This is a genomic window from Emergencia sp. (assembly GCF_048465375.1).
GTDB lineage: Bacteria > Bacillota > Clostridia > Peptostreptococcales > Anaerovoracaceae > Senimuribacter.
On the sequence record NZ_DBFWLQ010000002.1, the window covers coordinates 230,687 to 692,059 of the forward strand.

The 461,373-nt window shown below is 45.8% G+C and carries 432 protein-coding genes, 3 pseudogenes, 2 riboswitches and 1 other annotated feature (1 of these 438 running past the window's edge); of the genes and pseudogenes, 352 read left to right on the forward strand and 83 right to left on the reverse strand.

Features of this window, described 5'->3' with window-relative positions:
• Positions 1-91 precede the first annotated feature (91 nt).
• The 5 genes from ACMQ5W_RS01610 to ACMQ5W_RS01630 all read left to right on the forward strand — a co-directional run bounded on the left by ACMQ5W_RS01610 (position 92) and on the right by ACMQ5W_RS01630 (position 6,591).
• Positions 92-475, forward strand: coding sequence for a universal stress protein (locus ACMQ5W_RS01610; RefSeq protein ID WP_419022826.1), 384 nt, complete (start codon positions 92-94; stop codon positions 473-475).
• 425 nt (positions 476-900) lie between these two features.
• Positions 901-1,629: an HdeD family acid-resistance protein gene (locus ACMQ5W_RS01615; protein ID WP_419022828.1), complete on the forward strand. Its 729-nt coding sequence runs from the start codon at positions 901-903 to the stop codon at positions 1,627-1,629.
• A gap of 83 nt (positions 1,630-1,712) precedes the next feature.
• Complete coding sequence (locus ACMQ5W_RS01620) at positions 1,713-2,849, forward strand: aminoacetone oxidase family FAD-binding enzyme (protein ID WP_419022829.1); 1,137 nt, start codon at positions 1,713-1,715, stop codon at positions 2,847-2,849.
• Positions 2,842-4,413, forward strand: a complete 1,572-nt coding sequence (locus ACMQ5W_RS01625) for an NAD(P)/FAD-dependent oxidoreductase (protein ID WP_419022831.1) — start codon at positions 2,842-2,844, stop codon at positions 4,411-4,413. The genes ACMQ5W_RS01620 and ACMQ5W_RS01625 overlap by 8 nt, the downstream gene beginning before the upstream one ends.
• A 933-nt stretch (positions 4,414-5,346) precedes the next feature.
• Positions 5,347-6,591: an LCP family protein gene (locus ACMQ5W_RS01630; RefSeq protein ID WP_419022833.1), complete on the forward strand. Its 1,245-nt coding sequence runs from the start codon at positions 5,347-5,349 to the stop codon at positions 6,589-6,591.
• 109 nt (positions 6,592-6,700) lie between these two features.
• Here ACMQ5W_RS01630 and ACMQ5W_RS01635 read toward each other — a convergent pair whose 3' ends face one another.
• Positions 6,701-7,864, reverse strand: coding sequence for a PucR family transcriptional regulator (locus ACMQ5W_RS01635; protein ID WP_419022835.1), 1,164 nt, complete (start codon positions 7,862-7,864; stop codon positions 6,701-6,703).
• A gap of 211 nt (positions 7,865-8,075) precedes the next feature.
• Between ACMQ5W_RS01635 and ACMQ5W_RS01640 the strand changes: the two genes are divergently transcribed.
• The 8 genes from ACMQ5W_RS01640 to ACMQ5W_RS01675 all read left to right on the forward strand — a co-directional run bounded on the left by ACMQ5W_RS01640 (position 8,076) and on the right by ACMQ5W_RS01675 (position 17,321).
• Positions 8,076-9,422 carry a purine-cytosine permease family protein gene (locus ACMQ5W_RS01640; protein ID WP_419022837.1) on the forward strand — a complete coding sequence of 449 codons (1,347 nt, stop codon included), beginning with the start codon at positions 8,076-8,078 and terminating at the stop codon, positions 9,420-9,422.
• On the forward strand, positions 9,412-10,125 hold the full coding sequence (locus ACMQ5W_RS01645; RefSeq protein ID WP_419022839.1) for an aspartate/glutamate racemase family protein: 714 nt from the start codon (positions 9,412-9,414) through the stop codon (positions 10,123-10,125). The genes ACMQ5W_RS01640 and ACMQ5W_RS01645 overlap by 11 nt, the downstream gene beginning before the upstream one ends.
• 30 nt (positions 10,126-10,155) lie before the next feature.
• Positions 10,156-11,253 carry a DUF917 domain-containing protein gene (locus ACMQ5W_RS01650; RefSeq protein ID WP_419022841.1) on the forward strand — a complete coding sequence of 366 codons (1,098 nt, stop codon included), beginning with the start codon at positions 10,156-10,158 and terminating at the stop codon, positions 11,251-11,253.
• A 2-nt stretch (positions 11,254-11,255) separates the two neighbouring features.
• Positions 11,256-11,975 carry an aspartate/glutamate racemase family protein gene (locus ACMQ5W_RS01655; RefSeq protein ID WP_419022843.1) on the forward strand — a complete coding sequence of 240 codons (720 nt, stop codon included), beginning with the start codon at positions 11,256-11,258 and terminating at the stop codon, positions 11,973-11,975.
• A complete protein-coding gene (locus ACMQ5W_RS01660; protein ID WP_419022845.1) occupies positions 11,972-13,216 on the forward strand; it encodes a Sapep family Mn(2+)-dependent dipeptidase in 1,245 nt (414 codons plus the stop codon). The genes ACMQ5W_RS01655 and ACMQ5W_RS01660 overlap by 4 nt, the downstream gene beginning before the upstream one ends.
• A gap of 156 nt (positions 13,217-13,372) precedes the next feature.
• Positions 13,373-14,686, forward strand: coding sequence for an ABC transporter substrate-binding protein (locus ACMQ5W_RS01665; RefSeq protein WP_419022846.1), 1,314 nt, complete (start codon positions 13,373-13,375; stop codon positions 14,684-14,686).
• Positions 14,683-17,151 carry an ATP-binding protein gene (locus ACMQ5W_RS01670; RefSeq protein WP_419022848.1) on the forward strand — a complete coding sequence of 823 codons (2,469 nt, stop codon included), beginning with the start codon at positions 14,683-14,685 and terminating at the stop codon, positions 17,149-17,151. The genes ACMQ5W_RS01665 and ACMQ5W_RS01670 overlap by 4 nt, the downstream gene beginning before the upstream one ends.
• A gap of 29 nt (positions 17,152-17,180) precedes the next feature.
• The gene (locus ACMQ5W_RS01675; protein ID WP_419022850.1) at positions 17,181-17,321 is read left to right on the forward strand and encodes a hypothetical protein; all 141 of its coding nucleotides are present in this window, start codon (positions 17,181-17,183) and stop codon (positions 17,319-17,321) included.
• Positions 17,322-17,521: 200 nt separating this feature from the next.
• On the opposite strand, the gene ACMQ5W_RS01680 is transcribed toward ACMQ5W_RS01675, so the two are convergent.
• Together ACMQ5W_RS01680 and ACMQ5W_RS01685 are read right to left on the reverse strand one after the other, a co-directional pair.
• Positions 17,522-19,711, reverse strand: a complete 2,190-nt coding sequence (locus ACMQ5W_RS01680; RefSeq protein ID WP_419022852.1) for an LPXTG cell wall anchor domain-containing protein — start codon at positions 19,709-19,711, stop codon at positions 17,522-17,524.
• Between the two features lie 125 nt (positions 19,712-19,836).
• Positions 19,837-21,453, reverse strand: coding sequence for a PucR family transcriptional regulator (locus ACMQ5W_RS01685; RefSeq protein WP_419022854.1), 1,617 nt, complete (start codon positions 21,451-21,453; stop codon positions 19,837-19,839).
• A 183-nt stretch (positions 21,454-21,636) separates the two neighbouring features.
• On the opposite strand from ACMQ5W_RS01685, the gene ACMQ5W_RS01690 reads away from it, so the two are divergent.
• From ACMQ5W_RS01690 to ACMQ5W_RS01730, 9 genes are all read left to right on the forward strand, one after another.
• Positions 21,637-22,953 carry a cytosine permease gene (locus ACMQ5W_RS01690; protein WP_419022855.1) on the forward strand — a complete coding sequence of 439 codons (1,317 nt, stop codon included), beginning with the start codon at positions 21,637-21,639 and terminating at the stop codon, positions 22,951-22,953.
• Complete coding sequence (locus tag ACMQ5W_RS01695) at positions 22,953-23,897, forward strand: aminopeptidase (RefSeq protein WP_419022857.1); 945 nt, start codon at positions 22,953-22,955, stop codon at positions 23,895-23,897. The genes ACMQ5W_RS01690 and ACMQ5W_RS01695 overlap by 1 nt, the downstream gene beginning before the upstream one ends.
• A gap of 59 nt (positions 23,898-23,956) precedes the next feature.
• Positions 23,957-25,084, forward strand: coding sequence for a DUF917 domain-containing protein (locus tag ACMQ5W_RS01700; protein ID WP_419022859.1), 1,128 nt, complete (start codon positions 23,957-23,959; stop codon positions 25,082-25,084).
• Positions 25,085-25,098: 14 nt separating this feature from the next.
• Positions 25,099-26,205 (forward strand): DUF917 domain-containing protein, encoded by a 1,107-nt coding sequence (locus tag ACMQ5W_RS01705; RefSeq protein ID WP_419022861.1) that lies wholly within the window; start codon positions 25,099-25,101, stop codon positions 26,203-26,205.
• Positions 26,206-26,341: 136 nt separating this feature from the next.
• On the forward strand, positions 26,342-26,608 hold the full coding sequence (locus ACMQ5W_RS01710) for a type II toxin-antitoxin system Phd/YefM family antitoxin (RefSeq protein ID WP_419022862.1): 267 nt from the start codon (positions 26,342-26,344) through the stop codon (positions 26,606-26,608).
• A gap of 5 nt (positions 26,609-26,613) precedes the next feature.
• Positions 26,614-26,925, forward strand: coding sequence for a type II toxin-antitoxin system RelE/ParE family toxin (locus ACMQ5W_RS01715; RefSeq protein WP_419022864.1), 312 nt, complete (start codon positions 26,614-26,616; stop codon positions 26,923-26,925).
• Positions 26,926-27,039: 114 nt separating this feature from the next.
• Positions 27,040-28,335 carry a hypothetical protein gene (locus ACMQ5W_RS01720; protein WP_419022866.1) on the forward strand — a complete coding sequence of 432 codons (1,296 nt, stop codon included), beginning with the start codon at positions 27,040-27,042 and terminating at the stop codon, positions 28,333-28,335.
• A 120-nt stretch (positions 28,336-28,455) separates the two neighbouring features.
• Positions 28,456-29,427 carry a hypothetical protein gene (locus tag ACMQ5W_RS01725; protein WP_419022867.1) on the forward strand — a complete coding sequence of 324 codons (972 nt, stop codon included), beginning with the start codon at positions 28,456-28,458 and terminating at the stop codon, positions 29,425-29,427.
• A gap of 356 nt (positions 29,428-29,783) precedes the next feature.
• A complete protein-coding gene (locus ACMQ5W_RS01730) occupies positions 29,784-31,037 on the forward strand; it encodes an ATP-binding protein (RefSeq protein WP_419022869.1) in 1,254 nt (417 codons plus the stop codon).
• A 29-nt stretch (positions 31,038-31,066) separates the two neighbouring features.
• Here the strand turns inward: ACMQ5W_RS01730 and ACMQ5W_RS01735 are convergent, their stop codons facing one another.
• Positions 31,067-32,473 (reverse strand): sigma-54 interaction domain-containing protein, encoded by a 1,407-nt coding sequence (locus ACMQ5W_RS01735; RefSeq protein WP_419022871.1) that lies wholly within the window; start codon positions 32,471-32,473, stop codon positions 31,067-31,069.
• Positions 32,474-32,692: 219 nt separating this feature from the next.
• Between ACMQ5W_RS01735 and ACMQ5W_RS01740 the strand changes: the two genes are divergently transcribed.
• Both ACMQ5W_RS01740 and ACMQ5W_RS01745 read left to right on the forward strand, forming a co-directional pair.
• Positions 32,693-34,081 (forward strand): alanine/glycine:cation symporter family protein, encoded by a 1,389-nt coding sequence (locus ACMQ5W_RS01740; RefSeq protein ID WP_419022873.1) that lies wholly within the window; start codon positions 32,693-32,695, stop codon positions 34,079-34,081.
• Between the two features lies 1 nt (position 34,082).
• On the forward strand, positions 34,083-35,690 hold the full coding sequence (locus ACMQ5W_RS01745; protein ID WP_419022875.1) for an amidohydrolase: 1,608 nt from the start codon (positions 34,083-34,085) through the stop codon (positions 35,688-35,690).
• 408 nt (positions 35,691-36,098) lie between these two features.
• On the opposite strand, the gene ACMQ5W_RS01750 is transcribed toward ACMQ5W_RS01745, so the two are convergent.
• Entirely contained in the window at positions 36,099-38,348 is a 2,250-nt protein-coding gene (locus ACMQ5W_RS01750; RefSeq protein ID WP_419022877.1) for an LPXTG cell wall anchor domain-containing protein, read from the reverse strand.
• A 289-nt stretch (positions 38,349-38,637) separates the two neighbouring features.
• Entirely contained in the window at positions 38,638-40,137 is a 1,500-nt protein-coding gene (gene gpmI, locus ACMQ5W_RS01755; RefSeq protein WP_419023530.1) for a 2,3-bisphosphoglycerate-independent phosphoglycerate mutase, read from the reverse strand.
• Between the two features lie 242 nt (positions 40,138-40,379).
• On the opposite strand from gpmI, the gene addA reads away from it, so the two are divergent.
• A complete protein-coding gene (addA, locus tag ACMQ5W_RS01760) occupies positions 40,380-43,829 on the forward strand; it encodes a helicase-exonuclease AddAB subunit AddA (protein ID WP_419022879.1) in 3,450 nt (1,149 codons plus the stop codon).
• Positions 43,830-43,851: 22 nt separating this feature from the next.
• Positions 43,852-44,697 (forward strand): patatin-like phospholipase family protein, encoded by an 846-nt coding sequence (locus ACMQ5W_RS01765; RefSeq protein WP_148494073.1) that lies wholly within the window; start codon positions 43,852-43,854, stop codon positions 44,695-44,697.
• Here ACMQ5W_RS01765 and ACMQ5W_RS01770 read toward each other — a convergent pair.
• Positions 44,643-45,572: a LysR family transcriptional regulator gene (locus ACMQ5W_RS01770; protein ID WP_419022882.1), complete on the reverse strand. Its 930-nt coding sequence runs from the start codon at positions 45,570-45,572 to the stop codon at positions 44,643-44,645. The two genes, ACMQ5W_RS01765 and ACMQ5W_RS01770, sit on opposite strands and share 55 nt — an antisense overlap.
• 115 nt (positions 45,573-45,687) lie before the next feature.
• Between ACMQ5W_RS01770 and ACMQ5W_RS01775 the strand changes: the two genes are divergently transcribed.
• The 3 genes from ACMQ5W_RS01775 to ACMQ5W_RS01785 are packed head-to-tail and all read left to right on the forward strand — an operon-like array spanning position 45,688 to position 47,494.
• Positions 45,688-46,257, forward strand: coding sequence for a chromate transporter (locus ACMQ5W_RS01775; RefSeq protein ID WP_419022884.1), 570 nt, complete (start codon positions 45,688-45,690; stop codon positions 46,255-46,257).
• 4 nt (positions 46,258-46,261) lie between these two features.
• Positions 46,262-46,816 carry a chromate transporter gene (locus tag ACMQ5W_RS01780; protein WP_419022886.1) on the forward strand — a complete coding sequence of 185 codons (555 nt, stop codon included), beginning with the start codon at positions 46,262-46,264 and terminating at the stop codon, positions 46,814-46,816.
• 15 nt (positions 46,817-46,831) lie between these two features.
• Positions 46,832-47,494, forward strand: coding sequence for a Crp/Fnr family transcriptional regulator (locus tag ACMQ5W_RS01785; RefSeq protein WP_148494076.1), 663 nt, complete (start codon positions 46,832-46,834; stop codon positions 47,492-47,494).
• Between the two features lie 53 nt (positions 47,495-47,547).
• Here the strand turns inward: ACMQ5W_RS01785 and trxA are convergent, their stop codons facing one another.
• Complete coding sequence (trxA, locus tag ACMQ5W_RS01790) at positions 47,548-47,859, reverse strand: thioredoxin (protein ID WP_419023532.1); 312 nt, start codon at positions 47,857-47,859, stop codon at positions 47,548-47,550.
• A 403-nt stretch (positions 47,860-48,262) separates the two neighbouring features.
• Here trxA and ACMQ5W_RS01795 point away from each other — a divergent pair, with 403 nt between their 5' ends.
• The 3 genes from ACMQ5W_RS01795 (at position 48,263) to ACMQ5W_RS01805 (ending at position 51,931) form a co-directional block, all read left to right on the forward strand.
• Positions 48,263-49,489 carry an MFS transporter gene (locus ACMQ5W_RS01795; protein ID WP_419022888.1) on the forward strand — a complete coding sequence of 409 codons (1,227 nt, stop codon included), beginning with the start codon at positions 48,263-48,265 and terminating at the stop codon, positions 49,487-49,489.
• A 156-nt stretch (positions 49,490-49,645) separates the two neighbouring features.
• Entirely contained in the window at positions 49,646-51,094 is a 1,449-nt protein-coding gene (gene nhaC, locus ACMQ5W_RS01800) for a Na+/H+ antiporter NhaC (protein ID WP_419022890.1), read from the forward strand.
• A gap of 18 nt (positions 51,095-51,112) precedes the next feature.
• Positions 51,113-51,931, forward strand: coding sequence for a histidinol-phosphatase HisJ family protein (locus ACMQ5W_RS01805; protein WP_419022892.1), 819 nt, complete (start codon positions 51,113-51,115; stop codon positions 51,929-51,931).
• Positions 51,932-52,360: 429 nt separating this feature from the next.
• Here the strand turns inward: ACMQ5W_RS01805 and ACMQ5W_RS01810 are convergent, their stop codons facing one another.
• Positions 52,361-53,521, reverse strand: a complete 1,161-nt coding sequence (locus ACMQ5W_RS01810; RefSeq protein ID WP_419022894.1) for a PucR family transcriptional regulator ligand-binding domain-containing protein — start codon at positions 53,519-53,521, stop codon at positions 52,361-52,363.
• A gap of 185 nt (positions 53,522-53,706) precedes the next feature.
• On the opposite strand from ACMQ5W_RS01810, the gene ACMQ5W_RS01815 reads away from it, so the two are divergent.
• The 4 genes from ACMQ5W_RS01815 to ACMQ5W_RS01830 all read left to right on the forward strand — a co-directional run bounded on the left by ACMQ5W_RS01815 (position 53,707) and on the right by ACMQ5W_RS01830 (position 58,818).
• The gene (locus ACMQ5W_RS01815) at positions 53,707-54,714 is read left to right on the forward strand and encodes an ornithine cyclodeaminase family protein (RefSeq protein ID WP_419023534.1); all 1,008 of its coding nucleotides are present in this window, start codon (positions 53,707-53,709) and stop codon (positions 54,712-54,714) included.
• 15 nt (positions 54,715-54,729) lie between these two features.
• Complete coding sequence (locus ACMQ5W_RS01820) at positions 54,730-55,851, forward strand: aminotransferase (RefSeq protein WP_419022896.1); 1,122 nt, start codon at positions 54,730-54,732, stop codon at positions 55,849-55,851.
• 66 nt (positions 55,852-55,917) lie between these two features.
• Entirely contained in the window at positions 55,918-56,931 is a 1,014-nt protein-coding gene (locus ACMQ5W_RS01825; RefSeq protein ID WP_419022898.1) for a homoserine dehydrogenase, read from the forward strand.
• A 570-nt stretch (positions 56,932-57,501) separates the two neighbouring features.
• Positions 57,502-58,818, forward strand: a complete 1,317-nt coding sequence (locus ACMQ5W_RS01830) for an MATE family efflux transporter (protein ID WP_419022900.1) — start codon at positions 57,502-57,504, stop codon at positions 58,816-58,818.
• A gap of 65 nt (positions 58,819-58,883) precedes the next feature.
• Here the strand turns inward: ACMQ5W_RS01830 and ACMQ5W_RS01835 are convergent, their stop codons facing one another.
• The 5 genes from ACMQ5W_RS01835 to gdhA form a co-directional block, all read right to left on the reverse strand.
• On the reverse strand, positions 58,884-60,695 hold the full coding sequence (locus tag ACMQ5W_RS01835; RefSeq protein WP_419022902.1) for an ABC transporter permease: 1,812 nt from the start codon (positions 60,693-60,695) through the stop codon (positions 58,884-58,886).
• Positions 60,692-61,375 carry an ABC transporter ATP-binding protein gene (locus ACMQ5W_RS01840; protein ID WP_419022903.1) on the reverse strand — a complete coding sequence of 228 codons (684 nt, stop codon included), beginning with the start codon at positions 61,373-61,375 and terminating at the stop codon, positions 60,692-60,694. The genes ACMQ5W_RS01835 and ACMQ5W_RS01840 overlap by 4 nt, the downstream gene beginning before the upstream one ends.
• Before the next feature lie 73 nt (positions 61,376-61,448).
• Positions 61,449-62,486, reverse strand: a complete 1,038-nt coding sequence (locus tag ACMQ5W_RS01845; RefSeq protein WP_419022905.1) for a sensor histidine kinase — start codon at positions 62,484-62,486, stop codon at positions 61,449-61,451.
• An 8-nt stretch (positions 62,487-62,494) separates the two neighbouring features.
• Entirely contained in the window at positions 62,495-63,181 is a 687-nt protein-coding gene (locus ACMQ5W_RS01850) for a response regulator transcription factor (RefSeq protein WP_419022907.1), read from the reverse strand.
• A gap of 93 nt (positions 63,182-63,274) precedes the next feature.
• Positions 63,275-64,618: an NADP-specific glutamate dehydrogenase gene (gene gdhA, locus ACMQ5W_RS01855; protein ID WP_419022909.1), complete on the reverse strand. Its 1,344-nt coding sequence runs from the start codon at positions 64,616-64,618 to the stop codon at positions 63,275-63,277.
• Between the two features lie 427 nt (positions 64,619-65,045).
• Between gdhA and mgtE the strand changes: the two genes are divergently transcribed.
• From mgtE to ACMQ5W_RS01885, 6 genes are all read left to right on the forward strand, one after another.
• Positions 65,046-66,443 carry a magnesium transporter gene (gene mgtE, locus ACMQ5W_RS01860; protein ID WP_419022911.1) on the forward strand — a complete coding sequence of 466 codons (1,398 nt, stop codon included), beginning with the start codon at positions 65,046-65,048 and terminating at the stop codon, positions 66,441-66,443.
• A 14-nt stretch (positions 66,444-66,457) separates the two neighbouring features.
• A complete protein-coding gene (locus ACMQ5W_RS01865; protein ID WP_419022913.1) occupies positions 66,458-66,925 on the forward strand; it encodes a hypothetical protein in 468 nt (155 codons plus the stop codon).
• Positions 66,926-67,774, forward strand: coding sequence for an NAD(P)H-hydrate dehydratase (locus ACMQ5W_RS01870; RefSeq protein WP_419022915.1), 849 nt, complete (start codon positions 66,926-66,928; stop codon positions 67,772-67,774). It abuts the gene before it with no gap.
• Between the two features lie 19 nt (positions 67,775-67,793).
• Positions 67,794-68,156, forward strand: coding sequence for a type II toxin-antitoxin system PemK/MazF family toxin (locus ACMQ5W_RS01875; RefSeq protein ID WP_148494278.1), 363 nt, complete (start codon positions 67,794-67,796; stop codon positions 68,154-68,156).
• A 74-nt stretch (positions 68,157-68,230) separates the two neighbouring features.
• Positions 68,231-69,049 (forward strand): transketolase, encoded by an 819-nt coding sequence (locus ACMQ5W_RS01880; RefSeq protein ID WP_419022917.1) that lies wholly within the window; start codon positions 68,231-68,233, stop codon positions 69,047-69,049.
• The gene (locus ACMQ5W_RS01885; protein ID WP_419022919.1) at positions 69,049-69,978 is read left to right on the forward strand and encodes a transketolase family protein; all 930 of its coding nucleotides are present in this window, start codon (positions 69,049-69,051) and stop codon (positions 69,976-69,978) included. The genes ACMQ5W_RS01880 and ACMQ5W_RS01885 overlap by 1 nt, the downstream gene beginning before the upstream one ends.
• A gap of 705 nt (positions 69,979-70,683) precedes the next feature.
• On the opposite strand, the gene ACMQ5W_RS01890 is transcribed toward ACMQ5W_RS01885, so the two are convergent.
• The gene (locus tag ACMQ5W_RS01890) at positions 70,684-71,526 is read right to left on the reverse strand and encodes a hypothetical protein (RefSeq protein ID WP_419022921.1); all 843 of its coding nucleotides are present in this window, start codon (positions 71,524-71,526) and stop codon (positions 70,684-70,686) included.
• Positions 71,527-72,718: 1,192 nt separating this feature from the next.
• On the opposite strand from ACMQ5W_RS01890, the gene ACMQ5W_RS01895 reads away from it, so the two are divergent.
• The 24 genes from ACMQ5W_RS01895 (at position 72,719) to pdaA (ending at position 97,041) form a co-directional block, all read left to right on the forward strand.
• Positions 72,719-73,156, forward strand: a complete 438-nt coding sequence (locus tag ACMQ5W_RS01895) for a protease complex subunit PrcB family protein (RefSeq protein ID WP_148494107.1) — start codon at positions 72,719-72,721, stop codon at positions 73,154-73,156.
• 178 nt (positions 73,157-73,334) lie between these two features.
• On the forward strand, positions 73,335-74,123 hold the full coding sequence (locus ACMQ5W_RS01900) for a hypothetical protein (protein WP_419022924.1): 789 nt from the start codon (positions 73,335-73,337) through the stop codon (positions 74,121-74,123).
• A gap of 82 nt (positions 74,124-74,205) precedes the next feature.
• The gene (gene ftsE / locus ACMQ5W_RS01905; RefSeq protein WP_419022926.1) at positions 74,206-74,922 is read left to right on the forward strand and encodes a cell division ATP-binding protein FtsE; all 717 of its coding nucleotides are present in this window, start codon (positions 74,206-74,208) and stop codon (positions 74,920-74,922) included.
• Positions 74,915-75,805 (forward strand): permease-like cell division protein FtsX, encoded by an 891-nt coding sequence (gene ftsX / locus ACMQ5W_RS01910; protein WP_148494112.1) that lies wholly within the window; start codon positions 74,915-74,917, stop codon positions 75,803-75,805. The genes ftsE and ftsX overlap by 8 nt, the downstream gene beginning before the upstream one ends.
• 47 nt (positions 75,806-75,852) lie before the next feature.
• A complete protein-coding gene (locus tag ACMQ5W_RS01915; protein ID WP_419022928.1) occupies positions 75,853-76,899 on the forward strand; it encodes a murein hydrolase activator EnvC family protein in 1,047 nt (348 codons plus the stop codon).
• Positions 76,900-76,911: 12 nt separating this feature from the next.
• Positions 76,912-78,552: a single-stranded-DNA-specific exonuclease RecJ gene (gene recJ, locus ACMQ5W_RS01920; protein WP_419022930.1), complete on the forward strand. Its 1,641-nt coding sequence runs from the start codon at positions 76,912-76,914 to the stop codon at positions 78,550-78,552.
• Between the two features lie 9 nt (positions 78,553-78,561).
• Positions 78,562-79,743: a S41 family peptidase gene (locus ACMQ5W_RS01925; protein ID WP_419022932.1), complete on the forward strand. Its 1,182-nt coding sequence runs from the start codon at positions 78,562-78,564 to the stop codon at positions 79,741-79,743.
• A 98-nt stretch (positions 79,744-79,841) separates the two neighbouring features.
• Positions 79,842-80,150 carry a YerC/YecD family TrpR-related protein gene (locus ACMQ5W_RS01930; protein WP_148494120.1) on the forward strand — a complete coding sequence of 103 codons (309 nt, stop codon included), beginning with the start codon at positions 79,842-79,844 and terminating at the stop codon, positions 80,148-80,150.
• 117 nt (positions 80,151-80,267) lie between these two features.
• Positions 80,268-80,825, forward strand: a complete 558-nt coding sequence (locus tag ACMQ5W_RS01935) for a 4'-phosphopantetheinyl transferase family protein (protein ID WP_419022934.1) — start codon at positions 80,268-80,270, stop codon at positions 80,823-80,825.
• Complete coding sequence (locus tag ACMQ5W_RS01940) at positions 80,822-81,655, forward strand: MBL fold metallo-hydrolase (protein WP_419022936.1); 834 nt, start codon at positions 80,822-80,824, stop codon at positions 81,653-81,655. Before ACMQ5W_RS01935 ends, ACMQ5W_RS01940 begins: the two co-directional genes overlap by 4 nt.
• Positions 81,645-82,103, forward strand: coding sequence for a regulatory protein RecX (locus ACMQ5W_RS01945; RefSeq protein WP_419022938.1), 459 nt, complete (start codon positions 81,645-81,647; stop codon positions 82,101-82,103). Before ACMQ5W_RS01940 ends, ACMQ5W_RS01945 begins: the two co-directional genes overlap by 11 nt.
• Complete coding sequence (locus ACMQ5W_RS01950; protein WP_419022940.1) at positions 82,100-82,804, forward strand: ThiF family adenylyltransferase; 705 nt, start codon at positions 82,100-82,102, stop codon at positions 82,802-82,804. Before ACMQ5W_RS01945 ends, ACMQ5W_RS01950 begins: the two co-directional genes overlap by 4 nt.
• Before the next feature lie 101 nt (positions 82,805-82,905).
• Positions 82,906-83,754 (forward strand): MIP/aquaporin family protein, encoded by an 849-nt coding sequence (locus ACMQ5W_RS01955; protein WP_419022942.1) that lies wholly within the window; start codon positions 82,906-82,908, stop codon positions 83,752-83,754.
• Positions 83,755-83,906: 152 nt separating this feature from the next.
• Complete coding sequence (locus ACMQ5W_RS01960) at positions 83,907-84,524, forward strand: superoxide dismutase (protein ID WP_148494129.1); 618 nt, start codon at positions 83,907-83,909, stop codon at positions 84,522-84,524.
• A gap of 318 nt (positions 84,525-84,842) precedes the next feature.
• On the forward strand, positions 84,843-85,421 hold the full coding sequence (locus tag ACMQ5W_RS01965; RefSeq protein ID WP_148494131.1) for a DUF4062 domain-containing protein: 579 nt from the start codon (positions 84,843-84,845) through the stop codon (positions 85,419-85,421).
• Positions 85,422-85,737: 316 nt separating this feature from the next.
• Entirely contained in the window at positions 85,738-87,315 is a 1,578-nt protein-coding gene (locus ACMQ5W_RS01970; protein WP_419022944.1) for an N-6 DNA methylase, read from the forward strand.
• The gene (locus ACMQ5W_RS01975; protein ID WP_419022946.1) at positions 87,305-88,456 is read left to right on the forward strand and encodes a restriction endonuclease subunit S; all 1,152 of its coding nucleotides are present in this window, start codon (positions 87,305-87,307) and stop codon (positions 88,454-88,456) included. Before ACMQ5W_RS01970 ends, ACMQ5W_RS01975 begins: the two co-directional genes overlap by 11 nt.
• A gap of 14 nt (positions 88,457-88,470) precedes the next feature.
• Positions 88,471-91,635: a type I restriction endonuclease subunit R gene (locus tag ACMQ5W_RS01980; RefSeq protein WP_419022948.1), complete on the forward strand. Its 3,165-nt coding sequence runs from the start codon at positions 88,471-88,473 to the stop codon at positions 91,633-91,635.
• Between the two features lie 493 nt (positions 91,636-92,128).
• Positions 92,129-92,554 (forward strand): Panacea domain-containing protein, encoded by a 426-nt coding sequence (locus tag ACMQ5W_RS01985; protein WP_419022950.1) that lies wholly within the window; start codon positions 92,129-92,131, stop codon positions 92,552-92,554.
• Positions 92,547-93,326 carry a hypothetical protein gene (locus tag ACMQ5W_RS01990; RefSeq protein ID WP_419022952.1) on the forward strand — a complete coding sequence of 260 codons (780 nt, stop codon included), beginning with the start codon at positions 92,547-92,549 and terminating at the stop codon, positions 93,324-93,326. The genes ACMQ5W_RS01985 and ACMQ5W_RS01990 overlap by 8 nt, the downstream gene beginning before the upstream one ends.
• Positions 93,327-93,692: 366 nt before the next feature.
• Positions 93,693-94,226, forward strand: a complete 534-nt coding sequence (locus ACMQ5W_RS01995) for a DUF4342 domain-containing protein (RefSeq protein ID WP_148494133.1) — start codon at positions 93,693-93,695, stop codon at positions 94,224-94,226.
• Between the two features lie 20 nt (positions 94,227-94,246).
• A complete protein-coding gene (locus ACMQ5W_RS02000) occupies positions 94,247-94,927 on the forward strand; it encodes a response regulator transcription factor (RefSeq protein ID WP_419022954.1) in 681 nt (226 codons plus the stop codon).
• A gap of 4 nt (positions 94,928-94,931) precedes the next feature.
• Positions 94,932-96,158 (forward strand): sensor histidine kinase, encoded by a 1,227-nt coding sequence (locus tag ACMQ5W_RS02005; protein ID WP_419022956.1) that lies wholly within the window; start codon positions 94,932-94,934, stop codon positions 96,156-96,158.
• 31 nt (positions 96,159-96,189) lie between these two features.
• On the forward strand, positions 96,190-97,041 hold the full coding sequence (pdaA, locus tag ACMQ5W_RS02010; protein ID WP_148494139.1) for a delta-lactam-biosynthetic de-N-acetylase: 852 nt from the start codon (positions 96,190-96,192) through the stop codon (positions 97,039-97,041).
• 16 nt (positions 97,042-97,057) lie between these two features.
• On the opposite strand, the gene ACMQ5W_RS02015 is transcribed toward pdaA, so the two are convergent.
• Entirely contained in the window at positions 97,058-97,738 is a 681-nt protein-coding gene (locus ACMQ5W_RS02015) for an SGNH/GDSL hydrolase family protein (protein ID WP_419022958.1), read from the reverse strand.
• Positions 97,739-97,884: 146 nt separating this feature from the next.
• Here ACMQ5W_RS02015 and ACMQ5W_RS02020 point away from each other — a divergent pair, with 146 nt between their 5' ends.
• The 4 genes from ACMQ5W_RS02020 to ACMQ5W_RS02035 all read left to right on the forward strand — a co-directional run bounded on the left by ACMQ5W_RS02020 (position 97,885) and on the right by ACMQ5W_RS02035 (position 99,709).
• Complete coding sequence (locus tag ACMQ5W_RS02020; RefSeq protein WP_148494143.1) at positions 97,885-98,406, forward strand: DUF1836 domain-containing protein; 522 nt, start codon at positions 97,885-97,887, stop codon at positions 98,404-98,406.
• 67 nt (positions 98,407-98,473) lie between these two features.
• A complete protein-coding gene (locus tag ACMQ5W_RS02025; protein WP_419022960.1) occupies positions 98,474-98,863 on the forward strand; it encodes a spore coat associated protein CotJA in 390 nt (129 codons plus the stop codon).
• Complete coding sequence (locus ACMQ5W_RS02030) at positions 98,860-99,108, forward strand: spore coat protein CotJB (RefSeq protein ID WP_148494145.1); 249 nt, start codon at positions 98,860-98,862, stop codon at positions 99,106-99,108. Before ACMQ5W_RS02025 ends, ACMQ5W_RS02030 begins: the two co-directional genes overlap by 4 nt.
• Before the next feature lies 1 nt (position 99,109).
• Positions 99,110-99,709, forward strand: a complete 600-nt coding sequence (locus ACMQ5W_RS02035; RefSeq protein WP_067537189.1) for a manganese catalase family protein — start codon at positions 99,110-99,112, stop codon at positions 99,707-99,709.
• A 54-nt stretch (positions 99,710-99,763) separates the two neighbouring features.
• Here the strand turns inward: ACMQ5W_RS02035 and ACMQ5W_RS02040 are convergent, their stop codons facing one another.
• Positions 99,764-101,026: an MFS transporter gene (locus ACMQ5W_RS02040; RefSeq protein WP_419022962.1), complete on the reverse strand. Its 1,263-nt coding sequence runs from the start codon at positions 101,024-101,026 to the stop codon at positions 99,764-99,766.
• A 190-nt stretch (positions 101,027-101,216) separates the two neighbouring features.
• On the opposite strand from ACMQ5W_RS02040, the gene ACMQ5W_RS02045 reads away from it, so the two are divergent.
• The 8 genes from ACMQ5W_RS02045 (at position 101,217) to crcB (ending at position 109,846) form a co-directional block, all read left to right on the forward strand.
• A complete protein-coding gene (locus ACMQ5W_RS02045) occupies positions 101,217-103,223 on the forward strand; it encodes an alpha/beta hydrolase family protein (protein WP_419022964.1) in 2,007 nt (668 codons plus the stop codon).
• Between the two features lie 135 nt (positions 103,224-103,358).
• Complete coding sequence (locus ACMQ5W_RS02050; protein ID WP_419022966.1) at positions 103,359-103,613, forward strand: PF20097 family protein; 255 nt, start codon at positions 103,359-103,361, stop codon at positions 103,611-103,613.
• Positions 103,610-104,506, forward strand: a complete 897-nt coding sequence (locus tag ACMQ5W_RS02055; RefSeq protein ID WP_419022968.1) for a DMT family transporter — start codon at positions 103,610-103,612, stop codon at positions 104,504-104,506. The genes ACMQ5W_RS02050 and ACMQ5W_RS02055 overlap by 4 nt, the downstream gene beginning before the upstream one ends.
• The gene (gene dtd / locus ACMQ5W_RS02060) at positions 104,478-104,924 is read left to right on the forward strand and encodes a D-aminoacyl-tRNA deacylase (protein WP_419022970.1); all 447 of its coding nucleotides are present in this window, start codon (positions 104,478-104,480) and stop codon (positions 104,922-104,924) included. Before ACMQ5W_RS02055 ends, dtd begins: the two co-directional genes overlap by 29 nt.
• Positions 104,925-105,136: 212 nt before the next feature.
• On the forward strand, positions 105,137-106,606 hold the full coding sequence (locus tag ACMQ5W_RS02065) for a PLP-dependent aminotransferase family protein (RefSeq protein ID WP_419022972.1): 1,470 nt from the start codon (positions 105,137-105,139) through the stop codon (positions 106,604-106,606).
• Position 106,607: 1 nt separating this feature from the next.
• The gene (locus ACMQ5W_RS02070; protein ID WP_419022974.1) at positions 106,608-107,891 is read left to right on the forward strand and encodes an amidohydrolase; all 1,284 of its coding nucleotides are present in this window, start codon (positions 106,608-106,610) and stop codon (positions 107,889-107,891) included.
• Between the two features lie 32 nt (positions 107,892-107,923).
• Positions 107,924-109,318 (forward strand): YfcC family protein, encoded by a 1,395-nt coding sequence (locus tag ACMQ5W_RS02075; RefSeq protein ID WP_419022976.1) that lies wholly within the window; start codon positions 107,924-107,926, stop codon positions 109,316-109,318.
• A gap of 36 nt (positions 109,319-109,354) precedes the next feature.
• Positions 109,355-109,428, forward strand: a riboswitch (Fluoride riboswitch).
• A gap of 37 nt (positions 109,429-109,465) precedes the next feature.
• On the forward strand, positions 109,466-109,846 hold the full coding sequence (gene crcB, locus ACMQ5W_RS02080) for a fluoride efflux transporter CrcB (protein WP_419022978.1): 381 nt from the start codon (positions 109,466-109,468) through the stop codon (positions 109,844-109,846).
• A gap of 21 nt (positions 109,847-109,867) precedes the next feature.
• On the opposite strand, the gene ACMQ5W_RS02085 is transcribed toward crcB, so the two are convergent.
• Positions 109,868-110,380, reverse strand: a complete 513-nt coding sequence (locus tag ACMQ5W_RS02085; protein WP_419022980.1) for a GNAT family N-acetyltransferase — start codon at positions 110,378-110,380, stop codon at positions 109,868-109,870.
• A gap of 137 nt (positions 110,381-110,517) precedes the next feature.
• Here ACMQ5W_RS02085 and ACMQ5W_RS02090 point away from each other — a divergent pair, with 137 nt between their 5' ends.
• A complete protein-coding gene (locus ACMQ5W_RS02090; RefSeq protein WP_419022982.1) occupies positions 110,518-111,129 on the forward strand; it encodes a sugar O-acetyltransferase in 612 nt (203 codons plus the stop codon).
• Positions 111,130-111,135: 6 nt separating this feature from the next.
• Here the strand turns inward: ACMQ5W_RS02090 and ACMQ5W_RS02095 are convergent, their stop codons facing one another.
• A complete protein-coding gene (locus ACMQ5W_RS02095) occupies positions 111,136-112,122 on the reverse strand; it encodes a helix-turn-helix transcriptional regulator (protein WP_419022984.1) in 987 nt (328 codons plus the stop codon).
• 169 nt (positions 112,123-112,291) lie between these two features.
• Positions 112,292-113,239 (reverse strand): DMT family transporter, encoded by a 948-nt coding sequence (locus tag ACMQ5W_RS02100; protein ID WP_419022986.1) that lies wholly within the window; start codon positions 113,237-113,239, stop codon positions 112,292-112,294.
• Positions 113,240-114,107: 868 nt separating this feature from the next.
• Here ACMQ5W_RS02100 and ACMQ5W_RS02105 point away from each other — a divergent pair.
• Genes ACMQ5W_RS02105 through ACMQ5W_RS02120 form a run of 4 tightly spaced genes read left to right on the forward strand, consistent with a single transcriptional unit; the run spans position 114,108 to position 118,897 of the window.
• The gene (locus tag ACMQ5W_RS02105; protein WP_419022988.1) at positions 114,108-115,370 is read left to right on the forward strand and encodes a M16 family metallopeptidase; all 1,263 of its coding nucleotides are present in this window, start codon (positions 114,108-114,110) and stop codon (positions 115,368-115,370) included.
• Positions 115,367-117,091, forward strand: coding sequence for an ABC transporter ATP-binding protein (locus ACMQ5W_RS02110; protein WP_419022990.1), 1,725 nt, complete (start codon positions 115,367-115,369; stop codon positions 117,089-117,091). Before ACMQ5W_RS02105 ends, ACMQ5W_RS02110 begins: the two co-directional genes overlap by 4 nt.
• A complete protein-coding gene (locus ACMQ5W_RS02115; protein WP_419022992.1) occupies positions 117,075-118,670 on the forward strand; it encodes an ABC transporter ATP-binding protein in 1,596 nt (531 codons plus the stop codon). The genes ACMQ5W_RS02110 and ACMQ5W_RS02115 overlap by 17 nt, the downstream gene beginning before the upstream one ends.
• Positions 118,667-118,897 carry a hypothetical protein gene (locus ACMQ5W_RS02120; RefSeq protein WP_419022994.1) on the forward strand — a complete coding sequence of 77 codons (231 nt, stop codon included), beginning with the start codon at positions 118,667-118,669 and terminating at the stop codon, positions 118,895-118,897. Before ACMQ5W_RS02115 ends, ACMQ5W_RS02120 begins: the two co-directional genes overlap by 4 nt.
• A 23-nt stretch (positions 118,898-118,920) precedes the next feature.
• Here the strand turns inward: ACMQ5W_RS02120 and ACMQ5W_RS02125 are convergent, their stop codons facing one another.
• Positions 118,921-119,799, reverse strand: coding sequence for a LysR family transcriptional regulator (locus ACMQ5W_RS02125; RefSeq protein ID WP_419022996.1), 879 nt, complete (start codon positions 119,797-119,799; stop codon positions 118,921-118,923).
• A gap of 154 nt (positions 119,800-119,953) precedes the next feature.
• Between ACMQ5W_RS02125 and ACMQ5W_RS02130 the strand changes: the two genes are divergently transcribed.
• The 9 genes from ACMQ5W_RS02130 (at position 119,954) to ACMQ5W_RS02170 (ending at position 130,703) form a co-directional block, all read left to right on the forward strand.
• Positions 119,954-121,462, forward strand: coding sequence for an L-lactate permease (locus ACMQ5W_RS02130; RefSeq protein WP_419022998.1), 1,509 nt, complete (start codon positions 119,954-119,956; stop codon positions 121,460-121,462).
• Positions 121,463-121,548: 86 nt separating this feature from the next.
• On the forward strand, positions 121,549-122,952 hold the full coding sequence (locus ACMQ5W_RS02135) for a YfcC family protein (protein ID WP_419023000.1): 1,404 nt from the start codon (positions 121,549-121,551) through the stop codon (positions 122,950-122,952).
• A gap of 23 nt (positions 122,953-122,975) precedes the next feature.
• Positions 122,976-124,160: a M20/M25/M40 family metallo-hydrolase gene (locus ACMQ5W_RS02140; RefSeq protein WP_419023001.1), complete on the forward strand. Its 1,185-nt coding sequence runs from the start codon at positions 122,976-122,978 to the stop codon at positions 124,158-124,160.
• A 41-nt stretch (positions 124,161-124,201) separates the two neighbouring features.
• Positions 124,202-125,602 (forward strand): N-acyl-D-amino-acid deacylase family protein, encoded by a 1,401-nt coding sequence (locus ACMQ5W_RS02145; protein WP_419023003.1) that lies wholly within the window; start codon positions 124,202-124,204, stop codon positions 125,600-125,602.
• Positions 125,603-127,042 carry an amidase family protein gene (locus ACMQ5W_RS02150; protein WP_419023005.1) on the forward strand — a complete coding sequence of 480 codons (1,440 nt, stop codon included), beginning with the start codon at positions 125,603-125,605 and terminating at the stop codon, positions 127,040-127,042.
• A 16-nt stretch (positions 127,043-127,058) separates the two neighbouring features.
• Entirely contained in the window at positions 127,059-127,745 is a 687-nt protein-coding gene (locus ACMQ5W_RS02155; RefSeq protein WP_419023007.1) for a YoaK family protein, read from the forward strand.
• Between the two features lie 245 nt (positions 127,746-127,990).
• Positions 127,991-129,052 (forward strand): ABC transporter substrate-binding protein, encoded by a 1,062-nt coding sequence (locus ACMQ5W_RS02160; protein ID WP_419023009.1) that lies wholly within the window; start codon positions 127,991-127,993, stop codon positions 129,050-129,052.
• Positions 129,049-129,792, forward strand: coding sequence for an ABC transporter ATP-binding protein (locus tag ACMQ5W_RS02165; RefSeq protein WP_419023011.1), 744 nt, complete (start codon positions 129,049-129,051; stop codon positions 129,790-129,792). The genes ACMQ5W_RS02160 and ACMQ5W_RS02165 overlap by 4 nt, the downstream gene beginning before the upstream one ends.
• Positions 129,789-130,703 (forward strand): ABC transporter permease, encoded by a 915-nt coding sequence (locus ACMQ5W_RS02170; protein WP_419023013.1) that lies wholly within the window; start codon positions 129,789-129,791, stop codon positions 130,701-130,703. Before ACMQ5W_RS02165 ends, ACMQ5W_RS02170 begins: the two co-directional genes overlap by 4 nt.
• 32 nt (positions 130,704-130,735) lie before the next feature.
• On the opposite strand, the gene ACMQ5W_RS02175 is transcribed toward ACMQ5W_RS02170, so the two are convergent.
• Positions 130,736-130,918, reverse strand: a complete 183-nt coding sequence (locus ACMQ5W_RS02175) for a 4Fe-4S binding protein (protein WP_419023015.1) — start codon at positions 130,916-130,918, stop codon at positions 130,736-130,738.
• A gap of 622 nt (positions 130,919-131,540) precedes the next feature.
• Between ACMQ5W_RS02175 and ACMQ5W_RS02180 the strand changes: the two genes are divergently transcribed.
• Both ACMQ5W_RS02180 and ACMQ5W_RS02185 read left to right on the forward strand, forming a co-directional pair.
• Positions 131,541-132,929: an APC family permease gene (locus ACMQ5W_RS02180; RefSeq protein WP_419023017.1), complete on the forward strand. Its 1,389-nt coding sequence runs from the start codon at positions 131,541-131,543 to the stop codon at positions 132,927-132,929.
• 1 nt (position 132,930) lies between these two features.
• On the forward strand, positions 132,931-134,553 hold the full coding sequence (locus ACMQ5W_RS02185; RefSeq protein ID WP_419023019.1) for an amidohydrolase: 1,623 nt from the start codon (positions 132,931-132,933) through the stop codon (positions 134,551-134,553).
• Positions 134,554-134,609: 56 nt separating this feature from the next.
• Here ACMQ5W_RS02185 and ACMQ5W_RS02190 read toward each other — a convergent pair whose 3' ends face one another.
• Entirely contained in the window at positions 134,610-135,767 is a 1,158-nt protein-coding gene (locus ACMQ5W_RS02190) for a M20 family metallopeptidase (RefSeq protein ID WP_148494184.1), read from the reverse strand.
• A gap of 277 nt (positions 135,768-136,044) precedes the next feature.
• Between ACMQ5W_RS02190 and ACMQ5W_RS02195 the strand changes: the two genes are divergently transcribed.
• From ACMQ5W_RS02195 to ACMQ5W_RS02220, 6 genes are all read left to right on the forward strand, one after another.
• Positions 136,045-136,725, forward strand: coding sequence for an isochorismatase family cysteine hydrolase (locus ACMQ5W_RS02195; protein WP_419023021.1), 681 nt, complete (start codon positions 136,045-136,047; stop codon positions 136,723-136,725).
• Between the two features lie 400 nt (positions 136,726-137,125).
• Complete coding sequence (locus ACMQ5W_RS02200; protein ID WP_419023023.1) at positions 137,126-138,790, forward strand: sensor histidine kinase; 1,665 nt, start codon at positions 137,126-137,128, stop codon at positions 138,788-138,790.
• The gene (locus ACMQ5W_RS02205; protein ID WP_419023025.1) at positions 138,762-140,135 is read left to right on the forward strand and encodes a sigma-54-dependent transcriptional regulator; all 1,374 of its coding nucleotides are present in this window, start codon (positions 138,762-138,764) and stop codon (positions 140,133-140,135) included. Before ACMQ5W_RS02200 ends, ACMQ5W_RS02205 begins: the two co-directional genes overlap by 29 nt.
• Positions 140,119-141,576 carry a sodium:solute symporter family protein gene (locus tag ACMQ5W_RS02210; protein WP_419023027.1) on the forward strand — a complete coding sequence of 486 codons (1,458 nt, stop codon included), beginning with the start codon at positions 140,119-140,121 and terminating at the stop codon, positions 141,574-141,576. The genes ACMQ5W_RS02205 and ACMQ5W_RS02210 overlap by 17 nt, the downstream gene beginning before the upstream one ends.
• A 151-nt stretch (positions 141,577-141,727) precedes the next feature.
• The gene (locus ACMQ5W_RS02215; RefSeq protein ID WP_419023029.1) at positions 141,728-141,952 is read left to right on the forward strand and encodes a hypothetical protein; all 225 of its coding nucleotides are present in this window, start codon (positions 141,728-141,730) and stop codon (positions 141,950-141,952) included.
• A 35-nt stretch (positions 141,953-141,987) separates the two neighbouring features.
• Entirely contained in the window at positions 141,988-143,526 is a 1,539-nt protein-coding gene (locus ACMQ5W_RS02220) for a sodium:solute symporter family protein (protein WP_419023031.1), read from the forward strand.
• Positions 143,527-143,627: 101 nt separating this feature from the next.
• Here the strand turns inward: ACMQ5W_RS02220 and ACMQ5W_RS02225 are convergent, their stop codons facing one another.
• A complete protein-coding gene (locus tag ACMQ5W_RS02225; RefSeq protein WP_148494196.1) occupies positions 143,628-143,834 on the reverse strand; it encodes a helix-turn-helix transcriptional regulator in 207 nt (68 codons plus the stop codon).
• The gene (locus tag ACMQ5W_RS02230) at positions 143,831-144,193 is read right to left on the reverse strand and encodes a DUF3796 domain-containing protein (protein ID WP_148494198.1); all 363 of its coding nucleotides are present in this window, start codon (positions 144,191-144,193) and stop codon (positions 143,831-143,833) included. The genes ACMQ5W_RS02225 and ACMQ5W_RS02230 overlap by 4 nt, the downstream gene beginning before the upstream one ends.
• Before the next feature lie 169 nt (positions 144,194-144,362).
• Between ACMQ5W_RS02230 and ACMQ5W_RS02235 the strand changes: the two genes are divergently transcribed.
• From ACMQ5W_RS02235 to ACMQ5W_RS02245, 3 genes are all read left to right on the forward strand, one after another.
• Positions 144,363-145,904 (forward strand): amidohydrolase, encoded by a 1,542-nt coding sequence (locus ACMQ5W_RS02235; protein WP_419023033.1) that lies wholly within the window; start codon positions 144,363-144,365, stop codon positions 145,902-145,904.
• A 4-nt stretch (positions 145,905-145,908) separates the two neighbouring features.
• Positions 145,909-147,015, forward strand: coding sequence for an AfsR/SARP family transcriptional regulator (locus tag ACMQ5W_RS02240; protein WP_419023035.1), 1,107 nt, complete (start codon positions 145,909-145,911; stop codon positions 147,013-147,015).
• Between the two features lie 95 nt (positions 147,016-147,110).
• Positions 147,111-147,878: an ADP-ribosylglycohydrolase family protein gene (locus ACMQ5W_RS02245; protein ID WP_419023037.1), complete on the forward strand. Its 768-nt coding sequence runs from the start codon at positions 147,111-147,113 to the stop codon at positions 147,876-147,878.
• 77 nt (positions 147,879-147,955) lie between these two features.
• Here the strand turns inward: ACMQ5W_RS02245 and ACMQ5W_RS02250 are convergent, their stop codons facing one another.
• Positions 147,956-148,516 (reverse strand): TetR/AcrR family transcriptional regulator, encoded by a 561-nt coding sequence (locus ACMQ5W_RS02250; protein WP_419023039.1) that lies wholly within the window; start codon positions 148,514-148,516, stop codon positions 147,956-147,958.
• A gap of 334 nt (positions 148,517-148,850) precedes the next feature.
• On the opposite strand from ACMQ5W_RS02250, the gene ACMQ5W_RS02255 reads away from it, so the two are divergent.
• The 7 genes from ACMQ5W_RS02255 to ACMQ5W_RS02285 all read left to right on the forward strand — a co-directional run bounded on the left by ACMQ5W_RS02255 (position 148,851) and on the right by ACMQ5W_RS02285 (position 156,904).
• On the forward strand, positions 148,851-150,248 hold the full coding sequence (locus tag ACMQ5W_RS02255) for a cytosine permease (RefSeq protein ID WP_419023041.1): 1,398 nt from the start codon (positions 148,851-148,853) through the stop codon (positions 150,246-150,248).
• A gap of 12 nt (positions 150,249-150,260) precedes the next feature.
• A complete protein-coding gene (locus ACMQ5W_RS02260; protein WP_419023043.1) occupies positions 150,261-150,971 on the forward strand; it encodes an aspartate/glutamate racemase family protein in 711 nt (236 codons plus the stop codon).
• 13 nt (positions 150,972-150,984) lie between these two features.
• A complete protein-coding gene (gene allB, locus ACMQ5W_RS02265; protein WP_419023045.1) occupies positions 150,985-152,343 on the forward strand; it encodes an allantoinase AllB in 1,359 nt (452 codons plus the stop codon).
• A 77-nt stretch (positions 152,344-152,420) separates the two neighbouring features.
• Complete coding sequence (locus tag ACMQ5W_RS02270) at positions 152,421-153,725, forward strand: M20 family metallo-hydrolase (protein ID WP_419023047.1); 1,305 nt, start codon at positions 152,421-152,423, stop codon at positions 153,723-153,725.
• Positions 153,726-153,882: 157 nt separating this feature from the next.
• The gene (locus ACMQ5W_RS02275) at positions 153,883-154,329 is read left to right on the forward strand and encodes a very short patch repair endonuclease (RefSeq protein ID WP_419023049.1); all 447 of its coding nucleotides are present in this window, start codon (positions 153,883-153,885) and stop codon (positions 154,327-154,329) included.
• Between the two features lie 19 nt (positions 154,330-154,348).
• Positions 154,349-155,773 carry a Sau3AI family type II restriction endonuclease gene (locus ACMQ5W_RS02280; protein ID WP_419023051.1) on the forward strand — a complete coding sequence of 475 codons (1,425 nt, stop codon included), beginning with the start codon at positions 154,349-154,351 and terminating at the stop codon, positions 155,771-155,773.
• Between the two features lie 12 nt (positions 155,774-155,785).
• Positions 155,786-156,904, forward strand: a complete 1,119-nt coding sequence (locus ACMQ5W_RS02285) for a hypothetical protein (RefSeq protein ID WP_419023053.1) — start codon at positions 155,786-155,788, stop codon at positions 156,902-156,904.
• A 21-nt stretch (positions 156,905-156,925) separates the two neighbouring features.
• On the opposite strand, the gene dcm is transcribed toward ACMQ5W_RS02285, so the two are convergent.
• Positions 156,926-158,125 carry a DNA (cytosine-5-)-methyltransferase gene (gene dcm, locus ACMQ5W_RS02290; RefSeq protein ID WP_419023055.1) on the reverse strand — a complete coding sequence of 400 codons (1,200 nt, stop codon included), beginning with the start codon at positions 158,123-158,125 and terminating at the stop codon, positions 156,926-156,928.
• A 264-nt stretch (positions 158,126-158,389) separates the two neighbouring features.
• On the opposite strand from dcm, the gene msrB reads away from it, so the two are divergent.
• The 4 genes from msrB to ACMQ5W_RS02310 all read left to right on the forward strand — a co-directional run bounded on the left by msrB (position 158,390) and on the right by ACMQ5W_RS02310 (position 161,347).
• On the forward strand, positions 158,390-159,352 hold the full coding sequence (msrB, locus tag ACMQ5W_RS02295; RefSeq protein WP_419023057.1) for a peptide-methionine (R)-S-oxide reductase MsrB: 963 nt from the start codon (positions 158,390-158,392) through the stop codon (positions 159,350-159,352).
• Positions 159,353-159,465: 113 nt separating this feature from the next.
• A complete protein-coding gene (locus ACMQ5W_RS02300; RefSeq protein WP_419023059.1) occupies positions 159,466-160,317 on the forward strand; it encodes a hypothetical protein in 852 nt (283 codons plus the stop codon).
• 131 nt (positions 160,318-160,448) lie between these two features.
• Entirely contained in the window at positions 160,449-160,781 is a 333-nt protein-coding gene (locus ACMQ5W_RS02305; protein WP_148494225.1) for a PadR family transcriptional regulator, read from the forward strand.
• Between the two features lie 2 nt (positions 160,782-160,783).
• Positions 160,784-161,347: an HAAS signaling domain-containing protein gene (locus tag ACMQ5W_RS02310; protein ID WP_419023061.1), complete on the forward strand. Its 564-nt coding sequence runs from the start codon at positions 160,784-160,786 to the stop codon at positions 161,345-161,347.
• 136 nt (positions 161,348-161,483) lie between these two features.
• On the opposite strand, the gene ACMQ5W_RS02315 is transcribed toward ACMQ5W_RS02310, so the two are convergent.
• Positions 161,484-162,404 (reverse strand): LysR family transcriptional regulator, encoded by a 921-nt coding sequence (locus ACMQ5W_RS02315; RefSeq protein WP_419023063.1) that lies wholly within the window; start codon positions 162,402-162,404, stop codon positions 161,484-161,486.
• A gap of 77 nt (positions 162,405-162,481) precedes the next feature.
• On the opposite strand from ACMQ5W_RS02315, the gene ACMQ5W_RS02320 reads away from it, so the two are divergent.
• Together ACMQ5W_RS02320 and ACMQ5W_RS02325 are read left to right on the forward strand one after the other, a co-directional pair.
• The gene (locus ACMQ5W_RS02320) at positions 162,482-163,450 is read left to right on the forward strand and encodes a PhzA/PhzB family protein (protein ID WP_419023065.1); all 969 of its coding nucleotides are present in this window, start codon (positions 162,482-162,484) and stop codon (positions 163,448-163,450) included.
• 21 nt (positions 163,451-163,471) lie between these two features.
• Complete coding sequence (locus ACMQ5W_RS02325) at positions 163,472-164,821, forward strand: MFS transporter (protein WP_419023067.1); 1,350 nt, start codon at positions 163,472-163,474, stop codon at positions 164,819-164,821.
• A gap of 72 nt (positions 164,822-164,893) precedes the next feature.
• Here the strand turns inward: ACMQ5W_RS02325 and ACMQ5W_RS02330 are convergent, their stop codons facing one another.
• Complete coding sequence (locus ACMQ5W_RS02330) at positions 164,894-165,454, reverse strand: flavodoxin family protein (protein WP_419023069.1); 561 nt, start codon at positions 165,452-165,454, stop codon at positions 164,894-164,896.
• A 139-nt stretch (positions 165,455-165,593) separates the two neighbouring features.
• On the opposite strand from ACMQ5W_RS02330, the gene ACMQ5W_RS02335 reads away from it, so the two are divergent.
• The 11 genes from ACMQ5W_RS02335 to ACMQ5W_RS02385 all read left to right on the forward strand — a co-directional run bounded on the left by ACMQ5W_RS02335 (position 165,594) and on the right by ACMQ5W_RS02385 (position 176,183).
• On the forward strand, positions 165,594-166,925 hold the full coding sequence (locus ACMQ5W_RS02335) for an FAD-dependent oxidoreductase (RefSeq protein ID WP_419023071.1): 1,332 nt from the start codon (positions 165,594-165,596) through the stop codon (positions 166,923-166,925).
• Between the two features lie 77 nt (positions 166,926-167,002).
• Positions 167,003-167,923: a sugar-binding domain-containing protein gene (locus tag ACMQ5W_RS02340; protein ID WP_419023073.1), complete on the forward strand. Its 921-nt coding sequence runs from the start codon at positions 167,003-167,005 to the stop codon at positions 167,921-167,923.
• Positions 167,924-167,925: 2 nt separating this feature from the next.
• Positions 167,926-168,645: a LytR/AlgR family response regulator transcription factor gene (locus tag ACMQ5W_RS02345; protein ID WP_419023075.1), complete on the forward strand. Its 720-nt coding sequence runs from the start codon at positions 167,926-167,928 to the stop codon at positions 168,643-168,645.
• Complete coding sequence (locus tag ACMQ5W_RS02350; RefSeq protein WP_419023077.1) at positions 168,642-169,967, forward strand: sensor histidine kinase; 1,326 nt, start codon at positions 168,642-168,644, stop codon at positions 169,965-169,967. Before ACMQ5W_RS02345 ends, ACMQ5W_RS02350 begins: the two co-directional genes overlap by 4 nt.
• 125 nt (positions 169,968-170,092) lie before the next feature.
• Positions 170,093-170,860 (forward strand): hypothetical protein, encoded by a 768-nt coding sequence (locus tag ACMQ5W_RS02355; RefSeq protein WP_419023079.1) that lies wholly within the window; start codon positions 170,093-170,095, stop codon positions 170,858-170,860.
• A 9-nt stretch (positions 170,861-170,869) separates the two neighbouring features.
• Positions 170,870-172,369 carry a hypothetical protein gene (locus ACMQ5W_RS02360; protein ID WP_419023081.1) on the forward strand — a complete coding sequence of 500 codons (1,500 nt, stop codon included), beginning with the start codon at positions 170,870-170,872 and terminating at the stop codon, positions 172,367-172,369.
• A 12-nt stretch (positions 172,370-172,381) separates the two neighbouring features.
• Positions 172,382-173,059, forward strand: a complete 678-nt coding sequence (locus ACMQ5W_RS02365) for an ABC transporter ATP-binding protein (RefSeq protein WP_419023083.1) — start codon at positions 172,382-172,384, stop codon at positions 173,057-173,059.
• Between the two features lie 266 nt (positions 173,060-173,325).
• Positions 173,326-173,952 carry a dihydroxyacetone kinase subunit L gene (locus ACMQ5W_RS02370; protein WP_419023085.1) on the forward strand — a complete coding sequence of 209 codons (627 nt, stop codon included), beginning with the start codon at positions 173,326-173,328 and terminating at the stop codon, positions 173,950-173,952.
• Between the two features lie 15 nt (positions 173,953-173,967).
• Positions 173,968-174,969, forward strand: a complete 1,002-nt coding sequence (locus ACMQ5W_RS02375; protein ID WP_419023087.1) for a dihydroxyacetone kinase subunit DhaK — start codon at positions 173,968-173,970, stop codon at positions 174,967-174,969.
• A gap of 9 nt (positions 174,970-174,978) precedes the next feature.
• The gene (gene lsrF, locus ACMQ5W_RS02380) at positions 174,979-175,857 is read left to right on the forward strand and encodes a 3-hydroxy-5-phosphonooxypentane-2,4-dione thiolase (RefSeq protein ID WP_419023089.1); all 879 of its coding nucleotides are present in this window, start codon (positions 174,979-174,981) and stop codon (positions 175,855-175,857) included.
• 5 nt (positions 175,858-175,862) lie between these two features.
• Positions 175,863-176,183, forward strand: a complete 321-nt coding sequence (locus ACMQ5W_RS02385) for a hypothetical protein (protein WP_419023091.1) — start codon at positions 175,863-175,865, stop codon at positions 176,181-176,183.
• Positions 176,184-176,271: 88 nt separating this feature from the next.
• On the opposite strand, the gene ACMQ5W_RS02390 is transcribed toward ACMQ5W_RS02385, so the two are convergent.
• A complete protein-coding gene (locus tag ACMQ5W_RS02390; protein ID WP_419023093.1) occupies positions 176,272-177,543 on the reverse strand; it encodes a sensor histidine kinase in 1,272 nt (423 codons plus the stop codon).
• Positions 177,544-177,554: 11 nt separating this feature from the next.
• Positions 177,555-178,259, reverse strand: coding sequence for a LytR/AlgR family response regulator transcription factor (locus tag ACMQ5W_RS02395; RefSeq protein ID WP_419023095.1), 705 nt, complete (start codon positions 178,257-178,259; stop codon positions 177,555-177,557).
• A 156-nt stretch (positions 178,260-178,415) separates the two neighbouring features.
• Here ACMQ5W_RS02395 and ACMQ5W_RS02400 point away from each other — a divergent pair, with 156 nt between their 5' ends.
• The 14 genes from ACMQ5W_RS02400 (at position 178,416) to ACMQ5W_RS02465 (ending at position 191,774) form a co-directional block, all read left to right on the forward strand.
• Positions 178,416-179,171 carry an ABC transporter ATP-binding protein gene (locus tag ACMQ5W_RS02400; protein ID WP_419023097.1) on the forward strand — a complete coding sequence of 252 codons (756 nt, stop codon included), beginning with the start codon at positions 178,416-178,418 and terminating at the stop codon, positions 179,169-179,171.
• On the forward strand, positions 179,158-181,254 hold the full coding sequence (locus tag ACMQ5W_RS02405) for an FtsX-like permease family protein (protein WP_419023099.1): 2,097 nt from the start codon (positions 179,158-179,160) through the stop codon (positions 181,252-181,254). Before ACMQ5W_RS02400 ends, ACMQ5W_RS02405 begins: the two co-directional genes overlap by 14 nt.
• Positions 181,255-181,561: 307 nt before the next feature.
• Positions 181,562-181,939 (forward strand): CidA/LrgA family protein, encoded by a 378-nt coding sequence (locus tag ACMQ5W_RS02410; protein ID WP_419023101.1) that lies wholly within the window; start codon positions 181,562-181,564, stop codon positions 181,937-181,939.
• Positions 181,932-182,624 carry an LrgB family protein gene (locus tag ACMQ5W_RS02415; protein WP_148494267.1) on the forward strand — a complete coding sequence of 231 codons (693 nt, stop codon included), beginning with the start codon at positions 181,932-181,934 and terminating at the stop codon, positions 182,622-182,624. The genes ACMQ5W_RS02410 and ACMQ5W_RS02415 overlap by 8 nt, the downstream gene beginning before the upstream one ends.
• A 67-nt stretch (positions 182,625-182,691) precedes the next feature.
• A complete protein-coding gene (locus ACMQ5W_RS02420; RefSeq protein ID WP_148494269.1) occupies positions 182,692-182,994 on the forward strand; it encodes a hypothetical protein in 303 nt (100 codons plus the stop codon).
• Positions 182,995-183,395: 401 nt separating this feature from the next.
• A complete protein-coding gene (locus ACMQ5W_RS02425; RefSeq protein WP_419023103.1) occupies positions 183,396-184,538 on the forward strand; it encodes a CobW family GTP-binding protein in 1,143 nt (380 codons plus the stop codon).
• 12 nt (positions 184,539-184,550) lie between these two features.
• Positions 184,551-185,492 carry a hypothetical protein gene (locus tag ACMQ5W_RS02430; RefSeq protein ID WP_419023105.1) on the forward strand — a complete coding sequence of 314 codons (942 nt, stop codon included), beginning with the start codon at positions 184,551-184,553 and terminating at the stop codon, positions 185,490-185,492.
• Between the two features lie 101 nt (positions 185,493-185,593).
• Positions 185,594-185,758, forward strand: a complete 165-nt coding sequence (locus ACMQ5W_RS02435) for a TetR/AcrR family transcriptional regulator (RefSeq protein WP_419023107.1) — start codon at positions 185,594-185,596, stop codon at positions 185,756-185,758.
• 223 nt (positions 185,759-185,981) lie between these two features.
• Positions 185,982-186,329, forward strand: a complete 348-nt coding sequence (locus ACMQ5W_RS02440) for a hypothetical protein (protein WP_148491428.1) — start codon at positions 185,982-185,984, stop codon at positions 186,327-186,329.
• Positions 186,330-186,665: 336 nt separating this feature from the next.
• Positions 186,666-187,172: a CarD family transcriptional regulator gene (locus tag ACMQ5W_RS02445; protein ID WP_419023109.1), complete on the forward strand. Its 507-nt coding sequence runs from the start codon at positions 186,666-186,668 to the stop codon at positions 187,170-187,172.
• A gap of 343 nt (positions 187,173-187,515) precedes the next feature.
• Positions 187,516-188,049, forward strand: coding sequence for a cupin domain-containing protein (locus ACMQ5W_RS02450; RefSeq protein ID WP_148492130.1), 534 nt, complete (start codon positions 187,516-187,518; stop codon positions 188,047-188,049).
• Positions 188,050-188,063: 14 nt separating this feature from the next.
• Positions 188,064-189,137, forward strand: coding sequence for an ABC transporter ATP-binding protein (locus ACMQ5W_RS02455; protein ID WP_419023111.1), 1,074 nt, complete (start codon positions 188,064-188,066; stop codon positions 189,135-189,137).
• On the forward strand, positions 189,130-189,942 hold the full coding sequence (locus ACMQ5W_RS02460; protein WP_148491431.1) for an ABC transporter permease: 813 nt from the start codon (positions 189,130-189,132) through the stop codon (positions 189,940-189,942). Before ACMQ5W_RS02455 ends, ACMQ5W_RS02460 begins: the two co-directional genes overlap by 8 nt.
• On the forward strand, positions 189,939-191,774 hold the full coding sequence (locus ACMQ5W_RS02465) for an extracellular solute-binding protein (protein WP_148491432.1): 1,836 nt from the start codon (positions 189,939-189,941) through the stop codon (positions 191,772-191,774). Before ACMQ5W_RS02460 ends, ACMQ5W_RS02465 begins: the two co-directional genes overlap by 4 nt.
• A 42-nt stretch (positions 191,775-191,816) precedes the next feature.
• Here ACMQ5W_RS02465 and ACMQ5W_RS02470 read toward each other — a convergent pair whose 3' ends face one another.
• From ACMQ5W_RS02470 to ACMQ5W_RS02485, 4 genes are all read right to left on the reverse strand, one after another.
• Complete coding sequence (locus ACMQ5W_RS02470; protein ID WP_419023113.1) at positions 191,817-193,967, reverse strand: ABC transporter permease; 2,151 nt, start codon at positions 193,965-193,967, stop codon at positions 191,817-191,819.
• Entirely contained in the window at positions 193,957-194,724 is a 768-nt protein-coding gene (locus ACMQ5W_RS02475; RefSeq protein WP_419023115.1) for an ABC transporter ATP-binding protein, read from the reverse strand. The genes ACMQ5W_RS02470 and ACMQ5W_RS02475 overlap by 11 nt, the downstream gene beginning before the upstream one ends.
• A 98-nt stretch (positions 194,725-194,822) precedes the next feature.
• Positions 194,823-195,845 (reverse strand): sensor histidine kinase, encoded by a 1,023-nt coding sequence (locus ACMQ5W_RS02480; RefSeq protein WP_419023117.1) that lies wholly within the window; start codon positions 195,843-195,845, stop codon positions 194,823-194,825.
• A gap of 17 nt (positions 195,846-195,862) precedes the next feature.
• Positions 195,863-196,534, reverse strand: a complete 672-nt coding sequence (locus tag ACMQ5W_RS02485) for a response regulator transcription factor (RefSeq protein WP_419023119.1) — start codon at positions 196,532-196,534, stop codon at positions 195,863-195,865.
• Positions 196,535-196,756: 222 nt separating this feature from the next.
• Between ACMQ5W_RS02485 and ACMQ5W_RS02490 the strand changes: the two genes are divergently transcribed.
• The 5 genes from ACMQ5W_RS02490 (at position 196,757) to ACMQ5W_RS02510 (ending at position 204,385) form a co-directional block, all read left to right on the forward strand.
• Entirely contained in the window at positions 196,757-198,163 is a 1,407-nt protein-coding gene (locus tag ACMQ5W_RS02490; RefSeq protein WP_419023121.1) for a YfcC family protein, read from the forward strand.
• Between the two features lie 19 nt (positions 198,164-198,182).
• Positions 198,183-199,613 carry a beta-Ala-His dipeptidase gene (gene pepD, locus ACMQ5W_RS02495; RefSeq protein ID WP_419023123.1) on the forward strand — a complete coding sequence of 477 codons (1,431 nt, stop codon included), beginning with the start codon at positions 198,183-198,185 and terminating at the stop codon, positions 199,611-199,613.
• A 129-nt stretch (positions 199,614-199,742) separates the two neighbouring features.
• A complete protein-coding gene (locus tag ACMQ5W_RS02500; RefSeq protein ID WP_419023125.1) occupies positions 199,743-200,600 on the forward strand; it encodes a hypothetical protein in 858 nt (285 codons plus the stop codon).
• The gene (locus ACMQ5W_RS02505; protein WP_419023127.1) at positions 200,587-202,293 is read left to right on the forward strand and encodes a class I adenylate-forming enzyme family protein; all 1,707 of its coding nucleotides are present in this window, start codon (positions 200,587-200,589) and stop codon (positions 202,291-202,293) included. The genes ACMQ5W_RS02500 and ACMQ5W_RS02505 overlap by 14 nt, the downstream gene beginning before the upstream one ends.
• A gap of 19 nt (positions 202,294-202,312) precedes the next feature.
• Entirely contained in the window at positions 202,313-204,385 is a 2,073-nt protein-coding gene (locus tag ACMQ5W_RS02510; RefSeq protein ID WP_419023129.1) for an EAL domain-containing protein, read from the forward strand.
• Positions 204,386-204,436: 51 nt separating this feature from the next.
• Here the strand turns inward: ACMQ5W_RS02510 and ACMQ5W_RS02515 are convergent, their stop codons facing one another.
• Positions 204,437-206,563 carry a GH25 family lysozyme gene (locus tag ACMQ5W_RS02515; RefSeq protein ID WP_419023131.1) on the reverse strand — a complete coding sequence of 709 codons (2,127 nt, stop codon included), beginning with the start codon at positions 206,561-206,563 and terminating at the stop codon, positions 204,437-204,439.
• A 235-nt stretch (positions 206,564-206,798) separates the two neighbouring features.
• On the opposite strand from ACMQ5W_RS02515, the gene ACMQ5W_RS02520 reads away from it, so the two are divergent.
• Together ACMQ5W_RS02520 and ACMQ5W_RS02525 are read left to right on the forward strand one after the other, a co-directional pair.
• Entirely contained in the window at positions 206,799-207,629 is an 831-nt protein-coding gene (locus ACMQ5W_RS02520) for a DUF5685 family protein (protein WP_148491443.1), read from the forward strand.
• On the forward strand, positions 207,613-208,209 hold the full coding sequence (locus ACMQ5W_RS02525) for a J domain-containing protein (protein WP_419023133.1): 597 nt from the start codon (positions 207,613-207,615) through the stop codon (positions 208,207-208,209). The genes ACMQ5W_RS02520 and ACMQ5W_RS02525 overlap by 17 nt, the downstream gene beginning before the upstream one ends.
• A gap of 52 nt (positions 208,210-208,261) precedes the next feature.
• Here the strand turns inward: ACMQ5W_RS02525 and ACMQ5W_RS02530 are convergent, their stop codons facing one another.
• Positions 208,262-209,290: a 1-aminocyclopropane-1-carboxylate deaminase/D-cysteine desulfhydrase gene (locus ACMQ5W_RS02530; RefSeq protein ID WP_419023135.1), complete on the reverse strand. Its 1,029-nt coding sequence runs from the start codon at positions 209,288-209,290 to the stop codon at positions 208,262-208,264.
• A gap of 211 nt (positions 209,291-209,501) precedes the next feature.
• Here ACMQ5W_RS02530 and ACMQ5W_RS02535 point away from each other — a divergent pair, with 211 nt between their 5' ends.
• Both ACMQ5W_RS02535 and ACMQ5W_RS02540 read left to right on the forward strand, forming a co-directional pair.
• Positions 209,502-210,359, forward strand: a complete 858-nt coding sequence (locus tag ACMQ5W_RS02535; protein WP_148491446.1) for a tocopherol cyclase family protein — start codon at positions 209,502-209,504, stop codon at positions 210,357-210,359.
• Between the two features lie 68 nt (positions 210,360-210,427).
• Entirely contained in the window at positions 210,428-211,135 is a 708-nt protein-coding gene (locus ACMQ5W_RS02540; RefSeq protein WP_419023137.1) for a DUF554 domain-containing protein, read from the forward strand.
• Positions 211,136-211,340: 205 nt separating this feature from the next.
• Here the strand turns inward: ACMQ5W_RS02540 and ACMQ5W_RS02545 are convergent, their stop codons facing one another.
• From ACMQ5W_RS02545 to ACMQ5W_RS02565, 5 genes are all read right to left on the reverse strand, one after another.
• A complete protein-coding gene (locus tag ACMQ5W_RS02545; protein WP_419023139.1) occupies positions 211,341-213,392 on the reverse strand; it encodes an FAD-dependent oxidoreductase in 2,052 nt (683 codons plus the stop codon).
• A 340-nt stretch (positions 213,393-213,732) separates the two neighbouring features.
• On the reverse strand, positions 213,733-214,176 hold the full coding sequence (locus ACMQ5W_RS02550) for an aconitase X swivel domain-containing protein (protein ID WP_419023141.1): 444 nt from the start codon (positions 214,174-214,176) through the stop codon (positions 213,733-213,735).
• Position 214,177: 1 nt separating this feature from the next.
• The gene (locus ACMQ5W_RS02555; protein ID WP_148491450.1) at positions 214,178-215,449 is read right to left on the reverse strand and encodes an aconitase X; all 1,272 of its coding nucleotides are present in this window, start codon (positions 215,447-215,449) and stop codon (positions 214,178-214,180) included.
• A gap of 523 nt (positions 215,450-215,972) precedes the next feature.
• Entirely contained in the window at positions 215,973-217,172 is a 1,200-nt protein-coding gene (locus tag ACMQ5W_RS02560) for an MFS transporter (protein WP_419023143.1), read from the reverse strand.
• Positions 217,173-217,374: 202 nt separating this feature from the next.
• Positions 217,375-218,799: a Na+/H+ antiporter NhaC family protein gene (locus tag ACMQ5W_RS02565; RefSeq protein ID WP_419023145.1), complete on the reverse strand. Its 1,425-nt coding sequence runs from the start codon at positions 218,797-218,799 to the stop codon at positions 217,375-217,377.
• A gap of 398 nt (positions 218,800-219,197) precedes the next feature.
• On the opposite strand from ACMQ5W_RS02565, the gene nfsA reads away from it, so the two are divergent.
• Together nfsA and ACMQ5W_RS02575 are read left to right on the forward strand one after the other, a co-directional pair.
• Positions 219,198-219,950, forward strand: coding sequence for an oxygen-insensitive NADPH nitroreductase (nfsA, locus tag ACMQ5W_RS02570; protein WP_419023147.1), 753 nt, complete (start codon positions 219,198-219,200; stop codon positions 219,948-219,950).
• Between the two features lie 18 nt (positions 219,951-219,968).
• The gene (locus ACMQ5W_RS02575; protein WP_419023149.1) at positions 219,969-222,032 is read left to right on the forward strand and encodes a sigma-54 interaction domain-containing protein; all 2,064 of its coding nucleotides are present in this window, start codon (positions 219,969-219,971) and stop codon (positions 222,030-222,032) included.
• A 55-nt stretch (positions 222,033-222,087) separates the two neighbouring features.
• On the opposite strand, the gene ACMQ5W_RS02580 is transcribed toward ACMQ5W_RS02575, so the two are convergent.
• Genes ACMQ5W_RS02580 through ACMQ5W_RS02595 form a run of 4 tightly spaced genes read right to left on the reverse strand, consistent with a single transcriptional unit; the run spans position 222,088 to position 225,907 of the window.
• Positions 222,088-222,825 carry a hypothetical protein gene (locus tag ACMQ5W_RS02580; protein WP_148491455.1) on the reverse strand — a complete coding sequence of 246 codons (738 nt, stop codon included), beginning with the start codon at positions 222,823-222,825 and terminating at the stop codon, positions 222,088-222,090.
• Positions 222,826-224,010 carry a WG repeat-containing protein gene (locus tag ACMQ5W_RS02585; RefSeq protein ID WP_419023151.1) on the reverse strand — a complete coding sequence of 395 codons (1,185 nt, stop codon included), beginning with the start codon at positions 224,008-224,010 and terminating at the stop codon, positions 222,826-222,828.
• A 16-nt stretch (positions 224,011-224,026) separates the two neighbouring features.
• Positions 224,027-224,749 (reverse strand): hypothetical protein, encoded by a 723-nt coding sequence (locus tag ACMQ5W_RS02590; protein WP_419023153.1) that lies wholly within the window; start codon positions 224,747-224,749, stop codon positions 224,027-224,029.
• Positions 224,750-225,907 carry a WG repeat-containing protein gene (locus tag ACMQ5W_RS02595; RefSeq protein WP_419023155.1) on the reverse strand — a complete coding sequence of 386 codons (1,158 nt, stop codon included), beginning with the start codon at positions 225,905-225,907 and terminating at the stop codon, positions 224,750-224,752.
• A gap of 317 nt (positions 225,908-226,224) precedes the next feature.
• Here ACMQ5W_RS02595 and ACMQ5W_RS02600 point away from each other — a divergent pair, with 317 nt between their 5' ends.
• From ACMQ5W_RS02600 to ACMQ5W_RS02650, 11 genes are all read left to right on the forward strand, one after another.
• Complete coding sequence (locus ACMQ5W_RS02600) at positions 226,225-227,082, forward strand: polysaccharide deacetylase family protein (protein WP_419023157.1); 858 nt, start codon at positions 226,225-226,227, stop codon at positions 227,080-227,082.
• A gap of 1 nt (position 227,083) precedes the next feature.
• Positions 227,084-227,923: a polysaccharide deacetylase family protein gene (locus ACMQ5W_RS02605; RefSeq protein ID WP_419023159.1), complete on the forward strand. Its 840-nt coding sequence runs from the start codon at positions 227,084-227,086 to the stop codon at positions 227,921-227,923.
• Positions 227,924-227,988: 65 nt separating this feature from the next.
• A complete protein-coding gene (locus ACMQ5W_RS02610; RefSeq protein WP_419023161.1) occupies positions 227,989-230,067 on the forward strand; it encodes a sigma-54 interaction domain-containing protein in 2,079 nt (692 codons plus the stop codon).
• Positions 230,068-230,371: 304 nt separating this feature from the next.
• A complete protein-coding gene (locus ACMQ5W_RS02615) occupies positions 230,372-231,931 on the forward strand; it encodes a Na+/H+ antiporter NhaC family protein (protein ID WP_419023163.1) in 1,560 nt (519 codons plus the stop codon).
• A 15-nt stretch (positions 231,932-231,946) separates the two neighbouring features.
• The gene (gene argH, locus ACMQ5W_RS02620) at positions 231,947-233,329 is read left to right on the forward strand and encodes an argininosuccinate lyase (RefSeq protein ID WP_419023165.1); all 1,383 of its coding nucleotides are present in this window, start codon (positions 231,947-231,949) and stop codon (positions 233,327-233,329) included.
• 216 nt (positions 233,330-233,545) lie between these two features.
• Complete coding sequence (locus ACMQ5W_RS02625; protein ID WP_419023167.1) at positions 233,546-234,715, forward strand: NAD(P)-dependent malic enzyme; 1,170 nt, start codon at positions 233,546-233,548, stop codon at positions 234,713-234,715.
• Complete coding sequence (gene fumC / locus ACMQ5W_RS02630) at positions 234,715-236,079, forward strand: class II fumarate hydratase (RefSeq protein WP_419023169.1); 1,365 nt, start codon at positions 234,715-234,717, stop codon at positions 236,077-236,079. The genes ACMQ5W_RS02625 and fumC overlap by 1 nt, the downstream gene beginning before the upstream one ends.
• A gap of 7 nt (positions 236,080-236,086) precedes the next feature.
• Positions 236,087-237,463 carry an MFS transporter gene (locus ACMQ5W_RS02635; protein ID WP_419023171.1) on the forward strand — a complete coding sequence of 459 codons (1,377 nt, stop codon included), beginning with the start codon at positions 236,087-236,089 and terminating at the stop codon, positions 237,461-237,463.
• A 248-nt stretch (positions 237,464-237,711) separates the two neighbouring features.
• Entirely contained in the window at positions 237,712-238,260 is a 549-nt protein-coding gene (locus tag ACMQ5W_RS02640) for a PadR family transcriptional regulator (protein WP_419023173.1), read from the forward strand.
• The gene (locus ACMQ5W_RS02645; protein ID WP_419023175.1) at positions 238,238-238,600 is read left to right on the forward strand and encodes a DUF4180 domain-containing protein; all 363 of its coding nucleotides are present in this window, start codon (positions 238,238-238,240) and stop codon (positions 238,598-238,600) included. Before ACMQ5W_RS02640 ends, ACMQ5W_RS02645 begins: the two co-directional genes overlap by 23 nt.
• Positions 238,566-239,759, forward strand: coding sequence for an amidohydrolase family protein (locus ACMQ5W_RS02650; RefSeq protein ID WP_419023177.1), 1,194 nt, complete (start codon positions 238,566-238,568; stop codon positions 239,757-239,759). The genes ACMQ5W_RS02645 and ACMQ5W_RS02650 overlap by 35 nt, the downstream gene beginning before the upstream one ends.
• Before the next feature lie 118 nt (positions 239,760-239,877).
• On the opposite strand, the gene ACMQ5W_RS02655 is transcribed toward ACMQ5W_RS02650, so the two are convergent.
• The 4 genes from ACMQ5W_RS02655 to ACMQ5W_RS02670 are packed head-to-tail and all read right to left on the reverse strand — an operon-like array spanning position 239,878 to position 243,871.
• A complete protein-coding gene (locus tag ACMQ5W_RS02655; protein ID WP_148491470.1) occupies positions 239,878-240,660 on the reverse strand; it encodes a CorA family divalent cation transporter in 783 nt (260 codons plus the stop codon).
• Between the two features lie 43 nt (positions 240,661-240,703).
• Positions 240,704-241,876, reverse strand: a complete 1,173-nt coding sequence (gene alr, locus ACMQ5W_RS02660; RefSeq protein WP_419023179.1) for an alanine racemase — start codon at positions 241,874-241,876, stop codon at positions 240,704-240,706.
• A gap of 50 nt (positions 241,877-241,926) precedes the next feature.
• Positions 241,927-242,769, reverse strand: coding sequence for a uroporphyrinogen decarboxylase family protein (locus tag ACMQ5W_RS02665; protein WP_419023181.1), 843 nt, complete (start codon positions 242,767-242,769; stop codon positions 241,927-241,929).
• Positions 242,770-242,779: 10 nt separating this feature from the next.
• On the reverse strand, positions 242,780-243,871 hold the full coding sequence (locus tag ACMQ5W_RS02670) for an alanine/ornithine racemase family PLP-dependent enzyme (protein WP_419023183.1): 1,092 nt from the start codon (positions 243,869-243,871) through the stop codon (positions 242,780-242,782).
• Positions 243,872-244,209: 338 nt separating this feature from the next.
• Between ACMQ5W_RS02670 and ACMQ5W_RS02675 the strand changes: the two genes are divergently transcribed.
• Entirely contained in the window at positions 244,210-245,709 is a 1,500-nt protein-coding gene (locus ACMQ5W_RS02675) for a trimethylamine methyltransferase family protein (protein ID WP_419023185.1), read from the forward strand.
• A gap of 181 nt (positions 245,710-245,890) precedes the next feature.
• A complete protein-coding gene (nhaC, locus tag ACMQ5W_RS02680; protein WP_419023187.1) occupies positions 245,891-247,369 on the forward strand; it encodes a Na+/H+ antiporter NhaC in 1,479 nt (492 codons plus the stop codon).
• 96 nt (positions 247,370-247,465) lie between these two features.
• On the opposite strand, the gene ACMQ5W_RS02685 is transcribed toward nhaC (ACMQ5W_RS02680), so the two are convergent.
• From ACMQ5W_RS02685 to ACMQ5W_RS02695, 3 genes are all read right to left on the reverse strand, one after another.
• Entirely contained in the window at positions 247,466-248,467 is a 1,002-nt protein-coding gene (locus ACMQ5W_RS02685; protein WP_419023189.1) for a hypothetical protein, read from the reverse strand.
• 2 nt (positions 248,468-248,469) lie between these two features.
• Positions 248,470-248,916: a C-GCAxxG-C-C family protein gene (locus tag ACMQ5W_RS02690; RefSeq protein WP_148491478.1), complete on the reverse strand. Its 447-nt coding sequence runs from the start codon at positions 248,914-248,916 to the stop codon at positions 248,470-248,472.
• A gap of 271 nt (positions 248,917-249,187) precedes the next feature.
• Positions 249,188-250,480, reverse strand: coding sequence for an AraC family transcriptional regulator (locus ACMQ5W_RS02695; protein WP_419023191.1), 1,293 nt, complete (start codon positions 250,478-250,480; stop codon positions 249,188-249,190).
• A 453-nt stretch (positions 250,481-250,933) separates the two neighbouring features.
• Between ACMQ5W_RS02695 and ACMQ5W_RS02700 the strand changes: the two genes are divergently transcribed.
• The 17 genes and pseudogenes from ACMQ5W_RS02700 (at position 250,934) to ACMQ5W_RS02780 (ending at position 268,508) form a co-directional block, all read left to right on the forward strand.
• Positions 250,934-251,581 (forward strand): cobalamin B12-binding domain-containing protein, encoded by a 648-nt coding sequence (locus ACMQ5W_RS02700; protein ID WP_419023193.1) that lies wholly within the window; start codon positions 250,934-250,936, stop codon positions 251,579-251,581.
• A gap of 70 nt (positions 251,582-251,651) precedes the next feature.
• Positions 251,652-253,136, forward strand: a pseudogene (gene mttB, locus ACMQ5W_RS02705) ([trimethylamine--corrinoid protein] Co-methyltransferase).
• Positions 253,137-253,166: 30 nt separating this feature from the next.
• Positions 253,167-254,573: pseudogene (mtbB, locus tag ACMQ5W_RS02710) on the forward strand ([dimethylamine--corrinoid protein] Co-methyltransferase).
• A 262-nt stretch (positions 254,574-254,835) separates the two neighbouring features.
• A complete protein-coding gene (locus ACMQ5W_RS02715) occupies positions 254,836-255,501 on the forward strand; it encodes a cobalamin B12-binding domain-containing protein (RefSeq protein ID WP_148491485.1) in 666 nt (221 codons plus the stop codon).
• A gap of 18 nt (positions 255,502-255,519) precedes the next feature.
• A complete protein-coding gene (locus ACMQ5W_RS02720) occupies positions 255,520-256,872 on the forward strand; it encodes a uroporphyrinogen decarboxylase family protein (RefSeq protein ID WP_148491486.1) in 1,353 nt (450 codons plus the stop codon).
• 81 nt (positions 256,873-256,953) lie between these two features.
• The gene (locus ACMQ5W_RS02725; protein ID WP_419023195.1) at positions 256,954-257,673 is read left to right on the forward strand and encodes a hypothetical protein; all 720 of its coding nucleotides are present in this window, start codon (positions 256,954-256,956) and stop codon (positions 257,671-257,673) included.
• On the forward strand, positions 257,670-259,487 hold the full coding sequence (locus tag ACMQ5W_RS02730) for an ASKHA domain-containing protein (protein WP_419023197.1): 1,818 nt from the start codon (positions 257,670-257,672) through the stop codon (positions 259,485-259,487). Before ACMQ5W_RS02725 ends, ACMQ5W_RS02730 begins: the two co-directional genes overlap by 4 nt.
• Before the next feature lie 45 nt (positions 259,488-259,532).
• Entirely contained in the window at positions 259,533-260,555 is a 1,023-nt protein-coding gene (gene pylB / locus ACMQ5W_RS02735; protein WP_419023199.1) for a methylornithine synthase PylB, read from the forward strand.
• Positions 260,552-261,670 carry a 3-methylornithine--L-lysine ligase PylC gene (gene pylC / locus ACMQ5W_RS02740; protein WP_419023201.1) on the forward strand — a complete coding sequence of 373 codons (1,119 nt, stop codon included), beginning with the start codon at positions 260,552-260,554 and terminating at the stop codon, positions 261,668-261,670. The genes pylB and pylC overlap by 4 nt, the downstream gene beginning before the upstream one ends.
• 146 nt (positions 261,671-261,816) lie before the next feature.
• Positions 261,817-262,659, forward strand: coding sequence for a pyrrolysine--tRNA(Pyl) ligase large subunit (gene pylSc / locus ACMQ5W_RS02745; protein WP_148491491.1), 843 nt, complete (start codon positions 261,817-261,819; stop codon positions 262,657-262,659).
• Between the two features lie 25 nt (positions 262,660-262,684).
• Entirely contained in the window at positions 262,685-263,497 is an 813-nt protein-coding gene (gene pylD / locus ACMQ5W_RS02750; protein ID WP_419023203.1) for a 3-methylornithyl-N6-L-lysine dehydrogenase PylD, read from the forward strand.
• Between the two features lie 292 nt (positions 263,498-263,789).
• Positions 263,790-264,707 (forward strand): CobW family GTP-binding protein, encoded by a 918-nt coding sequence (locus tag ACMQ5W_RS02755; RefSeq protein ID WP_419023205.1) that lies wholly within the window; start codon positions 263,790-263,792, stop codon positions 264,705-264,707.
• A 1-nt stretch (position 264,708) separates the two neighbouring features.
• Positions 264,709-265,035 carry a pyrrolysine--tRNA(Pyl) ligase small subunit gene (gene pylSn, locus ACMQ5W_RS02760; protein ID WP_148491494.1) on the forward strand — a complete coding sequence of 109 codons (327 nt, stop codon included), beginning with the start codon at positions 264,709-264,711 and terminating at the stop codon, positions 265,033-265,035.
• 15 nt (positions 265,036-265,050) lie between these two features.
• Positions 265,051-265,425, forward strand: a complete 375-nt coding sequence (locus ACMQ5W_RS02765; RefSeq protein WP_148491495.1) for a PadR family transcriptional regulator — start codon at positions 265,051-265,053, stop codon at positions 265,423-265,425.
• A gap of 77 nt (positions 265,426-265,502) precedes the next feature.
• On the forward strand, positions 265,503-266,495 hold the full coding sequence (locus tag ACMQ5W_RS02770; protein WP_419023207.1) for a lysine exporter LysO family protein: 993 nt from the start codon (positions 265,503-265,505) through the stop codon (positions 266,493-266,495).
• A 5-nt stretch (positions 266,496-266,500) separates the two neighbouring features.
• Entirely contained in the window at positions 266,501-267,316 is an 816-nt protein-coding gene (locus tag ACMQ5W_RS02775) for an AAA family ATPase (protein ID WP_419023209.1), read from the forward strand.
• Position 267,317: 1 nt separating this feature from the next.
• Positions 267,318-268,508 carry a vWA domain-containing protein gene (locus ACMQ5W_RS02780; protein ID WP_419023211.1) on the forward strand — a complete coding sequence of 397 codons (1,191 nt, stop codon included), beginning with the start codon at positions 267,318-267,320 and terminating at the stop codon, positions 268,506-268,508.
• 69 nt (positions 268,509-268,577) lie between these two features.
• On the opposite strand, the gene lexA is transcribed toward ACMQ5W_RS02780, so the two are convergent.
• Positions 268,578-269,228: a transcriptional repressor LexA gene (gene lexA / locus ACMQ5W_RS02785; RefSeq protein ID WP_419023213.1), complete on the reverse strand. Its 651-nt coding sequence runs from the start codon at positions 269,226-269,228 to the stop codon at positions 268,578-268,580.
• Between the two features lie 216 nt (positions 269,229-269,444).
• Between lexA and ACMQ5W_RS02790 the strand changes: the two genes are divergently transcribed.
• From ACMQ5W_RS02790 to ACMQ5W_RS02875, 18 genes are all read left to right on the forward strand, one after another.
• Positions 269,445-269,951 carry a Na+/H+ antiporter subunit E gene (locus ACMQ5W_RS02790; protein ID WP_419023215.1) on the forward strand — a complete coding sequence of 169 codons (507 nt, stop codon included), beginning with the start codon at positions 269,445-269,447 and terminating at the stop codon, positions 269,949-269,951.
• A gap of 20 nt (positions 269,952-269,971) precedes the next feature.
• On the forward strand, positions 269,972-270,244 hold the full coding sequence (locus ACMQ5W_RS02795) for a monovalent cation/H+ antiporter complex subunit F (protein ID WP_148491501.1): 273 nt from the start codon (positions 269,972-269,974) through the stop codon (positions 270,242-270,244).
• Complete coding sequence (mnhG, locus tag ACMQ5W_RS02800; RefSeq protein ID WP_148491502.1) at positions 270,234-270,560, forward strand: monovalent cation/H(+) antiporter subunit G; 327 nt, start codon at positions 270,234-270,236, stop codon at positions 270,558-270,560. The genes ACMQ5W_RS02795 and mnhG overlap by 11 nt, the downstream gene beginning before the upstream one ends.
• Positions 270,541-270,783, forward strand: coding sequence for a hydrogenase subunit MbhD domain-containing protein (locus tag ACMQ5W_RS02805; RefSeq protein WP_067537708.1), 243 nt, complete (start codon positions 270,541-270,543; stop codon positions 270,781-270,783). Before mnhG ends, ACMQ5W_RS02805 begins: the two co-directional genes overlap by 20 nt.
• Positions 270,780-271,550 (forward strand): hydrogen gas-evolving membrane-bound hydrogenase subunit E, encoded by a 771-nt coding sequence (mbhE, locus tag ACMQ5W_RS02810; protein ID WP_148491503.1) that lies wholly within the window; start codon positions 270,780-270,782, stop codon positions 271,548-271,550. The genes ACMQ5W_RS02805 and mbhE overlap by 4 nt, the downstream gene beginning before the upstream one ends.
• The gene (locus ACMQ5W_RS02815; RefSeq protein ID WP_148491504.1) at positions 271,531-271,914 is read left to right on the forward strand and encodes a cation:proton antiporter subunit C; all 384 of its coding nucleotides are present in this window, start codon (positions 271,531-271,533) and stop codon (positions 271,912-271,914) included. Before mbhE ends, ACMQ5W_RS02815 begins: the two co-directional genes overlap by 20 nt.
• Positions 271,911-273,389, forward strand: a complete 1,479-nt coding sequence (locus ACMQ5W_RS02820) for a complex I subunit 5 family protein (RefSeq protein ID WP_419023217.1) — start codon at positions 271,911-271,913, stop codon at positions 273,387-273,389. Before ACMQ5W_RS02815 ends, ACMQ5W_RS02820 begins: the two co-directional genes overlap by 4 nt.
• The gene (locus ACMQ5W_RS02825; RefSeq protein WP_419023219.1) at positions 273,386-274,912 is read left to right on the forward strand and encodes a monovalent cation/H+ antiporter subunit D family protein; all 1,527 of its coding nucleotides are present in this window, start codon (positions 273,386-273,388) and stop codon (positions 274,910-274,912) included. Before ACMQ5W_RS02820 ends, ACMQ5W_RS02825 begins: the two co-directional genes overlap by 4 nt.
• Positions 274,912-275,073, forward strand: coding sequence for a hypothetical protein (locus ACMQ5W_RS02830; RefSeq protein WP_419023221.1), 162 nt, complete (start codon positions 274,912-274,914; stop codon positions 275,071-275,073). Before ACMQ5W_RS02825 ends, ACMQ5W_RS02830 begins: the two co-directional genes overlap by 1 nt.
• Positions 275,066-276,790, forward strand: a complete 1,725-nt coding sequence (locus ACMQ5W_RS02835) for a proton-conducting transporter membrane subunit (RefSeq protein WP_419023223.1) — start codon at positions 275,066-275,068, stop codon at positions 276,788-276,790. The genes ACMQ5W_RS02830 and ACMQ5W_RS02835 overlap by 8 nt, the downstream gene beginning before the upstream one ends.
• A 1,130-nt stretch (positions 276,791-277,920) precedes the next feature.
• A complete protein-coding gene (locus tag ACMQ5W_RS02840) occupies positions 277,921-279,084 on the forward strand; it encodes an FIST signal transduction protein (RefSeq protein WP_148491508.1) in 1,164 nt (387 codons plus the stop codon).
• Between the two features lie 23 nt (positions 279,085-279,107).
• Entirely contained in the window at positions 279,108-280,538 is a 1,431-nt protein-coding gene (locus tag ACMQ5W_RS02845) for an aldehyde dehydrogenase family protein (RefSeq protein ID WP_419023225.1), read from the forward strand.
• A gap of 98 nt (positions 280,539-280,636) precedes the next feature.
• Complete coding sequence (locus ACMQ5W_RS02850; protein ID WP_419023227.1) at positions 280,637-280,861, forward strand: hypothetical protein; 225 nt, start codon at positions 280,637-280,639, stop codon at positions 280,859-280,861.
• Between the two features lie 676 nt (positions 280,862-281,537).
• Positions 281,538-282,416 carry an ABC transporter ATP-binding protein gene (locus tag ACMQ5W_RS02855; RefSeq protein ID WP_419023229.1) on the forward strand — a complete coding sequence of 293 codons (879 nt, stop codon included), beginning with the start codon at positions 281,538-281,540 and terminating at the stop codon, positions 282,414-282,416.
• A complete protein-coding gene (locus tag ACMQ5W_RS02860; protein WP_419023231.1) occupies positions 282,391-283,041 on the forward strand; it encodes an ABC-2 transporter permease in 651 nt (216 codons plus the stop codon). Before ACMQ5W_RS02855 ends, ACMQ5W_RS02860 begins: the two co-directional genes overlap by 26 nt.
• Positions 283,038-283,817 (forward strand): ABC transporter ATP-binding protein, encoded by a 780-nt coding sequence (locus ACMQ5W_RS02865; protein WP_419023233.1) that lies wholly within the window; start codon positions 283,038-283,040, stop codon positions 283,815-283,817. Before ACMQ5W_RS02860 ends, ACMQ5W_RS02865 begins: the two co-directional genes overlap by 4 nt.
• Positions 283,783-284,991, forward strand: a complete 1,209-nt coding sequence (locus ACMQ5W_RS02870) for a hypothetical protein (protein ID WP_419023235.1) — start codon at positions 283,783-283,785, stop codon at positions 284,989-284,991. Before ACMQ5W_RS02865 ends, ACMQ5W_RS02870 begins: the two co-directional genes overlap by 35 nt.
• A 550-nt stretch (positions 284,992-285,541) precedes the next feature.
• The gene (locus ACMQ5W_RS02875) at positions 285,542-286,900 is read left to right on the forward strand and encodes an MATE family efflux transporter (RefSeq protein ID WP_419023237.1); all 1,359 of its coding nucleotides are present in this window, start codon (positions 285,542-285,544) and stop codon (positions 286,898-286,900) included.
• On the opposite strand, the gene ACMQ5W_RS02880 is transcribed toward ACMQ5W_RS02875, so the two are convergent.
• Positions 286,888-287,652 (reverse strand): IclR family transcriptional regulator, encoded by a 765-nt coding sequence (locus ACMQ5W_RS02880; protein WP_148491512.1) that lies wholly within the window; start codon positions 287,650-287,652, stop codon positions 286,888-286,890. The genes ACMQ5W_RS02875 and ACMQ5W_RS02880 overlap by 13 nt on opposite strands.
• Before the next feature lie 77 nt (positions 287,653-287,729).
• Here ACMQ5W_RS02880 and ACMQ5W_RS02885 point away from each other — a divergent pair, with 77 nt between their 5' ends.
• The 13 genes from ACMQ5W_RS02885 to ACMQ5W_RS02945 all read left to right on the forward strand — a co-directional run bounded on the left by ACMQ5W_RS02885 (position 287,730) and on the right by ACMQ5W_RS02945 (position 300,298).
• On the forward strand, positions 287,730-288,644 hold the full coding sequence (locus ACMQ5W_RS02885) for an AEC family transporter (protein ID WP_419023239.1): 915 nt from the start codon (positions 287,730-287,732) through the stop codon (positions 288,642-288,644).
• Positions 288,645-288,675: 31 nt separating this feature from the next.
• Positions 288,676-288,805 (forward strand) — a sequence feature (ribosomal protein L20 leader region).
• Positions 288,806-288,819: 14 nt separating this feature from the next.
• The gene (infC, locus tag ACMQ5W_RS02890) at positions 288,820-289,344 is read left to right on the forward strand and encodes a translation initiation factor IF-3 (protein WP_419023241.1); all 525 of its coding nucleotides are present in this window, start codon (positions 288,820-288,822) and stop codon (positions 289,342-289,344) included.
• A gap of 34 nt (positions 289,345-289,378) precedes the next feature.
• A complete protein-coding gene (gene rpmI / locus ACMQ5W_RS02895; RefSeq protein ID WP_067537741.1) occupies positions 289,379-289,579 on the forward strand; it encodes a 50S ribosomal protein L35 in 201 nt (66 codons plus the stop codon).
• Between the two features lie 18 nt (positions 289,580-289,597).
• Entirely contained in the window at positions 289,598-289,963 is a 366-nt protein-coding gene (rplT, locus tag ACMQ5W_RS02900; protein ID WP_148491514.1) for a 50S ribosomal protein L20, read from the forward strand.
• Positions 289,964-290,196: 233 nt separating this feature from the next.
• Positions 290,197-291,591, forward strand: a complete 1,395-nt coding sequence (locus ACMQ5W_RS02905; RefSeq protein WP_419023243.1) for a transglutaminase-like domain-containing protein — start codon at positions 290,197-290,199, stop codon at positions 291,589-291,591.
• Between the two features lie 299 nt (positions 291,592-291,890).
• Positions 291,891-292,304, forward strand: a complete 414-nt coding sequence (locus tag ACMQ5W_RS02910) for a hypothetical protein (RefSeq protein ID WP_148491516.1) — start codon at positions 291,891-291,893, stop codon at positions 292,302-292,304.
• Between the two features lie 418 nt (positions 292,305-292,722).
• Entirely contained in the window at positions 292,723-293,466 is a 744-nt protein-coding gene (larE, locus tag ACMQ5W_RS02915; RefSeq protein WP_419023245.1) for an ATP-dependent sacrificial sulfur transferase LarE, read from the forward strand.
• Positions 293,467-294,225, forward strand: a complete 759-nt coding sequence (gene larB / locus ACMQ5W_RS02920) for a nickel pincer cofactor biosynthesis protein LarB (protein ID WP_419023247.1) — start codon at positions 293,467-293,469, stop codon at positions 294,223-294,225.
• Positions 294,226-295,410 (forward strand): nickel pincer cofactor biosynthesis protein LarC, encoded by a 1,185-nt coding sequence (larC, locus tag ACMQ5W_RS02925; RefSeq protein ID WP_419023248.1) that lies wholly within the window; start codon positions 294,226-294,228, stop codon positions 295,408-295,410.
• A complete protein-coding gene (locus ACMQ5W_RS02930; RefSeq protein ID WP_419023249.1) occupies positions 295,403-296,404 on the forward strand; it encodes an ABC transporter permease in 1,002 nt (333 codons plus the stop codon). The genes larC and ACMQ5W_RS02930 overlap by 8 nt, the downstream gene beginning before the upstream one ends.
• Positions 296,405-297,226, forward strand: a complete 822-nt coding sequence (locus tag ACMQ5W_RS02935) for an ABC transporter permease (RefSeq protein WP_419023250.1) — start codon at positions 296,405-296,407, stop codon at positions 297,224-297,226.
• A 23-nt stretch (positions 297,227-297,249) separates the two neighbouring features.
• Positions 297,250-298,806 (forward strand): ABC transporter substrate-binding protein, encoded by a 1,557-nt coding sequence (locus tag ACMQ5W_RS02940; RefSeq protein ID WP_419023252.1) that lies wholly within the window; start codon positions 297,250-297,252, stop codon positions 298,804-298,806.
• A 1-nt stretch (position 298,807) separates the two neighbouring features.
• The gene (locus ACMQ5W_RS02945; RefSeq protein WP_419023254.1) at positions 298,808-300,298 is read left to right on the forward strand and encodes an ATP-binding cassette domain-containing protein; all 1,491 of its coding nucleotides are present in this window, start codon (positions 298,808-298,810) and stop codon (positions 300,296-300,298) included.
• Here ACMQ5W_RS02945 and ACMQ5W_RS02950 read toward each other — a convergent pair.
• Positions 300,276-301,649, reverse strand: coding sequence for an MATE family efflux transporter (locus ACMQ5W_RS02950; protein WP_419023256.1), 1,374 nt, complete (start codon positions 301,647-301,649; stop codon positions 300,276-300,278). The genes ACMQ5W_RS02945 and ACMQ5W_RS02950 overlap by 23 nt on opposite strands.
• A 212-nt stretch (positions 301,650-301,861) precedes the next feature.
• On the opposite strand from ACMQ5W_RS02950, the gene ACMQ5W_RS02955 reads away from it, so the two are divergent.
• The 6 genes from ACMQ5W_RS02955 (at position 301,862) to ACMQ5W_RS02980 (ending at position 306,756) form a co-directional block, all read left to right on the forward strand.
• Entirely contained in the window at positions 301,862-302,311 is a 450-nt protein-coding gene (locus ACMQ5W_RS02955) for a MarR family winged helix-turn-helix transcriptional regulator (RefSeq protein WP_419023258.1), read from the forward strand.
• 29 nt (positions 302,312-302,340) lie between these two features.
• Positions 302,341-303,048 carry a LytR/AlgR family response regulator transcription factor gene (locus ACMQ5W_RS02960; protein ID WP_419023260.1) on the forward strand — a complete coding sequence of 236 codons (708 nt, stop codon included), beginning with the start codon at positions 302,341-302,343 and terminating at the stop codon, positions 303,046-303,048.
• 32 nt (positions 303,049-303,080) lie between these two features.
• Positions 303,081-304,403, forward strand: coding sequence for a sensor histidine kinase (locus ACMQ5W_RS02965; RefSeq protein WP_419023262.1), 1,323 nt, complete (start codon positions 303,081-303,083; stop codon positions 304,401-304,403).
• A gap of 124 nt (positions 304,404-304,527) precedes the next feature.
• Positions 304,528-305,346: a lysostaphin resistance A-like protein gene (locus tag ACMQ5W_RS02970; protein WP_419023264.1), complete on the forward strand. Its 819-nt coding sequence runs from the start codon at positions 304,528-304,530 to the stop codon at positions 305,344-305,346.
• Positions 305,347-305,431: 85 nt separating this feature from the next.
• On the forward strand, positions 305,432-306,304 hold the full coding sequence (locus ACMQ5W_RS02975; RefSeq protein ID WP_419023266.1) for a YitT family protein: 873 nt from the start codon (positions 305,432-305,434) through the stop codon (positions 306,302-306,304).
• A gap of 35 nt (positions 306,305-306,339) precedes the next feature.
• Positions 306,340-306,756 (forward strand): DUF3842 family protein, encoded by a 417-nt coding sequence (locus ACMQ5W_RS02980; protein ID WP_419023268.1) that lies wholly within the window; start codon positions 306,340-306,342, stop codon positions 306,754-306,756.
• Between the two features lie 146 nt (positions 306,757-306,902).
• On the opposite strand, the gene ACMQ5W_RS02985 is transcribed toward ACMQ5W_RS02980, so the two are convergent.
• Positions 306,903-307,607: a FadR/GntR family transcriptional regulator gene (locus tag ACMQ5W_RS02985; RefSeq protein ID WP_419023270.1), complete on the reverse strand. Its 705-nt coding sequence runs from the start codon at positions 307,605-307,607 to the stop codon at positions 306,903-306,905.
• 230 nt (positions 307,608-307,837) lie between these two features.
• Here ACMQ5W_RS02985 and hypB point away from each other — a divergent pair, with 230 nt between their 5' ends.
• Genes hypB through ACMQ5W_RS03000 form a run of 3 tightly spaced genes read left to right on the forward strand, consistent with a single transcriptional unit; the run spans position 307,838 to position 311,638 of the window.
• The gene (hypB, locus tag ACMQ5W_RS02990; RefSeq protein WP_419023272.1) at positions 307,838-308,509 is read left to right on the forward strand and encodes a hydrogenase nickel incorporation protein HypB; all 672 of its coding nucleotides are present in this window, start codon (positions 307,838-307,840) and stop codon (positions 308,507-308,509) included.
• Positions 308,510-308,527: 18 nt separating this feature from the next.
• A complete protein-coding gene (locus ACMQ5W_RS02995) occupies positions 308,528-311,281 on the forward strand; it encodes an FAD-dependent oxidoreductase (protein WP_419023274.1) in 2,754 nt (917 codons plus the stop codon).
• On the forward strand, positions 311,282-311,638 hold the full coding sequence (locus ACMQ5W_RS03000) for a hydrogenase maturation nickel metallochaperone HypA (protein ID WP_419023276.1): 357 nt from the start codon (positions 311,282-311,284) through the stop codon (positions 311,636-311,638).
• Between the two features lie 78 nt (positions 311,639-311,716).
• Here ACMQ5W_RS03000 and ACMQ5W_RS03005 read toward each other — a convergent pair whose 3' ends face one another.
• The gene (locus ACMQ5W_RS03005; RefSeq protein WP_419023278.1) at positions 311,717-312,193 is read right to left on the reverse strand and encodes a TrmO family methyltransferase domain-containing protein; all 477 of its coding nucleotides are present in this window, start codon (positions 312,191-312,193) and stop codon (positions 311,717-311,719) included.
• Positions 312,194-312,262: 69 nt separating this feature from the next.
• On the reverse strand, positions 312,263-313,078 hold the full coding sequence (locus ACMQ5W_RS03010; RefSeq protein ID WP_419023280.1) for a MerR family transcriptional regulator: 816 nt from the start codon (positions 313,076-313,078) through the stop codon (positions 312,263-312,265).
• 408 nt (positions 313,079-313,486) lie between these two features.
• Between ACMQ5W_RS03010 and ACMQ5W_RS03015 the strand changes: the two genes are divergently transcribed.
• The 10 genes from ACMQ5W_RS03015 to ACMQ5W_RS03060 all read left to right on the forward strand — a co-directional run bounded on the left by ACMQ5W_RS03015 (position 313,487) and on the right by ACMQ5W_RS03060 (position 325,255).
• Positions 313,487-314,629: an iron-containing alcohol dehydrogenase gene (locus tag ACMQ5W_RS03015; RefSeq protein WP_419023282.1), complete on the forward strand. Its 1,143-nt coding sequence runs from the start codon at positions 313,487-313,489 to the stop codon at positions 314,627-314,629.
• A gap of 325 nt (positions 314,630-314,954) precedes the next feature.
• Entirely contained in the window at positions 314,955-316,247 is a 1,293-nt protein-coding gene (locus ACMQ5W_RS03020; protein WP_148491531.1) for a DUF362 domain-containing protein, read from the forward strand.
• Between the two features lies 1 nt (position 316,248).
• Entirely contained in the window at positions 316,249-316,515 is a 267-nt protein-coding gene (locus ACMQ5W_RS03025) for a hypothetical protein (protein ID WP_148491532.1), read from the forward strand.
• Between the two features lie 32 nt (positions 316,516-316,547).
• Positions 316,548-317,882 (forward strand): MFS transporter, encoded by a 1,335-nt coding sequence (locus tag ACMQ5W_RS03030; protein WP_419023284.1) that lies wholly within the window; start codon positions 316,548-316,550, stop codon positions 317,880-317,882.
• A 24-nt stretch (positions 317,883-317,906) separates the two neighbouring features.
• Positions 317,907-319,085: a thiolase family protein gene (locus ACMQ5W_RS03035; RefSeq protein WP_148491534.1), complete on the forward strand. Its 1,179-nt coding sequence runs from the start codon at positions 317,907-317,909 to the stop codon at positions 319,083-319,085.
• Positions 319,086-319,268: 183 nt separating this feature from the next.
• Positions 319,269-320,636: an allantoinase AllB gene (gene allB, locus ACMQ5W_RS03040; protein ID WP_419023286.1), complete on the forward strand. Its 1,368-nt coding sequence runs from the start codon at positions 319,269-319,271 to the stop codon at positions 320,634-320,636.
• Positions 320,633-321,346, forward strand: a complete 714-nt coding sequence (locus ACMQ5W_RS03045; RefSeq protein ID WP_419023287.1) for an aspartate/glutamate racemase family protein — start codon at positions 320,633-320,635, stop codon at positions 321,344-321,346. The genes allB (ACMQ5W_RS03040) and ACMQ5W_RS03045 overlap by 4 nt, the downstream gene beginning before the upstream one ends.
• Entirely contained in the window at positions 321,288-322,496 is a 1,209-nt protein-coding gene (locus ACMQ5W_RS03050; RefSeq protein WP_419023288.1) for a M20 family metallo-hydrolase, read from the forward strand. The genes ACMQ5W_RS03045 and ACMQ5W_RS03050 overlap by 59 nt, the downstream gene beginning before the upstream one ends.
• 13 nt (positions 322,497-322,509) lie before the next feature.
• Positions 322,510-323,919, forward strand: coding sequence for a cytosine permease (locus ACMQ5W_RS03055; RefSeq protein ID WP_419023289.1), 1,410 nt, complete (start codon positions 322,510-322,512; stop codon positions 323,917-323,919).
• A gap of 109 nt (positions 323,920-324,028) precedes the next feature.
• Positions 324,029-325,255: a helix-turn-helix transcriptional regulator gene (locus ACMQ5W_RS03060; protein WP_419023290.1), complete on the forward strand. Its 1,227-nt coding sequence runs from the start codon at positions 324,029-324,031 to the stop codon at positions 325,253-325,255.
• A 37-nt stretch (positions 325,256-325,292) separates the two neighbouring features.
• Here ACMQ5W_RS03060 and ACMQ5W_RS03065 read toward each other — a convergent pair whose 3' ends face one another.
• Complete coding sequence (locus ACMQ5W_RS03065) at positions 325,293-326,834, reverse strand: sigma-54 interaction domain-containing protein (RefSeq protein ID WP_419023292.1); 1,542 nt, start codon at positions 326,832-326,834, stop codon at positions 325,293-325,295.
• A gap of 198 nt (positions 326,835-327,032) precedes the next feature.
• Here ACMQ5W_RS03065 and ACMQ5W_RS03070 point away from each other — a divergent pair, with 198 nt between their 5' ends.
• The 8 genes from ACMQ5W_RS03070 to ACMQ5W_RS03105 all read left to right on the forward strand — a co-directional run bounded on the left by ACMQ5W_RS03070 (position 327,033) and on the right by ACMQ5W_RS03105 (position 336,807).
• A complete protein-coding gene (locus ACMQ5W_RS03070; protein WP_419023294.1) occupies positions 327,033-327,791 on the forward strand; it encodes a LarC family nickel insertion protein in 759 nt (252 codons plus the stop codon).
• Positions 327,784-328,632, forward strand: a complete 849-nt coding sequence (locus tag ACMQ5W_RS03075) for a 3-keto-5-aminohexanoate cleavage protein (RefSeq protein ID WP_148491542.1) — start codon at positions 327,784-327,786, stop codon at positions 328,630-328,632. The genes ACMQ5W_RS03070 and ACMQ5W_RS03075 overlap by 8 nt, the downstream gene beginning before the upstream one ends.
• Positions 328,633-328,830: 198 nt before the next feature.
• The gene (locus tag ACMQ5W_RS03080; RefSeq protein WP_419023296.1) at positions 328,831-330,123 is read left to right on the forward strand and encodes an MFS transporter; all 1,293 of its coding nucleotides are present in this window, start codon (positions 328,831-328,833) and stop codon (positions 330,121-330,123) included.
• A gap of 154 nt (positions 330,124-330,277) precedes the next feature.
• Positions 330,278-331,744 (forward strand): PLP-dependent aminotransferase family protein, encoded by a 1,467-nt coding sequence (locus ACMQ5W_RS03085; RefSeq protein ID WP_419023298.1) that lies wholly within the window; start codon positions 330,278-330,280, stop codon positions 331,742-331,744.
• A 71-nt stretch (positions 331,745-331,815) separates the two neighbouring features.
• On the forward strand, positions 331,816-333,093 hold the full coding sequence (locus ACMQ5W_RS03090; RefSeq protein ID WP_419023300.1) for an amidohydrolase: 1,278 nt from the start codon (positions 331,816-331,818) through the stop codon (positions 333,091-333,093).
• Between the two features lie 301 nt (positions 333,094-333,394).
• The gene (locus tag ACMQ5W_RS03095; RefSeq protein WP_148491546.1) at positions 333,395-334,213 is read left to right on the forward strand and encodes a cyclase family protein; all 819 of its coding nucleotides are present in this window, start codon (positions 333,395-333,397) and stop codon (positions 334,211-334,213) included.
• A 163-nt stretch (positions 334,214-334,376) separates the two neighbouring features.
• Positions 334,377-335,318, forward strand: coding sequence for a 3-hydroxyacyl-CoA dehydrogenase family protein (locus tag ACMQ5W_RS03100; protein WP_419023302.1), 942 nt, complete (start codon positions 334,377-334,379; stop codon positions 335,316-335,318).
• A gap of 13 nt (positions 335,319-335,331) precedes the next feature.
• Positions 335,332-336,807 carry a 4-hydroxyphenylacetate 3-hydroxylase family protein gene (locus ACMQ5W_RS03105; RefSeq protein ID WP_419023304.1) on the forward strand — a complete coding sequence of 492 codons (1,476 nt, stop codon included), beginning with the start codon at positions 335,332-335,334 and terminating at the stop codon, positions 336,805-336,807.
• Positions 336,808-336,860: 53 nt separating this feature from the next.
• On the opposite strand, the gene ACMQ5W_RS03110 is transcribed toward ACMQ5W_RS03105, so the two are convergent.
• On the reverse strand, positions 336,861-337,889 hold the full coding sequence (locus ACMQ5W_RS03110) for an Rpn family recombination-promoting nuclease/putative transposase (RefSeq protein ID WP_419023306.1): 1,029 nt from the start codon (positions 337,887-337,889) through the stop codon (positions 336,861-336,863).
• Positions 337,890-338,124: 235 nt separating this feature from the next.
• Here ACMQ5W_RS03110 and ACMQ5W_RS03115 point away from each other — a divergent pair, with 235 nt between their 5' ends.
• The 15 genes from ACMQ5W_RS03115 to ACMQ5W_RS03185 all read left to right on the forward strand — a co-directional run bounded on the left by ACMQ5W_RS03115 (position 338,125) and on the right by ACMQ5W_RS03185 (position 351,317).
• Complete coding sequence (locus ACMQ5W_RS03115) at positions 338,125-338,904, forward strand: nitroreductase family protein (protein WP_419023308.1); 780 nt, start codon at positions 338,125-338,127, stop codon at positions 338,902-338,904.
• A gap of 99 nt (positions 338,905-339,003) precedes the next feature.
• Positions 339,004-339,843 (forward strand): sigma-E processing peptidase SpoIIGA, encoded by an 840-nt coding sequence (locus ACMQ5W_RS03120; RefSeq protein WP_148491551.1) that lies wholly within the window; start codon positions 339,004-339,006, stop codon positions 339,841-339,843.
• Positions 339,827-340,534: an RNA polymerase sporulation sigma factor SigE gene (sigE, locus tag ACMQ5W_RS03125; RefSeq protein ID WP_148491552.1), complete on the forward strand. Its 708-nt coding sequence runs from the start codon at positions 339,827-339,829 to the stop codon at positions 340,532-340,534. The genes ACMQ5W_RS03120 and sigE overlap by 17 nt, the downstream gene beginning before the upstream one ends.
• Positions 340,535-340,607: 73 nt before the next feature.
• Positions 340,608-341,378 (forward strand): RNA polymerase sporulation sigma factor SigG, encoded by a 771-nt coding sequence (gene sigG / locus ACMQ5W_RS03130; RefSeq protein ID WP_148491553.1) that lies wholly within the window; start codon positions 340,608-340,610, stop codon positions 341,376-341,378.
• A gap of 407 nt (positions 341,379-341,785) precedes the next feature.
• Positions 341,786-342,973 carry a bifunctional phosphopantothenoylcysteine decarboxylase/phosphopantothenate--cysteine ligase CoaBC gene (coaBC, locus tag ACMQ5W_RS03135; RefSeq protein ID WP_419023311.1) on the forward strand — a complete coding sequence of 396 codons (1,188 nt, stop codon included), beginning with the start codon at positions 341,786-341,788 and terminating at the stop codon, positions 342,971-342,973.
• Between the two features lie 120 nt (positions 342,974-343,093).
• Complete coding sequence (locus tag ACMQ5W_RS03140; protein WP_419023313.1) at positions 343,094-343,870, forward strand: nitroreductase family protein; 777 nt, start codon at positions 343,094-343,096, stop codon at positions 343,868-343,870.
• A 12-nt stretch (positions 343,871-343,882) separates the two neighbouring features.
• Complete coding sequence (locus ACMQ5W_RS03145; RefSeq protein ID WP_419023315.1) at positions 343,883-344,233, forward strand: ArsR/SmtB family transcription factor; 351 nt, start codon at positions 343,883-343,885, stop codon at positions 344,231-344,233.
• Between the two features lie 103 nt (positions 344,234-344,336).
• Entirely contained in the window at positions 344,337-345,191 is an 855-nt protein-coding gene (locus ACMQ5W_RS03150; RefSeq protein WP_419023317.1) for a putative manganese transporter, read from the forward strand.
• 21 nt (positions 345,192-345,212) lie between these two features.
• Entirely contained in the window at positions 345,213-345,641 is a 429-nt protein-coding gene (locus ACMQ5W_RS03155; protein ID WP_419023319.1) for a Fur family transcriptional regulator, read from the forward strand.
• 227 nt (positions 345,642-345,868) lie between these two features.
• The gene (locus ACMQ5W_RS03160; protein WP_419023321.1) at positions 345,869-347,161 is read left to right on the forward strand and encodes a hemolysin family protein; all 1,293 of its coding nucleotides are present in this window, start codon (positions 345,869-345,871) and stop codon (positions 347,159-347,161) included.
• 87 nt (positions 347,162-347,248) lie between these two features.
• On the forward strand, positions 347,249-347,500 hold the full coding sequence (locus ACMQ5W_RS03165; protein WP_419023323.1) for a hypothetical protein: 252 nt from the start codon (positions 347,249-347,251) through the stop codon (positions 347,498-347,500).
• A gap of 232 nt (positions 347,501-347,732) precedes the next feature.
• Complete coding sequence (locus ACMQ5W_RS03170) at positions 347,733-349,103, forward strand: radical SAM protein (RefSeq protein WP_419023325.1); 1,371 nt, start codon at positions 347,733-347,735, stop codon at positions 349,101-349,103.
• A 134-nt stretch (positions 349,104-349,237) separates the two neighbouring features.
• Positions 349,238-349,930, forward strand: coding sequence for an iron-sulfur cluster assembly scaffold protein (locus ACMQ5W_RS03175; protein WP_148491560.1), 693 nt, complete (start codon positions 349,238-349,240; stop codon positions 349,928-349,930).
• Between the two features lie 12 nt (positions 349,931-349,942).
• A complete protein-coding gene (locus ACMQ5W_RS03180; protein WP_148491561.1) occupies positions 349,943-350,941 on the forward strand; it encodes a GGGtGRT protein in 999 nt (332 codons plus the stop codon).
• A 181-nt stretch (positions 350,942-351,122) separates the two neighbouring features.
• Positions 351,123-351,317, forward strand: coding sequence for a hypothetical protein (locus ACMQ5W_RS03185; RefSeq protein WP_419023327.1), 195 nt, complete (start codon positions 351,123-351,125; stop codon positions 351,315-351,317).
• 65 nt (positions 351,318-351,382) lie between these two features.
• On the opposite strand, the gene ACMQ5W_RS03190 is transcribed toward ACMQ5W_RS03185, so the two are convergent.
• Positions 351,383-351,586, reverse strand: coding sequence for a hypothetical protein (locus ACMQ5W_RS03190; protein ID WP_419023329.1), 204 nt, complete (start codon positions 351,584-351,586; stop codon positions 351,383-351,385).
• Between the two features lie 126 nt (positions 351,587-351,712).
• Between ACMQ5W_RS03190 and ACMQ5W_RS03195 the strand changes: the two genes are divergently transcribed.
• Positions 351,713-351,916 carry a hypothetical protein gene (locus ACMQ5W_RS03195; RefSeq protein ID WP_148491564.1) on the forward strand — a complete coding sequence of 68 codons (204 nt, stop codon included), beginning with the start codon at positions 351,713-351,715 and terminating at the stop codon, positions 351,914-351,916.
• 80 nt (positions 351,917-351,996) lie between these two features.
• Here ACMQ5W_RS03195 and ACMQ5W_RS03200 read toward each other — a convergent pair whose 3' ends face one another.
• On the reverse strand, positions 351,997-352,395 hold the full coding sequence (locus tag ACMQ5W_RS03200; RefSeq protein ID WP_419023331.1) for a helix-turn-helix domain-containing protein: 399 nt from the start codon (positions 352,393-352,395) through the stop codon (positions 351,997-351,999).
• 265 nt (positions 352,396-352,660) lie between these two features.
• Here ACMQ5W_RS03200 and ACMQ5W_RS03205 point away from each other — a divergent pair, with 265 nt between their 5' ends.
• Entirely contained in the window at positions 352,661-354,013 is a 1,353-nt protein-coding gene (locus tag ACMQ5W_RS03205; protein ID WP_419023333.1) for an MATE family efflux transporter, read from the forward strand.
• Here the strand turns inward: ACMQ5W_RS03205 and ACMQ5W_RS03210 are convergent.
• From ACMQ5W_RS03210 to ACMQ5W_RS03225, 4 genes are all read right to left on the reverse strand, one after another.
• Complete coding sequence (locus tag ACMQ5W_RS03210; protein ID WP_419023335.1) at positions 353,961-354,695, reverse strand: ABC transporter permease; 735 nt, start codon at positions 354,693-354,695, stop codon at positions 353,961-353,963. The genes ACMQ5W_RS03205 and ACMQ5W_RS03210 overlap by 53 nt on opposite strands.
• On the reverse strand, positions 354,692-355,426 hold the full coding sequence (locus ACMQ5W_RS03215; protein WP_419023337.1) for an ABC transporter ATP-binding protein: 735 nt from the start codon (positions 355,424-355,426) through the stop codon (positions 354,692-354,694). Before ACMQ5W_RS03215 ends, ACMQ5W_RS03210 begins: the two co-directional genes overlap by 4 nt.
• Position 355,427: 1 nt before the next feature.
• Entirely contained in the window at positions 355,428-355,850 is a 423-nt protein-coding gene (locus ACMQ5W_RS03220) for a helix-turn-helix domain-containing protein (protein ID WP_148491569.1), read from the reverse strand.
• Between the two features lie 140 nt (positions 355,851-355,990).
• Positions 355,991-356,401, reverse strand: coding sequence for an Lrp/AsnC family transcriptional regulator (locus tag ACMQ5W_RS03225; protein WP_148491570.1), 411 nt, complete (start codon positions 356,399-356,401; stop codon positions 355,991-355,993).
• Positions 356,402-356,602: 201 nt separating this feature from the next.
• Here ACMQ5W_RS03225 and ACMQ5W_RS03230 point away from each other — a divergent pair, with 201 nt between their 5' ends.
• From ACMQ5W_RS03230 to ACMQ5W_RS03335, 22 genes are all read left to right on the forward strand, one after another.
• On the forward strand, positions 356,603-356,797 hold the full coding sequence (locus ACMQ5W_RS03230) for a FeoB-associated Cys-rich membrane protein (protein WP_148491571.1): 195 nt from the start codon (positions 356,603-356,605) through the stop codon (positions 356,795-356,797).
• Positions 356,790-357,716, forward strand: a complete 927-nt coding sequence (locus ACMQ5W_RS03235) for a putative ABC transporter permease (protein ID WP_419023339.1) — start codon at positions 356,790-356,792, stop codon at positions 357,714-357,716. Before ACMQ5W_RS03230 ends, ACMQ5W_RS03235 begins: the two co-directional genes overlap by 8 nt.
• 658 nt (positions 357,717-358,374) lie before the next feature.
• Complete coding sequence (locus ACMQ5W_RS03240) at positions 358,375-359,496, forward strand: ATP phosphoribosyltransferase regulatory subunit (RefSeq protein ID WP_419023341.1); 1,122 nt, start codon at positions 358,375-358,377, stop codon at positions 359,494-359,496.
• Positions 359,489-360,112, forward strand: coding sequence for an ATP phosphoribosyltransferase (hisG, locus tag ACMQ5W_RS03245; RefSeq protein WP_419023536.1), 624 nt, complete (start codon positions 359,489-359,491; stop codon positions 360,110-360,112). Before ACMQ5W_RS03240 ends, hisG begins: the two co-directional genes overlap by 8 nt.
• A 197-nt stretch (positions 360,113-360,309) precedes the next feature.
• Positions 360,310-361,368, forward strand: coding sequence for a histidinol-phosphate transaminase (gene hisC, locus ACMQ5W_RS03250; protein ID WP_419023343.1), 1,059 nt, complete (start codon positions 360,310-360,312; stop codon positions 361,366-361,368).
• Positions 361,365-361,952, forward strand: a complete 588-nt coding sequence (gene hisB, locus ACMQ5W_RS03255; RefSeq protein ID WP_419023345.1) for an imidazoleglycerol-phosphate dehydratase HisB — start codon at positions 361,365-361,367, stop codon at positions 361,950-361,952. Before hisC ends, hisB begins: the two co-directional genes overlap by 4 nt.
• Positions 361,952-362,569 carry an imidazole glycerol phosphate synthase subunit HisH gene (gene hisH / locus ACMQ5W_RS03260; protein ID WP_419023347.1) on the forward strand — a complete coding sequence of 206 codons (618 nt, stop codon included), beginning with the start codon at positions 361,952-361,954 and terminating at the stop codon, positions 362,567-362,569. The genes hisB and hisH overlap by 1 nt, the downstream gene beginning before the upstream one ends.
• Complete coding sequence (gene hisA, locus ACMQ5W_RS03265; protein WP_419023349.1) at positions 362,566-363,291, forward strand: 1-(5-phosphoribosyl)-5-[(5-phosphoribosylamino)methylideneamino]imidazole-4-carboxamide isomerase; 726 nt, start codon at positions 362,566-362,568, stop codon at positions 363,289-363,291. The genes hisH and hisA overlap by 4 nt, the downstream gene beginning before the upstream one ends.
• Entirely contained in the window at positions 363,288-364,046 is a 759-nt protein-coding gene (gene hisF / locus ACMQ5W_RS03270; protein ID WP_419023351.1) for an imidazole glycerol phosphate synthase subunit HisF, read from the forward strand. The genes hisA and hisF overlap by 4 nt, the downstream gene beginning before the upstream one ends.
• A gap of 535 nt (positions 364,047-364,581) precedes the next feature.
• Entirely contained in the window at positions 364,582-365,229 is a 648-nt protein-coding gene (gene hisIE / locus ACMQ5W_RS03275) for a bifunctional phosphoribosyl-AMP cyclohydrolase/phosphoribosyl-ATP diphosphatase HisIE (protein WP_419023353.1), read from the forward strand.
• Positions 365,226-365,996: a histidinol-phosphatase gene (locus ACMQ5W_RS03280; RefSeq protein ID WP_419023355.1), complete on the forward strand. Its 771-nt coding sequence runs from the start codon at positions 365,226-365,228 to the stop codon at positions 365,994-365,996. The genes hisIE and ACMQ5W_RS03280 overlap by 4 nt, the downstream gene beginning before the upstream one ends.
• 90 nt (positions 365,997-366,086) lie before the next feature.
• Positions 366,087-367,130: a BMP family ABC transporter substrate-binding protein gene (locus tag ACMQ5W_RS03285; protein WP_419023357.1), complete on the forward strand. Its 1,044-nt coding sequence runs from the start codon at positions 366,087-366,089 to the stop codon at positions 367,128-367,130.
• Between the two features lie 110 nt (positions 367,131-367,240).
• Entirely contained in the window at positions 367,241-368,797 is a 1,557-nt protein-coding gene (locus ACMQ5W_RS03290; protein ID WP_419023359.1) for an ABC transporter ATP-binding protein, read from the forward strand.
• Positions 368,794-369,906: an ABC transporter permease gene (locus ACMQ5W_RS03295; RefSeq protein WP_419023361.1), complete on the forward strand. Its 1,113-nt coding sequence runs from the start codon at positions 368,794-368,796 to the stop codon at positions 369,904-369,906. The genes ACMQ5W_RS03290 and ACMQ5W_RS03295 overlap by 4 nt, the downstream gene beginning before the upstream one ends.
• Positions 369,878-370,849: an ABC transporter permease gene (locus tag ACMQ5W_RS03300; protein WP_419023363.1), complete on the forward strand. Its 972-nt coding sequence runs from the start codon at positions 369,878-369,880 to the stop codon at positions 370,847-370,849. Before ACMQ5W_RS03295 ends, ACMQ5W_RS03300 begins: the two co-directional genes overlap by 29 nt.
• 174 nt (positions 370,850-371,023) lie before the next feature.
• Positions 371,024-372,100 carry a trigger factor gene (tig, locus tag ACMQ5W_RS03305; RefSeq protein WP_419023365.1) on the forward strand — a complete coding sequence of 359 codons (1,077 nt, stop codon included), beginning with the start codon at positions 371,024-371,026 and terminating at the stop codon, positions 372,098-372,100.
• A gap of 117 nt (positions 372,101-372,217) precedes the next feature.
• Positions 372,218-372,320, forward strand: a riboswitch (glycine riboswitch).
• A 137-nt stretch (positions 372,321-372,457) separates the two neighbouring features.
• A complete protein-coding gene (locus tag ACMQ5W_RS03310) occupies positions 372,458-373,870 on the forward strand; it encodes an alanine/glycine:cation symporter family protein (RefSeq protein WP_419023367.1) in 1,413 nt (470 codons plus the stop codon).
• A 120-nt stretch (positions 373,871-373,990) separates the two neighbouring features.
• On the forward strand, positions 373,991-374,233 hold the full coding sequence (locus tag ACMQ5W_RS03315) for a PRC-barrel domain-containing protein (protein WP_148491587.1): 243 nt from the start codon (positions 373,991-373,993) through the stop codon (positions 374,231-374,233).
• Positions 374,234-374,318: 85 nt separating this feature from the next.
• Positions 374,319-374,774 carry a transcriptional regulator NrdR gene (nrdR, locus tag ACMQ5W_RS03320; protein ID WP_419023369.1) on the forward strand — a complete coding sequence of 152 codons (456 nt, stop codon included), beginning with the start codon at positions 374,319-374,321 and terminating at the stop codon, positions 374,772-374,774.
• 9 nt (positions 374,775-374,783) lie between these two features.
• Positions 374,784-375,446 (forward strand): (d)CMP kinase, encoded by a 663-nt coding sequence (cmk, locus tag ACMQ5W_RS03325; protein WP_419023371.1) that lies wholly within the window; start codon positions 374,784-374,786, stop codon positions 375,444-375,446.
• Entirely contained in the window at positions 375,437-376,678 is a 1,242-nt protein-coding gene (locus ACMQ5W_RS03330) for a DUF1015 domain-containing protein (RefSeq protein WP_148491590.1), read from the forward strand. Before cmk ends, ACMQ5W_RS03330 begins: the two co-directional genes overlap by 10 nt.
• Before the next feature lie 100 nt (positions 376,679-376,778).
• Entirely contained in the window at positions 376,779-378,353 is a 1,575-nt protein-coding gene (locus tag ACMQ5W_RS03335; protein ID WP_419023373.1) for a peptidoglycan D,D-transpeptidase FtsI family protein, read from the forward strand.
• 71 nt (positions 378,354-378,424) lie between these two features.
• Here ACMQ5W_RS03335 and sigK read toward each other — a convergent pair whose 3' ends face one another.
• A complete protein-coding gene (gene sigK / locus ACMQ5W_RS03340) occupies positions 378,425-379,057 on the reverse strand; it encodes an RNA polymerase sporulation sigma factor SigK (RefSeq protein ID WP_148491594.1) in 633 nt (210 codons plus the stop codon).
• 80 nt (positions 379,058-379,137) lie between these two features.
• Positions 379,138-379,302, reverse strand: coding sequence for a DUF1540 domain-containing protein (locus ACMQ5W_RS03345; protein WP_419023375.1), 165 nt, complete (start codon positions 379,300-379,302; stop codon positions 379,138-379,140).
• Positions 379,303-379,481: 179 nt separating this feature from the next.
• Here ACMQ5W_RS03345 and radC point away from each other — a divergent pair, with 179 nt between their 5' ends.
• From radC to minD, 6 genes are read left to right on the forward strand one after another with little or no spacing between them, the layout of a single operon-like run.
• Positions 379,482-380,162: a RadC family protein gene (gene radC, locus ACMQ5W_RS03350; RefSeq protein ID WP_419023377.1), complete on the forward strand. Its 681-nt coding sequence runs from the start codon at positions 379,482-379,484 to the stop codon at positions 380,160-380,162.
• A gap of 30 nt (positions 380,163-380,192) precedes the next feature.
• Positions 380,193-381,236 carry a rod shape-determining protein gene (locus ACMQ5W_RS03355; protein ID WP_148491597.1) on the forward strand — a complete coding sequence of 348 codons (1,044 nt, stop codon included), beginning with the start codon at positions 380,193-380,195 and terminating at the stop codon, positions 381,234-381,236.
• Positions 381,237-381,248: 12 nt separating this feature from the next.
• Positions 381,249-382,067 (forward strand): rod shape-determining protein MreC, encoded by an 819-nt coding sequence (mreC, locus tag ACMQ5W_RS03360; RefSeq protein ID WP_419023379.1) that lies wholly within the window; start codon positions 381,249-381,251, stop codon positions 382,065-382,067.
• Between the two features lie 14 nt (positions 382,068-382,081).
• On the forward strand, positions 382,082-382,564 hold the full coding sequence (locus ACMQ5W_RS03365) for a hypothetical protein (RefSeq protein ID WP_419023381.1): 483 nt from the start codon (positions 382,082-382,084) through the stop codon (positions 382,562-382,564).
• Complete coding sequence (locus ACMQ5W_RS03370) at positions 382,561-385,311, forward strand: penicillin-binding transpeptidase domain-containing protein (protein WP_419023383.1); 2,751 nt, start codon at positions 382,561-382,563, stop codon at positions 385,309-385,311. The genes ACMQ5W_RS03365 and ACMQ5W_RS03370 overlap by 4 nt, the downstream gene beginning before the upstream one ends.
• 34 nt (positions 385,312-385,345) lie before the next feature.
• Positions 385,346-386,068, forward strand: a complete 723-nt coding sequence (gene minD, locus ACMQ5W_RS03375; protein WP_148491601.1) for a septum site-determining protein MinD — start codon at positions 385,346-385,348, stop codon at positions 386,066-386,068.
• A 47-nt stretch (positions 386,069-386,115) separates the two neighbouring features.
• Here minD and rodA read toward each other — a convergent pair whose 3' ends face one another.
• On the reverse strand, positions 386,116-387,219 hold the full coding sequence (gene rodA, locus ACMQ5W_RS03380; RefSeq protein ID WP_419023385.1) for a rod shape-determining protein RodA: 1,104 nt from the start codon (positions 387,217-387,219) through the stop codon (positions 386,116-386,118).
• 148 nt (positions 387,220-387,367) lie between these two features.
• Here rodA and rny point away from each other — a divergent pair, with 148 nt between their 5' ends.
• From rny to ACMQ5W_RS03430, 10 genes are all read left to right on the forward strand, one after another.
• Positions 387,368-388,909, forward strand: coding sequence for a ribonuclease Y (gene rny, locus ACMQ5W_RS03385; RefSeq protein WP_148491603.1), 1,542 nt, complete (start codon positions 387,368-387,370; stop codon positions 388,907-388,909).
• A gap of 64 nt (positions 388,910-388,973) precedes the next feature.
• Complete coding sequence (locus ACMQ5W_RS03390; protein ID WP_419023387.1) at positions 388,974-390,329, forward strand: MATE family efflux transporter; 1,356 nt, start codon at positions 388,974-388,976, stop codon at positions 390,327-390,329.
• A 6-nt stretch (positions 390,330-390,335) separates the two neighbouring features.
• A complete protein-coding gene (locus ACMQ5W_RS03395) occupies positions 390,336-391,475 on the forward strand; it encodes a cysteine desulfurase family protein (protein WP_419023389.1) in 1,140 nt (379 codons plus the stop codon).
• 85 nt (positions 391,476-391,560) lie between these two features.
• Complete coding sequence (gene thiI / locus ACMQ5W_RS03400) at positions 391,561-392,745, forward strand: tRNA uracil 4-sulfurtransferase ThiI (RefSeq protein ID WP_419023391.1); 1,185 nt, start codon at positions 391,561-391,563, stop codon at positions 392,743-392,745.
• A 72-nt stretch (positions 392,746-392,817) separates the two neighbouring features.
• Entirely contained in the window at positions 392,818-393,150 is a 333-nt protein-coding gene (gene spoIIAA, locus ACMQ5W_RS03405) for an anti-sigma F factor antagonist (protein WP_148491606.1), read from the forward strand.
• A gap of 9 nt (positions 393,151-393,159) precedes the next feature.
• Entirely contained in the window at positions 393,160-393,600 is a 441-nt protein-coding gene (gene spoIIAB, locus ACMQ5W_RS03410; RefSeq protein WP_148491607.1) for an anti-sigma F factor, read from the forward strand.
• Positions 393,590-394,324, forward strand: a complete 735-nt coding sequence (locus ACMQ5W_RS03415) for a sigma-70 family RNA polymerase sigma factor (RefSeq protein WP_419023393.1) — start codon at positions 393,590-393,592, stop codon at positions 394,322-394,324. The genes spoIIAB and ACMQ5W_RS03415 overlap by 11 nt, the downstream gene beginning before the upstream one ends.
• 201 nt (positions 394,325-394,525) lie before the next feature.
• Positions 394,526-395,668, forward strand: a complete 1,143-nt coding sequence (locus ACMQ5W_RS03420; protein ID WP_148491609.1) for an acyl-CoA dehydrogenase — start codon at positions 394,526-394,528, stop codon at positions 395,666-395,668.
• A 20-nt stretch (positions 395,669-395,688) separates the two neighbouring features.
• On the forward strand, positions 395,689-396,483 hold the full coding sequence (etfB, locus tag ACMQ5W_RS03425; protein ID WP_148491610.1) for an electron transfer flavoprotein subunit beta: 795 nt from the start codon (positions 395,689-395,691) through the stop codon (positions 396,481-396,483).
• A gap of 19 nt (positions 396,484-396,502) precedes the next feature.
• Positions 396,503-397,804, forward strand: coding sequence for an FAD-binding protein (locus ACMQ5W_RS03430; protein ID WP_419023395.1), 1,302 nt, complete (start codon positions 396,503-396,505; stop codon positions 397,802-397,804).
• 55 nt (positions 397,805-397,859) lie between these two features.
• On the opposite strand, the gene ACMQ5W_RS03435 is transcribed toward ACMQ5W_RS03430, so the two are convergent.
• Entirely contained in the window at positions 397,860-398,405 is a 546-nt protein-coding gene (locus ACMQ5W_RS03435) for a hypothetical protein (RefSeq protein WP_419023397.1), read from the reverse strand.
• Positions 398,406-398,565: 160 nt separating this feature from the next.
• The gene (locus ACMQ5W_RS03440; protein ID WP_419023399.1) at positions 398,566-399,006 is read right to left on the reverse strand and encodes a helix-turn-helix domain-containing protein; all 441 of its coding nucleotides are present in this window, start codon (positions 399,004-399,006) and stop codon (positions 398,566-398,568) included.
• Between the two features lie 164 nt (positions 399,007-399,170).
• On the opposite strand from ACMQ5W_RS03440, the gene ACMQ5W_RS03445 reads away from it, so the two are divergent.
• Genes ACMQ5W_RS03445 through ACMQ5W_RS03455 form a run of 3 tightly spaced genes read left to right on the forward strand, consistent with a single transcriptional unit; the run spans position 399,171 to position 401,414 of the window.
• Positions 399,171-400,556: a transposase gene (locus tag ACMQ5W_RS03445; RefSeq protein ID WP_419023401.1), complete on the forward strand. Its 1,386-nt coding sequence runs from the start codon at positions 399,171-399,173 to the stop codon at positions 400,554-400,556.
• A 16-nt stretch (positions 400,557-400,572) separates the two neighbouring features.
• Complete coding sequence (locus ACMQ5W_RS03450; RefSeq protein ID WP_419023403.1) at positions 400,573-400,998, forward strand: hypothetical protein; 426 nt, start codon at positions 400,573-400,575, stop codon at positions 400,996-400,998.
• A gap of 2 nt (positions 400,999-401,000) precedes the next feature.
• Positions 401,001-401,414 carry a hypothetical protein gene (locus ACMQ5W_RS03455; protein ID WP_419023405.1) on the forward strand — a complete coding sequence of 138 codons (414 nt, stop codon included), beginning with the start codon at positions 401,001-401,003 and terminating at the stop codon, positions 401,412-401,414.
• Between the two features lie 61 nt (positions 401,415-401,475).
• Here ACMQ5W_RS03455 and ACMQ5W_RS03460 read toward each other — a convergent pair whose 3' ends face one another.
• Together ACMQ5W_RS03460 and ACMQ5W_RS03465 are read right to left on the reverse strand one after the other, a co-directional pair.
• Entirely contained in the window at positions 401,476-402,081 is a 606-nt protein-coding gene (locus ACMQ5W_RS03460; protein ID WP_419023407.1) for a hypothetical protein, read from the reverse strand.
• Entirely contained in the window at positions 402,065-402,214 is a 150-nt protein-coding gene (locus ACMQ5W_RS03465) for a hypothetical protein (RefSeq protein ID WP_419023409.1), read from the reverse strand. Before ACMQ5W_RS03465 ends, ACMQ5W_RS03460 begins: the two co-directional genes overlap by 17 nt.
• 640 nt (positions 402,215-402,854) lie before the next feature.
• Here ACMQ5W_RS03465 and ACMQ5W_RS03470 point away from each other — a divergent pair.
• The 18 genes and pseudogenes from ACMQ5W_RS03470 to ACMQ5W_RS03555 all read left to right on the forward strand — a co-directional run bounded on the left by ACMQ5W_RS03470 (position 402,855) and on the right by ACMQ5W_RS03555 (position 420,464).
• Positions 402,855-404,555 (forward strand): M14 family zinc carboxypeptidase, encoded by a 1,701-nt coding sequence (locus ACMQ5W_RS03470; protein WP_419023411.1) that lies wholly within the window; start codon positions 402,855-402,857, stop codon positions 404,553-404,555.
• A gap of 311 nt (positions 404,556-404,866) precedes the next feature.
• Complete coding sequence (locus ACMQ5W_RS03475) at positions 404,867-405,463, forward strand: hypothetical protein (protein WP_419023412.1); 597 nt, start codon at positions 404,867-404,869, stop codon at positions 405,461-405,463.
• Positions 405,464-405,478: 15 nt separating this feature from the next.
• A complete protein-coding gene (locus tag ACMQ5W_RS03480) occupies positions 405,479-405,802 on the forward strand; it encodes a type IV pilus modification PilV family protein (protein WP_419023414.1) in 324 nt (107 codons plus the stop codon).
• On the forward strand, positions 405,802-406,320 hold the full coding sequence (locus tag ACMQ5W_RS03485; RefSeq protein WP_419023416.1) for a PulJ/GspJ family protein: 519 nt from the start codon (positions 405,802-405,804) through the stop codon (positions 406,318-406,320). The genes ACMQ5W_RS03480 and ACMQ5W_RS03485 overlap by 1 nt, the downstream gene beginning before the upstream one ends.
• Positions 406,321-408,003, forward strand: coding sequence for a GspE/PulE family protein (locus ACMQ5W_RS03490; protein ID WP_419023418.1), 1,683 nt, complete (start codon positions 406,321-406,323; stop codon positions 408,001-408,003). It begins immediately after the preceding gene.
• A gap of 15 nt (positions 408,004-408,018) precedes the next feature.
• Entirely contained in the window at positions 408,019-409,071 is a 1,053-nt protein-coding gene (locus tag ACMQ5W_RS03495; protein ID WP_419023419.1) for a type IV pilus twitching motility protein PilT, read from the forward strand.
• Between the two features lie 32 nt (positions 409,072-409,103).
• Positions 409,104-410,318 carry a type II secretion system F family protein gene (locus ACMQ5W_RS03500; protein ID WP_419023421.1) on the forward strand — a complete coding sequence of 405 codons (1,215 nt, stop codon included), beginning with the start codon at positions 409,104-409,106 and terminating at the stop codon, positions 410,316-410,318.
• Between the two features lie 178 nt (positions 410,319-410,496).
• Positions 410,497-410,553: pseudogene (locus tag ACMQ5W_RS03505) on the forward strand (prepilin-type N-terminal cleavage/methylation domain-containing protein); the annotation flags it as partial.
• 60 nt (positions 410,554-410,613) lie between these two features.
• Positions 410,614-410,859 (forward strand): hypothetical protein, encoded by a 246-nt coding sequence (locus ACMQ5W_RS03510; RefSeq protein ID WP_419023423.1) that lies wholly within the window; start codon positions 410,614-410,616, stop codon positions 410,857-410,859.
• Positions 410,860-411,000: 141 nt separating this feature from the next.
• Positions 411,001-411,414, forward strand: a complete 414-nt coding sequence (locus ACMQ5W_RS03515) for a type IV pilin protein (protein ID WP_419023424.1) — start codon at positions 411,001-411,003, stop codon at positions 411,412-411,414.
• Between the two features lie 132 nt (positions 411,415-411,546).
• Positions 411,547-411,984: a type IV pilin protein gene (locus tag ACMQ5W_RS03520; RefSeq protein ID WP_419023426.1), complete on the forward strand. Its 438-nt coding sequence runs from the start codon at positions 411,547-411,549 to the stop codon at positions 411,982-411,984.
• A gap of 45 nt (positions 411,985-412,029) precedes the next feature.
• Positions 412,030-412,443, forward strand: coding sequence for a type IV pilin protein (locus ACMQ5W_RS03525; RefSeq protein WP_419023427.1), 414 nt, complete (start codon positions 412,030-412,032; stop codon positions 412,441-412,443).
• A 34-nt stretch (positions 412,444-412,477) separates the two neighbouring features.
• A complete protein-coding gene (locus tag ACMQ5W_RS03530; protein ID WP_419023429.1) occupies positions 412,478-412,936 on the forward strand; it encodes a hypothetical protein in 459 nt (152 codons plus the stop codon).
• Positions 412,937-413,270: 334 nt separating this feature from the next.
• Positions 413,271-414,050 carry a prepilin peptidase gene (locus ACMQ5W_RS03535; RefSeq protein WP_419023430.1) on the forward strand — a complete coding sequence of 260 codons (780 nt, stop codon included), beginning with the start codon at positions 413,271-413,273 and terminating at the stop codon, positions 414,048-414,050.
• 36 nt (positions 414,051-414,086) lie between these two features.
• Positions 414,087-415,091 carry a pilus assembly protein PilM gene (gene pilM / locus ACMQ5W_RS03540; protein ID WP_419023432.1) on the forward strand — a complete coding sequence of 335 codons (1,005 nt, stop codon included), beginning with the start codon at positions 414,087-414,089 and terminating at the stop codon, positions 415,089-415,091.
• 12 nt (positions 415,092-415,103) lie between these two features.
• Positions 415,104-415,691, forward strand: coding sequence for a hypothetical protein (locus ACMQ5W_RS03545; RefSeq protein ID WP_419023434.1), 588 nt, complete (start codon positions 415,104-415,106; stop codon positions 415,689-415,691).
• Positions 415,688-416,290, forward strand: coding sequence for a hypothetical protein (locus ACMQ5W_RS03550; RefSeq protein ID WP_419023436.1), 603 nt, complete (start codon positions 415,688-415,690; stop codon positions 416,288-416,290). Before ACMQ5W_RS03545 ends, ACMQ5W_RS03550 begins: the two co-directional genes overlap by 4 nt.
• Positions 416,259-420,464 (forward strand): type II secretion system protein, encoded by a 4,206-nt coding sequence (locus ACMQ5W_RS03555; protein ID WP_419023438.1) that lies wholly within the window; start codon positions 416,259-416,261, stop codon positions 420,462-420,464. The genes ACMQ5W_RS03550 and ACMQ5W_RS03555 overlap by 32 nt, the downstream gene beginning before the upstream one ends.
• 57 nt (positions 420,465-420,521) lie before the next feature.
• Here the strand turns inward: ACMQ5W_RS03555 and ACMQ5W_RS03560 are convergent, their stop codons facing one another.
• Positions 420,522-421,055, reverse strand: a complete 534-nt coding sequence (locus tag ACMQ5W_RS03560) for an Rpn family recombination-promoting nuclease/putative transposase (protein ID WP_419023538.1) — start codon at positions 421,053-421,055, stop codon at positions 420,522-420,524.
• Positions 421,056-421,154: 99 nt separating this feature from the next.
• On the opposite strand from ACMQ5W_RS03560, the gene ACMQ5W_RS03565 reads away from it, so the two are divergent.
• Positions 421,155-422,522 (forward strand): MATE family efflux transporter, encoded by a 1,368-nt coding sequence (locus ACMQ5W_RS03565; RefSeq protein WP_419023439.1) that lies wholly within the window; start codon positions 421,155-421,157, stop codon positions 422,520-422,522.
• Here ACMQ5W_RS03565 and ACMQ5W_RS03570 read toward each other — a convergent pair.
• Positions 422,516-423,082 carry a Maf family protein gene (locus tag ACMQ5W_RS03570; protein ID WP_419023441.1) on the reverse strand — a complete coding sequence of 189 codons (567 nt, stop codon included), beginning with the start codon at positions 423,080-423,082 and terminating at the stop codon, positions 422,516-422,518. The two genes, ACMQ5W_RS03565 and ACMQ5W_RS03570, sit on opposite strands and share 7 nt — an antisense overlap.
• Positions 423,083-423,342: 260 nt before the next feature.
• On the opposite strand from ACMQ5W_RS03570, the gene spoVAC reads away from it, so the two are divergent.
• The 3 genes from spoVAC to spoVAE are packed head-to-tail and all read left to right on the forward strand — an operon-like array spanning position 423,343 to position 425,269.
• Positions 423,343-423,807, forward strand: a complete 465-nt coding sequence (gene spoVAC, locus ACMQ5W_RS03575; protein ID WP_419023443.1) for a stage V sporulation protein AC — start codon at positions 423,343-423,345, stop codon at positions 423,805-423,807.
• 12 nt (positions 423,808-423,819) lie between these two features.
• Positions 423,820-424,896 carry a stage V sporulation protein AD gene (gene spoVAD, locus ACMQ5W_RS03580; protein WP_419023445.1) on the forward strand — a complete coding sequence of 359 codons (1,077 nt, stop codon included), beginning with the start codon at positions 423,820-423,822 and terminating at the stop codon, positions 424,894-424,896.
• 16 nt (positions 424,897-424,912) lie between these two features.
• The gene (spoVAE, locus tag ACMQ5W_RS03585) at positions 424,913-425,269 is read left to right on the forward strand and encodes a stage V sporulation protein AE (protein ID WP_419023447.1); all 357 of its coding nucleotides are present in this window, start codon (positions 424,913-424,915) and stop codon (positions 425,267-425,269) included.
• A 9-nt stretch (positions 425,270-425,278) separates the two neighbouring features.
• On the opposite strand, the gene ACMQ5W_RS03590 is transcribed toward spoVAE, so the two are convergent.
• On the reverse strand, positions 425,279-426,334 hold the full coding sequence (locus tag ACMQ5W_RS03590; RefSeq protein ID WP_419023449.1) for a serine/threonine protein kinase: 1,056 nt from the start codon (positions 426,332-426,334) through the stop codon (positions 425,279-425,281).
• Between the two features lie 83 nt (positions 426,335-426,417).
• On the opposite strand from ACMQ5W_RS03590, the gene ACMQ5W_RS03595 reads away from it, so the two are divergent.
• The 12 genes from ACMQ5W_RS03595 to ACMQ5W_RS03650 all read left to right on the forward strand — a co-directional run bounded on the left by ACMQ5W_RS03595 (position 426,418) and on the right by ACMQ5W_RS03650 (position 437,213).
• Positions 426,418-426,858 (forward strand): hypothetical protein, encoded by a 441-nt coding sequence (locus ACMQ5W_RS03595; RefSeq protein ID WP_419023451.1) that lies wholly within the window; start codon positions 426,418-426,420, stop codon positions 426,856-426,858.
• A 497-nt stretch (positions 426,859-427,355) separates the two neighbouring features.
• Positions 427,356-427,712 carry a hypothetical protein gene (locus ACMQ5W_RS03600; RefSeq protein WP_148491638.1) on the forward strand — a complete coding sequence of 119 codons (357 nt, stop codon included), beginning with the start codon at positions 427,356-427,358 and terminating at the stop codon, positions 427,710-427,712.
• On the forward strand, positions 427,705-428,145 hold the full coding sequence (locus tag ACMQ5W_RS03605) for a hypothetical protein (protein ID WP_419023453.1): 441 nt from the start codon (positions 427,705-427,707) through the stop codon (positions 428,143-428,145). Before ACMQ5W_RS03600 ends, ACMQ5W_RS03605 begins: the two co-directional genes overlap by 8 nt.
• Positions 428,146-428,339: 194 nt before the next feature.
• Complete coding sequence (locus ACMQ5W_RS03610; protein WP_419023455.1) at positions 428,340-429,449, forward strand: CDP-glycerol glycerophosphotransferase family protein; 1,110 nt, start codon at positions 428,340-428,342, stop codon at positions 429,447-429,449.
• 15 nt (positions 429,450-429,464) lie between these two features.
• Positions 429,465-430,517: a sugar-transfer associated ATP-grasp domain-containing protein gene (locus ACMQ5W_RS03615; protein WP_419023457.1), complete on the forward strand. Its 1,053-nt coding sequence runs from the start codon at positions 429,465-429,467 to the stop codon at positions 430,515-430,517.
• A gap of 22 nt (positions 430,518-430,539) precedes the next feature.
• Positions 430,540-431,136: a hypothetical protein gene (locus tag ACMQ5W_RS03620; RefSeq protein ID WP_419023459.1), complete on the forward strand. Its 597-nt coding sequence runs from the start codon at positions 430,540-430,542 to the stop codon at positions 431,134-431,136.
• On the forward strand, positions 431,137-431,943 hold the full coding sequence (locus ACMQ5W_RS03625; protein WP_419023461.1) for an ABC transporter permease: 807 nt from the start codon (positions 431,137-431,139) through the stop codon (positions 431,941-431,943). It begins immediately after the preceding gene.
• Positions 431,944-431,961: 18 nt separating this feature from the next.
• The gene (locus tag ACMQ5W_RS03630) at positions 431,962-432,738 is read left to right on the forward strand and encodes an ABC transporter ATP-binding protein (protein WP_419023463.1); all 777 of its coding nucleotides are present in this window, start codon (positions 431,962-431,964) and stop codon (positions 432,736-432,738) included.
• A gap of 9 nt (positions 432,739-432,747) precedes the next feature.
• A complete protein-coding gene (locus ACMQ5W_RS03635) occupies positions 432,748-434,130 on the forward strand; it encodes an LCP family protein (RefSeq protein ID WP_419023465.1) in 1,383 nt (460 codons plus the stop codon).
• A gap of 32 nt (positions 434,131-434,162) precedes the next feature.
• Entirely contained in the window at positions 434,163-435,908 is a 1,746-nt protein-coding gene (gene thrS, locus ACMQ5W_RS03640; RefSeq protein ID WP_419023467.1) for a threonine--tRNA ligase, read from the forward strand.
• Position 435,909: 1 nt separating this feature from the next.
• Entirely contained in the window at positions 435,910-436,188 is a 279-nt protein-coding gene (locus tag ACMQ5W_RS03645; protein ID WP_148491647.1) for a DUF2007 domain-containing protein, read from the forward strand.
• Between the two features lie 173 nt (positions 436,189-436,361).
• A complete protein-coding gene (locus ACMQ5W_RS03650) occupies positions 436,362-437,213 on the forward strand; it encodes a YitT family protein (RefSeq protein ID WP_419023469.1) in 852 nt (283 codons plus the stop codon).
• Here the strand turns inward: ACMQ5W_RS03650 and ACMQ5W_RS03655 are convergent.
• From ACMQ5W_RS03655 to ACMQ5W_RS03670, 4 genes are all read right to left on the reverse strand, one after another.
• On the reverse strand, positions 437,210-438,415 hold the full coding sequence (locus ACMQ5W_RS03655) for an NAD(P)/FAD-dependent oxidoreductase (RefSeq protein ID WP_419023471.1): 1,206 nt from the start codon (positions 438,413-438,415) through the stop codon (positions 437,210-437,212). The two genes, ACMQ5W_RS03650 and ACMQ5W_RS03655, sit on opposite strands and share 4 nt — an antisense overlap.
• A 70-nt stretch (positions 438,416-438,485) precedes the next feature.
• Positions 438,486-440,192, reverse strand: coding sequence for a hypothetical protein (locus ACMQ5W_RS03660; protein WP_419023473.1), 1,707 nt, complete (start codon positions 440,190-440,192; stop codon positions 438,486-438,488).
• Positions 440,167-441,069 carry an ABC transporter ATP-binding protein gene (locus tag ACMQ5W_RS03665; RefSeq protein WP_419023475.1) on the reverse strand — a complete coding sequence of 301 codons (903 nt, stop codon included), beginning with the start codon at positions 441,067-441,069 and terminating at the stop codon, positions 440,167-440,169. The genes ACMQ5W_RS03660 and ACMQ5W_RS03665 overlap by 26 nt, the downstream gene beginning before the upstream one ends.
• Positions 441,066-441,443 carry a GntR family transcriptional regulator gene (locus ACMQ5W_RS03670; protein ID WP_148491651.1) on the reverse strand — a complete coding sequence of 126 codons (378 nt, stop codon included), beginning with the start codon at positions 441,441-441,443 and terminating at the stop codon, positions 441,066-441,068. Before ACMQ5W_RS03670 ends, ACMQ5W_RS03665 begins: the two co-directional genes overlap by 4 nt.
• A gap of 175 nt (positions 441,444-441,618) precedes the next feature.
• Between ACMQ5W_RS03670 and sppA the strand changes: the two genes are divergently transcribed.
• Together sppA and ACMQ5W_RS03680 are read left to right on the forward strand one after the other, a co-directional pair.
• Positions 441,619-442,680, forward strand: coding sequence for a signal peptide peptidase SppA (gene sppA, locus ACMQ5W_RS03675; RefSeq protein ID WP_419023477.1), 1,062 nt, complete (start codon positions 441,619-441,621; stop codon positions 442,678-442,680).
• Between the two features lie 11 nt (positions 442,681-442,691).
• A complete protein-coding gene (locus tag ACMQ5W_RS03680) occupies positions 442,692-442,883 on the forward strand; it encodes an excinuclease ATPase subunit (RefSeq protein ID WP_148491653.1) in 192 nt (63 codons plus the stop codon).
• A 46-nt stretch (positions 442,884-442,929) separates the two neighbouring features.
• On the opposite strand, the gene ACMQ5W_RS03685 is transcribed toward ACMQ5W_RS03680, so the two are convergent.
• Positions 442,930-445,206: a transglutaminase domain-containing protein gene (locus ACMQ5W_RS03685; protein ID WP_148491654.1), complete on the reverse strand. Its 2,277-nt coding sequence runs from the start codon at positions 445,204-445,206 to the stop codon at positions 442,930-442,932.
• 159 nt (positions 445,207-445,365) lie between these two features.
• The gene (locus ACMQ5W_RS03690) at positions 445,366-447,777 is read right to left on the reverse strand and encodes a sugar-transfer associated ATP-grasp domain-containing protein (RefSeq protein ID WP_419023479.1); all 2,412 of its coding nucleotides are present in this window, start codon (positions 447,775-447,777) and stop codon (positions 445,366-445,368) included.
• A 169-nt stretch (positions 447,778-447,946) separates the two neighbouring features.
• On the opposite strand from ACMQ5W_RS03690, the gene ylxM reads away from it, so the two are divergent.
• The 18 genes from ylxM to ACMQ5W_RS03780 form a co-directional block, all read left to right on the forward strand.
• Entirely contained in the window at positions 447,947-448,306 is a 360-nt protein-coding gene (gene ylxM / locus ACMQ5W_RS03695; RefSeq protein WP_419023481.1) for a YlxM family DNA-binding protein, read from the forward strand.
• 1 nt (position 448,307) lies between these two features.
• Complete coding sequence (gene ffh, locus ACMQ5W_RS03700; protein WP_419023483.1) at positions 448,308-449,648, forward strand: signal recognition particle protein; 1,341 nt, start codon at positions 448,308-448,310, stop codon at positions 449,646-449,648.
• A 59-nt stretch (positions 449,649-449,707) separates the two neighbouring features.
• On the forward strand, positions 449,708-449,953 hold the full coding sequence (gene rpsP / locus ACMQ5W_RS03705; RefSeq protein ID WP_148491657.1) for a 30S ribosomal protein S16: 246 nt from the start codon (positions 449,708-449,710) through the stop codon (positions 449,951-449,953).
• Positions 449,954-449,970: 17 nt separating this feature from the next.
• Positions 449,971-450,210: a KH domain-containing protein gene (locus ACMQ5W_RS03710; protein WP_067542994.1), complete on the forward strand. Its 240-nt coding sequence runs from the start codon at positions 449,971-449,973 to the stop codon at positions 450,208-450,210.
• A gap of 68 nt (positions 450,211-450,278) precedes the next feature.
• A complete protein-coding gene (gene rimM, locus ACMQ5W_RS03715; RefSeq protein ID WP_419023485.1) occupies positions 450,279-450,785 on the forward strand; it encodes a ribosome maturation factor RimM in 507 nt (168 codons plus the stop codon).
• A complete protein-coding gene (gene trmD / locus ACMQ5W_RS03720) occupies positions 450,775-451,506 on the forward strand; it encodes a tRNA (guanosine(37)-N1)-methyltransferase TrmD (protein ID WP_148491659.1) in 732 nt (243 codons plus the stop codon). Before rimM ends, trmD begins: the two co-directional genes overlap by 11 nt.
• 14 nt (positions 451,507-451,520) lie before the next feature.
• Positions 451,521-452,495, forward strand: coding sequence for an HlyD family efflux transporter periplasmic adaptor subunit (locus tag ACMQ5W_RS03725; protein ID WP_419023487.1), 975 nt, complete (start codon positions 451,521-451,523; stop codon positions 452,493-452,495).
• A gap of 22 nt (positions 452,496-452,517) precedes the next feature.
• Entirely contained in the window at positions 452,518-453,222 is a 705-nt protein-coding gene (locus ACMQ5W_RS03730; protein ID WP_148491661.1) for a YggS family pyridoxal phosphate-dependent enzyme, read from the forward strand.
• Between the two features lie 21 nt (positions 453,223-453,243).
• Positions 453,244-453,759, forward strand: coding sequence for a cell division protein SepF (locus tag ACMQ5W_RS03735; protein WP_419023489.1), 516 nt, complete (start codon positions 453,244-453,246; stop codon positions 453,757-453,759).
• Positions 453,760-453,766: 7 nt separating this feature from the next.
• Positions 453,767-454,054 carry a YggT family protein gene (locus ACMQ5W_RS03740; protein ID WP_419023491.1) on the forward strand — a complete coding sequence of 96 codons (288 nt, stop codon included), beginning with the start codon at positions 453,767-453,769 and terminating at the stop codon, positions 454,052-454,054.
• Positions 454,055-454,069: 15 nt separating this feature from the next.
• Positions 454,070-454,765: a DivIVA domain-containing protein gene (locus ACMQ5W_RS03745; RefSeq protein WP_419023493.1), complete on the forward strand. Its 696-nt coding sequence runs from the start codon at positions 454,070-454,072 to the stop codon at positions 454,763-454,765.
• 37 nt (positions 454,766-454,802) lie between these two features.
• On the forward strand, positions 454,803-455,255 hold the full coding sequence (gene lspA, locus ACMQ5W_RS03750; RefSeq protein WP_419023495.1) for a signal peptidase II: 453 nt from the start codon (positions 454,803-454,805) through the stop codon (positions 455,253-455,255).
• Positions 455,248-456,180, forward strand: coding sequence for an RluA family pseudouridine synthase (locus tag ACMQ5W_RS03755; RefSeq protein WP_419023497.1), 933 nt, complete (start codon positions 455,248-455,250; stop codon positions 456,178-456,180). Before lspA ends, ACMQ5W_RS03755 begins: the two co-directional genes overlap by 8 nt.
• A 2-nt stretch (positions 456,181-456,182) precedes the next feature.
• The gene (locus ACMQ5W_RS03760) at positions 456,183-456,812 is read left to right on the forward strand and encodes a flavin reductase family protein (RefSeq protein WP_419023499.1); all 630 of its coding nucleotides are present in this window, start codon (positions 456,183-456,185) and stop codon (positions 456,810-456,812) included.
• Between the two features lie 369 nt (positions 456,813-457,181).
• Positions 457,182-458,030: a lysophospholipase gene (locus ACMQ5W_RS03765; RefSeq protein ID WP_419023501.1), complete on the forward strand. Its 849-nt coding sequence runs from the start codon at positions 457,182-457,184 to the stop codon at positions 458,028-458,030.
• A gap of 12 nt (positions 458,031-458,042) precedes the next feature.
• A complete protein-coding gene (locus ACMQ5W_RS03770) occupies positions 458,043-458,726 on the forward strand; it encodes a GTP pyrophosphokinase (RefSeq protein WP_148491669.1) in 684 nt (227 codons plus the stop codon).
• Between the two features lie 179 nt (positions 458,727-458,905).
• On the forward strand, positions 458,906-459,949 hold the full coding sequence (locus ACMQ5W_RS03775; protein ID WP_419023503.1) for a uroporphyrinogen decarboxylase family protein: 1,044 nt from the start codon (positions 458,906-458,908) through the stop codon (positions 459,947-459,949).
• Between the two features lie 67 nt (positions 459,950-460,016).
• A protein-coding gene (locus ACMQ5W_RS03780; protein WP_419023505.1) for a hydantoinase/oxoprolinase family protein crosses the window boundary here: on the forward strand, positions 460,017-461,373 show its 5' portion. 647 nt of this gene lie beyond the right edge of the window; only the first 1,357 of its 2,004 coding nucleotides appear in the window; the start codon lies at positions 460,017-460,019; its stop codon lies off the right edge, out of view.

Consider the following 461,373-nt stretch of genomic DNA (forward strand, 5'->3'; position numbering starts at 1 on the left):
ATGATTCCACGATCATATTAAACTAATTACGATTTGGGAGAAAAGGGGTTCTCCCTGATAGCGATTTGATAGTAAAATAAGGGGTGAAAAAATGAATAATATCATGGTCTGCGTAACCAAACAGAAGACTTGCCAACGGTTAATCGATTATGGCAAGAAGCTGAGAGAGTCTGATGATGACCAACTCTTTGTCATACATATTGCAAAGAGTGATGATTCATTTCTTGATAATTCAGAGGAAGGCGAAGCACTGGAATTCCTCTATGAGAAAGCAAGAGATGCGGGCGCTAGTCTGACAGTAGAAAAATCAGACGATGTGATGAAGACTTTGATTGACATCGTAGACAAGAACGGGATTACAGAGGTGATTACAGGACAGTCCGGAGAAAAAGAAGACAAGGATTCCTTCCTTAACCGTCTTGGAGAGTATCTTGCAGGCAAGGCTAAATTGATTGTCGTACCAGCACATTCTTGACGAAAAGCCCGAAGGCAAGTATAATAGTACAAGTAGTCGACCGCGACTATACGACAAAACGCAGCCAAATCGAAGGTTTGGGCGTTCAAAGCATAAGGACTTTCATCTGTTCACAAACTGTGACAAGTCCATTATACGACACGTTCCTAGCCAGCTAAACGTGCAACAAGTTGCGCTCCTACGCAACTTTCGTTGCTTCGCTGTCCCATTTTCTATTGTAGCTGAAGCTGCGGAAAATCGGCAAGCTGGGGAACGTCAGCATAAGGTCTCCCCGACAATTTGCTTTGCAAATTGGGGTGAGGATCATTATACTACTTAATCCAACCAATCGAGCGGCGCAGAGCTTGCTCTCTTGGAGATTAAAAGCATAAGGTCTGCCAGACCAAATCAAAGATTTGGGGCAGGACCATTAGGAGGTAAACTAAGTGAGAATATTAACAATAATCGTCGGTGCGCTACTGACAATACTCGGTGTGTTTTCAGTAGCAAATGCCGGATTATCATTTTTATCACTGGCCTTTCCCATCGGTGTCGTTCTAATTATCGTTGGAATGGTAGAATGTTTTGCATATAAGAGAACTGTCGAAGACGAAGAAAACAGGCACTGGGTTCTGATCGAAGGGCTGACCACTTTTATACTGGGGGTTGTCGTTCTGACCGGGCAGCTGGCAGCGGATATCGCCGTCCCTGTGGTCTTCGGAATGTGGAGCATGATTTCTGGTATCAGAGGCTTTGTCATCGTTACCCAAGTTGTAGAAAAGAAAGAGAAAGATATAGATTTTTACTGGACTGTAGCGGTCAGTGCATTGAACTTGATCGTGGGGGTATATACCTTCTTCAACTTGATGCTTTTCCATTTGTCCGTGCTCATGATCCTGGGCGTATGCTTCGTCGTACAGGGTGCAAACGTCATCAAAATCGGTGTGGATATTTCCTACTCAAAGCCGGAATTGATTAAGACCAAAGAAGAGAAGATTGCCGATGCAGAAGCGGCGGCGGAAGAAGCGCACCAAGAAGTGAGGAAGGCAATCAAGAAAGCAAGACAGGCTCGCAAAGGCATCAAAAAAGCGGAAGAGTCAAAGGAATTTCACGAGATCATCAGGGAGCCGATTGGAGAAGCTGATAGTGAAAAGCCCGAAGAGAAAGAAGAATAATCATTATTGAAACAGGGGTGTCGCAAAATAGCTTGGATTCAGCTATGGAACGGCACCTTTCCTTTGTTAGGAGTGGAGAAGACATGATAGATATATGCATCGTCGGCGGCGGTGCGGCGGGAATGACTGCCGCAATCTGTGCCAAGGAAAGAAATCCTGCATTAGATATTTTAATCATAGAAAAAAAAGAACAGATGGGCAAAAAGATTCTGGCTTCGGGCAACGGCAAGTGCAATCTGTCTAACATCAGATGCCAGAATTTTCAAGAGACGCTGGCTTTTTTCGCTCACCTGGGTCTTTTGACAAGGACAGACGAAGAAGGCAGAATCTATCCCTACACCGAGGAGGCAAGGGCGGTTTTGATGGCATTGAAAAAGAGGCTGGAGGTGCTCGGCATCAGGACGATGGTGGACAGCCCGGTCCTTTCCGTGGACAAAGAGGAGTGCTTCCAAATTCACACGTCAAAGGACTGCCTGCAGGCCAGAAAGCTTTTGATTTCCTGTGGAGGGAAAGCGGGTCCGCAATTTGGAACTACTGGCGATGGCAGCAAGCTGGCCAAGCAGCTGGGGCATCACGTCAATAGACTAGTGCCGGTGCTGACCGCCATTGATGTAAAAGAGGACACCAGCAAAATGGCAGGCATCAGAGCCAAGGCTCGTGTTACGCTGCGTTATCGCAGTGAACCCCTTGCAGAAGAAATAGGAGAGCTGCAGTTTACAAAGACAGGTGTTTCCGGCATCTGTGTATTTAACCTCTCTCGTTTTCTTTTGATTCCTGAAGGGAAAACAATGAAAGACGGGTTTGAGGAGTATCAGATTTTGATTGATTTTTTCCCAGACAGAGAAGACCTGCTGGAGGTTTTGACGGAAAGAAGCAAAATGAGAGGATTCGAAAGAGAGCACCTATTGGACTTTCTGGTGAGAGAACCCATTGCAGAGTACATCTATCAATTGTCAAAAGGCGATGTGAAAGAAATGGCAAGACTTTTACGCAGTTTTCCTTTATCACCCAAGGGGGCCAGAGGCTGGGATTATGCCCAAGTGACGAAAGGCGGCGTCAGTTTGGACGAGATTGATTTGACGGCTATGAAGTCAAGGCTGGTTGAAAACTTATATTTTGCGGGAGAAGTCATCGATTATGACGGACCTTGCGGCGGCTATAACTTACAGAATGCTTTTGAAACAGGCATGTTGGCTGGAGAGGAGATGGCAAATGAATAGCAGATATCGAATGCATCAAATAAAATTGAACATGAATGAAACCAAGAGTGACATTCCGAAGAAGATTTTGAAGAAGTTAAACAACAGAGATTTGATTTTGACAGATTTGGAAATCGTAAAGGAATCTCTGGATGCCAGAGATAAAGGAGATATCAAATTTGTATACACTGTGGATTTTCAGGCTGTGACCAGGCAGCGGCCAAAACAGTATGTCAATCTGCCTATTAATCCGAAACTGGGCTTAGAAGAAGCACCGGACATGAACTACCTCGACGTGGAATCAGGCGGCGAGGAACTGTCTGATCAGCCTGTCATCGTCGGCTTCGGACCATGCGGTATGTTTGCAGGTCTGATTCTGGCCAAAAGAGGCTACCGCCCAATCATCATAGAGCGAGGCCGCCCAATTGAACAGAGGGTTGAGGACGTGGAAAAGTTTTGGAGTGAAGGAATCTTGAACACGGAATCTAATGTACAATTTGGTGAAGGAGGCGCTGGCACTTTTTCTGACGGTAAGCTGACTACAGGCATCAAGGATCCGCGCATCAGGAAAGTCCTCGAAGAATTTGTCCGCGCCGGCGCCGATGAGGACATTCTCTATAAACAGAAGCCCCACATCGGCACGGACGTTTTGCGGAAAGTGGTCAGAAACATCAGAGAAGAGATCCTCCGCTGCGGGGGTGAAATTCGATTCGATACTCGCTTTGTAGAGGTGAATACGAAGAAGAAATGCGTCAAATCCGTGGTGGTGGAGTGTGCAGGAGAACGATATGAGATTCCTACACAGAACGTGATTTTGGCGGTAGGCCACAGTGCTCGTGATACATTCCGTTATCTCTGTGAACGAGGTATCAAAATGCAGCAGAAGCCTTTTTCCATCGGTGTGAGAATCGAACATCCGCAGAAGCTGATTGACAAATCTCAGTATGGAAATACGGAAGGACTGCCACCGGCTGATTACAAGCTGAACTATCACTGCGGAAACGGCAGAGGGGTCTACACTTTCTGCATGTGCCCTGGCGGGGAAGTCATCACAGCTTCGTCTCAGGAAGGCGGTGTCGTAACCAACGGCATGAGCAACAGAGCGAGAAACAGCGGCAAAGCCAACAGCGGTCTTTTGGTTGATGTCAGATGCGAGGATTTTGGCTCTCCCCATCCACTTGCCGGTATCGAATTTCAGGAGAAATATGAAAAGCTGGCTTTTGAAAATGGCGGCGGGACGTATGAAGCACCGAGGACGACTTGGGGGGAGTTCCGCAGTGAAGCTCTGTCTGCTGCCCCTGTCATCCGCTCGCTGCCGGAATTTGCCGTAGCTGCAATTCGGGAGGCTATGCCTCATCTGGGCAGAAAGCTGTCCGGTTTTGACCGGGACGATGCGGTTATGACTGCTGTGGAAACGAGAAGCTCTTCCCCTGTCAGATTTGCCAGAAACGAGGAGATGGAAGGTACCTTCGGCGGATTTTATCCTGCCGGCGAAGGCACCGGCTACGCTGGCGGCATCATGAGCGCGGCCTGTGACGGCATCAAAGTAGCGGAAAAGATCATAGGGAAATATAAGCCTTTTTAAGCCATATAGCATGAAAGCACGGAGAAAAGCTGAGTTTTCAGCGTTCCCCGTGCTTTTTTTGAAAATATGGATTCTCTTAGGAATACGCGTCAAGGATATGCAATCTCTCTGACGGCAGGCTGCTGTCTATCCCACCAGGATGGCAGGAGTATGGGCGCGTTAAGCAAAACGCGCGGTGTGCTAGAAATCTGATTAAAGGATGGACGTTATTCTGCGAAACTGCGTAACCGAGGCTACTTCTGGCAATCCCCTTTTTTAGGCAGCATTATGACAGCGAGCGAGAGTTCTCACGTTAGATTTGTACTTTTTGGGCAGTTTTACTTGATCCCGCACAAAGCCTTGTACAAAATAAGAAAATTATATTGCACATTCACCGTCCTGGGTTATTTTTTGATAGGATTCTACTCTTGCTCCACCTTCTGAAAAACTCAAAAAATAATTAAATTCCTATTTCTTCTATATTTCCTCTCAACACACTGTATTTTTTCGGGTCATTAACATCTTTTTAATGGTGAATCTTGTGCAAGAGACACCAAAATACATCAAAAAGTACAAAATGACCGTGGCGGCTAGTCGGCGAATGATAATTATTTATACCCTAGTCAATTTCTGTTTCATTATGATTTTACATAGGTTTGCCGTGGGTCGTATTGTCTTACATGTTGATATTTGTCGAAAAAAACGGTATAATGGTTCCGATAATCTAACGGCATTGCCGCAAGGAAGAAACCATTGAATCATGATTTTCGATTCTATTTCTAAAGGAAGAATCATGGTATAATGGTTCCGATAATCTAACGGCGTTGCCGCAAGGAAGAAACCATTGAATCATGTGCTGCGATTCTATATTCAGCGGAATGCACATGGTATAATGGTTCCGATAATCCAACAACGTTAGGATAAAGAATTACAGATTAAAAGGGGACAAGAATAGTGAGAAGTAAGCGCTACAAGAAGACATATGAATTCAAAGACGAAAAATACAGCCCAGAGCTGATTCGCAAATATGAAGATCCTGAATATGCCAAAGCCGCTGAAAAATATGAAAGGCAGGCACGAAGAAGGCAGACTGGCAGCAGTAGAAAACAGCATACTGTCAGGGACTCCGCGGTACCGCAGAGCAAGGGGAAAGGTGGCAGCCGCAAGACAAAGAAGAAATACAGGTGGAACAAGAAAAAAATGTTCCGCAATATACTGACTTTAATCCTATTGTTGGCCGTGGCTGGCTCGGGCCTTTTCTTCTACTTGACGAGGAACTTTGACAAGGTGGATACGTCAAATGCTGATTTTGCCATAGACGACCAGGTAGCTGACGATTTGAGCGGCTATCGTAATATCGCCATATTGGGTTCTGATGCCAGGGCGGATGAAGGTTATGACGGCAGCAGGACTGACGCTATCATCATCATGAGCATTAAGAAATCGACGGGAGACATCAGGCTGATTTCAGTGATGAGAGATTCCTACCTCAAGATGGAGTATTTAGATGGCAGCATGGTTTTGGACAAGATTACCCATGCCCACCACTATGCAGGCGGTATGAACACTATCGCATCGCTGAATCGGAGCTTGGATTTGAACATCAAAGAGTTCGTCATCTTCAACTGGAAGGCTGTTGCAGATGCAGTGGACTGTCTGGGAGGAATCAAAATTAACGTGAAACCCAACGAAATCAACGATATGAACAAGTGGGGCAATGAGACTGCCGTAAATGTAGGCGGCACATATAATAAGATTACAGAAGCTGGAAAACAGACCCTGGATGGCGTTCAGGCTACGACTTACTGCCGGATCAGGAAGACCAGCGGCGGTGACGAAGGGCGTAGCCGCAGGTATAAGCAAATTATGGCGGCGGTGATGAAAAAGGCTATGCTCCAGCCTTGGAAGCTGAACGAATTATCTGAGACCGTATTTCCAAATATCAGGACTAACATGAGCCAGTTCAAGATGTATACGGCTGCTATCAACGCGCCTCGCTATGATTTTGGCAAGAGCATCAGCTGGCCGAAAGTGTATTACGCCGGCTATTTGGGCAACATCTCTTATGTCGTGCCGCAGACCCTGGAGACCAACGTGCAGCGACTGCATAGGCTGGCTTTCGGGCAGGACAACTACAGCGTGTCAGCAACCTGCAGTCAGATCAATCAAGAAATCATCAACGACACGGGAATTTATTGACACATCACGGTCGACAATATAAAGGGCTCTGGTTAACGAGTTTTGCGTTAATCAGAGCCCTTATTAACTATTTTGTCGTAATTTTCTTAACCACGCTATAGGTACTGTCTTAAAAGTTTTTCATCTTATAAATCTTGACGGCAACAGAGATGGTCTCGTAAAAATCCATGTCGCTTCTGCCATAAGGAATCAGCGCTTTGATTTTGTTGATTCGATATCTGATCGTATTTTCGTGAACGAACATAGCCTGACAGGTTCTCTTGTAGTCCATTTCCTTCTCTACGAAACAGAGCATGGTTGCAAGCAGGTTGCTGTTGTTTTCCTCATCGGCCTTACAAATAGGGTGCATGATATCAGCGTAAAATTCCTCCAAAGCGGCACTTCCCTGGAGTTCCAGAAGGATTCGCGAAATTCCCAGCTGATTGTAATGAGAAAGGCCATGGCTGTCTGCCGCGCCGGCGCTGACAGCCATGTGACACTGAGAGATGGAAGTCCCCAGGTCGGCAAGCTTACAGGTGTTGCTGATCCCGATTTGTGCGCGGGGGATGTATCGATGGACCAGATCAACAGCATCAGAGAGTATCTGCTGCTGTAATGGCTTTCTGGCATCACTGAAAGTCAGTACGAGGAGAATGCCGTCCCGGTATTCGGCAGCAAAATTCAGAGTATTCCGGTTGAAACCATTGAGCAGGTTGATCGTCTCCTCGCTTGGGATGAGCAGATTGGTCAAAGGATCTTTTTCTATACAGAACAGTGCCACTGCATTTTTTTGGAAACTGGGGTTCAGGTCTTCTATGAGTTCCATCTTTTCTTCGGGTGAAGTTCTGCCGCTGGTTATCGCGTTGAGTTTGTCTTCGATGGATTTTTTTAAATCTGCGGCCAGACGGTATTCGATGATGCTGGAAATAATCAAAGAGTAAGGAATCTGACAATCCATAAAAATGACTGGCAGGCCAGCCTCATCACATAGCTTGCTTGCAGCAGGCGGCAAGGTCTGGATTGTCTCATCAAAGATAATCAAAGCCGCCGCCCCGAAACTGATAATGATCTTTATCAGATTGAGAACGTATTCGTCATCTCCTTTCCCATAAGAACAAAAGGTTAGGTAGATATCTCCTTCAAAGACCTGGATCTTTGCATCTAACTCCGTCGGGATGTTATCGTAAACGCTGACATAGCGTATCTCGTTGGAAAGCCCCTTCTTTCCAGCCGCAAGACGGCCGCTTTTCATAATATCCAGTTTTAATATATCTGAAACCGTAATTTTCTTCAAACTTCTCACTCCCTTTGTTAAATTTACTAAATATTATCATAGAAATGAAAAAAATGCACGTTCTAATTGTGAAAATCCCAAAAAATAAGCAAAAACTCTTGTCGCCCTCCCTAAAGACAAGTTATCAGAAAATTGTTATCATTGGTTCATAAAGCATCTGTCCTGCAATTCCCTTTGTGAATTGGGACCAGACCATTAGGGAGGAATAGATATGGCTGAACAACAAAAGAGTAATTCAGAAGTTTTTGCACTGCGTCCTACGCCGATGAAGGATAGAAAATCCATGTTGGACATGGTATGGGTACAGGCTGGCTGCGTCATCTGCATACCGGCATTTATGCTGGGCGGACTGGTGGCGGCACAGATGCCGACCTGGACCGGTGTAGCCGCCTGCGGCGTCGGTTATCTGCTGACGTTGATTTTGATGATCGTACTGGGAATGCAGGGAGCCGATCTGGGGATTCCTACCTGTGCAATCTCCCAGTCAACCTTCGGGAAGAACGGCACCAGGCTGCTGGTCAGTTCCCTTTTCGCAATTTCCCTGATGGGGTTTTTCGGGCTGCAGGTCAATGTCTGCGGCGAAGCTTTCGCTAACTTGATGGGAGATGCCTTCGGCATCCACATTTCCCTGACCCTGTCTTCTCTGATCTGGGGCGTGGTGATGTCCATCATCGCAGTAATCGGCATGGAAGGTCTGAAAATCTTTGACAAACTGTCCGTGCCACTGCTGTTCATCATCATGGTAATCGGTCTCGTACTGGCGTTTCAAAAATACGGAACGGCAGGAATTACGGCTAACGAAGTAAAAACGGCAACCATGTCTTTTGCGGAAGCTGTGGCCCTGTCATTCTCCTTCTTTTCTGCAATGGCTTTTACAGCGGCAGACGTGACCAGATGGCAGAGGAATAGAAAGGACACCATCAAGTCCTCAGTATGGGGGCTGATGCCGGCAGGTCTGGCGACCTGCATCATCGGCGTTTTACTGGCGAGAATAGCTGGCGAATACGATATCAGTCTGGTACTGGCAAAAGTGGGCATTCCGATTTTGGGGCTGATCGTCATCATCACTGCGTCTGTTTCGACGAATTCGCTGAACGCCTACTGCGGCGGCCTCGATACGATCATGACCTTTAACATGCCGGACAACCGCAGAAGAGAGGCTACGGCAGGTGTCTGTATCGTAGGTGTTATCTTGGCACTGACAGGCATTCTCGGATACATCGAAACCTTTCTCAACTGGATCTGCTTCCTGGGCGCACCTGTGGCAGGGGTCATGATCGCAGACTACTGGATCGTCGGCAAAGGAAAACCAGAGAGCTGGCACAAGATTGATGGCTGGAACTGGACAGGCTGCATTGTGGCAGTAGTCTCTATGGTCATCGCGCTGATCTTGTACAACGTGTTGCACATCGGAGTCTTTAATCTGAACGGTGTGGCTGTAGCAATAGTCATCTATGTGATCGTGGAAAAATTTGTCCCGTCAAAATCCAGAAATCAGGACGGCGGCACGAGAGCATTTGTTGAAGGAGAAAGTGAGGGCGTATCTAATGTCGGTTAAAATTAAACAGGTCGTGCCGGTTACCGGCGATTTTCTGCTGGATCAGGCGACCCGGGATTACATAGGCAAATATCTCAATGCAGATACGGTGGTAGACGTGGATGTGATTCCGGAAGGACAGTATTCTATCGAAAGCGAATACGACGAGGCAATTAACGCGCCGCAGGTAGTCAGACTCTGCAAAAAGGCTGCAGAAGAAGGCTATGACGGCATCTATGTGGATTGCTTCGGCGATCCGGGTGTGCGTGCGGCAAGAGAGTGCGTGTCCATTCCCGTCTTTGGCGGATTTGAACCGGCCATGCTCATGGCCCTCGGTCTGGGTGACAAAGTGGGCATTGTAACCGTACTGCAGAACGTCATTCCATTGATTGAAGGAAATATCGCAAAAGCACACCTGGGTGGACGCACGACCAAAGTGAGAGCAGTCAATATGCCAGTGGCTGACCTAGAGAATACGGAAAAACTCATTGAAAATCTGGTACCGGAATGCATCAAATCCATCGAAGACGGCGCAGCTGTCATCGTTCTGGGATGTACGGGCATGATCGACGTATCCGTAAATGTGCAGGCGAGGCTTCTGGCAGAAGGCTTTGACGTGCCAGTGGTAGAAGCAGCCGGGGCAGCTTTGAACACAGTAGAAATGTATGCAAAGATGAAGTTAAGACACAGCGGTCTGACCTATATGGCACCGCCTGAAAAATAATATATCAATAGAGAAAAAACGGAGGGTAACATGAAAAAACTAACACAACAGGAAATTATCGATATCTTATATGGATGTACCATCGTCGGTACTGGCGGCGGCGGGGACCTGGATCTGGGCCTGCGTACCATGCAGGAAGATTTTGACCAGGGCAGAGAACTTTATATGGCTGACCTCAGCGAAGTGCCGGACGACGCTTATGTGGCCGTGCCGTATATGTGCGGTTCCCCGGCGTCACTGGAAGGCGGCGGAGACGAATTCGCCCATCTGCCCCAGCTGGGATATCCGGAGTCCCTTCTGGCATTCAGAACCCTGGAAGACTATTTTGGTCAGAAATTCTACGGTGCGGTATCCACAGAACTGGGCGGCGCAAATACTGCTTATGCACTTCATGCCGCCTGTCAGCTGGGGGTGCCTATCGTCGATGCCGATCCAGCAGGACGTTCTGTTCCAGAGCTGCAGCACAGCACTTTTTATGTAAAAGACATACCGATGGCGCCTATCGCCCTTGCGACCCAGTTTGGCGATGCCATGATTGTGAAAGACATCGTCAATGATATGCGCGCAGAGGATATCGTCAGAGCGGTTGCCATCGCCAGCGGCAACAAAGTGGGAGTCGCTGACCACGCCATCACGGGAAAGCAGCTGAGAGGAGCCATTATTCCAGGTGCACTGTCCTATACCCTGAAACTGGGAGCAGCGCTGCGCAAGGCGAAGGAGAACGGTGAAAATGTGGCTGAAAAAGTCGTCGAGGCAGGAGAAGGGAAAATCCTCTTCAAAGGTATCGTCAAAGACTGGAAAGTAGAGGAGACTGGCGGTTTCATCTACGGCGATACGACCATGGACGGCATCGGTCAGTACGAAGGACATGAATATAAGGTATGGTACAAGAACGAACATCTGGTTTCCTATTTGGACGGCAAAGTTGACGTGTCAGCACCTGACCTGATCTGCATCGTCGACAAGGATGGCATGCCAGTTACCAATCCACATTACGAAAACGGCATGGAACTGACAGTATTTGTCCTGCCTGCACCGGAAATCTGGAAGACGGAGAGAGGGCTTGCAGTGTTCGGTCCGAGGAGCTTTGGCTTTGACTTCGACTATGTGCCGTTCAATGAGAGGTAAAGATGATGAAAATTAAAATCATCAACCCGGTGCCGGATCTTGATGCTGCTGTCGTAGACGGTATGAGGACCTACCTGTCTGCCAGTCTCGATCCGGGAACTGAGATTGAATTTGAGCCTGTAGCAAAGGGCTTCCGCTCCATTGAAACGGAAGCCCAGGGTGTGATCAACGGAGGGGAGATTCTGCGCCTGGTGGTAAAGGCGCAGAGTGAAGACTGCGACGGCATCTTCATCAACTGTTTTGACGATCCGGCTTTGCTCGGGGCCAGAGAGCTGTCGCAAAAACCGGTGCTGGGGCCTTACAGCGCTTCGGTCCTCTTCGCTTCTATGCTCAGTGAAAGAATCGGTATCATCACCACTGACGATTACGGACTGTCCTGTGAGGCGAGAAAAGCGCGCCATTATCAGTTTGAGGAACGCATCGCCGCTGTGGAGAAGGTGGATATGACCGTACTGGATCTGCGAGAGGGTGATTTGATAGAACGTCTGACGGCCTGCTGTCAGCGCTTAGAGGAACAGCGGATTTACGCAGTCATTTTGGGATGCACCGGCATGAACTTTGCGGCAGACCAACTGAGGACAGCCTTAAAAAAGGCCAGGTGCCAGGTGCAGGTGGTAGAGCCCTTGCAGACGGGCGTCAAAGCGCTGGAGCTGCTGGTCAAGATGGGCTATACCAATTCTATCCACAGCACTGCGGTCAGAATGGAGGATTATGTAGAATGATAGATTCATTAAAAAAGCTGATTGCGATTCCCAGCATCACCGATGCGCCGGCCGAGGAGAATATGCCCTTCGGCAGGAACGTCCACGACGCCCTGATTTATATGCTGGATTTTTGCAAAGGACGGGGTTTCCGTACCAAGAACTGCGGCGATTATCTGGGCTGGGCGGAAATCGGCCAAGGTGAGGAGCTGATGGGCATCCTCTGTCATCTGGATGTAGTTCCGGCTGGCGAAGGCTGGGAGCACGATCCCTTCGCAGGCGAAATCGTGGACGGCAAAATCTACGGCCGTGGCGTCATGGACGACAAAGGTCCTGCCATGGCGGCTGTCTTCGCCATGAAGGACGTTCTGGATTCGGGCAAAAAACTGAACAAGCGCGTCCGCATCATCTTCGGCTGTCAGGAAGAGACAGGCGACTGGGTGGATATGGACTATTATAAAGAACACGAGGAAATTCCGACCTTCGGTTTTACACCTGATGCGGATTTTCCCGCAATCTATGGAGAAAAGGGCATTCTGATGGTCCGGCTGTCCATGGAAGCGTCAAAATCAGGCTTTGTCAAAGTCAGCGGCGGGGATGCACCTAACATGGTGGCAGACTGGGCGAAAGGGTCTTTGACAGACGGCACTGTTCTGCAGGAAGCGGGAAAAGCTGCTCACGGCAGTACGCCGGAAGAAGGGGAAAACGCCATCAGCAAACTGATGGAAAAGGCGGCAGCCTATGATTGTCCCTTTGCCCAGTTCTATATGGAGAAAATCGGCTGGTGCCTGGATGGATCGAATATCGGTATTGGACTATATGATGAAGCCAGCGGATCTTTGTCCTTTAATGTGGGACGAATCGGGATGACTGACGAGATGCTGTCATTGGAGGTGGACATCCGCTATCCGGTTACTTACAGCGGAGAAGAGGTGTTGGACCGCATGGAAAAAGCGGCGGCACCTTATGGCATCAAAGTGGAGACGATCACTTCCATGGATCCGGTCTATATGGACAAGGAGGGAGAAATCATCGGGAAACTGATGTCAGCCTACGCAGAAGTGACAGGAGATGCGAGGGAACCGCAGGTCATGGGCGGCGGCACCTACGCCAGAGCCATGGCGGGCATCGTGGCCTTTGGACCCGTTTTTCCCGGCCGGGAGTGCACAGAACATCAAAAGGACGAGTGGATTTACGTAGAAGACCTGGAAAAAGCCAGGGAGATATACAGACTGGCGATAGAAAAGCTGGCCTGTGAATAAAGGTGAAACAGAAACTTATGGGAATCTGGACGAGCAGATATCCATAAGTTTTTTTGATGGTGCAAATGGTGCGCCGACGATTTAAAATCGACATTTCCAGCAATTGGTGTTAAAATAGAGTTATCTTTAGCGATAAGAAATGCAGAGGAAGAACTGATGAAAAAGAGAATTGCCCTATTGATGATTGCTTGTTTCATTTTCTCGCTGGTGGCAGGATGCGGACAGAAAGAAAACGTTCCGGCAGATAAAGCAGAGGCTTTTGCAGAACCGGTCTACGACTGGGAGAAGGGCAGCGGCGAAAAGCTGGTCATCTGGGGAGTCTATCCCGATTTAGACCGCAGCTACATAAAGCGGGCTTTTGAACGTTATAAGGAACTGACCGGAAATGAGCTGGAAATCGTGCAGATTCCAAAGGAAGACTTCGAAGCCCGCATGCAGGCATCGATCAAAGGCGAAATCGAGAAGCCTGATATTTTGCTGAGTTATGGCGGCGCCAATATAGAAGCTTACGATCCGGACGAAAACTTTTACGACTTTACTGAAGCGCAGTGGGTGGACGATTTGACGGATACTTCCATCAATCAGACCATCTTTAACGGCAAGGTGATCGGACTGCCCCATTGGGAGGCCTCCATTTCTGGAACCCTCTACAATAAGGAAATCTTTGAAAAATATGGGCTGGAAATCCCAGAAACCCAGGAACAGTTCATGGAAGTCTGCAAAACTTTAAAAAAGAACGGCATTACGCCGCTCTATCTGCCGGCAAAAGAAATTTCCATGCTGCTGTATCAATTCCCTTTGGACTCTCTCGTTGAGAACGGTGAGACTTTGGAAAAACTCAATGAGGGAAAGATAGGTTATGCAGACATTCCTGAGATGGAGCAGGTGGTGGAGTGGTATGGCGAGATGGCCGAAAAAGGCTATCTGGGGCAAGACTATGAAAAGAATGACTGGGACGGTATGAACGAAGCCATGGACAGCGGCAGTTATGCTATGATGCTCTGCTGGGATACCTGGCTGTATACGGATTTTAAGGGCAATGCGAAAAAATTCGGGCTGATGCCGGCCTTTGTAGGCATTCCTGAAGAGGGCACCTTCGAAGGCCCCAATTTGGGTCTGTTCATTGTCAACAAAAACAGCGCCAGACTGGAGGCAGCCCTCAATTTTATCACCTTCCTGGCCGATCCATATAACTACAATATCGCCTTTGAGAATATCTATACGGCGCCTGTCTTTAAAAACCAGGTGGCCAGTATTTCTACGCCTCAATATCTGGAGGCAGAGCATCTGATCGAACAGAAATACAGAGATTCCATTGCCTGGCTCCGCATCCGGGGATTTTCCCAGATGGATGCTTCCTGCATTTTAGATTATATGAAGAAAGGCAGCGGACTGTCTCCCGCAGATTGTCTGCGCGGGATGGACCATCTCAGAACAGAGAGAATGGCAGGAGGTGAGCAGGCGCAATGAAGCTGAGGACTCTGATGAAAGATAAGAAACACTTCTCTTTTATAATTGCTGCCCTGCTGGTGGTTGTGATTCTCTTTGGCGTTTTTGCCATCTCTTATATTCAGCGATTTGATAAGACGCTGCAGGCGGAGAATCAGGTCATGATGTCAGAAGTGGCTGACAACATTACGGCATACACCAAAATGGTGGTAAAGGATACGGAGAACTCTCTGCAGACCATAGGGGACACCTATCTTGTCATTCCAGAGGAGAAGCGAGCTGCTTATTTAAAAGACATCGTAAAGACTCAGGGATTTGTCTTTGCCGGCTACGCAGACCTTGACGGGCGATTGCAGGCCAGCGAATCTTCCAGAAATGGAGACGTTTCTGATCAGACGTATTTCAAAAAAGCTGTCAAGGGACAGTCCTCGATCAGCGGCATCGTCCGTTATATTTTTACTAACCGGGCGGCATCGGGCATTCTTCTGGCTGTACCGGCAAAAGACCAAAGCGGCAAAATCTCAGGCGTTATGATGGCCATGCTGGACATCTCGAAATTACAGGAGGCGCTGGGAACGGAAAGCTTTGGCGGAGAAGGTTATTCTTACATCATCGACAGAGATGGAAATCTGATCATGCGCAATAAAAGCATGGATTACAATAACTTTTACCGCGTTTTAGACAATGTGGAGATCAAGACAGGCGGAAGCACGCAGGCAATCAGGGAAAGCATATTGGCGGGAGAATCGGGTACGATTCTCTACGATCAGCTGGGTACAGAGCGGTTTGGTTATTATTGTCCTCTGGGACTGAACGACTGGACGATTGTAAATATCGTGCCCAAGGATGTGATTACGGCGAAGACAGATATGCTGACCAAAGAGCTGATGCGCACGGGCATTGCCGCCATCATCGTATTTTTGATTTTGCTGGCAGCGGCAGGAGGGATATGGATTGTCTCCCAAAACCAGCGCCATGCAGCGGAGGCAAAGTCGATTTTCCTTGCCAATATCAGTCATGAAATCCGCACGCCGATGAATGCCATCGTAGGCATGGGCGAACTTTTGATGCGAAGTGAGTTAAACATCAGGCAGAAGGAATACGTGCGAAGCATTCTCAACTCCGGCAAAGGGCTGCTGACGATCATCAATGACGTCTTGGATTTGTCAAAACTGGAAGCGGGTAAATTTACCATCCTCAATGAGCAATACCAGACAGAAACTTTACTCTATGACGTTGCGTTTCTGGCAGCGGTCAGAATTGAAGACAAACCGATACGTTTCTTCCTGGATGTGGACAAAACCGTGCCGGCACAGATGATTGGGGATATGACGAGAATCAAGCAGATTCTGATCAACATCGTAGGCAATGCCGTGAAGTTTACGGAGGAGGGTTATGTCAAATTGTCCCTGCACTGTGATAGAGACGAGGATCAGATTCTTCTGACCATGGCAGTGGAGGATACGGGAATCGGCATCAAAAAGCAGGACATGGATAAGCTGTTTGAAAGCTTCAACCAAATTGATTCTCCTTACAACCACGGCAAAGAAGGGACCGGACTGGGTCTTTCCATCGCCAACTCCCTGTGCAAAATGATGGAAGGAGATATCACAGTAGTCAGTGAATACGGTGTGGGCTCTGTCTTTACGGCCAGGATTGTGCAGGCGGCTGCAGGAGAAAAGATTTTGATGGATCTCTCCCAAAAGAGCCTTCCGCGCATTCTGATCTACGAAAAGACGCGATCGCTGAGAGAGAATTATGAGTTCTATCTGCAGGAATTAGGCCTGCAATATAAAATCTGTGCGGATTACAGCGAATTTCAGAGCGCCCTTTCTGAAGGCTGTTATGAGATGGTCATGGCCGACAGGCTGACTGTCCATCAGGAGCTGGAGGGAAAGCTGGCAGATGATCAGAAGCTGGTGACCCTGCTGAAGATTCAGGAGCACGGCTTGATGTCCGATGAGCCGGAAGATGCGGCAATCTTTGTGCCGCTCTTCGGTATCCAGCTGGTATCCCTGCTCAAGCGGATGGATGCCGGCCTATGCATTGCAGAGGAAGAGAAGCTCGAAACGCCTTTACTGCCCCACGTGAGAGTTCTGATCGTAGACGATAATGACCTGAATCTGCAGATTGCAGAAGCCTTGCTGCAGGTGTTTGGAATGCAAATAGACTGTGCCGGATCGGGCGAGGCAGCTGTTGCAGCAGCCAGCCGCCAAGACTATGACTTGATCTTCATGGATTATATGATGCCAGAAATGGACGGTATCAAGACCATGAAAAAAATTCGTATGCTTCCGGGCGGCAGATACGAGAAGCTGCCTATCGTCGTCTTGACGGCGGATGCCACCGACAGTGCCAGAGAATTGCTGCTGGCTGAAGGTTTTGACGACTATATGACCAAACCGATCAGTATGGAGGAATCAGGCCGGATTTTGATGAAATGGCTGTCACCTGTCAACGAGCGGCGCGGCCGGACAGAGGTTTAACAAGTCAGTCGTCTATTGCACGTCATAATATGAAATATAGAATTGCTGCTGCTGCCCTCTTTGCTGCATCTGCAGACCGAAGCCAAGCGGAGGGATTTTTGCTGGCTTTTTCCTTCGGTAGCATCCTGCGCGCTCTGGTGACTGGTGATTTTACCGCATTGCCAGGCTGAGACGGGATCAAAAGAGGACCTGGCAGTCCGCAGAGGGTCTGTTGGGGCAAATGCCGCACACATTGTCTAGCGCGAAGGATTGGGGACTTGAGATATAGAGTGTACAAAGATGGAATCTCTTATCAGATACATGGACAAAGCCGCCTGCACAAAGAACTAGTTCTTTGTGCAGGCGGCTTTGTTTTCAGGAAAATTATATTTTAATGATCTCTTCTTTTGCGCAGGACCAGAGTTGTACCACCAGCGGCAGCTGCCAGGACTATCCACAGCAGCAGATCGCTTTCATCGCCGGTCTTTGGCGTATTGCCCGTAGTCCCGCTGCCTGTGGAAACCGTCCCGCTGCCTGGCTTGCCAGACGTTCCAGGCCTGCCGTTCGGTTTGTCTGCCGGAGTGCCCGGTTTATTCGGCTTGCCCGGTTTTTCCGGATTATCTGGCTCCAGAGGGTCATCACCGCCTGCCTTTTTTTCAAAGACAGCGTGGATGGTGTGATCTGCATAGACCCGCTCGAAGGTGTATTCTGTCAGAGGTCCGACGGATTTTCCGTCCACCAGGACGTCCTTCAGGTCGTAGCCTTCTGCCGCCTCGATCCTGTAACTGGCGGAAAGACCTGCAGAAACCGTAGTGCTGCCATCCGGCGTGATGGTGCCGCCTGGATCAGCAGAGGAAATGATGGTGTACCGCTGCGCTGGAGGATAGACTGGATTGGAACCGCCTTCCGGCTCGATGGTGAAGGTGGCGGAGACGGTCTTAGAATTCCCATCGTTCGACCAAGCACCATCTGTATATTTCTGTGGCTGGTAGGTGACGGTCAGGGTGTAAGTGCCATAGTCGTCATGATTTAGCTTCAAATCATCGACGGTGTAGGTATTTTCTGGGCTTTCTATAAAATTACTGCCGGAAACCTTTCCGTCGTCGGCCTTGGTAACTTCCCAGGCCAGGGCTTTCATATACTGATCATCAGTGGTAGTGTTGGTGCCTATACCGTAAAGGGTGAAACCATCCGGCGCCCTGCCCTTGAAGACCTGGCCGTCTTCGATACCGGTGAAGCGGCATTGGAAGGATTCCACCTTGCCAGGAAAATGGCCGAGGGAAAGGGAAATGCTGCAATAAGCGTTAGCGCTTGCAGGTATTTTGGATGCCCAATGGGTACTTACGATAGCGCGGGTACTTTGCACAATCAGGGTTTCCAGCTGTGTGCACGGCAGCATATTATCCCGAATATAATTAACCTTCGGCCCCAAAACGGCATGCTTTACGATTCCAAAAGAATCGTCGCTGATCAGCGTACCCAGAATGCTGGTATCGGATTGCCAAGCACGACAACCGCTGTCTGTCTTGATGGTCAGGGTCTGAGTAGCGGCGTCCCAGGCGTAGTCATCGGTGGTTACATCCCCCGATGGACCCTTGTACTCAAAGTCGCCACTTGAGATGACTGGGCTTGCTACTTTTCCATCGGCAAGAGCCTGCACTTGGAAGGTGTAAGTTCCATAGCCGCCTGCGAGGATTTCGGAAGTGAAGTCATAGCTGATGTCAGCAACGGTCTGCGTACCGCCGATTTGCCGGCCTGATTTGTATAAGGTCACCTTGTAGCTGCCAGCATCTGCCACGGAACTCCACGAGGCTGTTGCGTTAGTTTTTTCAGATTCCTGCGTCCACTGTAAGCCTGCAGGTGCCGTAAGCACTTCGGTAAGAGTATTGCTGTCGGCAAGGGTATATCCCTGCCCGTTGATATTTAGGAAAATCTCTGTTTTCGCTTTATTGAGAACGGTACCGCCGCTCATGGTGATCGAACCCTGTGTGCCCGAATCCCAGATGGTGAACTCGCCGCCGCTAAGTTCTAACGTTCCGATGGCGCCGTTGTTATCAAAGTAACCACCAGACAGAAGCACAGGGGATATGACCGTGCCGCCAGCATCATTGGCAAAGGTCCCGCCATCGATGATGACAGTGCCGGAAACGGTTCCGTTGTTGACAAAGCCTCCTGTTGATAATTGCAGGCTTTGAACGGCTCCTTCATTTGTGAACTTGCCGCCTGTTACAGTGACAGAGCGGATAGGATTTCCCTGACCACTATATACAAACTCGCCGCCGCTGACTGCCACCGTGCCGCCCACGTTGTAGTTTACAGTAAAGGTTCCATTCGTCAAGGTGATGTCAGACACCACGTAAGCGCTGGGGCTGATCGTCTGTCCAGGGGCATCGATGGTGATTTTCGCAGGCCATGGATGATCCGCGCCGATGCTCTCTTCAAGCTCATCCCAAGCCTCCTGCGATGCAATTGTGACCGTCTGTACATCCTCTGCGCTGGCCTGCAGTGGAAAATATGCCACGACCAGGCACATGGCCAGCACTGCGGCCAGGGTTTTCTTGATCTTCGTCATTTTCTTCATATGGTTCCTCCTCCCGGGGAAAATGCATTAGCTTTTTGTTTTTATTATACAAAATCGGGGGGGGGGTCAAGGGTATTAGCTTAAACCGTCAGTTAATGACCTAAACCGTATAAATCAGAGACGTTTTATACTGGAAAAGCCGGATTCAGCCGCCAGCAGGCGATGGCCGTATACATCAGATAAGACTCCAGTCTGTCGTCTGTTCTGAAGTTGGTGATGGCCTGAACCTTTGAAAGCCGGTACTGAATCGTATTCCTGTGGACGAAAAGCAGCGTTGCCGTCTTTTTTACTTCGCAGTCAGCGTCCAGGTAATAGACTGCCAAGGTATGCAGCAATTCGCCAGAGGTGTCAATTTCTAACAGCGGCTTTAGAATATTGCGGCAGATGCGGTAATTCTCGCTTTTTTCTGCCGCCATATCAGAGCAATGCTTGGCGAACATCAGATCTCCGTAGGAGATTTTTTTCTTATGGGGGAAAATCTCCACCACATGGGGGATATATTCTGAATAGAGAAGATAAGTGCGCCGCACGTCTTTGGCATTGTCGTCGTTAGGGAAAAAAGCGACAGTGTAATCCTCTGTAACCTGATCCATGGCATCCATCATCTCTTCAATATACGCGTTATCAGAATCGATTGATGAGGCGTAGACGATAAAACAGATGATGTAGATGCCGTAGGTGTCGATGATGATTTCTTTGCGAAAAGCCTCTGCGTTGTCTTTGACAGCACGAATCAGGCTGCGCATGGTTTGGAGCTGTTCCCTCGTATCCCCGTGCTCAAAAGCAGGCCGGATGATGATAGCCGTGTTGATGGCATCGATATCGATCCCCAGCTTTTCTGAAATACTGTACATCTTCTCCTCTTCCCCTTCGATGATAGCGGGAACCAGAGCGTTTTCCAGTATATTGTTGGAGTCCAGATCCCACAGCTTAGAGAAAATTTGCAGAAGTTCGATGACGCGATAGATGTCGTCAAGGGTCAGACGGCCAAAATCATCGGCTGCGTAGAGGGAGAAGTTGCGATACTCAAAAGCGGAAAATGGCACGCAGAAAACCTTGAGCGGCATGTCGTTCAGAGTCGTTTCTACACAATATTCATCTGTCGCGGCAGCATTTTCATAGAGGGCAGAGATGGTGTCCGCAGTGATGTCGTTGGACATGGGCCATTTGCTGAGGCAGACGTTATTCAGCGAGGCGTCGGAAAGCAGAAAAGTGCACTTGAGATTATCACTGATGAGGCGCATCAACGTAGCGATATTTTGGCGGTTTTCCGGCAGGCGGGATACCAGGGAGGCGATGGTATCGATGAAATCGTTGTTATTGGCGCGATTGCGAAAAATAGCTTCGTAGACTTCGCCGATCACCTCGTTATAGAAAAAGTCTGTTCGATTTTCAGGCATGACGATGATGGGAAAATTCAGCCGATTGCCCAGTTCGATGATGGCCGGGTCGATTTCTTTGATCCAGATTCCGAGATAATAGATGACCACGCAGGCATCGCCGGAATTGTACATGTAGCTGATATGGTCGCACTGTGCCTTGGGATCATTTCTGATGGTATAGAAAGAGGTCAGCACCATGTCGCTGTTTTTAATCGGTTTGCCGAAATCAAAGATTACATTATCCACGATCTCCAAAACCGTCACGCTGTTGACGATGTTGGAGATACCTTTTTCTCCTGCGATGACCCGGCTGTTCCGCAGGGATGGTAATTTCAGGCATTCTTCTACGGTTATACTCATTTTTGTCACCTCATAACAATTATTATCTTGATTATAGCGTAAAAAAGGTCGAATTACAATGATGATTTATGCACATGCACAATTAATTATCAGAATAATCAGCGACGGCGCTAATGACAAGGGCGCTGAAACTTGATATACTCTTAATAAATTCAGAACCCTTATACGAAAGGAGGCTATTTTATGGCCGAAGGAAAAAAGAACTTTGAGGTAGAGAGCATTACCTTAGAAAAAGTGCCGGACAGTGAGAAGAAGAGCTGGCCGTCCATTGCATTTATCTGGGCAGGAAACGTCATCTGCGTTCCGGCGCTGATGGTAGGCGCCATGGTATCATCTGGACTTAATTTTAAAGAATCAATCGCAGCCATGTTTATCGGTTACGGTATCGTCGTCGCTCTGATGATGCTCATCGCTGCCCAGTCAGCACAGACTGGCAGACCGACAGCAGTTGCTGTATCAAGAGCATTGGGGGAAAGAGGATCACAGGTGACCATTTCCCTGATTATCGCAGTATCTATGGTAGGCTGGTACGCTTATCAGACTATCGTATGTGCCACTTCTTTCTGCTCTTTGATGCAGTCCAGCTTTGGCATTGCATTTCCAGAGTGGATCGCGTGTATTTTCTGGGGCGGACTGATGCTGATCACCGCATTCTATGGAATCGGGCTGACTAAGATTCTCAACATCGTCAGCGTACCACTGTTATTCGTCTTCTTAATCTACGGCGTTTCTATCGCTCTGGGAAATGGCGGCGCAGAAGTCCTGGCTGCTTATAATCCTGGCGGCGAAGGAGGCATGGTCATGGGCATCACCATTTCCGTAGGCGGATTCATCTCCGGTGCAGCAACTTGTGGAGACTACAACAGATACAGCAAAAACGGCAAAAGCGCAGCGCTTTCCTGTCTCTTTGGCGTCATCCCGGCAGGGGTGGGCGCGCTGGCCTGCGGTGCCATTTTGGCGATCTGCTCCGGCAACTCCGATATCACAATCATGTTTGCCAACGTGGGACTGCCTGCCATCGGCATGATCGTCCTGATCCTGGCAACTTGGACAACAAATGTCGGAAACGCTTATTCTGCCGGCATCGCAGTGGTCAACATGTTCAAACTGCGGGATGACAGAAGAGCCATCGTAACCGCCATCTGCGGACTCATCGGCATCGCCCTGTCCCTTGGCGGCATCGTTTACTACTTCGTAGACTTCCTCTCACTGCTGAGCTATTTCATCACGCCGATCTGCGCCGTACTCATTGCAGATTATTGGGTCATGGGCAAGGGCAGAGCAGCTGACTGGAAACCGTTCCCAGGCGTCAACTGGCTGGGAATCATAGCATGGCTGGTCGGAGCAGCAGTGACTTATTTTGATACATTCTTTATCCCTGAAATCGTCGGAATCGTTGCAACTATCGTCGTCTATGCGGTACTGTGCAGCGTGATAAAAAATCCGAAACTGAATCCTTTTGCAAAGGGCGAGGGGACAGAACTGAAGGAGGCTTGTTAATGAAAGGTACTTATGAAGCGGCGAAGACGTCTATTGCATCCTGCATGGGCGCAAAACCGGGCGAAAAGCTTTTGATCCTGACGGACGAGGAACAGCTTGATTTGGCAAGAGAATTTGTCAAAGCGGGAAACGACCTGGGCGTGGAAACGGTCATGGCTTCGGGACCTGTGAGACATTCCGGTGAAATGCCGGCGCTCTCTCAGGCCGCTCTTGCGGAAGCTGACGCCTGCATGATGATCACCAGCGGGTCTTTCACTCATACCAAGGGCAGGGCAGAGGCAACGGAAAGAGGCTGTCGAGTCGCCTCCATGCCTACGATTACAGAAGAAATCGTCAATATGACGCTGAATGCCGACTACGACGAAGTGGAGCGCATAGGCGATATTCTGGCGTCAAAGCTGGACAAGTGCGAAAAAATTCGCATCACTACGGAGGCAGGGACGGATTTGACCCTTTACTGCGGCGGCAGAGCCGGTATCGCAGATACGGGCAAGCTGGTCGGCAAAGGCGCCTTCGGCAATCTGCCAGCTGGTGAAGCCATGGTCGCTCCGATTGAAACCAAAGGCGACGGCAGACTGGTGGTAGACGGCGTCATCGCAGATTTTAAGGTCATGGAGGAACCTCTGACCATCACTTTCAAGGACGGACGCATCGTCAAGACAGAAGGCGCGGATGCAGAGGACTTTGACAAGTTCGTGGCACAGTTCGACGATACGGCAAAGAACGTCTGCGAGTTCGGCATCGGCACCAACCCATCCTGCAAAATCATGGGCAACGGTCTGGTAGATGAGAAGGTCTTCGGCACCATTCATATCGCTTGCGGCAACAATCTGTTCATGGGTGGTCAGCAGGACTGCAACATGCATTATGACATGATTATCAAAAGCCCGACGGTCTGGCTGGACGAGGAATGCGTCATTGAAAACGGCAGGCACATTTATTAATTTATTATAGGACAGTTTCTCTTTGCGAAACTGTGCAAGCACCATGAAGGAGAATGAAAATGATTCGTGATTTACATAAAGAGAATTTGAGATATATCGTATATGGCTCCAGCTTCTATGGCGGAGGCGGAGGCGGTTCCATGGAGGAGGGAGAGGCGCTGCTGGCGGCAATGCTGGCAGAGGACCCGAACCTGACGCTGAAAATGTATGATGTAGAAGACATGGAGGACGATCCGGCGGTGGTTTCTACCATGGTGGCCGCGCTCGGTTCGCCGGTAGCAACAAAAGGAAGAACCTTCCAGGACGAATCTGTCAACGCGGTAAAGGGCATGGCGGAGGAAGCCAGCTTCAGCGGCAGAACATTGAAATACGTCTACTCTGGCGAGCAGGGGGGCGGCAACACACTGCTTCCACTCTATGCGGCATGGAAGAACGACCTGCCGATTCTCAATACGGATGGCAACGGCAGAGCGGTTCCGGAATTGAACACAGGTCTGCTGCCTGTCCACGGTATTCCGACCAGCCCGGTGGTTCTCGCCAGCGAAAAAGGCGACACGATCGTAGGCAGAGCAAAGGACCCTATGGACAGCAAGGCCTGCGAGAACATCGCCAGATATATGTGCCAGGCTTACGATCAGGGCATCGGTTTTGCGGCCTGGATGATGAACAAAGAAGACCACCTCAAGGCATCGGCAGTAGGCCAGATGACCAAGACCATCGAAGTGGGCAGGGCTTTGGCAAGTTCTACAGCGGATACGGTGGCTGCAGCCCTCGAGAAGTGCTTTGCCGATGCAGGCGTGCCTTTCAAGACGGTGATTCCTGCGGGCATCATTACCGACATCGAAATCGACTCCGCCGGCGGTTTTGACACTGGCGTGACGACCATCAAAGATGAGGCCACAGGAGAAGAATACAAGGTGACGTTCCAGAACGAGAACCTCTTTGTTGAAGATCCTAGCGGAAAGGTCATCGTGACCATTCCCAGCATCATCTCTCTGCTGGATCTGGGCCTTGACGGAGAAGTGCGCGCTCTGTCCAACAGTGAAACAAAAGTAGGACAGAAGGTAGCTTTGACCATTACAAGAGCCGACGACAGATGGTATGATCTGCCGGAGTGTTATACCTGCTGGGACGGTGTTATGGTCAGCGCCGGCTACTGCAGAGCCAATGAAGAAGTTTCTCTTTAGTGTGAGGTGGAAAAATGAGCAGAACGTTATATAAACAGGATATTTTGGAGATTTTGTACGGCGCGACATTCCTGGGCGCTGGCGGCGGCGGTTCTCTGTCCTTCGGACTGGATATGCTTGCAAAGCTGGAAAAACAGGGTGAGACCATCGAATTGGAGCTGCTGGAAGTGGATGAACTGGAGGCGTGCGACTATGCGGCCATGGTGGCAGGTCTTGGCAGTCCCGTAGCCATGCTGGAAGGGGAGTTCGGCCCCGATGCGGTCAATGCATTCAAGGCTTTCCAGAGGGGTTTTGCAGCGGAAGGAAAGACGGTTAACTATCTGTATCCAGGTGAAATGGGCGGATTCAACACCTTCGTTCCTATGATGGTGGCCATTCTCTCCGACAAAGATCCGGCAAAACGTATCAAGTTCGTGGATACGGACGGCAACGGCAGGGCGGTTCCGGAGCTGAATACGACGCTGACGGACTTGCGGGGATATCCGCCTAGCCCCATCGGCCTAGGCAACGGCACGGGGGATCAGATTATCGCTTATGCCACAGACGACAAGGCGGCGGAGGTCATCGCAAGACAATTGTGCATGGCATACGGCCAGCAGATCGGTTTCTCCACCTGGGGGCTTTCCAGAGATGAGATGAAGCAGCATTCTTCTGTCGGCTGCGTGACTTACGCGCAGAAAATCGGAAAAGTCTTCTTACAGCTGATGGCGGATCGGAGCCTGAACCCTGTGGAAGAGCTGTCAAAGGTGATGGAGATCAGAGAAATCTGCCGCGGCAGAATCGAGAAAATCGACCTGAAGGCAGAGGGCGGTTTCGACTTCGGAACGACGGTCATTCTTGATGAAAACGGCGATAGATACTACATCGACTTCAAGAACGAAAACATGTTGGTCAGAGACGAAGCTGGCAAGGTTTATCTGACGGCGCCGGACATCATCTGTTTTATGGATACAGATACCTATCTGCCGCTGACCAATGCCGACACAAAGGAAGGCATGAATATCTTCCTGGGTATCTCTCCAGTAGACGAGAAATGGTGGCTGGAAGACTTCAAGGCATATGAATGCTGGAAACCGATTTTAGAGGCAATCGGTTATACAGGAGAATTTGTGAGATATTAATAAAAAGAGGCAGCCTGGAAGAGATTCCCGGCTGTTTTTGTGTTGTGAATCTTAGATCACGCATGTTTTGTTTTTGTTGTGTCTTCTTTACAATTTAACATAATTATGCTAAATTCTACTAAGAGGAGGAATTGATATGAATTTCATAAGACCGGTTTCTGACTTAAGAAATAATTTTGCTGACATTTCTAAAACTGTACATGAGACTGCACAACCTGTTTTCCTGACAAAGAACGGATATGGTGATATGGTAGTTCTGAGTATGGAAGCTTTCGAAAGCCTTCAGTTTGAAAGCGATGTTTACTTCAAACTTCAGGCAGCTGAGAAAGAGGCAGAGATCACTGATAAACGTTTTTCATCAAAGGAAGTCTTAGCCGCCATAAAGGCTGCCATCGAGGAATAGAAACGATGTATCAAATTGCATATTTATCTGCAGCCAGGCAGGATTTGATAGAGATTGCTTCGTATATCAGTCATAAATTACAGAATTCCCATGCGGCAGAATCCCTGGCATTACAAATCATAAATGCAATGGATCACCTGTCATCATTTCCTTATGCGAATCTGGTTTATACACCCATCAGACCGCTGCGTCATGAATACCGGAAACTGATTGTGAAGAACTATATTGTTTTGTATTGGATAGATGAAAAAAGCAAAACTGTTACAATTGCAAGCGTCGTTTACCACAGGCGAGATTACAGTGATTTCATCAAGTAGACAAATCGTAAAAAAGGTCGTGTAGAGAAAAACCTTTTCTTCAGATAATGGAAGCCTTTGGTTAAGATATCGAACGGACTTTTGCAAAAAGAAAAAATTAAGGTGGTGCGTTATATGGAATCCATGGAGAATGTAGAAGTTGTACTTCTTACTAGTATAGAAAAAACGGTTAATACTGATATTGAGCAAACTATTTTTGAATTGGATAATCAAATAAAAATGCTCTCAAGTCAAACTGATAAGTTGGATTATCTGGCTTCAATCGGATCAGGTATCTTGTGCGGAATGCTTGATATACTCTGGACTGAAGGTTTTGATTTGGCAGCAGATAGAAATGCGGCTGATGAAAAAGTAAATGACCTGATACAAAAAACTGCGAAATTGCTTGGCTGCAAAGATGATGATATAAAATCATGCGTGGTTTTCTTAGAAAAGAAATTTCCAATTCCGTCAGATGGTAATACACTTGATTTTGGAGGCGGATTACAACATCATCTTAGGGACTTTGCTCATCATCCAACAATAGTAGGACTAGTATTCTCACTACTTACACAGTTTACAAAAACGTCTTATGGAACGGATGTAACCGGTAAATTTATAGTTGTACCAGTGCCTGAAAAAAGTAAAGCCTTTATAGGCAATGATGTTTCGAGTAAATTGCTGAAAGGTACATTAACATGGTTTTTTCATCTTGTCAGTGATATAGCGGGTTCAAGCAGCACAGCAGGGATTACCGGAGGGACTGGGATACCTGGTCCAATTCTATCAATGGCAAAAGAATTATCCGTGTTACCACTATTCAAAAATATAAGGATAGAAGATAATTCGTTATCGCTTTTTCTATCAAAGATATTTAATGGCACACTATTGGCTGAACACGATAAGACAGGAAAAATTATCAAAGAATCAGTGTTAAAACTGGATTTGCGTGGAGAACTGGGTGCTGCAATATACACTGGAAAGCAGGTAATTCCTGTAATTGCAAATGAATGTATTGTGAGAGCATTCTATTTTGTAAGAAGATTTGCTGTTGAACTTAAAGAAAATGATATTAGAAATCTTTCCCAATTAGCTGATATTAATTGGGAAAGAGTAAAACCATATGAGAACCCAACATTAACAAGAATGCTGGCTATTTCAACGGGTGTATTTACCGCAATAGATGTTACAGAGGCTATTGTAACAAAGAAATATTGGGTGTCGGTAAATTATATTGGCGTTGGTAGGTTTGCTGTGGCCTTAGACTCAGAAATAATCAATTTCTTGAAGGTACATGATATAGTGAAGATTAGACAAATGTACCAAGTCATTGAAAAAAACACCTATAAGAAGATAGACGATAAAATATACGAAAGGATTGCTGAAAATATGGATTTTGAAAAACTTGGTTTGACAATTGAACAAACATAGATACTTTATAATCTTGAATATTTTAAAGTGTTGAATGACATAGAAAGTACATTTGTGCCTGTTGGACAAGATAAAATTCTTTCGCTAAAGCAAGGGTGGATTAATGAGTGGAGAGTTTACATGGAAAGTGGATTCTCAGATTTCGTGAAAGATGAAAATGCGAAGTTACATTGGTACTCTAAAGAAGAGTTTATTAAAAAAATAGTTGAAAACAATCCGACTAAGATATGGCTAAGACTAGTACTTTTAGAGGGTATGTTATTTGAACCATATTATGCTTTAGGAATGGAAAAAGACAAAAAAGGAAATGATGTCCCTTCAAAAAAGTATGATATTTTAAACAAGCCTGTTGTTGGTTATAAAGAGAACGAAGGCGATGAATTCTTAGATTCGATTTTCCCTGAATCATTTGTTCCTAATGGATATGTGAAGAGATTACGCAAAAGCTATAAAAAGGTCATGCATGAATTAAATGAAGTTTTGAAGACGGTAATTACAACGATATCTGTAACAGCAGGCATCACACTAGCAGTTGTAGTTACAGCTGGAGCATTTGCACCTGCCATAGCCACAGCACTTGTCGGTTCGCAATTTGCAGGACTTAGCGGTGCAGCACTAACAAGCGCTTGCCTTGCTTATTTGGGAGGAGGAGCAGTAGCTTTTGGCGGATTAGGAATGGCAGGCGGAACTGCTGCAATTGTAGGCGGAGGTGCGATACTTGGACTTGGCGTAGGTGCGGGAGTCGGTGGAGCGGTAGGTGCGGTAGGACTGTTGGGTAAAAAAGCTACTATTCAGCAATCTGCTAAACTTATGGTTTCTGTAAAGGAAATATTCTTAAATGATGAACATGATCTGGAATATTCAGATACCATCTATGAGCAGTATGTGCAAAAGATTACAGAGATAGAAAAGGGACTTGTGGATCTGAAGTTAAAAGCAGATGTCGCAAGTAAAGAAGAGAAGAAAAAAATAAAACTTGAAATAAAAAATGCTGAGGAGTCGGCAGAGGCTATGAAAATTGCTCGTAAGAGCATGTTGAAATATAAGAGTTCATTTGAAGTTGGAATTCTCACGAGTGAAGGAGGAGAATAAGCTTATTGACATTCCAGAATGTATAAAGGGGTATGATCTTGAGACATTTTCTCCAACGCTGGCGCACGGCAGATGCATGAACAAATAAGAAGTTAAAAATACCGTTAGAACAGGAGGACGCCTAGTTTTAACGGTATTTTATTAAATGAAAAAGGATAGGAGGCCTGGTTCCGCAAATACCTGTCACAGCTGAAGCAGCTGGCGAGAATTGTGATACATGAGTCTTTTGCCGGAGAGGATGGCAATCCTAAGTTGACAATGAGAGAAAATCCGACTATAATAAATATATATTTTTAAATTGACGAATATTTTGCAATCATAACGCACAGAATAGATCAAAAGAGGGAGGCGGTTTTATGTATATCAACCGAGCGATGGAGGAGACGGTTCTCAGAACGTCGAGTACCTTTCCGGTACTTCTTTTAACAGGACCCCGGCAGGTTGGGAAAACGACCCTGCTCAAGCATCTGGCAGGTCCTGAGCGCAAATATGTGACTTTGGACGATCCGGACGCCCGCTACCTGGCGAAAAAAGATCCGGCATTGTTTATGCAGCGATATACGCCGCCCGTATTTATCGACGAGATTCAGTACGCACCAGAGCTGTTCCCATATATCAAAATGGCTGTAGACCAGTCCGGGAACAAGGGGGATTATTGGATTACCGGCTCACAGGTCTTTGTCATGATGAAAGGAGTCAGTGAGAGTCTGGCTGGGCGCGTAGGAATCATCAGACTGTTGGGTTTGTCCGACGCGGAGATTTACGGGTTTGCCAGCCAGCCCTTCACTGCGGATCCCCAAAGACTGATGACGCGTCTTTCCGCGGTGAAAAGGCGCGGACTCAACGACATCTATGAGAGAATTTTTCGCGGCTCCATGCCTGCCTTATATCATGAGGACAGCGCAGATATCGACACCTTTTATCGCTCTTATGTGGACACCTATTTGCAGAGAGACATCAGAGATTTAACACAGGTCGGAGACGAGATGCAGTTCTATAACTTCATGATCGCAGCTGCAGCCCATACGTCAAAGCCTCTGGTCTATGAGGATTTGGCCAATGTGGCAGGCATTTCTGCGCCCACGGCAAAAAAATGGATGTCCATTTTGATTTCTTCCCATATCGTTGCCTTGGTACAGCCTTATTGGAATAACGCCCTGAAAAGGGTGGTAAAAATGCCGCTGATGCATTTTTTGGATACCGGCCTTGCGGCGCATCTTTTGAAGTGGGGAAATCCGGAGAGCTTGGAGCGCGGCGCCATGGCGGGGGCCTTCTTCGAAAGCTACGTGTTTTCGGAGATTTACAAAAGCTACCTGAACAGTGGGAAGGAACCGCCGATTTTCTATTACCGGGATAAAGACAAGAAGGAAATCGATCTGTTGATTTTTCAAAATGGAACCATTAATCCCATCGAGGTAAAGAAGGCGGGCTCACCTGGGAAGACGGCGATCAAAAACTTTTCCGCTATCGCGCCTGTCGCAGAACCGGAAAAGTTTGGAGAGATGGAGGAACTGAAGATTGATATCGGAACAGGCTGCGTCATCTGCATGGCGGAGGATCTCCTCCCCATTGACAAAAAGAATTGGCGCGTGCCGGTATGGCTGATTTAACTACCACAGGCGAGATTACAGTGATATCATCAAGTAGCCCATGGCAGCTTGATTTGATACTTCTTCAATTTATAGCTGAGACTCTGCCTCGATATACCCAGGTTTGACGCCAGTTCACTGAGAGAATTGGTCATCTGGATTTCATTTTCAATACAGTTTTTCTCGTAGGCTTCTACAGACTCAGTCAGAGTGCGCCCCTTGCATACGACAGGGAAACTAAAATCCTTTCTCTCTCTGTTGATCAGAATCTGTCCTCTTTTGGTACTGAGAGAAGCGGGCAGATGTTCATAGTCGATATACTCATCGCCTGCAAAGTTAAAAGCGCTTTCAATCACATTGCGCAGTTCTCGCACGTTGCCCGGCCAGTCATAGGCAGTTAATGCTTCCAGCACCTGGCTTGACACGCCTTTAATGGACTTTCCCATCTCCTTATTGTAATAATCGATATAATACTGAATCAGCAGCGGCAGGTCTTCCAGTCGCTCTTTTAGCGTGGGCATTTTGATCTGCACCGTCAAAAGACGGTAGTAGAGATCGGCGCGGAATCGGTTCTGCTCAATACAGGTAAGAGGGTCTTCGTTCATGGCGGAGATGATCCTCACATCGACGGGAATCGCTTTATTTGAACCCAGGCGCGTGACCTTTTTTTCCTCGATGACCTTGAGAATCTTTGTCTGCATGTTCATATCCATGGAGTTGACTTCATCCAGAAAAATGGTGCCGCCATCGGCAATCTCAAAGATGCCGGCCTTGTCCTCAGCGCCAGTAAAACTTCCCTTTGTCGTACCGAACAAAAGCCCCTCCAGCAAGTTCAGCGGAATCGCAGAGCAGTTTTGAGAGATGAAATATTTCTCGCGCCGTTTGCTTGCAGAGTGAATGGATTGGGCGGCAAGCTCTTTGCCCGTGCCGGTTTCGCCGCAGAGCAGGACGGAAGAACTGGTTTTCGACACGGAGCGCAGTTGTTCTTTCAGATGCTGGACGATCAAAGAGCTGCCTATGATGTCAGAGATTTCGTAGAATTGTTTTGGCTGGTTCAGCTCCGGCGGTTTTATGGATAGTTCCCGCCGGTAAGACGCAGCGAATTTTGCCGAACTGACAGCGCCGATGATTTTCCCTGCGACCTTCAGCGGTATGGTGTGCTCATAAAAGATACAGGTCTGACCGTTGAAGGCGGTCTGCGTAGTCTGTCTGCCCAGGGTCGGAATTCCTTTCAAAGCATTCAGCAGCGTGCTGTTTTCCGGATCTACGTCAGGGTAAAGCTGGAGGATGTGCTTGCCGACAGCCTCCCGATGATTGAAGAAAAAGATTTCTTTATTATAGGTGTTCATATATCTGATGATGCCCTTGGTGTCAGCGATGAGTACGCCATCGGAAAAGACTTCCTTTAAAATCAGGGATTCAATATATTCACAGAACTGTTCATCAAAGATGTTCATGGGGCACCTCCTAAAGACTTTCTTGTGCTCAGTATACTACGAGTGGTCAGAGTTTGCAAAATTTTTTACTAATCAGCCGCAAAATATTTTTCCTAGGCAAAATTTTTGTCCGTCCCCGCCGGCTGGAACGGTTGAAACTTCCCCAAATATGGATGGCACGGATTTTGCTTTTTCTATGAGCAAATAAACAATCGCATATTTTTTAAGAAGGAGGTTTTTATGAGTCATCTATTAACTACGGTAGCCGATATCGGCAGCTGGATCTGGGCTTATCCTTTGCTGGTTTTAATCGTCATCTGCGGCCTGGTCTATACTTTCCGTCTCGGCTTCATGCAAATTCGTCATTTTCCATACATTATGAAGCAGACCTTTGGCAGCATTTTTAAAAAGGGAGAAGGTGAGGGAACTGTTTCCCCATTTCAGGCGGTTGCCACTGCATTGGCATGCACTGTCGGCGCTTCCAATATCGTGGGAGTTCCCATCGCCATCGCCTTCGGCGGACCGGGCGGTTTGTTCTGGATGTGGATCTGCTCACTGATGGGCATGATTATCAAATTTGCGGAAATCGTTCTTGGAATCAAGTACAGAGAGATTAACGAAGACGGCGTATACGTCAGCGGACCGATGTATTATATGTCAAAAGGCTTTCCGAACAAAAAGGCGGGCAAGATTATGGCCTGGGGCATGTCCTTTACCATGATGCTCTTTCTGCCTTTTACCATCTCTGCCCAGTCGGTTTCTGCCGTACAATCGGCGGAGATGCTGGGAATTGGGGCGGTAATCACCGGTGCAGTGCTGACTGTGGTAATCGGTATCATCACCTTCGGAGGAATCAAGAGAATTGCCAACGTCACCGACAAAATGGTGCCTTTCATGGTCATCATTTATCTGATTGGTGCCCTGATTGTCATCTGCGTCAACGGAAGTGCGCTGCCAGGTGTCTTGGTCAGCATTTTTAAAGGAGCGTTCACCGGCCATGCGGCTATGGGCGGCTTTGCAGGTGCTGGTGTTTCAGCAGCAATTCGCTGGGGTTTTGCCAGAGGGGCGTATTCCACGGATCTGGGGATGGGTTCAGCAGCCATGGGTCATGCTGCCGCAACGACAGACCATCCGGTCAGACAGGGTTTTTGGGGCGTGTTTGAAGTGACCATTTCCGGTCTCATCATCTGCACCATGTCTGGATTGACGGTGCTCTGCAGCGGCGTTTGGACCTCTGTTCCGGCAGAACAGGCGGGCACCATGCCGACGCTGGCGTTTCAGAGTGTATTCGGCCAGGATGCGGGCGCTGTAGTCATCTCGGTGGCGATGCTGTTTTTCGTCATCTCCACGATGATTGTACAGGTGTACTACGGCGAAAGACAGTGTGAGTTTTTCTTCGGTACCAAAATCGCCAAGTTCGGAAAACTGCTCTTTGTCTGCTCTATCTTTCTCGGTTCGATTCTCAATCTGTCCACGATTTTCGCATTCCTAGATTTGATTCTGGGAATTGCACTCTTCCCGCATCTCATCGCTTTGATCGTCATGAGCGGGCAGGTGGTGGAACTGAAAAAGGAATTTTTCAGCGATCCGAAATATTATCTGAAAGAAATGAAAAGGAAGGAGCGGTAACATGAAACAGTATGACAGCGTTTACACAAACGGCAAGATCTTTACTGCAGACGACGAGGGCCTTTATGCGGATTCTATGGCGCTGCAAGATGGGAAAATCGTCTGGATTGGCAAGGGAGAAGCCCTTGATTTGGCGGGGGAAGATGTGATCGACCTGCAGGGCAGGACTGTGCTGCCAGGGCTCATCGACAGCCACATGCACCCTATCATGGTGGCTGCCAATCTGAAACAGATCGTCTGTCTGCCACCCTATATTCATTCTATTGAAGAATTGACGCAGGCGGTCAGAAAAGTCAGGCAGGAGCAGGGTCCGGACCGATGGATTCTCGGCTGGGGCTACGATGAAGGCAAGCTGCAGGAGGGCAGGACACCGACCCGTTATGATCTGGATGCAGGAGCCAGCGACGTGCCGGTCTGCATCATCCGGTCCTGCGGTCACATCCGCTGCGTCAACAGTAAGGCGTTAGCGCTGGGCGGCATTGATGAGAACACGGTCTGCCCGGAGGGGGGAAGAATCGTCAGGGATGACAGAGGGGTTCCGACGGGCGTCCTTGAGGAAAACGCAAGGGACCTTCTGGCACAGTATATGCCTGCGGAGGAGGAAGCGGATATCATAGAAAATCTGACGAATCTGTCAGAGCATTTACTGTCAGAAGGGATTACTGCCATTGCCGATATGGGAAATATGGATGACCGCGATTACTTTGACATCTATGAGAACGCCAGGAAAAAGGGATTTGCGCAGAGAGTGGGCGTATTCTACATGTGGGATCAGTTCCGCCACAAACCGGAATTCCACTTTGTGCAGCAGCGTTTATCGGGGGAAATCCCGACCAGAGTCTGCGGCATCAAAATCATCGCAGACGGCGGCATCTCAGGACGGACGGCCTGGGTGAATCAGCCTTATCTTGCTGGCAGCGGTGCAGAATACGGCGTTTCTACCTGTACGGAAGAGGATATCACTTCTGCCATAGCCTTCTGCAAGGAGAACAAAGCACAGCTTTCTATTCACGCCATGGGGCAGAACAGCATCGATATGGCGGTGAACCTCATCGCAGAGGAAGAAGACTGGCTGGATGACAGACTGCCTCACGCCAGAATCGAACACGCTTCCATGCCGACGGAAAACGCACTGGCAAAGTCCGCCGCCGCCGATATCGCCTTTGTCACTCAGCCGGTTTTCCTCTATGCGGAAATCGAACGGTATTTGGAGAATCTGGGAATCCAGTGGCTGCAGAGCACTTTTCCCTTTCGGGAGATTCTGCGCCGCGGCATTCGCCTTGCCTTTTCCACCGATGCGCCGGCAACGCCGCTTGCCGATGCGACCAATCCTTTCCTCTGCGTGGAGACGGCAGTGACGAGAAAAGCCGGGGATGGTACGGACTGCGGCAGAGAAAATGCGGTGGATCTGGAAACGGCGCTGAAGCTGTACACCAGAGAAGGCGCTTATGTCATGGGTTTTGCCGACATCGGCATGCTGAAAAAAGACTATCGCGCGGACTTCATCGTGCTGGACCGAGATATCTTCTCCGTGCCGGAACAGGAGATTCACCTGGTACAGGTTGCGGAAACCTACATGGACGGAGAACTGCGCTATCAGAAGGAATAGAAGGTGCATGGTCATGAAAAATGGCTTGCTGGACTAGAGTTATTAAAACTTGTTCAGGTTAGATGACTGGAACAAGCGGAGGACATCACCGCGGAATGGGCAGCGTTTTTGCCAATTTCGCGGTTTTTGGGCGTTTTGGAAAAAACGCTGCAGACGTTGAGATTTGAACGTTTCCTGAGTACAATCCGCTAGGCTGAACGACAAAAATCGTCGCAAATGCTTGCAATTGCTGGATCAAATGTTTTTTTCTATTTTTGCAATTTATAGCTGTTTTGGAAAAAAGAGACGGGAATCATCTTGGCAATCGGCGAATTTTGGCAAAGGCAAGGCAGGCTGGGGATTCCCAGCCTGCCTTGCGGTTCAAATCCAAGGAGGCGGCCTGCTACCGCCCCGCTTTAGGAGGGTGTGTTAGCTTTGTTTTCTCTTTTTGGCAACAACTGTGACCGCTCCGCCCGCGGCTGCTGCCAGGGCAAGCCACAGAAGCAGATCATTTCCATCGCCTGTCTTTGGTGCATCGCTGTCAGTATCACTGTCAGTTTTGCTGCCGGCGGGCTTTGTCTTGTCTCCTGACTGGTCGGGTTTACCCGGTTTGTGCGGGTCGTCCGGTTTGTTTGGTTTGCCTGGTTTGCCCGGTTTGCCTGGTTTGCCCGGTTTGTTTGGATTCTCAGGGTTGTTTGGATTCTCAGGATCCGTGCCTGCCTTTTTTTCAAAGATGGCGTGGATGGTATGATCCGCATAGACAGGTTTAAAGGTGTACCCATTTACAGGACCGACGGAGTTTCCGTCCACCAGGACATCCTTCAGGATATAACCCTCCGCAGCTTTGATGTCGTAGCTGGCGGAAAACCCTGCGTAGACCTTCTTTGTACCAAGGGGTGTGATGGTTCCGCCCTGGTCAGCAGAAGAAGTAATGGTGTACTGCTGTATTGGCGGATAGGGAGTGCCGGGATCACCGCCTGAGCCGTCTTCCTTTAAGATGGTGAACTGGATGGGGATTGAGGTTTTAATACCATCTTCATAGGTCACGGTCAGGGTATATTTGCCTACCTTGCCGCCATCCAAGTTCATATCATTTTGCTCGACGGTGTAGGTGTTCAGGTCATTTTCTATGAAGTTTTTGGAAACAGCTGTATCGGGTCCTGTGATTTCCCAAGCTGTCGGTGCCCAAGCTTCCGCGCCATAGACAGTGAAGTAATCCGGCGTTCTGCCCTTGAAAACTTGACCATCCGTGATGCCGATGACGAGACATTCGTAGGATTGTGCGCTTGTGATGTTGTTGCCGTTGTAATAGATGATGGCGTTGTCAGGTATCCCAGTTGCCCAGCTGTCTGGAGTAGTAACGCTGTTCGCTTGTACGACAATGTCTTCTGCTTTTGAACAGTGTTCAAACATCTTCTCTGCAAGGGTTGTAACGGCCGTACCGATGGCGACGTGTTCCACGACTTTATAGGAGTCGTCGCTGATTAGTGTGCCCAGGATATCCGCATCGGAGCGCCAGCCTAAGCAACCGTCATCTGTCTTGATGGTCAGCGTGCGAGTGCTGTAGTCCCAGGCGTAGTTGTCGTTGGTTACATCTGTCCCGGATGGTCCCGTGTAGGTAAAGGGATTATCTGATTCGCTTTCAGCCACTGGGCTTGCTACTTTGTCACTTGCAAGAGCCTGCACGGTGAAGGAATAGGTTCCATAGCCTTTCTCTTTGATGATTTGGGTAAAGTCGCAGCTGGTGGAAGAACTATTGACAGTCTGCGTTTTTAATAGCGTGCCAGGGTTGCTGCCGCTGTACAGTTTCACCTCGTAGCGTTCTGCATCCGGCACTGTATTCCATGTTGCATTAACGTTTTCCCTTGCATTATCCGTTTCCAGTTTTAAATCTGTAGGCGTTGCAAGGACCTTATCGACGGAAGCGTTTGCGGCTAAAGAATTATCTCTCCCATTAATGTTAACGGTAATGTCGCTGCCGGTGCTATTCTTAATTTCACCGCTGTGCATAGTGATGTTGGGTAGTACCGAACTGGTGTCAGCAATTTGAAAGGTACCGCCGCTCATTGTGATATGGCCCTTAACGCTGCCCCTGTTGGTAAAGGTCCCGGCAGACATTGTAACCGGGTACGTTACCTTTCCGTCAGCCTCATTGTTGAAGGTGCCGCCATTGATCTCTACAGTGCCCTCGACACTGCCTTCATTGGTAAAGGTGCCGTTGCTGGACAAGGTCAGCCCCTGGATTTTGCCTTTGTTGGTAAAGGTGCCGCTGCTAACCGTCGCGCTCGAAATCCAGCCGTTGTTGACAACGGCACCACCGCTGACGGTTACATCGCTGATAGCGTTTCCGCTCGGATTTCCGTTGAAGGTAAACGTTCCGCCAGTTACCTCGACAGTTTTACCAGCGGCCATGCCGAAATTTTGGCCCGCAGTAAAGCTGCCGTTTGTCACAGTGATGTTGGAATAGACATAACGGTCAGCATCAATGCTGCCGCTTTGGATCTCGATCGTCTGGGGCCAGCTACCAGGCGTGTAATTCATTTTGTCCCAATCGTCCTGCGACGTAATTGTGACCGTACCTGTATCCTCTGCGCTGGCCTGCATTGGAAAATATGCGGCGACCAGACACAGGGCCAGAGCTAAGGCCAGTGCTTTCTTTATCTTCGTTTTTCTCTTCATGATTGATTCCTCCTCCCAGGGGAAAATACATTAGTTTTAATTACATTGTACATATCGTGGGGGGGGGGTCAAGGATATCTGCATAAGCCGTATTTAAACTGCGCAAACCGGATAAAATTTGGCGATTTTATCCGTGGGGAGAGACACAGAGGTCAAAAGGCGGCGGAAAGCGAGCCTGCCGGTTTGCTGCCTGCGTCAGGGGATTCATTTTACAGGCAGCTTGATCTGCTCTGTCAGAAGAGAAAAAGAAAAAGCATTGGGACTGAAAACTTCCAATGCTTTTGTATCGTTATTTTACCAGGCTCTTCCCGGTCATTTCTGCCGGAATGGCCAGGCCCATCAGTTCCAGCATGGTCGGTGCGATGTCGCAGAGGCGGCCGCCGTCAGCCAGCTGAACTGGTTTATCCGCGATATGAATCAGAGGCACCTGATTGAGGGAGTGAGCTGTGACTACATTTCCGGCTTCGTCTATCATACAATCGGCATTACCGTGGTCTGCCGTTAAGAGAATTTGACCGCCCTTTTTCAGCACGGCATCTACAATTTGCGGTACACATTTGTCCAAAGCCTCGATGGCTTTGACAGCGGCTTCCATGACCCCGGTATGTCCCACCATGTCGGCATTGGCAAAGTTGAGGATGATGCAGTCGTATTTCTCCGCTTCGATCTGTTCCAGCACCCGCTCGGTGACGATTGGCGCGCTCATCTCCGGCTGCAGATCATAGGTGGCTACCTGTGGGGAAGGGACCAGGATTCGATCCTCGCCTTCACAAGGAGCCTCTACGCCGCCGTTAAAGAAAAAAGTCACGTGAGCGTATTTTTCTGTCTCTGCGATGCGCAGCTGAGAAAGGCCCAGGGATGAAATATAATTTCCAAAGGTATTGGTCAGCGTTTGCGGCGGGAAGGCCACCTCCACATTTGGCATCTGTGCATCATACTGGGTCATGCAGACGTATTTCAGATTTTTCAAGGTCTTCTTTCGCGCAAAGCCGTCAAAATCAGGATCTACGAAGGCGCGGGTGATTTCTCTCGCTCGATCTGGGCGGAAGTTGAACATGATCATAGCGTCGCCGTCTTTGACCGTTGCGGCGCCTGTGGAAGTCGGCTGTACGAATTCGTCGTTTTCCTCCCGTGCATAAGCGCTGTCTACGGCGGCGCAGCCGGTAGATGCGGCAAAACCCTGTCCCAAGGTCATGGCATCGTAGGCTTTCTCAAGCCGATCCCATCGCTTATCCCGGTCCATGGCATAATATCTGCCGATGACGGTGGCAATTTCACCCACACCGATCTGAGCCATGTGGTTCTGCAGGGCTTCAATATACTCTCCGGCACATCGCGGCGGCACATCGCGGCCGTCTAAGAAACAGTGGATAAAGACTTTGGTCAGACCTTTTTTCTTTGCCAGATTAAGCAGGGCAAAGAGATGACTGATGTGGCTGTGGACGCCTCCATCTGACAAGAGCCCCAAAAGATGCAGGGCGGAATGATTTTCCAGAGCGTAATCCATAGCTCTGCCCAGGGTCTCGTTATCGAAAAAGTCTCCATCTTTGATTGATTTGCTGATTCTGGTCAGCTCCTGATAGACGACTCTTCCGGCACCGATGTTCAGGTGGCCCACTTCAGAATTTCCCATCTGTCCGTCGGGCAGACCCACTGCCAGACCGCTGGCATCGAGGCGAGTGCCCGGATACTCCTCAAATATTGCATCCAAAGCGGGCTTACGAGCCGCAGCGATGGCGTTTCCTTCTTTTCTCTCATTGAGACCAAAACCGTCCAGGATCATCAGCATGGTCGGTCTTTTATAACATAGGAAATGTCGTCCGAAGGACGTATTTCCGTATGTTTCAAAGAACGTACCTTGCGAAGAGTCGCTCTTTGTGGGCGAAATGTGGAAATAGGAATCTTTGATTCCGTCATTTCCACGTTTTTTATTTATTTTCATGAAATTCATTTCCTTTCTCACATATTATCTTTCCATTATACCAAATTTTTTGGTATAATCAAATACAGTGATTAGAAAAAGAGGTCAAAATGAACTGGACAAGAGAACAACAGAGAGCAATTGATGAACGAGAAAAAAATATATTGGTAGCCGCCGCCGCAGGATCTGGAAAGACTGCGGTTTTAGTCGAGCGCATCAAAAAATTGATTATAGAAGACGGTGTATCCATCGACAGAATGTTGATTGTCACCTTTACCAATGCTGCTGCGGCAGAGATGAAGGAGAAAATCCGCACAGCCATCAATAAAGAAATCGACGCCGATCCGGCGAATTCCCAGAATTTGAGACAGCAGTTGAATCTGCTGCCGAGAGCCAACATCAGCACCTTCCATTCTTTTGCCCTGGACGTGATCAGGACTTTTTTCTTTTTGACTGATATGGAACCGGGGTTTTCTATCTGCGACGACGCGCAGAGAACCATTATCAAAGAGGATTCCATGGATCAGCTCATGGAGCAGTGCTTTGCTTCTGATGCAGAGGAATTCTACGCATTCCTCAATTGGTACAGCTCCGATAGAAATCAAAATAAGATCAGAGAGATCATCAATACCTCATACAATGTGCTGCAGTCGCTGCCATACCCTTGGCAGTGGCTGGAGGAAAAGATCGCAGAGCTGTCTCTTTCGCCAGAGGAATTCCTACAGTCCCCCATCATGGAATACATCTGGGATTATATCGAGGACTCTGTAAAAAAGGCGGCAGCGTATGAAGAACGGGCGGCAATAGAGTTGTCAGATGCAGGTCTTTCGCGATTGGCAGAAAAAGTGACAGGAGAAGAACTGTGCTTTTATCAAGAGATGGCAGAGGCAGTAGAAGCAAGAGACTTGGACGCCCTGGGCAGCTGTGTCGGCGCCTTTCAGTCTGTCCGGCTGGTAGCGAAGAAAGAAGAAAAAGAAGCTTACGCGGAAGTCAAGGACCTGGCAGCCGCCTGTCGGAAGAAGGCCTCTGGTCTGGTCAGCGATATCAAGGCCCTGTTTTTTACCCAGAGTCTTTCTGAGATGATTGCAGAGATGAACAAGACTGCGCCAAAGGCGGAAACCCTGCGCAAGCTGCTGACGGCTTTTGACCAGATTTTCAGAACCAACAAAGGAGACAAGAAGCTGGTCGACTTTAACGATATCGAACACTACTGCCTTTCCATTTTAGAACACCCGCAGGCGCAGAACCATTACAGAAAGAAATTTGAATATATCTTTATCGACGAATATCAGGATACCAATATCCTTCAGGAAGAGATCATCGCTAAAGTGGCCAGAGAGAACAATCTCTTCATGGTCGGCGATATGAAACAGAGTATCTACAAATTCAGGCTGGCGGAACCGGAAATTTTTAAGAGCAAATATGTTTCTTATGGAAGCGCGGAGAACAAGGCATCTGCTAAAATCGACCTGAATCAGAATTTTCGCAGTAAGCCCCTGATTTTATCGGAGATCAACCACATCTTCGAGAATCTCATGGAAGACTATGACGAAGATGCGATGCTTTATCCCGGAGTCAGCTATGAGGGTCCCTTCCACTATGTACCGGAAGTCAAGGTAGTGGATGCTTCTACCATCGATGAGGCAGATGAGGAGCTGGCCAATCTGAAGAATGCAGAGCTTGAGGCTCTGGAAATCTGCCGTTTGATCAGAGAAAACCTGGGCAGAAAGTTCTTCGATCATAAAGCTGGCGTCTGTCGGGAAATCGGTCTTCACGATATGGTGATTCTCATGAGAGGCGTGAGAAATTACGCTGACGTCTATCGCAATATTTTGAAGGAAAACGGCATCGACAGTTTCGTGGACGACAGCGAAGGATACTTTGACACGATGGAGATCAACGTGTTTATGAATCTCTTATCGGTGATAGACAATAAGATGCAGGACGTGCCACTGATCAGCGTACTCCACTCAGAGATTTTCGGTTTTTCTACTGACGAACTGGGGCAGGTCAGGGCCGCCTGCAAGAATGGACAGTACGCGGCGGCTTTTCTTAAATTTGCCGCAGAGGGCAAGGAGGGACCGCTGAGAGAAAAGTGCAGAACGGCGCTTTCCTCCATCAAGAAGTGGAAGACCATGGCTACCTCACAGCCCCTGGGCAAATTTATCTGGAAGCTGCTGCTGGAAACCGGTTATTATCTCGAAATGGGCGCCATGCCAGGGGGCACACAGCGCCAGGCAAACCTGCGGGCTTTGGTCGATAAGGCGGAAAAATTTGCTGCCAACAGACAGAGCTCGCTCTACAGCTTTGTCCGCTACATCGACGCGGTCAAAACACGAGGCGTGCCGATGGGGCAGGTGAAGCTGGTGGGTGAAAACGACGACCTGGTGCGTATCATGACCATCCATAAGAGCAAAGGATTGGAATTTCCCCTGGTTCTGGTCTGCGGTATGGGCCGCAGACTCAACTACACCAAAATTGGCAGCGGCATCGCCCTGCACAAGGATATTGGTATCGGTATGACTCTCGCTGATTTTGAGGGACATTGGTACAAGCAGACCCTATTGCAGAGGCTGATACAGAAGCAGGTGCACAAAGAGGAAGTGGCTGAGGAAGTGCGGGTTCTCTATGTAGCGCTGACGCGGGCAAAGGATCTGCTCTACATGACAGGAACGGTCAAAGAAGGTGCAAAATTCATGGAGAACCGCCAGATCGGCTTGGGCGGTGATACGACTTATCTGGATATGATCGGAGACGTCTCCCGCCTTGAACTGGTGGACGCCAATCTCCTGTCTCATGGAGGCACGGAAAAAAGCGGTATACAGGGTAATCCCATGGGAAAAGATATCTTTGACAGACAGCTTTCGAAAGAGGAAGAGGCAGAAATACTGCGCCAGTTGGACTTCGTCTATCCGTACGAGGCATCCCGCAAATTGAAATCTAAGTATTCGGTTACGGAGATTAACCGCATGGGACAGACTGAGCAGAAAGCGTTTGAGACGGTGCTAGCCGTACCGAAATTCAGACAGGGAGAAAGACAGCTGACGGCGGCCGAGAAGGGCACCATTTATCACAGCATCATGGAACGGCTGGACTTTGATCGGGCAGAAAGAGAAGGCCTGCCCTACATCCAGGCGGCAGCCGAAGATTACGTCAACCGTGAGATCTTTGACGCAGAGTCTTTGCAGTCCATAGAACTGCCGCGCATCGCCGAATTTTTCGATACGGAGCTGGGCAGCCGCTGTGCCGCTGGCTACCGAGCCGGCAATTTGGAGCGTGAGCGGCCTTTTGATCTGCAGATGGAGATGGAGGGTGAGACAGTCATCGTCCAGGGTATCATCGACTGTTATTTCGAAGAAGAAGACGGTTTTGTGCTGCTCGATTATAAGAGCAGCTGGATTGATCCGCAAAAGGACTTTGAGAAGGAAGCCGAGCGTTTGCGCAGAACTTACGGCGGCCAGATCGAAATATATCAGAAAGCCTTGGAAACTGCCAAAGGACGGCCGGTGAAAGAAGCCTGTCTCTATCTTTTCGGAGCAGGGAAATTAGTGAGAATGTGATGGAAAAGGAAGTGGAATAGATATGAGTAATGCTTTGATTTTAGAGGGCGGCGGTATGCGGGGGATTTTCGCAGCCGGCGTCATCGACTACTTGTTGGATCAGAAAATTCGTTTTGACAACGTCATCGGTGTGTCCGCTGGCGCTTGCCACGGCTGCAGTTACGTCTGCGGCCAGCGTGGACGGGCTTATGCCACGGCTACCGATTATCTGGACGACAAAAACTATTGCAGCCTGCGAAGCCTGCGCAAGACTGGCGACCTCTTCGGCGCTGATTTTCTCTATTACAAAATCCCCCAGGAGCTTTATCCTATAGACAACCAGGCATTCCTTGCCAGCGGCATCAAGTTTCAGGCCGTGGTCACCAATTGTGAAACCGGCAAGGCGGAATACCCGGTAATTGAAGACATGTTTCGCGATATCGAATACGTCAGGGCTTCCAGCTCCCTGCCGCTGCTGGCAAATATGGTTGAAATCGACGGAAATTTGTACATGGACGGCGGCATTTCTGATTCCATTCCATTGGCACAGTCCCTCAGACAGGGCAATGAGAAAAATGTCATCGTTTTGACCCGGCCGCGGGATTACCGAAAAAAGAACAGCCGCATTGCGTCGGCTGCAGGTCTCAGATACCGGAAATATCCGAAAATGGCCGCGGCGTTAAAAAATAGATCGAAAGTTTACAATGAAACCTTGGATTTGATTGAAAAAGAGGAGGCGGCAGGCCGCGCTTTTGTCATCGCGCCTATGGGACCTCTTGACATCGGCAGGACAGAGAAGGACCGCGGCAAATTGAAAGCCGCTTACCAGGAAGGCTACTTCGTGGCGGAAGGACTGGGGGCAAAGCTCTTGGCCTTTTTGGAAGGCTGATGGATATCGGCACACATCTCTATGAGCGCTCGCAGCGGTTTTGTCAGATATTTGTCTCGATGCCAGACTGCATACATGCGATTTTCCAGCACCAGGTCAGGAATCGAAAGTTCCACCAGGTGCTGTTTTTTTAATTCTTCTGAAACATAAGCCTCTGGCAGGATGGCGATTCCCAGGGCGGCTCTGGCTGCCGCTAAGAGCGCTGAGTCGTTGACACTGCACCAGGCGGGATAGGCTTTACAGCCTGCCAGATACAGCTGGCTGTCTAACGTGTCCCGGATCGCACTGCCGGCTTCTCTGAGCAAAAGCTTTTCCCTGCACAGCTGGGGCAGCGTTAACTGCCTCTCTTTCAGCGGATAGTCCGGTGCGCAGACGGCCTTCAGGGCATAGGCGCCCATATTTTTACTGCTGAAAGGCTCTTGCGGCGCGGTACCTTCGACCAAGGCCAGATCTGCTTTTCCCCTCTGCAGTGACTCTATGGCTGTGGCGGCTGGGATGACATCTACACTTGCAGAGATGCAGGGAAAGGCTTTGCTGAAAGCCTGCAATCGGGCTGGCAAGTAGAAATTGGCGATGGTAATATTGCAGGCGATGTGAATGGGCGCATTTTTTTCCAGTGTATGGAGGCGAACCTCCAGGGCTTTACTGGCGGTCAGAATCGGTTCGGCCTCTTGCAGGAGCAATTCTCCAGTCTTTGTAATGCGTACGCTTTTTCCCAGGCGATCGAAGAGAGGCGCCCCGGTCATATCTTCTAAATCGTGAACGGCGTGAGAAACTGCGGACTGGGTGATAAAGAGCTTTTTCGCTGCCTTGGTAAAACTGCCGGTCTCGACGACAGCCTCAAAGATTTCCAGATGGCGGAAGGTCATATCCATGTTTTTTCTCCTCATGAATAAAATTAATGATTATGATTAGATTATATCGTTTTTCTTATAGATCTGCAAGAGGTATACTATATTGAGACAGAAGTGAAAGAAAGGAACTTTAAGAATGTCCAAGACGGAAAAATTGAAACAGGGCCTGTGGCTCTTTTATATGAACTTATTTATCAGTGCTTTCACCTTTGGCGGGGGTTATGTGGTGGTGCCTATGGTGCGAAAATATTACGTAGAGAAAAAGAAATTCTTTTCAGAAGAGGAACTGATGGACATCGCCGCAATCTCCCAGTCTGCACCGGGCGCCATCGCCATAAACTTGACTGCATTGGCAGGGTATCGGGTACTGGGGCTCATGGGAGCAGCCGTCAGCTGTATTGCCGCCATCCTTCCACCCCTGCTGATTTTGATGGCGGTATCTGCCTGGTACAGTATTTTTGTCACGAATCCTTTTGTTACGGCAGTGCTGAAAGGTATGCAGGCCGGTGTTGCCGCTTTGATGGTGGACTTGATAATCGACATGGTCAGATTCATTGCCAGAGACGGTTCGAGGCTTTTGGTGTTGCTGATTCCGGCTGCCTTTGCGGCAAACTTTTTCTGCCAGGTCAATGCGGCAATCGTGTTGGCAGGCTGTGGCATGATTTCTTTGCTTCGTCTGTGGCAGCTGAAGAGAAAGCGGGGGTAAGTGTATGCCATTCTATTTATTTCTGATTTTTTTCCAGATCGGACTGTTCAGCATCGGAGGCGGTTACGCCATCATTCCTCTCATCCAAGAACAGGTGGTCCAGCTCCACGACTGGATTACACAGAAGACCTTTACCGACATCATCACCATATCGCAGATGACGCCAGGTCCTCTGGCGGTCAACACCTCCACTTTTGTGGGTCTGCAGATTGCCGGTGTCTGGGGTGCCGTACTGGCGACTATCGGCTGTATTCTGGCAGGTGTAGTAATTTCAATCCTTCTCTGCTGGTTTTTTCAGAGCCATCAGGAATCAATATACTTTTCAGGCCTGCTGAAAGGCTTGAAAGCTGCTTCTGTGGGTTTGATCGCCTCTGCGGCGGGTATCATCATCTTATTAACTTTTACGGGAAGTTCTCAGCTGATTCTGCCGGAGCACGTTGACTTCAAAGCAGCAGCAATCTTCACAGGGGCGGTGGCCATTTTGCTGCAGAAGAAGGTGAAAGTCAATCCGATTGTTTTGATGGCCTTGACAGGGATTGCCGGAGTGGTAATATATTAAAAGGAGGGCGAACTTATGGAACGAATCGATTTGAGTCTTTTTCCCTTTTGGGAGCATTTAACAGAAGATGAACGAGAATTATTGCAGTCGCAGGCCAGGATTGTCAGATTTGAAGAAAATCAGCTGATTGCCTCCACGGAGATGGACTGCCTGGGCGTACTTTACATAAAATCAGGCATGATTCGCCTCTATCTGTATTCGGAGGACGGCAGAGAGGTGACCATTGCGCGCCTGGCAAAGGATGATGTCTGCCTTCTGTCAGCATCCTGCATGCTGTCACAGGTATCTTTTCCAGCCCAGGTTTCAGCAGAAAGCCAGGTGGAGGCCATACTGATTCCTGTCAATCTCATTTCCTCCATCAAAGAGAAGAACGTCTACGTGGAAAACTACGTGTACCGTTTGACCACAGAACGATTCTCCGATGTCATTTCGGCTGTAGAGCAGATGCTCTTCATGACTTTAGAGCAGCGCATCGTCAGTTTTCTGCTGGATGAGACGGCGAGAACAGGGGGCGATACGCTGCATATGACGCAGGAGAAACTGGCACAGGCCATCGGCAGCGCCCGCGAAGCCGTGACCCGTACCCTCAAACAGTTATCATCTGCAAAAGTGATAGAGGTCTTTCGCGGAGGCATTAAAATCGTAGATCGCAAAGCTCTCTACGAAAAAATTTCCTAAGATAAGCAAAACCCTGTAATCTCGGATTCCACAGATTACAGGGTTTCGTATGTTTAATTCTGGATGAGGGCTTCCAGCGCTTTTTTCGGTTTGAACCCAGAGGACTGTTTGACAGGTCTGCCTCCTTCAAAGACGATGACGGTCGGAATGCTCATGATGCCAAATTCTCTCGCCAGTTCTGGCTCTTCATCTATGTTCACTTTGCCGACTTTGTAGCCTTCTGCATCTTCTGAAATTTCTTCGATGACCGGCCCCAGCATCTTGCACGGTCCGCACCACGATGCCCAGAAGTCTACCATTACTGGTACATCAGATTTGAGGACCTCCTCATTGAAATTATTCTTATTAAAAGCCTTAGCCATAATATCAACTCCTTTTTTCTTTCTTTGATAAACAGAGTATAGCATTAATATATGACGGACTTCTGTGACCCGGTTACAAAAGAAAAAAACTCTTGCTATTTGATTGAAAACTTGTTATGATGAAAACAATTATGAAGAAGGAGAGGTGGCTTGATGTATCTACGTTAAGATGAGGAACAATGAATAAGAAACTCCTAAAAGAGAGGAGTTATTTGTTGTACTTACTTAACTAAATGGATGCATAAGGTCATGAAATCGCTGTCTGAGGAGATAATGCGGTCTTGCGTACCCTTTTTCTCTGCATATGCCATTTGTTTTGATTACAGATAACTCCAAGGCGAGAGTTATCTTTTTTTGTTTCTAAATGAGATTTGCTATTGCATGACGAAGACAGAGGAGGACAATAATGGAAAATAACATAAAATGGAGAGGCAAATTTCTGACGATTGCTGTCGGGCAGGCAATTTCTTTAATCGGAAGTTCTGCCGTGCAGTTTGCTTTGATCTGGTGGCTGGCAGAACAGACGGCATCCCCGATGATTATGGGTATTGCAGGATTGGCGGCATATCTGCCCATGGCTTTTCTCAGCCCTTTCGCCGGAGTCGCCGCAGACAAATACAGCCGGAAGATGATCTGCATTGCAGCTGACTTGTCTATGGGATTGGCTGCATTGGTGGCGGCGTTTTTGCTTAACGCGATTACATTTCCCATATGGGCGGTTCTGGCGATTCTATTCATACGAGGAATCGGCGGCACCTTCCATCAGCCGGCGATTCAGTCAATCATACCGCAGCTGGTGCCAACAGAAGAACTGGTCAGAGTCAATGGATGGATGCAGCTGATGACGGCAGGTTCTTTTATCTTGGGCCCTGTCATCGGCGCGGCTCTATACGCGGCGCTGCCGATGTCACTGGTGCTGCTGACCGATGTCATCGGTGCGGTTTTCGCCAGTGCAGCCCTTGCGGTCGTAAAGCTTCCGCGCCTTGTGAAGCATGAGAATCACGAAACCGGTTTTTTTGCTCATTTTAAAGAGGGGATTCAGGTCTATAGAGAAGATAAAAATCTGTTGACGCTGATGGTTGCAGAGGTTCTGTGCATGCTTTTCTATGCACCGCTCTCTACGTTCTATCCCCTGATGACCAGCGATTACTTTGATCTTTCCGCCATGTACGGCAGCATTGTGGAGGTCACCTTTGCCGCGGGAATGATGATCGCGGCCCTCCTCTTTGGCAGTGTCTTGAAGATCAAGAACAAAATCAGGACGTCTTATCTGGGCCTTTGGGGAGTGGGTGTGACTACGGCTATCTGCGGTCTGATGCCGGCGACCTTCCTGGGATGGATCATATTTGCGGTTACCTGTGCAGCCATGGGTGCCTTTGGAAATGTTCACGGAATCCCATTGACGGCTTACATTCAAGAGACTGTGGCGCCGGAAAAGATGGGCCGCGCTTTTTCTCTGATCGGTCAGGTCACCGCCTTCACCATGCCCATAGGCCTTCTGATCAGCAGTCCGGTCGCGGAAAAGGTGGGCGTGCACATGTGGTTTCTGATATCGGGGATCGGTATTCTCGTGGTACTGGCAGTTGTGATTGGAATCGGCGGGGTTCTGCAAAAGAAAAAAGAGCGCATCTGAGTATGCCAAAGATTTCTGCTTTCATTATAGCGGCAAGGAACTGTCTATTGTTTGGTAATTTGCCAAATAATAGACAGATTTTTTTGAAAACTTCTAAGCTGGAATAGGGTAAATAACCTTATAATGAAAAAAGATTTTGAAAGGAGAAATCAAACTATGAAGAGACAAAAAGAAAAAAGAAAAGCGACTCTGATTGAAGCGCTCAGTGCAGTATTGGTATTATTGGTAATCTTCTTCTTCGGCTCTCTGGCCGATTTGTCTGCACCTGCTCTGATGGGGATCGCCCTCATGTACGTGGTATTCATCGGTTGGCGATGCGGTTACACGTGGAAGGATTTGGAGGACTTCTCAGCAGAAAAGATCAAAGCGGCTGCACCTGCCAACTCGGTACTGATTGCCGTGGGTTTTCTGCTTGGAGCATGGATGTTTTCCGGCACGATTCCCATGTTCATCTATTACGGCGTGCAGCTAGTCAGTGCAAAATGGATTCTTGTTTCGGCGTTCATTCTCTGCGCGATTTTTTCAACTTGTACAGGGACTTCTTGGGGTTCTGCCGCTACAGCAGGTATCACCATGATGGGAATCGCTATGGCCATGCCGAACGTGAACATCGCAGCGGTAGCAGGAGCCTGCTACACCGGCGCCATCTTCGGAGACAAGCTGTCTCCGCTATCTGATACGACCATTTTGGCGTCGCTGGCGACAAAAAATGACATCTTTGATCACATCAAAAACATGTCCAAAACGGTTGTGCCTGGAGGACTGATCGGACTGATCATCTACGCAGTCATGGGTATCAAAGCGGACGCAGCTGCGACGGGTCTGCCGGAGAACACCCTGCAGCTGCTCGATGCACTGGATGGGGCTTTCAAGTGGAACGTCATCGTCTTGCTGCCGATGGTGCTCCTGGTTTACGGATGTATTGCTAAAAAGCCATCGACTGTCATCATGATGTTGTCTGCTGCCCTGGCTGTTCTGATCGGCGTATTCTATCAGGGGTTTAGCCTGGAGGATGGGATTACAGCCCTCTACAGTGGGTTTAACTTAGAAATGGTGGAAAGTGCAAGAAGCGGATTTGTTGCTGCTGATGCGGGTGATGATGCCATGAGCCTGCTCAACAGAGGGGGACTGGCCTCCATGATGAAATCCTTTATTACCGTATATATCTGCTTATATTTTGCAGCGATTATGGAACACATTGGCGCAATCGAAGCCCTGCTGGGAAAACTTCTGCTGTCTGTAAAGACCAGATTCAGCCTGGTCTTCGTAACATCGATTTCCTGCGTTGTTCTGACGGCTATCGGAGGAAGTTCGACCCTGGCGCTGATTCTTACGGGAGAAATGTATTCGGAGAAGTACAAAGAGATGGGACTGTCAACCTTGAATTTGTCGAGAACCATGGAAGACTTCTGTACTGGTACAGCGGGATTCATCCCTTGGTCCGCTTCTGGCATTTATTATCCATCAGTCTTGGGTGTTCCCATTGCACAATATTTCCCATATTGTTTCATGAGCTACGCCATCTGGATTCTGGCATATTTCTACAGTATCACGGGTATCTGCATGAAACCTCTGGAAAGAGAAGCGGAAACTGCAACTGCATAAGGGAAAGAAGGCTGTAATATGATTAGTGACATGCATATACATACAAGGTGGTCCAGTGATTCCAAGACCCCGGTTCGGAATCAAATCGACAGCGCGCTGCGGCTGGGCATGAAGCACATCTGCATCACAGAGCATCAGGACTACGATCAGCCAATCTTCCCGCCGGACAATTACACATTTTTGATCGGTGATACGGACGATATGGAAGGGTATCTCTCTGATCTGGCGCAGATCAGAGAAGAGTATGCGGGCAGAATCGAGGTGCTGACGGGGGTGGAGCTGGGCTTGCAGCCCCACCTGCCGGAAAAGCTGGCGGCGTATGCGAGAGACTATCCCTTTGATTTCATCATCGGCTCGACCCATAATTTCAGAGGGAGGGGCGCTGACGATCTCAGAACCTATGAGGGGAAGAGCACAGAGGAAATCTGCAGGCTCTACTTTCAGGAAGAGTACGAGAATATCGTCAGGATACCGGACTTCGACGTCTGCGGCCATCTGGACTTCATCTTCCGATATGCGCCAGGCGCCATCGAGACTTTTTCCTACAGCAAATATGGTGGCGAGCTGGACAGCATCCTACAGGCGCTGATTCAGTCAGGCAGAGGCATAGAGGTGAATACCTCCAGACTGAAAAGCCTGGGTCTGACCAACCCGAAGGTTGAAATTATCGACCGCTATGCGGAACTTGGCGGTGAGATCATCACCTTTGGCTCTGACGCTCACACCCCGGAGCGTGTGGGGGAATGCTTTGAAGAGGCAGGAGAGATGGTGAAGGCATGCGGACTCAGGTATTATGCGGTTTACAAAGAACGGAAGCCAGTATTTTATAAGTTGTGAAGGGAGAGAGATGCAGCAGGCCAAAAAACAAAAAAGTAATAAGATATTCTAAATGAGTTCTTGACTTCCCCATACAACTGTACTAGACTTTAATTAGCAGAAGGTGCTAGACCAAAAGTTCGATACATAAGTATCACCAAAAAACACGGAGCGGCTACTCCGTGTTTTTTTATTAGGCTGATTGCTGTTATTTTTTCTGATCCAACCATTTGACTATGTAATACGCTATCACACTGCCCGTGACAGAAATACTTAACGCAGACCAAAAGTCCAACATAACCATCACCTTCCTTCTAGCAAACTTGCTGAAGGTGCAGCAGTACAATTATCATACCACAAGGTTAATGGTAATAACGGAATTATATGGAAATATTAACTATGAAATCCGGTTTTGATTTTAAGAGAAGTTATTGCATCAATGTATTTTTATCACTTATACTCATTGAGCATATAGAGGCGCACGGCCAGGGAGACATTGACGTAGAACTCCTGATCGCTCATCTCTTCACAGAACAGAAACTGTTTGATCTTGCTGATTCGATAACGGATGGTGTTGTGATGACACTTGAGTGAGGACGCTGTCCTGAAGATGTCCCCTTCATTGAGAGCCAGCTGCCTGATTGTTTCGAAGAACTCCGGTTTCTCCTTGATTGGATCGATCAGAGCAGTCATGAACTCCTTCATGACTGCTGAATCGGCCAGGGGCACCAAAAGCTGATAAGCGCCGATTTTGTCGTAACTGCCAAAGGCGCGATTTTCTGCAACAGAGGCGATATGGGTGTAATAGCTCTCTCTGATGCATTGATCCAGTTCCTTGTACGGTTCGTGGATGCGGCTGCAGCTGACATAGAGCCCTTCTTTACAAGGCGATAAAAATTCCATCAGTTCATCTAAAATGATGCGGAAGGTCTTTTCCTTATTCTGACGTGCGGTCAGAATGGCGAAAAGACCGTTTTTATATTTGCATACCAGCGCCTTGGTATTTAGGTTGCGATTCAAGTAGAAGACCTTTGAATAACGCTCCAGGTTGAGCTGAAAATCCTCGTCCTCTCCTTTGATGTAGACCGCCATGACATATTCTTTCAGTTTCAGGGAGATATTTTTACTCAGGGCATAGATCTGTGCATTCGTCAGACTGCCTGCAATCATCTGATTTAAGTTCTCTTCCGAAAAGAAGTTGTCGTCCTCTTTCCTGACAGCGTCTAATATTTCGAAGATGATGCTCTCCATATAGAGGTCGCCGTCATATTGGATGATAGGGAAGTCATGATGATTGGCGAAGTCGATGACCTCTGCTGGAAGATCAGGAAAGACTGTCGTTTTGCAGGCAAAGGCGGCAGCGCCGATTTCACAGAGAAACTTTGTCGTCGCAAGGATGAGGTCCGGTTCGTCCCTGGCAAAGAGCAGGGTGCTCAGTATAATCATGTCCGGTTCAAAGACATTCTTTTCTGATGCCTGGGCAAAGGAAGAAAATTCATAATCTGCAATGCCGAGAGAAACCACGTAGCGGTTCAAACCACCCTTTCCTGCGATGAGACGCATCTTTGAGAGACCGCCTAGCTGCAGGATATCCTTTACTGTTAATGCCATTCCAAACCCTCCTCACCTGATATTTCCTACCTCTAATTATAAACAGATTTCTGCTCATTTCAATTGGTAATATACCAAAAAATATAGGGGAAATTCAAAAAAATACTAAAAAAAACGGGTTGTGCAGCCATTAAAATGAAGTTGAAAGTAAGCGGAGACAGAAAGGAGACGAGAAAGTGTTAGAGATGAAAGTTTTGAAAAGGGAAGACACCGTCAAGGTGTTGAAGATGAAGGATGTGATTGAAACCATAGAAGAGGTGTATCGGGCGCAGTCTGCTGGTGCTTCGGCAATTTACCCTTTGATCACAGAGGAGTTTGTTCCAGGCAGTGCGGAGATGGATATTAAATCAGGCTGGCTTAAGGATGCCGGCATCTACGGCCTTAAATCAGTGTCCTGGTTTGAACAGAATGAGAAGGTTGGACTGCCAGCGCTGCTGGGCACCATTTTGATCTTCGACGCAAAGACCGGGGCGCCTGTCGGATTGCTGGACGGTTCCCATATTACAGGCATCAGAACCGGTGCTGCCGGCGCTATCGGGGCAAAGCTGCTGGCGAGAGAAGATGCGAAAAATCTTTTGCTTGTAGGCGCAGGCCACGTCGCAACCTTCCAGGCAGCGGCCACCTTGCTCAGTTTTCCTGGGCTTGAAAAGGTGATGGTCTATGACGGACTGGACTATGATAACGCAGACAGATTCGCGAAAAACCTTAGTGGAACCCTGTCGGCGGATTTTGGCATGGAGAATGTGAAGGCGAAATTTACTGCGGTGAAAGATATTGCAGAGGCCGCGGGGCAGAGTGACATCATCATCACTGTCACGCCGTCGAGAGAACCCATCATCAAAAAGGAATGGGTCAAGCCGGGAACCCATTTTTCCTGCATCGGGTCCGACATGGCGGGTAAAGAAGAAATCGACCCGCAAATCTTCGCAGGTGCAAAGGTCTTTGTAGACGATATCGAGCAATGTATCAACGTGGGCGAAATTGAGATTCCTATCAAAAAAGGCATTATGAACAGAGAAAATATCAGCGGCATCATCGGTGATATAATCACAGGAAAAGTCTCGGGCAGAGAAAATGATGAGCAGATTACCGTCTTCGATGCCACAGGAACCGCACTTCTTGATCTGCTCACAGGTATGCTTGCTATCAAAGAGGCCGAAAAACAAGGATTAGGACAAATCATAGAATTATAAAGAGGAGAATGCATTATGAAACTGGAAAGATTTAAAGTGGAACGCTGGATGGATGAGTACGAAGGTTTTTTGACCTACGACCTGGGAGAAACCTGTATTGATTCTTTGGAAATCGGGGAGTTATTAGAGCTATGTGGTAAAGATCCAGACGCATTTCTGCCGGGTCTGAAGGGAGAGCGGCTGGTATACGGCCACATCCATGGCTCCCCGGAACTGAAAAAAGGGATTGCAGGTCTTTACAGAGATCTGATGCCGGAAGACGTGGTGCCGACCCACGGCGGAATCAGCGCTAATCATATGGTGATCGCGACGCTGGTAGAACGAAACGATAATGTAGTCACAGTATTGCCGACTTATCAGCAGCACTATTCTATTCCTGAATCTATCGGGGCAGAGGTCAGAACCTTGTGGCTGAAAAAGGAGAACGGATTTGTACCTGATCTGCTGGAGATGGAGGCTTTGATCGACGAGAACACCAAGCTGATTTCCATCTGTAATCCAGATAACCCGACGGGCGCTTTTGTGCCGGAAGACGTGATGATGGAGATCGTCAAAATGGCCGAAAAGGTGGGCGCCTATATCCTCTGCGACGAAGCGTACAGGGGCATTTCGGAGGACGGAAGTTACATGTATTCCATCGCAGACCTGTATGACAAAGGAATCTCCACTTCCAGCATGTCCAAGGTTTTCGGACTTGCAGGTCTTAGAATCGGCTGGATCGCGACAAAGGATCAGGAAATCATGAAGCAGTTCTGTGGCAGAAGAGACTACGACACCATCAGCTGTGGTTATATCGATGATATCCTGGCCAGTCTGGCGCTGGAACACAAGGATAAGCTCTACGAGAGAAATGCCAAGATTCTGCTGGAAGGAAGAAACATCCTCGACAAGTGGGTAAAGGAGACGGAAGGTGTGGATTATGTGAGACCTGTCGCCGGCACCACCGCCCTGGTTTATTACGATAAGGAGATTTCTTCCTTTGATTTCTGCGTTCGCCTGGTCAAGGAGAGAGGTGTTCTGACGACGCCGGGCTCCTGCTTCGAGATGGAACACTGCATCAGAATCGGTTATGCTTTCAGCCCGGACGTACTGCAGAAGGGTCTGGACATCATCGCGGAACTGTTAAAAGAAATCTAAGATAAATGGAATGACCGGACGGATGGCAGGGCCGTCCGTCTGGTATTTGGATTTGTGAGGGAAAAAATGAAGACAATCAAACTGGCGCTGATCGGCTACGGCAATGTGGGAAAGGCGTTTGCAAAGATGCTCCGTCAGAGGACGGACTATATCTGCGATCATTTTAATACTGAGGCTGTGATTACCGCTATCTGTACCAGGAGCAAAGGTGCACTCATAGACGGCAGCGGCATCGACACAGAAAATCTTGACAATCAGGCATTTGACAGGGAGAAAAGCGCTGTGGAGGTCATACTGGAAGCAGATTATGACGTTCTCATAGAGCTGACACCTATCAATATTCAGACGGGAATGCCTGCCATCGATCACATCAGGGGTGGACTCAATAGAGGAAAGCATGTGATCACCGCCAACAAGGGACCTGTCGCCTGGGCTTTCCGGGAACTGAGGGATCTGGCTGCGACAAAGGGCGTATGCTTCTGCCATGAAGCTGCTGTTATGGACGGCGTACCGGTTTTCAATCTGACAAAGGAGACACTGATGGGCTGTCAGATTACTGAAATCAAAGGGATTCTCAATGCGACGACCAATTACATCTTGGACGAGATGGAAAAGGGCGTGACCTACGAGGCTGCAGTGAAGGAAGGGCAGAAAAGAGGTTTTGTCGAGGCTGACCCGTCCATGGATCTGGAAGGATGGGACGCGGCAGCAAAACTGACTGCCCTGATGAATGTTTTGATGGATGTGAAAATCACACCGCAGGATATCAGGCGGGAGGGAATTGGTTCAATCACCAAGGAACAGATTGACGAGGCAAAGGCGCGCAAGATGAAATATAAGCTGCTCTGTTACGGCAGAATGGAAAACGGCAAACCGGTGGCAACGGTAAAACCGCGGCTCGTGGCGGAGGACAGTCTCTTTGCAAGGGTCAATGGCACCGCTGCCTGCGTGACCCTCACCACGGATCTGATGGGCGACGTGTCGATTATTGAACACGTCTATGAGCCGGAAATCGATCAGACCGCATATGGCGTACTGGGCGATCTGCTTAGAGTTCTGACAGAAACAAACAAATCGTGACAACATTATGGAACCTCTGACATAGCAGCTGGCGTAAGTCTGCCAGATTTTCTGAAATATACCGTAAAAGGACAAAAAATAAGGATAATCGGGCAGATTTTACAAATCAACGGGGGTATACCAGTGCAAGGCATGATAAAAAAGAAAAATGCACCATATAAATCCACTGAAACCATGTAGATGATATCATTAAACTATTGTTATACTGTAGAAAGATTTACAGAATGACCTGCCAAAACGGGACAGACAATTAAAAATTAGAGAAATCCGCCTGAATAGGGCAGAAATTTGAAAGAAATAGGCATTTATCTAGACCTGATTCACGCTGCATACCAGGTGGGGGTATCAAAAAGCGCAACAGACCTTGACAAGAAAAATCGCATATTATAGAATAGACATAATAAAATAGAAACCTACCCCTTCACCGGATGGGGAGTACAAGGTGTTTAGAATGAGCCGTAGGTACAGCAGAAGACTTGCTGCAAGGCGATTCCTAAGCACTTTTTTTGTTATCAGCCAAATCTGGAGATTTGGACGTTTATCGCAAAAGCTGTAAAGGAGGCATATACAGTGAACCGAAAATCGGGAAAAGAAAGTTTAGCGCTTGTGTTAGTCCGCTTCAGTCTGCCACTCATACTCAGCGGCATGCTGCAGCAGCTATATAACTGGGCAGACGCCTTTATTGTAGGTAATGTAGAGGGAGAACTGGCTTTGGCGGCCATCGGTGCGACAGGAACTGTTACCAATTTTTATATCATGGCCATGACAGGATTCACCATGGGGTTATCCATTCTCTTTGCACACAAATATGGCAGCGGAGAAACAGACGTCATACATCGGATTTTATCTACCTTTCTGATGATTGTAGGATGCGCCTTCCTGCTTTTCACCGTTGTAGGCATGGTATTGACAGCTCCACTGCTCAGTGTGCTCCACACGCCGGCGGATATCACTGATTTGGCAAAAACTTATTTACAGATGATCTTCATCGGCATTCCGTTTTTGGCGGTTTACAATGTCTATTTTGCAGCGCTGCGTGCCATAGGAGACAGCAAAGCGCCATTCTGGGCGATTCTGTTTTCTTCGGTCACTAATGTACTACTGGATATTTTGTTTGTAGCGGTGTTCAGATGGGGTGTAGAGGGTGCGGCCGCGGCGACGGTTGTCTCTCAGATTTTGATGATGGTGTTCATCATCTGTTATACGGTAAAGAAGCACGAGATGCTGCGCTTTCAATTCAACAAGCAGATGGTAGACTTGACCACGATCAGAGAAGGGTTTCAGCTGGGAACACCGCCGATGATACAATCCAGTGTCGGCGCATTGGGCAGCCTGTTTCTGCAGAACTTCATGAACGGCTTTGGAACGCAGACGGTCGCAGCGATTACGACCGCATATCGCGTGGATACTATTATTCTGCTGCCGATCATCAATCTGGGATCAGCCATCGCAACAATGGTTGCACAGGCTAACGGCGCTAGAGACAAAGAACGAATCAGAAAATTTTTCAAAATTGGCACGGTGCTGATGATCGGTATTTCTCTGGTGCTGACTGTACTGGTGATTCCGACTGGCGGTCATCTGATATCCATGTTCGGCGTAGAAGCGGAAGCCGCCAGGATCGGGCGGGACTTTTTCCGGCGCATTGCCGCTTTCTACGTGATATACGGATTGTCTATGTCCGTCCGCGGCGTATTAGAAGGGGTAGGGGATGTGACCTTTTCCAGCATTGCAGGGATTCTGTCCTTGATTGCCAGAATCATCATGTCCTATACGCTGGTCGCCTACAGCGGCAATATGGTCATCGCATATGCTGAAGGGTTATCCTGGCTGCTGCTGCTTCTGCTGTATCTGGGACGCTATATGGTGAAACGCAAAGACCTGTAAAGGGCAGCCAGCAAAACAGCAGCTTCGATTTCTCAATGCTGCCGAAACGTGGTGCCGAAAAGGGCTTATAGTTCGTTGATCGTTTCTGTGATTGCCATATTGCGAATCCGTTTTGCGGGCGTATGGACTGCGGCAAGGGCGGCGACTAGAACAAATAGAAGAATGATTGCTAAGTCGCCAACGGGTACGCTCCAGACGGCATAATGGAAGTGACTCGTGATGAGGAAATAATAGAGCGCTCGGCTGATTGACAGCCCGACTGTGCAGCCGACGATGGAGCCGGATAATGCATAGGTAGCTGCTTCTGCAGCGATCATCTTCGTGATCTGCCGCGCATCCATCCCGACTGCCCGCATTGCCCCATATTGCTTGATTCTGGCAGATACGCTCATGGAGATGCTGTTGACAATGTTCAGCACTGTGACCAGGGTGATAATTGTCAAAAATCCATAAATACAGAACACAAAGGCCATATAAGTGCCGGAAGTGTTTTGCTCGCGTTGGTCGCTAAAGGTATATTTCTTGTCCGCCAACTGGCGGATTGCCTGGACGTTTTTTTCCGTTGCGTTTTTCGACAGTTGTATCATAACAAGTGAATAATCACTTTTCCCTGTCAACCGCTGAAAGGTTTTGCTGGAAGTAATGAGCGTGATTTTCCCCTGTGTGCTGCCGTCACTGTTGAAAGGGTCGTATTTTAATAAGCCTGCAATTTCAACTTCTTTATCGCCGACCTGTATGTTATCACCGATTGCTAAAGGACTGTCTTTATCCCAGGTTGCCAGCACATAATGACTGTCACCGTAAACCTTTGCGATATCGCTGCCTTTTTTCAGCATATCATCTTCCGTCAGACAATCTAAATCAAATTCGTCATAAGAAATGATGTCGATTTTGCTTGCCTGCAGATTCTCCTTGTTTATTTCTGCCTGTACATCAAAGGCGCTTTTACGACCAAAGACACGTTTTACCCCCTCCATACTGCTGAGTGTACCAAGGAGCTTGCCGTCTATTGAATTAGAACTGTCGCTGCCGGCAATTGTAATGTCAGATGTATTGGAATATTGAGGCATCAGGCAGTTGACAAAATCTATCAGAACCGTAAAGCCTAAAAAGAGAATGATGCTGAGAGCGAAGGAGCCAGTCATCAGCAGCAGATTTTTCTTGGCTGATACAGCGTGATGAATGCCGAGGGCAGTTTCAATTTTGAGAACATGGGTCTTGACTGCGTGATGTACGCCGCTTGTACTTTCTGAATTCCCTGAAACCGCAGTGACGGGGGAGACCCTTGCCGCTCGCTTTGCTGGAGATCTGGCGGCGATCAGTACGGTAACAATGCCTACCACAATTCCGCTGATGATACCGATGACGCTGACGCCGAAGAGGGGGATGTGAGAGAATTCTTCGCCTACGACGAAACGCAGAACAGCACACAAGACCCAGGTGGCCGCAATGCCGAGGACGAGGCCGATAGGGACTGCCGTTTTGCACCAATTGAGTGCTTCAAGTCTGACAAAGCGCACAATCTGCTGCTTACTCATACCGATACAGCGCATCATGCCAAAGAACTTTGTACGTTGGGCGACATTGCTATTGATACTGCTGGAGATCATCAGCACACCGGCAATCAGTATCAGCACAAATAACACTGCGGCAATCAGATAGATGGATTGTCCCATAGCGCTGTCTGTAAGATCTTGAAGGTTCAGATCAGCGTGCTTCGCCATCAATCTTCTTTCTTCCATCCGCACGCCCATGTCCGCCATACTGAAAACAGCCGTCACCAGGAATACAGCAAATATGATACAGAGAAGGGTCATGCGGTTTTGCCGCCTGTGCACCCTGGCAGAAATGGGGATTAAGCTGAGATAACTTTTCATTCGCGACACCTCCCTAAATCAGCCAACACACCGTCGGACACCTGCAATACCCGGTCTGCCGCCTGTGCGGTACTGCGGCTATGCGTGATCATGATGATGGTTTGCTCATATTCCCTGGCAGCTTCTTTCAGCAAGGATATGACTTCGCTGCTGTTCTGCGTGTCTAAGTTACCGGTTGGCTCGTCGGCGAGAATCAGTGCCGGCCGTGTGATTAAAGCGCGTCCGATGGCCACGCGCTGCTGCTGCCCGCCAGATAATTGACTAGGTAAGTGGTGGCGCCGTTCTTTCAGATTGAGCACGGTCAGTAATTCTTCCAGATACTTTTTATCTGCTTTCTGATAATCCAGCAAGAGGGGGAAAATGATGTTCTGCTCAACGGTCAGCTCTGGAATTAAATTGAAACTCTGAAAAATAAACCCGATATTCCTGCGGCGAAAGATAGTCAGCTTGCTGTCCCTCATGGCAAAAATATCTTTTCCTCCGATGAACACCTTGCCCGAAGTAGGCACGTCCAATGCGCCAATCATGTTGAGAAGGGTACTTTTGCCGGAGCCCGATTCACCGACAACTGCGACAAATTCTCCCTTCGGTACGGAAAAACTTGCATCCTTTAACGCGTGAACAGCGGTTTCACCCCGTCCATAGGTCTTTGATATTGATTTGACTTCCAATAAACTCATATAGTAAACACCTCTTTCGATTTTGATATTTGGAATTTTATCATATCAACCCTACAGGAATATGACTCCTATCCTACAATTTTGTAGGAATTAAAAAGTTAATGGTGAAAGTCGTTCCGATGCCTAGCTGGCTGTCCACTTCAATCGTACCGCTATGCGCTTCCACTACGGCTTTCGCCAGTGGCAGACCGAGTCCGATCCCTTGGGTATCTTTAGAAAAGCGGCTGCGATAAAACCTTTTGAAGATATGGTGTAAGTCTTCTGGATGTATGCCGCTTCCATTGTCTTTAATGACAATTTGAATGACAGAAGTAAAAGCGCGCCATTCAATGCTTACAAAATCACCTGTTTTCATGTGGTCAAGGGCGTTTTTTACAATATTGCTGATTGCTTCGATGATCCAGCTGTGATCGCATAAAATCGTAATGCTATCGCTGCCTGACAAGATGATTTCTTTGCCTTCTTCTTCGGCGCGGAAGAGGAAATGCTTTTTTACGGATGCCATCATTTCAGATAGATTTTCTAATGACTTTTCTAAACAGATGGTGCCTGCGTCCAGTTTTGTGATTTTGAGCAGATTCTGAACCAGCACATCGATTCTGTCAAGTTCCTGTTCGGAACGCTGAACAAACTCTTTGATTGTTGGAGACGCTTCTGCCTCTTCCTGCAGGATGCCATTGTAAATATTAAGGGCGGCAAGGGGCGTCTTTAACTGATGCGAAATATCAGATATGGTATTCTGCAAAAACTTTTTTGCACTCTTCTCGTTTTCTGCATGGGCGTTCAGGATAGAAACCAACGTATTTACTTCATGAAACAATCTGTATAACTGCCCCTCGTCATCACATTCGATGCGGACGTTTTTGCCGCTGGAAATATACTCAGTAATCTGCAAAACTGCATCTTCCATGATTTTATTCTGCTCCTTGAAATATCTATAGCAGATTGCCAATATCGTGATGCTCATGAACAAGGAACAGCTGAAAATGTAAAATGATCTATGATCAATTTGAAAGATTACCAAAAGGGAAGCAATCAGCGTAAATACCAATATGGAAAGTGAGATGGAGAGAAAAAGTGATTTGATTTTCTGATTTGCGAATATCTTCATTATATACCTCAATCCTTCGTATTCCACTTATAACCCATACGGCGTACGGTGATGATCCGCTTAGGGTCCCCGGGATGGTCTTCGATTTTTGTGCGCAGCCTGCGGATATATACTGTGAGGGAGTTGTGATCGATGTAACTTTCGTTACAATCCCACAGCTTGCTTAAAATCTGTTCGGCGGACAACACCATATCGGGGTTTTCCATGAATAGACATAACAACTTGTACTCGCTGGCGGTCAAGTCCAGCAGTTTCCCATTTTTATATACCTGCCGTTTCAGCAATTGTACCTTGATATCGCAGGAAGACAGCTCTGTTACCTGTGGATTGAAATTCTCGCTTCTGCGGAGCAGGGCGTTGATTCTTGACAGAAATACGGCCAATTTGAAAGGTTTCGTGATGTAATCGTCAGCGCCGATATCAAGCCCCATGATGATGTCGGTCTCTTCATCCGCAGCAGTGAGAAACAGGATGGGCACTTTTGAAGTCTGGCGTATTTTTTTACACAAGTCAAAGCCGCAGCCGTCGGGGAGGGAGACATCCAGAATGACCAGATCATAATTCCCGGAGGTCCACAGAGTCTCCGCCTCTCGCACTGTACGGGCGACTTTTATCTCGTATCCCTGTTTTTTGATGGCAAAGGAAAGTCCGTTGATCAAACTCAGATCATCTTCCACTAAAAAAAGTCTTTTCATTCGTTCTCCTCTTTCTTTCGTCGAAATCGTCTCAGAAACGAAAAACGGCATAGCCGAAGCCACGCCGTTTCTAATAACAATCTTATGAGATTTTTATACGATGCCCTGAGCCATCATAGCTTCTGCAACTTTTTCGAATCCAGCGATGTTAGCGCCAGCAATCAGGTTGTAGCCGATGCCGTATTTTTCACAAGCTTCAGCAGCAGCCTTATGGATGTTAACCATGATTGTCTCTAACTGTTCATAAACCTGAGCAGGTGAGAAGACTGTGTGACCAGCGTTCTGGCCCATCTCGATGCATGAGCATGCAACGCCGCCGGCATTTGCTGCCTTTGATGGTCCAACAATTACGCCGTTCTCCTGTAAGTATTCGATGGCTTCGTTGGTTGTAGGCATGTTAGCACCTTCGCAGAGATACTTACAACCGTTAGCGACCATTGTCTTAGCATCTTCGATGCGGATTTCGTTCTGTGTTGCGCATGGAATGTAGAGATCAGCTTTAACTTCCCAAGGTTTTTTGCCAGCATAGAATGTAGCGCCTGGGAATTTGTCTGCGTAAGGTGCGCAGATGTTCTTGCCGGAGCCTCTCAGTTCGAGCATGTAGTCAACTTTTTCACCAGTTACTCCATCTGGATCGTAGATGTATCCGTCTGGTCCGGAGATTGTAACGACCTTAGCGCCTAATTCGTTGAGCTTCTGAACAGTTCCCCATGATACATTACCGAATCCGGAAACTGCAACAGTCTTGCCTTTGACTTCTTCGCCACAGTGTTTCAGCATTTCTCTAGCAAAGAATACGATTCCGTATCCAGTTGCTTCTGTTCTTCCTGCTAATCCGCCATAGGACAAACCTTTACCAGTGAGAACGCCTTCGTATCTGTTGGTGATTTTCTTGTACTGTCCGAATAAGTAACCGATTTCTCTTGGGCCGACACCGATGTCTCCAGCTGGAACGTCAGTATGAGGTCCGATATGTCTGTAAAGTTCTGTCATAAAGGATTGGCAGAATCTCATGACTTCTGCGTCTGATTTGCCGTTAGGGTCAAAGTCAGCTCCGCCTTTGCCGCCGCCGATAGGAAGACCAGTCAAGCTGTTCTTGAAGATCTGTTCAAAACCTAAGAATTTAATGATTCCTGGGTATACGTTTGGTGCAAATCTCAGGCCGCCTTTGTAAGGTCCTAGTGCGCTGTTGAATTCATATCTGTAACCTCTGTTGACCTGTACTTTGCCGTTGTCATCAACCCAAGGCACTCTGAAGCTGATTCCTCTTTCAGGTTCGATCAGTCTCTCAACTAATCCTGCTTCTACATATTCAGGATGTGCTTCAAGAACTGGTTCGATGGAAGTAAGAACCTCTTCAATTGTCTGTAAAAATTCTGGTTCGCCAGGATTTTTCTTCTTAGCAATCTCAATGTATTGCTCAACTAATTTACCCATTTCGATCTCCTCTTTTCTTTAAAATTATTTACTAAAAGTTGTAAATATTGTCGCCGTTACTTTCAATATAACACTTTGGGAATTTGTAGTCAACCTTTTCCCAATGTTTTTCTTTTGAAACATCAATTTGGATATAATAGTTGAAATTCCAATGATTTCGCAATGTACATTGCTAAAGCGGGGTGCACACAAAATGGTTGCAAAGTTTGTCGTATGTGGGGTATAATTAAGTGTTAATACTTACGATTTGTCGTATAGAGTAAATAGAATGAGAGGAAGTGAAGACATGGATAATGGGCCCGACTCTAAACGAAGCAACAATTGTATAGGCTATGAAAGACAATCTCTGTCTTCACGCAAAAAATAGATTACATTGGTATATTTTTCGTGTAGATAGGGAAATACACGGAAAGTGAGGACGATACCAATGGATAATATCATGATGGATTCTGACATGCTGATGGAAGAATCCTTAGAAAAAATCTTGGAGTTACTGGAAAATAAAAAATATTTTCAGGCAAGAGATGAACTGCTGAAGTACAATGCAGTAGATATTGCAGAACTATTGGAAGAAGTTACAGAAGAAACGGATATCGATATGACCATCATCCTGTTCCGCCTTCTTCCCAAAGATGTTTCGGTAGAAGTTTTTTCAGAATTACCGACAGACGACCAGGTAGAAATCGTCAATGGAATCACCGATAAAGAGATTACCTTTATCGTGCAGGAAATGGACTTTGACGATAAGATCGACGTGTTAGAGGAACTGCCGGCCAACGTGGTCGACAAAATTCTCGAAAAAACGCCAAAAAACGAAAGAAAACTAATCAATACATTTTTAAATTATCCCGATACTTGTGCGGGAAGCCTGATGACGCCAGATTATATCAGCCTGCAGAAAGACTGGTCTGTGGGTGAAGCCCTGGAATATATCAAAAAAGTGGGCATGGATGCGGAGACAGTCTACACTTGTTATGTCAAAGACAGTGGCAGGAAGCTGATTGGAATTGTATCCCTGAGCACTCTGGTCATTTCAGACGACGAAATTAAAATCAAAGACATCATGCGCACGGACTATGTCTACGAAAATGTCTATGACGACCAGGAGGACGTCTCCGAGGATTTCAAGAAGTACGGTTTTCTGGCAATTCCCGTAGTAGACAAGGAACAAAGACTGGTGGGCATCATCACTGTCGATGATATTCTGGACGTCATGGAAGAAGAGGCGACAGAGGATATCGAGAGAATGAACGGCGTCATCGACTGGGAGAACTCCGATAAGGGCTACTTGGATATGTCGGTGTGGCAGCATGTGATCAACCGGCTGCCGTGGCTGGTCATTCTGATGATCGCCTACATCTTTACAGGAATGATCATTACAAGCTTCGAGGGAAGACTGTCACAGATCATCAGCCTGGTAGCTTATATGCCGATGCTCATGGGCACTGGCGGAAATACTGGCTCCCAGGCGGCGACTTTGATCATCCGTGGATTGGCTACAGACGAGGTGGATACTTCTGATGTATTCAAGATACTCTGGAAAGAAGTGAGAATCGGATTTTTGATCGGAGCGATTCTCAGCGTGCTGAATTTTGCCAGGGTTTATTTCCTGGATGGACAAAGTGCCATGATTGCGTTAACTGTCTGCTCGGCGATGCTGGCGATCGTCATCTTTGCAAAGATTATTGGCAGCATGATACCGCTCTTTGTCAAAAAGTTAAAGCTGGATCCGGCGCTGATTGCAAACCCGGCCATATCTTCTGTTTCTGATATGGTTGCGTTGTCCATATATTTTGCAATGGCCATGTTACTTTTGGGGTTATAAATGAGGTAGGACTGATGAGGAAATTTACAATTGGGATTTTGATCGCGCTGGTGTGCATGGGCACTTTTTCCGTGACCGCCTGCAAAGAGGAGCAGCCGCCTACGCAGACGGACAAGCAGGATGAGCTGGCGCCTTTTGTGGGAGATTGGGAATGTGAGGATAATCCTCTCAACGACCCTGACAATTACACGGGATATCTGAAGCTTTCGATTACCAAGGACGGTAAATTTACCATCTACGATGATGAAGCGGGCAATCCCTGCATCGAGGGAACCATAGAAATTCTCTCAGACAATGAATTAGAAGTCAGATGCATCGATAATGCGGATTTTGATCCGCCATCCACATGGTACGATATGAAGACGAAGCAGTTGCTCTCCTACAAATTTAAATACGAAGAGAAGCTTTATCTTACATACGAGTCTGATTCAGAAGAAGAGAAAATCGAATCTACGTTGATATTTGACAAGGTAAAAAAATAAATGGAAATAAGAGGTTTAATTGATCGAGAATATGTCCATACTGTTATTAGAAAGCGCCCCAAAGATGTACATAAAGGGGACTGTGGAAAAGTTTTGATTCTTGCAGGATCGAAGGAAATGGCAGGCGCCGCCGTTTTCGCCAGCAGGGCTGCAATCAAGTGTGGCAGCGGCCTCGTAAAGACCTGCACCAACCGAAAGATTTTCCCGGTTCTCCAAACTTCCGTACCGGAAGCCATATGTATGGAGTGGGGTAATACGAAGGATGACCTAATGCAGTATGATTGCATAGCAGTAGGCCCGGGAATGGGAGTTGATAGACGATCAAAGAACATCTTAAGGATGATTCTAAAACATTTTGATAAGACTGTCGTGATCGATGCCGATGGATTGAATACGGTTGCAATACATGCAGAGCTGCAGCAGCTGGTTCGCGAGACCAAGGCGTCAGTTATCATGACACCTCATATAGGTGAGGCCAAAAGGCTTCTCGGAAATGCAGATATCGCAGATCTTACGAGAATAGAAATTGCCTCTTTTTTACGGAAAAAATACGGCTGCATTATAATTGTAAAAGGTACTGGTACCTTGGTAGCCGTTTCCGACGAAGACGCATATATTAATACTACAGGTAACCCGGGGATGGCGACTGCCGGATCGGGTGATGTGCTTACGGGCATCATCACTTCTTTGGCGGGTCAGGGGCTTGCACCTTTTGATGCGGCGAAAGCCGGGGTATTTGTACACGGACTGTCAGGTGACCTGGCAGCAGATAAACTTGGAGAATACGGCCTAGTGGCCAGCGATATAGCAGATTATGTGCCTTTTGCCTTAAAAGAGTTGACAGAGTAAAAGACAAGGAGTGTTGGACTTGATAGTAAAAAAGGGAGACCTTTACTTTGCAGATCTAAGTCCGGTTGTCGGCTCCGAACAAGGGGGAGTCAGACCAGTACTAGTAGTTCAAAACGACGTAGGAAACAAATACAGCCCAACCATTATTGTGGCTGCAGTTACATCACAGATAAATAAGGCGAAATTGCCTACCCATGTGGAGCTTGGAGCAACCGATGGCGGACTTAGTAAGAATTCGGTAGTATTGATGGAACAACTTCGTACTATCGACAAGCGAAGACTAAAGGAGCACATCGGTACACTCAGCGACAGTCAGCTGCCGACAGTAGATCAGGCATTGAGTGTCAGTCTGGGTATTACTGATAATCATAAAAACCACTAAATTAGATTTTCATGGGGAGAATCCGCAGGCAGGGTTCTCCCCGTAAATAATATATATTTATATGGAGGAAAGAAATGGATCATAAACATTATGAGGAATTGGCCGCGAAGGTCAGGATTGACGTTATTCGCGCAATACATAGTGCCGGATCAGGACATCCCGGCGGATCACTTTCTGCAGCGGACATCGTAACGGCCCTGTATTTTAAAGAGATGAACATCGACCCTGCTGACCCGGCAAAGGCGGACAGGGATAAATTCATTTTATCAAAGGGACATGCCGGACCTGTCCAGTATGCAGCTTTGGCAGAAAGAGGATATTATGCAGTCAGCGATATGATGTCGCTGCGTAAACTGGGAAGTAAATTCCAGGGACATCCCAATATGCATAAGGTGCCTGGCATCGAGATGTCCACAGGTTCTCTGGGGCAGGGAATTTCCGTCAGTGTCGGCATGGCACTGGCCAATAAAATGGACGAGAATCCGGGCAGAGTTTACACACTTTTGGGCGACGGAGAGCTGCAGGAAGGCATCGTGTGGGAAGCTGCCATGGCGGCTGCTCATTATGGCCTCGACAATCTGGTCGCTATCGTAGACTGGAATGGTCTGCAGATTGACGGCAAAAACGACGATGTGATGACTGTGAAGCCGGTGGATGAAAAATTTGCCGCCTTTGGCTGGAATGTTCTGGTCATCGACGGACACAATTTCGATGAAATCTTTGACGCTTTTGATAAAGCACGTACATATAAGGAAAAACCGACTGCCATTATCGCCAAGACACACAAGGGCAGAGGCGTCTCTTTCATGGAAGATAATCCTGGCTGGCACGGCAAAGCACCGAGTGATGAGGAAGCCAAGCAGGCAGTAGAGGAATTAGGAGGTGAATGGTAATGGCTGAGAAAATGGCAACAAGAGCGGCATACGGAAAAACTCTCGTAGAAGTTGGGGCTGAGAACCCAAATCTGGTAGTCATGGATGCCGACCTTTCAAAATCCACCATGACCAACGAATTCAGCAAAACCTATCCGGACAGATTCTATAACATGGGTATCGCTGAGCAAAACATGTATGGCGTAGCCTGCGGACTGGCATTATCAGGCAAAACCGTCTGTGCATCCACTTTTGCGATGTTTGCCAGCGGCAGAGCCTTTGAAATCATCAGAAATTCCATCGGTTATACTGGCGCCAATGTAAAGGTCTGTGCAACCCATGCCGGTATCACGGTCGGTGAAGACGGTGCCAGCCATCAGACTTTTGAAGATCTGGCTCTGATGCGCACCATTCCAGGCATGACCGTAGTAAATCCATCTGACGGCGCTAGTGCCCGACTGCTGCTGAAACAGGTCATCGACTTCGACGGTCCGGCTTACGTAAGGCTCGGCCGTGCAGCAGTCCCTACATTTTACGATGAGACTGCCGATATCAAGCTGGGCAAAGGCAATGAGCTGCGCGCAGGAACAGATGTTACAGTAATTGCAACCGGCATTATGGTTGCGGAAGCCATGATGGCTGCATCGCAGCTGGCAGAAGAGGGCATTGACGTGCGGGTCATCGACATGCACACCATCAAGCCTCTTGATGAGGAAATCATCATCAAAGCAGCCCGTGAAACAGGCAAAATCGTAACAGCAGAAGAGCATTCCGTCATTGGAGGTCTTGGAAGCGCTGTAGCTGAGGTCATCGTCAAGAACTGTCCTGTCAAAATGGAGATGGTTGGGCAGCAGGATACTTATGGGGAATCGGGAAAACCTGACGAACTGAAAGAAAAGTATGGAATGACCGCTGCCGATATTGTCAAGGCAGTGAGAGAACTCTATTAGTGCGATACATACAGCATGCTGATTGTCAGCCCTATGACATCGCATCATAGTTCGCTGACATGGCATTCTGACATAGTTTGCTGATGAAAAGACCGGCTGTTTCTGCAGCCGGTCTTTTCTCTTATTGAATATTGGGGGATTTTATGGAGGGTCTGCACCCTCGGTAGAATAAGGTATTTGATAATCTGGACGATGCTATGCGTATGAATTACACCGCCAGTCTTATCCGTTAATATAGTCAAACAACCGCCGGAGCTGCGCCTTGATCTGATGCTTTTTTGCACTTTTCTTTGGCGTTTCGCTTTTGCGCTGCTGCGGTAATAGGATTTGATCAGTCTGGCTAGATGTTGGTATTCTGCATCTAGCTCAAGAAGTCCCGCCTACTTGCAGTGGACATATACTTTGATGAGGTAACAATTACAAATCAGGATAAGGTGATACTATGACTGCATCTCTGTATTGGAAGTGGTTCATTTATAAGTGAACCTTGACGGGACTTTTCCTCTGAACGGTATCTTACGTATGACGTTCTGCCCAATGAGCCATTGGCGATTTGGAAGGCAACGCTTCGCTCCTCCGGGAACTGTGTTCCCCGTGCTGTCCGTTTCCCCAGACAAGCAAGTTTGGGACAAAACGGCAGAATCTATGCTGGCGTTCCCCCGCCTTTGGTTGGTTTGGAACGCGTCATATGGGATGTAAGCCTGTTTAGTTGAAGGTTCTGACCTCCGGTAAAATCAAGTGCTTGGTCATTTGGTTGATATATTGTGAATTAATTGCACCGCCCGATTTGTCTGCTGTTACAATCAGATTATCTCCCAGCGTGATGCCGTTATGGTGATACAGTTTGATTTTACTGCAGAAGTTCTCATAATAGTTCTCTTTCTCCAGCAATCCTACATGTTCCCAGTAAATTTTTCTTCCTGCAGCCGTTGTAATGACGAAATCGGGATAAGCTGTCACATTTTGTCCTTCAACAGTCGTCAATCTTAGCGCCTCCTCATACTGAAACGGCACCTGGTAAGATGTAAGTAGATTAAATATGATGACTTCCCCTTTTGAACGAACCTGCTGACCGGTTACCGTAATATTTGACGCCTTGGGGAACTCTTTTGGGCTGCTATTTCTTTTGTTTTCGATTAGCGAGCATAGTTCTTCATAGATTGGATCTGAAAAGCAGCGTTCAGGCAAATCTTTGTATGCATTGGGAAGTTTTTTCTGTATGTATTCGGGGGAATAGTCCTGGTATTTTTTTTCCGTTCGTTTTAAAGTATTTAAATTATGCTTTAGTCTTTTTACGCTTTCTCGATAGAATCGGTCATTTTTATACTTCTGCACCTGTGGACTATCTACTTTACCTAAATAAACTTGTTTACGTTCTGCTATACCTCTTCTTTTTACAGAGGTGAGCAGATAATACTGAAGTTGGTTGTATCGAAGCTTGTATGTAAGGGTTCCGTCTAAGCTGGGTTCAATGTTTTTGCTGTATGCATCGATTAGCATTTCCGTAATTTTTATCTGATCTTTAATAAGTTCCATAAAACTGTCCATAGCAGATTCTCCTTTATTTGTTATTTCTCTGTCTGACAGGTTTTCTTGTTAGGATCAAGATACGACAAAGTGCCGCAGAAAGCAAGTATGATGTCAGTTTTTGGACTTTTTTTGTCAGTTTTTGATATATTTTTGTATTTTTACAGCATTGGAATTGCGAGGAGCTGAAGAATATCAACGCAGTCGTGCAGCTGTAAAATTGTTATGGAGGGGTGGGCTGGAGACGCGGCGTAGTTTGCAAAGAGTCCGAAGGGGAGATGCTGGAGATGCTGTCCCAGGCAACGGCACGATTAAGAGTAGCTCACTAAGAGTTTGCAGGGGAGACGACATGGCCTAACAAAATTACACCAACGCTACCATTGAGTAGTTGGCGAGGAGTCCGCAACCGAGACATTCCGAAAAAAAGTCCGGGACATTTTGAAAGAAGGAGTGCAGATGCGGACTACAGAGGGTCGTGCAGGGGCAGAAAGAGTCCGCAACTGAGACGTTCCGAAAAAAAGTCCGGGACATTCTGAAAGAAGGAGTGCAGATGCGGACTACAGAGGGTCGTACAGGGGAAGAAAGAGTCCGCAATGGAGATGTCCCGAAAAAAAGTCTGGGACAATTTGAAAGAAGCAGTGCAAATGCGGACTGTAGAGAGTCCTGCAGGGGAAGAAAGAGTCCGCAATGGAGATGTTCCGAAAAAAAGTCCAGGACATTTTGAAAGAAGGAGTGCAGATGCGGACTACAGAGGGTCGTACAGAGGCAGAAAGAGTCCGCAACCGAAACATCCCGAAAAAAAGTCCAGGACATTTTGAAAGAAGGAGTGCAGATGCGGACTACAGAGGGTCGTACAGGGACAGAAAGAGTCCGCAATGGAGATGTCGCGAAAAAAAGTCCGGGACATTTTGAAAGAAGCAGTGTAGATGCGGACTGCAAAGGTGCGCACAGATGCCAAGGCGTTATACGGCGGAGTACAAAGGTGCGCTCAGATGCCAAGGCGTTATACGGCAGCTACAAAGGTACGCACAGATGCCAAGGCGTTATACGGCAACTACAAAGGTGCGCACAGATCACAAGGAGTCATACGGTGATCTCAATAGTCCATAGCAGAAGAATTCAATCATAATAACAGACTGCAACAGATATCTGGCATAATTTCGAATCTTGTCTCATAAGTTTTATTAGACTTTGGGAAAGGGAGCATTGGGTTATGAAGAAAGAAATTATTGCAATTGCAGTAGCTGCGGTGGTTTTAGTGGGACTGATTGTGGCATTTGGTGTAAGCTCAAAAGAGACGAATATAAAATTTGAAAAAGTCGCAGAAAAAGTGATGCCAAGGGAAATTGAAGCTGATATTCTGCCTGAATACAGAGATTTAGAGAGAGCTTTGGCATGTAAAGTAGGGAAAAATATTTACGTCATCGTAACGAGAGGCGAAAAGCCGACTGCTGGTTATGAAGTCGAAGTTGAGAAAGTTGCCTTAGAAAGCAAAGACGACAAGAGTAATTTGATCGTATATGCGAACTTTGCAGATCCAGCCGATTCAGAGAATATGGCGCAGGTGGCCTGCTACCCTTGTGCAGTAGTGAAGGTAGATATGAAGGGATTGCCTGATACCATTGAACTGAGAACGAAATTTGTGGATTAAAAGTAGAAAAGTACAAGAGGCTTGTATCAGCTGCCACCCTTTTTGCGTGATTAGAACTTCGGCATTTCTTAATCGCACAAAAAATGCAACAAAACTTGCATATCCAGAAAATGTATGGTAATATATACCATATCAGAGCGGCAAGGAAATTTCTGCCGTAATTTATGGGAGGTGGCAAGTGAACAGGCTATTTATTCGAGAAAGTCAAGGCAGATTGACTACAGAGATGGGGAACCCCATAGACAAAGTTAATATTGCAGTAACCGGCCTGGGTCAGAACGTTGGAACTACATTTGTTGCATCGTCTCTGGCCTTTTACTTTGCAGAGAAAGGGAATAAGCTGACTTTTACCCAATGCTTGACGCCCAGTCGCTGTAATACATTGCTGTACGATGCGGCTGCCATGGATAAGCGCTTTCATAATAGAGTCTTTAACGATTTTTACGAATTGATTAAAGAAGGAAAGCCGATCAAGGACAAGAAAAACATGGAATGCGGTATCAACTGGCGGATTCCAATGCCCAGGGATTGCGAGAGAAAACTGGATTTGAACCAGGAGGAGAGAGCCAGACTGATTCAAGGATGTCGAGGCCAGATTTGCATTTATGATTTTGAAGCTGACGAAGACTGGGATAAATTCCTACTTGATATGGATTTGACTGTGGTCGTCGTAGACCCTTTGCCGTCAAAATTGATTCGGCACAGCGACAGGTTTAAGAGACTGAAGCAGATGGAATTGGCAGGTACCCAGATGAAATGGCTGATCAACCGCGTAAATGGAGGCGTCAATCAGCGGCAGGTAAAAGGCTATCTCAAATCTAATGACCTGATTTTCGTAGAAACGTTCCCCATTGAAGCGATTTATGCAGACGAATTATTCTGCAAATTCCATTGGCAGAATAAAGAAATAAAATGTAAATTAATGGATGTTTTCACAAAAGTTTCACACGAAATGGACGTATTATAGCCCATTTTCTATTTAAAAAAGGGTCAAATTATAGTATACTTTAGATATATGTGTTGAACAAACTAGAAAAAAGGGGAAAAACATGATAACATTCGACAACGTGACTAAAATATACAATACTAATGTTGGTCTTGAGAATGCAAGTGTTAACATTGATAAAGGTGATTTTGTTTTTCTCGTGGGCCCCAGCGGCGCAGGGAAATCAACGTTCATCAAACTGATCTTAAAAGAAATCAATGCCGATTCAGGCAGTATCATAGTAGATGGAGAAGAAGTGACAGCCATGAGCAATCGGGAAATTCCCGATCTCAGAAGGAAGATCGGCATTGTATTCCAGGACTTCCGGCTGCTGCCGAAAAAGACCGTTTACGAAAATGTAGCTTTTGCGATGGAAATCTTACATAAAACAAAGCGGCAGATTAGAAAAAAAGTTCCCCAGGTTCTCAGCCTGGTGGGTATCAGTGATAAGGCAGATAAATATCCCGATGAACTTTCCGCTGGCGAACAGCAGAGAGTCGCCATCGCGAGGGCGATTATCAACAACCCTACGGTCCTCATCGCAGATGAACCTACGGGAAATCTGGATCCTGATACGGCAAATGACATTATGGACCTTTTGAACCAAATTAATATGACGGGCACAACGATTGTGATGGTAACCCATGCGAAAGACATCGTAGACAGGATGCAGAAGCGTGTCGTTGCAATTGAGTCCGGACATATTGTCAGAGACGAATTCGGACAGTACGGCTATGAAGAGGAGAATGACATCAGGGAGGAGGTCTTTGACGATGAGTAGAGTTGGCTATAACATCAAACAAGCCCTGCTGCAGATTGGCAGAAACAAAGGTATGAGCTTGGCTTCCGTCTTTGCAATCACGGCCATGATGCTGATTTTAGGGTTGTTCTTTGTAATAACAGTTAATGTAAATCTCTTCACAGAGATGGTGAAATCTGACTACGACCAAGTAGAGATTTTCCTAAAAGATGCGACTACGACAGACGAGGCCCAGTCGATGATGGACCAGATAGAGACCTACGACGATGTCAAATCTGTTGAATATAGAACAAAAGAAGACGCACTGAAGATTATGAAGAAGAGATGGGGAGAAAGCAGTTATCTGCTGGATTCACTAGGGGATAACCCCCTTCCCAATTCCATTTTGATCACAGTGGACTCATTGGACAGCGCCGGCAAGGTCACCGAATATGCCGGCAGTTTGGACGGTGTAGAAGACGTCAAGTATTATAAAGAGACCGTGGAGAAGCTGACCAAGGTGACGAATTTCCTACAGATTGCGGCATTGGTAATCATGGCATTTTTGATCGTGGTATCGGTGGTCGTCGTATCTAATACCATCAAATTGACGGTCTTTGCCAGATCGCGAGAGATCTCCATCATGAAATATGTGGGGGCGACGAACTGGTTCATACGGGGTCCGTTCCTGGTGGAAGGAATCCTCATCGGCATCTTTGCTTCGCTAGTTTCAGCAGGAATTACCTACCTTCTGTACAGCAAAATTGTATCAATCATCGGCACACAGGCTATGATGATTTTATCCTCGCCTCTTGTGCCTGCAGGATATCTGGCAGGAAACCTGATCTGCATCTTCCTGGCAATGGGAATCAGCATCGGTGCCTGCGGAAGTATCATTTCGATGAGAAAGTTCTTAGATACGTAAATCACACTGAGAATCGTGATACGACGAACGTCATTAGGAGGAAAATTATGAAGAAAAAAACGTTAATTAGTATTCTGATCTTTGTACTGATAGCAGCAATGGGAACTTTCAGTTTATCCTATGCGACTTCCGCTGCGGACAAACAGGATGAACTGGATTCTATCAACCAGCAAAAGGACGATGTATCCAGCGATATGAATGCGCTCACGTCCAGCATCAAAGAGCAGCAGGCCGAGATTGACAAGCTGCAGGGCACTATGGACAAGAAACAGGCTGAAATTGATGAAGCCGAAAGAGATATCGAAGAAACTAAAAGGAATATCGAAGAGAGACAGGACGGCCTCGATAACAGATTGCGGACCATGTACAAGAATGGTTCAGTCGGGTTTCTCGATGTGTTATTAGGCTCCAACAGCATTTCGGAGTTCATCTCAAATCTGGAGATGATTCAGAGAATCTACAAGAACGACCAGAACACTTTGACGACGCTGGAAGAACAGCATCAGGAACTGGAAGAGAAACAGACTGCTTTGAAAAACGAGAAATCCGAGCTCAGCCAACAGAAGGCTGTAGCGGAAGAAAAACAGTCGGCGTTACAATCTGACAAAAAAGCGCTGCAGGCGAAGCTGGATGAACTCAATGCAGAGGCTGACAAAGTCAGCAGCGAAATCGCAAGTCTGCAGGATCACGACAAGGTCTACACAGGCGGCAAGTTTATCTGGCCGACGACATCCAGCACGATCACTTCGCCGTTCGGCTATAGAATCCACCCTGTTACAGGTGTCTATACAGGCCATACAGGTGTGGATATCGGCGTGGGCATGGGATCTCCTGTCTATGCAGCCGCATCGGGCAGGGTCATCGTCGCAGATTGGTATGGCGGTTATGGCAATGCGGTGGTCATCGACCACGGCAGCGGCATCAGTACCCTGTACGGTCACAACAGCAGTGTCAGCGTCAGCGTAGGACAGAATGTAAAGCAGGGTCAGGTAATCGCCAGCTCTGGCTCTACAGGTATCTCTACAGGACCGCATCTGCATTTTGAAGTGAGAGTCAACGGCTCTTATGTCGATCCGATGCAATATTTTAATTAACGGTCAGGAAGAATGATGAAGTTACAACCTAGAATTTTAGAATTGTTGAATAAGAGAGGGATTCGGACGGAAGAGGAAATGAGGGAATTTCTGTCTGAGAAACCTCAGAAAACATACGATCCATTCCTGCTTCTCAATATGGAAGCAGGAGTGGATTTCATATTGTCTTCGATAGAAGATAATGAGCGAATCTGCATATACGGCGACTATGATGCCGACGGAATCACCTCCACCTCTGTTTTGATGGAGGTTTTGTCCAAGCTGACAAAGAATTTGACTTATTATATTCCCTCCAGATTTGAAGAGGGTTATGGCCTGAACTGTGAAGCTCTGAAAAAAATCAAAGAGAATGGCGTAGACTTGGTCATCACTGTGGACTGCGGCAGCGTTTCCTGTGCAGAAGTGGAATACGCTAAAGAAATCGGGCTGAAGATTCTGGTCACAGATCATCACACGATTACGGACAAGCAGGCTGACTGTCTGATCATCAATCCCATGCAGCCAGGCTGTCCCTATCCTTTTAAACATCTGGCCGGCGTCGGCGTCGCTTTCAAACTGGCACAGGCATTGGCGGCGGAAACAGGCTTGCCAAAGAGTGCAGTGAATCGGACGCTGGATTTGGTCGGTATCGGCACCATCGGTGACATCGTTCCCCTGGTGGACGAGAACAGAACCTTGGCCAAATACGGTATCAGAGCAATCAACGTCAGTCAAAGACTGGGACTGGTCAAGCTGATAGAAGGGGTCAGCCTCGACAAGGGGGCTATAAGCTCTGAAAACATATCATATATCATCGTACCGCACTTAAACGCGTCGGGCAGAATGGAAAATGCCAGAATTGCCGCCAGACTGATGATGGGCAATGACGAAGAGAAGGTGAGCCAGGGTGTAAACAAGCTGATTGCGTGTAATACAGAACGGAAAAAAATACAGAGCGATACCTTCGAAATCTGTAAGGCTTTAGTAGAAGAAAAATATAAGGATGATGATTTTCTGGTGCTGGATTTGGAAGATGCGCACGAAGGCATTACCGGTATTGTGGCGGGGAAAATCAAAGAGACTTATCACAGACCTGCTGTGATTGTAACGCCTACAGGGGATGATTGTCTTAAAGGAACGGGCCGCAGTATCGAGGGGGTCAACATTTACGAGTTGTTAAAGGAAAACGACGATCTATTTGAGCGGTTTGGAGGCCATGCGGCAGCCTGCGGCTTTACGATGAAACGAGAGAATCTTCCAGCCCTCCGGGCGAACCTGAATCAGGCCATGAAGCGCCTGTGCGGAGAGAATCCGAATTTGTTCAAACAGAAGCTGACAGCGGATATGATTCTCAGTGCGGCGGATGTCAACCTGGAATTGATCGAAGAAATGAAGCTGCTGGAGCCTTTTGGCTGCGAGAACCCGCAGCCGCTTGTGCAGGTCAGTTTAGTGCCCGATGCCCTGCGGAGAATGGGTGCCAGCGGTCAGTATACGAAGTTTAACGGTCGTTTGGACGACGGCCGTGAATTGCAATGTGTCATATTCAAAGATGCCAGTGAATATGATGAAATATTGCAGAAGAATCAAAAAATCAATATCATAGGCACCCTCAGCAGTCAGTCATGGAACGGAAAAGAATACATGCAGATGACTGTTTTAGGGGCAGAAGAATAAGGTGGCATGATGATTAAAATGAAAAAGCGGAGATTTGTCCTTCTCATCGTGGGCGTAGTGATTGCTACGCTCTTATTCGGTTTTGTAGGACTGAATCTCTTTGCCAATGCCAAGGACATCATCTGGGTGGAGCGGCCCAAATATGAAACCCTCAACGAGATTGGCAATAAGTACGCAAAACTCTACTCCCTGCAGAAGACGATTGACGAGAAAAGTCTCTGGGATACAGACGAAGAAACACAAATGGACGCCATTTATAAAGCTCTTTTAGATTCTTTGGGAGACAAATACTCCAGATATATGAGCCAGGATGAGTACAAAGCATGGTCAAAGTATGTCAATGGCACGTTTACGGGAATCGGTCTGACCTTCACAACAGATAAAAAAGGTAATTATATCATCACAAAGGTGCTCCCTGACAGCCCGGCAGCTGCCGGCGGTCTCAAAGAGGGCGATATGATTCTTAAGGTGGATGGAAAAACCTATACTGATTCGGATGCCATGATGTTGGATATGCGCGGTGATGAGGGTACAAAGGTTGCCATTACTTATGAACGGGCGGGGAAACAGAAGACTGTGAACCTGATTCGAGCTGAAGTTTCGGAACAATCGGTCTTTGCAGGTACGATTGATAAGAAGTATGGATACATACAGATTACAGGATTTGAGAAAACCACGGCAGAGCAGTTCAAGGCAGAACTGGCCAACCTGGAGAACAAAAACGTCAAGGGTTTGATTATAGATCTGAGAAATAACCTGGGCGGCTTTATGGACCAGGGCATCGAGATCGCAGATATGCTTTTGCCTGAATGCACGATCACTCATACGGAGGATAAGAACGGCAAAAAGGAATATTATAATTCAGATGAAAATTGCACGAAACTGAAATATGTGGTCCTCGTTAATGAGAATACGGCCAGTGCTTCAGAAATCGTCGCTGCTGCAATCAAGGATAATGAGGGCGGCAAACTGGTGGGAACGACCACCTACGGAAAAGGTATCATACAGAGTACCGTCGCTTTTAAAGACGGCACGGCGATGAGTTTGACTATCATGCAGTATCTGTCGCCGAAAAACAAGAAAATTCACGGTGTAGGCGTCAAACCCGACATTGAAGTAAAGCAGAAAAAGAATGCAAAAAAGGATTTTCAATTGGAAAAGGCCAAGGCGCTATTATCTGATCGGGAATGACTAGTTTCCTCTTTTCTCTTGCGAGAAGCGATTGACTTTAACACGTAAAAGTGCTATACTTGTGTTGCGATAAAGCAGATGAAAGGAGTTTTCGCAAGATGGCATACGATTCGAAATTTAAAAGAGATGATATTGATGAATTTTTTGATGGCGTATTGACCCTGAAGGATCGGGAAGACTGCTACAGGTTCTTTGAAGATATATGTACAATTAACGAGATACATGCCATAGCGCAGAGGCTGCAAGTGGCCAAGCTGCTCTCACAGAAAAAGACGTACAGCGAAATTGAAGAAATTACAAAGGCGTCTACAGCTACGATCAGCAGGATTAACAAATGCCTCGTTTATGGCGCTGATGGATATCAGCGTGTGCTGGAGAGATTGGAAAATCAAAAGAACAAGAAATAGAAGCTAGATTTAGGACGTCCAGAGGCGTCCTTATTTTTTTGCGCAAAGCCATTGGTCGCAGTGGCAGTTGGAGATGATTTGTGATAAAATAAGGAGAATGAAGAGAGGTGAGGGAGAGTGAATAGTATCTATCTATATGAGGGACCTTTCGAAAAGGGTGATAAGGGATTCCCCATGATTAAAGAGGCTGCGAAAAGGCATGCAATGGAAAACAATTTGAACTTTGACTTTGACCAGGCGCAGATTGTCAGAGAAGAGAAGGGGAAACCTTACTTTGCAGACATCCCGCTGGAATTTTCTTTGACTCATAGCGGGCAGCTGTGGATGTGTTTGTTCAGCGGCAAGCCTGTTGGACTGGATTTACAGCAGGTGAAGTCCCTGGAGTATGAGAAAATCGCTGATAGGCAGTACACCAAAGAGGAACAGCACTACGTCAGACTTTGGGGCCTGGCAGGCTTTTTTGACGTATGGGTACGCAAAGAGGCCTTCTGCAAATGTACAGGTCAGGGCCTTTTTACGGAAATGCCGTCTATGGCAGATGAAAATCACGACTTGTGTGAAGAAATCATCTGGCAGGGAAAGACGTATTGCTTTACAGAGATTCCTATGGCGGACGACTTGAAATGCGTCGTCTGCAGCGGAGAAAAAATGGATATAGAAACGAGGATATTATGATGAAGTTTACATTTTTATCAGAAAATAAGACGGACAACCCGGGCTGTGATGCAGAGCATGGACTGTCCATTTACATCGAAACAGAAGAAATGACCATCCTCTTTGATACGGGTGCATCCAATCTCTTTGAGAGAAACGCGAAGAGAAAACATATCGATTTGACAAAGGCAGCGGCGTTGGTCATCAGTCACGGCCATTACGACCATACCGAAGGTGTACCGCGGTTTTGCGAGATCAATAAGGCGGCTCCCGTCTATATTCACAAAGATGCGTTTGGCGAATGTTACGGCATGGAGGGGGACAAAATAGACAAGAAACCTTGCAGTCTCCTGTGGAGCCAGGCGGATCGGGAACGGATAGAGCACAGGCTCCATCTTACAGACGGACCGCTGTGGCTGACAGACAATATTGTCATCTCAGGAACCATCCCCGACGTACCGGGAAATGAGCCTACAGAAAAGTTCTTTGAAAAGAAAGGGGATGGGCAGATGGTGCCTGATCCGATGAATCACGAGCAGTTCCTGGCAATTCGAAATGGGGAGAAGGGCATCTATCTCTTTTCTGGCTGCAGCCACAAAGGCATCATCCCAGTTTTGCAATACAGCAAACAGTTGTTTCCAGGCGAGAAGATTGCTGGAATCATCGCTGGCATGCACCTGTTTTCGGCGACAGAAGAAATGCGAAAGAACGTGGTGGAGAAGGTCGTTGCAGAACAACCTGACATGGTGATGCCAGTGCACTGTACGGGTATCGAGGCGATCTGTATGCTGAAATCGCAGTTAGGCGATAAATGTATCGTTGCGACGGCAGGAAACTCTTATGAATATTAACGATGCAGCGCTTAGGTACCTTTCGTCCCGCAGCCGCACCGTCTTCGAAATGAAGAAACAATTAGGACAGAAAGGTTTCACCGATGAAGAAATCGGCGCGCTGATCGCAGACTTCAGGGAATGCGGGTATCTGGATGACCTGCGTTACTGCCAGGAGTATTTTCACTATGCTTTCGGCAAAGGGAAGGGAAAGCGTCTGGTGTTCAACGAGCTGAGGGAAAAAGGCATCGATCAGGCAGATATCGACATCGCCTTTGAAGAATACGACCTGGAAATGGACGAAGTCAGCCGCGCCAGAGAAGAGGCGGCAAAGGTTCTGCGCATGGCAGAGATTGAAGACGGCCAGCCCGTGCCGGAAAAAATCATCGGCCGCATTGCCAGAAAGCTGCAGTCTAAGGGCTACAGCAGTGATACCATTTACAATATTATTGGAGACATGAGAAGATGAGCATGACAGAAAGAACGGCTTTATTAATTGGCGAAGAGGGCGTTGCACGGCTGGCAGAAACCAAGGTCCTGGTCTTTGGCGTGGGCGGCGTCGGTGGGTTCGTCTGCGAAGCATTGGCGAGAGCAGGAATTGGTCAGATTGACATCGTGGATAACGATACCGTTTCCGAGAGTAACCTCAATCGGCAGATTATCGCTACCCGGGATACCATAGGGCAGGCGAAGACGGAACTGATGAAGAAACGTATAACTGCAATTAACCCATCCTGCGGGGTCAGGGCATTTCAGTGCTTTTATCTGCCAGGAGAGGAAGCAGTAACGAACCAGTTCCACTTTGATCGTTACGACTATGTGGTGGACGCTATTGATACAGTTGCTGCCAAAATTGATATTATCGTCAAGTGCAGAGAAGCAGGCACGGCTGTGATCTCCTCCATGGGAACAGGCAACAAGCTGGATCCGGGCAGGTTTGAAATTGCAGACATCAGCAAAACCAGTGTCTGTCCTCTGGCAAAGGTGGTGCGCAGAGAGCTGCGCCAGCGAAATATCAAAGGGGTAAAAGTGTTGTTCTCTAAAGAGGAGCCTATCAAAACTGGCAGCCGGACACCTGGCAGCATCAGTTTTGTGCCTTCTGTAGCAGGTCTTCTTATCGCAGGGGAAGTGGTGCGGGATATCCTGGAATGCACACCAAATGATTTGTAAAATTTAACACAACCAACATATTCGTATAGTATACTAGTCATGTTTTAATGCTGCAATGGCGTGCAATTATTACATGACTTTTTTATTGAAAGGGAGGAAAAATGAGAAAATATTTTGCGGAATTTATTGGAACTGCAGTTCTGGTCTTCTTTGGATGCGGAAGTGCGGTTGCGTCTGGTGCACTGTTCAGTGCCATGGGCATGGGACTTCCGGTAGCGTTTACCACGCTATCAGTCGCATTTGCTTTTGGCCTTGCAGTGATGGCAGTGTACTACATGATGGGGGGCATTTCCGGATGTCATATCAACCCTGCAGTATCCCTGGGAATGCTGATCACAAGGCGAATGTCGGTGAAAGATTTCCTGGGTTATATCATCTGCCAATTTGCTGGAGGCATCGCAGGAGCAGCGCTGCTTTCTGTGGTTATCGGAGGACGGACGTCCCTGGGTGCCAACGGATATGATTCAGCCAGCACCTTTGGCATCAGCATGTGGATGGCAATTTTGATTGAAGTGATTCTGACCTTTGTTTTTGTCTCAGTATTTTTGAGTGCGACAGAAAAAGAGGAAAATCGTTCGATTGCCGGCCTGGTGATCGGACTGACCATGACCATGACTTATATCTTCGGCGTTCCGTTTACCGGCGCTTCTGTAAATCCAGCCAGATCTCTTGGACCAGCACTTTTACAGGGCAGCGATGCACTGACACAGGTGTGGGTTTTCATCGCAGCACCTCTCGTCGGAGCAGTAATCGCAGCGGCTTGCTATCTGCTTCTGAGAATGGAGCCTAAGGAATCAGCGCAGGCAGTGGCTATTGACGTTGAGGCTGCAGATGAGTTTATGGACGAATTTGACGAGGCAGCTGATCTGGAGCAGCAGGAAGATCTGGAACCTGCCCAGCCTGAGACAGCAGACCACGGCGACGACGACCGCCCCGACGAGTACAAGTAAAAGGTACTTGAACTTTCTTCCTAATTTTGCGTAACTGGCAGGGAATCAGAGGCGATTGCACGGATAGATGACAGCAGCAGCTTGTCTTTGCCGAACGTTTATCATCACAGCATCATATTATATATGCGAAGAAATAAACTAGGAGGGATGATATGAGTCAAAACTATCCATTTGTAAATCCGCCGCTGCCTTATGATTACGATGCCTTGGAGCCTTATATTGATACAGGTACGATGATTTTGCATCACGACGCTCATTTACAGACTTATGTGGATAATCTTAATAAGCTGCTCCGTGATTATCCGCAGTTTCAGAAGATGACGCTGACTGGACTGATTCAAAATGTCGATACGATGCCTTACGAGATTGCGGAAGGTGTAAAGAATAATGCTGGCGGGGTTTATAACCACATCATGTATTTTAATCAGCTAACGCCGCCGGAGGGTTACAAAGAGATGGAAGGCGAGCTGGCGGAGAAGACAAAACAGCGATTCGGCAGTGCAGATGCGCTGAGAGCTGAATTGAAAAAAGCCGCTTTATCGGTTTTCGGATCTGGAAACGCCTGGCTTGTCACAGACCGCAACAACACGCTGCAGGTCGTGACCACAAAAAATCAGGATAATCCATTTGCCAGTGGGCTGCGGCCTCTGCTCATCATAGATGTTTGGGAACACGCTTATTACCTAAAACACTATAACAAGAGAGCAGAATACATAGACGACTTCTTCCGCGTTGTTGACTGGGAGAAAGTCGGGGAAAGACTGTCGTAAGAGAAAGCTTTTGTACGGCCGGGCGAGAATTCGCCCAGTTGTGCAGAGGCTTTTTTGTTTAATAGGAAATATCGATTTCCTATTAAACAAAAAAGGGGTGTGCAGAGGGGAATCCCCTCGCCGCCCTCAGGAGGGTGCTCAGCTTGCGTAGCAAGCGCCGAAGGGAACCTAGGGTTCCCTAGCGGAGTGGCGCAGCCACTTTTTTTGTTTCATCTGTGGGTAAAGAAAATATCGCAAAATCCGACATTTTGTTACAGATATCGTACTTACAGCCTCTTTGTTTTGGTGTAGAATAAAAAGAAAAAAAGGAGTTCGTTTATGGAAAAAAGTGCGATGCCTATTACAAATCCAAGACTGCCTGAAAAGCGGTATCAAATATTTATCAGTTCAACTTACAGCGATTTATTGGAAGAACGCAGAGCCGTCATGGATGCGATATTAGATTTAAAGTGTTTTCCCTCGGGGATGGAAATGTTTCCAGCTGTAGACATGGAGCAGTTTGAGTATATCAAACAAATCATCGACGAGAGTGATTATTACGTCCTCGTCCTGGCAGGAAGATATGGTTCCACAGCACCTGACGGAATCAGCTATACAGAAAAAGAGTATGACTATGCCAAATCGAGGAACATTCCCGTTACAGCCCTCGTCTATCGAGATATCGAACAACTGCCTCAGGGTAAATGTGAAAAGAAGGAGGACAAGCAAAGAAAGCTGCTGGCTTTTCGCAGCAAAGTGATGGAAGGAAGGCTCTGTACTTTTTGGGATTCTCCTGATAACTTGAAGTACGAACTTTCCCGCAGTCTGAAGGCTGCCTTTGAACAGTATCCGCGAAGAGGCTGGGTGCGCAATATAGAGCGCTGCTCTGTAGAAATGGACGGGAATCTGGAAAAATAGCAGATTCATCCATCTTTTCAGTGACCTCTGCATATTTGTCAAGAGTCGTGACAATCGTTGAATACCCGAGCATGAATTATATCTCTTTGATGGCTACACTGCCTTCCACAAGGATTGCAGCATAGGTATGACGGAGAGGGTGACGACAAAATTCGACAGTATATGATTGAATACGATTAAAAGCAGCAGAATATAACGTCGAATATTTCCCCAATACTAACTATTTTGTTTAAACGTCTCGCCATAAACAATTTTTTTTGATATAATTATACCTATCTATAATCGCAGGATAAATCCTGCGAAAAGGGAGAACAACATGGCAAAAATAGCAAAAGTAAAAGAGTTATCGCTTGAACAAATAATGTGGAACTGCCGTAACGCCCTACGTGGTACTGTTGGTGGTAACGAGAAAAATCGTGATACGGTTATGGGCCTGGTCTTTTTAAAATTTGCAGGCGATAAATTTCAGAAACGGCGAGAGGAAATTAAGGCAGAATTTGGTGATATTCCAGCATTTCTTGAGAAGGACTCCTTCTACCGTAGTGCCAACGTCTTTTATATAAATGAAACAGCACGGTGGTCATATATTGTTCAACATGCCAGTGCAGACGACATTGCAGTCATCATTGATAAAGCGATGGCTGACCTTGAGGATAGAAACCCCCCATTAAAAGGTGCTCTTCCACAGAATTTTTATGCCACTTTAGGTGTTCGTAAAGAGCAAATCAAGGGGCTGATTGATGAGATAAATAAAATCGATGAGAACAGATTTCATGAAAAAGACCTTATCGGTCGTGTATATGAATATTTTCTACAGGTTTTTGCTATCGACTCTGGAACGGGTACGGAGAAGGGAGAATTCTACACCCCGGCAAGTATCGTTGAATTGATCGCAGAGTTGATTGAGCCGTATTCTGGCGTGGTGTATGACCCATGCTGCGGTTCTGGTGGTATGTTCGTACAAAGCATTAAATTTGTGGAACGTCATCATGGAAATAGAATGAAAGTTTCAGTTATAGGTCAGGAATCCGATCCGACCACATGGCGTCTCGCAAAAATGAACCTTGCCATTCGCGGCATTGCCCACAACCTTGGTGAAAAAAATGGCTCGTCCTTTACTGAAGATCAGCATAGAGATACGAAAGTTGATTTCATTATGGCAAATCCACCGTTTAATCTAAAGTTGAATTCACAGGGCGTGACACAGGATACTCTAACCGGAGATCCACGGTGGGATGGTTATGCAACTCCACCAGTGTCAAACGCCAACTACGCATGGATTCTCCATATGCTCTCAAAGCTGGATATGACGAACGGCATTGCCGGTTTTCTCCTTGCCAACGGAGCTTTGAATGCGACCGGCGTTGAAGGTGAGATTCGTCAAAAACTTATAGAAAATCGAAAAATAGAAGCTATCATCGTTCTGCCACGTGAAATGTTCTATTCCACAGATATTTCTGTTACTCTCTGGGTCATGAATAACAACAAGGGGAAAAGAACCCTTAATGGGCGCCAGCTCCGCGACCGCCGCGACGAAGTCTTATTTATCGACCTGCGTCGCTGGAACATGACTGTATATGAAAAAAAGTATGTAATGTTCTCCGAAGAGCAGATAGCTGCGGTAAAGAAAATATATAACGACTGGCAGAGTGTGGAATCCACCTACCATGATATACCGGAACTTTGTAAATCGGCAACAATTGAGGAAATTAAAGCGAAGGGTTATTCCCTTGTCCCCAGCAAATACATTGAGTTTATCGATCATGACTTGGAGATTGACTATGCCAAGGAAATGGCTCGTATACAAGACGAAATGCGCCTGCTGATGGAATCTGAAAAACTTTCACAATCTATGCTGGAAGACGCATTCAGGGGGATTGGCTATGAGCTCTAAACGGGAGAGTTTATTTCAAGAAACTCAAAGATTAAGACTTGGCGATTATATACAAAGATCAACAGTCAATAACCGCGATTTAAAGTATGGAGTTGAATATATAGTAGGCGTATCTAATGACGGAAAGTTTACCGCTCCGAAAGGCAATCCCACTAATGTTGACCTTAAGCCATATAAAATTGTAAGCAATGGAGCCTTTGTGTACAATCCTTCCAGACTTGATTTAGGTTCTATTGCGTACCGCACAGATGGATTGTGCATTGTTTCTCACTTGTATGTTGTGTTTTATTTGAATGAGCAGGGGCGAAGAAGAATTATTCCTGAGTATTTGTTTATGTATCTACGTCGTAAGGAATTCTATAGAGAAGTTTCTTTTAGGAATTTTGGAAGCCAACGACCTGAATTCAATTTTCATGATATAAGTGAGATTCTTATACCTTTGCCGGATATATCTATTCAACAGAAATATGTGAGCGTGTATAATGCAATGCTTGCAAATCAGCGTGTATATAAAAGCGGGCTGGAAGATTTAAAGCTGACATGTGATGCATATATTGATAAACTGCGGCATGAGCTGCCACATGAAGCAATCGGCAACTATATTACTCAAATTGATGCCCGCAATACAATTGGACTTCAGGTTGATGCTGTTCGAGGTCTGGCCGTATCTAAAGGCATAATTCCTACAAAAGCGAAAATGAAGGGAGTGAGCCTAACCAACTATAAAGTTGTACCTTCCGGAGCTATCGCCTATGTATCAGACACTTCGCGACGAGGAGACAAGATGTCTCTTGGCTATAATAATACAGATGAACCTTTTCTTGTATCCTCTATTTCAACAGTGTTTTCAACAGACAAAGACGTGCTTTTGCCTGAATATTTAATGTTGTTTTTCTGCCGCTCTGAATTTGACCGTTATTCTCGGTTCCATTCATGGGGGAGCGCCCGTGAAACATTTAACTGGTCAGACATGTGCGATGTGAAAATCCCAGTCCCCGACATTAAAATCCAGCAGTATATCGTCAATATATACACAGTTTATCAGTTGCGTCGTGAAATTAATGAACAATTGAAAGCGCAGATAAAGGATATTTGCCCCATTTTGATAAAGGGTTCCATTGAAGAAGCAACCAATGCCTGAAAGGAGGAAATCGCGTGGACTATATTTTTGAAAAGGGAAAGTTTACAGAGGCGGAGCTTGAAAGTGCCATCATCGCGCTTTTCGAGGCGCAGGGATATACCTATGTCCACGGCGACAGAATTCACCGCCAGTTTGATGAAATTATTCTGGAAGATGATTTGCGTTCTTTTATAGCGTCGCGGTATGCCAATGAAGCTTTGACTGAAAATGAAATACAAAAAATAGTCAATCGGCTGAAACTCATTCCTGCAACGCCGCTTTATCATGGCAACCGAGAGACTTTTTGGCTGATTAATGAAGGTTTTGATCTCCAACGTGATGATCCAAGTAAATTGGCGTTGCATATTCACTACATTGATTATCAGACACCTAAAAACAATTCATTTAAGGTGATAAACCAGTATTCCGTGCAAGGCGAGCGGCTGCGCCGCCCCGATGTCCTACTATTTATTAATGGTATTCCCATTGCGATCTGTGAGTTTAAGACGGCCATTGAAGAGGACAAGACTACTTACGATGCATGGAAGCAGATTACCATTCGGTACTGTCGTGACATTCCAAAGTTGATGAAATATTGTTTTCTCTCGGTTGTCAGCGATGGAGCCAACACAAAAATGGGCAGCATTTTTACCCCTTATGAATACTATTACGCATGGAATAAAGCGAATGATACCGATATGGTTTCCAACGGCATCAGTTCCCTACTTACAATGATTGAAGGCGCTTTTGCCATAGATCGTGTTATTGCGCTTCTACGTGATTTCGTATTTTACCCGGACGATAGCAAAAAGAGTGAAGCGATAGTAACGCGGTATCCGCAGTTTTTTGCTGCTGAAAAGATGTTAGCCAACATCAAACAACACTTGCGCCCTATTGGTGATGGTAAGGGCGGTACATACTTCGGCGCTACTGGATGTGGTAAGACATATACAATGCTTTTCTTGTCACGCTTACTCGTCCTCCGTGACAGCGAAACATTTAATAACCCCACTATAATCATAATTGCTGACCGTGAGGATTTAGACACGCAGACGTCGGAGCTTTTTGTCACGGCAAAACGCTATTTGCACGAGTCGGATGTGTGTAGCATCGAAACTCGCAATGACCTTGGTGTTACCCTTGCCAATAAGCCAAGCGGTGGTGTGTATATTACCACCATTCAAAAGTTTTGTGAGAAAACGGGTTTGCTCTCTGAACGTAGTAATATCATTTGCATTTCAGATGAAGCACATAGAACACAAACCAGCACTGGCGCAAAACTGAAGAAAACGGAAAAAGGCGTTTTTACCTCATATGGTTTTGCAAAATACCTGCGTGACAGTTTTCCCAATGCCACCTACTGCGGCTTTACAGGAACGCCGATTGATGAAACCATAGCTGTTTTCGGCGATGTTGTCGACAGCTATACGATGAAGGAATCCAGCGATGACGGCATTACTGTCCGCATCGCCTATGAACCACGTTTGGCTCGCGTAATCCTCTCTGATGAGCAGGCAAAAGAAATACAGAAATACTACGATAAGTGTACTGAAGAAGGCGCAAATCTGGAACAGGTAGAAGAAAGCAAACGTGCCATGAGTGAGATGCGTCGTATTCTCGGACATCCAGATCGAATTAAGCGATTGGCTGTGGATGTGGTAGAACACTATGAAGCCCTCTGTGCCCAAAAGCCGGAAATTGTCCAGAAAGCAATGGTTGTTTGCGCGGACAGACAGCTTGCTTATCTACTACTTCAAGAAATACTCACCATCCGCTCTGATTGGGGAATTCCTCACAAGGCGGAGAACGAAGATGTACTTACTGATGAGCAGCTTGACAAGCTCATCCCGTTACCCAAAATAAACCTCGTCGCCACGCAGGGTGCCAATGATGAAAAGCCGCTGCATGATCTCTGTGGGACAAAAGAATATCGAAAAAAACTCGACAAGCAGTTTAAAAATAATCGTTCCAATTTCAAAGTTGCCATCGTCGTGGATATGTGGATTACGGGCTTTGATGTGCCGTCGTTAGCGGTTATGTACATTGATAAACCCCTGCAAAAACATACACTAATACAGACGATTTCCCGCGTTAACCGCGTTTTTGATGGCAAGGACAAGGGCCTTGTTGTCGACTACATTGGCATCAAACAGGATATGCTCGAAGCAGTAAAAAAGTATGGCAGCCCGCAGGAAAGCCCGATTGATGAGTTGAATATCTCACTTGCCATCTTCCGCAACCATCTAGCACTTATTGACGAGTTGATAATCGGCTTTAATGCCACTAAATTTTACAACGGAGAGCCTCTGGAACGACTTCTCTGTCTTAATATGGCAGCAGAATATGTGCAGACTGGCAAAGATATGGAAACACGTTTTATGAATCTTTCCCGAAAGATGAAAGCAGCCTATGAAATTTGTTTTCCATCCGGTGAGTTAACCGATGCAGAAACTTCTAAAGCACAATTTTATCTTGCTATCCGTTCTATCATCTATAAGCAAACGAAGGGTGATGCTCCCGACGCAGAGGTAATGAACCGAGTTGTGGAGGAAATGGTGCAGCAGGCGATCACCTGCACTGGTATAGAAAACATCGTGAACACTGACAAATCGGTGGACCTTTTTGGCGACGACTTTATGAAGCAACTTGACACAATAAAAATGCCTATTACCAAATTTAATGCACTACTAAAATTGCTCCGCAAAGCTATATCAGGCTACGGCAAGACAAATAAAGTCAAGGCACTTGAATTTGATGCACGGCTACGGAAAGTAATTGATACCTATAATAGCCGTGATAAGCTAGTCTTCACCAGCGAAGTTGTCGAGGATTTCGTCAATGGACTGTCCGATGAGCTAATAAAAATTTTCACTGATTTGCAGAAAGACAAGACTTCTTTTGAAAAGCTTGGAATCACCTATGAGGAGAAGGCGTTTTATGACATTCTTGTGAAAGTACGTGATGCCCACGGCTTTCCCTATGCCGACGAAAAATGCCTTGTTCTCGCCAAAAAAATTAAAGAACTCGTAGATGATAAGGCACAGTTTGCCGACTGGTCTACCCGCGATGATATTAAGAACCAACTTAATATGGATTTGACTGTTCTACTTTATAAAAATGGATACCCGCCAGAATGGGACGAAGAGGTCTTTGATAAGGTTCTTGAGCAGGCTGAAAATTTCAAGAAATGGTCTGCCTAAAAATTACTGAAGTGCATTTAATGTTAATTAAGTGAATAGGCAAAAGGACTTTGGATAAATACACGTCCAAAGTCCTTTTGCAATAAATTATTTTTGTCGTGGGCTTGACATAAGGGTGACGGAGATAGTGATGACAAAATTCAAAATAATACCCGTGTATTCACTTAAACACGTTAAAAAGAATTATAGGTTGTCAAAAGGGAAATTTCACTGAAGTTAGTCTTGAACTTTTAATAGGATAAATCTAATACAAAATTAGCCAGATTTTAATAAAAAGATAAAATGTAAACTGAGATTATATGCATTAGTACCCCATGAAATAGAGTATAATGTAATTAGAAGAAAAAAGTGCATTTTGGTATAGATTTTATTGTTTTCTATTAAAATGCTGCTTTTATATCAATTTGTCAGCAAAATAGTTGCATATATAGAACAAAAATTTTATAATATAATTAGAAAATCATTAATGGTTTATTGTGAGGAGGTGAATGATATGTATAGCATTATTGATATTGCACAATATCTAATGTCAAAAGATGGATATATAAGCCAAAAAAAGTTGCAAAAATTATGCTATTATATTCAGGCATGGCACCTTGCATTTAAAAAGAAAAAATTGATTGATTGTTCCTTTGAGGCTTGGGTACATGGACCCGTTTGTAAGGAACTATATCAGAAAAGAGCCTCCCTTGAACCCAATGAAAGGGAATTACCCAATGAAGTAAAGCGGTTTATAGATGTAATCTATAATACGTATGGTAGGTATACCGGCAATCAATTAGAAAATATAACTCATTCAGAACGGCCTTGGAAAGAGGCTAGAGGTAATCTACAATACTGGGAACCAAGTAATAATATAATATCGGATGATTCAATGCAAGAATATTACGAGGGAATAATTAGAAAGAGTAATGAATAATGAATTAATGCAAGAAGAGAAAGATGGCTTTTTTAAGCGAAGATGGCTAGAATTTAAAGAAAGTCCTATAGAATTTATATGTATGCTGCTATGTGTTGCGATAATAGTGGCATACAATTTTTGTGTAGATTCAGAGTATAAAGACGAGTTTATGGGTAATGCTATAAATCTTTTTTGTACATTCGTTTTTTCATGGCTTTTTGCGAAATATAGCTGTAACCTAGAGGCAAAACGAGAAAACAAACGGTTTGCTACTGTGGCATATAGGCATAATAAAAGCCTTTTAACAAAGATTGATTATAATATTTGTTTAATCGACTCGTTAATAGAGAATAAAACTAATTGTAGAAAAGAGAGTTTTTCTTGTGAACAACGAGAAAATCTATTTAGGATTCGGGATGCAATGATTTCATTTAAAAGAGATTCCCAAGAAAATTTAGCAGATTGGACAAGCCAGATCGCGGATGAGATTGATTTAATGAATGAGTGTATAAAAAAATATGACGACTATAAAAACGCGTTAGAGGATTCACAAGATGAAAATAATGATGTTGGGGAAGCCAATCCAGAAGAAGTTAGAATTGAGTATAAAAAACTACGAGAGAAGCTTCCAAAGGAATTCAGAATTATTTTAGATAATGAAATTAAGTTGACTGACGAAATGGATGCCTACCTTAATAAGGAGGAAAAATTACAGGCGCAACAGTTAAAAGAAATGATCGAACAAGAAGCAATTAATGATATCATTGATCAGGTACAAAGCCTCGGCTAACGAATATATTTAGCATTATAGCCACCTAGTTTATTACAATTTTAATAGTCCAGGTGGTTGTTTTTATTTGTCCACGTACTAATTCTTTTTTTACATATATTTGTCCACGGTTTGTCCACGCCAAGATGGTGATAACTGTATAGAACAAACTATAAATGGATATAGATTTATAAAGACTATGGATTAAAACGTTGAAATTCAAACATTTATATGATATGTTAAGATGTGATTGGATATTTGTTAATATCATCAAATCTTAATCTAATTTTAATCTTTCTCCCATTTTTCATTAATTTGGCAGAGGTACTATATAGGTACAGAAAGGGAAACCGGAGTAAAGAGTTAAGATTAGAAAGGAAAAGAAAAATGAATCAGTTAGAAAGAGTTGAGAAGATCAGAGAAAAAACAGGCGTAACCTATGAAGAGGCAAAAGAAGCTTTAGACGCTGCGGGCGGAGATGTGCTGGATGCCATCGTATACCTGGAAAATCAGGGGAAAATCAAAAGACCGGAGAAACAGGTTTATACAACAGAAGCAGAACAAGATACGAGCCGGGAATTGATTGAGGCTGCCAAAACATATGAGACGGATGACCACGAGTCCTTTGGCGATATCGTCAAGAAGTTCCTCAAGTGGTGCGGACGTATGATTAAAAAGGGCTGCGAAAATTTCTTTATCGTAGAAAAGCACGACGAAGAAATCATGTCAGTGCCAGTCATTGTCATAGCGCTGCTGCTGTTATTTGCATTTTGGATTATTCTGCCGCTGCTTGTCGTCGGACTGTTCTGCGGATTCAGATATTCCTTCAGGGGGAACATCACCAAATCTGTAGATGTGAACAAAGCCTGTGACAAAGCAGCAGAAGCCTGCGAGTCCATGAAAAAAGAGTTTAAGAATTAAGAACAATTGGAGAGGAATACATGTCACGTAAAATTTTACTCATAGAAGATGAAGAAAAAATCGCCAGATTTGTAGAGCTGGAATTGACTCACGAGGGTTATGAAGTAACGAAGTCTTTTAACGGAAGAGAAGGTTTGGAATTGGCGGAAAGCGGCAATTACCAGTTGATTCTGCTGGATGTCATGCTGCCTGAGTTAAATGGTCTGGAAGTCTTGCGCAGACTGCGCAGGACTTCTGATATCCCGGTCATCATGCTGACCGCCAGGGATGCGGTCATGGATAAGGTTTCGGGTCTCGACGCCGGAGCCGATGATTACATCACCAAACCTTTTGCTATAGAGGAACTTCTGGCCAGAATCAGGGTGATTTTCAAAACGCGGGTCAGCGCAGAGCGGCAGACGCGCAAGATGAGTGTAAACGGCGTGACCATGGACATCGACAGACATGAGGTTACTTACGGGGATGAAATTATTGAACTGAACAATAGAGAATATGAGCTGGTACACACTTTGATGGAAAATAAGAACATCGTTCTGAACAGAGACCAGCTCATGAATACGGTGTGCGGGTATGATTATATGGGGGAGACGAACATCATTGATGTGTACGTCAGATATATCCGCGCCAAAATAGACGATAGATTTGGGATTAAGTTTATATCGACGGTACGTGGCGTAGGTTACGTTATCAAAGAGGACTGATTGAATGAGTGAAAATAACAACAAGATGACATCCATAGCCAGAAGAATTAACTTTGACTTCTGGCTGAAACAATTTGCCAACTTTCTGATGATTGATGTGGTGCTGATCGTTCTGATTGCCGTCACCTTCTTTGTATGGCGGGAAAACGCTATACCAGAAGGCGCAGTAGTGGACGACAGATATTTTACGGGAGATGAATTTCGACAGATTCAATACATCATAAAAACAGAAACTGGAAAGCTTTACGGCTATTCTATTTACCAGGTCTTTGATTTAATCAGGCTGCCGGCAATCGTATTTCTGGTGATACAGGGGCTGACGCTGATTGGGGAACTTTTTAATACAAAAAAGGTGAGAATGCGGATGCGTCCGCTCAATGATATCGCCATCAAAACAGAACAGTTGAGCCACATGGCTTTAGACAGTGAAAAATTTGAGAACTTTGAACAGGCCATCTCTAATCTGAACCCGGAGATGCCGGATGCAAAGGTGCACACTGGCGATCAGGATTTGCAGAGCCTGGAAATCGCTATCAATAATCTGCTGGCGCGGATGCGGGAAAGCCACAGACAGCAGGATCGCTTTGTTTCTGATGCCTCCCATGAACTGCGGACGCCTATTTCCGTCATCCAAGGTTATGTCAATATGCTGGACCGATGGGGAAAAGAGGATGAGCAGATTTTGGATGAGAGCATAGAAGCGATTAAAAATGAATCCGAAAATATGAAGAATCTCATCGAACAGCTGCTTTTTCTGGCCAGGGGAGACAGCGGGAGAAACACGCTGCACTTTGAAGATTTTGACCTTACGGAGACCGTAAAGGATGTATGGGAAGAATCCATCATGATCGACGAAAAACACATCTATCAGTTTGAAGGGAAGGAACAGATCACGGTCAATGGTGATATGTCCATGATCAAGCAGTCCCTGCGGATTTTGGTGCAGAATGCGGCAAAATATTCAAAAGAAGGGGACGGGATTACCCTAAAATCCAAGATAGAGGATGGCAGACCCTGTTACGTCGTGCAGGATGAGGGAATCGGCATGGCAGAATCGGAGGTCATCCATGTCTTTGAACGCTTTTATCGTGCCGGTTCTGCTAGAAACAGTGCCGAGGGCGGAAGCGGGCTGGGGCTTTCCATCGCGAAGTGGATTGTAGATGCCCATGGCGGAACTATCGAAATTCTTTCAAGACCGGAGTTTGGGACGAGATTTACCGTGAAGCTGTAATAATTGAGGACAGCATGGCATATATTTTACCATGTTGATTGAGTTAAATAAGAAAAAACTGAAAAAGGTGGGCGCAGGCGCTTTAGTGGCAGTATTGGCTATCAGTGCCGCTGCGGGATACAGAGTGTTAAATCCCGGACCGGCTTCACAGGAGAAACAAACGTCTGAATCTGTGGAGACTGCCTCTGCCAGCACAGAGACCACCAACTGGGGTCTTTCTTTCCAAAAAGATGGTGAAACGCCAATAGGCAATGCGAGCGCGGAGGAGCTGAAAAAGTATAATTCATATTACTGTGGAAATAAGGATAAGAAAGTAATCTATCTGACTTTTGATGCGGGGTATGAAAATGGGTATATGCCTGAGATATTGGACGTTTTGAAAAAAGAGAAAGTACCGGCTGCCTTCTTTGTTGTGGGCACTTACATCAAAGAAAATCCCGATCTGATTAAGCGCATGGAAAAAGAAGGTCATATCGTGGGCAACCACACCATGACGCATCCAGATATGTCGGCCATCGCTGATGATGAAGCGTTTAAGAAGGAATTGAATCAGGTCGAAGCTCTCTATAAGGACGCGACAGGAAAGAAGATGAAAAAGTTCTACCGTCCGCCGCAAGGGAAATTCAGCTTTTACAATTTGGAACAGGCGAACAAGCTGGGTTATACGACGGTATTCTGGAGTCTCGCTTATGTGGACTGGTATGTCGACAAGCAGCCGACCAGAGAAGAAGCTCTGCAAAAACTGATGCCGAGAACCCATAATGGCGCAGTCATTCTGCTCCATTCTACTTCAAAAACAAATGCCCAGATTCTCCAGGAATTAATAACCAAATGGAAAGAAGAAGGGTATCAATTTAAGTCCCTGGAAAAAATGGGCATGTGAGCTGATTAAAAATGTGTTAACAGAGTGCTGCCACATACTTTTCTAAAGAAGATGCGATGAGCTTATGGCCTTCTTTGTTTGGATGCATACCGTCCACGCAGAGAAGGCTTTTGTAATTCCTCTGTTTGAGAAAATCTGTCCGGATGTCGATGACGGGGATCTGATATTCACTGGCTAACTGGAAGATCATATCGTTGTACTGCTGATGCCACCGGAAGATAAAGTCCACATCGTTTTCGAGAAATTGGAGGATCTTCTCTCTGTCCAGATCCTTGGAAATCCAATTAAAAAATCTGTCTGAATCCAGAGGCGGCAGCGACATCAGAATAGGATGACTGCCGGCATTCCTTGTCTTTTCAATTATATTCTCATAAATCGCTTGAAACCGTTCTATGGGAACTTGCGCCATATGGGATGCGCCTGGCTGACTGGCAACTTCTGCCCAGTTGAGATCGCAGTCGTTACCGCCAAATTCTAAAATCGTATATTGATAGTCTGACAATTTGTCAGCTTGTTTTTCTAATATTTCTGAGCCTTTTGTGACCGTGCAGCCGAACTTGGCATAGTTCTTAAAGGGTACAGAAGTCTTGGACTGCACTAAGTTGACAAAGTTTTCCTTTAAAAACGTGTACTTGTTCTTAATTTCGTCGAAGACGACCCCTTTTGCTACAGAATCTCCAAATACACATATATTCATAATAGATACTCCTTTTGATAATGATAAATATTTTGCAATGTGATATTTAATATTATATTATGAAATAATTAAAATGTCAATAAAGAATTGCAAAAAAGGTAATTATGTTTTATAATACTATAAGCAATAGGCGCTCGGAGGTAACTATGGATAAGATGAAAGAATTTAAAGAACAGCTGAGAAATTCCCGGCCAGAAGAATGGGAGCAGATTCCCGATATTGATTTATATATGGATCAGGTCATCAGCTATATGACTCGTCAGCATATCGGACTTGCGTTAGAAAACGAAGAGACTTTGACGTCCGCCATGATTAACAACTATATCAAAAGCGGCTTGCTGCCCAGAGCAAAGGGCAAGAAGTATAACAGAGAACATATCGGCTATCTGACTGCAATCTGCCTGCTGAAACAGGTGCTCAGTGTCGGTGAGACCGGCGTGCTGCTGAACAATCAGATGGAGCACAGAGACATTGAAGACTTCTATCATAACTATAAGGATACATTGGACAGCGAGTTCAACCTGGTGGCCGATGAACTGAAGGTCGAAGCCTCCGAAGAGGAACTGGCACAGATGGCCTTAAAAATGGCTGTATCCAGCTATGCGCAGATGCTGGCCTGTAAAAAAATCCTGCAGGCGATCACCCCCGAAAAAGAGCAAGAAAAATAGAAAATATGTCACAAAGAGACGCCCCTTTTCATAGTATAAATTATCTTACTGTGAAAGGGGTTTTATTTTGAATAGAAAAGAGCCTTACATCGGTATGCCGATTATTCTTGGCGAATACGATGAAATAACAGCAGCACCTGACTGCAACGTAGAGATCAAACCACAGCCGCCACAGCGACCTGAACCTGACTGTACACCGGATATGAAGCCGCAGCCACCACAGCAGCCTGAACCCGACTGTACACCGGACATCAAGCCGCAGCCGCCGCAGCCGCCGCAGCCGCCCGATCAGAATCCTGATTGTGAACCGCAGCAGCGCATGGCTTTGGCGATGGCTTACGTGCCTTGGCAGAAGTGGCAGCAGCCGTATGATTTCGAAAAAGGTTTGATGGTGGGAACAATTTTCCCTGATTTGGATCTTCCATTTTTAGGATATCAAGGAGGGATGAAACGATGACCAGAGCAGAAGCACTGAGACAAGTACAGATGTATAGTTTTGCCCTGGACGATACAGGGTTATTCCTTGATACCCATCCTGACAACAGGGCCGCATTGACATTTTACGACGATACAAGGAAAAAATATCTGGAGGCTGTCGAAGATTACGAGATGCAATTCGGACCTTTGACTGCCAAAGACTCTGATGTAGAAAACGGATGGACCTGGGTGGACGCACCTTGGCCATGGGAAGTGGAGGAATAGTATGTGGACATATGAGAGAAAATTACAGTACCCGATTAATATCAAAAACCCGAACCCGGCGATGGCGAAGTTCATCATCACTCAGTACGGCGGACCAGATGGTGAAATCGGAGCGTCTCTGAGATATTTATCTCAAAGATATTCCATGCCTTATAGAAAAGTCGCCGGCGTTCTGACAGATATCGGCAGTGAAGAACTCGGTCACTTCGAAATGGTATCTACCATCGTGCATCAGCTGACTAGAAATATGACAATCGAACAAATTAAAGAAGCTGGTTTCGAAGATTATTTCGTAGATCACACTTCCGGCGTTTATGCGCAGGCGGCTGCCGGCTTCCCATTCGATGCACTCTGTTTTGCCTCAAAAGGAGATGCAATTACGGACCTTACTGAGGATATGGCTGCAGAACAGAAGGCGCGTACTACTTATGATAACATCCTGAGAATGGTCGACGACCCGGACGTTATTGAACCGATTAAATTCCTGCGCCAGCGTGAAGTTACACATTTCCAGCGTTTTGGAGAAGCCCTTCGAATCGTACAGGACAATTTGGACTCGAAAAATTTCTACGCAATTAATCCAGAATTTGATTTAAGATAATGTTATTTGAATCAAAAAAGACGATGAGTCCGTCTCATCGTCTTTTTTGTGTGATCAACTTATCTGTTCCGTCTTTTTACTTTTCTTTACTTTGATTGCCAAGGTAAAGGATAGTACGACTGCTGCCAGACAGCAGATGCCCAGGAAGACGAACATTCTAAAGTAGCCGGCTTCATCTCCTAAGGTGTCCAGCCAATTTCCGAACATGGCTGGAACAAACAGATCTGGCAGATAAATGACCATGGACGCGATACCGATGGCTGTGGCCGCATAGGAGATGGGAATATCAATTTCGTTGAGCACAGACCACATGACACCGTACATCATCATAGCAAAAGCCGAAGCCAGCATTGAAATGATGATGGCGATGGTAACGCTGCTGACACCTGCTGGAATCTGAGTTGTCATAAAGAATAATACCGCTAAAATCGCAAAGCCGAACCCATAGAATCTGAGAGTGGATTTCAACAGTTTATCTGCAATGTATCCCCCGACTGGCGCTAGGAAGTAAAGCACATAACCTCTAATGATTGCCAGAAGGGAAGAATCGGAAACATCCATCCCTACCTGGGAAGTCAGGTAAGGAGTAAAGTAGGTCACATTGCTGTATATCGTATACATGACGAACATGATGACTGCAGCCCACCAGAGATAAGGATTTCTGACGGCCTTGCCCACATCCCGTAAGTTAAACTTGTCGTCTTCTGCATCCTCAGAAAGTGCAATCGCGTTGTCCTTAAAGGTTAGAAGGACAAGAAGACCGGCAACGAGAACCGCAATGGACATGGCTATAATGGTTTTAAACATGGCAGAATGGGCATCTTCTGTAGAAGTATACAGATCCCAGAAGAGAAAGCTGCAGGCTAAGCTGATAATGGACCCTAAGGCGTAGTACCAGCCGTAAGCTGAGCCAGAATCCTCTTTGCCGCCAATCAGCCGCAAGCCTTTGTTCAGCGCTGTCCAGAAAACAAAGCTGGTGGAGAAAGCGAATAGAAAGAATACGATCAGTGCTGTGATATAGTTCATGGAGAAGGCGAGGATAAATCCCAAAACGCCGGTGCTGAAAAGAGACAGCACCAGCATCTTTTTCGTTGAGAATTTATCCGCTACGATGCCGCCGGGAATATATAACACCATACAGCCGATGGCGTAGGCTGAAAGCAGAAAGCCTGCCTGCGCGTTGGTCATATGAAACGCTGCTAGCAATTTGTCATAGTAGACGTACTTGATATATGGCAGTTCGTAAATCACACTGCCGGCGATGGAAAACGAGATAATGGCAATAAAGCTCTGAAAACTTAAACCGATTTTTTTCATAGTCATATCTCCTGTCTGATTTTTTAAAAATACGCGTATATTCATCATATACTATAATGGCTGACGGCGAAAGTGAAAATTTATTTTAGGCTCCCTCTTTCCATGACACAATATTTGGTATATTATAACTCATAGTGGATGTCTCATGCCCCTGTGGACGTCAGGTCCGTTATCTGGAGAGGAGAAGGCTGTGAAAAAGAAGATATGCAGTGATTACTTTAAGGAATTCATAAACATTGGAGATTTAAAACCAAATGGAAAAGGCCTTTTTACCTTTGTGCGGTATGACACAGACTTGCAGGGAGATCAGTATAAGGCAAACTTGTTTCTATTTGACATGGAAAAGAATCGTGTCTCAGAGCAGCTGACTTTCGAAAACAAAGTGGGTCTTCATCAGTGGCTGGATGATGAGAATTTGATAGTAACTGCGCTGAGGGAGCAGGCGGATAAAGATTTGTCAGAAAAGGGAATTCCTCTGACTGTGTTTTACCGTTTTCATATACACAGCAAGCAATATGAAGAACTTTTTCGAGTCCATAAAAACGTCTGTCAATTTGCCCGCATTGACGACAATAAATATCTTTTGCTGGCAGAGGACAGCCTGTTAGAAGATGAATATCTGAGCGAAGCGGGCGGCGACTGGGAGAAATATGCTGCAATTGTCAAACGAGAGTCCAAATACTTTGTCGCCGACGAAGTTCCTTTTTGGACCAACGACGGCGGGTACGCAAACAAAAAAAGAGGACGGCTTTTCCTCTTTGATCGCGGCACCCTCAAACAATTATCCGCAGACGAATTCAGTGTCTGTGATGTGAAAGCTTGTAAAGATCACTATGGCTTATTTTACGGCGTGGACTCTGGCGGCGTGCAGAAGACAGAAGGAAAACTGTACAAAATCGACTACGATACCATGGACATAGCTGCGCTAGATGAGACAAACCGTTATATCTACACTTACATTCAGCCCTTGGACCGAGATCGTATCCTTGTCTGCAGGAATGACAGACGGTTTCACGGCGAATACCAGAACGAGTATATCGATGTCATTGACCTGAAGTCGGGCACATTTACGAGGAACAATGGAAGCGCCGATGTCCACCTTTACGATAATGTCGTCAATGACATCACCTATCTGACAGGCTGGCTCAACAAAATTACGGTGACAGATGACGGGCTTTTGTTCATCGCCACCAGGGGAGGCGCATCAAAGCTGTACTACTCAGCCTTTGGCAGCGATGAGCTCAAAGCGGTCACAGGGCAGGGAAAAATTCTGGACTATTTTATACAAGACGATAAAATTTACATGACAGCAATGCGAGGGTTATCCGGTCCAGAAATCTATTGCAAGAAGCTGGAGGATGAGAAAGAAATCCGATTGAGCAATTTTAATAACCACCTGGAGGAGTCGTATACGTATGCACAAGTGGAAAGCTGCAATTTTGTTAATACTGATGAAATTGAAATAGAGGGCTGGATCATGGCACCAACAGATTTTGACGAGAATCAGAAATATCCAGTAATTTTATTTATTCACGGCGGACCTGGCTCTGCTTATGGTCCTGTTCTAAACCACGACATGCAGGTTATGTGTGCAAAGGGGTACGGTGTGATCTACTGTAACCCCAGAGGTTCGGAAGGCAGGGGCGGCGCTTTTGCTGACATCAGAAAAAAGTGGGGAACCGTGGACTATGACGATTTGATGGAGTTCGTCGATAGGGCTGTAAAGCGGTATCCATGGATTGATGAAGAAAGGCTGGGCATTACAGGCGGGTCTTATGGCGGCATTATGACCAACTGGATCATCGGTCATACACAGAAGTTTAAAGCGGCTGTTTCAGACCGTAGTGTATCCAACCTTTTGGGAGACTGCTGCCTGTCCGACATCGGGTTCTCCTGTAACAAAGATACCTACGGCGTGACGCCATGGCAGAACCCAGAATATCTGTGGGAACAATCAGCCTTGAAATATGCGCCCTGCATCAAAACACCGGTGTTGTTCATTCACGGCATCCATGACTATCGCTGTACCTGCGATCATTCGTTGCAGCTTCACAGCGCAATCACTTATTTTGGCGGCATCTCCAGAGTCTTTGCCTTTAAGGAGGAAAGCCATGAACTCTGCAGAAGCGGCAGTCCTCAGAATAGGCAGCGGCGAATCGATGAAATGGTGAAGTGGTTTGAGCAGTATTTGAATTGAGATTGACCCAAAGTATAACTGCATTGCAGCAAAGGCTGCCTTTTCGGTTATAAAGGCATTTCATGTGTCTACCATGTTGAATAGCAAGAGATTTTTAGATATAATATTATAAAAACGTGAAGGTAGGTGTAGATTATGAATTGTCTGCTCTGTGGCAAGGAAATGAAAAAAGGCGGAATCATCGTCAGCGGCAGAACTATAATGGCATTGGAATGGTATCCTGCAATAGAATTTAATAAAAGGGGCTTGAAGAGTTGGAATCGCACCGACGGAAAAGAATTACTTGACGAAGCCTGCCTCTTTGGATCGAAATTTGAAGACGCTTTTTATTGTGAACACTGCAACAAAGTTATAGGCCTTTTTAACGTTAGAAAAGAGTCGGAATCATGAAAAGTTTTCATTTATATGCTTTAATTACGATTTTGTGTTGGTCGGTGGGCAACACATTTACAAAGATTGCGCTCGCCTATTTCAGCCCATGCCCTCTGGCGGCGTTGCGTTACGTTGTCGCCTTTGTCACCTTTGTCGTCATCGCCCTGGTCATAAAGATGAAACTGCCGCAGAGGAAAGACCTCTTTTGGTTTATCTTTGCCGGAGCGACTGGCTTTTTTGGCTACACGCTGGCTTTCAACAAGGGTTGTGAGACTGTGACCGCTTCTACGGCAAGCGTCATTTTAGCAGCCGTACCGGTGATAACGGCGCTTTTAGCTAACTTTATATACAAGGAAAGACTGAGGCTGCTGCAGTGGGCGGCTATCGCGGTGGAGTTCTGCGGCGTGGCGATTATGACACTGATGAACGGACTGGAAGCAATCAAACCGGGTATGCTCTGGGTACTCATTGCAGCGCTGTCCCTCAGTACCTATAATCTGATTGTCAGGCATCTGACAAAGAAATACACTTCACTGCAGACTTCTGCTTTCAGTATCTTTGCGGGCGCTATTCTGCTGATGGTGTTTTTACCCCAGGCCGTGGGCGAAGTCCGACAGGTGCCGCCTGTGACGCTCATATATGTGGTCTTTATGGGGGTTTTTGCGAGTGCTCTCGCTTATGCTACATGGGCAAAGGCTTTTTCCAAGGCGCCAAAGACCTCCCAGGTCAGCAACTATATGTTTCTGACCCCCTTTGTCACGGGTGTATTGGAGTTTTTCCTAACAGGCGCGGTGCCGGATCTGGCGACGATTCTCGGCGGCATCGTGATCTTTGCGGGACTATTTTTATTTACTTTTGGAGGAAGAGAAAGGAAACGAAAAGATGAAATTAGTAATTCAGCGAGTGAGTGAGGCGTCAGTTGCCATAGATGGTGAAATCAGAGGTCAGATTGGTCAGGGATTTATGGTGTTAATCGGTGTGGGCAAGGAGGACACAAAAGAAATCGCTGACAAATATATCAAAAAAATGATCGGTCTGCGTATCTTTGAGGACGAAAACGGGAAAACCAATTTGTCCCTTTCGGACGTGAACGGACAGCTGCTGTTGATTTCTCAGTTTACCCTCTATGCCAACTGCAAGAAAGGCAACCGGCCCAGCTTTATCGAAGCAGGCGCTCCGGCATCGGCGGAGGCTCTTTATGAATATATGATAGAGGAGTGCAGAAAAGTGGTCCCTGTGGTGGAGACTGGTGAGTTCGGCGCAGATATGAAAGTATCGCTGACCAACGATGGCCCTTTTACTGTCGTATTGGATGAGTCGATATTATAACAGCGTTTATCATAGTATATGTGTATTATCAAAACGCAACTAGTACGAGTTCGGACTAGTTGCGTTTTGCATTATACAGTAACACTGCGAAGAATTTATTTTGGACTACTGCAAAAAAAGATTTTGGCACTTTAGACCATGGTACGAAAGTGTTATGATTTTAACAAAGATTGCTAATTGGTGGAGAGAAAACTCCATGATATACTGGTGATATGAATATTACAATTAACAGAAATAGTGAAACCCCAATCTATCTGCAGATTGCCGGTGCTATCAAAAACATGATTGAAAAAAACGAACTGGTGAAAGGTTATAAGCTGCCGGGAGAGAGGCAGCTTGCCGGTGAACTGGGTGTTCACAGAAACACCGTCGTAAAGGCCTATGGTGAATTAGTGTCGGAGGGGCTTTTAATCGCTTCCAGACAGGCGCCAAAAGGCTATTTTGTGCAGAGTGCAGTGAACTCCTGGAACTTTAACAACCGATTCTTCCCTTTGGAAAAGATGATTCGCTACCATTACAATGAAAGGGAGAAGCGCTTTCAGGAGATTTTTAACGACTCCGTAGACAAGGGCTACATCTCTTTCGGCGGCATCATCATGGACAAGAGAGTCAGCCCGGCAGGTGACATGGAGTCCATCGTGAAGCATATGCTGCAGTTCGATGAGGACGGGGCGATTATGTCCTTTTATCACGACGACAGCGAGCGGCTGAAGAAGAACATCTGTCACATCCTCGCCGCAGAAAATATGTACGTCAATGCGAAGAATGTACAGATTGTAGCAGAAACCAACCAGGCGCTGTACTATTTGATGACCCTTTACCTCTCCGAGGGGGACAGTGTCATTGTAGAGGAACCGATCGTGCCGGACAACGCTTCGATTTTTCGAAACGGAGGATTGAACATGGTGACCGTACCGATGGAGACGGATGGCATGGATTTGGAGAAACTGGAAATGCAGATCAAAAAGCATAAACCGAAGTTCATCTATACCATGCCAAATTATCACAACCCTACTGGGACGGTCATGTCTCTGCCTAAACGGGAGCGGCTGCTGGAGATTGCCCAGCGCTACGGCGTGCCGATCATTGAAGAGGACTCACAGAGGGATTTCCGCTATACCCAGGAGCGGCTTCCCAGCCTGTATTCCCTGGATCAATACAAATCCGTGGTCTATGTGGATTCCTTCACTTTGACCTTCCCTTATGGTGTCAAAGTCGGTTATGTGGTCGGTCCCTACGATCTCGTAGACATGTTGGGACGGCTGATTACCATGACGGAGACCTTCGTCAGTAATATGGGCGCCTATATGATCAGTGAATATATCGAACAAGGTTTCTTTGCGGAGCATACGAAGAGGCTGGCGGCTTATTACAGTCAAAAGTTGGATCTGCTCTGCAGTCAGCTGGATCGGATCCAGGGAAAAGGAATCGCCTATCAAAAGCCACAAGGAGGAATTCTGCTCTGGTGCACGTTAGATGAAGATATAAATGAAAGAAAGCTTTTTCTCGCAGCAAAGGAGAAAGGGGTTTTGATGATGCCGGGATTTCTGTTTTATCCGTACGGATATCAGGGGCGCGGCCACATCAGACTTTGCTTTTCCAATGTCAGCGATCAAGAAATCGTCGATGGCGTCAGACTTCTCGGTGAAGCCATCGACCAAGTAAAAACAAAGGAGAATTGAGATGAGTAAATACGTAGAGTACCGCAGAGAATTTCACAAGTACCCAGAACAAGGGTTTAGAGAAATCAGAACCAGTGCCAGGATTGCGGAGATCCTGACAGAGATGGGATACCAGTGCCTTATGGGACCCGATGTCGTCAAAATAGAGACCATCGGCACGGAAACCGCAACGGAAGAGGAAATGAAGGAGGCCATGGAGAGAGCGGTCAGCCAGGGCGCAAAACCAGAATTCGTGGAGAAAACGAAGGGTTATCCCGGTGTCATTGCTGAATTTGACACGGGAAGAGACGGTCCTGTGACAGCTTTCCGTTTTGATATCGACTGTCTGCCTTACGATGAACCGAAGAAAGAAGGCTACAGACCTTTTGAAGAAGGTTATGTTTCCTGTAACGACGGATCTGTTCATGCCTGCGGTCACGATTCCCACACGGCCATGGGCTTGGGGATCGCGGACAAGCTGATGGCAGGAAAAGAGCAGTTCAAAGGAAAGATCAGGTTGATTTTCCAGCCGGCAGAAGAGACGTTCAACGGCGCACAGTCCATCATCGATAAAGGCCATCTTGACGATGTAGAGTATTTTATCGCGATGCACGTGGCTCTCAGTGCAGAGAACAGACCTCTGCCATCCAACACCATCGCCTGTGGATGTAAGGACTTCCTCAGCGACAGACAGCTGGACGTTACCTTCCATGGAAGAGCAGCTCACCCTTGCGGCGCAGCCCAGGAAGGGAAGAACGCTTTGCTGGCGGCTTGCACAGCGGCGCTGAATCTCCACGCCATCGCCCCTCATGAGGAGGGTCTTTGCAGAGTCAATGTCGGTGAGCTCTATGCAGGTGTTGCTCCCAATACCATCGCGCCTAACGCTTTGATGAAGGTGGAGTACAGAGGACAGACGCCAGCTATCGCTGCTTATGCCGGCAAAAGGGTGTTTGACATCTTAGATGGTGCAGCAAAAGCCTACGATATGACCTATACTTATCTGGATTACGGTGAAGTGCCAGCCGGAAAAAGCGATGACGCTATGATGGAGGTCATCCAAAGAGCGGCTAAGAAGGTACCTTGGTTTGAAAAAATCTATTTTGAGGGCAATGTGGGCGGCACCGACGATGCCGCGGCCATGATTACCAAGGTGCAGCAAAATGGAGGAATGGGAACCTATATCGGCATTGGCAGCGATACGACGCAGCCGGTACATAATGCCGAATTTGATATCGACGAAGACTGTATTGATGCCGCTATCGACTTATGTATGTTTGCCTTAGAAGAATTACACGGCATAGGATAAACGTTATTACTGAAGAAGGAAAGGAGGTAGGTATGGAAAAGAAAAAACGCAAGTTATCTGTGCCCCATACTTATGTCATCATCGGAATTATATTAGTTATCGTGACGCTAATGACCTATGTCATCCCCGCCGGTCAGTATGACCGCGTGATGGATGAAGCCTCAGATCAGGAAATCATCGTCACGGGATCCTATCATCATGTGAAGCAGACGCCCGTAGGCCCCTTTAAGATGGTCACGGCTTTAGCAAAAGGCATGGTAGATGCTTCTGACATCATCTTCTTCTGTTTCTTTGCTTATGGTCTTGTCTATATGATGATTAAGACAGGCGCTTTTTACGGAGGCGTCAGCGCGCTGAAGAGGGTCATGAGGGGAAAGGAGATTTTAATTCTTCCAGTATTTATGATTGTCTTTGGAATCTGCGGTTCCACCTTCGGTATGTATGAAGAGGTGTACGGCCTTCTGCCTGCTTTTATCGGCATCGCCATCGCCATGGGTTATGACGGCCTGGTGGGCGGAGCAACAGTGGTATTGGGCGTCGTCACCGGGTTTGCCGCAGCGACACTCAATCCGTTTACGATTGGTATCGCCCAGGGTATCGCCGGACTTCCCATCGGATCTGGGGTCTGGTACCGTATTATCTGCCTGGTGCTGTTTGAAGCATTGGCGATTTGGTACGTCATGCGTTATGCCCACAGAGTCAAAAAGAATCCTAGCCTGTCCATCGTCAGAGATGTTCACTTCAACGTGGATGAAGGCATGACAAGTGAAAAGATGGAACAGCTGCCTTTCACAGGCAGACATAAACTGATCATGCTAGTCTTTGTCTGTACCATCGGTCTTCTGGTCTATGGGACGACCCAATTTGGCTGGTATCTGTCTGAACTTTCCGCCTTGTTCATCATCGCTATGTTTGTCGTCGGACTTTTGGGCGGATTCGGACCGAGCGAAATCTGCAGAAAATTTGTAGAGGCAGCCAGTGAAATTCTCTTCGGTGCGGTGGTCATCGGTGTGGCTCGTTCTCTGGTTGTGGTCATGAATGAAGGGAACATCATAGACTCCTTAGTATACTATATGTCCAGTGCGCTGACGGATGTACCAAACGGTATCGCGGCTGTGGGCATGGTCATCGTGCAGAATATACTGAACTTCTTCATTCCATCGGGTTCAGGACAGGCGGCAGTATCCATGCCGATTATGGCTAACCTGGCAGATTCAATCGGCATGCACAGACAGATTGCTGTACTGGCATTCCAGTTCGGAGATGGATTCTCCAATATGTTCTGGCCGACGGTCATCGCTACAGAATGCGGTATCATGGGCATTCCTCTCCAGAAGTGGTATAAATTTGCCTGGCCGTTATTCATCATGATGTTCGCATTGCAGGTCGTACTGATTGTCGTGGCTACCATGATTGGATACCAATAAAGCTTTGATTGAATTTTAAAAACACATGTGATATACTAAGTGCCAGGGAATGAAGTTCTCCCCTGGCATTTGCCTAAACCACTGTCAAAGTTGATGACTTCTGCAAATATTTGCAGAAGTCTTTTTGTCTTTAGGGAGGTATCATATATGTTATTAAACTGTTTTGCCGTAGGTGCGGGCGGCTTTATCGGCTCTGTATTCCGCTATCTGATCAGCCTGATCCCTGTTTTACATAGGGAAACGCTGCCTTTGCAGACTTTGCTCGTCAACGTGGTCGGTGCAGTGATTATCGGGATCGTCGTCAAAGGGTCGGAATCTTCAGGCGCCTTCAGTGAGCAAACGATGCTGTTCTTGAAAGTGGGCGTCTGCGGCGGCTTTACGACCTTTTCTTCTTTTGCATTGGAGTCTTTGAACATCATGCAGGAGGGAAAGAGCGTGATGAGTTTCGTGTACATAGCGGCCAGCGTCGTCTTATGTATCCTGGGCGTGTACATCGGTAAGTGGATCGTCAGTTATTTTGGCGCATAATTGAAAGAGGCAGATGACGATTCATCTGCCTGCTGTTTTCTCGTATGCATGTTTTATACTGTTATCAAACCAAATTGTTCCACAATGCACAAATCCATTCTTTTCGAGAATGTGTTTCATGATGATATTATCTTCATCGGTATCTACACGGATACTGGAGATTTCTTTCCTTCTGCACAGCGCCTCTGCTTTTTGGAAGATTACACCTGCCAATCCGCGGCCTCTATATGTGTTGGAAATTGCCATGCGGTGAATCACCGCATATGGAAGATCACTTTGCCATTTTCCCTTGAGGTTTTCATAGGCGGGTTCGCCTTGAAAGTCGATACAGAGATATGCGAGTATCTGAGTGTCTTCGGCTATCAAATATCCCCTTCTATGAATGATATCTTCCAAAATAGTTTTTCTATCTGGATATCCTGTCTGCCATTGGTCTATCCCTTGCGCTTTTAGATAGCCTTTGGCCTCATTGATTAGATTTACTGCGATTTCATGATCTTGTAGCTCCGCTTGCTTTAAATAATATTGACTCATGGGTCTGCCTCCTCTTGTTATTTCGCTCTCTCTTTGTTATAATACCATTAAAAGATAATTTGCTCAAATTGAAATATTTGAGATAAAGGTTCGATAATTTTGAAGTATTTGATTGATAGTACAAAGGAGTATATCTGATGAGAGAAGAAGAAAAAATCTTCGCGGGAATGATTTTCGATCCGCGAAAAAAAGAACTTAAGGATATCAAACATAAAGCCCATGAAGCCTGTAAAAGATATAACGCTTTGGACGAGTACGACCCTGGCCGCTCGCGCATCATCAAAGAATTTATCGGTGATATCGGGGAAACTTATTATTTTCAGGGGCCGATTCAGTTCAACTATGGCAGCCATACCTTTATCGGCGAAAATTTCTTTGCTAACTTCAATTTGACCGTCATGGACGATGCTCGCATCTATATCGGCGACAACGTCTGCTTTGGCCCTAACGTGTCGCTGATGGCTACCAATCATCCGCTGATTGCAGGCGAGCGCATGGGTGTCAACGAAGACGGAACCACGACGATGGCAGAGTTTGCAGAGGAAATCCACATCGGCAATAACGTCTGGATTGCCTGCAATGCCGTAGTTATCGGCGGTGTTCACATTGGAGACAATGTGGTCATCGGGGCCGGCAGCGTGGTGACAAAAGATATTCCGGCCGGCTATCTGGCTTACGGGAATCCGTGCCGCGCCGTCAGACCCATTACGAAAGAGGATTCAGTATATAGAGAAGGCTGGGGGATATAACCCAGCCTATTTTGTCTTTTTGTGCACCGGTCTGATATACTTCCAAAACTGCTCGGGATTAAAATAAAAGTAAATCATTCTGCCGGCGGATGTATCAAAGCAGTAGTCTGTGTCAGCAAAATCAAAAGACGCCATCGCCTGTTCCATCTTTTCTTCCACACTGCGATTTTCCTGTTCATAGTCGAAGGGACCGTGCTCAAAAACAAGGTACTCGCCTTCGGGAACATCAGCCATGTGCATTTGCGGCGGTACTTCACCGTTGTAATCGAAGGGCAGACGTACACCCCAGCACTCTGTACGAGGAATACCCCAATCGCATAATCGCCCTTCCGGATCGTTCATGTAAGCCATAATCTGGCCGCTGCTGCTGTTGACTTCACTGCCGCCGTCATCGTCTAACTTACCTTTGATGCTGTCCAGTAAGCCGCAGATCGTCTCATAATCTTGTCCCGGAATCAGACTTTGCTTCTGCCAAAAATCCCAGTACCCGTTGCTTTCATAGTTCTTAATGTGCAAAAACTTGTGCGCAGGAATGGTTACAAAATAAATTTTTACGTCATCTGTTGATTTCATCATACCAATTTCTCCTAATCCTAAAAAATAGCGGTCGAAAGGGTTGATCTTTGTACGAAGAACGAGAGGCTTAGGATTTTTCCGGTATTCGCTCGGAGTGATACCATAGGTTTTCTTGAAGGCTCTGGTAAAAGCTTCATGTGAGGAAAATCCGTAATCAAAAGCGATATCCAAGATGCTTCTTTCGCTATCTCGCACCTCTTTGAGTGCAAAAGTTAATTTCCGCAGCCGCAGATAATCGCGGAATTGTATACCCGATATCTCTTTAAATTTTCTCGTCGTATAAAATTCCGAATACCCAAGCTTTTGAGATAGGATGCGTAAAGTCAGCGCTTCATCATCATAGTTTTTGATGCACCTGTCAATCTCATCAACAATCGTTTGAATTTGCTTCTGCCACTGGTACATTGATCTGTTCACCTCGTTTCTACCGCCTTACATCAGTATAAAGAAAAAAAGGAAGGTCTGCTTGATTTTACTTGCAGTGATGATTTCCGTGGAACCTTTCCATCATCAGACTACAAAAAAAGCCCGAAACATGTTATTCTAAATGTTTTCGGGCGATGCCAGCTTTCAAAAGCAAATCTGCTTACAACCCATTGTTCGATGGCTCCAGTGCAACAGCATCTTTTTCTGCTGTTTCTGTGATTGCTTCTGTTTCTTTTTTTGTCAGTAGGAAAATGGTTACGAAGATGCAGAGGAAACCTGCGATATCCATCATCTGCAGAGGTACCCTCAGCCAGACGACCATGAAAACGGTAGCTGCCACAGGTTCGATGCTGGCCAGCATACTGGCTTTGACCGCACCGCAGCGATTTACTCCGATCAGATACATGGTGAAGGGCAGAATCGTGCCGAAGATGACGATGGCGATAAAGGCGATGATACATCTGATATCATAGACCATGGGCGCCTTCCAGATGCCGCAGCCGATACAGAGAATGATGCCTCCCAGCAGCATGCCGTATCCGGTCACGGTGATACTTCCGTACTTTTCTATGATTTTTCCCGGCAGCATGGTGTAGAGCATCAGCGCCACTGCCGACCAAAGTCCCCAAGACAGACCCAATGGTGTGATGACCATGGTATCGATATGACCGTGGGTCGCAATAAGGAAGACGCCGATCAAGGCCATGATGATGGCAAAGACTTCTTTTCTCTGCGGCAGTTTCCTGGCCAGAAAACAGCTGACAATCATAATCAGCACAGGTCCCAGGTACTGCAGGATGGTGGCAGTTCCCGAATTGGAATATGAGATTGCCTTCATGTACGAAAGCTGACAGAATAAGAATCCTGTGACAGAGAAAAAAATCAGCCGCAGCGCTGACTTTTTATCAGTCCAGATCGCGGTCATATTTTTCCGATCTGTAAAAAGACCGATTACGACCAGAATCAAGCCAGCCGCCAAAAGCCTGACAGCGGTCAGGTAGGTGGGGTCTGCATCAAAGTTATCAAAGATATATTGCGCGCAGGTTCCAGAGAAACCCCAACAGATCGCAGCAATAAGTGTAATTAAAATTCCGACATTTTTTTTCATGTTTCACCTCGTAAAAATTCTACAAAACTCAGTATATCATAAATGTTTCTCCATGCATACGACAAAATTACAAGGCAAACGTATGAGATAAATTGAAACGCCTTTCTCCTTCAAACATGAAGGGTGTGATGACACAAAATGCCTCCGGGACTTTTTTCCGCTGGGGTGGATTGCAGGCTAAAACAGATCCCCGGGAGCAGGAAACAGTCTGCAAATAAGCGTGCCAGAAAAAAAGTGTGGAACATTTTTTCAGAGAAGACGGATTGCGGACTAAAATAGACCTCCGGGAGCAGGAAATAGTCTGCAAATGAGCATGCCAGAGAAAAAGTGTGGAACATTTTTTCAGACTAGACAGATTGCGGACTAAAACAGACCTTAGGCATCAGGAGACAGTCTGCAAATGAGCGTGCCAGAAAAAAAGTGTGGAACATTTTTTCAGACTAGACAGATTGCGGACTAAAATAGACCTTAGGCATCAGGAGACAGTCTGCAAATGAGTGTGCTAGAAAAAAAGTGTGGAACATTTTTTCAGAGGAGACGGATTGCGGACTAAAATAGACCTCCGGGAGCAGGAAACAGTCTGCAAATGAGCATGCCAGAGAAAAAGTGTGGAACATTTTTTCAGACTAGACAGATTGCGGACTAAAGCAGACCTTAGGCATCAGGAGACAGTCTGCAATTTGCTTTATGAATGATAATTTGATACAATTGTCATACGACGCGTTCCAAGCCAGCCAGAGGCTGGGGAACGCCAGCAGTCAATTGCAGCCGGATGAGTCCGGGCAATTGCTGCATAAGGCCTTCCCTGCAATTCACTGTGTGAATTGGGGCAAGCACCATTAAGCATAGATTTATCAAAGGGGTTATTATGGAGAAAAAACAAAGGACAGAAAACGGGATTGACATTTTTTACTATCCAAACAGGCATACCCACAGCTTTTGCCTGTCTTTATATATCAGAGCAGGAGCTCTTTATGAGAGCGACGAAGACAATGGTATTACCCACTTCTTGGAGCACATTCTCTTTCGGAATATAAACTATCTGATGGAGGGCAGGCTCTATAAAGAACTCGACAGGCTGGGACTGTACTTCAACGGCGCTACTTATAAAGAGTTTATGCAGCTTTTCATCGTTGGTGCACCAGAGCACTTTGCGGAAGCAGCACAGCTTCTGAGCAAAGTATTTGAACCAATTGTCCTGCCGGTTTCGGAAATCAAAACGGAGCAGCAGAGAGTGAAGGCAGAAATCAGAGAATCAGAGGATTTCAAGAGCCTGGACTACTTTGCCGGCACCCATGCTTGGAAAGACACGCCACTGCGCAACACGATCCTGGGCACCAAAGGCAACGTCAACACGTTTCACAAAAAGAAGATTCGTCAGTACCAAAGCGAACTGTTTTCAGCAGGGAATTTTTTCTTTTATATTACGGGCAATGCAGGGGAGGAAGATTTGGATGCATTAGCTGCGAAGCTAGCGGGAGTTTCTGTGCCCGTACCTTGTATAGAGAGGGAAAACGCAGCACCATTACCGCAGGACTTTCTACATCGCGATATCTCGATCAACGTGAAGAACAGCCGCTATTTTATGGTACAGTTTTCCTACGACTTTGTCACATCAAATTATACAGCGGCGGAGTTAGCGCTGCTCTATGATGTCTTATCCTCCGGTGAAAACTCACTGATGCACCAGGAACTGTCAGAAAAGAGAGGAATGATCTACAGCTTTTCTGCTACCTTAGAGAAATATAACAATATCGGCCGCATTTATCTCACTTATGAAGTGAGCCGCCGAGATTTCTACGACTCCATCGCCATCGTAAAAGACGGTCTGGCAGCTTTGCCTGAGACGATGGAAGAGCGTCTGCTTTACGTCTTGCCTGAGTATGTGGATAATGCCTACATGATTTACGATGATAACGAAAATTTCAACTGGCAGCGGGCTTATGAAAACCACATCATGGATGGGGATTCCCTCGGTATAGAAGAAACAAAAAAGTCCTTTCAGGCAGTCACAGCGGCCAGGCTGTCAGAAGTCGCCACTGAAATCTTTACGCCGCAGAATTTAGTTCTCTCCATAAAAGGCGAAAAGAAACGGATTGATACAGAGAAAATACGCAAAATATTAGCATGATGAAAGAATTGAAGTTACCCGCAATTAAAAAAACAAATAAAGTAAGCAGCTATTGGAAAGCGGAATGGAAGATTGTCCTTTTGATTGTCATCACCGGTCTTCTTTACAACGGTTCCATGCAGCTGGGTCCAATTCTCCAGGGCAGGGTCATCGACCTGATTGCAGATGGAGAAGAACGGGCGGACGTCGTCAGATGGATATTGATTTTTCTTTTGACCATCGGGGTGATTCAGTGCTGCCGCTGTTTAAAGCGCTATTATGTCAGGCTCTTTGCCAACAGGACCAGCGCCTCTATGCGCAGTATTGTCTATGGGAACATCATCGGTGAGGATATCACGCAGCTAAAAGAAGAATCCACCGGTGACCTGATGACAAAAGCCATCTCTGACGTGGGAGAATGCGTGGAAGGCATGCGGAAATTCACCACAGAGGTCTTTGATACAGGCATCCTGATGAGCGCCTATTTTATCACCCTGCTCTACTATGACATCAAACTGACCCTGCTTGCATCGGTATGCATCCCGCTGGCCATGCTGATTGCAGAACGGATGAAAAAGTTCATCTACCGCTATGCCAAAAGCTATCGAAAACAGCTGTCCGACGTCAGCGAGCAGACTTTGGAAAATGTGGAGAATCAATTATTATATAGGATGCATGGCGTACAGGAAATCAAAAGTGAGGCTTATGACGATGCACTTCGCAGCTTGCAGGGAAAAGCCATCCGTGCCAATGTACTGGAGAATTCTCTGCAGCCCCTCTACAAGACCATTGGAATGATCGGCATCGTATTGGTGGTCTTTTACGGCGGCCAATTGGTCATCCAGGGTGTCTGGACCATCGGCAGGTTTTCGGCCTATTTGACAATTTTTACAGCTTTTTCGGTCAAAGTCAGCAAGGCGGCAAAGCTCTTTAATTCTGTACAGAAGGCCCAGGTATCCTGGCAGAGAATCCGCCCCTATCTCAAACCGAGGGAAAAAGAGGCACAGGTAAAAACGCCGGTCAGGAGAGAACAGGTTTTGCTGCAGGTAAGACATTTTTCTTCTGGGGTCATCAAACGGGCAGATTTTGAGGTAAAATCGGGACAAATCATCGGCATTACCGGTCCGGTGGCAAGTGGAAAATCTACCATCGGCAGGTCTCTGGTGGGACTCTTTCCTTATGGGGGAAGCATCACCGTAAATGGCAGGGAACTTACCGATATAGAAGACGCAGATATGAGCCAGTACATTACGTATATGGGTCACGACAGCCAGCTTCTTTCAGATACTATTTACAACAACATCACCCTGGGAGAAGAGGGCGATGTCAGCCAGGTTCTAGAAGACGTCTGTTTTGCTCAAGACTTGGCTTCCATGCCGGCAGGGGCGGATACTCTGGTGGGCGCCTCCGGCGTCCGGCTCAGCGGCGGGCAGCAGGCCAGGCTGGCATTGGCGCGGACCTTATACAACAGAAGCAGTATATTGGTGTTAGACGATCCTTTTTCGGCTGTAGACGTGGTTACAGAAAAACAGATTATTGAGAACCTGAGGAATCGCTATGCTGACTGTGCCATCATTTTAATTTCCCATAGATTGACATCTTTCAATCAGCTTACCAAGGTGCTCTTCGTATCTGAGGGAACTACCACCTTTGATACCCACGAAAACCTTTTGCATACAGTTCAAAAATACAGGGAGATTTTCATCGCTCAGAAGGAGGGCAGAGATGCTGAAGCTGAGTAAAAAATATATAGTGGCTCTGGCTGCCGTCATTGTGGCAGTCGTGGCTGCGAGTCTGTTGCCGCCACAGGTTTTGCGTCTCATCGTCGACGACTATTTGCTGGCGGGCAGGATGGAAGGACTGCTGACCATGGGACTTTTCTATTTAGGCTCCTTCGCCCTGGTCGGACTCTTTGACTTTCTCAAAGGATGGCTTTTGACCACAGTGGGTCAGATCATCGTCAAGAATGTGCGCAGCGAAATGCAGCGCAAGTTGAACAGGCTGCCGGCCAGTTATTTTACAAAGAACAGCGGCGGACGGATCACATCAAAATTTATCAATGACGTGGACAACATCAGCGTCTTGTTTACCAGCGGCGTAATCAGTATGGCCATCGACTGTTTTAAAATCGTCGGCATTATCGTATCAATTTGGATTTTCAGCTCCGCCATGGGAATCTTTGCTCTGTGCCTGATTCCGGTAATCGGTCTATTGACTTGGTTTTTCAAAACGAGAATGCTTCGCTCTCAAAAGGCGAACCTGATTGAACTGGGCAAGGTCAACAATCATATCGGTGAAAGCATCAGAAATATATTGATGATCAAAGCCTTTCACAAAGAGAAGTACATGGAAGGACGGTACAAAACGTATCTGACAGAAAACTATCGTACCATGAACCAGGTGAACTTTTATGATTCCTGCTATTCTCCCATCATTCAAGTTATGACGGCTTGTTCCATCGGCTTTATTCTGTATTTGGCAGCAGGTGGCAGCGGTAATCTTCTCGGCATCTCTATTGGACAGCTGACGGCATCGGTGAACCTGATTACAAATCTTTTTTCGCCCATCGACAGCTTGGGGACGGAACTTTCTGCTATCCAGAAAGGGATGTCGGGTATTGACAGTGTTAAAGATTTTCTCAGTCAGCCAGAAGAAACAGAAAAAGAAACCTATGAGGAACTTGTGGATACCGACATTGAATTGGAATTTCAAAATGTCAGTTTCGCTTATGAAGAGGGGCGCGACGTAATTCAAGGTTTCAATTTAAAGGTCTGCAGCGGAGATCATGTAGTTCTCACAGGACGCACGGGTGTTGGCAAATCCACGCTGCTCAAGCTGGCGGCCGGTATTTTGCAGCCTGATAAAGGGAGCGTAAAGGTGAACGGCGTGGACACCTTTCGCATTGCAGCCAGTCAGAAGCGTAAAATTTTCGGTTATGTACAACAGGATTTTTCCTTTATCAAAGGAAACATCTGGGATCAGATTCGTCTGGGAGACGCCTCCATTGAAAAAGAGGCGGTGATTGAGGCGATAGAATTTGTAGGGCTGAAAGAGGTCATAGACAGCTTGGAACAGGGCTACGACACGCCAGTTGCGGCAGAACTGTTCTCTCAGGGGCAGAAACAATTATTAGCCGTTGCCAGAGCCATCGCCGTCGGTCCGAAAATTCTTTTACTAGATGAAATTACGGCCAATTTAGACACGGCGACAGAAGAAAAAATAATGAAGGTGCTGAAGAAAGCAGGGGGAGGGAGGACGATTCTCTCCATCGCCCACAGGCAGGCAGCCTCCGGCGCCGCAGAAAGGAAGATCAAGTTATGACGTTCAAACAGGCATTTTTTAGAATTTACGATCGAAAAATCACGTCGGGAGAAATCTCCTTCAGCCAGACCGGCATTAAAAAAGATGATTTCACCAGGCTGTGCACTGAAGAAGGTTTTGTCTTCGATGATGAAACCTTAGAAAAAATCAGTGTGACCATGAAATTGAGCGAAGAAGAAAAAAAGATGCTCTACGAAACAATAGAAGCATCCCACACACAGAATTAACCAGTAAATAAAAGCGATGAATTTTACAGTTCATCGCTTTCGATGTTTTTGTCTAAAAGAAAATGCAGGAATTCATCAGTATATTTGTTAAATGTGCGGGACGGATTGTAGACGACATAGATACTGGTTTTGAATGTACCTCCTTCAATCCATTTTTTTCGAATGAGTTCCTGAGGAAGATCCTCGGTAACGATAGAATCTGGCAAAATAGAGACACCCATACCGTTCATTGCCATCAGCAGTGACGTGCGGTTATCATCGCAGATGAACTTGTAACGGATTGTTTCTCTAAAACTACTCATATTCATGTCGATGTATTTCTTCCATCTGCGAACAGTGATAAGCGGAAGTTCTGCTAACTCCAGTAAAGAAATGGTGGGTGCTTCTCTCGGAAAAAAATCAGGCCTGCCTACAGCAACCAAATGATCGTTTGTCAATTTGATATAGTCAAAAGGTTTATTCATATCAAAAGGGGTACGGATAAAGGCCAAGTCTATGATGTTGTTCTCTAAGAGGTTGAGCAGTTCAAAACTGTTTTTTTCTGTAATTTCAAAGTGAACCGGCTTTTCTTCATAAAAATTTTTGATCAAGTTGAGGGAATATTGAACCGATGAGGTAATCAAACCTAAACGGATGGTTTCACTGCCTGAGTCCATCAATTCCCGCATGATTAAATCGTTGTACGCTACCAGAGATGTCGCATGGGTGTAAAGCAGACGCCCCTCATTTGTCAGTTCGACACCCCGCGTTGAACGATCAAAGAGCTGAACATTGAGTTCTTCTTCCAGCAGTTTAATCTGCTTGCTCAGCGGGGGCTGAGACATATGCAGTTCTTTCGCAGCTTTACATATGGAGCCATTTTCAGCGATGGTTATAAAATTTTTCAATGTTTTAATGTCCATATTATTTCACCACATGTCTTTTTTTGTACACATCATATTATATCATCAACCACTTTTATCTGGTCATACTGAATGGGTATGACCGACATATATAAACAGTATTTTCTGAATTTTTAGATTTGTGCTATGCTTTAGTAAAGAGAGGTTAGAACTTATGACAGACTTTTTACTTTCGCTGATGCCGATTGTTGTCTTATTAGTTTGCTTATTAGGGATAAAGTTATCCGCAAAGATAGCAGGTCTGATTACTTTTTTGATGGCATTTGCCGAATTTGTCGTCTGGACAAAACCAGGCGTTTTAGGAGCGGTGATTACCATCGAAAAAGGCTTGATGATGGCGGTTTTCGTAGGACTGATTGCATTTGGCGCGATGCTTTTATATAACTTGGTGGACATCTCTGGCGGTTTCAGCATTATCAATCACTATTTATCCAATGTATTTCAAAATCGGTTCGTCCTGTTTTTAATGATCAGCTGGGTGTTTTCTGCATTTCTACAGGGAATTGCCGGTTATGGTCTGCCGGCGGTCATCGCTACGACTATTTTGATGAAATCCGGTTTCCCTGCCGCAAAAGCAGCAGCGGCTTCTTTACTGGGGCATTCCTGGGCAATCAGCTTTGGCTCCATGGGCTCTTCCATCTTTGCCATCGACCTGGTGACAGGTACTCCGCTGAAGGGGATTTTAGTCAGCATGTCTCACTACGGATCGGTTGGAATGCTCTGCTGTGGTCTGGGGGTCTGTTTTATATATGGAGGTATGACCTATGTGCATAAGGGTTTGAAATATGTGGTACCGGTGTGGGCGGCTATGACAGCGTCTCTGATAGTAATGGCACAATATGAAATGGTTTCTGTCATCGGCTTTGTAACCGGCATTATCGGTGTTGTAGTCATGATCGGTGTCTATCGGGTATCAGACAGGGCGGAGAGGACTCCCATATCTGCCGGTCAGAAGAGACAATTGGCTGGCAGTGTATTGCCATATCTTTTGATCATTCTTTTTTCATTGACCTTTTTCCTGGTGAATCCGGATTTGAAAATTTCCGTATCTTTCCCTGGTTACGAAACGGCGGGAGGCATCAATGTAGAAGCAAAGCCAGATTATGTGGTCTTTAACCTATTAAAGTATCCGTTCACAATCATTGTCATAACGACGATCATCAGCCTGGGCTATTACTTGCGGATTGGCTGTCTGGATAGGAAACAGGCAGGTTTCATCATCAAAAATACGGCAAAGAAGATCATACCGACGGAAATTACCCTGCTGTTTCTTCTCTGCACCGCATCCATCATGATGGATGGCGGTATGACGACGATTCTTTCGACGGGTATCGTGGAACTGACAGGGCGAGGATATCCGTTTATGGCTTCCGTCATCGGTATGTTGGGTGCCTTTATTACAGGCAGCAATACCAATTCCAATATCCTTTTCGGTGCTCTGCAGGAAACGGCAGCGCTGTCTCTGGGCATGGCGCCGGCTCTGATGTGCGCCACACAGTCCATCGCAGGATCGGTGGGCGGAGCCATCGGTCCTACGACAACAGCGCTGGTTGCGGCGGCAGCAGGAAAAAGTGGACAGGAAATTGAAATTTATAAATACACCCTGCTGCCTACGATTGCAACAGCAGTTGTTCTGGGGCTGGCTAACATCGTTTTTATCTGACGTTATATCGCAGCAAAACCAACGGCTGCTATATATAGATGAGCTCATGATTCGTTATTATTTGATTTTAATTAGGGAGAGAAAAAATGGAAAAGAAAAAACGATCATTGAAAGTACCTCACACTTATGTCTTGCTCTTTGTTATGGTCGTCATCTGCGCTTTGATGACATGGCTGATTCCGGCAGGCTCCTATGACAGAGTCATAGATGAAGCGACCGGCAAAGAGGTAGTAGATGCAGCATCTTTTCACTTTACGGGCGACGGCGGTATCGGATTCTTCGATGTGATGAAACAGTTTATCGCCGGTATGGAGAGTTCTTCGGATATCATCTTTTTGATCTTTATATTAGGTGGTTCCTTCATGATTTTGCAGGATACTGGTGCACTGACAGCGGGTGTCCACGGAATGGCAAGGAGATTTGGCAAGAGACAGAATCTGATATTGCTTTTATTCATGTTCCTCTTTTCTGTACTGGGAGGAACCATCGGCATGGCAGAAGAGGTGATCGTCTTCATTCCGCTGCTGGTAACTCTCTGCAACGAATTGAAGCTGGACCGCATGGTCGCCCTGGCGGTAGTCATGGTGGGAGCCAGAATCGGTTTTACTTCTGGATTGATCAATCCGTTCACCGTAGGCGTCGCCCAGGGACTTGCCGATCTTCCACTGTATTCCGGCTTGGGCTACAGACTCATCTGGTACGGCATCATATTGGTCGTTACAGGCTGGTATATCATACGTTACGTCAACAAGATCAAAGCAGATCCCACTTTGAGTATCATGCACGGTGTGGAACTTGAAGGCGGAGAAGAAGTCGTTGACGAGAATGTGGATACGACACTGAATGCCAGGAGAATTATCGTCATAGTCGGCTTCTTTGTCACCATCGCCCTCATGGTCTTTGGCATTTTCAAATGGGGATGGTATATGGAAGAAATCGCAACGGTCTTTCTTATCCTGGGCATCGCATCCGGCCTGATCAGCGGCATGGGTCCTAATAAGGTGGCACAGTCTTTTGTCAGAGGCACCAAGGATATGGTCTTTGCGGCACTGGTGGTGGGCGTAGCGAAAGCGATTCTGCTGACTCTGCAGGAAGGAGGCATTATCGACTCTGTGGTATATTACGCTTCCGGCGCCCTTGACGGTCTTCCAAAGGTTGTCGCTGCCAACGGCATGTATGTCTTCCAGCTGTTGATGAACTTCCTGATTCCGTCTGGATCCGGACAAGCTGCCGCAACTATGCCGATTATGGCGCCACTTGCTGATACTTTAGATATTACCAGACAGACGGCAGTCTTAGCCTTCCACTACGGCGACGGATTTACTAACCTGATTGCGCCGACCCTGGGCAGCTTGATGGCGGCAGTGGCAGTTTCGAAGGTGCCATTTGAAAAATACCTCAAATGGGTTATGCCTCTGTGCCTGATCTGGATTGTATTTGGACTTGCGTCCGTGACCATCGCTACGTTGATCGGATATGGACCGTTTTAAGAAGGAAGAGGAGGCAGATAGAAGTGTTTACAGAAGAATTACTAAGCAGAATTGACGACTACATAGAAGAAAACCGAGAGGCGGTAATCCTTTTTTTAGAAGAGTTGGTCAACCTGGAAGGCCGGCATGGCGAAAAAGAACGTCTGCGGAAGACAGCCGCGTTCTTGAAAAGAAATTTTGATGAAATCGGTTTAGATACCGAGCTGATCGAGGTAGGCAGTGACAACGCGCCCATAGTGACGGGTCTGCTCAACAAAGATGTGACAGAAAAAGAAATCGTCTTCACCGGCCATTACGATACGGTCTTTGCAGCGGGCAGTGCAGGGGAAAAACCGTTTCATATCAAAGATGGGAAGGCCTACGGGCCGGGCGTCTGTGACATGAAAGGCGGTATCGCCATCGCTTTTTTCACCGTCAAAGCGTTGAAAGCGTTCGGATTCAAGGAGGTGCCTGTACGGTTGTTCTTTGTGGGTGATGAGGAAGTCAATCACCAGGGAGGCACCGCCATCGAGAAAATCAGAGATTTTACGGAAGATATCCTAGTGGCATTTAATATGGAGAACCGCTATGAGAGCGGGCAGCTGTGTATCGGCAGAAAAGGCTGTTATGAGTTCCTACTGAAAGTATATGGCATAGCCAGTCATCCCGGCCACGCTTATGATGAAGGACGCAATGCTATTGAGGAGATGAGTCACAAGGTCATCGCACTACAGAGTGTCACACCGAAAGAGAAGGACAGAGACTATTCCGTCAGTGTCAATACTATCAAAGGCGGAACCGTCACCAACGGCATTCCGGCCTACTGTGAAGCCACCATCGACGTGCGGGTCAAATCCTTTGCCGCATTAGAAACTTGTGAATCTTTGATGCGCGAGGTCTGTGAGAAACCGCATATTGAAGGAACAAAGACGGAACTGATTTGCACCGACGACATGATTCCTTTCGAAACGACGGAGGGCGTCAAAGCTGCCTACGAAGCGGTCAAGACGGTCAGTGACCAGATCGGGAGCACAGTGACGGGCAGTATTGTGGTCGGAGGTTCTTCCGATGCGGCCTACATGGCTGCCGGTGGAGCGAAAGTCGTCTGTCAGTGCGGCGTCAGCGGTGCCTATACCCATAACGAAAAAGAATATGCAGTGGCAGACTCTCTTTACGAGGCAATCAGGCTTTTCATTTGTACTGCATACCAGTATCAGTTATTTAGGTAATAGTATGGGGCGGCAGCCATGCCGCCCCTATGGGAGAAGCTATGGATATTTTCATTAGAAATGGAATGATCTACGACCCGGAAATAGGGTTTCACGGCAGAAAGAATATTGTTGTAAAAGACGGTCGGATTGCTGCTCTGACGGATGAACTCCTGGCGGCAGATACGATCATTGATGCGGAAGGACTTTATGTCGTTCCCGGTTTTATTGACATTCACATCCACGAAGACACGCTTACAGAAGATCAAATCAATTACAGTACGGAGTGCGCCGCACTGCGCATGGGTGTAACTACTGTAGTCGGCGGAAACTGTGGATTTTCTCCAGAGAACTTAGAAGAATATATCGCCTATCTACAGAAGCAGGGCGCACCTGTCAATACCATGATGCTGCAGGGCTATAACACAATCAGAGGAAAGTTCTTTACAGATGCTCAGAATCAGTCGGCTTACCGTCAGGGAGACGTATATGCCTCCGTCAGTGAAGCCCAGATAGAGCAGGCAAAGGAAGAGGTGAAGAAGAGTCTGGAACTTGGCGCAGCAGGCTTATCCTTTGGATTGGAATACACACCGGGCTGTTCCTTCCATGAATTAACCAGCGTCTGCTCTGTCTTGAAAGACTTTCCCAATGCCCTCATCACGGTGCACTACCGACACGATGCGGGCAGGTGTCTGGATAGCATCAGAGAATGCATACAGCTTTCAGAGGAGACCGGTGTTCCCTTGGAATTTTCTCATATCGGCAGTTGTGCAGGTTATGGGGATAAACGGTATATGGAGGAAGCTTTAACCTTGCTGCAGACAGCCAGGGAAGAAGGTATCGATATTACTGCGGACTGTTACCCTTATAACGCCTTCAGTACCTTGATCGGCTCCACGGTGTTTGATGATGGCGCTTTGGAGAAATGGGGAGTCAGCTATGATGCGATTCTTCCGATTCAAGGCAAGTTTAAGAACTGCGCCTGTACGAGAGAAATCTTTGATTATCTGCGAAAGGAAGAACCTGATACTCGCGTGGTCTGTTTTGCTATGAAAGAAGAAAATGTCTTTCGCGCTTATAAGGATGATGCTGTTATCGTCGCCAGCGACGGTAAATTTGTGGAGAATCAGGGACATGCGAGAACTGCGGGCACATTTCCAAGAGTCCTGGGGCTGCTTTGTCGCGAGAGGGGGATTCTCTCCTTTGAAGAAGCAATTAAAAAGATGACACTCTTGCCGGCGAACCGCATGCACCTGACAGAGAAAGGACGATTGCAGGTTGGAAAAGATGCAGACATCACCATATTGGACCGAAACGCTGTCAGAGAAGGCAATACCTTTGTGGAACCGGCAAAGGCACCCTTGGGCATTGCCTATGTCATTGTCAATGGAAACATTGCAATGTGCCATGGAGAGATACAATCTGCGTCAGACGGCGTTTTTATCAACAGACAGGATTCGTAAATGGAAATAAATATAATAGAACTGACCATAAGGAAAGCGGCAAGCCAGATGGAGCAGCATCTGTTTTCCTCTTATGATTTAACCAAAGAATGTCTGAACCGGATTGAGGCCATGAACCAAAATGGTCCTGCGCTTCACGGGGCACTAGAAGTCAATCCAAATGCACTGGATATTGCCAGAAGGCTTGATCAGGAGCGCGGGGGAGGGACCGTCAGAAGCCTGCTTCATGGTATTCCACTATTGTTAAAAGATAACATCGCTACAGGCGACAATATGCACACCTCCGCAGGCTCTTTTGCGCTTAGAGACAGCTTTGCCAGGCGAGACGCTTTTCTCGTCAGACGGCTGCGAGAAGCGGGCGCCGTGCTCATCGGGAAGGCCAATATGACTGAATGGGCTAACTTTATATCCTATACAATGCCTGACGGTTACAGTGCCAGAGGAGGAACCTGCAAAAATTACCTCAATCCTGATTTCCCAGTTGGCGGTTCCAGCAGCGGTTGTGCTGTTGGTGTCACGGCAGGCTTTGCTTTAGCTGCCATTGGTACGGAGACGTCGGGTTCTATCGTCAAACCTTCCGTCAATTCGTCTCTGGTGGGACTGAAGCCTTCCATCGGTTTAGTAAGCCGCAGTGGAATCATTCCCATATCAAAGACACAGGATACGGCAGGCCCTATGGCGAAGACTGCAGAGGATGCGGCAATCCTGCTGGATATCATAGCTGGAAGCGATGACGAGGATCTGACGACTGTTTCTGCAGATGACTGGAAACAGTGGTGTGCAGCACATCCCTCTGACTGCCGGCAAGAGCAGTATAAAATCGGCGTCCTGCGGCAATTCTTTGCCCATCTTTCACCACCCCATAAAGGTCTGATAGAGAAGGCCTTGCAGCGCATTGAAAAGAGTGGACATCAAATCATTGATGTTGAAAACTTTGCTCCATATGAAAAGATATATGACGAGTACAATCCTGACTATTTGGGAGAGGAAGTATTGCTTTACGAGTTTAAAGCATCTTTGGAATCGTATTTGCGGAATTGGACCAAGGAGAGGACTTTTCTTACTCTGCCAGAATTAATTGGGTATAACGAGCTTCACAGAGAGCAGACGATTCCCTATGGGCAGGAAATTTTCCTGAAGGCAGAAGCTGTTACTGAGGGCAGATGCAGCCCGATTTATCAGAAAGCAAGGGCGCGGGATTACAGAGTCTGTGTTACCTGCGGACTGGAAAAAACTTTGCAGGAGAATGGACTGGATTTGTTGGTATTTCCTCATTTTTACGGATGCACCGTCCCTGCAAGAGCGGGATACCCGGCCTTGACCCTGCCTGTAGGGATAGATTCTCAGCAAGGAGCGACGGCGTTGACCCTTGTCGGGGATAAATATGATGACTGCCGGCTGCTGCAGATGGCGTCTGTTTTTGAAAAACTATTAACTTGAAAGGATGGGAACTTACTTGAAAAGAGAAATCGTATATCCAGCTTGGGAAAGACCTGGATTTTTAGTCATCATCACGTTGATTGGCGGATATATGAATGCATATACATACATTACGAGGGACGGCGTATTGGCAAATATGCATACAGCCAACATGTCGCACCTGGGCATCAATCTGGCTATGGGGAACTGGCAAATTGCTTTGTCCTATTTTCTGCCCATCGCATCCTGCATTTTTGGCGCGGCTTTCAGCGAAGCAGTGAAAAGTCAGCTTGCAAAAAGTCCGATTCAGGGTGACTGGCGTAAATTTGCTCTGCTTTTGGAAGCCGCAGCGCTCTTTGCAGTAGGCTGTATGCCTTTATCCGTCCCAAATGTTTTTGTAACGCTGTTTGTCTCTTTTTTTATGGGTTTCCAACTCTGCTTGTTCCGCACCTGCCTGGGGGTAGCCCATAATACCACAATCTGCACGGGGAATATCCGCAACGTGGGACAAAAGCTGTATGAAGTTCTGACGGAGAGAAACGGGCAATCGCTGAAAACCTTCCTTACCTTTGCAAATCTGACATTTTCTTTCGCTGTCGGTGCGATTCCAGGTATACTATTTTCTGCTCGATATGGGGAACGAGCAGTCTGGTTATGCAGTGTCATGTTGTCAGTCTTAGCCGGGTGGATTTGGAAATATGAAAAAAAGCGCCAGAGCGTATGACTCTTTGGCGCTTTCTTATTATGTAGGCAATATCAAAGAACGTACCTTTTGATGATTTAAGTTCCACAGCCTCTTTAACTTTATCATCAGTTCAAAATTTGGTAAATTTTTTTCGATATTTTGTACTATTTTCTGCATCTGCAGCGGGGTTATTGCGCTTCCAAAATTCTTATAGTACCATATCTTTTAATAGACGTAGTCTAATAGATAGTATTGAATGCTTATAATAAGTTGGAGGAAGAACAATGAAAAAGAAATTACTGGCAATTACCCTATGTTTGACGATGATTCTGACGGCGGCAGTTTTGACGTCGTGCGGCAGTGAGAAAGAGAACGAACCCGAGGAGGTCGTTACCCTGAAGGTGGGTATGATTGGCAAGGACATCAAGACTGCCTGCATCATCATGGCAAAAGAACTGGGTTATTTTGAAGAAGCGGGCGTAAACGTAGAGTTTGAAAAGGTCAATTCTCTGCCTGACGGATTGACAGCCGTCAGTATGGAGAAGCTGGACATTCTTCCCTATGGAGTCATTCCAAGCTGCAGCTTTATCTCCCAGGGCACAGACGTAGTGGTCTTCGGCGGCACCATCTCTGAGGGCAGCGAGGGTGTGACAAAGGCGGAGGCCCAATATACCGAGCTGGCGGACTTTGAAGGAAAGAAGATCGCCTGCTTCAGAATGGAGACGGGACATATGGTGTTGAAAGGGCTCTTGCGGGAGGCCGGGGTCAAAGCGGATTTCGTATATATGGATTCGCAGCAGTCTATCGTTGAGGCAGTCAACAAAGGGGAAACTGATATCGGCATGGTCAACAGCGGCTTTGGTTATGTTGCAGAACAGAGCGAGCTGCACGTCGCTTTCCAGGTCGGTGATTTTGAAAGTGACTTCCCTTGCTGCAGACAGACCGCTTCCCGAGCAGCGGTAACCGATAAGCGCGATGCGCTGGTCAAGTTTGAAATGGCTGCTTTGAGAGCATATGTGACTTATTTGAACGACAAGAAGACGACCATCAAAACCTTGGCAGAATATTCCGGTCAAGATGAGGCCTATGTTGAAGCAATCATGTACGGTACAGATTCTTACGACAACGCTATGATCGTATCCCTCGATCCGAACAAAAAGAAGGTATCTGATTTTTACGATGTGATGAAAGCCAATGGAGACATTGATGCAGACACCGAATACGACATCAACGATTACATCGATACGTCCATCTATGAAGATGCCTTGCAGAATCTGATCAAAGAGGGTAAAGACAAGGACATCTATGAGAAACTGCTTACAGAGTTTGAGGCGAACAACAAATGATCAAAGTAGACAATGTGACCTTTTCCTATCCAGGGAGCAGCGAAACCGTATTGTCAAATCTGAATCTGACCATTGAGGATGGGGAATTCCTGTGCATCATCGGACATTCCGGCTGTGGAAAATCGACCCTGCTGCGTCTCATAGCAGGGCTTGACGCGCCGACAAAGGGAGCTATCATAGTGGACGGCGACCTGGTGCGGGGACCGCGCGCAGACCGAACCATCGTCTTCCAGCAATACTCCTTATTTCCCTGGATGACCGTTAAGAAGAATGTGCTCTTCGCCCTGAAAAAAGCGGGGAAGTTTTCGAGACAGGAGATGGAGCAGCGAGCGGCGTTTTTTCTCGAAAAGACGGGCATGAAGGATTCCAAGGATAAATATCCCTATCAGCTTTCAGGCGGAATGCGCCAGAGAACTGCCATAGCGCGGGCTCTTGCTATGGACTCGCCCTTTTTGCTGCTAGATGAGCCTTTCGGCGCTCTGGATACGAAAATTAGGCGGGAACTGCAGGACTTGCTCAGGGAACTTTGGGAGAAAAGCGCGGAAAAGAAAACAGTCATCTTTGTGACTCACGATCTGGACGAAGCGATGATCATGGGCAGCCGCATCGTATTTGTCAAAGACGGCTGCATCTTCCGTGAAAAACAGATTCAGTCCGAAATCAACTGCTGCTGCAGTCAGGATCTGGGACAGGCCGAATGCCTGCGCCTGAAAGAAGAATTAGCGGGGTGGTATCTATGAGAAGATGGAATCTGTCTGCCGTCATCTGCCATGGGCTGCTGGCAGCTTTGCTTGTTACTGTGATACTGCCGGGGGAGAAGCGAACGGCTCCCTATGGCGCTATGATCTGTGCCATCGCACTGATGGAAGGCGCCTACCTCTTTAGAACCATGCATCGCCCCGAAAAACGGTCCTCCTCCTCAGACATCATGTCCATTCTATGGGCGCTGATGCTGATATGGGAAATCCTCGTCAGCAAATTGGATCTGTGCCATCCGGTTTTGGCACCTGCTTTGGAGAATGTCTTCGCCGTGTTCTGCGAAGATTATTTGGAAATGGGCAGAGGAATTTTATCTTCCCTTGAAATCTTGCTCATCGGCGTGGCTGTGGGCCTGGCTCTCGGAACGCTTTTGGGACTGATCTGCGGCTGGCATCAGAGGCTGAAGGAAGTATTTTATCCCATCGCAGGCGTATTGGCGCCCATTCCGTCCATCGTTTTTGCGCCCTACGTCATCGCGATTATGCCGACCTTTCGCAGTGCTTCCGTAGTCGTCATCCTGCTGGGAATTTTCTGGCCTACATTTCTAAAGACGATTCTCTCAGTGGAGTCCATCGACAAAAACCTGATTGATTCGGCAAGAACCTTGGAACTGGGCGGATTTGCGATGATCTTCGAGGTGCTGCTGCCGTATTCGATGCCTGGCATTATCAAGGGGCTGAAGGTTACGATGACGACTGCGGTGATGATGCTGACCTTCGCGGAGATGATGGGATCGACCGTCGGTATGGGTTACTATATCGTAAACTATAATACCTATGGGAACTACACCAAAGTAATCGCTGGCATTATCGTGGTGGGTCTGGTGGTGACCCTGTTGAGCGGCCTGGTATCTGTCATCCAGAAAAAAGCGATCAAATGGCAGAGTTACTGAAAAGGGTGAAAAAGGAGCTGCCCGTGCAGCTCCTAATGATCTTTTTCAAAGGTGATGGCTTCTGTCGGACAGGTCATCTCACAGGTGCCGCAGAAACGACAGCCGATCCCGATGACAACCCGGTTCTCTTTTATGAGAGGCACGCCAAAGGGACAGGCATCTACACACTCGCCACAACGCACACACTTCTCATGATCTATTTTCATGATAGACATTATGCATTCCTCCTTACATTAAAATATATTTATTATAGAACAGCATCTGAAATGGGTCAATGTTTCTGTTTAAAAAACGATAATTTCTAAGAAAATGTAGGGGAAATGTCCTAGGATGATATTCCGTTACAATAACCTTACGCTTTTTGGGCCTATCCGGGTATTCTGGCGTAACTGTATTTCTGTTTGAAGGTTTCAGCAGGGGGTATCTCTGATTCTGGTTATTTTCTATATAAATTATTATGTTTCTATGACTCTCTACAGCCCTCAAAAATAACCGCAACAGAAAATTTAAAGATTCTATGAAAATTAGAGACTGTTTTCCGCTGAAATAGTGTCTGATGCTGTGATGGAGTTACGCGAAACCTTTAGAAAGGCATCAAAAAACCTAACTTTATCGTAAAGAATGCTCGGTATATACCCCTCCCCCCTGTATATGAAAAAGAAAACCATATAGATATTATAAAACGCATCGCATGATTCTATTTTGATGTCGAATTCTGTAAAAACCTGTAAAAACGTTTATTTGCCGCAACTGGCAATCCTTGGGTCTATTTTCTAAACACCTGATTAAACCTTTCTCTGTTATGATGAGGTTAAATATTTAATGGAGGACAGTTACATGGAAGATGAAAAACGTTTAAAAGAACTGACCACGGAACAGACCGAGTTCAAACGGGAAATCGGCGTGTTCGGAGGTGTCAGCATCATCGGCGGAATCATGATCGGTTCCGGTATTTTCTACCTGGGTTCTTATGTATTACAGAGGACAGGCATGAACAGCGGGCTGGCTTTAATCTGCTGGGTTATCGCAGGAATCATCTCTCTGTTTGGCGGCTTGTGTTACGCGGAACTGGGAACTGCAATGCCGAAAGCCGGCGGCAGAGTCGTTTACTTAAATGAGGCATTTCACCCTGTGGTGGGTTTTACTGCCGGATTTACTGATTGGCTGGTAGGCGGACCAGGTTCTATCGCCGCTGTAGCCATCGCACTGATGGAAGTGCTGAGATCATTCTTTGACATCAGCGGTTTCGGTATCAAAATGGGGGCAATCGTACTGATTGTAGCTTTGACAGCGTACAACCTGGTGGGTGTCAAAATCGCATCCATCGTACAGAGTCTGTCCATGATTGCCAAGCTGGTTCCGGTAGGCATCGTCATGCTGGTGGCTCTCTTTGTGGGCAGAGTCAGTCCGGATCTTTCACTGGGGGCAGCCAGCGATTATGCGGCAGCAAACGATACCAGTATTCTCAGCATGATTGCCATCGCAGTGGTCGCATCACTGTGGGCTTATGAAGGCTGGACAAATCTGAATACAGTGGCAGAAGAAATTAAAAATCCAAAGAGAAACCTGCCTCTGGCTTTGATTATCGGCATCGGCGGCGTCACCGTACTTTATACCTTATTCAACTTTGCCATTATGAAAGTATTGCCACATGAGCAGATTGTTGCTATGATTAATGCAGAAGATCTGTATCTGGGCACGGCAGTAGCAGAAAAGGTACTGGGCAGCGCAGGAGCCATCGTCGTATCCATCGGTATGATTCTGGCCATGTTCGGCACTGCCAACGGAATGGTTCTGGCACAGCCGAGAATGTATTACGCCATGGCAGAAGAAGGGCATTTCTTCAAAAGCTTTGCCAAGCTGCATCCTAAATACAAGGTGCCTTATGCGCCGATCATCGTGCAGGGCGTTCTGTCTATTGCCCTGGTTTTGATGAGAAATCTGGATCAGCTGACCAATCTGGTCGTCGTAGTAGCCATGATTTACAACGCCCTCGTCATCCTGGCAGTGCCAATTTTGAGGAAGAAATATCCAAATATCGAGAGGCCGTATAAAGTCTGGTTCTATCCAGTATCCGTCATCATCACGGCACTGATCTTCATCGGCCTGATTGTCATTTCTGCCATCGAAGATCCTGTAAACGGCGCCATGGGACTTTCCGTTCCAGTGATCGGTGCAGGCGTTTACTATATCTTCGATATGAAATTAAAGAGAGAGAAGAAGTAGCATGAAGAGGATTTTGCATCACGGAAAAGTATATGTAGAAAAGGGCATCTTTGCGCAAGCGGTCTTGATAGAGGACGGATTGATTGGGAAAGTCGGCAGCAATGAAGACATCCTGTCTCTGGCAGACGGAGATACGGAGCTGATGGACTGTGGCGGCAAGACTTTGATTCCCGGCCTCAACGACTCTCACCTGCACTTCATGCAGTTTGGAGAGACCTTGAATCAGGTGGACATTGACGGCGTGCCATCCATCGAAGAAATGATCAGAAGATGCCGGGATTTTATAGACAAGCATCCAGACAAAGTAAAGGACGGGCTGCACGCCATCGGCTGGAATCAAGACTTGTTCGTGGATGGGGATCGATTGCCGGATCGGCATGACCTGGATCAGATCAGTACGTCGATTCCCATCGTCTTAGAGCGGGTATGCGGACATATCGTCTCTTCCAATACAAAGGTCATCGAGATGCTGGGCATTGACGGCGATTCACCGCAGTTTCCAGACGGAGATTTTTTGATCGGAGAAGACGGCTACCCCAACGGCATCTTTACAGCCAACGCCTGTAATATCGCCAAGGCTTTGATTCCAGATTTCAGTATGGAAGAGCGACGGCAGATTTTGCTGGAGACCATGAAATACGGTGTCGCCCATGGACTGACCAGTGTGCAGAGCAACGACGTCGGCACTACCTTTATGGATGGACCGGCGGCCTTCAAAATGTTCCACGATGTCTATGAGAGCGGGGAAGCCTTGCTCAGATATAGACATCAGGTCTGCTTCAACGACTTTGCGGCCTTTGAATCGTATCTGACAGAAGGTGAATTCGCCTGTGGCGAATACGGCGAAAATTCCTGGCTGACCTTGGGTCCTCTGAAGCTTTTCAAGGACGGCAGCCTGGGGGCGAGAACTGCTCTGATGCGGGACGGCTATGCCGTTGACAGGGAAAATCACGGTTTGGAATGGATCAAAGAGGATGAGATGGAAAAATACTGTCAGCTGGCGAAGAAGTACGGCTTGCAGGTTGTCACCCATGTCATCGGCGATGCCGCCATCGAGAAGACCATAGACTGCTATGAGAGAGCCTTTGTCGAGGGAAAAAATCAGCTGAGACACGCTTTGATACACTGCCAGATTACTGATGAGGGCCTGCTCACGCGTATCGCCCAAAAGGGCATTCTGGTCTTTGCACAGCCGATCTTCCTCGATTACGATATGAATATCGTGGAGGAACTCTGTGGCAGAGAACTGGCATCGACGTCCTACGCCTTTGGTACATTGCGGCGCAAGGGTGCCCATATCTCTTATGGCACCGACTGCCCGGTGGAAGACTGTAACCCTTTTCCTAATATCTATATGGCTGTAACACGGAAAGATAAAAGTGGACAGCCTGAGGGTGGATTCTATCCCGGTGAATGTGTAGACGTGGCGGACGCCATCGACGCTTATACCATCGAAAGTGCCTACGGCGAGTTCATGGAAGATCGAAAAGGTCGGATCAAAGCGGGTTACTACGCTGATCTGGTTCTGCTGGATCGCGATATCTTTACGGTGGACCCGATGGAAATCAAAGACATCCTGCCGGAAATGACCATGGTCGGCGGCAAGGTGGTTTATCAGAAATAAATATAAAAGAACGTAAAACGCCAACTGATATTAGACGGTTGGCGTTTTTTGCATTCTCACTTGAACTGGGCAAGCATTTCCTCATATAAAGCCGGATTGGAAAAGATTTTGACGATCGTGTATGAGATCAGGAGAGCACCAGTACGTATCGCACTGTGCAGCGTATCAGACTTCATGATTGCTGCAAATTCTGCAGTGTGTATAGGTGCGTCAGAAACCTTCAGAACTGGATGGAATGCAGGACATCGGAAACTCACATTGCCGATGTCGGAGGAGCCGAACAGCGTATCGGTGCGTGTAAATGGAACCTTCAGCTCTGCAAAGGTGTCTGAGATCACGTCTTCCACAACAGGATTGCCTTTGAGATTGTCAAAAGGTTTATCTGGCACAGTCTTTTTGAATGTACAACCTGTCATCATGGCGGCGCATTGGGCCATGGTATCTACTTTTTTCGTTATCTCATTCAGATAATATCTGTCAGAAGAACGGGTATACATGGAAACTTGAGAATAATCAGGAACGATGTTGGCGGCAACACCGCCGCTATTTATAACACCGTGCATTCGTACATCTGGCTTGACATGCTGCCTGAACATGTCAACACTGTCGAATAACAGTCTTGCAGCATTGAGGGCGTTGTTTCCTTCCCATGGCGCGGCTGCCGCATGAGAAGCCTTTCCACAGAAGTCGTAGATTGCAGAATCAAGTGCTAGCAGGTTGGCGCTGGGAGCACTGAAGTTATTGGGGTGAACCAAAATGGCGAAATCGTATTGGTCAAAGACGCCATCCTCAACCATGATACACTTTCCACCGTAAGTTTCTTCTGCGGGCGTCCCAATGATATGGATATCTGCATCAAGCTGATCTTGCAGCATTGCTAAAGCGAAGGCTGCTAAGATGCTGATGGAACAAATTGCAGAATGGCCGCAGGCATGGCCGATTTCTGGCAGCGCATCATATTCTGCAAGAAGTGCAATTTTTCTGTGGTGATGGTTTCTGCCGTATGTGGCTTTGAATGCTGTAGCCATATTGTTAAAAGGATATACGACATCATATTGTCTGCTCCGGAGAAATTCCACGATTTTTTTGGATGTTTCATACTCCAGTCCGCTGAGTTCCGGGTGATCAGCAATATCGTCATTTAATCTGCAGATTTCGTCAAAGTAGAGCGCTGCCTCTGATTGAATCTGTGCTTTCATTTCTTCATAATTCATAGTTGTTACCTCCTTGTGTGTTCAGCGTTAGAAACCTTTATCACATTCATTGCAAATTTGATGCCAGCAAAAAATGGGGATTTACTTGTGAAAAAAGAAAGTAGTAAAGACTGATGTGAGAGAAACGGAGGGGATATGGGAAGAAAACATCACAGTATTTCTGACGCAGATTCCAAAGATTGCAGGAAATACACGGCTTGAAAGGACTCATTTTTGTGGCATGCGATTTGCAATGACATACATCAAATAACTTTTGCTTTGTGAAAGGAGAAAAGAAATGACGTATGAAGAATTGATTGTAAAAAAGAGTGGAGTGACTCCCCAGATCATTCCCTCCGCAAAGGATACTGCGCTTGTTTTGATCGACATGCAGAATCTGGCAACGGCAGAAAACATTGTCAGGGAAGCGGTCGCTGCAGGCCTTGATGAAGAGGAAGCGCGGCAGCTTTGCCAGAAATACCACAAGCTGGAGAGGGCGGCAACGGATAAGGCTGCAAAACTGCTTGCGGTCTGCAGAGAAAAAGGAATCAGACCGATACATGTGAAAATTCAATCCTATGCAGGGGATGCATCAGATACGGGAGGACTGCACAAGAGATTGAACTTCCAATGTCCGCCAACCTCTTGGGAGGCAGAATGGATTCCGGAGGTCGCGCCAGAGGAAGGGGAAGTCGTTCTCATCAAGACCTGTTCCGGCGCAGTTGTCGGCACACCGATTGAAAGAGTTCTCCTCGGCATGGATATCAAGAAGTGCTATTGTGTCGGTTTTTACACTGACCAGTGTGTAGAGACGACGGTGAGAGATTTGGCAGACTGTGGGTTTGAATGTGAGCTGGTTCTGGATGCTACCGCTACAGAGACGGAAAAAAGGTACAACAACACGATTGAAAACATCTGTAATGTGTACTGCGCGTCAGGTTATACTGACGAGATTATCGAAAAACTCAAGCGCTTGTAATAGGAGGGGCACATCGTAATTGGGGTGGCAAAGCATTGCCATCCCAATTATGATTGTGAATACATAATTACCAATTATAGCCATTTGAAAACGGATATTACCTGGGCTATAATGAATTTTGAAAGGTGAGAATATTATGAGAACTTCTATCAGCAATAAGATCATGGCTATTTTTTTAATTATTGTAATCATAATGTCCTTTTCACTGGTTTTCTATTTCCAACATTCTTTTACGTTATATAGTAATGAGCAAAATATAGGATTAGTCAGAAAGACAGTAGATTTATCGTGGGAGCTGTACAAAGAAACTATCACATTGCAATGTAAGGAAGTTGATCTTTTACTAGAAAATTCCCAAAGCAATCGAGCAGAAAGTCTCTTCAAAAGTCTGGGAGAACAAATGGGGGAGCGGGGGATCAGCCGAATCGGCATCTATGATTTTTTGAACAGCCGCTTTTGCGGAACTTTAAAAAAGTTTCAAGATTACGAGGACGGATTGATTGTAGTTGACGGCAGGCTTGCATACAAAACCAGTAACAAAAAATACAGTGTCTGTATATCATTTGACAAAGATTTTTTGAAGAAGTATTTCCCTGGGTTTACGGTAGATCGAATCAAGTATACGAAGTATTCCATCAATCAAGAGGAGAAGTGTAACATTGCCGCAGGTTCAACATACGCTGCGGTAAGCTATTTTTATCAGGGAATCTGTGCAAATTTCAGAATTCTGATTCCAAAATCCAATAACAGTGCATTCATCAATTCTATTATCATCATCTGTCTGCTCTTATTAATCTGTTCGAGCTTTCTCGGCAGATTTCTGGTATCAAAGGTGTCAAATCCTCTTGAATACATCATAGATAATTTGTATGCGCCGCAAATTGATAAAGATGCAATTCATCTGCGCAATGATGATGAACTTGAGATGCTGGTAGATGAAATAAACTATATGAAAAAAGATATTGTGGAAAAAAATCAGAATCTCGTTGAACAGCGAAACCGTTTAAAGATCGTACTTGAGAAAATAGGATATTCTATCGTGATTATTGATAAGAATTATCATTTAATCGACATGAATTCCCGTGGAGGCTGTTTTGAAAATTATTTCGAAAAAAAACACGAAGAAGGTGCAAAATGCCATCAATTGTTTTTAGGGAAAGACAGCCCCTGTAAAGGCTGCAGGCCAGGCGGACGAATTGCAGAGAAAGTATTCAATCATCGAATTTTCACTGTCACCAATGACACGATAAAATATTTTGAAGATGATGAAGAAGTGAGTCTGGTGGTCTCCAGAGATATTTCAGTCGACGTATTAAATTCGAGAAAAATTTTTGAATTGGACAGATTGGCGCAGATTGGCAAGGTCACATCTGCCGTGACCCATGAATTAAAGAATCCTCTGGCTGTAATCAAATCCAGTATGTACTATCTGGACAAGCTTTATCTTGATAACGTGCCAGAATATATTTTTTTAAAAGAATATGGTGAAACATCTGGTCTGATCAACACTGCGGCGAAGAGAGCTGAATACGTAGTGACGAATCTTTTGGAGCTGTCGAAAGAGCGTCCGGGCACTAGGGGGAAAGCGGTCAGCCTCAATAATATTTTAAAACAGGTTTTATTGTTGTATAGAGATGATTTATATAAAAAACGCGTCAGGTTTTCACAAGAAAACAAAATCGACACAATGGAAATCGGAATGGATACAGAAATATTCAAATCCATTCTGATGAATGTCATCAGCAATGCCGTTGAAGCTGTGCGCGAAAATGGAATCATCATTGTCAGGGCGGACGAGAATGAAAGAAAAAACAGCTACATAATCACGATCAGTGATAATGGATACGGAATCGTGGATAACGATAAGGAGAAAATCTTTGAATCATTTTACTCTACGAAAACTGAAAAAGCAAATGCGGGATTGGGACTTTGGATTGTAAAAAAGGAGATAACGAAGTGTAATGGCAAGGTATATGCACGCAGCAATGACTTAAATGGCGTGGATCTTGTCATTGAATTACCGAGGGAGGGAAAAGATGAAGAAAGGGAAAATACTTCTGATTGATGATGATATTGCTTTTCTTACTATCACGGAAAAAATATTGGGTTATGCCGGTTATCGCGTGGACACTGACAGCGACCCGGCAGATGCGATTGAACGGGCTGATTTAGGCGACTTTGACTTAATTATCACAGACCTGGTCATGCCGCAGATAGATGGGATAGAAGTCATAAAGAGCATTCTTGCACGCCATCCCCATAAGAAAATACTCGTATTAACTGGCAACGCCACCATAGAAACAGCAGTAGAGGCTATGAAACAAGGCGCCTATACCTATATCGAAAAACCTGTGGAATCCGACAGGCTGCTGAGGAAAATCGAGGAAGTCTTCTATTTTGAGAATCATTCTGAGGAGGAAGCTTTGCTGATAGACGATTCTGAAATATATGTCGGAGAATCGCCAGAAATAGCAAAAGTATTAAAAATGGCTGAGAAAATAGCGAGAGTGGAATCAGGGACGCTCATTTTGGGCGAAAGCGGTACGGGGAAGGAAGTCATTGCATCGCTAATCCACAAAAACTCAAATCGCAGGAATGGGCCTTTTATCAAAATAAATTGCGCAGCAATTCCCGAATCCCTCTTTGAAAGCGAGCTTTTCGGGTTTGTAAGAGGTGCATTTACGGGAGCGATTAAAGACACAAAGGGGAAAATGGAATTGGCGAGAGGAGGCACGCTGTTTTTAGATGAAATAGGAGATCTCACATTGCTGGCACAGACGAAAATATTACGGGCAATCCAGGAAAAAGAAATATACCGCATCGGCGGAGAAGCTTCTGTGGAAATCGATTTTCGATTGATATGTGCCACGAACAAAGACCTCAGAAAACTGGTAGAAGAAGAGAAATTCCGGGAAGATCTTTATTATCGAATCAATGTCGCAACCATTCATCTCCCGCCGCTGAGGGAAAGAGGAGAAGATATTGACGGTTTCATCGAATATTATCGCACGGAATTTGCAAAGAAGTTCGAGAAACAGATTCCTGTGTTTTCGAAGGAGGTCATGGACTGCTTGCAGAATTATTGCTGGCCGGGGAACATCAGAGAACTCAAAAATGTGATTGAACGCATCTATATCTTCGGAGAGGTAAATAAAGAGGTGACATTATTGGATCTGCCAGCAGAAATATTGAATAACGATCACAGCAGTTTGTCAAGAAACGAAAATAATATGCAATATAAAGATGCGAAGTACGAGTTTGAAAAAAATTATATCGAAAAAATGCTCATAAAAAACAATTGGAATGTTTCAAAGACAGCAGAAGAGATCGGTCTTTCGAGGCGGAACCTTCATGAAAAAATCAATCAGTTTCAGCTGAACAGAGGGGGTTTCAATGATAGTGGGCGGTAGTGACCAGATTTTGATTGTCGTACTTTTTTACTTTTTAATTACAATGATTGTCGGCTTGCTGCCATTTGGGAAAAAGCGAGTGGACAGTCTCGATAATTTTCATTCAGCAACAAAGGGAATTTCTGATTGGTGTTTCGTTTTCTGTGTATTATCTACAATCTATACCAGTTCAACTTGGACAGGCTGGGTACCCCTGACGACACAAATCGGCATCTATGGTATATACACCACCGTATATATCGCCATTGCAGCGTTTTTGTACGGAATCATTTCCCCCAAGGTGTACGATAATGCGAAAGAATCCAGCATATTCTCACTGGGAGGATATTTGGAGCACCAGCTCCACAGTCATGCAATCAATATATTCGTTTCCATCGTATCGATCATCGTTGGTGCGATTTGGATCGTGATGGAACTCAAATCATTGGGAATCATCATCTGTGCGGCATTTAATTATAGTATTAATTTTGTCAGTGCTGTCATCATGGGATTACTGGTGATTGTGGTCTATATCATCTGGGGTGGGATGGAAAGTGCCGTTTGGAGCGCATGCTTACATGGAATCATCATGATCTTCGGAGGCATTATAATTTCAATTATGCTGGTAGTCTATCAATACGGTTCGCTGTCCGATTTTTTGCTGATTCTAAAAAATAATGCAGATATCGTGGAATTAAACTATCACAATTTCAGCAAAATGGGCGATTCCTCGCAATGGATCTCTAACGCAATCGTATCTGCCTTGGGCATGGTATGCCTGCCGCAGATTTTTTCTCGCATGGTGATGGGGAAGAGTGAGCACTCACAGAAAAAAATAGCGAAGTGGATAGGGATTTCTGCTCTGTGGTGCCTGTCCTTTGTGCTGATCGGCTATGTAGCGATGATAGAAAACATACAAGTGACCCACAGCTCTAATCTGATATTTGAAATCATGGCGTTATCTGACCACACGTGGGTCTTGTACCTGACTTATATCGTCATGATGGCGGCTGCAATGGGAACCCTCGATATCACGCTGTTTTCATTATCGACTACCATTATTACTACATTTGTATCAGAAAGCAAGATTTCAGAGAGCAAATACAATAAAAAGAATAAATATACTTATGTCACATTATCAAGGATAGTCATCGTCATTGTCGCTATGCTGTGTATGTTCATCGCCATTATATTAGATGATAATCTGACCGACATGGCAATAAACAGCTATCAATACATTTGTCAAATTTTTCCTACTCTGATGTATGCGGCTTTCTCAAAAAATAAAAATACCAGAGCGGCTTTTTGTGCTATGGCAAGCGGGTTTACCCTGACTGCTGTTTTGGAAATCAGTAATATCAGCTTTATTATGACATCTGGCGTCTGGGGGCTGATCGTTAACGCAATCATTATCATCGCAAACTGTGCAGCCGCTAAGAAAAAAAGGTCACACCTGTGCTAGAATCACCCCATATTTCAGAGTAAGAATCTGAAGAATCGTTGCAAATACTATGCTGATCCCTTGGCATGGTATTTGCTTTTTTATTGTGTAGGAAATATCGATGAAATCGATATTGAAGGATATCTGATGAGATAAGAAAGGAGAGAAAAATATGAGACATCATAAACTTTTTACTGTGATTTACATTATTGTAGTTGCAGTAATGCTTGTTCCGGCATTTTTGCAATTCGCCAATAAACCGGCATTGGTTTTGGGATGGCCAGCTTTTTTCATGTGGCTGATCGCATGGACGATCATAGGCGTCATTGCGATGATTATCAACTACAGAATGGATTGTAAGGCTGATGCAGAAAGGCAAAGGAGATATAAAAGTTAATTTGAACTACTCGATTATCAGAAAGGAGATTTATTATGGGAGTGATTCCTCTGATTATGTTGGCAATCTATTTTGTCATTATTATTGTTCTGACACTACGAACGCCTAAGTCAGGCTCTGGGAACTTTGAAGACTTCATGACAGGTTCAAAGAGTATGGGGGCAATCGTAGTCGGCCTGGTCATGATGGTAACCTATTATTCAGGCTCCACCTGGACTGGATGGATTGGATTTGCAGGAATAAACGGAGCTTTTGCTGGTTATGTCATCCCTTATGGCTTCTGCACGGGATTAGGCATGTATGCACTGGCTAAAAGACTTTGGCCGCTGGGGAAACAATATCAATTATCTGACTGCGGTGACATTTATGAACTGAGGTATCAAAGTAAATTACTGAAAACGATTGCAGGTCTCACCGGTGCCATTCTAAACACCACATGGATTACTATGGAGCTGGTCACAATCGGATATATCATTAAGGCATGCTCCGGGGGAGCCATTTCAACAGCAGTCGGTTCGCTGATCGGATTGGTCTTCATGGTTGCCTATACACTGTGGGGCGGCGTCAAGAGCGTTGCATCTGTCAATACGTTTCAATCCATTGTGATGGTCTTCGGCGCAGTAGGAATTATCTTATATGTGGTATATCATTACTATGGGAGTGTGGGAAACATGTTCTCCATAGCGCTTGATATCAGTCCGCAGGTATTCGTATTAGATTCGAGCATGAATGCATCCTGGTTCTCGTTTGTGTTCCTCTGTTCGATCGGCGCACTCTGTTACCCGTCTATCTTCTTGAAAATGTTCATGGCAAAATCACCAAACGAAGTAAAGAAGTCGGCAATTATGAATTCATTTGGATCGTTATGGTGTCTGCTGATTTTGCTGGGCGGCTTTGCCTGCATCGGTTATCAGGTGGCGACGGGACATGTCATCGGCAACTGGGAAGAGGCTTTGCCGCAGATGATGGCAGAAAGCGGCAATGCTGTCTTATTCGGGATCATGTGCATTTTTATTCTGGCGGGCTGTATGGGCACCGTAGACGGAACGTTACTCTCGATATCGGGCATTGTAACCAACGACGCAATTTTAGTATGGAAAAGACATAAAGTTCATGATGGATGTATCGGCACAAAAGATTATAACGGCGCTGACGATGGCGGAAAGTCTGTCAAATGGACAAGGATCATCGTCGTCATCATCGGCGTATGTGCATACATCATCACCACCTTCGATTTGCCGCTCCTCGTCAATATCGCCATGATAAATTATCAGGGAATCGGTCTGCTGATGATTCCTCTGGTTGGCGCGGTGACATGGAAAAAGGCGACAAAAGAAGGTGCCTTTTCGGGCCTGATTGGAGGGCTTCTCGTAACCATCGCCCTCATGACAGCAGGACTCAATCCACTGGGATTTCTGCCGGGAATCTATGGTGTGATTGTCGAAGCGATTCTTTACATCGGCATTTCTCTGGCAACTTATAAACAAGATAAGCCAGAAGCAAAAATGTTTGAAGAATTTAAACGGTACACTGGAGATGCAGTAGACGGAGAAACGGGGAAATTCCTGGCATGACGATGGATTGAGAATTTGTTTTGAAGAGGTAATTTGCATTGCGCAGCCATTGACTTTCGAGTCTTTGGCTGCGTTTTTCTTTGTTATCCAGGGATTGTCTGCTAAAGAGAATCGTCTGTAACGGTGAATATCTCCTCAATTGTGACGCGAAATACGTTAGCTATATTCCAGGCAAGTACCAAGGAAGGATTATAACGCCCTTTTTCCAGGTTACCGATTGTTTCCCTCCGGACGCCCACTAATTTTGCCAGATCCTCCTGTTTCATATTCTCCCGTGCGCGAAATTCTTTTATCTTGTTTTTAATCATTTTTCAAGACCCCATTTTTCTTTCAATCCGAAAAAAGCGGTCGATAGGGCGTAGACTACAACCGCGACGCTCCATCCCCATGCAAAACCAGCCAATAAGGACTCGCTGGCAGTTTGATTCTGCATGAAAAAGCTGATTAGGACAACGATTGCAGTGGCAATCATTCCGCAGTAAAAAGCCCGTGACGCAGATCGGTTCATATATTCTTCCAGCATCTCATCTGATTTTATAAAAAAGTATTCAAAATCTACGACAAAGGCGAAAAAAGCAAGAAAGCCTCTTTCCTCTGTAAATATGCCGATAAAGCCTAAGAGAGAGAGTAATCCCAGTGAACCATATAAATATTTGCGATGTTTCATAATTTCATCCTCCGATGTGGTATATTTGTAACTTTATGATATAAATATACCACATTACAGAATAAATGTCAATTTGAGAAGTCGAATTAGCAGCTGCCAAAATGGTTCTCTTTTCATGGGGCTGAAAAAATGGTAAAATAAATACAACGAGCTTGGAAAAGGAGTCTTTATGGAAGAACGGATTATCATCAAAAACGGACGCTGTATGACCATGGACGAAAGACAGACGGCGGACTGGATTGTTATAGAAGGAGAGCGGATTCTGGCAGTGGGTGACGGCGATGGCTGGCAGGAGTTTGCGCAAGGAATCCATCGTCTTATCGACGGGCAGCAGCGCACAATATTGCCCGGTTTTATCGACAGCCATTTTCACATGGTCATTACCGGTTTAGCGGAGAACTTTGTCAATCTGGAAGGTGCCAGAAACTTTCGCAGCATCGGCCGCAGCATCAAAGCTGCTCGCGCAAAGAAAAAAGGGGAGCTGATCGTGGCAAAGTTTCTCGACGCTACTCGTCTGGAAGAAAAACGTCTGCCCGACCGCACGGTGCTGGACAGATATTGCAACGATGCGCCGGTAGCAGTCTATTCTGCCGACTACCATGTACTGATTCTCAACACCTATGGGATATTGTACTTCAAAGTACCATTTACGCTGGACGGAGTGGATTTGGACGAGAAGGGGATGCCGACGGGTATTTTCACCAACCAGGCGGGCTCCAGGCTGGACACCTTGATCTTCAGTTCGTTCTCTGATGAAGATATTGACGAGGCCGTGTCGAGTACCATGGACAAGATGCTGGGTTGTGGGATTACCACCATTGCAGCCATGGAGGGCGGCAATATGAATTTTGCCTTTGGAGAAGACAAGCAGTGCGAATTCATCTATCAGCACGGCAAAAAATATCCCATCGACATGGAACTTTTCTATCAGACGACCAACGTGGACTATGTGATGGAAAAGGGGTTGAAAAGATTGGGCGGCAATTTGTACCTGGATGGAACCATGGGCGCACGGACGGCAGCACTGTCTTTCGATTATGCCGATGCGCCTGGCTGCAGAGGACTCTTCTGTATCGACGAGAATTACCTCAAAGAAGTGGTCTGCCGCTGTTATGAGAAAAACCTGCAGGTCGCCCTCGACGCCATCGGTGATAGGGCCATTGAACTGGCTCTCGACGCTTTTGAACTGGCGATATCAAAGTTCGGACGCAAAGACCATCGAAGCCGTATTGAACATGCTGAACTGATTACAGAGGTACAGATGAAGCGAGCTGCAGATCTTGGAGTCATTCTCTCCATGACGCCAGCCTATGAAGGAATCTGGGGAGAGAAAGGCGGTATGTACGAGCAGCGGCTGGGCGGCCATTATGGCAGATCCAACCAGTTCCGGCAGATCTTTGACAGCGGTATCATCGTCTGCGGCGGCTCTGACAGTGACATCACCGATCCCAACCCTATGGTCGGTATTCACGATGCAGTCAATCATCCTGTCTGCTGCCACCGGGTCAGCCTGAAAGAGGCCCTTAGGATGTACACCATTCACGGCGCTTACGCACTGTTCAAGGAACATGAAATCGGCAGTCTGACTCCAGGCAAGCTAGCAGATGTGATTATTTTGGAGCAGGATATAGCAAAGCTTTTGCCAGATAGGTTGAAGACGGTGAAGACGGCTGTAACGATAAAGCGTGGAAAAGTCATGGTTGAAGGGTGAAGACATGTTGGAATTGAATTTTTTGGGCAAAGTCAGAATCAAGCTGGACGACCAGGACATCAGCAGCAAAGTGAGCAGCAAAAGTGCAGCATTGCTGGCTGTTTTGCTGCTGCAGAAGCACAAGAAGATCGACCGCGACAGGCTGGCGGGCTATCTCTGGCCGGAAAGTGCGGAAGATGCGGCAAAATATAATCTGAGATATAACCTTTGGCAGCTCAAGAAGCTGCTCTATTCTGCGGTGCAGGAAGAGAGTTTTCTGATCGTCACCAAAACCACCTGCCAGGTCAACGAACGGTTCCTCTACCGCTGCGACCTCTGCGAGGCACTGCGTATCGATATTGCTGCTGAAGACGACGTGACGAAGCTTGAATACGTCAGGCAGATCACCCAGGAGGACTTTTTCAGAGGGCAGTATTTTGCCGGCTGCGACGAACTGGAGGAGCTGATCATCATGCAGCGTTACTGCCTGGAAAACAAGCGGCTGGCGTTGCTGAAAAAACTGGTGGAGATTTATGGGGAAAAGGGGCAGGATGCCCTTTGCTTATCCGCTCTGCAGGATTTGGAGGAAATCGACCCCTATGACGAAGGGGCTGCGGAGAGGCGCATCGGCATTCTGATCGAACAGGGAAATTATAACGAGGCGGTCAGATATTATCAGAATTTCTATAATAAGCTGGCGGTGGATATCGGCGTGCAGCCTTCAGACGCTTTGAAGAAACTGATCGGGGGAATCGGGAAGCGGGAAGCATCCCGCTCTGTTGTCAGAATTGAAACCTGTTGTCTGCAATCTGTCGACTGTTTCTGGATGTCTGATGTATTAAAGCAGCTGATGGAAGAGGGGAGCCTTTGTTTCAGCGACTACCTTTCTGCAGAAATGCTCTCGGACCTTTCTCATATCCAGCGCCGTCTGGGAAGACCGTCTGTGCCTCCGTCTCTGGCGGTCGTTGCAGATGCATTTATGGATCTGATCAAAGGGATTACAGATGGCGGCAACCGGCTGGAGATCGCCGTGCACGACCTCAACTCTATGGATGCGGTTTCGCGGGATGTTCTGCAGCTTCTCAAGAGGACCTGCGGAGAAATGCTGGCAATCATTGAGGTGAAGGAGTAAAAGCACAGGGTAAGAAATGATGCTTCTCGTTGCAATGACGAGAGGCGAGGATTATAATGATTTTGTAGAATTTTGTCGTGTGGGAGGTGCTTTGTATGCTTGGTGCGATTATTGGCGATATTGTCGGCTCCGTATATGAGTTTGACAACATCAAAACAAAAGATTTTCCGCTTTTTCGGGAGGACTGCCGGTTTACGGACGATACCGTCATGACCATAGCAGTCAGAAATGCGCTGCGGATATATGACAAAGAAAAGGATATCCAGGTCTTTCAGGCGGCTCTGATTTCTGAAATGCAGAGGCTGGGGCGAAAGTATGCGGATCGCGGTTACGGGGGACGATTTGCAAAGTGGCTTTTGATGGATGAACCCGAGCCTTACGGCAGCTATGGCAATGGCGCTGCCATGCGGGTTTCTCCGGTGGGAGAGTATGCTTCGTCACTGGAGGAGGCGCTGAAGCTGGCCAAGGCCTCGGCTGTGGTGAGCCATGACCACCCGGAGGGCATCAAAGGCGCGCAGGCGGTTGCGGCGGCAGTCTTTCTCGCCCGCCAGGAAGGCTGGGGCAAAGTGCGAATCAGGAATTTTATTGAAGGTGAATTCTATTCTCTAAATTTTACTTTAGATGAAATCAGGGAGACCTATGCCTTTGACGTGAGCTGTCAGGGCAGCGTGCCCCAGGCGCTCGCGTGCTTTTTTGAAGGAGAGTCCTTTGTGGACGTCATTCGCAACTGCATTTCCATCGGTGGTGACTGCGATACCATAGCAGCTATAGCCGGCGGCATTGCAGAGGGGTATTATGGGCTGCCGGAAGGGATCGTGGAAGGGGCTATGAGGTATTTGGGGGAGATAGAGGGGGAGATGTGATAAGGCAGGATATATTGTCATGAGCAGAGCTGTCGCGGAAGCGGCAGCTCTGTTTGATGTTTTTGTAGTTTTTACCTCTATTTTATCTTCGTCCACTGACAAAAAGCGTTCCAGGCTAACTCTACCTTTTGTGGATACTCGTCCTTTCGATAGTTGTCTTTTTTAATCATAACGCCGTTGAGAAGGAAAAAGAAGACTTCGCAGCAGTCATCATCGGCTTTGGTTACGCATAGCCGCTTAAATAATCCTATCAGTAGAGTTTTGAAATTTTCCTCAAATTTGAGAAGTATCTCTGTAGTCTGCTCCTGGCACTCAGGATTGGGATGCAGACCGATGCGCAGAATATCTGCCGTTTCGCTGAGACAGAAGAGGAGGAACATCTGATGCAGTTTTTCTTCATCTGATAGGCGGTTATCAAAGAAGATATTGGAAAGCTGCGCGGCCGCACTGTCAAGAACTCCCTGATAGACCTTCAGAAATAATTGTTCTTTGCTGTCGAAATGGGAGTAAAGAGAAGACTTCTGAACACCTGTAGCTTTCGAAATGTCAGACATAGATGTGCCATAATAACCATATTTAGAAAAAAAATCTTCTGATGCGGTGATAATCCGCTCTTTTGTCAAACCATGTTTACTCATATAATACTCCATTGCATTTGTTTTTGGCGACTGACAGAACGAACGGTCGCTTTGTTTTTTATAACATAGAAAATATCGTCCAATGAACGCTTCCTTACAGCGAAACTGTAAAATCTTTGCGTTCATTATAGCATAGACGAAAATTAATATCAATCTAACCACCGATGTATATCCCTCGATGCGAATAATTCTGAAAAATTAGAAAATACAATTGACAATAGGGTGAACGGGTGGTACACTGAATAAAACCGAACGTTTGGTAGTTTTTGATTTGAGATGTATTGGGAGTGTGCAAAGGCACACCAAAATGCCTAAGAAATGAAGGGAGGGCAAAATGTGTACCAAGAAAGAGAGTCATAATCTTCTGAATGAAGCTACGAGACCAGTAGCATACAGTAAACGAACAGTCGGTCAGTTCAATTTATCTATGATATGGTTCGGTTTCGCTGTACAGCTGATTATCTTCATGTTGGCAGGACAACTATATCCGTCCTGTAGCGTGATGGAAATTCTGATAGCTTTGATTCTGGGAAACACCGTACCTGCGATTGTCATTTACTTTACGCAGGAATTGGGCGTGAAGTACGGGCTGAGTTATGGAACCCTGGTACGAGTCATGTTTGGCATCAAAGGTGGTATTCTGCCAGGGTGGCTGAGAGCGGTTCCGGCAATTTTCTGGTTTGGTTTTCAAACCTGGCTGTGTGCGGGTGCAGTAGACGCGGTCTGTATCATGATCTGGGATTATTCAAACATTAATTTGTGGATTATCGTTTTTGGGATACTACAGATTTTTACTACGTTTTATGGAATCCGTTTCATCCGTATCCTCAACCTGTTCTCTTCCCCAGCGCTGCTATTGATGGGATGCATTCTGACATATCTGCTGCTACATGGTTCTGGGACGACTTTGGGTGAAGTGCTGGCACTGAAAGGCGATGGAAGTGGATCGCTTGCTGGAGCGACCATGGCATTTATCGGTGGCTGGGCTACCTTAGCCTGCAGCATTCAGGACATCGTAAAGGATTGTAAAGTACCCGATGGAGAAAAAACCAATTGGTCGAAATTAAATCTGCGTTACTGTGTGTCTCAGTGGCTGGGTATGGTTCCCGCTTCGGTGCTCTTCGGGTTTATCGGCGTTCTCTCTATGGCACTGACAGGAGAGTGGAACCCTACTCTGGCCATCTCGGCAGTGGTGGGTGATGTCTCCATTCCACTAGCGATTCTCTGTGAGTTTTTCATAGTATTTGCAACCTGGACGACAAATCCGGGAGCGAACCTGCTCAATCCAGCGTATGTCATCTGCGCAACGTTTCCTAAGAAAGTCAATTTCAAAGCAGCTGTTTTGCTTGCAGGCATCATCGGTCTGGCGATCATGCCATGGAAAGCGTCTGGAGACATCCAAACCATCATGAATTATGTCGGAAGTGCGCTTGGACCTGTAGCTGGTATCATGATTGGTGATTACATATTTGTTCGCAAGCGTAAAATTGCTTTGTCTGATTTGTACATATCAAAAGGGGGCGGTTATCATTATTGGAATGGTGTCAACTGGGCGGCAGTTTTAGCGTATGTTATCAGCGTGGTCGTTTCGTTGTTTTTCCCTAACTGGATGTATACTGTTGGATTATTGGCGGCAATCGTACTTTACGTTCCCCTGATGAAGGGCTGGGTGCTGAAAAAATATCCAGACAGCCTGCTAGACTATTCGCTCAATGAAGAGTGGCTGAAGTAAAGGAGGTTTATCATGAGAATATTAGTCATAAATCCCAACACCTCGGCAGATATGACTGAAGATATCTATCAATCGGCGGTGGCCGCCAAACAGAGCGCTACGGAAGTGAAGGTCACAAATCCTTCGCATGGACCAGAGTGTGTAGAGGGTACAGCGGACGAACTGATGGCTGCATACCATTTACTGGATATCGTACGCGAAGCTGAGAGCACGGACCATTTTGATGCATATATTGTGGCTTGCTTTGGTGATCCTGGGGTAGATGCTCTGCGGGAGCTGACAGACAAGCCAGTCGTCGGAGTGGCGGAGGCAGCAATACGCATTTCTTCCTTTATCAGTGGTAAGTTCTCCATCGTCAGCATCTTACCGAGGTGTTTAATACACTTGGAGGACCTGGTACGCAGATATGGCGGAGAAAAGAGATTAGCATCAATCAAAACACCGAATATCGGCGTTTTGGATTTTCATAAGGATGCAGAATCGGCAAAGCAGAAGCTTCTTTCGGCGGCAGATGAAGCGGTCCGTGAGGATTTTGCTGAAGCGGTCATCCTCGGCTGTGCGGGCATGTCAGGCTTCGCTGATCTGGTCGCTGGGGAAATCGGCGTACCAGTGATTGATTCCGTAACTGCGGCGGTAAAAGTGGCGGAGTCCTTGGTCGATATGAGACTGAAGACTTCAAAGAGAAACACCTATGCACCGCCGACAGGAAAAAAGTACAAATAACAGGAGGAAAATCATGTTTGATCTATTAATAAAAAATGCAAAGATTGTATCCAGCCAGGGAATTACGGACGGGAATCTCTATATCAAAGACGGGAAAATTGCAGCAGTCAGTACCGAATTGCTGGCAGACAAATCTGCTAAGGAAATTGATGCAGCAGGAAAATTTGTCATGCCAGGCGTGGTAGACGAGCATGTACATATCATCGATATGGGCCAGAGAGAGCTAGGGCGCTACGAACTGGACTCTGGTTCTGCTGCGGTTGGAGGCATCACTACGGTGCTGGAAATGCCTCTTTCTAATCCGCCTTCTACTTCTTTGGCTTCTTTTAAGCAGAAGGAAGAACGAGCAGAGAAGAATTTTGTTGTAGATTATGGTCTTTACGGAGGCGCTGTACCTGGAAATCTGGATGAGATGTATAAAATGGATGAAGCTGGCTGCATCGGGTTTAAAGCCATGATGGCTGGCTCTGTACCGGGGATGTTCGAAGTTGTGGATGATGGGCAGCTTCTTGATATATTCCAGGTCATCAAAGAACTGGATTCAACCATTGGCGTCCATGCGGAGAACGACGCTTTGATTGGACGTCTTGAAAAAGGATTACAGGCGGCTGGAAGATGTGACATGAACGCCTTTTTTGCCTCGCGACCGATTTTCCAGGAGAATGAAGCAATTCAGCGAGCAATTTACCTCAACAGCGACCCGCAGTGCCGTTTGCTTATCGTCCACGTTAGCAACCCATATGGAGTGAAAATGATTCATAAGGCTCGCAGCCAAGGAAATAACGTCCACTGTGAAACCGGGCCTCACTATCTAAATCTGTGTGAGGAGTATGGCGCAAAGATTGGGCCATATATGAAGTTCGCGCCGCCTGCTAGGAAAAAATCTTTGACAGAGATGATGTGGCAGCAGCTGGCGGATGGCATGATTGAAACCATCGGTTCTGATCACGGAGGACATCTGAGAGAAAACAAAGAGAAAGGCTGGCAGAATATCTGGCAGGCAGGAAATGGTGCACTGGGACTTGAAACATCTTTGCCGATGATGTTGACAGAGGGCGTTGGAAAAGGCAGAATAACCATAGAAAAGCTGGTAGAAGTCATGTGTGAGAATCCGGCGAAGCTGTTTCGTATTTATCCGAAGAAAGGAAGTCTGCAGGTGGGAGCTGATGCCGACATCGTGATTGTCGACATGAATTACGAATACACTATCGACGCATCAAAGTTCAAATCTTATCAAAAACACGGACCTTTTGATGGTTTTCAGGTGAAAGGCGCTCCCGTGATGACTTTGGTTCGTGGCATTGTAGTCGCTGATCATGGAGAGGTAGTCGGTAAACCAGGATATGGCCAGATGGTCAGGCCGATTAAATAAGAGGCAGCTATTGGCGGGATGGAGAGCGCATCAGAGGGCAAGAGATGCCGGATTGATGGATTGTGAGGTGGAAACATATGATGAAAGCAAATCAGAAACGAATTGAAGGGGACATAAATGAATTGGCAGCATTTAACGCCACTCCAGGAAAAGGATTGACCAGGCTGTCCTATACTGAAGAGTATAGGGAGGCCCAAAGGTATCTTCGTATGGAGATGGAGAAGCTCGGTATGTCTGTGCGGCTTGACGCTATAGGGAATCTGATTGGACGGCTGGAAGGCACTAATTCAGGAAGAGCGCGGCATAATGAAAAAAATATGACTGGCCGAAAAGACGAACCAGTGCAGGGAGATCCCAAGCTGCCGGCTCTGGCGGTCGGTTCCCACTTGGATTCCGTGTTGAATGGAGGTATTTTTGATGGAAATCTGGGTATCGTCTGTGGATTGGAATTGGCACGGATGTTACAGGAGAATAGCATTCAATTATCTCATCCCTTCGAAGTCATGGCAATTGTTGAGGAAGAGGGGAATACATTTGGATCTGGCATCATGGGCGGTAAAGCGATTGCCGGCAAACTGGATGAATCCCTGTTGGACCTATTAACGGACGCAGGAGGTCACAGTGCGCGGCAAGCTATGATAGACTTCGAGTTGAATCCGACCTCGATTGATACCGTGAAACGTTCCCCGGCTGATTTAGCAGTGTTTATTGAACCGCATATTGAACAGGGTCCTGTGCTGGAATCAGAGAATCTGTCAGTAGGCGTGGTCGATGCGATTGTGGGAATCCGAACCAGAGAAATCGAAATTGTGGGACGGCCGGATCATGGAGGCACGACGCCTATGCATCTGCGTAAAGACGCTGTAACAGCGATGTCAGAGGTAATTAATGAGGCTAGGCGGGCAGTGGATGATTTGGATGATGGAACGGTGCTTACCTGTGGCTGTGTCCATGTGGAACCAGGAACGGTTAACGTGGTACCTGGTAAAGCTGTGTTCAGTGTAGAATGTCGATCTCGAAACCAGGAATCTCTGGACTTTGTATTTGAACAGGTGCATGGTGTGTTGGATGGCCTGCGTGAACGTGGATTTTCGATTCTGGAAAAAACTCTAATGGAATTGGCACCGACGCACTTATCTGAAAGAGTGACGGCAGCACTAAAAAGAGGAATGTCTACTTGCGGCTTGACAGAAAAGGTGCTGACGAGTGGCGCCGGCCACGATTCCATGTGCATAGCAGGGGTTACTGACGTAGGCATGATATTTGTAGCGAGCCGGGACGGGCGGAGCCATTGCCCGGAGGAATACAGTAGTACAGAGGACATTGCAGACGCCTGCAATGTGGTGCTTGAGGCGCTGATAGAGTTGGATCAGGTTCTTTAATTTGAAATAGCAAAAGGAAACTGCCGCTGAGTGGAGAACACAGGCGGCAGTTTTTGTATGGCTTAAATATGTAATTACTTAAGATTGAAATTTCTGTGAATTGTGGTATACTTTAGTAAATGTTTGTCTTAATTTATTGAATTAAGGGGATGATGAGATGACTGATGTGCTTACACCTGAACAACGTCATAAAGCCATGAAAAATATTAAGCGTAAAGACACTAAAATTGAATTGAAACTTAGAAAGGCGTTGTGGGAAGCAGGATATCATTATCGGAAAAATTATAAAGGACTACCAGGAACTCCAGATATAGCTTTTACCAAGTATAAAATAGCCGTTTTCTGTGATAGTGAGTTTTTTCATGGAAAGGACTGGGATAAATTAAAGGAAAAACTAAAGTCGAGTAATAACTCTGAATACTGGCTGAATAAGATTGAAACAAATATAAACAGAGACAAGCGTATCGACGCCGAGCTGGATGAGATGGGATGGCGAGTTATTCATTTCTGGGGAAATGATATATTGAGAGATGTGGACGGTTGTGTTAAGCAAATCGGAGACGTAATTTTAGGTCGATTAGTGGAAAATAATTATCAAGATTGACCTGGCAAAGGGGGCTATCATGCAAAAAACGTATTTTGAAAATTATGATGTAACAAATCCCGAAAGCATAGAGGCATATGCCAAGAAACTGATTGGAAAAACATTTAGACAGATTAGTAGAGAAGATACATCCCCCATTTCAGATTTGAAGGGATTAGAAACATATGATGCTTCGCATGAAAATAGAAAACAAAAGGGCGGGCTCGGAGTGTTGATAGAAGAAAGGTATTTTCATTATAAGGCTAATAGCATTTCAGATGCTGACTTTCCGGAAGCAGGTGTTGAGCTTAAAGTTTCTCCTTTTAAAGTTAATAAAAACGGAACTTTGGCGGCAAAAGAACGTTTAATTATTACGATGATAGATTATTTTAGCGTGGTTAATGAGCGATTTTATGAAAGCCACTTTTGGAAAAAAGGCAGGCTGATATTGCTTATATATTACTTGTATCAGAAGGAGCTTGAACGGCTAGATTACACTATAAAATATGCTGATTTGTTTACTCCGCCAATAGATGATATCAGGATAATCAAACAAGATTATGAAATCATTGTAGAGAAGATAAAAGCGGGTAAGGCGCATGAACTTTCAGAAAGTGATACGATGTATCTAGGAGCAGCCTCGAAGGCTTCAACCTCTAAGGATAGGACGAAACAACCATTTAACCTGGAACTTGCCAAACCTAGAGCTTTTGCATATAAAAATTCTTATATGACTTATGTCTTAAATCATTATATCGTCCCAGGGAAAGTTACATACGAAGCAATAATAAAGGAAAAAACAAATTTAACTTTTGAAGATTACGTTGTAAAGAAAATACAAGCGTATCAGAATTACTCGTTTGAAGATTTATGTGAAATATTCGAAGTGAACTCAAAAAGTAATGCAAAGAATTTGGTGTCTACACTCACATTCAGAATCTTAGGTGTTAAAGGTAATCATGCAGAAGAATTTGAAAAAGCTAATATAGTTATTAAATCTATCAGGTTGACCAACAGAAATACAATAAAGGAAAACATGTCATTTCCGAGATTCAAATTCAAAGAAATTGTGAATGAGGAGTGGGAGTCATCCTGTATTGGAAGATATTTTGAGGAGACAAAATTTCTCTTTGTTGTTTTCAAGTTTGATGCTGAAGGTGTTCTGCGGCTAAAGGGGTGTCAGTTTTGGAATATGCCTTATGCAGACTTAAATGAGGAGGTCAAATCTGTATGGGAAAAAACGCGAAATATCTTGAAAGAGGGGATAGTTATTAGTAATGAAGGAAAAAGAACTAAAAATAATTTACCCAAGGCTTCTGAGAATCGTGTTTGCCATGTGAGGCCTCATGCAAAGAATTCAAAGGATGTGGATGAGTTGCCAAATGGACAGTTATATCCAAAACAGTGCTTTTGGCTGAATAATAAGTATATTTTAATGCAACTGAAAGAGTCCTTTTTTCAGTAGGAGGAGGTTAAAATGGCTGGATATATTATGTCGTTAGACAATATAGATGCACTTCAATATTGTATTGAGAGTGGTACTTACAGTACAAAAATGAATATTAAGAATATTTGGAATAAACAGCAAGAAGGAACATTTGCTGATTATTTTAGCATGAAAGAAGGAGATAATATTTACTTTTTTATCCAGCGAAAAATCTATGGTATTGGAAAAATTGTTAATGTAGGTTTTGATTGTAAATATTTAAATTTCATTGATGCAGATATTGCAAGATCATTCTCAGCAAATGAAATGCGTGTAAATCAGCAATTGCTTTCTGGAAGTACGGATTCTAACCGATGTTTTTGTACTTTCAAACCAACACCTTATTTTTTTAGACGTGGCGTTGATATGGATGAAGTTCTTAGCAGCAATCCATCAAAATTTCGGATGTTAAGAGCAATGTGGAAAGTATCCTTTATTAAAGTTAGTGACGATGAAAATCAGGCTATTGTTGATATTATCCTAAAGCGTAATGAAGAATATATAGAAAATGGTAGGAATACTTTTATCTACGATGATACTGTACATGATTACATATTAAATCATGTAACGCAAAGTCATAGTTTAGGTCCAGAAAAAATTCTCTCTGCATGCGAAGAAGTTAATGAAAAGCTCAAACATGAAATGGCTATTGAAGCGGCGCTGTGTTATTTGTTGTCCAATGAAAATCATCCTATTTTCGGTTCATGGGATTATATTTCACATCAAGTGATTGCGTCTCCATTTAAAGCTATTGATTATATGGATAAAATGGATATTTTCGGGTACAGATATATATTCGGGTATAAGACCATATCAAAATACCTCGTTATTGAAATTAAAAAAGATAGGGCAGAATGTGAAGTAATAGACCAAATAATGAAATATGTAGATTGGATTCAGAAAGAATATGCATTTGGTGACTATTCTATGATTCAAGCGTACATTGTTGCGGCTGATTACACTGAGGAAGTAATAGAAAAAAGAAATCGAGAAGGCGTTAGGAATTTTACTAAAGGTTACAGGCCCACGAATTCATGCATATGGAATGACATTAAATTATTAAGATATCGTTATAATGGTACTTATATTGACTTTGAAGAAATAAATTAAAGTTTGAAACAGAATGCTTAACTAGCATTCTGTTTCAAAAATTTTGTTTAACGTGGTGCCCATTCTTGTAATCAAACCAACAACTAGAGCATTACCCATACAAAAATATCTAAATCTTTCAGGCATTCCAGTTTTTGTCCAATCATCCTCAAATCCTTGTATTCTTTCTGCTTCTATAGGGGTGATTTTTCGTAACTTTTTAGTTTCAGGATCTTCAATGATATGAGTGCTTCTATTTAGTGAAGATTCACTCGTTAACATTGTTCTTGCAGGTTTATCGATAGGATCAGGAAAAGCAATGGGGCCCTCTGAAAAAACGTATTCGTGTCCATCCTTGCTAATTCGCTTTATTTTTTTAGAGCCTTTCAGATATTCCCATTTATGTAAACTATCATTAATATAATAGCGTTTATCTACGTTCCTTTCTAAAAGAGTTTCTAATGGAATGAAATCTTCTATTATTGGAACAGAATTGCCGGTAGTTATATTTCCTTCATACATGTAACCTGAATTATGAAAACTAAACTGAAATTGATCTGAAACATCTACTAAAGAATCATACCGGAACTCTATAGAATCAGCCTTGTCAAGTTTAGCAATTGGAAAAGTTTTTGCAAAAAAACCTTGATTATTAATAATGTTGATTGGAGAAAAAGAATTTATATGGTTTGCATAATTTGTATTATTTTTATAAGCAAATATGAAAACTCTCCGCCGCCTTTGTGCAAAACCATATTCTGACGCATTGATAATACGCCATTCAACAGAATAATCAAGTTGATTTAAGCATGCTAACATCACACCGAAATCCCGTCCACGTTGTGTTGAAGGTGATTTTAGCAGTCTATCTACATTTTCTAAGAGAACAAACCTTGGCTCTTTTGCCGCGAGTACATCTCTAATTTGCCACCATAAAACACCTTTTTTACCTTCAATTCCTGAAGCACCAGTTCTTGCGACGGAATAATCCTGACAAGGAAAACCTCCGACAAGCAGGTTATGGTCAGGAATATCATCTTTGGGGAATATTGATATATCTTGGTTTACATGATTTTCTGAATTACCAAAATGATGGCAATAGCAGTCAAATGCATGTTGTGATTTCTTCCCAGGTTCCCATTGGTTTGCCCATACCGTTTTCCAATCTTTGGAGGAACGTTCGAATCCTAAGCGAAAACCACCCACACCAGCAAACAGCTCGCATATTGTTTTATCAATCATAATAAGTTTACCTCCAAAAAAATGAACATGCGTTCTTTGTTTATGACATACGTCTTTTTGATTCGTTTGAAAGAAAAACAAATCTATAATATTTTATCATCTCTAAAGTGATTTGTAAAGATCAAATTTAACATATCATTTTTTTTATTCATAAATAGTCCGATTTTATTTAGTGTGATTTAGTCTTAATTTGTGTATGATTTTCCTTCCCGGGTATATTATCCTCATACGGACGATTTATCCAGTGAAAGGGGGATTTTTATTATGATCAAAACAATATACCTAGCAGGGGGCTGTTTCTGGGGATTACAAAAGCTGATGAAGGAAATTAAAGGTGTTGTTCATTCAACTGCTGGTTATGCTAACGGAACCGGAGAGGCCGATGCCAATTATCAGAAGGTCTGCAGCGGCAAGACCGGTTTTCGCGAGGCAGTCAGGGTGGATTACGATCCTGCAGAAATAGATTTAGCGGCGCTGCTTCATATGTTTTTCTACGTGATTGACCCAGAGGCTGTGAATCAGCAGGGCAACGACGTTGGCAGTCAATATCAGTCTGGCATCTATTACGACGCGGCAGACAAAGAAGCGGAAGAAACAGTGCTGCAGTTATCTGCTATAGAGCGAGAACGTTATCCGCACTTTGCCGTTGAAATCAAACCTATTGAAAACTTCTTTGATGCAGAAGACTATCATCAAAATTACCTGGACAAAAATCCAGGCGGTTATTGTCACATTTCACCGAAGAAGATGAAGGAAGCTAGAGAAATGCTGATCAATCCCGGTCATTACAGACGACCGGATAACCCGAAGGAAATCAAAGAAAGGCTGTCAAAGGAACAGTATTACGTTACTCAAGAAAGCGGGACGGAACCGCCCTTCAAAAACGTTTATTGGGATCACTTCGAAAAGGGCATCTACGTGGATGTGGTCACAGGAGAGCCGTTGTTTTCATCTCTTGACAAATTTAACAGCAGTTGCGGGTGGCCGGCATTCTCCAGACCAATTGAAGACTTGTCCATGGTCGAAAAGAGGGATCGAAGCTTTGGCATGATCAGGACGGAAGTAAGGAGCAGGGCAGGAAATTCTCACCTGGGGCATGTATTTGAAGGCGAGAGGGAATCGCCAAATGGCATTCGCTATTGTATCAACAGCGCAGCCTTACGCTTTATACCTTTTGAGAAGATGGAAGAAGAAGGCTATGGTTATTTAAAAGGGATTTTTAAATAGGGTAGGACGGAAACCGGCAATTGACGCCGGTTTTACTTTGAAACGAAATGTTTTACTTGCCTTTTTTACCATATGCAGTTAATATGTTGACATAGCTAATAAGGGGGTTATGAATGAGAAAGTTTAGACGCAAATTCAGAGTGATGCGCAGGGCCATGCACAGGGAACTGAGGGAGCATAAGAGTTCCTTTATCGTATTCTCCATTTTGAGGGCACTGGTCGTCGTAGTGATGATTCTGCAGATATTTAATAAAAATTACGAAAATGTATTCCTCTGTGGACTGACGCTGATACTGCTTTTGGTGCCCAGCTTTGTACAATTGGAGTTACGAGTGGAACTGCCCAAAACCTTGGAGATTATCATACTCCTCTTTATCTTTGCCGCTGAGATTCTGGGGGAAATCAGAGAATTTTACATAAAGATACCATTGTGGGATACCATGCTGCACACGATGAACGGTTTTTTGGCCGCCGCCATCGGATTCTCGTTGGTTGACTTGCTCAATCGCAGCAAACGATATACCTTCCAGCTTTCACCCCTGTTCATGGCTATGGTGGCATTTTGCTTTTCCATGACAATTGGGGTGATATGGGAATTTTTTGAGTTTGGGATGGACTACTTCTTTAACATGGATATGCAGAAGGACACTGTCATACATAGAATCAATTCGGTGATGCTGAATCCCGATGGAATCAACGTGCCGTATACCATAGAGAACATCCAGGACACTACGGTCAATGGCAAGAATCTTGGGCTTGACGGTTACCTGGATATCGGACTCATCGACACTATGAAAGACATGTTCGTCAATTTCATCGGAGCTGTCGCCTTTTCCTGCTTTGGTTTCCTCTATGTTAAGAGCCGCGGAAAAAACAAAATTGCTGAGGGTCTGATTCCCAGCATCAAGACGAAAGATGCGGACTTTCTCACACAGGAAGAAGATGAAAGCAAAGTTGCAGAATAATTGTGAATACATCAAAATTTACGGAGACACTTTCTAAGGGGAGTGTCTTTTTTGTGTTCTTGCCTCGCCTGCATAGTATACTGTTGACAAATAATATACTGTGTAGTACGATATACCTATGGAGGCGCAATATGAACATAGAAGAATGGAAATCGCAAATTAAACGAGGTACTTTAGAATACTGCATTTTGCTTATGATTCATCAAAAACCGTGTTACGGTTATGAAATATTGCAGAGACTGAATGAATACCCTATTATCACTGCCAAGGAGAGCACCATTTATCCTTTACTCAGACGGCTTTTGAAAGAAGAATATCTGTCATCATCTTGGCAGGAATCCGCAGAAGGTCTGCCGCCTCGCAAATATTATGTAATCACCGATAAAGGTAAAATGTATTTAGATACAATGTCCTACGAATGGGACAATTTATTAAATGCTATTTCTGACTTGAAGGGAGAATGACAATGGACAGAAACCTGGAACTTTATTTAGATACTTTTGATAAACATTTAAAATCTATGCCGGCATCAGAGCGAATTGATATCATCAAAGAAATCAAGAGTTCAATCATTGAAATGGAGAAAAGTGAAGGACTGACTCCACAGCAGATTATCGATAAATTGGGAAACCCCAAAGACTTGGCACAGGCATATTTGGGAGAAAGCATCTCCAAAAATCCCGGCTTCAACTGGCAGAAATGGAAGACCGTCATTGCATTTTATGGGGCGACTGGATTCTCTGGAATGTTTGTCATTCCAGTTTTGGGTATTCTGTCACCTGTACTAAAATTGTGCGGTTATTTTGTGCCTTTGGCTGGCCTTGTCAAATTAATCGGATTTTATCTTGGCTATGATCTTCCCATTGCAATCGTGCAGATTGGATCCTTTGAGCTGCATCCGGCTCTTGCCCTTGTGGTCGCAGTCATTTTCGGCGTGCTATTTCATTCCCTAGGCCGTTATCTCTGGAAATTGCTTTTGGAATATATACGGAAAGTCAGTGAGAAGAAAAGAAACTTGTTTGTCAACTGAATATGAACTGTAATGTCAGTAAAAAGAGCAGCATAGCCAAAATGGCCGTACTGCTCTTTTGTTTATTATCTGGATTTTCGATTACTGTAACCAGGCATTTGATTTGATACTCAGACAGGAGAAACCTATAATGGAATCAGAAGATGGATCCCTCTTTTATAAAACCAGTATCATCACTTCGAATATGTCTGATTAACGGAAGAATGGCCGGATTGCTGTTGGCCTCACACCATACGGCACAGCTGTAAATTTTGGCCTCATCACTGTGAAAGTCCAGAGCTTTCAGCGATTTCCGGCTCTGACACTCTGCGGCGAATTCGGAATGGGGAATGACAGTGATGCCCTCGCCTGTAGTCACGCGGGTCAACATAGAGCTGAAGCTGTTCTCCCATTTCACGCGGGGAGAAACTCCCAGATCTTTTAGAAGAGATAGAATTTTATTTCCCCAGCGAATATCGTCTTTCAGCAGATAGAGCGGGCTGTTGTCAAATGCATTGGTCAAATTTCCTGGAGATATCTCAAAGATAGAGACCATGGAGAGAAAATCAATGTGTATAGGCAGGACATTAAACTGTGACGGCAATTTTTCACCATGGCGCAAGGTGATAAATCCGACATCAAAGTTTCTGCAAGCGAGTCCGTCTAAGATTTCTTCCATAGAGGATTGGGAACAGTTAATCGTTGCCTCGGGATACAAATCCCGCATTTTCACAATTGCAGCATCGATACCGAAGAGATCGAACCTCTGTGAAGATGTGTCGAAACAGATGTGAATCTTCATGGAGTTCTTATCCCTCTTGTTCTGCTCATCGGCTGTCAAAGTCAGTTCATCTACCTTTGCCAAAATATCTCTGGCGATAGGAAGCAGTTCTGCACCGACTTTGGTCAGAGAGACCTTGCGCTTATTTCTGACAAAGAGCTGGACACCGAGTTCCAGTTCTAGCTCAGCGATGTGATAGCTGAGAGAAGATTGTGAAATATAAAGATTGTCCGCAGCTTGTGAGAAGTGGAGATACTCAGCTAACGTTACAAAATATTGAATTCTGCGCAGTTCCATAGATTCACCTCTTAAATAAATTATCTGCATCTAGTTTATCATAAAAAATATCAGATGCACACATGGAAGGAGAAAAAATGTTTATAGATAGTAAAGTCAAAGTTGACAGCAAGGATATGGAAAGCTGCCGCCGATTTTCCCAGACCACTTATTGGCAGCGGGAATGTGAGGAACTCTTCGATGATGCATTTTCCCTGGATCTCCCTTATGCACCGCCGGGAATGTATCAGCATTTAGGAAAAAATGAATTAAAATGGCATTACGATTGGCTTTCTCATACAGTAGGAAATGACTGGAAATGGGAGAATATAAAAGCACTCGGCACAGACCATGAAGGCATTTTCTGGGTCTTTCGCTCAGGTGCTGGCAGCGTCTGCTGGGGCGGAAAAGAAGGCTGGTATGAAAGTAAATTTGCTACTTTGCTGCAGATTCAGGACGGCAGGATTACTTATGCCAAAGATCACTTTGACCCGACGGGTTTTTATAAAGCCGTCGGCGTAGAATTACCTAAATTCTATTATGACGCTAAGCCGCCTGAGGGATTTTCAGAAGCAGTAAAACCGTGTCGAATACCCGGTACTGAGGAAAGCCTGCAAAGACAGATAAAAGAAACACTGGATTTCTTTGTCCATCCAGACTATTGGAATCCAAAAGTGAAGGATGTCTTGGCAGAAGACTTTGTTCACGAGTTGACCTTTGCTCCGGCAGACATGCCCAGGGTTTATCGGGGAAGGGCGTACGACGCGCTGAACGAATGGCTGGACAGGCATCTGAAGGGAGGCGAAATTTATGATGAGGTGTTTTATCAAACGACAGACCCTCATATCTACATTACAGAATATAACTGCCTCTTTGAAACCGACTGGGGATACACGGAAGAGCAGATAAATGCCGGTGCTCACGGCAGATATCCTAATCGGGAAATATCATTCATTGAACTTGACGATCAGGGACGCTGCCGCAGGCTGGACGAATATCTGAATACGATGAGCAAGTTTCTCTCCATAAACGCCAGTATCCCCACTTTTCCATATATGTTTTATTAAACCTGCAGAAAGGAGGCTCTTATGAAACTGACGATTCGAGAAAGAGTGTGTTACGGCTGCGGGGATTTGGGCAGCCAGTTCGCATACAATCTGGTAACAACTTATTTAATGATTTTTTTCACTGATATTTTGGGTCTGTCTTCTGTGGCGGCAGGCACGATTTTCCTCATTGCGACAGCTTTTGACGCGATAAATGATCCAGTAATGGGCAGCATTGCGGATCACACGAAGACGAAACACGGCAGCTATCGGCCGTTTATGATGGCGGCAGCGATTCCCTATGGCATCTTTCTTGCTCTATGTTTTGTGGCGCCAGATTGGTCCTATGGCGGCAAATTGGCGTGGGCGTATGCAGTCTATCTGCTATACGTGGTCTTTTCTACGATGTTTCAAATGCCCTACGGTTCGCTATCCAATGTGATGACGGACGATATTAAGGAGCGGACCATTTTAGGCGCTTTCAGGGATTGGGGAGCAAATCTGGCGGGCTTTTTGCTCAATATGTTTGCGGTGACCATTATCACTGGCAGCAGTGCAGACGGGAAAAGTATGGACGGAAAAGGGTATCTGACCTTGGGCATCATCATTGCCGTCTGCTGTATCTTCTTCACCCTAGTTGCCGCTTTGGGAACAAAGGAACGAATCAGGCCGCCGAAGAATACAGCAAAGTTCTCCGAGAGCCTGAAATCCATCGGGCAAAACAAGCCTGCGCTCTGCATTTTGTTCATGGTATTTTTCATCAACTCGTTTGTGGCATTTAGAAGCACCTTTACCACGTATTACGCAATCTATTATCTAGGCAGTGAAAAGATGATTCCCTTGATTTTGACTACCATGTATACGCTGCCGCTGCTTGGACTGCTCTTTGTGCCAAAACTGATAGAAATGATCGGCAATAAAAGAATGTTTATGATCAGCGGACTCTGTGCGATGATCAGTGGAGGGCTGTCGCTCCTTGCAGGAACCAATTCGCTGTTGGTGATTCTTTCTGCCATTTTCGGCGGATTGACCCTCAGCGGAGTATTTGCAAACATATGGGGCTGCATGCCTAATGTTGCAGACTATGGACAATGGAAGACAGGCATCAGAGCGCCTGGACTGATTTACGGACTGGCGACCTTTGCCATCAAACTAGCAGTGGCACTCTCAACCTATCTGGTGGGCTGGCTGCTGGATTGGGGCGGATATGACGGAGGACAGGCTGTACAGGCGGCGCAAACCGTCCATTTCATTTACCTGGCCAACGGCATACTGCCAATTATTTTTGGCCTCATCGGTATTGTGATGATTCTCCCATATGACCTGAATAACGAAAAAATGAGGAAAATAAAAGAAGAAATGTCAGCAGGAAAGGCGCTGACCAGAAAATAGAGAAAAAAATAGGACATCGCCATCTCCATGATGACGGTGTCCATTTTTGTTTGTATTCATCAGGCTAGAGGATTACTCAGCCAGCCATTTCCCTAACTCTGCAACTTGCTTCTGATAATCGGCATTACCTGCAAAGGCATCTTTCGGGTTTTCCCCAGGAAATACCAAGGTTCTGTGATCGCCAAAGCCTGCCAGGGCAAAGCAAGTGTTTATGAACTCGCCTGCAGGACGGACGGCTTCTTCTGGACTTCCGCCGCAGGTAAGCACGATGCCCAGCTTCTTTGCCGGATCTGGCGTTGCCATTCCTTTGGCAGGATTGAACATGGAATAGAAACGGTCTGTCAGAACCTTGCAAGTGCCTGGCACATTGCCGAAATAGATTGGCGCTACAAAGACTGCCCCAGCGCAGTGCTTCAGTTCTTCAATCACTGCAGAGGCATCATCCTTCTGTACACAGCCATCGTGAGTTTTACAGTATTCACAAGCCTGACAGGAACCGATTTCCTTGTCTTCTATGCGGAAAATCTCTGCCTCAAAACCAGCCTTCTTTAATTGGGACTCACACTGTGTCGCAATATTGTCGCTGTTACCTTCTTTTCTTGGACTTCCAGTTATAATGATATACTTTTTCATTTGAATCAGCCTCCTTATGTAATTTTGTTGATTATCTAAATTATACTACTTTTAGATTAATTTACAAGCTGGCGTATGAATCTCCATTGTAAAGAAAATACTAAAAAGAATAGTAGTTGAATTTGGAAGGAGAACATAGATGAGTTCAATTTGGGAAAGAGGCGTAGAGCTTCCGTCGTTTGAAACGGTAAAAAGTGACAAAAAAGTAGACGTGCTGGTTATCGGAGGCGGCATGGCAGGCCTCTTGTGCGGATATTTTTTGCAGAGCAAGGGTGCAAAGTATGCGGTTATAGAAAAGGACAGAATTGCAGGCGGTGTCACCAGAAATACTACAGCGAAAATCACTTCGCAGCACGGACTGATTTACAGCAGACTCAGCCAAGATTTTGGGCAGGAAAAAGCGGCTGCTTACCTGAAAGCAAATGAGCTTGCTTTAGCGCAATATAAGAAGATGGCGGCTACGATAGATTGTGATTTTGAAGAAAAGACAAACTTCATCTACACTACTGAGGATAAGGCAAAAATCCTCGATGAGGTGGAAGCGGTCAATCAGATTGGCGGCAAAGCCATTTATACAGAACAGGTGGAGGTCCCTTACAAGATTGAAGCTGCCATAGGCTTTGCACAGCAGGCACAGTTTCATCCTTTGAAATTTATCTCTGCCATAGCGCCCGATTTGTCAATCTATGAGGAAAGTTTCGCTGCCAAAATTGAAAAGGAGCACTTCGGTTATTCTGTAACTGTAATCAATGCACAGGGAAACACGGTAAAAATTAATGCTGACAGAGTGATTACGACGACCCACTTCCCATTTGTTGATAAATATGGCATGTATTTTATGAAGATGTATCAACAGCGGTCTTACGTTCTGGCCTTGAAAAACGCAGCAAAGCTAGACGCAATGTATATCGGTAATAGACAAAAAGGAGATAAACTGCACAACTTGTCTTTCCGCACTTACAAAGATCATCTCCTCCTCGGGGGCTGCGGCAGCAGAACAGGGACAAAATGCGGCGCTTTTGATGAGCTGCGAGAAGCGGCAAAAACCTATTATCCAGAGAGCAGAGAAGTTGCTGCCTGGGCGACCCAGGACTGTATGACCTTGGACGGCCTTCCTTACATCGGTCGTTATGCCAAAAAGAAAGACGGACTCTATGTAGCCACCGGATTTAATAAGTGGGGTATGACCAACTCCATGGCTGCGGCCATGCTTTTGACGGGAAATATGGACAAGGAGCTGGCAGATGTTTTTCGGCCGGATCGATCCATGATGAAACCCCAGCTCTTCATCAACGGCATGGAAACCGCAAAGAACTTTGTGAAGCCAGTCGGTCACCGCTGCACACACTTGGGCTGTGCACTGAAATGGAATAAGGCAGAGAAGACTTGGGACTGCCCATGTCATGGCTCGCGGTTTGAGGAAGACGGCGAGGTCATAAACAATCCCGCGCAGAAAAACCTAAAAGGTTGACATTGTCTTTCACGCCCGGGAAAGGTATAATAAATGATAGATTATCACTTTATCATACCGAGAATGGGAGCAAAGCCATGGCACTTAGCAATGATAAAATCGAAAAACTTGTCAAAATTGCCAGCATGTATTATGAGGAGAACAAAAACCAGAACGAAATTGCCCGCAGCCTGGGGATTTCCAGACCGCTGGTCAGCAGATACCTGACAGAAGCCAGAGAATTCGGCATTGTAAAAATCCAAATACAAAGTCCTATCGAAGAGCGAAAAATCATCTTGGACCGCCTGCAGGAGAAGTATGGGATTCGCGGCGGCGCAGTCATCGAGACTAGCGAAAATGTGGTGGACACCAATCGGGATATCGCAGACTGTATCGTCAAGGGGTTGAAAGATACAGCGGGAATGCAGATCGGTATCGGCTGGGGATCTATCATTGGAACCATAGCCGATCGTCTGAATCAGGTACCGGCCAGAATGCTGCATACCAAGGTCTATCCTCTAGTGGGCAACAGCGGAGTATTTAACAGAGATTATCACACCAGCGAGATTGTACGGATATTTGCGGAGAGAACAAGCGGACAGCCTGTCTACTGGTACGTGCCAGCTTTTGTAGACAGCTCAGATGAAATCAGACGGCTAAAAGAGCTGGACAGCTATAAGCAGATGGAGAGCGGTTGGAAATCCATCAAGATTGCCTTCGTCAATATCGGAAATTATCCCTCCGTGCCCGATTTCGCCACGGCGGCCAGCTATGGGAACCGCCTGATTGAGCAGAAAGCTGTGGGAAAATTGTTATGCTATTATTACGATAGCAGCGGAAGGTTTATCAAGCCGGACATGGAGTGTACCATGCAGATTCCCCTGGAAATTCTCTCAAAGCGGAAATTCGTGGTTGGAGTCTGTGGAGCAAACGTCAGCCCCAAGGCCCTGGCAGGAGCCTTGAAGACAGGCGTTTTCACCCATATTGTGGCAGCTAAAAATATATTAGAACAGGTGTAATCATGGGCAACGTGTTATTAGTAGAAGACAATCCGAGCGCAGTAAAGAAGATTGTCCAGTATATCAAAAGAATATCAGTCGATTCAGCGGTGGTCTCTTTTGCAGAAGCAGGTGCTGCTTTACAGTACGCAAAAAGCAATGATGTTTCACTTTTTATTCTGGATATTCAGTTAGAGGATTATAAGGGTACCAGCTTAGCAAAGCAGGTTCGCCAGCTACCGGAGTATAAATATACGCCGATAATTTTTGAAACAGCGCTGGCGGGAGAAGAGCTTTCTGCCTATCGAGATGTAAAGTGCTATAGCTTTCTTGTGAAACCCTTTGACGAAGAAGAGTTTACCGCGGCTTTTCGTGATGCCATGGGCTTGTCCAGCAAGATGAATCAGCAGGTCAGAACCATCCGGATCGAACAGAAGCAGTTTATTTTGGAATATACCGTGCAGGACATCGCCTACGTGGAGGCCTTCGGAAAGAAGCTGGACGTTCACACAAGGAGCCGTATATCTGGCATCAAAGAAGACGTGATTTCCGGTTACACCCTGGCGGGGATGCTGGCCCTGCTGGATGAAACTGATTTTGTCCAGTGTCACAAGAGCTATATCGTCAACAAAAGACATATTGAGAAGATTGATAAACCTGGGCGGCAGATCTTTCTCAAAGGGTTTGCAGAGCCAATCCCTGTGGGAAATAAATATCAGCCTGCATTGTGGGGGTCGTTATGAATCTGGTTACCAATCTGATTGCCTTAGGCTTAGATGCCGGGATACTGGCCCTTTGCTGCGAAGGCGTCTTTGGACAGAAATCGAGTGGAAAGACAAGAGACCTTCTGCTCCTTCCCATTCTTTTTCTGCTCTTTATCATACCGAGGGTGAATGTGATTGCCGTCAGGGAAAAAATAACTGTGTCCATTCCCGTGCAGGGGTTTGAGATCGTGCCTGTTGACGGCCTCGTCGGCCTGCTGTTCCTTATTTTTTCTGTATTGCTGCTGAACAGTATCTTCTTCAGTCAGAGAAGCAGCGGTCATATTTTTTGCGGGACGATGGCGGTTTTCTCCATCTACCTCTTTGTCAAGTGCCTGAGCATTGTTTTTCTTGCTGTCTGTGGAGCAGAGAATCTTTTGCTCCTTTTAGGCAGCAGAGGCCTCTCTTTGGGTCTTGTCCTTCTGCTCATTTGCACGCCTTATTTGGAGCAGATCCGTGAGTTTGTTCAGACGGGTGATTTTATTGTCTGGATTGTTTCTGCCAATGTGGCAATTTTACTGGCAGCCGTGCTTACTGTCCTTTCCTTTGACGTGGATCAGATTCTTTCCCATTTGTGGCTCATCGTCACCTTGCTGCTGGGAATTCTGCTGCTGGACAGCGTGCTGCTGTTTTTTCATCAGCACAGAGGGCAGGAGCGCAAGCGAATTCATATGATTGAACAGTACGTGCCCATTGTAGAGGAACTGATTTCCCAGGTCAGGGCGAGACAGCACGAGTTTGACAACCGTATGCTTGCCATTGAAACCGCAGTGTCTCTGGCGGATACCCTGGAAGAAGCACAGCAAGAAGTGGCAGCGCTTGCCAAAGGCGTTTCCCTTACCCCCAATGACCGCGAACTGCTTTCCTGCGACAGTAAAATCATCGCCGGCATGTTATTTGACAAGATGAAGCAGGCAGAGGCGGCAAACCTTTGCATTGAGCTGCAGCTGCACGGTCTTTTTAAGAAGACGGCGGTTCCCGAAACGGAATGGATCGAGGCCATGGGGATTCTGTTGGACAACGCCATCGAGGCATCGCCAAAGGGCAGTACCATTTATATGTCGAGTAGAAAAAGCGGCGATTATCTGGAACTGCTGGTTTCCAATCCGGGACAGGCCATGTCCAACACAGAATTTATGGCGCTGTTCCGCAGAGGCGCGACAACAAAATCCAGCCCGGGGGATCGAGGCTTCGGCTTATATAACATTCTGCGTATGACAGAACGTTACCACGGCAAAATTTTGACACGCAACGAAGTGATTTCTGGAGAAAACTATGTTGTCTTTGGTCTGCTCCTTCCGTGATAAGGGTATGAACGAGGGTTTTAAGGGAACGAAAATGATTTTGTTCCCTTAAAACCCTCGTTTGTTTCCAGCCTGTTGCAGTGGCGGAGCAAGTCCGATATACTGGAAAAAAACAAGAGAAGGGAATGAATGTGATGCTTAATCTGATAAAAGTTGAGAGCAAAAAAATTTTCAGACCAGTGTTATTTACAACAGCTATTCTGGCAGTCGCGATGTGCGTATTGACCTGTACCCTCTACAAAAGTTATACTTTGCAGTACGATTTGGAAGCGTGGGAAGTAGGAACCGAATTGTTTTCTCTGCTGTATCCCTTGATTGCAGTGGTGCCCCTTTGCTGGAACTTGTATTATGAGCGGAAGAACAACTTCCTTCTGTATGTTCAACCTCGGGTGCCTATTAAAAAGTATCTGGCCGTCAAATGGGGGATCTACGCATTAGGCGCCTTTTGCATGATTGCGATTCCTTATACACTGTCAGCCGTATTTGCTCTCTATGTCAAAGCGCCAGTGGTTCCTTTTACCAACCCTTTTGATCACGTCTTTCAAAAGGCATTTACCCAGATGCCGCTGCTCTATGGGGTTATCCTCTCCTGCTGGAAGGGGGTTCTGGGCATCTTGATGATGACCTTCGGTTATGTGCTGGCCATGTACGGCAGGAATATCTTTGTGATCCTCACAGGACCCTTTGTCTACTCCATACTGGAAAACTACATTCTCTCTATCCTGCGTCTGGAGCAGTACAGGCTGGTAGTTGCCTTTGACCCCACCAGCATCAGCGATGATGCCATATCTGTGATGTCTTTTCTTGCAGGGCCGGCTTTTCTGGCAGTTGTCATCTTTTTGACCGCATTTTTTCTCTCAAAAGTTAGAGGAAATGCAGTCGTGACGGTTTAGGAGCCAGTTATGATTGCTCTGATGAAGAAAAATCTTCGCTTATGGGGATATGGAAAAGCCGTCGCCTTATTTGTCGGCTGCCTGCTTTTTTCCTTCAGCGAGAGGGTCAATGGCGTAAATTATTATCAACAACATATTTTGTCAGCGGTTTCAGACCACTATTATCTGACCTACTTTATGCTGCCTATGGTGCTGTTCAGCGCATTTTCCTTTTTAGACGACGACGGAGAGCCAGTGATCCTGCGATTTGAAAGCTACCACAGGTATTTTTGGCGAAAATGGTTTGGTGTCGGACTCATTGCGCTGCTGCTGGTTGCCATTCAGACGGCTGCCATCCTGCTATCCGGTATCGGGCTGCCATCAGGCAATCACTGGCAGCTTGCCGCGGGAGCGACAGAAATGGAACTGTTTACTATACTGCAGCAAAGTTTTACTGATCCGGCACAGACATTTATAGCCTTCACGCTCTACCAATTTGCAGGAAGCTGGATGATATTCGGAATCGGCATGTGGATCAGGCACTTTGCCAGCAGAAAATGGTCAGTGCGATTGATTGTGGCGCTTTATCTTTTTTCGGCAGTATGGATGAAAGTTTCCGCAGTGCAAAGCCTGCCTATCACTGGACTGAATCACTTGTTGATATTACATCACAATCTAGGGGCACCCCATCGCTTTGCGATGACCGGAATTACTGCGGCACTCATCGCCGCCCTTATGGCTTTGACTGTCCGATTTGCCTGGCGAAGTCAATTGCCGCATTTGCAGGTCAGAGGCGGGGGCATCACTGTTTATTATCGCAGGCAGCTGATGACGAGGCGAAATCTCCTGATTCTCTGTGGCGTCACGACGGGGATAACCCTCTACAAAGGACTGGCGGGCGGTTTTCTGCAATCCGGTGCAGAATGGGTGTACACCTTGTTTGCCGGACACGGTACAGGATATTTTCAAGTTCTGCCTTTTCTTGAACTGCTGATTACAATCGGTGCACCTCTCTATCTTTTAGCGGTGTTCGCAGAGCATACTGTTAACGGACAATCTATTTTTATCATCGTCCGCACGAGAAGCCGCAGAAATGTGGTGAGGGGGATTCTATCAGTGAGCATCATGTTTCTCGCTCTATATGCCCTTTTGTGGCTGGCAGCGGGAGTTCTCGGAATGATTTTCGTTGGCGGCGACATGGAACTGTCTGCGTGTAAAATGCTGCTATATGCCGTTCTGATAAAATTCTTAGATATGCTTTTGCAATTCCTAACGATACTAGCAGTCTGCCTATTTACAAAACAGATTACCATCGGTTTTCTTATACTGGTTGCCGGAAATCTGCTCTGTATACTGCAGGGGGCATTTGCATCCTATCTGCCTTTTGGCCTTTCCAGCTTAGCACGAATTTCCCTGCTGGAATCAGCAGGCGGTATATCGGCGGTGACAGCGCTCTGCATAGAAGGATTTTTAACCGCGCTGTTTTTTATCGGAGTGTTTGCCCTGGGCGGCAAAAAAATTTTGAACTAGGAGGATAGAATAATGTGTTCATATATCGAAGTAAAAAACGTATCGAAAAGTTTTGACCACAGGACCGTCCTTGAAGATGTGTCTCTGTCAGTGGATCGCGGAAAAGTGATCGGTTTAGTCGGTGCAAATGGCAGCGGGAAATCCGTGTTGTTTAAGATTCTGTGTGGCTTTGAAAAGCCAGACACAGGCAGCGTTTTTGTGCGCGGAGAGAAACTTGGGGAGCATGGGCGGGATTTTCCCGCTGATATGGGAGTGTTTATCAACTCGCCGGGATTTATCGGTATCTACAGTGGCTTTCAAAATCTAAAATTTCTGGCAGATATTCGTAGGAAAATTGGAGATAAGGAAATTCAGGAGGCGATGAGCAAGGTCGGCCTAGATTCCGATAATAAAACAAAAGTAGATAACTATTCTTTGGGTATGAAGCAAAAACTAGGGCTTGCCCAGGCAATAATGGAGGGACAGGACATTCTGATTTTGGACGAACCCTTTAACGCGCTGGACTACAGAACTTATGAAGATGTCAAAACCATCATCCGCATGCTAAAAGCAGAAGGCAAGACGATTTTCATAACTTCACACCGTTACAAAGATATCGAGCAGCTGTGCGATCAGGTGTATTCTCTTGAGAACTGCCGGCTTGTTCCAATTACGGCGGAAATTGCAGCACGGTATCGAGAGGTGGAATAACTGAATAGAAACACCGGGAGACGGTCAGCAAACTGACCCAGACCTCGGTGTTTTTTTTCGCATTCAAAACATTTTTAGCAAAATCAGTTACATATGTAACAATATTCAGACGATGTTTTGACGCGGGCATTTACAGACTCTCAAACCATTGACATCGGCCGCAGCAAGGTGCTATTGTAAGCGTAGTTAGAAAACGCTATACGACTAGCGCCAAGCCGCTGGCAGTTGCTTGCGGGGCGCTACAGCATAAGGAGAGAGAGGTAGTCATGATTATTGACAAGCAGGTTTTATCTGAGATGCTGCAATGTGTGTCAGAAAGCTTTATCGCTTGCAGTGGTGAGCTCAGTGAAATTGATTCCCGGTTCGGAGATGGGGATCACGGAATCACGATCAAGAAAATCGGCAGTCTCATTGAGGAGAAGGTCGGAAATTGGGAAGAGGAGACCTTCGGCGAATTCTTTGAAGATCTGGGCATGGCAATCATGGGTGTCAATGGCGGCAGCGCCGGTCCCCTTTATGGGACTTTGATCGGCGGCCTGGGCGCGGATCTGACCGACGAGATTGAAATCGATGCAGAGCTGCTCAAGGAGATGTTCGCATCCTGTCTATCTGAGATGGAGGATATTACGACGGCTAAGGCAGGCGACAAGACCATGATGGATGCGCTGATTCCAGCCGTAGAGGCAGCCCAGGAAGCGGAGGATTCCATACCCGCGATTTTGAGAGCAGCTGCAGAGGCAGCAAGACGCGGTGCCAAAGAGAGCGAAAAATTTGTATCTAAATTCGGAAGAGCAAAGAGCTACAAGGAACAGACCATCGGCACACCAGATGCCGGCGCAATGAGCACAGCCCTGTTCTTTGAAGGTTTTGCAAAACCATTTATGCAATTGTAAAAAGGAGAAAATACCATGAAGATGAAAAAATTTATCAATGATCCTGCAAATCTGACTACAGAGTTATTGGAAGGCTTTGCCTTAGCGAACCAGGATTTAGTACGTTTGGAAGAAGATAATACAGTAGTGAACAAAGCATTGGATCAGGCGGATCGTGTTACGATAGTAACGCAGGGCGGCTCCGGCCATGAACCTGCAATCAGCGGTTTTGTCGGTGAGGGTATGATCGATATTTCAGTAGTTGGGGATATCTTTGCTGCGCCTGGTCCACAGGCTTGTGTAAACGCCATCAAAAAAGCTGAAAAAGGCAAGGGCGTGTTATATATCGTTCTCAACCACGCAGGCGACATGCTGACTGGTAATCTGACCATGAAGCAGCTGAAGAAAGAAAAGGACATCAAATGCGTCAAAGTGGTGACCCAGGAAGACATCGCCAATGCACCGAGAGAGAACGCAGACGACAGAAGAGGCCTGGTAGGCTGCATTCCCACCTATAAGATTGCCGGTGCTGCAGCAGCAGAAGGCAAAAGCCTGGAAGAGGTTGCCGAAGTGGCACAGAGATTTGCAGACAACATGGCGACTCTTGCTGTCGCAGTGAGAGGGGCAACCCATCCGGCTACAGGCAGCCCTCTGGCTGAGCTGGGTGAAGACGAGATGGAAATCGGCATGGGTCAGCACGGAGAAGGCGGCGGTGGTCGTCAGACTATGAAATCAGCTGACGAGACTGCTGAGATCATGGTCAACGGTCTGATAAACGACCTTTCCATCAAAGAAGGGGAAAAGGTGATGCTCATCCTGAACGGAACGGGCGCGACAACCCTGATGGAACTGTTCATCGTCTACAGAAAGTGTGAGGCATTGCTGAAAGAGAAGGGCATTGAAATTGTTGCAAACCACGTGGGAGAACTATTGACTGTACAGGAACAGGCTGGCTTCCAGATGTTCATGGCAAGAATGGACGACGAACTTCTCCATTATTGGAACGCACCTTGCAACACACCATATATGAAAAAATAGGAGGAATCTATGGCAGATAAAGATGGAAATCAATTAGCGAAGGATTACCATGTAGGCGTCAAGGCGCAGCAGAAGCCCTTCCACGTAAAAGGTATGGAGCATGCGGACTGGGGCATGAAGGACAGACTTTCCAGGATTTTCAGGCCGGACACGGGAAACACCGTCATGCTGGCTTTTGACCACGGATACATCATGGGCTCCACGGCGGGCCTTGAGAGACTGGATCTGGTAGTGCCCCAGCTGGCAGCGGACGTTGACGTATTCATGGCCACCAGGGGAGCTCTGCGTACCTGCGTACCGCCTGCCTTTAACAAGGGCATCGCTCTCAGATGCACAGCTGGCGGCAGTGTGCTGGACGACGATATGAGCCATGAGGTCATCGGTGTAGATATTGAAGACGCCGTCAGAATGAATGCTTCCTGCATGGCAGTACAGACCTTCATCGGAACGCCGGGTCAAAAAGCGAGCCTTGACAACCTCTGCAAGACTGTGGACGCTGGAACCAGATATGGCATTCCAACCCTGGGCGTCGTAGCTGTAGGCAAGAATATGGAAAAGACGACGAGGTTTTACCTGCTGGCCACCAGAATGATTGCTGAACTGGGCGCGCACATCGTAAAGACCTATTATTGTGAAGACTTCGATAAAGTCGTCGCTGCCTGCCCTGTACCAATCGTGGTGGCAGGAGGTAAAAAGGTACCGGAGGCAGAGGCATTGACCCTTGCTTATCGCGCCATCAGCCAGGGGGCTGCCGGAGTGGATATGGGAAGAAACATCTTCCAGGCGGAGGACCCGAAGGCCATGTGTAAAGCCATCGCCAAGGTAGTTCACGAAAAATATACAGATAGAGAAGCCTTTGAATTTTATGAAGATACGAAAGCGAGGTAAACACCATGTCAGCAACATACATGCACATCGGTATTCCGGTGACAAACAAGAAACCGGGAATGGTATACAACGAAGATATGAAGCTTTGGATGAGCAATCCGGAAGACTATGATTACGTGATCGAGTACCTGAAGTTTGAAGAGGGTACGCCGTTCCCAGAGATTCTACACCACAACCCGCACGTGGCTTATAGGGTAGACGACCTGGAACACTACATCGAGGATGCCGACCAGTTGATTTTCGGTCCGGCACAAGCCAGCGAAACTGCCAGACTGGCATTCGTCATCAAAGACGATGCGATCTTGGAACTATACGAAGAAAAATAATACAAACCAATACATCATCCCAAAGGAAGGGGCGCGGTCAGAAATGGCCGCGCCCTTTGTACATGTCAGGCATATGGTGTGCAGGTGTCTATCCGATCAAAATGACGACTTTGAACTCCTCTTCCGTAAAAGACACATCGATCGTTCCCTGGTATCGTTGGACGACTTCTTTTACAGAGGACAGGCCGATGCCGTGGAAATCACCATCATCTTTATCAGAAAGAAAACGGTCCTTCTTTACTTTCACCTCATTGCACTTTGTATTGACAATCTCATAACTGAAATAACCGTTTTCTGAATAGCGGGCTTTGACAGAAATATTCCGCTTGTCCTGCGGCAGTTTGCGGCATGCCTCGATGGCATTATCAAGGGTATTGGCAAAGATCGTACACAGACTGATGTCGTCGATGGACAGCAGATTGTCGATGCTGATATGGAAAAACTCACTGATTCTCTCTTCTTGTATCAGGTTATACTTTGCATTGAGTACGGCATTGACCACCCTGTTTTTGCAAAAACTGCGGTTGCTTGACTGAATATAATTGGATAGCTGCTGGAAATACCGTTTCGCTTCTGCATCATTTCCTTCGTCTAAGAGATTGCCCACGGCCATCAGCTGGTTGTTCAAGTCATGGCGCAGCCTTCTGATTTGGTCCTGATTTTTTTCCAGTTCCTCATAATAGTTTTGCTGCAGACGCAGATTGGACCTTTCAATATCTGCGTAAATGCCGTCAGCCATATAAGAAGAGGAGAGGCGTATACAGCCGATGTTGGTGATGAGGCATGCGATGAGACAGGGCCAGACATAGTAGGTCACCCGCGGTGTAAAATAGACGCAGCTGAAAAGGGCGGTGAAGGAGGCCAGGCTGATAATGGTCACCATGATCCAGGCTCGATTGTCCAGAGCAAGCTTCATCTTCGCAAGAGAAGGCGAGAGAAGGCGGTAAAACAGATACCAGAATAGGATTACCAGGGCATAGGTGGCGGTCGCCATGATGTTACTGCCCATTCCCTCATCCTCGGGAAAAAGGGAAAAGTAAATCAGCGTGCCTACGTTCATATAGAGAAAGCTGACGGTAGCGGCGATAGGATAAAAGAGGACGGCGATTGCCAGCTTGATCAGCAGTTCCCCTTCGAACAGGAGAAGATTTATGGCTATAAAGAGCAGCAAAGGTATGGTGATATTTGCTACATCATTAGGATAAATCGGCACACCTGACACCGCGGACAGACCAATCCACTGCATCAAAAACAGCAGGATATTCTTTCGCGGCTGAAGAAAACAGCAGACACAGCGATAGAAGAAAAAACCTGCTGTGAAGCTCATGATATCGCCGATACAGGTTAAGAGTATTGACATCGATTTCCTCCTTAGTACAGCATCATCTGTGCAAACGCTACGGCAAGGTCCTGCCTGTAGGCGCGGCTGACGGGAATTTCTTCTTCGTGACAGAGACAGCAAGCAGTCTCAATCTTTGTTACGAAGCGCATGTTTACCAGATAGCGATTGTGCACCCGCTGAAAGCAGGCGGGCAGTTCCGCCGCTACGTCGTCCAGTTTTCCGTAGAAAATAACGTTTTCCCTTACTGTGACGACATTGACGGTCCGGCGATCACTTTTAAAATAACAGATGGAATCCATCGGCAGGCGCAGGGTGCCGGACTTTTGCTCCACTATATAAAACTGAGCTTCACGTCCGTGAATTTCCTCAATCGCTTTCGACAAAACTTCTCGAATCTTGGTTTCTTCATAAGGCTTGAGAATGTAGTGGAAAGCTTGGACTTCGTAGCCCTGGAAGACGAAATCAGGGTATGCCGTGACGAAGATAATGATCATTTTGCGGCCTGATTGGCGCAGCATCTTTGCGGTAGTCATACCGCCAGCCCCGGGCATCTCGATATCCAGAAAAAGAATGTCAATCTGATTGGCGGCATCGCAGGCAGCAAGGAGACTCTCACCGCAGTCGAACTCCTGGATTGCATAGTCCATCCCTGTAAGTTCCAGCTGCACAGCAATCAGATTTCGCAGATCTTTGCGCAGTTTTTTTTCATCATCACAGATTGCGATATTCAGCAAAATAAGACCTCCTCAGTTTTTCTCTTTGTAGGGTAACATAGGATGGCGGCAGTTGTCAAACTTTACAGAAAAGGGGTTAAACTTAACACTTCGGCCTCTAAAAAACTGCAGGTTCTTCACTTAAAATAGATATAACAAGAAAAATGGAGGTTGAACATGTTACAGGTACAGAATTTGAACAAAAGCTATAAAAATAGTGTAAACACATATCAAGTTTTAAAGGATGTTTCCTTTGAAGTGAAGAAGGGCGAATTTGTGGCGGTCATGGGGCCCTCCGGCAGCGGAAAGACCACTCTGCTCAATTGCATTTCCTGCTTTATCCCCTCAGACAGCGGAACCATTCTGCTGGGAGGGAAAGACATCTCAGGCTTAGATGAGAAAAAGATTGCCAAGGTGAGAAATGAGAATCTGGGTTTTGTCTTTCAGGATTTCATGCTTCTTGACGGTCTGACTGTCAGAGAGAATATCTGTATGCCGCAGATCATCGCGGGCGCCCCGATTACCCAGATGGAAGTGAAAGCAGAGAAGCTTTGCCAGCTCTTCGGCATCTCTAAAGTCATTGACAAATATCCGGCAGAAATATCAGGAGGAGAGAAACAGCGTACCGCGGTAGCTCGCGCTTTGATGAACAGTCCTTATGTGATCCTGGCCGATGAGCCTACAGGAAATCTGGACAGCAAATCCTGCAAGGCTGTCATAGACGCTTTTCTGCAGGCGAAAGAGCAGGCAGGGGCTACCATTTTCATGGTCACTCACGACAGCTTTGCCGCATCTTTTTGCGACAGGGTCATCGTTCTTGCAGACGGGGTGATTCATCAGGAAATCATAAAAACTGGCACCAGACGTCAGTTTATGGATCAGCTGTTAGATGTTTTGAGAAATCTGGGAGGCGGGGACGATGACAACGAGTAAGATCTATCAAAAAATGAGAAAAAGCGGCAGGGGGCAGTATCTGCTCCTCAGCTTCTGTGCCTTTTTGTCGGTGCTTCTGATCACCGCCTTTGCCCTGATGTATTTTGGCCCCACGGTGCAGACCTTTCTGCCGGCAGGGGGAGACACGAGGAAAATGGCCACCTTGCTCCTTGCAGCTACAGCGCTGGGCTGCTTTATCTTCACCTTATACGCTTCCGGCATGTTCTTTCGGTACAAGAGTCGTGAATACGGGATTCTCATGGCTTTGGGCATGGAAAAAAAGAATCTGCGGAGACTTTTGTTTAAGGAGCTATCGGCCATTACTGCCGCGGCTTCTCTGGCCGGACTGTTGTGCGCTATACCAGTGTCATATCTGATTTGGAAACTCTTTGAATTATTTATCATTTCCAATGAACAGATGACCTATCGCTTTGGCGCGGCAGGCTTTATCCCCGGCATCCTCTTTGCAGCCTGCCTGGCCCTGATGCTGGGACTTGCTGCCAGACGTTTTATCAATCGGTCGGACATCATGGACATATTGCGGACGCAGCACAAGACCCAGATGGTAAAGACCGTAAAGGGCTGGATTTTGCCGGTGGGCATCGTACTGATGCTTCTTGGCATTGCTCTGGGCAGCGGCCTTCCACAAGTTGCCGCCAGGGTCTTTCGGGTCAATCTGCCTTCTGCGGTGAACCTGTTTTATCTCTTTACAGTTTTCGGCATCTATCTGGTGCTCCTCAGCATCGTAGCCCAGAGCCGTGCGGCGAAAAAGAAGGAGAGTTATTACAAGAATCTGGTGTCCATCAGCCTGATGCGTTTTACGGCAAAGGCCTCCACGCGGAATATGTGCGTCATCGTGCTTCTGATCTTTGTCTGCTGTTTTGCTTCCTTCTATGGAATGCAGTACAGCTTGACGCCAGATCTGGCGAAAAGTGACGATTTTGCCTTTTCTCTTCATTATCCTGCTTTGGAAAAACAGATAGAAAAGGAAGATGTCTACAGAACGGCTCAACAATATGACTTGGAGGTTGAGGACTTTACGGAAGAGCAGGCATCTAATCTGATCATTTCTTATACGGCCACGGATATCAGTGAAGATGAAAGCAAATATGTTGAAAAGTATTATGACCAGCAGAGAGGCGCGCTTTTCCTTTCCGCCAGCAGTTATGCCGCCATCTCTGGAGAGAAGATCACCGTGAAGGAAGGAACCTATAAAACGGTAACGCCAAAAGACTACAAAGGCTTTTTTGACCACGTGGACGGCTTAGACAGGGTGACGAATCCGGACAGCAGCAAATCTCTGAAACTGGTATATGACGGTAGTATGGAACAGGGTTCTCTATACTCTATGAGCGATCCCTTTGCCTATGTCATCAGCGACGGCGATTACAAAGTGATGACCAGAGGGCTGGATCAGATATATAAGGAAAATCTGGTTTTCTTCGATGTAGATGACGTTGCCAATTCCTACGATTTTGCCAAAGCTTTGCTGAGCCAATATGTGGACCGAGCCACGATGCGTTCTAATCACATGGGCTATTGGGACGCCTGGGAAGAGCAGCAGACACAGAAAGCAGGTAAAGAATACGGGTATGGCGATCGAATCGACATGACCATGGACAACAATCTGCTGCTAGACGACTGGAAATATGCACCCGGTTTTCAGATTATCCAACTGCAAGATCAGATGCAGCTGATCAGCGTATACGTGATGCTATGCCTTTATATCTGCATCATCGCCCTGGCGGCGGTTTCCGTCATGACCTACGTGAGGAGTATTTCAGTTGCAACGGATAACAGACAGCTCTTTGACAGCCTGGAAAAGCTGGGCGCTGACGGAGCATATCGGCAGAAAGTGCTGAAAAAGCAGCTGGCTAAGCTTTTTCAATATCCGGCGGCCATCGGATGCAGTCTGGGGTTTCTCTTCTCTCTGGCTATGGACATTTCCAACGATGGAAGGCTGGCGGGCACGGAGTTTACAGCCCTGGGTATCTTATTAGGCATCATTGCAGCGATTGCAGCAATCCTATTTGCAGTCTATCGTTATGCATTAAAACGGGCGCAGAAAATGATTGGAATATAATTTGAAAACGGCACAGTCGGCTTTGGCTGTGCCGTTTTGTTGTTGTATGGAAGACAAATGACAGTCTCTGCCCGATTTGACTTAACGACAATCGTAGAATTGTCTTCAATGTGTCCCAAATGGTATGATTCAGGCGATTTTATCGTTTCATTTTGATAGCGAACCTTTGCTGTACGGAAGATACTGTTCTGGCTGAAGAATTTGTGATACAATGTCCTTACTCGGTGACTGGCCAGCGCCAGCAAAGACAAAAGTTCGTGCTTATGGTTATTATGTGTGGACAAACTATTTTAGAACGGAGCAAAAAATGAAGTATGTAAAACAGTTCATCATCATTCTGATTATTTCTTTTATCGGGGAGTTATTGAATTACTTTCTGCCGCTTCCTGTTCCGGGCAGCATTTATGGACTTCTCATCATGCTGATTTGTCTGCTGACTGGTTTGATTCCACTGCAGGCGGTAAGAGATACGGGGCGTTTTCTCGTGGAAATCATGCCTTTGATGTTCATCCCGGGGGCTGTGGGTCTGTTGGAATCCTGGGGCGTGCTGAAACCGGTATGGCTACCGGTTATAACGATTACAGTCGTTACTACGGCGGCGGTCATGGCGGTAACGGGAAGGACTACCCAGGGAGTCATACGGATGGGACAAAAGAAAAATGAGGAGGGGATGGCAGATGAATAGTTTTTTATTAGATTCTGTCTTTTTCGGCGTGGTCGTCAGTTTAATCGCCTATGAAGCAGGCGCGTTGCTGAAAAAGAAATTTAAAGCGGCTATTTTTAACCCTCTTTTAATCGCTGTGGCGGCTACCATCGTGGTATTGCTTATGTGCGATATAGATTATGAAAGCTATTACGAAGGCGCCAAATACCTCAGCTACCTTTTGACGCCGGCTACAGTATGTCTGGCCATTCCCATGTATGAGCAGATAGAATTGCTGAAGAAAAACTGGCAGGCTGTCATGGCGGGCATTTTGTCTGGCGTCCTGACCAGTCTGATCTGTATTCTGGCCATGGCAGCAGCTTTCGGACTCAGCCACGAGACTTATGTCACTTTGCTGCCGAAATCCATTACGGTAGCTATCGGAATGGGTGTATCGGAGGAATTAGGCGGTTATGTGACTATCACAGTCGCAGTGATTCTGATAACGGGAATATTGGGCAATATGATTGGAGAAGGCGTATGCAGATTATTTCGCATCAAAGAGCCAATAGCAAAGGGCGTTGCCATCGGAACGGCATCCCACGCCATCGGAACTGCCAGAGCCATGGAAATGGGCGAAGTTGAGGGCGCGATGAGCAGCCTCTCTATTGCAGTGGCAGGACTGCTCACTGTAGCAGGGGCTTCTGTATTTTCGTTTTTTTGGTAGGGATACTTGCATATTTGCGGCGCAAGATAGGATACTAAGTAAGAAGTATTTAGGAGGAGTTGATCATATGAAAGAAATAAAGCTAAAAGCAGACAAGCCTTTTCATAACAACGTGGATGTGGCCGTTATTGATTTTCCAGACGGCCCGGAAGGCGAAGAACGTCAGCGCTGCAAAGTGACAGTAGAATTTGCAGAAAGTGATGTAAAACAGCTGCAGGACAGAGGCCTGGATTTTGATGGCGCCATGGAGTATTACAAGGATTGGTTGGACAAGGTCATAAAAGTGCACCTGGCGACGGAGTGGAAATGTATCTGCGGGTACGATGAGGTGATGGATATCATCAAAGAAAAAGTGAGACAGTATTATTAATTAAAGAGAAAGGGCGGCTTTGCGGCGGAACGATATTCGTCAGTGGAGAGCGCCTTTTTCTTTTGTCTGCCTTCTTGCTTTAAATCCGGCAAATGAGCAAACCGAAAAAAAGTACCAGACATTTTTTGAAACCAGGCAGATTGCGGACTGCCGGAGATGGTTTCCGCACCCAAACAGTCCGCAAATGAGGAATCTGAAAAAAATGTTTCAGACATTTTTTGAAACCGGGCAGATTGTGGACTGCCAGAGCCGGTTTCCGCACCTATCTATACAGTCTTTGGTACGGGTTCGATCCCAACATCTGCCTCCATGTTAAAAAAATTTGAATCCCCTTGTGAGAAACTGTCCAAAATGTGGTATACTATAAGTTAGAAATTTTTTAGAGAAAGAGATGATTGATTATGACAAAGGTAGACATCTTTTCCGGTTTCCTGGGCGCCGGAAAAACAACGTTAATTAAAAAATTGATTGAAGAAGCCTACAAAGGCGAACAGATTGTTTTGATAGAAAATGAATTTGGCGAAATCGGCATTGATGGCGGATTCCTGAAAGACGCAGGCGTGCAGATCAACGAGATGAATTCCGGCTGTATCTGCTGCAGTCTGGTAGGAGACTTTGGCAAAGCACTGGATCAGGTTATCAACGAATACGCGCCGGACAGAATCTTGATCGAACCCTCAGGTGTTGGCAAACTCAGTGACGTCATCCTGGCTGTGGAACGTCTGCACAACGACAAAATTCAGCTCAATGGATTTACCACAGTAGTAGATGCCAAGAAAGCCAAGATGTACATGAAGAACTTTGGCGAGTTCTTCAACAATCAGATTGAACATGCCAGTTCTATTATTTTGAGCCATACTGCAGGACTATCCCAGGACAAGCTGGACGCCTGCGTGGCTTTGATGCGTGAACATAATACAGAGGCGACGATTGTAACGACGCCGTGGGAGGAGATTACCGGTCAGCAGATTCTTGCTACCATGGAACAGAAAAACACAATTGCTGCTGAACTGGCGCATTTGGAGGAAGAAGCCCACGAGCATCACCATCACGACTATGACCACGACGAGCACTGTGGATGCGGACATGACCATGAAGCCCATGAGCATCATCATGACCATGACGAGCACTGCGGATGCGGACACGACCATCATGAGCATCATAATCATGACCACGAGCATCACCATGACCATGACGAGCACTGCGGATGCGGACATGACCATCATGAGCATCATCACCATCATGATCATGAGGGGCACCATCACGCTGACGAAGTTTTCACCAGCTTTGGCGTCGAGACTGCGCACAAGTTCACAGAAAAGCAAATCGAAGAGGCGCTTTCTGCCCTTTCCAATTTTGCTGAATATGGTCAGGTCCTCAGAGCCAAGGGTATCGTAGAAGGGGAAGACGGCCAGTGGATTCACTTCGATTATGTACCTGGTGAGCCTGACGTAAGACACGGTAGTGCGGCAGTTACAGGTATGTTCTGCGTTATCGGCGCGGGGATTGAAGAGGACAGCATCAAAGAGCTGTTCGGGCTATAAGAGGTGGTGCATATGGAAATACCAGTATATTTGTTCACCGGTTTTTTGGAAAGCGGTAAAACGACCTTTATTCAGGAAGCATTGGAAGGCGACGATTTTAACGCGGGAGAGAGAACATTGTTTCTCTTGTGCGAAGAGGGAGAAGCTGAATATCACCCCAGCAGGTTTTTCGGTACCAAGGTCTTTTTTGAAACCATAGAAGATGAGGAAGAACTGACGACTGCACATCTGCGTGATTTACAGTTAAAACACAAGGTCGAGCGGGTGGTCGTGGAGTACAACGGCATGTGGAACCTGGACACTTTCTATCAGAATATGCCGCAGGAATGGGTGACGTACCAGGAGATGATGTTTGCTGATGGGAGGACGTTTCTCCAGTATAATCAAAATATGAGACAGCTGGTCTTCGACAAACTCAAAAGTGCGGAACTGGTGGTTTTTAATCGCTGTGAGCGCGGCTTTGATAAAATGGAGTTCCACAAGATTGTCAGGGCTGCTAACAGAAGAAGCCAGATATTGTACGAATATGGCAAAGACGACGTGGAACTGGACCAGATTGAAGATCCCCTGCCTTTTGACCTTGAAGCACCGGTGGTGGAAATCGGTGACGATGCCTACGCCGAGTGGTATCGCGATATCAATGAGGAGCAGGATAAGTACGACGGCAAAGTTCTGAAGGTCAAAGGCCGCAGCGTTCTGGGCGGCGGCATACCTGACGACCACTTTGTCTTTGGCCGCCATGTCATGACCTGCTGTGCAGAGGATATTCAGTTTGCCGGGCTTGTCTGCCGGTGGGACAACGCAGCCGACATCCTTGAGCACGGCGGCTGGGTTAGTATTACTGCCAAAGTGAAGGTTGAATTTGACGATGTCTACGGAGAAGAAGGCCCTGTGCTGTACTGCAGTGAGGTGACTGAGGCTGAAGAGGCCGATCCGGAAGTGGCGCAATTTTAACATAAAAAGGGCATGCCCTAAAGATAGCGGAAATTTTGCTATTGAAAGGATGCCTTTTTTGATTGCGCCAAGGCAACAACTGTTGAGATTAAGGGGTTTCTATGAATACCCCAAACAACAAGCGAAGAAGAGAGTCTATGGAGCGCATTGAGAAAACCTTTATCGAATTGCTCCAAACAAAAGAATTAGATGAAATCAGCGTATCGGATATTTGCAAGCGTGCCGGACTAAACCGAACCACATTTTATGCAAATGATCCGGTATGATATTGATTTAGCTCGTAAACATTTTCAGAACTGGTTTGCGGTCCTGGTGAAATATTTTGTGCAGGACAGAGAAGAAATGCTCAAAAAGTCCAAAAGTATCGTGGGGAGCACGAGCAGTCCATCCTCCAGGAGGGTTGGGCGACAAAGGAAACCGTCTGCCGGAAACTACATGTAAAATCTGCCAGTTTGACAGAGCGAAAATTTGAATTTAAGGATGTGTTTTATGTTTAACGAAATATGTATCTATGAGGCGAAATTAACAAAGCTAGACGAAATCGAAGAGCTGATGAAGGAAGTAGCTGAATTTTATTTGAAACAAGAAGGCGTCATCGATGTGCATTATATCAAACGCACGCATCGACAAAAAGATTTTAATGCAGTTAAAAATGGTGAACTGCCTATCCGCCTTACACGAAATGTGGGTAAGGTGACATATGTTTTATACTGGGTACTGGAGAATGAGGAAGCCCACGCAAGAGTCTCAAAACTTGGTGTGGAGAAATTCTACAAACGCTGGAACAGATGTTTGACCACTATGCCTAAGATTATATTAGGTGAAAATATTGTTTAACTTGCAGGTTTCAGCTTGTCGAAATAGAAGCCTCATCTTTTGAGCTATCCTTGCAAATCGCCCAGTTTTCCATTTTGGGAGACTGTATTTTACTTTTACTTGAGAAATCATCATTCCTGAAGCAGAGTTTGGTGTAATTGAGGCGGGTTTAGGTCAGCTTTTCAGTGAATTTTAGAAAAACTGGCAGCCGAAACCGTCTGAAATGGAGGCTGGAAGGTTATTTTTTGTTAGTTTTCTTGTTAAATATATGAAATTGAAAAATTTCTTACATTATTATGGAAAAAAGTGTTATAATAAATATATAGTGAAACGTTTGAAAGGAGATGTGAGCCAATTATGTATGATATTGATGATTTGATCATGTACGGCGGTACTGGAGTCTGCAAGGTGTCCGATATTACCAAGCCTGAGTTTTCTGGTTCTGATGAGGACAGGCTGTATTACGTGTTGGAGCCCTTATACCAAAGCGGTGTGATATATGCGCCTGTAGACAACGAGAAAGTTTTCATGCGTCCTGTCATATCAGAGGACGAAGCCAAAGACCTGATCGATAACATTCCGCAGATTCATACTGAGATTTACAAAAGCAGCAGTATGCAGCAGTTAACGAAGTATTACCAGTCGGTTATTGATTCTCACAAGTGTTTAGAGCTTCTGCAGTTGACAAAATCCATCCATGCAAAAAAGGTGGATGCCATGAAGCAGAACAGACATTTGGGACAGATCGATAAGAAATTTATGAAGAAAGCGGAAGACCTTTTATTTGGAGAATTTGCAGCAGCACTTCGCATTTCGAGAGACGATGTGGAGGACTTTATACAGGAACGATTAGACGAAGAATAATAGGCGAGAGGCAGAGCGATAGACAGCAAATCGGGTATGATTTGATTGTCTATTTTTTTGTTTAATAGGAAATATCGATTTCCTATTAAACAAAAAAGGGGTGTGCAGAGGGGATTCCCCTCGCCGCCTTCAGGAGGGTACTCAGCCTGCGTAGCAGGCGCCGAAGGGAACCTAGGGTTCCCTAGCGGAGTGGTGAAGCCACTTTTTGATGCAGCAAAAGCCTTTTTCTACTTGACATGTACAAGAAAAGCTGTATAATAATCCTTGCATTGCAGTTTACAAATACTAAACAAACAGTTTAGAATCTTTGTCATTACCATGAGGTAGAGGAGAGAATATGGAAATGGATATAGGAACCAAGATCAAGGAACTGAGAGTCGTAAAGGGACTGACACAGGAGGAACTGGCGGATCGGGCGGAACTGTCCAAGGGGTTTATTTCCCAGCTGGAGAGAGACCTGACGTCGCCGTCTATTGCGACCTTAGCTGATATTTTACAGTGTCTGGGCGTATCCGTAGCAGAGTTCTTTGCGGACGACAGCGACGACCAGGTGGTGTTTAAGGACGAAGATTATTTTGAAAAAATAGACGGCGATTTAAAGAACACGATTGAGTGGATTATTCCCAATGCGCAGAAGAACATCATGGAGCCGATCCGTCTGACCCTTGAGGCCGGCGGACAGACCTATCCCGACACACCTCACGAAGGAGAGGAATTCGGCTACGTATTGAAAGGCGAAATTACCATTCACATTGGAAATAAGACCCATAACGCCAAGGCGGGAGAGTCTTTCTACTATACGCCGGAGAAACAGCATCATATATCATCAAAAAAGGGAGCGAAACTCATCTGGGTCAGCTCACCTCCTAGTTTCTAGAGAAAGGAAGAACAATGGCATCATCACTTATCGAACTAAGACATATTTCTAAGTCATTTGAAGACACCTTAGTATTAGACGATTTTAATCTCACTGTCAATGAGAATGAATTTATCACTCTGCTGGGACCTTCCGGCTGTGGGAAGACGACGACGCTCCGAATCGTAGGAGGTTTTGAAACACCCGATCAGGGACAGGTGTTTTTTGAGGGAAAGGATATCACCAATGTACCGCCCAACCAAAGACATCTCAACACGGTATTTCAGAAGTACGCCCTTTTCCCCCATATGAACGTAGGACAGAACATCGCATTTGGTCTCAAGATCAGTGGGAAAAGCGATGAATATATCAGGGACAAGGTCAAATATGCCTTGAAACTGGTCAATCTGGACGGCTATGAGAAGAGAAGAATAGACGCCTTATCTGGCGGTCAGCAGCAGAGAATCGCCATGGCAAGAGCCATCGTCAACGAGCCGAAAGTCCTGCTCCTTGACGAACCGCTTGGCGCTTTGGATCTGAAGCTGAGACAGGACATGCAGTATGAACTGATCAGGCTGAAAAACGAATTGGGCATCACCTTTATTTATGTTACCCACGATCAAGAGGAAGCGCTGACCATGAGCGATAAGGTCGTTGTCATGAACGGCGGTTATATCCAGCAGATGGGGACGCCGGAAGAAATCTACAATGAGCCGGAGAACGCCTTTGTGGCAGACTTTATCGGCGACAGTAATATCATAGACGGCATCATGATTGAAGATCGGGTGGTCAGAATTTGTGACACCATTTTTCCTTGCATTGACGAAGACTTTGGCAGAAACAAGCCAGTTGACGTGGTTATCAGGCCGGAGGATCTGATCATCGGAAAACCAGGTGAAGGCAGGCTGGACGGAGAGATAACCCACAACGTATTCATCGGTGTTCACTATGAGATGGAAATCGAAGCGGGCGGATTCCTCTGGCTGGCGCAAAATACCAAAAGCTATCCAGTCGGAACCAAGGTCAGTCTTGACGTGGTACCGGAAAATATACAGATTATGCACAAACCGCAGTCAAAAGAAGAGGAGGCGATAGAAATCGATGTCTAGAAAATTACTTGCAAGCCCTTTTCTGATTTGGATTGCCTGTGGTACTTTGATTCCACTGGCGGTTATCGCTTACTACGGATTTACAGATCGCAGTGGTACTTTCACATGGAATAATATTACGGCTATTTTTGGCGCTGAGCATGCGCAGGCCCTGGGGCTGGCCCTGCTGCTGGCTCTGATCAGTACGGTGATCTGTTTCCTGCTGGCTTTTCCCTTGGCGATGATTTTAAAGAGCAGCCGCATCGGCCAGAAAGGATTTATGATTTTTCTCTTTGTCCTGCCGATGTGGATGAATTTTCTGCTGCGAACTATGGCATGGCAAGTCATATTGGAGAAAGAGGGGATTCTCAACAACTTGTTAACCGCCCTGCATCTGCCGGCGCTGGAGATTATCAATACACCGGCGGCCATCGTCCTGGGCATGGTCTACGACTTTCTGCCTTTTATGGTGCTGCCGATTTTCAATACGCTGATGAAAATAGATGACAACATCATTGAAGCCGCCTACGACTTGGGCGCTACGAAAAAGCGGGTGCTCTTTGACATCCTACTTCCTCTGAGCGTGCCAGGCATTGCCAGCGGTGTAACCATGGTATTCGTACCATCCCTGACCACCTTTGTCATCTCCAATATGCTGGGCGGCGGCAAAATTAACTTGATCGGCAATATCATCGAACAGGAGTTTACCACCAGCTCCAACTGGAACCTCGGCTCAGGCCTTTCTCTGATCATGATGATTTTCATCGTCATCAGCATGGCCGCTTTGGGCAAGCTGGATAAAGAAGGGGAGGGGACGCTGATATGAAGAATCTTGGAAAACGCATCTACCTCATCCTCATCATATTGTTTTTGTACCTGCCTATTTTGACGCTGATGGTGTTCTCCTTCAACGAGAGCAAATCCATGTCCATCTGGACGGGTTTTTCCCTGAAGTGGTATAAGGAAATGCTGGGCAACAGCATGATTATGGAAGCGATATGGAATACGTTTACCATCGCCTTAGCGGCGGCGGCTATTGCGACAATCATCGGCACCCTGGCTTGTATCGGCATTATGGCGATGAAAAAGCGTTCGGAAACGGTCATCATGGGACTGAACAATATTCCGCTTCTCAATGCGGACATTGTAACTGGTATTTCTCTGATGATGACCTTCCTGGTATTTGGCATCTCTCTCAACTGGGGGACGGTGCTGCTGTCGCACATTACTTTCTGTATTCCCTACGTGATTCTGTCCGTCATGCCGAAATTCAAGCAACTGGCGGGCAATACGTACGAGGCCGCCCTTGATCTTGGCGCCACACCGCTTTACGCTTTTTACAAAGTGGTCCTGCCGGACATCCGGCCCGGCATCGTCTCAGGCTTCTTGCTGGCTTTTACTATGTCCGTAGACGACTTTGTCATCACCCACTTTACCAGAGGCGCGGGCATCAACACCATTTCCACACTGATCTACAGTCAGGTGAAGGTCGGCATCCGGCCGACCCTCTTTGCCCTGTCGACTTTGATCTTCGTCACGGTACTGGTCATTCTGGTGACTTCCAATGTGGCATCAAACAAAGAAGACGGTAAGGGAAAGAAACGGATTATGGCGGTACTCACCACTCTGGTGGTATGCTTATTAGGCGGTACGCTGTTTCTCAGCGGTGTTTCCGGCGGCAGCGGCGGCAAAGAGGTTCATGTCTACTGCTTCGGCGATTACATCGACCCGGCTTTGATCAAAGAATTTGAGAAAGAGACGGGCATCAAAGTAGTCATGGATACCTTTGACACCAATGAAGAGATGTATCCTGTCATCAAGAATGGATCAGTGAACTATGATGTCATCTGCGGCTCTGATTACATGATCGACAAAATGATCGGAGAAGACTTACTGGCAGAGATTGATTATTCAATTATACCCAATGTGGCTAATCTGGATGAGAAATATCTGAAAGTAGCTGAGAACTTTGACCCGGGAAACAAGTATTCCGTACCACATACTTGGGGAACCCTGGGGATTCTTTACGATATCAATAAGATTCCGGAAGGGTCTATCACATCGTGGAACGACCTTTGGGACAGCAAATATAAGGGCAAAATCGTCATGCCTGACAGCATGAGAGATACCCTGGCGATTGCTTTGAAAGCAAAAGGGTACTCCCTCAATACGACCGCTGAAGGAGAAATCAAAGAGGCCTCTGATTACCTGATAGAACAAAAACCGCTGGTGTACAAGTACGCCAACGATTCGGCCAGGGACATCATTCTGGGCGGCTCTGCTGACATTGCAGTTATCTGGAACGGAGAGGTCCTCTACTGTCAGGAAGAAAACCCGGATCTGGCTTACGTGGTACCAAAGGAGGGCAGTGAAGATTTTACGGACTCCTGGGCCATACCAAAGACCGCTAAGAACAAAGAAAACGGAGAGAAGTGGATCAATTTCATGTTAGATAAAGACGTGGCGATGACGAATTTCGACTATCTGACCTATTCGATCCCGAATATCAGCGTCATCGACAGTGTGAAAGACGATGCAGCGAAGATGAACGTTCTCTTCCCTGAGGATGCAGTGCTGACGAAATGCGAAGCGCTGAAAAATCTGGGACCGGCAGCAGACGATCTGTACACCAAGTATTGGAAAAAATTTAAGAGCTGATTAAAAAAGGACTGCCTGATTGAGCAGTCCTTTTTGTATTTATCATTCTAAGCGGACGAACACTTCTTCCACGTTGCGTTTGAACCCCAGATAGGTTGCCGCGAAATAGAGAAGATAGACAGCCATAAAGACTGCGACAGATATGACAAAGTAGGACAGACTGCTGCTGGTTGTTCCCGTATAGAAGACAAAACGATTTCCTGCAAAGATGCCGATGAAGGCACTGAGAAAGAGGGAAACTGCGATGGGTACCAGGTAATACATGGACAGCTGTTTTCTCACAATTTTGTTAATCCCTCTGCTGCTTACACCCAGCTTTCGCAGCACGTCGTAGCGGTAACGATAGCGGCTGGAATCTGAAAGCTGCTGTACAGCCAGTATCGTCAGCGCTACGCACAGGAAGATAAGTGCGATATAGGCCAGGGGGAAGGTGAGCGTAGAAATCAGAGAGAGCATTTCTACTGTGATTTCTGATTTCAAAGCCACGTCATACCTGCCGATGGTCATGATCTGGTCAGAGCCGTTTGGCATATTCTCCATAGCGCGTGTCTTTTTCAAGGCCAGCTTTTCTTTTTCGGTTGCCTTGTGGTCTTCCAGGGTCATTTCCAGGTCATCTGCCTCCTTTTCCGTCAACATTCCCCTGTGATGATAGTAAACAGCTTCCAGCTTTTCCTGCAGACCTGCCTGCGGCTGTTTTGCGAAGGAGGCGGCAGCGGCAGCATAATAGGCTGTCATCTGTTTTGCAGTCCCATCCGGGACGACGATGATATAGTCTGCGCCGTTGACACCATTCAGGGCAAAGGCTTCGGTGTGTGCGCCTGCAAAGGAAAGACTTCTGCCACCTACGGAAAGCGGCCTGTGGAGGAACGCATCGTCAATATCTTTTAACACCCGGTTTTTGACATGGAGCAGATATTCGCTGTCCTTTAGGGATACATCGGCGTATCCCAGCAGATGCCGCAGAGCGTTATAGTCACTGAGAGACATGTAGGTGTCGTAATCATAATAATTATAGGTATCAGCGGCAATTGCTTTTCTATCCGGCTTCCCGTCTTTATCGGTATACCGTCCTCCATAGCCTGCAACGTGGGTATACAGATAGTCGTTCATCTGGTGCTGATCGTCGCGGTAGACCTGATAAATCTGCCGCTCCGATATCTCTACGCCTTCTTCCTTGAGAAAATCAAATTCCTCTGAAAAACGATCGTCCGGGTTTTCACTGCACAACATCAGATCGAAAGGGACGGCCTGGTTGATTGCCTCTTTCTGATAGCTGGCAAACATCATGGCGACGCTGCCGCCGAGAAGGGCGATTGTAAACAAAACGGTCAGAGTGCCCATGGTAAACCGCATGGTGCGCATTTTTGCAGAGAGCTGCCGCAATAGGAACAGACCGTCTGAACGGTACACTAATTTACCGCCGCGGTGAATATAACGGACCAGCCAGGCAGCCAGCCCGTGGTAAAAGAGATAGATGGCAGCGAGGAAAAGCGCGCTTAAAAGGATGACACCGAAGATGCTGTAATTGCCTCGGTACATCAGAATAAAGAACAAAAGGAAATAGCATATGGAAGCGGGAAAAAGCCATTGCTTCCACCTTTCTCTGCCTGTTTCTACGGCTTCACTTTTCTTCTCCATTTCTATCAAGTCGGAGATGGTCATCTTCTTAAAAATTTTCCGATTATGCCGCAGTGCCAGCAAAAAACAAAGTCCGAAACAGCCGGCCGTCAAAAGGAGGCACCAGTGAAAATCGCCCATTTGTATCTGATAGTCTTGGCTGAATAAGTGATAAAATACGCTCATGATAACCTGCTGCAGCAAAATGCCTGCCAGAATGCCAAAAACTAGTGAGACAGTGCCCAGGATCATGTTTTCCCGCATGTAGAGCCGGGAGACCTTCTTTTTGTTCATACCTAGAAGGAGATAGGTTCCAAACTCCAGACTGCGTTTTTCCAGCATGAAATGAACCATGTAATTGATCAGCCAGGCCACGATGAGAATGATGAAAAAAGTGACGAAGCCGATCATGACGGCCATCATCATGGCTGTTTCCCACATGTTCTGGACGATATCGGTAAAGATTAAAGAGTCAAATGCGAACATAAAAGCGACGATGCCGGTCATGGTAAGCATGTAAATCAGATAATCCCTCATTGAGCGCTTCGCATTGCGCAGGGAAAGCTTAAAGAGCATGGCTGCTGTCACCTCCAGTCAGAGCAAGAACATCCAGAATCTGACCGAGAAATTCTCTGCGGCTCTTCTCTGCGCGAATCAGTTCATGGAAGATCCGACCGTCTTTCAGAAACAAGATTCGGCCGCAGTAACTTGCAGAAAAGGCGTCATGGGTTACCATCAGAATCGTGGCTTTGAGTTCTTGGTTCATCTTACAAAAGGTTTCCAGCAGCATGCCTGCGGAGTGGGAGTCTAAGGCGCCTGTGGGCTCGTCTGCCAAAATCAATTTGGGATCATTGACCAGGGCTCTCGCACAAGCACAGCGCTGTTTTTGACCGCCAGAAACCTGATCAGGAAATTTGCTGCGGATGTCTGTAATTTCGAGACGTTCCATGATCGCTGTGGTCTGCGACTGAATTTCACCCTTTTTTTTATTTTGCAAGGTCTGCGCCAACTGGATATTTTCTTCAATGGTCAGGGTATCCAGCAGATTATAATTTTGGAACACGAAGCCCAGGCTTTCCTTTCGAAAATCGGCGAGGGCTTCTTCAGAAAGCTGGGTGATATCAAGTTCTCCGAAGTAGATGTGGCCGCTGGTTACGTGGTCTATGGCAGCCATCAGGTGCAGCAGTGTGGATTTGCCAGAGCCGGACGCCCCCATGATGCCTATGAATTCTCCTTCTTCAACCTGGAAGCTGACGCGATCCACAGCTTTGACCACGTTGCTTCCGCTGCCATAATATTTTTCTACGTCACAAATACGTATCATTTCATTCATTTTTTTCTCTTCCTTTCTGTTCTGTTAAGATCATTGTACAGAACAAAAGGTCCTGCTGGTATGGGTCTTGGTTACAGAAGTCTTACATTTTTGAAAGACTACGAGAGTTTTTGGTAGTCAGAATCGGGAAAGGTGAGCAGGATACGGGTGAAGAAGCCTTCTTTGGACTCACAGGTGATACCGATGTCCAGTTTATCGCAGAGTTTCTTACACAGATAGAGACCGATACCCGTAGATTTGACACCGGTTCGGCCGTTTTTTCCTGTAAAACCTTTGTCAAAGATGCGTGTCTGGTCTTCTTTCGGAATGCCCAGGCCGTTGTCTTCTATAATAAGAGTCAGGTTTTGATGACCTCTTCGAACAAAAATGCGGACGTAGGCTTCTTGCCCCCGGCTGTACTTGATACAGTTGGAAAAGATTTGATTGAGCAGGAAAATCACCCATTTTTCGTCGGTGGAAACGATAGAGGCGGCATCTTCCGGCAGTTCTAAGCAGATCTGCATATTTTTCTGAATAAAATAGGGCTTATTTTCGGCGATGGCGGAGAGCACAACTTCTCGCAGATTTACTGGGTGGATCAGATAGTCCTGATATGGGTGTTCGGTGCGCGCGTAGAAAAGCACCTGTTCAACCAGCTGATCGATTTTTCTCAGTTCCATCTGGAGTCTGCGACTCTCCTCACCGAAATGATTTTCACAGATCAGCGTGGCTGCTGTCAGTGGAAGTTTTACCTGATGAATCCACTGCTCGATGTATTCCTTATAGTCTCGCTGAGCGTCTTCCAGGCGATGAATTTTTTCGATGACAGAGCGGTTGGAGCTGCGCAAAATTTCGCGATACAGCCTGTCCGCCAGGTGGGGTGAGGATTCCATGACTTCAGAAAAGAGATAGGGTTGATCCAGCTCTGCCAGCTGCGTGAAAAGACGGGCAAAGTATTTCTTGCGGCGGGAAAAATCAATCAGAAGCCATATGAGCAGGACCAAGAGCCACAGAGCCGCGATGATCAGAATATCTGTACTGCGGCTGCCAGAGAGATGCAGAAAGAGGCACAGCAAAAACAGCCCGATGCCATTCAACAGCAGGGCGAAAGCTTTATCTTCTAAATAGTGGGTCAGTTTCATCTTTTGCCTCCATAGTCTCAGGGAATCAGATAGCCCATGCCTCTCTTTGTGATGATAAAATTTTCCATACCCAGTTCGGACAGACGTCCGCGCAGGCGCGTCATATTGACACTCAAGGCGTTATCGTCGATAAACACCTGATTATCCCACAGGTAGTCGATCAGCTGTGCCCTGGAGACGATTTCCCCTTGATGCCTGATGAGACAGCTGAGAATCTTCCATTCATTTTTGGTCAATTCGGCTTGTCTGCCCTCGTAGGAGATGACGGCAGAAGCTAAATCCAAGGTGAGTCCGTGTGCGGTAAGGCGCTTTGAGTCAGTATCTGCCTGCATCGTTCGTTTGAGGACTGCGCCGATTCTGGCAAGCAGTACAGGCGGTTCATAAGGCTTAGTGATATAGTCGTCACCGCCCTGCAGGATGCAGTTGAGTTCATCCATAGAGGTTGCGGCTGCTGTAACAAAGATGACTGGAACATTTGAACTGCGCCGAAGGCGGCTGCAGACTGTCAGACCGCTTTCGCCGGGAAGACTGACGTCAAGCAGCACCAGATCAGCAGCTGAGGAGAGAATTTGTTTTGTCACATCGGAAAAATCAGAGATTCTCTCGGTAATGTGATTGGCATTGCTCAAAAGGAGCGACAGTTCCTGGGCAATCGTCTCATCGTCTTCTACAATTAAAATTTTGGCCATATTTATCCTCCGACTTTTTAACATGATTCTATTATAGTGCCTGACGGCGAATCTATCAAGGGAGCTTGGCAGAATGTATGATATTCTGTCCAGCGAGCATCTGTGAGTAGCCTATGGCTGGATTGGAACGCATTGTATACCAGTAGACAAAAAAATCCTTGAATCGACGCCTCTTTAATGATAGAATGATGTGTAACTTTAACACACGAAAGGACGAAACTTATGAAAAAGAAAAAACAACTGAAAGAAGGGGAGGCAAGGCAGGCGGTCAACCCTATGATCATCCTGGCGGTCATCATCATCCTCGCCTCCATCGCTACATACCTCATCCCTGCTGGTGAGTTCCACAGAGAACCGATGCCGGGAACCGATTATCAGAAAATCGACATAGATTCCTTTAAATTTATGGAAGGAACACCAATCGGAATTTTCGACATTTTTCAATCATTGACATTAGGACTGCAGAGCGCTGGCTCTGTCATCTTCTTCCTGCTGATCATCGGAGGAACTTTCCAGATTGTAGAGAAGACGGGTGCTCTTCACGCAGGTCTTTCTAACCTGGTAAGAGTGCTTAAGGGAAAAGAACTCATCATGATTCCTGCTAGCGTCTTCATCTTTGGACTGGTATCAGCTTTTGCTGCCTGCTCAGAGGAGTATCTGGCATTTATCCCTTTGATGTACGTGGTCTGCGTAGCGGCGGGATTCGACTCCTTGACGGCAGTATCCCTTTTGATGGTCTCCAGCGCTGTAGGTTATGCCGGCGGTATGACCAACGCCTTTACGGTAGGTATCGCTCAGGAGATTGCTGAGCTGCCGCTGTTCTCCGGCATGGGTTACAGAGTGGTGGTATTTATCGTCATGGCTGTGATCACTTCGCTGTACCTCATGAGACATGCGCACAAAATTAAAAAGCACCCGGATCTCAATACCATGAGGGAGACAGATCTGATGTACGCAGAGAAGCTGGACGTAGAAGAAGTAGAGCCGATGACAGGCAGACAGAAACTGTCGCTTTTGATTTTCGGACTAGGCTTTGCAGTAGTAGCTTTCTGTGTCATCGAGCTGGGCTTCTATATCGACGAGATGTCAGCCATCTTCCTCATCGTCGGAATTCTGGTGGTCATCGTCAGCGGCATGAAGGTCAACGAAGCCGCTGACAACTTCGTGGAAGGCTGCCGGAACATGCTATGGGCGGCTATGATCATCGGTATGTGTAAAGCTGTAACCAACATCCTCAGCGATGCGGGCATCATGGACACGCTGATTTACTATGCAGGAAGCGTACTGGAAGGACTGAGCGCTAAAATCAGCGCCTGCGGCATGTTCATCCTGCAGGATTTACTCAACGTTCTCATTCCGTCAGGTTCCGGACAGGCAGCGATCACCATGCCGTTCATGGCGCCGCTTTCTGACCTCTTAGGCGTATCCAGACAGACTGCTGTACTGGCGTTCCAGATGGGCGATGCATTCACAAACGTGGTTACGCCGACCAGCGGAGAGCTGATGGCAGCTCTTGCAATCTGCCACGTACCGTATAAGAAGTGGTTCAAGTTCCTTGCTCCGCTTTGGGGACTGTGGGCAGTGGCAGCGTGTGTATTGCTGGTGATTGCAGTATCCATCGGATACTAATGAAACGAAGGTGAATGACATGTTAAACTTAGAGCCGAAACGGGTATTCTATTTCTTTGAAGAGATTGACAAGATTCCAAGAAACTCTGGCGATGAGAAGAGAGTCAGTGACTTCATTCTAGCTTGGGCAAAGGAACAAGGTTTTGATGCAGTGCAGGACGAATACTGCAATCTGGTCATCAAAAAAGGACCGTCTGCCGGCTATGAAGAAGCTGCACCGGTCATTCTGCAGGCCCATCTGGACATGGTCTGCGAGAAAACACCGGAGAGCAGCCACGATTTTACAAAAGACCCTATTACCCTGCGGGTAGATGGAGACTGGGTTTCCTCTGACTGCGGAACTTCTCTGGGCGCTGACAACGGTATCGGCGTGGCCTATGCCATGGCGATCTTGGAAGACGATAGCTTGGCGCATCCGCCTCTGGAAGTCATCTTTACCGTCTGTGAAGAATCCACTTTTGACGGCGCGGCAAATATATCTACTGACTTGTTCTGCGGAAAACGGATCATCAACTTGGACAATGCAGAAGAAAATCAGGTTCTGGCGGGAAGCTGCGGCGGCAGCGGTATCAACTTTGAACTGCCGCTCCAATGGACGTCGGCTCCAGAAAAGGGCGTGTTTTATAAGCTGTATGTAGAAGGTATGGAAGGCGGCCATTCTGGCGAGGACATTCACAGAGGCCGCGGCAATGCGATCGAATTGCTGATCAGGCTCATTCGCGATGAAGAAATTTCACTCTGCTCCATGAAGGCGGGCTCTTACAGGCTGGCAATTCCAAGAGACGGTCAGTGCACCGTCATGGTAGACCGCGGTAAGGAAGACTATCTCAGGGAGCACGTTGCGGAGATGGCGACGATTTTCAAGAAAGAATACTTTGCTGCAGCGCCTGCGCTTTCCGTGCGCATGGAAAAAACAGAGGCGGAAGAAACTCTCATTCCCGACGACAAGAAAAAGATCGTGCAGATTATAGATTTGTTCCCCAATGGGATTGCCAAGATGAACGGTGCGATTCCGGGCGTGGTGGAAAGCTCCAACAACGTCGGCACCATAGAGGTAGGGGAAGGAAGACTCTTCCTCACGGCGGAAACCAGAGCTGCCTATATGACGACCGTAAAGGACATATTGGATAAAGTCGACAGCCTGGCAGAAATCTTTGGCGCAGAGGTGACCTATTTTGGCGGTTATGTCCCTTGGGAATTCAATCCTGATTCGGCGCTGAGATTGAAGGCACAGGAAGTTTACCGTCAGATGTTCGGCGAAGAGATGTATTCTCTGGTAGCCCATGCAGGGATTGAATGTGCCATGTTCATCGAAAAAGATCCGCAGATGGACGCGATTGCTATCGGGCCAAACTGCGAATATTTCCATTCACCAGGGGAGCGAATGAGCATCAAATCCACGCAGAAGATGTACAAGTTTGTCGTAGAACTTCTTAAGAATTTGAAATAGTATCTGAAAGGCGCAAAACCCATCTGGGTTTCGCGCCTTTTTCACCTGGTTCGATTTGACATTTGACCGTAAAAAAAGTACAATTATTAGTTAGTAATGAACATTCGATACAAGTTGAAAGGGCAAGGGATGAGACAGAAAGAAAAAAAGAGATTTGGCGATCGAAAGGATGCCAGATGGCTGAGGGACATGGACGCACTGCACGCATTCGTCCCCTATCTGTACCCCAACAGGGCGGATAACGAGGCCTACATCTGTGAGCGCATCGATTTGACAAATATCAACGCATATATGGCAAAAAAGAACGCTGAGAATCCGGAAATGCAGTATAAGCTGTTTCAGATAATTATCGCAGCCCTGGTGAAGACGATCACCTTACGGCCAAAGATGAATCGGTTTATCAAAGGGTGCAGAATCTATCAGCGAGACGTTTTGTCAGCAGCCTTCGTCGTAAAGAAGGAATTTGCAGACGAGGGCGGCGAGGCTTTAGCCTTTGTCACATTTGAAGAAGACGCCAATATTGAAATCGTCAGGGAAAAGATATATAACATCATTCATAAATGCAGGGGAAATGGCATGGACAACTCCACCCAGGGGATGGATAGACTGACCAAGCTTCCTCGTTTTGTGCTGCGGTTTGTGATGTGGATATTGCACAAGCTGGACTTCTACGGGCGAGTGCCGGACTTTTTAATCAAAGAAGATCCCAATTATTCCACAGTCTTTGTGACAAACCTGGGATCTATCGGCTTGAAATCAGGCTATCATCATCTTTCTAATTGGGGAACGAACTCGATTTTTGTCGTTTTGGGAGAAAAAAAGGTGGTTGATGGACGGGAGGTAATCGACATCGGCTTGACCCTAGACGAACGAATTGCCGACGGATATTACTATTCCAAGACTGTGAAATTATTGAAATATTTGCTGCACAACCCGGAGTTGTTGGAGACTCCGGCCAGGGAGGAAGTGGATTATGAGAGAGATTAAAATGCCGTGGCTTAAGAATCTGGGAGGGGTGCCCTCTCATTTAGAATATCAAAAGGGAAGTATGTATGAGGCAGTAGAGTCGATTGCCGGCAAGTATCCCGATTATATAGCCTACGACTTCATGGGCAGCAAGACCACATACAAAACATTTATCAAAGAAATCAATGACTGTGCCAGAGCCTTAAAGGCGATTGGTGTGCAGGAAGGGGAGGCGGTAACTATTTGCATGCCCAATGCACCCCAGACACTGATCATGTTCTATGCGGTGAATCTGATCGGGGCTGTTTCCAATATGGTGCATCCGCTTTCCAGTGAAAAGGAAATTGAATTCTGCCTGAGGGAATCGGGCAGCGCCGTATGCTTGACGTTAGACCAGATGTATGGTAAATTTGAGAACATCAGACATAACGTACCGCTGCGGAGCCTGATTCTGACCAGTGTCAAGGATGTACTCAGCCCCATCAAAAAGAAGGGCTATTATCTGGTAGAGGGCCGCAAAATAAAGAAGGTGCCAAAGGACGCGGTCATCATCTGGTGGAATTCTTTTATCAAAAACGGCAAAGGATATAAAGCGGATTATGCGGTAAGAAGAAAAGATGCGGATCCTGCAGCAATCCTTTACAGCGGCGGAACCACGGGTACCATGAAGGGAATTCTCCTTTCCAACCTGAATTTCAACGCTTTGGCAGCACAGATCATCGCTACGAACAAGATGTTTAAACCGGGAGACAAGATGTTGGCGGTGATGCCCATGTTCCACGGCTTCGGCCTGGGAGTCAGCATTCATTCCATGGTTGCCAGCGGAGGGCGCTGTATCTTGATTCCTCGCTTTAATGCGGAGAGTTATGCCAAGCTTTTGAAAAAGCACCAGCCTAACTTCATCGCCGGTGTTCCGACCCTGTACGAAGCACTTCTGCGGCTGCCTTCCTTGAATAAGGTCAATTTAGCCTGTTTGAAGGGGGTTTTCAGCGGAGGAGACTCTTTGTCCATTGAACTAAAAAAACGCTTTGACAAGTTCCTGAGAGCCCACGGGGCCCATGTGGTTGTCAGAGAAGGATATGGAACGACAGAATGTGTCACGGCCAGTTGTCTGACTCCGGTCCACATGGAAAAAGAAGGAAGCATCGGACTGCCTTTCCCAGACACCTATTACAAGATTGTCAAGGTCGGTACCTGTGACGAAGTCTCTTATGGGAAGGAAGGAGAAATCTGTATCGCCGGTCCGACGGTGATGATGGGATATCTCAATCATCCAGAAGAGACGGCATCCGCCTTAAAAGACCACGGAGACGGGTTGACCTGGCTCCATACTGGTGATTTGGGCATGATGGACGAGGATGGCTTCGTTTATTTCCGCCAGAGAATCAAAAGGATGATTGTCACCAGCGGTTACAATGTATATCCGTCCCAGATAGAAAACATATTGGACGCTCACGACTTTGTTCATATGAGTTGTGTAATCGGCGTACCAGATCCACTTAAGATGCAGAAAGTAGTGGCCTTTGTGGTGCTGAAACCGGGTGTGGAACCGGACGATGAAACCCGCAAAGCCATCTTAAAATATTGTGAGAAGCATATTGCTAAATACGCCATTCCGAAGAAGCTGGAATTCAGAACCATGCTGCCGAAGACTCTCGTCGGCAAGGTAGCTTACAGAGAGTTGGAAGAAGAGATGAAGGAAAAGGGCGCATAGACCTTACGGGTGAACGTATATGGGAAAATTAGACAAAATCTTTGAGAGAATAGAAAATAACACTTTGATCAATGTCATCAGGAATGGCTTCGTTGCCGCGATTCCATTCCTTCTGATGGGCGCTTTCAGTTTGATGATTACCTCACTGCCAATTACGCCTTATCAAAATTTTATCACGGAGATTTGGAACGGAAGAGTTTACGCTTTCTTTGATTCCATATACGATTACACGATCTGCGCCTTATCTCTGATTTTACTGATTACCATCAGTTACTACTATGCGAAATATTATAACGCAAGAGAGCCTTCCTCGTATCCGATCATTTCGGTGATTTCATACGTGGTATTTGTGGGCATGGGAATGGAGCCGGCAGAACTCGATATTACCATTTTCAGTCAGATGTGGACCCTTACGGCGGTTGTGATCGCACTGCTTTCTTCAGCACTTTATCACCAGCTTTTAGAAAAAGTCTATAAGCGGCACGGCAAGAATATCTATCGAAGCAGCAAAGGCTCCACCAAATTTGTATATCTGATTATTCCATCTGTTGTAACCATAGGGTTGTTTGGCCTGGCAAGCGTAGTCTTGGATGTCATATTCGGCGCGGCAGTTTCCCAAAATGTACTATCTGTGATTGCGATGGAACTCTTCGATAATCTGGGGCGCAATTTTGGCAGTTCCATCCTCTTCATCTTCCTCGTGCATTTCATGTGGATGTTTGGCATCCACGGCAGTAATGTGCTGGACGATGTGGCTACGACCTTGTTCGCTGATCGATGGGGAGAAGTGTTTTCGAAGACATTTTTTGATACCTTCGTGCTCATGGGCGGCAGCGGCACAGCAATCAGTCTGCTGATTGCCATTCTGCTTTTTATGAAAAATAAAGGGAAACGGCGTCTGGCTAAACTGAGCTTTCTGCCGGTTCTTTTTAACGTCAATGAGACCCTGATTTTCGGTCTGCCGGTCATTTTCAACCCAGTCCTTCTAGTGCCATTTGTTTTGACGCCAGTCATCACGCTGATTACTTCGACCGCCGCCGTATCTTTGGATTTTGTGCCTGTGGTAAACGCATCAGTCAACTGGACGACGCCGGTGATTCTCAGCGGTTATCTGACCACCGGTTCCATCGCCGGCAGCCTGCTGCAGATATTCAATATCTGTATCGGCGTTCTGATATATATGCCATTTGTAAGAGTTCTTGAAAAACCATATACTGGCGTTGTGAAAGAAAATATCGACACCCTGGTCGATTACGTGAAGGAGATGGAGAGCATCGGTGTCGTCCCGTCTCTGACAAAGGGCACAGAAGCAAAAAACAAAGCTGCCAGGCGCCTCCTCTCTGATATGCATACTGCCATTGAAGACGGACAGCTGAGACTGTTCTATCAACCGCAGGTAGATGACAAAGGCCGTCTCATCGGTGTCGAAGGGCTGCTTCGCTGGAAACATCCGGCCTGCGGTTATATCTATCCGCCGCTCCTGCTTTATCTGGCAGTGGAGGACGATTATCTTCATGAACTGGAGCTGATTGTGCTCAACTGCGCCTGTAAGGATATCGGCTATCTGAAGGCGCAGGGGTTAGATGGTCTCAAAGTCTCTATCAATATTTCGGCCATGCAGCTTGACAGTCAGAAATTCTATGATGATGTGGAAAAGAACCTCAAGCGATATGATCTGGGTCAATGCAAACTGGCTTTTGAGATTACAGAGCGGGTAGCCCTCTCTGGCACGCAGAGAGTGAGACAAGGCCTGCAGCGCCTTGAGGCCAATGGCATCGGCATCATCATGGATGATTTCGGCATGGGGTACAGTTCTATGAGCTATCTGCAGAACAGTAATTTTGACTATGTAAAGCTGGATGGCAGCCTGGTCAGAGAGATTTCTGTAAACCCTCGCTCAAAGGAAATCGTCAAGACGATCTGTCAGCTGTCTGAGAAACTGAATTTCGAGGTCATCGCTGAATATGTGGAGACCGAGGAACAGCGGGACTTGCTCCGCAGCCTGGGCTGCAGAATTTATCAGGGTTATTTCTATGGAAAAGCGATGCCGTTAGAAGAATTGATTGCCTGGAGTGAGAACTATATTATATAATGAAAAACGACTTAGTCCGAAATAGGACTAAGTCGTTTTTTGCATTTACATTTACTTTGCAGTTCTGATTGCTTTTAAAGACCATTTTGTGTAATAGGTTTCTCCGTCGATGTCTCTGACACCTCTGACTTTGTAGTAGTAACGAGTCCCCTTTACTAATGCTTTATTGTTCTTATAGGATCTTGCCTCGCCTGTCTTAGATCTGTAGAAGGCTTCGGTACCGTAACCACTGTCTTTTTTTACGGAGCGGAAGACTTCGAAGTAGTCGACCTTGTACCCGTAGGATTTGGTCCAGTATACTCTGATGTATCCTTTTCCTGCTTCAGAACGAGCTTTTAGCGTGGTGTTCTGTACGCCGTTGATGATACCACTGCTAGGATGCATATCATCTTTCGTCACTGTTACTTTGACAGTCTTCGTAGCGGCAGTATATTTTCCGGTTGCTGCTACTTTGATCGTAATTGTTGCGGTTCCTTCGATTCCTTTCAGTGTAACGTTACCTTTAGTATCGACTGTAGCGACTTCTGTGTTACTTGAACTATAAGTCATAGTACCGTCGCTGTTAGTTGAAGCATTGAGACTGAATGGACTGTCGTTGACATTCTTGTCGTAGGAGCTTGCCCCTGTAGTGATGGTTGCAGTCGCTGCTTCTTCTGGATTTACAGTAATCCGAATTTCTCTTGTAGCTGCCTTATAGTTCTGGGTTTCAGGACTTGTCACTGTGATGTAAACAATCCCTGTTCCGCCCTTCAGTGAAACCGTGCCGTTCGAGCTTACCGTTGCGATAGATGGATCGCTGGACTTGTAGGTCAGGGAAGCACCACTGTCACACTTGGTGTTCAGTTTGAAGTCTGGACGGCTTGGCGTTCTCGTGTAACCAATATAGCCAGTGAATTTAGGCGTCGCTTTGTTAATCTTAAAGGTCTTGGTAATCGTACCACTGTAGTTCCTCTTGCCTGTTATTTTGATTGAGGCTGTTCCGGCATTCCTGTTGTTTGAGTAGCTTACAGTATAATCTGTATTCTTCTTTAGGGTCGTTCCAGCATGTTTTACCTTGACTGACGGTATCTTCAACTTACCGCTGTAGGTGACATCGGCAACATCTGAAACAGTTGCGACATCGGCAAGATTGGCTTTGCTGATGGTAAACGGTACTAATTGCGTATTAGAGTATTTACCTTTTCCTGTCACCATCGCATAGGCTGTTCCCGCCAGTACATTCTTTATGTAATTCACTTTGTAGTCTGTACCCTGGGTCAAGGTTGTCCCATTGTACTTGACGGTAACTTTCGGATACTTCTTGTTCTTATTGTACTTAAAAGAAGTAGCGCCTAATTTGATATCAGCCTTTTTAATGGAGGTTGTTCCTGCTTTCGTCTTTTCTGCGGCATTATCGTAATACCAGAAGTTACAGTCGACACGGCCGCTGATTCCATTGACGCTGCCGCTGCTAGTGTACTGCCAATGCTCATATGGGCGGGCATAACTAGTAAATGAATCCCAAGAAGCCATCCAAATTTTGTATTTACTATCAATAAGACTGACATTGAATTTGCATGTACTTGAATTGAAATTGATGTCAAGAACACCTCTACTAGCGTAAATCATTGGATCATAACCGCCATCATTAATTACTTTCAAAAAAGCTAAAGCATTTGAGGTAGCCCAACTCCTTCCAGCAGAGAGCGTTTTTTTATTGAAGGCATTGTGAAGTCGTGTATCGCCGCTTTGGAACTCATAGTCCATAACTACAGGCAAATCCAGATCTCGACCATCTAAAAGCTGTAGGACGTATTGAGCTTCTTTCTGTGCTTCGCTGATAGAAGTCGCACAGGAGTAGTAATAGACTCCGACCATCAGTCCAGCTTCTTTTGCGGCTGTATAGTTACGCTCGAAAGTGCTGTCTGAATTACGGCTGAAAGGTGAGTTCTGTCCAGTAAAGCCGATTCGAAGAATAGCATAATCAATTCCTTGACGTTTTACATCATTCCAGTCAATAGAACCACCTTGATGGTAAGAGACGTCTACACCATCTAGTATGATACAATTGTCAAATTTACTGTTATGACTGTAAGTCTTCGAGTCTACCACGGCGTTGCTGCCGAAGGCAATGCTGCAGGTGATGAAAAGGGCTGCTAGAGTTGTAACGATTGTTAATATGATTCTTGTCTTTTTCATGATTTCTCTCCCAACTAGTAATTGCACTTTTTCCTCTTACATATCCTATGTTAACAATTAGGTGAAGAATTTGTCAACCTTACGACGATAAATTTCACATAGACTTCTTGAAACCTTCATAAAAGTAGTTTATCATCTAAATAATATTATTCTTTAAAAGGCAGAAAAGTTGCCGTGTCATTTTGAGCAATACATAAGCTCAGAATATGGATTGAAATAAATTATGTTAGGATATGTGACAATCGAAAAAAATGAGTTGAAAGTGCGTGAATTTGATATGTATCAGGCATACTATTGCGGAATCTGTAAGTCCATCGGCAGACGGTTCGGACAGCTTCCCAGAATGACCCTGAGTTACGACTCCGTATTCCTCGCACTGGTTTTAGCAGGACTTTCAGAAGAAACAGACATCGTCCTGCAGGAACATTGTATCACCCACCATATAAAGAAAAAACCGGTAGTTTTTGGAAATGAAGCCCTGGATTATGCAGCAGACGTGATGGTTATTTTGGCTTACCACAAGTTCCTCGACGATTGGAAAGACGAGCAAAGCAAGGTAGGGCTGCTCGGAAAAAGCGCTTTATCAGGCGCTTATGGAAAACTGCAGAAAATGCATCCTGAGATTTGTCATAAAGTAGAGCATTCTCTTACGGACCTCTCTGAACTGGAAAGAGAAAATTCCGGAAAACTGGATTTGGTGGCAGATACGTTTGCCGATATCATGGAGACGCTTTTCATCGGTTACGATCCTGCTGCAGGTTCCGCACAAGTGCTGGGTCAGCTGGGTCGTCATCTGGGCAAATGGATCTATACCATCGATGCTTTAGACGATTACGAGAAAGATATAGAGGCAGGACATTATAATCCTTTGATTTTTAGAGAAAATAAGCTTGAGGGGATAGGAGATTTGCTATATAATTATCTTGCCGAGGCTAGTAATGCCTACGACCTTCTGCAAATCAAAAAGAACAAAGGAATCATAGATAATATCATATTTATGGGATTACGTGTACGAACAGATGTAATCCTGAGGGAAAGGACAGAATTGAATGAACAATCCGTATGAAGTATTAGGCGTAAAGCAGGGAGCTTCAGAAGCAGAAATTAAAGCAGCATACAAAGACTTAGTTAAGAAATATCATCCAGATAAATATCAAAATAATCCGCTGGCAGATTTGGCAGAGGAAAAACTGCAAGAGGTGAACGAGGCCTATGATGCATTGATGAAGAATCGTCCGACAAGAGGCACTTATGGCAGCGGTACGCAGGGCCGCAGCGGACAGACCGCAAGTAATGCCAGCAATTATTACGCTGTAAGACAGGCGTTGGACCGAAATGATCTTTCTGGTGCGGAACAGATGTTGGTCAATTCCCCAAATCGCGATGCAGAATGGTTCTTCCTCAGCGGAGTCCTCTCATATAAAAAAGGGTGGATTGATGACGCGATGAGCAATGTGAGACAGGCCATCGATATGGATCCGAACAATTTTGAATATCAGCAGGTTTTACAGCAGATGAGAGGAGCGGGTGCCATGTACCGGGGCAGATCCAATGCGCAAGGGTACGATCAGAACCGCAATAATGACTGTTGTTCTGACTGCTGCACGTTCTATCTCTGCACTAGCTGCATCTCACCTTGTTGGTAAAATGAAAACCAAAACAGGACGTTTTCGGAACGTCCTGTTTTTGATTTTTGCTTTAAATAATATGGATGTAACCTTCCAGTTCTTTCTCCATTTCTATCCGATGATGTTTGGTGTAGATACCAGGGATTCCGCCGGTATGAATCATGACCACGTTTTCGCCGGGTTTGATTCTGCCGGTTTTCGCCATGTCTACGATGCCAGCAAAAGTCTTTCCTGTATAGCAGGGATCCAGAATGACGGCTTCTTTTCTGCCCATGTAGTAAATCGCCTCGCGGACTTCTTTGACCGGATTGTTGTAGGCGCCAAAGTGATAGTCGCTGACCAAATCAAAATCTTCTGTTCTGATGTCTAAGGCTAGGTTGTAGAATTCTTTGACGCGCTTATAATAGGATTCTGCTACATTCACGATGCCTTCTTCAAAAGGCTCAATGCCGACACCAGTAATGTGGAGCGGCAATTTTTCGTTCATTGCTGCCACCTGTAATCCCATATAAGTTCCCATGCTGCCCACCGTTGTAACGACTCGGACTTGTTCAAGCCCCATCTGAGCAGTCTGCTCCGCAAGTTCTACAGCACAGTCATAGTAGCCAAGGACGCCCAGTTCATTGGAACCGCCCAGAGGGATGTAATAGACCTTTTCGCCTTTTGCCTCCCATTCCTCGGTCACCTTTGCTACAGCCTCATGGAGCAATTGACCCTCTGTATGCTGGCCGTCGTCTTTAACCAGATAGACAGGGCATCCCATGATGCCGTCTAACAAAAGGTTGGCTGACATCTCGCCCGGATAATCACCTACTGCAACAATGGCAGCTTTGAGGCCATATTTGGCTGCGACTGCACCGGTCAGCCTGCCGTGGTTTGTCTGCGGTCCGCCTACCGTCAGCAGCATGGTGGCACCTTTGTCCATCGCATCCTTTGCCAGGTATTCCAGCTTACGAAGTTTATTGCCACCTGTCCCGAAATTGGTCAGGTCGTCTCTTTTCAGATAGAGATTGATCCCGAGTTCGTCAGAGATTCGGTTCATGCGGTCCAGCCGTGTAGGCGTGTTTAAAAAAGATAATTTTTCATGTCCTAAAGTCATCTGTGCACCTCCTGATTTTCATACATTAAGTATAGCATTCTACCCAAAGAGCTGCAAGGTGGCAATCGAAATCAGCAGATCGAAGATTTGCGAATTTTTTGCATGAGACCTGACGCGGCGCGACTCGCGTTTCGCAGGAAAGAATGTCATACTATAAATTTTCTCTGGGAAAAATGACAATACTATGCCTAACAACAAGTAGGAGGCTGATATGAAAAAAACAAACTTTTTTGAGGGATGGTATTTTAAGGAACAGTGTGAGGAACTGACAATCGCTTTTATTCCGGAGGTTTCTTATGATGAAGATGGAAAGCTGTCGGGCAGCTTGCAGATCGTTCTGCCGGACCGCTCTTACTATTACACTTATCAAAATCCCATCAATATGAACCTGAATCGCACCATGTTCATCGTCATGGAGAAAAATGTTTTTACGGATGCTTGTATCCATATCGATATAGAAGAAGAGGATTTGATGATCAAAGGTGATATCTACTTTGACAGAGAGAAAGGCAGAAAATTTAATGTCATGGGGCCTCTCGCTGTATTTCCACTGCCTTGTAAACACGGAATCCTCTCTATGGAACAGCGGCTGTCAGGAACTCTCGAAATAGACGGCAAAGTCTATGATTTTAACGGTGGCAAAGGTTATCTGGAAACTGATTTTGGGAAGTCTTTCCCCAGGAGATATATGTGGAGCCAATGCAACTGGTTTGGCAGTACAGACTGCCAGATTGCCGTTGCGGCAGCGACAATTCCCTTGGGGCCCATTCCTATCATGGGAACTTTTGCTTGTATCAATTATGAGGGGCAGAGATATAAACTGGCCACTTATAAAGGAGCGGAAGTAGAGAAAATAGGGGAAAAGGGTTTTAAGATTACGCAGGGTCCTTATATTTTTGAAGGCAGACGCCAGGGCGGAAATGCCATAGAGCTAAAAAGTCCGGAAATGGGCAAGATGGAGTCAGCTACGCGGGAATACTTGGTCTGCAATATGGAGTACCGGCTTAGAAAAAGAGGCGTGGAGATTTTTTACGTCAGGAGCAGCCACGGATCTTACGAATTTCTTTGATTACAGTTGATAAAAGCAAAATAATGATGTAGGATATTTCTATCAACAGTAACAGAAGGAGACGGAAGATGATAGGAGTTATCAGCGATACAGCAGCGATTTTGCTTGGAGGAACCATCGGCTTTCTGGCAAAGAAAATTATCCCGGAAAGCTGGAATGATATTATTCTGAAGGGATTGGGGCTTTGTTCGATCTATATTGGCATTGCAGGAACACTCGAAGGCAATAATACGCTCATTTTAATCATGGCCATGGTTTTCGGGGCTATGATGGGGGAGGGTTTTCGAATTGAACAGCGCTTCAATGGTTTTGCCGAAAGATTAGAAAAGAAGTTTGATAGCCGGGGCGGCAAGTCCAATTTTGCACAAGGGTTTATCACCTCCAGTTTGATGATGTGTGTAGGTGCGATGTCCATTGTAGGCTCCTTGAACGCTGGACTGAAAGGGGACAACACCTTGCTGTTCACCAAGACGGCCATGGACGGAGTAGGCGCCATGATGTTTGCGGCCTCCCTGGGCATGGGCGTTATCTTTTCTTCTATCACAGTATTTCTCTTTGAAGGCGCCATCGTATTGCTGGCTGGCGTCGTGGCACCGGCCCTGACCAGCGATGTCATTAACATGATGACTTGCGTCGGTTCCCTGATTATTATCGCCATGGGACTGAACCTGGTGGCGGATACGAAACTGAAAATCATGAACTACATGCCAGCAGTCTTTCTGCCCATCGCATTCTGCCCGTTGTATGACTGGGTATTGGCAATGGTGCAGGGGTAATATAGGATTGGGGCAGGATATATCTTTATCGGCGTGAAAGAATCAAGGATCAAAACGCTGCTGGCGGTCTGCAGGAACAAGGCAGAATTGAAGCAGAGGGCAGTACAAAGGGCAGGAAATATAAAAAGGTAATCAAATAATTCTATAAACTAATCGAGCGAATCGGATTTTCCGATTCGCTCGTTCTTTTCTATAAAGAGAAGCTTTACAGCTTCATGCAGACGTCCCATGCGCGCCAGATGACGCTGCGCAGGTTACCTACGCCGTTGGCATCTCCCACGAGGTGAACATGCTTTCCGGATCCGGTCAGCGGTGCAGGTTTATAACCGACAGAAACGATAACATCGTCACCGGTGAGATCAAAGACCTTTCCGTCCTGATCCTTGACCGTTACGCCGCCTTCCTTGATTTCCAGAAGGGTCGTATTGAGATAGATCGGCGTCTTCTTGAAGGCCAGCATTTCACGCAGGAAGGAAGAGTTTGCCAGGCAGACGCCTTTGACGGCAATCAGGTCGTTCTTCATTTCTACGATCTGCGGCTTTTTGCCCTTGAGAATCAGGTCATAGGCGATTTCGCAGCCAGTCAGTCCGCCGCCAATGATGATGACATTATCTCCTACTTCTTTGCCAGAGAGGTAGTCTGTGGCCTCAATGGAATGTTCGAGGCCTTTGATTGGCGGACGATTTGGCACGGAACCGGTAGCGATGATGACTTCATCCGCCTTCAGTTCCTGAGGATCTTTTACTTCTGTATTGAACTTGACTTCTATGGAATGCTTTGCAATCTCCCGTCTATACCATTCGATCAGCGCGCGGTCGCGTTCCTTGTATACCGGTGCTGCAGCCTGAATGAATACGCCTCCGAGACGATCCGACTTTTCGTAAATCGTCACTTTGTGGCCTCTCTCCGTCAGAACCAGTGCCGATTCCATGCCGCCGATGCCGCCTCCGATGATGGCGATATGCTTCGGAGAAGAAGTCTTTTCAATCTTGTATTTTGTTGACTGCATGGTGCGAGGGTTCAAAGCGCAGCGAGCCATATGGATGGCATCGGTCAAATCCTGGATGTTCGGTGTACCCTCATACTTGGCCATGGTAAAGCAGGCATTGTGACAGTGGATGCAAGGCTTGATATCCTCTTCCCGCTCTTCTATCAGCTTTGTGACCCAGGCAGGGTCGGTGAGGAACTGTCTGGCGACGCCCAGACCGTCTAGTTTTCCTTCTTTAATCGCCTCTGCACCGACGGCAGGGGACATCTTGCCTGCGCAGACTACCGGGATATCTACGAATTCTTTGATGTGGGTGACATCGGCCAGGTTGCAGTTTTCCGGCATATAGGCAGGTGGATGTGCCCAGTACCAGGCATCGTAGGTGCCGTTATCACAGTTGAGCATATCATAGCCGGCATCCTGCAGGAATTTGGCTGCCTGCTCCGATTCGGACATGTCACGTCCCACTTCTATGTACTCCTCACCTGGAACCGCGCCCATGCGGAACCCTTTGGTCTTGGAAATGACAGAATAACGCAGAGAGACAGGGAAGTCGTCGCCGCAGGATTTCTTGATCGCCTGCACGATTTCTACAGGGAAGCGGTATCTGTTTTCAAAGGAACCGCCGTATTCGTCAGTCCTCTGATTGGTGTATTTCATGGTAAATTGATCCAACATATAACCTTCGTGGACAGCATGGACTTCGACTCCGTCTACGCCGGCATCCATGCACAGCTTGGCAGTCTTGGCAAAGGCGTCCACAACCTGGTGAATCTCCTCTATGGTAAAAGGTCTGGAATAGACGCCGTCAGCCCAACGATTTTCTGTTGCCGAAGCGCTGGCGCAGATGTAGTCCATGTTGAAAATTGGTTTACCGAGGAATCCGAAGACTTTGTTCTTCATCATTTTGACCATCAGGTCGTTGACTGCCATAGAACGTCCCATGCCGGCAGTCAGCTGGATAAAGAGCTTGGCACCGGTCTTGTGGAATTCATCCATGAATTCTTTCAGCTGTTTGAATTTCCCCTTGTTCTGGTAGAGCCATTTGCCGCCCATGGTATCTCTGATTGGCGCGATGCCGGGCAGTATCAGCCCTACGTTGTTCTTTGCCCGCTCCAGCAGAAAATTAGCGGCTTCTTTGTCAAAGTGGTTGGGTTCCATCCATCCGAAAATGGAAGTACCTCCCATAGAACACATGACGATGCGGTTCTTGATCTCCACATTGCCTATTTTCCATGGCGTAAATAAAGGTTCATATTCTTGTTTCATTCCGTCCTCCTTAATGGTATAATGGTCTGTCCTGTGAGCTGTGAGCAGCTAGACAGACCTTATGCTTTGGGAGACCTAACCCGATTTCGTGAAGCGGAATCGCCGGTAGGTCCCCGGTCAAAAGTGCAGCGCTTTAGCGCGTGGCACTTGACGACCACGCCCCGTAAACGAAGTGAGTGGAACGGCGTTAGTCGTATAATGGCTATCTTTTTATTATAACATAGGAAATATCGTCCAAAGGACGTATTTCCGTATGTTTCAAAGAACGTACCTTACGAAGCGTCGCCCCTTGCGGGCGACATGAGTGCATAGGAGTGACGCTCCGTTATGCACTCGTTTTTTACTCAACGGTTACGCTGCCGTCTGTGGCAACGGTGACCGTCATGCCATCTTTGATGTAGTCTAAAAACGCTTCTCCCAGATTGTCAATGACTGGCATCTCTGCGTCAGTCCAGTTGGCTGCCAGGATTGCACCGGAAGCCGCCAGGGAGTCGATAGGTTTAGAAAAAAGCATGCACGCAGGTTGTTTCCCCATGGCACAGGCTGTATAGAGCACCATGCCGCCGGTGGTCGAGCCGATGGTTTCTGGAAGGCAGAGGGCCTTGCCGATCATGGATTTCTTGTAGAGGTCACTGTTATTCTGATCGCCGCATTTGACATTTTTGTCACCGAACATCAAAGCCATCTGGTAGCTGGCCAGGGTGTTGAACCCGCCGTGTGAAACCAGGGCTTCGGCGGTGACACTGCCGGGAGCGACGACGCGGCCTTTGAATTCTCTTGCCATATTATTGCACCCCCTTGGTAATCATCGTCAAAATCTCTTCGTCGGTGTAAAATCTGGCGCTGGTATAGGTGCGCAGCTTGTTGGACGAAGTGATGACGGGCATTTTCTTTGAGAGTGGGTTATTCATATACATGAGTGGGCAGATATAGCTGAGGATGATGCCTGTCTGCTCCAGTCTCTTATAGTATTCTGTTTCCTTGAATTCACTGATAACACCGGGCGCAGAAGTGAAGACCGTTGGAATCTGCACTTTTTTGTTCCCGCAAGCCTTGAGTGCCTCTTCGACACGTTCTGTCCAGTCTTTCAGCTGTGCCAGGGTCATGTGAGGACAGCCCATGAAACAGAGCTTTGGTTTGGCATCCGGGTCTTTCCAGATGCAGGGGTAGCTGTCCTTTACCCGCGTTAGTTCTGCATCGTCGATGATGTAAACCGGGGCATTTTCGCGAATCAGTTCTTCGCCGTAGTCTACGGCTTCCGGGGTTAAGTTCTCGACATGATAAAGCCCGACGGAGCCGTTGGACGCAGTGGCAGCGCCAAAGTCCTTGAGGTAGGCGCAGGCGGCATCGTCTAATGTAGAACCGATCCATTTGTCCAATCCTCTGATGTACGGCACTTGATCCAGGACCTTCATGCCGATGGCGGAGCCTAGAATCTGCGCTTCCGGCATCTTTTCCGTGCGGATTTCCACGATCCAGTCGGCTTTGCGTCCATCGTCGGTCAGAAGTCCGAATTCGGGAACGAATCCGACGATAGAACCCATCAGTTCGATGATGCCGGAGTTCCGGTTACATCTAGCACCGAGAACGCTATTTGCATAGACCACTGCGGAAGATTCAGCCCAGGAGAGGATTTCGCCCCTTTTTGGCACATTACCGACTTCTGGCAGGTAGCAGGCGCAAGTATAGGCATCCTCACTTAAGAGCCCCAGTTTGCGCAGCTGTTCTTCGTAATGCTCCTGCTGGCTGTACATGAACTTGAAGACGATGTTCTGCAGAAAAGACGAGGGGACGTTTTTGTCCAGGGGTCTTGGATCTGCTGAGAATTTCTGTTTGCTGACAGCTTGAGCGGACAGAAGCCGATCGTACAGTTCGTAGACCGGCGTCATGACGCCGATGCCGAAGCTGATGACGGTATGGCCGTATTCGTTTGTAATTGGAACCATTTTCTCAGCGCCGAAGGCTTCGCCGTACATGACAAGGGTTTTGACAATCTTTGCCATGGTTTCGCCTTGCGCGCCGTCAAGCAGTGCCTGTTGTCCTTTTGTGAGAATCATGCTATCATTCCTCCATATGTTTTAAAATGATACCGAATATTCTATATTTTCATTATACTGTTTTATCGGAGGTATTTCAAGATACTGGGGCAAAGTTGGACTGACTTTGCAGTTTTTTATTTAAGTAAGAAATAAAACGGGTAAAATTGCCTTAAAGGACCTAAATCCGCACATTTATGGCACTTTTTTGAGAAATGAAGCTGATTTTTTGACTGTTTATCCAAAAAATGGAAAAAACGCAAAGGGAATAGAAAACTATATAATAATAAAACTTTATAAAAAATGCGATTTTGAAGCGTAAATGTTACGAACAAATGCATTTTTGCTGTCCGGAAGGGCGGATGAAAACAGAAATCTGCCATAAAACATCTAAATCCGCACATTTATGGCACTTTTGCCGGATTTAAAAATTTGTTGGACCTATAAGTAAGAAATAGTCTACGTCAAGGCTGTCCTCATCTTCCATAGGTGAGAAGCTCTCCGAATGAGATTTGAGAGCTTCTTATCCGTCATTTCCACGGGTTTAACTATTCCTTTTTCGATAGAGGAACCAGATGACTGCATCCACAGCCAGACAGATGGCGGCAATCATGAACCAGGTCTGTGTATAGGTATGGGACTGCAGCAGCCATCCGGTGAATACGGGGCCGGTCAGTCTGCCCAGACCTCTAGAAAACTCGTAGAGAGACATACTGCGGCCTTTGTGGGTTTCCGGTGACTGGTCGGCTATGTAGATGCCTGCACAGGTGGAAATCAAGATTTCTCCGCTGGTCCAGATGACCACTGCCATCATATAAATCAGGATACTGCTGGAGAATCCATAGAGTGAGAAACCTGCGGCGTAGAGGAGGCAGGCAAAACCGATGTTGAACAGGGGATGCTTTTTCTTTGTAAAAGAAACGATGATCGGCGTACAGACTACGACCACGCCTCCATTGATGGTCCAGACCAGTGAACTGTATTTTGACCCCGCATTGAGACCGAACAGATCTCTAAGCTGCAGAGGCAGCATAAAGTCCAAATTGATATAGCAGAGTGTCAGCACGGCAAGACAGATGGTGAATACAAGCAGAACAGGATTCCGCAGAACAATCGAAAGCTGACTGTCCTGCTTCACCTTTTCCAAATGCTTCGTTTTTTTGTGGGGAATATAGACATCCTGTACACTGCACAAAACGAGAATAAAGGTAATCAGGAAAATCAAGGACATACTGAAAAATATCCACGGCATATGGCTGTAGAATAACATGCCGGCAATGACAGGTCCCAGAGCACTTCCGATATTCCCTGATAAATACATCAAAGAGAAACATTCTGTCTTGTTGCTTTCATTCGCCCAGTCGAAGATCATGGCCGATACCGTAGGCAAGATGGCGCTGGCAACAAAATAGGTGATGATGATGAAGAAAATCACCAGGTGCGTGGATGCAAAAAAACCAGCCACTGCCATCGTGATGATAACGACGAAGGTAGCGGCGATATAGACCTTCTTGCGCCCGATTTCATCAGACAGTTTTCCGCCGACCAGAGTTCCCAAGGTGCTGGCGATGGAAGCCACGACAACGATGTAACTGGCTTCAATTTCTGTGTAACCCAGTCTGCTGGTCAACAGCAGAGATAAAAAAGGATATACAAACATCATTCCCATAGAAATAACCGCCCTGGAAATAGAAAGAATGTATATCTGCTTTGGCAAACCCTTGTACTGTGTTAAAAAGTTCAATGTCTCATCTCCTTTGTAAGATGCAATATACTATTGTGACAGAATTTTGTCAAGACGTTCTGATTGATCTGTGATAATGTCTCAAGTAAACGCAAAAGAAAATAGCCCAGGCAGTCACCTACAGCGCCTGAGACATAAAAGAAGAAGCTGCCGACAGAAATTCTCGTGCCAGCAGCTTCTTTTACTTTCAATTAGGATGGGCTTAGGCCTCTAATGCGGCATCTTGTGCGGCAATCTCCTCATCTGTGACTTTGGTCATAGTGAATCCCGTGAGGACATAGATAAATCCAATCAGGGTGCTGAGCCATGTCAGCGGCGCATAGATGAAAAAGTCTGAGTTTGCAACTCCGAGAGTCGCCGCGTAGAATGCGCCCATACCGCCCCAAGGAATCATCGGCGATAAGCTGATGGTGCAGTCCTGCAAGATACGAGATAAATTCTTTCTGTGCAGGTGGTATTTATCGAACAAGTCTGGCAGCATAGGACCCAGGGCGGCATAGGTCAGATCGTATCCGCCGGTGATGACGAAGAAGGTCAGACACATGCCATACACTTTGACGACCATGGACTTTGAACTCTTAGATGTGGTAGTGATTAAGTCCAGCAGAGCATCGATAACGCCAGCTGCCCGCAGCGGCGCGCCGAATACGCAGGCTGCGATTAAAATCGCTGCGATTTCCAGGAAACTTGCCAGTCCGCCTCTGAGGATGATGGAGTCGATGATTTCAATACCGGACGCTTCGCCATACCCGTTCATCATGACACTGGCAACGTCACCGATGGATGCACTCTGAAATACCATGGACAGTATGGCTCCGAGGACGATACCTACGGCAAAGGTAGGAAGAATCGGCTTTTTCATGATGATCAGTACGATGACGACGACAGGAGGAAGCAGCAGCAATGGATTCAGGCTGTAAATAGAGGAGAGGCCATTCACAATCGTATCATATGCTTCTGTTCCAGTTCCCGCACCGGCAGCATCGTTGTTAAATCCAAGTATCAGGAAGTAAACCAGGCAGATAACCAGTGCAGGCAGAGAAGTCTTTGCCGCATGGATGCAGCCTTCAAAGAGGTTCACCTTGGATACTGCAGTGGATACGTTAGGGGAATCTGACATTGGAGACAGCTTGTCTCCGCAGAGAGCCCCGCTGGCAATGGCACCGGCTGTAATGACCGGCGACATGCCCAGACCAGAGGCCATGCCTAAAAATGCGATACCTACGGTACTGATGGTGCCCCAGGAGGATCCCATGATCAGGGCCATGATGGTGCAGATCAGACAGGTCAGGAAATAGAACAGGGATGGGCTGATAACTTGTATTCCGTAATATACCATGATAGGTACTGTTCCGGATAGGACCCAGGTGCCGATCATCATGCCTACTGAAAATATGATCAGAATCGGCATGATCATATTTTTGACCAGTGTGATAATGGTGGACTGAATATCACTGTACTTCGTTCCGAAGATGACAGCGATGACGGACAGTAAGGCTCCAACGGACAATAGGATGACAGCATCAGCGTCTTCTGTGACTAAAAAGCCGACAACTACGAGGACAATTCCTAAGATCAGCATGAAGAAAGCCTGCGGCTTTGTGACTTTTTTGCTTGATGTACTCATTTTGCATATTCCTTTCTTTCTTATAATGTTGTAAAATATTCCTAAGTTATATTCCAGTGATGCACGTGTCACTTTTTATGCATGGGAGCGATGCTCCATCACGCACTCGTTTTTTACATGACTTAAGAAAAGCAATTTCTGTGCCAAAATATCTTAGAAGTCAAAAATCTTTGAAAGTTGACCTTTGTAAGGGTCTTCCTGAGAAATAAAGCAAGAGAGAATCGAACAGAAAAGGAAAATTAGGAAAAGAATTAACCTAAAAGCTCAATCTGCCTCCGCTGATCCAGGATAATTTCTTTGGAAAAAGGCAGATTAATATGGTGGCATGAAGTTTGCTTTATAATGACAGTATACCTATAAGAAAAAGAAATTTGCAATGTGAAATGGAGGAGAAAGAAATGAATGCAGTGGAGAACTTGATGGTAAACCATAAATCAGTCAGGAAATTTAAGAATCAACCGGTGTCAGACGCGCTTTTGGAGAGAATGATCAGATGCGCACAGCATGCTGCTACATCGGAATTCATCCAAGCATATACCATTATAAAGGTCAATGATCAAAAGACAAAAGAAACCCTTTATAATGAAGTGACAAGCCAGAAGCCGATCTTAAATGCACCCGTGTTTTTAGTATTCTGTGCCGACGTCAGCCGCCTGCTGCGGGCCAGTGAAATGAATCAACGTAAAGCGCCAGAAGCCTACATGGAATACACAGAGACTTTTCTCATGGCATCGGTGGACACCGCCATTGCAGCACAGAACGCAGTGCTGGCAGCAGAATCAGAAGGGTTGGGCTGCACTTATATCGGCGGAATCAGAAATAACCTGCCGAAGGTCATGGAACTGCTTGATATTCCGCAGGGAGTATATCCGCTGTTCGGCATGGTTTTAGGGTATCCGGAAGAGCAGACAGACGAGGCGGCAAAGCCGAGGCTGCCCCTTGACGTCATATTCAAAGAAGAAAAGTATCATATTGACGGAGAGGAAGAACAGATCAGAGCCTACGACGAAGTAATCAGACAGTATTATATCGATAGAACTGGCGGGAAACGAGATGAAACCTGGTCCATGCAGATGTCGGACTTTGTGGAAAAACCCCAGAGGCCGTTTTTAAAAGATGTTTTGGAAAAGCAGGGATTTAAGCTGAAATAAAAGAAAGGATTTGCGATTATGAAACGAATTGCAGTCGTAGCGACGGAAAAGGAATATGCAGATTTTCTGATGAATCACGTAGCCAAATATATGAACCGGTATGCTCAATTCGTTTCTTATTCCATCGCTGAAATTGAAAAGGCGGGACTGATAGAAGAGGACTTTGTCCTGCTTTCGGCCTTTAACATCTTTCAGCAAGTCAGGCAGAAAATCAGTGAAGCGTCAGAAATCATCGTTCTCTCCTTGTCCCTGAGTAAAAGACAGATGGAACCCTTAAAGGAAATCCCGAGCGGAACCAAGGCTCTGCTGGTCAATTTTGACAACAGAAGCTGCATGCATACGATTACCTGTATGTATGATGCAGGAATCCGTGACTTGGAACTGGTTCCTTACTATGGAGAAGGGGATTACGACCACGACATCGATGTGGCAATCACGCCCAACGAGGCGCATCTGGTCCCAGCAGGAATCACAAAGGTCTACAACGTAGGGGAGAGTTCTGTAGATATGAACAGCCTCTATAACATAGCGGATAAACTGGGAGTCTACGAAGAATTTGCTGCCAGAGAAGCCAATGAGGCGAGAAAAGAATATTATTACATCAATTCCAGTATGGATAAGCTGATGGGCGACAAAGCGAGTATGACCGATAAGCTGAACACACTGATTAAGCTGATGAACGAAGGCATCATCATCACAGACTCGACGGGCAGAATCTACTTGTCCAATGAAAAAGCGCAGAAGCTTCTGGCGGAACGATCGAAGGTCTTGCAGGGGTTTCATATTGAAGAAGTGCTGCCGGAGCTGGATGTAAACTCCACCAAAGAACGGCTGGCCAAAACGCCTGGGGCGAATTTGATCGTATCGGCAGTAGAAATCCGCTCGGGCGATGAAATGGCGGGACATATCATCACCGTAACAGACTTTGAAGAGGCAGAGGAAAAGCAGCATGGCATGAGAGCCAAACTCAATGAAGCCAGTCATGCTGCCAGATATCATTTTGAAGATATTTTAGGGGAAAGTGATGCAATCAGAAGAGCGATCGCCGACGCAAGGCAGATTGCGGCATCCGAAGCAGCGGTGATGATCATCGGTGAAAGCGGTACGGGGAAGGAGATGTTTGCGCAGAGCATCCATAACGCCTCTGCCAGAAGGAAATATAATTTTGTCGCTGTGAATTGTGCGGCCATACCGGAGAACCTGTTGGAAAGCGAGATGTTCGGCTACGAGGAGGGTTCCTTTACCGGCGCGAAAAAGGGCGGCAAAATGGGATTCTTTGAATTGGCGCATCGAGGGACTATCTTTCTCGATGAAATTGGAGAGATGCCCCTGCAGCTGCAATCTAAACTGCTCAGAGTCCTGGAGGAACGTAAAGTCATGCGCGTAGGCGGCAGCAGGAACATCGATGTGGATGTGCGGATCATCTCAGCGACTAATAAAAATTTGTTTCAATTGGTAGAACGGGGAGAATTCAGAGAAGACCTCTACTACAGACTCAACGTGCTGCCATTGTCAATTCCTCCGCTGCGGGAGAGAAGGGAGGACGTGCTTCCAATCTTCTATTCCCTCGCTGAACGCATGAATTCTAACATGCAGCTGAGTCCGGAAAGCGGGGATATTCTGATTCACTATGCCTGGAGAGGAAATGTCCGGGAGCTGAGAAATGTGGTGGAGTTCTTAGGGAGTAAAGGCAAAAAATATATCGAAGCGGAAGATCTTCCGCCGCTGAAGTACGGGCAGAAGGAGAACAGAGGCGGAAACGCAGGTGGAGAAGCCTCCACCATAATCGACAAGTTTATCCTCAACGAAGGACGGGAAATCGAACTTTATTACGCGGTACTGCGTCAGCTTCGGCAGTCTTTGGAACAGAGTGAACGTTATGGCAGGCAGAAGCTATTGGATAAGGTCAACAGCAGTGGCGGTGTTTATACAGAAGGCGAAGTTCGCAAGGCCTTGACAAAACTGTCTTCTTATGGTTTTATCAGGTCGCCGAAGGGGCGAGGCGGCAGTGTGATCAATCACGAAGGGATCAGGCTGCTGGAAGTTATAGAAACCTTTCGAGAGAGAGGAATCCTCAGATAAAAAGCAGATGCGGCCATCAAAACCGTATCTGCTTTTTAAATAATGCAATAGATTGTTACATGTTAAATTTGCTGTTTAGGGCTTTAACGCAATAAGTGAAAAGTCCTGCGATGACCACGATATAGAAACCATCGGTCAGCCCCTCCAGAAGCAGACTGTTGAAACCATTTTTCAACAGCGTTTTACAAAGAAACTCTGCGCCAGTGGTGATGGCGAAATTGATTCCATAGATGACCAGCCATGCGGGTACTGCCAATTTGTCCGGCTTGATTAAATGAAAGGACAGCAAGACGGTAAATGCAAAAGTGCAGAAGAATACTTGCTGCAGCAGCATTTTAAGCGGGAGCAGTCCCATAAGGATGCCGATTTGCATCGGCGGTACATCAGCATTCAGATATTCCTTCAGTACCTCGACGCCGATGTCGGTGACATCCACATCAAAGAACAGCACCATGACCAGGGAGGCAGCCAAAGCCACCAAACTGATCAGCAGCATGTAGATGCTTCCTGCCAGAACTTTGCTCATAACGATCTCTCTCTCTGAAAGAGGCAAGGCCATATAGAAAGAGCCTTCCGCGTTAAAAAGAGAGGTGCTGAAAATTTTGTTCAACCCTTTGATGCTGAAGACGATTGTTGCAATGGAGCATACCAAAAGCACCAGAGGACCGATCAGCGCCGTCATCGCTTTGGCCAGGAGAATAGATAAAGTCCAGCCGGCGATGGAAAATCCGATTGCTTTAGAAAAATCGCTTCTGCCGATTTTCAGGTTCAGGTTGATTCCTTTACTGAGCATTTACATCGCCTCCTTTAGGTTCAGGATTCCGTAAGCGTCTCTGTACTTTACGATGGAACGTCCGTCTTCTATTTCTGTGGCATCGGTAAAATACGGCGCGATGACGAATTTTCCTCTCTCGTTGATAAATCCATAGTGAACGCCGTCCAGGGTAACCGGGGCGAGGCCTCCTGCGAATACTGTCTCATATAGAAACCAATAATCATTTTTATAATGTGTTTTCAAGTTGAAGAGAATGTTTCCTGTTTTGTCGATACATCGTATTTCGCTATTAGCGTAGACTAGGGATTTGCCCTCCGAGAATGGGTTTGCTCTGTCGGTGGTATAATAAGGCAATTTGATTATGAGCTTGCCTTTTTCGTCGATATAGCCGCAAGTGGTCTTTGTCGTATTTTCGTCAAAGTCCTTACTGATCTTATCCGCGTTTTGTCCCTCAAAGATTTCTGCATACCGCAGACCCTCTGATAATTCACCGACAGTCTTGTATAGCTTTGTGTCTTCGGCCAGAGTAAAGTCATCCTTGAGAAAACAATGTCCTCCTTCATAAAGATAGGCTAGATAGCCGCCGTTATCGTCACTTTCCAGATCTGAGATCGTTGATGGTACTTTTTTCTTTTCTCCTGTGACCGCATCAAAGAGATACATGTCGGTGGATGTGCCATTCGTTTTGATCAGGTACGTGGTGCCGTCGACATGGATTATTTCGTTTGCGGATTTGTCGTAAAAGATAGTGTGGCCTTTTTTGTCCAACAGACGAGGGCTTCCGGTACTGTCCGTAGCAATGGTGTATCCGCTCAGAAAAGGTTCTACGTTGTTGTATATCGCTTTGACGACGATGTTGCCGTCCTCGTCCTTGATTCCGTATTGGTCATTTTCTGTATACTCGTATAATCCGTCACCCAGGCTGTATTCCGCATTCTTTATCCGCTTGATCGGCTTTCCGGCGGCGTCGATAAGGAGCAGATCGTCGCCTTTTGATGTCAGGAAGGAGCCGGCGGCCGTGCCGAAATAGAGATCGGAGTAGCTCTTTGTCGGCTTGAGGCTCCAAGATAAAGCCATGACAGAAGAACGCTCCTCGTAATAGGCGGTAGACGTTTTGCAGCCGGCCCATGCCGACAAACCTGATATGCCGACAAAGAAAATCAGGATGATGATGAGTAAATGATTTTTTATAAATATCTTCATTTTGACGCCCCTCCAATCAAATATTGTACTTACTGCATAAAGCTTTACTACTGTAAGATAGCAGGACCGCGATGACCACGACGTACAAAATATCGGTCAGCCCCTCCAGAAGAAAGATATTGAACCCCGATCCTACGAGTTTGCCGGTTACAGCCGTTATACCAGAGCTGACAGCAGCATTGATTCCGAAGATGACCAGCCACGCGACAACGGACAGCTTGCCGGGCTTGATCAAGTTGAAGGACAACAGGGCCGCCATGGCGAAGGAACAGAAGAACACCTGCTGCAGGAGCATCTTCAGAGGGGACAGACCCATGAGAACGGCAATCTGTCCTGCGGTCATATGGAGGTCCATATATTGCTGCAGAGGACTCATCAGGATCTCTGTAACGTCCAGACCGATGAGATATGAAAGGATAGTGATGGCAAAAATCGCCGACACAGATACTAGATCCAAGAGAAGCATGTAGATGCTCCCAGCCGCGACTTTGCTGAGGACGATTTCCTTTTCGGACAACGGCAGGGCCATATAGAAAGTCCCCTGATTATCAAACAAAGATGTGCTGAAGATGCAATTCAGTCCTTTGATGCAGAAGACCGTAACTATGATGAGGCTGATTGCAAGGGGAATTCCTCCGGCGAGACTTGCGAGAGCGTAACCTGCTGCGGAAATGCCTATAGCTTTTGAGAAGTCATCTTTTCCGATTTTTAAATTGAGCGAGATTGCTTTACTGAGCATTTAAATCCCTTCTTTCAGGTTTATGATTCCATATTGTTCTTTGTACCTAACCGCAGCGTAACCTGCGTTGATTCTACCTACAGAATCAAAGATTGGTTCAAAGATGAATTTCCCTTCTTCATCAATGATGCCTTCTTTTTTGCCGTCTAGTGACAATGATGCGTAGCCGCCTGTGAAACGAGTATCTAATGGATCGCTGTTGCTGCAGTCTTCAAGGACAAACAGGGTTTTGCCTTTGGTGTCAATGCAGATGATTTTTTTATCAGAATAGATCAAAGCCTTACCCTCTGCAAAGGGACAAGCTCTTTTGATGTCTTTGTACGCAAGGGGCAGAACGATTTCGTGAGATTCATTCATGTATCCGCAGATCCGTGCGTGACCACGAGTAAGAGGAACATTATGTTTTTCGTCCACGATTAAATCGTCATAACGCTCGACGTAGGCGAGACCCTCTGAAAATTCTGGAAGCGTTTTGTACAAAACCGCCCCTTGGGGAATGGCAAAGGCATCTGTCAGATAACAGTAGGTATCATCAGGGAGCCTGGCCATGTAACTGCCATTGTCGTCCGTCGTGATACCGAGAACCTTTGATGGCAGCGGCGTTTTGTCTCCGGTAGAGACGTCCAGGATATAGTGGGTACTGCCATTGACAAAATACTTGCCGCCTTTGATATAAGAAATAGCCGAGATCACTTCGTTTGCAAGGAGCTGGCTGCCGTCCCGGTTCAGCAGCCTGTGGCGGGAGCCGTCCCAAGCGATGGCGTATCCGTGATGGAACTCTTCTATGGAACGGTATTTCGCTTCGATGACAACCTTGCCGCTGGCATCTTTGACACCGCAAAGGTCTTCTTTCTCAAATAGGAAAAGTCCCTCGCCCAGGTTTCCGTCATCGGGAATCTCTTTCAGAACGCGTCCTGTGGCATCAATGAGAAACCATTTCTCCTCGTCATAGGCCTCGAACTGGCCCGGATTTTCTCCTGCGGTAATCCAGTCATACTGATCTGTGGGTTCCAGAGACCAGGGGATACTCTTAAGAATCTCTTTTTGGCTGTAGCTCAGAGTTACGGTTTTATATGCGGCAAAGGCAAAGAGCAGAGAAATCAGAATGAAAAGTGTGACGCCGACAGAAAGCGGATGTCGTTTGATAAATGCTTTCATGACATAGCTCCTTCCAGTGGTATTATTGTATTAATTGCTTAATACAATAATACCACTGAGCAGATGAAAAGTCAATATGAAATCATATATTTTCCTGGTAACTTCGCTTGAATCATAATCATGGTTTTACTGAAAAACGCTGGTTGCTGCGTTAATCAGGCGAATCATTAACCTATTTTCCTGCCTCTTCTGTACGCTTTTTTAAAGGAATCGAAATAATCATTGAAATTCCAATAAATCCACTATTTCCATCACTTGGCACACTGTTTGCGTTTATATCTGACGGATACAGATGAAAGATCAAAAAGGAGTGAAAAATGGAAAGAATAAAGTGGCCAGAGGGCAAAAGAAGCGCGGTCATGTTCACTTTTGATGTGGACGGTGATACCACTTGGGAGAATGGAAACCGAGGCCTTCCCAATGGAGACAAATATATCAAATCCTTATCGGTAGGACAATATGGTCCTAAACGCTGCGTAGACAGAATTCTCGACAAGCTGGAGCAGTATGGCGTAAAGGCGACGTTTTTCGTGCCAGGACTTACAGCGGAGAGATATCCAGAAGTAGTTCTGCGAATCGCAGAGGCAGGACATGAAATCGGACATCACGGTTATGCCCATGAACGGTTTGCAGGACAGACTCCAGAGGAGCAGATTGAGATTATTGAAAAATCGCAGAAGATTTTCAAGGAATTGATCGGATATGAGGTAAAGGGATTTCGCACGCCCTCAGGAGATTGGGCGGAGGAGACACCAAAGCTTTTATACGAAAGAGGGTTTCGCTATTCAAGTTCCATGCGGGGTGACGACAGACCCTATCGGACTGTCATCGACGGCGAGGAAACAGATTTTATCGAAATACCGACCAAGTGGGAAGTAGATGACTATGTGGCAATGGCCTATCACATGTATCCGGCTGAACCGGCAGGCCTGGACAGAATTTCCTGCTATCGGAATGTGGAAGATAACTTTATGAGAGAATTTCGCGGACACCACAGAGAGGGTCTGTGTATTTCCTATATGAGTCATCCTCAGATTATCGGCTCTCCGGGGAGGATTCAGATCTTGGATCATCTTCTGGCTGAAATTACAGGACGAGATGACGTGTGGGCGGCTACAGGCAGTGAAATCGCTGATTGGTACAGAGAACATCATTGGAAAAGAGAGGTGGAATAAGATGAGATTAGAACGACCAAAATGGCCTGCAGGCAGCTGCTGTGCGGCCATGATCACCATAAACCTCAATGCAGAACTCTTCTGGCTGCAGCTGGATCCTTCTTGCACTAATATGCCTAAGACGTTATCCCTTGGCCAGTACGGGATGACTAGAGGCGTAAAGCGGATTCTCGATGTATTGGAGGAACGGGGCATCAAAGCGACCTTTTTTACCCCGGGCTGGGTTGCGGAAAAATATAGCGAGAAGCTTTTGACCATCCGGGATAAAGGTCATGAAATTGCTGCCATGGGGTACAGACACGAGAACATGGCGCTGCTCAGCCTTGAAGAACAGACAGATGCCATAAAAAGGGGGATTGAATCCATAGAGAAAATCTGTGGTATTACGCCCAGGGGATTTCGCAGTCCGGAAGGAGAACTGACCTTGGAGACTTTGAGAATTGCTAAAAGCTGCGGCATGGAATATTCCAGCAATCTCTGTGACGACGACAGACCGTATAACAAAGACTTGGGGAATGGAGAGACACTTCTCGAAATCCCCGTACATTGGGTCAATTATGATTTGCCTTATTTTGCTTTCAACTATCACCCGGCATTTCCGGCAGGACAGGGAAGAATTGCAAATTATACGGGAGTATTGAACAACTGGTGTGATGAGTTTTACGGCTGCCACGAATACGGACTGTGCTATGTGCTGCAGTTGGACCCGGCTGCCATTGGCGCACCGGGAAGAATCAGTCTATTGGAAGATCTGCTGGACTACATGGAAAGCCTGGGCGGCGTGTGGTTTGCTACAGGCAGTGAAATGGCAGAATATTGCCGATGTCTCGAAAGAAAGTGAAAAGGCGTTGCCTTTCTAAAAGGTTCTTTGGTACAATGAGTACAAAGATCGAAGGAGAGGTAACGATGATGAAAACCATTGCTGTAGTAGCTGTACATAAAGATTTTGCCGCCTTTATCAAGGCAGACTTAGAACAGTATTTTTCTGCATACGCCGAAATTCACGCATATGCAGAGGAAGAAATCGAACACATGGAGGAGATTCCAGAGGAGTTTGTGGTCATGTCGGCGCTGACCGTATTTCGAAAGGTACAGCCGAAGATGAAGGAACACGCTTTGACACAGGTCATCAGCTTTGCCGTCAGCCGCGATAATTTGGCCAGGCTTTCACAAGTGCCGCGGCACCAGAAAGTCCTGATGGTCAATGTGGACTACAAGATGTGTATGCAGGTCATCGCACAGATCTATGAGCTGGGCTATCGGGACTTCGATTTTGTGCCCTATTACGGTGATGAAGAAAACAGAGACCGGAGCATCAAAACAGCGGTCACGCCTGATGAGATGACAATGATACCGGCGGATATGGAGCGGATTATTGACATCGGAGGACGGCCTGTTGACATCAACTGCATTGTAGAACTGGCGAACAAAATGGGCATCGATGACATCTTCGGCTCACGACAAGCGAAGGAGGCGCGAAAGCGTTTTGTGACGGCCTCTTTCGGTATTGACCGCGTTCTCAGTGATACAAAGGATAAGAACGAACAGATTAAGACCCTCGTGGAACTGATTGAGGATGGTATCATTTTGACTGACGCGTCGGGTGTCGTACTGCTCAGCAACAAAAAAGCGCGCAGTATTCTGAAGACGGAAATCGACGGTTTTAACACCGATGAGCTGCTGCCTGATTTTCCTATTAGAATGGAAGCGGAGGTGACTTCGGATAAAGTCATTGTCGTCGATGGCAAAGACATCGTCGTCAATGTGAGTCCGATCATCTCTGATGACAGATATACGGGGAACATTATCACCTTGAAGAACTTTGAGGAAACAGAGGAAAAGCAGCACGGCATTCGTGCGCAGATTGCCAGGATTGGCCACGGTGCCAGATATACTTTTGATGATATTGTCGGCGTCAGCAGTCAGATTCGAGAGAGTGTAAAGGTGGCAGAGCGCATGGCAAAATCGGACTCCTCGGTGTTGATCATAGGCGAATCGGGCACTGGCAAGGAGGTCTTTGCCCAGAGCATCCACAATGGGTCCAGCAGGAGCAAACGGAATTTTGTTGCTCTCAATTGCGCCGCCATTCCTGAGCATCTTTTAGAAAGCGAACTGTTCGGCTATGAGGAGGGGGCTTTTACAGGGGCGAGGAAAGGCGGTAAAATCGGTTATTTTGAACTGGCTCACCAGGGGACGATTTTTCTCGATGAAATCGGGGAGATGCCGTTGGCGCTGCAGAGCAAACTGCTTCGAGTCCTGGAAGAAAAGACGGTGACGAGAATCGGTTCATCAAAGCTGATCGATATTGACGTGCGCATTATTGCCGCCACCAATAAAAATCTTCTGGAATTGGTGGAACGAAAAGAATTCAGGGAGGACTTGTACTATCGAATCAATGTTCTGCCGCTGAACATCCCGCCTCTGAGAGAGCGAAAAGAGGATATTCCGTTTTTGATAGATGTCTTTATGGAAACCATGGGGAAGGAGTTGACTTTCTCCGATGAAGCGTCAAAACGTCTACGCTCTCACCGCTGGAACGGAAACATCAGGGAACTGAAAAATGTCATAGAGTATTTGGAAAGTCTCGGCAAGCGACATATTGAAACAGGTGACTTACCGGTTTCGGTCTTTATGGTTCCGGAGCAAAAAGTATCTGCTGCCGCAGTAAAACTGAAGACTTACGATGGTTTAAAAGGAGAATTCCGTGATGTTATCTTCGGCTGGTGGAATGACAGGGTCCTGATTGCCAATATTTTGCTGGCATTGCAGGAGGCGGCAGCGGCTCAGAAAAAAATCGGCAGACGTCAGCTAGAGACGATTTTGCAGGAAAAGGGTTTCCTCTATACGGAAACGGAAATCAGAACCTGTCTGAGCAAGCTGGCGGGACTGGGATTTGTCAGATCCCAGCATGGCAGAGGCGGCAGCGTCATTCTGCCGAAAGGAGACGAACTTCTAAAAGAAATAATGGAGCTAATGGGAGAATGAAAAACCCAATAAACCCTTCGGCGCAGAAGAAAACGTTGAAAAATTGGGGATTTTTGTTGGCACGGTATTTGCTATATATTATGGCAAAGATCTTTTACCATTTTATCATTATACGACTAGCGCCTAGCCGCTCGCATTGCTTGCGGGGCTTGGCCGTCGAGTGCCACGCGCTAAAGCGCTGCACTCTTGACCGGGGACTTACCAGCGATTCCGCATTGCTGAATCGGGTTAGGTCTCCCAAAGCATAAGGTCTCCCCAGCAATTTGCGATGCAAATTGGGGCGAGAACCATTAGGAGGTTCGTTATGGAAACAAGTATTTTATCATTAATCCCTATCGTTTTGACCATTGGTCTTGCGATTAAGACGAGAAACGTCTTAGTGTCATTATTTGCCGGTGTGTTTTCCGGCGTGCTGATTTTGTCAGCAGGTCATCCGATTACTGCAGTAAAATCCATGGTCGGAGATTACGTCATGGCGCAGCTGCTTGACAGCTATAACGCCGGCATCATCGTACTGCTGGTCTTCATCGGCGGATTTGTAACGCTGATCGAAAAATCCGGCGGAGCAGAGGCTTTTGCCAGATGTGTCGCTCATTTTGTCAACACCAGATGCAAGACACAGATTGCCGCTTGGATTGCCGGTATCGCCGTGTTTTTCTCTGAGCTGGGGACACCGCTCATCGTCGGCCCGATTTTTACGCCGATCTTTGAAAAGATGCGTATTTCGAAAGAAAAGCTGGCATGGATCATCGACACCACCGCATCGCCGGTCTGCGTGCTGATTCCCTTTATCGGCTGGGGCGTATACTCCATGGGTCTGATCAAAACCGAGTTGAAAGCGCTGAATATCACAGATATTACTGACTGGACTGCATTTATCCACGCAATTCCCTTTCAGATTTATCCGATTCTCTGCCTGATCATGGTACCTATGGTAGCTTTTTCGAGAAAAGAGTTTGGCGCCATGGCAAAAGCAGAACTCAATGCGCAGAAGGGCATCTTCTCTACGATTGGTAATGCTGAGGAGCTGGAAAAGAAGTCCATGGTTATGGACAACCATACGCCGCTGACTGTCGTATTAGCGCCATTGTTAGTGCTTTTCGCTACTCTTTTCGGCATTTTGTGGCCGCAGGGTTTTCCAATCAAGCAGGTGCCTGGCGGAGATTTCAGAATTGCCCTGATTACAGGCTATCTCTTTGCGGCGATTACCATGATTATCCTCATGGCTATCTATAAGGTCAAGCCGCTGAAAGAAGGCATTTCCATCTACATCAAAGGATTAGGAAAGCTTTTCGAATGTATTCTGATGCTGGTTCTGGCGTGGGGGCTCAGTTCTGTAGGTAAAGCCCTGGGAACTTCGGAGTACATCGTACAGATGGCAGAGGGCAACATTCCGGCATGGAGCATACCAGCGATTATTTTCATCATCGGCGCTTTGATGTCATTCTCCACAGGCACGTCCTGGGGAACCTTTGCCATCGTCATGCCTATTGCAATTCCAATGGCAGTGGCTCTCGGCGCGCCGCTATATGTTACCATCGCGGCGGTGCTTTCCGGCGGACTCTTTGGGGACCACTGCTCACCGGTATCCGACACCACCATTCTGGCGGCTACAGGTTCTTCCTGCGGATTGATGGAACACATGTGGACCCAGCTCCCATACGCCATGATCTGTGCAGGCGTATCCATTGTAGGATTCATCGCGGCAGGCGTTACAGACAGCGTCATCGTCACAGTCGTATGCGCGGTGTTATTAGTTATCGTATATAATCTGGCAGGTAAGCTCAAGGGCGTTTCTGTCAAGAATCTAAATATTAAAGATATAGAAGAACTGGAAGTTGAAGAAGCTTCTCAGTCAGTATAATTGGAGGTGTTTTATATGGCTAGCTTATGGGGCGGCAGGTTTGAAAAAGATATGGACGATATTGTAAAGCAGTTCAACGCGTCCATCGGTTTTGACAAGAGAATGTATAACGAAGATATAGACGGCAGCATCGCACATGTGACTATGCTTGGTGAACAGGGCATTGTGACTATGGAAGAAAAGGAACAGATTGTGGCCGGCCTTGAGAAGATTAGAGAAAAAATCGCCAGCGGTGAAATCGTCTTTGCCGTAGACGACGAAGATATTCACATGGGCATCGAGAGCAGGCTCATCGCAGAAATCGGCGACGTGGGCAAGAAGCTGCATACGGCCAGAAGCAGAAATGACCAATGCCAGGTGGATGGACGAATGTATCTGAAAAAAGAAATCAGAGAGATTGTACACAGGCTCTGCTATTTAGAATCGGTCATTTTGGAGAAGACTGAGAAATACGCCGATTCCATTACAGTCGGATTTACGCACATGCAGCACGCACAGCCAATCACCATCGGCTTCGTATTTATGGCATACTTCCAGATGTTTAAAAGAGATATCGACAGATTGATGGATACCTACGAGAGAATGAATCTTTGCCCGCTGGGAGCCTGTGCCCTTGCAGGAACCACTTTGCCGACCAACAGGCAGAGAACAGCGGAGCTGCTGGGCTTTGACGCACCGACAGAAAATGCCATGGACAGCGTCAGCGATCGTGACTACAGTCTGGAATTTCTGGCGGACGCATCCATATCCATGATGCATCTCTCCAGATGGGCAGAAGAATTCGTATGGTGGAATTCCCAGGAATTCTCCTATATCGCCATTGACGACAGCTACTGCACTGGCAGCAGCATCATGCCGCAGAAGAAGAACCCGGATATGGCAGAACTGCTCCGCGGAAAAGTGGGCAGAGTTTATGGTGATCTGATGCAGCTTCTGACTGTGATGAAGGGTACGCCGCTTGCTTATAATAAGGATTTCCAGGAAGATAAAGAGAGCCTCTTTGATGCCATCGATACGTGGAAAGCCAGCATTCAGATCTTTGCTAACATGCTGGATAAGACCGAGTTCAGAATGGATCAGATCGAGAAACAGTTTGCCAAAGGTTTCCTCAATGCAACCGACATCGCAGAGCACTTTGCCAAACAGGGCATCCCGTTCAGAGAGGCCCATTCTATCGTAGGACAGATGGTAAAAGCCTGCGAGCAGAAGGACTGCGATTTTGAGGATTTGACAGAGGAAGAACTGCAGGCCATCGATAGCCGCGTCACAAAAGAATCTCTGGGTGATATCAGCATCAAAGCCTGCGTGGATGCCAGAGTTTCTTTCGGCGGTACGGCGCCGGGTGAAGTCAGAAGACAGATTAAAGTCGGTGCAGAGTGGCTTGCGGGTATTAAATAAATGCCAAAACTGATAAATCTGCCAGAAAAACCATATTTTGAGGGCATTTCTGGCAGATTTTCATAAACGGGAAGGACGGCAGTCACCTTTGCCGCCTTGCAGTTCTATTTACAGAATGGTATAATATTCTGTCCAGCGAGATGCAGCCGAGCTGCATGACAGAAATTTATGCTGGCAATCCCCTTTTTAAATACAACCACGAAAGGATGGAACTATATGGATAAAAAAGAATTAGCCCTTGCAAAACATGCAGAATGGAAAGGGAAACTTTCCATTGAGACAAAGGCGCCGATTACAAATAAAGAAGAACTGGCCATCGCATATACGCCTGGTGTAGCGGAGCCTTGCCTGGAAATTGAGAAGGATGCTGAATTGGCCTATACCTATACAGGAAAGGGAAATACGGTTGCTGTCATCACCGACGGCACTGCAGTTCTGGGACTTGGTGACATCGGACCGTCAGCAGGAATGCCTGTCATGGAGGGAAAGTGCGCATTATTCAAAGCCTTTGCAGACATCGATGCGGTTCCGATCTGTATAGACTCCAAGGATCCCCAGGTAATTATTGATACGGTATATCATATCTCCAAGAGTTTTGGCGGTATCAACTTGGAGGATATCAGTGCGCCCAGATGTTTTGAAATTGAAAGAGCGCTGATAGAAAAATGCGATATTCCCGTATTCCACGATGATCAGCACGGAACAGCCATCATCACGAGCGCAGGGCTGCTCAACGCTTGCAAGGTGACGGGAAAAAAGATGGGCAGCTTGAAAATCGTCATCAGCGGGGCCGGATCGGCAGGTATTTCCATCGCAAAGATGGTCATGCGTCTCGGCTTTGGGGAAGTCATTCTCTGCGGCAGCAAAGGCACCATCTATGACGGTGCGCCTTACAACAATCCTGAGCAGCAGAAGATGGCGCAGGTTACCAACAGAGACAAGCTAGTTGGCAGCCTGGCAGATGCTATGAAAGGAGCCGACATTTTGATCGGCGTATCAAAACCTGGCATCGTGACACAGGATATGATTCGTTCCATGGCAAGTGATCCAATCGTCTTTGTCATGAGCAATCCAGTGCCTGAGATCATGCCGGATCTGGCAAAGGAAGCAGGTGCCGCCGTCGTGGGAACTGGAAGATCGGATTTCCCAAATCAGGTCAATAACGTCATCGCATTCCCAGGCATTTTCCGAGGCGCTTTGGACGGCAGAGCGAGAAAAATTACGGAAGAGATGAAGGAAGCTGCAGCCAGAGCTATCGCCAGTGTCATTCCAGAAGAAGAACTGACGGCGGATTATGTACTGCCTGATCCTTTTAATCCTCTGATTGTAGAGAGAATTGCTGCTGCAGTCATGGCGGAAGCAGCCAAGGAGAAGGAGGCAAAATAGTGGATTATCGTATAGAACACGACACCATGGGCGAAGTGAAGGTACCAGCTGATCGGTACTGGGGCGCCCAGACAGAGAGAAGTTATGAAAATTTCAAGATCGGCTCCTCCAAAATGCCTCTTGAAATCATCCACGCTTTTGGGGTTTTAAAGAAAGCGGCGGCCTTAGCCAATAAAAGGCTGGGCATGATTGACGAGGAGCGAGCCGATTTGATCGCCAGGGTCTGCGGTGAGGTCATCAGCGGTGAACTGGATGAACATTTCCCTTTGGTGGTATATCAGACGGGGAGTGGTACGCAGTCCAACATGAACGTCAACGAGGTGGTTGCCAACCGGGGCAATGAAATTGCCGGGAAAAATCTGCTCCATCCCAACGACCACGTGAATAAATCGCAGAGTTCCAACGACACCTTTCCAACTGCCATGCACATTGCGGCACTGGTCAGTGTGGAAGACAAATTGCTGCCGGCTTTGGCAGAGCTGCGCGACACGCTTTTGGGCTTGGAAAACGCGTATATGGACATGGTCAAAACGGGCAGGACCCATCTGCAGGATGCGACACCTCTGACCTTGGGACAGGAAATCAGCGGCTGGCGGTCCATGCTGGATCACTGCATGGTCATGATAGACAATTCTTTGAACGGCCTGCGGGAACTGGCTCTGGGAGGTACGGCGGTCGGTACCGGTCTCAATGCGCACAAGGATTTTGGCCCTGTCTCCGCTGAAGAAATCAGCAAGATTACCGGCAAAGATTTTGTTACCGCGGGCAATAAGTTTCACAGCCTGACATCAAAGGATGCTTTGGTCTTTGCCCATGGCGGGCTGAAAGCTTTGGCCGCAGATTTGATGAAAATTGCCAACGATGTCAGATGGCTGGCATCAGGACCAAGATGCGGTATCGGAGAAATCAACATTCCAGAAAACGAACCAGGCAGTTCTATCATGCCGGGCAAAGTGAATCCGACCCAGTGTGAAGCCTTGACGATGGTCTGTGTACAGGTCATGGGAAACGACGCGACGATAGGCATGGCAGCGTCACAAGGTAATTTCCAACTCAACGTGTTCATGCCGGTCATAGCTGATAATTTCCTGGAATCAGTCAATCTGCTGGCAGATGGGATGCAATCTTTCAACAAGAACTGCGTCTGTGGAATCACGCCAAACAGGGGAAAAATTCGAGAGAACATGGAGAAGTCTTTGATGCTGGTGACGGCATTGAATCCGCACATCGGTTATGAAAATGCTGCTAAAATTGCCAAGCTGGCGCATCAGGAAAATATCACTTTAAAACAGGCTGCATCAAAATTGGGATTGGTCAGTGAAGAGGATTTCGACCAATTTGTGAATCCGGAGAAGATGGTGTAAATTAAAAATGTTAGGTTATGGAATCGGTTATATCGGACAAGGAAATACTTATAATTTCATGGCGGCCTATTTTGTCGTATTTCTGACAAACTGCGTCGGCTTGAGTTCTGCCATGGCCGGCTCCATTACTTCTATCGCCTTGTTGGTTGAAGTGGTAACGGGCATGGTGGTAGGCAATCTTTCGGATAACTGTACCCTGGCCATGGGGAAAAGGAGGCCATTCGTGCTTGCGGCCTCTGTCACTATGCCGATCATTATGGTGCTGATTATGAGAACCATACACGGATCCACAGCGGTGCGTTTTGCTTATTATCTGGTGCTGTCCATCGCTTTTCGTCTCTCTTTTTCTACTTTTGAGATTCCCAACAATGCTTTTGGAGCAGAGATCGCAGTCGGCTATGACGAACGGACGCGCCTGCGTACCATGTCCAGAGTTTTCTCCATCATCGGAAATACGTTGGGTTATGTGATGCCCCTGTGGATCTTGGAATTGTTCCCAAAAGACCAGGAAGCGGGGTGGCAGACCATCGGGGTGATCATCGCAATCGTCGCCTTTGGCAGCTGGTTCAGTTCCTTTAAATTGACAAAGAAACGGGCTGTGATAGGGACAAAGGGAGCTGGACGCAGGAATGTGGCGCGGGATATTTTTGTCAATTACTGGCAGCTTTCTAAACTGCGTTCTATGCGGCTTTTGATCGTATATAAAGCTGCTTTTGCCTGTGCTTTTGCGTTATTCAATATCGGAACCATTTACTATTTGAAATACAGCCTGGGGCTTGGAAATCGGTATTCGTCGTATATGTATGTGTTGTCCATCATTATTTTTATCATCATGACGCCCATCGCAAACAAAATGGCTCTCAGCTTCGGCAAAGCCAACCAGCAGATGATCACCATGGCCATCTCGGCAGTGATCGGCTTCGGGGTATTTCTTTTGGCGCCTCGCTCGGTAATCGGTGCGGCTTTGTATGTCGGAGGATTTTCTGTCATGCAGACCAGCTTCTGGCAGCTTTCCAGTTCCATTTTCTATGACGTGGTGGAAGTGGATCAATTTGCCAATAACAAACGTCGTGAAGGAGATATCATGTCCTTAGTTTCTGTACTCGGCACACTGGTCACTGCCGTCATTGTGCAGTTCTTCGGTGTTTTCCTGGATGCCTCCGGTTTTGACGCACAATTGACAATGCAGCCGGACAGCGTGGTGCACTTCCTCAATGTCGCTTATATCTTGATGCCAAGTGTCTGCTTTGCCATCGGATTTGCAGCGCTCAAAGCCTTCCCTATCAACAAAAAGACTTTTGACTCGTTGCTGCGGGCTTTGGAACGTCGAAAGGCGGGGAAAGATTATACAGAGTACATAAGGGATATAGAAAAAATGATTTGAACGAAGCCTCGCAAGGGGCATAAGTATGTTGTCGTCGTGTTCGGTGAAGAAGCGGAATCTGCTAAGCGCAGTGCAGTCCGCTTCTTTTTGTGTGCAGGCAGTGGTCGTAGAAGTACATAGATGTGGATGACCTGGATTCGAGGTGTGCACAGTCCGCAAATGAACTGGCCAGATGGACATTTAAAAATAGTAGTTGATTTATCTTCTAACATATGTTATTGTTAACATATGTTAGAGAGGGGGGAATAATGTCTATTAATTATACGATTCTTGGCCTTTTAGAGGGTAAAGATATGAGTGGCTACGATTTGAAAAAGGTCATGCAGGAACTGGATTTTCTTCCGTGGTCAGGCAACAACAATCAGATTTATAAGGCACTGGTGCAATTGCTGGACGAGGGGCTGGTAGTAAACAGGACAGAGCACAAGGATGGGGCGCCATCAAAAAAAATATATAGTATAACCCAATTAGGCAAAAGTACACTGCATACATGGATTAGAGAGAACCCACCCAGCCTGCCAGAATTTAAAAAAATATTCCTTGCGCAGTTGGCCTTTGCTGGAGAAGAAGGAGAAACACTGCTGGAGCAATATCAAGTCCAACTGGAGGAACAACTGGCCTATCACCAGGAAAAACAGAAGCGGCAGATCGGATTTCCTCATGGTACAGAGAGACAAACCTATATTTGGACCATGCTCTACGAGAATCTTATCGACACTTATCAGTGCGAGTTAAACTGGGCGAAAAAAATGAAAGAAGGGATGGCGAAATTTCATGAAGATAAAAGTAATAAATAGTGATAGAATAGTAATCAGAGATTTGCAGTCCGCCTTGGATTTGATGATGAATGCAAAATACGAAAATGATTATGAAGGGATCATCATCAGTAAAGATGCAGTCACTGAGGATTTTTTTCGTTTAAGCAGCGGACTGGCAGGCGAAATCCTGCAGAAGTTTGTAAACTACAATATGAAATTAGCTGTATACGGTGACTATTCTATGTACGACAGCAAACCACTGCGGGATTTTATACTAGAGAGCAACAAGGGAAAGAATTTTTTCTTTGTAGAGAGCCAAGATGAGGCGATGAGGAGGTACAACGATGATATTACTGAAAAACTGCAGGCTGATTCCTGAACTGACAGAGGGCTATGACGGCCAACTGGCCGATGTGCTGATCGACGATGAGAAGATACGGAAAATTGCAGCGCCGGGGACAATTGCCTCTGAGGGCGAGACCAGGGTTATCGACATTGAGGGAAACACACTGTTACCGGGATTCTTTGATCTCCACGCCCATCTCTATCTGTCGTCCTTTGATTTTCAGGCCCTCAATGGACGCAGTCCAGCAGATACCGCCTTTGATGTCTATGGTTATGCCAGAGACTATTTAAAAGCAGGTTATACGACCATCAGAGACTGCGGATGCAGCCATAATTCCACGGTTTCTTTAGAACGAGCCAGAAGAAAGGGTCTTGTCAATGTGCCGCGTCTCATCTCCACCGGATTGATTTTGACGCCGACAGAAAACGGCAACAGCACCTTTGAGTCGCTTTACAAAGTGGTGGATTCGCCGGAGGAGGTACGCAGAGCCGCAAGGGAGCAGTTTGAACTGGGCAACGACGCCATTAAATACATGGTTACAGGAGCTTATTTCAATGAGAGCGGCGATCCGGGGGCTGTCATTGCTATGGAAGACGAGGTGCGCGAGGCGGTCAAAGTGGCAGAGATGAAGAACTCCTATGTTATCGCCCACACCCACAGCGCAGAGGGAATCAAGCTGGCGATCAGAGCGGGGGTTTATACCGTAGAGCATTGTAGTTTCATCGATGACGAGGCAATTGCAATGCTGAAAGATAACAAAAACTGCTTCATGGTGGCTACCGGTGCCATCGGTCTTGACAGCCTGGATGAAGAAAACGATTTGATCAGTGAGAACAGCTTGGACAAGAGCAAGAAATTTGAAGAAATAGAGCGTAAGTCAGTCAACAAAGCCTACCAGGCGGGACTGAAAATTGGCTTTGGCTCCGATATCGACTGGGGCGCTTTTGTCAAGCATCCAGGTTACGAGTTTATCGCCAGAACGGAGTGGTATGATTTTGACTATAAAGATATTCTGCTGCAGGCCACCAAATACAGTGCCGAAATCGCCAAGCTGGACGATCAGCTGGGAACCATCAAAGAAGGTAAAAATGCGGAGCTGGTCGTAGTCTGCGGCAAGCCGGACGAGGACATCTACGTGATGAAAAAGCTGCCGAAGTACGTGTTCTACAATGGGGAGATCATTGAAAACTAGTGGGTCGGCACGGGACGAAGATGATGCACCCTTCTGATTGACTGATCCTCTCACAAGCAAAACAAAGTAGTCCGAATTCGGACTACTTTGTTTTTGGCTTTGGTATATATGGTTTCACTCAGAACCACTTCTTTTTCTTGAAAATAATCACCAGGGCAGCGATGACTGCCAGGCTGATACCGATGACGAAGGGATAACCCCAGGTCCACTTGAATTCGGGCATTTGCAAGTTCATGCCATACCAGCCGGCAATCAGAGTGAGCGGCAGAAAGATGGAAGTCACTACGGTGAAGACCTTCATGATGTTGTTCTGCTCAATGTCGATTTGGGATTGATAGGCTTCACGCACCTGTTCGATGTATTCCTGCAAATGGAGGACGAACTCCAGCAGTCGGTCAAATTTCTTGTCGATGAAACCAAAAGCCGGATCGATGGCAGCGATTTCATCAGTTAGAAACTCCATCTGCTCATAGTAACGCTTTACCTTTAAAAGATCCTTGCGGACTTTGATGATGTCTCGGATACCGTCGCCGCTGGGACTTTTGTCCATGAGAAGATTGTCCTCCAGGGAGATAATCATATTTTCAAGAGACTCCAGCTTGTAGACGTCATTGGCTGTCAACTCGAGCATAAACTCGTGAAGCTGCAAAATGCCGTCGTCCGGAATGTCTATATTATCCACACATTCCATAACCGCGTCGCTGTCTGTAGCGCAGATGAAATGATCGCGATTTGCATATAATGTCACCTTTTTCTCGTCCAGCCAATGAAATGTGATGAAATACACCTTTTCATCCAATGCCATAAAGAAATTCCTGTTTTCGTCCAGCCGTTTGACGATATCGCTGTCAACGTATTCCTTGAGTGTATCAGTTTTATCAGTCGTGAGTTTTATAATCATAGTCGATGCATCCTTTCGGTTTGTACACCTATATTATACTCACTTATAGGATAAAATCCACCGATTCTTTTATTCTGGAATGGTCAAAGCAGTAAATTCTTTCTACTCGCGGTCCGATAGTGCCATACAGATATTCAAAAGTATTTTCACAGAACTGTTCCATCTCCCAGGTGGTAATCTGCTCATCGCCGTCGCGCCCGATCAAAACAGCTTTCTGACCGATTTCGCAGGGGATTCCGGTCACATCCACAAAAGACTGATCCATACAACAGCCCAGAAAACGGGTCTTTTGGCCGCTGATCAAAACGGGCCCCTGGCCGCGCATCCAGCGCGGATAAAAGCCGTCGGCAAAACCGACAGAAAGTGTGGCAACGGTCATAGGTTCAGTCACCTTAAAAGCGCGGCTGTATCCCACACTTTCACCGGGGTATACGTCGTGGACGTTGGTGATATAAGTTCCAATCTCAAGGGGTTCTATGAGTCCGATCGGTTCTCTTCCGTCCTCCATAGCCATATGTCCGAGTACCGAGGAACAGGATCTGACGTGGGTACAAAAGTCGACGGCCTCTCTGTACCAGGCGGTGGCGGCTGAATTGCAGCAATGAATGTATTGGAGCGTCATGCCCGCTGCCTCTATCTGCGATATACTTTCCTTAAATTTCTCAAACTGTTCTACCGCAAACGGATCATAATAGTCAGCCGTTGAGGTGGCAAAGTGAGTATAAGCGCCTACGATTTCCAAATAATCTAAAGATTTTACCAAACTTAGCAGGTCGTGCAGAGGTTCTCCTGGCCGGACACCCAACCGATTCATTCCCGTTTCGATTTTCAAGTGAACTTTCACCTTCTTGCCGGCGTTTTTTGCCAGCTGATTGACGTTGCAGGCCGTTGTTTTGTCAAAAAGAGCAATCTGCAGGTCATATTCTACAGCACCGGGCAACAGATGCTGCGGAATACCTCCCATGACCAAAATGTCACACTGGACACCTCCTCGCCTCAGCTCTACAGCTTCGTACATAGCGGCATTTGCCAGCAGTTTGACATGACATCGTTCTTCAAACAGCCTCGCCATGGGAACTAAGCCGTAGCCATAACAATTTCCTTTGATGACAGGAATGATATCTGTATTGGAGCCGATGTAGTCCTGCACTTTGTCAAAATTGCAGACCACCTGATCCATATTTACCTTAAAATAGGAATTATAATATCGATTCATTGTTTTTCTCCTATATACAACTCAGGGGAGCTTCGCAGCTCCCCATCTCGTTATTCCATGAGTTCCAGATAATTGATTACTTTGACTTGAATCTGATCGTCTTTGCGACAGCGCTGACCGAGGATGCGGACTTTGCCGCAAGCGGCCTCACATGCTTCTCTGTAAGGCATGACGCTGTCCAATTGCAGCTTTTTCCACACAGCCTTTTCACAGCCTGCCAACAGAAAAGATGTCTTCGGACAGAGGTGAATGACGCAGTCCCGATCAAGCTTTTCGTCTAGCGCTAGTAATAATGGCAAAGTGAAATTTTCTGTAACCTGTTTCGCGTATTTTGGTCCCAAGATGTTCAGACTGCCGGGAGAGTCCGTATAATAGATGATGTTAGCACCGGCTGCTCTGGCGGCAAGGGCATAATCTGTCAGACCGCCGATCAGCAGAGAAAAAAATTCATCCATAATCTCGGGATGCTTCCGCCAGCCCATGAGAATTTTCATGATATCAGCAAGACCGTTGATGATCGTGATAGGACCATGCATCTCAACCGTTGCATTTCCACCATTTTCGTTGATCAGCTTTACGGCCTTTAATGTCTCTGCCAACCGGCCTTTGTTCACATCTAATGCAGGAAGTTCTTTCAGCTGATCGATTTTTGAGACGATATCTTCTTCCTTTCGCGGACCTAGGGAAGAGCCGTCAAACTTAATTTTTGCGCCCAGGTTTTCGGCTTCCAGGACAGGATCAAAGGGCAGGACCACATCACTACCTGACAAAGCGGCAATCTGCTCAGCATGCATATAGCATTCGGGAAGAGACAGACCTTTTGCGGCCGCAAGTTCTTGCGACATGCCGCTGTACTCCGCATATTTGCATTTAAAATCCATTAATTTAGCCATGACTCCACCTTTATACAAATACCATCTGTACGTTTCTGCAGTTTGTCAGATAAACGATGGATGCGTAGTTGATGCCGAAGGAGACGATATCTCCTGGTTCCAGGTTTCTCTCGGCATCTTCGATGTCAAGGATCGTGTGATCGCTGGAAGCGCCGATGACTTCGATTCCTTTGTCTTTCGGAAAGATTTCGTCAATGCTGCCGTAATCGACTTTGCCGATTCCCAGTAGGGCTCTCTTTCTAATGCCTCTGTCCACGTACTCAGGTGTATGACCAAAGGCGTCAATGGATATCTTTCCAACTGGGTGAGACGGCTTGTCTTTTACTTCAATGACCTCAGCCTTTAAAGTGTAGACATCTTGATGCATAAAACTCATGTCGTAGCCATAGAAGACGTCTAAATCCCTTGCCAGAAGGATGCCTTCGCCTACTCGCAGGAGGTTGATTCTCTTTGGCATGTCGTTATTGATAATTCTTGGGAGACTTGTCGTGGCTCCGCCGGATATGTATTCTAATGTTCTGCCGATTTTTGCTTCGATGTTCTCCGCAATGGCAACCAATTCGTCCAGTTTGTCTGAGGTGGCTTCAATGGAACCGTAGCAGCCCAAGTTGGTGCCGACGCCTGCTAATTCTAAGTTTGCCAGTTCGTTTTCCACTGTGACAGCCACGCTGACCATTTCGTCCTTGTCCCAGAAACCTTCGCGGAGGTCGCCCAGGTCGGCCATCAAAATGACCTTGTGTTTTTTGCCTTGCTTTCCAGCTTCTTCGTTGAGGGCTTTCAGCACTTTGATTTCACTGTTGAGGCTGATGTCTGTAAGTCTGACGACTTCTGGCAGTTCTGTCATCATTGGGACTCTGAGCAGAAGATATGGCAAGTCGATACCATAGTCTCTGGCGTCTTCAATCTGCTCCAGACGAGAGGAAGCGATGATTTTTGCGCCGCCCTCTTCGAACATCTTTGCGCATTCCGGGATACCGGTTGTTCCTTTGATTACGCCAGCAATATCGATGCCGAATTCGCCGCATCTTCTGACGATTTCTGCCACGTTTTCTTTTAAATACTGTAAGTTGATTTCTACTCTTGGATAAACCTGATTCACCATAATTTTCTCCTCTTCAGCCAATAGAATTACCATATATTATAAGTTTATTTTATCACTGGGTCATAGTACGGTTCTAATATAATGATTATATAGTTTGGTATTTTTTTATGGTGAAATTTTGGAAACGATAGTTGTCTGAAATTTATAATTATTTTACAAAAATAAGTAAATTTACAGCTAAATTACCAAAAGGTAATTAAGGTATAATGAATTCATAACCAGACGGGGCGTTGCCGCCAGGTAGGAATCGATGAATCCATAGCTGCAATGACGCCGCCCGCAGGTTCGAATCTCATCTTGAGAATTCAAATTATTCACAGAGAGGCGAAGGTAAGAAAATGGACAAATTCAAATTTGACACACTGCCGCAGCTCAGAGTTCTGAATGACGATCAGATCAAAGAGATGCACGAAAAGGCAATGTATGTTTTAGAAAATTTAGGTATTATTTTTGCATATGACAGAGCATTGGACGTTTTGGAAGAAGCGGGCTGTACTGTTGACAGAGAAACACAGAAGGTGAAATTCCCTAGAGCGCTGGTAGAGAAATGTATCGAATCGGCTCCAGGTTCATTTGATTTATACGACAGAGAAGGCAATTTCTATTGTACATTTGGAGACGGCAAGACTAGATTTAATCCAGGCAGCAGCGCCAGCAACGTGTTGGAAAGCGATGGGGAGACTGTAAGACTGTCCAATGTCAAAGACTTGAAGCTGCTGACAAAGGTGGCACAGAGTCTTCCGCATATCGACTTCGTATCTTCTTCCATCGTATGTGAAGAAGCGCCGGGTGAACTGGGTTCCCAATATCTCTATTACACTGAGATGCAGAACTCGACAAAACCGATCATCGGCGGTTCTACTGACGTAGAAGGCGTGCCTAGAACTTTCAAGCTGCTGAAAGCGGTTCTGGGATCTGAAGAAAACGTAAGAACGAAACCTTACACCATCTTCGACATCTGCGTGACTTCTCCACTCAAATGGTCTACCATCGGCGCAAGAAATATCATGGACTGCGTGGATATGGACATTCCAATCGAATTGATTTCTGCACAGATTGCCGGCGCAACGGGCCCAATCACCTTAGCAGGATGTATCTTAGAACATACCGTAGAACTTCTGTCAGGATTGGTATTGATTCAGGTCATGAAGCCGGGACATCCAACAGTATATGGAGGCGCACCTTGCATCTTCAACATGAAGACCATGTATACACCGATGGAAGCCATGGAATGCAGCATGGTGACTGCCGGATATGCGTCCATGGGTAAATACTACGGACTTCCAGTACATACATATGCAGCCATGTCAGACTCCAAATATATCGACTACCAGGCCGGAAGTGAATCTGCCAGAAGCGGACTCATGGCATATCTTGCCGACGTTGACAACGTATCCGGTGCAGGCGGACTCAACGTCATTGCGGAGATGAGTATCGAGAAAATGGTTGTGGACAACGACTTTATCGGAACCATCAAGCATCTGGAAAAAGGAATTCGCTTTGACGAAGATTCCCTGGCAGCAGATCTGTTATTAAAGGTGGGCTCAGGCGGAAACTTCCTCAACCAGAAACATACCTTGAAGAACTACAAGAAAGAACAGAACTACAGCAACATCACCATGAACTACGAAGAGCGAGCTAACTGGAACAAGGCCGGCAACTGGTCCGTATCTGACAAAGCGAGAGACTATGTCAAGAAGATCGCGGAAGCAGATATCTGCCCTCTCAGCGAAGAGCGCACAAAAGCGCTGAACGAAGCGTTCATGGAAGTTTGTCAGGATTGCGGACTGACAAAAGAAACTGCGGAAGATCTGATCAAAAAGTATAATGAAGCTTAAGACAGTAATAGGGAACAGTCTGAAAGCTTGTTATAGAGGACGCGCCAGGGGTTAGTCCCCCGGTGCATCCCAATTTCAAACGAAATTATCTTTTATCTAAACTATCTAGAAAGGAAAATGTGCGAGTAAAAGCCCCTAACTTTTATTTGTACAAGGAACAATTATGGGTAAACGAGTTCCAATGTGGCAAGTATTATTCTGTATCGTATTTGCACTGGGTATCATCTGTTATTCCATCTTCTTTACAACTTCGAAATATACTTCGCCGGAATATGACGGATATGCAGAAGCACATATGCCGATGATTCTATCAGCAGTTATGGTGTCAATCTTTGGCGCCCTCAACGGCTGGAAGTGGAGCGTCATGGAGAAGGGCATGATTCAGGGAATCAGCCGTTCCATGCAGGCCAACCTGATCCTGCTGACTGTAGGTATCCTGGTATCCACCTGGAAGGCTGCAGGCATCATTCCGTCCATCATTTACTATGGACTGAACATCATCAGCCCGGGATTTTTCTTGGTAACGGCTTGTCTGCTGTGCTCCATCATCTCCCTGGTAATCGGTTCGTCTTACACCACTGCCGGCACCATCGGCGTAGCCATGATCGGTATCGCCATCGGTCTGGGCATCAATCCTGCTTTAGCAGCAGGCGCAGTGGTAGCAGGTGCATATACTGGAGACAAGATGTCCCCGATGTCAGATACGACCAACATGGCACCGGCTGTATCTGGCTCCAACGTCTTTGAACACATCAGACACATGGTCTATACGGTAACCCCTTCTTACATCATCGCCCTGGTGCTCTACTTCATCCTGGGAAGATCTGCAGCCCCTAGTGGAGACGTGCAGATGGAGATGAAGGATATTTTGCAAGAAGCTATTCAAAACGAATTCACTGTAAGTCCATTCCTCATGCTGCCAATCGTATTCCTGCTCATTGCAGTATTCCTAAAGGTTCCTGCACTGCCAGCCATGTTCGGCGGCGTGGTTATGGGGCTTCTGTGCATGGGATTTGTACAGGGGATCAGATTTGCTGACTTCTTCGATATCATGCACTACGGATATGTATCAAGCAGTGCGGATATCGCGTTAACTGACGACTATACTGTTGCTGACGTTGTCGGCGGCGGCGGATTCAACGGCATGCTCTGGACCGTATCCATCGTATTGTGCTCCATGTCCTTCGCAGGCGTATTGGAAGCGACCGGTATGTTGGGCTCCGTTGTCGAAAAGATCTTGAAGATTGCCAAGACCAACGGATTGCTGGTTATGACAACAATTTTGACTTGCTTCTTCATCAACCTGCTGACTGCTGACCAGTATCTGTCCATCATCCTGCCAGGCAGAATGTACAAGACGGCATTTGAAGACAGGCGCTTAAGGAATAAGAATCTGTCCAGATGCTTGGAAGACTCCGGCACACTGACGTCACCGTTGATTCCTTGGAACGTCTGCGGTGCGACCATGACCGGTTTCTTAGGTCAGCCGACTCTGGCCTATGCGCCTTATGCATTTGTAAACTATATCTGCCCGATTATTTCCATCATTTACGGCTTTACCGGATTCTCCATTGAGAAAATGACCGACGAAGAGTACGAGAAGATGCTTGAAGTGAGAAAGCTGGAGGAAGAGGAAGCTGCGAGAGCTATGGAAGCTTAATTCATCTATATACTTAAATCTTCTTTATAAAACAAGTACGCAAAACCGGCTGGGAATGAATTCCCAGCCGGTTTTGCAATATCTGAAGAGGGTGAATCATTCATCTTTCTTTTGCACAATATCATACCCGCATTCTGTCAGCAGGCTTTTCGCCCTCTGACAGTCGAAGCCGTTCCACAGGTCTTCTGCCAGGCTGCCATCTCGCGGCACAGCACCTCGTTCTAACACGAGGACGTTGGCACCGGCCATGACGGCCTCTTTTGACGGAGGATGAACGCAGATGTCGGGCACGTTCTTACCGCCGCACAGTCTGGTTACGGCAACAATCTGTGCTAAACGCTGATCGGAAATCTGCGGTTTTGCGCCCAGAGGCGTTCCTTTGACTGGGATGCGGGCCATGGCACCAGAAATGACGACGCCGTACTGCAGGGAATTGAGAAATATTTCTGCAATTTCTTCACTGGTGTGCTCGATACCGACAGGCTCAATTAAGTGAATCAACTTCAGCGGTGAGTGATGAACGGAATTAAGCGTGTCGTTCCGTTGCGCAGGGTCAAAGGCAGTGTCCCGTCCTTCACCCAGCCGCAAAGCGTGGTAGATGCCAGAGGCACCGCTTTCGTGAATTTTATTCGCGGTCTCAATATCGAATTCACCGATATTGAGGACTAATTCGTATTCTCCAGGTACCTGCAGGCGAATGTCTCTGATGAACTGGCAAAGTGTGTCGATGCTGTAGAATTCAGTAGTTCGAAGGACGATGAACCTTACGCCGCAGCCTACATAACGCTTGATCTGCTCGATGATTTCCGCTTCTGAATAACTGATTTCCTCATTCACGATGCCCCAGGCTTCTCCCAGGGAACAGAAAGTGCAATTCATGGAGCAGGGCGCAAAATCCACGCCGATTGCTCCCCAGAGATAGGCTTCTTTTTTTGTAATTACCAAGGCAGCTTGGCGGGCGGATTGACAGAGATAAGTATACTCCTCACTGCTGGGAGTGATATCGAGAAGTGAGACGATGGTATCACGGTCCTGCGCTTTGCCAGCTAGACAGTCAGCCTTTACTCTGTCGATGAGATTGATGATTTCTTGATTCATCTCTATTTCTCCTCCAAAATTTGCTCCAGTATTTCGCAGGCGTCACAGGCGATTTGTGGACATAGGGTGGACAACAAACCTTCTTCCATGATTTTCTCCATCTCTTCTGGGACAGAAAGGTCGTAGCCCAAAATCTCTTTACAGATCAGAGAACCGTGTTTCGCCTTGAAGGCTTCTTCAAAAGCATACTTCTTTTTCAGCATATTATCTTTCGTTTCTACATCCCCGTCTTTACAGTGACCGAAATTGTATCCGATCGCCATCAAAGCACCGGTGACGCATCCACAGGTTTGACCAGCCCACATGCCGCCGCCAAAAGCAGAAGCGATTTTTTTCGCATCGTCAGGGTCAATTCCGATCTTTTCGGCGGCATGTCCGAAAACCACCTGAGAACAGTCGATACCGGCGGCAAAACTTGCGCCTGCTTTTTCCTTTGTCATTTTTTCCATTTTATTTTCCTCCAATCGATAATGACTACTATTAGATATAGTCTGATTATAGCCCTAAACCAATAATATCTATTGTAAAATTTTTGTATTTTATAGTATTGTAGTGGGTAAATGGAAAGCAGGGTTCGGACTTCATTTTTGTTATTGGCTGATAGCAGCGGAAATGGAACTCTGCGATTGGCCCATGCCACGTGACCGTGGAGCGGAGCTTGCTGAATTTCATCGATATTGCCCACATAAAAAACGGCCAGCTGGATGACCGTTTTGTGGTTTATGCTTCGTTATCTACCTTCGATTTTGCTGATCGGTAGGCCTTTGGTGTCATTCCCTTCGCTTTCTTGAACACTTTGGTGAAGTAACTCTGGTCGTCAAAGCCGGTAGAAAGAGAAACGTCAATGATGCTCAGATTGGTATTTGCCAGGAGGTGACAGGCGTGTTCTACTTTCAGCGAATTGAGATAGTCTGTAAAAGTAACACCCATTTCCTGCTTGAACAATGTGGAGAAGTAAGAGGAATTGACGTGAAGGTTCAACTCGATGTCCTTCAGTGAAATCTTCTCTGTATAGTTCTTGTTGATAAACTGCAGCGCTTTTGCCACAATCTGTGAACGGCCGCTATAGATGGAGGAAAGCATGTTTTTGGTGATGATCTCGATGATGGCCGTAGAGACGAAAAGCAGTTCGGTAAAACTTTCGGTTTCACTGAGTTTATTGATGATGTCCAGATCTGTGTCTATAATCTGATTCAGGTTGCTGTCACTTTCGTTGGCGATTCTGATGATGATGGCGAAGAACCACAGGGCCTTGGCTTTGATTCCATCCAGATCACCACATTCCAAAATGGAAAAGGTGTTGAGCAGCTTCTTCAGATTTTCCTTGGCCGTGGAGACCTGGCCGTTGCTGACGTTGTCGATGAGAACTTTTTCCAGGTCATAAGGATATTCCACGGATACGTGTTCTTTCTTGTAATGCTGTATGTCGATGTTGACCTGATTCTGCTCATTATATTGGTTTCGCAGTGCACTGTAATCGTTGTTGCCAGTCACTGATGTGATGATGCAGTTATAGAACAACAGTGCAATCTGCGAAATCTGGTTGGGCTGATAGACCTTCATCTTCCCGGCAAACATCTTTGCCATGGATTGCGCGGCCTCGTTCAGATCGTTCAAATTTGCAAAATTTCTCGTGGTGCTGCTGCGCAGTTCACCCATCACGATGGGTCCGGCAATGAAGTAACCGGCAAAGACTTCGTCGATGATCAAAGAGGTTGCAATATTGGCCAGTCCTGATTTGCAGAGAAATATGTACGGTTCGCCAAGCCTGGAAGCAAACTGACCGGCAGATGAGAGGTTGCGCCTGCAGGAACTGTCTTTGTCCGCGTACACTTCGAAGATGTTGCAGATCTTGTCATCTCGTTTGAACTCTTTGACCATCTGATCGTCACCGCTGAAATAGGTGACGGGAATTCCTGTAATATCTGAGAAAGCTTCGATAGAACTGTTCAGATAGTCTGACAGGGTTTCTGCATTTGGGTTATCTAGGGTTGGAATTACAAAGTTTTTCATGATTGACTCCAATATACATCAAAAAGCTATATAGAAATTGTACTATTTTTTGTGAAAATTTTCACTTGAATTATATCACGCAGAAATAAAAAATACAATATAGAGAATGAAGATAATGAAGCAGACAAAATCAAAAAAATAATAAGATGGTTTACACGGGGGAAGATGCACAGAGGCTGAAAAAATCTTGCGAAAGCGTCGTCATAAAAAGTGCAGATATTGAAGAAACCGTCGAAACCATTGAAAAACAGCAATTTGTAGGAGATATACCCAAAAGAAGGCGTCATAGAATAAAACCAAAAAATTGTATTTATTTTGGGGGTGACAAAAATTTTACTAAAAATTCTAAAAGTACCTATATAACTTACCAAAGGGAAACTTGTAAAATGTGAGTATAAAGCAAAGGCATAGTCTTTATTAACTTAGTTTATAATTTATTGGAGGTAACAAATAATGAGTAAAGAAGCGATTTTAGAAGCTGCAAAACAGTCAATTGTTGAGGCTGACGAAGATATGGCAATGGAAGCATTAGCAAATGCTGAAGCAGAAGGCGTGGATCTTCTTGAACTGCTGAGCAACGGATACAGTGCAGGCATGAAAGAGCTGGGCGACCTGTTCGGAATGGGAGAAATCTTCTTACCAGAACTGATTTTCGCTACAGAAGTCATGAAAGCTGCAACTGCAGAAATCGAAGGCAAGATGGATATGTCTGAAGTAAAATCAGCAGGAACACTGGTTATCGGAACTGTAGAAGGTGACGTACACGATATCGGTAAAGGAATCGTTGCCTCCCTGGTCAAGACCAACGGCGTTGAAGTATTTGACCTTGGAAGAGAAGTACCTGCAAAGGATTTCGTCGATGCAGCTATCGAACACAATGCAGAATTCGTAGGAAGTTCAGCACTTCTGACGACGACAATGACTGTCCAGAAAGACATCGAAGAAGCACTGAAAGAAGCTGGCATCAGAGACAAAGTGAAGACAATGGTAGGCGGAGCGCCTGTAACTAACCGTTGGGCAGAAAAAATCGGTGCTGACGCATACTGCGAAGACGCTTCCGACACAGTGAACTTCATTCTGAAGTGGATTGAAGAACTGTAAACAACTCTCCATCAGTTTTCTGGTGAAGGAAATACATAGAAAGAAAATGAAAATGGAGGAGATGTAAGTTATGGGTAAATTTACACATGAAACTGACATTACAGGATATAACATTCTATCCAATGAAGACCTGGATGCACTTCATGAAGCCACCCTGCAGTTACTGGAGGATTACGGTCTCCAGATGCACGGGAAAGAAGCGCTGGACATTTTAGCCGGTGCTGGCTGCGAAGTGGATTACGAAAACGATAGAGTGAAATTCCCTAGAAACTTGGTAAACGATGCAATTGAAAAATGTCCGGCAGAGTTCACTCTCTGCGGCAGAGATCCTGCAAAGGATACTGTCGTCGGCGGAAAGAAGGTTGCATATAAGAACTTCGGTACGGGGGTATTCATCTTTGACCCTTATACTGGAGAATTGAGAGAATCGACAAAAGAAGATTTAGGAAACGTTGCAAGATTTATTGACGCTATTCCAGAAATCGACGTATTCTCCATCGCCGTTACTGCAGGAGATGTAAACCAGAAAGTTCGTTCCCTGCACGAAGCGGAAGTCGTGTTCAACAACCTGACAAAGAACTTCGCTCATGATCTGGAGGGTGTTAAAAATACACAGAGATTCATCGACATGGCGGCAGCAATTCAGGGTGGATATGACAAACTGAGAGAGAGACCAATCGTAGCGATGGGTGCTTGTCCGAACTCACCACTGGAAATCAATGAGAACGAGACCAGCATCATCATCCTGTCCGCAAGACATGGACTTCCTATCGACATTTTGTCCATGGGACTCTGCGGGGCTACCACGCCTGCTACCCTTGCCGGAACCCTGGTCTGCACCAACGCAGAAATTCTGGGCGGCATCGTCTTGGCACAGGTTGTAAATCCTGGAAACAAGATTCTCTACGGATCATCTACTACGATTATGGACATGAAGACAGCACAGTCACCAGTCGGCGCTCCTGAGCATGCGATGTGCTCTGCAGCAGTCGGACAGCTGGGCCACTACTATGGAATTCCTACTAACGTAGGCGGCACGTAGGCGGACGGTAAGTGCTTTGACGTACAGTTAGGTCATGAAAAGACGATGACCAACATGCTGCCTGCACTGACAGGAAGCAACGTCATCTATGGTATGGGAATGATGGAAATGGGTATGACCATGAGTTACGAGCAGCTGCTTACTGACGCGGAAATCGTGAGGATGACGAGGAGGATTCTTCAGGGTATCCCTGTCAATAAGGACACAATGGCTCTGGACGTAATTAAAGCAGTAGGACCTGCCAACAATTACTTAGCTCAGAAGCATACGAGAAAGTACATGAGACAGGAACTTTCAACGACACAGTTCATCGACCGTACACAGAGAGAAACATGGATGAAAAAGGGCGGAATGACGATGACAGAGGCTACAAAAGCCAAAGCCATTGATATTTTAGAAAATTACGAAGTGACTCCACTGCCAGACGACGTTAAGAAGAGGATTCATGACATCGTCGTGGAAGGTGAAGAAGAAGCGGAAGAATTAGCTAAATTTGAAGCCAAAAAGAAATAATATAGCAACTATCATGAAAGGATGACAAATATGGGCGATCAGAAGAAGTTCTTCACTCGTATGGGTGATGGTTCACCAGTATATATGACTGAAGAAGAGATTAGAGCTGACATCAAAGCTGGTATCGATGATGCAGTTCTAAGAGGAAAGATCGATCCGCTGTCAGAGGAAGACGCAGAGAAAATCTACGAAATCGTAACAATGCCAGGCAATATCGTCGGTGTACAGCCAGGTATGGAAATCGTAACTTCCAATGACTCAGGATCAGACAAAATCAGCACAAAGTGCGGCATCTCCACTTCAAGAGATACCAATGCACTGATTCACGAAAGAGTATTAGGCGCGGATTCCGTTGATATCGGATACAGTGACTATAACTATAAGACTGTAAAAGGCGTAGCAAAGAGAGAAGCTACCGTACTGAAGCAGGCTTTGACAAAGGCGACTATGCCGCTGTTCTACGGCGCAATGCCAAACCTGGGATTCTACACAAAACCGGACGGTCCTGTAGATAACTGGGCAGTGCTTTTGCCAGAGGGCAAGATCAAAGAAGCCATGGCTGCACAAGAAGAAGCAGTAGATCACGCTGTGAGAGACATCGTTTATGTTGCAGAGCAGATGAATGATGTTGGAGCAGACGCCTTCATGCTGGATACTTCCGGCGCTGCTGGAGATGCGGATTTGCTGGCATCTTTGAAAGCCTGTGAAATCATCAGAGAAAAATTCCCTGATATGCCGGTTGAAATCGGTATGGCTGGTGAATTTGTCCTGGGAATGCACGGCAAGCTGAAATACAATGGAACAAGACTGGCTGGATTATATCCGCACAAACAGGTAAAAGTTGTAGAAGAAGCCGGCGCAAGCATCTTTGGTGCAGTAGTCAACACCAACTGCAACAAATCATTCCCTTGGAACATCGCCAGAGTCTGCACTTTCATCAAAGCTTGTACAGACGTAGCTGAAATTCCGGTACATGCCAATGCGGGCATGGGCGTATGCGGTATCCCTATGGTAGAAAATCTTCCTTCCGACGTAGTATCAAGAGCTGACAAGTGCTTGATCGAGATCGGCAAGGTCGACGGATTGTAGATAGGCGTAGGAGACCCACTTGGTGCTGAAGCTACACACGCTCTAGCTGCAGGTATGGGCGGTATCCGCACTGCCGGAGATCTGGTAATGCGTTTACAGCTAGCTAAGAAGATGAAAATCAACGAAGCGAAAGCATACGTAGCAGAGAAGCTGAATGTATCGGTGGAAGAATTATGCGATATCGTTACAATGAACGATAAGAGAGAAGAACTGGGACTTGGATTAGCGCACGTAGAACCAAACGCAGAAGCGAATGCGGGAATGGAAGCGAAATTCAGAATTCAGGAAGTTCTCGACATCAAAGTAAACTCTGTTGAGAGATTTAAAGAAAGAGCCGGGCTCAAATAAATAAACATGATTGTAGAATAGGTTTGCAAGGAGTAAACCTATTCTACATATTGAGGAATAGAGCCGGGCAAAATTTTACATCAAAATTTTGACAGAATATTATGACTTGTAAAGAGAAATGCGTAAAAGCTGAAGGAGACAATGACACAATTAGTTATTTTTAGCAAGATAAATTTGATAGCTAATTCTTAAATAATATGATAAGATATTCTTGATTAATAAAGTGATATTTTACCGTATAGACATTTAAGGAGGCACTAATTTGGATAAGCAGGAACTATTTAGCAGAGCAAAAGAAGCAATTGTCGATGCCGATGAATCAAAAGCACTCGGCCTTATCACTGAGGCAAAAAATGAGGATTTTGACCTTCTTGAATTACTGCTATCTGGATTTGGAGCCGGTAATCAGGAAATAGGGGAGAGATTTGACAAAGGAATCCTGTCTCTGCCTGAACTGATATATGCTGCTGAAGTGATGAAGAGTGTGACAAACACCATACTGGAATTACTGAAAGCAGAGGGAGAGAATCCACCGACCAAAAAAGGGACAATTCTTCTCGCTACTGTAGCGGGGGATGTTCATGACATTGGTAAAGGCATCGTGGCGTCAACCCTTAAGACCGCAGGTTTTGATGTGATTGACCTGGGCTGTGAAGTACCCGTTGACGTAATCCTGGAAGAAGCCAAGAAACACAATGCCGATATCATCGGGACCAGTGCACTTTTGACTTCTACAATGCTTGAACAGAAAAAGTTAGAAAAACTATTAACTGAGAGTGGTGAAAAAGACAGCTTTATCACCATGGTAGGCGGGGCTCCGTGCACACCGAGATGGGCAAAGAAAATCGGTGCAGGCGGCTACAGCGAAGATGCCTTGGAGGCAGTCAAAGTGGCTTTGGAGCTTATGGAACAGAAAAATAAAAAGTGATTTATATGGAGGAACAACATGGGTAAAGAACTTATATTTCAGACATTAAGACATGAAAAAACAGACGAAATTCCTTGGGTGCCATTTGCTGGCGTTCATGTTGGTAAATTGAAGGGCTATACAGCAGAGCAGGTGCTCAGAGATGAGGATAAGCTTGTAGAATGCTTAATCGAAGCGAATAAGCTGTATACACCTGACGGACTTCCAGTAATCTTCGACTTGCAGGTTGAAGCAGAAATTCTCGGATGCGACCTGATGTGGGCAGAGAACAATCCGCCTTCAGTCAAGAGCCATCCCCTTTCAGGCGAAAAATCAATCCCTTGCAACTGCAAGATTCCGACTCCTGAATCAGGAAGACTTCCGATGATTTTATCCGCCATGAGAAGAGTAAAAGAAGCCATCGGCGAAGACACAGCATTGTATGGACTGATCTGCGGACCGTTCACACTGGCTTCTCATCTGAGAGGAACGGACATCTTCATGGATATGGTATCCGATCCGACATACGTAAAAGAATTAGTAAACTACTGTGCACAGGTTTCTATCGCAGTGTCACAGATGTACATAGATGCAGGCATGGATGTCATCGCAGTCGTCGACCCGCTTGTTTCACAGGTTTCACCAAAACATATCGAAAAGATGTTGTCAGAAGGATTTTCAGCAGTCTTTGATTATGTAAGATCCAAAGGTATTTTCTCCTCCTTCTTCGTATGCGGCAACGCGACAAAACAGATCGAGGTCATGTGCAAGACTGGTCCGGACAGCGTATCTGTAGATGAAAACGTAAATCTTGCCACAGCAAAAGAAGTTACAGACAAATACAATGTAACCATCGGCGGCAACATTCCGCTTACGACGACTATGCTCCACGGAACACAGGAAGATAACATGAAGGGCGTCATCGATCTGATCGACTCTGTAGACCATCACAACCTGATCGTCAGCCCAGGCTGCGACATGCCGTACGACACACCGATTGAAAATACCATCGCTTGTGCGCAGGCAGTAAAGCATCCTGACAGCACCAGAAAGCTGATCGAGAATTACGAAGTTGTCATCGACGATTCTGACGTAGAAATTCCTGATTATGCAAATCTGGATAAAGTGCTCATCGAGTTATTCCTCTTAGATCCTGAACAGTGCGCAGCTTGCACATATATGCTGGCTTCCGTTGAGGATAACTGGGATGACCTGAAAGACATGGCAGATTACAAGGTATACAAATACTTCATCAAGGAAGACATCGCGAGAACAAGAAAAATGGGAATTGCGAACCTTCCAACCATGTGCATCAACGGGCAGCAGAAATACATCTCTATCATTCCTTCCAGAGAGGAACTGATTGAGGCCGTAAAAGAAGCAAAAAAATAAATAGACATAATGCAATGAAATTGGTAAGGTGGTAGGCCGGGATTGGTCGATCACCTTACTTTGTTATCGAGAGGGCGGACTATGATTAATAAAAAAGTAAGCATTGAAGAGAGCAAAGCATATCCACTAGCGGAAAAAAGGTTCATCCAAACCTGTGGCTTTAACATGGAAACAGAGAAACATCAGAGAATGATGAAAATGGGCAAGAAAGTCAGAGATGACGGAGTAGAGGGAATCAATATTCAGGCGCTGGTATCCTTTTATGGTCCGGAGGTCTGCAAAGCCGGAATGATTACCGTGGGAGACGTGGAGTTGACCTGTAATTACTTTGAACAGATTCCGGCAGAGTCTGTGGAAGGTGTTTACTTCTACATGCTGACAGCTGGAGAATGTTACTTTTCCAGCGAGGAAAACATCATGGACTTCCTATATGCGGATATCTGGGGCACCAATTATGTGGATGCTGGGATAGAACTATTGACCGAAGATTTCATCAAAAACGATATGGCGGAACGATTTGGGGGAAAACAATTATACTTGTCAGAGGAATTTGGTCCGGGATATTTCGGCATGCCAGTCATTGAGACGAAGAAATTTTTCAAGATTATGGACGGCGGCCTGATCAACGTCAGAGTCAAGGACAGCGGATTGATGATTCCGCAAAAGACCTGCGCCGGGCTGTATGTCGTGTTGAACAGATCTGACATCAAAGCAGAACCGGAATGTATGCGCTGCCACGGTAACGCGTCCGGCTGTCAATTCTGCGCAGTGAGAGCAAAATTAAACGAGGTGAAGCAATGAAAATAACTTTTTTACCACAGAACATTACTTGGGAAGCAATTACCGGTGAAACCATTCTGCAGGCAGCAGTGAAAGCCGGTGTCAATATAGATGGAAATTGTGCTGGCAGCGGCACTTGTGGAAAGTGCAAAGTCAAGATTATCGAAGGTGATTTAAGCCAGTGTGACGACCACCACCACAAGTTGACGGAGGCTGAAATAGAGGCAGGCTATCGGCTGGCTTGCTGTCATCAAGTGACAGAGGGCATGGTCATCGAAATGCCGGAGTCGGAGACGACAGCATCGAGAAAAAAGAAGCTGATACATTTGCCAGAGGGTTTTGTTCCAAAGGCGGCTGTCACGAAGAGGTGCATCAATGTGCCTGCAGCTTCCATTCAGAATCAGAACAGTGATGAGGCGAGAATCAAAGCTGCTCTCGGCATGGAGGAACTGCAATTTTCTCTGGAAACGCTGCTGAAACTGCCGGAAATCGCCAAGAATGCAGAGGAGATCACTGTCACCATCAGAGATGGTCAGGTCATAGATGCAGAGTGTGGCAATACCGAAAAGGATAACTATGGCGTGGCAGTAGATATCGGCACCACCACAGTAGTCATCATGCTGTGGAATGCGGCCAGCGGCGAGATGATGGATATCTTTGCCGCCACCAATCCACAAGGCGCCTATGGAGCCGATGTCATTTCCAGAATCACTTATGTCATGGAAAAGGAAGGAAATCTGGAGACGATTCATCAGACAATCATCGACTGCATTAACAAGGCTGTCAAGGGCTTTGAAGAAAACGAAGGTATCAGGCCTGAGCATATCTACCAGATGGCTGTAGTAGGCAATACTACTATGAGCCATATTTTCCTGGGTGTCAATCCTGCGCAGCTGGCCTTAGCACCATTTACCCCTGTTTTCACAGCGCCAGTAGATATGGCAGCAAAAGAACTGCACCTGACAATCTGTCCCGATGCAGAAGTACACGTGGCTGCCAACATTGCCGGACACGTAGGTTCTGACATCACGGCCGGCATCATCACCACAGATCTGATGCAGTGTGATAAAGGTCACCTATTCATCGATATCGGTACCAATGGAGAAATCGTGCTTACGGGCAATGGCAGGGCTGTAGCTTGTTCCACGGCAGCAGGACCGGCCTTTGAAGGCAGTTCTATCAAACAGGGTATGAGGGCTGCAAGAGGAGCCATCGAGAGAGTGGATATTTTTGAAAGCGGCGTAGAAATTGAAACCATCGGGGATGTGAGTCCTATCGGCATCTGCGGCAGTGGTATCATCGATGCAGTAGGAGAGATGATTCGCGTAGGAATCGTAGATAAATCGGGACGTCTTCTGAGCAGAGAGAAGCTGGCAAAAAAGGGACTCAGCGAAAATATCCTTAACCACATAAAAGAGGGTGAAAAGGCGAACGATTTTGTGTTATACTTTAGTGAGGATGGAAAAAGTGATGTAGTGATTACGCAAAAAGACGTCAGAGAAGTGCAGCTAGCCAAAGCAGCCATTTCTGCCGGCATTACGATCATGATGAAAGAGATCGGAGTAGAAGAAGCGCAAATTGCCAAGATCAGCATCGCCGGCGCATTCGGAAACTATATCAGAAATATCAGCGCGATGAACATCGGACTGCTGCCAAAAATTGCGGAAGAGAAAATCGTCTCCTTAGGAAATTCGGCTGGCATCGGCGCCTCAATGATCTTGCTTTCTTCTGACAGCAAAGAGGAGGCCCGGAAGGTGGCAAGGGAGATTGAACACATCGAACTGGCGGCAAGAAGCGATTTTCAGGATCAATATATGATGGCAATGATGTTCTGATCGCATCTTTTGAAGAGACCACTACGATAAATAACGGAGGACAGCATGTTAGAATTAAACAGAGAAGAATTCACCAAAGAAGAATTGATCAAGGTACTGCGCTCTGACGATCCAGAGTTGCTGCAGGATTTATTCAGCACAGCGAGAAAAATCCGCAAAGAAGTACAGGGGAACAAGATCTTCGCTTACGGTTTTGTCTACTTTACGACTTATTGCAGGAACAATTGCAACTTCTGCTACTATAGAAACTCCAACGATATCGAGCGATATCGGAAGAACGAAGAAGAGGTCCTGGCTACTTCCAAAGCCTTGATTGATTCTGGCGTGAATTTGATTGATCTGACCATGGGTGAAGATCCTCAGTATCATCAGGAAAAGTTTCAAACGGTAGCGGACATCATTAAAAAGATTAAGCAAGAATACGATACACCGGTCATGATTTCTCCTGGGGTTGTCAGCAATGAGATTATCGATAATCTGGCCGAGGCCGGCGCGGATTTTTATGCGCTGTACCAGGAAACCCACAATCGGGCGCTCTTCGCAAAGCTGAGAGTGGGACAGGATTATGACGAGCGGATGAACGCGAAGCTCTATGCAAAGGAGAAGGGCATGCTGATTGAAGAAGGTCTTCTTGCCGGTGTAGGGGAGAATGAAGAAGATATTGCGGATTCTCTGCTGACAATGGGCGAAATAGGAGCCAGGCAGGTCAGAGTCATGAGCTTCATTCCTCAAGAAGGAAGTCCTATGGAGAACTGCACTTCACCAGATCGGATGGAGGAACTGAAGATTATCGCCCTGATGCGAATTCTTTATCCCCACGCTTTGATTCCGGCATCGTTAGATGTTGACGGCATCAAAGGTCTGAAGGACAGAATCAATGCAGGCGCGAACCTGATTACATCCATCATCCCGCCAAAATCCGGATTTATGGGCGTCGCTCACAATACCATGGACGTAGATGAAGGCGGCAGGACGGTGGAAGAGGCGCGCAGCATTTTAGACCAGATGGGGCTTGTAATCGCCACCAGGGAAGAATACAAGGAGTTTATCAAAGAGGTACGCAAATGAAAATTGCAATCATTGGAGGTAAATTACAGGGGACAGAGGCAGTTTATCTAGCCTCTGCCTGTGGTTTTGAGAGCATTTTGATTGATGCCAACCCAAACGTGCCAGCCAGTACTTTGGCGGATCGGTTTGTCGCGGGAGACGTGGTCAGAAGAGATGCGCAGGTGGTAGATGCTATGAGAGAGGCGGATTTTGTGCTGCCAGCTAACGAAAATGACCAGGTGCTCGATGCGGTCTGTGCAATTTGCCGAGAAGAAGGATTAAAGCTGGCCTTTGATATGGACGCTTACCGCATTTCTCAATCAAAGATCAAATCAGATGCGCTGATGCATGAGGCGGGCATTCCTGCACCGAGGTATTACTCGGACGGCAGGGCGCCATACGTCATCAAGCCGTCAGGTGAAAGCGGTTCAGCTGGAGTCAGATACGCAAAGACCACAGAGGACGTACGCGGTTTCTTGACAGACTGCGCAGATCCGGAAAACTGGATTGTGCAGGAATATCTGGCAGGTCCCTCCTATTCGATTGAAGTGATAGGAACGCCGGAAGCAGGCTATAGAACCTATGCCATCACCCAGATTCACATGGACGATGTTTACGACTGCTGCAAAGTGACGGCGCCTTGTGCCATCACAGAAGAACAAAAATCGGAGTTTGCCAAGATCGGCAAGGGTTTGGCAGAACTGGTCAATCTTCACGGTATCATGGATGTGGAAGTCATCGACGATGGAGAAGCCCTCAAGGTGCTGGAAATTGACGCGAGAATTCCCAGTCAGACACCCATCGCAGTGCTCTATTCTTCAGGCATGAATCTCTTATCTGAATTAGCCGATGTGACTGTCTATGGGAGATTTCAATCGGTTCAGCGCGATGAGGAAAAGTTCTCGGTTTACGAGCATTATCGGCGCGAGGACGGACGAGTCGTGCAGGAAGGGGAACACATGATGGCTTCTGCGAGACCATTATCCGTGTTAGAAGGTCTCTTCGGCAGCAAAGTCGTCATTTCAGACTACAAGCAGGAGAGAGAGGATTTCAGAGGTATCTTCGTCAACTGGGCGGACAGCCTGGAAGAACTGGAAGAGATGAGAGGCAGGGTCAGGGCGCAGCTGGGCGTGTAAAACTGCAAGCTGTCTTCCGCAGCACTACCTGTGAACAATTGAGAGGGGTCAAAACAGACCTAAAATTGTTACCATAAAAGTTAGAAATATTATTAGACTGCCAATAGTAGTCATGATACAATACTTACATAGGAGGTGAGACGGAGATGGAAAAGTTTACTGTTACACAGGCTGAGCGAATCGGCGAGCTGAACGGCACTGCAGAAGACATCAATATGGAGTTTGAGACCACAGAAGAGCGGGATCAGACTTTCAGAAAGATGGAAAAAGAGATGGTTCGGGAGAGCCGCAAAAGAATCAAAGAGCTTCTGGATAGCAGACATATCACTCGAAGCGTGGAAGTAGGTAGAACTCTGGAGCAGTGGCTCATGGGCGAAGGCTATACCAAAGTGGTGACGCCGACCATCATCACCCGTGATATGCTGGCGAAAATGACCATCGACGAGTTTCATCACCTTTCAGAACAGGTTTTCTGGCTGGACAAGAAAAGATGTCTGCGCCCGATGTTGGCGCCAAATCTTTACGTCGTAATGAGGGAACTGAAGAGAATTACCAACGAACCAGTAAAAATCTTTGAAATCGGTTCCTGTTTTAGAAAAGAATCTCAAGGTGCACAACACATGAACGAGTTTACTATGCTCAACTGCGTGGAACTTGCCGCCGTTAAGGATGGCGACCAGGTGGAAGAACTGAAGCGTCTCGCTCATGCAGCGATGCAGGCTCTTGGAGTACCGGAAGAAGAATACGAGCTGGTTGTAGAGGATTCTACCGTCTACGGCAGCACAGTGGATATAGAAATCAATGGCATGGAAGTGGCATCCGGCTCTTACGGACCGCATTTCCTGGATGCCCAGTGGGGGGTCTTTGACACCTGGGTCGGTATCGGCTTTGGCATCGAGCGTCTGACCATGGCTCTCAGCAAGAGCAAGACCATCAAACGCTACGGTAAGAGTATCACCTTTATCGACGGGCAGCCACTGAATATTTAACCTTGGAAAGAAAAGAGGGGTTATCATGACACGACTGAAGACGGAATTGGTAGAATATATGATTGATGGCATGACCTCCTACAATCAGGTGCTGAAACAGAAAATCGGCGTTGATCTGGCGGGGTTGGCGATGCGAACCTTTCATATGAGCGAAGCAGACTTTGACCGAGCTAGAAATTGCAACAGAGTTGCAGTCGTTCCCATTACGCAGGGCGAGGGAATCATCGGCAGTTTCAGTGAATCTGTCGCTGCTATCGTTGAATCCATGGGATTTCGTGTGGATGTCATGCCTCATACCGATGTAGACGGTATCTACGACGGATATCAGAGAGGGTGCAATCTCTTCTTCTTTGCAGACGACATCAGATATCTGGCATTGAATACGAAAACAAATAAAGCTTCTGACAACAATTATGCCACAGCACTGGGTTTTATTGAAGTGCTGACGGCTTTGATGGAGAGACACGGCAAGGATATTGCCAAAGAGAAAATTCTCCAGATTGGTCACGGAATTGTCGGCAGAGAAGCTGTTCAAATCCTTAAGCAGCGAGGGGTGGATTTTGATATCTATGACAAGGATCCACAGACTCTAGCCGGACTTTCTCATAAAAAATTAACAGGGAAAGAAGAAATTAAGGATTATAGATATATATTAGACTTTACCAATGAAGGCGGATGGCTGAAAGATGCGTATCTGGCGGATGCGATTCTCTATGCCAGCCCCGGCGTTCCATATTCTATGGACGAAGTGGCAGAAAGCCGCTTTGAGGACAGAGCGGTTCACGATAACCTGGAAATAGGTACGGCCATTATGCTGGGAGAAGCCCTTCAGATTTAAATATACGACGAGTTCCAATCTGGCTGAAGTCAGGGAACTCCGGCATAAACTCTGTCAAGCAAAACGCCAAAGGCTCTTTGGACAGAATATCATGGGGTGCGGATCGTATGGATCACATAGACTCTAAATCTATGCAGCCGGGTGAGACTCCCGGGCACCTCGCCATTCCACCCCAAACTTGTTTGGCTAGGTGGAATGGACAGCGAAAGGAGCAAACCGGATGTAGGTTTGCGACTGGAGGAGTCCGGCTTGCCGGACGTTGCCATTTTTCCTTTTTACAGGAGGTAATCTTATGATTCAGATTGTATTGCTCAGCGGATTTTTAGGCGCCGGCAAGACGACTTTGATGCAGCGCTTGCTGGACACCTATAAGGACCACAAGATTGGCGTCATCATCAATGAATTTGGAGAAATCAATATAGATGCAAAGCTGGTCAGCCGCGACGGCATCGACATCGCAGAGTTGTCCAACGGCTCTATTTTTTGTGCCTGTATCAAAGACAAGTTTGTAGACGGTCTGATTGCCATGGCCAAGACAGATATCGAATATCTCTTTATTGAGGCATCAGGACTGGCGGATCCTTCAAACATGGGGGATATTGTCTCTGGAATCAAAAAAGATACCGGCGATAATTTACTGATCAAAGGTTCCATCTGCGTTGCAGATGGCGTCAGCTTCTTGGAGCTGGCGGACGTGCTCCCAGCCTTGGAACGGCAGGTGAAACACGCCAATGCGGTCATCGTCAACAAGATGGATCTGATTGACGATGAGACTTTTAAGGAAATATCTCAGAAGGTGGCCGAAATCAATCCGGCCGTAAAAATCTATGCTGCGACCCACTGCAACGTAGATATCAAGAACATCGTGGATCATTTTGCCCCGGCTGTCGCTGGCAGTGAGGAAACGACCAACACCTACGAGAGCAGGCCGACGACCTTTATCGTCAGAGCTGACGAACCGGTGGAAAAAGAAAAGCTGATTGCTTTCATCGAATCCATCGCCGATAGCAGCTACAGAATCAAAGGCTTTGCTAAGACCATAGAGGAAGGTACTGTTGGAGTCAGCGGCGTGGTGAACAACTTGATTATAACGCCTTGGGAGACGGAGGAGAACACAGAAATCGTAGTCATTTCTTCTGTCGGAATCAAAATGCTCAGTCTGATTACAGCAAACGCAGAGAAAATTCTGGAAGGAAGGTTCTATATTTAAGATGGCTGATGATAAGAAGCGGTATTATAGAAAAAACGTAGAACTATTTGTTCTGCTGGATAAGATGAAATTATGGCCTGCCAGAAGCGGACTTCTTCATGGCATCAAAACCATTGAAGAACATGGAAAGTATGCAGTCATTACCACCCACTGCGGGAAAACTTTGCGAATTTATAATTCGAGAAATTCCAGAGCTGCCAGGTGGCTTCGGAACAAGTGGGCTGTGAAGCCCTGCAAGCAGTGTCGCGTACCAGAGTGGAAGTTAGAGAAATACTCAAAGACGTTTTTTGATTCCCATTATGGCAGCGATTTGATTCACAAACAGTGATGTGAGGAGAGAAATATGTATATTGATATGGACTGCCCCTGCCAGGGTAAAAATTTAGATAAACTGCTGCAGCCCCTGATTTTGTGCATCTTGGCCAGAGGCGGAGACTTGCACGGTTTTGCAATCATCAAAGAAATCGCCAAAGTTCCTCGATTTGAAGATAAGGTGCCAGATGCCACCGGTGTATACAGATATCTGAAAAAGATGGAAGGATCAGGATTGCTGACTTCCAAATGGGAACTGGACGAGGAAGACGACGCTGGAAAACCGAAAAGAGTATTCAGCATCACCCCGCAAGGGAAAGGCTGTCTGGCCAATTGGTCCCTGGCTTTAGTAGATTATGAAAATTATATTCACCAATTAGTGGAAATGATTAACGAATCAGTGTAAAATAAAAATATTGGACATGAAACCTGAGCGGATACAGATGTGTCCGCTTACTTTTTTAATTGAAGGGAAGTGAGAATTTGGCTTACATCGCTTTGTATTGGAGCGCCATGGTAATCGGATATTATATCGGCAGTAAGAAACGTGACCAGGGAGAGAGATTTCTAAAACTCACCGATGTAATCATGATGGCGTCTGTTTCTTTGCTGGTGTTTCTGATGGGAATTCGTATGGGTTCCAACGAAGAAGTCATCCGCAATCTGGGCACCATCGGCCTGCAGGCACTTTTGGCAACCGTGCTTTTGATGGCAGGGGCAGTGTTGTCTGTGACTGTGACGCGCAAGCTGCTGCACATCGATAAGTGGGGCAGATTGGAAGGCCATGTCGCATGTAAAGAATCGGAAGAACTGGAACAGTACGAGAAGCAGGAAGAAGAGGAAGCGAAATCATCGAATCTGATGACCTGGCTGATCCTGATCTTCGTCGTCCTGGGTATTTTTGTAGGGTACTTTCTTGTGCGGGTGTACATCCCAGATGTAGACGGATTCAACGAAAAAGCCGGCAATATCATGACAGCGGGACTGACCCTGCTGCTGGGCGTGATCGGCTTTCAGATGGGACTTGCGGGTACAGTTGTCGAGCAGCTGAAGCTGATTGGCTTCCGAGTGCTGATCTTCCCTGTTTCTGTGCTGATCGGCACCGCCGTGATGGGAGTGCTGATCAGTCTGCTTCTGCCGCTGACACTGCGAGAGAGTCTGGCTGTCAGCTTCGGTTTCGGCTGGTATACGTTCGCGCCTGTGGCAATTTCCAACGCGGGCCATGTCATCGCCAGCGCAGTTTCTTTTATGCACAACGTATTTCGCGAGATGGGCGGCATCGTATTGATTCCGCTTCTTGCCAAAAAAATCGGTTATATCGAGGTGACTAGTCTGCCAGGCGTTGCAGCCATGGATATCGGATTGACTTTGGTGGAGAAGGCCACACGGCCCGACATTATCGTCTATTCTTTCGCTATCGGGATGTCACAGAGTCTGCTGGTACCTCTTTTAGTACCACTAGTAATAGGAGCGTAACACATATGAAAAGATTTACAGGCAGCGGCGATTATGTCGCATCAAAAGAGTTAATGAACGCGGTCAACGTAGCCATCGCCTTAGAGAAACCTTTGCTGATCAAAGGGGAGCCGGGCACCGGCAAGACGATGCTGGCGGAGGCCATCGCTGATGCACTGCAGATGAATTTGATTATCTGGGGTATCAAATCAACAACAAAGGCACAGGAAGGCCTGTACGTTTATGATACAGTGCAGAGACTTTACGACAGCCAGTTCGCAGAGGGTGACGTTTCTGATATTAAACGATATATCAAATTGGGCAAGCTAGGCGAAGCTTTTACCTCGCAGGAACAGGTGGTCCTGCTCATCGACGAGATCGATAAGGCGGATTTGGAGTTTCCCAACGATTTGCTCTGGGAATTGGACAAAATGGAATTCTATATCAATGAAACGAAGGAAACCGTCAAAACGAAACATCGTCCGATTGTCATCATCACCTCCAATGCGGAAAAGGAACTGCCAGATGCATTTTTGCGCCGCTGTATCTTCCATTATATCGAGTTCCCTGACCGGGAGAAGATGGAAGACATCATCAAAGTCCACTACGGAGAGATTGAGAAAAAATTGGCAGCTGCTGCCATGAACGCTTTTTATGCGATCAGAGGGATGCGCCAGATTCAAAAAAAACCTAGCACGTCAGAACTTCTCGACTGGATTCAGGCGCTGCGTATCAGCGGTGTGGATGTGAAGAAGATTGAGGAACAGATTCCCTATATCGGTGTTCTGCTCAAGAAAAACCAGGACATCGATACAGTCAGAGAATATCGTCGAGGAATGTAATATGTTTATTGATTTCTTTTACCTGCTGAGGGGCAAAGGCCTTTCTATTTCATTGGATGAATGGCTCTGCCTGATAGAGGCACTGGACAAGGGCCTGGCCATGAATTCTCTGATGGAATTTTATTACCTCTGCAGAAATGTCCTGGTCAAGACGGAAAGTGATTACGACAAGTTTGACATGGCCTTTGCTGAATACTTCCAGGGAATCCAGTCTGCAGATGACATACCCGAAGAGCTTTGGAACTGGCTCAATGCCGATGAGCTGGAACGGGATATTGACGACAGGCCGGCCTGGGCCAAGGAGTACGACTTGGCGGAACTGATGCAGATGTTCAGGGAACGTTTGGCAGAGCAGACGGAGAAGCACGATGGCGGAAATTATTGGATCGGTACGGGCGGAACGTCTGCCATGGGTCACGGCGGATACAATCCGGCCGGCATCAGAGTGGGCGGTAATGGACGGCACCAGTCAGCAATCAAGGTGGCTGGCGAGCGAAACTTTAAGGATTTTCGCCAGGATACGGCCCTGGATACCCGCCAGTTTCAGATGGCATTCCGCAAGCTGCGGCAGTTTTCGACACGGGTAGAGACTGAGAAGACGGAGCTGGATATCGAGGGAACCATCGATGCCACCTGCAACAATGCCGGCATGCTGAAGCTGGTCTATGAGAAGCCCCGCAAGAATACTGTGAAGCTGCTTTTGCTAATCGACTCTGACGGATCAATGGCACCTTACAGCAGCCTCTGCAACCAGCTTTTCCAGGCAGTGCATCAGTCCACTCATTTGAAGGATCTGAAGACTTATTACTTCCACAACTGCATCTATGATTATCTGTTCACAGGACCTGCGTGCAGAAGAGGGGACTGGACCCCGACCGATTGGATCTTTGGCAATCTGGACAGCGAATACAGGGTGATCTTCGTGGGGGATGGAGCCATGTCGCCCTATGAGTTGTTAGCTGTCGGCGGCAATCAGGACTGGTATGCTTATAACGAAGAACCAGGCGCAGCCTGGCTTCACAAATTTAGACAGAGATATAAGAAATGCATCTGGCTCAACCCGATCAAAGAAGGGCGCTGGGACTGGACCTACGGCAGTCGAACCATCAATATGATCAGAGAGATCTTTCCGATGTTCGAGCTGACCTTAGACGGTTTGGACAAAGGAATTCAGAAGCTTTTGGTACGATAAGAACAAACTGAAACAGCTGCTTCGCTGACGGAAAAATCCGCAGCTGGGCAGCTGTTATTTACTGTACATTTAGCTGAAATAGCGGAACACACCTTTGACCTTGCCCAGGACTTTGACGTCCTTGACAATGATCGGACTCATGGTATCGTTCTCCGGCTGCAGTCTGATGTGACCGCCTTCGTTGTAAAAGGTCTTGACTGTGGCTTCGCTCTCAAAGCCGTCGATCATGGCTACGACAATTTCTCCATTGCGGGCTGTGTTCTGTTGTTCCACCAGAATGAGGTCGCCGTCCATAATGCCGACATTGATCATACTCTCTCCGCGAACGCGCAGCATAAAGTTGTTTCCGGCGGCATAACGGGCCGGCACCGGGAACGTATCTTCTACGTTCTGCTCCGCTAGGATCGGCGTTCCGGCAGCGACACGGCCGACGATAGGGATGTCGATAATGTCTTCTCTCTCTGCTGCATCTGCAGAAGCTGTCTCTGCGGGTATGGACTCTTCCTCCATATCCACCACCATCAATGCTCTCGGTTTGGATGGGTCCTTCTTGAGATAACCCTGTTTGACCAAACTCTCGATGTCCTTGTGCGCGGTGGATGTGGATTTGATGCCGATTGCTGTGCAGATCTCTCTGACGGTTGGAGGATAACCCTTGGTTTTGATCTCGTTCTTCATAAATGTCAATATTTTCTGTTCGCGTTCTTTTAAGTTAGCCATATCCTGTCGCTCCTCCTAATTTACCTCAATATTGTAATCGGTCTCTGTTCGTAGTATATCATAAGGCGAACAAAAAGTAAACGTTTGTTCACGAAATATACATGCCCTCCCTTTGAATTCTAAAAATTGACATAATTGGTTGATAAAAAATTGACAGAGCTTTCCTTGATAATGTATAATTATAGATAGAAATTATAATTGGGGGAGTTTTCGAATATGTTCAAAAATTGGCTGAAGACGACAATTTTACTATATGTGCTGTGGTTCATTTTATCTGGGCGGACAGAATCAAAATTCCTCATGTTAGGATTGATTTCTTCAATGGTCATCGCTTCGTTGTGCCAGCCTATGCTGTACATCGAGAACAGACTTGAGAACCGAAAACATTTTATTTTGGATTTGCATTATATCAAGTTTATCGGTTATTGGATTTGGCTTCTGGGCGAAATCGTAAAATCCAGCCTCTCTGTCTGCCGACTGATTATCAAGAAAAAAATCGAAATCGATCCGCAAGTCATTCAATTTCAATGTCATTTCAAGAACCCCATTGCAACGACCCTTTTTGTCAATTCTATCATACTGACGCCTAGCACTGTCACAGTCAATGTAGATCCTAATAACGTATTTACAGTCCATGCACTTACGGTGGAAGCTGCGGAAGACCTTCTCGGAGGAGAGATGCAGCGGCGGATTGCAAAGGTATTCGACGAGTTTAACTCATAAGTAGATATGGAGTGAATTTTATGAATCTAGTTTTTAAAATCTTGATGTACGGTACTATTTTTATCATCGGAGTCATGCTTTTTCGCGTGTTTCGCGGACCGTCAGTATTTGACCGACTCAACGGTATGTTTGTCATCGGTTTAGATGTCATCGTAGTCCTTCTTTTGGTCGGCTATACAGATGGCCGGCAGGACATGTATATCGATATCGCAATCTCCTATGGAGTATTGGGATTCATCACATCCGTTATTGTGGCCAAGTTCATAGGGGGGAAGGGGAGTCATGATGATTAGAGAAGTTATTACGGCCATTCTGCTGATTCTCGGTTTTATTTTTTTAGTCTTTTCTGCTCTTGGCGTCATGCGCCTGCCCGATTTCTATACGAGACTCCACTCTTCTGGAATTGGAGAAACCTTGGGCATCGTACTGATCGGCCTGGGCTTGATTATTTATGAGGGATTCAATATATTGTCGGCGAAGATTCTGCTGATTATGGTATCCATTTTCCTGGTAAATCCGGTGGGGACCCATCTGATCGGAAAAGCCGCCATGGAGTCGGGATACAAACCTTGGGAGGAGGAACACAAAGATGCAAGCATTTCTGATTGAAGCAATTCTGCTGTTATTTCTGATTGCGATTACCATCGTCATCATTTTGAACAAAGACCTACTGGCGTCTGTCATCATTTACTGCGTGTTCAGCTTTTGCACCATGCTCCTTTACATCATGATGGGAGCACCGGACGTAGCCTTTACGGAAGCTGTCATCGGCGTCATTTCGACAATTTATTTTGTGATAGCAATTCGGACGACGGACAGGTGGTGTAAATGATGAAGGGCAACAAGAAAAAAGTTGCAGGCATGATGATGCTGGTCTTTATCGTCATCATCTGCTGGGGGCTGATTGACCTTCTGCCGACCATCGGCGATCCGCATTCAGCACCAAATACGCATATTTCCAAAGTCTTTATCGAAGAAGGCCCGGAGCAGACTGACGCGGCAAATCTAGTTACTGGCGTACTGGCGGATTATCGAGGCTTCGATACATTCTTGGAGACGACAGTGATGTACCTGGCAGGCTTTGCTGTCGCCATGGTGCTTTCTAACTGGCTGCGAAAGCACTGGAACGCGGATATTTTTCGCGCTACAGAGTCCTTTGGCGGTATTGACGTCAAGGTGACGATGCCTTTTATCATTCTTTTTCTGCTGCTCTATGCTGCCTACGTGCTTTTCCATGGAGAAGTCAGCTTGGGAGGCGGATTTCAGGCGGGCGCGCTCATTGCCTTAGCCTTTATTCTATACACGCTGATAGGAAACCTGGAACTGAATACCGTGATGCTGACGCAGCACTTTGCTGTCTGTGTGGGCGGTGTCGGTGTTATGATCTATGGTATGACCGGGCTCTTACCGCTGTTCTACGGCGGAAAATTTCTGGAATACTCTAAATTGCCGTTTTACGTAGAGGAGACAGCGCAGCTGCACTCCATCGGAATTATCTTTATCGAGACAGGCGTTACCATCTGCGTGATGGCGACGATTATTACAATCCTGGAAGCCGTATTAGAAAGGAACAGCTTATATGATGACAGAAATAAATGATTTTCTTGCCGAAAAAGGGATATACATGCTGACCGTCATCCTTTTCTTTCTAGGAATGTTCGGTATGGCGACTTGTGGGAATTACATGAAAAAACTGATGTGTATGAATATCATGCAGATCGCAGTCATATTTTTCTTTTTATGCCTCGGGCAAAAGAGCGGCGGAACGATTCCCGTTACCATAGCGGGCCTCTTAAATTCTGACGATTACATCAACCCGCTGCCTCATGCATTGATGCTGACGGCCATCGTGGTCAGCCTGGGCACTACTGGATTGGGACTTGCACTGCTGATGCGGGTCAAAGACAAGTATGGCAGTATTGAAGAAGAGGTGGTTATCAAAAAGGGGGATAAAGAGAAATGATGGAGAATCTCCCTGTTTTGATCGTAATATGTCCGCTGATGGGGGCGATGTTGTGTCCGATTATCTGCTATTTCAACCGAAACGTTGGAAAATGGCTGACATCTGCTGCCATGACGGCATCACTGATCATGTCTGTGATGCAGCTGGCACGGATTATGAAATATGGCGAAATCCATTATTGGTTTGGAAACTGGAAACCGCCTTATGGTATTGAATTTGCGCTGGATTCCCTCAATGGGGTCATCGTCGTGCTGATCTGCGTCATGGGTCTGATCAGCACCATTTACAGCATGCCTTTCTTTGACGGCTTCAGCCGCTTTAAGACCGCTGGCTATTATTCTATCCTGTCTCTGCTGGTTACAGGTCTGCTTGGCATGTCTTCTACAGGTGATGTTTTTAACTTATATGTTTTTTTGGAAATCACATCTTTATCTGGTTATACTCTGATTGCCATGGGCGGAGACAAAGGTGCCTTGTCAGCTTTTCGTTACTTGCTGATTGGAACCATCGGCGCGTCTTTCTACCTATTGGGGGTAGCCTTTATTTATGGCGAAACTGGTACGCTGAACATGGCCGATATGGCAGGACTTGTCGGACCCGTCCTGGGATCGGGCACTACCATGGTAGCGATGGTGTTCTTTGTAGTCGGATTCGGCATCAAAATGGCGCTTTTCCCCCTTCACGGATGGCAGCCTGCTGCTTATACCAATGCCCATCCTGGGGCAGCCCCTGTCATTGCAGGCATTATGGGAAAAGTTCCTGCCTACGCCATGCTGCGATTCTTCTATTTCGTCTTCAATGCCAACAAAGAACTGGTGGGCGATTTTATGCTGGTGATCGGTACTATGGCAGCTGCAGGTATGATTTACGGGTCCATCAAAGCGCTGCAGCAAAAGGATATGCGAAGCATGCTGGCCTATTCCAGCATCGCCCAGATGGGTTACATCGGCATCGGTATCGCTATGGGAGACCTCTATGGTTTGATTGGTGCTGTATTACATATCATCGTCCATTCTTTCATGAAGGGCGGCCTTTTCTTTTGTGTCGGCGCGATTCAGTATAAATATGGAGCCACGCGCCTGGGTCAATTGGGACAGCTGCACAAGCAGATGCCAAAGACAGTGGCTGTCATGGTTCTCTGCTCCCTGTCTATGGTGGGCATACCGCCTCTGGCAGGCTTTTTCAGTAAATGGGATCTGGCCATCGGAGCTGCCACAGCGGGAGAGTACATCTATATCGCTGTACTCGTTGTCAGCAGCTTGCTCAATGCCATCTACTTTTTCAGAATGTTTGAGCATATCTTCATGGACGCTGAACCGGCTCGGGAAGAAATACACCCTGAATTAAAGGGAGAACTGCCTTGGCGCATGATGCTTCCCATTATTATCTGCGGTGTCGGCGTCGTCGTACTGGGCGTCTGCAATGTCTGGTTCGTTAATGTGCTTTCATCAGTGATTATGGGGGTGACGCAATGATACAAACTGTTTTAGACTATCGACCTGTTATTGCAGTCTTTATCTCCATGGCAGCGGCAGGCTTGATCTTGATCAGGGGGAATAAAATCAAAGCAAACAGACGGGAGGCCATTACTTTTGGCGCAGCTATCATCAAGGCGCTCTGTGTTTTTTCCATGGTACCGCAAGTATTAGGCGGTCAGGATTTTGACATTGTTCTCTTAGAAATCGCCGGCGGAATCAGTCTGGAGTTCAAAGTGGACAGCGCGGGGCTGGTTTTCGGCTGTGTCGCTTCGGGCCTTTGGATCCTCACATCTGTTTATTCCATCGGCTATATGAGAGGGCATAAAGAAAAAAACCAGACGGGTTATTTTGCGGCTTTTGCCATGTGCCTCAGCGGCGCAATCGGCATCTGTTTTGCTGCCAACCTGCTGACCTTCTTCATATTTTACGAAATTCTTACTGTGGCGACTTATCCTCTGGTCGTTCATTACAGAGACAAGAAAGGAAAGCTGTCGGGAAGGAAATATTTGATTTATACCCTCAGCAGCGGACAGCTGTTCCTGGCCGGAATCGTGTTTTTATACGTATCGTGCGGTACCTTGGATTTTCAGCCGGGAGGTTTTGTAGGGCATTCTCTCTCCAAAGGGATGACGGCGCTGGCTTTTTTCCTGGTAATTGTCGGCGGAGTCGTCAAAGCTGGGGTGATGCCGTTACATAGCTGGCTGCCTGCAGCCATGGTAGCACCGACGCCGGTCAGTGCGCTGCTTCACGCAGTGGCAGTCGTCAAAGCTGGCGCGTTCTGCGTAATCAGAATCGTTGGTTATACCTTTGGCCCTGAGATCTGCAGCTGGAGCGGAGCAACGGATGTCCTTGCATGGATTGCAGTATGTACGATATTGCTTTCCTCGCTGATTGCCATACAGAAGGATAACCTGAAGGCCAGGCTGGCCTATTCCACGGTCGGACAGCTATCTTATATCGTACTGGGCGTGTGCATTTTGACGCCGGCCAGTATGGCGGGTGCCATGTATCATATCGTTGCTCATGCATTTATGAAAATCACCTTGTTCATGTGTGCGGGTGCAATCTTTGTGACGACGCACAAGGCTGAAATCAGCGATATGAGGGGAATCGGCAGGCGCATGCCATTGACGATGGCTGCTTTTACCGTAGCGTCCATTGGAATTGCAGGGATGCCTTTTATGGTCGGCTTTGTCAGCAAGATGAGCATCATAGAGGGAGCGGCACAGATCGGACAGCCATTTTTTATCGTAACATTGATAGCCAGCGCTTTGCTCAGCCTCACTTATTTGATTCCTGTGTGTTATATCGCATTTTCGAAACGAAATATCAATGCCGATTTTCTGGATTACCCGGCAGGACCAGTGCTGCAAGGAGAAGCGAACAAAGCGATGCTGATTCCGCTGCTCCTGACAGCATGTATTTCTATCCTATTAGGAATCATGCCAAATGCTGGTCCGCATCTTCTGCAGCTGGCAGAGAACGCCGCCCAGTCGATCTTTCAAGGGGGTGGAATGTAATGATGCTGATGTTTATCAAATACGCCGCCATCGGCTTTGGGGCAGGTTTTATACTGATTGTCCTGTCAAAGGTTATTTTGGCGGCCATTTTGCAGAGAAAACCTGATTATTATGATGACCAATATGATCAGTTTGATCAAGGGGGTGAAGAGAATGGCTGATTTTCATCCGGGACTGATTTTAATTGTGACGGGTTTCCTGGCGCTGCTCTTACCTGAGAAGCTTAGAAAATGGATTGCGGCGGCAGGACCTTTTGTGGCGCTTGCTGCTATGCTCGGCCTGGACACAGATGCCTCTCTGACCTATCGTTTTACAGGATCCATCACCATGGATTTATTGCATGTAGATACCCTGGCCTGGGCTTTTGGGATGATTTTCTGTGTTATCGCGTGTATTATCGGCATCTACTCTTTTGATGCTAAGGACGGGAGGGAGAAGTGTGCTTCTCTCGTTTACGCAGGCAGCGGTATCGCCGTGGTTTTTGCAGGCGATTGGATTTCTTTGATTTGTTTCTGGGAAGTCATGGCTGTTTCCTCTGCTTATTTGGTTTGGGCTGGCAGAACACACAAGGCAAGAAGGGCGTCTTATCGCTATCTGGCCATGCATTTTTTTGGCGGCAATATGCTCCTCGGCGGTGCAATTGCAATCTGTGTGCAGAACGGACTGCAGATAGAGATGCTGACAGGCAGTGGTGGCTGGGCCTATTGGTTTGTTTTTATCGGTTTAGCTGTCAACGGCGCAATACCGCCTCTCCATACATGGGCGCCAGATGCCTACCCGGAAGCGACTTCGGCAGGTACGGTATACATGGGATCTTTTACTACGAAGGTGGCCATCTACGCCATGATCAGGCTTTTTGCAGGAACAGAGTGGCTGGTCTTTGTGGGAGCAGTCATGGCAGTCTTCGCTGCCTGCATGGCTTTGATGGAGAATGACATCAAAAGGCTTCTATCTTATCACATTGTCAGCCAGTTGGGCATGATGGTAGCGGCACTGGGTACTGGCAGCGCAGCAGGTGTCGACGGAGCGACGTTACACGCTATTTTTAATATTTTATACAAAGGGGTACTGCTCATGGGTGCAGGCGCGATTGTTAACGCGACTGGAACGCGGAAAATCAGCGAACTGGGAGGCCTTTATAAAAAAATGCCCCTTGTGGCGGCCTGCTTTTTCATCGCTTCGCTTTCTATCGCAGGAGTTCCATTCTTCAGTGGTTTTGCCAGTAAAGCCCTGATTACAGAAGCGCTTCACGCCGGACATTTCACCATTTCTTATTGGCTGGTGACCCTAGCCGGTGTCGGAACATGGCTTTCGATCACCCTGAAGATCAACTACTTTGTATTTCTCAGAAAACCGAAAGCAGAGATGGCTGTGCAGCCAGTACCTGCATATATGAAGGCGGCTATGGTCATGGGAACGCTGCTCTGTATTGTGACTGGTTTATTTCCGTCCTATTGTTACGAGTTGATGCCGAATGCAACCATGGCTCATCCTTTCAGTGCGGAGCACATTGTAGAATATGTTGCGCTTTTCATCGGTGCAACGATTCCCTTTGCCCGTTATATCAAGAAGATGGAACCTCACGATGTGATTACTTTGGATTTTGACTGGATCTATCGGGTCACGCTGGTAGATTTACTGTCTGGACTATCTAAATGGGTCTATCGCATTTTCGCCAGATTTGAGCATACTTACTACAGTTTTGAACGAATCATCAAAACCATCCTGCGCAATCCGAGCAAAGTGTTCAGCGGGTTGGAACTGGATGAGGCGAATGTGGAAGAGCATTTTGAGGAACAACGCCCGGTGGGCGAGTTCATGCAGACCTTTATTGTATTCTGCGTTATCGCCTTCTTGGTATTGCTGATTATAGAATGACAAGTGCTATTGACAGCCCTCTTTCAAAGCCCCAGGCGCATCTGTTCGATTCGATGCAGCCTGGGGTGTTTTAATTTTTGTTTCTGAGTTGTCCGCAGTCCGCAACTGCTATCGCCTGTTCTAAATGTCTGCCACTTTTTTTCTGAGCACGCCGATTGCGGACTCTTTAAGCTCCAAAACAGCCTTCCACAGTCCGCAACTGCTATCGCTTGTTCTAAATGTCTGCCACTTTTTTTCTGAGCACACTAATTGCGGACTCTTTAAGTCCCAAAACAGCCATCCGCAGTCCGCAACTGCTATCGCCTATTCTAAATGTCTGCCACTTTTTTTCTGAGCACGCCAATTGCGGACTCTTTAAGCTCCAAAACAGCCTTCCACAGTCCGCAGATGGCGGGGCTGCATAGGAATGTCTGGAACATTTTGCCTGGCGGAGCAGATTGCGGACTGTAAAGCAGGTAAAATCCAGTTTGGCAGTCTGTAACTGCACTGCTCCTTAAGAAATGTTCCGCACTTTTTTTCTGGACATCTCTATTGTGGACTACGAGACGCATTGAACACCAATCTGCAAGGAAGATTTTGAAATTCCACGGAACTTCTCAGCCTCGAAAACCCTTGAAAAAACATAGCGAATTTTGATTGTTCCGCATTATGAAACCGTAGGTTCTCATTGTAGAACGAGCCTTATTGACGAGCAGAAAATTCTGAATTATGATACAACCATAAGATAACGGAGCAAAATCTATGCGACTGGATTCAACCAATCGAGTTTCGCCCATGGCTTGCTCTCTTGGGGATCGGCCGTCAAGTGCCACGCACTAAAGTGCTGCACTTTTGACCGGGGACCTACCAACGATTTTGCTTCACAAAATCGGGTTAGGTCTCCCAAAGCATGAGGTCTGCCTAGCCAAATCGACAGTAAAACTCACCAAATCAAAGATTTGGGTGTTTCTTGCATGAGACCTGCCACCAGTTTGCTGTGCAAACTGGGCTAGGGCTTCAAGATTTGGGGCAGAACCATTATACGACTAGCGTCTAGCCGCTCGCTGACGCTTGCGGGACGCTAAAGCATAAGGAGTTCCCAGCAATTTGTTTCACAAATTGGGGCAACTCCATTAAGGAGGTAAGGTGAGATGTTAAAAGCACAGACAGGAACAAGCACGAACAGGAATGCGGCATTAGCTGCCAAAGAGGCTGTAGAGAAGGTAAAAGAAGTAGATAATGCGAAGATGGCTTTCGTATACAGCGGCGTACAATATGACCAGAAGGCTTTGCTAAATGCAATTGCAGAGGAACTACCAGGAGTACCGCTGGTAGGGAACACATCCTTTACAGGTGTAATCACACAGGAGGGTTTTGTTTCCGGTGACGAGGGCTTTGTGGGCGTCATGGCTATGGGGGATGAAGATATGACCGTTGGCGTTTATGGCATGGCTAAAGAGGGAAGTGCCAGAGACACCGGCAAGAAAGTTGCAGAAGAAGCTTTGAAGAGAGCCGGAAAAACCACTGCACCAGATTACTTCTACATGACAGCGCCTCCGGGTGAAGAAGAATTTTATCTCAAAGGTATTACTGAAGTCATCGGCAGAGTGCCGTTCTTTGGCGGCAGTGCAGCAGATAACGCCATCGCAGGAGAATGGATGCTCTATACAGACGAGATGATTACTGCAGATGGTGTGGCGGTTGCTTTCTTCTACACAGGAAAATGCTTCGCCAATGAATACACAGGTGCATATAAAGAGACTGACAAAGTAGGCATTATCACAAAAGTGATCGATCATAGAACTTTAGCTGAAATTGACGGTGTACCCGCGTTGAAGAAATATCAGGAGTGGACTGGCGCATCTGATGAAGACGTGGCAGGCGGTAACTTGTTGGCATACGCCATCACTGCCCCTCTCGGCGTCAAAGACCCACTGGGCGACGTTATCGCGATCAGGCACCCGATGAACGGCAATGACGACGGCTCCATGGCCATCGGCAACAACTTAGCAGAAAATACTGCCGTGATTCTGATGGAAGGTTCCGTAGATGAACTGATTGAATCAACAGGGACAACGGTTGAGGCGGTCAAAGCAAAGCTGGGGAAGGCTCCGGCAGCATTCCATCTGGTACACTGCGGCGGCAGAAGAGCTGGCATCGGCGATCGAATTGACGAAGTTGCGAAGGCTTTGAAAGAGGCGGCAGGCGACGTACCGTTCATGACAGAATTCACCTTCGGCGAGTACGGATATGAAGACGACAGCAAGAACACCTGTGGAGGTTTAATGCTATCCTTCACGGCATTTGGTAAATAAATAGATGAAAGGGGACCTTACATATGAAAATGATCATTAACGGAAAAAAAGTAGACAGCGAGAGCGGACTGACTTTTGATGTGCTTAATCCGGCGACGGGAGAAGTGATAGAATCCGTGCCAAAAGCTACGGAAAAGGATGTGAAAGCTGCTATTGACGCGGCAGCAGACGGCCAGAAGGTTTGGGCGGAAGTTCCAGTATGGAAGAGAGCAGAGGTATTATACAAGTTCTTGGACATTGTGGACGCTAACAAAGAAGAACTGGCGCAGACCTTGTGTGCAGAGAACGGCAAGCCGATTGTGGAAGCGAGAGCAGAAATCGGCAACATCAAAATCGGATTTTCAGGATTCATTGAACACGCAAAACACTACTATGGCAGTATCATTCCCCAAGGACAGGAACAGGGGCAGGATGCAAATCTGCAACTGGTGACGAGAGAACCGATCGGTGTCGTTGCCTGCATCATACCATTTAACTTTCCATGTGACCTCTACGATCAAAAGGTTGCACCAGCTTTGATGATGGGCAATGCTGCAATCGTCCTTCCATCTTCTGACAATCCATTGACCCTGATGAAGCTGACAGAAATGTTGGTAGAGGCCGGAGTGCCAAATGGGGTTATCCAATGTTTGACTGCTCCGGGAAGTGTAAAGTCTACAGCGGTAACCGATCCGAGGGTACATCTGGTCACTTTGACCGGCAGCACGGAAGTAGGCATCGACACTGCGAAATTGGCGGCAGAAAACTTGACCCATACGGCTCTGGAACTGGGCGGCAACGACGCGTTCATCGTACTGGAAGACGGCGATGTGGATCTGGCAGTAGAAGAAATGATTTGGGGACGTATGTACAACACCGGACAGGTGTGCTGCGCAAGCAAGAGATTCCTGATACACAACTCTTTGAAAGCGGAATTCGCTGAGAAGGCCGTAGAACGAATCAAGCAGCTGAAAGTGGGAATGCCGTCTGATGAAAGCAGCCAGGTAGGCTGTCTGATCAGTGAAAAAGCGGCAATCAAGGTTGAAAAAGAAGTTGAAAAAACCGTAGAACAGGGCGGCAAAATCGTGCTGGGCGGCAAGAGAAACGGCGCGTTCTATGAACCGACAGTGATTGTAGATGTACCGAAGACTGCCGATGTGGCTGTCGATATGGAAATCTTCGGACCAGTCGTTCCAATCATTGGATTTGACACCGATGAAGAGGCGATTGAAATTGCCAACAAATCTGTATTCGGGCTGTCCAGCTGCGTGTTCTCCAGAGACCAGAAGAGAGCCTTCAAGGTTGCTTCGAAGATGGAAGCCGGCGGAGCCGTCATCAATGGCGCAAGTTTCTTCAGAGCTTTTGAAATGCCATTTGGCGGCTGGAAACACAGCGGCATTGGTACTGAGGGTGTATTCTCCACCTTTGACGAGATGACCTTATCCAAGACCATCGTGCTGAAAAATATATTATAAATAGTGGAATAGGGCAAAGAAGGGACCGCAGATGAGCGGTCCCTTTTGTGGTGGGCTGGAAACCTGATTTGTGAAGCTATAATTCTGGAGAGGAACTTTTGGAGGCGGAAGAAAATCTGGATATTCTGTTTTTAGATGAAGAACTTTCCAATGATAAAATTCGCTTTCTTAATGGAGCGGATGCTCAGTGTAATTTTGAAAAGGCAAACCGTAAGACTTTAATTATCTGTATAACCTCACATGACGAATATATGCAGGATGCTTTCGGAATGTATGTCGTGGGCTTTGTGGTTACGTACAAAAGGATGAGCAAAAGCGTTTAGCTGAGGTTTTTAAGATTAATACAAAAGAAACCCGTTTAGCCTGCGATATGAGGAATTGTCTGGTTACAGAAAAGCATATCATCACGACCGGTGATATCTACGATTCTCGTATTTGTGAAGAGGGAGATTTCGTAAAGGAGCAGGCGTCTCTCGAGGATGTGCTGTTCTACTTGGGCGGTTATTAATTTACCAGTGCAGGATTACCAGCTTGTATGCAGCAGATACGTCGAAGGCTTTGTCATGAGCGTCTGCCTGCATTAGTCGTTTTAGAGGGTGCAGTATTAGGCGTCAGTATGCCTGCCCCGTTGGCTGCGGCAGCCGCATTTGTGGGATTTGCTTATGAGGGTCTGTACCTGTTTTTTTCTATAAATCGGGAACCAATGTTGCTCAGTATGCGCTGATCGCGCTCTTTGCAATATTTGGCAGTGTATACATGGTTGTGGAGAAGCTTGATATTTCGCTGAGTCACCTATCGTTTACCACAGGAATAGGCATTGTATTTGCAGGAATCGGATTGGCGCTTTATATCACATCAGCGATGATGAGCAGCAAGGTATATAGAACGATTTGAGAAACATTGAGCTTTGTCGGCGCGTACACTCGACAAGGCTTTTTTTTATGATATAATAGATAAACAACTTTGACGGTCAAAAATATATTACCACGGAGGTAGAGAATGAAGGACTCCATCATCGTTTCCAATGTGACAAAGCGCTACGCTAACTTTACGCTGGACGATATCAGCTTTGAGGCGGGCAGCGGGCAGATTACAGCTTTGGTCGGAGCCAACGGCGCAGGGAAGACGACTTTGATCTCGATTATGACGGACCAGCTTGCTGCAGACGCGGGCAGGGTACAGTACGGCGGTTATGATCTGCGCAGGGACAAGGTGGAAATCAAATCCAACCTTGGACTGGTGCAGGATTACAATTGCTTTTATGAGAAATACCGCGCAGATGATATCAGGCGCATAATGAAGGGATTTTTCAAGGCTTGGTCTGACGATTGTTTCTACGGACTGCTTGCGGATTTTGGACTGCGGGCGAATGTGCCGATTTCTGATTTTTCCCAGGGGATGAAGAAAAAGCTGCTCTTTGCCGCCGCTTTGTCCCACCAGGCGCAGTATATCATCCTGGACGAGATCACGTCGGAGCTTGACCCTCTGACGAGGAACGATATCATGGAGATACTAAAGGGGCGTGCTGACCGGGGCGCTGCGGTGGTGTTCTCCACCCATATTACCAGCGACGTGGATCATTATGCCGACCATTTGCTGATGCTGGACCGGGGGAAACTGGTGCTGGAGGATTCCCTGGACAACATCAGGAACAATTATTTGATATTGAAGTTCCCGCAGGAAGACCGGGAGAAGGCGGAAGCGGTCTCACGGCGGCTGGATTCGCAGATGACGAAGATAGGGCAGAACTACATCGTCCTTTTCAAGAAAGGCGAAGGGATGCAAAAGGACTTCAATGCTGCCATCCCGACCGTGGAGGATATGATGATGCTTTATATCAGAGGAGGAAGCCATGACGACACTGATTACCTTGATTAAGAAGGATTTACTTCTTCTCAGAAGGAGCCTGACCCCGGCATCGACCATGCCGATTTTTATCTCAGTCATAGTCGCCTTTGTAAACCCCGAGTTCTTTATGATGCTGTTGGTGCTGATTTTGGGTGCATTCTTTCCCGCGCTGATCATTCAGATTCTGACCATTGACGAGAGCACCAGGTGGAAGCAGTTCATGCGGTCGCTTCCCGTAAAACCCCATATCGAGGTGATCGCCAGATTCGTCCTGCTGCTTATGCTGTCGGCGCTGTCGGCAGTGCTGATTGCGGCCCTCGGGTTTATTGCCTCTGCAGCAGGACTAGTAGAAACAACAGGTGAGTATCTGTTCCTGTTTTCCATGTACGGGCTGGTTTATGGGCTTCTCATGGGGGATGTGGCGATTCCTGTTATGTACCGGTTCGGGGCGGTGAACGGGAAATACGTCATCATGGCCTTTACCTTTATTCCGATTATCATAGGGCTTTATCTGATCAGTTCGGGGATACCGGCTTTCCTCTATCATGTGACAAAGGAAATGCTGATCGGGGCTGTGGTCGTGGCGATTGCCATAGCGACTGGTATTGCCTTCTTATATACGTGGTCGGTTCTGAAGAGGAGATATGAAGCTTGAGGGATGATAATATGTTGAATTTTGTTAACGTAGTTAAAAAATATAATGATGTCACTGCTGTTAATCACGTATTCTTTCAAGTTGGTGCTGGTGAAGTCGTAGGGCTGATAGGAGCAAATGGCGCCGGGAAGACAACGACAATCAAGTTAGCTACAGGCTACCTTCCTTTGGATAGTGGAGAAATCTGGCTAAATGATATAAATCGTTCAACGAGGCCGGTGGAAGATTCGGGTATCGCTTATATTCCGGACCAACCGGTATATTATGATTTTATGACGGTTTCTGAGCATCTGCAGTTTATTAGTGCAATGTATCCTGATGGAGAATACAGCGTTGAAGAGATAATAGCAAAATTCTCCTTAGAAGAGCAGCTAAGTAAAATGCCACATATGTTGTCTAGAGGAAATAAGCAGAAGCTTTTGCTCGCAACAGCATTGCTGCGAAAATTCGATTTGCTCATTGCAGATGAACCCTTTAACGGTCTTGACCCAAAGCAAATACGCGTATTAAAAAATACCCTTTCAGAACTAAAGTCAAGGAACAAAGGGATCTTGATTTCTACGCATCTTTTAGACATTATAGAATTATTTTGTAATCGCTATGTCATGATAGAAAAAGGCTGCATCATAGGACAGGGGTCAAAAACTGAAATTGCGGAGCAATTCAGGCTTGACAAAGACTTAACTATTGAACAAATGTATATCCAGATTGCAGATGATAAAGACAGGGGCTTGGGAAGATATGAAGACAATCATAAAGATGATGATTCTCAATGATATACGTCAAAATATGAAGCTTTTAAAGAATTATGGATTTATCTTCGTGGTACTCATACTGATTATTTTGTTTTCAAAAGAATGGGTTCTGACAGCCACGACTTTCGTCAGGGCAAATGATCGATATATTGATTATGCTGTCAGCGGAATTATGATCATATTATTTCTATTTAAAAAAAGCCCTATGATAAAAATCAACCCAGCCAGTATCTATTATTTGATGGATACTACATTTCTAAAATGGATAGTAAGGATAAAGCAGGTAATCACAATGACGTGTTTTATGATTTTGGCAGCAGGTATCACGCTTTGGGGAAAAGACTATTTTCAAATGATATACTGTCTCCGCATATCTTTACTAATGATTGCATGGGAAATGCTATTGTGGAGGAAATACCAGAGGAATGCTTCAACTGCGCTCCTGGCCGGATTATGTATTGTAATAAATGCTGCCTTTGCATTTTCATGGATTTATCTGGAAATTACTATGACTGTTGCAATTATCGTTTTTTCCATAATAAAACCCGTGGTTATCAATTGGGAATTATATTACAAGGATATGAAGTTCGAAAATAAAGTCCGGTCAGCATCAGCGCGAAAAGACTATGCAGAGATGACAATATTGGCAAATGAAAATCGTGTTAGAAAAAGTTATCATGTAAAGTATTTTAATTTGCCATATGTGAATCCAGTGCTCATACGGAGTTTTATCGTCGATGGATTACGTGGTTCACTATCAATCTGGATAATAAAGATGCTGACTCTTGTGCTCTCACTATGTTCGTTTTCGATACCATTGAATGAAACTTTGAAATTTGGTTTGTTTATCGTTTCTTGGAGTTATCTTGTTGTTTTTATTAACAAATGCAGCATCGAAGCAATGTTCACGTTAAATGCAAAAAGAGAAAAGGGATTGTTACTTCCTTATACACTGAAAGAAATTGCTCTCTTTTATACAATGCTGCCAACGGTTGAAATTGTTATATCAATTGCAATGTTAATCGTATTTACTGATGTCTCACCTTGGTTAATCATAATCGATTTGGTCGTATATTTCTTCATTACCTATCTATGGCATTTGATGTCTTTGAAATTCCCAAAGCAGAGAAAGTGGCTTGATTGTGCATCTGGCCTGATCCTTGTTGCTATGTCGCTATTGATTTTGCATCAATAAATCTGAATGACTCTTTATATGCTCCTATCAACGATCGTTTTAACCCCTATTGCCACAATAAAATGCAAAAGCACCTAAAAAATCTGTGAGCTGCAAAGGGAGTAGCTATCCAGCAATGGCTATAATTGTTGAAATTTCGTTGTATCCATTGTCCAGGCTGCCGTTGGACGTCCTAAGGAATCAGGATTTTAGGCGTTTTTGATCTATTTTAGTAAAATGACGGGTAAACTGTATTACGACATCCTTTCTCTTCCCTTCATCACGTGGCTTTGGAGCATTTCTATCCTATCCCATATAATATAGATAGCCAAAAACATGAGGAAAAGGGGGCTGAGCCCATGGAAAGAAAACCGATCCCTGTGGGGCATGAGGACAGGCCGGATCTTGTACTCAGGTATGGTGTTTGTATTTTAAAGAAAGTTGGAGCGACCTGGTCATGGCCTCTTGATTTTTTCTTAATGCAGTGGTAAAATATTTCATATTGTATATTATACAAATAAGCAGCCGCCAGGCTGTTTATTTTTCGTGTTTTACGAGAGGTGCTTTAGATATGGAAAACGAAAACAACGACTTTCTTGGAACAGAATCCATTGGAAAACTTTTATTTAAGCTGGCGCTGCCGTCGGTCACTGCACAGCTGATCAACATGTTGTATAACATTGTAGATAGAGTCTATATTGGGCATATACCGGGAACTGGCGCATTGGCGCTGACGGGGGTAGGCGTCTGCCTGCCGATCATTATGGTGGTCACTGCTTTTGCCGCTTTGATCAGTATGGGAGGCGCGCCCAAGGCATCCATCTTCATGGGGCAGGGAAGAAATGACAAGGCGGAAGAAATATTAGGCAACTGCTTTGTGGTCCAAATCATCATATCTCTTGTGCTGACATTTATTTTGCTGGTTTGGAACGAAGATCTTTTGATGCAGTTTGGAGCCAGTGAGAATACCATAGAATATGCGACTGGGTATATGGGGATTTATGCTGTGGGTACGATTTTCGTTCAGCTGACCTTGGGGATGAATGCCTTCATTACGGCACAGGGTTTCGCCAAGATGGGCATGTACACTGTGATCATCGGGGCGGTATTGAATATTGTTTTGGATCCGATCTTTATCTTTGTATTACATATGGGTGTGAAAGGGGCTGCTTTGGCCACCATCCTTTCCCAGGCAGTTTCTGCATTCTGGGTTTTGAAATTTCTCAGAGGCAAAAAGAGCCTGCTCAAACTGAGGAAGGCAAATCTAAAGTTAAGCCGCGGCATTATATTGCCTTGCCTGGCTCTGGGTCTTGCACCTTTTATCATGCAGGCTAGCGAAAGTGTCATTTCTGTATGTTTTAATTCCTCTCTTTTAAAATACGGAGGAGATATCGCTGTAGGTGCTATGACGATTTTGACCAGTGTCATGCAGTTTGCAATGCTGCCTCTCAACGGAATCGCCCAGGGAGCGCAGCCCATCACCAGCTATAATTTTGGCGCAAAAAATAAGGACAGAGTCAAGAAAACCTTCTGGACTCTGCTGAAAGTATGTCTGACCTATTCTGTCCTGCTTTGGGCGCTGGTCATGCTGCTGCCAAAAGTGTTTGCCGGAATCTTTTCTGGCGATGCACAGCTGATTGCTTTTACAGGGTGGGCGCTGAGAATTTATACAGCCTGTCTGTTCATGATGGGGATTCAAATCGCCTGCCAGATGACCTTCATTTCTATTGGAAATGCAAAAGACTCCATCATCGTCGCAATTATGAGGAAGTTCGTTTTGCTGCTGCCTTTGATTTATCTGCTGCCGAACTTCATTGAAAATCAAACGATGGCAGTTTATCTGGCTGAACCAGTTGCAGATTTCATCGCCGTGACTTTTACGATGATCCTATTTCGATCGCAATTCAAGAAAGCGCTTCAGTCTATGTAACCCATGGATTTGGAAATTTCCAGGGCTTGCTTCCTGACATACTGCGCAACGGATTCTATGCGGTCTTCTGTCAAAATAGAAGTGGGGCCGCTGGCAGAAATGGCAGCGATAATATCGCCGCGATAATCATAGATCGGAGCGCCGATGCATCTGTGGCCGATTTCAGCCTCTTCGTCATCAATAGCCCAGCCGCGGCTTCTGACTTTGTCAAGGTCTGCGAGGAGTTCGTCCACAGAACCCAGAGTTTTCTTCGTAAATCTCATAAAACTACAATTTGCCATGATTTTTCGAATTTGATTTGCTGAAAAATTAGAAAGAAGACATTTGCCAAGGGAACAGGAGTAGGAGTGGACACGGACACCGATTTGTGAGTACATTCTGACGTTTGAGAAGACGTCCATTTTCTCTATGTAAACGACCTGGTCGCCATCGAGAACGCCAAGATGGGAAGTGAGACCCAGTTCGGCAGTGATTTGGGCAACATAAGGCCTGGCTTCTGTCTGCAGTTCAAGACTGTTGATATAGCAGCTGACAGCTTCAATCAGCTTCAGTCCGATTTTGTAAACACCCTTGTCTGTCCTGCTGAGATATCCCCGTTCGGCCATGGTCGCTATGATTCTGTGCGCGGTGCTTTTGGGAAGTCCGATTCTGCTGGCTATTTCGGTTACGCCAAGACCATCATTTTCCTGAGAGAGGACCTCGATGATATCAAGAGCCCTGTCGATGGACTGTACATTATTATCACTAGTCATACTATCACCACCTATTTATAATATTCTGTTATTTTATTATACTAAAAAATTTGCCGCTGTGCAAATGGAGGATTTACATGATTATATCGACAATTTGTAAACTGCTGCTGGCCATGGGCGTCGGCTATTATCTCAACAAAAAGAGAATTTTTACGGAAGAGGTCAGTCAGAAGCTTTCTTATTTCGTCGTCAATATCGCTATGCCCCTGATGATCGTAACGGCACTCAACGACACAGAAATATCCGACAAAGGAGAACTCTTGCGCTACATTCTTGCAGGAGCCTGCTTCTATCTGGTGATTCCTTTTTTAGCAAAGGGCATCAATCTTCTGACAAAAGTTCCTAAAGAGGAGCGGTCTGTTTATGAGGCGTTTTATCTCTTTTCTAATAACATGTTCATGGGATATCCGGTTGCCGCATCTCTTTATGGAAGTGGATGTATCTTTCAGCTGAGCATGTTCAATCTGGGATTCAACCTGCTCTACTATACATATGGCATAAAGCTCTTTCAGAGTGGAAAAGATAAAGAAAAAGAAAAATTTGACTATAAAAAAGTTTTAGGACCGGGAACCATTGCTGCTATCATTGCAATCGTTTTGTTCTTTTCTGGATTGAAGCTGCCGCAAGCAGCTACTGAGGTCTGCAGTTTCCTGGGCAATGTATCTTCTCCCTTATCCATGGTAATCATCGGTTCTACCATTGGAACCTATTCGTTAAAAAGCATCTTTGGTGATGATAAAAGGCTGTACTTTGTATCCATCGTCAGACTCGTCCTGATGCCTGCAGCAACTTATTTCATCTTGTCAGCATTGGGATTTACAGGCATTCTGCGAGGTACTGCGACTGTAGCGATGGGGATGCCGGTAGCGTCGCTGGTTTCCATGGGATGTATTGAACATCAGAATAATGAGAAGCTGGGTTCAGCAGGCGTGGTCTTAACTACGATCGTATCACTTTTCACTATTCCAGTGATGCTGATATTTTTAGGTTGACAGAGACACGCAAACATGATATAGTAGTTCAGTAATGAAGAAGAAGTTATCCGCTTCTCACCTGCAGGCAATGGCGTTTGTCAGGTCTATATGATTTGAAATCAGCACTATCATAGTGTGTTTTGAAGCGGATACTTGTGTGTCCGCTTATTTTAATGCGAAGGTATCACAGGAGGTGCGAACAATTAGCAAGGAAAACAAGATCAACGAAGAAATTCGTGACAGAGAACTGCGAGTTATTGATAACGAAGGGAAGATGCTTGGCGTTATGAGCAGAGATGAGGCTCTGGCTTTGGCTGAAGAGAAAAAGCTGGATCTGGTAAACATCTCACCGAATGCAAACCCGCCAGTTTGTAAAATTCTCGACTATGGAAAGTACAGATACGAAATCCAGAAGAGAGAAAAAGAAGCAAAGAAAAAGCAGAAGACCATTCAAGTAAAAGAAATCAGACTGAGCACTTTTATCGAAGATCATGACATTCAGGTTAAGGCAAAGACAGCTTGTAAATTCCTCAAAGAGGGAGACAAGGTGAAGGTCAGTCTCAGATTCAGAGGCAGAGAGAATGCTAACACCGCAAGAGGACGTGAGGTAATGAATAAATTTGCTGAGGTCTGCAGTGAAGTGAGCGTAGTTGAGAAAAGACCTACCTTTGAGGGTAGAAGCTTGATCATGTTCCTGGCACCGAAAGCTGAAAAGTAAATGTTTAGAATTAACATAGGAGGAGAATAGCATCATGGCAAAGAATAAGATGAAGTCCCACAGAGGCGCATGCAAAAGAATGAAATTAACTGGAAGTGGAAAAGTAAAGAGAAATAAGGCATTCAAAAGCCATATTCTTACAAAGAAAGCCCCTAAGAGAAAAAGAGGCTTGCGTAAAGCTACTACATTAACAAGCGCTGACACTAAGAGAATGTTAAGATCAATGGCGAAATAATATAGGAGGTAAGGAATTATGGCAAGAGTTAAAAAAGGCGTTAACGCGCACAAGAGACATAAAAAAATCTTAAAGCAGGCAAAGGGTTACTACGGACAGAAGAGCAAAGTGTTCAGAGCTGCAAATCCAGCAGTTATGAGAGCTCTCAGATCTGCTTATGTTGGAAGAAAGCTGAAGAAGAGACAGTACAGACAGATGTGGATTGCAAGAATCAACGCTGCTGCAAGAATCAACGGCATGTCTTACAGCAGACTGATGGATGGACTGAAGAAGAGTGGTATTGAAATCAACAGAAAGATGCTTTCTGAGATGGCAATTCACGATGCAGCAAGCTTCTCACAGCTTTGCGAAACTGCAAAAGCCGCTTGCGGAAAAGAATATTAATCAGCGAAACCACGAGAGTTTCCTTTAAGAGCAAAAGCTCCTAGGGGAAGCTCTTTTTGAATTCTGCGCAGGGTTGTGAGAGATAAAAGGATGCTTGCATATTTTGTCGCAGCCATTATAATAGAAGCTAAATAGACTGAAGTTTTAAAATAGAGGGAGTTTGTATTGGAACTCTATTGTGATCATGAAATAGTTGGCCATGCAGAAGAAAAACGGAGGAGAAGAGTACAAAGGTGAAGGAATTGAATAATGTTAATTACGGGGATTTGAAATTTCTCTCCGTAGATCTGCCAGAAGATATTCTGAAAGAAAAGTGGAGTGGGAATTTTGACAAGGCGAAGAAGCTGATTGCGCAGAGGAAGTCAGAGAATATTCCACAGGCGCTGCGGTGCAGACTGGAATTGGAACTGAAAAATCTGGAGAACCTGGAGTGCCGTTACACCGTGACCAGGGAAGAGGCATTGCGGCAGGTTCGACAACGGATCCCGGAGATGAGTGATGAAGAATTCGACCAATTACAGCTGGAAGGTAAGCTGGATTGGATTTATCTTGACGGCAAGGTGATGTACCTGGACAGTTTCTGCGCGACACTGTTCAAAGTAAATCCCGCTCTGTGGCAGCGTTCTCGCCAGGGTGATCAGAGCGATTATCAGATTTTGGATGATCTCATCGCCGATTTAAAAGACGGACAGGAAATCTGCTGCCACATCCACATCAGACAGGAAGTCTCCTTGAAAGAGCAGGCAGTGGAAGAGGGGAAAATCTTGCGGGTACACATTCCAGTGCCCCTTGAGCGGGAGCAGGTTCAGAATCTGCAGTTGTTAGAAGTGACGCCTGCCCCTGTCCGTATGGCAGAAGAGGACGCTTCACAGCCGACTCTTTATTTTGAAACACCAGCTGCTTACGGACAGATATTTTCTGTGGAATACGCATTTGACCATAGAACCACCTATATTGATTTATCAAAACCAGAGCGGCAGAACGCCGCGACGGAGCCGCTTCCAGAGGAGATGAAAGTCTATCTGTGTGAGGAACTGCCGCATATCCAGTTTACGCCCTATCTGCGGTCCCTGGCGGCAGAAATCGCAGAAGGAGAGAGAAATCCTCTTTTGATTGCCCGCCGCATTTACGACTTTATTACGACCAAAGTGAGTTACGCCTTTGTGAGGGACTACGCCTGTATCGACCGTCTTGCAGAGTATTGCGCCTTGAATCTGAAAGGAGACTGCGGTGTGCAGGCGCTGCTTTTCATCACCCTTTGCAGAATATCAGGCATTCCGGCAAGATGGCAGTCTGGCATTGATGCGAAACCGGGGGATGTGGGCGAACATGATTGGGCCATGTTTTATGTATCTGGCAGCGGATGGATGTACGCAGATCTCTCTTATGGAGGTTCGTCTTATATCCGAGGCGCTTATGAGCGCTGGAACTATTTCTTCGGTAATGCAGATCCTTACCGCATACCAATTAACGATGCATTCCAAAGGGACTTTGATCCGCCAAAGAATTTTTGGCGAAATGACCCCTACGACAACCAGTCGGGCGAGGCAGAATATGAAGACCACGGTATAAAGAGCGATGACCTGGTGTATCGCTATCAGGAAATTGATATACATCGTATCAAATAAAACCCTGTTTCGTATTTAAAGATAGGAACCAATATAAAGCTGATGCGAAGAGGACACTTTTCACATCAGTTTTTTGTTTTTTTGTGAATCTTTGTCCCTTTTTTGACAAATTTCAGGTTATATATTTATACGACAAAATCTGACAAATCACAGATTCGGTGATTCTCAGCATAAATTCTGTCAACAGCTCAATGAATTTCGCTGGACAGAATGTGAAAGACCAAATTTTAGCAATATTCCTCAAAAAATAGAGTGTATATAGGTAGAGGGATAATGTATCAATCAAAGGGGAGACAGAAATGAAAGCGAAATTACCTGTATTATTTGCTAGTATATCACTAGGGTTTTATATTCTTTGCCTGCTGGAAATGAAAGATGGTGCAGAAAACATTATCACCAGACGTATTCAACAGGGCAGTTACGATAGTGCGTATCATTATATCGACGGCTGGGCCTATGATTATACAGGCGTACAGCAGTTTTTACGCGCGACGGGTACTTTTCTTGCCGTATACTATGGGGCAAGGATTACCTGCGCGATCAGAGGAAACAAATGCGAGACTCTCTTTGCCGTCATTCTCGCTTGTTATATCGTGTGCGTGGCAGTGATCGCGATCAGTCAATCCCACCTTTTGGGGCTGATTCTCGCGGCCGCCGCTGTATTTGTCGTATTGGCCGCGATTTCTTTAATGAAGGATCTTCCGATAGAATAATACCTTCCTAGAAACTTCAAAAAACTTCTTGACTTAGAGTTCACTTCAAGTGTTACAATAAAGCAACAACAGATGCAAGGCTGCAACAAATCAGGTAAGGATCAAGGCTGAACCCCTGGAAAATACTTGATTTTTCTGTTGGCATGGTTTATGCTATACATGTTAGTGTGCTTCAAGAAGAAGTAATCGCTGTTTTCAAGAAGAAAACAATTTTATGAGTAGATAGACTTGATATTGAGATTTTATGCCACGAAGGCAGACTGGATTCCAGAAGGAAATCCTGCGCTTTTGTGGTATTTTTTTGTTTGATAGGAAATATGGATCTCCTGTCAAACGAAGAAGAGGTGTGCAGAGGGGATTCCCCTCGCCGCCTTCAGGAGGGTGCTCAGCCCCCCTTTTTGTATAAGAGGAGATGTGTATGGAATTAAGTGAATTTTTTAGCCGGCATCCGAAAGTTGCCCTGGGTTTTTCCGGCGGGGTGGATTCAGCCTACCTGCTGTACGCCGCCAGAACGTTTGGAGCCGATGTTTCGGCATATTTTATCAAGAGTCAATTCCAGCCGGACTTTGAGCTGGCAGATGCAATGCAGCTGGCAGAACAGCTGGGAGCGAAGCTTCGCAAGATAGACTGCGACATTCTGAAAGAGGCAGCGGTCTGCGAGAATCCAAAAGATCGCTGTTATTACTGTAAAAACCGCATCTTTGGTCTTCTGGCAGAGGCGGCAAAGGAGGATGGATATGAGACAATCATTGACGGCACCAATGCTTCCGATGAAGCTGCAGACAGGCCTGGCATGCGAGCTCTGGCTGAAATGGAGGTTCTGTCTCCACTGCGCATGTGCGGCATCACGAAGGCTCAGGTAAGAGAACGATCGAAAGAAGCGGGGCTTTTCACCTGGGACAAACCTGCTTATGCCTGTCTTGCGACGAGAATACCGACTGGACAGCCCATTACAGCAGAAGATCTGCAGCGAGTGGAAGGAGCCGAAAATCAGCTTTCCGCTTTGGGGTTTTCTGACTTCAGGGTTAGACTCATTGGTGACAGTGGCAGGCTTCAGCTCAAGGCTGCCCAGATGAGAACAGCCATAGAGAAGAGAAGTGAGATCAAAGCAAAATTAAAACCGTATTTTGATACCGTTTTGCTGGATTTGGAGGACAGATAAATGGAAGCACGAGAAATGAAAGAACTGCTGCAACAGGTAGCAGAGGGGAAAGCAAGCGTGGACGAAGCTTTGCTCAAAATGAAGATGGCTCCTTTCGAAGAAATCGATATCGCCACTTTGGATCACCACCGCGGTCTGAGACAAGGGGCATCAGAGGTCATCTACGGTGCGGGCAAAACGCCGGCACAGATTGACAAGATCGCGCATACCCTTTGGAGAAGTGGACAGAAAACCATTTTGATCACCAGGATGAGCCAGGAGGCGGCAGATACCTTTGAGAGAGATATCCCCTTTCACTATTACAGGGAAGCAAAAGTAGGCCTTGTGGGCGAGATGATGGAGCCACAGAGAACGGGTTATATTCTAGTGGCTACAGGCGGAACCAGCGACATACCCGTTGCTGAGGAAGCCGCCTTAACTGCTCAGATTTTGGGCAACCATGTCGAACGAATTTATGACGTGGGTGTTGCTGGCATTCATAGACTGCTGGCTCATGCCGAAAGAATTATGAACGCCAGAGTTATCATCGCCATCGCGGGAATGGAAGGAGCGCTGGCCTCCGTCATCGGCGGTCTGGCTGACTGTCCGGTCATCGCGGTGCCTACCAGCGTAGGTTACGGCACTGCCTTCGGCGGTGTGACGGCCCTTCTTTCCATGCTGAATTCCTGCGCCAGCGGTGTCAGTGTCGTCAACATAGACAACGGCTTCGGAGCGGGTTATTTGGCAAATTTGATCAACAATATGGAGGCAGAAAAGTAAATGAAAAGTTTATATATTGATTGCAGTATGGGGGCGGCTGGCGACATGCTCATGGCTGCATTGCTGGAACTGATTCCAGACCAGGAGCAGTTCTTGTCAAAGATGAATGCTCTCGGCATTCCGGGAGTTCGCGTCAATGTAGAGAAAAAGAATACCTGTGGTATCAGTGGCAGTCATGTTCACGTCATCATCGACGGGGAAGAAGAAGGCGGCCATCATCACGGTCATGAACACCATCATCACCATCATCACAGCGGACTTGCCGATATCAGAAGTCTGATTCAGAGCCTGACACTTCCGCAGCAGGTCAAAGAGGATGCTCTGGCGGTTTACGGACTGATCGCCGAAGCCGAAAGCCAGGTTCATGGACAGACGATGGAACAGATTCATTTCCACGAGGTTGGAACCTTGGACGCTGTAGCGGATGTGGTGGGCAACTGTCTGCTGTTACACATGATCGGTGCAGACTATATCGGTGCCTCTCCTGTTCATGTGGGGTCTGGAACTGTCAAATGTGCACACGGAATTCTACCTGTGCCGGCACCGGCGACAGCTTTGATTCTGCAGGGCATACCCGTTTATGGAGGGGAGATCAAAGGGGAACTCTGCACACCGACGGGAGCGGCACTTCTGAAATACTTTGTGGACGATTTTGGACCGATGCCTTTGATGAGTGTGACAAAGACGGGCTATGGCGTGGGCACAAAGGAATTTGAGCGGGCAAACTGCGTGAGAGTCATGGCAGGGGAAACAGAGAAAACAGACAGGGATCAGGTCTTTGAACTGGCAGCAAATATCGACGATATGACGGCAGAAGAAATCGGCTATGCCATCGAAGTTCTCATGGAAAAGGGAGCCTTAGACGTATACGCTGAGAACATCATCATGAAGAAATCACGGCCGGCTGCGAAGCTGGTCTGTATGTGCAGAAATGAGAACAAGGACCAGATGGCTGCTTTGATGTTTCAGCATACGACTACCATTGGCATCAGGGAATATCAGTGTGAAAGATATACTTTGGATCGCCGTTTTGAACAGCGGAAAACGCCTTGGGGCGATGTCAATGTCAAAGTCTGTGAGGGCTGCGGTGTAAAGAAGGAAAAAGCAGAATTTGAGGACTTGGCGAGCATTGCCAGGAGAGAAAATCTATCAATCCTAGACGTAAAGAAGGAAATTCATGAATAACGAATGGCGTGAACGAACCATATACATTTTTAAAAAGATGATACAGATGATCATGGTCTTGATTTTACTGTCTGTTATCGTATTCGTCATCGCGCGGCTTTGTCCGGGTGATCCCTTAAAGGCCTATTATGGTGACGGAGCAGAGCACATGAGCGAGATGCAGAGAGAGGCAGCAAGGGAAAAGCTGGGCCTCTCAGACTCTATGGTGGTACAGTACGGCCGGTGGGCAGAGCATCTCTTTGACGGGGATCTGGGACTGTCGTATAAATACAAGCAGCCTGTGACAGAGGTCATCGGCGGCGTGTGGGTCAATACATTGATTCTGGGCGGCGTTTCCTATCTTCTGACTTTCGGCTTATCCATTTTGCTCGGCATATTCTGTGCCCTGCGAGAGGACAGCCTGCTTGATAAGCTGATCTGCAAAATCGGCGTCGTTTCCGGCAGCATTCCGTCTTTCTTCATGGCCCTCCTGCTGATTCTGATTTTCGCAGTGAACCTGAAGCTGCTTCCTGTTAGCGGTGCTTACTCTTATGGCAGCAGCGGGGATTTCTTTGATCGAGTCTATCATCTGATTCTTCCAGTGGCGGTCATGGTTATGGAGCATCTGTGGTATTACGCCTACATGGTCAGAAACAAATTATCGGCGGAGACCAGGGAAGATTATGTTCTGCTCTGCAAGGCGGAGGGCATTCCCAGAAAGAAGATTCTCCGCCGCCACTGCCTGCGGAACATCATGCCTTCTATGCTGGTCATCATGGCCATTTCGGTTCCTCACATCTTAGGGGGAACTTATGTAGTGGAAACCGTCTTCTCATATCCCGGCCTTGGCACTCTCAGCTTTGAAGCGGCCATGTATCAGGACTACAATATGCTGATGGCACTCTGTCTGCTGACAGGCGTGGTGGTACTGGTTTTCAATTTGTTGGCGCAGATTTTGAACGAGTTCATCGACCCTAGAATACGCCTTGTGAAAAACTTAAAGGAGGCGGCATAGATGAAGAAAGAAAAAAAGTTTCCTAAAATCTCCTTATGCATCTTGGGTCTGATCATTCTGGCATCTGTCTTTGCAGGTCTGATTGCGCCGTATTCTGTGGAAGAGATGAATCCTGAGGCAGTGAATCTGGCGCCGTCTGCCGGCCATATTTTTGGCACTGACAGCATGGGGCGGGATTTGTTCACCATGGTCTTGTATGGAGGCCGCGCCTCTATCTATATCGGTCTTTTCAGCGCCTGTATCTCTACGGTGGTGGCTGTGGTCTATGGAACCCTCAGCGGTTTAGCAGGCGAGAGGATTGACGATCTGCTGATGCGGTTTTCCGAACTGTTGATGAGCATTCCTTCGATTTTGCTGGTCATCTTCCTGCAGGCGATGTGGGGGAGGGCTTCTTATACGTCGCTGTCGGTCATCATCGGACTGACTGGCTGGATGAACATTTCTAAAATTGTCAGAAGCGAAGTCAGGCAGATTAGAAACAGCGATTACGTACTGGCGGCAAAAACCATGGAAGGCGGATTTTGGTATATTCTGCGTCGTCATCTGCTGCCCAATTTTGTATCGTCTATCATGTTCATGGTGGTCACCAATATCGGTCAGGCTATGATTACGGAATCCACTTTGAGCTTTTTAGGGCTGGGATTGCCGCTCACTACGGTGTCCTGGGGCAGCCTGCTGTCCATGTCGGAGGAGGTCCTTCTGACAAACTGCTGGTGGATGATCATCATTCCGGGCCTGGTGCTGATTACGACCCTGGTCTGCATCACAGAAATCGGAGAATATATCAGAAGAAGAAATAATCGCTTATATAGTAATTTATGATATTGTATGATTGGAGAAAAGTTATGAAAAAGAAGTTTTTTATGAGTCTGTTGTGTATTTGTGCCCTGATTACAAGTCTTTTGCTGACGGGATGCGGCAGCGGCGATGGCGGAGATGCAAAGGACGATAACACACTGGTCTATGGCAGCCAGGATTATACGGCCATCAATCCAGCCCTCTATGAACACGGAGAAATCAACACACTGCTCTTTGCTGGGCTGACCGCTCACGACAAAGACAACAAGGTGGTACCCGCCTTGGCGGAATCCTGGGATTTTGATCAGGAGACTTTGACCTATACTTTCAAGTTGCGGGAAGGGCTGACTTTCCACGACGGAGAGCCGCTGACTTCTGATGACGTGAAGTTTACTTTGGAAGCCATCTTGGATGAGGATAATCAGTCAGAAATCATCTCAAATTATACTGACATCGATAAGATCAACTGCCCGGACGATTTGACCGTAAAGATCAAGCTGAAGCAGGTCAACGTGGCATTTCCCGACTATATGTCTATCGGTATTCTGCCGCAGCATTTGCTGGAAGGCGAAAATCTAGCCACCTGTGACTTCAATCAAAACCCGGTGGGTGCAGGTCCATATAGGATAAAAAAGTGGGATAGGGCACAGAGCATCACCATGGAAAAATTCGATGATTATTATGGCGGTGAGCCCAATATTCAGACAGTCATTTTCAAAATCGTGCCGGATACAGACGCCAAAGCGATGCAGCTAAAATCTGGAGACATTGACATGGCACAAATTACAGCTAAAACAGCTAAGGATATTGAGGAAACCGGCGACTATCGCATCTATAAAATGGATACTGCTGATTATAGAGCGATCGCTTATAATTTCAACAGCCCTTTGTTCAAAGAGTATCCGGAGCTGACAAATGCTCTCAGCTATGCCATTGACAGAGATGCTATTATTAAAAGTGTCTTGCTGGGAGAGGGCCAGGCGGCTTATTCACCGATTCAGAAGGGTGACTATAACAACGAGAATATCGAGAAGTTTGACTACGACCCAGAGAAATGCCGTCAGCTTCTTGAGGATGACGGCTGGAAGAAGAACCGCGAGGGCTTCTATGAAAAGGACGGCACAGAACTGAAATTTGTCATCTCAGCCATGTCTGACGATCAAGTCAGAGTGGATATGGCGAAAATGTGTGCGAACCAATTACAAAAAATCGGTGTCAACGCCAGTGCGGAAGCGAAGCCGTCTTTGGATTGGGCAGGACAGGATTGCTGCATCATCGGTTGGGGAAGCCCTTTTGATGCGGATGACCATACCTATAAGGTATTCACCACAGACGCGGGAGACAATTACACGGGCTATTCCAACAAAAAAATAGATCGGCTGCTTGCAGACGCCCGGCACACTGAAGACGATGCAAAGAGAAGTTCTCTGTACAAAGAATTTCAGGAAGAACTGACAAAGGCCATGCCGTATACCTTCCTCGCTTATGTCGATGCGGATTATGCTGTTAAAAAGAATATCACAGGCATCACATCAGATACGGTACTGGGACACCACGGTGTCGGTGTGTTCTGGAACATTGCGGATTGGAAAATTGAAGGATAATATGGAGACTCTGTTAAAGATTGAAAATTTGAAATTAGCCTTTCACGGTCCTGACGGCAGGATTCCTGCCGTCAGAGGCGTGGACCTTTCGGTGGATGCAGGGGAGACGGTGGCGCTGGTCGGAGAATCCGGCTGCGGAAAGACTGCCCTCTGCCGCTGTATTTTGATGCTCCACAGCCGGCACGCTGACATCGAAGAAGGGAAAATCCTTCTTGCAGGGGAGGATGTGACCGCACGATCTGAAAAAGAACTTGAGGCGGTCAGAGGCAAGGATGCTGCCATGGTTTTTCAGGATCCTATGTCCTCTCTCAATCCGACCTTTTCTATCGGCAGTCAGATCATGGAACCCATGCGGATTCATGAAAAAATCAGCCGGGCACAGGCGAAAGAGAAAGCCCTGCATCTTTTGGAACTTGTGGGTATTGATAATCCACAGGCCCGCTTTCGCCAATATCCCCACCATTTCTCAGGTGGTATGCGCCAGAGGGTTGCCATTGCCATCGCCCTTGCGTGTAATCCTAGTTTGATCATTGCCGACGAGCCGACGACATCTCTTGATACTGCGACGCAGGACCGCATCATGGAACTGCTTGCAAAGCTTTGCAGAGGAAAGGACAAGGGACTGCTTTTTGTAACTCACGATCTGGGACTGGCGGAAGAAATTGCGGATCGCATCGCCGTGATGAAGGATGGCCTGATTGTGGAAAGTGGGAGAACCAAAGAGATTTTTCAGAATCCACAGCATCCATATACGCAGAAGCTGCTGGGTTTTGCCAGATATGGGAAGGGCAGCAGCCACTATCATGGTAAAGTAAAGGAACTGACAAATGTGCAGACTGACAGGGAACCGATGGTGCAGATTGAAGGTCTGTCAAAGTATTTTGCCTTAGGCCGGAAGGCGGTTCATACGGTATTGAAAGATTTTAACATGACGGTCTATAAAGGTGAAATTGTGGGTATCGTGGGAGACTCCGGCTGTGGAAAATCTACCTTGGCACGGTGCATCATGGGTATCCATGCACCTTCTGATGGACGTATCATCTTGTCTGAAGGCTGTCAGGTACAGATGATTTTCCAGGATTCGGCATCAGCCTTTAACCCTAGAATGACTATTGAACAGATTATCGCAGAGCCACTGGTTATCCGGAACCGCCATATGGATAAGCAGGAACTGCAAGACAAGGTGTATGAAATGATGGATCAAGCAGGCCTTGGGCGGGATCTGGCAGGGCGCCATCCTTACGATGTGTCGGGAGGCCAGCGACAGAGGGCTGCCATCGCCAGAGCGCTGATCACAGATCCGGACTTGATCATTGCAGACGAACCGATTTCTTCTCTCGATGTTTCAATCCAGTCGCAGATTATCCATTTATTAAAAAAACTATGTGACGAGCGCGATCTGACCATGATTCTGATTGCTCACGATCGACCGATGGTGGAGCATGTCAGTGACCGTATTGTAAAGATGGCTATTCCTGATAAAGTGGTTTAATTTCTTTTTTGTAGATGTAGCGCAGGAAAACAGCACATAAGGAGGCTGCGAATAGTTCTGCCAGTGGGAATGCCCACCAGATCAGGTTCAGTTTTCCGCTGAGGGATAGGAGATAGGCTGCCGGCAGTACGATGATGATCTGTCTCAGCAGAGAGACGAACAGGCTCAGCAGACCGTGGGACAAAGCTTGGAATAGGGAAGAACTGATGATGCTGAATCCCGCTAACAGGAAGCAGATGCTGATGATACGAAGGGCGGGAACGCCAATCTGCAGCATATTGTCTGACGCGTTGAAGATCATCAGAAGCTGCTCTGTCACGGTTTGAAACAGGACGAAACCAATGAGCATGATGCAGATGGCAGCAGCGATACTCAGTTTGATGGTCTTTGTCAATCTTTTCGGTTTTTTAGCGCCATAATTATAGGCGATGATGGGAACCATGCCGTTATTCAGCCCGAAGATAGGCATGAACACGAAACTCTGCAGCTTGAAATATACGCCGAAGACTGCAGTTGCAGTGGTGGTGAAAGAAATCAGAATTTTGTTCATACCAAAGGTCATCACAGAGCCGATGGCGGCCATCATGATAGAAGGGACACCTACAGCATAGATCCGTGCGATGATCAGCTTGCTGGGGCGGAACCCCTTTAGCTTCAGTTGGATTTCGTGGTTTTTCCTCATGTTCAACACTACGGCTAAAACGGATGCTATCATTTGTCCGGCAATGGTAGCGACGGCAGCGCCTGCAACACCCATCTTTGGCATTCCCAGAAGACCGAAGATCAGAATAGGATCTAATATGATGTTGATGATAGCGCCAAGTCCCTGGGTAAGCATGGTGTAGAAAGTTTTGCCCGTGGCTTGTAATAATTTCTCGAAAGTAACTTGGAAGAACAAGCCTATTGAACCGATGGTGCAGATGCGCAGATAGGATGTGCCATAGTCGACGATTTCCGTGACGTCTGTCTGCAGGCTGAAAAAGATGCGGGAGAAAATTCCGCCGATGACGGCGAAAGCGAGAAAGCTGCACAAGGCCAGAAAGACAGCATTATTAGCAGTGCTGTTGGCCCGCCTGAAATTCTTTTCGCCCAAGCTTCTGGAAAGCAGAGCATTGATACCGACGCCGGTACCTGTAGCCACTGCGATCATCAGGTTCTGCGCAGGAAAGGCAAGGGAAACGGCAGTCAGTGCGTTTTCGCTGATCTGCGCGACAAACATACTGTCCACTACATTGTAAAGGGCCTGTACCAGCATGGAAATAACCATTGGTATGGACATGGTCAGTAATAGACGTCCTACGGGCATGACACCCATCTTGTTTTCTTTTTGTGTTTCTGTTTGTTGATTCATATATGTAGATACCTCCTGATTGTCTGATTATTTAGTTTCTTATGAAACTATATTTGCAAAAAAATAAATCCTTTTTATCGGATTACTCTTTATATTATAGATGGAAAATCTCAGAAAGTCAACAGAATAAGTCAAGTTATCATTGACAAAAAATGATTTTCTGATTACTATAAAAGTTGTGAAAGAAACTAAATTAGACGAGGTAAATGATTATGGATTCACTACAGGCGGAGACTCTCAAAATGATCTCACAGATCTATCGCAGGACGCAGATCTATATGAACGAAAGAATGAAAGACATGGAATTGAGCGGCGCCCTGGCCCCTTTTGTCATGATTACTTACGAAAATGGAAAAATGGTGCAGAACAAGTTTTGTGAACTGATGGACATGAGCAAAGGGACGGTGGCAAAGACCATGAACAAATTGGAGGAGCACGGATATGTGACGAGATGCGGCAATGTAGAGGATGGACGCTCCATCGACGTATACCCTACAGATCGTGCAGAAGAAGTCTATCCTTATCTGGTTCAGGCAGGCGAGGACTGGGTAGAGATTATGACGGAAGGGATGACGGAGATTGAACGGAATATCTTCCTGGAACTGCTGAAGAAGGTTTCAGGAAACATCAGCAGGCATTTTGACGTTTTGCAGCCGCGCTGATTATTGAATATTATTCACGGAGGTGTGTTTTGAGAATTGCAGTTTGCGACGATGAGAAGGTTTTCGGGGAAAGCCTCAAAGGATACCTGGAGAGCTATTACAGGAGCTTAGATGTTTTGATTGAGGTTTTCTATTCGGGCCAAGCACTCTTGCAGAGATGCAGAGGCGGCCGACTGCCATTTGATTTGATTTTTTTGGATATTGAGATGGAGCCTACGGATGGAATCTGTACTGCCAGATGCCTCAGGGAGGAAGGGCAGGACGTTTTGATTGTTTTTCTGACCAGTCACTTTGAGTTTGCTGCTGAGGGCTATGAGGTGAACGCCTTCCGTTTTCTGACAAAGCCGGTTAACAGAGAAAAACTTGCGGCTGTGCTTTCGGATGCAGAGAAATACCTCGCCTCTGACATGCGTCTGCTGATTAGAACAGGAGACCAGGAGCGGCTTTTGCATCAGAAGGAAATCATTTATGTTGAGGCACAGAATGTAAATGTCAGAATTTGTACGACCAAAGGAAGCTGTATGACGAGAAAAACTTTGAAAGAGATAGAAAAGGAGCTGACGGCGGTCTCGTTTTATAAGCCTCACAGAAGTTATATTGTGAATCTGGACTATGTTTCGGACTTTGACAGCAGAAGCATCACCATGGAGACGGGAGAAATAATACCGCTCAGTAGGAACAAGCTTACGGAATTCAAGGCTGTTTTGATGAGATATGTAAAAGAATGCGGTCGTTAAATGCTGATGAAGAGAAAGGTATGTGGAGGACAATGATTTTACTGCAGAATATTGTTATGCGCCTGGTCTTAGTATTTCAGCTGGCATTTATGCTGCTTGCGGCGAAGTATATCTATGGGGAAAACTGTTATGCAGGGAAAAAGCAGACGGCTGTTTTTTTAGCTTTGTTTTTGGCTGCAGAGTGTAGTACCCTGTGTTTTCCCCAAGAGGCGGGGGAGTCGTTCATGGTTCTGTTACTCTTCTTGTTCTTTTCCGTCATTATTGCCGTCAGGAGGAAAAAGAGGAGGATACAGGGGTTCTTCTTGGTGATTCCGGTCATGGGCATTGTTTCTTCTATAGAGATGATTCCGCAGATGCTGGTATTTCTCTTTGCAAAGGATTCGGTTACCGAAATCTCTGGCAGTATTTGGTTTTGGATGACAGAACTGGCATACAATTTGATCATATTTCTGTTGATTCTCACGTGGATAAAAAGGAAAGCAGTATTGATTGATTACGTGCCCAGTGTATGGGAAAGACGGGTGCTCAACGGAAATGGATTTCTGCTGCTGGCAATCTACCTTATCGCTGTCAGTCTGCCGCAGACATTACAACCCTGGGAAAAGCTTGCATTGGCAGGCGGCGTCTTGCTTGCCGTCATGATCATGGTATCTTCGGTCATTCTGGTCATGCAGGGTCGTTACAGCAGCTACTACAGACTGCAGGCTGAGGTCAACGAGCAGTCTCTGAAGACGCAGCTGGACTATTTCAAGGCTTATCAGGAGACACAAGAAGAGACCAGGCGGATCAAGCACGACATGAGAAATCACATGCTGTGTGCTAAAGATTTGCTGAAACAGGGGAAATATGAAGAACTAGAAGAATACCTCTCGGATCTGAGTCGGTCGATTCAGTGTCTGAGCAAAGACGATCATATAGGCAACGACATAGCCAACGCAATTATCAGTGAGAAATATCAGACTGCAAAGAAGCTAGGTGTAGAATTCGTCATTGAAGGCTCCATGGCGGGCATTGAAACCATAAAACCCCTGGATGTCTGCACCATTTTTGCAAATGCGCTGGATAATGCCATGGAGGCTGTCACCAGGGCGCAGATGACAGGCGCAGTGATTTCCATAAACGTAAAGAGAAGAGGCAGCTTTCTATTGCTGACTTTTATCAATCCTTGCGGTGCTGATGTATCGGTGCGGGAAAAACCGCTGGAGACTGTCAAGAAAGATGCGGTCAACCACGGATTCGGCATTGTAAATATGCGAAGAGCAGCAGAAAAATATAAGGGCAGTCTCAAGTATCAGATGGAACAGAAGGAAGACGGCGAGTCGGTTTTTTGTTTGGAAATCATGCTCATGCTTTGATGGTGCTGCTATTGACAACAGTTTAGATACATCTGACAACAAAATCTAACAGAGATGTCTCGGGATTTGCTATACTTCTCGCTGCAAGGCAATGCAAAGATGCCTGGCAGAGAGGAGCGTTCAAATGAAAGTGAATGATTTTTTTAAAGGCATGGAGATCTGGAAAACTGCGCTGGCTTATGTGACTATCATGATTCTTTTGGCAATCGTCTCTATGATTCCGGGGATAGAAGGCTGCAGATGGCTGGACGCAGAGTTTTATACGGCAATGAGCTGTTTTTGTATGATACTGTGGTTCGCCTTGATGATGTCGAGAAGAAAGGTGGACTTTGCTGAAGCCGCCAGAGATTTTGCTGCGGGAACCAGAAAAAGGGAGATGGTATATCTCGCTTTTTTGAATATCATTTTCAGTATGGGCTCTGTTTTGATGCTGATCGGCATGCTCTCTCTGATCAGTCCTACTCTGGTAGAAAAGGCAATGGCAGAACCTGCGGAAAACATAAATACAGGGGCATCGCAGGTTTTCAATTTCATTGGAGCAGTCTTCCTTGCACCAGTAGTGGAGGAACTGATGTTCCGGGGTGTCCTTCTGAACAGATTGAAATCAAGGGTAAACCTCTGGCTCGCGATTATCCTGTCTTCTGTGGCATTCGGTCTGTTGCACGCAGGCGTATCGGCCTTTGGAGCAGTCGTGTTTGGGATTGTGATGTCTGTTGTCTATCTGAAGACGGAGAATATTCTGACCTGCATGGGGGTACATTTCTTGAATAATCTGGCGGCTTCTCTTCCAAGACTGTTCACAACGGGAGAAAGCGCAGGGTCTGATGAGGTGGTTACTGACGCAGCCCAGCTCGTCGCAGGAGGAACAGTCGGTGCTGTGGTGGTCGTAATTACAGGCATTTTCCTTATCAGATATGTGATGAAGAACAGGCCACAAAAATAACTTGCAGCCACTGAACAAAGTCTTGCCTATTGTGTATGTTGCGATTATAATGGACATAAAATCATCATTATAATAGGAGAGCAACATGAGCAAAGCGATTGTTAAGAAAGAAGCCAAGAGATATGTCATCGTCATCTTCGGTGCATTTTTATTTTCAGTGGGAATGAATTGTTTTATTGTCCCCTTAAATTTGTATAGCAGTGGCGTCTTGGGTATTGCGCAGATTATCAGAACTCTTTTGCAGCAGAGTGCGGGGCTGACTTTTCAGGTGGATATTGCGGGAGTTTTGAATTTTCTTTTCAACCTGCCGTTGTTTTTTATCGCTTTTAAGACCATGTCAAAGAACTTCTTTGTCAAGACGTTGCTATCGGTCATTGTACAGACGGTTTTCATGACCTTTTTACCGATTCCGGCAGAACCGATTCTGGAAGATATGCTGGCAAACTGCATCATCGGCGGCGTCATGGGAGGCATCGGCATGGGCCTGACGCTGCAGTGCTCCGGCTGTGGCGGGGGTATGGATATTTTGGGTGTCTACTTCACAAAGAAGTTCGAAAACTTTTCTGTGGGAAAACTTTCACTGCTGATCAATGCGGTTCTCTATCTGCTCTGTGCCGTACTTTTTGATCTGGAAATCGCTATTTATTCGATTATCTTTCTGGCCTGTCTGACGTTGGTCACAGACAGGGCGCATTACCAGAATATCAATGTGACCTGCATGGTGTTTTCCAAGGCAAAGGACATCGAGGGTGCCATCATGAAAGAGATGGGGCGCGGTGTGACGGTTTGGAGCGGAATGGGTGCCTACACTTCGGAGCATACGCAGATTATGACGGTAGTGGTCAACAAGTACGAGGTAAATCACCTGAAAGCCATCGTCAAAAGCAGGGATGCGCACGCGTTTCTCATCTTCTTCGAGGGTACCCATGTCAGCGGAAATTTTGAGAAACGGTTATAGAGCTGGTATTGATATGATGAGTAGGGAGTGATAATATGAGAATTTTGATAATAGACGGACAAGGCGGCAGGCTGGGAAAGCAGCTGATCGAGTCCATTCGGAAGGCTTTTCCTGCCGCGGAGATTACTGCGGTGGGAACCAACAATACGGCGACGGCGACGATGTTGAAGGCTGGCGCCGATGAAGGCGCGACAGGAGAAAATCCGGTCATCGTAGCCTGCCGCAAGGCGGATGTCATTGTGGGTCCCATCGGCATCGTCATTGCGGATGCCCTTCTCGGAGAAGTGACAGCAGATATGGCGGCAGCGGTTGCCAGAAGCGACGCGGCCAGAGTCCTGATACCGATGAACCGCTGCGATCATCTGGTGGCAGGGGTCAGCGCTCAGTCCATCGGCGAGTTGATAGAAGACGCCATAGAGAAGATCAGACAAGTCGCCCGAGGGATTTGTTAACAGAGTAGAGCAAAATAGCTCCGTAATGTTACAGCATTACGGAGCTATTTTTGTTTAGTCGGAAATATCGATGAAGTCGATATTGACGGAATATCAAAGAACGTGCCTTGTGAAGCATCGCCTCGTTATGTACTCGTTTTTTATAATCAATAATATATCGTAAACTTCCCTTCTGTAATTTCGTAGGTGAACTGGTCGATCCAATGGAGAGCACTTTCTAAATTCCTGTTTTTCAGGGTATTCCAGATTTGACGGCTGTTTTCGTAAATGAGCTCGGCACCGTTTATTTCGTAAAATCTGATCCACACATCCATGACTGCCAGGTAATAGGAGCGAAAGATGAAGGGGAGCAGAGTGTTTCCTGACAAGACGGCCAGTTCATGATGAAATTCAAATCCCGCAACCAGAGTATCATGAGCGTTTTCCTGCTCTTTTATTTTCTCCAGTTTTTGATGTAATTCTTCTAAATCTTCTTCGGTAATTCGGGAAATCAGCCGGGTTACTGTCAAACGGTCCAGGGCGCTGTGCACCTCGAATATGGATCGAATTTCTTCGGGACTTAACCGCCCATTTTTGTGTCTTAGTATCGCACGCATGATTTCTAAATTGCCTTTTCGGCGGTAATCCGCCACAAAGGCGCCTACTCTGGGTTTGATGGTCAGAAAGCCCATCCGTTCCAGTTCTATAATTCCGCTGTTTACCACGGAGCGGCTGATGCCCATAGATTCCGAAAGGGTTCTTTCCGGCGGCAGTTTTTCACCGACAGCCAGTTCTCCTGAGAGAATCATGGATTCCATCTGTTCAACGAACATTTCTTTCAGTGAGGGCGCGACTAATTTCTTAAACTTCATTTTTTCTCCTTTTCTGCACTTTGGCTGAGCCATATGCCAAAAGTCTATATTATTACATGGAGCTGGTTGAGCCACATACCACTACTGAAATTATACTCAAATTATGATAAAAAGTCAACGAAAATGTTGAAAAATCAAGGATTTATTTCAAAATATCGTTGACTAGATTTTGATGGACGTGTTAGAATACAAACAATGATAGAACTGGCTCAACCAGAAAGGAAAGAGATGTGGAGCAATATAAGATTTTAGAAGTAAAAGAAAGTGTGTTCAAAAACAATGATGAGCGTGCAGAGAAATTGAGAGCGGAGATGAAGAAAAAGAAGGTGTTCCTGCTGAATCTGATGTCCTCTCCCGGTGCAGGCAAGACCACCACGTTGTGTCAGACCATTGAGATGCTGAAGGACGATGTAAGGGTCGGCGTGATGGAAGCGGATATCGATTCCGACGTGGATGCGGCTTCGATTTCGAAGACCTGCGCCAGGGTCATACAGCTCCATACGGGCGGCATGTGCCACCTGGATGCGGAGATGACCCGGCAGGGAATCGAGGGGCTGGGAACCGAGAATATCGATTTGGCTGTTTTGGAAAACGTAGGAAATCTGGTTTGCCCTGCTGAATTTGATACTGGGGCCTCAAAAAATGTTATGATACTCAGTGTGCCAGAAGGGGACGATAAACCGTTGAAATATCCCTTGATGTTTTCCATTTGCGACGCACTTTTAATCAATAAGCTGGATGTGCTGCCGTATTTTGATTTTAATCTGGATGCTTGCAGAGAGCGGGCGCAAAAGTTGAATCCTAATATCAAAGTGATTCCTATCTGTGCGAAGAATGGGGAGGGAATGGAAGAATGGGTTCAGTGGTTGAAAAATGAAGTGCAGTCATGGCAGCAAGCATAAAAGAAGGAGAGGTAAATCATGAGTGATCTTACAAAAATGCAGTTTCCTGAAGGATATCAATGTCAGTACAAAGAACAGGTTATGAAATTGGCCAATATGATTGGACGTAAGAAAGCGGACGCAGTGCCGGGCGGCGAAGGATCCTATCAGTGGGACGATCCGGAATACGTCTGTTTGGAAGCGGGCATCAGCGACGAAATGGCAGAAGTCGCCCTCTGCCTTGGCTCTTTTGAGAAAAAGACCGCAGGGCAGGTTGCAGAGATGATGGAAAAATCAGAAGAATACTGCAGGGAGGTTTTGATGGATCTGGCTGTGTACGGCGCTTGCAAGGTCGGCACTTTAAATGGGGAGGATGTGTTCTGGACGGAAACCTGGATTCCTGGACATATGGAAATGATTGTAAATAACCCGGCTAACATTGAGAAATATCCTGTGGTAGCCTATGCTATGGAAGCCTATGGAAGAGTCAGAGGTGGCGGCAGCGTCGGATCCTTCCCAGTGGGTGTCGGTCTGATGCGCGTCATCCCCATCCAGTCAGCCATTGATGGAACCAGCAGAAAGGCTGATTATGAGGAGATATCAAAATATGTAGAGGAAAATACCATCTTCTGTGTTTCGGACTGTTCTTGCCGTACAGACAGGGAGGTCATGGGTGAAGGCTGCGGCCATTTGAAAGAAGATATGTGTATCCAGATGGGCACGGCAGCAGAGTACTACATAAGGACTGGACGCGCAAGACAGATTACAAAGGACGAAGTATACGAGATTTTACAAAGGGCAGAAGAAAACGGCTTGATGCACGAGATTCCTAACGCTGACGGGCCGGGAAAAACCCACGCTATCTGCAACTGCTGCGGATGTGGCTGTCTTTCCATTCGAACTGCAACTATGTTCAAGAACGTTGACATGATCCGCTCTAATTACGTGGCGAAGATTGATCCGGAAAGATGCACCGCCTGCGGCCAATGTGTGGAAAACTGTCCGGTCAATGCATTGAAACTGGGTCAGGAATTGTGTTCGCAAGCCCCTGTAGTAGAAGACATCACCTCTGCCAGCACACCGAGAGACGAGGAGTGGCCTGAGGAAAAGTGGAATGTGGACTACAGAGTCAATCGGGAGAATGTCGTAGATTCCGGCACGTCGCCTTGTAAAACCAATTGTCCTGCCCATATCGGTGTGCAGGGGTATATCAAACTTGCTTCCCAAGGCAAGTATCGTGAAGCGCTGGAATTAATCAAAAAAGAGAATCCATTTCCAGCAGTCTGCGGAAGGATCTGCAATCGCAGCTGCGAACAGGCTTGTACCAGAGGGGAGCTCGATAATCCTGTAGCCATTGACGACATCAAAAAGTTTATCGCTGAACAAGAGCTGGATCCTGCAAAGCGCATCATACCAGAGAAACGCCACGGTTATCACGATAAAAAGATCGCTATTATCGGAGCTGGACCTGCGGGGCTGAGCTGTGCTTACTATCTGGCCTTGGACGGATATACGATTACTGTCTTTGAAAAAGAAAAACGTCTGGGCGGCATGCTGACCCTTGGTATTCCGGAATTTCGCTTAGAAAAAGACGTGGTTGAGGCTGAGATAGAGATTATCAAAGAAATGGGCGTAGAGTTCCGCACCGGAATCGAAGTTGGTAAAGATATCACGTTAAACCAGCTTCGTCAGGACGGATATGACGCCTTCTATGTGGCAATCGGTGCGCAGGGTGGTCGGAAACTGGGAATTGACGGGGAAGATGCCAAAGGTGTGTTGACTGGAATCGAGTTCCTGAAAGGCATCAATTCCGGACAGCGTCCCGATCTGAAAGATAGAACCGTGGTCATCGGCGGCGGAAATGTGGCTGTAGATGTAGCCCGTGCTGCTGTCCGCTGTAATAGTGACAGCGTGTCCATGTACTGTCTGGAAGGACGCGATATCATGCCGGCTTCAGAGGAAGAACTTCTTGAGGCAGAAGAGGAAGGCATAAAGATTCATAACAGTTGGGGTCCAAAAGATCTTATCACTGAAAATGGTCAAGTGACGGCAGTGAAGTTCAAAAAATGCCTGTCAGTCTTTGACGAAAATCACCGCTTTGCACCGCAGTACGATGAGGAAGATTGTGTTATCGTCCCGGCGGATCAGGTCATTATCACCGTCGGTCAGTCTATCCAGTGGGGAGGCCTTTTGGACGGCTGCGAGGCACAGCGAAATCCAAACCAGACCCTCAAAGCCGATGGGTTTACTTACCAGAGTGAACAACCGGATATCTTTACCGGCGGCGATTGCTATACAGGACCGAAGTTTGCCATTGACGCCATCGCTGCCGGTAAGCAGGCGGCCGTGTCCATTCATCGCTATGTACATCCTGGTCAGTCCTTGGTTTACGGCCGTGACCGCAGACTTTACAAGGAGCTGGACAAAAAAGCGGCGGTTTTGGAGGATTACGATCATACGCCAAGACAAAGGCCGGATTATGTCAAAGGAGACCTCCTGCACAGCTTCCACGATTATCGGGGCACTTTGACAGAAGAACAGGTTCGCAAGGAAACATCTCGCTGCCTTGGCTGCGGCGTCACAAAAGTGGATGAGTATATGTGCCTTGGCTGCGGCCAGTGTACGACGAAATGCAAGTTTGACGCCATTTACCTGGAACGAGTCTATGATGAAGAGGGCGTTGAATTTACACAGATGCCGCCAGTGGTACTGAAACATGTGAAAAAGCGTATGGAGAAGATTGCGCAGAAAAAAGCGCAGGCAACGCAAAATGAAGGGAAACAGGAATCCTAAATGCATGAACTTGGAATTGTATTTGAAGTTTTGAACCGTGTGAAAAGCATTGCAGCGGAAAACAATCTCTGCTCTGAAGAAATTGCAGCTGTGGTTCTGGACGTGGGTGAAGCATCCCTGGTAGTGCCTAAATATCTGCAGAACTGTTGGCCGGCGGCCATCGATAGGACAGAATATGAGCACGTGGAGTTAAAAATCAATGAGATTGTCGCTGTCGTTGAATGTAAACAATGCGGAAATCTCTATGAATTTCTAAAGAACGAGAGGAAGTGTCCTGTCTGCGGAGGTCAAGATGCAGTTATTGTAACAGGAAAAGAATTTCTGTTAAAGGAAATCCTCTTATATGGAGAGGAATAGACACCCAGTAACCACAAACTGAAAAACAGCGTCTCCAGCTTGATTTTAAACCGGAGGCGCTGTTTTGTCATATCTTGATTAGAAATTGAACTCTTCTTCCCATGGAAAATCCCCTGAAGTTTCTACATTCTTCGGCCAGTGGCTGCACCATGCAGGTACTCTTGGATTTTCAACTCTGTCTATACTCGGTGTGTACGGTTTGAGGTCCAGTACCGGAGTCTGATCGTTGGCATCCGTATAGGTCAGTTCGATGAGCCCTTTTTCGTAATCAATATGGATTACCTCCACAGTGCTCAGGGCAAGTGGATTTGGACGGACAGGAGACCTTGTGGCAAAGATGCCCATGACTTCGGGTGCATTCTTGTAAGGCTGAGGAGCTTCTATCACCTGCCGGGCCTCTTGAGTATCGAAATCGCTGAACCACCAGATCATCTGCAGATGACTGAAACCCTCCAGAGCTTGAAGGGCTGGGATATTCTGAGGAAGTACCTCGATATATGTACCATCTTCTCCGTTCATAATTTTTCCAATCGGATTTACTTCTAAATTTTTCATAAGGTTATACCTCCATTTCATTTGTCTGTAAATCCAATATAGACCCTGACACCATGTCAGAGTCAACCACTAGTTTTCAGAAACAGGAATCTGAATTTCTACCAGGTATTGATCTGGCTTTTCTTCATTCCATGGTCCACGGTGCACAATCTGCCTGCTGGTACCTAGCATTTGATATTGTTCATTTTTCTGCAGCCAGTCTGCAAAAGAAAGAAATGCGCCGGCTATGTTGGTGAATTCCCCGTAAACCATGGTATAGGCCATGTGGGGAACGGCTTCTGTCTTGCGATATATGAATGGATCAGCGTTTTTTCCAAATGTTTTCACCTGGACGCACAATTCTACATCGACATCGCTTTCTTTATATTCGAGGTCGTGGTAAATTGAAAACGTTTCCGAAGAAATTTCCACGTTGTTTTCGCGGGCAAAAGCAGAAAGTTCCATCCAGAGATTTCCTTCTGCGTAATAGTCAGGAATGATCCTGCGTAGAGAAAGAACCGGGTAGCTGGGAATGGATTTGATACCGATTTGATAGTGCAGCGGTTCCTTTTGCTCAAGCAAACCGTCCTCCGCCATTTGGATTTTCAGCAGTTTCTTTTCTTCAGCTTCAATATTCGCTTTGATTTCCTTTCTCTTTTCTGCAAGCTTCTGCAGAATGATGCCCTCCTGCCGATGATCCAGCGTCGCTGCAATTTCCGCCACAGTAAATCCACAGTCTCTCAAGTAGATGATCTGATTTAAAAGAGGAATCTGCAGGGAATCGTAATAACGGTATCCTGTGTAGTGGTCAATTTCAGCAGGCTTTAGCAGACCGGCCTGTTCGTAGTAGCGCAGCATTCTGACGGATACCTGGGTTAGTTTTGAAAATTCTCCTATTTTGAACATGGTTCCCTCCCTCATTTTTTTAGTATAACATATTGGCGACCGCTTTTATACTGCAATTGACTGGTAAATACGGCAAACCCAAGAAAGCTGATGAAGTCAGTCCGCAGATGCAATTTTAGCTATAGGACGTTGCTTTTTTAAAATTGAGTATAATTTTTTGGAAACAAATGTAAATATAGTTGGGATTGGAACGATTTTATGCTGTTTTTAGCCCATTTTGAAGATAATCGGTGGAATTACTGGAATTTTTTATACTCATTTTTTGCGAACAGGCTCCAATTAGTTAAATCTCAGCTGTAACAGAGTCGGTTTTCTTAGAATCTGATTTTCATGCGTCTGCCGTGACTGGTAAATGATATCGGTGCATGGCACAAATTTTGCTTTTATTACCACAGGAGGTAATAAAAAATGTATAATTTCAATATGAGTATTCCAACAGAACTATATTTCGGAGAGGACGTCGAGTTAAAAGCCGGTGATCTGATGAGACAGTACGGCAGCAAAATTCTCATGATTTATGGAAGCAGTCGTATTTTTGATGAGGGATTGGGTGGATGTCTGGTTGACAGTTTACAGAAAGCCGGCTGCACAGTGGTCTGTCGCAGCGGGGTGAGACCGAATGCAGAAATCGATTTCGTTGAGCAGACTATCGAAATCGTTCGAAAAGAAGGAATTGAAGGGATTCTTGCTGTAGGCGGCGGCAGTGTCATCGATACGGCAAAGGCAGTGTCCGCTGGCAGTGGGTATCGCGGCTCTGTCCTGGAACTTTACGAAGATCCGAAGGCAGTGCCTGAGAAATGTCTTCCCATTGGCGCGGTTGTCACGATGCCGGCATCTGCCAGCGAATCCAATGAGATGTCAGTCGTCAGCGATTCGATGACTGGCAGGAAAATAGCCAAGCCCTTTAAAGAGACAAGACCGAAATTTGCCCTTTTGAATCCTGCACTGACCTTGACCATCAGCAAGTTTCAGACTGCCAGCGGCGGCTTTGATATTTTCTCTCACGCCTTTGAACGATACTTTGATTTGACCAGAAGCAGCAGGCTTCTGGATGGATTGACAGAAAGCCTGATGCAGACCGTTGTCGATTTGCTGCCTGCGGTTTTGGAAGACCCCGAAAATCTGCAGCTGCGCGGCGAGTTGATGTTGGCAGCTACTGTGGCTCATAACGATATGCTGGGTCCTGGCGGTGATTTTGCCTGCCACGAAATCTCACACGTTTTAACTGAGAAATACGGTATAGCTCATGGCAGCGCTTTGGCCATGATTCTGCCAGCCTGGTGCCGCCGGATGAGCTGCGCAAGCCCTGAACGGTTCTGCCGCTTTTTCGAGAAGGTATGGGGTGTTACAGGCAGCAGCTGGGATGAGATAATCGACAATGGTATCGGTGAGATGGAAAGCTTTATTAGTAAAATCGGTCTTCCCCTGACGGTTCCTAAAGGTCTGTATACCATAGAAGAACTGGCGGAGGCTATCGGCAGACCGGGAGGCGCGTTTGCAAGACTGACAGAAAAAGATGTGGAGGCCATACTGAGAACTTTTGTTGCATAAGTGCAACAAAAGTTTTGCTCATTGCAACAAAATTGTTATTTTTCTGTCAAAACCTCTGCTATTTGAGTGAATATTTTTTGGCATGCTTCTTGCTTTAGTTAGAAGTGTCATTATAAATTAAGTGATCACTATACGACTAACGCCTGGCCACTTACTGTGTTCGCGGGGCCTGGCCGTCTGAGTGCCACGGAGCAAAGCTCCTGCACTCTTGACCGGGGATCTACCAACGATTTCGCTTCGCTAAATCGGGTTAGGTCTCCCAAAGCATAAGGACTTCCTATCAGTTAATCTGTAAATTGGAAGCAAGTCCATTAGGAGGAGAAATATGAGTAAAGCAAAATCATTGGTCGCTCTAGCCAAGAGCGACGACATCCAAGCAAATGTTACGAGAGTATTTGATCTGATGGGTGGTGTCACAAATGTTATCCGTAAGGGAACGACTGTAGTATTAAAGCCTAACGCAGGTCATGCGGAGCCGCCGGAAACTTCGGTATGTACCAATCCGGAAGTCGTAAGAGCGGTTATTCGCGAAGTAAAAAAAGCAGAACCGAAGCAGATTATTGTAGCTGAAGCTGCAGCAATCGGCTGCGATACCCTTGAGTGTCTGAAGGTAAGCGGCATTCAGGCAGTCTGTGAAGAAGAAAATGTAGAGATGCGGGACATTAAGCGCGACAAGGATTTGGTGAAAGTTGCAGTTCGCGGCTATCGATCAAATATCAATTGTGTCAAGCTTCCAAGGTTCCTGCTTGAAGCAGATCATCTGATCAACCTGCCGATTTTAAAAGCACACGCTTCTATGGTTTTCTCCGGTGCACTGAAGAATATCAAAGGCGTAGTACAGGATAAAGTACATATGGATATGCATAAACAGAATTTGACCATGGCTATGATGGACGTCTGGTCTGTATGCCGTGCGGATATCAACATCATGGACGCACATCGAGCAGCATCAGGATACAGTCCTCACATGCCAGTTCCTATCGACACCCATATGATTCTTGGCTCAAAGGACCCTGTCGCCATTGACCGGGTAGCTTGCGAAGTAACGGGCATTGATACTGCTGGCGTAGACTACTTCAAGGTTGCCGAAGAGACAGGACTTGGAAATTATGATATGGAACAGATTGATGTAGTCGGCGATTCTATCGAAGACTGTTTTATGAAGATGTGGATTCCGTATATCGGCGACATGAGTACGAGATGGCCTGAATATGACGTTAGGTGCAAGGGCGGCTGCTCCAGCTGTCAGGCTCTGCTGGCTATCAACATGGAAGAGCTGAAGGCCGTTGACGCTTATGATGAAAACGCCGGCATGACTGTAGTCATAGGAGGTCTTAACGAAATTCCAGCGGAAATTCCAGATGAAAAAATCGTGCTTCACGGTAACTGCACGAAGAAATATCTGAAGGAACATCCAAATGCTTATCACATCCTGGGGTGCCCTCCGAATGAACCAGCTCTCTATCTGACGATTCAGAGACATGAGACCATCGACGGTACTGGCGAACAGGAAGATGAGATTATTCGTCCGTGTATGGCGAGAGATGCACAGGTTTGGCGCGATTACGTGTTTGAAAAGTTTGAGGAGTACAAGAAGGAAAATCCGGAGGCAAAATAAGATGGATGGATATATCAGTCTCAAAGCAGGTAAAGAATTCTGGGATTTATTAGACATCGTCTTCACCGACGAGTTCATGCAGAAACACACCAACTTTGAAAACTTCGAATATTTCCGCTACTCCAGTGCCGTCATGGTTAACTGGGGAGGCGACTACATGGTTTATCCTGAAACAGTATTCAATAATTTTGTCATCGAAAGCACGCAGTTTCAGACCTGGGACGAAATGGTCATGAAAGCGGCAGATGAGAGATTCAATCAATCGTAACTTATCGTTAAATGAAAATTGGAGAAATAAAAATGGCAGATAAAACAACAAAACTTCAATCTGAAAATACCAAGTCCAACTTTGGGAAAGGTTGGATGATCATATTCTACAGCATGATTATGTTCTGGTTCCTGATCGGTTTTTCAATCGACGGACAGAATATCGTCATCGACGTCTTTGCAGGTGCGAACTGGGAGAGATTAGGCTTTGCAGACCAAAATGCACTGCACGCCAAACTCCTCGAACTTGCAATGTGGGCAGGTTTCATCGGCGTTATCGCTTATTTTGTCATTGGCAGGATTTGTACGAAGATCGGCGGGAGAATGCTTTCTTCCATCTGTCTGGTGCTGGCGGGAGCCTCTTATATCTTCTATGGAAATGCGGACAGCATTGCGTCTTATTTCATCGGTTTGACGTTGGTCACCGTGTTCATCAACGGTGCGGCCTACATCGGTGGCGGCAACCTGGTTACCCAGTGGTTCCCGAAGAAAAAAGGACTGGCAAACGGTTATACGACTATGGGCCACAACCTGGGCAGCGCACTGTATGTACCACTGATTGCAGCTTTGATCGGTGCTATGGGCATGGCTAAGGGCATGACCATGACAGGCATTGCAGCCATCGTCATCGGTATCGGCGCGTATTTCATCATCAGAAATACGCCTCAGGAGTTGAACATCTATCCTGACAACGTATCGAAGGATGTCTATGAAAAAGAATATGTGGATCTATCAGAAGCGAAGAGCCGCTGGACTGTGGCATCTCTTCTGAAGACGAAGGAGATGTGGCTGGTCGCCCTCATCGTGGGCATCAACCAGCTGGTAACCACTGGCGTTATGAGCCAGATGGTTCCAAGAAACATGGAATTCGGTTTCTCCCAGGCAAAAGCTGTTTCCTTGATGACCGTCTGCGCATTAGTCGGTCTGGCAGGATCCTTTGGTTTCGGTTTCATCGATCAGAAGCTGGGTGTAAAGACGGCAATCAAAGGCTATTTGGTCTGGTACGCTGCGGCACTGGGAATCAACGTCGTTATGAATAACGCCATCGGCGGCTACATCTGCGTAGCAATGGTAGGCATCGCTATCGGCGCTGCCGCAAATTTCATGACTTCTCTGCCTGCATCTGTATTTGGCAGACACAACTTTGATTTGGTTTACTCCATCTACTTTCCAATCATGGAGATTGTATTGATGCTCAACTACATCGTCAATTCAAAGGCTCTCGAGTGGACTGGCAGCCTGAGAGGCGCATACGTAGTATTTATCGCATTGCTTGTAATCAACTTTGTGCTGATCTCCGTATTGAACACAAGAAAATACAATCTGGATTATCAGAAAGAAGAAGAGGTTCTGGAGCAAGGAGCCTAAAAAATCACGCAGAGAGGTAGAAAAATGAGAAATGTAGTGATTGTCGCCGGATGTCGTACACCAATCGGCACCATCGGCGGACAGTTTAAAACCATCACATCCTTGGATTTATCTATCCCAGTCATGCAGAATCTAGTAAAGAGGGCGGCAATCGACCCAGCTTTGATTGAGGATGTCATCTGGGGATGCAACTATCAGAGAACTTATAAAGAAAACAATATTGCCAGGGTGGCGGCTGTGAAAGCCGGTCTGCCGGAAAGCGTTCCAGGTATTACCATCCACCGCAATTGCACTTCTTCCATGTCTTCCATTCAGTTCGCTTATTATCAGATCAAAGCAGGCGAAGCGGACTGCCTCATGGCAGGCGGTGCGGACAGCATGAGTACAGCGCCGCATATGGTATTTAATGCCCGCTATGGACAGAAATTCGGACATATGGAACTGAGAGATTCCATGTGGGATTCTTTGACTAATTTGGGAGTAGGCCCTGCTATGGGTATTACAGCGGAGAACGTCGCTGAAAAATACCATGTGACGCGGGAAGAAATGGACCGCTATGCGCTGCGTTCCCAGCAAAAAGCTGTGGCGGCAATTGAGACAGGAAAATTTAAGGAAGAAATCGTTCCTATTACAGTAAAAAGCCGCAAGAGCGAGGTAGTCTTTGACACTGACGAGTATCCGCGTCGCGATGCCAGCTACGAAGCTTTGGCAAAGCTGAAACCTACATTTAAAGAGGACGGCAGTGTGACTGCTGGCAACGCATCTGGCATGAACGATGCTGCTTCTGGCGTAATTCTGATGGACGAAGAGAAGGCGAGGGAACTGGGTGTTCCTATCATCGCCCGCATCAAAGGCGTTGCCACTACCGGTGTATCACCAGATTATATGGGGATTGGACCGATCAGCGCATCGCAGAAGGCGCTTGCAAAGGCAGGGTTAACGATAGAAGAGATGGATCTCTTCGAAATCAACGAAGCCTTTGCTGCCCAGTGTATCGCCTGTCAAAGAGAATTGAACATTCCGGAGGAGAAACTCAATGTTAACGGCAGCGGAATTTCTCTAGGTCATCCAGTAGGTGCGACAGGTGCAAGACTGGTCATTACTATGATGTACGAACTCGCGCGGAGAGGTCAGAAGTACGGCCTGGCGACATTGTGCGCCGGAGGCGGTATGGGTACAGCTGTTGTCATAGAGATGGCGTAATTACATAATATAAAGAATCAGGGCTGAAATCCTATCTTTTGGATTTTGACTCTGATTTTTTTTGCCTTAATTTCGCTGTGGTCTCTTCTGCCAACACCATAAAATTCGACATAATGAGATTAAAAACTTACATTGCGCTGAATTTTCAGATAACTATAATGAAAGCAAGGAGGTAGACAACATATGAAGTATGATTTATTGATAAAGCATGGACGGGTTGTCACAGAGAAAGGTGCAGTCCATGCGGATTTAGGTATTAAAAATGGGAAAATCGTCAGTATCTGCAGTGCGATTGATGGCAAAGAGGCGAAAAAGATTATCGATGCCACTGGACAATACGTGCTGCCCGGCTTCATCGATCCCCACGTGCATCTCAATGATCCGGGGATGACCAACAGCGAGGATTTCTATACAGGAACCTGTGCGGCTGCCGCCGGAGGTGTAACTACGGTGCTAGAGCACCCACTGACCTTCCCTCTGCCGGACAACCTGAAAGATTTCAACAATAAGAAAGAAATTGGTGAAAGCAAAGCTGTCATTCATTTCGGATTGTTTGGTGCCTGCTCAGCGGAGAATGAGAAAGAGATGGAGAAAATGATAGAAACCGGTGCAATCGCCTTCAAGACATTTTTAACCTATTCGCCGGAAATCCCCATGCTCAATGACGGACAAATAGTCGATCGCATGGCTTTTCTATCTAAACATGATATCGTCTTGGCCATCCATTGTGAAAACAACGATATTGTGGAATTTTACTCGAAAAAGATGCAGGATGCTGGTCATGTGCAGCCGGAAGACTATCCTCAAGGCAGACCGGAAATTTCTGAACTTGAGGCTGTGTCAAGGATGTGTCTCTTTGCCCATAAAACTGGCTGCAAGATGAACGTAGCACATTGTACTTTGGAAGAAGCCGTTCAAGTTGTCCATCATTACAAGCAGTTGGGTGCTGACATTTCTGTGGAGACTTGTCCTCACTACTTAATTCTTCATCAAGATATGATGAAGGAACTGGGCGTATTCTCTATCTGCAATCCGCCCCTTCGGACTGAAGAAGAAGTGGAAAAACTATGGAATTGTATCTTTGATGGGAAAATTGATTGGATCTGCAGCGATCATGCAACTTATACTGTAGAAGAAAAAATGGCAGGAAAAGATAATGCTTTTAAGGCACCGGCAGGTGTCACCAGCGTAGAGACCTGTTTTCCGCTTTTTTTTAGTGAAGGAGTCGTCAAAAGGGGACTTTCTATAGAAGACTTTACTGCCTTGTCCAGTACCAATGCGGCAAAACGATATCGTCTCTATCCACAGAAGGGCAGAATTGCCGAAGGTGCCGATGCAGATGTCACGATTCTCGATCCCAAAATACAATGGGTCATCGATGATCAAAAACTAAAGCAGATGATCAAATGGAGTCCTTATAATGGCAGACAGGTTACGGGTAAGGTGATGAAAACCATCGTAGGCGGCGTAGAAGTTTATGACGGAGAAAATATCGTGGCAGCTAGAGGCACCGGTAGATATCTCACACCAGTAGAGGAGGAAGTCAAATGAAATTTCTGCTCATCAATCCGAACTCATCCCAAGCGGTGACCGAGGCTTTGCGGCAGGAAGCGGAAAGGTGCGGCACAGAGCTATTGCAGGTTGACGTGATAGGCTGTCCGGCTGCACCACGGACCATTGTCACTTCTTTTGACGAGATTGCAGCGGGTCTTCAAGTAGTGGAACTGCTACGAGTAAAGGCGAGAGAATATGATGGTGCCATCATCGGCTGTTTTGCTGATCCAGGGCTTGCAGCGGCACGGGAGCAAATTTCAATTCCTGTAACAGGACTTTATGAAAGCAGTGCCATCTTTGCAAGGATGCGAGGACGCAGATATTCGATTATTGCCTCAGGAAGTCATTTGGACATTTCTCCATGGATCGGCAGCGCTAGAGCGCTTGGGGAAATGGAAAATCTGGCATCGGTGCGGTATATTGATTCGACAGTGGAAAGAGCCGTGGACGTAAAGAACGAGAAAATTTGTCGGATTATTGAAAAATGCAGACGAGAAGACGGGGCAGATGCCGTGATTCTTGGCTGCGCAGCCTTTGCCGGCAGAGGCAGGCTATTATCTCAAATGATGGCATTTCCCGTCATCGACGGTATTGAAGAGTCCGTTAGAGTGACGGAAATGCTGGTGAATCACAGAAGGGAAAGAGGCGATGATGAGAGAACTGGACTGGATAAAAAAAGCAATCAACGACTTAGCATTAACCGCTGAGAGGGACGGAGAGTATTGGCGGGCCAGTTATACGAGAGAGGATGCGGCTGGTGCGGCGCTTTTGGAAAAATGGCTGCAGGAAAAAAGCTTTCAGACTCGTTATGATGCTGCAGGGAATCTATATGGCCGTCTTGAAGGCTCGTCGAAGGAAACCTTTTTGATCGGCTCGCATCGTGATACTGTGAGAAATGGCGGCAAATATGATGGTGCTCTGGGCATCCTAACAGGGATGGAAGCCGTTTGCAGTCTGTTGCAAGAAAAGGGGAGGCCGCAGAGAACGGTTGAAATCGTGGCAATGTGCGAAGAAGAGGCGAGTCGCTTTCTGACTGGATACGTGGGGAGCAGGGCCATTGTGGGAGAACTCTCTCAAAGAAACCTGGAGGAACTTGACGACAACGGCATGAGCTTGATGGAAGCTTTAGCGGAGAGTGGTTATTATCGAGGAGTCCTGCCTCAAAAGAGAGACGATGTCGTTGGATTTTTAGAGCTGCATATCGAGCAGGGCGGTCTGTTGGAAAAGGAAGGGCGGAAAGTTGGCATCGTCACATCCGTTGTTGGAATTTTAGCTGGCGAAATCATATTTTACGGGAGACAAAACCACGCCGGCACGACACCGATGCGTCTGCGTTGTGATCCTGTGCCGGTAGCGGCTACGTTGATACAGCAGCTTGACTGCTGGGCAAGAGAGAAGGAAGATCAGATTACCTGCACCTTCGGAAATGTAGTCGTCGAACCTGGGAAAAGCAACATCATAGCAGATAAAGTCACTTTGACTTTTGATATTCGCTCTGGAAAAGGGGAACTATTACAAGAGGCAGAAGCAAAAATCAGGGAAATCCTTGAGAAGGATAAAACTATCAAAGCAGAAATTCGTGTGGCTTGCCAAGACCCGCCGGCTGCCATGGATGAAGAGGGAATCTCTTTATTAGAGATGCTGGCGGAGGAAAGGAATCTGTCTTACCTGAAAATGAGCAGTGGTGCAGGACATGATTCACAAATCATCGCCCCGAAAATCAAGACGAATATGATTTTCGTGCCCAGTCAGGGCGGTATCAGCCATTCCCCCCTGGAGTACACTGATATGGACGATGTTGGACAGGGGTACACATTGATGAAAGCATACATAGAGGCTGTTGCATGGCAAAGGTAGAAAGGAGAAAAAGATGAATTACGATCCTAAATATGATGACCTTGTTATCAAAAACATCGAAGAGAAAAGTCAGAGTCTGACGGGGAAGGATATTCTCCCCTGTCCATATGAAAACCGGACAGTAACGCCAAGTAAACTGATTGCAATTTGGTTTGCTATGGCTATTGAAGTAACGATTTTTATGAGTGCAGCACAGCTCTATCAGATGATTCCAGCTTGGGAGGTCATGTTAGCATGTCTTGTCGGTCACTTGCTGCTATTCATCATTTTGTTTTTTACCCAGGATATGGGAATTAAGTATGGAATTCCTTTCGCTGTATCGCTGAGACCTTCTTTTGGATATGTGGGTGCCATCATCGTACCATATTTCAGAGCATTGCCAGCCATGTTCTGGTTTGGATTTCAGACCTGGGTCGCTTCGTCAGCGATGAACGAAATCATTCATGTTACTTTCCACTACGATAATCTGACCTTGTGGATTATCATTGTCGGGCTGATTCAAATCGTACATACGACTCTGGGCATCAAAGCTGTGACTCGTTTGAGCCAAGTCGCTGTGCCCATGCTGCTTTTGGTCGGAATTTACATTGCATATATCGCTTTTACTGACTTTGACTTATCCTTCAGCAAAATCTGGTTTATGTCAGGCGCCAGCGAACCACAGTGTTCCTTTATGTTCGCAGCGCTGAGTTTTACAGGCGGTTGGGCGACAATGAGCATTTCTATCATGGATATCACTAGAGACTGTACGATTTCTAAGGAAGAGGTATCGACGCTGGGAAAAGTGACAAAAAAGTATCTGCCGTCACAGCTGATTGGCATTATCCCAGCAGTGTTGTTTTATACCTTTATCGGATTGTTGGGCGTTATCACGACAGGTTACAGTGATCCGGCTAAGATTTTAGTGGCGTTGAATGAAGGCAGAAGCGACTTTGCTCTGATTATCTGCCTCTTGTTCATTCTGGTTGCGACCTGGTGTACCAATGATACGGCAAATCTGTTTCCTGCGGCTTATACCATTTCTAACACCGTTCCGAAAAAAATCAGCTTTGCCATGGGAGTGGTGATTGCAGGACTAATTGGTTTGGCAATGCGGCCTTGGAATGCAGCTGAATCCATCAATACAGTGATGGTGATTATCGGGAATTTTCTGGCTCCTGTAGCGGGTATTATGATTAGTGATTACTACTTTTTAAGAAAGAGAAAAATCAAAGTAGAAGATTTATATAATATCAATGGGCAATATAAGTATTGGAAGAACGTCAATCCGGCAGCAGTGATTTCATTAGCAGCTTCTATCATCGTGACTTGGAAAATGGGCGACGCTCAGTTTTTTGCGGGCCTGTTTATGGCGGGAATTCTCTACGCAATTTTAATGAAAGTATGGATTGTAAAGAAATATCCGCAGGAAGAGATAAAATAGTTCAGTATGCGTATATAGATTTATGTCTGAGAGAGGATAATCAATGCAGGGCCGACAGCGACCGGTCCTGCAAATTGTGCTTTTTAGCAGCAGTTTTAGTGGAGGTGTTATGATGCAGAGTTATAGGGGCTTATGCAAAGCGGGCGTGGCAGTCATCGATGAAATTCCTTTTCACGTATGCAAAGAACTTACGGTCATCTATCTTTTAGAGAATGATTTGAAGATGACTACGGTAGCTGGTTCCCAGGTTTTATCCTGCGGGCAGACAGAAATTCTCAACGTAAAAGAACCTGTCATGCTGGAAGCTGTTGCAGAATTTTGCAGGGTAATCTATTTCAGCTTTGATAAGGCATATATAGAATCTGTCGGCGACAACTTTGATCACATCACCTATAATTGTAATATCTGCAATTTCTTTGGCGCTGCTGCAGAATCATACCACATTGAAAAGCTGAACTCGCTCCTGTTCCATTTGCTGGAGGATATGACTTGCGGTGTGGCTGCGTGGTCAATCAGAGAAAAGTTGGACGCGTTTTTGACTTATATCCGGGAAAAGTTTGACGACGTGGGTCATGTGTTTTCCGAGAGTACAAAGCTGGAGATCAGCAAAGAACGATTTCAACGGATTAGTGAGTACATGATTGCCCATGTGTCGGAAAAGATGTCGTTGAACGAAATCGCTCAGAATGAATATCTGAGTATTCCCTATCTGTCAAAGGAATTTTCCAGCAAGCTGGAGAAGAGTTATCACGCTATCATTAACTATTATCGGACAATCAATGCAGTGATTCAACTGCTGGATACAGAAGATACGCTGACAAACATTGCAGAAAACAGCGGCTTTTCTTCTGTCCGGTATTATAACAAAGTTTTCTCAGACTACTTAGGCTGTCTGCCGTCAAAGTTCCGATCCATTTATAGAGGGAAAGCCTGGAGATGCAGTGAGGAGAACCTTTCGAAGCGAATCTTGTCAGAGCTGATGGCAGCATCATTTGAGGAAAATAGAAATCACTATCGCCTGTCCGTAAAAGATGAATGCACATCCTTTTCACTTTGCTGTGATGCAGAGGGAGAGGCGGTAGTTGACTTTGTAATCGAGGGTGATAGCGGACGCAAATTGATTGTGGCGGTAATAGAGGATGCCACGTATTGGGAGAGCAAGCGGATTATGATGAAGATGAAACCGTCGCTGCGGGAACACGTACCTGTCATTGACCCTAAGAAGGAATATGTGCTGCTTTCGGAAGATGAGCAGCGGTTTCAGCTGGTCATGTTCAGTCCGTGGAAAGCGGAAATCCACGTAATTCTCCTTGATCAGTCAGAAAGCGATCTTTAAAAATGTCTATAAACCAGGTGAGCGAGATACATAAGTATCATTTCACAGCGGCAGGATAGTCGATTCCATATTGTTTGATTTTTCTCGATATGGTCGAAGCGTTGACACCCAGTTTTGCCCCGGCGTCCCGCAGGCTGGTAGAATCTCGCAGAACCGATTCAATCAAAGCCTTTTCGTAATTCTCAAGGGATTGGGAGAGAGTGCCGCTGGCAACCGCTCCTTCGTCTCCTTGGGAGATATCTAACAGACCTTTCAGCATCTCGTCGGCAACTTCCTTTGTTCCTGAGGCGCAGATGGTCAGATATTCGATGACGTTTTCAAGTTCCCTGATGTTGCCAGGCCAGGTATATTGTTTCATGATAGCCAGTTGATCTTGGGTCAGAACGAAATCCCTGCCGTGTTTTTCCGTGTAAACATCGACAAAATGGGCACATAACTCGTCCAAATCATTGAGCCTTTCCCGAAGAGGCGGAATACAGATGGGAATCACATTGAGTCTGTAATACAGATCCTGCCTGAAAGTGCCATCTGCAATTTTTCTCTTCAGGTCGCTGTTGGTAGCGGCAATAAAGCGAATATCCAAGTGAATAGGCTTGGTACCGCCCACTCTGGTAATCTCTTTGGTCTGAATGGCACGAAGCAGTTTTACCTGCAGATCCATGGACATATCGCCGATTTCGTCGAGCAAAAGGGTACCGCCGTCAGCCATTTCAAAGAGCCCCTGCTTGCCGCCGGTATTGGCACCGGAAAAGGCTCCCTTTTCATAACCGAACAGTTCAGATTCCAGCAGGTTTGCTGGAATGGAAGCACAGTTGACTTTGATGAAGGTTTTGTGGCTTCTGGCGCTGAGCCTGTAGATTTCGTCAGCGACCACTTCTTTGCCCACGCCGGATTCTCCGGTGATCAGAACAGTAGCATCTGTGGGTGCGGCCATTTTGATGGTGTTCCATACTTTCTGCAGGCTGTAGGAAGAACCGACCAGCTTGTTTGATTTGAAGCCTGAAGTCGCGGCGTTCTCCAGAATACGAACGTTTTCTCTGCTTTTGTTCAGGGCGTTGGCTTCTTGGAGGAACTTGCCGAAGTCTTCCTGCAGAGCCTGCAGTGTGAGAATCGGCCGGCTGCTGACGACCACCTGGTGGAGTGCGCCGTACTGGTTAAAAATCGGCACACCTACGGCATATCCAACGCTGGGCGGGGTGGTCTTATTGACAGTTGAAAGACGAAAGATTTTCTTTTTGGTTTCAATGACATCCATGGTGGCGCCGCCGGTAAAGAGTTTCCCTTCGGCTGTGATATCAGAAACTTTTCGCCCAAGGACTTCTTCTGGCAAAATCTCTGTGTTGCGCTGATGAGCGGGGTTGACATAGAGACAGGTCCCTTCCTTATCTGTAATGAAAATACTGTCGTCCAGTGCGTCTACCACGATTTTGAAATCGATGCCTTTGGTCAGGAAGACTTCTAAATCGTGGTCGATTTCCTGTAAAAAATCAGCCATCCTCTCACCGTCCTGGTATTCGCCGCCGTCCAGGGCTTTGCGTATCTTTTCCTTTACTTTCTGTATTGCTAAAACCTGATCCATAACTGTTCCTCCTCCTCGCTATTACTACCAGTATATCAAATGCAGAGGGTATTTGAAAGAATTTGTTGTAATTTTGCAACGCCATTTTTTCTCTGCAACGGAGGGGGATGATGAAGCACCGATTTTCAGCGATTTTGATGTGGCACAGATTTTGCGTTAGATAATATGTGTAAGCTTATCGTGGAAAGGGGAGGCATTATGAAAAAGTTATACATCAACTGCGGCTGTGGCCTCAGCGGAGATATGATGCTGGGTGCTTTTATCAACATGGGCGTACCTGCAGACCATCTCAAAGAGAAGCTGTCCAGGCTGCGCCTTGACGAATTTGAGCTTTCCATCAAAGAAAAAATGATTGGAAAGCAATCGGTTACTGATGTGGATGTGATACTGAAGGACGAGACGAATCTGCACACAGCGCCCTACAGCGGAGCTTATCGCAACTACAGGCAGATTGTCGATATGATAAATACAAGTGCGCTGAGCAACAACGTCAAAGTCCTCAGTCGGAGGATTTTTGATATTAAAGCAAAGGCAGAAGCAAAGGTACACCAGGTACCTGTTGACAAGGTTCAGTTTCACGAAGCTGGGGCGGTGGACTCCATCGTAGATATCGTCGGAACCGCAATCTGCTGTGATTATCTGGATGCCGATGAAGTAGCGGCTAAGCACGTTCCTACCGGATATGGAAAAGTGAAATGTGCCTGCGGGACTTTGCCAGTACCGGCACCAGCAGTAAAACAGATTTTAAAAGATGCTGAAATTCCACACTACAGATCGGATATTTCCCAGGAGGTCTTAACACCGACAGGAGCATCTATTTTGGCAGGGATTACAGATAGTTTTGGATGGGATGATGTACGAGGCAATGTACTGAAGCGGGGATATGGCTGCGGAAAAAGAGACACAGGCCTGCCTCCCCTGGAATTGATTTTATGTGAGGAGAGAGAAGATGTTTGAGACAAGAAGGTTAAACGATAAGAAAAAAGTAATTGTCACTGCCGCATTGACAGGCGCGGTGACGACAAAGGCAGACAATGCAAACTTGCCGACCCAGCCTGCGGAGATTGCAAAATCAGCAGTGGCCTGTTATGAAGCAGGTGCTTCGGCTGTACATATTCATGTGAGAGATGACGACGACAGCGCCAGCATGCGGTTTGACAAATTTGAAGAGGCTGTGGGCCTGATCAGAGATATGAGGTGCCCGGTGATTCTGAACCTGACCTCGTCAGGAGGACAGGGCTTCTCTTGGGAAGAACGAATCAGACCGTTCAAAGAACTGAAACCGGAGCTTGCCTCCTTCGATGCCGGAACTATGAACTGGCTCAACAGCGTAGTGTTCATGAATGAACCGAAGTTTCTCGAACTCTGTGGCAGAGAGATGATTGCTGCTGGCGTCAAGCCGGAAATTGAAGTCTTTGATATCGGCATGCTTAATACGGCAAAGTATTACATCAAGCAGGGCATCATCGAAGAACCCGCCCACTTCCAACTCTGTCTGGGTGCGCCTGGCGGCATGGAAGCGACGACGGAAAATCTGGTCTATCTGGTCAACCACCTGCCGGAAAAATGCACCTGGAGTGCCTTTGGTATCGGGAGAGGCGCAAACGAGGTCATGATGGCGGCTTTGGCTTTAGGCGGCAATGTGAGGGTAGGTCTTGAAGACAACGTCTACTACAATGCAGGACAGCTGGCCGATTCCAACGAGCAGTTTGTGGAGCGGGTAAAACACCTGGCGGCAGAAGTGGGAAAGACCATCGCGACCCCGGATGAAGCCAGGGAGATTCTCGGATTAAAATAAAATGTTGTAAAAGACTGTTCCCTATGAGCAGTCTTTTTTGCTCTTTTGAACTTTGGACGAGGTGATATTTGGTTTTGGACTACATAATAGTCTTTTTTTGTTCACTTTTGGTACTTTACTTGCCGCCGCTTTCTCGTATAATTAAGAAAATTAACGCAATTATATTACCTTAAGAAATGAACAAAAAGGAGAAAAACAATGAGTGCAGATAACACTTCAAAACTGAAAAAGCACATGTTTCATTTGGTCGTCATAACCATTGCAGGTGCCATGATCTACGGTTTGCCGTACTTCAGATCTTATTTTTATGATGCATATCTGGAAACCTACCACCTGACCAATACGCAGATGGGTACTTTCGGATCCATGTTCGGCATCTTCGGCATGATTTCTTACCTGTTCGGCGGCGTTGTTGCCGATATGGTATCCACCAGAAAGCTGATGTCTGTATCTTTGATACTGACAGGATTAGGCGGCTTACTGCATCTGCTTCATCCGAATTACATCATGCTCCTGGGCATCTATGCATTGTGGGGATTTACATCACTGTTCGCTTTCTGGCCTTCCCTGCTGAAGAGCCTGCGTGAAATCGCCAGTGAAAAGGAACAGAGCAAGGCTTATGGTTTTATGGACGGCGGCAGAGGTATCGTGTACGCGATAGACGGTGTTGCTATCGTGTCCATCTTCGGATATTTCAGCAAAGTGTCCAGCGATTTAGCAGGCCTTAACGGCGTCATCACCTATTATTCCATCGTTGCAATCGTACTTGGTGTTCTGCTGTTCTTCTTGATGAAAGATCATAAGCCGCAAGCGGCGGCTGAGACATTGGATACTGCTGAAAAACAGGAAAAAATCAGTCTGTCACAAGTATTGGAAGTTGTCAAGATGCCAGCCGTATGGATTTTGTCTTCCATTCTCTGCTGCACTTATGTCATGAATATCGCATTCTATTACTTCACACCGTATGCGACTTCCCGTTTTGGTATGGCTGCCACGGCTGGCGCCATCGTCACCATTGCTGCCCAGTATGTGAGACCGGCAGCCTCCTTCGGCGGCGGCATTATAGCGGACAAGCTAGGCAGATCAAAGGTCATGTATGTAACCTTCTCTATGATGGCAATCGGCACTTTCCTGATGGTCATTATGGGCAATATGAGTACGACTCTGTTTATCGCTCTCTGTATTATGATTTATGCAGGTATGTACGGCGGCTACAGTTTGGTGTTCTCCATGATGGAAGAAGGCGGCGTTCCAATCAGAGTGGCAGGCACTGCGATTGGATTGGTCTGTACTGTGGGATATCTGCCAGAAGTCATCGTGCCGTTCTGTTCAGGTAAGATTCTGGATACCTTTGGAGACGGCGGATATCGTTACATGTTTATCGCCATTGTGATTATTATGGTCGTCGGTCTTGTCATGCTGACTGTTTGGGACAGATATGTTAAAAAAGTAAAAGCAAGACAGGCAGCAGAAGAGAATGCGGCAGCATAAAATAATTGTGGTAAGGAGCTGCTTCCGGCTGATAGAACATCGGCTGTGAGCAGCTCTTTGCTGAATCATAAGAAATATCGTTGGAAAGACTTATTTCCGAGTGCTTGATATAGCAGCCTGCGGCTGAAGATCCGACAAAGAAGGATGTGAGTGAATGGATTTAAAAATAGACCGCAACAGCTGTGTCCCTGTTTATCAGCAGATTGCCAGAAAGCTTGAAGAAAAAATTGTATCAGGAGAGCTTGCAGATGGCTTCAAACTGCCGCCCGAACGCCGATTGGCGGATGAAATCGGTGTTCACAGGAATACAGTCATTAAAGCTTATGATATGCTGATTACCGAGGGTTTGGTGGTAGTATCGCGAGAAAAGCCAAAAGGGTATTTTGTGAAGGCGGCCCAGGATACGCAGAAATTCGGCAAAAGATTTTTTCCGTTGGAAAAGGCCTTCCGCTATGAGTTTCGCAAGGCAGAGAAAACCTTTAACGATGTCTACTGGAAATCAGAAAAAGAAGAGGGCATCTCTTTTGGCGGCATGGTTATGGATCGCCAGTTAAATCCGGTAGAGGGCATGGAGCACGTAGTAGCAAAAATTTTTGACTACAGTGAAAAAGGCAGCATGGAAGGTTTCTACGATGAGACAGAACGACTCAGAGAAAACATCTGCCGCCTTCTGACGGAACAAAATATCTATGTAACGCCTAAAAATATACAGATACTGGCGGAGAGCAATCAGATTATCAGTTATCTGATGATGTTATACCTGAGGGAAGGGGACTGTATCGTGGCTGAATCGCCGATGGTACCAGATAATTTCAGTATCTTTTACAACAGAGGGATTCATGTTGTCGGCATACCCATGGAAGATGACGGCATGAGAATGGACATGTTAGAAGAGGCGATCAGACAGTATAAGCCGAAGTTCATCTACACGTTACCCAATTACCACAATCCAACGGGCACTACGATGTCTCTGAAAAAAAGGCAGACTTTGCTGAAATTGGCTAATGACTATAACGTTCCTATCATTGAAGAGGACTATCAATGGGATTTTGCTTACGAGAAAAGGCTGCCCAGCCTCTATACCTTGGATACAAACAAATTAGTCATCTATGTCTATTCTTTTACCCTGATTTTCCCATATATGATGAAAATGGGGTATGCGGTAGGCCCTGCTGACTTGATCGATATGATGGGATACGCCTTGAGCATTGACGAGACCGCCGTAAGTGGAATCGGGCAATATTTTCTCAACGAATACATTCATTCAGGACAATATGAAAATCACGTCAAAGTTGTGCAGAAAGTGTATAAAGCAAAATTGGATCTCCTCTGTCAGGAACTTGATAAAATAGCGGACAAAGGAATTTCCTACAAAAAGCCAAAAGGAGGCCTTCTCCTCTGGTGTACGCTGACGGATGATATCAACGAAAGGGCACTGTGCAAACGAGCGGCAGAAAAAGGCGTCCTCCTGGTACCTGGCTGGGTGTTTTATGAAAGTAATAAGAAAAAAAGAGGTCATATCAGGCTATGCTTTTCAAACGTGACAGACGATCAGATCTGCCGTGGTATACGGCTGCTGGGTCAAGCCTTGGATGAATGCAGAGAGATTACCATCAATTGACAAAGGAAGATATGCTTTTCAGCAGATGTCTCGGTCAACTGAAGGTTCAGAAAATAGAGAGGAACGAAATCATGAATCAGTTTATTGAATACCGAAGAGAATTTCATCACTATCCGGAGATCGGCTGGAGAGAGCTGAGGACCAGTGCACGAGTTGCTGAAATCCTAGAGGCTATGGGTTACTCCTGCCTCATGGGAAAAGATGTGGTGAGGGAAGAAACCATTTCTTTCGAAATGCTCAGTGAGGAAGAAAAAGAAGCGGAGAAAAAAAGGGCGGTTTCCCAGGGTGCTGCTCCAGCCTATGTTGAACGGACGTGCGGTTATCCTGGCGTTATTGCCATCTTGAATACAGGGAAGAAGGGTCCCGTGACGGCTTTTCGATTTGACATCGACTGCCTGCCATATCAGGAACCTGCAAAGACAGGTTTCAGACCCTTTGACGAAGGTTATATCTCCTGCAATGCAGACTGCGTACACGCCTGTGGACATGATGCACATACGGCAATTGGCCTCGGCCTTGCAGACGCGCTCATGAAACGAAGGGATGAACTGAAAGGACAAATTAAACTCATCTTCCAACCTGCGGAGGAGCGTTATAATGGGGCGCAGGCAATTGTTGACAAAGGTCATTTGGACGATGCCGAAAATTTTATCTCAATCCATATGGCGTTAACCGGAGAGGGGCGCCCACTGCCCTCTAACACCATATGCTGCGGCTGCAAGGACTTTTTGAGTGATTGTCAGCTGGATGTAACTTTTCACGGCAGAGCCGCCCATCCTTGTGGTGCAGCGCAGGAAGGTAAAAATGCACTGCTTGCGGCTTGTTCTGCAGCTATGAATCTGCACGCCATCGCGCCGCATGAAGCAGGCCTTTGCAGAGTGAATGTGGGGAAACTCAACGCAGGTGTCGTAGTGAACACCATCGCGCCTACGGCATTTATGAGCATCGAATACCGCGGACAGACCCAGGAAATCTCCCAATATGCCAGGGGCAGGGTATTCGACATCTTAGACGGTTCGGTCAAAGCTTATGACATGGATTACACTTATATCGATTTTGGTGAAATTCCAGCAGCTCAAAGCGACGATGCAATGATGCAGGTCATCGAGAGGGCGGCCGGACAGGTGGACTGGTTCCAAAAGATTTATTTTGAAGGAAGCGTCGGCGGAACTGATGATGCCTCTGTCATGATGAACAAGGTACAGGCAAATGGTGGTAACGCCACCTATGTGGGCATTGGAACCGATACCACACAGCCGCTGCATAATGCAGAATTTGACCTGGATGAAGAAGCGATTCCCGCTGCTATCGAGATGCTGGTACATGCGGTAGAAGAATTGAATAGATAAGGTTTGAATAAAGGCGCCGCCTTTGCAGCTGATTTTTTCGTCAGCCGCAGAGCGTGGCGTTTTTTTTGAAATGAAGAACGACGAATAGGAGAAGCGAGCGTTGCCTTTTCGCAACAATCCACCTCTTTTGCAACAGCAGGGACAGTATGAAATTCCGGGATGACATACCGTATTTGTTGGAAAAGCTTGCAGTTTCAATATCTGCGGACTTTTGTCCGCTATGACATCGATTTGGCATGACCTTTGCTTTATGATATAGCAACAAAGAAAACTTTGATGAGAGAAAAAGGAGAACAGAAAAATGGGAAAACAAGTATTAGTAGATTTATCACATCCATTTGGCAGAGGCAATCCGCTTTGGCCGTCTAACGGAGATTTTCATATCGACAGAGTACAGCATATGCCGATGCACTATAGATTATTGCAGACCTTCAATGACTTCCATATGCACAACTCGACACATGCGGACTCACCGTCTCATGTCATTCCGGAATCCCCTTACACCCATGAACTTCCTCTGGAAAACTACTATGGCGAAGCCGTGTGCCTGGATATTCCAAAGTCCCACTGGCAGCTGATCACGCCGGAGGAAATTGAAGCGGCAGCCGAAAAGGTAGAAGGCGGCATCAAAGAAGGCGACTGGGTTCTACTCTGCACTGGCATGCACAAACGCTGGGGTGAAAACGACGATTACTTCGCATACAGCCCAGGTCTTTCTATCGAAGGCGCACAGTGGTTTATCGATCACAAAGTGAAAGGCGTTGGTTTCGATATGCAGGCTCTGGACCATATCTTATACACTTACGCGGCAGATCACGGTCCTGGACCATATGTTCCAAGGATCATTGAAGAATATAGAAAAGAATTCGGCCACGATCCAAGTGAAGATTTCCCTGAGTGGGAACCAGTACATACCATGCTTCTGGGCAATAACGTCATGGGTATCGAAAATCTGGGCGGAGATATCGAAAAGGTCAAGGGCCAGAGATTCATGTTCTGTGCGTTCCCACTGAGATGGTACATGGGAGACGGCACTATCGTCCGCGCTGTTGCTTTCATCGACGAAGACAAGATTAACAAAGACGTACCAGACAGAGTTTATAAGTACGGCGTATATTAAAAAACGTGTGCATAACGGAGCGTCGCTCCTATGCACGCATGTCGCCCACAAGGGGCGACGCTTCGCAAGGCACGTTCTTTGATATTGCCTACATAAATAAGAAAGATGGGAAATTCTGATTTTCGGGATTTCCCATATCAATATGAACAGAAAGGTTACGTAAATGGAGAAGAAAAAAGTTGCGATTCTCGGTGCCGGCGTCATGGGAACGGGTATCGCCCAGACCTTTGCCATGAAAGGGCACGAGGTCAAAATCATCTATGTCTATGACGACAAAGATAGAGCAAAACCCTTGGAAACCATGAGGGAAGGTCTGCAGGTTCTGGCAGATAATGCTGTAATTGATGAAAATACGATTCCAGAAATCCTCTCTAAGGTATCCTGTACAGAGAATTTAGAGGAGGCGGCGGAGTTTGCAGATATCATCTTCGAATGCATTGTGGAAAATCTGGCGGTGAAGCAGGATTACTTTGCCAAACTAGACCTGCTTTGTCCAGAAAGCACGATTCTTGCCACTAATACGTCTGCAATCAGCGTGACGGAAATTGCTGAAAAATCCGTGCACAAGGAGCGAATCATCGGTACGCACTTCTGGAAGCCTGCTTATCTGATGCCGTTGGTTGAAGTGATTAAGACGAAGTATGTATCAGAGAAAATCGTGAAGGAGACTTATGGTCTTTTGGAAGACGCAGGCAAATGCCCTGTTATCGTGCAGAAGGATGTTCCGGGATTTTTGGCAAACAGAATGCAGCATGCCCTCTTTAGAGAAGCAATTTCCATCGTGGAAAACGGTATTGCCACGCCGGAAGACGTGGATAAAGCTATCAAAAATGGCTTTGGCATGAGACTCGGGGTCATGGCGCCAATGGAAGTCATCGATTCTGGCGGAATTGACCTGACTTATAGCATTCATGATTACCTCTTTCCACACATTGAGAATTCCACAAAGCCATCGAATCTTCTGAAAGAAAAACTGGATGAAGGCAAGCTGGGCTTTAAAACTGGCGAGGGTTTTATGAAATGGAGCCAGGAAGAGATGGAAGCTTCACAGAAGAACCTGATTGAAGGCTTGATTAAAGTAGCCAGGGCACTGGGACGCATATAAGGGAGGAATTATTATGGCTTTAATGACAGCAGCAGAGTATATTGAAAGTCTGCGCAAACTGAATACGAGAGTTTATCTATTCGGAGAAAAAATCGACAACTGGGTAGATCATCCTATTATCAGACCTTCTATCAACTGTGTGGCTATGACCTACGCCCTGGCACAGAACCCGGAATATGCTGATATTATGACGGTGAAATCCAATATTACAGGAAAAACGATTAATCGTTTCACTCATCTCCACCAGAGCAGTGACGATTTGATCAAAAAAGTTAAGATGCAGAGACTGCTGGGACAGAAGACAGCCAGCTGCTTTCAAAGATGTGTAGGCATGGATGCTTTTAACGCAGTCTATTCAACCACTTTTGAAATTGATGAAAAGTATGGTACTGATTATCACCAGCGATTCGTCAAGTTTTTGGAGATGGTGCAGGAAGAAGATCTGACCGTGGATGGAGCTATGACAGATCCGAAAGGAGATCGAGGAAAAGCGCCTCACCAGCAGGAAGACCCAGATCTGTTCCTTCATATCGTAGAGAGGCGAGAGGATGGTATCGTGGTCAGAGGCGCAAAGGCGCACCAGACTGGCTCTATTAATTCTCATTGGCACATCATCATGCCGACTATCGCCATGAGAGAAGCGGATGCAGATTACGCAGTGTCTTTTGCCTGTCCAAGCGATGCAGAAGGACTCTACATGATCTATGGCAGACAGTCCTGCGATACCAGAAAAATGGAGGAAAACGCTGACATTGATGTTGGGAACCGCAAGTTTGGCGGACAGGAGGCTCTGGTTGTCTTTGACGATGTGTTTATTCCAAACGAATATATTTTCATGGCCGGAGAATATGATTTTGCCGGCATGATGGTAGAACGCTTTGCCGGATATCACAGGCAGAGTTACGGCGGCTGCAAAGTGGGCGTAGGCGACGTGGTCATCGGTGCGGCTGCCCTTGCAGCGGAATACAACGGCTGTGAGAAAGCCTCTGCCGTGAAAGAGAAGCTAATTGAAATGACCCATCTTAACGAGACTCTTTACTCCTGCGGTATCGCCTGCTCTTGCGAAGGCTGTAAGACGAAAGCGGGTAACTATCAGATTGATCTGCTGTTGGCTAATGTCTGCAAACAGAATATCACCAGATTTCCATATGAGATTGTTCGTCTTGCAGAAGACATCGCAGGTGGATTGATGGTGACGATGCCGAGCCAGAAGGATTTTGAATCAGACACTGTAGTCGGAAAGAACGGTGAGACTGTAGGAGACATCTGCAATAAATACTTTGCAGGCCGTCCTGACGTGAGTACAGAGAATCGGATGCGCGTGCTGCGATTCTTGGAAAACGTCTGCCTGGGCAGTGCTGCTGTAGGTTATAGAACAGAGTCCATGCATGGCGCAGGTTCACCTCAGGCTCAGAGAATCATGATTGGCAGACAGGGAAATATAGAACAAAAGAAAGAATTTGCAAAAATAATAGCAGGGATTAAGTGATTTCTGCCGTGAGATGCAGAGAAGGACAGCCTAAAAGGCTGTCCTTCTCTGCATTATTCAGATTGCTTCAGTTCTTCATAAATTTTCTGACTGTCATAATCAGGTGCAAAGTGCAGTGCAGTATCGCAGATACGGCGAATATAAGCCGGATCCTGGTCTAGCTCGACGGCGATTGTTTGCGGGGATTTGCCTTTTGCAAGTTTTTTACAGACCATGTCAATCAGAGCAATTGTTTTTCCCTGCTCAAGTCCTTCTTGACGTCCCTCTTTGTGTCCTTCTTTACGTCCTTCTTGGAGTCCTTCTTGACGTCCTTCTTTTAATCCCTCGTTTTTGAAATAAGCTTTCCAACTTGCCTGATCGTGTTCATATCGAATTTGCGATTCTCTAAGTTCGAATGCAATCTGGTCTTCGGTGAGTTCTTTAAATAGTTTTTCCGTCATCTCGATTGCTTCACCTCCTGTTTTGATCAGCTGGCAGAGATATGGTTCCTGATTCGCTTCTCCAGCATACCGCATATAGGCAGCTAGTTTTTCCACAGAGTCCATTTCGTCTACCTTTTTCCGTCCATCAACCTTGCCTAGTTCAATAAAATGAAGTTCCAGCCTGTCTGACAAGAGGAATCCTTGTTCTAGCTCACGCAGCTGAAAGACAGTGTGGAGTTTTTCGCTGTGGGGAAACAGCTTGCCGTTGATAATGGAAATGACGATGCTTTTCTTCATCTTATCATATTCTTCGCCGGATGCCAATGCTGAATTTACCAGTCTGCCACCGTAATAAATGGAGCGATCTGCATAAAATGGCGTGTTGCCGTTTTGAATTTCAATATCGATCAGATCTCTGGCGTTGGTAGAGGCACGAATATCCAGAATTGAGGCCTTATCGGCTTCCGTATCCCCGTAAAAGTTGGGATTCATAATCTGCAGATCAACGATAGGATCATCCGTCCTCTGCAGGATGACATTGAGGATTGCAATCAGTGCTTTCTTGCTCTCTACGGTATCTCTGCTGAAGATATAATGAAAGACCCAGTCATCGGCGATACTGAAACAGCTGCGGCGTTTGTTTTCAAACAAAGATTTCATTCCACTTCTCCTTTTTCCTAGACTTTATCACCAGTGTATGGGGAAGTCAATACTTCTAAAAATGGTCAGAATCCTTTATTTTCCCCCATTGTTAAAAGGAGCAAATCCACCTCCTGGTCAAGGCAGATTCAATATTTTTTTGTTTGTGAATTACAGTATTTCAGTGTATACTGGAAACATAGAGACAGACAACATTAACATTATACTGAATTTCAGAGAAAGAAGGAACTATCAGATGATTAAGATAAACGACAACTGTACAGGCTGCGGACTTTGCATAGCTGACTGCATATCGGAGGCAATTTCCATGAAAGACGGCAGGGCACAAGTGGAACGTCCCTGCATCGAATGCGGACACTGTTATGCGATCTGTCCTGTAGACGCACCGGAAATTCCAGGTGTTGACATGGAGGATGTAGAAGAAATAAATCCGGCGGAATTTGTCGATGTGAAGGCACTGCTGCATACCATTAAAGGCCGCAGAAGTGTTCGGCAATATCAGAACAAATCTATCGAAAAAGATAAACTGGCGCTGCTCTTTGAGGCGGGACGGTATACCGCTACGGCAGTCAACTATCAGGATCTTCGCTTCATCGTAGTGCAGGAACGGCTGACAGAATTCAAAGAATTGATTTGGAACGGATTAGCCGTAATGGCAGAGTTTCCAGAAAAAAATCCTGACATTGAGAGATATGCCGGACATCTGAAAAAGAAGGCTAAAGATCCGGCCGACGACTATCTGTTTCGCAATGCGCCAGCGATTATTTTTATTGTCACCGACCGACTGGTAGATGCAGGTCTGGCGGCTCAAAACATGGAACTGGCGGCTGTAGCCCAAGGGCTTTCCGTGATGTATAACGGTTATATGGTCAGGGCTGCCAACATGGTGCCAGGAGCCGCAGAATGGCTGCAAACAGAGGGTCGGCTGATATCAGCGTGCATGCTGGCAGGTTATCCTGACGTGACCTATTTGAAAACAGCACCGAGAAAAAAGGCTGACATCCTTTGGAAATGATGTACCAAAATAAATTCTTGCAGAGCGTCACGATTTGACAAATTTCTGACTCTCCTTTCGCTATACTGATTAAGTACCAGCGAAAGGGGAGTTTTTCTTTTGGTTATCTATGGAGAGTATCTTTTTTTAGAGAACTTCATAACAGGAATTATCATCACATATTTTACTGGCAGGATTGCTGGAGAAGAGTTAAAACGGTGGAGAATCGTGTTATGCGGCGTTTGCTGCGGTATCTACGCCTTTTCCATTTTTACCAGCATTGCAGGGGTTTTGTCACTGGCAGGAAAAATAATTTTTGCAGGGCTGATTACCTGGCTTGCATTTGGGAAAAGATTGTTAAAGAGAATGGTTTTCAATGCTATTCTCTTTCTAATTGTCACTTTCCTTTATGGCGGCATAACCATAGCGCTATTGACTGCTTTCAGCTGGGAAGGGATAACAGCGGCTGAAGGAATGTATATGCCGCAAGTTACATATCTGACTGTGACATCAGCTGCGATTGCAGCCATGCTCATCGTTTTGCTCACAGTAAATCTGATCAAGGCAAAGCGTCAGGAAGAGAGAAGCAGCGTAGAAGCGATTGTTTGTATGGGGGATAAGCAATGGAACCTGGAAGGGTTTATAGATTCGGGCAACTTTCTCAAAGAACCGCTTACAGGCAGACCTGTGGCGGTGGTGAGCAAAACTTTGATGGAGCAGATGCTGGCAGACATAGAGGATGTACAGATCAGATATACTGTTATCCCATACAACGCCGTGGGCGTGAAAACGGGAATTATGGACGGCTACAAAGCCGATTACGTAAAAATCCCGGGGAAGATGATACGAAAGCCTGTTCTGGCCGTGAGTGAAGACCTCTGGCCCACAGGGGGAAATGAGCGACAGATACTTCTGCCTGGAAGTATGCTAGAAAGGGGTATATATGCTAAGTTTGACTAAGGCCAGGAATTTTCTTCTGAAATTATTGGGGTTTTCGGGGAAAAGTGTATTTTACATAGGTGGAAATGACGTATTGCCGCCACCGCTTGCAAGAGATGAAGAGATGAGGATGCTCGAAGAATACGCCAAAGGGAGTATGGATGCGAGGGCAGTCTTGATCGAACATAATCTGAGACTGGTGGTGTATATCGCAAAGAAATTTGAGAACGCGGGCGTCAATGTGGAAGATTTAATTTCAATCGGGACTATAGGATTGATCAAAGCTGTCAATACTTTTAAGATAGATAAGAATATTAAACTCGCCACTTATGCATCCAGATGCATTGAAAATGAAATTTTGATGTATCTGCGCCGGGACGTGAAGCGCAAGAGTGAGGTTTCACTGGATGAGCCTTTGAATGTGGACTGGGACGGCAATGAGTTACTTTTGTCCGATATTCTGGGAACAGAGAATGACGTTGTCAGCACGAGGCTGGAGGAAGAAGTCAACCGCAAGCTCTTATATCACGCATTGACCAAGCTTTCTGATCGCGAAAAACAGATCATGGATATGCGCTTTGGTCTAAAAAACGGCAGAGAGATGACACAAAAAGAAGTGGCTGACGCCATGGGAATTTCGCAGAGTTACATATCGAGGCTGGAGAAAAAAATTATCGAACGGCTTCAACGGGAAGTGCAAAAACTGGGATAAATTTCTTCGACTATTTACGGTCTGCATGCACAACATATACATATCAAAATTTATGAAAGCAGGCTGGTGAAATATGGCAAATAAAGTTGAAATCTGCGGTGTCAATACCGCAAAGCTTCCCGTGTACAAAGACTGGGAAATGCAGGAAATGTTGCAGGCGATTAAGGCAGGCGACACGAGCATCAGAGAAAAATTCATAACAGGAAATCTGAGATTGGTACTCAGTGTCATTCAAAGATTTAACAACAGGGGAGAAAACCCCGATGACCTGTTTCAGGTAGGCTGTATAGGGCTGATTAAAGCTCTGGATAATTTTGATTTAAGCCATGGTGTAAAGTTTTCGACCTATGCGGTACCGATGATCATCGGAGAGGTGCGCCGTTATCTGCGTGATAATAACAGCATCAGAGTATCCAGATCTCTGCGTGATATCGCATACAAGGCGCTGCAGGCAAAGGAGCAGCTCGCCAGTGAACTGTCCAGAGAACCGTCAATTTCGGAGATTGCTAAAGAAATCGACGTACCTCGTGAGGATGTGGTACTGGCGATGGATTCTATTCAGGAGCCAGTTTCCCTTTTCGAGCCGGTCTTCCATGATGATGGGGATGCCGTCTTCGTCATGGACCAAGTGCAGGATACCAAAAATACAGACGAGAAATGGATAGAAAATATTTCCCTGTCTGAGGCGATGAATAAGCTTTCGCCAAGGGAAAAGCATATCCTGACGATGCGCTTCTTTGAGGGTAAAACCCAGATGGAAGTAGCAGAAGAGATCTCTATTAGTCAGGCGCAGGTATCCAGACTGGAAAAGAATGCATTGAAATATATGCGTAAATATGTGTAATACGATATAATTGTAATATCCTTCTTTTAAAAGGACTGCCCATGCAAGCGTGGCAGTCCTTTTTGTTTGGCACCGAATAGGTATGATGTTACGCTCGTTTTGTACTTATTGACAGTTATTCTGCTTTGCGCTTCTAGTTATTTTTTGACAAATTTTTTTACTTTGTAAGCAGATAAAATTATTGAAAAAATAACCGAAGACAGTTCTGCCTAGGCTTCGCACTGCATTTAGCTTCCTGACAGCTCAGAATTTTCTTCTCTATTGCGGATCTTTGTGCAGAAAAATTAGAAAGACAATAAAAGCACAAAATGGCCGTGGAGATTACAATCTCTTGAAAAATCCAGTATGCAGTGGTATACTGTCCCCATTGGAAAAGAACACTTGCATCAAACAAGGAGATCATAAACATGCTTAACAATAAAACCGTCCTCCTGGGTATCAGTGGAGGCATCGCAGCATATAAGAGCGCATATCTGGCCAGCAGACTGGTGAAAGAAGGGGCAGAGGTTCATGTCATTATGACGATGCATGCCTGCAACTTCATCAACCCCATTACCTTTGAGACTTTGACGGGCAACAAATGTATCACGGATACTTTTGACCGCAACTTTCAGCACAATGTAGAGCATGTGGCTCTAGCAAAAAAAGCGGACGTGTTCATGGTGGCACCAGCTACGGCCAACGTCATTGCGAAACTGGCTCACGGCTTGGCAGATGACATGCTGACCACCACTTTTCTCGCCTGCAGATGCCCCAAGATCGTGGCACCGGCGATGAACACCAACATGTACGAAAACCCCATTACACAGGACAACTTGACCATCTTAGAGCGCTATGGAATGCAGGTCGTCAAGCCTGCGTCTGGCTACCTTGCCTGCGGAGATACTGGGGCAGGGAAGATGCCGGAACCGGAGGTTCTGTTCCGCTATTTAGAAAGAGAAATCGCCTGTGAGAAGGACATGGTGGGAAAGAAGGTTTTGATCACGGCAGGCGCTACTCGTGAATCCATGGATCCGGTCCGCTTCATCACCAACCATTCCACGGGAAAAATGGGTTTTGCCCTTGCCAGAGAATGCATGCTGCGCGGCGCAGAAGTGACCCTGGTCAAAGCGCAGACTACAGCGGAACCTCCTATGTTTGTCAATGTAGTGGAAGTATCCAGTGCGGCAGATATGTTCGAAGCGGTGACCAAAAGAGCCGCTGAACAGGACATCATCATCAAAGCCGCCGCAGTCAGCGATTACACGCCGGCAGAAGTCAGCGACCAGAAGGTCAAGAAGAAAGATGGAGATTTGTCCATTGCCATGAAACGGACGAAGGATATTTTGATGCATCTGGGAGAACACAAGAGGGAAGGGCAGTTCCTGTGCGGATTCTCCATGGAAACGGAGAACATGCTGGAAAACTCCAAAGCAAAGCTGCAGAAGAAAAAGGCTGATATGATTGTCGCCAATAACCTGAAGGATGCAGGGGCTGGCTTTGGCACGGACACCAACTTGGTTACCATAATCACCAGGAACGACGTCAAAGAACTGGAACTGATGGGAAAAGACCAAGTGGCAAAAGCTATCATCGACGAAATCATGAATAGATAAGACTCATAGAGCATACGCCAGGTATGCTCTATTTTCATGGTATTGAGTTTCTTTACCGATGTGGCATGACAAATTCTATCTGTTATAATGGTTAAAGAATGTAAACGAAAGAGAGGAAAGATGATGGCAGAACATGTGATAAAGATCGATCGAGAGAAGTGTATCGGCTGCGGAATGTGTAAAAATGACTGCGCTGCGCACAATATCGAGATGAGGACCGGGGCGCCATATGTCATTACGGACGATTGTATTCAGTGTGGTCATTGCGTCGCTGTCTGTCCGAAGGCAGCAATTTCCATCGGAGGGTATGAGGAGGAGTTGCCCGTGCAGACCAAAGAGACCCGACTAGATCCGACGCAGGTCCTTGACGTGATTCGTTTTCGAAGAACCGTAAGACAGTTTCAGGATAAGGAGATTCCAGCGGAAGTGCTGGAGCAGATTCTTGAGGCAGGGCAGATGACTCACACGGCAAAGAATCTGCGGGACGTTTCCTTTGTCGTATTGGACAAAGAAAAAGATAAATTCGAAAAGATGGCTGTGAGATTGTTTCGCAGAATCAAGCCTTTTGCTGGGCTGTTCAGCTCCATGGTGAGAAGAAACCAGGTGGACGACCACTTTTTCTTTTTCCATGCACCGCTGGTAATCGTCGTTGCGGCAAAAGACCGTACCAACGGCATCTTGGCAGCACAGAACATGGAGTTTGTGGCAGAGGCCAACGGATTAGGCGTGTTGTTCAGCGGTTTCTTTGCATCCGCAGTCAATGTTTCAAATAAGATAAAAAAGGCGTTGGGCATGCCAAGAGGCAAAAAAGCTGCAGCCGTATTGGTCTTAGGCTATCCAAAGATTAAGTATCAGAGAGCAGTGCCGCGGGAAAAAATAAACGTGAAATATCTTTAGAGGTGAATATTGATGGATAAAGAATGTGAAGTACGATTAAAGAAGATCATGAAGGGTTTTCAGGAATGTCAAAGTGCCTTTACCGCAATCGGTGATGAGACGAGACAATTGATTCTGCTGGTACTTTTAGAGAGCGACCTGTCGGGCATCCGCGTTGGAGAAATTGCAAAGAAAGCGCATTTGACCAGGCCTTCCGTATCACATCACTTGCAGATATTAAAGGCAGCCGGTATGATCAATATGAGAAAAGAAGGAACCAAAAATTTCTATTATATCAGTGAAGATGAAACAAGTTGGAAAGCAATCGCGGATTTGATCAATCTGATCGATGAAGGTGTTAAGCATATGAGTGAAGTCCGATAACTGTTCTCTTGACAATCCTGCCCAACGTGCTATAATCAAAATGCAAATGATTTGCAAATTCTAATGAGTTGCGTTTTGATAGATGACGAGCAAAGGAGAGTCCATGCTGGAAGTGATTTTAGAGGCGCTGGTTGACAGCTTCAAGCTGCTTCCGTTTTTGTTCCTCACTTATTTAGTTATGGGTGTGTTAGAGCATGCGGCCAGTGACCGTCCAAGAAAGTTAATACAGGAAGCGGGAAGAGTGGGGCCGATTTGGGGCGGACTGATCGGCGCCTTTCCGCAGTGCGGATTTTCTGCCGCTGCGTCCTATTTTTATATCGGCAGAGTGATTACATTAGGTACATTGATTTCTATCTATATGTCCACCTCTGACGAGATGCTTCCTATTTTGATTTCAGAAAAGGTTGCCGGACTGACAATTCTGAAGATCATGGGAACAAAGATTGTGATTGGCATGATCAGCGGTTTTTTAGTTGAACTTTTCTTTGGATGGATGGCAAGGAAAAAGAAACGACCAAAAGATTTTGACGGGGAACCCCACAATGCCCATTGCGATTGCGGCACCGGTGTCTTTGTCAATGCGGCGGTACACTCGTTGAAAGTGTTCGTATTTATTTTGATCGTATCGCTGGTCATCGGCCTTTTGATTCATTTTGTAGGAGAAGACAATCTCTATCTTGTCTTTTCAAACGTGCCGGTCTTAGGTGAAGCTGTGGCCGGCTTGGTAGGCTTGATTCCAAACTGTGCTGCATCGGTGGTTATCACACAGCTCTATCTGGACGGCATCATCAGTGCAGGCCCTATGATGAGCGGGCTTCTTGTCAGTGCAGGCGTCGGACTATTGGTCCTGTTTAAAGAAAATACGCACCCGCGGGAGAGTCTGTCGATTGCGGCGATTTTGTACGTGGTCAGTGTTGCCTGGGGCGTGCTGATTGAAATTCTAGGGATTACATTTTGATAGATTTTAAAGGTAACAATTATGGCGGTCAATGAATATAAAACAAATAGCAGAATGAAGATTATGGAATATTTGATAGAAAGTAAGGAGCGGGCAGTCAGTGTCAGTGATATCGCAAGTTATATGAAAGAACAGCATTGCTCCGTCAACGTGACGACAATTTACAGATATTTAGACAAATTGGAGAAGGACGGCAATCTCATAAAATATGCTGCCGAAAAAGGCGACAAGACGACCTATCAATATGTGGAAAGAGAACACAAGTGTGATGAACACCTCCATCTTAAATGTGTACAGTGCGGTGCGGTGATTCATCTTGACTGCTGCTTTATGGATGAAATCTCTCGCCATATAGAGCAAGATCACGGGTTCGCTCTCCAATGCAGGAATTCTGTTATCTACGGACTCTGCAGCCAATGCCAGAAAAAAGAAAATAAACAAAAAGTATGATTGACAAAATGAGTGTTTTCCGTTATTCTATCTATCAATAATATTGAGACAGAAAGGTGGGATTTGGTACATGGACGATGGCGACAGTGATACAAGTAAAATGAGAATTACTCCGTGTAGTGTTATGGTTATATAGAGGTACCGTCTGTACAAATTTTATGACAGACGATACCTTTTTGTGTTTTTTTAACTGAAATGCAGCATGATAATATATGGAGGATATAAAAATGATTGGACCGATTATTTTACAAATTGTATTGATTTTCTTAAATGCGACCTTTGCCAGTGCAGAGATTGCGGTAATTTCTATGAATGATAATAAGTTGAAGCGGATGGCTGCCGAAGGGGATAAGAGGGCGGTGCGCCTGGATGCACTGACTGCGCAGCCAGCCAGATTTCTTGCTACCATACAGGTTGCTATTACTCTGGCGGGACTTCTGGGCAGCGCTTTCGCTGCAGATAGTTTTGCAGGCCCATTGGTAAATGCGATGATGAACTGGGGTATCACTGTTCCAGAAAACGTGTTGAAGTCCGTTTCCGTAGTTCTGATCACTTTGATTTTAGCCTATTTCAACTTGGTCTTTGGAGAGCTGGTGCCGAAGCGAATCGCGATGAAAAAAGCAGAGTCCCTGGCGCTGGGCATGTCAGGTCTGCTTCACGGTGTATCAAAAGCCTTTGCACCTCTGGTATTTTTGCTGACAGTTTCTACAAACCTGATTCTCAGGCTGATCGGCATTAATCCTGATGAAAACGACGAAAAGGTTACGGAAGAGGAAATCAGAATGCTCCTTGTGGAGGGAAATCAACAGGGGGTTATCGATTCTGAGGAAAATGAGATCATTCAGAATGTCTTTGAATTTGATGACATCACGGTGGAACAGATTTACACGCACAGGGTTGACGTGCTGGCGCTCTGCACGGAGGATAGCGCAGCAGAATGGGAAAAAATCATCTATGACGGAAGACATACCTACTATCCGGTGTGTGGAGAGAGCATCGACGATATCCTTGGAATTCTCGATACGAAGGACTATTTCAGGAATGGAAAGAAGAATCTAGAAGATATCATGGAAAATGCCGTCAAAAAGGCCTACTTCATACCGGAGTCCATGAAGGCCAACGTTCTGTTTAAAAATATGCGCTTGAAAGGCGTCTATTTTGCCGTGGTCATAGATGAGTACGGAGGATTGTCCGGCATCATCACGCTTCACGATCTGATGGAGGCGCTGGTGGGTGATCTTCACGACGAAGAAGAGGAGAAAAAGCCGGAAGAAATTCAAATGATTGATGAGAACAAATGGCTGATTCGAGGCTGCGCTGACATCGACGATGTCAGCGAGGAACTGGGCGTTGATCTGCCCGTGGAAGTCTACGATACTTTCGGGGGATTTATCTGTGGTCTGATTGCAGAGATTCCAGAGGATGGCAAGGGATTTGCCATCGAGACGGAGAACTTGGCTATCGAGGTGCACAGTGTGCAAAATCACAGAATTGGATCTGCCACAGTTGTGAAGAAATAGCGAATGTTTTTTCCCTCGAAGAGGCGGCTTTCTGCTGAGAGAGGATTGATTAAATAATCAAAGCTGATGGAAAGCGAGTTGCGTCTTGTGTCAAAAGAAACAGAAATGATTTTAGAAGCGATAAAGAATTTGCAGAGTGAGGTGACGTCAATCAAAGTGACTCTGGAAAATGTAACGAACCGTATTATTAAACGAATTGCAGAAGGTCATCTTGATTTGTCGAGAAAACTGAATGAAGCAGTGAAGGCAGACCATGAAAAAGAGCTGCTTCTCGTTCGAGTCAATCTGCTAGAAGATGAAGTAAGGCAATTAAAAGAAAAGTTAAACACAATAGCATAAGAATGCGGAAAAGCGGAGTCTGATTAATAAGCCGGCTGGGATTCTCCCCGCCGGCTTTGTGGTGTAATGATCGTCGGGATAACGCGGCAGGCAATTCTCTTACAGTCCGCAAAAAGTGACAGATTTCTATACAAAGTGACAGTTTTGACGTTTGCACTGGCAAAATCCCGGGTCTATAATAACGTTAACCTTTAAAGATATTGATAGTTTTTGTGATTGGAGATAGCAGGAAATGAACACTTTGAAACATAAAATCGAACGTACAGCCTTTGCCAAGGCCTTTGACGTTGCTTACGACAAAATGGGGAAAGACAGGCAGCATGAACTTAAGAAAATGTTCGACATGGCAAAACCCTACATTGACCAGACCGATGTCGTCATCGACTATGACAAGGCGGAAGAAATGATCATGAACGAGGACGGCGCTCTTGTCAGATACATAGACAGATTTGTCGATGAATTAGATAAGAATGTACTGAAGACGGCGGTATTGAACTTCGGTTTTGAGGCCATGTTCTGCGGCACAAAAGTCATGGAAGACGCGAGGAAGAAGTACGAATGCAATGTACCGTGGTTGATTTTGATGGACCCAACCAGTGCCTGTAACCTACACTGCACTGGCTGTTGGGCTGCAGAGTACGGCAATAAATTGAACCTGTCCTTTGAGGACATGGACGATCTGATTACGCAGGGGAAAGAATTGGGAATCTACTTTTATATGTATACAGGCGGAGAACCACTTGTTCGAAAAGAGGATTTGATTAGAATCTGTGAAAAACATAGAGACTGTGCCTTTATCGCTTTTACCAACGGAACCCTGGTAGACCAAGCTTTCTGCGACGATTTGAAGCGGGTGGGCAACCTCTACCTGGCCATCAGTTTAGAGGGAACAGAGGATGTCAACGACCAGAGAAGGGGCGAGGGCGTTTACAAGAAAGTCATGGGTGCTATGGATCTGCTGAAAGAGAACGGCTGTCTCTTCGGCACCTCAATCTGTTATACCAGCAGTAATTACGAAAAGGTCACTTCCGATGATTTTATCCAGATGGAGATCGACAAGGGTGTCAAGTTTTCCATGTACTTTCACTATATGCCTGTGGGGAACGACGCTTCACCAGATCTGCTGCCCACAAAGGAACAGAGAACTTATATGTACCACAGAATCAGGAAGATTCGAGATATGACTGACGGCAAGGGTTTGTTCTGCTTTGACTTCCAAAACGACGGAGAATATGTGGGCGGCTGCATTGCCGGAGGGAGGAATTACTTCCACGTAAATGCGGGCGGTGATGCGGAACCATGTGTGTTTATTCACTATTCCAACGCCAACATAAAAGAAAAGTCTCTGCTGGAGGTTTTGCATTCACCGATTTTTATGGCTTATCATGATAATCAGCCTTTTAACAAGAATCCGCTGCTTCCTTGTCCGATGCTGGAAAATCCAGATATTTTGCCGCAGCTGGTACGAAAAACGGGGGCAAAATCCACGGATTTGCAGTCGCCGGAGAGTGCAGAAAGTCTCTGCGCGAAGTGCCATAAATATGCCGAAAGCTGGGGCCCTGAGGCTGACAAGCTCTGGAAATCTTGTAAAAAGACAATTTAAAATGGGTATTGATCATCATAGGGTGGTCAGTGCGGACGCTTTCATCGATCCTGCTGGCTGCCCTATTTTGTGTCTTGAATAAATGGTTAGCCGATGATATACTTAAAAACAACGACACTGAATGGAGGTAGAAGATGATATACACAAAAGAAGTCGAGAACATGTGCATCGTAGGCAGAGATGCAAATCATGGACCTGCTCCGATTCCTGAAGAGGGGAAATGGGTACAAGCGAAAGAGGTCAAGGATATTTCTGGTCTGACTCACGGTGTTGGCTGGTGTGCACCGCAGCAGGGTGCCTGTAAGCTGACACTGAACGTGAAGGATGGAATCATCCAGGAAGCTTTGATTGAAACCCTTGGATGTTCCGGCATGACACATTCTGCAGCAATGGCTGGAGAAATTCTCGTAGGAAAAACCATTATGGAAGCACTGAACACAGATTTAGTCTGTGATGCGATAAATACAGCGATGAGGGAGTTATTCCTGCAGATTGTCTACGGAAGAAGCCAATCTGCATTTTCTGAAGGCGGTCTTGCCGTCGGCGCAGGCCTTGAGGATCTGGGCAAAGGAACCAGAAGTCAGGTGGGTACCATTTACTCCACAGAGGCAAAGGGGCCTAGATATCTGGAACTGGCAGAAGGTTACATATTAGAAGAGGGTCTTGACGAGAACGACAGTATCATCGGCTACAAATATGTAAATTTGGGCAAGATGATGGATTTCATCAAAGACGGTGTAGATCCTATGGAAGCGATAGAAAAAGCCAGCGGAAAGTACGGCAGATTTGATGAAGCTGTTAAGAAAATCGATCCGCGGAAAGAATAGGAGGCAGGCGAGATGGAATTATTTGAAAACTATGATAGACGAATTGCCGGCATCGAAGCGGCTATGAAAGAATATGGCATCAAGGATCTCGAAGAAGCGAGAAAGATGTGCACTGACAAGGGCTTTGATCCCTATGAAATCGTAAAAGGCATTCAGCCTATCTGCTTTGAAGATGCTTGCTGGGCTTACGTTTTGGGGGCGGCTATCGCCATGAAAAAGGGAGCAGTAACTGCCGTAGAAGCAGCGAAAGCCATCGGAGAAGGACTGCAGGCTTTTTGCATCGCCGGCTCAGTTGCTGATGATCGAAAGGTAGGCATCGGCCACGGGAATTTAGCCTCCATGTTGCTCAGTGAGGAGACGGAGTGCTTTGCATTTTTGGCTGGTCACGAGTCCTTTGCTGCGGCAGAAGGTGCCATCGGCATTGCCAATTCCGCTAACAAAGTGAGAACAAAACCGCTTCGCGTCATCCTCAATGGACTGGGAAAGGACGCGGCTTTGATTATTTCCAGAATCAACGGCTTTACTTACGTAAAGACGGAATTCGATTTTTATAGTGGAGAACTGAAGATTGTCAGTGAGACACCTTATTCCAAAGGGGATCGGGCAAAGGTGAAATGCTATGGAGCAAACGACGTGAGAGAAGGCGTGGCTATCATGCACCACGAGAACGTGGATGTTTCTATTACAGGAAATTCTACCAATCCGACTAGATTCCAGCACCCTGTAGCAGGAACCTACAAAAAAGAAAGAGTTCTAGCAGGCGATAGGTATTTTTCCGTAGCATCTGGCGGTGGTACAGGGAGAACGCTGCATCCTGACAATATGGCGGCAGGACCTTCATCCTACGGTATGACAGACACCATGGGCAGAATGCACTCTGACGCCCAGTTCGCAGGGTCTTCCTCAGTTCCGGCACATGTGGAAATGATGGGATTTCTCGGTATGGGCAACAACCCGATGGTAGGTGCAAGTGTCGCTGTCGCGGTAGCAGTGCAAGAAGCGCATAAATAGTAAAAATACATATAAAACGGTTTTCAGATTTACTTCATTTAGGCAAGGGTGTTTCTGGAAGCCGTTTTTTCTTGTCACAAAAGAAAAGTTTTCAATTCCAAAACTTACCGCTTTGATTTCGCCCATTTCTATTGTAGAATAACAGTAGGCGCCCAGTTGAGTTATGGGAAAGGACGCAGAAATGGATGAAATATTAGATAAGATAACAGTAGAGCAAGACGGTATCTCATACCTAGTTGAAATCAAAGGTATTGAGTACGCGCATTTTGAGGTTGAACATATCTATGCGGTAGTAAATTATTATACCGGATATGTCATTTATAATCTCGACTTCGATAATAAGTATGAAAAGAAGTATATTCTAACCACTACATAAAGAAACACTCATAGGTCGCTAACTGGGTGCCGTTTTATTACGGCACCCACTTTCATTAACACCTTTCAGCCATGTTTTTTGTTTACATGTCTGAATCGCTCCATGGTTTTAGCATCTCTGAACAGTTTGTTTAATACCTTCGCCGTATTCTGCTCAGCGATTTTTCTCACGATATCTTCGTCTGGCCCTCTGTATGGATGAGGTCCATCCGGAAAAGCGTTACTGCTACGCAGTCTTTTCAACTTTTTTGTAATCCTTACTACAGCCATTTTGTTACCTCTGTATTTTGTATTTATTATATTATAGCGAATATCACCGCCTTGTCAATTGCTGTGTATGAATCCATGGGGAAAGGACATGATAAAATAGGAAACATAAAGAAGGAAGCGAAAGTCATGAGAGAACTGTTATATAAAGATTATATTCTTAAAATCAGAGAGAGCAGCAGAGATACAGACATTGAGATCATAAAGGACGATGAACTCGTATTGAGGATTACTTTTGCACCGGGGATAAGTGATGAAATCATTCTGCAAGGAGTCGAAGAAAGTCTGGAAATCGTAGACGCGATGAAGCGTGATCATGGAAGAAAACAGTAATTTAAAGAAGCTGCCGTACTGATACTGAAAAGTCTGTGCGGCAGCTTCTTTCTGTGTGGGATTCTATGTTGATCAGTGCGCTAGGCTACGGTTATGGGATTAAAATTTGGAATCTCCCCCGACAATTCCTCTTCGAGAAGAACCCTGGCTCTCTCCAGGAGACATCCTTGTCCATGAGGTGAAAGTTGATAAAAGATATCGACCAGAGACAATAACTGCTCCTTACATCTATCGGAAAAAATGATATCATTGACGAAACGGTCATTTTCCGATTGCAATATTGTGTCAACTCTGACGTGATAAAAATCAGCTAAATCTATGATGGTATCTGCACCAGGTACTTTCTTCCCTGTTTCATACAGAGCATATGTACTGCGACACAAGTGAAGACCGTCTGCTACTTGCGTTTGTGTATACCCGAATACGTTTCTTAGATATTTGATATTTTCTGCGACCTGCATTTGTACTTCTATTTTCACTGCGTCTTCCTCCTAATTAAATTAAAATTTCCCCCACATTATATATAGAGTGAAATCTTCTCTAAATAGTTTCACTTTTTAGAAAAAAACTTTGACTTTAAATCATGAATCGTATATGTTAGAATATAGACAGATAAATAAGAAACCCTCTCATCTGCCACCGGGTAGATGAGGATGCGTGTCTCAATGGTTCCGGTAGGTCGTAAGCAGGAACCTGCGGGGCATTTTTTGTTATATGACTATATTTAACTATTAGGAGGACGACATGGAGAGAATTGATGACAAAAGCAGAAAGAAGTTTGCCAAATATGTATCGCTGAATATTTTGGCTATGCTTGGAAGCTCCTGTTACATCGTTGCGGATACCTTTTTTATCGCCAATGGTATCGGTGCCGATGGTTTAACTGCACTGAATCTTGCCATATCCATATTCAGTTTTATACAGGCAATAGGGCTCATGGTAGGAATCGGCAGCGGCACCAGATACGCTGTCAGCAAGTCGCGGGGTGAACGAGAGACGGGCAGCCAAGTCTTTACCAACGCCATCGTGGCAGGTATTGCGGCAGGCTGCCTGATTGGAGCAGCAGGACTTCTTTTTGCTGGACCGATAGCAGAAGCAATCGGTGCTGACCAAATAACGAAAGGAATGACCAGCACTTATCTGAGGGTTATCATGTTCTTTGCCCCTTTTTACATTGTGAATCACACGATTGTGGCCTTTGTGAGAAATGATGGTAATCCGAAGCTGGCTACCATCGCCATGCTGGCTGGAAACTTTTCGAACATCGTTTTAGATTACGTGTTTATCTATCTCTTCAAATGGGGAATGTTTGGTGCATCCTTTGCAACAGGAATTGGACCAGTCATCAGTATCTGTTGCTTATCAATACATTTTATTAAAAAGCAAAATCAGTTCAAATTGATCAGGACGAAGGTCCTGTTACAGACGGTGGTCGACTTCTGCAAGCTGGGAATTTCATCTTTTGTCAACGAACTGTCCACCGGAGCGGTCATCATGATATTTAACTTCTTGTTTCTCGGTTTGGGCGGGAATACTGCTGTTGCCGCCTATGGCATCGTCGCTAATGTGGCCCTCTTTGCGGTGTCTATCTTTACGGGTATCGCGCAGGGCATACAGCCTTTGGTCAGTGATTATTATGGCAGAGGACTGACGGATCAGCTGAAAACAGTGCTGAAGGATGCTTCCCTCGTTGCTTTGGTCTTGACAGCGGTCATTGTGGTAATCTCCAATGTCTGGAGCGATGGCATTGTTTCGATTTTCAACAAAAGCAGAGACGCACAGCTGCAGTCCATCGCCAAAGAGGGTATCACCATCTATTTTCTGGGATTCTTCCCGGGAAGTTTGAATATTGTACTGGCAGGCTATCTCAGCGCAATGGAAAAAGCAGAGAAAGGATTTATCATCTCTCTGCTTAGAGGGCTGGTGGTTATTGCACCGTCAGCGCTGTTGTTATCAAAAGTTTTCGGCATGACTGGCGTCTGGACGGCAATCCCAGTCACGGAGACGATTACGCTGCTTGCTGCACTGTATATGACCCGGCGTATCATTTATCCGCCGCTATCTTCCGCTGAAATACCACAATCGCGAGAATTGTAACGACGATGGCGTAACCAAATACCCAGAGGAGATCAGACATGATGGCACTGTAGTCTCCGGAGAGAGCGGCTCTGCCGGCATCGACGGCGTGACAGAAGGGCAGAAGGTGAGCAATCGTATCAAAGACGTTCCCCGCTATGCTGGTGTCGAACCAGGTGCCCGAAAGCCAGGCAGTTAGATTTGTAAGTAAGGCGCCGCAGACACCGCCGACCTGTTTTTCAGTAAAGATACAGCCGCAGAGCAATCCCATTCCGATGAAGATGATTGAGCAGGGCAGCAATACAGCAATGGCAGCGAAGATTTTTACTGTAAAGTCCAGCCCAAGAACCAACGCAGCCAAAAAACAGATGGCGGTTTGGCAGATGGCCATCGGCAACAGGGGCAGCAAATATCCGCAGATGAAATTTCCAGAGGTCATCGGTGAAGTAAATAGTCTTAGCATGAAGGAACTGGTTCTGTCTTTAGCCACAATCATCCCCGCAAATAGGGAGATAAAAGAGAAGCCGAAGATGGTGATGCCAGGTGTCAGGTATTCGACTGAAAAAAGACCGTTGGGCATGTTGGCCCGCATCAAAGAGAGCAGGAATAGCAGTATGAGTGGAAAACCGAGGCCAAAGAGCAGATTGATCTTATCTCTGACCATTTCCTTTGTGTTGCGCGATGCAAAAGCAAGTGTCTTCATTGTACGGTACCTCCACTGCAGAGTTTTACGAAAGCGTCTTCAAAATTCTCTTCTTCGGCTTGTTCTTTCAGTTCTGCCGGAGTACCGGAGGCGATAAGCCGGCCGCAGGTCATGATACCAATTTGATCAGAGAGGCTTTCTGCTTCTTCTAGATAATGGGTGGTCAAAATGACGGTCTTTCTGCCTTTTAGTGATTCGATTGTCTGCCAAAGCTCTCTCCTGGCGATGACATCTAATCCAAGGGTCGGCTCGTCGAGAAAGAGGATTTCCGGATCAGAAATCAAAGCCATAGCGATGGACAGCCTGCGCTGCCAGCCGCCTGAGAGGATGCGGGCTTTGGAATGCTCTATCGCTGTAAGCCCCAGGGATTCTATGACCTCGGTCGCTTTGTCCTTTGCCGTCGTCTTTTCATGACCGTAAATGCCGGAGATAAATTCCAGATTTTCACGGACGGATAACTGCATAGCGATGGCTGTTTCCTGCGGTGATACGTTGATTTTTTCCTTTACTTTCAATGCCTCTTTTTGGACGCTGTATCCACAGAGGCTGGCATCACCCGAAGTAGGTTTAATGAGGCAGGAAAGCATCTTGATGGTGGTGGTCTTTCCGGCGCCGTTTACGCCCAAAAGAGAATACAGCTCCCCCTGATTCACTGCCAGGTTAAGATTTTCAACCGCAGTTTTATCTCCATATTTTTTGGTTAGATTTGTTGCTATAATTGCTGGTTTCATTTCATTTTTCCCCTTTTGACATCATATCGCGTATGATGCTTAAAAAAATATCTGCTTTCACCATGGCGATTCCCTGCTCTTCATCGCCGAGAACCAGGAGACTGTCTCCGGTTTTGATGTCGAAGAGATCTCTCGCCTTCTTGGGAATGACGATTTGACCGCGATCGCCTACCGTAACTGTGCCAAAAGCATGTTTGCCTTTGGGTGCAATGGGAAGGTCTGCTGTCTCAGGATCGTAGTTGACCAGGTTATCCAAGGTGACGTTATATAGATTTGCGAGGGCTATACAATTTTCCAAATCGGGTAGCGTTTCGCCGCTTTCCCACTTGGCTACAGCCTGCCTGGACACGCCAATTTTTTCTGCGAGGTATTCCTGGGAATACTTGTAGTATTTGCGCAGATGGACCAGATTCGTAGAAATCATATTTTTCACACTCCTTTCTTTGCTATACGATAGCACGGTTTTGGGGACTTGACTACCAACCAAAAATCACCAGCAATGTTATCTTTGGTTGCGTATGGCCTTCTGACAAAGAAAGACGCGGTCGGATTCTATTCGATTGATTAAAAAATTCGATTTAAGATGACAGAGGTCTGGGAGACTCCATAGAATTGAATTTTTGAAAGCAGCTGGCTCAATTCTTCTGAACCAGTGACCGCTACATGCAGCATCGCATTGTGAGGTCCGATGATATGGAAGTGAGACAGTATCGCGGGGGTTTCTTGACAGAAGGCGCAAAAGTTTTCGTATTTTTTGGGCTCTACATCTACTGCCACAAAGGCCTGCATGGCTTTGCCAAGCTTGGCATAGTCTATTTCTGCCTGGTAGCCTTTGATGAGACCGTTTTCTTCCAGCCGCTTTACTCGCTCTGTGACAGCAGGAGATGAGAGGTTGACCACAGACCCGATTTCCTTGATGGTTGCACGTCCGTGATTTTTTAAATGATCGATTATTTTCAGGTCGGTTGTATCCATAATGGCTTCTCCTTAATTAAGTAAAGTATCTTTTGGTTATATTTTACTTTATTAAGCAAAGGGGGTCAACGTCCTGCTCTAAAATATGTACAAATTACGTGTCGAATTCTCTATGGTCAAAGCAGCTTCTCTTTTTTGCTGTGATAAGTGTTTGCATCTGAGGGAGTTTTGGTATATATTATCAAAATGGAGGTAATTGAGATGCATTATTTTTTGACTCATATTGGATATATCATCGTGGCTGCAGTGGTCATCGCACTGTTAGCTTTTGCGGCCGTATTCCTGGCTGAAAAGAACGAGGCGAAGAGAGACATCAACGATGAACGATGTGACTTCACCTGTTCAGGCTGTCCCAACGTTTCTATGTGTCATAAAGAAGGTAAAAAGGATGTATAGCACGACGCAGTGGTTTCTCTTTTTTTATATCTACTGTTTCTTTGGCTGGATTTGGGAATCAGTCTATGTATCACTTAGAACCAGGGAATGGGTCAACCGCGGGTTTATGCACGGCCCTTTCCTGCCCATTTATGGCAGTGGCGCTATCGTGATTCTCCTCAGCACGATAGGTGTGCGTGACAATATCTTTTTGATCTATCTCTTCGGTATGATCAGTTCTACAATATTGGAATACTTCACAGGTGATGCCATGGAAAGGCTCTTTCACGTCAGGTATTGGGACTACAGTCAGCACAAATGCAACCTGAAGGGACATATCTGCCTGATGGTTTCTTTTGCTTGGGGCGCATTTTCTATTTTGCTGGTCAAAGTTCTCCATCCGCCTATTGAGGACTTGGTCATGTCAATTCCGCTGACGGCAGTGGATATCACATCCTTTGCCCTGACAATTTATGTGGCCGTAGATATGACCGTATCCTTCAATGAAGCGATGGATCTGAAGGCTACATTGGTTAAGCTAGCAGAAAGCAATGAGGAAATCAGAAAGCTGCAAAACCGCATCGACGTGGTGGCGGCTATTGCAGAAGACGATATTCGCAGATTCAAAGAGGAACGGGCCGAAAAGAAAAAAACACGCAAAGAGCGCTTTGCGGAAAACTTGCAGGAGGCGAGAGAGCGCAGTCTTGCACATTTAGAAAATTTGTCTCAGCAAATTTTTGAATACTTCACGAATACCGAGGCAAACTCTGCTGATTTGACAGAATATCTGGACAGAGTAGAAGCAGAAAAGCGGAAGATTCTCGGCAGAACAGATCGCGAATATAATCATCTGGCCAAGATTTTGCGCAGAAATCCCGGTGCTGTTTCAAAGCATCACGGAGAGGAATTGGCCAGCCTGTTAAATATGCTGAAAAGATAGAATGAGTCTGTCAAGGGCTGCCTGCTTGGCAAGCCTGCAGATTTGCCACCTGCCCAGCGGCTTTGGAGCGTCCAGACGGACGCTCTTTTTAATTCATAGGAAATATCGTCTGAAAGACGGATTTCCGCATGTTTCAACAAAAGTAAAGGCACTTGCCAGTCCGCAATGTCTCTGCTCGAGAAAAATGTTAAGAACATTTTTGAAAACCGTATAGATTGCGGACTAGATAGTCGTTTTTACGTTGTATAGAGTCCGCAATTGTTATAACTCAGAGAAAATGTTTGAAACATTTCTTGGAAACCAAGCAATCTGCGGACTGTCAGAGAACAGAAACAGGCACTTGCAGTCCGCAATGTCTCTGCGCAAAAAAAATGTTAAGAACATTTTTGAAAACCGTATAGATTGCGGACTAAATAGTCGTTTTTACGTTGTATAGAGTCCGCAATTGTTATAATTCAGAAAAAATGTTCAAGACATTCCTTAAGAACCAAGAGGTCTGCGGACTGTCAATTGCCGCCAGGCCGTTGTGCCGCCGATGGACAGCGTTATTTTTGGCCGATTTGCATTAAAAAAAGTACACGAAAACTGCAGTTATCCTCTTGACTTAATGCTTTAATATGTTACTATGGTAAAGTACGAAAGGAGTTCGAGGCAGACTATGAAAATCAACAGAAAACTAATGAAGAGTGATGAAAGAGCCACCTTTGAACTGCGGGCGCTGTATCAGCAATACGGCTATACGCAGTTCAAGATGGGCAAGTTCGAGGAATATGAACTGTATGTCAGAAACAAGGATTTTATCGCATCTGACAGCATCATCACATTTAACGACGCTGGTGGGAAACTGATGGCACTGAAGCCGGATTTGACGCTCTCTATCGTAAAGAATTATCATCATGTCCCAGGATATGTTGAGAAAATTTACTACAGTGAGAATATTTATCGTGCATCAAAGAGTGTCCATTCGTACAAAGAGATCCTGCAGACAGGACTTGAGTGCATGGGCGATATCGATATCTACAACATTTGCGAAGTGACGCTGCTGGCAGCCAAAAGTCTTGCCGTCATCAGCAGTGATTATGTACTTGAAATCTCCCATATGGGATTGATTAAAGCACTGCTCCATCCACTTGAAGACGAAATCAAAGAAAAGATTGTAAAGTGCATCGGTGAAAAAAACCTTCATGAAATCCATGAAATCTGCCATGTCCATGCAATCGATCATCATATAGAACGATCCTTAGAAGTCTTGGTATCTACATATGGAAATTACCGTAAAGTCATCAGTGAACTGAAGAAGCTGAACTTGACAAACGGTGCGAAAGAGGCTCTAGATGAGCTTGATACGATCTGTGGTGTTCTGGCCGCCAATAAGCTGGCGAGGAACATCAACATCGACTTTTCCATCGTCAACGACATGACCTATTACAGCGGTGTGCTGTACAAAGGCTTTGTCAACGGAATTCCAACCAGTATTCTTTCAGGCGGTCAATACGACAAACTGATGGAACGCATGGGAAAGAAGGCTGGAGCCTTGGGCTTTGCCGTATACCTCGATTCTTTGGACCGTCTCGAACCATACGAGAAAATGTATGACTTCGATGTGGTCTTTCTTTATGATGAGGATTCTGACATCAGTCAGGTGCTCAAAGAAGCAAAGACAATCAGGGACGGCGGCAGTACCGTCTTGGTAGAAAAGACGATTCCTGCAAAACTGACTTATAAGAGACTTGTGAAGATAGAAAACGGGGAGGTACGAACCCTTGAACGAAATGATTAATGTGGCTCTGCCGAAAGGCAGGCTGGGAAAGAAAGTTTACGATATGTTTGAGAGAGCAGGCTATGAATGTCCTACCATCAAAGAGGACAACAGAAAGCTGATCTTTGAAAATGAGGATGCTGGAGTCAGGTACTTCTGGGTGAAGCCTTCAGACGTGACAATTTATGTGGAACGCGGAGCTGCAGATATCGGTATTGCCGGCAAAGATATCCTTCTGGAATACGAACCAGATGTTTACGAACTGCTGGATCTGAATTTGGGAAAATGCCGCATGGCTGTGGCTGCAAAAGGAGACTTCCGGGATAATACAGGCCGCACCTTGCGGGTTGCTACCAAGTTTCCAGGGATTACGAGGAATTTTTATGAGAAAGAGAGTCGTGATATCGACATCATCAAACTCAATGGTTCCATAGAAATTGCTCCTATTCTGGGATTGTCCGACGTTATCGTGGACATCGTGGAGACAGGAAAAACCCTGAAAGAGAATGATTTAGAAGTAATCGATACCATCGTACCCATCAGCGCCAGACTGATTGCCAACAAGGCCAGCTTCAAGTTTAAGACCAAGGCCATCGAAGGAATTAGAGACAGTCTGCGGGTGCAGGTAAACCAATAGAACCATCATACGACTAGCGCCTAGCCGCCCGCTGACGCTTGCGGGGCGTAGCGGTCAAGTGCCAGGCGCTAAAGCGCTGCACTTTTGACAGGGGACCTACCAGGGATTTCGCTTCGCCAAATCGGGTTAGGTCTCCCAAAGCATAAGGTCTGCCAAACCAAATCAGAGATTTGGGGCAGAACCATTAGGAGGTAACAATGAGCAAATATTTAAATGAACGATATAGAAAATTAGAAAGTTATACGCCTGGTGAACAGCCAAAAAATATGGTGTTCACCAAATTGAACACCAATGAATCCCCATATCCGCCCGGACCGAAAGTTATAGATGCCATCAACAGCAGAGAAGCGGAAAATCTCAGACTATATTCTGACCCGGAATGCGCAGGCCTCAAAGAAACCCTGGCAAAGCAGTATGGCATGAAGAAGAACAATATCTACGTGGCAAATGGTTCAGACGACATCTTGAATTTCGCATTCATGGCCTTTGCAGGCGGCAGGACAGAGGTTTTATTTCCGGAAATATCCTACGGGTTTTATCAGGTCTTCGCAGACCTTTACAATTTGAAATATACAAAGGTACCTCTTAAAGAGGATTTTTCCATCGACTCCAAGGATTATGTCTGCCAGAACAAGATGATCGTGATCGCCAATCCCAATGCGCCGACGGGCAAAGCCTTGTCTCTGTATGAGATTGAGGAAATTGTCAGAACCAACCCAGAGAACGTGGTCGTCATCGACGAAGCCTATGTGGACTTTGGCGCGGAAAGCGCGGTAGAGTTGGTGCACAAATACGACAACCTGCTGGTAGTGCAGACTTTTTCAAAGTCCAGGAGTATGGCGGGTGCGCGCCTCGGCTTTGCCATCGCTTCCGAAGCCTTGATTGGGGATTTAGAGAAAATCAAGTTTTCTACGAATCCGTACAATGTCAATCGTCTGACCTGTGCGGCAGGGATTGCGGCCATTGAAGAGAACGATTATTACAAGGCAAACTGCAAGAAAATTATAGAAACGCGGGGCTATACTGCGGAGAAACTGATGGAGCTGGGTTTCAAGGTGATTCCGTCTAAGGCAAACTTCCTCTTTACAAAATGTGAGAAGATGGACGGCGGCGAGCTTTATCAAAAACTCCGTGAAAAGGGGATTTTGATCCGTCACTTTGATTCAGAAAAAATCAGCCAGTATAACCGAATTACCATCGGAACCAGGGAGGAGATGGACCAGCTTCTTGACGCCATAGAAGAGGTGATCGGATGAGAACGAGTGTAATCAAGAGAAAGACAGCGGAGACGGACATCAGTCTCAAGTTAAACCTGGACGGCAGCGGACAGAGCGAGATTGTAACAGGCTGCGGCTTTATGGATCACATGCTGACCCTCTTTGCCAGACACGGGCGCTTTGATCTTTCAGTCACCTGCATCGGAGACAGGGAGGTGGACTATCATCACAGCGTGGAGGATCTGGGCATCGTTCTCGGGAATGCTTTTGCAGAGAGCCTAGGGGATATGAGAGGCATCGAGCGTTATGCCCATATGGTCCTTCCCATGGACGAAACCCTGATGCTGTGCGCAGTGGATATTTCAGGCAGAGATTATCTCGGTTTTGATGTTAACATGCCTTCTGCGAAGGTTGGGGATTTTGACACAGAATTGGTCAAGGAGTTTTTTCTGGGCTTTGTCAGAAAAGCGGGAGTGACCCTCCACTTCAAAGAACTGGCGGGAGAAAACACCCACCACATCATCGAAGCGATGTTTAAAGCCTTTGGACGAACCATGGCAAAAGCGGTTAAAATCAATGAAGAATACGAAGGAGAAATTCCCTCGACGAAAGGTGTATTATAATGATTGCGATTGTAGATTACGGCGTAGGCAATATTTTTTCTCTTTACAGCTCATTTGGCAATATAGGGACTGAGGCGGTACTCACAAGTGATGCGGACGAAATCAGATCCGCCGATAAAATCATCCTGCCCGGCGTAGGCGCTTTTGGTGATGCGGCAGAGAAACTGAAGGCCAGTGGTCTCGCAGACGTGGTCTTGGAGCAGGCGCAGATGGGCAAACCGCTTCTTGGCATCTGTCTGGGCATGCAGCTTTTGTTTGAGAAAAGCTGGGAGTACGGAGAACATGACGGACTGGGGCTGATCAAAGGCAAGGTCGTCACCATGGAAGGCGTTGTGCCCGCAGGTTACAAAGTACCCCACATCGGTTGGAATTCTCTGCTGTTTCCAAAGGAAAAAGCGAAGAGTCCGTTGTTCAGGTATATTGAAGAGGGCGATTTCGTCTACTTCGTCCATACTTATTTTGGCGCGGACTGTGAGGATTCCGTCATTGCAACGACAGAGTACGGCGCGCATCTGACGGCGGCAGTAGCGAAAGACAATGTGTACGGCGTACAATTTCATCCGGAGAAGAGCGGTACGGTGGGCATGAAAATATTGAAAGGATTTATTGAATTATGAAGATTTTTCCGGCAATTGACCTGCGGGACGGCAAGGTCGTGAGATTGCTAAAAGGAGATTACGATAAAATGACGGTCTACGGGGACGACCCTTTGGCGGCGGCAAAGAAGTTTGCAGCGGCGGGGGCGGAGTTCCTGCATGTTGTGGATCTTGACGGTGCGAAAGATGGTGAAACGCCGAACTTTGAAATCGTGAAGAGTCTGGCTTCGGAGAGCGGCCTCAAGGTGGAAATTGGCGGCGGCATCCGGGATGAGGAAACCATACGGAAATATATTGATGCGGGCGTTTACCGAGTCATTCTCGGAACCATCGCAGTGAAGGATCCAGACTTTACCTCCCGTATGATTGGATGCTACGGCGAGAAGATCGCTGTGGGGGTGGATATTTCCGGCAGAAATGTGGCAATTCATGGATGGACGGAAGTCTCTGAGATTTCTGTAGACGAGATTTTTGCTAAATTATGCAGAGATGGAGTCAGCTGCATTATCTGCACAGATATTGCAAAAGATGGAGCCATGGAGGGAACTAACCGGCAGCTTTATCAGGAACTGTCAGAGAAATACCCTGTAGAGATCGTAGCGTCAGGCGGCGTGTCTTCCATGGATGACATCTTGGCGCTGAAATCCATGGGTGTTTACGGTGCCATCATCGGTAAAGCGCTTTACACAGGGGACATCGATTTAGCGGAGGCGGTTGAACAATCGGAGGAGGCGGACAAATGATAACCAAAAGAATCATCCCATGCCTGGATGTGAAAAACGGCAGAGTGGTGAAAGGCATCAATTTTGAGGGGCTTTCTGATGTTTCTTCACCAGTGGAACTGGGAAAATATTATAGCGATAACGGTGCAGATGAGCTGGTGTTTTACGATATCACAGCTTCGGTAGAGGAGCGGCAGCTCTTTACGGATATTCTCAGAGAGGTCGCGTCTACGATTTTTATCCCGCTGACTGTAGGGGGCGGGATCAACACCATTGAAGATTTTGACAGGGTGCTTAAGTGCGGCGCCGATAAAGTTTCCGTTAATTCTGGAGCCATCAGGAATCCAGCGTTGATCAGTGAGGCGGCGAAGAAATACGGCGACCAATGCGTCGTGCTCTCTGCAGACATCAAAAGAGTAGACGGAGCTTATCATGTCTTTGCCAAAGGCGGCAGGGAAGATACGGGGCTTGATGCCATAGAATGGATTAAAAGAGGAGAGGCTGCTGGCGCAGGGGAAATCGTCGTCAACAGTATCGACACAGACGGTGTCAAAGAGGGGTTTGACATAGAAATGCTGAAAGCTGTGGAAGAAGTGGTATCGGTGCCAGTCATCGCCTCTGGCGGGGCAGGGTGCATTCAGGACTTCATCGACTTGTTCAATGAAATCCCAGATATCGACGCGGGCCTTGCCGCATCTATTTTCCACTTTGGAGAAGTTTCCATCAGAGAACTCAAGGACGAACTTGCTGCGGCAGGCATTCATGTGCGGAGATAATGGAGCTGCCCTGCGAGCAGAGCGAGCAGCAAGGCAGACCTTATGCTGGCGTTCCCCGGCTTTAGCCGGCAAGGAATGCGTCGTATAAGGGAGCTGCCCCAAACTTCCATGCCAGCCGCTTCAGCCCCAATCTGCCATAAAATCAAAAAAAACGACCTTTTCTGGCGGATTTTTATTGATCCAGTGGGGGTATGCTGTGCCGTGATGAGCAAATAGAGGGGGCATGGAGAAGATTTGATGGAAAAGCAAACCTACATTTATCTTTTTTGTTATTTTATGGATTTCAGACGGCCTAATATGACGCACAAGTGACAGAATTACTGCGTATAGCTGGTCAAATCCGCCAGAAGCGCAAAAAAATTCGCCGTTTCTGGCGTTTTATCTAAAACATAAAGAGCGTATACCCATATAGGGTATGAGAAGTAGGAGCAAAGTTTGAAACAAATAGGTAGAAGGAAAATGGATTTTAAAGCGAAAGTTAGCCAATATGTTTCATGACGCATTGGTGCCTTTCGCAGAAAGGCGGAATATAATCATGGTAAACATTGAAGAGTTAAAATTTGACGAGAAGGGGATGGTCCCAGCCATCGTAGTGGATGCAGAATCGAAGAAAGTTCTGACTTTGGCTTATATGAACAGGGAGAGCCTTGAAATCAGCCTTCGGGAAAAAAAGACCTGTTTCTGGTCCAGATCCCGAAAGGAGCTTTGGCGCAAGGGAGAGACCAGCGGTAATTTCCAGCACATCGTGAGCATCACAGCTGACTGCGACAGAGACGCGCTGGTTGTCACGGTCAACAAAGAAGGTCCAGCCTGCCATCTGGGTACCGATTCTTGTTTTAATTATCCGGTGATGGGAGAACTGCCGTCAGATTTTTCGACGAGAACACTCTATGAGATGTTGGAAGGAAGAAAGGCGGAAATGCCGGAGGGCTCCTACACGACCTATCTCTTTGAAAAGGGCCTGGATAAGATTCTCAAAAAAATCGGTGAAGAATCCACAGAGGTCATCATCGCTGCCAAGGCAGGCGACCAGGAAGAAACTGTTTACGAAATTGCAGACCTGATGTATCATGTAATGGTGCTGATGGTGGAAATGGGCATCAGTGTAGACGATGTGATGGGCGAACTGGAAAGCCGCCACATCATCGACCACAAAGTGAAACAGGAGAAAATGACAAAATGAAATTATTAAATCAAAAGGGAGATGTGAATCTGCATACCCATACCTATTATTGCGACGGCAAAGACAGCCCGGAGGCTTTGGTGCAGCGTGCCATAGCCCTGGGCTTTCGTGCTTTGGGATTTTCCGGGCACGAATACTCCTCTTTTGATACGGACTTCTGTATGAGTCCTGCTGACACAGAGGAGTACCGCAGGGAGGTTCTGGCGCTGAAAGAGAAATATAAGGGACAGATTGATATCTACCTGGGTATCGAGCGGGATTATTTTGGTGATGGAGATGGCTACCCTTATGACTATGTTATCGGGTCGCTTCACTATGTAAAAGCAGGCGATAAGTACCTGCCTGTGGACTACACGGAAGAAATCACTGTTACCATTGTGGAGCAGTATTTCGGCGGTGATTTTCGCAGCTATGTGGAAAGCTATTATGGGACTTTGGCCGATGTGGTTGAAAAGACCAGAGCTGATATCGTCGGACACTTTGACCTGATTACCAAGTTCAACGAAGGATACAAATATTTTGACGAAAATGCAACATGGTATAGGGTGGCGGCGCTGGAGGCCCTGACAAAGGCGGCTCGCAGCAAGCCGATTTTCGAAATTAACACGGGAGCTATGGCAAGAGGGTATCGAACAAAGCCGTACCCGGCGGATTTCTTATTGGAAGAAATTGATCGGCTGCAGTGTCCGATCATCCTCTCCAGCGATTGCCACGACTTGGGTTGCTTGGACTTTGGGTTTGAAGGAGTAATTAGAACATTAGAATAATTGACTGAATTTTGTTGATAATAAAATGACAATGTGATAAAATCAGTTTAAAGATATTTTATAGCTATTATGATTTTACGGAGGATGAAAATGAAGAAATTTATTTCATTGACCCTGGTTGCTGTAATGGTGCTTTCAATGTCACTGGTTATGGCAAGTTGCGGGGGAGACGACAAAGAAGCTGGTGGAGACGCTGGGAAAGATCTTAAAATTAGATGCGTCATTTCTACAAAATTAGGCGACCAGTCCTTTAACGATTCTGCAAAGGCAGGCATCGACCAGCTGAAAGAAGAAGGATTTGATGCAACAACAGTAGAATGCAAAGAAGATTCCAACTTATATGAGCAGAATTTGAGAAGTGCTGCAGACGATGCTAATATTGTAATTGGTGTCGGTTCTGAATTGGATATGATTGGAAAGGTAGCAGACGATTATCCAGATGTTAAATTCGTATGGTGTGATATCGTTGCAGACGATTTAGAAGATCATCCAAATTTAACTTGCGTATCCTATAAGCAAAACGAAGGTTCCTATCTGGTGGGATGGGTTGCTGGCAAGATGACAAAGAGCAACGTAGTCGGATTCATCGGCGGAGAGAACATTCCGGTAATCAACGACTTCCGCGTTGGTTTTGAACAGGGAGCTAAGGCTGCAGGTGAAGATAAAGGTAAATCTGTAAAGGTTGTTAAGAGTTTTACGGGCGACTGGACTGACACTAACTTAGGGGCTGAATCTGGACAGACATTGGCATCTCAGGGTGCAGACATCATCTTCTGCGCTGCTGGCGGTTCCGGTAACGGCGCCATCATGAAGGCAAAAGAACTGGGCATCAAGTGCATCGGCGTTGACCAGGATCAGAGAATCACGTTAAAAAAATATGCTGATGACATCCTCTGCTCCATGGTTAAGCAGGTGGGCAAATCAATCGTTGACATCGTTAAGGATTATGCAGAAGATCCAGAATCCTTCCCTGGTGCAAAGGTATTTGATGCAGGTATGGACGGCGGATATGTAGACGTTGTCTATGGCGACAAAGATCAGGAAATATTGGTTCCAGAAGACATTAGAGCAGAATTGGATGAGCAGATTAAGAACCTGAAAGACGGTAAACTGAAAGTCGATACTGCTTTATAATCACTTATAATTAATAAGCTGAACGACAAGGGCGTGGCGTGTTAAACGCCACGCTTTGTTTGGTACTTGAATTAAAAATAAAAACTACGAAGAAATGCGGGGTAGAAGCTTTGCAAGATACAATCATAAAATTCGAGAACATATCCATGCAGTTTCCCGGCGTGTTAGCTAATGACAACGTTTCTTTTGATATTAAGAAGGGCGAGGTCTTCGCTTTGGTAGGGGAAAATGGCGCAGGAAAGAGTACCTTGATGAATATCCTCTACGGTATCAATACACCGACCAACGGAAATGTCTACATCAAGGGCAACAAGATGGAAAAACATACGCCCAGCGAAGCCATTGAAAATGGAGTCGGCATGGTGCATCAGCACTTCATGTTGGTGCCGTCCTTTACCGTGGCGCAGAACATCGCTCTCAGTAAAGAACCAAGGAAACACAAATTTTTCTATGACCTAAAAGCTGCGGAGAAGGCTACTCAGGATTTGGTCGATGATTACGGTTTAGTAGTAGATCCCAAGGCGGTAGTACAGGAAATCAGTGTTGGTCTGCAGCAGAGGGTGGAAATCCTCAAAACGCTGTATCGCGGTGCGGATATCCTGATTTTGGACGAGCCTACAGCGGTTCTGACGCCACAGGAAACAGAAGAACTATTTAACGTTATCAGGAGAATCGTCCGCGAAAAGGATATGACAGTCATCATCATCACCCACAAGCTTTATGAGGTCATGGCAATTTCTGATCGAGTCGGCGTGATGCGCCAGGGTAAGCTAGTAGGCGTAGAAAACACCAATGACGTCAATGAAAAAATCCTTGCTTCCATGATGGTGGGCCGCGACGTGCTCTTTGACAAGATGGAAAAACATGGAACACAGGGCGATGTGGAAATTGAAGTAAAGGACTTACAGGTGGCGGACAATCGCGGGCTGTTGGCCGTAAGAGGCGTCAATTTAAAAGTACATGCGGGAGAAATCCTTGGCATTGCAGCCATTGAAGGCAATGGGCAGAGTGAACTTCTCGAAGCTATCACAGGAATGAGAGGCATTCTGTCTGGGGAGACTTTCGTAGAAGGAACGAAGATCAACGGCATGGACCCTGGTCAAATTCGCCAATTAGGCTTGGCACATATACCAGAAGACAGAATTTCCACTGGCGTTTCTTCACCTTCTACTATTACGGAGAATTTGATTATTGGCAAGGAGCGCCGTCCAGATTTTTCAAAATACAAGGTTCACCTGAAAAAATCCTCCATTGCGAGGTATGCCAAAGAGATTTCTGAGAAGTTCGATATCAGAGGCGCGGGCATCGATACAGAAGTGGGATCTCTTTCTGGCGGTAATATGCAGAAAGTTGTCGTAGCCAGAGAGTTCTCTTTTGATACGCCAGTTTTGATTATCGCCCAGCCGACCAGAGGCGTGGACGTAGGCGCTATCGAGTTCATCCATCAGAGCATTATTGATAAAAGAAACCAAGGTTGCGCAATCCTTCTTGCCAGTGCAGATTTGGATGAGATTTTCCGCCTCAGTGACCGTATCATTACCATGTATGAGGGAAAAATTACTGGAGAATTTGTCGAAGGTGAAATCAATAAGATGGATATCAGTTACTACATGACAGGAGACCGCAGCAAGGTTGCAGAAACGCAGGCAGGAGGTGGACAGGCGTGAAATATTTGAAGAACATTGACACAAAATACATCCTATCTCTAATTGCCAGTATTGTCGTTGCCCTGCTGATCGGCGCTGTTCTGATGGCTATGACGGGTTACAGTCCGATTGAAGGCTACAGTGCAATGCTCAAGGGTTCTATCGGTAACGAGCGTTTTATCGGAAACACCATAGACAAAGCTATGACGCTCTGTCTTCTGGGTCTTGCGACAGCTATTGGCGCCAGGGGAGGTTTGTTCAACGTCGGTGGTGAAGGACAGTTGTTCTTTGGCGCGTTAGCTGCCACCATGACGGGACTCTGGTTTTCCAGCCTGCCCGCACCAATTATCATCGTAATTTCACTCTTATGTGCAGTCATCGTCGGCGGCTTTTATGCCTGGATTCCGGCGATTCTCAAAGTGAAATTGGGTGTCAGCGAGGTCATCACTACTATCATGCTTAACACGGTAGCAATACAGGTTTGTACTTATCTCGTTAATGGACCTTGGAATTCACCTTTAAAGTCAATTACGAAAGGTACCGATTATCTTCCTGATACGCTGCGGTTTAGTAAACTAATCATGGCCTCTAATCTAACCACAGGATTTATTACGGGGGCGATAGTCACCTTCTTTATCTGGTACGTGATGAAAAAGACCAGCGTTGGCTTGGAGATGAAAGTAACTGGAGAAAATTACAGATTTTCCAAATTTTCTGGCCTTCCAGGCGGTAAGATCATGATCGGCTCCATGGTTGCATCAGGAGCTATCTGCGGCTTTGTAGGTATGCTTTTGGTCTATGGATATCAAGGCCGCATGACGGACGGCGTCAGCAACGAGTTTTACTTTGACGGTATGTTGGTCGCCATGATCATGAACTACAACCCGATCGGTATCATCATCATGAGTTTCTTCTTTGCAATATTAAGCACAGGTGCAACTATGATGGATTTGACTGTTGGCATCTCCTCTCAGATTTATGATATTATTTTTTCAATTATCATCTTCCTGATGGCGGCACAAAAGGGCATTTCCGTTTGGATCGAACATAAGAGAATGCAGCAGGCGGCAAAAGCAAAGGCAAGAAAGGAGGTCAGCGCAAATGTGGGATCAGATAGCAACAATATTTAGCGTCGGACTATTTCAAAATACGATTCGTAACGCAACCCCTGTCATCCTGGCGGCTCTCGGCGGACTATTCACCGAGCATGCAGGCATCATGAACATCGGAATGGAGGGTATGATTCTGACAGGTGCTTTCGTGGCGGTGGCTTTTAGCTTTATGTTTGTCAGCGCACCTATGGGTGTCCTTGCGGCAGTGTTGGTCGGCATTCTCATCGGCCTGTTCTTCGCTCTTTTCGTGGTCAAACTGAAGAGCGACGAATTCATCATCGGTATGACTTTGAACACCTTCGCGGCAGGCCTGACGGTATTTATTTTGCGTAATGTGTATGGACAGGTGGGAACGTGGGTATCTGAGTCTATTAAAGGGCTTCCAGTGGTAGAGATTCCGCTGATCAAGGAAATCCCGTTCATCGGACCTGTTCTCAGTGGTCATTCTATCTTTGTATATCTGTCCTGGCTGCTGGTCTTCGCCGTGTGGATATTCCTGTATAGGACGCCTTACGGTTTCTGGATGAGGGCAGCGGGTGAACATCCGGAGGCGCTGGAGACAGCCGGTGTCAGTCCGGTCAAGATGAAGGTACTGGCGAGTATCCTCTGCGGCATCTTCTGCGGCTTTGCAGGAGCCCATCTGTCCCTGGGATATCTGAACTGCTTCACGGAAGGCATGAGCGCAAATCGTGGATTTATCGCCTTTGCCTGCGTCATCTTTGGTATGGCTAATCCGCCAAAGGTCTTTGGAGCAGCCTTGCTCTTCGGCTTCCTCCAGGCGTTAGGTCTGAGACTGCAGTCGGTGGGGGTTCCTTCGGAATTGACGACGGCAATCCCATATCTGGCGACTGTTCTGATGCTGGTATACATCACCGTAACAGGCATCTCCAGAAAGAAAAAGAGAGCGCGCAGAGAGGCAAAACAAGAAGATCTCTCTGATGCAGTACCGGTAGATCATTAATCGATGACATTCTGGCTTGCAGGGTCTGAAAGCGCTGCGGGTCAGAATGTTTTTAAATATTTGTGTATTTTATGTGAAATATTGACATAATATTTGAAAATGGACAAAACCCATGTTAGAATGAGATAGTCTGGAAACGGATAAAAGTATTAAAGATTAGAGGATGGATAACGTATGAAGAAAAGATTTTTTTCAATAGGCCTGATTTCCGTACTTTGCCTGACTTCCCTGTTTTTATTATCAGGATGCGGCAGCAAGTTGTACGATTATGACCTTTCAGAATATGTAAAGCTAGGTGACTACAAGGGATTAGAATACAAGAAGGTTTCCGTGTCAGTCAGCGAGGATGAGGTACAGGATAAGATTAAGGCGAACCTGGAAGAAAAAGCAGAGACCAAGGCGATCAAATCCGGAACTGTCAAGGACGGCGATACCATCGACATTTCCTACGAGGGAAAAGTTGATGGAAAGACCTTCGACGGAGGCAGTGCTGATAACCAAACCATTACAATCGGACAGTCGCAGTTTATTGACGGCTTTACCGATGGGCTGATCGGCAAAGAAATCGGCTCAAAGGTCAAACTGAATCTGACCTTCCCGAAAGATTATTCAAAGGAAGACCTGCAGGGCAAAGATGTTGTTTTCGAAGTGACAATCAACAGCAAACAGGTGGAGGAAGTGCCTGAGTACGATGTGGCTTTTGTCAAGAAAAACAGCAAGTATGATAACCTCAAAGATTACGAAAAGTCAGTAAAGGAAGATCTTCTGAAAGAAAAGAAGGCCAAGGCCGAAACTGAAACAAAACAGAAGCTTTGGGAAACCATTGTCGATAAATCTGAGGTTAAAAAATATCCAGAGGAAGAGCTGAAAACGACCGAAGAGAATCTGACCAAATCATTTAAGCAGACGGCAGAAAATTACGGCTATGAATGGGAGGATTACCTCAAGGCTGTCGGTTATACGGATAAAGAATTCAAGAAGACCGTCAAAAAATATGCCAAAGAAAAGGTAAAACAGGATATGGTCTGCTACTATGTCGCTGAAAAAGAAGGCCTGGAAGTGACTGACGATGAATATGAGGATTATATGAAGAACCTCATGGAAACCTCCGGTTACACTGAAAAAACCTTCAAAGAACAGTTCAAGATGACCATCGAAGAATACTGTGATCAGGAAGGATATCGAACTTCCCTTCTTTTGAACAAAGTCATGGATAAAGTCATGGACTACGGAAAAGAAGTAAGCAAGTAATTACAAAAAAAGATAACGAAATTTGTTGCAATAGACCAAATTGTATGATACACTCTTAACGTTAGTTTGTATTTCAGACAATTTGGTCTTTTTGATGATGAAAGAGCTTGAAACACAGACTATCTCTCTGGAGAGTACCGCAAGGTCGCCGAAGGTTTAAGCGCATGGGCATAAGCAACCCATACGTGATATCTCAGGCAAAGAGGACAGAGCCAATAGTTCATCTAAATAGCTTATGTCATCTCTCTAGAGCCGGATTCTATAATTCGGCTTTTACTTTTGCCCGAATTCGGCTTTGCCGCCGATGACGGGTCAGCTGATTATTAATATTTGACAAAAGAAAGAGGAGATGAAAGAATGAATTTTACAGAAATTTTAAAGAGTATCGATGATTTCGTCTGGGGCATACCCCTCATCGTATTGATCATGGGTACGGGTATCCTTTTGACGTGCAGAGTCAAAGTGGTTCAAGTGAGAAAACTGGGTAAAGCATTGAAGTTCATGCTGACCAATGAAGAGGGCGCAGAGGGGGAGGTTACCAGCTTTGGCGCTTTCTGTACAGCAATGGCAGCTACCATCGGTACAGGTAACATCGTAGGCGTGGCTACGGCTGTAGCGGCAGGTGGTCCAGGTGCGCTTTTCTGGATGATCCTGGCAGCTTTCTTTGGAATGGCTACCAAGTATTCAGAAGGTCTTTTAGCCGTGAAGTATAGGACGATAGACGAAGAAGGCCACGCTCTGGGCGGACCTTTTTATTACATTGAAAAAGGGATGGGAGCAAGTTGGAAATGGCTGGCCAAGCTCTTTGCCATTTTCGGTGTAGGTGCCGGACTTTTAGGAATCGGTACGATTACACAGGTCAACGGAATCGCTTCTGCAGTAAAGAACTTTGCTGACCCTGACAGTGAGCACATGATTTCCTTGTTCGGCGGAGAATATTCCGTTGCGACAGTCGCAGCAGCCATCATCGTAGCCGCGGCAACAGCTTTGGTTGTTATCGGCGGAATCAAGCGTATTTCCAGCGTCACTACGATCATCGTTCCGTTTATGGCAGTGATGTATGTGGTAGTATGTCTGGCTATCATTATCTTTCATATCAAAGAGTTTCCGGCAGCGATTGCAGAAATCGTCAAGTCAGCTTTCGGTCTTCGTGCCATGGCAGGCGGTGCTTTAGGCGCTATGATGGTTGCCATGCAGAAGGGAGTTGCCAGAGGGATCTTCTCCAATGAAGCAGGTCTGGGCAGCGCGCCGATTGCGGCAGCTGCAGCGAAGACAAAGACTACCGTGAGACAGGGTCTGATTTCTATGACAGGTACCTTTATCGACACCATCGTCATCTGTACTATGACCGGTACGACTCTGATTATGACTGGTGCTATGGATCAGGGACTGGAAGGTGCCGAATGCACTGCTTACGCTTTTGGACAGGGTCTGCCTTGGAGCCAGAGCACAGGCGCTTTCGTACTGATGCTGTGTTTAGCGTTCTTCGCATTCACTACAATCTTAGGATGGGACTACTATTCTGAGAGATGTCTGGAGTATCTGGTAGGAAAGAAAAAGAATGTACTTCTGACCTATAAGTGGATTTACATACTGGCGGTATTGATCGGACCATTCCTAACGGTTGAAGCTGTTTGGACAATCGCTGACATTTTCAACGGATTGATGGCAATACCGAACCTGATTGCCCTTGTTGCACTCAGCGGTGTCGTCGCAAGAGAAACCAAGGAATATTTTGAAAAAGAAGCACATATGAAAATCAGCGCGTAACACTCTATGGCCGTACTTCGACAAAAGAAGTACGGCTGTTTTCATTGCATTGATGCATAATCCTTTTGACCTGCGAATATATATATCCTGTATACGAACGATAGGATGGAGGGACAAAAAATGCTGAGTACGGACAAACTGAAAAACAAAGAAGTGATCAACATTAGTGATGGGAGAAGCTTGGGATTTATTTACGATATAGAGGTGAACCTGGAAGAAGGCACCATCGATGGGATTGTGATACCGGCAGAAAAAGGAATTTTTCGTTTTTTTGGCAGCAGAGAGGATGATTTCGTCATAAAATGGGACAGGATCAGAACCATCGGCGACGATGTAGTCTTAGTAGATTTGGATACATTCTGATAAATTCTATGGAAAATAAACACAATATGTAGTACAATAAAGATTATTACATTTTTTCTTGTAGATGAATAACAGGAGGGGCCAAATGAGATGTCCATATTGCGAAAATCCAGACACAAAAGTAATCGATTCAAGACCAACAGAAGAGGGACATGCAATCAGAAGAAGAAGGGGATGTGAAAACTGCGGCAAGCGTTTTACCACATATGAAAAAGTAGAAGAATCTATCATCATGATCATAAAAAAAGACGGGAGAAGGGAAGCCTTTGACCGCAGCAAGGTCATGAGCGGCATCGTCAAAGCCTGTGAAAAAAGACCGGTACCCATGGCTGAAATTGAGCGCATCGTCGACGAGATTGAACGAGGGCTCAACAATTTGATGGAAAAAGAAGTAGAGAGCAATTTTATCGGAGAATTGATCATGGATCAGCTGAAAAAGGTGGACGAAGTAGCTTACGTGAGATTCGCTTCTGTGTATAGACAGTTTACAGATGTGAATACTTTTATCAAAGAAATCGAGAAATTAATCGGAAACAAATAGGAGATGAAGATGACAGATATGATTAGAATCGCAGTAGACGGACCTAGTGGAGCGGGCAAGAGCACCATTGCAAAGGCTGTTGCACAGAAGCTTTCCATTGACTATATCGATACAGGAGCCATGTATCGGGCCATTGGATATAAAATGCTCAAGGAAGGCATCAGCGTCGATGATTTGGCAGGTATTCAGAACCTGCTTGATACGACTGAGATTGATTTTTCTGAAGGTGATACCATCTTAGACGGGCAGGTGGTAAACGACCTCATTCGTACACCGGAAATATCAAAACAGGCATCCCGCTGTTCAGCCGTAGCCATCGTCCGAAAGAAATTGGTAGATCTGCAGCAAAAAATGGGACAGGCAAAGAGCGTGGTCATGGATGGTCGTGATATCGGTACTGTCGTCTTTCCTGATGCAGAGTACAAGTTTTTTATTACTGCGTCGCCGGAAGAGCGGGCAAAGCGCAGATATAAAGAACTTCTGGACAAAGGGCAGAAGGTGGACTATGAGCAGGTTTTGGCGGATATTACCGCCAGAGACTACAACGATTCGACCAGGGATGTCACGCCTCTCAGAAAGGCAGAGGATGCGATAGAAGTGGATACGACGAACATGTCGATAGAAGAAGTCATAGACTATATTTGTAAGGAGATGAAGCAATCATGGCAGTAGTCAGACCATTTAAAGCGGTACGGCCGTCTAGAGACAAAGCAGAAAGTGTAGCCGCTCTGCCCTATGACGTGATGAACAGAAAAGAAGCTGCGCAGATGGCAAAGGGGAATCCTTGCAGTTTTCTGCATATCAGCAGAGCTGAGATTGATTTACCAGAGGTAAAAGATCCCTATGACAAGTCCGTCTACAAAAAAGCGAAAGAGAATATCGAAGAACACCTGCACAAGGGAATTTTTATAGAAGAAGAGGCGCCTGCACTGTACATTTACAGGCAGCAGATGAATGGACGATATCAGACAGGAATCGTTGGCTGCGTCAGCATCGATGATTACAAGAATAACGTCATTAAAAAACACGAGTTTACTAGAGTTGAAAAAGAAATAGACAGGATCAATCACTTTGATGTATGCAATACTAATACAGAACCGGTCTTTTTAACATATAGGGATAATCTGCAGATTAGAACTATTATTGAGGGTTACGTGCACGGATACGAGCCGGAATATGACTTTGTCACAAAGGACGGTATCGGACATACGCTGTGGGTCATTGAGGACGATGATTTGATTGCAGCCCTCTGCGGACTCTTTGATCAGATTCCGGATCTCTATATTGCCGACGGGCACCATCGCAGTGCCTCGGCCTGCAAGGTGGGAGAACTGCGAAGAAATCAACATCCGGACTATACTGGTGAGGAAGAGTTTAACTTTTTCATGGCAGCAATTTTTCCAGACAAAGATCTTCGTATCTACGACTATAACAGGGTAGTTAAAGATCTGGCAGGCTATACAAAAGAAGAGTTCCTGAAAAAAATCGCAGAAGCCGGTTTTGCTGTCACTGACGAAGGCAGCATGCCGTATCGGCCAGATACGCTGCATGAGTTTTCTATGTACCTGGAGGGACATTGGTATAAACTGGTCTGTGAAGAACGTATTATTCCTGACGATATCATCGATGCACTGGACGTTTCTATTTTGCAGCAGCGTCTATTGGGACCGATACTTAAAATTGAAGACCCGCGCATCGATCAGAGGATTGATTTTGTAGGAGGAATTAGAGGTCTGAAAGAACTGGAACGCAGAGCGACCCTGGATATGAAGGTGGCATTTGCAGTATATCCAGTGTCTATGGAAGAGTTGATGAATATCGCGGACCATGGAGAAATCATGCCGCCGAAATCTACCTGGTTTGAACCGAAGATCGGCAGCGGCTTATTTATGCATAGGCTTTAAATGGCGAGACGTATAATAAAAGGCTTTGAAGGTAAAAATATCTTCAGAGCTTTTTTTATTTATGGGAAAATGTGTTTTTATGGAGAATGGGGAGGATTTTATGGAGAAGAGGGTCAGAATCGTGTTCATCCTTAGTATTGTTGTTCTGGCATGTCTTTGCGGCAGGCTGTATTATATTCAGGTTATGTGCCATGAAGAGCTTGAAAATGGTGCGCAGGGGCAGTACGCCATTCAAATCCAAAGCGATGATGCCAGAGGAACGATTTATGACAGAAACATGGTCAGGCTGACTGATTCCTGCTCCAGTTACTATTACTTATTAAACCGAAAAAACTGCACTGTGAAGATGGAACATCTGATCAGTCAGATCGGCGGCCAGATGGCAGGCACCAAGGGCGACGATTATGTCGTTTATAAAGCGCAGAAGTACGATCGTTATGTTAACGAAAAATTGGTCAATGAATTCGGCGCTTATGTTTTCTGTGGCAGCAGCAGATATGAAGAAAAACAAATTGCGGCTCATCTGATCGGGTATTTGAACGACTCAGACGGTACCGGCGTCTCTGGCCTTGAAAAGATGTTTCAAGACAGGCTGGCGTCATCGCCGGCGGTGCTGTCCATGATGGGAAACGGCATCGGCGAGCCGATCAAAGGTATCGGCGTAACGGAAATAGGAACAGGGGATAAAGTGAGTCCTTCTGCATTGGTGACAACAGTAGACGCCAATTTACAGAAAAAAGTGGAAGAAATCCTCAGCGACAATGGGATTTCTGGTGCTGTCGTCGTGCTTCAGGCCAAAACTGGACAGGTGGCGGCCATGGCCAGCTCGCCCGTCTTTGACCCTAACCACTTAGACAGCTACTTGACCAGTGAGAATGGAGAACTGATAAACAAAGCAGTGCAGGGACTATATCCGCCCGGCTCCGTTTTTAAAATCGTCGTCGCTGCTGCGGCCCTTGAAAGCGGTAATATTACAATGGACGATACCTTCGACTGTAAGGGGAAAGTGAACGTCAATGGGGTAGATTTAATCTGTGAAGAAAAGCCGGATGGGCATGGTACTTTGGATTTGAGACAGGCTTTTGCCAAGTCTTGTAACTGCTATTTTGCACAGCTTGGGAAAAAAACCGGATCTGAAAATATCATTGAGATGGCACGGCGTATGGGTCTGGGCAAGACGACCATTGCAGGATTTCCCGATGAAGAAGCAGGTAGTTTTCCAGATGAAAGTGAAAGAGAATACAGCGGTTTGTCTAACCTGTCCATCGGCCAAGGCAGCCTGCTGGTGACGCCGATACAAATTGCAAAGATGACCAATATCATCGCAAATAAGGGCATCGATCACAACTTGTCTGTCATTATGAGCCAGCAAAATGAAGAAGAGACAGGACAGAGGGTGATGACGGAAACGACTGCCGCAGAGGTTGGCCAGATGATGGAGCTCGTCATGGTTGAAGGCACTGCAGCAGGAAGTCAGACCCATGTGACAGCAGCTGGAAAAACCGGCTCTGCAGAGGCGGGCGGCGGAGATCAAGAAACCGTTCATGGCTGGTTTACAGGCTACTTTCCGGCAGAAGATCCGGAATATACCGTAACTGTCATTGCTGAGAACGGAAAAACAGGCAGCAGCTCTGCCCTTCCAGTCTTTGAGGAAATTGTCAATTATCTTTATTGAGATGACTAAATATACAACAACGCCCCGGTGTCCCGGATATATTCGGGGACCTGGGGCGTTAACTGCATCATTTATTCGTTTTTTTCCAGTTCTGACCGGAGCTTTGACAGAGCTTTTTTTTCTATTCGCGATACGTAAGATCGGCTGATATCCATAGAGGCAGCGATTTCCCGCTGTGTTCTGGGACCTTGGCCGTCCAATCCGTATCTCAGATTGATAATTTCCCTCTCCCGAGGTGAGAGAACTTTGTCAATGACTCCATATAATTCACGGACTTGAAATTTGAGATTCAGGTTATCGACGATTTCATCTGGATCCGTACCGAGAATGTCATTGAAACTGATTTCGTTCCCATCTTTGTCGGTACCGATGGGCAGACTGATGGACACTTCTTGTTTGTTCTTCTTAGAGGTCCTGATGCTCATCAGAATTTCGTTTTCTATGCATCTGGCAGCATATGTTGCAAGTCTTGCTGCTCTTTTACTCGTGTATGTATTGATTGCTTTTATCAACCCGATGGTTCCGATGGAAATTAAATCCTCCTGGGACGTATTCGGGCCGGTATATTTTCTGGCAATATGGGCGACGAGACGTAAATTTCTCTCGATTAAAACGTCTTTCGCATTGGGGTCGCCAGCTTCCATCAACTCTACGTATACTTTTTCTTCGTTTTCGGATAGTGGCAGTGGAAAGGAACTGCTCATATATGTAACCCCCTCTTCGAATTAAACTATATGCGAGAAGAGGGGGTAAAGTGCATGACTACCTAAAAAACGGCATGGACCTATTTCAGTTCAAATGACATGCAGTCTGTGCACTCGTACATTGTAGGGTTTGCTTCGTGAGTTCCTACAGTGATGCTGTTCAGTGAACAACAATCTGTAGAATCTGAATGATGTCTGCACTGGGTAACTGTGCATTTGATGTGTGAATTTGCATTACAACTCATATTAATTACCTCCTAAATTGTTTTTACTGTATTATTTTGCCCGGCAAAGCGAAAAATATTAAGGTCTTTTGCTTGTAAGAAAAGACAAATAATGATATAATTTAACGTGATATTTTGCGATTAATTTAAAACTGTGATTTTGAAAGGGTACGGCAAATTTTATTGGCATGGAGGAAAAAATGCAGATAAAATTATTGCCAGAAAATGAAAGACCTGTTGAAAAAGCGTGCATACTAGGAATAGAGAAATTGACTAACTCCGAATTGCTGGCTTTGATTATTCATACAGGCACCAAGAACAAATCAGCCATAAGGCTGGCAGAAGACGTGCTTGCATTATGCCCGCAAGGTCTGGGCAGGCTTGGCGAAAGCTCCTTGGAAGACTTGATGGAAGTAGACGGGATTGGAACAATGAAAGCGTGCACTATTTTGGCAGCCATTGAATTGGGCAAGAGAATTTCGGCCTGTCCTGTGTCTGACAAGGTTTCCATCGAGAGTTCTGACGATGTAGCCAGAATGTTCATGGAAGAACTGCGCTATCTCAAAAAGGAGCACTTCAGATGTGTCCTCGTCAATGCAAAGGGCGAAATCATCACGGTAGATGAAGTTTCTGTAGGAGAATTATCCAGTACCGTGGTTCACCCGAGAGAAGTTTTTAGTCAGGCAATCAGGAAGAGCGCTGCTGCTGTCATCTTTGTTCACAATCATCCAAGCGGAGACCCTAGTCCCAGCCAAGAGGATATGCAGACCACAAAACGACTGAGCGACAGCGGAGAATTGCTGGGGATACGCGTTTTGGATCATATCATCATCGGTGATGGAAAGTTTTCAAGTATGAGAGAAATGGGTTTCATCGACTAAGCATTATTGAAATTTTGGAGGTAATATAGAATGTTTAATTTATTTTCGGCAAAGGATATGGGAATTGATTTAGGTACTGCAAATACTTTAATTTACATAAAGGACAGCGGTATTGTCCTCAATGAGCCGTCTGTCATCGCCATGGATCACAGGAGAGGTGTTACTCTGGCTGTCGGTTTTGAAGCGAAGGACATGATTGGTAAAGCGCCGAGCAACATCGACGTCGTGAGACCGCTGCAGGACGGAGTCATCTCCGACTTTGACAGAACAGCCGACATGCTGAAAGCTTTTATCGAAAAAGCGGTTTCTGCCAACAAGGTAAAAAACTTCCGAGTCGTAGTCGGCGTGCCTAGCGGTGTAACAGAAGTTGAAAAACGAGCTGTAGAAGAAGTGGTCAGACAGATGGGCGCTTCTGAAGTATACATACTGGAAGAACCTATGGCGGCTGCTATCGGTGCAGGGCTCAACGTGGACAGTTCCACAGCCTGCATGATTGCTGACATCGGCGGCGGTACCACAGATATTGCCATTATCGCTTTAGGCGGTATTGTAGCCAGTTCCTCCATCAGACATGCCGGCGATAAATTCAATGATGCGATTATTCAATACATGAGAAAGAGACATGCCCTGCTGATTGGAGAGAAGACAGCTGAGTACCTGAAAATTGCAGTAGGTTCTGCTTGTCTTGATATCGACGAAAATGGGGATGAAATCATAGAATCTGTCGAAGCTAGTGGCAGAGACATTATTTCTGGACTGCCGAAGACTTTGGAAGTATCAAACCGCGATATCATGATCGCCTTACAGGAATCTATCGACATTATCATCGACGGCGTCAAGTCAACCATCGAAAAAGCACCACCAGAAATCGCAGCGGATATCGCATCTAACGGAATGATTCTTTCCGGCGGAGGCGGCATGATTCACAATTTGGACATGGTTATCGAAAAGAGAACCGGCATGAAAGCCAGAATTGCAGAGAATGCTTTTGAAGCTGTAGCACAGGGAACTGGTATGAGCCTCAATGACATCGAAAAACTAAAGATTTATGCAACGAGCATCAATAGAAGATAGGAAAAATAGGGTATGAAGTGGATTAAAAATCATAAGTTAATCAGTTTTCTTTTGGCAATCATCCTGATCAGCCTTATCGTGCTGGTCGGTTCTGTTGCTTCTGGCGGAAAGGGGAATTTCTTTACAAATATCCTCGGCAGCGTCTATTCTATCGTTGAAAAACCGGTATCTAAGGTAGCAGGGGGCATCTCAGATAACGTATCGGGTATTTTTTCATATAAGCAGATTCAGAACGAAAATGAAAAACTGAAAAAAGAAAACGAAGAGTTAAAACAACAGGTAACCAGCCTGACACTTTCAGCCAACGAACTGAAGGAATTAAAGTCTCTGTCTAAGGTGCTCAATTACAAAGGCATCGATGGAGCAGGGGACCTGGTTTCGGCAGATGTTGTTTCTATGGATGGAACCAACTGGATGAATATTTTCACCATTGACTGCGGCAGCGAAAGTGGTGTGAAACAAGGCAGTATCGTCATCTGCGGAGACGGATTGGTGGGCAGAGTCAGTTCTGTCGGAAAAGGCTGGGCGAAAGTAATATCGCTGATTGATGAGTCCAGCAAGATCAGTTTCAAGGTCTCAGGAAATCTGCAGCTGATCGGTGTTGTCGAAGGATCTTCAGACGGCAAATTGTCCGGATTTATGCTGGATAACAAAGCGAAGGTTTCTGAGGGAGATAAAATCATCACCTCCGGCATGGGTATGTATCCTGCCGGAATAGAAATCGGGAAAGTGACAAAAGTGAAATATGACAGCAATGCACAGCTTCAGAAGGTAACCATCAAACCGTCTGTAGATTTCAAATCATTGCAGAAAGTTTCGGTGATTCTATGAGGTACTGGCAGGGGTTGATATTATATTTAGCCGCATTCATCCTGCAGCCGTTTCTCCATAATCTGATTCCTGGATTGGGAGGAAATGTGAATTTGATTCTATGTCTCACTGTCATTTTGACATTCTTGTATGATGAGACCGTAATCGGGATTTTCTTTGGCCTGGTTTTCGGTCTGGCCGGCGATTTGTTCTATGGCATGTACGCAGGTCCAGGGGGATTTGCTTTCGTAGCGGTAGGGGTAGCGGTGCTCCTCTTAAAGCGGTTTGCAAATAAAGAAAATTTTTTCAATGCATTGATTATGATGCTTTTGTCAACATGGATGTATGCATCTGTTTACTGGCTGGTCTACTATTTTATCGGCAGTCCATACAGTTATCTATACGCGATGAAGTCTCTGCCTTGGCAGCTTCTGTTCAACGCAGTTGTTGCAGCGATACTTTATTTCGTACTAATTAAAAGGGTTATTAAGCACAGAAGAGATAGGTATTTTAGATGAACAAGAATATAAAATTATTCAATTCGAGATATCAGCAGATTGTGGGAATCATCTTTGTCCTTATGGCCGTTTTGGCCATAAGGCTTTTTGTCGTAACTGTCCTGCAGCACGACAGGTGGTCTGCGGAGGCATCAGACCAGAATACGAAGACCATTCAAACTTCTGCTCCGAGGGGAAACATATATGACCGGAACGGGAACGCGCTTGCCTTAAATAAGCAGGTTTTTACTGTGAATTTCAATGCCAGTGCGCTTTCGACGGAAGAAATCAATTCTTCGTCTCTGAAACTGATCAACATATTGATTAAAAATGGGGACAAGTACACTGACAATTTTCCAATTAAAATCACCGATTCCGGCACTTATTATTATACGTATAAGCAGGAAATTAAAAAATGGCTGAAGAAGCAGGGGTTCGAGGAAGACCTGACGGCAAAAGAGGCGTTTACCCAGCTCTGCCTCAAATACAACGTGGACTACAGCGATGCCAATCCTGAGCAGCGTTACGACGCCATGGAGACCTTGCAGACCAAATATAATCTGGATCCGCCCATCTCCGTCAAAAGTATGACATATACTTATGATAATGAATTGGAGGCCTTTCTCACGAAGTTTGGCTTTGAAAAGGAGGAGATCAAAAAAGGTGTGTCCGCTAAGGCGTGTTTCAAAACACTGAGAAAGGACTATGAAATCGACAAGTCCCTCAGCGACAGGGAGGCGCGGAAGATTTTCATTGTCAGAAATGAAATTGCCACCAATGGATTTACCAGATACATTCCAATCAAGGTGGCGTCAGATATCAGCAAGAAGACCATCGCCTATATTGAAGAATCAGGCATTCCAGGCTTGGAAATCTCTTCGGAAACGAAGAGGTATTACCCCAATAAAAATACAGCGTCACACATCATCGGCTACATGGGTGCTATTTCTGAGAGTGAATCAAAGGACTATGTCGATAAAGGCTACAGCGCCAGCGATTTGATTGGTAAGGACGGCATCGAAGCTGCTTTAGAAGAGAAACTCCACGGTACGCCTGGCATGCGCAAAATCAAGGTCAACAGCAGCGGTGAATACGTAGAGACATTGGAAGAGACGGAAGCAGAAAAAGGCTCCGACGTCTACCTGACCATTGACTTGGATCTGCAGAAGACGGCGGAACAATCACTGAAGAATGCTATTGCCAGGGCGTCTAACAGCCAGAGCGGCGCAGTGGTGGCGCTGGATGTAGAGACCGGCGACGTCCTTGCCATGGCAAGCTATCCGGACTATAATCCGAATATCTTCGCTAATGGCATTTCCAACAAGGCTTGGGAGTCGGTACAGCCGGAAAACCAAAGAGATTATCTGGCGCCGCGCCCTCTTATGAACAATGCGACAGGTACTTCCATTGCCCCGGGATCCACGTTCAAACCGATTACGGCAGTGGCTGCCCTGGAATGCGGTCTGGACCCCAACCGTTATATCACGGACAGAGGCTTTATCAAATACGGAGATCGTGAATACGCCTGTTCAGCATGGAATGACTACGGCGGCACCCACGGTGCAGAAACCCTGGAACTGGGCATCGGTAACTCCTGTAACTATTATTTTTTCTGCATTGCCACAGGCAAGGACTGGGGCACCGGAGCTTCTCTGGGTTATCAGACGGATATTTCAGCAGAGAAGATTCTGGACACAGCCAGGCAGTTCGGGCTGGCAGACGAAACAGGTATAGAAATCGGCGAAGCGACCAGACCTTTGGCCTCTGCGAAGACCAAATTGGAAGGCTATGAAGCCAGCGTAGAGAACTATCTCTATATCAATGCACATAAGATTTTTCCGACTGCGGTCGTCGATGACTACGAAAAGCTGAAGAAAAACATGGAGACCATTTCCAGTTGGACAGGGGAAAACCCAGAATATGAAGAAGTAATCGAACGGCTGAAGAAACAGACTGACGTAAAGAAGGATCAGATTGAGAGTGTTGCTGCCAGAATTAAGTTTGACTACTTCATTCAGGCGGAATGGACTACCGGCGACCAGTTCAACCTGTCCATCGGACAGGGTGAAAACGCTTATACGCCGTTGCAGATGGCACGTTATGTTGCAACCTTGGGCAACAACGGGGTCAGAAACCAGGTCAGCGTCGTAGCTGGCGTTGAAGGTGAGGGCTCCACGAAGAAGGATAAGGGGAAGACTTTGAATCTTAAGGATGGTACCTTGAACGAGGTCATCAAGGGTATGAAATGGGTATGCTCCAGCGGTACTTTGTCTGGCGTATTCGGCAACTTCCCTATAGAGGTAGCCGGCAAGACGGGTACGGCGGAATATCAGGCAATCAAACAGCCTGCCAGTGAAGTGAAATACGTCAAAGACCGTCTCGGCACGCTGAATGCCGCGGCAGGAACTTCGGTCACCTGGGCAAAGGTGAAAAAGACCATGGAAAAGATGATGGAGGACGAGCCGGAGAGATATGAGACGGAGGACGAGACCATAGACGACGCAGTCATCAAAGCCAGCAACTACAGAATTACCCAGGGCATGATCGATAATGGAAAAGGCGGCTATGACTACAACGCCTGGACCATCGCTATGGCACCGGCGGACAATCCGAAAATTGCAGTAGCCGTACTGCTGATTCAGGGAGGATATTCGTCCAATGCGGCTCCTGTGGCAAAAGACATTATCGCTGATTATTTGAACGTCTATGACGATAAAAAAGTAAAGACAACGAAGACAGACATCGATGGAACGAACAAAGTACAATAAAAAAGACGATAGCTATAATTGATTGGAGGAAGAAATGGGCAAAGTATTTTTAATTGCGTCTGGGAAAGGCGGGACAGGAAAGACTATGTTTGCAGCAAACTTTGGTGCGACTCTTGCAAAAAGAGGAAACAGCGTGGTAATACTGGATCTGGACCTGGGCCTGCGAAATCTTGACTTATATTTTGGACTCGAAAACAATGTAGTGTACGACGTGTACGATGTCTTAACAGGTGTCTGCCGCATCAAACAGGCTTTGATCAAAGACAAGCGTTTCGATGAATTGTATGTCATGGCGGCATCACCGTCCCGGGATGATGGGACTTTGACGCCACTGCACATGCAGGTTCTCTGTGAAAAACTGAAAAACACTTATGATTATGTGATTATCGATGCCCCGTCGGGCATCGACGACGGTTTGGTGCTTTCTGCGGCTGGAACAGATGAGGCGATTATTGTGACTATGCCTGAATATTCAGCGCTTCGCGATGCGGATACCCTGGACCGTGAACTGCTGAAGCTGGGTATCAAAAACCGTTATGTCGTTCTCAACAAGGTGATTGCGGAGATGATGTCTTCTGGTTATGCGCCGCGGCTGAGAGAGATTACTACGATTTTGCGTCCGCCGCTTGCAGGAGCCATTCAATTTGACGAGAACATTCAGATTTCAACAAACCTAGGCGTGCCTATCGTATTAAAGGACGGAACCTATATACAAGAGAACTTCGATAAGATCACAGATCGGATTTTAAATGCATAATGGAATAAAAAAAGCTGCCATGACGGCAGCTTTTTGATTGCATATGATTAGAAGTTGATGCCTTTGCTTCGCATTCCTACATCCAGTACAAGCCCCAGGGCCAGCATATTGGAGATGATGGAAGAACCACCGTAGCTGAGGAAAGGAAGGGTGATACCCGTTACCGGCATCAGTCCGATGGTCATGGCGATATTTTCAAAGATCTGAAAGGCGAACATGCCGATGATTCCGGCTACCACCAGAGCGCCGTAGAAATCCAAAGAATTTCTGACGATATTGGCCATGCGGACCAGTAGGATTGTAAACAAGCCGATGACAGCTAGTCCACCGATCATGCCCAATTCTTCTCCGATGACAGAAAAAATGAAGTCCGATGTTTGGACAGGAATAAAATCTAATTCTTTTTGCGTACCGTTAAACAAACCTTTGCCGAAGACGCCGCCGGAACCGATGGCGATCTTCGATTGAAAGACCTGATAGTTGCCAGACAAAGCAAGATTGTCTGGATGGAGGAAGGCCTCAATACGTTCGCGCTGGTATTCCGCCATAAAGACGTAGGCCACCGGCACGGCGGCGACGACCAGGGCGAAGAACTTAGCGAATACCTTCAGATTGATACCGGCAAAGAAGATCATCACGACCCAGATGGCGGCGAAGACCAGTGCGCTTCCAAGGTCTTCCTTGAGGACGATGACGATGATCGGTGCGGCAACGATGCCGGCTTTGATCAGTCCTTTGAAGTTATAAAGATCGTCCTTGTGTTCGTTGAGGTAACCGGCCATGATCAGGATGAACAGGATCTTGACGATCTCGGAGGGCTGGATGGTGATAACCCTCAGGTCGATCCAGGATCTGGCGCCGAACTGCTCCTTGCCTAAGCCGGGAATATAAACCAGCAACAGCAGCACGAAGGACAAGATGTACAGATATTTCTCTAACCCGGAAAACATGCTGTAGTTAAACGATAGTATGACGAAGATGGCGATTGTTCCCAGTATGTATGCTGCAATTTGAACAATGACATCACGACTGAAGAAGCCTGTACTGATTTGCGTGCTTCCGATCATCAGGATACTGATCACTGCCAGCAAACCGATGACGACGATAATGGCTTTATCAACGTTTTTAATTAAATTTGAAAAATTGTTCATAGTTTTCCCCTCTTGTTCTTGACATTATGTCTATTGCAACATTATAATATATATTGTGCGAATATATCAAGATTTAATTATGTAATGCGAAATTTTTTTGAAAAATACCTTGAAAATAGAAAAACTGAATAGAAAAGGAGGTGCTTTAATGTCTCCAATAATATGGATTATAATTATTGTAGTTGTAGCAGCCATATGCTTATTGATCGGATATATATTAAGAAAAAACATTGGCGAGAAGGCTATTGGAAGCGCGGAACAAAAAGCTAAGAATCTGATACTAGACGCTGAGAATAGATCCGAGACTATCAAGAAAGAGATTACATTAGAAGCAAAAGAAGAAGCTCACCGTATGAGAACCGACGTTGAGCGAGAAGTAAGAGAGAGGAGAGCTGAGATTCAGCGCTCTGAAAGACGGTTAATTCAGAAAGAAGAATCAGTTGACAGAAAACTGGAAAACATTGAAAAAAGAGAAGAGAGCATTACAAGACACGAAAACGAAATTTTAGAGAAAAAAAGAGAATTGGAAGGCTTTGTCGCAAGACAGATCGAGGAGTTAGAAAAAATTTCCGGTTTAACTGCTGACGAAGCAAAAGCGCTTTTACTTGATGAAATTGAAAAGGATGTCAGACATGACGCATCCTTGATGATTAAAGACATTGAGTCAAAAGCAAAAGAAGACGCGGACAAGAAAGCAAAAGAAATCATCACTGGAGCCATTCAGAGGTGTGCGGCAGATCACGTTGCAGAGAGCACCGTCTCTGTGGTTGCCCTCCCTAATGATGAGATGAAAGGCAGAATCATCGGCCGCGAGGGAAGAAATATCAGAGCAATCGAAACCTTGACAGGCGTAGATTTGATCATCGACGACACGCCGGAGGCAGTGATTGTATCTGGCTTTGATCCGGTGAGAAGAGAAATTGCACGCATTGCTTTAGAAAAATTGATTGTCGATGGAAGAATCCATCCGGCAAGAATTGAAGAGATGGTAGAGAAGGCAGAAAAAGAAGTCAACGCGATCATCAAAGAAGAAGGTGAACAAGCTACTTTCGAAGTCGGCATCCACAATCTTCACCCAGAGCTTGTGAAGCTATTGGGAAGACTCAAATACAGAACCTCTTATGGACAGAACGTATTGAAGCATTCTGTCGAGGTGGCACATTTGGCTGGTCTGATGGCTGGCGAACTGGGGCTGGATGTCAAATTGGCTAAGAGAGCCGGACTTCTGCACGATATCGGTAAAGCTCTCGATCATGAATACGAAGGAACTCATGTGGATATCGGTATCCAGGTATTGAAAAAATACAAAGAGTCAGAAGCTGTCATTAACGGCATGGCCGCACACCATGGCGACTATGAACCGAAGAGCATGGAAGCTGTGCTCATCGCGGCGGCGGATGCACTCTCAGCAGCGAGACCTGGAGCTAGAAGAGAAACTCTGGACGCATATATCAAGAGACTGGAGAAGTTAGAAGAGATCGCTAATACTACCAAAGGAGTAGACAAGTCCTTTGCAATCCAGGCAGGCAGAGAAATCAGAATCATTGCAAAACCAGAAGAAATGAACGATGAAGGCATTGTTTTACTGGCTAGAGATATTTCAAAGAAAATTGAATCCGAACTGGAATATCCGGGACAGATCAAGGTCAATGTAGTGAGAGAAACCAGGGCAATCGATTACGCGAAGTAATGAGATCTATGAAATCTAACTCCCCATGTTACATGGGGAGTTATTTATTCAATTTGAGGAGTATATGGAAAATAGGATTGAAGAAACTACATCGTATTATAAAAGACTGTTACTGCTGGCGACACCCATCATCGTACAGCACCTCATTACAGTAGGTCTGAATCTGGTGGACAACATCATGGTCGGCCGTCTCGGCGCGCTGCCTCTGGCTGCAGTAGGTTCTGCCAACCAGGTCTATTCGATCTATGAAATGGTGCTCTTTGGTTTGTTCAGCGGAGCGGCAGTACCTTTGGCGCAATATTATGGGGCGCGGGACTATAAGAATATAAAACGCATCGTCGGTATGGATATCACCATGGGACTTTCCCTGGCGATTCTGACTCTCGTCATGGCACAGCTCTTTGCACCGCAGATTATCAGTCTCTTTGCCGAGGAACAGGAAGTTGTCCATCTGGGAACCCAGTATATCAGAATTGCCTCTTTTACGTATCTTACCGTTGCGGTAAGTTTTGTCATCTCCTATAATTCCAGGTCGGTGCAGATTGTAAAAGTACCGACAATTATAAATATATGCAGCATCTTGACAAACACGTTGCTGAACTATATCCTTATCTATGGGAATTTTGGCATGCCGGCTCTGGGTGTGAGAGGAGCAGCGATTGCGACACTGATTGCCAGGATCATTGAACTGGCGGCGCTGGTTATCTATCTCTGTGTCGATAAAGAGCATCCTTTCCACGGTAAGCTCTCGGAATTTAAAGGCTTCAGCCGTGACCTTTTCCGCCGCGTGATGAGGACAGCTATGCCTGTCGTCATCAGTGAAGGCGGGTGGTCCTTAGGTGTCACCTTGACCTTTGCTGCTTACGGGAAAATCAGTGCGGAAGCTCTGGCAGTCATGCAGGTCAGCAACGTCCTCTGCGTCTTCTGTCAATGCGCATCCTTTGGTTTAGGTAATGCGTCAGCTGCTTTGACTGGGGAGATGCTGGGGCAGAAACAGACAGCGCTGGCCTATGAGAATACAAAGAAATACATGAAAGTGCAGTGGATTCTGACGGGCATCATGACGGTGATGATTTTGGCGCTGCGCGGACCGATTGCGTTGATTTATCATTTCGATGAAGAAACTACGACGATGCTGATGCTGGCCCTGGGGGTCTTTGCTTTTACCATGATACCGCGAATGATCGCTTACGCTGTGCAGTGCGGTATACTGAGAGCGGGAGGAGATACGTTGTTCTGTATGGTGGTAGAGCTTTCCTGCAACCTGGGAATCGAAGTGATTCTGGCTTATGTCAGTGTACTGGTATTCCATCTGCCGCTGCATCTCTGTATCGCAGTTGCCGCAGCCGGGAATTTGATCAAAGCAATCATAGAATATAGACGATATCTAAGTAAAAAATGGATTAATGTAATAATATAGGTGAAAATGATGTTTGTATATTTGGATAATAGTGCGACAACGAGACAATATGATGAGGTCACGAGACAGATGAAAGAAGCGATGGATGATTTCTATGGCAATCCATCGGCCCTTCACTCTCTGGGATTGGCATCAGAGAAAAGAATCAGGACGGCAAGGCAAAACCTTGCTGGCGCTTTTGGTGCCAGAGAAGATGAAATCATCTTTACTTCTGGCGGCACGGAGAGCGACAATATGGCACTGTATGGAATCGCCCATGCGAGAAAGCGGGAGGGCAATAAGATTATCACATCAAAAGTGGAACATCCGGCCATCCTAGAGGCATGCAAAGTATTAGAAAAAGAGGGCTTTGATGTTGTCTATATCGGAGTCGACGATAAATGCCGCCTTGATACAGCGCAGCTGCGTGCGGCCATAGATGAGAAGACGACGCTGATTTCTATTATGGCGGTCAACAACGAGACGGGAACCATCATGCCGACAGATGAAATCGGCCGCTTGAAGGGGCGGTCAATCTTTCACACCGATGCTGTACAAGGCTTTGCTAAGGTGGACCTGAAAAATTCAGGAGCAGACTTGATTTCGGTCAGCGCTCACAAAATTCACGGACCGAAGGGAGTCGGCGCACTCTATGTTAAGAAAGGCGTCAACCTGCCAGCTTTCATCGTCGGCGGTGGTCAGGAGCGTCATATGCGGTCAGGGACAGAAAATGTTCCGGGCATCATCGGCTTTGGTGCAGCTTGTCAGATCGCTATGAGTGATTTTGACGGCCGCATGGAGAAGATGGCGACGGTCAGAAACTATTTACGAGATGGGGTCTGTGACCAGATCAAAGATGTCAAAGTCAACAGTCCCGAGGACGGCGCAGCTTCAGTTTTGAACATTTCATTTCTGGGAACCAGGGGTGAAGTTTTACTCCACACTCTGGAGCAGGATCAGATTTTTGTTTCAACGGGTTCCGCCTGTTCTTCCAATAAAAAGGGCGGCAGTCATGTTCTTGCCGCCATGGGGCTTACGGACAAGGAAATCGAAGGCGCCATCCGGTTCAGTTTTAACGAGTTCAACACGATAGAAGAGATGGATTACGTCATAGAAAAAGTCAAAGGGGCAGTGGAGCGTTTCCGCAGACTGGGCTCATTTCGGTAATAGAGTTGAATTTATACTGCAGATACTTTTATCGGCCGAACATCGACAGTTTGTGAAGGAAGTCAAAGTTTAAGGAGATTGTACAATGAACGAACAAAATATTTTCATCGTCAGGTGCGGTGAAGTGGCGCTCAAAGGCATGAACAAGCCGTATTTTGAGCGCATGTTGGTAGAGAGAATCAAGAAAAATGTAAAACAATTTGACGGTGTAGATGTGCGCCGCCATGAGGGACTGATTTATGTCAGAGCGGACAAGTCCATAGACAGGGATCAGCTCCTCAAAGAGATTGGCAAGGTCTTCGGCGTAGCGTCCATCAGCCCGGCGGTGGAAGCTCCAAGCAACCTGGACGCCATCGGCGAAGAAGCCGTCAAATATATGATGGATCTGATTGAAACGAAGGGAATCAAGACCTTCAAAGTTGAGGCGAAGAGAGCAGACAAGAACTTTCCCGTCAAGTCGCCGGATATCGGACGTATTATCGGGGCCAAGGTTTTGATCGGCTGCAAGGTGCTCAAAGTAGATGTGCACAATCCCGATGTGCATCTCTTTGTAGACGTGAGACACGACAAATCTTACATCTACCAACAGAAAATCGCTGGATTTGGAGGGCTTCCTCTTGGTACCAACGGAAAAGGCATGGTACTTTTGTCTGGCGGAATAGACAGCCCTGTGGCAGCCTGGATGATGGCGAAACGGGGTATGCTCATCGAAGCTGTACACTTCCACTCCTACCCGTACACCAGTCAGAGGGCGCAGGAAAAGGTGGAGGACTTGGCGAGAATCGTCGCCTCTTATTGCGGTAATTTCAAAATGCACGTCATCAATCTGCTGCCGATTCAGGAGCAGATTGTGCAGAACTGCCCGGAGGAGGAAACTACGATTTTGGTCAGACGTTTCATGATGCGGATCGCAGAGAAAATAGCCGAAAAGAATGGCGGCATGATGTTAATTACAGGCGAAAATCTGGGGCAGGTTGCCAGCCAGACGGCAGAAGCTCTGGTGGTGACTGACGCCTGTGTCAAAATGCCTGTCATGCGGCCGCTGATCGCCATGGACAAGGTGGACATCATGGATAAGGCCGAGGAAATCGGCACCTTCGAGACTTCCATTCAGCCTTATGAGGACTGCTGCACTGTGTTCCTGCCAAAGCACCCGTCGACGAAACCAAAACTTGCACGAATCATCGAATCTGAAAGCAAATTGGATGTTGAAGCCTTGGTTGACGCCGCAGTGGACAGCGAAGAGATCGTAAATATTCGACAAAATTAGTACAAAACCCCCATTTTCTCTTAAAGACAAGGCTCCAGGCCGGGATTATAATAGAGAAAAGGGGGTTTTTCTATGGAAACAATATTTTATATAAAAGGTGACACACTGGTGGTTGATTTATCAGGAGAGATTGATCATCATGTGGCGGAAAAAATTAGAAATGACATCGATGATGAGATCAAGCTTTATGAAACGAAAAATCTCATCATGGATTTTTCAAAAGTAACTTTTATGGACAGTTCCGGTGTTGGCGTTGTCCTGGGAAGATATAAAAAAGTAGGTGAACTGGGAGGGACTGTGACGATTCGTAACGCGGACAGGTTGGTCAAGCAGATTTTAGATATGTCGGGTATTTTCTCCCTGATGAAATACGAAGAGACAAGTGATTTTACGACAAAACGTTAGGAGGAAGAGATGGAAGGAAATATAGTAAAACTGGAATTTGAAGCGCTGCCAGAAAATCAAGGTTTTGCCAGATCAGTCGTCAGCGCTTATTGTGTCAGTCTCGATCCTACCCTGGAAGAGTTGACGGAGATCAAAACGGCTGTGTCCGAGGCGGTCAGCAATGCGATTATACATGGGTATGAGAGAAAAGGAACTGGAAAAATCGAAATGGAATTGAAAACCATAGATAAGGATAAGGTCTACATCAAAATTACGGACTACGGCAAGGGCATCTGCGATATCAAAAAAGCCATGGAACCGATGTTCTCGACGGAAGAGAGCCGAGAGATGTCCGGCATGGGATTCACTGTCATGGAGAGTTTTGTTGACAAAGTGTTTGTGGAGTCGGAGCCGGATAAGGGGACAGCGGTGACTTTGATCAAATATCTGGATACTTATTATGGCGTATAAATATGTGCCGGTCCCAAAAGAAGATACATATGAACTAATTCGAAAAGCACAAGAGGGTGATGAAGATGCAAAGTCTTTGGTCATAGAACAGAACACAGGCCTGGTGAAGAAAATCGCACTGAAGTTCTCATCCTCTGAATACGAGACAGACGACTTGATACAAATCGGATATATGGGACTGCTGAAAGCAGTTTATAAATTTGAACCTGAATATGACGTGATGTTTTCTACCTACGCTGTTCCCATGATTATCGGGGAAATCAAACGTTTTTTCAGGGACAACGGCAAGATCAAAACCAGCAGAAGCCTGAAGTCGGAGATTTATGCGCTAAAGAAAGTGCAGGATGAGCTTTGCAAGAAGAACGGATGCCAGCCCAGAATCAGCGAAGTAGCAGAGGCCATGAATCTATCGCCGGAGCATGTAGTAGAAATTATGGAAGCCTCATCAGCGCTGTCCAACGTCGCGAGTTTGGATAACCAGCTAGTGGAAGAAGAATACGATGCTTATTACAGCGAAGCTTCTCCAGAAAATAACCTGGACAGTATCATGATTAAAAAGGAAATTGCAAACCTGAAAGCACGAGAACGTCAGGTTATTATTTTGCGCTATTATAAAGATATGACCCAGCAGGAAATTGCCAAGCTGATGGGAATTTCCCAGGTTCAGGTGTCGAGGATAGAAAAGAAAGCGCTGGAAAACATCAGGCAAAAAATGGTCGAGTAGTGACCCAAAAGTAACTCAGTAACTGAATTCGACATTTTCTTGCAAGAAATGCAAAAATGACTTGCAAAATGGATTCAAAAGTGGTTTACTATATATGTATGCTGTTATTTTTGTAACAAACGAAAACAGCAAGATATAACGCGGTTAAAAAAACATCCTCTCTAAGAGGGGACCGTTATTATAATTTAAGGAGGCATTTACATGAACTTTCAACTAACGAAGGAACAAGAATTCGTAAGAAAAATGGTAAGAGAATTTGCCACTAACGAAGTTGAACCATTAGCTGCAGACATTGACCAGGAACACAGATTTCCAGAAGAAACTGTGGAAAAGATGGCCAAGTATGGCATGCTGGGTGTTCCATTCCCGACTGAGTACGGTGGAGCAGGCGGAGACCACATCTCCTACGCAATCACTGTAGAAGAATTATCAAGAGTTTGCGCATCCACAGGCGTAATCTGTTCGGCACATACTTCTCTTTGCTGCTGGCCGATTTTTAACTGGGGTAACGAAGAACAGAAGCAGAAATACCTGCCAGAACTGTTAGCCGGTAAGAAATTAGGCGCTTTCGGTCTGACTGAGCCAAACGCTGGTACAGACGCAAGCGGACAGCAGACAAGAGCAGAATTAGTTGGAGATAAATGGGTCTTAAACGGAGCAAAAGTATTTATCACAAACGGCGGATATGCTGACGTTTTCGTTGTAATGGCTATGACAGATAAGAAAAAAGGAAACCACGGAATCAGTGCTTTCATCGTAGAAAAGAACGATCCGGGCTTCTCAATTGGTAAAACAGAAGACAAGATGGGTATTTGCGCATCTTCTACTACTGAGCTTATTTTCCAGAACTGTGAAATTCCTCAGGACAGACTGTTAGGTCAGATCGGTGACGGATTCAAAGTTGCTATGTCAACTCTGGACGGCGGCCGTATCGGTATCGCTTCCCAGGCTCTGGGTATTGCACAGGGTGCATTCGACGTTACAGTAGAATACATGCAGGCAAGAAAACAGTTTGGCAAGAAATTATCACAGATGCAGGCTCTGCAGTTCGAAATGGCTAACCTGAAGACTAAGATTGAAGCTTCAAGACTGCTGATCTACAAGGCTGCTGACTTGAAAGACAAACACCTGCCATATGGCGAAGCTGCTGCAATGGCGAAGCTGTTTGCCGCTGAAACTGCAATGGAAGTAACCACGAAGTGCGTTCAGTTCCACGGCGGATATGGATACACGAAGGATTACCCAGTTGAAAGAATGATGAGAGACGCTAAGATTACTGAGATCTACGAAGGAACTTCTGAAGTTCAGAGAATGGTAATCGCTGGTGCGACTTTCAAAAAATAAGATAGTAGGAGGAAATAGAAATGGCATTTAAGATTATCGTATGCGCAAAGCAGGTACCAGATACGAACGTTATCAAAATTAACCCTAAGACTGGTACTTTGATCAGAGATGGCGTTCCAAGCATTTTGAACCACGACGATGCGAACGCTTTAGAAGAAGCATTAAAGATTAAGGATAAATATCCTGATACACATATTACAGTTGTTACTATGGGACCTCCTCAGGCTAACGATCTGCTATTCGAATGTATAGCAATGGGAGCTGATGAAGGTGTACTAGTATCTGACAGAGCAGTTGGTGGATCCGATACATGGGCTACATCAAACACTCTGGAAGCAGCAATCAGAAAGATCGGCGACTTCGATCTGATCTTTGCTGGCAGACAGGCAATCGATGGAGACACTGCTCAGGTAGGACCGCAGATTGCTGAAAAATTAGACTTACCTCAGGTTACATATGTAGAAGAGTTCGAAATCGCTGACAACTTAAAGGACATCACTGTTAAGAGACAGTTAGAAGATGGATATGAATTAATCAAGATCCAGACTCCTTGCATGCTGACAGCCATCAAAGAACTGAACACTCCTAGATATATGAGCATGTCAGGGATCTTCGCTGATAAAGAAATGAAGACTTGGAACGCGAAAGACATCGAAGTTGACCTTACAAAAGTAGGTCTGGAAGCTTCTCCTACAAACGTATTCAGATCATTCACACCTGCTCCAAAGGGCAAGGGCGTTACAATCGAAGGAGATACTGAAAAAGAAATCGCTGACAATCTTTTAATCAACTTAAAAGGAAAGCACATAATCTAATTTAGGAGGAGGAATAACAATGGCTATTGAAATATTAAAAGAGAAATGTATAGGCTGCGGACTATGCTTCAAATCATGTCCTTACGATGCCTTTGAATTCGAACCATATGATGGCAACAAAGCCGGCAAAATTGCAAAAGTCAATGCAAAGTGCTCATTCTGTAACCAGTGCTTAACTGCTTGTAAGTTTGGCGCTATCAAAGAAAAAGCACAGGAAGCTGCAGTTGACCTGAGCGCATACAAGAATGTATGGGTATTTGCTGAACAGAGAGACGGAAAGTTAATGAACGTTGCTCTTGAACTGATCGGTGAAGGATACAGACTGGCAAAAGAAATCAGCGAAGACACAAAAGTCTGCGCATTATTAGTTGGTGACGGAATTGACCACCTGGCTGAAGAGTGTTTCGCATATGGTGCTGAAGCAGTTTACATGGTTCAGGATCCATTACTGAAGAACTTCACAACTGATGGTTACACAAAGGTTATCAAGCAGGCAATTGACGAATACAAACCGGAAATCGTTCTTTACGGTGCTACTCACGTAGGTCGTGACCTGGCTCCAAGAATTGCTGCTAGATGCAACACTGGTCTGACTGCTGACTGCACAAGACTGGACGTAAAAGTATCCAGCTACATAGACTTCGCTAAGAAGAACACTACATTAGATACTTCCACATTGGATCCAGATGATCCATCAACTGGAATCAAGCAGACTCGTCCTGCATTCGGTGGTAACCTGATGGCTACAATCATCTGCCCTAAGACTAGACCGCAGATGTCAACTGTACGTCCAGGTGTAATGCAGAAGAGAGACAAGGTTGAAGGCGCTACTGGTGAAGTAATCAATGTTAAGCCTGAAATCACTGCTGCTGACATCAGAACTGAAATCGTTGAAATCGTAAAATCCGCTAAGGAATTAGTTTCCTTAACTGATGCTGAAATCATCTGCTCCGGCGGAAGAGGACTTGGCGATGCTTCTGGTTTCGAACTGATTCAGAAGTTTGCTGACAAAGTTGGCGGCGTTGTGGGTTCATCCCGTGCAGCTGTTGATGCTGGTTGGATCGATCACTCCCACCAGGTTGGTCAGACAGGTACTACAGTTAAGCCTAAAATCTACTTTGCTTGCGGAATTTCCGGCGCAATCCAGCACTTAGCTGGTATGCAGACTTCAGACATCATCGTTGCAATCAACAAAGATGCTGATGCTCCTATCATGGAAATTGCTGACTACGCAATCGTTGGCGACCTGTACAAAGTAATCCCTGCTATTATCGATGAATGGGATAAGGCAGAAGAAATGTACGACGCTTCAACAAAATAAGAACTGAAATGAAAAAAGTGCCAGCTTGCCTGGCACTTTTTGATTGCGTGATTGACTACAATTTTTTGATTTCTTCTATAGACAGACCGGTGTATTTGGCAATGATGCCCGCATCTAGTCCGTCAGCCTTCATCTTGCGTGCAGTGTCATAGGCGGCATCCTTTTTGCCTTCTGCAAGCCCTTCTTCTAGTCCCTCTTTTTTTCCGATGCTGTAGCGTACATCCAATTCCTCTTCCAGTGTCATAATCTGTTCGATCTCCTTTCTGCCGTTCAGGTCCTCCACCATCTGGTGGATCTGGCCGATGAAGGGGTCGTCGCCTTCTGCCTCCTGGCTGTTGACATAGCCGAAGAAATCCCTCAGGGGTTCCGGAACCTTTTCTTTTGGACAGGTTGTGTTCAAGATTATTGTAAACGTTCCGTCCCCGTATGGCAAAGATTTTTTGACGTCATATTTTTCGAAAAAGTAAATGGGTTCCTCTATTCCGTAGTAGTCGAAGGTGCAGATGAAGATGACATAAGTGGGCCTCAGTTCGGCGTCCTTCATGACAATGGCAAAGACGAGGGGGTTGGTAATGGGGTATTTGACCTTTGTTAGTTTCATAAGTGCTCCTTTGCTACATTTGTATATGTAAAATATTTACTGTAAATATTTTACATAATGCTGAACAAAAAGTCAAGGGGTTTTTATATCAAACTTCAATTCGCAAAGTAGATTTTCTATTGACATTTTAATATCTATAACTTTACTAAAAAAATCCTCATTATTTCTGAGGATTTTCTTTTTCTTCCTTTTCTCGTTCTTCTCTAAGCCTTTCTAAAGTTCTTTTTAAACCTTTAGGCAGTTCATAGTCTGCATCAAGTAATTCTTCATAATCTTCTTGAGGATGAACATATCCTAATTCGTGCATGAATTCTACAGCAAATCTATACTTTCTGAAATAGTTTAACAATATATGAATAATCTCTTTTTCTTCTTTCTTTAAATACCCTATATTCACGGTTTCACTTTTCTCTATATCTAAAATATAATCAGCGGAAACTTTAAAAATCTTGGCTAATTCAATAACATATTGAGTTGAGGGTATACTGATTCCCATTTCCCACGCATTAACGGCTGAACGTGATATTCCTAATCTTTTTGAGAGGGCTATCTGAGAATAATTGTTTTGCTCTCTTAGATTTTTTATGTTTTCTCCAATCATTATTTCACCTCGTTTTATTTTAATTATATCAACTCATTTCCACAACTGCATTATCACCACAACAACTCAATTTGCTTAATGATTATTTAATTGACAGTTTGCAATTATAAATTGACATTATGGTAATTAAGCAGTATAATCATAGTAAGAAAGGAGGTGAGAGTATGATACGTCTGTGCAAGCATAACCAAGAAAACGTACTTGATAAAGTCCGTAACGGTCAATTAGATGCAATCGCATTAAGTTCAACGAATTTAATTGATGATATTATTCTTCATATGAATTCCCATAAAATTTTTGATTGTCTGAAAGATAATATCCCAGACAAAAGAGCACAAAACAATACAATTCCATACGAATTGATTTGGGCTTGTTCGATTGCCGCTAAAATGAAAGTTCAAACAAGTCTTACGGATATTCCGTTTGCAATTAATGACCATAAGACACTAGCTGAACTTGGATATACCCTTATTGATGATAACAGCAATTTGAAAGCTGGTTTAATGCAGGAAAGCAGTTTAAGATTCCTGTTAAACAAATACGATTCATCATTGTTCGTTGATGGCTATAATAACACAGTACAAAATGGTATTCTCCCTCTTTTAGATATTGTTCCCGATATTCATATATTAGACTGCACTGATTTAGAAGTTAATTACTTCAATGAACATTATGAAGAATCTGGTATTGCTAAAAGCAAACGTGACAATATGAATTCAAGAGGTTATAAACTTGCCACACTCAGAGGTATCGTTGAAGATACTGGAATCATTGAAGACATTCGTTTTGGAAGTCTGAATACACATGATTTGAAACTGAGTGAAGAGATGCTGAAAACTTCTCCCATGCTTAAGGAGAATGATATTCTAATCAATGACAGAGGTTTTCTCTCAAGAGAACTAATCAACTACCTAAAAACTGAGCGTAAGGTAGATACATATATTCCGTTAAGAAGAAACATGGAATCTTACAAAATGGCTGTACTTGATGCAAAATATAAGAATGACTGGCATGAACACCCCACAAACAGGCGAACTTCACAGGTTATCACTCTTGTTGATGATTTAGGTGAAAACTGGAGAGGTTCTAATCCAAAAGAAGATGTCCCTATTAATGGCTGTGTAGTATGGGACGAAGAAACCGATGAATACTTTGTTTTTGTAACTACTGATATAACTAAAAGTGCAAAAGATATTCTCAATATCTATGAATTACGACCAGAAATTGAAGAAGATTATCGTCAATTAAAGGACTTTTGGAAGATAGAGGACTTCAAAAGTACGAAGATTAATGTAATTCTATTCCATATTGTTTGTGTATTATTTGGTTACTTATTCTTCCAACTGTATACCCTATTTCCAGAAGGAGCGGAGTTTATAGGGAAGTCACTACCTGTTATCCTTAAAAAATATTTGCCAAAGGTTCAGCCTTATGTTGTTTTATATACAGGCTATGAATTTGGGGTGCTAAAGTTGATTGATTTAATGGAACTTTATGCCCACTGTGATGAAACTGTCCAATCAAAATTTAAAACTATATTAACTGATTAAGAAAGGAAGTTTAATTATGATTAGAACAAAATGTAGTAACTGTGGAAACATACGTTACATAAAAGACAATGACGATTCATTCATGTCATGCCCAAATTGTAATGCAGTATTCACCCAAACAGACAGAGACAAATGGAAGAAAATACGAGATTTAACTAAAGATGATACTCCTAAAATCTCTCAAATTTTTCTATTTTGCTTATTATTTATAGGTGTCCTCAGTGTAATTGGATGTTTTGTTATAGGTAGTAATACAGGATATTATGGAGAATTCAATACGCTAACATTCCTTGTCAGTATTGTCATTGTTGCTGAATCAATGCTTGTTCTCATTGTGTTTAAAAATATTTTAGATACACTTTATCGGAATCAAGTGGAAACACAAACCATACGTGAGTTTATGGAATATGAGATTTCCAAACAACTTGAGGAAAGGAAATAGGTATGAAAAGAATCATTGTTGTAGTGTTTATTTCCCTCTTATCTCTATCCATAATTGGTTGCAGTGGTCAAGATATTCCATCATATGAAGGTCATGAAGGAGTACCAGATTTTGGAGTGTTCTGTAAAGATGCTGAATATGACGAAGAATATACTCAAATGACTAAAGAAAGTTTTTATGAGTCTGGTGAGAATTATCCAGATATATCAGTATACAACATTCCTACTGATAAAGTAGATGTTGTTGAAGAATACACGACACTATTAGAATCCATGGGTTTCACTCAATCAAGCGGCACAAGTTTATATAGTGGAAAGGGATACTTAAATCAAGATAAAACCGAAGGTGTATTAGTAGCTTGTAATGAAGACGTATATGATTCATCTATTTCTAAAGTAACTATTATCCTTAATTAAAATTTGAATCTATTCCATAAAACACCTCCTAAATATTATGTTAGGAGGTGTTTTAATTTTTTTATAATTTTTCGATATAATCTATTTCATCTAAATTAATCATAATAGTTTTATCTTTTTCTGAGGAAAAATCAGAACTATGTGTATTAATTTCTTTTTCATTGCTAATAATTTTGTAATGTGTTAGAGATAGCCAACTCGGTTTCTGTACTATATTGTACATATCATAAGAACCGATAATATAATAATCTTTGTTCTTTAAATGTATATTTAAATTTGTACCATTTTTAAAATCCAATATATCTTTAAAAATATCATCATTATTTATTGTTCTATGTAATAAATGTAATAAAATCCATGAAAAAGGCGAACTATTATATATTAAATAAAAAAACACTGCCATTAAAATAGAAATTATAAAACTTAAAAAAAGCATACTTGACTGTTCTAATTCAATATTAATTAAATTACTAACATAATTAATTAAAATAACATAGACATAACTAATTGCACAACTCATAAAAATCATTATATTCATGCTTACTTTACTTTCTGTTGATGTAAAATATGTAAATAGTTTAATAGTGAAAAACCCAGGAATAAAAAATTGTAATACATTTAAAATATTTTCCGTTGATAATAAAATATCGTTATTTATTTTTGTCACCCTCTTTATCATTATCTTGATTTTCAGAATTTAACTTTAAATTGGTAAAATCTAATGGTTTCTTATTTATAGCTTTTTCTGAAAATCTTTTTACTTTAGAATTATTTTTCTTTTCTTTCTTATCATCACACATTTTCCAAATCCTCCAATTATAATTTTTCTTATATAATATCATAAAATCGGAAGATTTGGAAATATTTGTTGTAATTCATCATCTACTTTGCGAATTGAAGATATCAAAACCGCATGTCTCTTTATAATAGAGTTAGGTTTTTTGTTGTATCCAGGCATTCTCTGCGTAACTGAATTATGATTTTAGAGCATTAGTAGGGGAGTATATCTGATTCTGGTTACTTTATGCATGAATTTCAGTGTCTAAAATGCCGGATGCAATCCATAAAAGTAACCAAATGCCGCATATTTACAGATGCTGTAAGCAGTCACGGCTGTTTTTGATGGAAATGACTTCGCATACTATTATGTGGTTACGCGAGACTTATATGCTGTCATCAAAAAACCTAACTTTACCGTCCTAAATGTTTATCGCATACCCCTATCCCCTATATAGCTGCCATTCGGGTAGAATGAATACCTTTATAACTGCAGCACAATCAACATACAGAATAAAAAGAATTATCAGATAACTTATTGACTGTGCCATGGCAAAGTGCTATCATAGAAGTTGTAAAATGGGTGAAAACGTTGAAATATTAACGCAATAACGCGTTAATATGATAAAGTGAAGCCCGCATGCGAAAGAAAGGAAGGATGAGATGATGAAGAAGAGATTTAGAAGAATCGTAGTCATCTGCACAGTGTTTGCCATGGTATTAGGTACGACCTTTGCAAGCGCAGCGACAAAAGCTGAAGTTACGTCTCTTGACGGCGCTAAGGCTAAGGTACAAGTAGACTGGAACCATCGGTATACCTATGAAGAGCTGGGGAAACAACTCAGAAACTTGAATAAGGCTTACGGAAAGTTCAGCAAGTTAGAAACCATTGGCAAAACCCATGAGGACAGGCCTCTTTACTGCATGACAATAACAGACGAGTCAGTGGCAAAATCCAAGAAGACAGAAGTGACCGTATTCGGTAATATCCATGGCGGTGAAAGAGAAAGTGCTTCCAGTGCCATGTATAGTGCATGGTATCTTCTTGAAAACACAGGGACTGCCAAGGTGAAGAATCTTCTGAAGAACTACATCGTGTATGTCATTCCTGTCATCAACCCGGACGGATATGAACAGTCCTTTATCTGGAATACTCGCCAGAACATGAAGCCGACAGATCACGATGATGATGGCGTTCCGTTTAATGATAATTATAAGGACATCGACGGAGATGGCTATATCGCTGATATTTCTGCAGTAGATGCTGCGAAGACCATAACAGGCTCTGCAGGACGCGAAAGTGACGATGCTAACAAAGACGGCATTTTGGGCAACGATCCAAAAGGCAGTAATATCGATATGAACCGTACCTTTGATTATCTGTGGGGCGAAGACGGCGTTATGGATTCAGAAGGTGAATCGCCGGCATCAGAGCCTGAAATCCAGGCTGTACAGAACTTTATTAAGGCACATCCGAAGATGACCTGTCTGGCAACCCTGCATACGGGAATCCAGTGCGTATTATATCCATGGGGATATCGTAAAGCCCATAAGGATTTGGACGATATGGACGATATCAAGTACATGGATCAGACTGCAAAAGAAATGACGAAGGTCATTGCAGAAGCAACTCAGAGAAACTTCTACTACAAGCAGTCCTATCACGACTATCCGACTTATTCGGAACTGATTGACTATGCTTATGGCAAGTTCGGCATCCACCCATATACCATCGAAGTATATAGCGGCGGAAGCAGCGAAGACTCCGCTTACGACCCGAACCACGATCTGTCATCGGACAAGGGATGCAAGTGGAATAACAAACTTCCAGAAGTGAAAGAAGTTTACTACACCCACGAAGAAGCGGTCAAGCTTTTAGAAGCGGCTGGTGTCGATCCGGCAAAATTACAGATCAAAGATGCTACAACAAAAGAATATCGTGCATGGAAGGCAAGCGAAGGTCTGCTGTTCAAGACTTCAGCAACCGCGCAAATGGTCGACAAAGCGCCTGAGGGCCAGGATGTCATGGTAAACGGCGTGATGAAGGGCATCCTCAAGATGTTCGAAAACGAGAAGGCCGTCAACACCATCAAATTGACCGTCAAAGCATCTGCTTCAAAGGGCAAGGTCAAACTGAGCTGGAACAAGCCAAAGGGACAGATCACCGGCTACCAGGTTCAGAAATCGACCTATTCCACGAAAAACTTCACAAATGTGAATAGTAATACGGCAAAGACCACGATTACCAATACCAAGAATTTGAAAAAAGGAACGACCTACTACTACAGAGTAAGGCCGATCAGCAAAGTGAACGGTAAGACGACTTATGGCCAATGGGCAAAAGTCAGCATCAAAGCGAAATAAAGGATTCACAGAGGAGCTGTGCAAGGCTGATTGAAGAATGCAATCAACTGGAGCGACAGCTCCTTTTTTAGTGACTGTATGTGGAGAACTTTGCCGATGCATTAAAGTTATGTTTATAAATTGTATAAAAATGCAAACAAAGGACTTTGCGAGACTAGGATAAAAGAGGAAGATGACGTGAAGATTTTCTAAGGCCATAGCATTCGTTATTGAATATCAGACTTTTGTTTGGTATAATATGATACAGTGAAGACTGGACAAATCTAGACAAATAAAGTTTATTTATACAATATAGAAGAGGTGAATAGGCAATGCTGAGAAACAGAATACGTTCGAATTCGGGTGCGACGATACTGTTGGCATTGCTGTTTTTCTTGCTCTGCGCCATGGCAGGTTCCATTATTTTGTCGGCGGGCAGTGCCGCTGCAGGCAGAATCAGCGGATTGAAAGAATCCGAGCAGGCTTTCTACTCTGTCACCTCGGCAGCACAGGTTATGCGGGACGAGATAGAAGGGCAGGAGTTTCAGGCTTATACTGAAGACGGAGGTAAGCCGATTTATACAGTTGAACCAGACAGCAAGATTGCAAAGATCCTTATGAGCGCAGTCAAGGCGGTCTATGAGGATAACCAATCGAAAGTAGAGGAAACATTTACCATTCGACCTCAGGATTCGCAGAAAAATGTACTGGGCACGGTAACGGCAAATTTGATCATGACCGATGATTACAAGATTGAAATTACGTTCAACATAGAGAGTTCCGAAAAGTATGTTTGCAGGCTTACTGCAAAGGCTATCGTAAATAGAACGACGACTAGATATGAAGAGGAAAAAGAGGGTCAGCTTGTAGAGATTGAGCGACAAGACTTACAGGTCTACTGGAATGAGTGCACTATTGATAAGGGCTGATGAGGAAGTGATGTTATGCAGTGTGTGTATAAGAAGTTAAAAGAAAACAACGGAGAATCCCTGGCGGAAGTCTTGGTCGCAATCCTGATTTCAGCTGTAGGGATGCTTATGTTGTCTTCTTTGATTTATGCGGCAACCCATATGATTGAAAAGGGCGATGCTAAGATTACGACGATTTACAACGGCGTTAACGCCATGGAGGAGAAAATTGACCCGGTATTAAAAAATCAACAACTGATTATAGAGACTAGGACCGGAAATAATTTCATTTATATTGACATTTATCAGGACGAAAAATCCGGTCTGATGTCCTATGAGAAACACGAGGGCGGCAAGTGATGAGGTCGCGGATAAAGAATAAAAAAGGCTTTTCTATTTCTGAGATGCTCATGGTCGTGATGATCCTCAGCCTGATCATCGTCATGCTTGGCAGCGGTGTCATGGTAGTAAAGAATTCATACGAAAAGATTACGCTCAAAGCGGAGGCGCAGACGCTGCTTTCGACTACTATTAGCAAAGTGAGCGACGAGTTCCGTTTTGCAAAGTACGTCAACGCAGACGATAATCCTAAAGCAGCAAAGTTCGTCAGCGGCAATCTGGGGTACGAGATTTGGTTCAAAAATGACGATGGAACAGGTGGGAAGAAGGGGATTCTGATCTGCGCCAATGCGGGTGCATCGATGCAGCTGCTGACTGATCAGACCATGACCAGCAGATTGACACCATCTATAAAATATGAGTATGACAAAGACGCTAATCTGTTTACGGCGACGATTACCATCGCCACCAGAGACAACGATAAATTTTTGGAACAGGAAATCAAAGTAAAACCAATCAACAACAGGAAGGAATCATAGATGAAACATAAACGACTTGGAGACGTATTGACATCAGTGGGACTGATTTCGGACGAACAGCTGGGCGAAGCCCTGACACTCCAAAAGCAGTCCAAAGACCGTTTGGGAAAAGTTTTGATAGATAACGGATTTATCACAGAGGCACAGCTGATAGAAGCGCTGAGAATGCAGCTGGGTATCGACTTTATCGACTTGACCAAAGTGACCATTTCCCCGGAAATGGTCGACCAGATTCCGAAGAGCATCGCTAAGAAACACGGCGTCGTACCTGTAAAGGTTGTAAAAGATACCCTTTATCTTGCCATGAAGGATCCTTTGAATTTTATGGCAGTAGAAGAAGTGCGCTCGACTTCAAAGAAGAAAATCATTCCGATGATCGCCTCTGAGAATGCGGTGGAACATGCCATCAGTGCGCTCTACGGCAACGAGGGGGCAGCAAAGGCTATGGCACAGATGCGGGCAGAATCTGGATTTCGTCCTGATGAAGCTACCATGGATTTTGCCGATGCGGAAGAGAACAGCGCGCCTACTATCAGGCTGGTCAATTCCATCATCGAGAGGGCTGTAACGGAAGACGCCAGTGACATCCACTTTGAGCCGGGCAGCGGCAACATGAACGTGCGTATGCGTATCGACGGAAGTCTGCATAATATACTGCAGATTCCCAGGGATTTACAGGATTCTGTCATTTCCCGTCTGAAGGTCATGGGCAGAATGGATATTTCTGAACGTCGTATTCCGCAAGATGGCCGCAGTGAACTGAGACTGAAGAGCAAAAACATCGACCTCCGTATGTCTACGCTGCCGACAATCTTTGGTGAAAAAATCGTCATCAGACTTTTGGCGCGTGATGAGCAGATGCTGGACCGAGAAGGCATCGGCATCATGGACGACGATTCTAAGAAACTGGATCGTCTCATGAAGCACAGCAGCGGCGTGATTTTGATCGTAGGCCCTACGGGGAGCGGAAAATCATCTACTATGTATACTATTATCAAAGAGCTGATCAGCGAATCGACCAATTTGATTACTTTGGAAGATCCGGTGGAATATAATATCGATGGTGCGACACAGGTACAGATTAATGAAAAGACCGGACTGACCTTTGCAGGAGGACTGCGAGCCATTTTGCGACAGGACCCGGATATCATCGCTGTTGGGGAAATCCGTGATGGTGAAACGGCGGAAATTGCTATGAGAGCAGCCATGACGGGACATCTGGTCATTTCTACGATACATACAGAAGACGCCGTATCTGCCATTGACAGACTGAAGGATATGGGGGTAGAACCTTACCTCATTGCCGGCGGAATTCGAGGCATCATCTCACAGCGGCTCGTTAAGCGGGTCTGCAATAACTGCAGAGAAGCCTATACGCCTGACCCAGAATTGTGCGACATGGCGGGAATAGACGTGAGCAACGAAGACAGACAGTTTTATCACGGAAAAGGCTGTCCGATGTGTTTCCACAGTGGCTACAGAGGAAGAATCGGCGTATTTGAAATCCTCACTTTTAACGATGAGCTGAGATCAGGTATCACCAGGGACTGTGACAAACAGGAACTGCGTCAGATTGTGTCCAAAACGGACTTTGTATCCATGGTGCATAATGCGGACCGGTTGGTAGAAAAAGGCGTTACCACTGTAGAAGAAGTTTGCAGAACTGTAAGCCTGACAGATTAATCTTGGAGGATTTTCATGATAGTTGAAGAATATATCAAACACGCTAGTGAATTAGGTGCTTCTGATGTACATGTAGTGGCAGGTCTGCCGCCAAAATGCAGGAAAGACGGGCAGCTGATAGACCTTTTTCCAGAAATCCTGACTCACGATACATGTGAAAAAATCGCCAGTGAGTTGGCGGGTAAGTTATACAGCAGAATAGAAGAAATCGGCGAGTTGGACTTGGCAAAGACCATCGCGGGAGAACGTATCAGAATTAATCTCTTCCGGCAGCAGGGCAGCATCTCTGCAGCCTTGCGTATACTGAGCAATCAGATACCAAAGCTGGATCAGTTGGGTCTTCCACCGGTAGTCAGCGACTTTCCATCTTACCAGAAGGGTATCGTCCTGGTAACTGGTGAGACGGGAAGTGGTAAGTCCACCACATTGGCGGCGATTTTGAATCAGATCAATCACACGAGATGTGATCACATTATCACGTTGGAGGATCCGATCGAGTACCTTTATGAGCCGGATAAGGCGATTATCAATCAGAGGGAAATAGGCAAAGACACAGAGAGCTACGACAATGGACTGCGGGCGATTCTCAGAGAAGACCCAGACGTCATTTTGATCGGCGAAATGCGAGACCTCAATACCATCGAAACCGCTTTGACAGCGGCAGAGACTGGACACCTGGTCTTTGCAACTTTGCATACCAATTCGGCGCCGGATTCTATCGATCGTATGGTAGGTGTCTTCCCGGCAGAACGCCAGCAGCAGATCAGGCTGCAGTTATCAACCACGCTGAAGGCGGTGCTGTCTCAGCAGCTTTTGGTCCGTAAAGGCGGCCAGGGCAGAGTTGCAGCATGCGAAGTCATGGTGGTGACACCGGCGATCAGAAACCTGATCAGAGAAGGTAAGACGCCGCAGATGGTGTCGTCGATGCTGTCAGGGGCTTCGGAAGGAAGTCTGACCATGGACAACTGCCTGATCAAAATGGTCAAAGAGGGGACGATTTCCTCAAAGACGGCTTATGAAGCTTGTAATGACAAGGATTATTTGAAAAAATACGTGAGTATCAGATAGACGAAATCTAGAAGAAAGGATGTGAGGCGGGATTGGTAACTTATCAGTACAGGGCCATTACGGAAGACGGTGTCAAAACCAGAGGTGTCGTCCAGGCTGTGGACGAATACGCGGCAGTGGAAAAAATTAAAGCGACCTGCCCCATAGTAACGAAGATTACACCCGTAAAAGAAGGCGGGATTAACAATATATTGCAGATGGAGGTAGGAAACACCAAGATCAATACCAAAGCCCTTTCGGTCATGTGTTCTCAGTTCGCTATCATTCTCAAATCGGGAGTACCGATTTCCAGATGCATGGAGATGATTGCTGAACAAACCACAGACAAGAGGCTGAGGAAGATGCTCTTCAGTGCGGCTGACGATGTGGCGGAAGGTAACGGTATCGCCAACAGTTTTGAAAAGAACTGCAAAGAACTGCCGATTACCTTTATCGAAACGGTCAGAGCGGGAGAGCATTCGGGAACTTTGGAGCATTCCTTTGATACCTTGGAAAAGTATTATGAGAAGTCCTACAAGACCAGTCAGAAGGTAAAGCGGGCGATGAGTTATCCGATTTTTGTCATCTGTGTCGCTATTGTGGTTTTGATTATCGTCATGGCAAAGGTGGTGCCTTCTCTGGCGGAAACGTTTCTTGATTTAGATGGAGAGATGCCCGTTATTACCAAAGCGATGATTGCCATGTCCAACTTCTTTGGCGAATACTGGCTGTTCATCATCGGGGCGTTGATCGCACTGGTAGTGATATTAAAGATTGTCTTTAATACTGAAAAAGGCAGGGTATTTTGGCATAAGATGAAGTTGAAAATTCCCGTGATCGGAAAGATCGCCTTGCTTAACGGAGCCAGTCAATATGCCAATACCATGGCAGCTTTGATGAGCGCTGGCTTATCGGTTCATCAATCGCTGGACATCACTGCAAAGGTCATGGACAATTATGTTTTGAGCCTGGAGACTTCTATGATGAGTGGCAGGATTGAGGAAGGAAAGCAGCTGGGAGAGTGTATGCGCCAGAGCAAATATTTTCCGAAAACGCTGATTGAGATGTGTGCCATCGGTGAAAGCACCGGTGAACTGGATGAGACACTTGTGACGGTCGGTTCGTATTTTGATAATGAAGCCGAACACGCTACGGAAAAAGCGATTTCCAAGCTGGAGCCGGGCATCTTAATCGTCATGGCCATCTTCGCAGGATTTATCGTCATTTCGATTTACCTGCCGATGTTTACCATGTACGAATTGATTTAGAGGAATTTGGAAATTGGTAAGATTTTGGTCTTGCAAGACCATTGAAAACTTATTATAGTATCATAGGGCGCTTTTAACCCGGGTGCCCTTGAGATAAAAAAGTATGTACATACGAGGAGGACTATTATGTTAAAAATGAGAGATGTTTTAAAAACGAAAATTACTAAACGGGGGGGGGTTCACGCTAGCTGAACTCCTTGTAGTCGTTGCGATTATCGCAATACTAGTGGCCGTGTCCATCCCGATCTTTAGTGGGAAACTGAACGAAGCGAGAGAGAACACGGACAAAGCCAATGTGAGAGCTGCCAAAGCAGCAATGGTAACGGAATTTCTGCAGGCTGAAGAGCAAACCAATCAAACAATGTGGTATGATGCAGAAAATGGAAAGATGGTTACAAAAGAAAGCTTAAATAAGGGCTATAATAAAGCTAAGCAGAATAACATCGCTGCTGATGGAGCAGTAGTAGAGGTAACCATCACTTTAAAACCAAACTCTGATGAGGTAAAAGAGGTTACAGCAACTTGGGTAGCTAAAAAGTGATAGACTTTAGGGACTATACTCTTGTAAGTATACTGATCGCTGAGCTTTACATAATTTGAGTTATTATCTTTCCAAATCGATACCATAATCACAAACATTAGTTAATTATTTTAATTTATTGATATCGAGGAGGAAAGAAGTATGCTAGAAATGAGAAAAGTATTAGACACAAAACTTAACAAGAAAGGGTTTACCCTTGCTGAACTGTTGGTGGTTGTTGCAATCATTGCTATTCTGGTGGCGGTGTCCATTCCTATTTTTTCAGGGAAATTGAATGAGGCAAAGAAAAATACTGATCTTGCTAATGCAAGAGCTGCAAAGGCAGCAGCAGTTACTGCTTATTTGTCTGATAATTCAGTGACAACGGGTTACTACAACGCTAAAGATGGAACAATTGTTAAAGATAGAGATGATGCACTAGAAGATGGTAAGGGTTATAACAAGTCCAAAGATAATGGCAGTCCGAATACAAAGGTAGTAAAAGTTACCATTGTTGAAAATGAGGATGCTTCAACAGGTGACAAAAAACCAACTGTGACTGTTGAGTGGAATTAACAGTTAGAATGATGTGGAGCTGTTTGGTTACAGCTCCACTGTATTTATTGATTTTTCCCCAAGGATCAGTAATTCTGATTCTTAGGGAAGCATCAAGTACATTTACAAACGTTTTTAAGAAAGGACTATTTAGTGATAAAACAAATTCAAAAAACTAATGGAGGGTTTACTTTAGCAGAGTTATTAGTTGTAGTTGCCATTATTGCGATTTTAGTGGCGGTGTCTATCCCTATTTTCACAGGAAAACTTGAAGAGACGAAAAGAAATACTGACTTAGCTAATGAAAGAGCAGCGAAAGCTGTTGCCGCTGAATGTATACTAAATGAGAATTTTGATCCTGAAATATGGAATGATCATAAAGATTCGGATGAAACATTTTCTTCATACTACGATGCTGAAGAAGGCATTTTGAAGAAAGATTGGTCTAAAATAAAACCCTATAAAAAGTCAGTTTCAGATGACGAAGGTGAAATCCCAGGCTATGATTATAGTAGACAAATAATAAGAGTTATTGTTAATAATGTAGATGGACTGATTCTTGAATGGGTTCCGTATGAAGGAAAGAATTAGTATGTCAATAATAAGTCGTATTGTTATTAAGATAGAGGTGTGAAGATGAAAAAAGAAATAATGAAAAGCGGTAAAGGATTCACCCTTGCAGAACTTTTGGTGGTCGTAGCGATTATCGCAATATTAGTTGCTGTATCAATTCCAATTTTCACAGGAAGGCTTAATGAAGCAAAAAAAAATACAGACCTTGCTAATGAAAGAGCTGCGAAAGCAGCAGCAATTACGGATTATTTGCAATCGGATTCAGACAAGACTAATTATTGGAAATATTACGATGCGGAATCAGGGGCAATTGTGGGGGATTTTTTTTATGTAAAAGGCTATAATCAGATAGAACAGTCTGATATTAATGGAAATCCAATTGCACCCAAAAGAGGAGTAATTCAAATATTCATAAATAATGACGACGATACTAACGGGCCAAAGGTAAAAATAGCTTGGTGTACTGTAAAAAATTAGTAAAATTATAGATGGTTTATAAGGAAAAGCTTATATGTTAAAATTAAACAACAAAGGCCTTTCGCGCCTGGAACTTTTCTGTATCGTGGGCATTGCCCTGGTTGCGGTGTTTCTCGCTTACAAAGGCATCCTCTATTATCACAACAGCATGGCGAAGGGCAACGACAGTCTCAAGGTCAATTCGGCGGAGTCCGTTGCAGCCATGAATCTGACCACGGCGGATTGTGTCATCAACGGTTGTGAGGGCAGTTTTGATGAGCCTTGCGAGCACATGGGCAAAGACGGTTATACCACAGGCTATTATGATGCCGTAAAGAAAAAGATCTTTGCTGACAACTTATCTGGTTACAACGAATACACAGAGATGAAAATCGGTAGTGAAGTGTACAGAGGCGAGCGGAATACCATGGTCATCAAAGTGCGAGGGAAAGAAGACAAAATCGATCTTAGCTGGGTGCCGTCAAAAGAGCAGGAAAGATCCAAGCACAAATAAACAAAACTTTTCACGATGATTTTGTGCTTATTGAAGTTTTTTGCAGATTTGACATAACTTTCTGAGGTAGAAAGCAGGATTTCTGTGAATGAAGAGACAAAATTTGCAAAGAAAATACTAAAAAATAGCATTTGGTTATTTTAATCAGATGACACACAGCAAATCATGCGGTAACAGTAGCAAAAAATAACCAGGATGGCAAATTTCGAAGGGAATCTGCGCGGGCGCTCGATGAATTTATGTCAAATAAGCAAAAACATCCCCAAAAACATAAAAACATCGTGGAAACCGCAGCGAACATTTAGCAGACCAATCCAGGAGGAGACAATCAAGCGTGAACATAGAAGAAAACACCTTTTTAACAGTTTATATATTTGTGGTAGTGGCCATCTTTGGAGCTGTCTTCGGCAGTTTTATCAACTGCATGGCGTGGAGAATCGCTCATGATGAGAGCGTTCTAAAGGGCAGAAGTCACTGTGCCGTCTGCGGCCACCCGCTGGGAGCGGCAGACTTAGTGCCGGTGTTCAGCTACCTGTTTCTCAGAGGCAGATGCAGATACTGCAAAGAAAAGATTTCACCTCGTTATATGGCAGTGGAACTGGTGATGGCGATTGTTTTTATTCTGACAGCGTGGAGATTCGGTTTGTCGCTGCAGACCGTGTGGATCTGCGGCTTGGCATGCATGCTGATGGCATTGTCCCTGGTGGACTTGGAGACCTATACGATTCCTGACCGCTTCATTATTGCCGGAATTCTATGGTACTTTAGTGTACTGCTCTTTACAGATGACTGGAAAGCTGAACTTCTTTCCGGCTTGGCGGGAGGTCTTTCTATCGGCGTGGGCATGCTGCTCCTGTCCATTCTATTCGACAAAGTGACAGGCAAAGAAAGCCTGGGTGGAGGCGATATCAAGCTGTTCTTTATGACCGGTCTGTACTTGGGACCATGGGTGGGACTTTTTAACTTGATTCTGTCTTGTATCATCGGAATCGGTTTTGTTCTGTGCATGGGACAAAAGCGAATTCCCTTTGGACCGGCCATTTCCCTGGCGGTTTTAATCAGCGCCTTGGTGGGAAATGATGTGGTAAATTGGTACCTGGGACTGTTTGTTTAGTCCGGAATTCATTCTATAAATAAATGAGGAAAAAATATGGCAAAGAAAAAAATATTGGGCATCGAGATCGGCAATTGCCGCCTGAAGATCGCAGTCTGTTCCGATTACAATCTGGAGCGGTTGATTACAGCGGACCTGCCTGACAATCTGGTACAGGAGGATGAAATTGTATCCTGGGATGCCATGGCAGAATTCATTAAAGAAGTAATCAAAGAGAATAAAATTTCTGTGAAAAGTACAGCGGTGGTGATACCAGAAAAGCTAGTTTACACCAAACATGTAGTCATGCCGGCTATGACTGTGGACCAGCTAAAAGTGAACCTGCCTTATGAGTTTCACGATTACATAACAGAAGAAAAGGATAAGTATTTCTATGACTATGCGGTGATTGACAAGACTTTTGATGACGATGGAAATCTCACGGAGATGGAATTAATGGCAGTAGCGATCCTCAAAGAGACGGTTAATCAATACAAGACCATGTTCCGCCGTGCTGGACTGCGTCTCAATTTAATTGCACCGGATTATTGCGCTATCCGCAATATTATCAAAGATTATGAAGAGGTCAACGATGTGAAGGAGCCGGGGGATTATGCCGTGTTGGATATCGGCCACAAGACCGTAAAACTTTACTTTTTCACCAAAGGAGAATATGAGATTACCCGCGTAATGGAAGCAGGCTGTGAAGAAATCGACAGGTATATTGCCGAAAAGCTCAATGTAGAGGAACACATCGCACGCATCTACAAGGAGACGAACAAGGACGATATCCTTCATGAGCCGGGCTGTGAGGAGATTTACAGCCAGATGGCCATAGAAGTCATGCGAGTTCTGAACTTCTACAACTTCAACCATCCAGACAACGGATTAGACGCTCTTTATTACTGCGGCGGAGGTTCTCTGATTACGCCTTTGATCGACGCCATTGCAGGAGCCACGGAAGTGAAAGTAGTCAGCTTAGACAATCTGCTGACTGACAAATACGAAGATACGACAAAGATTTTGCAGGGGCCGCAGGCCTTAGGCATTACATGGGAATAGGAGGTGTTATTTGTGAGCAGACTGAATCAGCCCATCGGCAAAGTAAGATATCCAGATAAGACTTCCATCAACCTTTTGATGCAGGATAAAAGCGTAAGGGATCCGAAGTTCCAGATAATTCTCTTTGTGTTATTCGCATTGATTCTCGCCATTTTTGTCAAATTCATGGTTATTGATAAACTGGCGGAAGCTTATGAAGCGGAGAAGGCTTATACGCAGATGCAGACACAGATTGACCAGCTGAGTGCATCCAACGAAAAATATGACCAGGTCAGGGAAGAATATAGCCATTACGGCAACGGTTACCTCAATGACGAAGAAAAAGCGGAGCAGGATCGCATGGCTATGATGAGAGTGATTAAAAGCAATGTGATAACTAAATCTGAAATCCAGTCTGTGGAGATTTCGGGAAATGTTGCGACGTTGACCATAGATAACATCAGACTGAGGACGGTTTCAGACATTGTCGCTTCTTTGGAAAAAGATGATCTTGTATCCTTTGTAACTGTTTCTACGGCAGGAACCAATACGGATTCCAACGCCATGGTGACTGCAACCGTGATTATTAATTTTATTCCGAACGGAGGTGAGCAGCAATGATGAGCCGTGAGTTTACCAGCCGTGAAAAGATTCTTCTTTTGGTTCTCTGTGTGCTGCTTCTGGGCATCGCCTACTATGAATTCATTATCAAAGACGTGGACGAAACCATCAAAAAGTACGACACCGAAGATTTGGAAACGGAGCTTTTGATTGAGCAGACCAGGGCGCAGAGCATCATGGATATGGAAGCCGAGATGAAAAACGCCAAGGCCCAGACGGGCAGCGTGGTGGCAAGCTACAACAATATAAAAAATGAAATCAGCGCGCTGAACGATATTTTCAGTGCAGCTTCTACCTATAACTTTGACTTCAGCCAGGCCATCAAAGATGGGGACGCTGTGCGCAGAGACATTAACGTCAGCTTTACAGCTGGCAGCTATAATACGGCAGAGTCTATTATAGCAAAGCTGCACGGCTGCAAATACAGATGTCTCATCAGGAACATCAGCATCAACACCAGTTCTGGTGAAGGCATCAGTTCTGGCGAAGTCAGCGTCAGCATGACTGTGACTTTCTTTGAGACCATGTATAATGCAAATACCACAGACGGATTGGAAGAGAACAAAGATGAGGGGAAGACTACAGCGAAAACTAAATAATAAGAGCGGATTCACCCTTGCTGAGACCTTAGTGGCCTTGGCCATTTCAATCATCCTTCTCGCCATTACCATGGTTGGCATCCTGCACTACTACAAGAACATGAAGCTGACGGAAATGGACAATACGGCGAAGGAAATCTTTGTTGCTGCCCAAAATCACCTGACCGCAGCGGACGCATCGGGGGAGCTGAAGCGGTACAGAGAGAAGGCACTGGATGATACAGATACTTCTGTAAAAAAAGAAGCCCTGGGGACTTTGATAAAGGAGAAGCCTAAGGACGTGCCTGATGGAATCAATTGGCCGGCAGATAATAAAGAATATTATTACATAGAATACAATGTACCTAGTGGGACTACAGGGAATTTAGAAGGAAGCATATTGCAGTATATGCTTCCTTTTGGTGCCATTGACGAAACCGTCAGAGCCGATGGCAGATATATCATCGAGTACAACGTGGAGACGGCCACCGTGTACGGGGTCTTTTATGCTGAGGAGGATGTGGATTTTAGCTATTTAGATATCCTCACATTAGATAAGAACGGTGGAAGAGCGGATACTGCAGATGGCAGACATACGAGGCGAGACTACGATGCGGGCATCATCGGCTATTACGGCGGGGCGATGGCGGGGAACCTGCTATCCGGTCCGACCTCTGATTTGCAAATGGACATTGAAAATAAAGATACTCTGAAAGTCACGGTCATCGACCCTAATTATTTCAATAAGGCGACAGATGGAACAAGCACGCTTCAGACCCATCTGACATTATATGTAAAAGGAAAAGACAGCGGCAACGAAGTGCAATTTACGCTGGACTTGGCTGACGGTGCGAATCCTGAGAAGAAAGACAAAAAGAAAGATCTCTGGTGGGATGTTGAAACTGTTGAATTGAAAGAACTTATCAGCGGGAAAGAGGGTAAAGGATTAAAGTATACGATTACTTTAGACGATCTCACGCGGCCGGGCGGTCATTTTGCCGATCTTTTCCCGACTTTGATGCCGGGAGAAGACATCATCGTAAAGGTGGTGAGCGCAAGTTCAACGGCATTGGCTACAGTGAGAGAAGCTGAAGACATGAGCAACAGCCTGTTTGCCGCACGAAAAGATGGGACTGAGAGTGATGGCTTTAAGGTGTCTACCGCATCCATCAGCTCTATCCGTCATTTGCAGAATCTGGATCCTAAGGTTTCAGGTGTGCCTGTAGACAGGGGGACAGTCAGAGACAAGACTGGCAAAGAATTGTATAAGATAGAATATCTGGTTACCAAAGCTTCTTTGATTTCCGATATGAATTGGGAAGAGTTCTTTGGAAAAAAAGGTGATGTAAAATCTGTATATAAGCCTGGACTGAAAGAAGATGCGCCAAAAGATACCGGATGGTTAGCAGAAGAAAGCTTTTATGGAATTTATAATAAAAATCTGGTAGAGATCAAAGGTAATGGTAAAACGATATCCAACGTACAGATTATAAATAAATCGGTAGATGAAGATTTAACGTTGGATAATACCACTGCTTTTAATGCAGGTCTTCTGCGATTTGTTGATTCGGATACGTTTACTGTGACAAATCTTACCTTAAAGGACTTTACTGTAAGTGCTGACAGGAATGCCAGCATGCTGATCGCCGATGTTGCAGAAGGAAAGAGTGTAACGTTGACGAATATCCTAGTTGACGGCGGTACTGTGAAATCAAATAAAGGAAGGGGAAATGCAGGCGGGCTCATCGGATATACTGGGAGCAAGGTTACCGTAACCAATAGTGCGGCCGTAATCAAATCCGTTGGATCTGGAGGCAGACTATCAAATGTGTACGCAGGTGATGCAGGCGGACTGATTGGCGAAATTAATAAATGCAGCAACAGCGTGATTGAGAATTGTTATACAGGCGGACAGACGGTTGATGGGAAATATGAGACTGGAGATGCAGATGTATATAACGTCTATGGAAGAGACGGCGCCGGTGGTCTGGTAGGAAAGATCAATTGTAATAATATGCAAATTAAAAACTCATACAGCACTTGTTCTGTGTATATCGGTGTTACTCCCGAAATGCCCGGTAAAGGAGCGGCCGGAGGATTGGTCGGCAAGGGTAAAACTGCGATTAAGTATAGCAATTGCTATGCGACAGGTCTTATAAAGGGAGGTTCAGAACAGATTGTTGGAACCTTTGTAGGTCAAAGCAATGGTTCTGATAGTTATGTTGATGGATGCAGCTATCTTACAGGAATCAATGACGGTTCTGTAAAGGTTGTAGGAGAAGGTCAGAAAGGAAGTTCTATTCAGTCAAAGAGCTACGATGAGATGAAAAGCATTCATACAGATATTGAGTCGTACCCAAAAGACAAGGCTTTGGATAGCCAGACTTATCCGTTCCGAACTGTGAACGCAGTAGGTGCAAAGGATAAAATCAACACCAAGGGCGTCCATTATGGAGACTGGCCTCTGGAAGAAGAAAAAGAAGTATACGGAGGGAAATTATTCGCATATAGAGAGAAAGTAACTGTGGATAGGAAGACACAGGATTCCTGGTATCTGGTTGATGTATCAGTTGGCAAGGATGGTGTAATAACCGAAAAAAAAGATCAGTACCTGATTAAGGATAAAGAATCGTATGCAGAAAGTTATAGCTATGGATTTCTGATTGATGAAGAAAACGATGAACAATTCGAAAGTCAGTTTAAAGGAGGAATAGTTAATTTCGTTGGTGATACTAAAAATCCTGAAATTGTTACAATTGATGGTAAAAAATATAAGTATTATCAGGTGAAATCTGATGCAGAACGAGATGAGTCTGGCTTTGTAACAACACCGCAATGGAAGCTGACGAATAAAGGAGATGGAGAAACGATACAGTTCACCTTCAACCCGGATTTTGGCTGTGCAATTGAGGCAAAAGCAAATAAGAATAAACTGGGTACAAGTGCCCATCCGTATGATATTCGAAGTGATAAGCAGCTGAGAAACATTGCCACAAGTAAATTCGCTGATTCTTACAACGATAAGGAATTCATTCAATCTTTAGATATTAACTTGACGAATGAAAATTTTAAACCTTTTGGCGGAGATAAGGGATTTGCTGGAAAATATAATGCATTGTATAGAGATGAGCAGGGTTACGAGATAAATAACTTTAGGCAGAATATTAGTGGCAAAAATGTAAAAACCGGACTGATTACTGAAATCGGCAGTACCGGAAAAGTGTTTTATGTCACTTTGCATGGAAAAATTACAGCAAAAGAGTCTTACCTTGAATCTATTGGAAGTCTGACAGGCGTGTTGCGTGGCACAGCGAAAGGTTGTTATTCAGATGTATCTTTAGAAATTGACAATGATGGGAGCTATACTGGGAACATTGGAGGTATGATTGGATACGTAACACCAAATGCTAAAATAGAGAATTGTCATTATCTAACAATACTTAATACAAGTGCCGATTCTTTTAGCGTTGACAGTAGTGTTCCAGATTCGATTAATATTGGAGGTTTAGTTGGTTACAATTCTGGAGAAATTACGAATTCTTCAGCAGAAGTGAAAATTTCACCTTCGCAGAATAATATTAAAGGCCAAGTAGGAATCGGTGGATTTGTGGGTAAAAACACTAACAAAGGGGATATTCGTTATTGTTGGTCAAAAGTCTCATTTTCTGGAACAGCAGTATCAAATTCGTTTTTTGGCGGCTTTGCGGGAATTATTTCTGGAGAAGCAGAGATTAATGATTCATATGCTTTGTATTTAAATCGTAATCAATTTAATCTTGGATTTGGTATTTTAAATGCCTTTGTAGGAAAAAACGGGATGACCACTAACGATTCTGGCATTGTAAAGAATTGCCATGCTGTAGTAACGGATTATAATAACTCAATGAACGCAAATAATACGCTTTCCTTCATCGATAAAAATTCGTTGAAAGGAGATGCAAATTGTTACATGCACCGCAATGAAACTAGTAGCGAATCAGGCGTGACTTATATCTCTGATTCAAATAATTATAAGGTCTTGGCAACGTTTAAAAATTTTGACGAGTCTATTTGGGAAGTGGTTAACGGTAAGTATCCGACCTTGATTGCAAATCCAGAACCTAAAGTCTCTAAAGCCAAGGCACAGTCTATATTCAAGCGGTCTCTGGAAGAGAACCTACAGCCGAAGCTTGACGCGAAATTAAATCAAGAATAACTTAAAAGTACTGCTGACCGTTAGATGGTCATGCAGTACTTTTTTAGCTAATCGTGTTTATAACTTTTCAATCTCTTCCACAGCCAAACCTGTAATCTTGGCAATCATGGAGATCTCGATGCCTTCGCGCTTCATCTTTCTGGCATTTTCTGTACGCTCTTCGCTTTTGCCCTGATTTTTACCCTCAGCAAATGCTTTTTCCTGCTCCAACCGCATCTGTTCTTCCAATGTCATCAGTCTCCGCCTCCATTCTGAAGTGTTGAAATCCTTCACCCGGTGATGAAGTGATTGAATAAAGGTATCATCCTCCGGTACCTCCATTTTGTTAACATAGTCGAAAAAGGACATCAGTTCAGGTGGGGTATTTTCCTTCGGACTCGTTGTATTCACTACTATTTTATAGGAGTCATCGCCGTATGGCAAGTTGTTTTTGCAGTCGTAATTTTGGAAAGTGTAGACCGCCTGCTCCATGCCATAGTAATCATAAGTGCAGATGAAGATGACGTAGCTGTGTTTTAACTCACTGTATTTTGTGCCCTGTTTAATCTGGTCGATGTCCATGGCGCTGGAATAATATCTTCCGCTGTATATATTTCAAAAATCCCAAAAAATTTTAGAATTTCCCCATCTTGGAAAGCTGGGTTTTCTATGATAGAATATCTCTTAAGACTTTAGTATGAGGGAGAATGTATGGAAAGAATAACAGACGAAAAGATATTTTACAAGAAGATGATTTTTATCGGCGTGCCGGTAGTGTTTCAGAACTTGATCAGTATCGGTCTCAATTTGATAGATACGCTGATGATTGGAATGCTGGGAGAACAGGAACTGGCAGCTGTGGGAGCGGCGAACCAGGTCTACTTCATTTTTACGGTATCACTGTTCGGACTTTACAGCGGAGCGGCAGTCTATACTGCTCAGTATTGGGGTGCACAGGATATCGACGGCGTGCGCAAGCTTCTGGGGATTGACTACATCGTCGGATTCGTATTTGCACTGGTCGTCTCTGTCGCGGCCTATGTCTTTGCGCCGCAGATTATCGGACTCTTTTCACAGGATCCGGAGGTTATCAGCTTTGGTGAAGACTATATCAAAATAGCCTGTTTTTCCTATGTGTTCTCGGGGTTTTCAGGTGCGATATCCTATAACAGCAGAGCGATTCAGAATCTAACGGTGCCCACCATCATCAATGCTGCGGCTTTGTGCGTCAACGCCGTACTCAACTACCTTTTGATTTTTGGAAAAGGGGGACTGCCACAGATGGGCGTGGAAGGCGCAGCAACGGCGACTTTGATTGCCAGAATCTTTGAACTGGCGGCCCTTCTTACTTATGTATATACACGTAAAGAGCATCCGTTCAAGGCATCCCCGGCTAAGATTTTCGGATTTGGCAGGGAACTTTTCGGGAAAGTGATGCGGACAGCCGTGCCGGTTGTGTTCACCGAAGGCTGCTGGGCGGCATCGGTCGCTTTGATCTTCGCTGCCTATGGAAGACTTGGAACCTCTGCCCTGGCAGTTGCCCAGGTGGCCAATGTCATCTGTGAGATGCTGCAGTCCGTGTATTTCGGTGTGGGCAATGCGACAGCCATGCTGATTGGAGAAACCTTGGGACGGGGAAACAAGGATACCGCGTTCAACAATGGGAAGAGGGCTGTCAAACTGGTCTGGATTCTAAACGTCATCATGACCCTTCTGATGATTGCACTCAGTAAACCGGTAGCATCCATATATAACTTCAGCGGGGAGACCAATCACCTTTTGATTATCTCCTTGATTACCATGGCTATTACCATTACGCCAAAGATGATCGGTTATATCTATGTCGTGGGAATACTGCGATCTGGCGGAGATACGCTTTTCTGCATGAAGTTGGAAATTCTCTGCAACATGTTCATAATGGTACCACTTGCGTACATCGCTGTGTTGGTGTTCCATCTGAGCCTGCCTCTGACCATGCTGCTGATTGAAGTGGGAGATTTGGTGCGCACCTTTGTCTGCATGCCGCGATTTAAGAGCCGCAAATGGATTAACATCGTCACCGATGTAGAAAATCAATAAAAGTTTTGCAGTTCTTTTTCAATCAATGCCCACGGGAATCCGACCACGTTGTCAAAAGAACCTTCGTAGTGGTCGATGTGTTTGCCGAAGATGCCCTGAATGGCGTAGGCGCCTGCCTTGTCGTAAGGTTCATCGGTGTCCAGATATGCGTTGATTTCGTCGTCGGTGTAATTTTTACAAAATACCTCCGTCACATCACAGAATACTTTTTTATCATTTTTGCCAGCCGCAATCAAAGCGACACCAGTCGTCACAAAGTGGCTGGTGTTTCTTATTTTTGCCAGCATAGCAAAGGCGTCCTGCCTGTTTTTCGGTTTCCCCATGATACCGTCCTTATAAACTACGGTGTCAGCGGCAATAATAATAGAACCGTTTTCTGCAATTGGCTCTATTGACAAAGCCTTTTTCAAAGCCAAAAACATGACGGCGTCCCGCATGCCGATGTCTGCAGGAAGGGTTTCATCGATATCTGCCGGTTTGATGATTGGATCGAAACCGTGTTTTTTCATCATATCAATTCGTCTTGGCGAAGAAGATGCTAAAATTATTTTCTTTTGCATTCTGTATACCTCCATCTGTTTTGTGTTATAAAAATCATAATAGCATAGATTCGGAACTTTTTCACCGACTTTTACAGCATTTTTGATTTCAATAGAAGGTGTGTATCTATTTGAGTCAAACCAAATTAGTCCGAACTCGGACTAGTTTGGTTTGGGCATTAGATATACACGCTGCTCGATAAATGCTACATTTTGATGATTGCAGGCATAAAATTTACATTTTGCCGAATAATAAGGTTACAAATCTCGGAGGTGATAAAGTGGATAAACAAGAAGTGAAGAAAAAAGATGTGGCGAAAGCATATGAGAAATATTCGAAGCAGTTTACACCAAAACCTACTTATTTTTCAAACTGCCTCAAAGCATTTATCGTGGGCGGACTGGTATGTACGGCCGCCTATTTTGTGAGCAATTTCCTAGTGGGAAAGGGCGTAAAAGAAAAAGACGCTATTATTTATGTGACAATCGGTATCGTAGCGCTCGCGCAACTTTTGACAGGCTTTGGTGTCTTTGACAGCATCGCAAGATTTGCAGGGGCAGGGGTTATCGTTCCAATCAGCGGGTTTGCCAACTCTATGGTCGCACCGGCCATCGAATTCAAAAAAGAGGGGCCTGTTTTAGGCGTAGGAGCAAAACTCTTCAGCATTGCAGGACCTGTTTTAGTCTGCGGCATCACGTCCGCCACCCTTGTGGGCGTAATTTACTGGATCATCGGATTATTTTAGGAGGCATAAACTATGGCAGAAAAGAAATTAGGAAAACAGACCGTGAAATTTGCGCAGGGACCTTATGTAATCGGTGCAGCAGCTGTAGGCGGACAAAAAGAAGGCGAGGGACCACTCAAGTCGTGGTTCGACGTTATATTAGATGATGATACCTTTGGTGAAAAGACTTGGGAGAAAGCGGAGAGCAAAATCCTCAAGGAAGCCATGATGCTGGCTTTGCAGAAATCCGGCAAAGACAAAAAAGACATCGACTTGGTATTGAGCGGCGACCTGCTCAACCAGATTATGTCATCTTCTTTTATGGCGCGCGACCTACATCTGCCCTTTCTCGGGCTGTACGGTGCTTGCTCCACGATGACAGAATCTCTTTTGCTGGGGTCTATGTTGACTGACGGCGGTTTTGCCCACAATATCATCGTCGGTGCATCCAGTCATTTCTGTACTGCGGAAAGACAGTTCAGAATGCCTGTGGAACACGGAAACCAAAGACCGCCTTCGGCACAGTGGACGGCAACGGCGGCGGGTTCTATGCTGGTTTCAGAAAAAAAAGTGGATTTATCGAAAGTAGGCACCGTCGATGACAAGCAGAAAATTGTCAACCCGCGCAACATCCAGGTGGACTGCGGCACCATAGGTAAAGTCATCGATGCTGGCGTAAAGGATGCCAACCAGATGGGAAGTGCCATGGCGCCGGCTGCAGTAGACACGATTCTGAACCATTTAGAGGACACAGGCAGAACAATCGATTATTATGACCTTGTATTGACTGGAGATTTGGGCTATATCGGAAAAGATATTGCTACGGATCTACTCATAGATGCAGGGCTCAACGCCAATGATGTAAAGGAAAGATACGACGATTGCGGTACCATGCTCTATTATAGAGAGGAGCAGGACGTTCACGGCGGCGGCAGCGGCTGCGGCTGTTCAGCATCTGTGTTCTCCGGCAATATTGTCAGTCGTATGAGAAAAGGGGAATTGAACAAAGTATTGCTGATTTCAACGGGAGCAATGCTCTCTACAATCAGCCCGTTCCAGGGCGAAAGTATTCCTGGCATCGCCCACGGCGTCGTTTTAGAGACCTGTTAGATAGGGAGGTAAATGAATGGATTATATATACACGTTTTTAATCGGCGGCGCAATCTGCGTCATCGGTCAGATTCTAATGGACACGACGAAACTGACCACGCCCAGAATTCTGGTCATCTTTGTGGTAGCAGGCGTCGTTCTGCAGGCAATAGGGCTTTATGAGCCTTTGATCAACTTGGCTCATCAAGGCGCGTCTGTACCGCTGCCCGGCTTCGGTTATACCTTGGCAAAAGGAGCTATGGAAGGGGCAAAAGAAGGATTTCTGGGAGCGATTACGGGAGCCGTCAAAGACTCCGCAGCTGGCATTGCAGTTGCCATCGCTTTTGGCTATATCGTATCGCTGATCTTCACGCCAAAGTCACCGCTGAAATAGGATGCTTCATTAGAGCAGGCTCTGTATGACAGCGACGATGCAGGCAGGTATAGCGACTAGAAGGAATGCACCCAGTACCATTCTGAACAGATTTACAATGAGACTTTGCTTCTTCTGAAAAGGAAATCGGTCTCTGAACTTACAGTAATTGGAAAAGTATAAAGTCCAGAGAAAAAGGAAGGCGCCGATGCCTGCCCGGTTCAGGTATAGCGGCAGCCCTTTGAGGGCGGCTCCGGCGGCATCCTCTATCTCCATGGATAGGGTCAGCGTGAGGAGGAAGAGATACCAGACACCGGACACCATCATACTTTTTATCGATCTTTTTCGAAAGCCGGGCAGGGCATAGGATTTCTGGCCGGCTTTTGCGATGGCAGCAGAGAGAGCCGTTACAGAAGGGAAACGATCTGCCGGATCCATGGAAAGGCATTTTTCGATGATGCCGCCAAAGGCGCCCTGCGGTCGTTTTGCCGATGGCAGCGAACCGGTCAGCATTTTGTTTGCCAGTACCCCGATGGAGAAAATGTCTGTCTTTTCACTGGACTGCAGAAAGCCGTACTGCTCAGGGGCGGCATAGTCTTCCGTACCCATCAAAACAGTATCTCTGGATTTAGCGGGATCGTAGTTCTTTGACGCATCAAAATCGACGAGATACAGGTGGTTCTGGCTGTCCAGAATCAGATTGGACGGCTTGATATCTCGATGAATGATGGGAGGATCGTAATCGTGAAGCGGTTTGAGAGTTTGACACAGATCCATGAGAATCTGCCTGGTTTCCTCTTCAGAAAACAGGCGCTGTGACAGAATCTCTTCCAGGGTCTGACCGCTGATATATTCTTCTATGATGATCAGATGGTCATCTTCTGCAATCAGTTCTCTGATTGCAGGGGTACTGGCAAAGTGTTCTCTTTTCAGAATCTGATATACTTCCAGGTTGTGGGACGATACGATTTTTTTGACATAGAGTTTGCGGGACTCTACGTGCTGCACCAAAGAAACCTGGTGCTTTTCATTTATCATTGCAACTTCCTTATAAAAAGAAAGGGTGAACTCACTTTCTAAAGACATCGCTTTCTCCTTTTTTCTTGATTTCTGTTTAAAGGTATTGTAACATATGGACAGGAAGTTGAACATATGTTGTGAGGGTGATTATGGAGAAAGATACGACGAGAACTTTGTCAAAGGCGCTGGAAAAAATACAGAAGAGTGAAGAGGCAGATCAGTTTATCCAAAAGCATGGCCAGTCGGATTTTGTCTATTTTTATGAGTATCTCAATTGGATCATCGCACAGAAGAACTTGACAACAGCCGAAGTCATCACACGCAGCGGGATCAACAAGAATTATGTCTATAACATCCTCAACGGCGACAAGAGAAAGCCTGGCAGAGACAAGATTCTAGCTCTCTGCATCGGGGCGCAGATGTCCTATAGTCAAACGCAGAGGGCTTTGGAAATTGGAAATGTCGCGCCTCTTTACCCAAAGGATGAACGAGATGTGCGCATTGCCGTAGCGATTAACGGCGGTGTGGGCGATGTGACAAAGATCAATCTGATACTGGACGAGTACGGGCTTGAACCGATTAATGTTTAAACCCTGTTCTTCGGATGAAGAATCGAATGCACCCTGATGTGGGTGTTTTTTTGTTTAATTAGGAAATATCGATAATCTGCGGCTGCAGGTAAAACGGACAAAAATGCCATAAAAGTACCTAAACCCGCTCATTTATGGCACTTTTTTGAGAAATTAAGCTTATTTTTTGATTGATCAACAAAAAAAGGAAAAAATGCAAAGGGAATAGATAACTATATAATAATAAAACTTTGTAAAAGACGCGATTTTGGAGCGCATACATTACGAATAATTGCATTTTTGCTGTCCGGAAGGGCGGATGAAAACGGAAAAATACCATAAAACACCTGAATCTCCTTATTTATGGCACTTTTGCCGGATTTAAAAGTAGTCAGATCTATAAGATGCGTCATGGAATGCGTCTAAGCTGGAGAGATTTTTCTTGCTGGCAGCACGACATTTTGCTTTGGTCATCGGCTATGATGTAATTGTAAATCAAAGAAAGGAAGGAACAAAACATGAAAACGACGAAATTGATATTGAGCATCATCTCCATGATACTATTTGTAATTATCGCACTCCAGTCCTGTGCAGCAGGCGTTAGTAATACATTACAGGAAAATGGAGAACTTGGAGGCACGGCAGGCATCATGCTGGGAATCTGTATGGTCATCGCAGCCATCATCGGTCTGGTGACTAGAAAAGGAGGGAAAGGCGGCGCCTTTACGGCAGGAGGATTTTATCTGGCAGGGGCAGTCATCGGTTATGTCAATGCCGGCAGCTATGCGGATTTAAAAATCTGGGCAACTGTCTCACTTGCTTTCGGCATCTTTTTTATTGTCGGCACCATCATCGCTGCCAGGAAAAATGGATAGGGATACCAGGGAGCTGGAAGAGGTCGTCAAAGCCTTGAAAACCGAGGAGCAGGTTGAGAGTTACCTGGTCTGCCACGGGGAAGAGAAAGAAATCACCTATTTTTATCAGTATCTTCATCAAATCGCAGAAGCAAAAAAGATACCTATGAGTCAAGTGGTTGCAAGAAGCAGAGTCAATCGGAACTACGTTTATAATATAACAGGGGGAGTGAAACGAAATCCGGGAAGAGATAAAATCATAGCATTATGTTTTGGCGCATGTATGAACTATGAAGAAACCAACAAAGCCTTGGAAATCGGGGGTCACTGCAGACTGAATCCGAAAAGTGAGAGAGATGTGAGAATTGCGGTAGCAATCAACACGGGAGCCTTCGACGTAGGAAAGCTCAATGACCTGCTGACAGAAAAGCACTTGCAGCCCTTGCACATCTAAAGGGGAAGAAAATAAAAGCTATCGCATGAGAGGCAAAACGCCGCCCGGGGAGAAACCATGGGCGGCGTTTTGTGCGTAAGTATTGCTTTCAATCATCAGAAGACTATGGTAAAATATAGCCGAAGGCTTTGTGTTTTCTTTACAAAATCCCATAATTATGGTAAACTGTTATACTATGTTAAGGTGATTGAAATATGAGTTTTGTAATCAATATAGGCAAATTTTGCTTGATGATATTATACGGGATTCTAAAGTTATTCCCGAGCAAAGAGAATAAGGTATTGTTTCTGAGCAGGCAGTCAGACGAACTGAGCCTGGATTTTTCTATGTTAAAAGACGAGCTATTGCGGCAGAATCCAGATATCCAAATCATAGCAATCTGCAATCGGCTGGACGACAGTAAAAGCGGCCTTGCCGGCTTTGCTGCAGACACTCTGAAGAGCATGTATCACCTGGCCACCAGCAGGGTCTGCGTGCTGGACGCTTATTGGCCGGCGGTATCTCTCCTTCATCATAAGGAGAAGCTGACCGTAATCCAGATGTGGCACGCCATCGGCAAAATCAAAAAGTCGGGTTATCAGACTTTGGGTAAAGAATCGGGCAGGGGAGAAAAAACCGCCCGCCTTCTGCATATGCATGAGAATTACGATATCATCATTGCAGGCGGCAAAGCGTGGAATCCCTATTATTGTGCGTCTTTTCACACGACGGAGAACAAGCTGCTCAACATCGGTCTGCCGCGGATTGACCATTTGCTGGAGAGTGCGCAGAGCAATCGAGAAGCCGCCCTCGCGGCTTACCCAGAGCTTTCCCAAAAGCAGGTGATTCTCTATGCGCCGACCTTTAGAAGAAATATTGAGCTGAACTGGCAAAATTTATTAAAAGAAATTGACTTTGAACAATATATACTGATTGTAAAGGGGCATCCTAATCAGAAGATAGAGTGCAGTCGAGACGGTGTGCTTCTCTGCCCGGATTTCAAGGCCGTAGACCTTTTGGCTGTCTGCGATTACCTGATCACGGATTATTCAGCGATTGCGGTAGAGGGTGCTGTTTTGGGGAAGAAAACCTACTATTACCTCTATGACTATGAGGAATATACGGAGAAAAACGGCATCAACGTCAATCCCTTTGAGTCTATGCCAGGCTGCGCTTTCAGCGATGCAGGGGAACTGATCCGGAATCTGGAATCAGGCAATTACAACCAGCAGGCTCTGGACGAATATCGAAAAAAATATCTGCCAGAGGAACTGGGTACGTCTACTGCAAAACTGGCAGAAGTTGTCATCAGAAATTTAGCATAAGGAAGAGAAGAGAGCATGTTTAAATTCGCAAAAAAATGCATCAAGAAACTGAAATTATTTATCTTATATTGGAGAAGAATCGTCTTCGCAAAGAACAATTTTAAATGTCCTTTCTGGAAAAAGATCAGAGCCAATGTCTGCGGCGGATTTTTGGCGGATCAGTGGATGCTTTACGATTTTGATCACAATGACAAGAGCGAATACCTGTCGGAATTTGATTGGTATCGTTCAAGATATATCAACGAACCTTTCGACTTTCTGCTCAACAACAAGATTGCGGCAGCAGAAATCCTGCAGCAATATATCAGAGTTCCGGCAAGCTACATGATTAAAAACCATGGCTTTGTCACCAGCTTTGACAGCAAGCATATGGAGTATGGGGATGCTATCACACTGCTCAAAGAAAAGGGCAAACTCTTTATCAAACCTTACGGAGCAGGCAAAGGCAACGGCGTCAATATCTTAATTTACGAAGATGGAAAGATTTTTGTGGACAAGAAAGAATACGCAGAAGATGATTTCGTCAAGTTCCTGCAGGGCAGGGACGACTGGTTTATCTGCGAGTCCATGAAGCAGCATCAATATTCTGACGATATCTATGACAAGACCGTAAACACCATCAGGCTGATTACCCTGAGAGATATACACACCCATGAATTCAAGGTATTCTTTGCTGTGCAGAGAATCGGCACCGCGGCAACCATTCCAGTAGATAATGGCAGCAGAGGCGGACTGGTTGCAAAAATTGATTTAGAAACTGGTATTCTCAGCGAAGCCAGATGCCTGCACAATCGAAATGTGTACAAGGTTCATCCCGATTCTGGCGCACCGATCGAAGGAGCGGTCATTCCAAACTGGGATGCCATCAAGGTGGAAATCCTGGAGTTAGCTAACCACATGCCGTATATGCACTTCATCGCTTGGGATATACTGGTGTTAGAAGACGGGAGCATTTGCATCATAGAGGCCAATACCTCTTCTGGCGTGAATATCATTCAGCTTTGGGGCGGACAGAGAAATGACGAGTTAGGAGACTTTTACCGCTACCATAAGGTAATCAAGAAATAAATGACGAGTTAGGAGACTACCAATGAAATACATTATCATGGCTGATGGAAAAGGCACCAGGTGGAACAATTACCACGATATACCAAAGCACTTTATCGAAGTGGAAGGAGAGACCCTTCTCGCCAGAACCGTCAGGCTTTTGCGGATGTATGACGCCCAGTGTGAAATCATCATCACCTCTCACGATCCCAGATATGAAGTAGAAGGTGCAAAACGCTATGAACCTATCAACAATGTGTTGGAAATAGACCGTTTTACTGCGGAGCTGATTGAGGATGACGTCTGTTTTCTCTATGGAGATACCTATTATTCCTATTCGGCGATGAAGTCCATCGTCAGTACGGAAACGGATGATTTGATGTTCTTTGGAAACGAAAAGTCCATCGTCGCAGTCAAAGTGAAAGATGCGGAAATTTTCCGGTATCATGTGAACCATGTGAGAGAACTGTTCTTACAGGGAGAAATCGAGAAATGCATAGGGTGGCAGGTCTACCAGTCATTCATGGGTATGTCTTTTGAAGAAAAGAAAATCGCCGGAAAATACGTCTATATGGAGGACGGAACGAGAGATTTTAATTCGCCAGAGGATTTGGAAAAGAGTGAGAGGAAAGGAAGATAAGTGGAGACATTAAAAGAAATCATAAAAGCGCATATTGATTATAGAAAACAGCTTTTTAAACTTGCAAAGTCAGATATTATTAAAACCTATAAAGGGGCCGCCCTGGGCTGGGCGTGGGCACTGATCAGACCAGCTATTCAGATTTTTGTTTTCTGGTTTGCTTTTACCATCGGTTTACGGCACGGAAAACCGGTAGAGGGATATCCGTTTTTCTTATGGCTTATCGCAGGTATGATTCCCTGGTTTTACATGAGGGATATGATTACAGGCGGAGCGGCGTCGCTGCGCAGATACACTTACCTAGTGACAAAGATCAAATATCCCATCTGTACCATACCGACGTTCGTCAGCATGTCGCTGTTCTTAGTTCATATGGGGCTTTTAACGATCGTCATCTTGATTTATATCGGTTTTGGCTATATGCCGGATATCTACTATCTACAGCTTCCGTTTTACATGATTCTGATGTTCTTGTTCTTTACGACTTGGGGGCTATTTGCATCGGTGCTTTCAGCTATGAGCAGAGACTTTCTCAATCTGGTAAAATCGCTGACGACAGCGCTCTTCTGGTTGTCAGGCATATTGTATAACGCCCAGGAAGTGAAACCGCTCATTTTGCGTAAAATATTGATGTTTAATCCAATAACGCTTGTTACAAACGGCTACAGAGATTGCTTTATCTACAAAGAGTGGTTTTGGGAAAACCCTATAGAGCTTAGAAATTATGTCCTCGTACTTACAGTGATGGCAATTTTGGCGGTTTGGGCATACAAGAAACTGAAGAAAGATGTTCCTGATGTATTATAAAGGGAAAAGGATTTTTTTATGAATAATATAGCGATACAGTTTAAAAATGTGACGAAAGTATATAAATTATTTAAGAATGACAAACAGAGGTTCAGAGCTATTTTTTCTAAGAGAGTGAAGCCGAAGATTAAAAAGGCGATCAACGAGGTTTCCTTTACCGTTGAAAGAGGAGAATCTGTAGCTCTGTTTGGAAGAAATGGCGCAGGAAAGTCGACCATACTGAAAATGATTACAGGGGTCACGTATCCCACCACAGGAGACATCTTTGTGGAGGGCAGAGTCAGCGCACTGCTGGAACTGACAGCGGGCTTTGACCCCGATTTTACAGGCAGAGAGAACATCTTCTTTCGTGGACAGCTTTTAGGTATTTCTAATGATGAAATCAAAGAGTTAGAGGAAGACATTATAGAATTTGCTGACCTGGGTGATTATATGGATCAACCGGTCAGAACCTATTCCAGCGGGATGAAGGCAAGACTTGGATTTGCAATCAATGCCAACATCAAGCCGGAGATTCTGATTGTAGACGAAGCGCTCAGTGTCGGTGATAAGGAATTCCGTCGCAAATGCAGGCAGAAAATCAATGAAATCGTAGACGACGGTGATGTGACATTCTTATTCGTAACCCATTCAACCAACGTTGCCAAGGATTTTTGCAAAAGAGGAATTGTCATGAAAGCGGGAAAGCTGATATATGACGGCGATATTGAAGATGCAATTGCATTCTATGAAGACATGACCGATAAAGAAATGGCGGCAAAAAAGAAACAAGGCAGCAAGAAAGTTTTAGGATAGGAGAATATTATGGCAAGACGTCGAAAAGAAATCTTCGCACACAACAATAAGTACGAAGGCAACATTTTTAAACGATTCGGACGGTGGTTTGGCAAGCTGAAAGGCTGGCAGAAGGGCATTTTGATTGGCTTGACAGTCATCCTTATTGTTGCAATCGGTGTTGCCAGCTATGTATTTGCAAAGCTGGGGCTGCTTGACCGCGTGAAACTCAATGAAAAAGAATTATCCTGTGTGGATGTAGATGGATACATCAATATCCTGCTTCTAGGTGTTGACAGCAGAGATATGGATAATATTCAAGGTTCTGGTGCCGATGCAATTATGATTCTCAGTATCAAAGAAGAAACTGGTGAGGTCAAATTGATTTCTGTGTACAGAGATACTTATTTGAAAATGGGAGATAGCGATTCCTACGATAAAATCACCAACGCGAACCGCATTGGTGGGCCAAAGATGGAAATCCAGTCGTTAAATCAAGCGATGGATATGAATATCAGCAAATTTGTGGTAGTCAACTTTAAAGCTGTAGCGGATTTGGTGGACCAGGTAGGCGGCATCACTGTTGACGTGCAGGACTTTGAAATCCCTCAGTTGAACAAGTATACCATTCAAACTGCGGACAACATCGGCAAAAAGGAGTATAAGCTGGTAGAAAAGGCTGGTGAGCAGACCTTAGAGGGTGTGCAGGCAGTTTCTTATGGAAGAATTCGTAAGGGCGTGGGAGATGATTACAAACGAACAGAACGTATGAGAGTTGTTCTGACCAAGGTCTTTGAAAAGTTGAAGAAGATGAGCTTTGGAGAACTGGATGATCTCTTAAATATGATGCTGCCGCAGGTGCAGACAAACTTAGGCAATAGTGATCTTTTAGGGCTGGCGGCAAGGCTGACAAACTTCAAAATTGGTGAAAGCACAGGATGGCCGTATGATGTGACAGGCGGCTATATCGGGGAGACATCTTATGTATTTCCAGATGACCTGGTCAGCAATACGACCAAACTGCATCAGGAGGTCTTTGGACAGAAGGACTACAAGCCATCAGAAACAGTACAGGCGATCAGTGACACAATCATCAGTGATCTCAACGGCAATGTATCTGATCAACAGCCGATTGATACCAGTGGTGATACCAATACCGGTGATGATGGGAATTCTGATCAGAACACAGGTCCTAATGGCACTGGCGGTTCTTCTGGCAGCAGCGGAAATAACGGTGGTTCCTCTGGAGGCAGTGGCAACGGCGGAGGCGGTTCAGGCGGCGGTTCCGATAAACCGAAACCGGATCCAAAACCAGATCCAGAACCGACCCCGGACCCAGAACCGACCCCGGACCCAACGCCGACCCCAGATCCAGGGCCAGATAACGGCGGTACGACAACACAGAGCGAATAAGTGAGAGAGATAGAGAATAGGAGAGAAGAAAAATGGCAAAGGAAAAGATTAATTTTGCAGATGAAGATATCAAATTAAAGTACAGACATACGACTTCCCACATCATGGCTCAAGCTGTTAAAAACTTGTGGCCTGATGCAAAGCTGGCAATCGGTCCGGCAATTGACAACGGGTTCTATTACGATATCGATATGGAACACAAGTTGTCTGACCAGGATCTGTTAAAGATTCAGAAAGAAATGAAGAAGGTCATTCAGGCAAACCATAAGCTGGAACGCTTTGAACTGCCAAGAGAAGAAGCCATTCAATATATGGCTGACCGTAACGAAGATTACAAGGTAGAGTTGATTGAAGATCTTCCGGAAGATGCCGTGATTTCCTTCTATAAGCAGGGTGATTTTGTCGATCTCTGTGCGGGACCGCACATGGAATCCACTGGTCAGATTAAAGCTGTCAAGCTGATGAGCGTGGCCGGAGCATATTGGCGCGGTGACGAGCACAATAAGATGCTGCAGAGAATCTACGGAACCTGTTTCCCATCACAGGAAGAGCTGGACGAATATATCAACCGTTTGGAAGAAGCAAAAAAGAGAGATCACCGCAAAATCGGCAAGGAGATGGATCTGTTCATGTTGACTGAGGAAGGCCCTGGTTTCCCATTCTTCATGCCAAAGGGTATGATTATCAGAAATGAATTGGAGAACTTCTGGCGCCAGGAGCATAGAAAGAGAGGCTACCAGGAGATTAAGACGCCATTGATTCTCAACGAAGAACTCTGGAGAACCTCAGGACACTGGGATCATTACAAGGACAATATGTACTTTACAAAAATCGACGATGCAGATTATGCGATCAAGCCGATGAACTGTCCGGGTTCCATGCTGGCTTATAAGCGCAAAATGTGGTCATACAGAGATTTACCGCTGAGAATCGGTGAACTGGGACAGGTGCACAGACATGAGCTGTCAGGCGCGCTGCATGGCCTTATGAGAGTGAGAACCTTTACCCAGGACGATGCTCATATCTTCATGCTGCCAGAACAGATCAAAGACGAAATTGTCGGCGTAGCTAAATTTATCGACGATGTCTACAGCATGTTCGGTTTCAAATATCATATTGAGCTTTCCACAAGACCGGAAGATTCCATGGGAACTGACGAAGAGTGGGCAATGGCGGAAGACGCTCTGCGCGAGGCCATGACGGAAGTAGGCGTCCCTTATGTTGTTAACGAAGGAGATGGCGCATTCTACGGACCAAAACTGGACTTCCATCTGGAAGATTCTCTTGGAAGAACCTGGCAGTGTGGCACCATTCAGCTTGACATGCAGATGCCACAGAGGTTTGACCTTACTTATGTGGGCTCAGATAACGAAAAGCACAGACCAATCATGATTCACCGTGTCATCTTCGGTTCTATCGAAAGATTTATCGGTATTCTGACTGAACACTTTGCCGGCAAATTCCCACTGTGGCTGGCACCGGTTCAGGTGAAGCTCCTGACCGTGGCAGAAACTTTTGCCGATTATGCAAAAGAAGTGGCTGCTAAGTGTGAAGAAGCAGGGCTGCGCGTAGAACTGGACATCAGAAATGAAAAAATCGGTTATAAACTGAGAGAAGCGAGAAACGAAAGGGTTTCTTATATCTGTGTCATTGGTGAGAGAGAAGCAGAAGCCAATTCTGTTTCTGTCCGTTCCACAAAAGTAGGTGAGCTGGGAGCGATGTCAGTAGACGAATTTGTTGAGAAATTAGTCGAAGAAGTAAAGTCGAAAGCGGTGTAACATGTTTGGTAAAAAGAAGGAACAGGCGCCTTGGCGTGACGGCGTTTACCTCTGCACGGTAAACGATAGTTTTCAGGCGGATTTACTAGAGTCGAAATTAAAAGGCGAGGGTATTCCTTGTGTAAAGAAGTACGAAGGTGCAAGCAATTACATCGAAATCTTTATGGGACAGAATACGACAGCTCCTATTGAACTCTATGTACCAGAAGAAAGCCTGGAAGATGCAAAGAACATCATTGTTCCAGTGGATTTAGATGAATGTGAACCCATAGATGAATAAATAACAAAAAATAGAGAAGCCGATCGGCCTTGCGGTTTAAACGCAAGTGCTGTCGGCTTCTTTTTCTTCTGCGCAGACATCGAGATATATGACGAAAATTGTATACAAATCCATCATTCGTTATTCACATAAATATGTTATACTGTAGATAGATGAAAAAAAGGGGGTGAAATATGAAAAAAATATTGAATCAGTTATCTATTATTAATTTTTTAGTTATCACTATCGCTGGCATTGTTAACGCAGTAGGCGTCACGATGTTCTTAGCACCAGTTAATCTATACGACAGCGGGATATCAGGTACATCCATGCTCTTCGCGCAGATGACACCTGCGTTTATGACCCTGTCGCTCTTTTTAGTCTTGTTGAATTTCCCCTTGTTCGCCTTAGGGATGAAGAAGCAGGGCTTTGTTTTTACAATCTATTCTCTATATGCAGTAGCAGTCTATTCTATCGTGTCGTTTCTTATCATCAATATCTTGCCCGTTAACGTCAGCATAGCCTCTCCATTAGCCGAACAGGACTTGTTTTTATGCGCTCTGTTTGGAGGTTTGATTTCCGGTGTGGGCAGCGGATTAACGATTCGCTTTGGCGGTGCAATTGATGGAATTGAAGTTATGGCTGTCATCTTTGCAAAGCGCCTCGGTATGTCTGTAGGAAGCTTCTGTATGTGCTATAACGTGGTGCTGTATGTCATTATCGGCATCATCAAAAGCAATTGGATTTTACCGCTCTATTCCATTGTGACCTATATGGCAGCGCTGAAGACCATCGACTTCATAGTAGAGGGCTTAGATCGTGACAAAACAGCGATTATCGTCACAAGTGAGGAAGAAGCGATCTGCTGTGCGCTGTCAGAAGAATTCGGTACAGGTATCACATTAATCAATGCAAAAGGATATTATTCCAACGAAGAGAAGACCATGATCTATCTGGTAGTCAATCGTTTTCAAATAGGCAGGATGAATGCGATTATCCATGGATTAGATGAGAACGCATTTATCACGATTACAGAGAATATTTAATCTCTGCTCAAAGGCTTCTGTGCATCTGTCATGTTGCTGCTGGCTGCATTTGCAGAAGAATATGCAAATTGCAGATTATAGCCGCCAGTGAATCCATCGACATCTAAGACTTCTCCAATTGCATAGAGCCCCGCAAATCTCTTTAACTCCATGCTTTTGGGACTGATTTCGGATAGAGTGATGCCGCCAGTGGTTACCATCGCTTTATTGTATCCGGCTACACTGTCGACTAAAAAGGAGTCAGCCGTCAGCCTGGCAGCGATTTCTTTCTGCCTGTCTCCAGTTCCCTTTAAGATGACCTGCAGAAAACTTTTCGGCAGCCCCAATTCTTTAGGTAAAAGGTTCTGCAGACTTGCTTTACTGTTCTTTAAACTGCCGTTGATTTTTTCTGCGACAGCACTTTTTGTCTCAGGATATAAATAATTCAGTTTGACGGTATCACCCTGTCTAATCTCTTTGGAGCTATTTAAGATTACAGGTCCGGATAGATTGCTATGAGTAAAAAGCAAGTCACCGACAGCTTCTGCAATCTTCCTCTCATTGCGCCATACAGATAAATGTACATCCGCAAAAGAAATCCCGGCAGCCTCCCCATAGGGATAGTTCTTCACATTGACGGGAGACAGGCCGGGCCGCAGCGGTGTAATTTCTATGCCCAGGTTCCGCAGTACAGGAAATAAAGAACCGTCCGAGCCAGTGGAGGGATAAGAACAGCCGCCAGAGGCGATCACCAGATTCTCGCAAAGATAAGACTTTTCTGAAGTGAAAACCTGCCATAGACCGTCGTCTTTTTTTTGAATGCGGCATACGGGGCTCTCATATTGAATGGTAAATCCGTTTTCACGGCTTTTTGTGAGAAGCAGGTCTCTGATTTCATGGGCATCCATGGAGGCGGGGAAGATCTTGCCGTCCTCCCTTGTAATGGTTCTTACACCGCCTTCATGGAGGAAGTTCAAAAGATGTTCGTTGCTGTATCTGTAGAGACAGCTTCTGATTTTTCCGCCGTTTTTACCATAGCATTTTACAAAGTCTTTGATGGAGCCGTCATGGGTGATATTGCACTGACCACCGCCGCTCATCAAAAGCTTGGTCCCTGGTCGTTTTGTCTTTTCTAAGAGGAGACCGCGCACGGGTTTTTTAAATGATGCGCTGCAGAAGAGGCCTGCAGCGCCGGCACCGATAATGATACAATCGTATGTCATAGGTGGATGTCCTTTCTCTCGTCGTGATAACTTTAAGCTTAATCCATTTTCGGTCCAATGTCAATCGCGGCTATTGCAGCGTCTCTGCCAAAAGACTGTACACACGCGGGCAGGTCTTTTTGTAGATGTTGAGAACATCCTCTCTGACTGCGTCAGGCACATCAGCGTAGTTTGTGGTATAGTTCAAAACATAGTCCGGATCTTTGGAACGGATTGCGACTGCCTGCGTAAAGGTCATGGCATCGTAATCTTCCAACAATGCGTCTTTGAGCTTGTGCATAAAAGAATCAGGCAGTTTCTTGAGGAGTATGGCACCGCCTTTATCCATCAGACGGAAGTCCGATGTCTGGGCTCTTTTGATATTGTCAAGTGTCAGGTGCTTGTATTCACGGCTTTCAAAGATTTTGCCGTAGGCATCGAGCAGGGTCTTTTGGCCATCCATCGAGATCTGGTAGGTTCTCTTGATTTCTTTGCCGTCTTTTAGATGATAGTTGATATTGAAATAATACGGTGCGTCTGACCTCTCTGTCAGATCCGCCTTGTTCTCTACTAACAGGCGATGAAATTCGATAAGATTTTGGACATTCTCCTTTTCTGTTAAAACAATTTCGGAACTGAAAAAATCCTGAAATATCCCCGTTTGAAGAAAGTCGTCATCCAAGGTAACGGACTTTACCGCGCCAGCTTCGGGAACTTTGGTCGTATAACCGGTCAGATCAAAGACTGTCAGACCGAAAAAGAGGGCGACAGCTACAAGGACTGCTGTATATTTTTTGAATACAGCCGGTCGGAATACCGCAAGGCTTTTTTCCAAAATCATCCTGGCGATGATATAAAAGAGGAAAGAACTGATCAGGGAACCAATCAGTAGTGGCAGCAGATTGATCATCTCACCTCCCCAACACGCGATGAAGAAACCAAAGATTATGGTACCGACAAAGGCGAAGAGAATGCAGACGATTTCCCCTAACCAAGTGATGACTGTGGCATTTCCTTCTTTCTCCAATGGGAGCCGTCGATAGGCCGCGGCAGAACACCATATCAATATGAAGGCGAAAAGCAGATAGGCGAGATATATGAGCAAGGTATCTCCATTGAAAAAAGTACCGTAGCTGCTGCGTTCAAAGCTGACTGGTGAGAATATGCTGCTGGCCAATGGTGAATTGGCATACCCGAAGAGAAACGCGTACGTAAATTTATTGATGATGTAAATCGTAATCGGCAGCAAGCCGTTAAAAAACATGGCCAGCAGGATGTGAGTCACGATGCTGCCCGCCACCACTGCTGCCAGGGTTGAAACTGCGTAGACAAAAAATGCAGAAATCAGCGTCCGGATAATCCAGGAAGGCAGAGCCTCTGGCCCCAATTCGTAAGCGTCACCGCGCAGCAGAACCGCGTAGCACGCCCCTATGAACAATACGGGCAGAAGTATCATAATAAGGCCCGAAAGTACACTGGAGCGGTACAGTTTTTTTCTTGAAAAAGGCATGGCATGAATGGCCGTAGCAGGTGCATTGCCGTGTAAGTAAGAGAAAACTGCGATTGAGGCACAGATTGGCAGAACCATCAGTACGCCCAGGTAGACGTAGTCGTGATTGGAGAGGGCGTCGTCAGTGAGATAACGCAGTATCTCATATTTGCTCGATTTTACTATGAGAGGCAGCACACCCTTGATAAAATAGGCGAGAAAAGCTGCAAACGGTATCAGCCAGAATCGCTTTAGATTTCGCTTCACTAGTACCGCCGAAATGTTACAAAAGGATTTCTTTGATTTCATCGTCTTCTCCTCCCAATTCGTAAATAAATATTTCTTCTAATGTCAGTGGCAGCAAATCGAAAAGCAGAGGCTGCTGTGCCTCAATAACCTCCCTGATTTTGGCAGCACTTTCGTTGATGATCAGGAATTCCACTGAACCCTTGCTCTCCTGGTGTAAGACATGCAAGTTTTTCAGTATGCTGTCAGGACAACCGTCTGGACCGAAAGAAACCTGTACTTTGTGCATCTTGCTCTTCATAGCATCCAGTTCTTTCTCCAGCCGCATGCGTCCTTTGCTGATGATGCCGATGGAATCGCAGATGCCTTCCATCTCGCAGAGGTTGTGAGAGGAGACCAAAACTGTCATCTGTTTTTCTGCTACCTCATCCACAATCAGCTTCCAGACCAATCTCCTTGCTACCGGATCTAATCCGTCTATGGGTTCATCTAAGAACAAATAGTCTGGAGATGTGGATAGGGACAGGACAAAAGCTGCCTGCTTTTTAATTCCTTTAGAAAAGCTGCGAATGCTTTTTTTTCCATCGAGACCGAAGAGGGCGATCAAATCCATAAATTTCTCTTGGTCCCATCCGTCATAAACATTTTTATAAAAATTCCCCATGTCAAAGAGGGAAGCGCCGGCAGGAAAATACAGATCGTCAGGAATCAAACTGATTTTCTGTTTAATCTCCTCGTTGTCAAAGACAGGGGTGCCGTCTATTAGAACTTCACCTTTATCTGGAATTAGCACACCTGTCAACAGTCGTAAAATCGTGGTTTTCCCTGCGCCGTTGGTACCGATCAGACCATAAATTGACCCCTTCTGCACGCAAAGGTCTAAATCGATCAGAGCAGGGAGGCCGTCAAAGGCTTTGCTCAAATTTTGTACATGAATCATTTCTTCTCCTCCTCAATTACCTCGATGACGATATTTCTTGCTTCTTCATAGCTGAGTCCTAAATATTGCAAGGATTTAAATGCCGAGAGAATTTCTTTTTCAATCTCTTCGATGCGGCGCGGATCAGGTCTGATCTTGGATTTATCACAGGCAAAGGTGCCCCGACCGGCCGCCGTATAGACAAACCCTTCTCGTTCCAGTTCACGATAAGCTTTTTGAACCGTGTTAGGATTTATCGTCAGGTCCTTCGATAACTCTCTGACAGACGGCAGCTTGCTCCCCTGTGCAAGAACGCCGGTCATGATCAGTTCTTTGATGTTGTCTATGACTTGCTCATAGATGGACTTATGACTAGTCATATCAAGCTGAAACATATTTTCGCCTCCTCTCGCTGTCATAAGTGTACTATATTAACTAGTACACTGTCAACAGTAATCTTCATTACTTCGGTATATATTGTCATTCTTTCGACAGCCGTTTACAAATTTCAACAAAAATGATACAATGATTATCGTTAGAATTTCAATTAATTGAAGGAGTATTGAAGAGATGTATGATGACAAAAATCAGGGACAGGAAAATCAGCAGGTGAATACCTACGATCCTGACCAGCTATATAAGAACAAATCGGGAAAAACTGGTTTTAGCAGTTGGAAAAAAGGCTTGATCATATTTTTAATTATAGCGGTCGTGATTGTGATTCTCGGTGTCAGCTGCAACATGGGTGTCAGCGGAATGCTGGGAACGACAGAAGATGACTATGACTATAACAGTGACTATATAGGCGTTTTATCCATAAACGGAACGATTACAGAGGAGGGCAGTTCGACAGATACATATAATCAGCAATGGCTTTTGTCTCGTGTCAAACAGATGAAAGCAGATTCGTACAATCAGGGACTGATTCTCAGTATTGATACGCCGGGAGGCAGTGTTTATGCTACAGATGAGTTATATCTGCAGATCAAAGAATACGCAGAAGAAACTGGAAGACCGGTATATACATACATGAAATCCACTGCGGCTTCCGGCGGGTACTATCTTGCTGCCGCCAGTGACAAGATTTTTGCTAATAGAAATACCCTTACAGGATCCATCGGCGTGACGATTGGAACGGTATACGATATTTCAGGCTTTCTAGAAAAGATGGGTGTGAAGACAGTGACAATCACCTCGGGCAATAACAAAGCCATGGGCAGTTCTGTAAATCCATTGACCAAGGAACAGAAAGAAATCTATCAGAGCATCGTGGATGAGTCCTATGAACAATTTGTCGGTGTTGTAGCTGAAGGGCGCAAGATGAAGCTCTCTGAAATCAAAAAACTGGCAGATGGCCGCATCTATACAGCAAAACAGGCAGAAGAAAACGGTCTGATTGATCAAGTAGGCACTTTTGAGGAGGCTGTCAGGGATATGCGTGCTACCTATGAACTGGATGACTGTGACCTGCAGACCATGGAATATAAACCGAAGACTTCATTTTTATCTTGGCTGGAAAGTAAAACTTCTACCAACGAGAGCAGTGCGAAATCCGAATATGATCAGTTGATGAAGCTGATGGAGGAGAATAATCAGTTTACCGTGACATACCTGTCACCGATACAGAAATAGGAGGGATTGAGATGACCTGGGGTGCATTTTATATGTATTATCAGTGCCCGCAGTGCGGGAAGAAATTCAAATACGCCATTGACCTGCTGGATGTTGCAGGGGAACGATTTGGCCAATGTCCAGAATGTAAGCTTGCAGGGACTTTCATCAAAGAAGGACCCAATACACCGGACAGCTTAGAATACGAAGAAGTTGATGATTAATAAAATGCACTGAAACCAGTCTGGCTTCAGTGCATTTTTTAATTGGTTATACTAACTCTTCCGTATCTGTCTTGTCTTTTGTATTGACATTATCGTCTGTCTCTGTGTCTTCTTTCGTTTTTACATCTGCGTCCTTAGCAGGCTGCTGATTGTCGACATCTTTCTCTTTCTTGTCATCTGTAGTCCCGTCGTCGGTGTCAGTATTGTCGTCCTGATCTGGTTCGTCTTCATCGACGATAGGCTGTGGATCTGGATTGAACAGCAGGGACCAGGTGGTTTCGTCGATGACACCTGATGGATCAATATTGTATTCTGTCTGGAACAATTCTACGGCAGCTTTCATTTCGCTGTCAAAGATTCCATCTTCTGTACCATTATAGTAACCCATCTCGCGCAGTCGCTTTTGCGCCGCCTGATTGTAATCACGATACGGATCGGCGTTATTCCCCATGGTGAGCTGATATTTGAAGCTATTAGGATCTAACTCGAACACCACATTGTAAGTGCTGGTCACAGGATTCATGGAATAGGATTTCAGAGTCGTCAATTTCTTACCCTTTGTATTGTAGAATCCGCCGACCTTGTAACCGATATCTGGCCGGAAGAAAGTTCTCAGCTTATATTTGTTGGCTTTCGTATAAGTGATATAAATATATCCGTTTTCTCCAGCAGAAATGGTCGTGTTGCGTTTATTGGCATAGATTTTAACTTCCTGCAGCTGATTTCCTTCAGTGAGTACGGAGGTCAGTTTTTTGCAATTCCTCAGGTCTATCGTTGTCACTTGATTGTTTTGAATCTCAACTTTCCTCATCTCTGTGTTGTTCTTTAAATTTAGAGATGTGAGGTTATTATCGTTGAGATAGAGGTACTTCATTTTACTAAAGCCAGAAAAATCTGCGGCGCCATTCAGACCGAACCCGTTCCATCTGATGCGCGCAATTTTCCCTTTGCCATCACCATAAAAATTGTTGATGACACCGTCGCCCCAAGTTTTTTTATCGGATTTGACGTAGTCTTTGTTCAAAAGTTTTCCATTGGTCGTACCGCCTGCTCTCGTCTCCAGGAAGGAAGTCAGTTTGCTGATTTCATTGCTGTCGGATACTAAATAACCTACGAAATTATTTCTGTATACATCGAAAGAAATATGGGATACGGCAAATTGTTCTTTCGAAGGATCGAAATAAGTGTAATTGGTAACACCATAATATTGCCATGCATTGGTGGTTCTGTTCCATCTGTTGTTCGTACCAGTAGTCGGATCGACAAAAATCCATCTGCCGTTGACATAGGATTCTGCCCACCAGTGATCTCTCGTCGTAGGATCGCCTTCTGTGTTCCAATTATACGTTGGAGAAGCGGCTCGATGACCGTAGACTAACCGGGTAGGGATACCTTGCGCCCTTGCTAAGGCAAGATAGATTCCGGAAAACCCTTGACAAGTGGTTGCAACGCGCCCCTGATTATCGCTGTTATCACTAGCGATTTTATTTTCGCGATGATACATGTTCTGATAAGGATTCGCGTATTGATAGGAATGCGTGGAAAAAGCAACCGTGTCATAATAGAAGTTTCCGGCCGCGTATTCATAAATTTTGATCAGTTTATCGTAATCGTTGTAGGCGCCGGCGGTGATTTTGTCAGATAATCGCTTCATATAGCTGACTTTCTCATCATTCATCTCCTCCCTGACATTCGTCTTAGGGTTGACGAATAGGAAACGGACATCTTCCAGTGTCTTGTCCAAATATTCACTGGGAGCAAGTCCACTGTTTTTCTGCACGTAGTCGTTTTCTTTGATGATGTCGTCATATCTTGGAATTGACGGAATACCATCTTCCATGATGATTGGGAGATTCTTGTACAGAGCGCCTTTGCTCGGTAAGGTCTCATAGGTATCAGAACTGTTTTTTAGCTGTGATATATACAAAAAATATTCCCCATCGGGAACCGGCGTATCGGCAAAGTCTATCGTATACTCAAATCCGTAAATGGATTTTCCCATAGAAGAACTGCCCATATATTGTGCTGTAACGTATATGCCGAGATCGACGACTTCCGTCTTCGGATTGACGCCGTAGAGTGCAACTCGAAACTGTACGGAAGGCACTACTGTCCGCAGTTTGATATGCAGCTTGCTGCCATCCACAGTGCCTCTACAGTACTCACTGGTAGAAGTATCACTGGAACTGAACGTGTTGGTCTTTGCAGGTGGATCAACTTCTTGAATTGCAGCAAAGGCAGCATCAAACGGGATACAGGTTATAAATAGTGCTAGTACCAATATGATTGCTGCAGATGATATTCTGTTTCGTTTTAAATTCATTTCCTTACCTTTCCTAAAAAAATTTCACTCATTTATTATTTTAAACAAAAACTGTTATAAATACAACAGGAAAAAAATTTTGAACAAAAAAACACCTCACACTGAATTTCCAGGTGAAGTGTTTTCTTAAACAAACTATTTCAATGCCTTTTTACAGAACTATTTTTTTGTATAGTGTGTAACGTTGTATTTCTTTCTCTTTTGTTCTAACTTATACAGCAGATAATCGTTTGTCAGCGGGGTGAATTTTTCAATCTTTGGATAACCCGGCGCACGGTTGATTTCTGGCAGCTTCATGCCATCTTCTGAAATTGCCACATCGAAACCCAGATATTCTAATTGTGGCATTGCGTAACTGAGATCGATGACGCCTTGTTTTACGATATCCCAATTTGGCAGGATTCCTTCAATCAACTCTCCCGTATCAGGGTGATGAGAACACGGCAGAATGTTATTTTCGGTAATGATCTTACCATTGTGGAATCTTCCTGTGTCAATGTCCACTTGAACGAACATACCGCCTGCGCCCATGTTATCGACAGCGCCTGTTTTGGAGGAGCCGAAGCGCATGTATGCATTGCCGATTACAGGTGTTTTGCCATCTTTTTTGAAGACGATGATTCTCAGGGTGTTCACTGCGCCGTCATAAATTTTCTTAAGAGAAGAATGCATCTGAATGTACTCTGTAATCAAATACTGACTTTCCTCGTTGTTGAGTATTTCGTATACTTCTTCTTTCGAACTCTCTTTGTGATTTAAATAATATTTTCCGTTATGATACGAAAACTTATAAAATCCCTCGCCTTGTGAACCTCTTTGCGGCTTACAGGCTAAGACGCCTACTTGTTCCACCAATCTGAATATGGATTCAAAATCTGTTCCGAATCCCTCAGGACAGTCCATCAGCGGAATGATACGCTTCTGTCCGTTTCTGACTGAGATGTGATAATAATATTGCGGAAAGAATTGATTATACTCACTGCAGATATATTTAACGGTAATTTTATCTTCCAGCCATACTCTGTATTTGTTATTGATATGCCGCAGATATCGATAGTCGTAGTCAGAGATGAAATCCTTATAATTCTCCTCGTTGATTCCATATTGCTCTAAACGGTAGGACAAGAAGCCATGGCGATATGCCCAGCGTTTCTCTTTGAGGGAAACACCGTTTCTGGAGAATAAATCGTCACGCATGGTAATGTGCCACCATTTGTATATGAGAGGGCGCATCTTCGGAGGGCATAAGAATCTGGTTAAGCGAATCCACATAAATGTATTTGATTTTTTCTTGAAATTCTTTTTCTTATTTTCCCACTTCGCAGCTTCTTTTTTCTTGAGGTCTACCTTCAGCTTTAGATAATCGGTCATTTCTTGGTTAAAACCGACCACCTGCGGGTAACTCGGATGTGCAGCAAAGTCGATCATTTTGATTCCATCGTCGGTGAGAATCGCATCGATACCCATATATTCAATCTGTGGTATGAACTTTCCGATTCTTTCCACGAGATCTAAAATCTCTTTCCAATGGTCGATTTGACCTTTCAGCGGAACATTTGTCGTCGGGTGTACAGTTAAGTCTGTAATCGTGTTGCCCTGCAGCTGCTTGCCACCGTTGAAAGTTCCGTCCTCCAGAGAAATAGGGATGAAAACTCTTCTTGTCACTTTTTGCGGCTGTCCCTGCAAAGGCAGAACGACTTCGCTTTCCATAAAGTTTCTTCCGATGGTATCATCATCCTGTTCAATCTCCGTGTCCTTTGTCTGCATGTCAGATTTTGAATCCAAATCTTCTTCGTTGCCCATGGACGTAGTGCCCTCGGTATTAAAAAACTCGTGATTGCTATATTGTTTAGAGGCGTTGATGCTGAGATAAGCCTGTCCTACTTTTGGATTATCTCCATACTTATTATATACGATCAGTTTCAGATAGTTTGCATTGCCCGGTTCAATTGCTTTGAGCGCCTGGCCGCATTCGACGTGTTCCATAATCACCAGAATGCCAAGACTGTCGATAATCTTGTTGATCAGCTCTTCGTCGGTGACATTCTCGTCGTCGATGGTGTATTGACCATTTTCATAGGCGATTGTAATAAAGTTGGTACCCAGTGTCTTTGCGACAGATAATTTTCCTTTATCCTGAATGAGCTGCAGAATGCTTTCATAGGTATCCTCATATTCGTCAGGGCAATCCAGCAATTTAATGATCTGTACGTCAGAGTCGCGCTTATAGAGCTGAAAATACTGTTTAGGGAGATACTCCGCAAAAGGTTTCAGCACATCCCGCGTAGTCACTCTGTCGTTAATCCACTTTCTAAAGATATCGTTGACAGGGAAAATGTGACAATAATCATACAGCGAAATGAAGTCCTTACAGTTCTCGTCATTGATGCCGTATCTTTCAACAACGGAAGGCAGAAATCCGTGTTTGTATGCCCATTTCTTTTCTCTGTCAGTGTAGTTCTTATTGTATTTCTCGTCATATTGTTTTGCATTGAGCCACCATCTGGCTTTACCGCCGTAGAAGCCGTTGATACGCATATGCATTATTTTAAACTTTCGTAATAAACTCATAAATTGCCTCCTGTGTATTGTTCCTGTCTTATAGACGAACATAGCTATTATACAATGTTTTGAGGAGAAAAGCAATAAAAATGTAAAGCAAAAATCCTTGACAGCCGGAGAAATATATGATAAAGTATCATGGTGTTAAGGAATTTTGCTTAACAGAAGAGGGAAAAAGATGATGGACAGTATTACAGAAGCAAGTCTCCTATATGATTTTTACGGGCAGCTTCTCACCAAGCGAAAGCAAGAGGTGATGGAACTCTATCACGAGGAGAACCTCTCTCTGGCAGAGATTGCCGAAGAATTCGGCATTTCCAGGGCGGCAGTCCACGATTCGCTGAAATCCGCAGAGAAATCTCTCAAGGAATACGAAGCCAAACTGGGACTGGTGTCAAAGCTGATGCATTCCAACGAGGCCATAGCCAAGATTGATGCGATGCTTTGCGAACTGTCCCAAAAATATAGAGAAAATCAAGAATTAGTAGATGGATTAGAAGAGATTAAGTCCGTCATCGACGGACTGGAAAGGCTGTAGCATGGCATTTGAGAATTTATCCGATAAATTGCAGAGTGCATTTAAAAAGCTGAAGGGCAAAGGCGTACTGACAGAGGCAGACATCAACGATGCGATGCGGGAAGTCAAGCTGGCGCTCCTGGAGGCAGATGTCAACTTCAAGGTGGTAAAAGAATTTGTCAGCGACGTCAAAGAGAAGTGTCTGGGTTCAGAAGTTTTGGAAAGCCTGACGCCTGCACAGCAGATTATCAAAATCGTAAATCAGGAATTAGTCGATCTGATGGGTGGCACCAATAGCAAGCTGACCTATTCTCCGTCAGGGTTTACTACCATTATGATGGTAGGTCTGCAGGGTACTGGTAAGACGACCACCTGCGGCAAGCTGGCCAATTTTCTGAAGCAGAGCGGCAAAAAGCCGATGCTCTGTGCCTGTGATATTTATAGACCAGCGGCCATCGACCAGCTGGAAGTTGTCGGCAAGTCGGTCAATACGCCGGTATATACCAAAAGAGATAGTAAGGAACCAGCGAAGATCGCCTTAGAAGCAAAGCGAGAAGCCGAGAAAAAAGGTTTTGACGTGCTCATCGTCGATACGGCAGGACGATTGCAGATAGATGAAGCGCTGATGGACGAACTGGTAGACATCAAGGGAACCGTCAAACCTCACGAAATTCTGCTGGTTGTAGACGCACTGACTGGTCAGGACGCGGTCAACGTGGCAAAGGGCTTCAATGAAAAGCTGGGTGTCGACGGCATCGTCATGACAAAGATGGACGGCGACTCCAGAGGCGGTGCGGCTCTGTCCGCTAAGAAGGTAACCGGCAAGCCGATTAAATTCATGGGTATGGGCGAAAAGTTCGACGCATTGGAACCTTTTCATCCAGAGCGGATGGCCAGCAGAATTCTCGGCATGGGCGATATGCTTTCCCTCATAGAGAAGGCAGAGGCATCCTTTGACCAAGAGAAAGCAGAGAAATTAGAAAAGAAACTGAAAAAAAATCAGTTTACCTTGGAAGATTTCCTGGATCAGATGGGGCAGGTCAAAAGTATGGGCGGCGTCGGCAAGATTTTGGAGATGATGCCCGGAATGAGTCCTGCACAGATGAAAGGCGTGGATATCGCAGAAAGCGAAAAGGAATTTCGCCAGATGGAGGCCATCATTCAATCCATGACCAGAGAAGAGCGACAGGAACCGAGCCTGCTCAACGCCAGTCGGCGAAAAAGAATTGCGGCGGGCTGTGGACAGCCAGTCAGCAAGATCAACAATCTCATAAAGAGATATGAAGAGACAAAGAAAATGGTTAAACAGTTCTCAAATCCAAAAGCGATGAAGAGAAACAAAATGTTCAGAGGTCTGTTTTAAGCTGATAATTCAGTAAATGACTGAGTTTAAGATAAGAAAAATGATAAAGGAGGAACAATATAATGGTTAAGATCAGATTAAAGAGAATGGGTGCTCACAAGAAGCCTTTCTATAGAGTAGTTGTTGCTGACTCTCGTACTCCAAGAGATGGAAAATTCATCGAAGAGATCGGTTACTACAATCCACTAGTAGAGCCGCCTACAATCAAAATTGACGACGAAAAGGCCAAAAAATGGTTAGACAACGGCGCACAGCCGACAGAGACCGTAAAAGCTCTTTTCAAAAAGTCTGGCATCATTGAGTAAGAAAGCGGTGAGACGACGTGACTAAATTAGTTGAATCAATTGCAAAATCACTGGTCGATCATCCGGAACATGTGGTTGTGACAGAAGAGCATGACAGACATGGCAGCGTTTTGCAGCTAAAAGTTGCAGCTGACGATATGGGAAAAGTTATCGGTAAACAGGGCAGGATTGCGAAAGCGCTCCGCACTGTTGTCAAAGCAGCCGCAACAAAAGAAAACAAAAAAGTAGTAGTAGAAATCGTTTCTGAAGACGAATAGTATTACGAGCAAAGGCACATGGATTTACGCAGGTATTTTCATGTGCCTCAAATATAATTAGGAGAAAAATGGAAAAAATTAAGATTGGGAGAATTGTAAACGCCGTTGCACTGCGAGGCGAAGTGAAGGTTTATAATTACTCCGGTTACAGAGAACGATACGAAGAACTGAAGCAGATTTTCGTTGAAGACAAAGAATATGAAATTGAAAAAGTCAGGTATCAGCAGCACATGGTCATTTTGAAGCTTACCGGCATTGATGACAGAAATGCGGCAGAGGCCATGAAGAATAAGGACATCTTTATCACAGAAGATGATCTTCTTGAGCTGCCAGAGGATACCTTTTATATAAGAGACCTGATCGGCTTATCCGTTATAGACATCGAGGAAGACAAAACGATCGGCAAGATCAAAGACGTTTTGCAGCCGTCATCTCAGGACATTTACGTCGTAAAGCTTGCCAGTGGCAGAGATGCGATGATTCCGGTTGTTTCGGAGTTTGTAAAAGAGGTGAGCCTCGAAGAGGGATACGTAAAGGTGCGTCTGATAGAAGGAATGATTGATGATGAAAATTAACGTACTGACTCTTTTCCCAGAGATGTTCACAGCAGTAACTGGCAGCATTCTGGGCCGAGCCTGCGAAAAAGGCATCCTCCAATTCCAATTTATCAACATCAGAGACTTCAGCAACGATAAGCATAAGAAGGTCGACGATTATCCCTTTGGCGGAGGCCCCGGCATGGTCATGATGGCTGATCCAATCTTTGGTGCACTGCATTCCATCGGGGCACAAGGGAAGAAAATTCTCTATATGTCGCCTAGAGGGAAGACTCTGGACAAAGAGAAAATTCAGGAACTGGCAGAAGAAGAGGAGTTAACCATTCTCTGCGGACACTATGAAGGTGTGGATCAGAGGGCGCTGGATTATTTTGATATGGAAGAAGTATCCATCGGCGACTATATTCTCACTGGCGGCGAACTGCCTGCCATGGTTCTCATCGATACAGTTGCCCGTTTGATTCCAGGCGTTCTTGCCAGCGAAGATTCGGCAACAGAAGAGTCTATCTATTCAGGTCTTTTGGAATATCCTCAATATACGAAACCGAGAAGTTATGAGGGGATGGATGTACCAGAAGTTTTGGTCAGCGGCAATCATAAGCTGATTTATCTTTGGAAATTTGAGCAGTCTTTGCGTCTGACCAAAGAATTGCGGCCTGACTTATTTGAAGACTTTGTGAAGAACAGTAAAGAATTGACAAAAGATGAACATAAGGTATTGGAAAAAGTATTAAAATGATGTAAAATAATTTTATGAGCAAAATGAAGAAAAAACCGATATTAATCTTTGTAATAGCCTTGATAGCGCTATACATAATTATATATATAATACCAAAAGTAACTGGCGCATTGGTGTCCGCTTATACCGTAGAGTACGGCGAACTAAAAGTAGCAGACGAGACGCAAGGGTTTTTGGTGAGAGACGAAAAAGTCTATATCTCTGCGACAAGCGGTAAAGCAAATCGATATATCAAAGGCGGAACACTGGTAAGAGCTGGGACAACCATTATGGAGGTGACTGGCAATTCGGAAGGTGAAGTTGCCACCAAGTATACCGATATACTGACCAGATTAGGGGATGATGCCATATCGACCAGTGACTTTTCTGTAGCCGAAGGCGGCGTTATCAGTTATTATGCAGACGGTTATGAGGGGAAGATCAGACCGGACAATATGGAAAAGGGCACCTATGAGTATTTCAGCAAACTGAGCCAGAACAACGTGGTGAATCTTGCCAGAAATGCAGTTGCCAAAGGAGAACCGGTATTCAAGGTTGCGGACCGCACCAAGTGGTACATCGTCTGTTTCATTGACAAAAAGAACTTGGACCGCTATACAGAGGGCCAGGAAGTGACCGTGGAATTCGAAGACGATTTTGTCAGAGCCAAAGTCTACAAAGCTGACGAACAGGACGGCAAAGGCAGAGTTATCCTGATTACAGACTATTATTATGAGAAATTTGCAAAGACGAGAGTTGCCGATATTTCCCTGGTTACAGACAGTGGCAAAGGTTTGATTATCGAAAATAGCAGCATAACCGAGGAAAAAGGCATGGAGGGCGTCTATGTCAAAAACAAGACCAACGACTACAATTTCGTGCCAATCCAAGTGATTGTCAGTGATGGTGAAAAGTCTTTGGTGAAAGATACTTTTTTCTACGATACAAAAAAAGGCAAGACATATGATACCATAGAGATCTATGATGTGGTTCTCAAGGACCCAAAATAAATTTGTGAAAGCGGGTGTAGAAATGTCAATTAAATCAAATATCGAGTACATCAATGAACTGAAAGCTGCAGCGGCTGAAAAATCAGGAAGAACTGGAGACGATGTGCTGTTGGTAGCCGTAACCAAGCTTCATACTCCAGAGGAGATGAATGAAGCCATAGAGGCAGGCATTACCGATATTGGAGAAAATAAAGTGCAGGAAATCATGGACAAATATGACCATGTGAAACCAGTGAGATGGCATTTAATCGGCCACTTACAGACGAACAAAGTCAAATATATCATCGATAAAGTGAGCATGATTCATTCTGTCGATTCGCTCCATCTGGCAAAGGAAATCAACAAGAGAGCGCAGCAGCACGATCTGACCATGGATATTTTAGTTCAGGTTAATTCTGCGGAGGAGGACTCTAAGTTCGGTATCACCACAGAAGAGACAGACCAGCTGATCAGCGATATTGCAGAGCAGTGTCCGAATATCAGAATCAAAGGTTTGATGTGTATTGCACCTTTTGAGCAGGATCCAAACGATGCGAGAGAATATTTTGCAGAAGTTAAGAAAATATATGACAAATACGTTAATGAGAAAAGTGACAGGGTAGACTTTGAGTATCTGTCAATGGGAATGACCAATGACTTTGAGGTAGCCATAGAAGAAGGCTCCAATTTGATCAGAGTCGGAACAGCCATTTTCGGGTATAGAGATTACCGCAAAGAAGAAAAGTAATACCTAGGGGAGGAAAAAATTATGGGTTTTGCAGAATCAATCAAAAAAGTAATCGGTATAGAAGAGTTAGATGATGACGAAATGATCACAGAAGAAGAGGTCAACGCCGCGAAAGAAAAAATAGCGAAAGAACCGAGACGTTCTTATGCCAGCGATACGGTGACTACAGAAAAGAAAGCGAAAGCGCCGATGAGCAGCAGTTCGTCGAAGACTTCAGAAAAGCGTTTTTCTGTGACAAACACCAGCGCTTTCAAGTTGGTGTTAATTGAGCCGAAAGCCTTTGAAGAATGCCCTAAATTGGTAGACAGTTTAAAAGGCAGAAGACCGGTTATAATCAATTTAGAGAAATTGGAAACAGAAGTCGCTAGAAAAATCTTCGACTTTATGAGCGGGGCGACTTATGCACTTAACGGGAACGTGCAGAAAGTAGCCAACAATATTTTCATCTTCGCGCCGGAGAATGTCGGAATCTCAACTTCTCAGGACGAGAGAACCGCCTTCGATTTCTCATCAGATGAAAAAAGTCCTTGGAGGTAATTGACAAGTGATATACGTTTTAGTTCGCGCGATTAGCTTGTTCGCAGGGTTGCTCTCATTTGCTTTGCTTGCCATGTGTGCACTTAGCTTTGTAGTCGCTTATAACCCGTACTCGTCAGCGGGTAAGATTTACCAAGTTCTGGTCAAAATCACGGATCCGATTGTAATGCCGTTCCGCCGGCTGATGTCCCGGTTTAATACCGGTATGGTAGACTTCTCACCTATGCTGGCAATGATCGCTATACAAATCGTAGAAAAAATCTTAATCCGAATAATAATCATGTTTGCGTTTTAAACGAAAGGATACACTATGATTACGCCACTTGAGATAGAAAACAAACAATTTGCCAAAGCAATGAGAGGTTATAATGCCGATGAGGTAGATCAGTTCTTAGACGAGATCATCCTCGATCTGCAGAAACTTCTCGCAGAGAATGAACGTTTAAAAGCAAAAGTCGAAAGTTTGGAAAGTGATCTGAATCAGTATAAGAAATCAGAAGCTTCCGTTTTGAATACTCTGGAATCCGCAAAGAAATTGATGAGAGACATTTCTGAGAGCGCCGAAAAGCGCGCAGAGATTATCATTAAAAATGCGCAGCTAGATGCTGACGTCATGCAGAGAGATGCCAAAGAATCCATATCAAAGCTGACAGAAGAAGGGGCGAAGCTGAAAGACAAGATTACCAGATTCAGGGGAAGATACAAACAAATGCTGGAAGATGAACTCAATGAGCTTGATGGCTCCAGTGAGGAACTCCTGGCCGACTTAGAGCGGGATTTTCTTCCTGCCTCTATGGAAGAACCAGTAAAGAAAACAGTGCCGACCCCTGCCATGAAGGAACCTGTTCCGCCAGTGCCGGAGGTTAGAATACCGTCATCTATGAGCGAGACCATGGTCATCGATGAACAGTCTTTTGAAGAGATGCTGATGGAGGATTTCGGCAAAAAGCAGGAACCTAAGAAGACCATCGTCAAAGAAGATATGACGAAGACGAGAATTATATAACAGGAGGCGGGGCACTAGATGCCCCGTGATTTATTATATGAAATATTATTTGACTGCAGTCCTGGTCATCGCAGCAGATCAGATTTCCAAGGCAGTAACTAGAATGACAATGTATGTGGGTGATTCTATCAGCATATTAGGTGATTTCTTCAGACTGACTTATATCAGGAACAGCGGCGCGGCTTTTAGTATGATGAGTGGGCAGAGAATTCTGCTGGTCGTCATACCGATTGCAGGTATGATTGCTGCGCTGTGGTATCTTCATCATCACAGAGGAGAACATTGGACTCTCTATGGATCCTGGACTCTGATTATTTCCGGCGGAATTGGAAACCTGATTGATCGCATCGCTTTTGGCGAAGTGACCGATATGTTTGACTTCAGCATTTTTCCGCCAGTGTTTAATGTTGCTGACATTGCCGTGACTTTTGGCTGTGCTCTGTTTATCGTTTATATTTTGGCAGGTGACAGGCTAAAGAAACATGAGTGAGAAAGAAGAAAAATATCAAATTTATATAGAAGAAGAACAGAAGGGCACCAGAATTGATCTCGTGCTCTCTTTGTCTTTGCCGGATACTTCCAGGAGCTTCATTCAAAAACTCTTTGAGAAGGGAAATATTTTGGTGAATGGTAAGCCCTGTACTTCAAAGAAATACAAGGCAGCCATCGGTGATATGGTCGAAATTACCATCCCAGCGCCTACCGATTTGAAGATTGAGGCGGAGAACATTCCCATCGATATCGTATACGAAGATGAGGACGTTTTAGTAGTCAACAAGCCCCGCGGCATGGTGGTTCATCCGGCAGTAGGCAATTATACGGGAACCTTAGTCAATGCAATCATGTATCACTGCGGAGAGCGCCTATCCTCTATTAACGGCGTCATCCGTCCCGGCATCGTTCACAGAATTGACAAGGACACCAGCGGGCTGCTGATGATTGCAAAAAACGACAGGGCTCATGAATCCCTCTCGAGGCAGCTGGCCGAACACTCCATTACCAGGCGGTATCAGGCGCTGGTCTATCACAATATCAGAGAAGAGGAAGGTACTGTAAACGCCCCTTTGGGCAGGGACCCGAAGAACAGATTGAAACGCGCTGTTACTGATGTGCACTCTAAGCGTGCGGTCACCCATTATCGGGTTCTGGAACGCTTTGGCAGATATACGCTGATTGAAGCAAAGTTAGAAACAGGGCGGACCCATCAAATTCGAGTTCACATGGCGTATATCAAACATCCGCTTGTCGGAGATTTGTTGTACGGACCTAAGAAACAGACGATTCCGGTGGAAGGACAGATGCTCCATGCAAAGACTCTGGGTTTTGTACATCCGAAGACAGGTGTTTACATGGAATTTGACAGTCCCCTGCCGGCGTATTTTGACACCATATTGACGGAACTTAGAAAGGAATAGTTATGACAAAGAGAGTGCTGAAACCAGGTACAATGCTCAACCCACTGCCCGTGGTCATGGTTTCCTGCGGCAGTGACAAAGAAAAAAATATCATTACGATCGCTTGGACGGGAATCATCAATTCAGAGCCTCCTATCACCTATGTTTCTGTGAGAAAGAACAGATATTCTCATCAGATGATCAGTGAAAGCGGTGAGTTTGTGATCAATCTGACCACGGAGGATTTGGCCAAAGTGACAGATTTCTGCGGTGTAAAGTCTGGCCGTGATATAGATAAATTTAAAGAGACGGGTCTGCACCCGCAAGCGGCAGAGATCGTATCCTGCCCGATGATCAGCGAGTCTCCAGTCAATCTGGAATGCAAGGTGTTAGAGGTGAAGGAATATCCATCTCATGATATGTTCATCGCTGAGATTGTGAAAGTTCACGCTGATGAAAGGCTCTTTGATGAGAAGGGGCGCATATGCCTGGACGAAGCAGGTATGCTCAGTTACAGTCACGGTGAATACTTCGGACTGAAAAGGCAGCCTCTCGGAAAGTTTGGTTACTCCATCATGAAGCCGAAGACCAGGAAGCGTATCAATCGAGAAAAGGCTGCCAGAAAAACCAGCCAAAGGAGAAAAAGAGGCTGATATTACAGCCTCCGATAATGTAAACCGCGCGCTTCTTATTTGATATTCTACAATAGATAAACATGCTATGAGTAGGTGTCGGCAAATTATCTGTAGTGATAGCTTATTCTAGTCTTGGATATGTTTGATGAACTTGATACAGTCCTCGCATACATATCCGCCTTTAAACACTGTGTTGTGATAGATGTTTCCACAAAGTGAACAATTTTTCTTCATTACGCAGGAACCTCCTTATAAAGCGCGCAGCTGTAGGTTGTATCGTTACTGTAACGCGGTTGTATGGGGAATGCAAGGGAATTTGCCCCAAATGTTCGTTTTTGGACTTTTTTTGTAAGTTTTTAGTATTTTTTTGTAAAGGAGCTTGTAATCATGTATGATAATTTTGCTTTTGAAAAGAGAGGACGCGCCGTCACAGGCTATCACTTTCCCTGTGAACATGCGTCTCATGTGATGTGCCTGATTCACGGAATCGGTGAACATGCTGGAAGATACCAACGGATGGCCGAAAAACTTGCTGAGAAAAAAATCGCTGTATTGTCTATGGACTTGAGAGGACACGGTATTTCCAGCGGCGTGCGGGGCGATACTGCGCCGCGCAGAGAAGTTTTGTCAGATGTAGACGCATTGATCGAATATGCCCAGGAGCTTTATCCGCACTGTCCTGTCGTTTTGTACGGCCATAGCATGGGAGGCAATATCTGTCTGAATTACCGCGCGGCAGGCAGGAAAAACGACGTACCGCAAAAATATATCGTTTCCGCGCCTTGGATTAAACTGGTAATGCAGATTCCAAAGCCTCTGTATACTTGTGTGAAAGCAGCGTCAAAAATTGTGCCTAAGATGACCATTTCCTCTTCCTTTCCAGAAGAAGATTTGGGCAATCTGGAATATGTCAGACCTTATAAAAACGATCCTCTTGTTCATGACAAAATCTCTCTCAGATGTGCTGTGGACTGTTACGACTTCGGCAATGCCATTGCTGCAGGAGATAATGAGGACAACCGCGGTGCGAAAGGAAAGCCTTTTCTGTTGATGCATGGAGACGGAGACAAGATCTGTGATATCGAAGGGAGCAGAGCTGTCGCAGGGCGTCTTTTGGGAACAGAAGGTTTTACTTATATCGAGTGGCCTGGTTACTATCACGAAATACATAACGGTGGACCGGATGCAACTGGAGATGAAGTTATAGCAAAGATAATCGAATTTATTTTAGAATAGGAATAGCAGGGAATGAGAGCAATGAATGAGGAAAAGACAAAGGAACTGATGCAGGAGCTGCTTCCTGATGATCCGCAAGAAACATTAAAAATATTAGAGGAATTCGATATTTTGATGATGCGGTATGATTCAGCGATCAGAGAAGTGAGGACAAAGCTGGAGATTCTCAATGACGAGTTGTCGCTGCTTTCGGAGCAGAGCCCTATTTCATCGGTATCGTCGAGACGTAAAAAACCGTTCAGCATTTTAGAAAAGCTGAAACGCCAGGGGGATACTATTTCTCTAAAATCAATCCAGGAGAACCTCAATGATGTGGCGGGAATCAGGGTGATCTGTTCTTTTGTAGACGATATTTACAAGGTGGCCAGAATGTTGGTGCAGCAGGACGATATCAAATTAATCAGAGTGAAAGATTATATCCAGAACCCAAAACCTAACGGATATAGAAGTTATCACATGATCGTAGAAGTGCCAGTGTTTTTTTCCAACGAGAAACGGCCGATGCGAGTCGAGGTACAGATTCGAACGGTGGCTATGGATTTCTGGGCCAGCCTGGAACATCAGATGAAATACAAGCAGGATATTGACAACGCAGAGGAAATCATGAGAGAGTTAAAAGACTGCGCAGACACCATCGCTGAGACGGATATGAAGATGTTAAAAATCAGAGAAAAAATTAGGAGTTTACAAAAATAAGACCAAAAATTCACGAAAAGACGGGGCTTAGGAAGGAAATATACTAGATTAAGTCTAATATCTAAGAAATTGCCTAAATATATTTATAATTTTCAGGAAATTTATCATATTCTTTTCTAATTAGGGCAGATATACTGTAGTTATCAAATAAAAATAAAATTGTTTTTTTGGAGGTAATTATGAATTCTATAGAGAGAGTTACGATGGCGCTAAACCATCAAGAACCCGACAGAGTGCCCGTATATCCGCTGATCAACAGTGTGTCCATGCAGACCTTGGGCATCGACTATGAAGAATGGTCAAAAGATGTGGACAAATGTGCTGAGTCCATCATCAGAGCGACAGACGAAATCGGCGTCGACGCAATTTGCACTTTGATTGACCTTTCTGTAGAAGCAGCTGACTGGGGTCAGAAAGTAGTATATAGTCCCAAGAATGCGGCTCATCCAGATATGGACGACAGATTGCTGAAGAGCGAAGATGATTATGATAAAGTGGAAATTATCAACCCTAGAGAAACGCCGAGAATGAGCGAACACATTGAATTGGCGAAGAAACTCTATGAAGCCAGGGGGCAGGAAAAGCCGATTATCGGTTTCGTGTTTGGACCGCTGGGGGTTTTGAGCATGATGAGAGGTCAGGAGCAGATGTTTTATGATATGATCAAATGTCCAGACAAGATGAATCAGGCTCTGCACAACATTACAGAGACCCTCAAAGAATTTGCCATCGCTTTGATCGAAGCCGGCTGTCATGCCATCATGTTCGACACACTGTACTCCTCAAAGACCATCCTCAGCCCGAAGATGTGGGATAAGGTGGAAGGTCCTCTGGTAGAAGAGTTGGCGCAGGCGGTAAGAGATCACGGCGCCATGGTCATGGTACATAACTGCGGCGAAGGGCTCTATATGAAGCAGCAGATTGAGAGAATGCATCCGGAGGCTTTTTCACTGGCACATTTTCCGCCTGACTGCAAGACCATGGAGGAGATGAAGGAAAAATACGGCGACCAGACCACTTTCATCGGTATGATTGAACCGGGATGGCTCCTGGCAGCTACAGAGGACGAGGTCAGAACAGAATGCAGGACGCAGATGGACGCGTTGGCAAAGGACGGCGGATTCATCCTTGCTACTGGCTGTGAATATCCGTCAGCATTGAACTTTGATATGGCAAAGCTCATCGTTGAAGAGGCTGACACCTACGGCAGATACGACAAATAATAGTAATGGATAAGCGTTCTTCAGAAGATTTTCTTTAGAACGCTTTTTGATTCAAAGGAGGAGCATTATGATTGCAATCGGTATTGACACCGGCGGTACCTGTACAGACGCTGTCATCTACGACGTAGCAAGCCACGAGGTCTTGTCTTACGGAAAGACTTTGACTACGAAAAAGGATTTGAAGATCGGGATTTTGGAAGCGCTTCGTTGTTTGGACCAGGAACTGCTGAAAAAGGCAGAGCACATTTCTCTCTCGACGACGTTAGCGACGAACGCCTGTGTAGAAGGCAAAGGCGGACGCGCGAAACTGGTCTTTATCGGCGTGAAGCCTGCATTTGTGGAGAAAATGCAAGGGACCTACGGCTTACCGCCTGTTTCAGAGATTTATTTCCTCGCTGGCGATGCCGGACAAGACGTCCATGAGGAAAACAAACCCGATTGGGATCATTTTCGGACAGTCGTCAAGGAGCAGTTTCGTGAATTTGACAGTGTCGCCGTAGTGCAGATGAATCCAAAATATAATGACGGTAAATTTGAGCTGGAGGCTGAGGCAATCATCAAGGAAGAACTTGGCGTACCCTGTGTCAGAGGATATGACCTATATCAGGAAATCAATGTGCAGAAGAGGGGGGCCACGGCGCTGCTCAACGCCAGGCTGCTTCCGGTTATGAACGATTTTTTCGCATCTATCGACAGCTCTCTGGAAGAACTGGAACTGGAGCTGCCGATTTTGGTGGTTAAAAGTGACGGCAGCATCATGAGCAGAGAGTACGCCATGAGCAGACCTGTCGAAACCCTGCTCTGTGGTCCAGCAGCCAGCATCATCGGTGCTATGGAGCTTTCCAGTCAAAAAGATGCGCTGATTGTGGACATGGGCGGAACTACCAGCGACGTGGCTTTAGTCAAAAATGGTGCGCCTGTGACCAGCGCTTCGGGAATTTCTATCGGCGAATGGCAGACCATGGTCAAAGGTGTGACGATTGACACGTTTGCCCTGGGAGGAGACAGTGCTGTGGAATACGAAGATAATCAGCTTTATCTGGACAGGAGAAGGGTGGTTCCGCTTTGTATGGCGGCAGCAAAGCATCCGGACATGGTAACAAAGCTTCAAAACCTGGTGTCCACCTATGCGGCCTACAGCTATCCTGCGAATCAGTTTTTTATGCTTCTCAATGAGCCGGAGAATATAGAAAAATATACCCCAAATGAACGAAAACTGATCGCCTCGCTGGCAGAAGGTCCCCTGATCTTTGACGAAGCGGCAGAAGCGGTGGGGATCAGCCCATATATTTTCAAGACGAAAAGACTGGAAGACGAAGGTGTCATCATCCGCTGCGGTGTGACGCCGACAGACGTGATGCACATTTACGGAGATTATACCGATTACAGTGTGGAGGCATCCAAGCTGGGAATCGATTATCTGC

Excerpts from the sequence above, each read along its gene's own strand:
- ACMQ5W_RS01815 (WP_419023534.1), top strand. The coding sequence starts at position 53,707 with ATGAAAGTTTTGAAAAGGGAAGACACCGTCAAGGTGTTGAAGATGAAG.
- ACMQ5W_RS03145 (WP_419023315.1), top strand. The coding sequence starts at position 343,883 with ATGGATAAAGAATGTGAAGTACGATTAAAGAAGATCATGAAGGGTTTT.
- ACMQ5W_RS02470 (WP_419023113.1), bottom strand. The coding sequence starts at position 193,967 with ATGCTCTTTAAGCTTTCCCTGCGCAATGCGAAGCGCTCAATGAGGGAT.
- ACMQ5W_RS03050 (WP_419023288.1), top strand. The coding sequence starts at position 321,288 with ATGATGAGAGAACTGGACTGGATAAAAAAAGCAATCAACGACTTAGCA.
- pylSn (WP_148491494.1), top strand. The coding sequence starts at position 264,709 with ATGGCTGATGATAAGAAGCGGTATTATAGAAAAAACGTAGAACTATTT.
- ACMQ5W_RS02425 (WP_419023103.1), top strand. The coding sequence starts at position 183,396 with ATGACAAAGGTAGACATCTTTTCCGGTTTCCTGGGCGCCGGAAAAACA.
- ACMQ5W_RS02245 (WP_419023037.1), top strand. The coding sequence starts at position 147,111 with ATGCTTGGTGCGATTATTGGCGATATTGTCGGCTCCGTATATGAGTTT.
- ACMQ5W_RS01660 (WP_419022845.1), top strand. The coding sequence starts at position 11,972 with ATGATAGATTCATTAAAAAAGCTGATTGCGATTCCCAGCATCACCGAT.
- ACMQ5W_RS03015 (WP_419023282.1), top strand. The coding sequence starts at position 313,487 with ATGTATAATTTCAATATGAGTATTCCAACAGAACTATATTTCGGAGAG.
- ACMQ5W_RS02985 (WP_419023270.1), bottom strand. The coding sequence starts at position 307,607 with ATGAAGTTTAAGAAATTAGTCGCGCCCTCACTGAAAGAAATGTTCGTT.
- ACMQ5W_RS02275 (WP_419023049.1), top strand. The coding sequence starts at position 153,883 with ATGACTGATGTGCTTACACCTGAACAACGTCATAAAGCCATGAAAAAT.
- thrS (WP_419023467.1), top strand. The coding sequence starts at position 434,163 with ATGGCAAAGGAAAAGATTAATTTTGCAGATGAAGATATCAAATTAAAG.
- ACMQ5W_RS02670 (WP_419023183.1), bottom strand. The coding sequence starts at position 243,871 with ATGGTGAATCAGGTTTATCCAAGAGTAGAAATCAACTTACAGTATTTA.
- ACMQ5W_RS02360 (WP_419023081.1), top strand. The coding sequence starts at position 170,870 with ATGATTGCTCTGATGAAGAAAAATCTTCGCTTATGGGGATATGGAAAA.
- sigE (WP_148491552.1), top strand. The coding sequence starts at position 339,827 with ATGCTAAGTTTGACTAAGGCCAGGAATTTTCTTCTGAAATTATTGGGG.
- ACMQ5W_RS01820 (WP_419022896.1), top strand. The coding sequence starts at position 54,730 with ATGAAACTGGAAAGATTTAAAGTGGAACGCTGGATGGATGAGTACGAA.
- ACMQ5W_RS01675 (WP_419022850.1), top strand. The coding sequence starts at position 17,181 with ATGAAATATAGAATTGCTGCTGCTGCCCTCTTTGCTGCATCTGCAGAC.
- ACMQ5W_RS03430 (WP_419023395.1), top strand. The coding sequence starts at position 396,503 with ATGGCTATTGAAATATTAAAAGAGAAATGTATAGGCTGCGGACTATGC.
- ACMQ5W_RS03515 (WP_419023424.1), top strand. The coding sequence starts at position 411,001 with ATGCTAGAAATGAGAAAAGTATTAGACACAAAACTTAACAAGAAAGGG.
- ACMQ5W_RS02615 (WP_419023163.1), top strand. The coding sequence starts at position 230,372 with ATGGAAACAAGTATTTTATCATTAATCCCTATCGTTTTGACCATTGGT.
- ACMQ5W_RS02355 (WP_419023079.1), top strand. The coding sequence starts at position 170,093 with ATGAATGTGATGCTTAATCTGATAAAAGTTGAGAGCAAAAAAATTTTC.
- ACMQ5W_RS03525 (WP_419023427.1), top strand. The coding sequence starts at position 412,030 with ATGAAAAAAGAAATAATGAAAAGCGGTAAAGGATTCACCCTTGCAGAA.
- trmD (WP_148491659.1), top strand. The coding sequence starts at position 450,775 with ATGAAAATTAACGTACTGACTCTTTTCCCAGAGATGTTCACAGCAGTA.
- ACMQ5W_RS02795 (WP_148491501.1), top strand. The coding sequence starts at position 269,972 with ATGAATCTAGTTTTTAAAATCTTGATGTACGGTACTATTTTTATCATC.
- ACMQ5W_RS02540 (WP_419023137.1), top strand. The coding sequence starts at position 210,428 with ATGATAGGAGTTATCAGCGATACAGCAGCGATTTTGCTTGGAGGAACC.
- ACMQ5W_RS03590 (WP_419023449.1), bottom strand. The coding sequence starts at position 426,334 with ATGTCTTTAGAAAGTGAGTTCACCCTTTCTTTTTATAAGGAAGTTGCA.
- ACMQ5W_RS03110 (WP_419023306.1), bottom strand. The coding sequence starts at position 337,889 with ATGAAATCTTTGTTTGAAAACAAACGCCGCAGCTGTTTCAGTATCGCC.
- hisB (WP_419023345.1), top strand. The coding sequence starts at position 361,365 with ATGAGAACGAGTGTAATCAAGAGAAAGACAGCGGAGACGGACATCAGT.
- larC (WP_419023248.1), top strand. The coding sequence starts at position 294,226 with ATGAAAAGTTTATATATTGATTGCAGTATGGGGGCGGCTGGCGACATG.
- ACMQ5W_RS02685 (WP_419023189.1), bottom strand. The coding sequence starts at position 248,467 with ATGAATCAAGAAATCATCAATCTCATCGACAGAGTAAAGGCTGACTGT.
- hisC (WP_419023343.1), top strand. The coding sequence starts at position 360,310 with ATGAGCAAATATTTAAATGAACGATATAGAAAATTAGAAAGTTATACG.
- ACMQ5W_RS02965 (WP_419023262.1), top strand. The coding sequence starts at position 303,081 with ATGATTTTACTGCAGAATATTGTTATGCGCCTGGTCTTAGTATTTCAG.
- ACMQ5W_RS02240 (WP_419023035.1), top strand. The coding sequence starts at position 145,909 with ATGTTGGAATTGAATTTTTTGGGCAAAGTCAGAATCAAGCTGGACGAC.
- spoVAD (WP_419023445.1), top strand. The coding sequence starts at position 423,820 with ATGGCAGAAAAGAAATTAGGAAAACAGACCGTGAAATTTGCGCAGGGA.
- ACMQ5W_RS01845 (WP_419022905.1), bottom strand. The coding sequence starts at position 62,486 with ATGAAGATATTCGCAAATCAGAAAATCAAATCACTTTTTCTCTCCATC.
- ACMQ5W_RS01880 (WP_419022917.1), top strand. The coding sequence starts at position 68,231 with ATGGATCATAAACATTATGAGGAATTGGCCGCGAAGGTCAGGATTGAC.
- ACMQ5W_RS01985 (WP_419022950.1), top strand. The coding sequence starts at position 92,129 with ATGTATAGCATTATTGATATTGCACAATATCTAATGTCAAAAGATGGA.
- ACMQ5W_RS02665 (WP_419023181.1), bottom strand. The coding sequence starts at position 242,769 with ATGGCTAAATTAATGGATTTTAAATGCAAATATGCGGAGTACAGCGGC.
- ACMQ5W_RS02465 (WP_148491432.1), top strand. The coding sequence starts at position 189,939 with ATGAAGAATCTTGGAAAACGCATCTACCTCATCCTCATCATATTGTTT.
- ACMQ5W_RS02820 (WP_419023217.1), top strand. The coding sequence starts at position 271,911 with ATGATGGAGAATCTCCCTGTTTTGATCGTAATATGTCCGCTGATGGGG.
- ACMQ5W_RS02580 (WP_148491455.1), bottom strand. The coding sequence starts at position 222,825 with ATGCTCAGTAAAGGAATCAACCTGAACCTGAAAATCGGCAGAAGCGAT.
- ACMQ5W_RS02825 (WP_419023219.1), top strand. The coding sequence starts at position 273,386 with ATGATACAAACTGTTTTAGACTATCGACCTGTTATTGCAGTCTTTATC.
- ACMQ5W_RS02460 (WP_148491431.1), top strand. The coding sequence starts at position 189,130 with ATGTCTAGAAAATTACTTGCAAGCCCTTTTCTGATTTGGATTGCCTGT.
- ACMQ5W_RS02450 (WP_148492130.1), top strand. The coding sequence starts at position 187,516 with ATGGATATAGGAACCAAGATCAAGGAACTGAGAGTCGTAAAGGGACTG.
- ACMQ5W_RS03025 (WP_148491532.1), top strand. The coding sequence starts at position 316,249 with ATGGATGGATATATCAGTCTCAAAGCAGGTAAAGAATTCTGGGATTTA.
- allB (WP_419023286.1), top strand. The coding sequence starts at position 319,269 with ATGAAGTATGATTTATTGATAAAGCATGGACGGGTTGTCACAGAGAAA.
- ACMQ5W_RS02700 (WP_419023193.1), top strand. The coding sequence starts at position 250,934 with ATGAGTAAAGAAGCGATTTTAGAAGCTGCAAAACAGTCAATTGTTGAG.
- ACMQ5W_RS03475 (WP_419023412.1), top strand. The coding sequence starts at position 404,867 with ATGCTGAGAAACAGAATACGTTCGAATTCGGGTGCGACGATACTGTTG.
- ACMQ5W_RS02120 (WP_419022994.1), top strand. The coding sequence starts at position 118,667 with ATGACGTTCAAACAGGCATTTTTTAGAATTTACGATCGAAAAATCACG.
- ftsE (WP_419022926.1), top strand. The coding sequence starts at position 74,206 with ATGATAACATTCGACAACGTGACTAAAATATACAATACTAATGTTGGT.
- ACMQ5W_RS02420 (WP_148494269.1), top strand. The coding sequence starts at position 182,692 with ATGAAAGAAATAAAGCTAAAAGCAGACAAGCCTTTTCATAACAACGTG.
- pdaA (WP_148494139.1), top strand. The coding sequence starts at position 96,190 with ATGTTGATTGAGTTAAATAAGAAAAAACTGAAAAAGGTGGGCGCAGGC.
- ACMQ5W_RS03530 (WP_419023429.1), top strand. The coding sequence starts at position 412,478 with ATGTTAAAATTAAACAACAAAGGCCTTTCGCGCCTGGAACTTTTCTGT.
- lexA (WP_419023213.1), bottom strand. The coding sequence starts at position 269,228 with ATGGCTAACTTAAAAGAACGCGAACAGAAAATATTGACATTTATGAAG.
- larB (WP_419023247.1), top strand. The coding sequence starts at position 293,467 with ATGGAAGCACGAGAAATGAAAGAACTGCTGCAACAGGTAGCAGAGGGG.
- ACMQ5W_RS01950 (WP_419022940.1), top strand. The coding sequence starts at position 82,100 with ATGAGCATGACAGAAAGAACGGCTTTATTAATTGGCGAAGAGGGCGTT.
- ACMQ5W_RS03075 (WP_148491542.1), top strand. The coding sequence starts at position 327,784 with ATGTTTGAGACAAGAAGGTTAAACGATAAGAAAAAAGTAATTGTCACT.
- ACMQ5W_RS01835 (WP_419022902.1), bottom strand. The coding sequence starts at position 60,695 with ATGAAAAGTTATCTCAGCTTAATCCCCATTTCTGCCAGGGTGCACAGG.
- ACMQ5W_RS02805 (WP_067537708.1), top strand. The coding sequence starts at position 270,541 with ATGCAAGCATTTCTGATTGAAGCAATTCTGCTGTTATTTCTGATTGCG.
- ACMQ5W_RS02090 (WP_419022982.1), top strand. The coding sequence starts at position 110,518 with ATGAGAGAAGAAGAAAAAATCTTCGCGGGAATGATTTTCGATCCGCGA.
- hisF (WP_419023351.1), top strand. The coding sequence starts at position 363,288 with ATGATAACCAAAAGAATCATCCCATGCCTGGATGTGAAAAACGGCAGA.
- ACMQ5W_RS02475 (WP_419023115.1), bottom strand. The coding sequence starts at position 194,724 with ATGAATGAAATGATACGTATTTGTGACGTAGAAAAATATTATGGCAGC.
- ACMQ5W_RS01705 (WP_419022861.1), top strand. The coding sequence starts at position 25,099 with ATGAGCAGAACGTTATATAAACAGGATATTTTGGAGATTTTGTACGGC.
- ACMQ5W_RS02545 (WP_419023139.1), bottom strand. The coding sequence starts at position 213,392 with ATGAAACAAGAATATGAACCTTTATTTACGCCATGGAAAATAGGCAAT.
- ACMQ5W_RS03065 (WP_419023292.1), bottom strand. The coding sequence starts at position 326,834 with ATGGATCAGGTTTTAGCAATACAGAAAGTAAAGGAAAAGATACGCAAA.
- ACMQ5W_RS01850 (WP_419022907.1), bottom strand. The coding sequence starts at position 63,181 with ATGAAAAGACTTTTTTTAGTGGAAGATGATCTGAGTTTGATCAACGGA.
- ACMQ5W_RS03480 (WP_419023414.1), top strand. The coding sequence starts at position 405,479 with ATGCAGTGTGTGTATAAGAAGTTAAAAGAAAACAACGGAGAATCCCTG.
- ACMQ5W_RS03650 (WP_419023469.1), top strand. The coding sequence starts at position 436,362 with ATGAAAAAAATATTGAATCAGTTATCTATTATTAATTTTTTAGTTATC.
- ACMQ5W_RS03630 (WP_419023463.1), top strand. The coding sequence starts at position 431,962 with ATGAATAATATAGCGATACAGTTTAAAAATGTGACGAAAGTATATAAA.
- ACMQ5W_RS02210 (WP_419023027.1), top strand. The coding sequence starts at position 140,119 with ATGATAGTGGGCGGTAGTGACCAGATTTTGATTGTCGTACTTTTTTAC.
- ACMQ5W_RS02005 (WP_419022956.1), top strand. The coding sequence starts at position 94,932 with ATGAGTGAAAATAACAACAAGATGACATCCATAGCCAGAAGAATTAAC.
- ACMQ5W_RS01655 (WP_419022843.1), top strand. The coding sequence starts at position 11,256 with ATGATGAAAATTAAAATCATCAACCCGGTGCCGGATCTTGATGCTGCT.
- ACMQ5W_RS03095 (WP_148491546.1), top strand. The coding sequence starts at position 333,395 with ATGGGAAAACAAGTATTAGTAGATTTATCACATCCATTTGGCAGAGGC.
- ACMQ5W_RS03000 (WP_419023276.1), top strand. The coding sequence starts at position 311,282 with ATGCATGAACTTGGAATTGTATTTGAAGTTTTGAACCGTGTGAAAAGC.
- ACMQ5W_RS01610 (WP_419022826.1), top strand. The coding sequence starts at position 92 with ATGAATAATATCATGGTCTGCGTAACCAAACAGAAGACTTGCCAACGG.
- ACMQ5W_RS01895 (WP_148494107.1), top strand. The coding sequence starts at position 72,719 with ATGAAGAAAGAAATTATTGCAATTGCAGTAGCTGCGGTGGTTTTAGTG.
- spoVAE (WP_419023447.1), top strand. The coding sequence starts at position 424,913 with ATGGATTATATATACACGTTTTTAATCGGCGGCGCAATCTGCGTCATC.
- ACMQ5W_RS02050 (WP_419022966.1), top strand. The coding sequence starts at position 103,359 with ATGAATTGTCTGCTCTGTGGCAAGGAAATGAAAAAAGGCGGAATCATC.
- ACMQ5W_RS02415 (WP_148494267.1), top strand. The coding sequence starts at position 181,932 with ATGAATAGTTTTTTATTAGATTCTGTCTTTTTCGGCGTGGTCGTCAGT.
- ACMQ5W_RS01890 (WP_419022921.1), bottom strand. The coding sequence starts at position 71,526 with ATGGACAGTTTTATGGAACTTATTAAAGATCAGATAAAAATTACGGAA.
- ACMQ5W_RS02340 (WP_419023073.1), top strand. The coding sequence starts at position 167,003 with ATGGCACTTAGCAATGATAAAATCGAAAAACTTGTCAAAATTGCCAGC.
- ACMQ5W_RS03370 (WP_419023383.1), top strand. The coding sequence starts at position 382,561 with ATGAACAAGAATATAAAATTATTCAATTCGAGATATCAGCAGATTGTG.
- ACMQ5W_RS02310 (WP_419023061.1), top strand. The coding sequence starts at position 160,784 with ATGGACAGAAACCTGGAACTTTATTTAGATACTTTTGATAAACATTTA.
- pylD (WP_419023203.1), top strand. The coding sequence starts at position 262,685 with ATGACACGACTGAAGACGGAATTGGTAGAATATATGATTGATGGCATG.
- nhaC (WP_419022890.1), top strand. The coding sequence starts at position 49,646 with ATGAAGAGACAAAAAGAAAAAAGAAAAGCGACTCTGATTGAAGCGCTC.
- ACMQ5W_RS03210 (WP_419023335.1), bottom strand. The coding sequence starts at position 354,695 with ATGAAGACACTTGCTTTTGCATCGCGCAACACAAAGGAAATGGTCAGA.
- ACMQ5W_RS03170 (WP_419023325.1), top strand. The coding sequence starts at position 347,733 with ATGAACACTTTGAAACATAAAATCGAACGTACAGCCTTTGCCAAGGCC.
- ACMQ5W_RS01975 (WP_419022946.1), top strand. The coding sequence starts at position 87,305 with ATGAGCTCTAAACGGGAGAGTTTATTTCAAGAAACTCAAAGATTAAGA.
- ACMQ5W_RS03445 (WP_419023401.1), top strand. The coding sequence starts at position 399,171 with ATGATACGTCTGTGCAAGCATAACCAAGAAAACGTACTTGATAAAGTC.
- ACMQ5W_RS01930 (WP_148494120.1), top strand. The coding sequence starts at position 79,842 with ATGGCATACGATTCGAAATTTAAAAGAGATGATATTGATGAATTTTTT.
- ACMQ5W_RS01710 (WP_419022862.1), top strand. The coding sequence starts at position 26,342 with ATGAATTTCATAAGACCGGTTTCTGACTTAAGAAATAATTTTGCTGAC.
- ACMQ5W_RS03315 (WP_148491587.1), top strand. The coding sequence starts at position 373,991 with ATGCTGAGTACGGACAAACTGAAAAACAAAGAAGTGATCAACATTAGT.
- rpmI (WP_067537741.1), top strand. The coding sequence starts at position 289,379 with ATGGCAAAGAATAAGATGAAGTCCCACAGAGGCGCATGCAAAAGAATG.
- ACMQ5W_RS02135 (WP_419023000.1), top strand. The coding sequence starts at position 121,549 with ATGGAAAAGAAAAAACGATCATTGAAAGTACCTCACACTTATGTCTTG.
- ACMQ5W_RS01685 (WP_419022854.1), bottom strand. The coding sequence starts at position 21,453 with ATGAGTATAACCGTAGAAGAATGCCTGAAATTACCATCCCTGCGGAAC.
- ACMQ5W_RS03755 (WP_419023497.1), top strand. The coding sequence starts at position 455,248 with ATGAGTGAGAAAGAAGAAAAATATCAAATTTATATAGAAGAAGAACAG.
- ACMQ5W_RS01960 (WP_148494129.1), top strand. The coding sequence starts at position 83,907 with ATGAGTCAAAACTATCCATTTGTAAATCCGCCGCTGCCTTATGATTAC.
- tig (WP_419023365.1), top strand. The coding sequence starts at position 371,024 with ATGAAGAAAAGATTTTTTTCAATAGGCCTGATTTCCGTACTTTGCCTG.
- ACMQ5W_RS02575 (WP_419023149.1), top strand. The coding sequence starts at position 219,969 with ATGAAACGAATTGCAGTCGTAGCGACGGAAAAGGAATATGCAGATTTT.
- sigG (WP_148491553.1), top strand. The coding sequence starts at position 340,608 with ATGGCAAATAAAGTTGAAATCTGCGGTGTCAATACCGCAAAGCTTCCC.
- sppA (WP_419023477.1), top strand. The coding sequence starts at position 441,619 with ATGTATGATGACAAAAATCAGGGACAGGAAAATCAGCAGGTGAATACC.
- ACMQ5W_RS03485 (WP_419023416.1), top strand. The coding sequence starts at position 405,802 with ATGAGGTCGCGGATAAAGAATAAAAAAGGCTTTTCTATTTCTGAGATG.
- ACMQ5W_RS03395 (WP_419023389.1), top strand. The coding sequence starts at position 390,336 with ATGATGTTTGTATATTTGGATAATAGTGCGACAACGAGACAATATGAT.
- ACMQ5W_RS02945 (WP_419023254.1), top strand. The coding sequence starts at position 298,808 with ATGGAGACTCTGTTAAAGATTGAAAATTTGAAATTAGCCTTTCACGGT.
- ACMQ5W_RS03775 (WP_419023503.1), top strand. The coding sequence starts at position 458,906 with ATGAATTCTATAGAGAGAGTTACGATGGCGCTAAACCATCAAGAACCC.
- allB (WP_419023045.1), top strand. The coding sequence starts at position 150,985 with ATGTTTGATCTATTAATAAAAAATGCAAAGATTGTATCCAGCCAGGGA.
- ACMQ5W_RS03455 (WP_419023405.1), top strand. The coding sequence starts at position 401,001 with ATGAAAAGAATCATTGTTGTAGTGTTTATTTCCCTCTTATCTCTATCC.
- ACMQ5W_RS01795 (WP_419022888.1), top strand. The coding sequence starts at position 48,263 with ATGGAAAATAACATAAAATGGAGAGGCAAATTTCTGACGATTGCTGTC.
- ACMQ5W_RS02600 (WP_419023157.1), top strand. The coding sequence starts at position 226,225 with ATGGAAAGAATAAAGTGGCCAGAGGGCAAAAGAAGCGCGGTCATGTTC.
- lsrF (WP_419023089.1), top strand. The coding sequence starts at position 174,979 with ATGGCAGATAAAGATGGAAATCAATTAGCGAAGGATTACCATGTAGGC.
- ACMQ5W_RS02815 (WP_148491504.1), top strand. The coding sequence starts at position 271,531 with ATGATGACAGAAATAAATGATTTTCTTGCCGAAAAAGGGATATACATG.
- ACMQ5W_RS02390 (WP_419023093.1), bottom strand. The coding sequence starts at position 177,543 with ATGTCAATACTCTTAACCTGTATCGGCGATATCATGAGCTTCACAGCA.
- ACMQ5W_RS03300 (WP_419023363.1), top strand. The coding sequence starts at position 369,878 with ATGTGGGATCAGATAGCAACAATATTTAGCGTCGGACTATTTCAAAAT.
- ACMQ5W_RS01735 (WP_419022871.1), bottom strand. The coding sequence starts at position 32,473 with ATGAACATCTTTGATGAACAGTTCTGTGAATATATTGAATCCCTGATT.
- ACMQ5W_RS03090 (WP_419023300.1), top strand. The coding sequence starts at position 331,816 with ATGAATCAGTTTATTGAATACCGAAGAGAATTTCATCACTATCCGGAG.
- ACMQ5W_RS03435 (WP_419023397.1), bottom strand. The coding sequence starts at position 398,405 with ATGAAACTAACAAAGGTCAAATACCCCATTACCAACCCCCTCGTCTTT.
- ACMQ5W_RS01680 (WP_419022852.1), bottom strand. The coding sequence starts at position 19,711 with ATGAAGAAAATGACGAAGATCAAGAAAACCCTGGCCGCAGTGCTGGCC.
- ACMQ5W_RS01665 (WP_419022846.1), top strand. The coding sequence starts at position 13,373 with ATGAAAAAGAGAATTGCCCTATTGATGATTGCTTGTTTCATTTTCTCG.
- ACMQ5W_RS03730 (WP_148491661.1), top strand. The coding sequence starts at position 452,518 with ATGTCAATTAAATCAAATATCGAGTACATCAATGAACTGAAAGCTGCA.
- ACMQ5W_RS02855 (WP_419023229.1), top strand. The coding sequence starts at position 281,538 with ATGAAGGACTCCATCATCGTTTCCAATGTGACAAAGCGCTACGCTAAC.
- mreC (WP_419023379.1), top strand. The coding sequence starts at position 381,249 with ATGAAGTGGATTAAAAATCATAAGTTAATCAGTTTTCTTTTGGCAATC.
- rplT (WP_148491514.1), top strand. The coding sequence starts at position 289,598 with ATGGCAAGAGTTAAAAAAGGCGTTAACGCGCACAAGAGACATAAAAAA.
- dcm (WP_419023055.1), bottom strand. The coding sequence starts at position 158,125 with ATGATTGATAAAACAATATGCGAGCTGTTTGCTGGTGTGGGTGGTTTT.
- lspA (WP_419023495.1), top strand. The coding sequence starts at position 454,803 with ATGAAATATTATTTGACTGCAGTCCTGGTCATCGCAGCAGATCAGATT.
- ACMQ5W_RS01690 (WP_419022855.1), top strand. The coding sequence starts at position 21,637 with ATGGCCGAAGGAAAAAAGAACTTTGAGGTAGAGAGCATTACCTTAGAA.
- ACMQ5W_RS03390 (WP_419023387.1), top strand. The coding sequence starts at position 388,974 with ATGGAAAATAGGATTGAAGAAACTACATCGTATTATAAAAGACTGTTA.
- mgtE (WP_419022911.1), top strand. The coding sequence starts at position 65,046 with ATGGATAATATCATGATGGATTCTGACATGCTGATGGAAGAATCCTTA.
- ACMQ5W_RS03115 (WP_419023308.1), top strand. The coding sequence starts at position 338,125 with ATGATTAAGATAAACGACAACTGTACAGGCTGCGGACTTTGCATAGCT.
- ACMQ5W_RS01805 (WP_419022892.1), top strand. The coding sequence starts at position 51,113 with ATGATTAGTGACATGCATATACATACAAGGTGGTCCAGTGATTCCAAG.
- ACMQ5W_RS01640 (WP_419022837.1), top strand. The coding sequence starts at position 8,076 with ATGGCTGAACAACAAAAGAGTAATTCAGAAGTTTTTGCACTGCGTCCT.
- ACMQ5W_RS02970 (WP_419023264.1), top strand. The coding sequence starts at position 304,528 with ATGAAAGTGAATGATTTTTTTAAAGGCATGGAGATCTGGAAAACTGCG.
- ACMQ5W_RS01625 (WP_419022831.1), top strand. The coding sequence starts at position 2,842 with ATGAATAGCAGATATCGAATGCATCAAATAAAATTGAACATGAATGAA.
- ACMQ5W_RS02775 (WP_419023209.1), top strand. The coding sequence starts at position 266,501 with ATGAAAAGATTTACAGGCAGCGGCGATTATGTCGCATCAAAAGAGTTA.
- ACMQ5W_RS03655 (WP_419023471.1), bottom strand. The coding sequence starts at position 438,415 with ATGACATACGATTGTATCATTATCGGTGCCGGCGCTGCAGGCCTCTTC.
- ACMQ5W_RS02350 (WP_419023077.1), top strand. The coding sequence starts at position 168,642 with ATGAATCTGGTTACCAATCTGATTGCCTTAGGCTTAGATGCCGGGATA.
- ACMQ5W_RS03220 (WP_148491569.1), bottom strand. The coding sequence starts at position 355,850 with ATGATTTCTACGAATCTGGTCCATCTGCGCAAATACTACAAGTATTCC.
- ACMQ5W_RS03760 (WP_419023499.1), top strand. The coding sequence starts at position 456,183 with ATGACAAAGAGAGTGCTGAAACCAGGTACAATGCTCAACCCACTGCCC.
- ACMQ5W_RS01750 (WP_419022877.1), bottom strand. The coding sequence starts at position 38,348 with ATGAAGAGAAAAACGAAGATAAAGAAAGCACTGGCCTTAGCTCTGGCC.
- nrdR (WP_419023369.1), top strand. The coding sequence starts at position 374,319 with ATGAGATGTCCATATTGCGAAAATCCAGACACAAAAGTAATCGATTCA.
- pylB (WP_419023199.1), top strand. The coding sequence starts at position 259,533 with ATGTTAGAATTAAACAGAGAAGAATTCACCAAAGAAGAATTGATCAAG.
- recJ (WP_419022930.1), top strand. The coding sequence starts at position 76,912 with ATGATGAAGTTACAACCTAGAATTTTAGAATTGTTGAATAAGAGAGGG.
- ACMQ5W_RS03610 (WP_419023455.1), top strand. The coding sequence starts at position 428,340 with ATGAGTTTTGTAATCAATATAGGCAAATTTTGCTTGATGATATTATAC.
- ACMQ5W_RS02175 (WP_419023015.1), bottom strand. The coding sequence starts at position 130,918 with ATGTCTATCATGAAAATAGATCATGAGAAGTGTGTGCGTTGTGGCGAG.
- ACMQ5W_RS02940 (WP_419023252.1), top strand. The coding sequence starts at position 297,250 with ATGAAAAAGAAGTTTTTTATGAGTCTGTTGTGTATTTGTGCCCTGATT.
- ACMQ5W_RS02330 (WP_419023069.1), bottom strand. The coding sequence starts at position 165,454 with ATGAAAAAGTATATCATTATAACTGGAAGTCCAAGAAAAGAAGGTAAC.
- ACMQ5W_RS02185 (WP_419023019.1), top strand. The coding sequence starts at position 132,931 with ATGAAGAGGATTTTGCATCACGGAAAAGTATATGTAGAAAAGGGCATC.
- ACMQ5W_RS02270 (WP_419023047.1), top strand. The coding sequence starts at position 152,421 with ATGATGAAAGCAAATCAGAAACGAATTGAAGGGGACATAAATGAATTG.
- ACMQ5W_RS02170 (WP_419023013.1), top strand. The coding sequence starts at position 129,789 with ATGAGAAGATGGAATCTGTCTGCCGTCATCTGCCATGGGCTGCTGGCA.
- ACMQ5W_RS03020 (WP_148491531.1), top strand. The coding sequence starts at position 314,955 with ATGAGTAAAGCAAAATCATTGGTCGCTCTAGCCAAGAGCGACGACATC.
- ACMQ5W_RS02845 (WP_419023225.1), top strand. The coding sequence starts at position 279,108 with ATGAAAATGATCATTAACGGAAAAAAAGTAGACAGCGAGAGCGGACTG.
- larE (WP_419023245.1), top strand. The coding sequence starts at position 292,723 with ATGGAATTAAGTGAATTTTTTAGCCGGCATCCGAAAGTTGCCCTGGGT.
- ACMQ5W_RS03155 (WP_419023319.1), top strand. The coding sequence starts at position 345,213 with ATGGCGGTCAATGAATATAAAACAAATAGCAGAATGAAGATTATGGAA.
- ACMQ5W_RS01670 (WP_419022848.1), top strand. The coding sequence starts at position 14,683 with ATGAAGCTGAGGACTCTGATGAAAGATAAGAAACACTTCTCTTTTATA.
- ACMQ5W_RS02635 (WP_419023171.1), top strand. The coding sequence starts at position 236,087 with ATGTTAGGTTATGGAATCGGTTATATCGGACAAGGAAATACTTATAAT.
- dtd (WP_419022970.1), top strand. The coding sequence starts at position 104,478 with ATGAAATTAGTAATTCAGCGAGTGAGTGAGGCGTCAGTTGCCATAGAT.
- ACMQ5W_RS02020 (WP_148494143.1), top strand. The coding sequence starts at position 97,885 with ATGGATAAGATGAAAGAATTTAAAGAACAGCTGAGAAATTCCCGGCCA.
- ACMQ5W_RS02165 (WP_419023011.1), top strand. The coding sequence starts at position 129,049 with ATGATCAAAGTAGACAATGTGACCTTTTCCTATCCAGGGAGCAGCGAA.
- ACMQ5W_RS02055 (WP_419022968.1), top strand. The coding sequence starts at position 103,610 with ATGAAAAGTTTTCATTTATATGCTTTAATTACGATTTTGTGTTGGTCG.
- ACMQ5W_RS03660 (WP_419023473.1), bottom strand. The coding sequence starts at position 440,192 with ATGAAATCAAAGAAATCCTTTTGTAACATTTCGGCGGTACTAGTGAAG.
- ACMQ5W_RS02040 (WP_419022962.1), bottom strand. The coding sequence starts at position 101,026 with ATGAAAAAAATCGGTTTAAGTTTTCAGAGCTTTATTGCCATTATCTCG.
- ACMQ5W_RS02860 (WP_419023231.1), top strand. The coding sequence starts at position 282,391 with ATGACGACACTGATTACCTTGATTAAGAAGGATTTACTTCTTCTCAGA.
- ACMQ5W_RS03415 (WP_419023393.1), top strand. The coding sequence starts at position 393,590 with ATGGCGTATAAATATGTGCCGGTCCCAAAAGAAGATACATATGAACTA.
- ACMQ5W_RS03690 (WP_419023479.1), bottom strand. The coding sequence starts at position 447,777 with ATGAGTTTATTACGAAAGTTTAAAATAATGCATATGCGTATCAACGGC.
- ACMQ5W_RS02195 (WP_419023021.1), top strand. The coding sequence starts at position 136,045 with ATGACGTATGAAGAATTGATTGTAAAAAAGAGTGGAGTGACTCCCCAG.
- ACMQ5W_RS02230 (WP_148494198.1), bottom strand. The coding sequence starts at position 144,193 with ATGAAACATCGCAAATATTTATATGGTTCACTGGGATTACTCTCTCTC.
- ACMQ5W_RS02235 (WP_419023033.1), top strand. The coding sequence starts at position 144,363 with ATGGAAGAACGGATTATCATCAAAAACGGACGCTGTATGACCATGGAC.
- ACMQ5W_RS02625 (WP_419023167.1), top strand. The coding sequence starts at position 233,546 with ATGGATAAAAAAGAATTAGCCCTTGCAAAACATGCAGAATGGAAAGGG.
- ACMQ5W_RS02300 (WP_419023059.1), top strand. The coding sequence starts at position 159,466 with ATGAGAAAGTTTAGACGCAAATTCAGAGTGATGCGCAGGGCCATGCAC.
- hisH (WP_419023347.1), top strand. The coding sequence starts at position 361,952 with ATGATTGCGATTGTAGATTACGGCGTAGGCAATATTTTTTCTCTTTAC.
- ACMQ5W_RS02410 (WP_419023101.1), top strand. The coding sequence starts at position 181,562 with ATGAAGTATGTAAAACAGTTCATCATCATTCTGATTATTTCTTTTATC.
- ACMQ5W_RS03195 (WP_148491564.1), top strand. The coding sequence starts at position 351,713 with ATGAGAGAACTGTTATATAAAGATTATATTCTTAAAATCAGAGAGAGC.
- ACMQ5W_RS03185 (WP_419023327.1), top strand. The coding sequence starts at position 351,123 with ATGGATGAAATATTAGATAAGATAACAGTAGAGCAAGACGGTATCTCA.
- ACMQ5W_RS02955 (WP_419023258.1), top strand. The coding sequence starts at position 301,862 with ATGGATTCACTACAGGCGGAGACTCTCAAAATGATCTCACAGATCTAT.
- ACMQ5W_RS02830 (WP_419023221.1), top strand. The coding sequence starts at position 274,912 with ATGATGCTGATGTTTATCAAATACGCCGCCATCGGCTTTGGGGCAGGT.
- ACMQ5W_RS02345 (WP_419023075.1), top strand. The coding sequence starts at position 167,926 with ATGGGCAACGTGTTATTAGTAGAAGACAATCCGAGCGCAGTAAAGAAG.
- ffh (WP_419023483.1), top strand. The coding sequence starts at position 448,308 with ATGGCATTTGAGAATTTATCCGATAAATTGCAGAGTGCATTTAAAAAG.
- ACMQ5W_RS01825 (WP_419022898.1), top strand. The coding sequence starts at position 55,918 with ATGAAGACAATCAAACTGGCGCTGATCGGCTACGGCAATGTGGGAAAG.
- gdhA (WP_419022909.1), bottom strand. The coding sequence starts at position 64,618 with ATGGGTAAATTAGTTGAGCAATACATTGAGATTGCTAAGAAGAAAAAT.
- ACMQ5W_RS03605 (WP_419023453.1), top strand. The coding sequence starts at position 427,705 with ATGGATAGGGATACCAGGGAGCTGGAAGAGGTCGTCAAAGCCTTGAAA.
- ACMQ5W_RS03205 (WP_419023333.1), top strand. The coding sequence starts at position 352,661 with ATGGAGAGAATTGATGACAAAAGCAGAAAGAAGTTTGCCAAATATGTA.
- minD (WP_148491601.1), top strand. The coding sequence starts at position 385,346 with ATGGGCAAAGTATTTTTAATTGCGTCTGGGAAAGGCGGGACAGGAAAG.
- ACMQ5W_RS02535 (WP_148491446.1), top strand. The coding sequence starts at position 209,502 with ATGAAAAAAACAAACTTTTTTGAGGGATGGTATTTTAAGGAACAGTGT.
- ACMQ5W_RS02725 (WP_419023195.1), top strand. The coding sequence starts at position 256,954 with ATGATTAATAAAAAAGTAAGCATTGAAGAGAGCAAAGCATATCCACTA.
- ACMQ5W_RS03140 (WP_419023313.1), top strand. The coding sequence starts at position 343,094 with ATGATGGCAGAACATGTGATAAAGATCGATCGAGAGAAGTGTATCGGC.
- ACMQ5W_RS02550 (WP_419023141.1), bottom strand. The coding sequence starts at position 214,176 with ATGGCAAGAGAATTCAAAGGCCGCGTCGTCGCTCCCGGCAGTGTCACC.
- ACMQ5W_RS02880 (WP_148491512.1), bottom strand. The coding sequence starts at position 287,652 with ATGACTAGTGATAATAATGTACAGTCCATCGACAGGGCTCTTGATATC.
- ACMQ5W_RS02320 (WP_419023065.1), top strand. The coding sequence starts at position 162,482 with ATGTTTATAGATAGTAAAGTCAAAGTTGACAGCAAGGATATGGAAAGC.
- mnhG (WP_148491502.1), top strand. The coding sequence starts at position 270,234 with ATGATGATTAGAGAAGTTATTACGGCCATTCTGCTGATTCTCGGTTTT.
- ACMQ5W_RS02160 (WP_419023009.1), top strand. The coding sequence starts at position 127,991 with ATGAAAAAGAAATTACTGGCAATTACCCTATGTTTGACGATGATTCTG.
- ACMQ5W_RS02910 (WP_148491516.1), top strand. The coding sequence starts at position 291,891 with ATGAAAGCGAAATTACCTGTATTATTTGCTAGTATATCACTAGGGTTT.
- ACMQ5W_RS02755 (WP_419023205.1), top strand. The coding sequence starts at position 263,790 with ATGATTCAGATTGTATTGCTCAGCGGATTTTTAGGCGCCGGCAAGACG.
- ACMQ5W_RS03060 (WP_419023290.1), top strand. The coding sequence starts at position 324,029 with ATGATGCAGAGTTATAGGGGCTTATGCAAAGCGGGCGTGGCAGTCATC.
- ACMQ5W_RS02085 (WP_419022980.1), bottom strand. The coding sequence starts at position 110,380 with ATGAGTCAATATTATTTAAAGCAAGCGGAGCTACAAGATCATGAAATC.
- coaBC (WP_419023311.1), top strand. The coding sequence starts at position 341,786 with ATGCTTAACAATAAAACCGTCCTCCTGGGTATCAGTGGAGGCATCGCA.
- ACMQ5W_RS03635 (WP_419023465.1), top strand. The coding sequence starts at position 432,748 with ATGGCAAGACGTCGAAAAGAAATCTTCGCACACAACAATAAGTACGAA.
- ACMQ5W_RS02480 (WP_419023117.1), bottom strand. The coding sequence starts at position 195,845 with ATGAAACTGACCCACTATTTAGAAGATAAAGCTTTCGCCCTGCTGTTG.
- ACMQ5W_RS03420 (WP_148491609.1), top strand. The coding sequence starts at position 394,526 with ATGAACTTTCAACTAACGAAGGAACAAGAATTCGTAAGAAAAATGGTA.
- ACMQ5W_RS02065 (WP_419022972.1), top strand. The coding sequence starts at position 105,137 with ATGAATATTACAATTAACAGAAATAGTGAAACCCCAATCTATCTGCAG.
- ACMQ5W_RS03680 (WP_148491653.1), top strand. The coding sequence starts at position 442,692 with ATGACCTGGGGTGCATTTTATATGTATTATCAGTGCCCGCAGTGCGGG.
- ACMQ5W_RS02225 (WP_148494196.1), bottom strand. The coding sequence starts at position 143,834 with ATGATTAAAAACAAGATAAAAGAATTTCGCGCACGGGAGAATATGAAA.
- ACMQ5W_RS03190 (WP_419023329.1), bottom strand. The coding sequence starts at position 351,586 with ATGGCTGTAGTAAGGATTACAAAAAAGTTGAAAAGACTGCGTAGCAGT.
- ACMQ5W_RS03180 (WP_148491561.1), top strand. The coding sequence starts at position 349,943 with ATGGAATTATTTGAAAACTATGATAGACGAATTGCCGGCATCGAAGCG.
- ACMQ5W_RS02105 (WP_419022988.1), top strand. The coding sequence starts at position 114,108 with ATGGAGAAAAAACAAAGGACAGAAAACGGGATTGACATTTTTTACTAT.
- ACMQ5W_RS01780 (WP_419022886.1), top strand. The coding sequence starts at position 46,262 with ATGCCATTCTATTTATTTCTGATTTTTTTCCAGATCGGACTGTTCAGC.
- ACMQ5W_RS02530 (WP_419023135.1), bottom strand. The coding sequence starts at position 209,290 with ATGACTTTAGGACATGAAAAATTATCTTTTTTAAACACGCCTACACGG.
- ACMQ5W_RS02200 (WP_419023023.1), top strand. The coding sequence starts at position 137,126 with ATGGGGGAGCGGGGGATCAGCCGAATCGGCATCTATGATTTTTTGAAC.
- ACMQ5W_RS03175 (WP_148491560.1), top strand. The coding sequence starts at position 349,238 with ATGATATACACAAAAGAAGTCGAGAACATGTGCATCGTAGGCAGAGAT.
- etfB (WP_148491610.1), top strand. The coding sequence starts at position 395,689 with ATGGCATTTAAGATTATCGTATGCGCAAAGCAGGTACCAGATACGAAC.
- ACMQ5W_RS03150 (WP_419023317.1), top strand. The coding sequence starts at position 344,337 with ATGCTGGAAGTGATTTTAGAGGCGCTGGTTGACAGCTTCAAGCTGCTT.
- ACMQ5W_RS01945 (WP_419022938.1), top strand. The coding sequence starts at position 81,645 with ATGAATATTAACGATGCAGCGCTTAGGTACCTTTCGTCCCGCAGCCGC.
- ACMQ5W_RS02035 (WP_067537189.1), top strand. The coding sequence starts at position 99,110 with ATGTGGACATATGAGAGAAAATTACAGTACCCGATTAATATCAAAAAC.
- cmk (WP_419023371.1), top strand. The coding sequence starts at position 374,784 with ATGACAGATATGATTAGAATCGCAGTAGACGGACCTAGTGGAGCGGGC.
- ACMQ5W_RS03070 (WP_419023294.1), top strand. The coding sequence starts at position 327,033 with ATGAAAAAGTTATACATCAACTGCGGCTGTGGCCTCAGCGGAGATATG.
- rny (WP_148491603.1), top strand. The coding sequence starts at position 387,368 with ATGTCTCCAATAATATGGATTATAATTATTGTAGTTGTAGCAGCCATA.
- ACMQ5W_RS01810 (WP_419022894.1), bottom strand. The coding sequence starts at position 53,521 with ATGGCATTAACAGTAAAGGATATCCTGCAGCTAGGCGGTCTCTCAAAG.
- ACMQ5W_RS03230 (WP_148491571.1), top strand. The coding sequence starts at position 356,603 with ATGCATTATTTTTTGACTCATATTGGATATATCATCGTGGCTGCAGTG.
- ACMQ5W_RS03240 (WP_419023341.1), top strand. The coding sequence starts at position 358,375 with ATGAAAATCAACAGAAAACTAATGAAGAGTGATGAAAGAGCCACCTTT.
- spoIIAA (WP_148491606.1), top strand. The coding sequence starts at position 392,818 with ATGGAAACAATATTTTATATAAAAGGTGACACACTGGTGGTTGATTTA.
- ACMQ5W_RS02430 (WP_419023105.1), top strand. The coding sequence starts at position 184,551 with ATGGAAATACCAGTATATTTGTTCACCGGTTTTTTGGAAAGCGGTAAA.
- msrB (WP_419023057.1), top strand. The coding sequence starts at position 158,390 with ATGATCAAAACAATATACCTAGCAGGGGGCTGTTTCTGGGGATTACAA.
- ACMQ5W_RS03225 (WP_148491570.1), bottom strand. The coding sequence starts at position 356,401 with ATGGATACAACCGACCTGAAAATAATCGATCATTTAAAAAATCACGGA.
- ACMQ5W_RS02125 (WP_419022996.1), bottom strand. The coding sequence starts at position 119,799 with ATGGACATTAAAACATTGAAAAATTTTATAACCATCGCTGAAAATGGC.
- rimM (WP_419023485.1), top strand. The coding sequence starts at position 450,279 with ATGGAAAAAATTAAGATTGGGAGAATTGTAAACGCCGTTGCACTGCGA.
- ACMQ5W_RS03600 (WP_148491638.1), top strand. The coding sequence starts at position 427,356 with ATGAAAACGACGAAATTGATATTGAGCATCATCTCCATGATACTATTT.
- ACMQ5W_RS03550 (WP_419023436.1), top strand. The coding sequence starts at position 415,688 with ATGATGAGCCGTGAGTTTACCAGCCGTGAAAAGATTCTTCTTTTGGTT.
- ACMQ5W_RS03105 (WP_419023304.1), top strand. The coding sequence starts at position 335,332 with ATGGCTTTAATGACAGCAGCAGAGTATATTGAAAGTCTGCGCAAACTG.
- ACMQ5W_RS02220 (WP_419023031.1), top strand. The coding sequence starts at position 141,988 with ATGGGAGTGATTCCTCTGATTATGTTGGCAATCTATTTTGTCATTATT.
- ACMQ5W_RS02835 (WP_419023223.1), top strand. The coding sequence starts at position 275,066 with ATGGCTGATTTTCATCCGGGACTGATTTTAATTGTGACGGGTTTCCTG.
- ACMQ5W_RS01720 (WP_419022866.1), top strand. The coding sequence starts at position 27,040 with ATGGAATCCATGGAGAATGTAGAAGTTGTACTTCTTACTAGTATAGAA.
- ACMQ5W_RS02675 (WP_419023185.1), top strand. The coding sequence starts at position 244,210 with ATGGACAAATTCAAATTTGACACACTGCCGCAGCTCAGAGTTCTGAAT.
- ACMQ5W_RS03670 (WP_148491651.1), bottom strand. The coding sequence starts at position 441,443 with ATGTTTCAGCTTGATATGACTAGTCATAAGTCCATCTATGAGCAAGTC.
- ACMQ5W_RS02515 (WP_419023131.1), bottom strand. The coding sequence starts at position 206,563 with ATGAAAAAGACAAGAATCATATTAACAATCGTTACAACTCTAGCAGCC.
- ACMQ5W_RS03470 (WP_419023411.1), top strand. The coding sequence starts at position 402,855 with ATGATGAAGAAGAGATTTAGAAGAATCGTAGTCATCTGCACAGTGTTT.
- ACMQ5W_RS03215 (WP_419023337.1), bottom strand. The coding sequence starts at position 355,426 with ATGAAACCAGCAATTATAGCAACAAATCTAACCAAAAAATATGGAGAT.
- ACMQ5W_RS03665 (WP_419023475.1), bottom strand. The coding sequence starts at position 441,069 with ATGATTCATGTACAAAATTTGAGCAAAGCCTTTGACGGCCTCCCTGCT.
- ACMQ5W_RS02640 (WP_419023173.1), top strand. The coding sequence starts at position 237,712 with ATGTCTATTAATTATACGATTCTTGGCCTTTTAGAGGGTAAAGATATG.
- ACMQ5W_RS02365 (WP_419023083.1), top strand. The coding sequence starts at position 172,382 with ATGTGTTCATATATCGAAGTAAAAAACGTATCGAAAAGTTTTGACCAC.
- ACMQ5W_RS02790 (WP_419023215.1), top strand. The coding sequence starts at position 269,445 with ATGTTCAAAAATTGGCTGAAGACGACAATTTTACTATATGTGCTGTGG.
- ACMQ5W_RS02730 (WP_419023197.1), top strand. The coding sequence starts at position 257,670 with ATGAAAATAACTTTTTTACCACAGAACATTACTTGGGAAGCAATTACC.
- ACMQ5W_RS02605 (WP_419023159.1), top strand. The coding sequence starts at position 227,084 with ATGAGATTAGAACGACCAAAATGGCCTGCAGGCAGCTGCTGTGCGGCC.
- ACMQ5W_RS03735 (WP_419023489.1), top strand. The coding sequence starts at position 453,244 with ATGGGTTTTGCAGAATCAATCAAAAAAGTAATCGGTATAGAAGAGTTA.
- ACMQ5W_RS03035 (WP_148491534.1), top strand. The coding sequence starts at position 317,907 with ATGAGAAATGTAGTGATTGTCGCCGGATGTCGTACACCAATCGGCACC.
- ACMQ5W_RS01995 (WP_148494133.1), top strand. The coding sequence starts at position 93,693 with ATGAATCAGTTAGAAAGAGTTGAGAAGATCAGAGAAAAAACAGGCGTA.
- ACMQ5W_RS03030 (WP_419023284.1), top strand. The coding sequence starts at position 316,548 with ATGGCAGATAAAACAACAAAACTTCAATCTGAAAATACCAAGTCCAAC.
- pylC (WP_419023201.1), top strand. The coding sequence starts at position 260,552 with ATGAAAATTGCAATCATTGGAGGTAAATTACAGGGGACAGAGGCAGTT.
- addA (WP_419022879.1), top strand. The coding sequence starts at position 40,380 with ATGAACTGGACAAGAGAACAACAGAGAGCAATTGATGAACGAGAAAAA.
- spoIIAB (WP_148491607.1), top strand. The coding sequence starts at position 393,160 with ATGGAAGGAAATATAGTAAAACTGGAATTTGAAGCGCTGCCAGAAAAT.
- ACMQ5W_RS02325 (WP_419023067.1), top strand. The coding sequence starts at position 163,472 with ATGAAACTGACGATTCGAGAAAGAGTGTGTTACGGCTGCGGGGATTTG.
- ACMQ5W_RS02000 (WP_419022954.1), top strand. The coding sequence starts at position 94,247 with ATGTCACGTAAAATTTTACTCATAGAAGATGAAGAAAAAATCGCCAGA.
- ACMQ5W_RS01740 (WP_419022873.1), top strand. The coding sequence starts at position 32,693 with ATGAGTCATCTATTAACTACGGTAGCCGATATCGGCAGCTGGATCTGG.
- hisIE (WP_419023353.1), top strand. The coding sequence starts at position 364,582 with ATGGTAAACATTGAAGAGTTAAAATTTGACGAGAAGGGGATGGTCCCA.
- argH (WP_419023165.1), top strand. The coding sequence starts at position 231,947 with ATGGCTAGCTTATGGGGCGGCAGGTTTGAAAAAGATATGGACGATATT.
- ACMQ5W_RS02500 (WP_419023125.1), top strand. The coding sequence starts at position 199,743 with ATGAGACAGAAAGAAAAAAAGAGATTTGGCGATCGAAAGGATGCCAGA.
- ftsX (WP_148494112.1), top strand. The coding sequence starts at position 74,915 with ATGAGTAGAGTTGGCTATAACATCAAACAAGCCCTGCTGCAGATTGGC.
- ACMQ5W_RS01870 (WP_419022915.1), top strand. The coding sequence starts at position 66,926 with ATGGAAATAAGAGGTTTAATTGATCGAGAATATGTCCATACTGTTATT.
- ACMQ5W_RS03440 (WP_419023399.1), bottom strand. The coding sequence starts at position 399,006 with ATGATTGGAGAAAACATAAAAAATCTAAGAGAGCAAAACAATTATTCT.
- ACMQ5W_RS02260 (WP_419023043.1), top strand. The coding sequence starts at position 150,261 with ATGAGAATATTAGTCATAAATCCCAACACCTCGGCAGATATGACTGAA.
- ACMQ5W_RS01970 (WP_419022944.1), top strand. The coding sequence starts at position 85,738 with ATGGCAAAAATAGCAAAAGTAAAAGAGTTATCGCTTGAACAAATAATG.
- ACMQ5W_RS01620 (WP_419022829.1), top strand. The coding sequence starts at position 1,713 with ATGATAGATATATGCATCGTCGGCGGCGGTGCGGCGGGAATGACTGCC.
- ACMQ5W_RS01715 (WP_419022864.1), top strand. The coding sequence starts at position 26,614 with ATGTATCAAATTGCATATTTATCTGCAGCCAGGCAGGATTTGATAGAG.
- pylSc (WP_148491491.1), top strand. The coding sequence starts at position 261,817 with ATGGAAAAGTTTACTGTTACACAGGCTGAGCGAATCGGCGAGCTGAAC.
- ACMQ5W_RS03620 (WP_419023459.1), top strand. The coding sequence starts at position 430,540 with ATGAAATACATTATCATGGCTGATGGAAAAGGCACCAGGTGGAACAAT.
- ACMQ5W_RS02405 (WP_419023099.1), top strand. The coding sequence starts at position 179,158 with ATGACAACGAGTAAGATCTATCAAAAAATGAGAAAAAGCGGCAGGGGG.
- ACMQ5W_RS02255 (WP_419023041.1), top strand. The coding sequence starts at position 148,851 with ATGTGTACCAAGAAAGAGAGTCATAATCTTCTGAATGAAGCTACGAGA.
- ACMQ5W_RS02840 (WP_148491508.1), top strand. The coding sequence starts at position 277,921 with ATGTTAAAAGCACAGACAGGAACAAGCACGAACAGGAATGCGGCATTA.
- ACMQ5W_RS01765 (WP_148494073.1), top strand. The coding sequence starts at position 43,852 with ATGAGTAATGCTTTGATTTTAGAGGGCGGCGGTATGCGGGGGATTTTC.
- crcB (WP_419022978.1), top strand. The coding sequence starts at position 109,466 with ATGTTATTAAACTGTTTTGCCGTAGGTGCGGGCGGCTTTATCGGCTCT.
- ACMQ5W_RS03160 (WP_419023321.1), top strand. The coding sequence starts at position 345,869 with ATGATTGGACCGATTATTTTACAAATTGTATTGATTTTCTTAAATGCG.
- ACMQ5W_RS02870 (WP_419023235.1), top strand. The coding sequence starts at position 283,783 with ATGAAGACAATCATAAAGATGATGATTCTCAATGATATACGTCAAAAT.
- ACMQ5W_RS03085 (WP_419023298.1), top strand. The coding sequence starts at position 330,278 with ATGGATTTAAAAATAGACCGCAACAGCTGTGTCCCTGTTTATCAGCAG.
- nhaC (WP_419023187.1), top strand. The coding sequence starts at position 245,891 with ATGTGGCAAGTATTATTCTGTATCGTATTTGCACTGGGTATCATCTGT.
- ACMQ5W_RS02015 (WP_419022958.1), bottom strand. The coding sequence starts at position 97,738 with ATGAATATATGTGTATTTGGAGATTCTGTAGCAAAAGGGGTCGTCTTC.
- ACMQ5W_RS02980 (WP_419023268.1), top strand. The coding sequence starts at position 306,340 with ATGAGAATTTTGATAATAGACGGACAAGGCGGCAGGCTGGGAAAGCAG.
- ACMQ5W_RS03100 (WP_419023302.1), top strand. The coding sequence starts at position 334,377 with ATGGAGAAGAAAAAAGTTGCGATTCTCGGTGCCGGCGTCATGGGAACG.
- ACMQ5W_RS03645 (WP_148491647.1), top strand. The coding sequence starts at position 435,910 with ATGTTTGGTAAAAAGAAGGAACAGGCGCCTTGGCGTGACGGCGTTTAC.
- ACMQ5W_RS02285 (WP_419023053.1), top strand. The coding sequence starts at position 155,786 with ATGGCTGGATATATTATGTCGTTAGACAATATAGATGCACTTCAATAT.
- ACMQ5W_RS02075 (WP_419022976.1), top strand. The coding sequence starts at position 107,924 with ATGGAAAAGAAAAAACGCAAGTTATCTGTGCCCCATACTTATGTCATC.
- ACMQ5W_RS02510 (WP_419023129.1), top strand. The coding sequence starts at position 202,313 with ATGGGAAAATTAGACAAAATCTTTGAGAGAATAGAAAATAACACTTTG.
- ACMQ5W_RS03355 (WP_148491597.1), top strand. The coding sequence starts at position 380,193 with ATGTTTAATTTATTTTCGGCAAAGGATATGGGAATTGATTTAGGTACT.
- ACMQ5W_RS03335 (WP_419023373.1), top strand. The coding sequence starts at position 376,779 with ATGGAGAAGAGGGTCAGAATCGTGTTCATCCTTAGTATTGTTGTTCTG.
- ACMQ5W_RS01940 (WP_419022936.1), top strand. The coding sequence starts at position 80,822 with ATGATGAAGTTTACATTTTTATCAGAAAATAAGACGGACAACCCGGGC.
- rodA (WP_419023385.1), bottom strand. The coding sequence starts at position 387,219 with ATGAACAATTTTTCAAATTTAATTAAAAACGTTGATAAAGCCATTATC.
- ACMQ5W_RS02205 (WP_419023025.1), top strand. The coding sequence starts at position 138,762 with ATGAAGAAAGGGAAAATACTTCTGATTGATGATGATATTGCTTTTCTT.
- ACMQ5W_RS02445 (WP_419023109.1), top strand. The coding sequence starts at position 186,666 with ATGTATGATATTGATGATTTGATCATGTACGGCGGTACTGGAGTCTGC.
- ACMQ5W_RS02610 (WP_419023161.1), top strand. The coding sequence starts at position 227,989 with ATGATGAAAACCATTGCTGTAGTAGCTGTACATAAAGATTTTGCCGCC.
- ACMQ5W_RS03615 (WP_419023457.1), top strand. The coding sequence starts at position 429,465 with ATGTTTAAATTCGCAAAAAAATGCATCAAGAAACTGAAATTATTTATC.
- ACMQ5W_RS02595 (WP_419023155.1), bottom strand. The coding sequence starts at position 225,907 with ATGAAAGCATTTATCAAACGACATCCGCTTTCTGTCGGCGTCACACTT.
- ACMQ5W_RS02455 (WP_419023111.1), top strand. The coding sequence starts at position 188,064 with ATGGCATCATCACTTATCGAACTAAGACATATTTCTAAGTCATTTGAA.
- ACMQ5W_RS01925 (WP_419022932.1), top strand. The coding sequence starts at position 78,562 with ATGATTAAAATGAAAAAGCGGAGATTTGTCCTTCTCATCGTGGGCGTA.
- ACMQ5W_RS02145 (WP_419023003.1), top strand. The coding sequence starts at position 124,202 with ATGGATATTTTCATTAGAAATGGAATGATCTACGACCCGGAAATAGGG.
- ACMQ5W_RS02490 (WP_419023121.1), top strand. The coding sequence starts at position 196,757 with ATGAAAAAGAAAAAACAACTGAAAGAAGGGGAGGCAAGGCAGGCGGTC.
- radC (WP_419023377.1), top strand. The coding sequence starts at position 379,482 with ATGCAGATAAAATTATTGCCAGAAAATGAAAGACCTGTTGAAAAAGCG.
- ACMQ5W_RS02385 (WP_419023091.1), top strand. The coding sequence starts at position 175,863 with ATGTCAGCAACATACATGCACATCGGTATTCCGGTGACAAACAAGAAA.
- ACMQ5W_RS03310 (WP_419023367.1), top strand. The coding sequence starts at position 372,458 with ATGAATTTTACAGAAATTTTAAAGAGTATCGATGATTTCGTCTGGGGC.
- ACMQ5W_RS01775 (WP_419022884.1), top strand. The coding sequence starts at position 45,688 with ATGTCCAAGACGGAAAAATTGAAACAGGGCCTGTGGCTCTTTTATATG.
- hisG (WP_419023536.1), top strand. The coding sequence starts at position 359,489 with ATGATTAATGTGGCTCTGCCGAAAGGCAGGCTGGGAAAGAAAGTTTAC.
- hisA (WP_419023349.1), top strand. The coding sequence starts at position 362,566 with ATGAAGATTTTTCCGGCAATTGACCTGCGGGACGGCAAGGTCGTGAGA.
- ACMQ5W_RS02110 (WP_419022990.1), top strand. The coding sequence starts at position 115,367 with ATGATGAAAGAATTGAAGTTACCCGCAATTAAAAAAACAAATAAAGTA.
- gpmI (WP_419023530.1), bottom strand. The coding sequence starts at position 40,137 with ATGCTGATGATCCTGGACGGTTTTGGTCTCAATGAGAGAAAAGAAGGA.
- ACMQ5W_RS03285 (WP_419023357.1), top strand. The coding sequence starts at position 366,087 with ATGAAGAAATTTATTTCATTGACCCTGGTTGCTGTAATGGTGCTTTCA.
- ACMQ5W_RS01840 (WP_419022903.1), bottom strand. The coding sequence starts at position 61,375 with ATGAGTTTATTGGAAGTCAAATCAATATCAAAGACCTATGGACGGGGT.
- ACMQ5W_RS01725 (WP_419022867.1), top strand. The coding sequence starts at position 28,456 with ATGGAAAGTGGATTCTCAGATTTCGTGAAAGATGAAAATGCGAAGTTA.
- ACMQ5W_RS01865 (WP_419022913.1), top strand. The coding sequence starts at position 66,458 with ATGAGGAAATTTACAATTGGGATTTTGATCGCGCTGGTGTGCATGGGC.
- ACMQ5W_RS03685 (WP_148491654.1), bottom strand. The coding sequence starts at position 445,206 with ATGAATTTAAAACGAAACAGAATATCATCTGCAGCAATCATATTGGTA.
- ACMQ5W_RS02400 (WP_419023097.1), top strand. The coding sequence starts at position 178,416 with ATGTTACAGGTACAGAATTTGAACAAAAGCTATAAAAATAGTGTAAAC.
- ACMQ5W_RS03055 (WP_419023289.1), top strand. The coding sequence starts at position 322,510 with ATGAATTACGATCCTAAATATGATGACCTTGTTATCAAAAACATCGAA.
- ACMQ5W_RS03465 (WP_419023409.1), bottom strand. The coding sequence starts at position 402,214 with ATGTGTGATGATAAGAAAGAAAAGAAAAATAATTCTAAAGTAAAAAGA.
- ACMQ5W_RS01965 (WP_148494131.1), top strand. The coding sequence starts at position 84,843 with ATGGAAAAAAGTGCGATGCCTATTACAAATCCAAGACTGCCTGAAAAG.
- ACMQ5W_RS03595 (WP_419023451.1), top strand. The coding sequence starts at position 426,418 with ATGGAGAAAGATACGACGAGAACTTTGTCAAAGGCGCTGGAAAAAATA.
- ACMQ5W_RS01695 (WP_419022857.1), top strand. The coding sequence starts at position 22,953 with ATGAAAGGTACTTATGAAGCGGCGAAGACGTCTATTGCATCCTGCATG.
- ACMQ5W_RS03450 (WP_419023403.1), top strand. The coding sequence starts at position 400,573 with ATGATTAGAACAAAATGTAGTAACTGTGGAAACATACGTTACATAAAA.
- ACMQ5W_RS02645 (WP_419023175.1), top strand. The coding sequence starts at position 238,238 with ATGAAGATAAAAGTAATAAATAGTGATAGAATAGTAATCAGAGATTTG.
- ACMQ5W_RS01955 (WP_419022942.1), top strand. The coding sequence starts at position 82,906 with ATGAGAAAATATTTTGCGGAATTTATTGGAACTGCAGTTCTGGTCTTC.
- ACMQ5W_RS02030 (WP_148494145.1), top strand. The coding sequence starts at position 98,860 with ATGACCAGAGCAGAAGCACTGAGACAAGTACAGATGTATAGTTTTGCC.
- ACMQ5W_RS01785 (WP_148494076.1), top strand. The coding sequence starts at position 46,832 with ATGGAACGAATCGATTTGAGTCTTTTTCCCTTTTGGGAGCATTTAACA.
- ACMQ5W_RS02875 (WP_419023237.1), top strand. The coding sequence starts at position 285,542 with ATGGAAAACGAAAACAACGACTTTCTTGGAACAGAATCCATTGGAAAA.
- ACMQ5W_RS01730 (WP_419022869.1), top strand. The coding sequence starts at position 29,784 with ATGTATATCAACCGAGCGATGGAGGAGACGGTTCTCAGAACGTCGAGT.
- ACMQ5W_RS02440 (WP_148491428.1), top strand. The coding sequence starts at position 185,982 with ATGTTTAACGAAATATGTATCTATGAGGCGAAATTAACAAAGCTAGAC.
- ACMQ5W_RS03555 (WP_419023438.1), top strand. The coding sequence starts at position 416,259 with ATGAGGGGAAGACTACAGCGAAAACTAAATAATAAGAGCGGATTCACC.
- ACMQ5W_RS02375 (WP_419023087.1), top strand. The coding sequence starts at position 173,968 with ATGAAGATGAAAAAATTTATCAATGATCCTGCAAATCTGACTACAGAG.
- ACMQ5W_RS02250 (WP_419023039.1), bottom strand. The coding sequence starts at position 148,516 with ATGAGTAAACATGGTTTGACAAAAGAGCGGATTATCACCGCATCAGAA.
- ACMQ5W_RS02215 (WP_419023029.1), top strand. The coding sequence starts at position 141,728 with ATGAGACATCATAAACTTTTTACTGTGATTTACATTATTGTAGTTGCA.
- ACMQ5W_RS03725 (WP_419023487.1), top strand. The coding sequence starts at position 451,521 with ATGAGCAAAATGAAGAAAAAACCGATATTAATCTTTGTAATAGCCTTG.
- ACMQ5W_RS02930 (WP_419023249.1), top strand. The coding sequence starts at position 295,403 with ATGAATAACGAATGGCGTGAACGAACCATATACATTTTTAAAAAGATG.
- ACMQ5W_RS01915 (WP_419022928.1), top strand. The coding sequence starts at position 75,853 with ATGAAGAAAAAAACGTTAATTAGTATTCTGATCTTTGTACTGATAGCA.
- mbhE (WP_148491503.1), top strand. The coding sequence starts at position 270,780 with ATGATGAAGGGCAACAAGAAAAAAGTTGCAGGCATGATGATGCTGGTC.
- ylxM (WP_419023481.1), top strand. The coding sequence starts at position 447,947 with ATGATGGACAGTATTACAGAAGCAAGTCTCCTATATGATTTTTACGGG.
- ACMQ5W_RS02565 (WP_419023145.1), bottom strand. The coding sequence starts at position 218,799 with ATGAGTACATCAAGCAAAAAAGTCACAAAGCCGCAGGCTTTCTTCATG.
- ACMQ5W_RS02435 (WP_419023107.1), top strand. The coding sequence starts at position 185,594 with ATGAATACCCCAAACAACAAGCGAAGAAGAGAGTCTATGGAGCGCATT.
- ACMQ5W_RS02305 (WP_148494225.1), top strand. The coding sequence starts at position 160,449 with ATGAACATAGAAGAATGGAAATCGCAAATTAAACGAGGTACTTTAGAA.
- ACMQ5W_RS03565 (WP_419023439.1), top strand. The coding sequence starts at position 421,155 with ATGGAAAGAATAACAGACGAAAAGATATTTTACAAGAAGATGATTTTT.
- ACMQ5W_RS01885 (WP_419022919.1), top strand. The coding sequence starts at position 69,049 with ATGGCTGAGAAAATGGCAACAAGAGCGGCATACGGAAAAACTCTCGTA.
- ACMQ5W_RS02115 (WP_419022992.1), top strand. The coding sequence starts at position 117,075 with ATGCTGAAGCTGAGTAAAAAATATATAGTGGCTCTGGCTGCCGTCATT.
- ACMQ5W_RS02070 (WP_419022974.1), top strand. The coding sequence starts at position 106,608 with ATGAGTAAATACGTAGAGTACCGCAGAGAATTTCACAAGTACCCAGAA.
- ACMQ5W_RS02190 (WP_148494184.1), bottom strand. The coding sequence starts at position 135,767 with ATGAATTATGAAGAAATGAAAGCACAGATTCAATCAGAGGCAGCGCTC.
- ACMQ5W_RS02130 (WP_419022998.1), top strand. The coding sequence starts at position 119,954 with ATGACAGACTTTTTACTTTCGCTGATGCCGATTGTTGTCTTATTAGTT.
- ACMQ5W_RS02100 (WP_419022986.1), bottom strand. The coding sequence starts at position 113,239 with ATGAAAAAAAATGTCGGAATTTTAATTACACTTATTGCTGCGATCTGT.
- pepD (WP_419023123.1), top strand. The coding sequence starts at position 198,183 with ATGTTAAACTTAGAGCCGAAACGGGTATTCTATTTCTTTGAAGAGATT.
- ACMQ5W_RS02655 (WP_148491470.1), bottom strand. The coding sequence starts at position 240,660 with ATGATTATAAAACTCACGACTGATAAAACTGATACACTCAAGGAATAC.
- ACMQ5W_RS02765 (WP_148491495.1), top strand. The coding sequence starts at position 265,051 with ATGTATATTGATATGGACTGCCCCTGCCAGGGTAAAAATTTAGATAAA.
- ACMQ5W_RS03330 (WP_148491590.1), top strand. The coding sequence starts at position 375,437 with ATGGCAGTAGTCAGACCATTTAAAGCGGTACGGCCGTCTAGAGACAAA.
- thiI (WP_419023391.1), top strand. The coding sequence starts at position 391,561 with ATGAACGAACAAAATATTTTCATCGTCAGGTGCGGTGAAGTGGCGCTC.
- ACMQ5W_RS02950 (WP_419023256.1), bottom strand. The coding sequence starts at position 301,649 with ATGAATCAACAAACAGAAACACAAAAAGAAAACAAGATGGGTGTCATG.
- ACMQ5W_RS02650 (WP_419023177.1), top strand. The coding sequence starts at position 238,566 with ATGATATTACTGAAAAACTGCAGGCTGATTCCTGAACTGACAGAGGGC.
- ACMQ5W_RS02585 (WP_419023151.1), bottom strand. The coding sequence starts at position 224,010 with ATGAAGATATTTATAAAAAATCATTTACTCATCATCATCCTGATTTTC.
- ACMQ5W_RS02975 (WP_419023266.1), top strand. The coding sequence starts at position 305,432 with ATGAGCAAAGCGATTGTTAAGAAAGAAGCCAAGAGATATGTCATCGTC.
- ACMQ5W_RS03765 (WP_419023501.1), top strand. The coding sequence starts at position 457,182 with ATGTATGATAATTTTGCTTTTGAAAAGAGAGGACGCGCCGTCACAGGC.
- ACMQ5W_RS03490 (WP_419023418.1), top strand. The coding sequence starts at position 406,321 with ATGAAACATAAACGACTTGGAGACGTATTGACATCAGTGGGACTGATT.
- ACMQ5W_RS02690 (WP_148491478.1), bottom strand. The coding sequence starts at position 248,916 with ATGGAAAAAATGACAAAGGAAAAAGCAGGCGCAAGTTTTGCCGCCGGT.
- ACMQ5W_RS03345 (WP_419023375.1), bottom strand. The coding sequence starts at position 379,302 with ATGAGTTGTAATGCAAATTCACACATCAAATGCACAGTTACCCAGTGC.
- ACMQ5W_RS02555 (WP_148491450.1), bottom strand. The coding sequence starts at position 215,449 with ATGATTCTCACAAAAGGACAACAGGCACTGCTTGACGGCGCGCAAGGC.
- sigK (WP_148491594.1), bottom strand. The coding sequence starts at position 379,057 with ATGAGCAGTTCCTTTCCACTGCCACTATCCGAAAACGAAGAAAAAGTA.
- ACMQ5W_RS02525 (WP_419023133.1), top strand. The coding sequence starts at position 207,613 with ATGAACAATCCGTATGAAGTATTAGGCGTAAAGCAGGGAGCTTCAGAA.
- ACMQ5W_RS02780 (WP_419023211.1), top strand. The coding sequence starts at position 267,318 with ATGTTTATTGATTTCTTTTACCTGCTGAGGGGCAAAGGCCTTTCTATT.
- ACMQ5W_RS03080 (WP_419023296.1), top strand. The coding sequence starts at position 328,831 with ATGAGTGCAGATAACACTTCAAAACTGAAAAAGCACATGTTTCATTTG.
- ACMQ5W_RS02935 (WP_419023250.1), top strand. The coding sequence starts at position 296,405 with ATGAAGAAAGAAAAAAAGTTTCCTAAAATCTCCTTATGCATCTTGGGT.
- ACMQ5W_RS01700 (WP_419022859.1), top strand. The coding sequence starts at position 23,957 with ATGATTCGTGATTTACATAAAGAGAATTTGAGATATATCGTATATGGC.
- ACMQ5W_RS02695 (WP_419023191.1), bottom strand. The coding sequence starts at position 250,480 with ATGAAAAACTTTGTAATTCCAACCCTAGATAACCCAAATGCAGAAACC.
- ACMQ5W_RS02180 (WP_419023017.1), top strand. The coding sequence starts at position 131,541 with ATGGAAGATGAAAAACGTTTAAAAGAACTGACCACGGAACAGACCGAG.
- ACMQ5W_RS02280 (WP_419023051.1), top strand. The coding sequence starts at position 154,349 with ATGCAAAAAACGTATTTTGAAAATTATGATGTAACAAATCCCGAAAGC.
- pilM (WP_419023432.1), top strand. The coding sequence starts at position 414,087 with ATGGCAAAGAAAAAAATATTGGGCATCGAGATCGGCAATTGCCGCCTG.
- ACMQ5W_RS02720 (WP_148491486.1), top strand. The coding sequence starts at position 255,520 with ATGGGTAAAGAACTTATATTTCAGACATTAAGACATGAAAAAACAGAC.
- ACMQ5W_RS03045 (WP_419023287.1), top strand. The coding sequence starts at position 320,633 with ATGAAATTTCTGCTCATCAATCCGAACTCATCCCAAGCGGTGACCGAG.
- ACMQ5W_RS03570 (WP_419023441.1), bottom strand. The coding sequence starts at position 423,082 with ATGCAAAAGAAAATAATTTTAGCATCTTCTTCGCCAAGACGAATTGAT.
- ACMQ5W_RS01770 (WP_419022882.1), bottom strand. The coding sequence starts at position 45,572 with ATGGATATGACCTTCCGCCATCTGGAAATCTTTGAGGCTGTCGTCGAG.
- ACMQ5W_RS02885 (WP_419023239.1), top strand. The coding sequence starts at position 287,730 with ATGATTATATCGACAATTTGTAAACTGCTGCTGGCCATGGGCGTCGGC.
- ACMQ5W_RS01645 (WP_419022839.1), top strand. The coding sequence starts at position 9,412 with ATGTCGGTTAAAATTAAACAGGTCGTGCCGGTTACCGGCGATTTTCTG.
- ACMQ5W_RS01650 (WP_419022841.1), top strand. The coding sequence starts at position 10,156 with ATGAAAAAACTAACACAACAGGAAATTATCGATATCTTATATGGATGT.
- ACMQ5W_RS03745 (WP_419023493.1), top strand. The coding sequence starts at position 454,070 with ATGATTACGCCACTTGAGATAGAAAACAAACAATTTGCCAAAGCAATG.
- ACMQ5W_RS02590 (WP_419023153.1), bottom strand. The coding sequence starts at position 224,749 with ATGCTCAGTAAAGCAATCTCGCTCAATTTAAAAATCGGAAAAGATGAC.
- ACMQ5W_RS02485 (WP_419023119.1), bottom strand. The coding sequence starts at position 196,534 with ATGGCCAAAATTTTAATTGTAGAAGACGATGAGACGATTGCCCAGGAA.
- ACMQ5W_RS02335 (WP_419023071.1), top strand. The coding sequence starts at position 165,594 with ATGAGTTCAATTTGGGAAAGAGGCGTAGAGCTTCCGTCGTTTGAAACG.
- alr (WP_419023179.1), bottom strand. The coding sequence starts at position 241,876 with ATGAATCGATATTATAATTCCTATTTTAAGGTAAATATGGATCAGGTG.
- ACMQ5W_RS03010 (WP_419023280.1), bottom strand. The coding sequence starts at position 313,078 with ATGTTCAAAATAGGAGAATTTTCAAAACTAACCCAGGTATCCGTCAGA.
- ACMQ5W_RS03770 (WP_148491669.1), top strand. The coding sequence starts at position 458,043 with ATGAGAGCAATGAATGAGGAAAAGACAAAGGAACTGATGCAGGAGCTG.
- ACMQ5W_RS01745 (WP_419022875.1), top strand. The coding sequence starts at position 34,083 with ATGAAACAGTATGACAGCGTTTACACAAACGGCAAGATCTTTACTGCA.
- ACMQ5W_RS02150 (WP_419023005.1), top strand. The coding sequence starts at position 125,603 with ATGGAAATAAATATAATAGAACTGACCATAAGGAAAGCGGCAAGCCAG.
- ACMQ5W_RS02370 (WP_419023085.1), top strand. The coding sequence starts at position 173,326 with ATGATTATTGACAAGCAGGTTTTATCTGAGATGCTGCAATGTGTGTCA.
- ACMQ5W_RS03280 (WP_419023355.1), top strand. The coding sequence starts at position 365,226 with ATGAAATTATTAAATCAAAAGGGAGATGTGAATCTGCATACCCATACC.
- ACMQ5W_RS03005 (WP_419023278.1), bottom strand. The coding sequence starts at position 312,193 with ATGAAAAATTTAGAAGTAAATCCGATTGGAAAAATTATGAACGGAGAA.
- ACMQ5W_RS01990 (WP_419022952.1), top strand. The coding sequence starts at position 92,547 with ATGAATAATGAATTAATGCAAGAAGAGAAAGATGGCTTTTTTAAGCGA.
- ACMQ5W_RS03495 (WP_419023419.1), top strand. The coding sequence starts at position 408,019 with ATGATAGTTGAAGAATATATCAAACACGCTAGTGAATTAGGTGCTTCT.
- ACMQ5W_RS02505 (WP_419023127.1), top strand. The coding sequence starts at position 200,587 with ATGAGAGAGATTAAAATGCCGTGGCTTAAGAATCTGGGAGGGGTGCCC.
- ACMQ5W_RS02315 (WP_419023063.1), bottom strand. The coding sequence starts at position 162,404 with ATGGAACTGCGCAGAATTCAATATTTTGTAACGTTAGCTGAGTATCTC.
- nfsA (WP_419023147.1), top strand. The coding sequence starts at position 219,198 with ATGAATGCAGTGGAGAACTTGATGGTAAACCATAAATCAGTCAGGAAA.
- ACMQ5W_RS03235 (WP_419023339.1), top strand. The coding sequence starts at position 356,790 with ATGTATAGCACGACGCAGTGGTTTCTCTTTTTTTATATCTACTGTTTC.
- ACMQ5W_RS02995 (WP_419023274.1), top strand. The coding sequence starts at position 308,528 with ATGAGTGATCTTACAAAAATGCAGTTTCCTGAAGGATATCAATGTCAG.